The following is a 383,885-nucleotide window of genomic DNA, read 5'->3' on the forward strand; positions in this document are numbered from 1 at the left end:
GCTTTTCTCCTGTCTTTGATGAAAGTCCTTTTTTGATGGTAATTACACCTTTCTCGCCCTCTTTGAAAATAAAGGTAATTTCACTGTCGTCATCCTGCAGAAAAAACGAATGGTCATTTTCAGCCAGCATTCTTACTTTTGGTTCGTTGTTATTCTGAATAAAAAGCTGCCCATTTTCATACAAAATATGAATTGTATTATCTTCCGACAATTTATAATTACCCGCATATTTTTTAAGAATAGAATCGTCCGGGAGTATTTCTTTTTTTGGCTTTGGAAGCTCATAAGGTTGATTTAAAAGCGCACCCAGAATCGTATTGCCCGCTTTTTCCAGCTTTTTACTGGTAATATTGTTGAGCAGTATAATGCAGATGTCATCATCAGGAATCATCGCCAAATAACTTGTCGCACCTTCAATATTTCCTCCGTGATTAATCACTTTTTTTCCGTAAAGATCATCAATAAACCAGCCGTAGCCGTAGCCGCTTAGAAAAGGTGTTGTTGCTTTCCTGAACGTTTCTTTAGAAACAATCTTATAATCTCTGAGTCCTTTATAGTATTTGTAAAGATCTTCAGCTGTGCTGTAAATCTGCCCTGCAGAAGCTGTTAATTCAGGATTCCATATTTCTGTTTTTTCCTGTCTTGTTTTTGAAAGGTAAGCGTAAGGAACGGTTTTGTCCGGACTTTTCAAAGCTGGGTAATCAAAGCCGGTATGATTCATTTTCAGGGGATCTAAGATAAATTTTCTCACAGCATCTTCATAAGAAAGGCCTGTAATTTTTTCAATAATAACTCCAAGCAGAATATATCCCGAATTGGTATATGAAAATTGGCTTCCCGGTTCAAAATCTAAAGGCTCATCCTTGAAAAAAGAAATTTCCTTATTTGGGCTAATGCTTTCTCCCGTATGAAGAAGACGGAAATATTCCTTGTTTCGCAATGGTTCATAAATTCCTGAAGTGTGCGTGAGGAGATGCTCGACTGTAATTTCATTTCCTCTGGGATAACCTGCAATAAATTTAGAGATAGGATCTTTTACAGAGAGTTTTCCTTCCTCGCTTAGCTTTACGATAGTTAATGCAGTAAAAGATTTCGTTAAAGAAGCAATCTGGTAAATGCTGTTGTTTTGATTAGGAATTTTCTTTTCTGCATTCTGCCAGCCATAAGATTTTTCAAAGATGGTTTTATTTTGATAATGGATCAGTGCTGTTCCATTAAATTTATTAATTGCAGAATAAGCCCTGATAATCCCATCTATTTCCTTTTTTTTCTTTTCTAAGTTATCCACGGGAACATCCGTTGTATTTTGGGCCTTGAATGGAGAACAGAATGTACTGGATATAAAAGTTATACACCCTAAAAAGAAAATATAATGTTTACAGTTCATGGTATTGCCGTTTTTTTAAACAGGGTAAAAGTAAGCAGAGTTTTTTCAATTAAACTGCTCATCATCAGAAAATATTTTAAATTAATATCCAGAAACAAATTAAAAATAGATTTTAATAATTATTTTTGCTCGACTTAACATATATTAAAAAAACATTAAAATAATATGGCATCTGGTTTTTTTGCAATTTTAGATGATATCGCGGCACTGATGGATGATGTAGCGGTGACAAGTAAAATAGCCACACAGAAAACAGCGGGTATCCTTGGCGATGATCTGGCTGTGAATGCAGAGAAGGCCACAGGTTTCCTTTCTTCACGGGAAATTCCGGTTTTGTGGGCAATTACAAAAGGCTCATTTATCAACAAATTGATCATTCTGCCCGTTGTATTTTTGCTCAACTGGCTGTATGCACCTGCAATTAATTACGTATTGATTCTCGGAGGATTATATTTGGCTTTTGAAGGGGTTGAAAAAATTATAGAATTTCTTTTTCACCGCGAAAAAGAAGGTCATGAAGTTGTGGAAGAAATTATTGAGGATGAAAAAAGTGATGAAGAGATAGAAAAAGCAAAGGTAAAATCGGCAATTACTACAGATTTTATTTTATCAATTGAGATTGTAATTATTGCTTTAGGAACAGTTTTGGAAGAAAATCATCCTTTCATTACTCAGATTTTAGTAACCAGTTTGGTAGCATTTATTGCGACTGTAGGAGTTTACGGAATTGTTGCTTTAATCGTAAGAATGGATGATGCAGGATTTAAGCTAATCAAAAAAAGTAATGATAAAGGGTTCTTTGGAAAGCTTGGACATCTGTTGGTAAAAGCTCTCCCTATCGTTATTAAAGCTTTGGGAGTGATCGGGACAATTGCCTTAATTATGGTAGCTGGTGGTATTTTTGCCCATAGAATTGAATTTCTTCACCATGTTTTACCTTCCTGGTCTTCTAATGAATTTCTGACTATTTTAAAGGAAATTATTCTTGGTCTTATAGGAGGATTAGGTGCTGTAGCTATTTTTACGGCAGGGAAGAAAATCTACTCACTGGCATTTAAAAAATAATTGTTTACAGATATAACAACAAAAAAACTCAGCAGTACTGTACTGCTGAGTTTTTTTATATTTGAATAAAAAGAGGCCTTGTAAGCCTCTCCAGATTAATTGAATAAATCTTTTACTTTGTCAAAAAAAGTCTTCTCCTTTCCGGAAGGTTCTGCAACCATTTCTCCACTTGACATCTGCTTTTCAAAGAAATCTTTCTGTTCTTTAGTCAGTTTTTGTGGGGTCCATACATTAATGTGAATGAACATATCACCTTTTCCATAGCTGTCGATGCTTGGAAGGCCTTTTCCTGCCAGTCTAAGGATCTTTCCGGACTGTGTACCCGGATCAACAGTAATTTTCACTTTACCGCCTACTGTAGGAACTTCTTTCTTAGTTCCCAAAGCTGCTTCTGCAAATGAAACATATAATTCCTGGTGAAGATTATCTCCCTCTCTCTTAATTGTTTTATCAACTTCCTCTTCAATGATCACTAAAAGGTCTCCTGGAATTCCGCCGAAAGGAGCATCATTTCCTTTTCCTCTTACATTAAGCTGGATGCCATCTCTTGCCCCTGCCGGAATATTGATGGAAATTTCTTCCTCATCTTTTATTAATCCCTGTGCATTGGCTCCTGCTGGAATTTTATCTGCCACTTTACCGATTCCCTGACAGGTACTGCAGGTAGTCTGTGTCTGCATCTGTCCGAACATGGTGTTCATCACTTTAAGCTGAACACCGGAACCGTTACAGGTAGGGCATACTTTTGAGGTGGCACCTTCCGCCATCTTCATTTTTTTTACTTTGATGGTTTTTTGTGTTCCGTTCACCATTTCTTCAAGATTCAGTTTGATTCTGATCCTTAAATTAGATCCCTTCACCTGCTGACGTCCTCCGCCGTTTCCACCAAAGCCGCCAAAGCCACCACCAAAAATATCTCCAAACTGGCTGAAAATATCCTCCATGTTCATCCCTCCGCCGAAGCCTCCGCCTCCGAAACCTCCATTACCACCCATTCCGGCATGGCCGAACTGATCATATCTGGCACGTTTCTGGTCGTCGCTCAGTACTTCATAAGCTTCTGCAGCTTCCTTGAATTTTTCTTCAGCCTCTTTATCTCCTGGATTCTTATCCGGGTGATATTTGATGGCCATTTTTCGGTATGCTTTCTTTATCTCGTCAGCTGATGCAGATTTACTGATCTCAAGAACTTCGTAATAATCTCTTTTTGACATGTTGATTATAATTGATTACTGATAAATGATAACTGATGTTTATTGCATATGGTTTAAAGCCTGCTGCCAATCAATTATCTATCATCATTTATCATTTATTTTAATATTAGTTTCCTGTTACTACTTTTGCAAAACGGATCACTTTATCACCTAAAGTATATCCTGTTTCAATAACATCTACGATTTTGCCTTTCAGATCTTCAGATGGAGCAGGAATCTGAGTAATGGCTTCATGGAAATCTACGTTGAACGTATCACCTGCATTAACTTCCATAGCTTTTAAGCCTTTTTCCGTGAGTTTGTTTTTAAACTTCTGATAGATCAGCTCAACACCTTGAAGGTCAGATGGATTTCCGTTTTTAGCAATTTCTTTTAAAGCCCTTTCAAAGTCATCCAAAACACCCAGCATAGAAACCATCATATCCTGGTTGGCATACTGGAAGAATTCCATTTTCTCTTTGGATGTTCTTTTTTTATAATTTTCGAATTCAGCGTACAATCTGATATAACGGTCCTTTTCTTCTGCCAAAAGTTCTTCTGCAGAAGGTTTAGCTGTCACATTGTCCTCAGATACCGCTTCGTCCTGAATGTTGTTTATTTCCTGATTATTGATGCTTTCTTCGTTAATATCCTGGTTTTCCATAATTCAATATTTATTTAAAGAATTGATTGACAAAGAACCTGCCAAATACAAAAAATGGACATTAAGGCAGAAAATAGAGAAGCTGATTGATTGTGAATGGTCAATTTTGCTGTGCAATTCAATAGTCAATTAACGGCTGTTATAAGATTCACAATTGCCAATTCACTATTCACTACACTTTAAGTTTGAATGGTCAATTTTGCTACGCAAGTTAATGGTCAATTACCGGTGTGGTAAAAATTCACAATTGCCAATTCACTATTCATTATACTTTTAATTGTGAAAGGTCAATTTTGCTATGCAAGTTAATGGTCAATTACCGGCTGTTATAAAATTCACGATTGAGAATTCACCATTAACATTTCATCTTTTCTATCCGGTAAACGTTTGGTATAGTAAGTACAGATTTAGGATAATAATGATAATAGAAATGAGCCAGACAGATATTTTCAAGAAAGGCTTATTCACGAATTCTCCCATTTTAGTCTTGTCGTTGGTAAACATAACCAGGGGAACTACTGCAAAACTCAGCTGCATGGATAAAATTACCTGGCTTAAAACCAGTAAATCAGTTGTCCCCTGTTCACCATAAATAATAGCAACAATTAAAGCGGGAATAACAGCAATAAGTCTTGTAATCAGTCTTCGTAGCCATGGTTTTAACCGGATATTTAAGAAACCTTCCATAACGATCTGGCCTGCAAGCGTTCCTGTAAGTGTAGAATTTTGCCCTGACGCCAATAAGGCAATCGCAAAAGCAATACTTGCCATAGAAGCACCTAAAATAGGAGTCAGCATTTTATAGGCATCATGAATATCTGCCACGTGTTTATTTCCTGTAGTATGAAAGGTTGCGGCAGCAAGGATAAGAATAGCTGCATTGATAAAGAAAGCCAGCATCAATGAAACGGTACTGTCCAGAGTTGCAAATTTTATGGCTTCCTTTTTACCTTCCCGGTCCCGCGGATAATCTCTTGTCTGAACGATACTGCTGTGCAGGTATAAATTATGAGGCATTACGGTGGCGCCTAAAATACCGATAGCGATATAAAGCATGGCCGGGTTCTGGATGATTTCCTTTTGAGGAACCAATCCGCCAAGGATTTCATTAAAAGCCGGTTCTGAAATTATAATTTCATAAATGAAGCAGGCCAAAATAATAAAAATAAGTCCACCCACAATACTTTCTATCCATCGGAAACCCTTGGACTGAAGCAGAAGAATGATCAGAACATCCACTGTGGTAATCACAATTCCCCAGGTAAGAGGAATGTGAAACAGGAGATTTAATGCAATGGCAGAACCAATCACCTCGGCAAGATCACAGGCAGCAATGGCTATTTCACAAAACACCCACAGAATAAAATTGGTGGTAGGATTGAAGTGATCACGACAGGCCTGAGCAAGATCCCTTTCGGCAACAACTCCTAATTTCACAGATAAATGCTGTAAAACCATTGCGAAAATATTTGAAATAAGAATTACAGAAAGCAGAGTATACCCAAACTGGGCACCTCCGGCAATATCAGTAGCCCAGTTTCCCGGATCCATATATCCAACGGCAATCATGAGCCCCGGACCGGCAAATGCCAGATACTTGCGCCAAAACGGGGCATTTCGGGGAACTTTTATAGAGGAATAGACCTCGGAGAGGGAGTGGGATGTTTTATCTTTACGCCAGGCGCTGTTTAATTTGAAATTCATAAATGTTAGAAATGACTAACAAATTTAATTAAATAAATATAAATGTGAAAGTATGTAAATAAAAAAATCCCGGAAATTATTTCCGGGATCCTATTTTTAAAGATTCTAAAAATCTATTTTGCAAATCTTACAGACATTTTTCTGTCCGCAGCTCTTTCTGCATCGGAAGCTTTAGCATCTACTGTAGCAAATTTGCTTCCGTAACCCTCAGCACCTAAAACCTGAGCACCAACTCCTGCTTTTGCTAAAGCACTTTTGATGAAATCAGCTCTGGCCTGAGATAGTTTTACGTTAGAAGCTTCATTTCCTGTTTTATCAGTATATCCTCCTATTTTGATTTTTGCATCCGGGAATGCTTTTAAAATAGCCACCAAGTTATCAAGCTGTCCCTGAGAACCTGCTTCCAATTCAGTAGAACTTCCCATTTTGAAGTTTACATGGTCAAAATCATACCACTTATCTTTCAATGCTGCATCATCAGCTGCATTTTTATAATCACCTGACTTAAGGAAAGTAATCATCTGATCTTCCATACCACCTTTGTATCCTTTCAGCATTACACCGTTAAGATCAATATTTTCATCTGTTCTGGTTGTTGTTGCAGTTGTTGCGGAAGTATCCGCAGGGGCAATGGTAGCCGCAGTATCAGTGGTTGATCCTGTAGAGTCCACTACTGTGGTAGTTGTAGTTGTTTCTTTCTTCTCACACTGCTTCCAAATAAAATAAGCTGCAGCGATTAAAAGTAAAAGCGGAAGCAACCATTTCCAGATTGAACCTCCGCCATCATTATTATTTCTGTCAGGATTGGTTCCTGCAGATGTAGTACTTCTTGTAACTTCTATTTTAGGCTCTTCTTGTCTTGGAGCTGCTTCAGCATGAGAGCTGCTTCCTCCAAACCAGCTTCCTAAATTTAGGGATGCCAGGGAAAGTCCTGCCGGTAAAAGTGAAGAAATGATTCCTTTTTGTTCACCTAACAGGTTCGAAATTCCAGATTTGCCTAAATTATTATCAGTAGCATATTTTCCGATAGTACCTACCGTAGCTCCTGTTACTAAATTAAGCAGCGAACTTGAAGAATTATTACTGATTCCTGCATAGGTTGCAATGGCATTCACTATTCCACTGATCTTGTCTCCAAAAATAGACGTCAGTAAATTGGAAATTATAGGATTACTAGAAGCACCTCCTACTAAATTTCCTAAAATTCCGCTTGATGAAGCGTTGGTAATTGCATCCAAAACTCCCGGATTATCAGAATTATTGGCTAATCCTCCTACAACTGCAGGAAGCAATCCTCCAATTGCTTTTGAAATACCGGATTCACTTTCTCCAAACTGAGAAGCTGCTTGCGAAATTAAAGCGGGACCTAACTGTCCTTTAATTAAATCAATGACATTTAAAGACATAATAAATTATTTTTTTAGATTAATGTTGCATAAATTTAAACAAAAATCTGTCCAAAAGTCATTTTTTTTAAATATTTATTTAATTTCCAGCAAAGTTTTTGAAAATCAGTAAAAATTACTAGTAAGCTTTTGCGAATAATACACGTCTCTTAGACGGTTTTCCACTGATCAGAGAAATACCTTCTTCAATATCATCATCTAAAGGAATACATCTAATAGTAGCCTTTGTTTCGTCCTTGATCTGTTCCTCTTCTTCAGCAGTTCCATCCCAATGTGCATAAATAAAACCTCCTTTTTCTTCAAGAACTTTCTTGAATTCCTCATAAGTATCTACTCTTGTGATATTATCTTTTCTGAAATTAAATGCTTTTTCATAAAGGTCTTTCTGTATGGTCTGCAACAACTCCTGAATATAAGTGTCAATTCCTTCGATAGAACGAACTTCTTTAGTCAGGTTGTCTCTTCTTGCAATTTCTACAGATTTATTTTCAAGATCTCTTGGTCCCATTGCAATTCTTACAGGAACTCCTTTTAATTCGTATTCTGCAAACTTCCATCCCGGTTTGTTATGGGTATCATCATCAAATTTAACAGAGATGCCTTTTGCCTTTAATTTAGCTACGATATCAAGTGCCACTTCACTGATCTGGGCCAATTGCTCTTCTCCTTTGAAGATAGGAACAATAACCACCTGAATTGGAGCCAGGGTAGGAGGAAGCACCAATCCGAAATCATCGGAATGGGTCATGATCAAAGCTCCCATTAAACGGGTGGAAGTTCCCCATGAAGTTGCCCATGCATGTTCAATCTTCCCTTCCTTATTGGTGAATTTCACATCGAATGCTTTCGCGAAATTTTGGCCTAAGAAGTGAGATGTTCCTGCCTGAAGTGCTTTTCCATCCTGCATCAACGCTTCGATACAATAGGTTTCGTCAGCTCCGGCAAATCTTTCAGACGGTGTTTTTAGCCCTTTAATAACAGGCATCGCCATGAACTTTTCTGCAAAATCTGCATATACATCATTCATTTTTTCAGCTTCTTCCACAGCTTCATCTTTGGTAGCATGTGCCGTGTGCCCTTCCTGCCAAAGGAATTCCGCTGTTCTAAGAAACAAACGGGTTCTCATTTCCCAACGGACAACATTGGCCCATTGGTTGATCAGGATCGGCAGGTCTCTGTAAGACTGGATCCAGTTTTTGTATGTATTCCAGATAATGGCTTCAGAAGTAGGGCGTACAATAAGCTCTTCCTCTAATTTAGCATCCGGATCTACGATAAGTTTGTGTGGATTGTCCGGGTCCGTTTTTAATCTATAATGGGTAACTACTGCACATTCTTTAGCAAAACCTTCTGCATTTTTTTCTTCTGCCTCAAACAGGCTTTTGGGCACAAAAAGCGGGAAATAAGCATTAACGTGACCTGTTTCTTTGAATCTTTTATCCATTTCATCACGCATTTTTTCCCAGATTGCATAGCCGTATGGTTTAATCACCATGCATCCTCGCACTCCAGAGTTTTCAGCTAAGTCAGCTTTTACCACCAACTCATTATACCATTTGCTGTAATCTTCGCTTCTTGAGGTTAATTTTGCCATTATTTTTTTTAATTTTTTTAACTTTTGTACATTATTGTAATCTAAAAATAAAAATCTATTTTTGATAGATTTTTTTACCAGTGTTTTGGTACATTTTTGGTACAGATTGCAAATATAATTTAAATTAAAAATCTTTACGTTATCATGAAAAGAAATATACATAAAAATTTGCTTGGTGTGTTAAAATCCAAAGGGATTTTGGCAATATCAGGCGGATTGCTGCTTGTGTCTTGTGGTGCTCAAATGGGAGGATACACGGAGACCGATGGGGTATACTACGACCCTAATAAAGATACCCTGCCAGAAGGAGTAATCATCCATGATGGCGGTAACAGGGTAGGAGAAAATTATGATTATTATCAAGACTCTAATGTGATCCAGAATGCGCAGGCTAATTCCAGAGAACAGGACAACAAATACAGTACATGGAGCGATAATAACTGGAACACAAACGCTACCGATTCAGACTGGGGTGCATTTGCCGGGTCTCAGACCAACTATTATGATAATTCCTGGGGTTCTCCTTGGGGATGGTATGGCGGTTATAGTCCTTATTGGGGAATGAACCGCGGCTGGGGCTGGGGAATGAATATGTCCTGGGGCTGGGGTGGATCGTTTGGATGGGGAGGATCATTCGGCTGGGGCTGGGGAAGTCCTTACTGGGGATATGGATATTCTCCTTATTGGGGCGGATATTATGACCCGTTCTGGGGCGGCGGTTACGGTTACCCATATTGGGGCTGGAATGGCGGCTACTGGGGTAATGGTTACAGACCGGTTTACAGAAGAAGCGGCGGTGGTGGATTCAGCAATCCTGGTTTAACGAATGCTGTGTACAGAACCAATACCTCTGGCTTCCGAAACAGTGGAAATGGTTTCCGCAGTACATCGACTAATAACGGTTTCCGAAACGGCAGTACGAACGGCGGTTTCAGAAACAATGGTTCATATAACAACGGAGGATTCAGACAAGGGAATGGCGGATATAGAACACAGCCACAGTCAGGAGGATTCCGTAATTCAAATTCTCAACCAAGACCTAATTATAACTCTCAGCCAAACTACAATAACGGAGGTTTCAGATCCAATGACAACGGAGGTTTCAGGTCAAGCGGAGGCTCTTCAGGTGGAGGCTTTAGAGGCGGTTCTTCAGGCGGCGGCGGTATGAGATCCGGCGGTGGAGGCGGCGGCTTCAGAGGCGGAAGATAATTTCAAACTTAATAACTATTAAAAAAATAATGTTAAAAAAATCTTTAGTATTAATGAGTGTTTCTGCTGCATTTTATGCGCAGGCACAGGATGTTTCTATATTGAGAAATACTGTAGATGTTTATTCCAGCACTCCCATGGTGGGTTCATCAAAATTCAATGCAATGGCAGGAGCTAACGGAGCATTAGGAGGTGACGCGAACTCACTGCTTACCAATCCTGCCGGTTTGGGGGTAGCTATTTCCGGGGAAGTTTCCGGAACGGTATCTATTGCAGGAAATAAAAATAAAAGCAGCTGGGGAGGAACTTCCATTGATTACAGCAAAACTAATACAGATCTTGGAAATATCGGAGGGGTAATTGCTTTTCCTTTGATGAGCGAATCTGGATGGAAGTTTATCAATATCGGAATCAATTATTCCAACCAGTCACTGGATAATTATGTAGAATCTCCCGGAAGCAATAATGTGATCAAGGATTTTACTGATAAAAGTGCATCTTTTGCAGGTCATGCCTACAACAGATACGGAAACCTTTCAAAAACAAGTTTTGGGGTGGGTGCCAATTATAATCATAATTTATATGTTGGAGCAGGATTCAATTTTTTCAACACATCTATTGATCAGTACGATACAGCAGCCTTCCAGTCATTGGATAATGGTTCCATGGAATATTTTGACAGACAAAACACTCCTATGTCTGAAAGATCTTCAGGATTTTCTGCCTCATTAGGGGTAATCGGAAAGCTTAGTCCTAATTTCAGAATTGGTGGTGCTATAGAAACTCCGACCTTCTGGCGCATAGACAGAAGTTATAACTTCTATAATGATCCGGATTACGGTGATGGTAGCGGAGCCGAATCAAGGGATCTTACAACACCGCTTAAAGCGACAGTGAGTGCTGCATTTGTTGCAAGCAAAAACTTTTCATTAAATGTAGATTATACTCTAGGATTAACAAGACCTAAATATAAAGTGGTTACAGGTGCTGAAAGCGAGCTGAACAGTTTCTTCAAAGACAATTATAAAAACCTTTCAGAGGTAAGAATAGGTGCGGAATACAGGATACAACAGTTTAGATTGAGAGGTGGTTATTCTTACACATCCAATCCTTTTGATGCTTTAACAATAAGCCAGGTAAATCCGGATGCTTCCACATCAGATCAGTCATACAGCGATATGATGCTTAATAACAGAAACCTTGCCTCATTCGGTTTGGGGTATGATTTCAAATCATTCTATATAGATGCATCTTATCAGTATATAACTTCTACATACAGCAATCCTTTCTTAAGAGGTATTGAAACAGGAAATCCTTCTACTGATACAGCGTATTATTCTGATACAAGAATTATGTCATCAGACTATTTTGCTGTTTCAGAAGTGAAAAATAACAGGAATAACTTCTTTATTACATTAGGCTGGAAGTTCTAATTCCAGATTGTGTAATGAGTGATTAAATTGAAGGCTCCGGATTTAATTCGGGGCTTTTTTATGCTTAATAAAAAAATAATTAGTGAGAATGTCCGGCAGCCGGATGATGGTGGAAAAGATGCATGATGAGTGCTAATGAAACTCCAATAATGACCAAACCTATTTTCATCCAGTCGATATTGTGATTCTTATTGCTTTCAAAAATAATCACAGATGATATGTGAAGGAAAATACCTCCTACAATAGCCAGAAAATAAGGCTGTAGATCGGGATTGAAATAATTCCCAAGCAGCATTCCCATTGGTGAAGCAAGGGCAAATAATGCAACAATCAGAATGGAAGGATAGGGTGACGTTTTGGACTCATTTTTTCTGTTGAATAAAAAGGCTCCAAGAATAAAGGAAATAGGAAGATTGTGAAACAGAATTCCCAGAAGGTAAGGCGAAAGCTGATGCTCTTCATTAGCCAAAGGAATTCCTTCTATAAAAGCATGTATAAATAGTCCTACCATCAAAGCTACAGGAAGAATATTGTGTTCATTATGATGGTGAAAATGGCCGTGTTCGAAACCCTTTGTCAAAGCTTCCAGGATCATCTGAAGCAATACGCCTGCGATCACAAAAATTCCGAGACTGCTTCCTGCTTCAGAAGTATATACCTGTGGGAAAACTTCGTTCAGGCAGATGGTAATCAGGAATCCGGCACTCAGGACCAGCAGGTTTTTAGCCAGCTTTTCTTTTTTTCCGAAATGCTTGCCCAGAAATACCCCTGTAATAACGCTTAATATCAGTAAAACAACTGTTATCATGCTTTTTTCTTAAATAAATTGATGCAGCGTGGTGAAACTTCACGGTCAAATTCATTCAGCTGGTAATCGCCCCAGATCTTTACTCTTTCAAAACCGCAGTCTGTTGCGTAGGAATTGATGGTTTCCAAAGTGTGAAGCTTTACTTTTTCAAAGAAATGAAAAGATTTTCCGTCCGCTTCAAAACGGATGTCTTTGACGATGTGTCGTCCTTCAATCTTTTTCAGGATTTTAAAATCAATATTGCCACGGGTAATGGTAGATTCAGGAATTAAGTTTTTTCTTACGTATTCTTCATTCAGATAATCCAGAACAAAATACCCACCCGGCTTTAAAATACCATAAACTGACTGGAAAACTTTTTTGTCATCACTTTCATTATCAAAATATCCGAAGCTGGTAAATAAATTAAATACGGCATCCATAGGATCGGCATCAATCGGGTTCCGCATGTCGTGGACATTGAAAAGAAGTGTCTGGGTTTCAAACTGCTTGTCGAATTCAATACTTTGTCTGGAAAGGTCAAGACCCAATACATCATAGCCCAGTTTATTCAAAAAAACAGAGTGTCTTCCTTTTCCGCAAGCCAGATCAATAATCTTGGATGAAGGGGGTAACTGAAGGTCTTCAGTAAGCTTTGTAATGAAATTTTCGGCTTCCGTATAGTCCCTGTTGCTATAAAGAAGATGATAATAAGGTGTATCAAACCAAGATTCAAACCATTCCATAATGCAAAAATAACTAAATTTGTGCGGTTAAAAGCAAAGTATTTAAATAATGAAAGATCAAAAGTTTCAATTAATAGCAAAATTGAACCTGTAATCTTTTCATTTTTAAATCATTAAATCTTTTAATAAATATTTATGGACACAGAAAATCTAAAGATTCAGATAAAAACATTCTTCGGTCTGGAGCAGATCCTTGCAGAAGAAATTAAGAAATTAGGCGGAAAAAACGTTGAAATTAAAAACCGTGCAGTCAATTGTGAAGGCGACCTCGGTTTTCTTTATAAAATTAACTACTCGGCAAGAACAGCATTAAAAATTTTAATTCCTGTTTTTGAATTTAAAGCATTTAATCAGCATCAGTTTTATAATAAGCTTTCTGCCATTGCATGGGAAGAATATATGGATGTAGATCAGTCTTTCGCAATTGACTCTACTGTAAATTCGGAGACATTCAAGCATTCGCAGTTCGTGACTTTAAAAATGAAGGACGCCATCGTAGATTATTTTCAGGAAAAATTCAAAAGACGTCCTGATGTAGAAACGAAAAGCCCGGATATCAAGTTTCATCTGCATATTGACAGAGAATTAGTAACAATTTCTTTAGATTCTTCCGGAGATCCTTTATTTAAAAGAGGCTATAGAAAAGAGCAGGGTGAAGCACCTATCAATGAAGTACTGGCTAGCGGAATGCTGCAGCTGGCAGGCTGGGATGGAAAAGGAAACTTCTTGGACCCGATGTGCGGTTCAGGAACCCTTCTTGTTGAAGCGGCAATGATTGCAATGGATCTTCCTGCTCAGATTTTCAGAAGGAGATTTGCGTTCCAGAACTGGGCCAATTATGACGCAGATCTTTTTGCAAAGATTAAAGAAGTTAGGGTAAACAGAGTAAGGGAGTTTACCGGGAAGATTGTTGGCTATGATATTGATAACAGAATGCTGAATGCGGCCAGAACGAATATCGAAGCAGCAGAAATGGAAGATGTGATTGAAGTGAAAAAACAGGATTTCTTTGAGTCCAAAAAAGAGCTTTTCCCATTGCTGATGGTTTTCAATCCGCCTTACGATGAGAGAATTGCTATTAACGATGATGATTTCTACAAAAAAATCGGAGATACATTCAAAACAAGCTATCCGAATACTTTGGCCTGGCTGATCTCATCCGATCTGGAAGCCGTGAAGAAGATCGGACTCCGTCCTTCAAGGAAGATCAAACTTTTTAATGGAAAGCTGGAAACGAGATTCCTTCAATATGAAATGTATGAGGGCACGAAGAAACTTCATAAAATTGAAAAAGAATAATAAGATTTTAAATATAAACCTTCCGGTCACGGAAGGTTTTTTTGTGCTCTATTGAAAAAAGGAATAGTTTTGCTTAAACTAAAACGAAACATGTGGAATTTTTTTGATGGATTGGGAGATATATTGAACGGACTGGATTTACTCCTCAATAGTTCATCATCTTTAAGAATGAATTATAATAAAAAGGCTGAAAAAAAGAAGAAAACAAAATATTTTACTGAGAAAGTAAGTGCAAGTTTTATAGTTGCTGCTGTGGTTTTACTTTTTTTTGTCTTTAAGGATTCGCTTCCGGAGGAAAATTACTTACAAACTTTAATTATAATTTCTTTGATAGGAGTTGCTATTTCAGGGGTGTTGTTTTTTCTTCTGTATGTTCTGGAGCTGTATTATTTTAAAAGTCTTTTTAAACTTCTGCTTTTTAGTACTTCTGTGATCCTGTTTTTTATTTCGTTGGTATCATTCATTTATTTTAAATCAGGTTTATTTTTATAGTTTGAATTTACTATAGAAACTCGTTGATTTGGCAGATTATGCAGATCTTTTTGTCTTCTTAAGCAAGCTCCCATACCTACAGATTGATAAACTAACTATATCAAAACAGAAGGTACATGCCCATACTGCTTTTTAAAAGCATAAGAAAAATGAGAAAGATCTTCAAAACCGACTTCCAAAAATACATCCGAAGGTCTTTTATGTTTTTCTTTTAAATGATAATAAGCCAGTTCAAGACGTTTTCGGGTAAGCCACCGCTGAGGCGTAGTTTGAAAAATCTTCCTGAAATCCCTGTTGAAAGTGGAAAGGCTTCTTCCCGTCAGATAGCCAAATTTTTCTAAAGGCATATTGAACATATAATTCTTTTCCATAAATCCAACCAGATCAATTTTTCCCGGTTCTTCAAAGTCGTTAAGGACCGTATCTATATCTTTATCAATTTCCCTTAAAATACTGATCGCTTCAGTGATTTTTAAGGAAGCGATGTTTTCCGGGAAAGGACCTTCCATTTCAAAATATGGAATCAGTGAGGCCAGACAGCTTTTCAGCAACGGATGGCTTTGAAAACTATGAATTTTAGACTCCCGGCTAAAAGTCTTATGCTTCACTTCAACGGAAGCATAAAACTGTTTCAGTCTTTCTGTGGTGAGATGCATCACCACAGCTTTATGAGGAAGCCCATCTTTAGGATAATTGATGATCGTGGCCAGATGATTTCTAGGAATCAGGAAAATATCCCCGGCTTTGAATACATAGGTTTTATCCGCCTGGATAATCTTTGTTTCCCCCGATATAAACCAGACCAGCATATGGAATTCAAAAACCGTTTCTGTTTTGAAAAGCCTGTCGTCATAGGTAGAAAGTTTGATGTCCGGAGTGATATACTGTATGTTGAAATCCATGATCTGTAGTTTATAGTTACAAATGTATTTAAAAATGGATTATTCCGTATCGAATTTAAAGCCAAGCATTTTCTCACTTAATGTCCATAATCTTTCCGCATTGTCTCTATCAATTGAGTAGGGCTGGACGCCGCGGATCGTTGCAGGTTCATCATATCTGTGCTCTATCTGTCCAAAATCAATTTCAGCGATATCACAATTTTCACAATAAACGCCTCCGATATTTTGAAGCATAGGGCTTGTTGCACACCAAACGGTTGTAGCAGCACCTTGCGGAATCGTTTTTAGTTTCGCTTCAACTTCAGGTTTTATTTTTCCGTTTTCATCATGGGTTCCCATCTGAATATAAAGGTCAATGGGCTCTTCTCTTCCAAGATCCGTCCCATAAACAGAGCCAGGATGCAATGAATAGGATCTGATATTGAACTTTTTTCCTCTTTCATCTAATGCCGTGGCCAATAAATTACAGGCTGTCTTCGACTGTCCGTATCCCAACAGGGTCTGGTATTCTCTTTTCTCAAAGTTCGGGTCTTCAAAGTCAAACGGAGCCATCTGGTGACCATAAGATGAAACATTCAGTACCCGCGCGCTGTCTGCTTTTTTAAGGGCTGGCCAAAGCCTTTCTGTCAAATGAAATGATCCAAGATAATTGGTTGCCAGCTGTGACTCGATACCCCTGTTGTCTCTCCGGAGAGGGACCCACATAATTCCGGCATTGTTGATCAGGAGATCAAGTTTTCTCCCGGATGTCAGGAATCTTTGGCCAAAGTTATCGATAGACGCAGGGTCCATCAGGTCCATTTTTTCAAGTTCAATATTTTCAATACCTGCAAGATTCTTTCCTGCTTTTTCAATATCTCTTGCAGGAATAATTACTTTGGCACCCGCAGATGCAAGAACTTTAGTCGTTTCGAGGCCTATTCCTGCATAGCCGCCTGTGATGATTACTGTTTTGCCCGTAAGATCTATTTCTCTGATGATTTCCTGAGCCGTAGATTCTGCATTAAATCCTGACTGGACAGGATGCTGTAGTGGATTGATGTTGTGTGTCATTTTTTAGGTTTAAATTTCTACAACAAAGGTACAGGCTGTTGATTCTTAAGATTTTGTTTAAAATGTCAAATTATTGTGTTGAGAGTTTCAAAGCGATACTTTTACATGCCTATTTAAAAGTTAATTTCTTTGAATAAGCTGTTAAACTGTTTGTAGATTCCTCTGCGAATAAGTAATTTTGAAAAATTTTCAATTTGAGACCTACCATTTCCATTGTTGTTGCTATTTTCAACCGAAAGGATGAACTTTTTGAACTGCTGAATTCTTTAACTTTTCAGACGGATAAAGAGTTTGAGGTAGTTATTGTAGACGACGGTTCTCTTATTGATCTTAAGCCTACTATTCATAATTTTGAGGGTATATTAGATATCAAATATTTCAGAAAGGACAATTCAGGTCCCGGACTTACCAGAAATTATGGTGCAAAAAGAGCTCAGAATGAATGGCTGCTTTTTGTAGACAGCGATGTGATTGTAGAAAAAGACTATATCGAAAATATTAAAAAAGATATAGAAACCATTCCGTGTGATGCTTTCGGTGGGGCGGATAAAGCCCATAAAGGTTTTAACCTGATGCAGAAAGCCATTTCCTATTCTATGACCTCAGTTTTTACAACAGGAGGAATCAGGGGAAGTAAAAAAGCGGTATCCAGATTTCAGCCAAGAAGCTTTAATATGGGGGTGAATAAAGAGGTTTTTGAAAAAGTAGGCGGGTTTTCCGAAATGAGGATCGGCGAAGATCCGGATCTGTCCATGACACTTTGGGAAAACGGTTTCACGACTGCTTTTTTTGATGACATTGCAGTATATCATAAGCGGAGAGTGGATTTGGGTAAATTCTCGAAACAGGTATATCAGTTCGGATGTGCAAGGCCTATTCTTAACCAGAGACATCCTAATTATGTAAAGATATCTTTTGCATTTCCAACACTTTTCATGTTGGGATATATTTTGGGCTTTATAGAATATTTTATTCTGGGAAGAGGGATTATTCTGGCATTTTACGGACTGTATACATTCCTTGTATTTTTCCATGCCATGTTTGTAACGAAGAATATAAGTATTGCCGGAATGGCGGTAATTTCCACCTATATTCAGATGTTTTCCTACGGATACGGTTTTCTTAAATCATGGGTGCTCCTGAATATTTTCAGAATGAAGCCGGAAGATGCTTTCCCAAAACATTTCCATAAAAAATAGATTTAAAAAATAAAAGCTGTCAGAAATTCCGACAGCTTTTATAACAATAAAATTAGGATATGTATAGAGTTTCATGGTTGAGAACGCCTGTCTTCAGCATGCATTCCCGCATTTTTTCATAAGTTCTGGCGATATCGTGATCCAATCCGATCGAGAATCTGATTAGTCCGTCCGATATGCCCATTGCTTCACGCTCTTCTTCAGGAATCTCTGATGAAGTTGAACTTCCCGAGCATGAAAATAAAGTTTTGTAGAATCCTAAGCTTACAGCCAGATACCCCAGATTTTCCTGCTGCATCATTTCCATCAGCTCATTGGCTTTGTCGGTGGTGCCAGCATCTACCGTCAGCAATCCCCCGAATCCATATTCCTCGTACATCATACTTTTCATCAGTTCATGATCCTTGTGGGATTTCAACCCCGGATAAGATACTTTAAGCCCGTCTTTTTCAAACCTTTCTGCAAGATACATGGCGTTATGGCTGTGCTGTTTCATTCTGATGTGAAGTGTTCTCAGATTTTTCAGGATGCTGGCAGAACGAAAGCTGTCCATAGTAGGTCCCAGCAGCATGCAGGCTCCGTTGTTTACATTTTTCGTATCATTGATGAATTCCTGTGTTCCGCAGTATACACCGCCTACCGTATCGCTGCTTCCGTTAATGAATTTGGTTAAACTATGAATAACGATATCAGCACCTAATAATGTAGGTGAAACAGAAAGAGGGGAGAAGGTGTTATCTACGATCAGTTTCAGATTGTATTTTTTACAGATTTCTGAAAGTTTTCTAAGGTCTGCCACTTCAAGAAGCGGGTTGCTCACACTTTCGCAGTAAATAACTTTGGTATTATGGGTTATAGCTTTCTCTATAGACTCAAAGTTGCTGATGTCTACAAAAGTGGTATCAATATGAAAAGGAGGCAGAAAGTTTTTAAGAAAAGCATAAGTTCCACCGTAAATCGTTCTGCTGGAAATAATGTGGTCACCGCTTTTACATACTTGCATTAATACAGAAGTGATAGCACCCATTCCGGATGCCGTAACGTTGGCGGCCTCGGTATTTTCCATTTTGGCAAGTGCCTGGGCAAGGTAAAGATTCATTGGGGATGAATGCCTGGAATATAAATAACATCCTTCAGCATTTCCCTCAAAGGTATCAAACATGGTTTTTGCGGAAAGGAATGTATAAGTAGAGCTGTCAGAAATGGATGGATTTACTCCTCCGAATTCACCAAAATACTGAAGATCCTGGATCTCATTAGCCGCATTAAAATTTTCCATAAGCTTTTAGATTTTATTTGTAGGCTTAAATATGCTTTGTTTTCAGAATTATTACAAGATATATTTAAATATGTAGAATATAAATCTATAATTTATGCTTTAAATAGAAAATATGTTTGTTATATTTGAATTTATTAAACTTTTCCCAAAAAATTATCTATGAATTTTGATGAAACGGATAAAAAACTGCTTCTTTTACTCCAGGAAGACTGCAAACAGACCACCAAAGAGCTGTCTTACAAGCTTAATTTGTCTGTAACGGCTGTTTATGAACGCATAAAAAAGCTTGAAAACCTGGGTGTAATCTCAAAATATGTGGCATTACTGGATCGGCATAAAGTAAGCCGGGATTTTATAGTGTTATGTCATATAAAATTAACCCAGCACAAAAAAGAATTTGTGCTGCAGTTTGAAAGGGAAGTTATGAATCTACAGGAAGTTACAGAATGTTTTCATGTAAGTGGCGATTACGATTATATCCTTAAAATAGGTGTAAAAGACATGGGGGATTATCGTAATTTTATGCTCAGCAAACTAACGACACTTCAGCATATAGCAAGCACTCACAGCTCTTTTATGATCTCTGAAGTGAAAAATACAACGGCTATTGTTCTGTAAATTATACAAGGACCCCGTTTTTTGAAGCGATAGGTTCAGGAAGATCTTCATGTTCTCCTATCATTTGGAGGACATCGATTTCAATGGTCCGGCATATGGAAAGCATTGGGATATCAAACATCATTCCCTCAAATGGGTTTTCGGAGTAGTCGCCAACCAGTTCCATGACAATATAGATCCAGCCAATAATAACACAGAAAGGGACGCTTACCAATATTCCCCAGTTTCCTAATTTTGCAAATTCATTGACAAGCCCCAAGGGAAGAAGCATAATGAAGATCACATTAAAAATAAAAGCAGTACTCGCGAACTGTCTGGGTGAAGGGAATTTTTTAATTCTTTCCGCCTGCCCTTGGTAATCATAAAAAAGGTTGAGAGCATCCTGAAGCTGCATCTGGTTGAAATCTGAAATGTCACCTAAATTTTTCAGATCATTGACTTCTTTGGCTTGTTTTGAGATCAGGTAGGTGGCAAAATTCTTATATTCCGGCTGCAGTTCAAGTTCTTGCTCTGAAAGGTATTTATGTAGGAAAATTGGTGTTCTGCCATAATCGGGAAAGCCTGCTTTAATCAGTCGGTGCCTTCTCACATTAATATCCCCAAAATGTCTTTTTTGAGACATATGTTCCCATTCTGTAGGAACCAGTAATTGCTCACGGAAAGTGTATAACCATGCAATGTGACGGTAGGCAATTTTCTTTTTCATGGTTTCAGTCTCACTGTTGCCTTCCCCTGTGGTATTAAAAGCATACAGCATGGAAACAAAAGAACGGCTGGAATTGACGATTCCACCCCATATTTTCCGGGCTTCCCATAATCTGTCGTAGGCCTGATTGTTTTTAAAGCCCACATAAAAAGCTTCGGCAGTACCAATCAGGGCTACAGGCACCCATGGAATGATCATCCACTTCCACTTAAAGAAATAGAAAAGGGCTGCCACTAAGGTACACCAAGCCGTAAGCCATATAAGATGGCCGCCTGCGAGGTTTAGAACTTGTCTGTAATTGAAATATTTTGTGGTGATCATAATGCTGTGTGAAATTTGGTGTGCATACAAACAAAAGAAATACCAAAGTAAGCTATTCTAATGCTTATTAAATGTAATAAAAAAAACCTCTAATTTTTTAGAGGTTTTATATATTTAATACTGCTGATTAATATTTCAGCATTTCTTCGATTTTTTTGCTAAGCTTTTCTGCATTTGGAAGCATTTCTTTTTCCAGAACCAGGTTGATTGGAACAGCTGGCACATCAAGAGATCCCATGGTTTCTACAGGAGCATCCAGATACTTGAAGCAGTTTTTCGAGATTCGGTGTGCAAATGCTTCGGCAAATGAGTTGTTCAGCTGTTCTTCTGTCAGAACAATACATTTCCCGTGTGCTTTTACTCTTTCAAAAACAAGCTCTTCATCCAGAGGGATTATTGTTCTCAGGTCGATGACTTCAACTCTTCCGTTAAAATTCTTCACCGCTTCTTTTGCCCAGTAAACACCCATTCCATAGGTTACGACCAATAAAGTTCTGCCTTTTTCAGTTTCATTCTGGTCTGCTTCAATGATTATTTTACCTTTTCCGAAAGGAAGGATATAGTCTTCTGCAGGTTCAATGGTTTTAGCGTCTTCAGTTCCCGGAACTTTACTCCAGTATAAGCCTTTGTGCTCCAGCATGATCACAGGGTTGGGATCATAATAAGCTGCTTTTAATAAACCTTTGAAATCGGCTGCGTTGCTTGGATAAGCGATTTTAATTCCTTTAATATTGGCTAAGATACTTTCAACGCTTCCGCTGTGGTAAGGACCGCCACCGCCATATGCACCGATTGGTACACGGATGATATTACTTACAGGAAACTTTCCCTGGCTTAAATAACTTGATTTTGAAATCTCAGTGATCAGCTGATTGATGCCCGGATAAATATAATCTGCAAACTGAACTTCTACAATAGGCTTTAATCCTACCGCACTCATTCCTGCGGTTGATCCAATGATGTATGCCTCCTGAATAGCTGTATTAAATACTCTTTTGCTTCCGAATTTTTTTCCTAAAGTAACCGTTTCTCTGAAAACGCCTCCAATTCTTTCTCCTACATCCTGTCCGTAAAGAAGGGCTTCGGGATGTTTCCACATCAGTTCCTGAACAGCATGGATGGCAGCATCTACCATAACAATTTTCTCACCACCTTCTGGCTCACGGGTTCCTGTTTCCTCAGTAATTGGAGTGGGAGCAAAAACGTGCTGCATTACTGTTTCCGGTTTTGGATCTTCTGCATTTTTAGCTCTTTCAAAAGCTTCCTCAGCTTCCAGGCGGGCTTTTTTAGTGATCTGCTTTAAAAGATCTTCATCAACTCCTGATTCAAGAAGCTGCTTTCTAAGGATTTCACCCGGGTCTTTAGCTCTGTGTTTGGTTAGATCTTCCTCGTCTCTGTAAAATTCTCTTCGTACTCCGGAAGTATGGTGACCGATAAGAACTGTTTTAGCGCAAACTACTAAAGGTTTTCTTTCAGTTCTTACAAAATCTACAGCCTTCTTCATAGCTTCGAAGCTTTCCACAAAATCTGTTCCGTCTACACGCATTCTGCTAAGGCCTGTGAAACCAGCTACGAAATCATAGGCATCACATGTTCTTGCTTCTTCCTTAGTTACGGAGATTCCCCATTCATTATCCTGTACAAGGAATATAATGGGAAGCTGGTGAAGGGCAGCAAACTGCAAAGCTTCACTTACTTCACCTTCTGTTACAGAATTATCTCCCAGACTGCACACTACAACCGGGTTGTTTTCGAAATTCTGTAAATTAAAATCCTGAATATATTTTATCCCCTGCGCAACACCTGTGGTAGGAATGGTCTGCATCCCTGTAGCTGAGCTCTGGTGAATAATCTTAGGCTTGTTCTCGTCTCTGCTCGATGGATGTGAGTAATATGATCTTCCTCCTGAAAAAGGATCTTCGGCTTTTGCGAGAAGTTGTAGCATCAGTTGGTATGGTTCAAAACCGATTCCTAGAAGAATACTTTCATCACGGTAATAAGGAGATACCCAGTCTTCTTTTTTTAACTGATAAGCTGTTGCCAGTTGAATGGCTTCATGGCCTCTTGATGTACTATGAACATATTTACAGATATTTCTGTTTTCTTCGTAGATATCTGCCATAGCTTTGGCCAGCATCATATGATTGTACGCTTTAAGCAAAATATCCTGAGAAACTTTTTCGTGAAGTGTATTTTCCATAGGAAGCAAATATACACAAAAAAACAAAATACTAACAAGCGTTAGTATTTTGTGTGAAATCTATGTATTTTAAGGATTATTCCTTGATTACTTTTTTAGAAATAACATCTTTGTCTGTTCTTACTTCAATGATGTAAATACCTTTGGTGTATGTAGATAGATCTACAGATTCTTTCTCAGTGTTGATTACTCCATTCTGTAATTTTTTTCCAGAAAGATCATAAATTACGAAAGTTGACTTTTTGGGAGCTTTCAATATGTTTACAATATCTTTTGTAATGGTTGGAGCTATTGCGAGACCGCTTAATGCGTTAGCTTCACCTGTTCCTAAAACAGCTGGTGTCTGGCCTGTAGCTATAATAGAATAGTTTTGTGGGGCATTGGCGCCAGCATTGTTTTTTAAGGTTCCTTTGTTAGTAATCTCAATTCGGTAAGTTCTACCAGCAACCGGGTTATCTATTACCACTTGTTCTACATTATCTACTGTATTATCCGCCTTGGTTGCAGGAGTCATTGGAGAAATAGCATTCAGCTTCCAAGGATAATAAATCGTATTGTTTGTTGTATCTATAATTCTTAAATCTAAATCATTTACCAATCTTGATGCTCTGTTGTTATACGCATCAGCCCACGTTAGGTTGGCAGGAATAACGTATTCAGGATCAATCCATGAAATTGTAACTTTCAACGGCTCAGTACCAGATGCTACAACATTCTTTGTGTTTGGAGTACCGCTGGTTAATGTTTCGTTATTAAAGATAACAGTATTGTTAGCTTTTCCCACTAATAATTCAGCACCTTTTTTAGCATTGATGTATCCCCATCCAAACCATGGATCTGGACCTACATTCCCCGCTTCAGAAGCTGAATGAATCATTAAGGTTTTTGCACTTGCTGCATTTAATAACTGATTTGAGAAAAGTTCTTTATTTACTTGTGTCCATAGCCCGATAACTCCGGTCACTACTGGTGCAGAATAAGAAGTTCCGCTTCCGTAGCTATATGTTGTACTGCCAACAGTATCTTCTGCTGTCGCTGCAGAGAATACATCAGTACCTGTAGTTGAAATATCCGGTTTAATTCCTCCGTCATCTCTCGGTCCTGCACTGCTGTAGTCAGAATGAACAACATCAGAAGCAGTAGTATATTTAAAGTTATTGGTAGAAATTACATCCGTAGCTCCAACAACGATAATGTTTTTGGCTAAAGATCCAGGTCCGATACAATCAGCTCCATTGCTACAGTTTGTTGTAGGAAGTGTATCTGTTGCAGCAAACTGAACTTGTGCACCATTATCATCGGTATAATATTTAGGAAAAGCAGATGTTCCTGGATAATCAGGTCCGTAACCAAAATAATTACCGGAAGATTTTACAATAATATAAGAAGGATTGTTATATACAATCTGATCATAGTTTTGATCTTGACTGAAATAAGTTCCCTGTAAATCCATAGAAGTAGAAGGGCTTTCAAAAACACCTGGCCAAACCCATGCATTTGCACCATTTACAGTTTTAACATCCCAACCTTGATTGGTTCCATATGAGTGATTAGACAGATTAGGCTGGGCAACAAGTATTTTTTGAAATACAGTACTTGTTGTAGAATTGCCAGGTAATGTAGTAGTTGCAAATCTGTAAGAATCCATTGTAGAATTGATAGCAATTCCTTTTGTGTTTCCACTAAGGCCACCACCACTTACGTTTATACTTTTACCACCAATAAAACTGGCTACACCTGTTGCGTGTGCACTGTAAATTTGTGTTGTAGCTTCTTTATTGGTAATTCTTCCTGCCATATTATCGAAAGCAAGATGAGCTGCATATACTCTGCCTCCATCAAAAATTGTATACTTAATGCCTTCACCATTATAGGCGTTGGTTAATCCTACTACACCGCCTGCTGTATTAAGATTATCAGCATTGGCATTCGCAACCTGTCTGCTATCTTCTTTTTGATAAAAGAAAGGCTTACCATTTGGAGTAAATCCAGCTAAATTACTTCTTAGTTCTTCAATTTCTTTTAAAGTCTCCGAAGATTTGTCTGCTCCGTAATGTTTTGAAACATAAGAGTCAAACTTTGCAGAATTCTCTTTGTTTTGTTTTTCAAACTCTCTTTTTAATCCTTCATTGTTTTGCGCACTTATTAATGTAATTGCCAAAGTGCTGACCAAAAGTAAATGTTTCTTCATAATGGTTCAGTAAATATTAAAATTTTTAGATTAGCAAATATATACTAAAATCTTTAATCGTCTTATTTTTAGTCTGTATAATTTTATTGTTTAGGTGGATTTTAATAGATTTATATTGATTTTTGGTAAATTTTTATTTCTTTTTATATGTTTTGTATTTTGTGAATTTTAAAATTGAGATTTAAAAAAAGAAATTTCTGATACTCTTTTGAACCGAAATCATGATGTTCATTATTAGAAAAATTGAAGTAACTTTACATTCTCTTTTTTAAAAAAGTTAGAAACTTATATGTATTTAATTTTTGACACAGAAACAACCGGATTACCTAAAAATTTCAATGCACCGCTTTCAGATTCCGACAACTGGCCAAGAATGGTTCAGATTGCATGGCAGGTTCATGATGATGATGGTAGATTAATTGAAAATCAGGATTATATAATAAAACCTGAAGGGTATGATATTCCCTTCAACGCCGCAAGGATTCACGGAATTACTACTAAAATTGCTCAAGAAGAAGGCCGGGACCTGCAAGAGATTTTGGAAGAGTTTTCTAAAGTGCTGGACCGAGTAAGAATAGTGTCCGGACATAATGTAGAATTCGATTATAATATTGTAGGAGCAGAATTTTACAGGAAAAATTTAAAAGACAATCTTCAGGATAAACCTAAAGCTGATACGATGGTTTTGGGAACAGATTACTGTAAGCTTGGCGGTGGAAGAGGAGGAAGATATAAATCTCCGAAACTGGAAGAGTTGTACGAAAAGCTGTACGGTCACAAATTTGACGAAGCGCACAACGCTGCTGCCGACGTGAATGCGACTGCCCGGGTATTCTTTGAAATGATGAGAATAGGAGTAATCCCTGCTGAAGTACTGAAGATCTCTGAAGATCAGCTGAGTTACTTTAAAACCCTTTATCCGGACCCGATAAAGCCGTTTAATATTGTTATCAGAAGACAGGTTGCAGAATTTAATAATAAGAAAAAGCAATCTGATTTTGGAAGTATAGATGAAATTGATCTCGGAAAATATTTCAATTTTAACAGTCACAGTGTTTTCTCTACATTGATGGCTACTTCAAGCATCAATGACCTGATCAAAAAAGCTTCTGATGAAAACTTTCCCGCTGTGGGAATGGTAGATATCGGAAATATGATGGGAGCTTTTAAATTTGTTTCAGCAGTAGAATCTGCCAATTCGGACCGCTCTAAAAAGCATAAAGAGTTTCTTGCCAAAAAACAGGAAGCTGAAGAAAATGGAACAGAATTTACCGAGCAGGAACCTGTCTCAGCTCCGCTTATTCCTGTCGTGGGTTGTGAATTTTATATCTCAGACAGGTATGAGCAGAAGCAGTTTACAAAAGATGACCCGGACAGAAGAACCCAGGTTGTTCTTTTGGCAAAGGATTTTAACGGGTATAAAAACCTGGCAAAACTTTCGAGTATAGGATTTTTAAAAGGATTTTATTTTGGAGTTCCGAGGATTAGCAGAGAGCTGATCGCTGAATATAAAGAAGGTTTAATTGCTTTGACATCCGGGATTTTAGGGGATATCCCTGATGCCATTCTTAATACCGGAGAACAAAAAGGGGAGGAACTCTTCAAATGGTGGAAAGATACTTTCGGAGATGATTTCTATGTACAGCTTCAGAATCATAAACTGCCTGAAGAAGAGCATTTAAATGAAGTTTTATTGTACCTCGCAGATAAGTATAATACTAAAATACTGGCACAGAACGAAACATTCTATACCCATAAAGATGATGCAAATATCCAGGATATTGTAAGCTGTATCAAGGACGGTGAAAAATTAACCACACCTGTAGGAAAAGGCTTCGGAAAACGTAGAGGACTTACCACAGGAGAATATTATATTAAAAACAGTGATGAGATCAAGGAAGCATTTCTGGCTTACCCGGATGCTTTTGAGGCTTATGACGAATTTCTCGCAAAATTCAGTCCTTATACCTTAAAAAGGGACGTTCTCCTTCCTAAATTTGATATTCCGGAAGAGTTTATCCATGCGGAAGATGTAGTGGATGGCGGAAAAAGAGGAGAGATGGCGTATCTTACTCACCTAACCTATGAAGGTGCGAGAAAAAGATATACAGAAATTACAGAAGAAATTACAGAACGTCTTGACTTTGAACTTGACGTAATTGCCAATACCGGATATCCCGGATACTTTCTTATCGTACAGGATTTCTGTAACGAAGCCCGGAGCATGGGGGTTTGGGTCGGTCCCGGAAGAGGTTCTGCAGCTGGTTCTGCAGTAGCCTATTGTATTGGAATTACTAACGTTGACCCCATCAAGTACGATCTCCTTTTTGAGAGATTCCTGAATCCGGAAAGGGTTTCGATGCCTGATATTGATATTGACTTTGATGATGAAGGACGTGACAGGGTTATTAAGTGGGTAATTGAAAAATACGGACAGAGCCAGGTAGCACAGATCATTACCTATTCGGTTTTAGGTGGGAAATCTGCCATTAAAGACGCCGGAAGGGTATTGGATCTCCCGATACCCGATACCAATAATATCGCCAAACTGATTCCTGCCAGCCCCGGAATGAATATTGCTAAAGCTTTAGCTAAATATGATAAACTGAAGCCCGAAGAGCAGATGCTGGTGGATGAAATGAGAATGGTGCTGGATAACCCTGATGATCCCCGTTTTGATGTACTGGCAAGTGCCAAGAAAATGGAAGGATGTATCAGGAATACAGGGATTCATGCCTGTGGGGTGATTATTACTCCCGAGGATGTAAGTAATCTTGTTCCGATAACAATTGCAGCGAAAGATGCAGATATTTTAGTTTCCCAGTTTGACAACTCAGTAGCGGAAAGTGCAGGACTCTTGAAAATGGACTTCCTGGGACTCCGTACCCTGACGATCATTAAAGATGCCATGAAGCTGGTTAAGCAAAGGCATAATATAGATCTTGATCCGGACGAAATTCCGCTTGATGATACTAAAACATATCAGTTATTTAAAGAAGGAAGGACGATTGGGATTTTCCAGTATGAAAGTCCGGGGATGCAGAAATACATGAGAGAGCTTAAGCCTACCGTTTTTGCCGATCTTATTGCCATGAATGCCCTTTATCGTCCCGGTCCAATCAAATATATCCCGAACTTTATCAACAGAAAACACGGAATTGAAGAAATTGTTTATGACTTACCGGAAACCGAAGAATATTTAAAAGAAACCTACGGAATTACCGTATACCAGGAGCAGGTAATGCTTTTGTCCCAAAAGTTGGCCAACTTTACCAAAGGTGAAGCCGATACGCTGAGAAAAGCGATGGGTAAAAAGCAGATTGATGTTCTGAATAAAATGTATCCGAAATTCATTGAAGGAGGAAAGAAAAACAACCTTGATGAAGATCGTTTAAATAAAATTTGGAATGACTGGAAGGCTTTTGCTGAATATGCCTTCAACAAATCCCACTCAACCTGTTATGCATTGATTGCCTACCATACCGCTTATCTGAAAGCCAATTACCCGGCTGAATATATGGCGAGTGTGATGAGTAATAACATTAACAATACGGACTCTATCACCATGTTTATGGAGGACTGTAAAAGTATTGGAGTAGATGTTTTAGGACCCGACGTAAATGAATCCCAGTATAAATTCTCTGTAAACGAAAAAGGACAGATCCGTTTTGGTCTTGGAGCAATCAAAGGAATAGGAGAAGGGCCAAGTGAGGCGATTACAAGGGAAAGGGCTAATGGAAGATTCAAAAATATCTATGATTTCTTTGAAAGAATTCCTCCTTCCCAAATGAATAAAAGAGTAGCGGAAAGTTTAGTGCTTGCCGGAGCTTTTGATGAGCTCGGTTCCTATCACAGGGGTCAGTATTTTGATATTGATATGGCTGGAAAAACGAACCTGGAAAGATTGATCAGATACGGACAGAGTTTCCAGGAAAGTAAAAATGAAATGGAACATTCTCTTTTTGCTGATTTTGCTGATGAAGTACAGATTGAGCAGCCTAAACTGCTGCCATGCCCGGAATGGCCTAATATGCATAAACTTAACAAAGAAAAAGAAATCATAGGATTCTACCTGTCCGCTCATCCGCTGGATGAATTTAAATACCAGTTCCAGTTTATGCAGGGCAGACTTTCTAAAAAGACTGTGCTTGAAAAAGACGATGAAAAAGTGATTCCGGATGAAATTCCGATTTTAGAGAAAGATTCCCAGGATGAAACGGTAGACCTTATTGAGATTGTTTCTGATGATCTGTCAATAGGAGAAGAGGAAGTTATAGAGGAAGTGGTGAAGAAAGCTGAACCGAAAGGTAATTTCCTGTTTTTAAACCTTGATGAGGTGGATGCTTACAAAGAACAGGCTTTTTCCAATAAACAGGAAGAGCTTTTCGAGGAAAAAAAGAAAGACTGGAAAACGCTTCAGAAAGAAAGAGAGAACGGTGGTGGCGGAAAAGAGTATACCGTAGCAGGGCTAATCACTGAGTATAGAGTACAGGATGGATTCAGAAGTGGAGAAAAAGTGGCTTTTGTTACCTTGGAAGATTATTCGGGATCCTATTCTTTCAGGCTGGGAGACAGGGATTATATGCGTCTGAAGGAGAAATTAGAAGTTCAGAGATTTGTGATTTTCAAAATAAAATTTGCACAGGTCAAGGACGGAAGGGTTTTTGTTAACGTCAATGATGTTATCGAGCTTCAGGAAGCTTTTGAAAGATTTGCAAAAAGCATTTCCCTCGTTATGGATGTTATGGATGTCCGCCCTGAGGATCTTGACTTTTTTAGAAAAGTTCTTGACCGGAATAAAGGAAATCAGAAACTTAAATTCTTTATAAAAAATATTGAAGATGATTCCCAGATTGAAGTTCAGTCTATGAAACATTCTGTAGATCTGAACGGAGATCTGATTAAGGAAATTCAGCTTCTTAATAAATATGAATTCTATTTGAATTAAGAAAAGTGAAATATAAAATAAAAAGCGGCATTTTTTGCCGCTTTTTTTATTTAGAATTAAGTCGTTAATTGGTGAAAAATAAAATTATTTTTTATGTTAAATAAATAATTACTCCACTTTTTAGTGATTTTAATTTTAATATAATAAATTGAAAATCAGATTTTTAAATTTTTATCTTTATTTGATGATTTAATATTAAAACTAAATATATATTTTATTTTAGGTAATGATGTGTTTTGTTTATGATTTTGTCTTTAATTTTTTATGATAATTTTTGATATTAGATGAAATATTTGATTACTTTTACCCCCTAATTTTATTTTTACTACGTATGAAAAAACTTTTACTAACGTGCCTATTTTTTCTGATAGCCACTATTGTGAATGCCCAAATTACTTTGGGCAGTGGGACAACTACGGGAACATATCCTATAGCATCAAATTGGGGATATAATTATACTCAACAAATTATATCCAAAACAAAAATTAATGCGGATGCTCCTGGCTCTATTACTGGTCTGAAATTTTATTTACCTGCTACTGCTAATCTTGATAAATCAAATCAGTGGGAAGTGTTTGTAGGACATACTACTCTTACTGCTTTTGCTGGTACTGCAGCTTCAAACTGGATTGCTACATCAGCAATGACTCAGGTGTTTTCAGGTACTATTACCAATAATGCAGGAGTAGTGGAAGTTACTTTTACAACTCCATTTACATATAATAATATAGATAATCTTGTTATAGCAGTTCACGAGAATACTCCGAATTTTAACACTTCTTCAGATTATTTCTACGTATCTGCTTCCGGTACAACCAATAGCAGTATGTACTATAGAAATGATACAACAGATTTCAACCCAGCAGCTCCAGTTGCTGCGGGATCACGTGCTGCTACACTTTCTAATGTTACTCTTTTAGGCCTTACGCCCAATCCGATTCCAGGATGTCCTAGTGTATCTGCTCCGGCAGCAGCAGCAACAGGAGTTTCTGTTACTCCGGCTATTACATGGGGAGCAATTAGCAATGCTACAGGATATAGATTATCTATCGGAACTACTGCGGGAGGAACGGATGTACTGAATAATGCAGACCTAGGAAATGTTCTTACCTATACTCCTGCAACACTACTGAGTTATAATAAACAATATTTTTATACTGTAAATGCATATAATGGAGCAATTCCATCTGCAGGATGCAGTGAAAGATCTTTCACAACGTTAAATATCCCTTGTCCTACAGTTTCAGCACCAGCTTCAGCTGCTACAGGGGTATCTCTTACTCCGACTATTACCTGGGCTGCTGTAACAGGAGCTACAGGATATAAACTGAGAGTAGGGACCACTGCCGGTGGAACTGATATTGTAAATAATGCAGATCTAGGAAACGTAACTTCTTATACGTTCAGTTCTCCTTTATTAAACAATACTAAATACTATTACAGTGTTAATTCTTATGATGGAACTACAGCATCAGCTTCATGTTCTGAAAGAAATTTTACAACTGTTTGTGCTGCTTTATCAGCTCCTTTCTTAGAGTCATTCAATTCAGGGACTTTACCTAGCTGCTGGTCCAATTCCAGTACCAATAATACAAGTTACGCTTTATGGCAATTTACCGGTACTCAGGATTATGGTACTACAGGTAATGGAGCTTCGGGAACAGTTGCTTTTGTAGATGCATCTTCTCCTTACACTGGAATTCATGACGTTACTTTAACATCTCCTCAAATTAACTTGGCGGGACTTACAGTACCTTATGTTCAGTTTAAATGGTTTAAAAATCATGCAGCTTCTGCAGGAGGGACCCAGCCAGCTTATGATAATAACAAGCTTACTGTGCAGGTTAAAAATGTAACAGGTTCAACATGGGAAACTATCTTTACTTCATCTACCAACAGTACTTTATGGAGAACAGAAGGTGCTGTATTACCTGCTGCCTATAACGGAGCTACTATACAGGTGAGATTCGTTGTTGATAAAGATGTAGCCGGTAACGGATACTTCTATGATAACTTATTGTTAGATGATGTAGAAATAAAAGAGGCTCCTACATGTTTAGTTCCTATCACTCCTGTTGTTACGACAACTACAACTACAACAGCTACGATAGGTTGGACTGCACCAGCTACTGCACCAGGAAACGGATATGACATTTACTATAGTACTACAAATACAGCTCCTACAGCTGCATCTACACCAAATATGACATCTATTACAGGAACAAGTTATGTAATTAATGATGCTGTTACAGCTAGTACATATTATGTTTGGATAAGATCCCGTTGTTCCGCAAATGATCAAAGTGCTTGGGTAGGACCAGTTTCCTTTGCTCTGGTACCTGCAAATGATGACTGTGCAACAGCTGTTACTTTAACAGTAAACCCTGATACTACTTGTACTGCAACAACTGTAGGAAATACTTTAGGTGCTACCAATTCAAATGTACCTGTAGGTACTTGTTCAGGAACACCGGATGATGATGTTTGGTATTCTTTTGTAGCAGGATCTGCTGCTCATACAGTTTCTCTTTCTAATGTGGTTTCAACAGGAACTGCTTCATCTACAAGCTTATATACTCAAATATTTAGTGGTTCTTGTGGATCTTTAACGAGCATTAAGTGTGGAACAACAAATACTACAACAGTATCTGGATTAACAGTTGGGCAAACTTACTATGTAAGAGTTTATAACAGCAATGGTGCTGGATATAATAATAGCTTTAATATCTGTTTAAATACTCCACCACCGCCACCTGCAAATGATAATTGTTCATCTGCAGTAGATTTAATAGTAGGAACTACATTTGCTCAGAATGCTATAGTAGGAACTACTGTTAGTTCTACAAATACGCCTGCATTAACGGCTAGCTGCCTTACAACGCCAACAAATGTGGGAGGGAATGTATGGTACAAAGTAGTGGTTCCGGCTTCAGGTAAGATTACTCTTGAAACAGACACCAATACAGGTACAGCATTAACTGATACAGTAATTTCTGTATTTGCAGATTGTACAAGTACTACTTCTATTGCTTGTGATGATGATACAGGTAATGGGAATTTCTCTAAATTGTCATTGACAGGTCAAACACCGGGTGCTACATTATATGTTAGTGTTTGGAGATATTCTACAGCAACAGATGGACAATTCCAGATCTCAGCATATGATGCAAGTGCTTTGTCAACATCTGAAGTTTCAGGTGCTAAAAATGAGATCAAAGCTTATCCAAATCCTTTTGCAGATGTCTTGAATATTTCTGATATCTCTAAAGTGAAATCATTATCAGTTGTTGATCTTGCTGGAAGAGTAGTAAAAACAATTGATAATCCTTCTTCAGCTCTTCAGTTAGGAGACCTGAAACAAGGAATGTATCTTGTTACTCTAAACATGAAAGACGGATCAAAACAAACGATCAAAGCAATTAAGAAATAGAGTATTATTGATCATACTCAATAGAATAGCAGCTGAAAGGCTGCTATTTTTATGAATGCCATAGCCCCTTATTCAATGGTAGAATAGAGAGGCGCATTTTCAGTTTTTTACTGATGAAATTTAAACTTGAGAATATATAATCAAAGAGACGGCTTTTTAACTGTCTCTTTTTCTATTTGATAAAGTTTTAATGTATTTTTTTTATTAGATTTGTTTAAACCATAAAAAAATATTACATGAAAAAGCTTTTACTTGTGAATTTAATAACGATTAGTGCATTTGCCTTTGCTCAGACCTATTGCACACCTGTATTTCCGAGCGAATGTAGTGGAGGAGATATGATCGACAGTTTTACGATTCCATCGGCGGGATTCAGTCATCTTGATACGGGATGCTCCCAGGGCTCATATGGAGACTATACAGCCCAAACAATTAACCTGAATGCAGGTCTCAGTTATGCATTTTCTGTTACTCATGAATATTCCAGTCAATATGTACGTATCTGGATAGATTTTGACAATAACGGAACCTTTGATGATGCGGCACCGGAACTGGTAGCAACAGGAAGCAGTACCGGACCGGATGATAATTCAGTTACCAATAGCAATATAACTATTCCTGCAACAGTTACACCGGGAACCTACAGAATGAGAGTGGGGGACCGTTTTAACAATGAACCGGAACCATGCAACACATTAGGCTACGGAGAAGCACATGATTATACTGTAGTGATTGGAGCTGCACCGAGCTGTCTGGCACCAGGTAACTTGTCTGCGGGTACCCTAACTGCCAACTCAGCTGTTATTTCATGGGCAGCTTCTACAAGTACAGTAGGAGTAGGGTATGAATATTATTATTCCTCAACGAATACAGTTCCAACGAGCACTACTGTAGCATCAGGAAGTGTAGGTGCTTCGGTTTTATCTGCGCCTTTGTCTGCATTAACTCCTGCCACTACTTATTATGTATGGGTAAGGTCTGTATGCAGCACTTCCGATAAAAGCGCATGGTCTTTAAGTACATCATTTACAACTGATTGTGCCGCAATAGTTCCTACTGCTGCTTATACCAATGATTTTTCAACATTCCCCGGAAATTGCTGGGAACAGGCTTCTGGTGGAGACCCGGCTACAGGATCTACTGATACAGATGAATTATGGTCTGATGGAGACTTCCTGAATGAAGGAAATAATAATAATTCTGCTAAAATAAATCTTTATTACAACGAAACCATAGCGTGGCTAAAGACGGTACCTTTCAACCTTTCAGCAGGAGGATACAGAGTGAAATTCGATTATGGGGTAACAGCATTTTTAGATACCACTGCTTCGGCTATGGGATCTGATGATGTGATTCAGTTCTTGGTTTCAAATGATGGAGGGACTACGTGGACTGTTCTGCAGACATGGAATGCGGCTAATGCACCATCCAATACTTCTACAGCTTATTCTTACGATCTTACTTCCTATACGGGAGCCAATACTGTATTTGCATTTTATGCTTCTGAAGGTACTGTAAATGATGCTGAAGATTATGAATTCTTTGTTGATAATTTTAAAGTAGAGACTGCAACATTAGCAACATCCGAGGTTTCCAAAGAAAAAGAAGATGTTAAAGCATACCCGAATCCTTTTACTGATGTATTGAATATTTCAAAAGCAGATCTTGTAAAGTCAGTTTCTGTATCTGATGTTTCCGGACGATTGTTAAAAACTATTGAAAATCCATCTTCTGCTCTTCATTTAGGGGATCTTAAACAAGGATTGTATTTCATTACTTTAAATATGAAAGACGGTTCAAGGCAGATGATCAAAGCGATCAAGAAATAATAAAATAACCATATTAAACTAAAAAGACGGCAATTGCCGTCTTTTTTATATTAGCGTCACTTATTGGGTACTGGTTGTATATCTCCTGTGTTCATTTGTTCAAAGACGGCAGGGAAAAACATCACGAGTATAAAATAAATAATGATCATTAATACAACTAAAGAGAAAAGAATAATGACCAGGCTGTTAGGCTTATTTTTCTTTTGTGGTTCCATGATTTTTGTGGTATTTGGTTAACAGATTAATATCAATACCAAATACTAAGCTAATTTCTTGCCACACTGTTTGCAGTACCGTGCATCATCATCTATATCTTCATTGCCGCATTGGTCGCAGATCTTCTCCAGATTCTGTCTTTTGTTGCGCATTTCTGCCGTTACAATTCCTGTAGGAACTGCAATAATAGAATAACCTGCAAGCATTAAAATAACAGCAAAAAATTTACCCATCGGAGTGATAGGAGAGACATCTCCATAACCAACGGTAGTTACCGTAACCACTGCCCAGTAAATAGATTGTGGAATCGTTTCAAAGCCGGGTCTTCCGCCCTCCACCATAAACATAAGCGAACCTACGATCACTGAAAAAATAATCAGGAACAAAAGGAAAATATAGATCTTTCTGGAACTGTTCTTTAAGGCACGAACGATAAGGTAACCATCGTTCATAAAATCCAGAAGATTGAAGATTCTGAAAATTCTCAGCATCCTCAGCATCCTGAAGATTAAGAAATACTTGGTAACAGGAAAGAAAAAGCTAAGGTAAAAAGGAACCAGTGCAAGAAAATCTATGATTCCGAAAAAGCTGAAAATATAATTTTTTTTATTCTTCACAACGCTGATGCGCATCCAGTATTCAATTGTGAAAAAAATAGAAATAATCCATTCCAGGATCAGAAAGGTGTAGTGAAATCTTTTGTCAAGCTGAGGAACACTCTCCATCATAATAATGGCAGTGCTTATCAGAATAAGGGATAATAAGGTGATGTCGAATAATTTGCCTAGTTTGGTATCAGCACGGTAGATAACCCTGTAAAGAAATCTTTTCCAAAGTTTGTCTTCAGGAACAAGATTATGTTCTCTTTCCATTTTTTACTATTTTTTAAAATTAACAAATTATCGTTATTTTCGTAGCAAACATACAGAATAAAATGACAATAAGCGAAGTAATTTCAAAAATAGAAAACCGTATTCCCCTGCAGCAGGCAGAAGATTTTGACAATGTAGGATTGCTGTGTGGTGTCCCGGACCGAAATGTCAGCGGAATTCTGGTGTGCCACGATGCTTTGGAAAATGTTGTAGAGGAGGCTATCCAGAAAAACTGCAATCTGATTGTATGTTTTCATCCTATTATTTTTTCCGGATTAAAATCTCTGACCGGGAAAAATTATGTGGAAAGAGCTGTATTGAAAGCAATTGAAAATAAAATTGCCATTTATGCCATTCACACTGCATTTGATAATGATTTCTTTGGGGTCAACCATAAGATCTGCAGTCAATTGGGATTAAAAGATCTCAGGATTCTTCAGCCTAAGAAAAATAATTTAAAACAGCTGAGCGTATTTGTTCCGAAAGACCATTCGGAAAAAGTGAAAGAAGCGCTATTCACTGCAGGAGCAGGAAATATAGGTTTTTACGATGAATGCAGCTTTACTCTTAATGGAAACGGAACATTCAGGCCTGTTGAAGGTTCAAATCCGTTTTCCGGACAGCAGAATATCCGTGAAAATGCCGATGAAGATATGATTTCCGTTATTTTTGAAGATTATAAAAAAGGAAAGATCATTTCAGCAATGAAGGCTGTGCATCCCTATGAAGAAGTAGCCTATCAGGTATATCAGCTGGACAATGAAAATCACCATTCAGGCTTGGGAATGTATGGGGAACTTGCCGAAGAAATGGATGAACAGGACTTTTTAAGAATGGTAAAAGAAAAATTTGGACTAGAAGTCATTAAACATTCCAATTTTATCCATAAAAAAATCAGAAGAGTAGGTGTTCTCGGTGGGTCCGGAGCAAGCGGAATAAAAGCTGCTTTATCGCAAAAATGCGACGCTTATCTTACAGGAGATATCAAATACCATGATTATTTCCAGGCAGAATCCAAAATGTTGATCTGTGACATAGGCCATTATGAATCCGAACAATTTGTAACTCAACAATTATTTGAAATTTTGTCACAAAAATTTAGTACATTTGCAATTTCAAAATCTATTGAAAAAACCAACCCAGTAAATTATTTCATTTAAATATGGCAAAAACCAACGATATTTCAGTTGAAGAAAAATTAAGAGCTTTATACGATTTGCAGATCATTGATTCAAGATTGGATGAAATCCGAAATACTAGAGGAGAATTGCCAATTGAAGTTGAAGATCTTGAAATTGAGATCGAAGGACTTGAAAAAAGAGCTGAAAAATTTCATGCAGATATCAAAGATCAGGAAGATCAGATCAAAACAAAGCATGAAGTAATTAACCATGCAAAAACTTTAATTGAAAAGTACAAATCTCAGCAGGATAATGTAAGAAACAATAAAGAGTTTGAAGCATTAGGAAAAGAAATGGAATTCCAGGATCTTGAAATTCAGCTTGCTGAAAAAAGAATTAAAGAATTCGGAGTTAAAATTGCTCACAAAAATGAAACTTTAAGCGAACTTAACGAGAAAATCAAAGATCTGAAAAACCATTTGAAATTCAAGAAGGAAGAATTGGATGATCTTGTGTCTGAAACTCAGAAAGAAGAAGAATACTTAATAGAGCAGTCTAAAGAGTATGCAGGTAAAATTGATGAAAGATTACTTTCTTCGTATAACAGAATCAGAAAGAGCTCTATCAACGGATTGGCTGTTGTAGGATTAGAAAGAGGAGCACCAAAAGGGTCGTTCTTTACTATTCCTCCTCAGAAGCAGATGGAAATTGCTCAGAGAAAGAAAATCATTATTGATGAGCATTCTGGAAAAATCCTTGTAGATGACGAATTGGTAATGGAAGAAAACGAAAGAATGAAATCTGTAATTAAATTCTAATTACAATTCAAAATAATAAAAATGTGCTTCAGCAATGAAGCACATTTTTTGTTTAACATATACATAACTGGAAATTCAAAAGGTGGAAGGCTTTAATCCTGTCACAATATAAGGATATTAAAAAAGCTGCTTCATTTCTGAAACAGCTTATTGTATTTTTACTCTTGATGCTCGTACATTTTATTATACAGATCTATGAATTTCTCTTTTATTGCTTTTCTTTTAAGCTTTAAGGTAGGAGTAAGCAGTCCTGTATCAATGGCCCATATCTCAGGGGTCAGTTCGATTTTTTTGATCTTTTCCCAGTTTCCGAGATGCTCATTGATATTTTCCATCTCCTTTTCAATTCTTTCCTTTAATTCAGGGCTTTTTGCAATTTCTGCAGGGGTAGAGCCTATATTCAGATTATTTCTCATTGCCCAGCTTTTAGCAAACTCAAAATCAGGCTGTACCAAAGCACACGGCATTTTTTCACCGTCTCCTACTACCATGATCTGTTCAATGAATTTTGAAGCTTTTGCCTGGTTTTCAATTGTCTGAGGGGCAATGTATTTTCCGCCTGAAGTTTTAAACATTTCTTTTTTACGGTCAGTGATCTGCAGGAATCCTTCACTGTCGATATGTCCTATATCTCCTGTTTTGAAAAATCCGTCCTCAGTAAAAGCTTCTTTTGTCATAGTTTCAGCTTTAAAATAGCCTTTAAAGACAGAAGGTCCTTTTACTGTAATTTCACCATCTTCCTGGATTTTTACCTGAAGGTTGTCCAATGGTCTGCCCACGGTACCGATCTTCATTTTATCAAAACTGTTTACAGAAATAACCGGCGAAGTTTCGGTTAAGCCATATCCTTCTAAAATAGGAATGCCGGCATTCTGAAACATCAGGTTTAATCTTGTCGATAAAGCTGCAGAACCGGAAACTAAAGTAATGATTTCTCCACCCAGACCTTCTCTCCATTTAGAAAATACCAGTTTATCCGCAATAATTCCCTGTAATCCTGAAGGTTTGGAGATTTCTTTTTTCTTGCTGATCAGATTTAAAGCCCAGAAGAATATCTTTGATTTAAGCCCTCCGGCTGAAGAACCTGTGTTGTAAATTTTATCATATACCTTTTCCACCAGCCTGGGTACCACACTCATATAATGCGGTTTTACTTCTTTTACATTTTCCCCCATTTTATCAATGCTTTCAGCGAAATAAACCGAAAAACCATTGTACTGGAAAAGATAAAAAAGCATCCTTTCAAAAATATGGCATATAGGAAGGAAGCTCAGCACCCTCGTATCCTTGTAATCCAGGCTTTTTTTCTTAGGAATTCTAGGAACAGAGCCTAAAACGTTAGAAACAATATTATGATGGGTCAGCATTACTCCTTTCGGTCTTCCTGTAGTGCCTGAAGTGTAAATAATGGTAGCCAGATCCTCAGAATTGATGGCATTGGAAAGATCCTCCACCTCAATCTGGGTAGAATCGTCCTCACCAAGATCCAGAATTTCTCTCCAGTTGGCTGCCCCGCTTATCGTATCAAAAGTGAAAATTCCCTGTAGTGAAGGGATATTATGTTTCACCTTCATTACTTTATTAAGCAATTCTTTATCAGATACAAAACAATACTGTATTTCAGCATTATTAAATATGAACTCATAATCTTCAGCAGAAATACTCGGATAAACCGGAACGGAAACCACACCGATTTGAGACAGTCCAAAATCCATAACTGCCCATTCCGTACGGGAATTGGTGGTGATCAGAGCAATCTTGTCACCAGGTTTTATACCCAGCTTCAAAAGCCCCCTGGATATTTTATTTCCCTGATTGATAAATTCTAACGTTGAGGTTTTTTTCCATTCACCCTGATATTTGGTCACAAACATATCTGCTTTAGGAAATTTCTCCAAAGCATAATGTGGAATATCGAATAATCTTTTGATTGTCATGATTTTTTAAGCAATTTTTAAAGAATTTTAAATATAAGCATTTTTTTTAACTGTAGTAATCAGAAATCATCAATTGACAATTAATTGAATGCCTGCCATAATATTAGGGGCTTTTACCAATTATTCTGCGGAAATTTAAAGGAGTCTGTCCCTTACTTCCAATTCTATTTTCAGATTTGGTTAAAAAGTGTAAATTTACGGCTACTAATTATTATTTTTTATGGACTTTAATTTATCGGAAGAACAGCTGATGATTCAGCAGGCTGCAAGAGATTTTGCACAAAATGAACTATTACCTGAAGTTATAGAAAGAGACCGCGATCAGAAATTTCCTACAGAGCAAGTAAAGAAAATGGGTGAAATGGGGCTTTTGGGAATGATGGTAGATCCTAAGTACGGAGGAGCAGGGATGGATAGCGTTTCTTACGTTTTGGCAATGGAGGAGATCGCAAAAATAGATGCTTCTGCAGCTGTGGTAATGTCCGTAAATAACTCTCTGGTATGTGCAGGTCTTGAAAAATTTGCTTCCGAAGAACAGAAAGTGAAATATCTTACTCCTCTTGCCAGTGGAAAAGTAATTGGCGCTTTTGCATTATCTGAGCCTGAAGCAGGTTCTGATGCTACTTCCCAAAAAACAACCGCAGAAGATAAGGGAGATTATTATCTTTTAAATGGTATCAAGAACTGGATCACGAACGGTGGTACGGCTTCTTACTATATTGTCATCGCACAGACAGATCCTGAGAAAAAACATAAAGGAATTAACGCTTTCATCGTTGAAAGAGGATGGGAAGGTTTTGAAGTTGGTGTGAAGGAAGATAAACTGGGAATCAGAGGAAGTGATACGCACTCTTTGATCTTCAATAACGTAAAAGTACCTAAGGAAAACAGAATCGGGGAAGACGGATTCGGATTCAATTTTGCTATGGCAGTATTGAACGGAGGAAGAATCGGTATTGCTTCTCAGGCATTGGGTATTGCTTCAGGAGCTTATGAACTGGCTTTAAAATATGCTAAAACAAGAAAAGCTTTCAAAACTGAAATCATTAATCACCAGGCAATTGCATTTAAATTAGCAGATATGGCTACCCAGATTACTGCAGCAAGAATGTTATGTTTCAAAGCTGCATGTGAGAAAGATGCCGGTAAAGATATTTCTGAAAGCGGTGCAATGGCAAAATTATACGCTTCCCAGGTGGCAATGGATACTACCATTGAGGCAGTACAGATCCACGGTGGATACGGATATGTGAAAGAATACCACGTAGAAAGAATGATGAGAGATGCGAAAATCACGCAGATCTACGAAGGTACTTCTGAGATTCAGAAAATTGTAATTTCAAGAAGCATCGCCAAATAAATTAATATAAAAACACACTGCTTATGAAAAAAACTTTGTGGATCAGCCTCGGGGTAATACTTTTTCTGATAGGGGTAACGGTATGGTATAAATACTATTTCGTCTTTGGAGAAGGAGTAAAGTCCGGCTATCTGAATTATGCCATGAAAAAAGGCTATGTTTTCAAAACCTATGAAGGAAAACTCATCCAGGAAGGTTTTGGAAAAGGAAAAACAGGAACCATTACAAGCTATGAATTTGAATTTTCGGTAGAAGATCCTGAAATTTTTAAACAGCTGGAAACCAACAGCGGCAAAACTTTCGATCTTCATTATAAGGAATACAATGGAGCGCTTCCGTGGAGAGGAAACACAAAGTTTATCGTAGACAAAATAGTGAACATGAAATAGCGAAAGGCTCCCATCGGGAGCCTTTCTTATTACAAACCACTTTTATAATATACCTTTAACCAGGCTGAATACATGGTGTATCCTGTTGATTAAATACATACTTATTTAAATTCCTACGAAATAACTTCCGTAACTGACCAATACCATCAACCATGAATATTTAAATATACAAAGAACAAATTCGGCAGGGATTTGATTTTTATTAAAATAATATTAAAAAATCCATCTTTCGATGGATTTTGTTTTATTGGAGATTGTTGTCCGTGTTTTTTTTCTTTTTATAGAAATAGTATCCTATTCCGCCGATCAGGAATAATGGCCAGAGCGGAAGAATGAAAAGAAAGACCGATGTGATCACATTCCATCCTGATGAAACTGCTGCCAGTGATTTTTCGCCGAAAGTTTTAGGTTCTTTTTCGAAACTCGATTTATCAGTAAGAGTCACTGTTATTGTACATAGGGTATTCTCTGCGTAGTTGTTTCCGGAAACCTGTATACTTTTAGTTTCAATATCTCCAATCTCACTTAGGTCATTCATTAAACTGTCAAAATTACGGATAGGAACTTTAACGTCCATATAATATACCTTTTGGTTGTTTTCTTCGTACGAAGAGTTTCTGTTGGCTGCTTCTGTCGTAACATAAGAAAGCTCTTCGCTTTTTACATAACCGTTATTTTTTATGATTTCATCTTTTACAAGTTCCTTTACCGTTTCTGCATGGTCAGCTTTTATAGAAAGAATACCTGTTTTCACCATTTTATTTTTAAGCTCATAAGCATCATTCTGAGGTTTGTCCTTATAAACAATTTGGGTTTCTTTAATTACTTTTGGAGCAGGGACATTCACCACAATTTTTTCGGCTTTTTTCTGTGCCGAATCTTTTTTCTCGATCTTTGATTCCAGTTTTGTTGAAGCAATTTTATCGGTTAAAGAGTCAACCATCTTAGACGTATTTTCTATTTTCTGCTGAATTTCGCCTTTGGCATCTTCAAAATCTTTTATTCTGACGTTAGCAGAATCCAGAACCTTGTCCGCAGTATTGTTGATGGAATTGATAGTTTCATTTACTGCAGCAGCCGTACTGTCTGCCGTATGAATAGTATCTTCTATTTGAGATTTTGTCGCTTCTGCTTTTTTACACATAATGAAAGTGCTGGATACAGCCACCAGTAATAGGTACTTTTTCATAACATTAATTTTTTTGATGATGTAAAATTAGTGGTGAACAGAAGCATACTTTTGTAAATAGAAAGTATTATTCCGGTAAAATTTTAATGGATTGAAAATCATTGTATTGGATCTGTTTTACAAAAGATTTACAAAAACAGAATGGATGAAAATTATCTTCAACAATGAATTAAATGATTAATTTTTTATAATTATGAGGTTAAAAAAATAAAGCTTTATGAAAAATGAGTAGAAGAGTAAGCTGTTTTTTTATTAGTACTTGGCATTTTTTTCTACCGGATAGTGGTAATGGTTTATTATATTTTGGGATTGTTTTATAATAATTTAACATTTTTTTTGAAAAATAACATTCAAATGCTGATTCTGAATATTATAATATTTACATTTGCTTTTTAAGATTTTTATAATGAAAGGAGTGTATTTTGTTCTCATTTTTAATAGTGTAATGATCCACATTTGTTAATGATGAAATTATATTATTTAATATTAAAAAGATAAGCACAGTAATAATAAGTTTAAAAAAAAAGAAAAACTATATGAAAAAACAAATACTTTTGATGGGGATATTTCTTATTTCCAATGTTTTTTTAGCACAAACAAGCAGACTTTGGAAGGAAGCGTCTCAAAAAAATACTTCGGAAATCTTTGAAAATAAGACCAGCATTCTTCACCCCAAAATTTACAATCTTGATTTTGATAATTTAAAGAATGTTTTAGCGAAAGCACCCAAAAGATTTGCTGTTAAAGGAAAGTCTGATGTTATTGTTTCTTTCCCAAATTCTAATGGCAACCTTGAAAGTTTCAAAGTAAGAGAAAACTCAAATTTCGATCCTGAATTAGCAGCAAAATATCCGGATATTAAATCTTATGTTGGTGTAGGTGATGATGACCCTAGTTCTACTATTTATTTCAGTATTTCACCATTGGGATTATCTTCAATGGAGATTTATGGAAACAAATCAGCGGTTTTTATCGAGCCATATACAAAAGACCTTTCAACTTATGTTGTTTATAAAAAATCAGATAAAAAAGAGAGTTTAGATAAGTTTGAATGTACTGTGCTGGATGTTGCTCAAAAAGGCCTAGATAATTCTGATCTTACGGCAAGACCCAATGCTGATGATGGAAAATTAAGAACTTTCAGATTAGCCTTATCTTGTACAGGTGAATATACAACCTATTTCGGAGGAACAGTAGCGGGTGCATTGGCAGCGATGAACAATACAATGACTCGTGTAAATGGAGTTTTTGAAAAAGATTTCTCTGCAAGAATGATCATTATTGCAAACAATAATGCTGTAATTTATACTGACGCAGCTACAGATCCTTATTCTCCTTCAGCCCAAATGAATAACTGGAATGCTCAGTTACAGAATACTTTAACTGCGACGATTGGAGAAGCAAACTACGATATCGGCCATTTATTTGGGGCAACTGGTGGTGGTGGAAATGCTGGTTGTATTGGTTGCGTTTGTACCAATGGATCAAAAGGAAGTGGATATACTTCCCCGGCAAATGCTATTCCATCTGGTGATAGTTTTGATATTGATTATGTTGCCCATGAAATGGGGCATCAGTTTGGAGGAAATCATACATTTTCTCATAATATTGAATCAGCAGGGGTAAATATGGAGCCCGGTTCAGGATCTACAATTATGGGGTATGCAGGGATTACCAACCAGGATGTGCAACAACATTCAGATCCATTTTTTCATGCTATAAGTATTCAGCAGATTACCAATAATATTAAAACAAAAACCTGCCCGGTAATTACAAATACCGGAAATGCTATTCCTACAGCTGATGCAGGATTAGATTATATCATTCCGAAGGGCACTCCATTTATGCTTACAGGAACGGGCACTGACGGAGATGGAGATGCTCTAACCTATATTTGGGAGCAAATGGATAAAGCTGTTGCTGGACAAACCGGAGCAAATTCTGCGGCAACTGCGACAAAAGCTTCTGGTCCTACTTTCAGATCTTGGACTCCACAAACTACTCCTATTAGATATTTTCCAACAATGACTTCAGTATTAGCTGGAGCAACTACTACTCAAGGCTTGGCAATTCCTGTAGAAGCTTTATCAAATGTTGCCAGAACCTATAACTTCAGGTTTACCACTCGTGACAATAGAGCGGGAGGTTCTGGAAACAATTCTGATGATATGGTAGTTACAGTGAATGCAGCTGCAGGCCCGTTTACCGTAACTTCACAAAATACTACTGGCGTTGTTTGGACTGAAGGTCAGTCATATGCAATTACATGGAATGTTGCCAATACAACAACGGCACCGATAAGCGCACCTAATGTAACAATCCTGTTGTCAAAAGACGGCGGTCTCACGTTCCCAACTGTTTTGGTGGCAAGCACTCCTAATACAGGTTCTTATAATTATACTGTTCCAGGCGGTCTTGGTACAATTTCCAATAATGCCAGAATTATGGTAAAAGCTGTTAATAATATATTCTTTAATGTCAATTTACAGAACTTTACAATTAATTCATCAGTGGTAGTAAACCCACCACCAAATCCAAGAGATCCGGTAACAGTCCCTACAAGAGTTTACCAGGGACTGATGATATATCCCGTGCCTTCCAACGATGGGTATGTGTATATCAAAGCTGATTTCCCTAGACAGGTTCCACTTCGTCCTTATGTTATTACCTACGAATTATTTTCAATGGATGGAAAGCTGATTGTTCCTAAAAAGACCAAATATATATTTGATCAACTTTTGGAACAGATTAACTTAAAACATTTGCCTACCGAATCCTATATGATTCATGTTACTGTAGACGGAGAGAAAATTGTTAAGAAATTAATGATGATACCTAAGTAAACTATCCAAATAAATTATATAAAAAAACCGTTCATCTGAACGGTTTTTTATTTTTTATTGCAATTTAGTCTTGTTGAAATTCACTGATGAAATGCAGCTTCACATTCGGGAATTTTTCCTGAGTCATGTGAATCGTAAACGAAGAATCTGCGAGGAATACAAGCTGATCATATTTATCTCTGGCAAGGAAACGCTGCTTTAATCTTGCAAACTCCTTAAACTCGTCAGATTTTTCATCTGCTTCCACCCAGCACGCCTTATGCATAGAAAGAGGTTCGTAGGTACATTTGGCACCATATTCATGCTCCAAACGGTATTGGATAACCTCATACTGAAGTGCCCCTACAGTTCCGATGATCTTTCTGCCGTTCATTTCAAGCGTAAATAATTGGGCAACTCCTTCATCCATGAGCTGATCAATACCTTTGGCCAACTGTTTAGCTTTAAGCGGATCGCTGTTGTTGATATAACGGAAGTGTTCCGGAGAAAAGCTTGGCACTCCTTTGAAGCTCAGTTTTTCACCTCCTGTTAACGTATCACCGATCCTGAAACTTCCTGTATCATGAAGACCAACAATATCCCCAGGGAAACTTTCATCCACAACCTCTTTTTTATCAGCAAAGAATGCATTAGGGGAAGAGAATTTCATTTTTTTGCCTTCTCTTACCAACAGGTAATTTTCATTTCTTCTGAATGTTCCCGAAACAATTTTTACGAATGCAAGTCTGTCTCTGTGCTTCGGATCCATGTTCGCGTGGATCTTGAAAACGAATCCTGTAAAATTATTCTCTTCCGGCTTTACAAGTCGTATGTCACTTTCTTTAGGCTGTGGCATTGGAGCAATTTCAATAAATGCATCCAATAGTTCACGCACTCCAAAATTATTTAAAGCCGAACCAAAGAAAACCGGCTGTAAATCACCGTTCATATATTCTTCGCGGCTGAATTCAGGATAAACAGACTGTACAAGCTCAAGCTCATCTCTCAGGTTTTGAGCAGCTTTTTCACCGATCACCTCATCCATTGAAGGATCATTGATATCGTCAAACTTAACCGTTTCACCAACTCTTTGCTTCTTTTCTTCAAGAAACAGCTGGATATTATTTTCCCAGATATTATAAATACCCTGGAAATCACTTCCCATACCGATCGGGATAGATAGCGGAACCACTCTTAACCCCAATTTCTGTTCCACTTCATCCAGAAGATCAAATGCATCCTTACCCTCACGGTCCAGTTTATTAATGAAAACAAGCATTGGGATGTTTCTCATTCTGCAGACTTTTACTAATTTTTCAGTCTGTTCCTCAACTCCTTTTGCAACGTCAATGACAACGATCACAGAGTCTACGGCAGTTAAAGTTCTGTAAGTATCTTCAGCAAAGTCTTTGTGACCTGGTGTATCCAGGATGTTGATCTTGTGATCTTTATATTCAAAAGCCAATACGGAAGTCGCTACAGAGATCCCTCTCTGTCTTTCGATTTCCATAAAGTCGGAGGTAGCTCCTTTTTTTATTTTGTTGGATTTTACCGCACCGGCTTCCTGGATAGCACCCCCGAAAAGAAGTAACTTTTCCGTAAGAGTTGTTTTTCCGGCATCCGGGTGGGAAATGATCCCGAAAGTCTTTCTTTTTTGTATTTCTTTGATTAAGTCTGACATAGTGTATTTTGAAGTTGCAAAAATCGGGATTTTTTATGAGGTTTCAAATAATTTGGGAGAATAAGTTGCGGGATCCGGGTTTGAGTGTGGGAGAGTGGTAGAGTGATAGGGTTTTTAGAGGTTCAAGAGAAGATGTAGGATGATAATTATTAATATTATACAGTTGGGAGAAAATAATGCAATTATCTTCAAATACAGTATTTCCATTAAAAAATTCTCTCACTCTCCCATACTCAGATCCGGCACCGTACCTGTGTCCAAGAATTTCCTTTTTTAGTTGCCTAGGGCTTTCAAAAAAATTATCTTTGTTTTTACAAACTTACAGAGAAAAAGTATGGAGAATAGCAGGTATCCGAAGTTTACCTTTACATGGATCGGCGGTCTTGTTTTAGTGGCAGGATTATTTATAGGAACAATGGCTGTTTCTTTTTTCGGCAGTTTTTGGAAAATTGCTTTTAGGGAAAACCTTGAACTGAAAGACTGGTTCCTGATGGTGACCAATGCTGTAGGTTTTCTGACTGCTATTGCTTTTTTCGATTTTTTCATTGTAAGACCTTCAACCGGGAAAAAACTGAACTTCAATTTTTCTCCTACGAATTTTTCTACCTACCTCCTGATATTTCCTATGATGATGGGTATGATGCTCATTTCAGAATTCATAACATCTCTTATTCCTACCACAGGGCCGTTCTGGGGAAAATACTATGAGTTTTTCTCAAAGCTTATGGAGCAGCTGACTTTTGAACCGGTCATCATGATCATTATGACCGTGATCATGGCCCCTATTTTTGAAGAAATTATTTTCAGGGGGATTATCCAGAAAGGACTTATCAATAAAGGGGTAGATCCACGAAGAGCTATTTTTTATGCATCCGTTATTTTTGGGCTGGTTCACGGAAATCCATGGCAGTTTGTAGGAGCCGTATTGCTGGGATGTGTATTGGGGTTTGTTTACTATAAAACAAAATCGCTATTACTGCCGATGCTGTTGCATGGGTTTAATAATCTGTGTTCTTCATTGTTGGTTACCTACACCAAAAGTGAGAGCTTTGCAGACGCTTTTAAAATTTCCGAATGGGTTATTCTGGCTGTTGGGATTGTACTTTTTTCTTTGTTCTATTATCTTTTTACGAAAAAGTATAAAGTACATTACGCTGAAATTTAACAAAATTCGGATATAAAATTAACCGTAAATGATACGGAAAAAACAAATTGAGCAAAAATGAATATAGATATGGAATTATTGGTTGCCACACACAACGAACACAAAAAAGAAGAGATCCAGCAGATTCTGGGAAATCATTTTACAGTAAAAAGTCTTACCGATTATAATATTCATGAAGAAATTGTAGAAGATGGCGACTCTTTCAATGCCAACGCCCTGATCAAAGCAAAATACTGTTTTGAAAAAACCGGAATCCCAAGTTTGGGAGACGACAGCGGACTTGCTGTTGAAGCTTTGGACGGAAGACCCGGAATTTTTTCTGCACGTTATGCAGGAGATCATGATTTTGCTAAAAATATCGAAAAGGTTTTAAGCGAGCTGGAAGGTCAGGAAAATAGAAAAGCCTATTTCATTACGGTTCTATGTTACTATGACGAGAATGGAGCCCGTTATTTTGAAGGAAAAGTTCACGGAAATTTACTCACAGAAAATAAAGGACATAAGGGTTTTGGATATGATCCCATCTTTGTTCCCGAAGGACATGACAGGACTTTTGCAGAAATGAATCCTGAAGACAAAAACAAAATAAGTCACCGCAAACAGGCATTGGATCTGTTTCTGGACTTCCTTAAAGTAAAAGAATAATTAATTCTATGCGGGTCGTATTTAAACTGACATCCAAAAGATATGTTTAAATTTTCTGTCGTACATTTGTTATAATAAACTATTGATTTGAGTACTTATTTAACGATATTAGGCTTTAATTCAGCTATTCCGACCATTAATTCTTCGCCCACGGCACAGCTGCTGGAAATGGAAGAGAGACATTTTCTGATCGATTGCGGAGAAGGAACCCAGGTACAGCTGAGAAAGGCGAAAGCGAGATTTTCAAAGATCAATCATATCTTTATATCACATCTTCACGGTGATCACTGTTTCGGTCTTCCCGGACTTATCGCCTCTTTCCGTTTGCTCGGAAGGGATATTCCTCTGCATGTTTATGGCCCGAAAGGAATCAAAAAAATGCTGGAAACCATCTTTACCATTACGGAAACGCATCGTGGTTTTGAAGTGGTTTATCATGAGCTGGATAAAGACTATTCCGAAAAAATTTATGAAGACAGCAGGGTAGAAGTATATACCATCCCGCTGGATCACAGAATATACTGTAACGGTTACCTTTTTAAAGAAAAACCTAAAGACAGGCACCTCAATATGAAGGAAATCGCCAAATACAACGAAATAGAAACCTGTGATTACCACAATATAAAAGCAGGCAAAGATATTGTGCTGAGCGATGGCTATGTTCTCAAAAATGAAGTATTAACCTTGGATCCGGCACCTCCTGTTTCCTATGCTTTCTGCAGCGATACCCGGTATCTTGAATCGGTACTTCCGATTATTAAAAATGTAACGGTTCTGTATCACGAATCCACTTTCCTCCATGACCTGAAAGAAATGGCAGACTATACCGGACATTCAACAGCTTTGGAGGCGGCAATGATAGCCCAGAAAGCTGAAGTGGGAAAACTGATCCTGGGTCATTTCTCAAACCGGTATGCAGACCTTACGGTATTTACGGACGAAGCCAGAAATGTTTTTCCCAACACCTTCCTGCCAAAAGCACTGGAAAGCGTAAAAATTTAAAACCTGTATGCTTAATTTTGAAGAATTGAAAAGCTTTTTGAATGAAAAGGCAGACCAATACAACAGCCCCGATTTTATTGAAGATGATCCCATACAGATCCCGCACCGTTTCAATGTAAAGCAGGATATAGAAATTGCAGGTTTTTTGGCTGCAACTATTTCCTGGGGCAACCGGAAATCAATCATTAAATCTGCAGATAAAATGCTTGATATTATGGGGAATTCACCTTATGATTTTGTATTGAATTATTCTGAAAAAGATCTGGATATCCTTCAGAACAAAAGTATCCATAGAACTTTTAACGGTCAGGATTTTGCTTACTTCATCAGGCAGTTCAACAAGATTTATAAAGAAAATGAGAGCCTGGAAAACTTATTTAAAGTAAACGATCAGGAAACTAATTTTCAGCATGCTATTGAAAGGTTCAGAAGCCGTTTTCTGGAACCTGAAAAGCACAGAAGCCACAAACATATCAGCTCACCTTATAAAAACTCTTCCTCCAAAAGAATTATAATGTTTCTGCGGTGGATGGTGCGAAAAGACAAACATGGCGTAGATTTTGGTATTTGGGAAAATATAGATCAGAAATATCTTTCGATCCCGTTAGATGTACATACAGGAAATATTTCCAGAAAGCTTGGACTGGTTTCCAGAACGCAGAACGACTGGAAAACTGTAGAAGAACTGGATGTAGCCATCAGAAAATTTGATGAAAATGATCCGGCTAAGTATGATTTCGCCCTATTTGGGCTTGGAGTGACCAAAGAACTCTTATAACACTAAGAAACGATGAAAAAAGAAACTGAAAAAATAGACGCTTTAGAAAAAATAGCGAACGGCATTACATGGTGGGTAGGTTCTATCCCGTCACTCATTGTTCATACTTTATTTTTTATCACCTCATTTCTTTTGCCGATGCTCAATATCGTTGAGTTTGATAAGATGCTTCTGATCCTTACAACGGTAGTTTCTCTGGAGGCCATTTATCTGGCTATTTTTATTCAGATGTCCGTGAACAAAAGTCACGAAAAGATTGAAGATATCCAGGAAGATATTGAAGATATTCAGGAAGATATCGAAGAGATCAGCGAAGATATTGAAGAGATTAGTGAGGATATTGAGGAGATTAATGAAGACATTGAAGACATCCAGGAAGATATTGAAGAGATCAACGAAGACGAAGATGAGGAAGACCATAATGAAAGGGCCAAGAATGTCATTCTGAAAAGCAATGTCAATTCCAATAAGAATGAAATCAAAGCTTTAAAAGATATTATCAGCCAGCTGCAGACAGAAATAGACCAGCTGAAAAAGGAATAATATAACCTGAGTTCGGGTTAAGACATTTCTGTCTTTAATAAATAAGGAAGCAGGGAGCTGGAGAAGGATTTGAGTTGAGGTTGAAAAAACAGTTCCAACCCTGTAATTTATTATTCCTTTAAAGACTGCTTCATCAAATTTTACGATAACGTCAGAAATTGTAGGTCTGATAGTAACTTCCAGTCTCCCTATTCAAGCTTCCAGCCTATTATCCTTAATTTTCTTAATATAAATTATAATTGAACGTAGTTTTCAAGATTAAAAGCAGGCCGTCCGTACAGGTGGTCTGTTTTGTTATGCACATTTCAAAGTTTAAAAATTAAATTCTACTAATTTTGTGGAATATGTAATTATAAAATAAATTTATTATTAATATAGATGTTAAATTAATTGAATTGACTGAAAAAGAGTGTTTTTTATTGATATTTTTGTTACATTTGAACAAATAAAAATAAAATGTTCAATTATAGACTGAATAATTACTTTTTAGTTACAATGTTTCTATTGGCTTCTGTTTCTGCTTTTTCCCAGAAAATGAACAGAAAGCCGCAGCTCGAAAAGTTTAGCACCCAGAGTAAAAAAGCCGGGGCATTTATTGATGTAAATGTACCTACTTATGCGCCTTCCGCGTTCACCATAGATCAGCTGGTAAAAAATGTACTGATTTCCGGAGGATCTGTGTGTGCGGCTCCCAATGTGAGCAATGTAACCATATCACCCAATCAGCCGCCAACAGATACAGAAAGAGCATGGGGATATTTTCATAAAGGAACCACTAATTTTCCTTTTACTGACGGAGTTGTGCTTGTTTCCGGTAAAGCAAGAAGAGCTGGAAATGGATTGGAAGCATCCACATTAAGCGATATTGTTCCTGGAGCCGGGATGAATGACCCTGATCTGGTAGCCGCGATTAATCCGCCGGATGACCTTAAAGATGTTGTGTCTCTGGAATTTGATTTCGTTCCGAACAGCAACCAGGTAAAATTTAATTATTTATTTGCCTCAGAAGAATATACAAGTGGATTCCCATGTGGTGATTTTGCAGACGGTTTTGCTCTCCTTCTGAAAAAAGTTGGGGACCCAACCTATGAAAATTTAGCCGTTCTTCCCAACGGAGCAGGACCGGTAAGTGTTCTTAATATTGTACCACTGGGAGTAGGGTGTGATGGAGAAACCATTAATGAGCAGTACTTCGGCGGATTGAATACGCAGAATATTGAAACCAATTTCATCGGGAGAACCATACCTCTTACGGCAGTGGCCACAGTTGTTCCGGGACAGACCTATCATTTTAAAATGGTGATGGCAGATGCGGTGGATAATAGTTATGATTCTGCAGTTTTTTTGCAGGGTGGATCATTTGACATCGGAATGACCATCGTGGATGGTAACGGAAATCCTTTGGGGGAAACTCTGAATATGTGTGATAATACACCACAGACTTTAAAAGCACAGGTGTCAACCGTGCCGGGAATGACCTACAAATGGTACAAAAACGGTGTGGTAATTCCTAACGCAACCAGTGCTGTATATATAGCCACTTCACCCGGAGTATACGAAGTAAAAACTTTTGTGGGCGGAACAGAATGTCAGAAAGCAAGCATTACCATTATAGGCGGAACTTCTCCGACGGCTCAGAATGCAATATTGAAGCTTTGTGCGACTCCTACTCTGAGCACTTTTAATTTAGAAGATGCAAAACCACAGATAAGTACAACACCAGGCGCCGTATTTCGTTTTTATGCCAATCAGGCGGATGCGCAAGCTCAAAACAACAGCTTTATTACCAATCTTACCAACTACAATGGTACCGATGGACAGATTATTTATGTAGTCGTTTCCAATGGTGCATTTTGTAGCAAAATTGTGACCCTGACGCTAAGAAGAGAAGAAACACCTGTTGCCCAGATTACTGCTCCGAGAATGAGGATCTGCGAAGGAGAATCTCTGATATTAACAGCGGGAGGCGGTGTAACCTATCAATGGGGAGATACTTCTTCTACCGGAGGAGTAAGAACGGTAAACCCAACCCAGACCACAACCTATACCGTATATGCTATTGGTGCACAGGGCTGTAAATCCCTACAACCTGCATCCATTACCATTGATGTAGTTCCTGCTATCGTATCTACACTAAAAGGAGGGCAGATCTGTGAAGGGGATATGATCCTTTTGGATGCCGGATCAGGACCGGGTTATACCTATGAATGGAGTACAGGAGAAACCACCCAGGGCATTACCGTATCAACTCCGGGTGAATATACCGTTATGATTAGTAACGGGGTATGTTTAAAAGAATTTAAAACCCAGGTAATACGCGCTGTAGTTCCCGAAATTATAAAAGTTGATTATAACGACAGCGGAACAATGGTTCTTACAGCAAGTAATCCTAGTAACGGTACATTAGAATATTCTGTAGACAACGGCTTTACATGGCAGGCGTCCAATGTATTCTCCAATGTTCCTAAAAATACTGTAATATCCATCCGTGTCAAAGTGAAAAATACCAGCTGTGTAGGATTTCTGGAATACTTTACATTTGTTATGAAAAATGTAATCACACCAAACGGAGACAACGTAAATGATATTATTGACTTTAGCGGAGTAAGCAGTTACAAAGATTTTCAAGGGTTCGTTTTTGACCGTTACGGAAGAGAAGTGTTCAAAGCCGGAAAAACAAGGCCGTATTGGGATGGCTATTTCCAGGGAAAACGTCTCCCAACTGCATCTTACTGGTATCAGGTAACCTATCAGGATCCTGCCAGTAAACAGACGGCAGTGAAAACAGGATGGATTCTTCTTAAAAACTTAGAATAATCTTTTATATAATTTATAGAAAGGCTGGCATTTTTGTCAGCCTTTCTTATTATTTTCAAACAAAGCAAATTTATATTGCTGAATAAATAAACTTGCATTAGTGATAATGTAAATTGTGCTAAATTAAGTTTCAATCAAAAAAAATAGTATTTTTGTTTAAAATACTATAAAATGTTAAATAGGAGGATTGGAAATTTATTTTTGGCGTTATTTTTTGCATTCATCGGCAGTTTGGTTTTTGCTCAAAACACAGACAGAGCAGCGATACCTGCAAAAAAAGCTAGTGCCGCCTCTATGAAAGCAGGTGTTTTTATAGATGTAAATACACCCAATTATCCGGAGTCCGGCTACAGCATTACACAGCTGGTAAAAGACGTATTGATTTCCGGAGGAGCCTGTTCCACGTCCAATGTAAGTAACGTCACTGTTTCTCCCAATTTATCAATAAATGATCCTGGCCGAAGCTGGGGGTTTTTTAATAAAGGAACCACAGCTTTTCCTTTTGCAAAAGGAATTGTTCTTTCCACCGGATACGCTGCAAAAGCAGGTAACAGTTATCAGGGAATTTTAAGTGATGGCCTGAATACTTTTGGAGATACAGATCTGGCTGCGGCTTTGGGAATCAATAATGGTGAACTGAGAGATGCTACCTACATAGAATTTGATTTTGTACCGGCTTCTACAGAGGTTACATTCAGATACCTGTTTGCTTCCAAAGAATATGCTCCCGCATTCCAGTTTGCATGTACCAAATCAGACGGATTTGCTTTACTGTTAAAAAAAGCAACTGATCCTAATTATACGAATCTCGCAGTACTTCCTAACGGAGCAGGCCCCGTGAGTGTAACTAACATACATCCTGCAATTTCCGGAAGTTCTGGCTGTGGCCCTATAAACGAACAGTATTTCGCAGGAATCAATAACCCTATTGTTGAAACTAACTTTGATGGACGTACCGTTCCTTTGACCGCAAAAGCGACTGTAATTCCCGGCCAGACCTATCACTTCAAAATGGTCTTGGCAGATTTTAGTGACAGGAGTTATGACTCAGCTGTATTTCTGGAAGCGGGATCATTTGACATAGGAGTGAAAATTCTCGATCCTGCCGGAGTACAGCTTCCTGATACAGTCTATATGTGCGATAATGCACCTCAGACATTTACAGCCTCTGTTCAGGTTCCTAACGTTACTTATCAATGGTTCTTAAATAATAACCCTATTCCCGGTCAAACCGGAGCTAGTTATACTGCTACGCAACCAGGTGTATACAGTGTTCAGGTATTCATCCAGGGAAACACATGCCCGGGAACGGGAACCATTACAGTAGTTGGAGGAACTTCCCCTACCGTACAGAATGCGACCCTGACAGCCTGTTACGCTGCTGGAAATGCAACCTTTAATTTACCTTCTGCAGACGCTTCTATAAGTACAACCCCTGGTGCAACATTTACATACTACTTAAACCAGGCAGATGCGCTCGCTGGAAATGCAAATACCATTCCCAGCCCTGCCACCTATTCAAGCCCTGGAGGACAAACAGTATATGTTCGTGTTAAAAATGGCTTCTGTTTCAAGGTAGCAGAGTTGCAGCTGATAAAAGCACCTCAGATGACTGCATCAATTTTGCCGCCCGCGGTATTAACCTGTGCCAGCTCGCAGACCACTTTAGATGCTTCAGCTTCTGTTTATCCTGCGGGATCTACTTTTAACTGGACGACAACCGGAGGAAATATCGTTTCAGGAGGAAATACACTAACTCCGGTTATCAATGCTCCGGGGACTTATACTTTAACAATATCAAAAACGTATCAGCCGGGACCTGTTACCTGTACCGCTGTTGCCAATGTTACAGTTACAGGAGACAGTGCTCCACCTGTAACCGGACTTACAGCAAGTAAAACACAGATATGTAGTGGTGAATCGGTAACTTTAACTGCTTCAGGAGGTACTACTTATAATTGGACGGGCCTTCCCGGAACAGGCAATACTCAGACAGTATCACCTACTGCAACTACTACGTATACAGTAAGTGCTGTAGGAGCCAATGGATGTGTATCTCAAAATCCTGCTACAATCACTATTGAAGTTTCACAGCCCATCACTGTACAGAATGCTATATTACATAAATGTTATGCTCCGGGACTTACCTATGACCTGACAACTGCTCAGAGTCAGATCACTTCTGCAGGAGCAGGTGTTACTTTTACCTATTATATCAATCAGGCTGATGCTCTTGCGGGAAATGCTAATTTTATTGCAGCGCCAACAACCTATTCGCCACCGGGAAATCAGACTATATATGTATTAGTGAAAAACGGAGGATGTCATTATGTAGTTTCCCTTCAGTTACTAAGAACAGCCGAAACAACACTTACGATAGCAGCACCGCAGGAAATAACCTGTACAACCCCTCAGACTACATTAAATGCTTCGGCATCTGTAGTGCCTGCTGGATCTACTATTGCATGGACAGCAGCAGGAGGGGGAAATATAGTGTCAGGTGCCAATACGCTTAATCCTGTAGTGAATGCAGGAGGGACCTATACACTTACAGTTACCAATGTATCGCAGCCGGGAAATTTAACCTGTACCTATACAGCAACAGTTACCGTAACGCAAAATACAACATTGCCAACGGCTACTCTTGTTTCCTCTCAACCCAGAATATGTGTCGGAGAATCAGTAACGCTAACTGCTTCAGGAGGTGCAACCTATAACTGGACGGGCCTTCCCGGAAACGGAAATACCCAGGTGGTTTCTCCGGTTGTTACTACCGTTTATGAAGTATTTGCAGTAGCAGCTAACGGATGTGTTTCTGCAACCCCGGCAACGGTTACTGTAATAGTTGGGCCACCAACAGCAGGCATATCCGCATCCAAATCAAAAATATGTGTGGGAGAATCCGTTACTCTTACGGCTACCGGAGGAATTACCTATAACTGGGTAGGCCTTCCCGGAAACGGAAATACTCAGGTGGTCTCGCCAACCGTTACTACGGAATACTCAGTGTATGCATTGGGAGGTAATGGTTGTAGTTCTGTACTGCCTGCAAAGGTGACCATTGAGGTGGTACCGGCTATTGTATCTACATTAGAGGATGTATATGTATGTGCCGGCGATACAGGGGTTCTAGATGCTGGTGCAGGTACTAACTATACTTATTTATGGAGCACAGGTGCAACTACCCAGACTATATCGACCAATGTTCCCGGAACCTATACCGTTACCATCAGTAATGGAGTATGTTCTAAGACTTTCACCGGAAAATTATTAAATCCAGATCTCCCTCAGTTTACAAATATAGTATATGATAATCATGTGCTTACCCTTACATCAAGCAACCCTACGGGAGGTGAATTGGAATATTCAATAGATGGAGGTGTGGTATGGCAGTCGTCCAATATATTTTATAATGTCTTAAATAATACAAACTACCATGTGATGGTAAGGGTAAAAGATGCAAATTGTAGTACCTCACTGGATTATTTCACATTTGTAATCAGTAATGCCATAACACCTAATATGGATGGAGTAAATGACACAATAGATTTCTCAGGACTTAGGGGATATAATAACTTTGCAGCATCAGTTTTTGACCGGTATGGTGCAGAACTTTTCCGGGCAACCAAAACTGATGCTGTCTGGACAGGTTCTTTAAAAGGAATGAACCTGCCTACAGGCACTTACTGGTATAAAGTACAGTGGGAGAATCCGGCCAGCAAAAAGCTGGAACAGAGATCAGGCTGGATATTGCTAAAAAACAGAAACTAATGGATAAACCTTCCATATTTGGGAGGTTTGTTTTTTTTATATTAAAAATTTTATAAAAAATATAGGATATATTTGGAAATAAATTAAATTTGTTGAAACAAAAGTATTATGCGAAGAAATCTACTATTCATTTTATTTTTCTTAGTCGTTTCGACATTTTTATTTTCACAAGCAACAGGCCCCCGAAAACCTCCTAAAGATAAGCCTGCAGGATCAGTTACTCAAAAAGCGGGAAATTTTATTGATGTGAATACTCCGGGGTATGCGGAATCCAGCTATTCTATTACGCAGCTGGTGAAAGATGTCCTCATCTCTTCAGGAACAAATACTTGTGTAACGCCTGCAGTATCCAATGTGAAAATTACACCTAACCATGCTGTGAGCGATGCAGACAGATCCTGGGGATATTTTCATAAAGGAACTACCAATTTTCCTTTCAAAGACGGGATTGTACTTTCTACAGGAAAAGCAAGAAGAGCAGGAAACGGACCTGAAGGAAACCTGAGTGATAATAATGGTGGCGGTACAGATTCAGATCTTGCACAGGCTATTGGATCTACCGGAACGCTGACGGATGGTGTTCTTTTGGAATTTGACTTTACCCCTACAACATCACAGATCAAATTTAATTATATTTTGGCTTCGGAGGAATACTCCGGCTCATTCCCATGTCAGTATGCAGATGCTTTTGCTATTTTGCTTAGACCGACATCTGGAGGACCTTATCAGAATATGGCGGTGCTTCCAAACGGTGCCGGTCCTGTAAGTATTACGAATATCCATCCGTTAATTCCTGGCGGTGGCGGTTGTGCTGCAGTTAATGAACAGTATTTTGCAGGATATAATACAGGCAATGTTGAAACCAATTTTGAAGGAAGAACAATTCCTCTTACTGCAACTGCAACTGTAATGGCAGGGCAGGAATATCACTTTAAAATGGTTGTTGCCGATTATGCACCGGGAAGCTTTGAAGATCATGGCTGGGATTCTGCTGTATTTCTGGAAGGAGGATCATTTAATATCGGTGTAGAACTTCTGGATCCCAGCGGTGCTACATTACCTTCAGAAATCAATGTCTGCGATAATGAACCGCAGATAATTACAGCATCAGTAAGTGACCCTAACTTATTATACCAATGGTACCTCAACGGAGCTCCGGTAGCTGGTGCCACTACCAATACGATTACGGCTGTACAGCCAGGAACTTATACTATCGAAGTAAGTGTTCCCGGAAATCCTTGTCCGGGTAAAGCAACCATAGAAATTCACGGGGGAACCACTCCGCAGGCCCAGGATGCAACACTTTTACTGTGTTCTACGCCGGATATTACCACTTTTGACCTGACGAATGCTATGCCGTCAATAAGCCCGACACAGGGAGCTGTATTCAGATTCTATGTAAATCAGGCTGATGCTGTGGCTCAGAATAATAACTATATTCAGAATATTTTAAATTATAACGGTACAGATGGGCAGATTCTGTATGTTGTAGTTTCAAACGGAGGTTTCTGCAGCAAGATGATAGAATTAAAGCTACTAAAAGAAACTACGCCTAAGGCAGGAATAAAATCTTCCAGAATTAAAATATGTCCGGGAGAAGCGGTAACTCTTACGGCTGAGGGAGGTGTTACCTATCAATGGGTTAATTTTCCGGGTACAGGCAATACACAAACTGTAACTTTGTATCAGACTACAACATTTTCTGTGTATGCAGTGGGGACAAAAGGCTGTCGTTCTTTAAATCCTGCTACCATAACCGTAGAGGTTACCCCAGAGATCACTTCACCTTTAAAAGATGTGGAAATGTGTCTGGGTGATCGTGTTACTTTAGATGCAGGTGCTGGACCTAATTATAAATACTTATGGAGTACCGGAGCTACAACACAAACTATTACTGCAGACAGTTGGGGTGTTTATACGGTAGAAGTGGATAACGGCTTCTGTAAAAAGATCTTCACCGCGAAAGTAGGAGGTGCAGCCACTCCTTTCGTGACAGCAGTGAATTATGAAAGTGCTAAAAAAACCGTGATGATTATTGCGGAAAATCCCATGATGAATAATACCCCAAGTACTTTAGAATATTCTATCGACAATGGAATCACGTGGCAGGAGTCAAATATTTTCACCAACCTTTTGGACAATACAAATTATACCGTATTGGTGAGAAGAGTAGGAACTCATTGTGTGGGAACCTTTGATTTCTATACGCTGCAGATCAATAATATCATTACACCTAATGATGATGGTGTAAATGATGTTCTGGACCTTACAGCATTGGTTGGATTCAAAAATTTCACAGGATCTGTTTTTGACAGATATGGAGTGGAAATGTTTAGATTCTCTAAAGAAAAACCTGTATGGGACGGAACTGTAGGTGGAAAAAAACTTTCTACAGCAACTTACTGGTATAAATTTAATTTCGAATATCCTAAGTCAAAAATTCAGATGAACTGGTCCGGATGGATCATGCTTAAGAATCGAGAATAAGATACAGAAATCATGCATAGAAAAGCCTTTCAAGTTTACTTGAAAGGCTTTTTATTTTTTTGAAATAGACTACTTATTGATTTTGTTTCCAGAGATTGGCAAAGCCTATAAAATCCAGAACGCTGAGCTCTTCCGCCCTCTTGTCCAAAAATTCGTGGGTCTTTAAAGCTTCAGGAATATTCAATATTTTCAAGGAGTTTGAAAGCTTTTTTCTTCTCTGGTTAAACCCTGCCTTTACAATCTGCTTAAAAAGAACCTCGTTTCCGGCCAGACCTTCTTTTGGATTTCTGGTCAGTCGGATGACTCCTGATTTTACTTTCGGAGGTGGATTGAACACATTTTCATGAACGGTAAACAGATAAGAAACATCATAATAGGCCTGGATCAGAACAGAAAGAATACCGTAATCTTTAGTTCTGGGTACTGCAGCTGTTCTTTCCGCAACTTCTTTCTGGAACATTCCTACCATTTCAGGAATCTGCTGATAATAATCAACAATCTTAAAAAGGATCTGCGAAGAGATATTATAAGGAAAGTTACCAATAATGGCAAGCTGCTCTCCATTGATAAAATGGAAGTCCTGTTTCAGAAAATCTCCTACAAAAGTATTTTCTGTAATCTTTGAATAGTTCTTTTTCAGGTATTCAATAGATTCGGTGTCTATCTCTGCCAGATAGATAGTCTGTTCTTTTTCAAACAGATATTTGGTAAGGACGCCCATTCCGGGACCTACTTCCATGACATTTTTATAGTCTTCAAAACTAAGACCCTCCACGATTTTTCTCGCGATATTTTCATCTGTCAGAAAGTGCTGTCCAAGATGTTTTTTTGCTTTTACACTCAAAGTTTTTTATGATTTTATTAACAATGATTTTCTTTATTTCTCCCCAAATTTCGGAAGATTTTTTCTAATTTAGCCAAAAATTTTAATATTAATGGCTAAATCTGTAGATGAGTTTAATAAGAAAAGGCTTCGGTCAAGCAATATTACAGTCGTAATAAGTATCGCATTAGTGTTATTTTTGTTAGGATTAATGGGGCTTATTTTAATTAATGCCCAAAAGTATTCTGACTATATTAAAGAGCAGCTGGTAGTAAATGCTTATTTTGATGAAAACTACGATGCAAAAGATTCTGTAAAGATTGCAAAACTGGAGGAAGAAACTTTTAAAAAGGTACAGACCTTAGCTCCTGTAAAAAAAGCAACGTATATCTCACGGGACATGGCGGCTCAAGAAGCCAAAAAAACAATGGGGATAGACAGCGATGCACTTTTTGAGGAAAATATTTTTCCTTCATCCATCGAAGTTGCATTAAAGCCAGAATACGTAGATCCTGCAAAAATTGACGGGGCAATTAAAGTGATCAAAGCTGTTCCGGGTATTGTAGATGTTAAGAATGACAGCACTTTAATGGTGGATGTTTACAATAATCTAAGCAGAATCCTTAAGTGGATCCTGGGATTCTCTATTCTGTTTCTTGTCTTGGCAGTAGTACTGATCAACAACTCGATCAGACTTAAAATATTCTCCAAAAGATTTATCATTAAAACCATGCAGCTCGTTGGAGCAAAAAGAAGATTCATCCTTAAGCCGTTTATCATCGAAGCCATTATTTTAGGGGCTATCGGATCAGTGATTGGACTTCTGGCACTGGGAGGAGTTTGGTATTATTTTACAAGCCAGATTGGTTCGGCTTTCGTACAGGATAACAACCAGTATTTCTGGCTGATTGTTTTAGTGCTTGGAGTAGGAATTTTTATTTCTGTTTTAAGTACCATTTTCGCTACATGGAGATTCTTAAAATCAAACGTTGACGATCTATATTACTCTTAATAATGAGCAAAAAAACAAATAAATTTGCCGCTTCAGAGTTTGGCAAAGAAACCGAAGTACCACAGGAAAATACCTTTTACTTCGGACAGCAGAACTTTAAGTGGATGCTGATAGGACTGGCTTTTATCATAGTAGGCTTCCTGCTGATGATGGGGCCGGATGCTAATACAGTAGACGGTAAATTTGATCCTAACTCATGGAATGACGGTATTTTTTCCATCCGAAGGATCAGAATTGCGCCACTGTTTATAGTGATAGGCTTTGGAATAGAAGTTTATGCTATTTTAAAAAGAAAATAAATTAATACATTCTTTATTTAGAGATTAAAAGGTTAAGTGGTTTAGAACTCGTTCTAAATTTCAGAATCTTTTAATCTTTAAATTTTTATATACACCAAAATATGGATTTAATTAAAGCAATCATTATTGCTATTATTGAAGGGCTTACAGAGTATCTTCCTATTTCTTCTACGGCACACATGGGATTTGCAGCGAACCTTTTGGGTCTGCAAGAGGATGAGTTTCTGAAAATGTTTCAGGTGTCTATTCAATTCGGTGCTATTTTATCCGTTGTAGTGGCATACTGGAAAAAATTCTTTGATCTGAAAAATCTCCAGTTTTATTATAAGCTTGCTTTTGCAGTTGTTCCGGCATTGGTTCTGGGGTATTTATTTGATGATAAAATTGAATCCGTCCTTGGAAACCAGATCGCCATTTCTTCAGTACTCGTATTGGGAGGTATAGTTCTGCTTTTCGCAGACAAATGGTTCAAGAACCCTACAATTGATGATGAAAAAGGGATTACCATAAGAAAAGCAATCACAATAGGCTTTTGGCAGTGCCTTGCGATGATGCCTGGAACCAGCCGCAGTGCAGCTTCTATTATTGGAGGAATGTCACAGGGGCTGACCAGAAAAGCTGCTGCAGAATTTTCTTTCTTTCTGGCTGTTCCGACAATGCTGGCAGTAACGGTATATTCTGTTTTCCTGAAAACATGGGGGAAAGAAACCGGGAACCCTCAGAAAGGGTATGAAATGATTATGGCATCTCAGGATCACATTATGATCTTCATAGTAGGAAATATTGTAGCATTTATTGTAGCGTTGATTGCCATTAAAGCATTCATCGGAGTACTGAACAAATATGGTTTCAAACCTTGGGGTTGGTACCGTATCTTTGTAGGAATTGCTTTGTTGATCTATTTCTATTTCTTTAAATAAGCCTATGAAAAGTAATATTTTAAAAATATTGGCTTTTTCCGGCCTGATCGTGTCCTGTGCTCCGGCACATACGCTGTTTGTAAAAAATAATACAGGAGAAAGGATAGAATTTTTCGTTGAGCTGAAAGAAAAAAATCTTGCTGAAGATCTACTGATCTGTAAGGAGCTTGTCCCGGATGAAAAACTGGACCACAAACCTTTTATGGAATATTCCAAAGAAGGAAAATGTTACCGCCAAAAAATTACATCTGTTAGCAAAACCAGCTATAAATTTAATTTACCTGAAAATTATACAGTGAACATTGTTCCGAATAATTCAGTGTACCCTTTTCAGAATATATACTACTTCATTGGTGATAAAAAATGCTTTGTCAATGTAGAAAACGGACCTGACTGCAAGCAGAAGGTCAATAAGTTGCCAAGCTTAGTAAGTATCACCGAAATTTTAGAATAATGACAGCTGAAGAACTGCAAGAAGGATATGTATTCTTATTGGATAAACCTTTGGATTGGACCTCTTTCCAGGCGGTCAATAAGATGAAGTATAAACTCAAAAGAGAATTTAATCTTCCCAAGAAATTTAAAATAGGCCACGCAGGAACCTTAGATCCGAGAGCAACCGGTCTGCTTATTGTCTGCTGCGGAAAATTTACAAAGAAAATTCCCGAAATTCAGGATGCTCCCAAAGAATACTGGACGGAAATCAAAATAGGAGTACAGACAGAATCCTATGATACGGAAAAACCAGAGATCCTTCATCAGGATATTGCCCACGTTACAGAACAGCAAGTCAAAGAAACTCTTGAAAAATTCGTTGGGGAAATAGAGCAGAAACCTCCGGTATATTCAGCCATAAAAATTGATGGACAGAGAGCTTATAATTTAGCTAGAGCAGGAGAAGAAGTTGAAATGAAATCCAGGAAAACGACAATCTTCTACATTAAAGATATTAACATTGAATTTCCTTTGGTCAGCTTTACGGTAGGATGTTCAAAAGGTACCTATATCAGAAGTCTGGCTCATGACATTGGGCAGGAGCTGGGAGTGGGGGCTTATCTTACACAGCTTAGACGTACAAAGATCGGAGATTATACGATTGAAAATGCAACACCTGATTTCTTAGAGAATGAATATAAATTCGAAAGCTTATGATAAAAAATTTCCTCTTGCTTTTAGGGCTGTTATTTTCCGTTACTTACTTCTCGCAGGAAACGGAGACTAAAAAAGCCAAAATGGATTTTTACTTCAACCCATCACTCAATATCGGCTATAATCTTCAAAACAGAGATAATCAGTTTACGGATTCGCAGTATATTGAACCAAAAAGGATTGGTAAAATAACATATGGAATATCAGCAATAGGCGGTTACAATTTTCTTCCTAACTTTGCACTCGGAACAGGATTTAAATACAGTTTTATAGAAGACAATTACCATCTGGTCTACTGGATGATCCAGCCGAAGATCATATTCAGTCCGGGTGACCGTCCTTTTTATATTGATTTAAATTATGGAAAGCAGCTTAATCATTCGGCGATTTCTGATTCCGAATTTTGGGGAGCAAGATTGGGAATCATGGTTTCCTACTCAAAAAGGCTGAGCCAGGAAGGTGGAATTACTTTTGAAGGGCATCAGCTGAATGGTAAGTCTAATGGCTTTTTCATTGGATTAAGTTACGGAATTACTATTTTCAGCAATAAAAATTATACAGGTTACGGAGAAGATTAATGGAAAAAACGCGCATCAATAAATATTTATCAGAAGTTGGCTATTGTTCAAGAAGAGCCGCTGATAAACTTTTGGAAGAAGGAAGGATAACAATTAACGGAAAGGTCCCGGAAATGGGAACCAAAGTTTCTGATGAAGATCTTGTAGAAGTAGATGGAAAACCGATCCGTGAACCGCAGGATAAGCCCATCTACATCGCTTTTAACAAGCCTGTGGGGATTGTATGCACTACAGATACCAAACGTGAAAAAAACAATATCGTTGACTATATCAATCACCCGAAAAGAATTTTCCCGATCGGAAGACTGGATAAGCCTAGTGAAGGCCTGATTCTTTTGACCAGTGACGGCGATATCGTAAACAAAATTCTAAGGGCAAGAAATAACCACGAAAAAGAATATATTGTACGTCTTGACAAACCTATGTCACCCAAATTCCTTGATAAAATGAGGAATGGTGTTCCGATCCTGGATACCGTCACTAAAAAATGTGAAGTTGAAAGAATCGACGATATGACGTTCCGTATCATTCTTACTCAGGGACTGAACAGACAAATCCGAAGAATGTGCGAATACCTCGGCTATGAAGTGAAAAAACTGAAACGTATCCGTATTATGAACATCAAGCTGGATCTTCCCGTTGGAAAATGGCGTGACCTTACAGAAGAGGAACTGAGTTCGCTTAACAACCTCCTTTCTGATTCTGTCAAAACAGTCGATTAAGATTATATCATAAATAATATGACGGTAAGCAGGGGGATATTTCTCCTGCTTACTTTTTTTATTCCTGTTTTCTGGTAAGGGAAATCAGAATTTCTGTCTTCAATTAATCTATCTGAAGAAATACAATAGAAAAGGTACTTTGGATGTTGTTTTTTAATAATATTCACACATTGGTGTAATATTTTTTAGTTTGTTAGTGAAAATATATTATATTTATAATAATAACTATTAAAACTAAAAACCATGAAATTTAAATTTAATCTACTTTCTCTTATTATTTTAATAACATTTTCTAATTGTCAAAATGATAATCATAATCAGGATCTTCCACACGATACTTCTTTTTACATTGATTATAGAAGTTTGAAAGGATTATCAGATGGAATAGCTGTCATTGAGCTTGATCCTGAAGCCCCAAATTTTGGACATATTAGCAGCCAACTTGAATTAGGTATTGGAGTCCTGCCTCATCATCTTTATTATAATCAGAGTGCAAACAAATTATTTACCACTGCTTTAGGAGGGAGTTATCTCTACCAGATAAAAACGGAAAAAGACAAAAACGGACAGCCAAAATTAGTTGATGCAACACCTATTGATACAGGTGAGAATACAGTAGGAGAAAATTTGTTTTTTACCAATGATGGAAGATATTTTATGACTTTCATGGGAGGGGCAGGAGGACCAAAAGATGGCAGTATAGGTGTTTTTAACGCAAATAACAACCAGCTTATCAAAACTATTAAAGCACCGATTCAAACCAATCCCAATCAATTTATTATGTATCCGCATGGTATTTCTGTTAATGAGGAAAAAGGAATAATGATGGTTACCTCAACCATTCACCCGGACCTTACTACTGGAATGGGAAACACCTGTACTTTATTAGATCTGAATACCTATGAATTAAAAGAGACCTATCTGGTAGCAGACTCACAAACGGATATGTCCAGTCCTGTCGAGGTTCTGTTGCTACGGGGGAAATTTCCACAATATGCCCTTGCAACAACAATGCTAGGTGGCGATATCTGGATTGCTCCATACAATGCTGCAACCAAAAAATATGATGCTTTTAGTAAAATATTTGACGGAAGCACACAAGGATTAGGCTGGGCACTCGAAATGTACATCGATGATAACAGCAAGCTTTATGTAAGTTTTGCAGATCCCGGAAAAGTTTTGGTCTTTGATATAAGTAATCTTCCTCAATTAAAGCTTTTAAAAACTCTTACCGCGGATAAAGGAGCACATCACATGGTTTTCTTTAAAACCAAAAAAGGAAAAGAAGTTGTAGCAGTACAAAATAACCTGTTGAACATTCCTAACTTAAATTCCGGCACCATCAGTGTCATTGAAATTGAGACAGGGAAAACCTTAGGTACCGTCGATTTACGAACCAAATATGGGATACTACCTGAATCAATTGAAGGAACCAATGGTCCCAGCAGCTACATGCATCACTAAAACTTAAAATAATACGCCAGATCAGAAACTACCCAAAATAGCAGAAATTGTTTTGGGTAGTTTTTATTATATAGTTTTAAGTTATTTTAAATATAATTTCATTCTTTCTTCATACTCAGGCTTTAATTTTAAGAGCTTCAGAATTTTCTTGTCATCTGTGTAGGTAGTCCGGTAGAATATGATCTTATCAGCAGAATATTTGAAGTAGGGATGATCTTTCAGCCATTCTTCAGGGGCTTCTGTTAGAGTATATTTAGGAACATTTGAAACATCTAGCGGAGCAATAGAAATTAATTTTTGAACCAAATTTTTATCAATATTATAGGTGTCTAAAATTTGTTGCTTATTGACAAAACCTCTCAGTTTTTTTCTAAAACCGATCATGGATCCGGCACTTTTTTCGTCCAGGCCAAATTCCAGCAACTGCTTGAATGTGATGCTATTTAAATCAATTTTTGAAAAATCAGTTTCCTGTTTTTGAATAAGGTTTGTATTTGTATTGAGTTTAATATAAGGACTTAGTTCCTGGAACTTTTCCGGAGAAATAACAAAGCATTTCTTTATGTCTTCAAGAGATTTGAAGGTTCCTCTGAGGTTTCTTTCTCGGTAATTGATAATTGTATTCGCCTGTTTTTCAGAAAATCCTAAACCTTTCCACCCATCCAGATCCAAAGTATTAGGATCAAATGAATGATACTGAATAGTAGATTTTATGGCGTACTGATTACCGGACTTTCTAAAATTGTCTGGGGTTTTTACCGGAAGCAGTATATAGGGCTCAAGCTTGCTGTAATTTTCTGAAGAAATGATAAAACATTCTTTGAATTTTTCCTTGCTTACGAAACTTCCGCCCAAGTAATTCCTGTATTTTAAGATAGCTTCAGCCTGTTTTTCACTGAAACCCATTTTCATCCATTCCGAAGCAGAAAGACCATCCGGATTGAATTTTTTAGAAACGGAAATTTCTTTTTTGTCATTAGTTTTAAACTTTTCAAAGTGGCCTTTGCCATTTTCAGGAAGCAGAATGAAGGAATTCAGCTCCGTGAATTTTTCTTCAGAAATTGCATAGCATTTTTTGAGCTGGTCTTTTGATGTAAATTCTCCTCCTACAATTTTTTTGTAGTTAAGGATCGTAGAAGCCTGTTTTTCAGAAAATCCTAAATGCATCCATTGTTTTGCATCCAGATCATTGGGGTCAAAATCAGTAAGGTTGAGAGCGGCAGAACTTTCCGTAATAAATTTTACCTCAGGAAAATCTTCTTTTTCCCGGCTGGTATACTTCTGAAAAGCCAGCAGGACGATCAGCAGCATTCCCATGAATGCCAGTTTCTGGTAATAGTTTTTTCTCATCATAAAGTAAACTTATCAATAAAAACAAGCCGAAGCAATGATGAAAAGCAGAAACGATCGTTTTATCAAGTAAATTCAGTACAATCACTTAATAAAATAAATTGAATTATATTGTACGTTAAAATATTTTAAGGCTACTTAAAATCAATAGGTTACATTGTCGTGAAAAGAATGACAACGAAATCACAAAACCGGAACAGAATCTGCTCCAAAATAGAAATTCTAAAAAAAAATTAAAATTATTCGGAATCTCTGTCCGCCAGAGAAGCCTTCAGTTTCTGAAGCTCAGCTTTTATAAATTCAAGACGGTCAATGATGGTTACTGTTTCAGAAATTTTACTGTTGGTCGTCAGAGCAATCCTTGCTCCATCCAGTGTATAGCCTTTTTCCTTTACCAGATGGTAGATCATCTGCAGGTTCTTGATGTCTTCAGGAGTAAAATAGCGGTTGCCTTTCTTGTTCTTTTTAGGCTTGATAATAGGGAATTCCTGCTCCCAATAACGTATTAATGAAGTATTTACATCAAAAGCTTTTGCCACTTCTCCAATGGAATAATACAGTTTGTCAGGTAAATTTATTTTCATTTTACGAATCCTAAAAGCCAAAGATAAAAATTTTTTAACCTCGTATGCAAATTATACAGGTTCTATTCCTGTCTTCCGGATCATATTAAAAATTTCCGCATAAATAATTGATGAAAGCCTGCCCGTTTATGAAGCTTGTATTTTTTCTCTTTTTGCAGTACTTTTATACAATAACTACGCTCCGCATATTATCTGTAATGAATTCTATCTCCGTTCTCCATATTGACCTTTTCCAGTCCGGCAGAAATACGTCCGATTTTTACGTTAATACCATGAAAGAACACCTGGTAGTAGGGCATCGGCATATTGAAAAACCGCACCGGCATGATTTCTATGCTGCTGTTCTTTTTACCCGGGGACAAGGAGTTCATGAGATCGATTTTCAAAAATACGATGTCTCTGAGGGAAGCCTTTTTTTTCTTTCTCCCGGGCAGATCCACAGTTGGGAGCTTTCAGAAGATATTGACGGGTATATTTTCTTTTGTTCTCAGGAATTTTACGAAATGCATTATGTGAATCAGAAATTAAGAAACTTTCCGTTTTTTGGTTCCGTATCTTTTCCCAGGAAGTTGCAGCTGGATGCTGATGAGCTGATAAAAAACAAGATTCTATTTCAGGAGCTGGGAAGAGAGCACCAGTCCCAGAATCTTATGAAAGAAGGGTTGATCCTTTCATTAATGTCTCATATTTTCATTAATTCAGCCAGGCTGTTTTCAAAAGAAATTGACAGCCTTTCTTCTTCCGCGAGCCTTTCTTATTTTAAACATTATCAGGATTTTGAAAACCTGATCGAGCAGTATTTTACAACCCAGAAATCCATATCTCATTATGCTTCGTTATTGGGAATTACCCCAAAGCACCTGAACCGGATTGCACAGACCGTTGTTCAGAAAACAGCAACCGATGTTATCACTGAAAGAGTAGTGCTGGAAGCTAAAAGGATGCTGATGTACCTTGATGAAAGCCTTGTGGAAATTGCTTTCAGGCTTGGTTATGAAGAATATTCCTACTTTGTAAGAGTATTCCGGAAAAGTTCCGGAATGACCCCTACTCAGTTTATGAGAAAATACAAGGTTTAAAAATTTTAAATTTAAAAAAAGGGAGATGGAAGGCCGAAGCTGGAAGTTAATAAATGCCTTTATATTAGCTTCACATGCTCTCCAGTGTGAAATCTTATGTCTGAAATCTAATCTTTATTCTTGTCTCTTGGTTTCTCTCCTTTACAACAAAAGTTTAAACGGTCCTTCAAACGTCGTCTCAAAAGAATCCAGCATTTCTCCTTTTTCATCAAAAACACCGATCACCATATTCTGTTTGGAAAACTTAATATCTTCTTCGGGAAAGGTAATATTGATATTTCCTTTCAGGATTTCGTCACCTTTCAGAATGATCTTTTCAGAACCGAAATAAGTGATCTCTGCATGAGCAGGAGTCATTACTTTAATCGTAAGAGTCTTCTTCTCATTGGATTTATTTAAAAGGGTATAAATAAAAGTATTCGTGATCTTGCCGTCTTTAATAAAGAATGTGGAACCAGCCGGCTTGATGAATTTAGCCTCCATAGATCCTCGGTCATACATTAAGAATCCCAGAAATCCGATCAACAGGGCCAGAAATATCGTGGTTGCCTTCATTCTTGATGTAAACCTGAATGTTTCCCGGTTTTCAATTTCTGCTTCCGTAGCATAGCGGATCAGTCCTTTTGGAAGTCCTACCTTATCCATTACCTCATCACAGGCATCGATGCAGGCTGTACAGTTTACACATTCCAGCTGCTGGCCGTTTCTGATGTCGATACCTGTAGGACATACCACAACACACTGATGGCAGTCGATGCAGTCTCCTTTTCCTGTGGCTTTACGGTCTTCATTGTTTCTCCATTTCGAACGGTTTTCACCTCTTTTGAAATCATAGTACACATTAATGGTCTGCTTATCGATTAATACGCCCTGAAGCCTTCCGTATGGGCATACCAAAGTACAAACCTGCTCACGGAGCCAGGCGAAAACAAAGTAAAATGTCATCGTGAAAAATATCATCACAAGGAATTTTACGGAATGAGCCTCAGGTCCTTCCTTCATGATCCGGAATACTTGTTCGTATCCTACAATGTACATGAACATGAAATGAGCAATGATCAGTGAGATCAGTGCAAAAACGGACCATTTCAGTACTCTTTTTCTGATCTTTTCAGCATTCCATTCCTGTCTGTCCAGCTTCATCTGCTTATTTCTGTCACCTTCTATCAGGTATTCAATCTTTCGGAATACCATTTCCATGAAAAGTGTCTGCGGGCATAGCCATCCACAGAATATTCGTCCGAAAACGACCGTAAAAAGCATTACGAAGATCACAGAGGTTACCGCTCCCAATGCAAGAATAAAGAAATCCTGCAGATAAAAAGGTTGTCCAAGGATAAAAAACCTCCTGTCGATCACATTGATCAGGAGAAAAGGATTGCCGTTGATTTTTACAAATGGCAGTCCGAAAAATATAGCCAGCATGAGATAACTTGCATAATTTCTGTAATTGGTATACTTTCCTTTTGGTTTCCGGGGAAATACCCATTTTCTTTTCCCCGTTTCATCCATGGTTCCTACCGAATTTCTAAACGTCTCATTTTCAAATTCTACAAATTTGTCGCTGCTTGATTCTGCACTCATTGCGGTACTTTTGTTAAGTTAAAAAGTATTAAGGTGATATTTTGAGGCTGGATCAAACTGTTTTTCAGTCAGTTTTTAAGAGGATAAAAATAGTGTTGATCTTACCGTAGCAAAGGTCCGGATAAAACTATTTTTTAACTAATACCATCTGCTTCAAAAATAGGACAATTGAGACATTTTTATTTCAAATTTTATTATATCAAAATGAGTAAATGTATTGGGATGTTATGACTGATATTGTAACTTGCAGTCTTTAAATAAATGAAGAATGAAAAAGATAGGTTACATAAGTGTAATTGGTTTGGTTTTCGCATTGGTAAACTGTCAATCAGTAAATTATAACAAAATGTTTTATGAAGGTGTGCAGCCGGAGAAGATTTCGGATCAGTTCAGTTTTACAGAAGGACCGTCTTCGGATCAACATGGGAATGTTTATTTCACTGACCAGCCCAACGACAAAATCTATTACTGGGACTGGAAAACAAATAAGATCATAGAGTTTTTAGGAAAAACAGGGAGAGCAAACGGCACTCACTTCGATAAAGACGGAAACCTCATCACCTGTTCCGATGATCAGGGCGAAATCTGGAAAATTTCAAAAGATAAAAAAGTAGAGGTGCTCCTGAAAGGTTTTCAGGGGAGAAGGCTGAATGGACCTAATGATATCTGGAATGATCCAGCCGGAGGAATGTATTTTACAGATCCTTTATATGAAAGAGATTACTGGGTAGATTTTAAACAGGAAATTCCTCATAAGAGCCTTTATTACAGATCCAAAGAAGGAAAAACAGTTAAGATTGATACTTTTGTGCAGCCCAACGGAATTGTCGGAAGTGAAATGTTTAATAAGCTGTATGTTTCAGATATTGATGCGGGGAAAACCTACGTTTATGATATTCTGGGCGAAGGAAAACTATCTGAAAAAAAGCTCTTTTGTGAAATGGGCTCAGACGGTATGACGCTGGATAAACACGGAAACCTTTATTTAACAGGAAAAGGTGTCCATATTTTCAGCCGTCACGGGAAAAAGCTTTATCATATTCCTATCGAGGAAGACTGGACGTCTAATGTAACTTTTGGAGGAGAGAACAATGATGTCCTCTTCATTACGGCCTCAAAATCTGTTTACAAACTGCCAACTAAAGTAAAGGGAGTGAAATAATGTCATTGCGAGAAGCGTAGCGACGAAGCAATCTCTAATCATATGTATTAAATCTGTGCGATTAATAGGAACTTTTAAAGAAAGATTCAATACAATAATAATTCTTAAATTTTTGTAATCTTTTTTGAGATTGCTTCACATTCGGTTCGAAATGATAGTCTAAAAAAATAAGAGAAGCCCACAACGGGCTTCTCTTAATATTCTTAAAAGCTTAATACTGACTTAATGGTTCAAATTAATAAGCAACCTCCATTTTCACTTTCTTGCCCTTCAGCTTTTCGTTATTTAATTTCTTTAAAACAGCAACTGTTTTATTTCTAGCAACTGCTACATAAGAAGTCGTGTCTTTCACTTCAATGATGCCGATATCTTCTTTCTGGAGTTCCCCTTTTTTAATAAGGTATCCTACAATATCCACTTTATTCACTTTGTCTTTTTTGCCGGCACTGATATAAATGGTCTGGAAAGGAGTTTTTTCCGGAACTTTATTAAAACCGGTTACACTCTCTTCCGGTGTATTACTTTTAATGAACGGGAAATTTTCATCTTCAGTCATGATCAGGTAAGCAAAACCTTTGGCATTCATTCTTGCCGTACGGCCGTTTCGGTGGATGAAAGCATCTTCTTTCGGAGGAAGCTGGTAATGAACAATAGATTCCACTTCAGGAACATCAAGACCACGGGAGGCCAGGTCTGTAGTGATTAAAATTCTTGCTGAATCATTCCTGAATTTCAAAAGGGCACGTTCTCTTTCATCCTGCTCCATACCGCCATGGAACGTTTCTCTGTCAATTCCTTTTTCCCTTAAAAGTTCAGAAATACGGTCTACAGCTTCACGGTGATTGCAGAAAATCAGTGTTCTTTTGTTTCCGATCTTGCATATTAAATTAAAAAGGGTATCCAGTTTTTCTTCAGAAATAGTCATTACTTTTCGTAACTGGATATCCGGTTTTACTTCGCTTAATTTTAGAAAATCAATGATCTTTTCATTTTTTAACCCTGTAAACGTTGGAATTTCATCCATTGCTGTTGCTGAGGTTAGAATTCTTTGTGAAAGGCCTTTAAGTGAACTGGAAATATATTCCATATCTTCATGAAAGCCTAATTCCAAAGCTTTATCAAACTCATCCAGAACCAAAGTTTTGATCGTTTTGGGATCAAAATTGTTGTTTCTTAAATGATAAGTAATCCTTCCCGGAGTTCCGATGAGAACTGCGGGAGCTTCAATTAAATTATTGACTTCAATTTTTTTATCGTGGCCGCCATAACAAACCGAAACCTTAAAATCTGTTCCCATCGATTTGAAAACTTGCTCAATCTGCAATGCCAGTTCTCTTGCCGGAACTAAAATCAATGTCTGAATTCCTGAAATATTTTTTTTAAGATTTCTAAGGACCGGAAATAAAAAAGCAAGTGTTTTTCCTGAGCCTGTGGGAGAGAGCAAAACAACATCCGTATTGTTTTCCGTGGTTTTATAGGTAGATTTCTGCATCTGATTCATATCCTGAATCTGCAGCTTTTGATAAATTGAGTCTAATTCCATTTTGCAAAGGTAATTGATTTTGTTTTTTATGAAAATTCCATTTACTGTTTATTTAGATTATGGATTCCCGTAATGGTGTAGCAGGTAGAGATTATACATTTGAGGTAATTAAAAATAATAATCAACAAAATGAAACTATACCAAACCCTAGAATCTCAGCTTAAAAAAGAACCGAATTATGTCTCCGATAATGATGAAGTCAAAAAATGGGTAGTGCTCAACAAAGCACAAAATTTTGATGAAGAACTCATTGAATTATTATTGGGTGATTCAGATTTGAAAGAAAAATTTTTCATCAAAATAAAAGATGTTTTGATATTCAATCAAAATCTTTTCATACAGTTTCTTGAACAGAAAAACTATCTCAACGATAGTTACACTCAGTTTAAGAATAAAATTGGTTTGTCAGTTGATGGCAAATATCTGAAGCAACGTAACGAAGTAGCTTTGGTCTGGCCGTTCAAAGACTGTGTTTTGGAAGGTGGACAAAGCCGTGAAGAGGATAAAAGAGACGAAATTTTCTTTAATGAAACTTTAGCGCAGGACGAAATAACCCAATTACTTGATCCAAAAGTTCTAACAAATGCTAAAAAGTTTGATCAAGAGGGTGAAAAAGATTTTGATCAATTCAATCGCAATGAAAACGGAACAATTACCGACAACCTTATTATCAAAGGAAATAATCTTCTGGCATTGCATTCTCTAAATAAAGAATTTGCCGGAAAAGTGAAGATGATTTATATTGATCCACCTTATAATACGGGAAATGATAGTTTTCAATATAATGATAATTTTAATGAGAGTTCGTGGCTCACTTTTATGAAAAATCGATTAGAAATTAGTAAAGATCTACTTTCTAAAGATGGGAAAATATTTGTTCAATGTGATGATAATGAGCAGGCTACCTTAAAGATTCTTTTAGATGAAGTTTTTAAGAAACAAAATTTTGTAGAAACATTTATTTGGAAAAATACAGATAATGCTCCAGCTCTGTCAAAAAAATCGAGAAAAAATATAGAATTTATTCATTGTTATGAAAAATTTTTAGATACAAAAAGTTATGTTGGACGAAAAAGTAATAATGACGATGCACCATTATTAAATAGTGGTAACCCAGTTACCATTTTAAAATTCAAACCTAATATGATTGAATTTAAAATTCCAGATAATGTATATGAAAAAGGAAATTATGATAAGATTGAGTTGGTTAATGATTTGGTCATAAAAAATGGTAAAAATGAAAATGCAATTCAAATTAAAGGACGTTTTAAATGGCAACAATCATTTTTAGATGTTGAGGTAGAAAATGGGACTTACTTCATTGTTAAGTCTGATAAATTTTCTATAAGATATCAAAGGAAATATTCTTCGAATCTCGCACCGGATAAATTTATAGATAATATATATTTATCTAAAGCAATTGGCATTGAAACAAATGAAGATTCAAAGAAGCATATTGATTCTCTCGGCTTAAATTTTAATTCCTATCCAAAACCTGAATCTCTAATTAGTTTTTTAATTAAAGCTGTAACAGAAGAAAATGATATTGTTTTAGATTATCATCTCGGAAGTGGCACGACAGCATCAACAGCTCATAAAATGAATCGTCAATACATAGGTATTGAACAGATGGATTATATAGAAACCGTTGCTGTTGAACGTTTAAAAAAAGTAATCGATGGTGAACAAGGCGGCATTTCCAAGTCCATCAACTGGCAAGACGGCGGTTCATTCATTTACCTTGAGCTCAAAAAATACAACCAAACTTTCATCGAAAAAATAGAAGAAGCAGAAAATTCTGAAAGTCTTCTGCAAATTTGGGAAGAAATGAAAACCAAATCTTTTCTTAATTACAATGTTGATCTCAAAAAACAGGAAGAACATTTCGAAGATTTTAAAGCTTTACATCTGAATGAACAAAAACAGCTTCTTTGTGAATTGCTCAACAAAAATCAACTGTATGTAAATCTGTCTTCACTTAACGACGAAAATTTTGAGTGTACTCCGGAAGAAAAGAAAGTAACAAAAGATTTTTACCAAATAAAAAAATAACAAATGGCATTTTTATACGATACACTTTTACAGGAATTCGGAAAAAGAGCCATTTCTCAGGTTCCAATTCCAACACAAATTTCAGATAATTTGAAATTTAGCCAAAGAGCTTATCAGCAGGAAGCATTTCAGCGTTTTATTCTCTGTCACTCAGAAAATTTTGCTGGAAAACCGCATAAACCGCTTCATCTCCTGTACAATATGGCCACAGGAAGTGGTAAAACTTTGGTAATGGCGGGTTTAATGCTTCATTTGTATGAAAAAGGATACCGGAATTTCCTGTTTTTTGTAAACAGTAATAATATCATCCAGAAAACCAGAGACAATTTTCTTAATCCTCAAACTTCTAAATATTTGTTTGGCAATAAAATTGTCATCAGCGGAAAAGAAATCTTACTGAAGCAGATTGATAACTTTGATGAAGCCGATGATGAGAATATCAATATCAAATTTACGACTATTCAGCAGATGCATATTGATTTGAACAATAGCAAGGAAAACAGTATTACCTACGAAGATTTTACAGATAAAAAAGTAGTGATGATTGCTGATGAAGCCCATCATTTAAGTAGTGGTACAAAAAACGGAAACCTCTTCGGAAGCTGGGAGGAAACAGTTTTGAAAATCCTTCATCAGAATTTTGACAATATCCTTCTGGAATTTACTGCAACTCTGGATTATGACAGCCGGGAAATTATCAATAAATATAAGGATAAAGTCATTTATAAATATGACCTTTCGCAGTTCAGAACAGATAAATTTTCTAAAGAAATCAATCTTGTACGTTCATTGTATGACGAGAAAGAGCGTATAATTCAGGCTTTGATTCTTAATTTGTATCGTCAGGAATTGGCAACGATTCATCATATTAATTTAAAACCTGTTATTCTTTTTAAAGCAAAGAAAACCATTAGAGAATCCGAACAAAACAAAGAAAATTTTCACAAACTGATTGAAGATTTATCTGAAACAATGGTGGAGAAAATTAAAAAAACCTCTACGGTTTCGGTTGTTCAAAAAGCTTTTCAGTTTTTTGAAACCAAAAATATCTCATTGAATGAAATTTCGAAACGGATTCATGCCAATTTCCGCAAAGAAAATTGTCTGAGTGCCAATAATGATTCGGAAGCAGAGAAAAATCAGATTTTACTCAATACCTTAGAAGATGAAAACAACCCGATTCGTGCGGTATTTGCTGTTCAAAAATTGAATGAAGGTTGGGATGTTCTCAATTTATTTGATATCGTAAGATTATATGAAGACCGTGACGGAAAGGACGGAAATCCGGGTAAAACCACCCTGTCGGAAGCACAGCTGATCGGTCGTGGAGCAAGATATTATCCTTTTGCACTGGAAGTTGGAGAGGATAAATTTATTCGGAAATATGATGATGATATTACCAACGATTTGAAAATTTTAGAAGAATTATATTATCACACTAAAGAAGACAGCCGTTATATTTCGGAATTGAAAAAAGCGTTGGTAGAAACAGGAATTTATGAAGATGAAGCAAACCTTGAAACCAAACAGTTAAAACTGAAACCAATATTCAAAAAATCTGACTTATATAAAAAAGGATATGTTTTCTCCAATAAAAAATTACCGAAAAACTTTAATAATGTAAATTCTTTCACTGACTTCAATATTAGAAAGACCAATTACCGTCATCAGCTTTCTTCGGGAGGTGGAAGGGTTTCAAATGTGTTTTTTGAATTGGAAAGTCCCGTTACTTCTGATGAGGTGATGAAGTCTAAAGATGTAAAACTTATAGATATTCAGAAGCACGTTATCAGATATGCATTAAGCCAAAATCCGTTCTATTACTTTAATAATCTCTCGCATTACTTCCCCAATATTTCGTCACTTTCGGATTTCATTGAAGAGAAAGAGTATCTGGGCGATCTGGAAATAACTTTTTTAGGCAGTTATAACCGTCTTCAGGAAATTTCACATTTTGATTATCTTCAGGCGTTGAATGGACTTTTACAAAATATAGAAACAGAGATTAAAAAGAATGCTACGGATTATGAAGGTTCAGAATATTACCCACAACCCATTCATCAGGTTTTCAGAGATAAGGAAATCAGGGTGACTAAAGGTAATGAAAGAGCAAAAGGGCAGGAAGAATTAGTTTCAAATGAATCCTGGTATGCGTACAATGCCAATTACGGAACCATTGAAGAAAAGAATTTTGTAGAATTGTTTTCCAGACGTTTTGAAGGACTCAGCCAGAAATTTGAGAATATTCATCTGATCCGAAATGAAAGAGAAATTAAAATTTTTGACAAATACGGCCGTGCATTTGAACCGGATTTTTTACTGTTCTGCAGTGAGAGGAGCAATAAACAGCTAACTTTTCAGGTATTTATTGAACCAAAAGGAGCTCACTTGATAGGCTACGACAAATGGAAAGAGGATTTTCTGAAAGTAATTGGGAATGAAAAAAAATCTATTAAAATCTATACAGATACATACAAAATTACAGCTGTGCCATTCTATAATTATGGAAATGAAAATGAATTTAAAAGAGCTTTAGAAAGTACCTTCGAAATTTAAAATTACACACTTGAATTTAAAATAAAATTCATATCTTTGCACCCACTTTTTGTGTGAAAGGTTTGAAAGGTAAATTATTAAAAATTAATTACTTCCGTATTTTTTAGATCCACATTTATTCAGACCATTAAAAAAGAAGGAATACAAATTTTATTAGAAAATGTCAAAAGAGACAAATTCAGCAGAGGTTTTATTAAACCAAAACGTAGCACCGGAACAATTTGATTGGGATTCTTTCGAATCAGGTCTTGATGCAGACGCAAGAAAAGAAAAGAGCGATTTAGAAGAAATCTACAACGGATCTCTTAGCAGTTTAAATGATAACGACGTTATCACTGGTAAAGTTGTAAGATTAACTGATAAAGAAGCTATCGTTGACATCGACTTCAAATCTGAAGGTGTTATTTCTCTTAACGAATTCCGTTACAACCCAGGCCTTAAAGTAGGTGATGATGTTGAAGTAATGGTAGACAGAAGAGAAGACAAAACTGGACAATTACAGTTATCTCACAGAAAAGCAAGAACGCTTAAAGCTTGGGATAGAGTAAACGAACTTCATGAAACTGGAGAAATCGTTAACGGTTTTGTTAAGTCTAGAACTAAAGGAGGTATGATCGTTGACGTACACGGAATCGAAGCATTCTTACCAGGTTCTCAGATTGATGTTAAGCCAATTAAAGATTACGATCAGTTTGTAGGTAAAACTATGGAATTCAAAGTTGTGAAAATCAACCCTGAGTTCAAAAACGTAGTTGTATCTCACAAAGCATTGATCGAAGCAGATATCGAAGGTCAGAAAAAAGAAATCATCGCTCAGCTTGAAAAAGGTCAGGTTCTTGAAGGTACTGTTAAAAATATTACTTCTTACGGTGTATTCATCGACTTAGGAGGTGTTGATGGATTGATCCACATTACAGACCTTTCTTGGTCTAGAGTGAACCACCCATCTGAAATCCTTGAGGACGGACAGACTGTAAAAGTTGTTATCCTTGATTTCGATGACGAGAAAACAAGAATCCAGTTAGGTATGAAGCAATTAGAAGCTCATCCTTGGGATGCTCTTTCTGCTGACATGAAAGTTGGTGACAGAGTAAAAGGAAAAGTAGTAGTTCTTGCTGACTATGGTGCATTCGTAGAGATCGCTCCAGGGGTAGAAGGATTAATCCACGTTTCTGAAATGTCTTGGTCTACTCACTTAAGATCTGCAGGAGACTTCGTGAAGGTAGGTGATGAAGTAGAAGCTGAAGTATTAACATTAGACAGAGAAGAAAGAAAAATTTCTCTTGGTATTAAGCAGTTATCTAAAGATCCATGGGAAAATATCGAAGCTAAGTATCCGGTAGGATCTCAGCATGTAGGAACCGTAAGAAACTTCACTAACTTTGGTGTATTCGTAGAGTTAGAAGAAGGTATCGACGGATTGATCTACATCTCTGATCTTTCTTGGACTAAGAAAATCAAGCACCCATCTGAATTCTGTGCAGTTGGTGATAAATTAGATGTAGTAGTTCTAGAACTTGATATCCAAGCTAGAAGATTATCTCTAGGTCACAAACAACTTCAAGAAAACCCTTGGGATAAATTCGAAACTAAATATGCTGAAGGTACTATCCACGCTGGTAAAGCTGTAGAAGTTCACGATAAAGGAGCTTCTGTACAGTTTGAAGACGTAGAAGTAGAAGCTTTCTGCCCATCAAGATTATTAGAGAAAGAAGATGGATCTAAAATCAAGAAAGGTGAAGATGCTCAGTTCAAAGTAATCGAATTCAACAAAGAGTTCAAAAGAGTAGTAGTATCTCATACTGGTATCTTTAGAGACGAAGAGAAGAAAAACGTAAGAGAGTCTTCTAACAATAGATCTAATAATACATCTTCTTCAAACAATGAAGAAAGATCAACTCTTGGAGATATCGATGCATTAGCAGAATTGAAAAGAAAAATGGAAGAAGGTAAATAATCTTTAACTCCATTGATCATATGAAGCCGCTCATTTGAGCGGCTTTTTTGTTTAACCTGGTCAACGGAACCTATATGGTGAAAGTTAAAGGCCTTGGTTTCGAAGCAGCTTCCAAAGTAATTGTTAAGAAATAAATATTTACATTCATTAACTATAAGGATCGCCGCAAGCAGAGCTTGCGGCGATTTTATTTATCTATCATATTGATGCCTCCGATATTTCAATTATTATATTGTAACTTTGCAGGCTGTTAAAAAAATTATGAAGAAGAAAAATATACTTAAGGGAGTTTTGTTCGTAGGAATTGGGGCTAGTATATACGGAATGCTGGCTACATTTGTGAAAATGGCTTATCATGATGGCTATACCACGTCAGAAGTCACTACTTCCCAGTTCTTGCTGGGACTGATTGGACTTTTAATCCTGAATTTTATACAAACTATTACATCAAAACAGAAGCTTTCATCACCTAATTCCAAAGAACTGAAGATGCTGATGATTGCGGGAACATCTTTGGGATGTACAAGTTTATTCTATTATATTGCAGTTCAGTATATTAATGTTTCCATAGCGATTGTATTGCTCATGCAGTCGGTTTGGTTCAGTGTTGTTGTGGAAAGTATAATAGCAAAGAAATTACCCAATGCCAGAAAAGTAGTTTCTGTGATTATTGTTCTGGTCGGTACTATATTGGCTACAAATCTGATTAATATGGATATTGAGCTCGATTGGCATGGAATCTTCTGGGGATTAATGGCAGCAGCTTCCTATACAATGACTATGTTTACATCCAATACGCTGGCTACACATCTTCCTGTATTCAGAAAAAGTATTATTATGCTTTGTGGAGGGGCGGTAGTAGTCATTGCATTCCTGTTTTTTGCCCAGATAGGACCTATGTATTTCGGTGAGTTAAGATCATTATATCTCAATTTCACGGAAAATACAGAACATATTCACTCGTTCAATTATTCAATATTCTGGACGTATGGATTTGTACTCGCTTTATTTGGAACTATTATTCCGCCTATTTTATTCAACATTGGTTTTCCGAATGCCGGACTTGGCTTAGGAAGCATTGTTTCATCACTTGAGCTGCCGGTTTCAGTGACCATGGCTTTTGTTTTACTGGGTGAAAAAGTATTACTGGTACAGTGGGTGGGGATCATCCTTATCCTTTTTGCGATTGTACTGATGAATCTTCCTGCAAAAAAAGAACTGAAAGGAGTAGAAGTAGCTTAAAAAAATAATCATAAATAATATTAAAAACCGTTTCTTTTGAAGCGGTTTTTTTAATTTTAAAACTTCAAATAAAGTTTCTTATGAAATATTTCAGAAAGGTAATGGTATTTATCATGCTGTCTGCAGTGCCAACTTTCCTATTTTCGCAGATAAAACCCTTGGATGCGATGCTGTCGGAGTATCAATATCCTTACGAGGTTCATTTTATAGATCTAAAGTCCCAGAATAATAATCTTAAAATGGCTTACATGGATGTACAGCCACAGAAACCTAATGGGAAAACAATCATGCTTCTCCATGGAAAGAATTTTAACGGAGCTTATTGGGAAAAGACAGCAAAAGATCTTTCTGATAAAGGATTCAGGGTCATTATTCCGGACCAGATTGGATTCGGAAAATCATCTAAGCCTCAAAGCTACCAGTTTTCTTTTTCACAGCTGGCCGAAAATACCAAAGCTATATTAGATAAGCTGGGAATTGATAAGACCATAGTGCTGGGACATTCCATGGGAGGAATGGTTGCAGTAAGATTCACACTGCTTTATCCTGAAAAAGTTCAGAAACTGATCCTGGAAAACCCTATAGGGCTGGAAGATTATAAAACTTTTGCTGCTTACCAAACCATAGATCAGGCCTATCAGTCCGAGCTTAAAAATACGGCTGAAACCTACAAAGCTTACCAGCTAAAATTTTATTATGATAATAAATGGAAAGATGAATATCAGCCATGGCTGGATCTTATTGCCGGCTGGACCCTTCACAAAGATTATCCGCAAGTCGCATGGGATGCTGCGCTGACTTCCGATATGATCTACAATCAGCCTGTCTGCTATGAGTTTAAAAATATCAAAACACCTACACTGCTTATTATCGGAACGAGAGACAGAACGGCAATAGGAAAGGACAGAGCTCCTAAAGATCTTCAGCCTAAAATGGGGCAGTACCAGGAACTGGGAAAAAAGACACAGCAGGAAATTTCCGGATCAAAATTAATTGAGCTCGAAAATGTAGGCCATCTTCCTCATATAGAAGTGTACCCAAAATTTATTAGTGCTTTGTATGAGTTTATTAAGTGAGGTTAAGGTAAAGGATAAGACAGAGGTGATTAATATTAAGTTGTGCTTTATTGATTATTAGGTAACTTATAATTGACATAGGAAGCTGTAGCGTTAAAAAAATTACAACTTAATCCGTTAAAAAAATTCCCACTGTCTGAGTGCGGACGAAATATTGAACCGGAACAACAATGTTAAAACCCGCGCGAGTTTGGGAATTTTAGGAGTAAGTTTTAATTTTTAGCGAAAGATTCCAGTCTTGAACTTTTGGTTCATTTTGTTTCAAGACAAAAGAACTAATTGAACAATAATTTTTTTATAATTAAAATTGTAAAAAGGCTTTTAAAGCTCCGCGATTATAGCAAAATAAAAAGAGACTACCTGGATTAGATAGTCTCTTTTTGTATGTATTGTTGTCTGAATTACTTTTTCTTGTAAGCAGCATCCTTGATTCTAGCTTTTTTACCTCTAAGGTCTCTGAAGTAATAAATTCTAGATCTTCTAACTCTACCTCTTCTGTCAACTTCAATTTTCTGAAGTGCAGGCATGTTGATAGGGAATACTCTCTCTACACCTACATCACCACTCATTTTTCTGATTGTGAATGTTTTTGTAGCGCCAGTACCTCTCAATTGGATAACGGTACCTTTGAAGAACTGAGTTCTTGTTTTTTGTCCTTCTTTAATTTCGTAATACACAGTAATTGTGTCTCCTGCTTTGAATTCAGGGAAATCTTTTTTAGTAATGTACTGGTCTTGTACGTACTTTAATAAATCCATTATTAATAAAATAAAATGTTAAAGCTAAGCAACTTACACGTTCTTCGTCAGAGGTTGAATAACAGGTCGCAAAGATACAAAATACTTTTTGATTCCACCAAATAATTAATGTACTAAAAACTATAATTTTTTCATTGCGGATTTGCCATAAAGTTAACGGTTCCTTTAAGTTCCCAACAGCTACAGTTTATATAGGAAGTCTACTTTTGCCCGAAATTAAAAGAATCAGATCATTACTTTTTTAATGGCCTGATTTACAAATTGAAATAAATCTATACCAAAATAAACTATCTATGAAACACTATTTCTTCTTTTTCTGTTTTGCCGTCCAGATGGCATTCGGACAGACGCTGTTTCCTTATCTCCAGAACCCGACGCCGAATTCGATGATCGTCAACTGGAAAACAGCCTCCAATAACGAAACAACCGTGATCTACGGAACATCTCCTGCCAGTCTGAATGTGACGGTTACCGGAACAACCAACATTTTTTCCGATACAGGATATAATAACAACTATTATTACCACACTGCAAAGATTGCCGGACTGCAGCCCAACACCAAATACTATTATAAAATAAAGACCGGGACCACCGAATCTGCAGTTTATAACTTCAGAACGCTTCCTCTTCCCGGACAAGCTGCCACTGCAGACGGTAAAATTCGTTTCCTGATTATGGGAGACAACCAGATTAAAGCGGAACCAAGATATGATAGCCTTACCCTTAACGCCTTCAAGAGATTAAAGCAGAAATTCGGAGTCAATTCCGATCCTTCTGATAATATTGCGCTTACCTTTATGGTAGGAGACCAGGTAGATGTGGGAACATTGGACCATTATGAGAATGTCCATTTTAAAAAGAACATCAAATTATCACCGTATCTTCCTATTCAGACCACGGTAGGAAATCATGAGACGTACGGAACGCTTGGGATGAATTCTTATTATGCCCATTTCTATATTGATGAAATTAAATACAAAAATATTTCATCAGGAAACGAAAATTATTATGCCCAGCAAGCCGGAAACGTTCTGTTTATAAGTTTAAGTTCGGAACATACAGGTACCGCACAACAGACATGGCTTTCCCAGATCCTGAATGAAGCAAACGGTGATCCTACGGTGGACTGGATCATTTCTTTAAGTCACAGACCTTATCAGGCTGAACAGTATGTAGGAGATATTTCTACATGGGTAAGAAACAATGCAGTACCATTGTTGACGACTTCCAATAAATATTTAATGCACGTTGGAGCCCATCATCATTTATATCACAGAGGCCAATTGAAGGATACCCCGAATTACCAGATCATTTCCGGAGGAACGGCATGGGATCAGTATTGGGGAATGTCCAATGAGCAGGATTTTGACGATGTACAGAAAACACTGACCGACTGGACGTACCAGATCGTGGAAGTAGATGTACAGACCGGAAAAGTAGATATTGAATGTTACTCCATAGGAGGAGTTTATAATAGAAAATACAATGAGATTGTGGATACTTTCCACAGGTATAAAAATCAGCCGAAACCTTCAAAACCGTCTGTTACCAATACTTTTTCTGCACCGGTAACACTGCCCTTGACTTTGGATGGAAGTACTTTTGCGTCCTCTAACGGAGAATTACTGAATACCACACAGTTTCTAATCAGTAAGGCATCTAATTTTTCAGTGATTGAAAAAGAATTTTACCGTGATTATGAAAACTGGTTCGGAAAAGACGGAAACGGAACACCGGACAGAACAAAAAACTTAAATGCCGGGGTTGATATTACAAAAGCAACCATTCCTGCCAACTCTATTTCCAACGGAATGTATTATGTAAAAGTCCGTTACAGGGACAGAAACCTGGAATGGAGCGACTGGAGTGATGTGAAGCAGTTTGAGGTATCCGGAAGTGTGGTTTCCAATCCTACCTTTACATTAGACAAAACCGAATATACGCAAAGTGAACCTATCACGGCCACTTATACCGGAGGACCTGGAAACCAGCAGGACTGGGTGGGAATTTATAAAAAAGGACAAACTCCGGCAACAACTACTTCTCAGAGTTTCCTTTATACGAACGGACAGACGGCAGGAACCGCTGTTTTCCCTAATGGAATTGCCAATAAAGGTCAGTATTTTGCAGGCTTCTTTGCCAATGGAGGATATACTGAAATCACAGGCAGAAAAAGCTTTTATGTAGGACCAAAAGTACAGCTTCAGACAACTGCGGATACTTATCCTGTAGGAGGAACGGTGGTCATCAATTACAGCAACGGACCGAATCTGGTAAAAGACTGGATCGGGATTTATAAGATGGGACAGACACCGGGAACGAATCCGTCTATCAAATGGAGCTATGTGTCAACACCTTCAGGAACATTGAATTTTACAGGTCTTCCGAAAGGATATTATTACGCTCAGTATCTGCTTGAAGACGGGTATACAGGAATCGGAGATAAGGTATTCTTTAAAGTAGGGGACATCGTTACAGAGTTATGGATTAATAAACCGGTATATACATTAGGTGAAAATATTACCGCTTCTTGGACGGATTCTCCGGGAATTATCAAAGACTGGCTGGGAATTTATCCTCAGAGTGTTCAGACTCCGGATGATAATTTTGTTTCTTATACTTATTTCGATGGAGTTACCCAGGGAACAAAGACCATTCAGGGAACAGCGCTTCCTACAACACCCGGGAATTACTATATGGTGATGTTTACGAATGACTCTTATACAGAGGTTTCCAACAGAAAACAATTCCAGGTAACCTCCGGAACACTGGGAACCGACGAGGTAAAAAGCACGGAGAAAAATGTAGTGATATATCCGAACCCAACGAAACCGGGCGAACCTACATTTATCAAGAGTGATTATCCTATCGAGAAAATTGAGCTGTTATCTGCAGCAGGACAGCTGTTGTATGAATCCAAAAACATCAACAACCAACGTTTCTCTCTGGTGAATGAAAATCTTCCGAAAGGAGTATACTTTGTGAAAGTTCATACCAGAAAATTATTTACTTTAAAACTGGTTATACAGTAATATTCTATCAATATATTGGGAAAAGCAGGAAAATTATTTCCTGCTTTTTCTATTTAATACAAACAGGAACAGTAAAATACAAATAACAATGATCATATCTTTTACTTTTTAATGGGAGATTAAGTTCATTAAAGCTCCTAAAATCATGATCGAAATACCGAACGTAATCATTCCCAATACATAGGAAACAAGTGCTTTAAAATAACTGGCCACCTTGCCCTTATCGAAAAACTGTCCTACAGACCATGAAAAATAGACAAACACGATCACTGCAGCAATCTGCATGAGATGATATTTCGTAAGTCCTTCAACAATGGCAAAAACAGAAAACATCAGCATTTCCATTCCAAGAATGAAACATAGTAGGATTAATATTTCAAAAAAATTGTAATCGTATTTTCTGAAAAATATTTTTAACCAAAAAGCAATAAATGCACCCATGATGATATTGGAATATCCATAATGACTTTGAACCCAATTATTAATGGCATTGAGCTTCGAATCTCCTGCACCATCAATTTTTATATAGCTTTCTTCGATATGGAAAAAATGATTGATGAGGGTGTAAATTAATGATGTAACAATAATAAATATCACCGGTTTAACAAGCCGGCTTCTGTTTTCACTGATAAAATTCCTGATGTTTTCTCCGGGTCTTATTAACAGTTCCCGTATGGTATACAAAATACCTCTGTCAAAATGCAAAACGTGTTCAATTTCATGGAGGATGTAATGTCCGTCTATTCTTTTCGGCCTTAAATTTTGTTTACAGTTTGAGCAAAATTCTTCATTCATAGTAGTTAAAGTTTTAAATGCAAAAAAAGATAAATAATTTTATATATACTTTACACTCTAGTTTAGTTTTTAGCCCTTTTAGCATTCAAATACTTTTCTAATCTACAATCATCATTCTTGGCGTTAAAAAAAATCCACAGATTCCACAGATTCTGCAAATTTTTTATCTACACATACACTTAGCTTTGTCAATTCAACTGAGTTGATTCCATCTTTGCCACCCTTAAACCTCCGGCATAATTAATCTTCCTTTGCGTCAAAAAAATACAGAGACAAGAGTTTAAATTTTTCGCAAAAAAAATCGGCCATTACTAATAGCCGATTTTTTATTAAAATTAGAAAATATTTTAAAAATCATACAGAAGATCATCTTCCTGAATGGTTGTACTCAAAACGTTATAAATATCCTGATCCTCAACCTCTGCAAGGATTTTTGAATCCTGGACGAGCTTTCCTTCGGGATTATAAACCTTTAACAGGATCCACTTTCCGCTGCGCTCCATTTCCTTTAATCCGGCTTCCGTTTTATATTTAATTTTCCCACTCTGAAGCACCCCGTCTTTTACAACAGCTTTGTTGCCTGCTTTTCCCTTTACATACTGTACAATCTGGGCAGTGAAACCTTCAGCTTCTTCCAAAGATTGTGTATAAGTATACATTAAGCCGCCTTTATCATCATAAACCGTAGCATCATATCCGTTCTGCTTTGCATTCAGTTTTTTCTCATATTTTATCTTTTCATCTTCCCTGAAAGACTTCGAAAGAACCAGAACACCATCTTTATACTGCTGCTCATTAAGTTCTTCATACAAAGTACCGCTGTACGGCATATCATCTTTATAGGTTAAAGTGCCCTTCAGCCTTCCGTCCGGATGATAATATTTGATCTCCTGCACCATATCATCCTTTAGGATTTTTTCAGAGGATAATTTTCCATTCTCATCAAAAGATCTAGTAAGAATAACCGAACCGTTTTTATAAACATCAATGGCAGAAAACCCGGTAAATTCATAATTAAACTGATAATCCTCACCATCCTGAGGCTTGTAGTAATCAGATTCTTTATCGTAAGCAAAGGTTAGATTTCCTATTTTCTTACCATTTTCATCATAAGTAGTTTTATAGCCGTCTTTTTTATTTTTTTTCTCTTCCTGCAGGATCTTTCCGTTTTTGGAATATATAATGCCTTCTTTTACAGTTCCATCGCTTTTATATTTCTCAATTTTGGATACCCTCATTGGATTATAGTAGTATTCTACCATTACATTATCATCAGAGCTGCCGGTATTATTTGTTCCGATTTGCTTTCCCTTGTCACCGTAATACTTAGTTTCGTATTTTCCGTCACTGTCAGCAGTTATCTCATACCGGATTCCTTTGATATCTTCATCATAAACAACGGTTTTAAAACGGTCAGAACTTTCATAAGTCGTAATGCTGTTATAGAAAAGTGCATTCTCCGGATCTTTATAAGTATAAACTTTTCCTTTAAACGTACCATCTTCCTTATAAACCAGATCGTCCAAAGGTCTTCCTTTCTCATCAAATGTCTGGGACGGTCCTGTCTGTTTTCCCTCTGAATATGTTCCTGTATTTAATACTTTGCCTTCTGGGGTATACCAGGTCACTTTGCCCTCATAAACCTCGCTGCCCGGTGTGGCATCCGAAGCAAGGCCTTCCATCTGAAGCTTTCCGTTTTTATAAAAATCTTTAATTAAAATAAGATTTCCTTTATTCTCTGTTTCCCGGTAAAATTCCATTTTATCCTGAGTTGTTTTTTCCCAGTTTTCGTCAAAATAGATTTTCTCCTGTGCAGCTGCACTGATGCTGAGAAACAAAGCAAGAATAGCTGACGTAAATAATTTTTTCATGTTTTTATTAAAGTTTTAAAATGATGTTTTTTGTTATTGAAATAGATCTTAAGAGTTGAAGTACTCTTAATAATCTGAAATACAGAACAGAGAAGTCTGCTGCAGAAAAATCCATATAATGTATTTAACGAATTTATTTCATAATATCAATTGATGACAATGAATGATATCTTCTATTGTCGGTTTTACCGTGTCAAATATAAATCAATTTGCTGAGAAATAAAGAAAATTTAAAGCATAAAACCTCCGTGAAATCACGGAAATTTTCTTTCATCTGCTTCGCAATCTTCTCTTAAAAACAGAATAGATTTCGTCTTTAGGATATATGATAAAATTTATTAAATTTAACGGACAGAAAATCTAGTATTTCATGATAGATAAAAGAGTAAAAAATGCGAAAGAAGCCATCAGCGGAATTGAAGATGGGATGACCCTGATGTTGGGCGGATTTGGTCTTTGCGGAATCCCTGAAAACTCCATAAATGCTTTGGTAGAGAGCGATGTAAAGAACTTGACCTGTATTTCAAACAATGCCGGTGTGGATGATTTCGGATTAGGATTGCTGCTTCACAAAAGACAGATCACAAAAATGATTTCTTCTTATGTAGGAGAAAATGCAGAGTTCGAAAGACAGATGCTTTCGGGAGAGCTGGAAGTTGAGCTTACTCCTCAGGGAACTTTGGCAGAAAAATGCAGAGCGGCGCAGGCCGGAATTCCAGCTTTTTATACCCCGGCAGGTTACGGAACGGAGATTGCAGAAGGTAAAGAAGTAAAAGATTTCGACGGAAAACCTCACATTCTGGAACACGCATACAAAGCAGACTATTCCATTGTAAAAGCATGGAAAGGAGATCATGCCGGAAACCTGATCTTTAAAGGTTCTGCAAGGAATTTCAATCATCCTATGGCAGGTGCAGCAAAAATTACCATCGCAGAAGTAGAAGAGCTGGTAGAACCGGGAACATTAGATCCCAACGAGATCCATATTCCGGGGATCATGATCCAGAGAATTTTCCAGGGTGAAAAGTTTGAAAAGAGAATAGAGCAGAGAACAGTTCGAACAAAAGAATAAATATTCTAAACCACAAAAGTCATAAAAGTTAAATTAAATCAGAAGTTCATAAGATGAAAGCCTAAGAGTTTTCTAAAAAACTTAAGTGTTAAAAAACTTTTGTGATTAAATATTATATAAAACAAAGCGCTGAAAATATTTTCAGCGCTTTGTTTTATATGAATGAGTCAATAGTTAATATGAAAGTTATAATCAAATTGAATAACTTTAAAATAGATTAAGCATTATGACAACACAACAAAAAGTCATGATATATTTACTTTACTTTTATATACCTTAAGTAATCTCCATGTTCTTGCCCTTTTAATGGAGGTATATAAATATACAATGCTAATAAGTGGTCTTTTTTGCGATAATAAATATTAATATTATTATTCCAATTACCATCTTTTGAATCTAAATATAAAGAATATGGTCTTTTTTTATAATCATTAATATAAAATAATTTACCTTTTTTTTCTCTAATATTTTTATTAGTTGTAAAATTTATAAAAGGTTGCGCAACAATTGATGTATCTTTTGTTATTTTGATATAATACTTAATGGAATCATTTATTTTAAATCGTTGTTTTGAATCATTATCAAGTTCATAATTTCCTATCAATCTATCAAAGGAAAGTTCAACTCTTGGATTCACTTTTTCAAATTCTTCATTAAATGCCGCCCTAGGTCCATCTTGGCATGAGAATAAAAAGAATAAGGTTATAAATACAAATAATTTTTTCATCATTCATTTAACATATATTTACTTCACTTTTATATATCTTAGATAATCTCCTTCTTTATATTTGTACTTATTTTCTTTTGTAGCAGGAATGAAAGGAGTAGAGATATATAAAGCAATTATACTATCCTTTTTTCGGTAATAGATATCAATTCCCCCTGCTCCATTAAAACTGTTATCATTTTTTGATCTTAAATCCATAAAGAAATCTTCAAAATCGTTAATATAAGATAACTTCCCTTTAAATTTCTTCAATAATAAACTATCTGTTTTATAATCTAAATAGTTTTCAGCAATAAACGTAGAATCTTTATTAATAATTATTTTCACACTATCTTTATAAGTAATCCCATATCTTCTCTTAGAATCATCATCTAAACTATATTCTCCTACCAGCTTTTCAAATGAAAGTTCCTTTTTGGGATCTGCCTGTATAAAATCTTCATTGAATACAGCTCTTGGGCCATCCATACAAGAAAAGAAAGAAAACATAATAACAAGAAGAAATAATCTTTTCATTATTTTACCTTTATATATCTTAAATAATCTCCATGCTCTTGCCCCTTTAATGGAGATATATAAATATACAATGCTAATAAGCGGTCTTTTTTGCGATAATAAATGCCTAAACTGCCCGAACTACTTATTTTATGATTAAATAGCCCTAAATAAATAGATTCAAAATCATTAATATAATATAATTTTGATTGCAGACTCTTATTTAATAAACTTCTGTCATTTAAATCAAGATAGTTATTTACAACCAAACTTGTATCTTTTTTTATTTGCAAATCCATCTTTACAGTATCCTGTATATGAAACCTTTTTTTCGAATCATCATCTAGCACATACATCCCTATTAAATTAGAATAAGGAAGTTTAACTTTTGGATTTGCCCTTTCAAACTCGTTATTAAATGCTGCTCTTGGACCATCCATACAAGAAAAGAAAGAAAACATGATCATAATAATGAGAAATAATTTCATTATTTAACCTTTATATACCTTAAATAATCTCCATTTTCTTGCCCTTTTAATGGAGGAGTATAAATATATAATGCTAGTATACTATCTTTCTTACGGTAATATATAGCTATATCAGAATAAAAATCATCTTTTTCATGATTTCTAACTCCTATAAAAATTAATGGCGATTTTTCTTTATAGTTATTCACATAATAAATATTTTTTTTAAAACCATCTTGTATTTCTCTTGTTCTGGTATTAATATACTTATTTGTAAGTAGCTCATTATCTTTAATATAAATGTAATAACTTGATGAATCAATAATTCCATATCTTTTTTTAGAATCATTATCTAACTTATATTGTCCGATTAACTTTTTAAATGAAAGTTCCTTTTGAGGATTTACATTTATAAATTCTTCATTAAATGCCGCCCTAGGCCCATCTTGACATGAGAATAAAAAGAACAAGGTTATAAATACAAATAATTTTTTCATCATTCATTTAACATATATTTACTTCACTTTTATATATCTTAGATAATCTCCCTCTCTGTATTTGTAGTTATTTTCTTTAGTTGCGGGAATAAAAGGGGTAGACACATATAGTGCAAGATTATTATCTTGCCTACGATAATATATATCAATACTTCCTCCTCCATTAAAGTAAGGTTTATTAGATACACTTAAGTTTATAATAGGATATTTATCTTTATAATTATTTATATAGAATAGTTTATTTTTATAATTCATCCCTTTTAATTTGCTTGTACTTATATCAATATAATTATTTGCTGTAATAGTAGTATCAGAATGTATTTCAATAATTATTGATTGATTTACAGGGATATTATATCTTTTCTTACTGATATAATCCAATTCATACTTACCAACTAGCTTAGAAAACACAAGCTCTCTTTTTCGATCTGCTTTTATAAAGTTTTGATCCAAAGGCATGGGAGAGCCTGGGTTGCTACATGAATAAAAGATAATGCATAAAAATATAACCAACATTTTCATAATTTCACTAATTTACAGTTATTATTTCATACCAACCATAAGTTTGAGCAATTGTTCCACCTAAATGAACACCTGTTCCTCTAGGCTGGTCAGGAATAATGCTGTCATTAGTTGGGTTACCATCATAATCATTCAATCCTCTAGTTCCTGATTGCCATCCTGTTTTATTTTTAATAATAAAAGTAAGCTTATATTGGTTGTTTCCTAATGGAGTAATATAAACATAAGTTTGATATGACCCAATACAAAATTGTAAACCATCTAACTTTACAATAGTAGTAATTGTTGCATCTGACCCGAAAGTCCATTGTCTGTCAAATGCGGAAAAATTATTTTGCTTTATTCTACTTATAGCTTCTTCCCTAGCACCCAATACGGAATTTTCATCCGGAACACCATTATTCATTTTATGTGCAGCTAAATATCTCATAGGAATAACATTAGGAGCAGGGGGTCCGATAATGGTATAATCTGCACCAGAAAACCCAATGGTAGGTAAATCTCCATATCCCGCAGAATCATTAACAGGGAAGTCTCCTATTTCAAATAACCAGCACAGCAGAATATCTGTCCATTTCATATAATGAGGGTCTTGTTGTACATCAGCTTCTACCATTACATTCACCTTCATGAATTCTACGAATTCATTTATTTTTTGCAGGGCATTAGGGTGAGTTTTAAAATATGTATTAGAATGCTCATATATGATTCTTCCATATCTTATGGCTTCCGGGACACTTTTCTTAATAAGATAAATCATATAATCTTTTGCCAACTTCCAAAACGGACTTTGAATATTCACCTGACTTACCGTATTATTTTGTTGGGCTATTAATAATTGAGTAAATGCAGGTGCGAGAATATTTGCCATTTTTATCTGATCAGTATTTCCATAGTCAATACTTTGGAATTTTAATCCTTCTATATCATTCGGATGATTTTTAAAATAATCAAAAGTATTTTGATCTTGATTTAAAAAGTATGCTAAAAGCCAATCCGCAAATTTGAAGTTACTTAATGTTAAATCAGGATTTGTATTATCCTGAGCGTTAAACCAACTTGCCGTTAAGGCCAATCTATCCGTTAAAGTATCATCAGCAGAGCCATGGGTTTTAAAATAATCCTTAATTGTTTGTAATATGGGACTGTAGGAAGCTAACATACTTGTTCTTGGGGATAGACTAAGCAGATATGCCTGAACCTGAAGACTAAGCTGTCTGTCGGCTTCGCAAGCGGCATCACCACTAGCGCATACATTGTACATATCATCAAATGAATCAAATATAAATGTATTATAAGGATTGGCAGGAGGATTATTTGTACTACCACCAGAACCACCACCCTGATTGCCACCTGGAACAGTTCCTGAACCCGAACCTGAACCTCCTTGATTTCCTGACGGGACACAATGAGTGTCATCTACAGACATCAATATAATCTGAGGAGCATCAGTCCCTGTCAGAGCACATTGGTTTGGATTCGTGTGCTGGTCATCACTGGTACAGGGTATTACTGCATAATTTATTACTAAACATCCTATCTGCTCAGAGTAGGTATAGCCACCAGATGAATCTTTGGCATTCAAATTAATATCATTAATTTTATAGACACTTATTTTTCCTTTGATATCTTCAGGTTTTCCAGCATTTTGAAAAGTCTGTAATTCCTGTTTTGAAAGATGATACTGCATAAGAAGTCCAGAATAACTGCCGTCCATATTTTTTCTCACAACAAGATTTTCAATATCTTTAGATGGATACAATCTTTTTATTGAAAATGTATACGTCGTAACACCGTTTTTTTCCATAACCCCTGCATAATCCGTCATAATAACGGCTCCGTCCAAAAGTGGGTCATTTTTTTTGCTTTTTAAGTCTGTAGAAAAAAGATGTGTTTGTATTCCTGATAGTTTTGACCATAGGCTCACATCTTTTTTTATTTCACTCCCATTGATTACATAATTTTTTAAAGCGGAATTGTTTTGGGACTCTTGGTCAACATACAGACTTTCTTGTCTGCATCCAAAAAATAAGAATACTGACAGTATCAGTAAAAGATAATTGTTTTTTTTCATTATAAGTGTTTTTTAAGATTGCTAATTTATTGATTAGTTTTGTTTCACACAATGAAGAATTTTTAAGTTTTTTTTACCAAGAAAGTCATAAAAGCTAAAATGAAAATAGAAGTCCACATAAGATGAAAATCTAAGATTTCTAAAAACTTAAGTGTACTTTGATGAGCTTCTTAATTCATCTTTAAATGTAAAAAACTTAAATATTATAAAAACAAAGCGCTGAAAATATTTTCAGCGCTTTGTTTATGTTATGCTTCCGGTGAAATGAGCATTTTTCTTTCCCCGATCTGCTGTCGCCACATAGCATAATACAATCCTTTTTCGGCAATCAGATTATCGTGGGATCCCATTTCAATCACCTGTCCGCGTTCCAATACATAGATTCTGTCAGCATGCATGATCGTGCTTAAACGGTGGGCAATAAGAACTGTAATCTGTTCTCTTTCTTTTGAAATGTCTTTTATGGTAGAGGTAATTTCTTCTTCCGTAATACTGTCTAAAGCCGAAGTTGCTTCATCAAAAATCAATAAATGAGGTTTTCTTAAAAGTGCTCTTGCAATGGCAATTCTTTGTTTTTCTCCGCCGCTCAGCTTCAGTCCGCCCTCACCGATAACGGTTTCGATACCCTTTTCTGCTCTCTCCAATAATGCTGTACAGCTCGATTTCTGCAACGCAATATCCAGTTCAGATTCTGTAGCGTTAGGATTTACAAAAAGAAGATTTTCCTTAATGGTTCCTGCAAAAAGCTGTGTATCCTGGGTAACAAAACCAATCTGATTCCTCAGCTCATCAAAATCAAATTCTTTTCCATTGATGCTATTGTAAAAAATATTTCCTTCCTGTGGTCTGTACAGTCCAACCAGCAATTTCACCAATGTACTTTTCCCTGAACCGCTAGGCCCTACAAAAGCAATGGTTTCTCCATTTTTAACATCAAAAGAGATATTATTTAAAGCTTTATACTGAGCCGATTGATGTTTAAAAGAAACATGTTTAAATTCCAGTTCTTCAATAGCACCGATCTGTTTCGGATGGAGAGGTTTTTCTTCCACCTCTTTTTTCATTAAATTATCAAAATTGAAAAGAGAAGCCTCAGCCTCACGGTAAGAAATAATGATGTTCCCGATTTCCTGCATTGGTCCGAAAATAAAGAAACCATAAAACATCAGAGAAAGGTACTGTCCGGGAGTCACAATATTTTTAAAAATTAAAAGCAATAAGGTCATGGTGATCATCTGCTGAAGAAAATTGACCATCGTACCCTGGATAAAGCTTAAAGAACGGATGCTTTTTACCTTTCTGAGCTCAAGTCCAAGAATCTTGTAGGTATTATTATTTAAACGGATCACTTCCTGATTCGTTAAGCCTAAACTTTTAACGATTTCTATATTTCTTAAGCTTTCTGTAGTACTTCCGGCTAAAGCAGTGGTTTCCGAAACGATATTCTTCTGAATGCTTTTAATTCTTTTACTCAGTAAATTAGTGATGAAGGCAATCAGGAAAATCCCGCAGATATAGACAGGCATGATCGACCAATGTAAGCGGATCGCATACACGGAAACGAAAATAATACTCACTAAAATTCCAAAGAAGATATTAATAAAACTGGTGATGAACTTTACAGTATCTTCTCTTACTTTTGTTAAAATAGACAAGGTTTCACCACTTCTCTGATCTTCAAATTCCTGATAAGGAAGAGCCATTGAATGTTTTAAGCCATCCGTAAAGATTTTTGCGCCAAACTTTTGAGTGATCACACTTACTGCATAATCCTGAAAAGCTTTGGCTATTCGGCTTACCATCGCTGTTCCAATGAGCAGCCCTAAAAAATAGAACACCCCATGATAAATTCCGTCTCCGTATAAATATTGGTTAAGATTTCTGGGTAAAAGTTTTTCCTTATCAAAAAAGTTAGGATGTGTTACCAGCCGGTCCAGGATATTACCCGTGATCGCCGGAGCAAATAAAGAAAAAACCTGATTAATGGTTGCCAATAACAAAGAAAGGATAATCAACCATTGGTAAGGCTTAAGGTATCTTAAAAGTATTTTCATTTTAATAAATAATGTTGCAAAATTAGAGATATTATTTTGACTTATGGTATTAATAATTTTGAATAACAAAGACCTTTTGTATTCAAGTGAAAAGAATTAAATTGCAGTCTAAGTTTTTATTATGCTTACAAAAGAACAAATTGCTAAAAGGATTTCAAAAGAACTGAAAGACCGTTATTATGTAAACCTGGGAATCGGGATCCCTACGTTGGTGGCTAACTATGTTCCGGAAGGTATTTCCGTAGAATTTCAGAGTGAGAACGGAGTTCTAGGGATGGGACCTTTCCCGTTCGAAGGTGAAGAAGATGCCGATATCATCAATGCAGGAAAGCAAACCATTACCATACTGCCAGGAGGTTCATTTTTTGATTCAGCCTTTAGTTTTGGGATGATTCGTGGCCAGAAAGTAGACCTTACTATTCTTGGAGCGATGGAAGTTTCAGAGAACGGAGATATTGCCAACTGGAAGATTCCCGGAAAAATGGTAAAAGGAATGGGGGGAGCAATGGACCTTGTTGCCTCAGCAGAAAATATTATTGTTGCCATGATGCACGTGAATAAAGCAGGAGAAAGCAAAATCCTGAAAAAATGCAGTCTTCCGCTCACAGGGGTTAACTGTGTGAAAAGATTAGTGACCGAACTGGCAGTACTGGATGTAACTCCAGCCGGATTCAAACTGGTTGAAAGAGCTCCAGGGGTTTCAGTGGAGCACATCATAAAATCTACAGAAGCAGATCTGATCATTGAAGGTGAAATTCCTGAAATGCAATTCTAAATAAAAAATAAAGCCTTGTCACCGACAAGGTTTTTTTATGCATTTAACTGACATTTTCTCCCACCGATTGAGCAGATAACACAGATTTTCTTATCACTCTAAATTTAAAGAATTATAAATGTTCTCAAAAAGGGCTTATGAAACACTATTAAACTGACATAGGAAAATGGAGCGTTAAAAAAATAAATGCTGTGAACGTTAAGAAAATTCTCCTGTCCGAAGCGCGACACTTTAACTGAACCGAAGAACATATACTGAATTCGCGCAAGTTTTAGAATTTTTAGAGAACAGTATTTGTTTTTAGCGGAAGTTTCCAGGTCTTGAATTTTTGTTTCTTTTGTTTCAAGACAAAAGAAAAGTTACTAAAATTTTTTACCCACAGATTGAGCAGATAATGCACATTTTTTAATACAAAAGAAAAACTGCTTCAAAAAATGAAACAGTTTATATATTGATAAAGTTTTTGAAAAAAAACTAAATTATTTCCCATCCTGTGCCCCAAAAACCTTCTGTAAAATAGAAGTGGTTCTCATCGCCGGAGTATTTCTGATGCCGCTTTCTTTATCAGCTACCATTTTAAATACACCATTAATTGTTTCAGTCGTCACATATTCGTTAAGATCGGTCGTTACAGATTGCCCTGTGAAAGTATTGTACTTTGAGATCAGATTTTTCCAAACCGTATCTGCACCCACTTTACCCAGTGAAGCCTTTACCTTTGGCTGGAAAGCTGTGAATAACTGACTTTGCGTTTTCGTCTGTAAATAATTGGTTGCTGCATTATCACTGCTTAATAAAATGTTCTTAGCGTCCGTGATCGTCATCGAAGTAATTGCTTTGGTGAAAATAGGAGCGGCTTCTGTTACCGCATCTTCAGCGGCTCTATTTAATAATTTTACCCCTTCATCTGCCAGACTTCCCATTCCCAGGGAACGCAGCGTGGTATCAATCTTTCTTAACTTTTCAGGCATTAAAATTTTTACCGCTTCATTCTTAAAGAATCCGTCCGTTAACGCCAGTTTCTTTACACCATCAGTTACTCCAAGGCTTAACGCTTCCTTTAACCCCGAAGATATCTGTGTTGAGGTTAGGTTTCCCAGATTAACAGGAGAAGCTTTAGTTGGAGTAATTGGAGTGGTATTAGTTGTAGTGGTGGTTGTAGAACTTTTAGGTTTTGATGGATTATCAAGATCGACACCGGTTTTGTTTTTGACGGTAGATTTGATGATGTCTAAGAGCTGTGCCTGTGAAGAAACTGAAAATAATAGGGCAGCAGCGAATAAAATATTTTTTCTCATTGTATCTTTTTTGCAAATTTAGATGTTTTATTATTTAATAAGTTAAATCACCAAAGAGTTTTAGAAAATAATTATATTAGCTAAAACCTTAATCATACCTAAATGCGACATTTTCTTTTTATGTTTTCTGCTATTTTTTCCACAGTTTTTCATGCCCAGAAGAAGCCAGATTTAATTCCTTATCCTCAAAGTGTAACCATGCAGGAAGGAAGGTTCATCATTCCTGAAACGTTGATCCTGAACGATAAACTTCCAAAAGAAGAAACAGAGTATTTCAAAAAAAGGCTTGGTTCCGGTGTGAAATTTCAGAACAGCAGTAAGACGGAAGGAATTCATTTGATGTACATGCCGTTTCCACAGCCAAAAATCCCGATTCATCCCGAAGAAGATAAAGAAAAGTATACTATTGACATTTCTCCCCAAAAGATTTTCATAACTTCCAATACCAGACAGGGGTATTTTCTGGCTCTTCAAACCCTGGCTCAACTTTTTGAAGAACATAAGGAAGATAGGGAAATTCCTGCTTTAAGAATTGAAGACCAGCCTAAATTTGCATGGCGCGGAATGCACCTGGATGTCTGCCGCCATTTCTTTAATGTAGATGAGGTTAAACAGTATATTGATTATTTAGCCATGTACAAGCTGAACACTTTTCACTGGCACCTTACAGACGATCAGGGCTGGAGAATTGAAATTAAAAAATACCCGAAACTCACCCAGATCGGTTCAAAACGTAAAGAATCGATGATTGGTGCTTATGTAGACAATACTTTCGACGGTAAACCTTATGGTCCCTATTTCTATACCCAGGAGCAGATTAAGGACGTCATTAAATACGCCCAGCAAAGGCATATTACTATAGTTCCCGAGATTGAAATGCCCGGTCATGCTTTAGCTGCTTTATCAGCTTATCCCGAGCTTGCCTGTACAAAAGGGCCGTTTGAAGCTGCAACAAAATGGGGTGTTTTTGATGATGTTTTCTGTCCGAAAGAAGAAACCTTCACTTTCCTTGAAAATGTTCTGGATGAAGTTATTGCCCTGTTTCCATCACAATACATCCACATCGGTGGCGATGAATGTCCGAAAACGAGATGGAAAGAATGTGCCCATTGCCAGGAGCTGATCAAAAAGAATAATCTGAAAGATGAACATGGATTGCAAAGCTATTTCATTCAGAGAATTGAAAAATATGTCAACAGTAAAGGAAGAAAAATCATCGGTTGGGATGAAATCCTTGAAGGCGGTCTGGCTCCAAATGCTGCCGTTATGAGCTGGACAGGTGTAAACGGAGGAATCGAAGCTGCAAAATCTTCTCACTTTGCCGTAATGACTCCCGGAGCCTACTGTTATTTTGATCATTATCAGGGTGATCCTCAATCGGAGCCAAATGCTTTCGGAGGTTTTACCCCTTTGGATAAAGTCTATTCCTATAATCCTATTCCTGCAGAGCTGAACGCAGAGCAGGCCAAATATATTTTAGGAGTTCAGGCCAATCTATGGACGGAATACATCACGGATTTTAAGCAGGTACAGTATATGATATTTCCAAGACTGATGGCGCTTTCCGAAGTAGGATGGGGAACGGCAGATCCTAAAAATTATAAAGAATTTGAAAGAAGGGTAATCAGTCAGTTCAAAGTTCTGGATAAGATGAAGGTGAATTATGCCAAAAGTATCTATAATATTTCCGGAAAAGTACTTCCTGCCGGGAACGGTATTTCTTATGAACTTAATGTATCACAGGACCCGAAAGGAATACGGTATACAACGGACGGGACAGAACCTTCTATACATTCACAGGTTTATCAGGGACCGATTGCTGTTTCAAAATCTCTAACCGTTAAATCCGCCTATTTTGAAGACGGAAAACTGAAAAGTGCTGTTTCTTCCCAGGAATTCAAAATTTCAAAAACAACAGGAAAAAAGATCACCCTGGAACAACAGCCCAGCGAAAACTATTCTTTTGGCGGAGCTTTTACCTTGGTGGATGGAATTATCGGAAACATAAGACAATTGGGCAAAACATGGTTGGGCTTTCAGGGAAAAGATGTAGTGGCAACCATTGATCTGGGACAGAAAACCAACTTTTCTGAAGTTTATTTTAATACCTTAGAAAATAAGGGAAGCTGGATCCATCTGGCGAAATCTGCACAGATCTTTGTTTCGGATGATGGAAAGGCCTTTAAAATGATCAAAGAGATCGGGAAAGATGAAATTCAGAACTCAAAAGGAAAAATTAAGCTGAATGTAGGAAATCAGAATGCAGAGTACATTAAGCTTAAAATAGAAAATGCAGGTATTATTCCTGCCGGAAATCCCGGTGCAGATTCAAAAGCATGGCTGTTCGTTGATGAAATTGGCATCAATTAGAAATAAGTTTCTGAATATACTGGATGCAATAGCTGTTGCAGCCGTCAATACATAAAGTTATGTTATTTCAGAAGTAAATTGCCTTACTCTTATTAAAAACCAAAAGACCATAGTACTCTGTGGTCTTTTTCCTTTTCTGCTAGCGGGAAAATTCCTAATTTGGAGCCAAATATATCTGAATATGCAAAGTAGACGAAACTTCATTAAAAAAACGGCTGCTGCTTCTCTGGCACTTGCCGTAAACCCACTGGATCTGATTGCCGGAGAACTGTCTGAGAATCCTGTAAAAGCAGGAAAACCCATTGTTCTTTCCACCTGGAATTTCGGACTGAAGGCAAACGAAGAAGCCTGGACTATTTTGGGAAAAGGTGGAAAAGCCCTTGATGCAGTGGAAAAAGGAGTTCGTCTCGTGGAATTGGACCCAACTGAAAGAAGTGTAGGCTATGGAGGACGTCCGGATAGAGACGGAAGAGTTACCCTCGATGCCTGTATTATGGACGAAAACTATAACATCGGTTCCGTTGCCTGCCTGGAAAATATCAAAAATCCTATTTCCGTAGCAAGAGCGGTGATGGAAAAAACACCCCATGTTATGCTGGTTGGAGATGGAGCATTACAGTTTGCATTATCACAAGGGTTTAAAAAAGAAAATCTTCTCACTCCCGATTCAGAAAAAGAATGGAAAGAATGGCTCAAAACCAGCGAGTACAAACCAGTCGCCAATATTGAAAACCATGATACCATTGGAATGATTGCTCTGGATGCACAGGGAAATCTTTCAGGAGCCTGCACTACCAGCGGGATGGCCTTTAAAATGCATGGAAGAGTAGGAGATTCACCTATCATCGGCGCAGGACTATTTGTAGACAATGAAGTGGGTGCTGCTACGGCTACCGGGCACGGCGAAGAAGTAATCCGTACTGTCGGGACACATCTGGTTGTTGAATTGATGAGACAGGGAAGGAATCCCCAGCAGGCTTGCAAAGAAGCAGTTGAAAGAATTGTGAAAATTGCTCAGAGAAGAAATAAAAACCTTAAAGATATTCAGGTTGGCTTCATCGCTTTAAATAAAAAAGGAGAATACGGCTCTTACTGCATTCAGGACGGATTTAATTTCGCTGTCTATGACCAGAAAGGCAATCGTCTGGAAAAACCGGAATTTGCTCTGAAATAATTATATTTTCTTTAAATTCAATAGGAGCGGGCTTTAGCCCGCTTACAAAATAAAAAAAACACCAAACGGCTTTAGCCAAAATTTAGAATATCAAAAAGAATATGAAAAGAATGATCATTGCATCTTTGTTTCTGATCACAGCATGTAAAGAAGAAAAGAAAGAAATCCAGACTCAGGCACCGCAGGAATCTGTTTCCCAAGAAACCGAAATTTCAGAAAATAAACATGATGAATCCGGAGAAGCAAAAAAATGGCTGGAAAAAAGTATCAAAAATTACTTTAAAGAAGATCTTAGGAGTTTGGATAAAGAAATGCAGAAAATCACAACCAAAGACTATTACGAGTATAAAACAGATGCAATGAATGTGGATATGGATGTTGATGGAAGTCTTACCTTAAAAGAATTCCAGGACAAATGGAAAGGTAAGTTTGATACTGATAAAGCTGGAATAGACTCCGGATTCCTTATTTCCGGACAGGACTGGATTAATATTGAAATTAGAAATTGTGACTTAAAATCCTCGTCAGACAATAATTACGTTTTTAATGTAGTCCTGGCTGATGATGGGTTTAAAGCCAAATATTCCCGTCAGATTAAAGTTATAAAAACAGATAATAAATTTCTGATAGCAGATGTTATTGAAGAAGAGTAAAATTTAAATAAAACGAAAAAATGTCAAAAATAGAAATAGCATGTTTCAATCCGGAATCCGCAATGACTGCATTTGAAAACGGAGCCGACAGAATAGAATTATGTGACGGATTGAGCGAAGGCGGAACAACTCCGGATTTTGAAACGACAAAAGAACTCAGAGAAAAAATAAATATTCCGGTTTTTGTAATGATCCGCCCAAGAGGCGGAGATTTTACCTATTCGGAAGCTGAATTTGAACAAATGCAAAAAGATCTGCTCCAGCTGAAATCTCTGAAAGTAGATGGTTTTGTATTTGGAATCCTGGACGAAAATAATCAGATACATGGAGAACACAACAGGATTTTGATTGAGATGGCATATCCTCTTCCATGTACTTTTCACCGTGCTTTTGACAGAGCAAAAGGCCTTGAAGATTCTTTGGAAAAAGTAATTGGTTGTGGCTTTAAAACGATCCTCACTTCAGGCCAGAAGCCCAATGTTTCAGAAGGTAAAGAGAATCTGAAAAAACTGGTTGAGCTTGCTGCCGGAAGAATAGAAATTCTGGTTGGAGGCGGACTTCGTTCTACCAATATTGAAGAGATCAGAGCATTTACAAATGCCAGTTATTTTCACTCTTCTGCAATTACAGACGGTGGATCTTTTGGCAATGCGAATGAGATTGTAGCTTTGAAGAATAAATAGTTTTTGAGAAAAACAAAGAATCTGAAACTGACTACCCTGAATTTGGGATTACGGATAAATTTTAACAGTGAATTCATTAAATATGGGATTCACAGAATTGTAAACAAACCTATAATGAATAAATCTGTCCTTTTTGCTTTCCTTTTTATTCAAAGTATTATGAATGCACAGCTTACAGAACGAAGTTTGTCTTCCGAAAAATGGCAGTTCAAAAATACACAGGAACAGAAATGGTTGCCTGCAAAAATTCCGGGCACTGTACATCTTGATTTGATGGATAATAAGATCATTTCCGATCCTTTTAAAGATGAAAATGAAAAAAAAGTACAGTGGATAGAAAATGAAGACTGGGAATATCAGACCCGTTTTAATGTATCATCAAAAGAACTTCAAAATGGACATATAGACCTTGTTTTTAACGGTCTTGACACTTTTTCAGAAATCTATCTGAACGGAAAACTGCTGAAAAAAACAGATAATATGTTCAGGAAATGGGAGATTCCTGTAAAAGAGTTTCTGAAAGAAGGAGATAATGAATTGAAGATTAAATTTGGATCGGCAGTGAATAAAGGAAAAGAACTGGCCGGGAAGGTTCCGTTTACCATGCCGGAGTCGCCCAGGAGTTTTGTAAGAAAAGCTCAGTATCAGTTTGGATGGGATTGGGGTCCAAGACTGGTTACTGCCGGAATCTGGAAAGATGCAGCACTTCGTTTCTGGAATCATGCTACATTAAAAAATATAAAAATTGAGCAAAAAAATCTGACAAAACAACAGGCAGAGCTCAATATTCAAGCAGAAATTTTTGCAGATAAAGAAGGGGAATATTCTATTTCTATTAATACTCAATCAAATAAATTTCAGTTAAAAAAAGGTGAAAATAAGATCAAGATTCCTTTTAAAATTAGCAATCCAAAACTTTGGCAGCCCAATGGATGGGGCGATCCGAATTTATATGATATAAAAGTTTCTCTGCAAAAAGATTCAAAAATTCTTTCTGAAAAAACCGAAAGAATTGGGTTAAGAACCATTGAACTCATCCAGGAGAAAGATCAGGCAGGAAAATCCTTCTATTTTAAAGTCAATGGGAAACCATTGTATGCAAAAGGAACAAACTGGATTCCTTCCGACAGCTTTTCACCCAGAATAACCAAGGAAAAATACCGGAAGCTCATCAATGACGCCAAAGACGCCAATATGAATATGATCCGTGTATGGGGTGGTGGCATCTATGAAGATGATGAATTTTATAAAGCCTGTGACGAAAACGGTATTTTAGTCTGGCAGGATTTCATGTTTGCCGGCAGCTTTTATCCGGCCGATGAAGATTTTTTAAATAATGTAAAAGAAGAAGTAAAATACCAGGTCAACAGGCTTCAGAACCATCCATCCATTGCTTTATGGTGCGGAAATAATGAAATTGATGAAGCCATCGTCAACTGGGGTTATCAGAAACAGTTCAAATACTCAAAAAATGATTCTCTTCAGGTTTGGAAAGACTATAAAAAACTGTTCCATGAAGTGATTCCTAATGCTATGAAGGAAATTCTCACTTCGGATAAAAATATCTACTGGCCGAGCTCGCCGTCTATCGGATGGGGGCATAAAGAAAGCCTTACAGAAGGAGATTCCCATTACTGGGGAGTGTGGTGGGGAGAGCAGCCGTTTGAGATTTATAATCAAAAAGTAGGAAGATTCATGTCAGAATATGGTTTTCAGGGAATGCCAAGCCTGGAAGCTATGAAATCTATGTTTTCAGGAACTCCGGATCTCAGCCTTCAGAATCCGGTTATTAAAGCCCATGAAAAAAATACCAGAGGTTGGGACATCATCGCTGAATATATGAAAAGGGACTATAAAACGCCCTCAGATTTCGTGAAATACAATTACATTTCCCAGCTGCTCCAGGCCCGTGGGATGAAAATCGCCGTTGAAGCCCACCGACGTTCAAAACCCTATAATATGGGAACGTTATACTGGCAACTTAATGACTGCTGGCCTGTAGTTTCCTGGTCCTCCATTGATTACCTTGGAAACTGGAAAGCTTTGCATTACCAGATGAAAAGAAGCTTTGAGCAGCAGGTCATTTTCACTGAAGAAAAAGAAGGTATTTTAAATTTTTATGCTGTTAATGACGGGCTGGAAAATTTCAGTGATATTAAATTAGAAATTAAAGCAGTAAGTTTTTACGGTAAAGTTTTAAAAGAAACAGTGACAGATTTGAAAGGAAAAATGTTGGAAACTATTCTGAGATTTAAGCCCCTTGAAATTAAAAGCTTAATTACTGAAATAGATCGAAATAAAACCTTTCTGCAGTTTACATTAAGAAATAATGATGGTAAAGCTATTGCCGTCAACCACCATTTCTTTTCCAAACCTAAAGATTTGCAGTTGACAAAACCCACCCTTAAGATTAGAAAAACTGCAGCAGACGAAATTGAAATTTCCACAGATGTTTTGGCAAAAGAGATTTATCTAATGGGAGATACCCATTTCAGTGATAACTTTTTTGATCTCCTTCCTGGTTCATCAAAAAAGATAAAACTCTCAAAACCTTTGGAAAATATAGAAGTGATGAGCCTTTGGGATACACTGCAAAATTAAAACATCATACAGCAATAAAAATTTGCTCAATCAGCCCAATCTGCGAGAATTTAAAAAATAAACCTTAAACCCATGCAATTCTAAGCATACATTTATTTTTAAATAAATTGATTTTCCTCAAAAATCAACCGTAACTTTATATTCAATTTTTAAATATGATGGTCAATTTTGTTCTGATTGCGGTGTGCATTATTGCAGGAATGGTATTCAAAGCAACAAAATCTATCCATCCTGATGCTCACAAAGGTATTAATACCTGGATTCTTTATCTTGCCCTGCCCGCAGTTTCTTTTAAATACCTGCCCAAAGTTAAATGGACAACAGAAATGCTGTTTCCCATTGCGGCTACCTTTCTTGTTTCTGTTTTCTGCTTCTTTTTTATGATGTTCTACAGTAAAAGTAAGGGCTATTCAAGGCGGTCCAGAAGTACAATGGAACTGACAAGCGGCTACAGCAATACATCCTTTATCGGTTTTCCTCTCATTAGTGCATTTTATGGCGAAAGTCTTTTAAGTATTGCCATTATTTGTGATCAGACCATGTTTTTTGCCCTTTCCACATTAGGAATTATAGCAGCAGTGAAGGGTGGAAGCAGATCAGGAAAAGTAAGTGCAAAATTTATTTTAAAGAGACTGGTCACTTTTCCTCCATTGATAGGGTGCATTGCAGCATTGGTATTGTCGCAGTTTATTGATTTCACATTAGCAGAACCATTTTTTGATAAATTAGCAGCAACAGTGAGTCCGTTGGCTTTATTTTCTGTAGGACTCCAACTGAAATTTAACGGATGGAAAAAGCTGATCCCGCAAATGTCTGCTTCTATGCTCTACAAGCTCATTTTAGCGCCGGCTATTGTTTTAGGACTGGCTCTACTCCTGAATATAAAAGGAGATGTAGCAAAAATTACTGTATTTGAAGCTGCTATGCCAACCGTTGTCACCTCAAGTATTATTGCAGAACAGTTCAGGCTCAATACCAAGCTTACCAATCTCATTGTCGGCTTCAGTATTATTGTCGGGTTCTTTACCTCTGCGGTCTGGTATTATATCACAGAATTTCTTTTCTAAAATTGTCATACCGGTCTTGTATACAGGACGATGCGGCTGAATGTTTAAATATTCTCTCGCAGGTTTTGCAGATTGAGCAGATGTTTTGCGTTATAATTATACTTTTATTTATTAAGATATAAGAGCACTATTGAGCCTGTTTTATTCATGATTATAAATCATAATATCCATAAACATCTGCTCAATCTGCGAGAGTAAAAAATGCAATCACTCATTTAAAAAAATAAAGAGGAACCATAAGTTTAATCAGAAAAACAGCATCAGACTGCTTTACCCTTTGATCTCAATAAAAAATTGCAGTTCTCTGAATAAAAATCTAATTTTACACTTTAAAAATTTCCCTTGCAGTACGCTCAAATAGTTTTACCGCTCAATTTAAAAGGATCTTTCACCTACAAAGTTCCTGAAGAACTAATGCCCATGATTCAACCGGGAATGCGGGTTCTCGTGCCTTTCGGGGGAAAGAAAATTTATACAGGAATTGTTTTTGAACTTCATGATAACGCCCCGGAAAGTTTTGTAGCTAAAGAAGTTATCAGTATTTTAGATGATAAACCCATCCTACCTGAAGAGCAGATCAGTTTCTGGAACTGGCTTTCAGAATATTATCTGTGCGGGCTGGGAGAGATCTACCGTTTTGCGTTTCCGTCTTCTTTAAAACTGGAAAGTGAAACCTATTTAAAATTAAAACCCAATATAACGGTTGATTTTGAAAACCTGGACGTTAATGAAATGTACCTTATCCAGGCACTGGAAGTACGTCAGCTCATCAACCTTACTGATATTGAAGCATTTATTCCTAAAAAAGAGATCATTAAAACGATCAATTCCCTGATTGATCTGCAGTACATTGAAATTGATGAAAAAATTGCTGAAAAATACAAAGCTAAAGAAGTAGCCTATGTCAGGATCAATGATGAGGTTTTAAGCAACCAGAATCTCACGGATATTCTTTTAAAGCTGAACAAGGCTCCGAAGCAGAAAGATCTTTTTCTGGCTATTTTAGAAAAACAGACCGAGCATCCGGAAGTTCCCATTAAAAAAGCAGAACTCTTTGAGGACGGATATTTTGGAAGCTCTCATTTTAAGGCGTTGGCAGATAAAAATCTTGTCGCAGAATATCATATGCAGAAAGACAGGATCGAAAGCTATGAAGGTGAAATTGAAGAACTTGAAGAACTTTCCGAAGAGCAGCAAGAAGCTAAAACCGAAATTGATGAGGCCTTTGAAGAAGGCAAAAATGTATTGCTGCACGGTGTTACTTCCTCAGGGAAAACCCATATTTATTTAGAGAAAATTGAAGAATGTATTCAGGAAGGAAAAAATGTTCTGTTCCTGCTTCCCGAAATTTCTCTGACTAAACAGATCACTCAAAGATTAGAGAAGAAATATGGCCGACAACTTGGCTTCTATCATCAGAAATTAACCGATTTTGAACGAGTGGAAGTCTGGAGAAGAATCAAGCAGAACGATATTAAAATTCTTATAGGAACACGTAATGCGTTATTCCTGCCATTTCAGGATCTTGGACTTATTGTAGTGGATGAAGAACATGATTCTGCATACAGACCAAGGGAAGCTTCACCTTATTTCAATGCCAAAGATGCCGCATTGGTTTTAGGTAATTTTTATGGGGCCGGAGTGATTCTGGGGTCGGCAACACCTTCTGTAGAAAGCTACTACAACGCCAGAAAAGATAAAATAAAGTATATTTTCCTGAATGAGAGATTCGGAAATGTGAAGCTGCCGGAATACGAACTTATCAACTTTAAAGAAGCCCAGGAATCCAAAAAAGTTTCAGGGAATTTTTCTTTACACTTAATTGATGAGATTAAAAAAACGCTGGACGAGAAAAATCAGGCCATTGTGCTTCACAACCGCCGTGGTTATGCCAATGTAATTGAATGTGAAACCTGCGGCTATGTGAATTACTGTTCAAACTGTGATGTCGTAATGACCTACCATAAAGCAGCCAACGAGATGAAGTGTCATTACTGCGGACAAAGAGCTTCAAAGCCGAGAACCTGTCCGAAATGTCATTCAGAAAACCTTAACGAAAGAGGGGTAGGAGTAGAACAGATTCATGAAGAAGTATCCAAGATGTTTCCTGATCATGAAGTGGACAGAATGGATGTGGATTCTATGCGTAAAAAGTTTGCGTATGAAAAACTGTACGAAAAAATAGAAGAAGGCGAAACAGATATTATCGTGGGAACCCAAATGATATCAAAAGGACTCGATTTTGATCATATTGAGCTTGTCGCTATTCCTAAAGCGGATTCCCTGCTGTATGTTCAGGATTTCAGAGCTGAGGAAAGAGCCTACCAGCTGATCACCCAGGTTTCTGGAAGAGCCGGAAGAGTTTCCGGAAAAGGAAAAATTTTAATTCAGACCTATAATCCTGATCATTCCGTTTTTCAGCTGATCAAGATGAATAATCCTGCAAAAATTTACAAATATATCCTTACCGAACGTCAGAAATTCCATTACCCTCCGTTCACTAAACTCATTATGATCGAGCTGAAACACCGGAAAGAAGACAAAGTGAACCGGGCTTCCCAGTTTTTGGGATCTGTTTTAAGAAAATATCTTCCTGAAGAATGTGTTTTGGGACCCGAAAGAGCCCAGATTGCCAGGCTTAATAATCTATACCAATTCCAAATCATGCTGAAACTTCCCCGTGGGAAAAAGTATGATGAATTCAAAAAAATGGTTTTGCTAAGTTTGAATGAATTTGATGAAATCACTGCTTATCAAAGTATTAAAAAAGATGTTTTTGTGGATTTTTAACATTTTTTAACAAACTTTACGCTCTTTTATAAGAACCGTGTAACCCTTTTTATAACAATAATTTCTACTTTTGGTCGTTCATTAAATGTTTGGCTCTTTAAACGGATGATTTAACTTATCATTTTTTATAGCGTCAAACTATGGAAACAAAAAAAGATACATGGTAAATTACAGAAAATATATTTCAGGTGTAGCGGTATTGGCTTCTGGGTTTTTCCTTGCCCAATCTACCGTTTCTACAGTTCTTTACTCACAGGCATACGACAATCAGAAGAATACTTTGAATCTACCTTCTCCGGTTACCTCAATGGCGGAGAAAACAATTCTGTCGGCCAAAGAGCTTGTAGATATTAATGTAAACACAATGATGACGGATCCTGTGCTGAAAAATGCAAACTGGGGATTCGTAGTGTATGACCCCAAAACGAAGAAGGTCATTTCTTCGTACAATGAAAATACTCCTTTAGTGCCGGCTTCTACCACAAAATTACTCACCACGGAAACAGCATTGAGCCTTTTAGGTGAAAACTACCGTTGGATGACACAGCTGGAATATTCGGGGACTATTGATGAAAACGGAGTTTTGAATGGTAATCTGTATCTCATAGGCAGCGGCGATCCTTCTTTAGGAACCAATAAAGCCGGTGCATGGTCCTACAGAGATATTATTTCAGACTTTATGGGCGGACTTTCACGCGAAGGAATCAGAAAGGTAAACGGTGATATTATCATTCAGACAGCGCTTTTCAAAGGCAATATTACAAGGCTTCCGGAAAATGTTGTATGGCTTGAAAACAATAATTACTATCTGCCCGTAGGAACTACCCGCGAGATCAATCCTGCCAACGAAAAGCTGATCATGAAAAAATCAGGATTGGCTTCTGAGAAAAAGTATTTCTATATGTCGCCTTACGCCAACCAGATGGTGTATGCAGAAAAATATGAGGGAGACGGATTTTTAACAACAAAACTTCCTGATGCTCCGGCTTATCTTGCCAATACTTTCAGAACAACGCTGGTAAAAAGTGGCATTGGTGTTACCGGAAAAGTAACCCCTAGAATGACAGATGCAGCTCCGGAGAGCAGAAAGCTGGTTTCAGCCTATAAATCTCCTACATTAGCGGATATCATATTCTATACGAACCAACACAGCGACAATTCTTTGGCAGAAGCTTTACTGAAGACAGTAGGCTTCCAGAAAATGGGTGACCAGACCTCTGAATCAGGAAGGATAGTGGTAACCAACCACCTGAAGGAGGAAAGTTTTGATATGATGGGTCTGAATTATATGGATGGAAGCGGACTTTCCAGAAACAATAATGTAACGCCAATTTCGCAGGTTAAGTTTTTAACGTCTTTAATGGATGAGAAATACTACAAAGTTTATTTCACTTCACTGCCTGTAGGCGGACAGTCCGGAACGCTGAAAAGGATGTTCATCGGTACCGGAAACGGTCAGGTTTTTGCCAAAACAGGAACTTTGAATAAGGTAAAAACATTGGCAGGATACCTGAAGACCAACTCTGGAAAAACATTAGTATTTTCTTTAATGGTCAACAATTATTCCGGATCAGTAGATATGGTAAAGAAAAGAATGGAAAAGATTCTTGAACCGGCTCTCGATCTCTAAAAAATATTATTTTAATATTCTAAAAACCTTTTAATCAATGATTAGAAGGTTTTTTTTATCTTTGGTCATATCTAATATTCTGAGTATGAGAAAATTTTATCTTCTAATTCTGGGCTTTTTGATCTCCCAGCCGTTCTTTGGACAGATACAGGATCAAAATATTGAAATGAAAGGGCTTATCGCAAAAGAAATGAAATCTTTTACGAAGAAAATGACCACCTACAATATTAACCCCAACACTCTAAATTACGATCTTCAGTATCAAAGGATGAATGTTACTCTGGATCCTGCGGTATATAATATTTCAGGTTCTGTGACCTCACATTTCAAGCCTAATCAGAATATGAGCAGCATTTATTTTGATCTGTCGGATATTCTGGTCGTTTCACAGGTGCAGTATCATGGAAACAGTCTCACTTTCCAGCAGCTTCCGACAAAAGAAGTGAAAATAGATTTTCCGGCTTCAATTCCCGCAAATACTCTGGATTCCTTAACGATTCATTATTCCGGTGCCCCTTCTGCTGCTGGAGGCGCTTTTACAGCATCTACACAGGGCGGAACACCTATTATCTGTACTTTAAGTGAGCCTTATGGTGCGCAGGACTGGTTTCCAACGAAACAAAGCCTTAATGATAAGATCGAAAGATTTGATTTTAAAATTATCACACCTTCTCAATATAATGTTGCAGCCAACGGAAAACTGAAGTCTGAAACAGTGCTTCCGGGAAATCAGAAACTTACTTTCTGGAGAACAGCTTATCCCACATCTGCTTACCTGATTGCCCTTTCCATTACCAATTTCGTCAAACTGAATGATACCATGGGAAATCCGCCGTTTCCATTCGTTAATTATGTTTATCCTTCCACCAATGCAAATGCAACAAGTATGTCTAATATTGAGTGGACGAAAGTGGTTATGAATACTTTTGAAACCTATTTCGGACCTTATCCTTTCCGCAACGAAAAATACGGACATATGGAGTTCACCAATGGAGGCGGAATGGAACATCAGACGATGACGTCTATGGGAAGCTGGAGCAAAGGTCTTATTGCCCATGAGCTTGCTCATCAGTGGTTTGGTGATAAGGTGACCTGTGGCGCCTGGAATGATATCTGGCTGAATGAAGGTTTTGCCACTTTCGGTGCTGTTCTTGCCAACGAAAAATTACTGATGACCAATACTGAGTTTAAGAATTTCCTGCTGGGAGAAATCAATAATATTACTTCTGCTCCTGATGGTTCTACGTATGTCCCGGATTCCGGCCTTTCCAGTGTAAGCAGAATATTCAACAACAGGCTAACCTATGTAAAAGGAGCCTATATTTTAAGAATGATCAAATGGATCCTTGGGGATACGGCCTTTTATCAGGCAGTAAGAGATTATCATGCCAGACCGAATTTGGCCTATAATTATGTGAGAACTGCAGATTTTAATACATCGCTGCTGCAGTCTACAGGAAAAGATTTTACGGGATTTTTTAATGACTGGCTATATGGTGAAGGTTATCCAACCTATACGACAAAATGGAAACAGACCGGAAATCAGATCCTGTTTAAAGTTTCCCAAATCCAAAGCAGCCCTTCAGTGAGCTTTTTTGAAATGCCATTGCCAATTAAGGTGAACGGAACCGGCGGACAGACTGCTTATTTTGTCCTGAATCATACCTCTGATAACCAGTATTTCCTGGAAACAGTTTCTTTCCCTGTAGCCAGTGTTGAATTTAATTATGAATACCAGATCCTGGAGAAAAATTCTACAGTGGCTCAGGATAATACATTAAGCGTATCATCTGTGGAGAAGGAAGATTTTGCACTATATCCGAATCCTGCAAAGAACGAGCTCTATATAAAAGGAATTGATAAGGCTGTTGAGTTTTCTATTCATTCTATGGATGGGAAACTGATCAAAAAAGATGTATATCAACCCGAAAAAGCGGTTAGAATCTCAGACTTGGTTCCGGGCTCTTATATTTTCACTATTCATGAAAAGAATATTAAGTTTTTAAAACAATAGTAAAAAAAGAAACATTCAGGTATTGTTCTACCGGTAGCAGAGAACTGAGTGTTAGCTAAGAATGACTTTAAATATCCAGAAAACCTTCAGCAATGAAGGTTTTTTACATTGGAGAAATTTAAAACATCGGATAAAAAATATACAGAGGGCGTTCAGGGGATAATATGGCATATATAAATTCCATTGTTAAATAATTTTATTGTTAAGAATTATGATAAAGGCTTTCAGATAAGAAAGCTTTTTTGTTTTCTGGCTGCTGTTGCTGCTCTTCTTCTGGCTGTTTTTACTTTGTATTTGAACCATTTTTCTTTAAAGAGTTTTCGCATGATATTGTCAAAGTTTCTTGTAATTACCATATTTTTGAAACCGCGCCATTTTTCCAGAATACTGGACGGGAGTGCTCTTACAGAAACGGAATAGCCTTCAGTTTCATATTGGATGTAATGCCACCAGCCGGAAGGAATATAAAGTGTTTCACCAGGCTGTAGTATAGCTTCATAACCGTCAAGATAGAGTAGAGACGGAAATTCTCTGTAATCCGGATCTTTAATATTCGGTAAGCTGTGAAAATTATAAGGAAGTTTATACATAAGATCCGACTGCTCCCAAGGGAAAAGCCAGATCCTTTTGGTTCCCTGAAATTGTGTGATAAAAACATGTGACATATCTATATCAATGTGATTTCTGGTAATAGAGCCTTCACCTCCGAAGAACATAAAAGGCAGCCATTTCAATATTTTCCCGTTTGTAACATCATTATAAAGAATATCATCCTTAAGTTCGGGCCTGATAGTAAGCAGATTAAATAAAAACAGCCTGTGTTCTGTAGGAGTGCTGCTAATCAGGTCGAGGTATTCAGCGAATGTAGTCTGACCAATTGGGCTGCTGGCCACTTTATCCAGAGATTCCAGCTCACTTCCATAGATATTAACTTTGTGGTCACCTGCTATTTCTTTGAAGTATTCATAATTCCATTTTTTGAAAGCAGGACTTTCAGGATCAATAAAATCCTCCATAATAACAGGAAACCGTGGCTTCATATGGTTATTTATAAAGCTTCCGGAACTTATTTTCTTTACTTTTTGTATCGGGCTCAATCTCATAATCCAGAATTTGTAGACAAATATAATTATTATCCTACTAAATTAGTAGACTAATTGTGTTAAAACTGAAATTGAATTGTTGTTTTGAGAATTAAAACTTATAAAAGCTGATATTTTAACGCCTTTTTATTAAATTAGCACATCTAAAAAATTACTAAAAATGATCTCTGAAAAATATCTTCAGCATTTACAGAACGAACTGCAAAACATTGAAAATGATGGTCTTTATAAAAGAGAAAGAATCATCACTTCCCAGCAGAGTGCGGAAATTGAAGCCAATGGAAAGAAGCTTTTAAACTTCTGTGCGAATAATTACCTGGGTCTGTCAAACAATCCGGAAGTAATGAAAGCTTCCCAGGACATGATAGAATCTCACGGTTATGGAATGTCTTCTGTACGTTTTATCTGCGGAACCCAAGACATCCACAAACAACTGGAGAAGAAAATTGCAGACTTTTTAGGTCTTGAAGATACTATTCTGTATGCCGCATGTTTTGATGCGAACGGTGGTGTTTTTGAGCCATTGTTTACTGAAGAAGATGCTATTATTTCAGATGAGCTGAATCATGCATCCATTATTGATGGGGTACGTCTTTGTAAATCGGCAAGATACCGTTACAAAAACAATAATATGGCTGATCTGGAAGCTCAGCTGATTGCTGCTTCCGAAAAGAATCACCGTTTCAAGATCATTGTTACAGACGGGGTTTTCTCTATGGATGGTATTGTTGCAGACCTGAAAGGGGTATGCGATCTTGCTGATAAATACAATGCGCTTGTAATGGTGGATGATTCCCATGCTACAGGTTTCATCGGGAAAACAGGCCGTGGAACTCACGAAGCCAATGAAGTAATGGGCAGGGTAGATATTATCACTTCTACCTTAGGAAAAGCTTTGGGAGGAGCTCTTGGAGGATTTACTTCGGGTAAAAAAGAAATCATCGATATGCTGAGACAGCGTTCACGTCCATATTTGTTTTCTAATTCATTAGCGCCCGGAATCGTTGGGGCTGCCTTGAAAGTTCTGGATATGATCTCTGAGGATACCTCACTTCGTGACCAGGTAATGGAAAATGCAGAATATTTCAGAAAGGAGATGGTGGCTAAAGGCTTTGATATTCCGGAAGGTGATGCAGCTATCGTTCCGGTGATGCTGTATGATGCGCCTCTTGCCCAGAAAATGGCTGAAAAGCTGATGGATGAAGGCATTTATGTAATCGGATTCTTCTATCCTGTGGTACCGAAAGGAAAAGCAAGGATCAGAGTACAGCTTTCTGCCGCCCACACAAAAGCTCACCTTGATAAAGCGATTGCGGCTTTTGAGAAAGTAGGAAAGGAGCTTGGTGTTACTTCTTAATTAAACATTCAGGATATAGATGCTTCGGCTTTGCTTAGCATGACAATGTTCATTATTACGTTTGATTTTTAGATGAAAATTAAAACAGTTAGTATAAGCGATGTCATGCTGAGTGAAGCCGAAGCATTTTTATAATTATTTCTAACAAATATTTTTGTTATTAACATTATATTTGCCATTATTTTAAAAAATGCTTTATACTATAATCAAAGCACTGCACATTATCTTTATGGTAAGTTATTTTGCGGGAATATTTTATCTCGTAAGAATTTTTGTTTACTACAAGGATACGGATGAATTTGCTGAAGAGAAAAAGAAGATACTTAGAGAACAGTATACATTCATGGCCAGACGACTGTGGAATATCATTACTGTTCCGGCTGGAATTATTATGGCTGTCTGCGGAATTGTCATGATCTTCCTGAATACCGGATTGATGAAAATGCCGTGGTTTCATTTAAAACTGACTTTCCTGATCGGTCTTGCTGTTTATCATTACTGGTGCTGGAAAAAAGTGCTGAAACTGAAAGAACTGAACGGAGAAACTATCGAAACTCCTAATATCAAGCTGAGACAGGCCAATGAAATTGCAACCTTCATTCTGTTTCTGGTCGTGTTTACAGTGATTTTGAAATCTTCAGTTATTGAGTACTGGTGGCAATTAATTGCAGGATTTTTCGTTCTTGTATTTCTGATCATGATGACCGTTAAACTCGTTAATAAGAATAAAAAAAACAAATAATTGTTTAAGTAGAATGCATACACCATACATTCTACTTTTTACATTTTACAAAAAACTATGATTGCAATTTTAAAAAAGGAACTTTGGAGTTACTTTGGAAACTGGAGCGCATGGGTAATCATCGCTGCATTTAGTCTCATAACAGCTCTTTTCCTGTTTTTCTTCGAGAATGATTCTAATATTTTCGACATCGGGATGGCCTCCCTGCAGAGCTATTTCGTATTGGTTCCATGGCTGCTGATGTTTATTATTCCTGCGCTTTCTATGAAAACCTTTGCAGAAGAGCAGCAAACAGGAACGCTGAACTGGCTGTTTTCCCAGCCTTTAAAAGTTTCAGACCTGGTAGCAGGAAAATTTCTTTCGGTATGGATCGTTGGGGTTTTATGCCTTATTCCGTCACTGATCTATCTTTATACGGTATACGTTTTAGGTGTTCCGGTAGGAAATATTGACCTTGGAATGACCTTCGGAAGCTATATTGGATTAATCGTTTTAATTGCTGCTTTCTCTGGAGTAGGTATTCTGGCTTCTTCACTTTCTCAGAACCAGATCATGGCCTATCTGCTGGGAGTTTTCATGTGTTTTATCATGTATTTCGGGATAGAGCAGCTTGCGAGCTACAAACTGTTGGGTGGTGCAGATTTTATCCTTCAGAATATAGGGTTTTATCAGCATTTTCTCGGCTTTACCAGAGGTCTTATAGATCTTAAAGATGTGGCTTATTTTATTCTGATCATTGGTGCTACGTTATTATTGTCCAACCATTTTATCACTAAAAAGAAGTAGCATGATGAAGAAGTTCAATATTAAATCTCCATTAGGAATTTTCTTAATAGCAGTGATACCCTTGGTTATTCTGCTTACATATTCAGGAATCAGATTAGATTTAACCAAAGAAAAAAGATATACGCTTTCGGATAATACGGTAAAGGTACTGGAATCGGTGAAAAAGCCGCTTACGGTAGATGTTTATCTTGAGGGTGATTTTCCGGCAAGCTTTAAGCAGCTTCAGAGCGAAACCAGATTTATGCTGGAAGAGTTCAGAAAAATCAACCCGAAGATCAATTTCAAATTTATTGATCCGATTAAGACAAAAATGTCCCAGGACACATTGATGGCGATGGGAATGCAGCCTTCTGTTCTTCCGGATGTTAAAGACGGAAAGATTTCCCAGATCACCCTTTTTCCATACGCTGTTATAAAATATGATAAAAGAGGGGTTTCTATTCCGCTGGTTGTACAGCAGGCGGGAATAGATGCGGATCAGCAGCTGACAAGATCTATAGAAGGTCTGGAATACAGCCTGGTTTCCAATATCAAGAATATTGCAGCTAATAAAAGAAAGAAGGTAGGAATCCTGGTGAATCATGACGAACTGGGACCTGAAGAGTTCCATAGCTTTATGCAGCTGGCACTGGAAAATTACGATGCAGGACCGGTTATTCCAAAAAACCAGACAGAGCTTACTCAGGAAGATCTTCCTTTGCTGAAACAGATGAGTGCTCTGGTCATTGCAAAGCCGAGAAAAGCATTCACAGATAATGAAAAAGTGATTCTTGACCAGTTTATTATGAATGGCGGGAAAACGCTTTGGATGATCGATGCCGTAAATGCCGAAATGGATACGCTGACAAGGTCTCAAAAGGTAATGCCTTTTCCTGTGGATATCAATATGACGGATTTCTTTTTCAATTACGGGATCAGGATCAATCCGGCTTTGGTGAAGGATGTAAAGAAATTTGCACTCCTGAAACTGGTTACGGGTGAAGTAGGAGGGAACCCACAGTATACAAGCCTGCCGTGGCCCTATTTTCCTTTGGGAATTGCTGAGAATGATAATCCGATCACGAAAAATATCAACCCGGTAAAATTTGAGTTTCCAACTTCCATTGATACTTTGGGAGGAAGAAAAAATATCAAAACAAAAGTACTTTTTGAATCCAGCGAAAGAACACTTCTGAAACAGGTTCCCAACTATGTGGATCTGAAAGAGATTGCCAGTGTAGACAGTCTTGGCCAGATGGAAAAACCAAGCACCCCGAAAATCTTTGCCGTTGCGCTGGAGGGGAAGTTTAATTCTGCCTATGCATCAAGAATTGAACGAAAAGGTTATCCCGGATTTAAAAGTCAAAGCCCTGAAAACAAAATGATCATTATTGCAGACGGAGATGTAGGAAGAAACAAAATGCACAAAGGTGAGCCACTCCCAATGGGAATTGACCGTCTCACCAATCAGGAGTTCGGAAACGAGCAGTTTCTGAGAAATGCACTGGATTATCTTCTGGATGACAGCAACCTGATGGCTCTCCGAAACAGAAATATAGAAGAAAGACTTCTGGACCGAAACCGCATTACGGAAGAAAAAACAAACTGGCAGTGGCTGAATTTATTACTGCCTTTGGTAGTGATCGGCCTGCTGGGAGGATTGTTCTTCTGGCTGAGGAAGAGGAAGTTTGGATAATAAAAGAGAAACCGAAAGGTTTCTCTTTTTTATATGAAATATTTTATTTAACCTTCCAGAACCGGAATAATATGTTCCCACTTCAGCTGTTTCACATAGTCCAGAGCGGTTTTTCCGTTGTTAGATTTTATATTTTTATCTGCACCGGCTCCCAATATAATTTTTACAGAGGTAAGATTTCCGGCGATGGCCTCTCTATGAAGAAGAGTAAGTCCATTTTCATCTTTGTTGGTAAGTTCGTCGGGGTATTCCTGAAGGAACTTTAGGAATTCTCCTTCCATATTTTTACTCATCGGATGCTCTATAAGATTTTCTGGTTTTTCCTTCTGTTCATTCACTACCTCTATATCATTGAAGTCTCCGAAATCAAGCTGCCATGCGTCGTCGTGCTCTTTTCTTTCATCTTCAGGCATATCAGCTCGCATTTTATGAATGGTAAATCCGCCATAGGCTTTTGGTAAAGAATTGGCGGGTGAAGAAAATAGTTTGGAGAGTCCTTTGGGCTTCTTAGCAGCAGGAGTGATGGCAAAAAGCCAGTCGCTAATCTCATTCAGTGGAATCTCAAAATAATCTCCGGCCTGGATATTGGTAAGGTTGTTGGGATTGTTAATCAGGAATCCACTTACCGTATCACCGTCAAAATCAATCTCGTTGATCCACATGTGTTCTACCGTATTTTCTCCTGTTTCAGGATCTTCTTCACTGAATGCTGCCTTTACGCAGGCAAGGTCAAGACCGGGAATAATTCTTCTGTTTTCCCAGGACTGTTCCCGCCAGAAATATTTAAAAGTTTCTCTTGCTCTTTCATATGCTTCGATCATTTTAGGATCCTGTCCATCAGTAAATATAAACGAATTCTCTTCCATTGTGATTGGTAATTGATATAATATTTGATCAGTATGAAGAGTTTAAAAGTATTGTATAGCACTGTTAAACCCGACATTTTTATTTTATTAAAAAATACGAAAAAATGTAAACGGTTGTTTGATTTTTGATGCAATAAAGATTTTATTATTCTTGCTCTACAGGCTCAGGAAGCAGACGTGCGGTCTTATAATAGGCTATATCAGTTGGAATTTTATTCTGCAGATCCTTAAAAGTAGAGTATTCATAATGTTCCCATTCCAGGTCATTATCAGGGTTAGGTGTTTTATCTATAGCAAGTTCAAGTTTTCCGTCTTCCTGATAACTGAACTCTATAGCAGCATATTTTTCGCCGTTTTCATCAGAAGTATACCAGCATTTTGTTGTTCTTTCCGGGATAGGTTTCAATGTTTCAGTGTCCAGGATCTGGGAACAGATAAAATTTTCAGGATCATCGTGATAAAAAACCGTTTTTGAGATCAAAGGCTTTTCATCTACGGTTAATGAATATATTTTGTTGGTGGCAATGATGAAGTCTCCGGCAAATTCCCTCTTTTCAATATCGAAAAGGTCAGATTTCTCTTTCAGATAATTGATAATCTGCTCTTCATCCTCATTGTGACTCATAAAATAATTGATGTTGTATATCTCATCCTCAGCGAGAAACTCAATTTCTTTCAGGGTCTCGGAATCTTTTTCATAATAATATAAATGATAATCGTCCAGTTTCTCAGCTTTTGCTTTTGAAATCACTTCTCCAAAAATGTTTTTATATACTTTTTTCATGGTTAGTAGTTAATATATGTTGTGTTATCAGTGTATTGGTTTTTGCAGTTTTTAATCCTTATTATATTGATGATAAATAATTTAAAATTTATTGATGCAGATTTATAGTACTGCATTTTCAGGGCCATTTTTTATATTCCGTAATGTTTCTTATAATTTCACAATTTCTTTATTCATATACCAGGAGGGCACAAGGAAGCGGTCAGAATGAGCTTGCTTATTGTTAGGGTTTGGGTAAGATAAAAATGCCTGTATCATCTGAGTTTTTTTCACAGGCATGCGAATGGTCTTTGAGCTTGAAATTCTCATCTCTGTATTCTGTTTTCATGGGTTAGTTTTTGTAAGTGCAAATATATTTAAAATCAGAGAATTACAGAATTATATCTGGGCTTTTATAATAAGAATTTTTTGTTAAGAAATTGCGAACAGCAGATGCAAAAAAATTGTATTGAGCTATAGCAAATATTCTTATCAATAATACAAAACTATTTATATGAGGATGATTAGTATCGGCATTATGTCTGAACTTAAACATCCTTTATAAAATCCTCATATTCATAATAAAACCTTTCAAAACCATCCATTTTTTCCCGGAAAAATTCGAAAGTTTCCTGCCATGTATTTTTATTGAATATAGAAACGTTATGTTTTTCAACCCAGATTTTGCTGATCACTTTTCCGTTATCAAGGGTAAAATGCTCTTCCTTTTGAAAGTCGCCTATAAAATCTTTCAGGATGTCTTCCAGAGACCATATCTTTTCATAATAAGCATTCCGGAAGATCTCGTCTTTCATTTCTATATCCAATGAAACTGCTGCTTTTTTGTTGTCGGCATAAAACTTAAATGACAAATCCTTGATCTTGGTATCATACAAAATCCATTTTCTTGGAAAAGATTTTCCAAAAGCTGTCCAAAACTCCTTTTTTAACTGTTGTGCTTCTTGCTTACTGAACATATGAGCAAACTTAAGAATTTAATAGGAAAGGAACAACGTTATGAAAGTTAATGTATCAATTAGAGAAATTAACTTTTACGATCATCATTCTCCATTTATCTAATTCAAACTATTTTCTTATTTTTGCTGTAATGCTTTCAAAAAAATCCCAATATGCTTTTAAAGCGCTTTCATACCTTGTAGAAAAAAGGAATGATGGCCCGGTCCTTATTTCCGAAATTGCGGAACATAAGAAGATCCCTTTGAAGTTTTTAGAAAATATTCTGCTGGAATTGAAAAAAGCGGATATCCTTGACAGTAAAAAAGGAAAAGGAGGAGGGTACTTTTTAAAAGGAAATCCTGAAAATGTAAAACTGGCAAAGATCATCCGTCTCGTAAACGGGCCTATTGCCATGCTGCCGTGCGTCAGCTTAAATTTCTATGAAAAATGTGAAGACTGCAATGAAGAGCATTGCGGACTGCATGATGTACTTATAGAAGTCCGGGATGCCTCTCTGAATATTCTTGAGAAAAAAACTTTGATGGATCTGGTTGACTAACCCGGTCCTTTTTTTGAATAATTAGTCTACTTATTTGGTAGGATAATATTTTTATTTGATATTTGCAGTAAGCCAAATGCTTTAATCACAAGAATACCGCTTTATTTCAGTTTTTAGATTCTGGAATACAGATGATACAAATCTCTGAATGAAACGGTAGAGCAGGAGCTGTAATGATATTGTACTATGATAATTTCAAGAAAAATCCAGGTAAGACTCAATATATTCTTTATTACGGCTGCAGTATTGCTGATCACTATTTTATCCATGTATGAAATGGGTTATCTGGATGAGCTTCTGAATGTTCTTGCCAAAGACAATTATATTTTTTATTGGATGATGCTGGTCGGTGTATTTGCTGAGATTGTAGCCGGATCAATGGGAATGGGGTATGGCGTGATCTGTACGACAACGCTTTTATTCCTGAATATTCCGCCTCATATCGTAAGTGCCAGTATTCATTCCGCTGAAAGTTTTACCACAGCTGCGGGAAGTTTAAGCCATATCAAGCTCAAAAATGTGAGTAAAAGTTTAGTGAAGAAACTTGCTGTTCCGGCAGTTATAGGAGCTATTATTGGGGCGGTAAGTCTGACCTATTTAGGTGAATATTATGCCAAAATTACAAAAACACTTATTGCTTTCTATACTCTTTATCTCGGTATTCAGATCCTGTCCAATGCATTTAAAGATAAGCAGAACAGGGCAATGAAAAGAAAAACCAACCTGACAAGGCTTGGCGTGATCGGAGGTTTTATAGATTCGTTTGCAGGAGGAGGCTGGGGTCCGCTGGTTACGGGAACCCTTATTAAAAATGCTTTTACACCCAGATTTGCGGTTGGAAGTTCTACCGTTGCCAAATTTATCCTGACGATTACTGCTGCTGTGACTTTCTTTTTTACCCTCGGGATACAGCACTGGAATATTATTCTTGGTCTTCTGATAGGAGGGATTATCACCGCTCCTTTTTCTGCTATGCTTACAGCAAAACTTCCCGTTAAAAAAATGTTTCTGATTATCGGAATCCTTGTTATTGTAATGAGCTCCATAACTATTTATAAATCAGTTTTCAAGTAAAATTTATGTGCTTTGCAAAAAAATAAATGCCTCAAAAACATGTTTAGCTTTGAAAATATTCTACTTTTACACCCTAAATATTAGAACATGAATTTGCATATAGTAGCGCTTTTTAAGTTTAACGAAAACTACCTGATGGACGCTGTGGAACTGTTTCAGAACCTTGTAAAAGAGACCAGAAAAGAAGAAGGATGTCTGCAATACGATCTTATTGAAGACAAAGATAACAAAGGAACCTTCTTCCTGATCGAGTTGTGGGAAAGTGTTGATCATCATAACAGACACAATGGGCAGGATCATCTTCTGGATTTCCGTAAAGATGCTTCAAAAATCATGGAAAGCTCTGCAGAAGTATATAAAGGGTTTAAGATTTATTGATTTTAAAGATTTAAACATTCAAGCATTTAAAAATTGAAAGATTCAGGGTTACAGAAATTGTAGTCTTTTAATATTTTAATCTTTCAATCTTTGAATTAAAAAAACATATAAAAGGCGGTCTCAGAATACTGAAGCCGCCTTTTGATTAGAAAAAATAGAAAGTATTAAAATTTTGAGTTATTTTACGATAAGTTTTTTCGTTTCCGTACTGCCTCCGAAAGTGATTTTTACTAAATAATTTCCTGCAGTAAGATGGGATAAGTTCAGATCCTGCTTGTAAAAACCCGTCTGGTTGGTCAGTTCAGCAGTGTGTACTTTTTTTCCTGTAAGATCATAAACCTCGATGCTTCCCTTATTATTGACCTTTTCTTTTACATCAAAAAGTACAGTCACCTTTTTGTCCGCTGTTGTAGGGTTGGGATAGATCCCGAAAGATGCTTTTTTGCTCACTTCCGTTATTCCCAAAGTAGCTGTGATTTTTTTGTATTTAAAATACATATCTCCGGTAGAAGCACCTCCGTTGGTTGTGAAATACATCCTGTAATAATCATTACCTTTTTTCACGTAATACACCACATTATTGTAAACGTTTCCGATCCCCTTCCATGAATGACCTATTGTGGTAATGTTAGAAGAGAAATTGGTATCGGCAGGTGTGGAGAAAGCAGCTGTTTCCTGTGTTTCAGGCTGTACCTTTGCTACTTTTACACTAGGCCCCTGGATGGCTCCTGTAAGCGGATACATCATCATATTGTTATAGAAAGTGTAATACTTCGTAAACATAAAGTCCCATGCACTTTTAGAGGGCTCCATATTAGGAACTTTTGCACCTGTAGTAAATGAGAAGTAATTGAAATAGGCATCATCCGATCCGTTGGCTAGAGTTCTTGTCTCAGTAGGCCCCCAGGCTGTTCCGTTCCATTTGGAATATTTGAAGGTATATCCACCAAAAGCATCTTCAATGGCAAATTTCACATAAGTATTGGATGTGGTATATTTTAATACAAAAATAGCCTTTCCTTCAATGTGATGAGTTAAAGAATTGTAAACTCCCCAACCTGTTGATGGAATGTTAGGATTAGGGGATGTAACGGGCCCCTGCTCAAAAGCTCCCTGGCTGATATCAGTCGTTTGGTCAGGGTTGTATAGAGGCTCACCCCAGTTTGCGATATTGTTGATATTGACAGTATCCCAGTCTGCCAGGTTGGTAGAAGCTGTATACACTTCAATATTCAGAGCATCGTTAACTCTTGAACCGAATGCAAAATTGGAATTTCTGTAAAAAGCGACATCCCAGGTATTTGCCGGCTGAGAAACCATATTACCATTTGCAAGATTAAAAAACACACGATTCTGGTAGGAAGGTCCCATCGTCATATTTGCCTGTGTGTATCCTAATGCATCAGTTTGTGCCAAAACAGTCTGCTGAACAGAAAGAGCCAGTACCGAAGCCAATAATAGTTTTGTTTTCATAACTTATTTTTAAATTATTATTTAGAATGATTCCACAAAAGTATATAATTATTTTTAATCATTCTAAATAAAAACATGATTTATATCTTGTTTTACAGCTATTATTCTGTGGAAATAACGGGTTTGTTACAAAAAAGAGCCGGCCGGAAATACTTCCCGCCGGCTTCAAAGGCATCATACTAGTCTAATAATAATAAAACCTTATTTCTTGATGAACTTGGATTTCACTACGGGGCCTTCTGCAGTTTCTACCAGCATGTAGTAAACACCGGTCTGAAGTCCGCTGATATCAAATCTCTGTCCTTTTAATTGTCCTTCGGCTGTTTTTTGTCCTGCAGCAGAATAAATCTCAATCTTTTTTAGTTCCTTTTTGGTAACAAATTCCAATGCAGTTTGGTCAGTATTAACGGCAAACTTGAAGTTTTCTTTAGATTGGGCAGTATCGTTAACCCCTAGAGTAGTAGAAGAGTTGTACACCACATCATCTATTTGTATCGCAACATGGGCAGCGCTTGGAGTAAATTTAAATATAATATAAGAACCTGTAGTTGAAGGAATATTAATACTTATGTTTTGAACCACTCCAATTGTAGTTACGTTGATAGGATTTCCTACACCTACAAAAGTCGACATATCGCTGGCGCTTGTTGCTAATCCGATCTGGATTGTTCCAGGCCCTGGCGATGGGGATACTAATGTAGTTTTAAATTTTAAAACACGGTCTCCTGTAAGATTCTCAATCATAGGCGTAATAAGATATGAAGGAGCTGTCGCATTATTGCCGGCATAAGACTGGATAAACCTCTGTGTATTGTCGTTTTCAAGGGCTGCTACAATCATTCTAGGGGATGCCGGAGGAAATGCTCCTGTTATAGGGGCAACCACAGCAGACCATCCATTTTGAGGAAAAGTAGTCGTTCCAATAGTAAAGTTGTTGAAATTTTCATTAAGCGTCGCTACTTGTGCATGCGCTGTAGCAGCCGTAAACATTAATGTTCCTAAAAGTAGTTTTAATTTCATAACGTTATTTTTATTTAGAATTATTCCACAAAAATAAGTATTTATTTTTAACTATTCTAAATAAAGCATTATATTTGCCAAAATTTTTGCTTTATGAAGAAGAAAGTGCTTTCCGTTCTATCATTGTCCATTGCCTTTTGGATAACTGCACAAGAAAAAGATTCTCTTAATAAAAATAAAATAGAGGAAGTTGTCATTACAGGACAGTACACGCAGCAGTCTATCAATAAATCAATATATAAAGTTGAAGTTATAGATGCCCAGCAGATAAAAAATATGGCTGCTACCAATGTTGCAGATGTATTAAATCAAAGTCTTAATATCCAGATTACTCCGGACACCCGTTCGGGAAACTCTACGGCCAATATGATGGGGCTTGATGGCAATTATGTAAAAGTACTGATAGACAATATCCCTGTAGTAGGTGATACAGGATTAGGAAGTAATATTGATCTTACGAAACTTTCACTGAATAATGTAGAGAGAATTGAAGTGGTAAAGGGAAGCATGGGAGTGGAATATGGTAACGGAGCAGTAGCCGGAGTTATCAATATTATCACCAAAAAAAGCAATACAAAAAAGGTAAGTGTAAGAGCTTCTCTGCAGGAAGAAACCGTAAGGGATAATTACGACCTGAAGAAAAAAGGAAACGGAAGGCATATTCAGAACCTTAATGTAGACTATAATATTGATAATAACTGGTTTGCCAATATCAGCTTTAATCATAACCAGTTTATGGGCTATGAAGGGGAGAGCAAAGGTTATAAATATTTTGAAAGAGATAATAAAAGAGGCTTTGAATGGAACCCTAAAGATCAGTACGATGCTTCTGCACTAATACGATATTCAAAAAATAAAACGTCTTTCTACTACAAACTGTCTTACCTGTACGAAAAATTCAATTTCTACAATCCGGAAGTTAACAGGATTCCCCTGAACGATGGAATGGGCGGTGCACTTTACGAAAGTATAGACCGGGAATATAATACCAAACGATGGGCCCATCAGTTTAATATTCAAACTAATATTGGGAATATCCGCTATATGGGAGATTTTTCTTACCAGAACCAGGATAGAAAATACCATGACTATAACTATGATATTCCCAACAGATCTGTCAGGATCAGCAGAGAAGACAGATCTTATTACAAGACAGATGTCATCTATTCAAGAGGAATGTTCAGTAATTTTCTCAATAATAAGACATTCGATTTTCAGCTTGGATACGAATTAGATTATACCAATGGATATGCAGCGCTCATTGCCGGAGATTTTTTTGGTGAAGCGGTAAAAAGAAAGATTTTTACCTATTCCAACTTCCTTTCTGCAGAATGGAATATTTCAGACCGTTTTTCTGTAAGGCCGGGTGCAAGACTATCCGTCAGTGAAAATTTTGACAACCAGTTTAATTACTCACTTTCAGCAAGATATAAAACTTCTGAAAATTCCAATTTAAGGGCTGTGGCAGGTACTGCAAACCGTTTCCCTACCTACGATGAGCTTTATACGTATTTCGTGAATATCAATCACGATGTACAGGGAAACCCTGATCTGAATCCTGAAAAAGGCTTTTCAGCAGGCGCTTTCTGGGATCAGAATTTTACAGCAAACGACTGGAAAATTGGGTACAGTGTTAATGCATTATATCTGGACGTACGGGACAGAATAGAAATGGTACTCGTAAAAGATCCCTCAACCTACAAGTATATGAATATGGACAAGTACAGAAACATGCTGTTCTCTGCCAATATAGACTTTAAAAAAGACCAGCTGGCCTTATCCTTAAGAGGATCTGTAAGCGGGACTTCAGTATCCCTGAATTCATTAAATCATACATCGCCTACAGATTACCAATATCTTGTTCAGGCAGGAGCATCGGCAAATTATAAATTGAAAAATACCAAAACGGGTTTTGCCCTTTACTATAAATATACCGGTCCGGGAAGAAATTATGTGCTGGAAAGTGAAGGTACAGGCTTCAGACTGGGAAAAACTGATGATTTTCATATGATGGACTTTATTGTAAGCCAGCCATTCTGGAAAGATCATATGGAACTTTCTGTAGGAGTGAAAAATATATTTGATGTAACGACTATTAACACAACTGCTACTGCCGGAACTGCCCATAATGGCGCGACTGACCGTCTTAATCTGTATTACGGAAGGAGCTATTTCGCGAGATTAATCTATCAATTCTAAAAAGCTACCCTTATGAACTATTTAAAAATATTGGCCCTTTTCTCAGCTGTTGCTTTACAGTCCTGTGTTTCTGCTGATGAAGATCCTGTTCCGGCACCGCCAATTACCGGATCTGTAGTAGAAGTAAAGGTAGGAGGCGCTACCGAACCCAATCAGGTCTGGATAGACTTAAGTGATTATGAAAAGCCTTCTATCAATAAAAGAACAGACTGGGATCTTGGTTTCTATACCGGAGATGGATTTCATGTAGTGATCAACAGCTCTCTTGCTATGACAGTGGCAAAAGTACCTAATAAAACGGATATTAAAACAGTAACAGAAGCCGACGTTGCCACCCTTAAAGGAAGCATAATGGTTGGGACATTTGATCCGGCCAATATGCAATACATTGATCATCCGGACGGCAATTTCCTTACCCAGACCTCAGGAATTGAACCTATTAAGGAAAATGATGCAGAAAATCCTGTGTATCTGTTAAACCTTGGAAGAGATATTCCGTCTTCTGATAATATCGGGCCAGGCTCAGTTAGTTTATCCGGTGCGGCCAGAGGCTGGAAAAAAATTCAGATTTTCAGAGCCCTGAACGGATATAAAATACGTTACGCCGATATAGGAAATACAACAACTTACAGTGAATATTTTGTACCGAAGGATACAGATTACAATTTTACTTTTTTCAGTTTTAATACAGGTACAGCTGTGAAAATTCAGCCTAAGAAAAAAAATTGGGACCTTGGCTTTACCACATTTACCAATGAAGTCTTTACAGCACCAGGAGTAAGTGCCGGAAGTTATTTCTTTGCGGACTTTGTGGTAACAAATACCCTTAACGGAGTAGGAGTATACCAGGTAACTGCGGCAGGGAATCTTGATCAGGCTTACAATTCATTTAAATTAGGAGATGTGGATCAGTCAAAGTTTATATTTAATGATCAGAGGGCTCTTGGTGATAAATGGAGAACCACTACGGGAACAACAGATAACCCACAGCCCCATGTTTACGCAGACCGCTTTTTTGTCCTGAAAGATGCAGAAGGATTTTACTTTAAGTTAAGATTTAATACCATGAAAAGCGAAGACGGACACCGCGGCACTACCAATTTCGAATTTGACCCTTTATAATAATCAAATAATAGTATATCATGAAAAAATTAATCCTTGCAGCTTCCATTATGATGGCAGTATATTCATGCAAAAAAGCAGAAGATGCTAAAAAAGAAAATACAACAGAAACCTCTTCTGAAGCTCCGAAAACCAATAACAAAATCGTTACCCTGAGCGGTGGAATTACAGAAATTGTAAGCGCGCTGGGTCACGAAAAAGAAATTGTAGGAACAGATGTTACCAGCACCTATCCCTCAACGTTGAAAACGACGGCCAAAGATCTTGGACACGTAAGATCCATGACAATCGAGCCGATTATGGCGGTAAGTCCAACTTTGATTTTAGCTTCAGAAAAAGATATCAACCCTGAATTGATGGCTAAAATCAAGTCTTCAGGAATCAAAGCTGAGGTTTTCAAACAGGAATACACTGTGGAAGGAACTAAAAAACTGATCGCTGACGTAGCCAAAGCAGTAGGAAATACAGATTATCAGAAATTAAACGATAAAATCGATGCTGATCTGAAACAAATTCAGCCTATCGCTAAAAAGCCAAAAGTATTGTTCATCTACGCAAGAGGAAACATGCTGATGGTTTCAGGTAAAAATACCCCTATGGCCTCTCTGATCGGTCTTGCTGGTGGAGAAAATGCTGTGAACGATTTTGAAGATTTCAAGCCATTGACACCAGAGGCTGTTGTAAAAGCTAATCCTGATATTTTATTCTTCTTTGAAACAGGACTTCAGGGTGCCGGCGGAAACGAAGGAGCTCTTAAAATGCCGGGCGTAGCACAGACCAACGCAGGTAAAAACAAAAAGATCATTGCAATGGACGGAGGATTGGTTTCAGGTTTCGGACCTAGACTGGGAGAAGCAGCAGTAGCATTAAACAAACTTTTAATTGAGAACACAAAGTAAACTGTACTTTTATCTGACTATAGGTGCCGTACTGCTAGCTATTATAGCAGTACTGGCGCTTAATACAGGAGTCTACGATTTTGGAGGAACATCAGCCTTCAAAGTTTTATGGCAATATATAAAAGGTGATCCGGGCTTATCTTTAAGCGATCAATATGTGATTTGGGAGGTAAGAGCATCCAGAATTGTCATGGCCATTTTAGTAGGAAGCATGCTTGCTGTTTCAGGGACAAGTCTGCAGGGGTTGTTTAAAAATCCGTTAGCAACCGGTGAAGCAATAGGTTTAACTTCCGGAGCTACACTACTTGCGGCAATTGCCATTGTTTTAGGAGGGCATTTCAAACAATATCTTCCTGAAGTGGTTCAGTTTTCACTGGTTGGTATTTCCGCCTTTTTAGGTGCTTTATTAGCCATGATGCTGGTGTACAGGATTTCCACAAGCGCCGGAAAAACCAATGTTGTCATGATGTTGTTAAGCGGTGTGGCCATCACATCCATCGGCTTTTCTATTACAGGATTCCTTATTTATATATCAAAAGATGAACAGTTAAGAGATCTTACGTTCTGGAATATGGGAAGTTTAGCCGCTGCCACCTGGACCAAGAATATTGTTTTGGCTGTAGTGATTGTTATTTCTTACTCAATTTTGCTTCCAAAAGGAAAAGCCCTGAATGCGATGATGTTAGGAGAAAGAGATGCCCAGCATTTAGGAATCAACGTTGAAAAACTGAAAAAGCAGATTGTGATTATTACCTCTTTGATGATAGGAACCTGTGTGGCATTTTCAGGGACTATTGGTTTTGTAGGTCTTATCGTACCCTATATTTTAAGACTTTTATTTAAATCAAATTATGTTTTCATTTTACCGTTGTCAGCTGTTTTGGGAAGTGTTTTGCTGTTGATAGCTGATACATTCAGCCGCAGCATTGTGGCACCATCAGAATTGCCCATCGGTATTTTGACCTCCCTGATCGGAGGACCCATTTTTATCGCTATTTTAATTAAATTTAAAAAATCACTCTAATGATAAAAGCGCATCAGATCAATTATCTTCACAAGGATTTCCATATTCTTGAGGGCGTTGATGTCTCTTTAGGGTATGGCGAATTCTTAGCGATTGTAGGACCCAACGGAGCCGGGAAGTCAAGTCTTCTCAGTGTTTTGGCTAATGAAATAAAACAGGGGAAACAGGAGATTTTATTTAAGGAAAAATCCATTTCAGACTGGGAAGTGAAAGTATTATCTCAGCATAAGTCTAAATTTTCACAGCATAATTCCAACGAGATTCCTCTGGATGTAAAAGACGTGGTCATGATGGGGCGTTATCCGTACTTTGATTCACAGCCACGTAAAGAAGATTTTGAGGCGATGAATAAAATGATGTACGAAACAGACGTTTATCACCTGAAAGACAGAGAATACAATACACTCTCCGGAGGAGAAAAACAACGTGTCCATCTTTCAAGAGTAATGGCCCAGCTGGAAAATGAGATTGCCCACAAACTGGTATTTCTGGATGAGCCTTTGAATAATTTAGATATAAAACATCAGTACAAAGCTTTAGAGATTATTAAGAATTTCACTAAAAAGGCCAACAGTGCTATTGTTGTATTGCATGATCTGAACCTTGCTGCACAATTTGCAGATAAAATTTTATTAATGAAATCAGGAAAGGTTTCCGCATACGGAACGCCACAGGAAGTATTTACTGCTGAAACAATCAGCCAGGCGTACAATTTTCCGTGCACCATTTGCGGGCACCCTATTACCAATAACCCAATGATCATTTTTGGATAACCATGGAAAAAGATGAATTAAAAATCCTTGCGCAGAATCTCGCCAATCCACAGGGAGAAAAAGGCATAGAGATCGGCGAGATGATGAACGCTACCAATATCAGCATGACATTGGAAAGCATTAAAACGCTTTTAATAGAAGATGATGAACATATCCTTGAAATAGGACACGGCAATGCCGGACACCTTAAAAATATTTTAAGCAGAGCCCAAAACCTGAAATATACAGGAGTAGATATTTCTGAAACCATGTACAATGAAGCCAGAAAGCTGAACAAAGACTTTGAAAGGCAGGCTGATTTTGTGCTGTATGAAGGAAAAAAACTTCCTTTTGAAGACAAAACTTTTGATAAGATATTTACTGTCAATACCGTGTATTTCTGGGAAGAACCAGTTGAGTTTCTCAATGAGATCCACAGAGTTTTAAAGAAGGACGGAACTTTCGTTCTTACGTTCGGACAGAAAAAATTTATGGAAACGCTGCCGTTTACAGAATATGATTTTACCATGTACAGCAACAGCGAAATGGAGCAGCTTGTTTCCAAAAGCCACTTCAAGAGAATGAAAATATCTGAAAAAGAAGAAGATATACAAAGCAAATCAGGAAACGAAACCATCCATAGAATTTATACAGTTTTAACCATAAAAAAATAAAATAATGAGCACATTAGTTAATGATTTAAAGGAAAAATGGGAAGCTCTGAAAGCAGACAATCCACATATAAGAATAAGAAATGCTGCAACACAGCTGAGCGTAAGTGAAGCAGAACTACTGGCAACAAGCATAGGCGAAGGAGTAACGGTACTTAAACCTGAATTTCCTGCTATCCTTACCGAAGCAGAACAGTTAGGCAAAGTAATGGCGCTTACCCGCAATGACGAATGTGTGCACGAAAGAAAAGGAATCTACCAGAACGGTGATTTCAGCAGTCCTCATGCACAGCTTTTCGTAGGAGAGGATATCGATCTTAGAATATTCCTTAACCACTGGAAATCTGCGTTTGCTGTAGTGGAGGGAGACAAAAAAAGCCTTCAGTTCTTCGGAAAAGACGGTCTTGCCCTTCATAAGATTTATCTGACCAAAAACAGTGATGAAGCTGCTTTCGATGCCATTGTAGAAAAATTCAGAGCAGAAGACCAGAACCAGGTGTTCACTATTGAAGCAGTAGCTCCGAAAGCTATTGAAAAGGCTGATTCCGAGATTGATGCTGAAGGATTCAAAAAAGCGTGGACGGAATTAAAAGATACCCACGATTTCTTTATGATGACAAGGAAATTCGGGGTAAGCAGAACCCAGGCACTGAGACTGGCTCCGGAAGGATTTGCTAAAAAAATTGATAATTCTAAAGTGGTGAATGTTCTGGAAGACGCTTCAGAAAAGAATATTCCGATCATGGTATTCGTTGGAAACAGGGGAATTATCCAGATTCATACAGGAAATGTGAAGAAAACACTTTGGCACCAGCAGTGGTTCAATGTCATGGACCCGGATTTCAACTTACATCTGGATGTTACGAAAATTGCAGAGGCATGGATCGTTAAAAAACCTACTGAAGACGGGGAAGTAACGGCTATTGAAGTGTTCAACAAAGAAGGGGATTTCATCGTTCAGTTCTTTGGGAAAAGAAAACCTGGAATTCCTGAATTGCAGGAGTGGAAAGATCTTGTGGCAGAATTAGAGAAATAAATAGTTAGATGATTTTTAATGGACCGTTTTGTTTTAAATTCAAGGCGGTCCTTTTTATGAGAGGATAGAGCAGAAAATTTGTGATATTTGTGAAAGAAACATTTGTACAATTCGTGTTTAAATAAAATAAAAATGAAAAATATTTTTATCGCCGTTTTGCTGGCAGTTTTTTGTTCGTTAAGCGGACAGGATTTCAAAGCCTACCAGTTTTATGACAAGAAAGGGAAGGAAGTAAAAACAGATAAGCTGATCAAAGAGCTGGCTGAATATGATGTTGTTTTCTTTGGGGAGAATCATAACAGCTCTATTAACCATTGGCTTCAGCTGAAAGTGACGGAAGGTTTATTTCAAAAGAAAAACGGACAGATTATTTTAGGAGCAGAAATGTTCGAAAGAGATAATCAATTGCAGCTGAACAAGTATCTGAATGGGAGTTTTGATGCTAAAACATTAAAAGACTCTGCCAGATTGTGGAATAATTATGCAACAGATTACAAACCGCTGGTTGATTTTGCCAAAACTAAAAAACTGAATTTTATCGCGACCAATATTCCAAGGAGATATGCATCTCAGACCGCAAAAGAAGGATTGGAATCTCTGAATAAATTAAGTGATAAAGAGAAAGCATACATTGCACAGCTCCCGATCAAAGTAACTTTGGATACGCCGGGGTATCAGGAAATGAAGGCAATGATGGGTGATCATGCCGAAGGAACCAAAGTGATGAACTTCATTTCTGCCCAAGCCACAAAAGATGCCACCATGGCTGAATCTATCCTGAAGAGCATGCAGGCCGGGAAAACTTTTATCCATTACAACGGAAACTATCACAGTAAGGAATTCGGTGGAATCTATTGGTATATCAAACAGAAAAACCCGACCCTTAAAATGGCGGTGATCTCAGTTTTTGAATCTGAAGATCCGGAGCTGAAAGTACCTGCGAAAGAATATATTCCGACAGATTTCAACCTGATCATTCCGGCTGATATGACGAAAACATTTTAAAATTCTTAGGTTCTTTTTGATGACCAGAGTTTTATAACAAAATAGAGGCTTCGACTCCGCTCAGCCTGATAATGTTATGACTATCCACAATAGTATCGGCTGTCAGGCTGAGCGGAGTCGAAGCCTTTAGCTCATTCGATATGTAATAAACCCCTTTAAAATTTAATAGAAACGGGCTTTAGCCCGTTTAATTTTATAAAAATAGCCAAACAGGGCTTTAGCCCAATTATATGTTTGAAACACATTAGCTATCTTTGTATAACAAATAATAAAAATGAAAAAAATATCTTTTCTGTTTATCTTTTTTATCGGCTTCATGAATGCTCAAAAATTGACCTCAAACGAAACCTCAATTATTAATCAGGGAGATATTACTACAGCATTACCGATTTACCAGATTACAGATTCTCATCAGCATAAAACCTTATTAAGTCTTTCAACAGAAATTGATCCGGTTGATTCCAATACCGCAACTTTGGTCAAGAGAATGAAAGAATCTCTTTTATCAACAGATGGTGGAGTGGGAATTGCGGCGCCACAGGTCGGGATCAACAGAAAAGTGATCTGGGTACAGCGTTTTGATAAAGAAGGAAATCCTCTGGAATACTTTATCAATCCTGTGATTGTGTGGAGATCAGAATTACAGAATCTCGGCCCGGAAGGAGATTTATCCATTCCTGAATTCAGAGACCAGTTTTACAGAAGCAAAGTGATCCAGTTAGAGTATGTTGATCTGAAAGGACAGAAATATTCCGAGATTGTAGAGGGGTTCACGGCTGTGATTTTCCAGCATGAAATCGACCATCTTTTCGGAATCCTGATTTCTGATAAAAAAGAAAAGGAGAAAAATGATTCTTATAAAAAGGTGGATGCTTTTAAAAGGAGTGATTCTACAACGAGATAATTTGTCATTTGTAATATCTTATCCTATATAATAAGCCACAAATTCTCTCAATAACGAATATATGTCTCTCAATTCAAAATATTGAGGACTTACACTGCTTACATTTTCAAAATGTTGCTTTCTGAATAACATTTTAGTTCTTGTCAAATGAAAATATTGAGAAACAACAATTAAACTTTGAAAATGTAAACTGTCTTTTAATTTAAGGGTGTTGTTCACGGTTGCAAGTGTGTTGTTGCCAAAATTGTCGACAATTATAACGCTGTCAGGTACTTTGTTTTTAATTAAATACCCTTTCATTTTGTCACCTTCGTAAAATCCTTCTTTTCCAAGTCCGCCACTGACTAATATTTTTTTCACTCGTCCATAACGATAAAGATTAAGTCCACATTCCATGCGTTTTTCAAGTCTTTCTGAAAGTGTTCCGTCTTCATTGACTGTATTGCCTAAAACCACAGCAATATCTGCGTGCATATTTTTGTCTGTCAAACCGTCAACAATTATATAAATCAAATGTCCACATAACCATAAAAGCAGAATGGTAATAAATATTTTGAATGTTCGTTTAAGGGTTTTCATAAATGACTATTCATTTTTACAATACAGTTTTAATAGAATTGTTACTTTTTATTTCTCGTATACTTACATCTGGGAAAATTATTACAGCCCAGAAAAGTTCCATATTGACCATTTCTCTCAATAAGATTTCCACCACAATTCGGGCATAAGGTATTTTTATTCATACCAGAATTAACCTGGAGTTTTTTATCTTTATTTCGGCTGTTTGTTTTTGCCGTTAGAATTATTGCAACAATTTCATTCTTAGTGTGTTCGTTAATATAATACGAATCATATTTTTTTATTGTTCTGACTAACCTGTTTATATAAACAACATCGGTATATGTTTTGGTTTTAAGCGTTGCTCTTTTTGTAAAGGTAATTATTGAATAATATCTCAGATATTTATAATTTTTCAATACATGTTTTAAAGCATAAATATGCCCTTGGTTTTGTAAAATAGGGTTGTAAAACTTACGTCTGTATTTATAAATAGCCTGAGTCCAGAATTTATCTTTTTCATAGCCTAAAATCCAGCCTTTGTAGTTCTTAGTTTCAATAACAAATATCCCGTAATCTGAAACAATGATGTGATCTATTTGTGAAGTGGAGCCTTTAATATTTAATTCAATATTATTCAGAACAATGTATTTTTCATTGTTGAGCCTTTTTAAAGCTTTCGAGGCTTTATTCTCACCAATTAATCCCTTTATTTTTGGAGTGTAGTATTTAATTAATAAAATACACAGAGCTAATAGAAAAATAATTAAAAAATTACTATCCATACTATTTGTATATTATTTCTGTTAATGCTTCTACGCTTATTGGGTTGGTTGTCATTGGTAAATAAAAAAATCTGCCTCCAAAGAAACAGATTTTTTTATAAAAAAGAAACTAATCTTAGTGATTCGTCACCGAAAGCTTCACCTCCATATTACCTCTCGTCGCATTAGAATATGGGCAAATCTGGTGCGCTTTTTCAGTTAATTCCTGTGCTTCTTCAATAGAAACTCCCGGAATATTTACATCCAGTTCTGCTGCCAAACCGAAACCTCCGTTTTCCAGCTGTCCTATACTAATCTGTGCTGTAACTGTTGTTTCACCGGTTTTTACCTTTGAAAGGCTGATCACCCTGTTAAGAGCGCTGTCAAAACAGGCTGAATATCCGGCTGCAAAAAGCATTTCAGGATTAGCGAAGTCATCATTGCCGCCACCTAAAGCTTTAGGCATTCTTACCTCAAGGTCCAAAACTCCGTTTTCACTTTTTACATGACCGTTTCTTCCGCCTTGAGCTGTTACTTTGGTTGTATATAATGTTTTCATTTATTTTCTATTTTGTTTAATATTTTTAAGATGGTTTCTTTGAGATGGAGCAGATCTTCTGTTTCTATCCCGATTTTAGTCTGTATTTTTCCGGGAATTTCACAGGCTTTCTGTTGCAGCTGTTTTCCGGCTTCGGTTAAAAATACTTCAACCACTCTTTCATCTTCTTTTTTTCTCTTTCTGGAAATAATTCCCTTACTCTCAAGCCTTTTCAGAAGAGGCGTTAAAGTTCCGCTGTCCAGAAACAGTTTCTCTCCGATATGGTTCACTGCAAGACCGTCATTCTCCCATAATACCATCATCACCAGATATTGAGGATACGTAATATCGATCTCGTCAAGGAATGGACGGTAAAGTCCTGTGATCTCCTTGGCAATAACATAAAGCGGAAAGCAGATCTGGTTTTCTAATTGTAGTGATTTTGAATTTTCCATAAAGCTGAACTTGAGAGTGGTAATAAATATATTACTTTTTGATGATGAATTCCTCCATAGGAACTCTTACTTTTTTCATTGTGGATAGCCAGTCCTTTTCTTCATCCCTGTAACCAAGGTATAAAAGGCTGACACTTTTTAATCCTAGTTCTTTTAATCCAAGAATTTCATCCACTATTTCATTACTGAATCCTTCTGCAGGGGTACTGTCGATCTTTAATTCTGCAGCCTGAGCCATAGCTAAGCCAAGTGCAATATAAGTCTGGCGTGCAGTATGGGCAAAATGTTCTGCGGAAGTCTGAGCTCCGTACATTTCTTTAATCTTATCAGTATAGCTTCCGAAACGACCTCTTGGCAAATCTCTTACATCGGTGTGATAATCGTAAACTTTATCGATTTTTTCGTTAGAATAACTGTCCCAGGCAGCAAATACTAAAACATGGGAACTGTCTCTCATTACTTCAGGGTTTAGGGCACCCTGTACCATCTTTTCTTTTAATTCCTGATTTTCTACAACGATAACGCGGAATGGCTGCAGCCCTGATGAAGTGGGAGCCAGTCTTGCCGCTTCTAAAATAGTGTTAAGATCTTTTTCTGTTACTTTTTTTGAAGGATCATATGCTTTTACGGCATGTCTCCATTGTAAGTCTTCTATTAATGACATTTCTATTATTTTAAATTTATACTTTTTGTGTTTTCATCACTTTTAAAGGTGGTGATTAAATTCTGATACAAATGTAGGATTAATTAAATTGTACACAATTTAATTTTGATAGATTTAATTGATGCCAATTTTAGAAAAAACAAATTTATACAGTAAAATCAAGCCTGGTTTCTCTGTTTCAACAAGAATCGGATTTTTTATGAAACTCTTTATTTGAAACTTTGCAGGAGAATTTATAATAAAAAAACAATGCAGAGATTTAAAAACAAAACAGCCCTGATCACAGGAGGAACTAATGGAATGGGATTCGCAACAGCACAGCAGTTCATTGGTGAAGGAGGACGTGTCATTATCACAGGCCGAAGCGAAGAAACGTTTAGCAAAGCATTAACCAAACTGGGCGATCAAGCATCCGGGATTGTTTCTGATGCAGGAAATATGAAAGACCTTATGAATCTGCAACAGGAGATAAGAAAATATGCAGAAACTATCGATATGCTTTTCGTTAATGCAGGTTATGGAAAGTTTTTTCCCATTGAGCATGTGGATGAAGGTCATTTTGATGAGCTTTTCAACATACTCGTAAAAGGTTCTTTCTTCACGGTACAGCAACTATTGCCTTTAATGGGAAGAAGAAGCTCAGTCATTTTCAATACTTCTGTGGCCACTGAGATTGCAATGCCTAATTTTTCAATTTATTCTGCTGCTAAATCAGCGGTGCAGTCTTTTATTAAAACCTTCGCTGTAGAGCTTACGGAAAGAGGAATACGGGTCAACGGGGTCAGCCCGGGACATATCAAAACCAATATTTTTAATAATACAGGTTTGAATGCAGAACAGATTGAAAGTGCCGTTCACGATATTATTCCCACTATTCCTTTTAAAAGACAGGGAGAGCCGGAAGAGATTGCGAATACGGTTCTATTCCTGGCTTCAGAAGAGGCTTCTTACATTCATGGAACAGAAATTAAGGTAGATGCTGGAATTTCAGTGATACGATAAATGGAAATCCCCATCATCAGTGATGGGGATTTGAAGGAAATCATTTAATGTTGTTCAGTCAATTTTTAAGTACATTATTTTTGCAGAAAGGAAATCTATTATGGAATTTCATTGATTTGTTTTATAATATTCGTATTATTTTCAATACCTATATTATAAGCTTTTCCTCTTTTATGGCTTTGGTTTGTTTTTTCAAGAAGCGCTTTATAATTGGCTCCTTTTTTAGACAAGTAAAAAATCTGTGGGCTTATTCCGATGGATATACGGGTGAACTCTTCCGGTTTTTCAGGGTCTTCAGTTACATTGGTGATCACTGAATTATTATACCAGGTCAGGTTCTGTGAACTTGAGCTGCCGGAACAGGATGTGATCATAAATAATATTATTAGTATATAAGTCCAGATTTTCATAAAAAAATATTTGGCAAACAGCTTCTGCCACTAAGTTATGATAAAAAATGGCAGAAGCGTTTATGTTAATTAGAATCCACAGCTTGCAACACTTGGAGCCGGTGATGGTGAGCATCCGGAATATGGCGAGAATATCGTCAGGACGCAATTCGTGTTCACTAAATTATTGTCATACAGATAAGAATTGGTAGGACTTCTGTAATACACATTTCCTGCTGTATTCGCGTAAGAAGAAACCGATGCAGATCCACAGCTGGTGTTGATACATGCATTTCTCCATGCCGTATCCGTAACAGGTCCGCTAGGGAAAAGGGAAGGATCTATGATTCTTTTTTCTGTAACACCCGATGCATTTTTATAGCTTACAAGGATTGCAACATGATAGCTCCATGCTACACAACAAGTACCTGTAGAGGCTTTTAAGTTTCCGTATACAAACTGCTTCTCACAGTCGTAGCCGTTATTGATCAGGATCTGTCTCATTTTGTGAGCTCTGGCATAGCATCCGTCTACCGGGTATCTGAATGTAATGCATGGTGAAGAGGCTGTAGAAGTACCGCAAGCCTGGTTTTTGATCAGGGCAAACATGCTGTTTAATGTTGCTACATTGGGAAGAACACTTGTTAATTTGTTCGTTTCATTTTTAACCTCTTTGGTATAAGCAGATTTGAAAAAGCGGATATCCTCCTCACTTCCTTTTTCTACTTTCGCAATTTCATGCGTGTTAGGCTTGATAAAAACCTGGATTGGAGATTCGTTTTTTACCGCTTCCCTGATCAGGCTGATGTACTTTTCATTTTCTTTTGTAGGCGTTATCGTATAGAATTGGGCCGTAACAATGAATGATACTTTTAGGGTACCGTTCTCGTTGTCTATCCCTACCGGAACCGTTTTTCCCAGATCCGTCAGGTTTTTGTTGCTGGTTTCATTCTGACTCATCTGCTGTTCTGCGCTGGAGTCTGTACAGGAATTCAATGACAGGGCCGTCACAAATACCATCATTGATAACAAAAAATTTCTCATAATTCTCATAGTTTGGTGGTTAGTAATATATTGCTCTAAGTTTTTGGTGTGTCATCTTTTGAGCTGAATCTATTATAAAATAGTTCACTTTATTGTGATATTAAAAGTAAATAAAAATAAAATACCAGCAAACTATTTTTCAATAAAATGTTAATTATTTTAACATAAGTTTGAATTATATCTGTGTTTAAGGGCGTTTGAGTGGATTTTCATTATCAATATGTAAGAACAATTCCGATAGTCATAAAAATTGAAAATCCCGCACAGTAGAATGAGCGGGATGATTTATTTTAAAAATTAATTATTTATTTTTGATCAGGCTGCTTTCCAGAACAATATTTCTGATCAGTGCTTCCTGATAATAATATAAATTACTGTCTTCACTCATTTGATTTTCCATAACAATAATGCTTACATCAGAGCCGGGAACATAAACATTCAGAGATGCGAAACCATCACCAAGACCTGTATGTCCCAAATAAGGAATGCCATTATATTTCACAATACGCATATTATAACCGTAACCGGATTTCTCTTTTCCAAATACATCGTGTTGTGACAATGTGGAAGGTGTAGTCATGAGCTTATAACTTTTAGAGCTCAGAATTTTCCCCTTATGAAGAAGTGAATTCCAGGCTGCCATATCTTCTGCTGTGGTAATCACACCGTCAGCAGGCATATTTTCATTGGTAATAAATGAATTTTCAACAGGAGTAAAATTATTATCCTTATTCATATGTCCCGAAACAAGATTTCTGCGGTTATCTTTAGAATAGCAGAATGTATTTTTCAGATGAAGTTCTTTGAACAGATCAGTAGCCTGCCGGATATAGGATTTACCGGAAGTCTTTTCAACGATCTTTCCTAAAAGAATATTAGACAGATTTCCGTATTTGAATTCTGTACCGGGCTTAAACAGTAAAGGTTTTTCTAAATCAATAATTCCATGGGTGTGATTTAAGAGCTGATGAACAGTAACCGAATCTGCCCATGGCTGTGTCAGGGAAGGAAGATATTTTTTAATCGGAGCCTGCAGATCTACTTTTCCTTTTTCAAATTGTTTTAATACTAATACAGACGTGATCTGTTTGGTATTGGACATGATCTCAAACTGGTCATCTATTTTCAAAGGAACTTTCGTCCGGCTGTCCTCGAAACCATAGGCTTTTGAGTATTTTGTTTTTCCGTTTTGCGTGATCAGAACTACTCCGTTAAATGGCCTGGGAGAAGTTGGAGATTGTATTAAACTGTCAATGCGTCTGGCATAGTCATCTTTGCTTTGGGCATACGATACGGATGCAGAAAAAAGAAATGCTGTAACGCAGAAGATTCTGATAACTGGTTTCATTGGACTTAAAAGTTTGGGCTTGGTTTGATATTATAAGAAACCAAAAATAAGTTTTAAAATAATACAGGATCAGAAAACTTTAAAATAAAAAAAGTTAGAATTTAGAATAATGATTCATCTGTAAATAAAAAAACCGACTGTAGAATTACGGCCGGTTTTATTTCTGGTAAAATTTTTATTATTTATGGACAAGCTCAGCTCCGAAAACTTCTGCAAAGTGCTTTCTGATCTTTCCTTTCAGGTCTTCCATTTCTTCAGGTGAAAGTTCTTTTTCAAGCTCTCTTTTTATAGAAGTCACCTGCTTGTCTTTAATACCACATGGAATAATGTATTCAAAATACCGCATATCCGTATTCACATTCAATGCGAAACCATGAAGGGTAACCCATCGCGAGGCTTTTACACCCATCGCGCAGATCTTTCTGGCATAAGGTTTTCCCACATCCAGCCATACACCGGTTTCTCCCGGCGAACGCTCACCTTTAATGCCGAATTCACCAATGGCCCGGATGATCACTTCTTCGAGATTTCTCATATACAAATGAATATCTGTAAAAAAGTTTTCAAGATCCAAAATCGGGTAACCAACGATCTGTCCGTATCCATGATAAGTAATATCTCCGCCACGGTTCACTTTCACGAAAGTAGCATCTATTTCCTTCAGTTTGTCGATACCCGCAAGCATATTTTCTTCATGACCGCTTTTTCCTAATGTATAAACATGAGGATGCTCTACCAATAACAGGTGATTTGGAGTCGTGATGTGTTGTTCTGCAGGCAAATCACGGTTTTTTATCTTGGTATCAATGATGTTTTTCATCAGGCTTTCCTGATAATCCCAGGCAGGCTGATATTCTTTTATACCAAGATCTTCAAATTCTATTGATTTATTTTGATGTGTATTCATACGTTGATGTCTGTTTTCTTGCAATGGTTATATGAAATTATAATCTCATACCATTTTTTGACATACAAATTTAGTGAATTTTACCCTTTTACAGCATGGATAAAATCTATGGCAGCATTCTTCCAGTCTTTATGGTTCAGAAGGGTATTGACAAAGGCAGTTCCGATAATTCCGCCGGATGCTTTTTCCGTTACATTCCCAAAATCTTCCTTGGATTTTATACCGAATCCTATCATCACCGGATTTTTTAAATGTAGTGACGCCAGCCGTGAAAGATAATTTTCATTTTTAAGAACAGCATTGTCATTTCCTGTAGTTGATGAGGAACTTACGGCATACAGAAATCCGGAGCTTAAAGAATCTAAATACAGAATCCTTTCATCAGAAGTTTCAGGAGTGACCAGAAACGTAAAATTAAGGTTGTATTTTTTTAAGATCTGCTGGTAATTATTTTCAAATTCAATAGGAGGCAGGTCAGGGATGATCAGTCCTGAAACACCACTTTCCGAACATTCACGACAAAACTCTTCAAATCCAAAACTCAAAACAGGATTGATGTATCCCATCAGGATAATCGGAATATAAATATCATTTTTCACTGTTTTCAGTTGAGAGAACAGTTTTTCAATGGTCATTCCGTTTTTTAAGGCCAGTTCATGAGCTTGCTGAATCACCGGACCGTCTGCTACGGGATCTGAATAGGGCATCCCGATTTCCATCATATCAGCACCAGAATTTTGAATGAGTTTTATAATATCAGCGGTATCTTCCAATTGCGGAATTCCTGCTGTGAAGTATATATTTAGTTTTTTCATTTTTTTATTGTATTAAAGTATAATGTAAAAGGTAAAAAGTACAAAGTATAATGTGCAAAGTAAGGACGTAGAGATACATTGTACATTTTACACCCGACATTTTACAAATTCTTCAAATACGTTTCCATATCCTTATCCCCACGTCCGCTCAGGCAGATCACGACAATATCTTCTTCACGGAATTTCTTTTTGTCTAAAACGGCCAGCGCATGTGAGCTTTCCAGTGCAGGAATAATTCCTTCCAGTTTTGTAAGCTCAAAAGCAGATTGTAAAGCTTCCTCATCATTAATACTGAAAAACTCTGCCCGTTTTTCCTTAAACAAATGAGCATGGAAAGGCCCGATTCCCGGATAATCAAGACCTGCAGAAATAGAGTGGGGTTCGATCACCTGACCATCTTCAGTTTGCATCACAAGACTTTTGCTTCCATGAAGAACACCTAAGGTTCCCAGAAAAGTAGTGGCTGCAGATTTTCCAGAATCTACGCCCAATCCACCAGCTTCTGCAGCAATGATCTTCACTTCTTTTTCTTCTACAAAATGATAAAAAGTTCCTGCTGCATTGCTTCCACCGCCTACACAGGCAATCACATAATCCGGATTTTCTCTCCCGATTTTCTCTTTAAGCTGCTCCCTGATTTCCTTTGAGATAATGCTTTGAAATCTGGCGACCAGATCCGGAAAAGGATGAGGTCCCACCACACTTCCGATCACATAATGTGTTGTCACCGGATTATTGATCCAGTCTCTTAGCGCTTCATTCACTGCATCCTTCAGCGTTTTTGAGCCTGATGTTGCCGGAATAACTTCTGCACCCAGCATTTTCATTCTTGCTACATTAGGAGCCTGTCTCTGAATGTCAATTTCTCCCATATAAACGATGCATTCCAGGCCAAGCAGGGCACAGGCTGTTGCGGTGGCCACACCATGTTGTCCGGCTCCGGTTTCAGCAATAATTCTGGTTTTTCCAAGGCGTTTTGCCAGTAAAACCTGTCCCAGGGCATTGTTGATCTTATGGGCTCCGGTATGGTTGAGATCCTCTCTTTTTAAATAAACTTGAGTATGGTATTTCTGGCTTAAATTCTTAGCGAAATAGAGTGGGGTAGCACGTCCGACGTAATTTTTAAGCAGGTCCTGATACTCATCCTGAAACTCTTCAGACTCTATGATCTTAAGATAGTTTTTCTGTAGTTCCTCTACATTCGGATAAAGCATTTCAGGGATGAAAGCTCCTCCGAATTCTCCATAATATCCGTGTTCATCAGGGTTTTTATAATTCATTGTATTGTTTTTAGTTATTAAATAAGCATTTTTTTCCGGGTTAAGCTGTCTGAGGAGCTCCCTGGTTTCTCCGGAACCATTAAAAATCAAAATATCATCGTCTTCAGAGCTGATCCATCTGTTTTCACTATTTTCAAGAATAGCTTTGCCCTTGTTTTCCAGAATTTCAATATTACATTGTTGATAAAAGGGGCGAAGATCAGCAAAACAGAAGCCTATGGTTTCAATTTTCCTTTGAATCAGATTTTCTTTAAAAGACTGAACCAGCTGTGATCCGTATCCTCTTTTTTTCTGAGCAGAAACCAGTCCTACAGCCTCAGCAAAAGAATACTGCTTTCCTGAAATCTCTAAGATGAAGTCAAAGTTAAGGCGGATCATTGCTAGTATTTCATCTTCAAATCCTGATATAAAATGAAATTCCGAATTTTTAAAAAAACTGCGGAAATCTGACGGGGTCATCCCACTCCACTCAGGGACTTCCCAAAGGTTTAAAATATGTTGTGTTTCGTGATCCGTTAATTCACTTGACTTTTTAATTTGATAATTCATCGGTTAAGCTGTTGATAAATTGTATATAATAATTCCGTTGCTGTCTGGTGATCAGTTTTTTATGATGCAGTAATTCAATTTTACTGATCAGGTCAATTAAGGTGGCAACATCTATTTTTGAGTCGTACATGGTAACGGCAATTTCCAGATTGTCAATTAAGAAATAAGGATCGGAATCTTCATAAAGCAGAAAAATTTTAGCATAAATCTTTCCCAGGTCATATTTCACATTTGTTTTGACGTGAATATCTAAAAATTTGTCAGAAATTATCACGAGATAATAGCTGTTCCAAAGACCTATTCTTTCAAAGAAATACTGGATATCATCACCGTTAAAAATTTTGATAATGTCTATAAACTCCTGTAACTGTTTGTCCATAGTCCAGTTCTCTGCATCGCTGTCATTCTGTGAAACAAAATTGTACAGAGCCTGAATTTTTTCATTCCCGAATTTAGGCGGAAATAAGGTTTTATAAAATGTTTTTTTTAGCAGATGGATGTTCATCATCTTATGTGTATTTTTTAGCCGTTCTTTTAAAACGGTTTAGAAATGAATTTTCTTATTTTTCCCAGGTCTTTAATTCCCGATTCCAGTTCAAATTTTGAATTGATATCTATGACAAAAGGCTTCTTATTCAAAAGACTGATGCCTTCAATATTTTCCTCTGAAATACCACCACTCAGAAAATAGGGAAGTGGAATCTCAAACTCATTCAATAAGGTCCAGTCGAACTGCTTTCCCGTTCCTCCGAATGCTTTACTGTCCGTATCAAAGAGAAAATAATCAACAAGTGAAACGTGAGAGCTAATTGTTTTTTCTATTTTTTCCTTCGTTTCCTGATCATTATTTCCGATCCTGACAGCCTTTATGATTTTAATCTCAGGTTTAAGGTTTTGTTTTAAGCCGATCATAAAATCTTCGTTTTCATCGCCATGGAGCTGAATCATATTCAACCCTGCTTTTTCTGCAATATCGGTAACTTTATCAATGGTTTCATTGACAAAAACTCCTGTTTTTCCCGGATGACTGATTTGCGAAATATCTTCCAGACTCAAATGATTCAAAACATATCTTGGTGATTTTTCATAGAAAATAAAACCGAGAAAATCTGTTTTCAGGGAAATCAGCTCATGAATTTGATTTAATTGGGTCAATCCACAAACTTTTAGCTTTGGCCGCAGGTTTTTATTCATTGCTAGATTGATAAACTGTTATATGGCTACATTAGAAACAAATTCAGCGAATTTATTTGCCGGATCTTCATTTTTCATAAAATATTCTCCCATCAGAAAACCGTCGAATCCTTTTTCCTTTAAGTACCTGAAATTTTCTGTACTGTAAATGCCGCTTTCTGCGATGGATAAGACATCTTTCGGAAGCTGGTCTTTTAAAAGTACGGAATGCTGAAGATCAACCTTAAAATCCTTTAAATTTCTGTTGTTGATACCGACAAGATCAATTTTAGAATTGAAATGATTCAGCTCATCTTCTGTATGAATTTCCAGAAGGACTTCCATATCCAGCTGATGGGCCAGCTCTGTAAATTCCAAAACCTGATCTGGAGAAAGACATGCTGCGATCAGTAGAACGGCATCGGCACCGATACTTTTGGCTTCATAAAACTGGTATTCATCCACCATAAAATCTTTCCTGAGAATAGGGATATGGATATGATTTCTTACATTCAAAATATCATCAAAGCTTCCTCCGAAAAAATCCGTGTCAGTCAGAATAGAAATTCCGGATGCTCCAAAATTTTCATAGGCAGAAACGACTTTTAAAGGCTGAACCTGATCGTTGATAATCCCTTTTGAAGGAGACTTTCTTTTAAATTCAGCAATAATTCCGCTTTTATTTTTGACAGATTCTTTCAGGGAAAAACTTTTTCTTCCAAAAAAATCAGAATTCTTCAGATGATCAATTGAAATTTTTGCTTTTGAAACGGTAATTTCTTCCTTTTTTCTTTCAATAATTTTATCAAGTATTGTCATTGTTTAACTAGAAGTTAGAGGTTAGAAATTAGAGGTTAGATATGCCGGAGAAGAGTTTAAATTTTTATTATCAACTAATAACCAGCAGCTAGCAACTAATTAATTATCAAATATTAGCCATTTACCAGTAATTCAAGGCTTCTTAGTGCCTTTCCACTTTCCAGACTTTCTTTTGTCAGTGCAAGGCAATCTTCATAGGTTCCGAATTTTTTTGTGTGGAAAAGAGCAGTTGATGCATTGGCAAGAACCACAGCGTTTTGTTGTGCCGAACCTTTTCCTTCCAGGATATTCCTGAAAATCTTAGCTGATTCCTGAGGGGTTTCTCCCGATTTAATGCTTTCCGGACTTACAGAATCAAATCCCAGATCCCGGGCAGAATAAATTTCTTCACCATGTTTCGTAATAATCTTGCTGTCCTGGGTAAGGCTTATTTCATCATATCCATCCAGGCCATGTACAAGGATAAACTCGCGCTCTTCTTTCTGCAAGAGGTATTGGTAAATTCTTGCAATTTCAAGATTATAAACTCCAATTACGGAATATTTAGGTTTCGCAGGATTGACCAACGGACCCAACAAATTGAAAAACGTTCTAAGTCCTAAGGCTTTCCTCAAAGCACCTACAGATTGAAGAGCAGGATGAAAATACGGAGCGTGCAGAAAACATATATTGGCTTTTTCAAGGTCTTTATTCAGCTGATCTGAAGTATTTTTGAACTGATAACCAAGTTCTTCCATGACATTGGATGATCCTGTGGTAGCAGATGCCCCGTAATTTCCGTGTTTGGCAACTTTCTGTCCAGTTCCCGCAACGACAAAGCTTGCCAGCGTTGATATATTGATCGTATTTTTGCCATCGCCTCCGGTTCCTACAATGTCCATCGTATCGTGATGGTCAAGATGTACGGGAACGGCCATTTGCAGAAGTGCTTCTCTGAAACCTTCCAGTTCTTTTAAGGTAATATTCCGCATCAGAAAAACACTGATAAATGCAGTGACTTCTGCAGAATTGAATTTATTCTGTGCGATCTCGATCATTGTTGCCTTTGCTTCCGATTTGGACAAAGTCTGATGATTGAACAGGTATTGGAGGATTTCTTTCATCTGGGGTGCTTTTATAGGTGTTTCTGTAGTTTTCAATGTAAAAGAAAGTTTTTGATTATCACTTCCCCGTCAGGAGTTAAAATGCTTTCAGGGTGGAATTGTACCCCATGTACATCATAGGTTTTATGCTGCAGTGCCATGATCATTCCATCTTTGTCTACGGCTGTAATTTCCAGTTCTTCAGGAAAGCCTTCCGGGTTGACGGCCCAGCTGTGGTATCTTCCCACTTCCATTCCTGAAGCTAGGTTTTTGAAAATTTTAGTGTTTTCTTTAACCAGTTCGGCAGAAGTAGCCACCCCATGAAAAATTTCAGAAAGATTGATCAGGCTTCCTCCAAAAGCTTCAGCAATAGCTTGTTGTCCGAGACAAACGCCTAAAATACTTTTTGTAGGGGCGTATTCCCTGATCAGATCCAGTAAAATTCCTGCTTCTTCCGGAATACCGGGACCTGGCGAAAGGATAATTTTATCATATTTCCCGATCTCTTCCAAAGTGATCTGATCATTTCTTACGACATCTACTTTCTGATCCAGAATTCGTTCAATGATCTGGACAAGGTTGTAAGTAAAGCTGTCGTAGTTATCAAAAACCAGAACTTTAAGTTGATTAGGAGTTGCTGGTTGGTTTATATCGTTGCTCATTTTTTGTTTTTTAATTGTTGGGGGAGTTGATTGTTGCTGGTTGTCGGTTGATAGTTATTGTTAGCTAATCACTTTTAGCTCATCACTATTTTACCTGCTTTGTCAACTGCTTTTTTCAGCGCATTTAATTTATTATTCACTTCCTGCAGCTCATTTTCAGGGACAGATTTTGCTACCAGTCCGGCTCCGGCCTGATAATAAAGGGTATTGTTCCGGCTTAAAAAAGTACGGATCATAATGGCCTGGTTGCAGGTTCCGTTTAATCCGATCATTCCGATGCATCCTCCGTAATAACCTCGGGAGTCTTTTTCATACTGATCGATAAGCTGAAGGGCTTTATGTTTGGGAGCACCACTTAGAGTTCCCTGTGGAAACGTAGCGGAAACCATATCAAGAGGATTGATGTTTTCCGGAAGATCGGCAGTAACTTCGCTTACCATATGGATGACATGGGAAAAAAGCTGGATCTCTTTCAGTTTGGTGACAGTTACATTTTTGCCTAGTTTGCCAAGGTCGTTTCTTGCTAAATCTACCAGCATGGTATGTTCCGCATTTTCCTTCGGATCATTTTTTAAAGCCTCAATAGACTGGAGATCAGTTTCCAGATGTCCGGTTCTCTTGAAAGTCCCTGCAATAGGGTGAATGACAGCTTTATTGTCTTTGATGATCAGCTGGCTTTCGGGACTGGAACCGAATAATTTATAGTTTCCGTAATCGAAAAAGAAAAGATAGGGAGAAGGGTTGATATTCCTAAGGGCACGGTATACATTGAATTCGTCCCCTTTGAATTTCTGTTCAAACCTTCTGCTTAAAACCAGTTGGAAGACATCACCTCTCATACAGTGTTTCTGAGCTGTTTTTACCAGTTCGATATATTCTTCATCGGTAAGATTAGAAGTTTCGCTGTCAATTTTTTCGAAAGGATAGACCGGAGTATTCTGGTTTCTGATCAGGTTTTCCAACAGATAAAGTTCAGATTTTAACCCCGGGATTTGATTTTCGATAATGTGCATCTCATCATTGTAATGATTGATGGCAATAACGTATTGGTAAAGTCTGTAACGAAGAATAGGAATTTCTACTTCAGGACTCTGTGGCTTTAAGCTGATGTCTTCAAAAAACTGTACGGCTTCAAAGCTTGTATATCCGAAAAGGCTTTGCGCTGTCTGTTCAATAGGATCATGCGTGGTTTCACATTCAAAAACGCTTTGGAATTCCTCAAAAATCTCCGTTATATTTCGTTCAGCTATCAATTGCTTTACGGGATCTGAGCCCGGCAGCTTGATTTCAAATTCAGTAAGATTTTTAACCTCAATTCCAGCAACGGCATTCACTGCGATAAAAGAGAAATTATTATCAATATTCTTAGAATCCGAACTTTCCAGAAGGATGGTATCCCGGAATCTGTCCCTGATCTGAAGATAGATGTTCATTGGAGTATAAAGGTCTCCCAGTGTTTTTTTAGAACCGGTCTTTATTTTTATTTTCTGAGTGGTCATCTGACTTGTATTTTTTGTTTTGGATTAAATAAAAAAGGCTTCAACGGAATCCGTCAAAGCCTATATATTGTTTATTTTAATTATTCTGCTATCTCATTAGCAACATGACAATACCTCCAGACCCGACGAAGAGTTTGAAAGCCACCACCAAATATTGTTGCTCATATTAAACATGGTACAAATGTAGAAATTTTTTTAATATAAAAACAAAAAACGGCCAAAAATAAAAAAACTTAATATGGAGATCTTTTATTTAAGTTGCTTCAATTCCTTTTTTAATTCCTCAATTTTTGTTTTGTATTCGTCATTGTTATAGGAACTTACATAATCCTCTAAAGCTGAAATGTATTCTTCAATAAACTCTTTATTCGTTCTGTCCGCTTCATATTTGATCTTTGCGGAGTTTACCGGAGCCATCTTTTCATACTGCAGCAAAGCGTTTCCTTCTTCAGACTGATAATACAGGATTACTATGTTTTTTTCATATCCCGGAATATATTTTACAGGGAAATACTGTTCCGTTCTGGGGATTCTGATGGCATTTTCAATCGGATAAATAGTAGCACTTGTTGTTGAAAAATAAGTTGAAACATATTTTCCATCCTGCTTTTTTACAATGGCTTCATAATCATGAATATACATCTCATTCAGGGTAGAGTTGGTTTCTACATCGGAGGTGATAATGGCTGTACTTTCTACCCCATATTTATTTAAAAACCATGCGTTCAGATACTGTCCGGCGACACCGTTCAGAATAGCAAGAGGGAGAATCGGGGCCAGAAACCATGCTTTTTTGGTAACATAAGAAAGTAAACCAAAGAATACTAAAAGTATGATCACGGTGTAAAAACCATGATGACTGGTGAAAAACAGAATTTTGGATATAAAAATCATACCCTAAATTTAAAATTATCGAAGGACATAATCATTATCTAATCATTAATTTTCTTGAAAAATATGTGTAATGTGGAGATAAGTCATAAGTTTAAAAGCTTATTTTTTATACTTTTGTCTAAATTTTATAGAAAAAATAATGAAAAAAGTATTAGCAATTGCATTCATTGGGAGTTTGTTCGTAGTAAACTGCTCTAAAAAACCGGATCATAATTTACAGGACAGCAACACAATGCTGCCAGAACCAGATGCTCCAACAGTAGTAGATTCTACAGCTAAAACAGCTACTCCTGAGGCTGCTAAAACAGATTCTACCGCAGCAAAAAAATAATGAAAAAATTCCTTTTGGCAGGAACTATAGGATTTCTGATCCTTTCCTGTTCTAAAAAAGAAAACGCGGAGGTACCAAGTATGCCTGCCGAAACATCCGCTGTTTCGGAACCGGCAAAAGCTAATCTTTCAGGTGACCAGATCATCGAAACATTAGACTGTTCAGGTTGCCATGCCGTGAATGAGAGAATGATAGGACCTTCTTATAAGGAGATCGCAGAAAAATATTCTGAAAAAGATATTGAGCTGCTGGCTTCCAAGATCATAGAAGGCGGGAGCGGAGTTTGGGGAGGCGTTCCGATGGCTGCCCATCCACAGGTATCTAAAGAAGATGCCAAAAAAATGGTAGAATATATTCTGAGTCAGAAAAAATAAATAATGTCTACTGAAAAATCCAGTCTGCACACAAGAAATCTGCATCGCAATCCCTATGATTTTGATCAGCTTATTTCTTGTGTGCCAGAACTGAAACACTATGTGTTCGTTAATGCTTACGAAACGCAGACCATTAACTTTAGCCTTCCCAAAGCGGTAAAACTGCTTAACCAGGCATTACTTTTACATTTTTACCATATCAAAAACTGGGATATTCCCGAAACCAATCTTTGTCCTCCTATTCCCGGACGGGCTGATTATATCCATTATATTGCCGATCTTATCGCCGAACAGCAGCCTGAAATCCCGACAGGGACTTCTGTGTCAGGGTTAGATATCGGAACAGGAGCGAATCTTGTTTATCCCTTACTGGCTCACAGATCTTATGGATGGAAGATGATGGGAACAGATATTAATAAGGATTCGTTGGAAAATGCACGGCGTATTTTGGATCAAAACCCGGATTTATTATCTGTTATTCCATTAAAACAACAGCCTGATTCCAATCATATCTTTAAAAATATTATCGAATCTGGAGACCGTTTTGCATTTTCTATGTGTAATCCTCCTTTTCATGATTCCGAAGAATCTGCGCTGAAAGGAAACATTAGAAAAACAAAGAATATCAATAAATCAAAGTCTAAAAAGCCTCTTCTTAATTTTGGAGGACAACAATCCGAATTATGGTGTGAAGGTGGTGAACTGGCTTTTATCTCAAAAATGATTGAGGAAAGTGTTCAGTATTCCTCACAGGTCCTTTGGTTCACATGTTTGGTGTCTAAAAAAGACAACCTATATAAGCTCAACACACTATTAAAAAAAGTCAAAGCATTAGAAATTAAAACCATTGATATGGCTCAGGGGCAAAAGATAAGCAGAATGCTGGCCTGGACATTTATTCCTGAGAAGGATAGGACAGGGTGGATATAAGATGTAAATAGTCAATTTTGCTGCGCAAGTGAAAGGTTAATGGTAACCTTCACTAATAATTCACTGTGAAACAGATTCACCATTGACAGTTCACTTTTCACAATTAAAGTCAATAGTCAATTTTGCTGTGCAAGTGAAAGGTTAATGGTAACCTTCACTAATAATTCACTGCAAAGCAGATTCACTATTGACAATTCACTTTTACAATTGAAGTCACTGGTCAATTTTGCTGCGCAAGTCAAATGTCAATGATAATCCTACCAAAAAACTCACTGTGAAGCGGGATTTCCTACTGACAATTCACGCTTAAGCTGCTAATAGTCAATGATAATCTCCGTTGACAAGCAAATTCACAATTCATAATTGACAAATCACTAAAAATGCCTAAATTTGTACGCTTTTAGAAAAATAAGAAATGCAATTATCAGAACAAGAAATCATTAGAAGAGAAAAGCTGAATAAGCTTACTGAAATGGGAATTAATGCATTCCCTGCGGAGGAGTATACCATTACAGATACTACAGAATCTATAAAACAGGATTTTTCTGAAAATAAACAGGTGAAGATCGCTGGTAGATTGATGTCCCGCAGAATTCAGGGGAAGGCTTCTTTTGCTGAATTGCAGGACTCTAAAGGTAAGATCCAGGTTTATTTTAACAGAGACGAGATCTGTCCGGGTGAAGATAAAGAGCTTTATAATGAAGTGTATAAGCATTTGTTGGATATCGGTGATATTATCGGTATTGAAGGAACTTTATTCACTACTCAGGTAGGAGAAATGACAATTTTGGTAAAAAACTTTACGCTTCTTACCAAAGCTTTACGTCCGCTTCCTCAAGCTAAAACTGATGAAAATGGAGTAGTGCACGACGGATTTACAGATCCTGAATTGAGATACAGACAGCGTTACGTAGATTTAACGGTTAACCCACAGGTAAAAGAAATCTTTGTAAAGAGAACAAAAATGTTCAATGCAATGAGAACTTTCTTCAACGATGCCGGATATTTTGAAGTGGAAACACCTATCCTGCAGTCGATTCCTGGAGGAGCGGCAGCAAAACCGTTTATCACACATCACAATGCTTTAGATATTCCGTTATATTTAAGAATTGCCAACGAATTATATCTGAAAAGACTTATCGTAGGAGGTTTCGACGGGGTTTATGAGTTCTCTAAAAACTTCAGAAATGAAGGAATGGACAGAACGCACAATCCTGAATTTACAGCTATGGAGATCTATGTAGCTTACAAAGACTACAACTGGATGATGGATTTCACAGAAAAACTTCTGGAATTCTGTGCAGTTCAGGTGAATGGAAGTGCAGAATCTACTTTCGGAGAGCATACCATCAACTGGAAAGCGCCTTATCCAAGAGTTTCTATGACGGAAGCGATCCAAAAATATACAGGTTTCGATATCACTGGAAAAACTGAACAGGAATTGTTTGATTTTGCTAAATCTATCGGAATTGATGTGAATGAAACGATGGGGAAAGGAAAATTAATTGATGAGATCTTCGGAGAAAAATGTGAAGGAAACTTCATCCAGCCGACGTTTATCACGGATTACCCGATTGAAATGTCTCCTTTGACAAAGAAACACAGAAGCAAAGAAGGCTTAACGGAGCGTTTTGAATTAATGGTTTGTGGAAAAGAAATTGCAAACGCTTATTCAGAGCTTAATGATCCAATCGATCAAAGAGAGCGTTTTGAATCCCAGATGGCCTTATCAGAAAGAGGAGATGATGAAGCGATGTTCATTGACCAAGATTTCTTAAGAGCACTGGAATACGGTATGCCTCCAACTTCCGGATTAGGAATCGGTATGGACAGGTTAATCATGTTCTTAACGAACAACGCATCTATCCAGGAAGTATTATTCTTCCCTCAGATGAGACCGGAAAAAACAGTTCCTCAGATTGAATTAGGTGAAGATGAAAAAGTAATCCTTGAAATCCTTAATTCTCAGGAAGAACCGTTTACACTAGCTGAAGTGAAAGAAAGAAGCCAGTTATCCGGTAAAAAGTGGGATAAAGCTTCTAAAACTTTGACTAAGAATAATCTTGTGAAAGTAGATAAGATTGATGATCAGCTTTTGATAAAACTGATATAATCTAGAATATGAAATAAATATAAACCGGTACAGAATCACTCTGTACCGGTTTCTTTTTTCCATTTACGCAGCTGAGTCCTGAAATTCTTGAACGGTGCTACAGTATTGATATGAATCCATTTCCAGACGGGCCATTTTGCGGGTGTTGTAGCCCACTTTCTCTGTTCAGGAACAAATAATGTTTCATAATCAAGGGTTTCAACCCATTCTACAATCTCATTGACCTGATTCTTCAGAATCTCTCTTTGCTGATGAAGGCTTAAAGCTCCGTATTCTTTATAAAAAGTTTCATATAAACCACCTAGATTATTCCACTTATACCCCGGTGCGGGAGTCTGTACCGTTATTCCTTTTTTTTCATCCGATTCCCATTGCAGCAGAAGACGGGTCCAGCCAAGCTGATACGATATATTCTGTGAAGGACTTTTATCAACTCCCGGTTTCAGAAGATCTTTTTCGTTCTCGGGAATGTCATTAAACTCTTTATCATAAAGCAGATAATTCTCTTTTATAGCTTCTATAAGTTCGGTTTTGTCTTTATACTGAATCATATCTTACTTTCTCTGCTTACTGAATGAAGCCATCAGGTAAAATAAAAACGGAAGAATAAACAAAGAGCCGAGCATCAATGCCCAACCCAGAGCATTAATAGTTTTTGGAGGAGCCATGTGTTCAAGTAATGAAAGATGTTGTCCGTTTCCGAGCAATATGATATCGGGATTATGCTGGTAAGTAGCTGCAACCAAGATCATTACCATCTGGAACCCTGCCAGTGCACGTACAGGAAGCAGTTTCCGCTGATGCAGGGCACGGAGAATCAATGCTAAAGCTACTGTAGCAAAGGAAATTGCCATAACGCCTAATGGTTTTGAAAATACCCACATCACCAAAGGAATATCGGAAATATAGGCTGTTAAAAACACCAGCATACCTGTGATTACGACAAAAACCATAGTTTGTTTAGATTTTTTGATCATCAATGTAAGATCAGCCTTATCGCGGGTTTCTCTTAATGAAAAGATAGAGGCCAGATATGCACATAATGATACGGTAAACAAACCTACGGAAACACCGAACCAGTTCAGCCAGCTGAAAATATATAAGTCCAGAAATCCAACCGCATCCGGATTAATGGAATGTGAAACGGTAGCCGCTGCAATCAGTCCTAAGAAAAATGGAGTTAACAGACTTGCGTAGTAAAAGATCTGGGTATATAAAATCTGCCAGTTATCTTTTACAGCATCATAATGTCTGAAAGTAAAAGCTGTTCCCCTTGCAATAATTCCCAAAAGCATCAGAACCAGAGGAATATGAAGATAGGTAGACATGGTGGTGTAAATCTCAGGAAATCCTACAAAAAGAATAACGATCGCAATGATCAGCCACATGTGATTGGCTTCCCAAACGGGTGCGATGGATTGGTACATGATCTCCTCTGTTTTATGACGTGCTTTTTTATGGGTAAAAAGCTCAACAATTCCGGCGCCGAAATCAGCACCGCCCAAAATGATATAAAGGCAGATAGAAAGCCACAGAAATCCTATAACAACGTAGATCATGATTTTTTGTTTTTATCGTTAAACTGAGCGTCTGTAGGGTCATAAAGTTTCGGTACCATCTGGATCTGTCTTCTTAAAAGAAAGATAATAATCAGGGATAATGACACAAAAATAGCCGTAAAAAAGTAAAATGAATACTGTATTCCCGGCATAGGCGTTACAGCATCTGCTGTTTTCATAATTCCATAAATGATCCATGGCTGTCTTCCAACCTCTGTTACTGTCCATCCTGCCTCCAAAGCGATATATCCGAAAGGTGTTGCGAACAGGAATGTTTTTAAAAGCCAGTTTTTAGTCAGCCATTCCTTTTTAAAGAAGAAGGCATACAGATAAATACTTCCGATGATAATCATGACCACACCGAAGAAGATCATAATTTGGAAAGCGTAATGCACAACAGCTACCGGAGGCCATTCATCACGCGGGAAATCATTTAATCCTTTTACTTCATGGTTGAAATCATTGCTTACCAGGAAGCTTAAAACTTTTGGGATTTTTACTGCATATTTCACTTCTCCTTTTTCTTCATCAGGAATTCCGCCAATAACGAAAGGTGCTCCTTTTTCAGTTTCAAAGTGAGCCTCCATTGCGGCAAGTTTAATAGGTTGTCTTTCCGCAACGGATTTAGCCGCTACATCACCGCTTAAAGGCGCTCCAAATGCCCCAATTAATGCAAATCCTGCAGCAATTCTGAATGCTTTCGTATGGAATTCCACATTCTTTTTCTTCATAATTAAAAAAGCATGAACCCCTGCAACGGCAAATCCTGTTGCACAGAATGCAGCAACTGTCATATGAAGAGCCTGAGGAAACCATGCATCATTGAACATAGCCTTTATAGGATCTATATTGGTATATTGCCCGTTGATATAATCAAAACCTGTCGGCGAATTCATCCAGGCATTAGCTGCCACAACCAGAATTCCGGAAGCGAGTCCGCTTAATCCTACCAGAAATCCACAGAACCAATGGAACCATTTGTTGAATTTTTCCCATCCATAAAGAAAGAATCCTATAGCAATAGCCTCAATAAAAAATGCAGTCCCTTCGAGAGAAAACGGCATTCCGAAAATCGGTCCGGCATGTTTCATGAATCCCGGCCACAGAAGGCCAAGCTCAAAAGAAAGCATGGTCCCCGAAACGGCACCGGTTGCAAAAAGAATGGCAACTCCCTTGCTCCAGGCTTTTGTAAGGCCTTTATATACTTCATTATTGGTTTTAAGGTATTTCCAGTGAGCGAAGGCCATCAGAAAAGGCATTACCATTCCCACACAGGCGAAAATGATATGAAAGCCCAGTGAGAGAGCCATCTGCGCGCGGGCTGCAATAAAATCATCCATATAATCAACTTTTGAGTAAATAAATTTAAGCATAAAATACGGATGTATAATATGATTTTATACAGATGATATTTGAGAAATAGGTAATAACTTTAAGCTTTTTTAGATAAAACAGTACTCCTGGTTTTAATAAAAACTCTCATCTTTTTTGACATATTTTAACTTTCATAAGTCGAAAAAAATCACGATATTTGTAGGTCTTTGCATTAGGCAAAATTTATTAATTTTATATGAGTCAAAAACAATATACAGCTAGCAGTATCCAGGCCTTAGAGGGTATGGAACACGTTCGACTAAGACCATCAATGTACATTGGAGATGTAGGAGTAAGAGGTCTTCATCATTTGGTTTATGAAGTAGTAGATAACTCTATTGACGAGGCTTTGGCAGGGTATTGCGATACCATTTTGGTAACCATCCACAAAGGGGAGAGTATCTCTGTAAAAGATAACGGTAGAGGAATTCCTGTAGATTTTCACGAAAAAGAACAAAAATCTGCTTTAGAGGTTGTCATGACTAAAATTGGAGCAGGTGGAAAATTTGATAAAGATTCTTACAAAGTATCCGGAGGTCTTCACGGAGTGGGAGTATCGTGTGTGAATGCACTTTCTACTTTATTGGTGGCTACAGTAAGCCTTAACGGGAAATTATATCAACAGAAATATTCAGAGGGTAAAGCCCTTGCAGATGTTGCTGAAATAGGAACTACCACTGAAAGAGGAACAGAAGTTTTCTTCCAACCAGATGCTACGATCTTTCAGGAAACTGTTTACAACTATGACACCCTTGCAACAAGGTTACGTGAACTGGCTTTTCTTAACAAAGGAATTACAATAACGCTTGTTGATGAAAGAGCAGAGAACGAAGACGGATCTTTCGCGATGGAAGTTTTCCATTCAGAAGGAGGTTTAAAGGAATTCGTTGAATTTATCGACGGAAACAGGGAGTCTATCATGGAGAATGTGATTTTCATGGAAGCGGAAAGAGATGATATTCCTGTAGAAGTTGCTATGCGTTATAACACGTCATTCAGCGAAAATCTCCACTCTTATGTAAATAATATCAATACCCATGAAGGGGGAACTCACCTTGCTGGCTTCAGACGTGCTTTGACAAGAACGTTGAAGAAGTATGCTGATGATTTAGGAATCCCACAAAAAGAAAAAGTAGAAATTACAGGAGATGATTTCCGTGAAGGGCTGACCGCTGTAATTTCTGTAAAAGTAATGGAACCTCAGTTTGAAGGACAGACCAAAACAAAACTGGGAAACTCCGAAGTTTCAGGTGCTGTAGATAAAATAGTAGGGGAAATGCTTACTAATTTCTTAGAAGAAAACCCTAATGAAGCGAAAATTATCGTTCAGAAAGTGGTTTTAGCTGCAAAAGCAAGACAAGCTGCTAAGAAGGCCCGTGAAATGGTTCAGAGAAAATCTCCGATGGGAGGCTCAGGACTTCCGGGGAAATTATCTGACTGTTCATCCAAAGATCCGGCAGAATCTGAACTATTCTTAGTAGAGGGAGATTCCGCAGGTGGAACTGCGAAACAAGGTAGAGACAGACATTTCCAGGCTATTTTACCATTAAGAGGTAAAATCCTGAACGTTGAAAAATCTATGCTTCACAAAGTATATGATAACGAGGAAATTAAGAATATCTATACCGCTCTTGGAGTTTCTGTAGGTACAGAAGAAGACAGCAAAGCCTTAAATATGGCTAAACTGAGATATCATAAAGTAGTGATTATGACCGATGCCGATATTGACGGTTCTCACATCTCCACTCTGATTCTTACCTTCTTCTTCAGATTTATGAAGGAACTTATTGAGAACGGATATATTTATATTGCTCAGCCACCTTTATATTTATTAAAGAAAGGAAACAAAAAAGTATATGCCTACAACGAGAAAGAGCGTGAAGAATTTACTTTAGAAATGGCTCCGGACGGAAAAGGTGTAGAAGTTCAGCGTTATAAAGGTCTTGGGGAAATGAACCCTGAACAGCTTTGGGAAACAACTCTTAACCCTGAGCACAGAATTTTAAAGCAGGTAACGATTGATAATGCAGTAGAGGCTGACAACATATTCTCAATGTTGATGGGAGATGAGGTTCCGCCAAGAAGAGAATTTATCGAGAAAAATGCAAAATATGCTAAGATCGACGCATAATTGTTATTAAAAATATATTAAGAAAAGCTTCTATTTATTAGAAGCTTTTTTTATATTTGGTGCAAACCAATAAAAAATAATACTATGTTAACTCTTTTACAAACAGACCCTTATGATGGGTCCGATGCAATGTCGGGTGCAGTAGCTGCAGGACTGGGAATGGGCACTATGATCTTCGGATTGCTTATTTATATATTTTATGGATACTGTATGTATAAAATATTTCAGAAAGCTGGCAGGGAAGATGCGTGGGCAGCTTTTGTACCGGTCTATAATATAATTGTACTGCTGGATATTGTAAAGAAACCAATTTGGTGGATCATTTTGTTCTTTATTCCTTTTGCTAATCTCTATGCATCATGGGTGGTCAATGACAGATTGGCGAAAGCTTTTGGTAAGGAAACCCCGGTTTATACCATTCTTTTGTTTTTCTTTGGATTTATTTTCGTGCCAGTTCTGGCTTTCAGCAGCGATGAATATGACAGCAACAGAATTCCCAATGATCAATGATTGATAATTAAAAAGATATTGGAAGACTTCAGAAATGGAGTCTTTTTTTATGTCTTTATTTAAAAGTGGAAAAATTTTAAATATAATGTTGAAAAAAAGAATTTCACGAAAAAATGATAAAAACATCCTCAATTAGAGATATAAACTGTTAAAATTATAATATGAAAGGGCTTTGATAATGAAGCCTTTTCTATAGTATTGTTCTTTATATTAAAATAAAAATTTAACATCTATTAAGATTTTATTATTTTTGCCCCAACTTTAATAACCATGATGAAAATTATAATTATTGGGGCCTTATCTACAGCCTCTTTATATTTTGCACAGACCTATCCTGTTTCTGCCATTCCTGAAAACCTGAAGAAAAATGCCAATGTTGTGATCAGGAAGGATTTTACAACGGCGCAGATTAATAAAATTGATGAAATAAAGTATCAGCATCATACAGTAATCACAGTTTTAAACAAAGATGGCGATTCTAAAGCGCAGGTTTATATTCCCTATCAAAAAGGAGACAATATTTCTGATGTTAAAGTTACCGTATATGATGAATCCGGAAAGAAAGTAAAGAGCTTTTCAAAATCAGATTTTGGTGACTTTGCCAACAATACACAAGGTGTATTTTATTCGGATAGCAGGATCCTAGCATTACCGTATACTTCTGCTTATTATCCCTATACAATTGATTTTTCGTATCAGATTACCGATGAGAATACGGTTTTTATTCCTGATTTTATACCGTTTTCTTCTCCCAATATATCTTTAGAAGAAGCTGGATTTAAAGTCATTAATAAGTCCGGGATTGACCTTAAAACGAAAACCTATCCTTCAAAATATAGCTATGCTTCCGTGTCCGTAGCTGATAATGGCAATGAAAAGACCTATTCCTATAAAAATGTTCCGGCAATAGATGATGCCTTGATGCTGCCTCAGCCTGAAAAGATCTTGCCTAAGGTAAGTTTTGCTCTTGCCAAATTCAATCTGGAAGGCAAGCAGGGAATATTGAGCAGCTGGACAGATTTTGGTACCTGGTATTATACTAACCTGGTAGAGCCTGTTTCTGCATCTACTCCGGCCATTAAAGCTGAAGTGGCTGCTTTGAAACTGGAAGGCACAACGGAGGAGAAAGTGAAAAAGATTTATCAGCATATGCAGTCGAAAACCAGGTATATATTTGTTGGGTTGGGAATCGGGGGATGGTTGCCAATGCTTCCGGACGAAGTTCAGAAGAAAGGGTATGGAGACTGTAAAGGGCTTACCAATTACATGAAAACCTTATTGAATGAAGCAGGAATTCCTTCTCATTACTGCGTGATCAATTCCGGCTCATCACAGGTTTCTTTCGATCCGGATTTTCCATCCATGGGTGGAAATCATGCTATTTTGATGGTGCCTACGGAAAAAGGAAATATCTGGCTGGAAAACACCTCCCAGCAGATTGCTTTTAACCATTTGAGCTACAGCACTACCGACAGAAATGTTCTTGCTGTAACCAAAAAAGGGATCGAACTTATCAATACACCTACCTATACAGCCGAACAGAACAGAGAAAAGCAGATATTGAAAATTAATCTTACAGAAGACAACAGCATCAACGGAGAAATCCAGTTTGCTTATACCGGAAGTCAGTATGATAATAATTTGCCTTATGCTTATTTATCGCCAAAAGAAAGAATTGAGGCAATGAAAGCAAGATTTGATGTTCTGAATTTTGAAAAAGTTGAAATGAAAGACTTTGAGAATGATAAAGACAATGCAGTGATAAAATTCAATGTGGATTTTAAAGCCAACAATTACTCTAAAAATACAGGAACGAACTTAATTTTCAGAGCAGTGCCTATTTTTACGAATAATTACTATAAATCAGATGAAAACAGAGAGCTTCCATTTGAGATAGGGCAGTCTTTCCAGGATGAATATGAGATTGATTTTATCATTCCAAAAAATTATAAAATTGATGAAGTCCCGGAAAATATGACCATCAATTCAGAATTCGGGACCTATAAACTGAACATAGTAAAAAATGGCGAATCATTGAAAGTCACACGCTTCATTAAAATTAACAAAGGGATATTTCCGAAAGAAAAATACAACGATTACGTGAGTTTCCGAAAAAAGACCCTAAATATTGATAATTCAAAAATCTTACTGACAAAAATCTAACCATGAAAAAAATAATACTAACAGCGCTCTGCTTCGGAACTTTGATCCATATAAACGGCCAGAAGCATGAGTTTCTTGATCCTCCGAAATTTGACAATGCTGATCTTTCCAAAGCGAAATCAACGCTGGATGAAAATGCGCCGGTGGAAATTTTATATAAATCAGTACATTTTGATGTTGATACCTCTACAGGGAACCTTAGAAAAAAGGTCTTTTACAGAGTCAAAATCTATGATAAAGATAAAGCAGAAGACTGGCTGAATCTTGAAATCCCGTTATACAAAAGTACTGGTGGCAATGAAGAGCTGCTAAATAAAATGAAAGCTTTTGTATATAACCTCGAAAACGGAGCCGCCACCGCTACAAAAGTAGATAAGAGTTCAAAATACAAGAGCAAGGAAAGTAAATATATAACCATTACCAAATTTGCTTTTCCCAATGTAAAGAACGGATCGGTTATAGAATACCAGTATGAAGTTTTGTCTCCGTTTTTATATTCAGTTCCGCAGATCGTGATCGAGTCTGATGCACCTTCTCTGTATACGGAATATATTCTGGACAGCCCTTCGCATGTAGCTTATAATGTGAATTATACAGGCTCACTAACTCCAAAGTACAGAATGGTGGAAGAAAAGACAATGTACGGAATGCCATTTAAAACCTATAGATTCGGGTATGAAAATCTGAAAGGATTCAAAACTGAAAAGTTTGTTAAAAATGACAGGAATTACCGCACAAAAGTAAGTGCAGAGCTTCATTCCACTAATTTTAGAGAACTTAAAATGCATTCCTCTTCCTGGGAAGAAATCAAAGAGAAGCTGTATAAAGACGAAGATTTTGGTGAAGAGCTGAAAAAAACGAAACTCGTTAAAGAAAATGTATCCTCAATTATTTCAGGCCTCAATTCCGATGCAGAAAAAGCTGATGCCATTTTCAATTATGTAAAAAATACATTCACCTGGAACAAAGACAGAGGAATTTATACAGAAGACGGAATAAAGAAACTGATAGAAACAAAAACCGGAAATGCTGCAGAAATAAACCTTTTGCTTGTCATGATGCTTAGAGAAGCAGGACTGAAAGCAGATCCTCTTGTTATTTCCACTGTAGACAACGGCTTGATCAACCTGACATCTCCCAGCATAGTCGGGATGAATTTTGTTATTGCAACGGTTAAGATAAAAGACAGCCTTAATCTCTATGATGCCACTTCAAAACAGTCATCAATGAATAATCTTCCCCCAAGAGACTGGAATGAGTATGGTGTACTCATGGCTAAAGATAAAGCACTGCTGATGCAGATGGGAAATACCACTACAAGCTTCAATTATCTTACTACAGAAGCAAAAATCAATGAAGATGGCAGTATTTCCGGAACATATTCCGACAAGGATACCGGTTCATATGCGATGTTTGCCAAGGAAAGCTATGACGAGAATGCTGAAAAATATAAAAAGGAATATAAAGAAAACTTCTCAATAGATTTTACGGGAATTGAAACCAAGACTCTGGAAAATGGGGATTTCGAAAGTACAATGAAATTTTCCTCAGACAACCTGATCGATAAGATAGGAAAGAAAATGATCATCAACCCAATGCTTTTTTTGAGCAAAAATTCCAATGAATTTGACCAGACTGATGAAAGAAAATATCCGATTGATTTTATCTCTTCAATTACTAAAGTAAAAAAAGTAATCCTTGAAATACCGGAAGGCTACGTTATAGAAACAATGCCTAAAAGTAAAAAGATTGTTACCGAAGACAAAGAAATTGAATACAGCTATATTGCTGAACAGAAAGGTAATAAGCTTGAAATAATCTCTACCACAAAAATTGCCAGTCCGGATTATCCAAAAGAATATTATCCTGCATTCAAACAGATTTGGGGAACTGCCTCAAAAAGTGAGAACCAGGTGATAAGCCTGATCAAAAAATCATAGAAGAGAATTTCCTCAGACCGATTACGAGATCAAATAAAAATAATTTTGCAAAACCATTCATTTTTGAATGGTTTTTGCATTACTTCCAGAAATATATAATTATGAAAAACACCATTGCTGTCCTGGCAGTTTCTTCCCTTCTCGCTTTTTCAGCCTGTAAAAAAGGAGAAAATACAACATTATCTGATAAAACAGAAACCTCTCAAACTGAAAAATTCATAGTGGATTCCGTGAAAGTGAGTGACTCTTCAAAGATTGCAGATTCATTAACCATAGGTTTCACTTCCAAACTGCTTGTTTTTCCAACGCTGAAAGACAAACAATTGCTGGATAGTATTTATTTTCAAAATAAGGGAATCAAAGATTTCTCTAAAAAAGGACTGCAGGCTTTTCTGGATAATGAGAAAAACAAATATTTTAATTCTGTAAAAAGTGACAGTAAAGACTGGCTTTCAGATATTTCCTATGCACAGAAATGGTATACAAATACCCATATGAACCTGGTTTCAACTGATAACGATTATATGCATATTGGATATGTTTGGAGTTCCTATGAAGGCGGTGCTCATGATAATTATGGGTTTTCAGAAAGAGTTTTCGACCTTAAAAACAATAAAAAACTGGAACTTAAAGATATTACTTCAATGCCGAAAGCTCAACTTGAAGCTATATTAATGAAGAATATTAATAAAGTACATAGCGGTACAACAGATAATAAAGGAGAAGTAAAGAATTCAGACATGCTGTTGGTAGAAGTCATTCCTGCAACAGATAATTTCTACTTTGATCAGAAAAACCTCTACTTCCATTACAGCCCTTATGAAATTACCGCCTTTGCAGCCGGAGATATTGTTATTCCTGTATCCTGGGAAGAACTGAAAGGAACACTGAATGCAGAATTCAAAGAAAGAATGAAAATAAAGTAAATTAATGCTTCCGGATCTGGAAGCATTTTCTATTTTTGCGGTAATGGAAAAAGTAGCTTTTATCATTAATCCCTTTTCGGCCAAAAAAAATTATCAGCCGTTTCTTGATGAACTTCAAAAAAAGGTTGACAATCCTTTATATTATATCTCCGAATCTATTCCGGCGACAGATGATTTTATCAGGACAAATTTTGATCATATTGATATTTTTGTAGCTATAGGAGGGGACGGAACTATTTCCACCGTGGCAAGAAATCTTATTAATACGGACAAAATTTTGGCGATTTTTCCAGCCGGATCAGGCAATGGATTTTCCAATGAGACTAAATTCAGCAAAAACTTGGATGAACTTTTAGAAAAAATTAAAACCAGAGCATCCAGAAAGATCGATACATTTACTGTTAATGAAAGACTTTCCATTAATGTTTCAGGAACCGGATTTGACGGGAAAGTGGTGAAAGAATTCGAAAAAACCAACCGTGGGTTCAAAAACTATATCAAAGTATCCCTGAAAACATTCTTTAACTATAAGCCTATCAAAGTTAAATTTTTTGATGAAGCCTATCAACAGTACAATGGAAAATACCTGATGCTGAATATAGCCAATACACGCCAGTTCGGAAACAATGCTTATATCGCTCCTAACGCAAGTAAAAGTGACGGATTGGTAGATATGGTGCTGGTAAAAAAATTCCCGCTGACCTACTCAGCTCTTTTTGCCTTCAGAATGTTTACCAAAAGACTGAAAGATGATGAATATGTAACGTATCTGCCCGTTTCGGAAATTTCATTTAAAGTAACGACCAAAAACTGGCATCTTGACGGTGAATTCAATAAAATAAAATCACCGGTTCATGTGAAAGTTTTACCAGCCAGCCTGAATATTTTGATATAACTGTTTCTGAATTATTTCCAGTAATTTTTCATCAGATCGGCAACCCAGTCGGGCTGTTTGATCGCAGCTTTGGGCTGAAATTCCTTAAATACAGGTTTGATATCCAGTACCGGTGTTCCGTCAATAGCATCGAGAAACTTAACTTTAAGCGTTCTGCCATTATGTTCCAGTAATTCAACGGTTGAAAGTCCTATTGTGTTAGGCCTGTCTTTTTTACGCTGGCCAAAAATACCTGTCATAGGATAATCTGGATTTCCTCTCGGATGTCCTGAAAAAACAATATCTTCCTTTTTTACCTTATCAAAATAATAAATGATTTCAAGATGTGAGAATTTTGAAATATTGCTGAAAGCTTCTGTTGGAATATGGTCAGCCAGTTCAATCTCGGCAATGATGGGTTCCCAGTGATCATCTATTGGTTCCGTCCGGGAATTCTTGACTGTTGCTATAGGTTGGAGTGTTATTTCCATTGAATTAATATTTTAATGATCAGGTATTTTGTCCGTTTCAAAAGTTCTAAATTTCTAATTTTTTCTCAATTTCATTCGGATGATCCAGGCAATATTGTAGTTGGGTTTTATCCAGTTGCTTCTCCCAGTTGGCTACAACTACCGTAGCCACCGAGTTTCCAATCACATTCGTTAAAGCTCTGCATTCGCTCATGAATTTATCAATTCCCAGAATAAGAGTCATTCCTGCTATTGGAATTTCAGGAACAACAGCCAGTGTTGCGGCTAATGTTACAAAGCCCGCTCCCGTAACACCTGCAGCGCCTTTTGAGCTTAGCATGGCTACCAAAAGCAGCATCAGCTGTTTTTCCAGCGGAAGATGAATATTCAGGGCCTGGGCAATAAACAGTGAAGCCAGGGTCATATAAATGTTTGTTCCGTCCAGGTTAAAAGAATATCCTGTAGGAACCACAAGCCCCACGATCGCTCTTGAACAGCCCGCCTTTTCCAGCTTTTCCATAATTCCCGGAAGCGCTGATTCAGAAGAGCTGGTTCCTAAAACCAATAGAAGTTCCTCTTTCAGGTAAAACATCAGTTTGAAAATACTGAATCCATTATACCATGCAACCGCTCCCAAAACAATGATAACGAAAAGGATGGAAGTGATATAGAATGTTCCTACTAAAAATATTAGATTCAATACAGAATGAAGACCATATTTCCCAATCGTAAATGCCATTGCGCCAAAAGCTCCGATTGGAGCCAGCTTCATCAGCATATGGACAATTTTAAAAATAGGGGTAGAAAGATCCTGTAAGAAATCCGTTACTTTCTGGCTTTTTTCTTTAGTCAGAACCAGGGCGCCCCCCATGAGAATAGCCACCAAAAGAACCTGGAGTATATTTTCACCTACCAGCGGACTGAAAAGTGTTTCAGGAATAATATTCATGATAAAGCCCGTCAGGGTCGTGTCGTGAGCCTTTTGCTGATATTGCGAAACATCGCCTGACAGAGTAGCAGGATCAATATTTAAACCATGTCCCGGCTGTAAAATATTTCCTACAATTAATCCGATAATCAGGGCTAAGGTGGAAAATGTAAAGAAATAAATCATCGCTTTTACCGCAATACGGCCGACTTTTTTAAGGTCAGTCATATGGGCAATTCCTAAAGTAAGGGTAATGAAGATCACAGGAGCGATGATCATTTTTACCAGTTTGATAAATCCATCACCGAGTGGCTTCATTTTTTCGCCCAGCTCGGGATAGAACCTTCCGAGAAGTATACCTGCTGCTATGGCAATAATAACTTGAAAATAAAGCTGCTGATAGAATTTTTTAGCCTTCAAAGGATTCTTTTTTAGATTTTGAAAGCGGAAAATTAAGAATTTTTATTTTAAAACATGACGAAAGTCAGTTAAAACTGATGATGAAGAAAGGAGATGGGAGATGGAGGTGCTGGAAATTCTGGAAGTTTAGGATAATAAGAGTAGTGGATAAAATAATGCTTCGACTCCGCTCAGCATGACCACGTTGATGTAAACTGTGTCATGCTGAGCGGAGTCGAAGCATGTATAAATAGAACCTCGGATTTTGCTTATTCCACCGCTACAGAATCATCTCCGCGGCCGTCTGCCACAGCATGAATGTTTCCGTTGTCGTCCATCAGGATCAGTTCTGTTTTTCCGATATATTTTATTTTTTCAATCACATAGTTTTTACTTTTGAGAGCTGTGATCGTACTTTCAGGGAAATTATTTTCTACCGTAATTTTCTCAGGAAGCCATTGATGATGAAATTTCGGGGCGTTCACAGAGATGTTGGCATTCAGTTTAAAATCTACCACATTAACGATAGACTGATAAACCGAAGTAGGAATCGTTGTTCCGCCTGGTGTTCCGACCACCATATAAGGTTTCCCGTTTTTAAGCAGGATAGTAGGAGTCATAGAAGAAAGCATTCTCTTATTAGGCTGTATAGAATTGGCCTCTCCGCCTACGGCTCCGAACATATTCGGAACTCCGGGCTTAATTGAGAAGTCATCCATTTCATTATTTAAAAAGAACCCTGCTCCGGAAACCACAACTTTACTTCCGTAATATCCATTAAGTGTAGTTGTTACAGACGCTGCATTTCCTTCTTTATCTATAACAGAAATATGGGTGGTCTGGGTAGATTCTTTTGGCTGGCTGATGATTTTTCCAACTTCTGAACTTGGTGTCGCTTTACTGAAGCTAAAGCTTTTCCATCTATTCTTTAAATACGAATCTGAAGTAAGAAAGGTAGTTTTGTCCTCAATAAAATCAGGGTCGCCCATGTATTCTGCTCTGTCTGCATAAGCCCTTCTTTCGGCCTCCGTCATGATCTGAACAGCTTCTGTTGAGTTCTGCTGATATTTTTCAAGGTTTTCGTATCCGGCCATTGTCAGCATCTGGGCAAGCAATACACCGCCGCTGGAGGGAAGAGGCATTGTGACTACACGGTTTCCTTTATAATCAAATTCTAAAGGTTTTCTTTCTGCCGTTTTGTAGTTTTTAAGGTCTTCCAGAGTAATGATTCCGTTACCTTTCTTCATTTCGGAAACCATAAGCTCAGCCGTTTTTCCTTCATAAAAACCTTTTGCACCCAGCTTCTGAATTAATCTCAGCGTGGCAGCCAGTTCTTTCTGAACCAGGAGATCACCGGCTTTCCATGGAGTGTCTTTTACAAAAGCGATGGAAGATTTATTGTGTTTTAAGAAGTTTTCTTTGTGGGTATTCAGCATATTGGCCTCCATTTCCGTGATAGCAAATCCTTTTTCTGCCAAATCAATAGCTGGCTGGATGATTTTGTCCATCGGGAGCTTGCAGTATTTTAAAGTCGCAAAAAATCCGGCTATACTTCCGGGGATTCCTACTGCGAGTCTTCCGTTTTGGGACAGGTCTGTGTTGGCTTTTCCGGATTTGTCAACATACATATCTCTTGAAGCTTTTTTGGGAGCTGTTTCCCTGTAGTCCAGCGTGAATTTTTCACCATTGTTTTTCACACCGACCAGAAAGCCGCCACCACCGATATTTCCAGCCTGAGGGTAAACTACAGCAAGAGCATATTGTGTTGCTACAATAGCATCATAAGCGTTTCCTCCCATCTTCATGATATCCGCTCCTGCCTGGCTTGCAAGAGGGTGGGCAGAAACCACTACACCTTTATTCTTGACTTTTACCTCTTTTATGATGTTGAAATCGGTATACTGAGCCCAATATACATTACCTGCCAACAATATTGCTGCAATTAAAAACTTCTTCATATGATTTTGTTTGAAAACAAAAGTAGAGAATTTTTGAAGAAATTATAAGTCTTTAACAGGAGTTTATATCTGTAAAAATCATTGAAAAATAAATTATTCATTAAATTATTTATTTGTTTGTAAAAAATAAATCATATTGAATTAATTTGTTTGATTTATTAATATTATTTTATTTATTTTCATTAAATGAATTGTTTTATTGAATTAAATTTAGTTTTTTATTGATTTAATTGCTATTTTTGATAAAACGAACCATATGAGAAAAAATTACCAGAAAATTGCTTTGCTTGGAGTATTGTTTTTTATTTCAGCAAATGCCAATGCGCAAACTAAGGATTCAATAAAGACCAACCAGGTGGATGAAGTAAAGATCACCATTGGTTCACGGAATAAGGCAAGGGTTGCTACTGATACTCCGGTACCGGTAGATGTTATTAATATTGGTTCTCAGTCAGTTTTAAGTCCTCAGATGGACCTTAATCAGATTCTGAATTACGCAGCACCTTCTTTTACATCTAACTCAACAACTGTAGCAGATGGAACGGACCATGTTGATCCTGCCCAGTTAAGAGGACTCGGGCCTGACCAGGTATTGGTTCTTCTCAATGGAAAAAGAAGACATACTTCTTCTTTGGTCAATATCAATGGTTCGCCGGGGAGAGGATCGGTAGGTACTGATCTCAATGCGATTCCTGCATTTGCTATTGAGAGGCTGGAAGTGCTGAGAGACGGAGCTTCTGCACAATATGGATCTGATGCTATTGCAGGGGTTATCAACGTCATTATGAAGAAAAACACCAATGCTTTTACAGCCGCCATTACAGCGGGAGCTTTCAATTCAAAAGGATCTAATGACCATCATGGAGGATGGGATGGTGGAAAATACCAGGTAGATCTTAATTACGGGACTAAAATCGGGACCAATGGATTTATCAATTTCACAGCAAGTTTATTAAGCAGAGACGATACCAGAAGAGCTATGGCGGCAAGCGGAGATATTTTTAATGCCTATAATGCAATTGAACAGAGAGCGTTGGAAAACGGGGTAAATATTTCTTCACTTTTTGGTAATATTAGCAATACTCCAAATACACAGCAGATTATAAATTATATCCATCAGTATGCCCCGCAGGTCGGTTATTTTACGGCACAGCAGCAGGCTGATATTCAATCTGCGAGCACTATTACGCAATTGCAGAACCTGTTGAAAGTTAATGTAACTGAAAATGAACTGGCTTACAGGAAATTAACAAGGGATGATTTTAATATGCGGGTAGGACAGTCGAAATTGACGTCCGGCCAGTTTTTTATGAATTCTGAATTTGATCTTTCATCATCTGTGAAAGGATACGCTTTTGGGGGAATTTCTTACAGAGATGGTAATGCAGCAGGCTTTTTCAGAAGACCCAACCAAAACAGAACTTCCACTTCAATATATCCTAATGGCTTTTTGCCTGAAATAGCCTCAGATGTTATTGATCTTTCTTTTGCGGGCGGATTTAAAGGAAAACTAGGAAATGTCAACTATGATATCAGTAATACCTTTGGACAGAATACTTTTGACTATACCATTAAAAATACGGCCAACGCATCTATGGCCTACCCTGGTAAAACAGAATTTGATGCAGGTGGATTGAGCTTTATGCAAAATACGATCAATGCTGATTTCGACACAAAGATTGACTGGCTGAAAGGCTTTAATGTAGCTTTCGGAGGAGAAGCGAGGTTTGAACGGTATAAGATAGAAAACGGAGAAGAGGCATCGTGGGCGCTTTATGATATCAATGGGAAAATCCAGACTCCATCAACTGTTGCTTCTTTGAAGCCAACTGATTTTTTAGGGGCTACCAGGCCGGGCGGATCACAGGTATTCCCGGGTTTTAGACCTGAAAACGCTCTGAATAAAGGCAGGCAGTCTGTTGCGGCTTATGTGGATACAGAACTGGATATTACGGACAAATGGCTTTTGAGTGCTGCTTTGCGGTATGAAAATTATTCGGATTTTGGATCTACGTTCAATTATAAAATAGCAACACGGTATAAACTGACAAATCAGATCAATTTAAGAGCGGCTCATTCAACCGGGTTCAGAGCTCCATCTTTACAGCAGATTTATTTCAATGCTACCGCAACTCAGTTTGTAGGAGGGGTAGCATTTGAGGTAGGTACATTTTCAAATGATTCAGAAGCTGCTAGGCTCCTCGGTATTCCCCAGTTGAAACAGGAGGAGTCAGCGAGTTATTCTGTAGGTTTTACGGCAAAAATTCCACAAGCTAACCTTACTTTTACTGTTGACGGTTATTATATTAAGATCAAAAACAGGGTGGTTCTTACCGATCAGTTCTCAAGACCGGCCGGAACCTATGCTGACGGAAGCCCGGAAAAAAATCTGCAGGCCCTTTTTGATAAGGCCAATGCCAATGCGGCTACATTTTTTGCTAATGCTATTGATACCCAGACTAAAGGAGTAGAAGGAGTGATTTCTCACAGAGGGAGGTTTTCCGAGAAATTTTCGTTAAATTCTGATCTGGCAGTGACAGTATCCAAAACCAACAGGGTAGGAGATATTCATGGTTCTGATGCCTTGATTAAAGCAGGGCAGGTCAATCGTTATTACTCGGAATCCAGCAGGATTTATCTTGAAGAAGCTGTGCCAAGATTTAAAGCTTCTTTGAATAATGCCTTGGAAATTAGTAGATTTAATGTGCTTTTGAGAAATGTGTATTTCGGAAAAGTTACCGACCCGAATACAATGGATGCTAATGGAGATGGTATTGTAAATGGCGAAATCATTAATGGACAGGCTGTTGCTACAGAGCATCCTGTTTGGGGTGGCAAGGTAATTACAGATTTATCCGTAGGATACAAATTCAGTGACAGTTTCAGGCTGACCATTGGGGCTAATAACTTATTTGATATTTATCCGGATAAAAATTACGGACCAACTGCGGTAAAAGTGCCTGCCCTGGATGCTTCCGGTAATTTGACTTACGTTAATGCTGCTCCTATAGACCTTACCAATCAGAATCAGTTCGTTTATTCCAGAAATACATCCCAGTTTGGAATGAATGGAAGATTTCTTTTTGCAAGAGTTAATCTGAGCTTTTAACAGCTTCTTTTTAGATATTATGAAAAAGGTATGTTTATGCATACCTTTTTTATTTTGGTTGGTATGATTTTTTTACTTTTGTAGAATTCTAAAAAAATATGTAAAATGGAATCCTATACGGAAAGAATACTAATTACGGGTGCTCTGGGACAGATCGGCACCGAACTGACAAACAGGCTTGTTGAAATTCACGGAGCTGATAATGTAGTAGCATCGGGACTAGACAGATGGCAAAAAGGAATTACTGCTGCCGGACATTATGAAAGAATGGATGTTACCAATACACAGCTGGTAAGGCAAGTCGTTAAAGACTACGAAATCACAACAGTGTATCATTTAGCATCGCTTTTGTCAGGAACTTCAGAAAAACAGCCAATTTTCGCATGGAAACTGAATCTTGAGCCTCTGCTTCATTTTTGTGAAATGGCAAAGGAAGGCCTTCTTAAAAAGATCTTCTGGCCAAGCTCAATTGCGGTATTCGGGAAAGGAATCCCAAAACATGATGTAGGGCAGGATGTGGTTCTGAATCCTACAACAGTTTATGGAATCTCCAAGATGGCAGGAGAGAAGTGGTGCGAATATTATTTCGACAAGCATGGAGTAGATATAAGAAGTATAAGATATCCGGGACTTATTTCGTGGAAGACTCCGGCTGGGGGTGGTACAACAGACTATGCCGTTGAGATTTTTTACGAAGCTATAGAAGAAGGAAAATATACCAGTTTCATTTCCGAAGATACAGGAATGCCGATGTTATATATGGATGATGCGATCAACGCAACATTGAAATTAATGGAAGCTCCGAAGGAAAGTCTTACCGTTCGTTCTTCCTATAATTTAGGTGGAATGTCATTTACTCCAAAAGAATTAGCAGAAGAAATCAAGAAAGAAATCCCTGATTTTTCTATCGATTATCAGCCGGATTTCAGACAGGCAATTGCAGATTCGTGGCCGGCTTCCATTAATGATTCCGTAGCGAAAAAAGACTGGGGGCTGACTTATGATTTCGGAATTTCTGAAATGACGAAAGACATGATTAAGAATCTTAAAGTAAAATTGAATAAAAATTAATTGATTAAAGTTAATGTTTAAATAAAAGTTATTTTAACATCTGATTTTTAATTCATTATAAATATTATCTAAAACTTAATTTAAATGATTTTATTGACTTTTAACATCCTGAATATTGAAGCTGAAGCGAAAAACGTTGCAGAAATTTCTGATGGGGAAAGACTGAAAATCACAGAAGATAATACAAAAGCTATTCTTCGGATTTTAGATATTCATGATATAAAAGCAAGTTTTTTTGTAGAGATTTCGATCGCAGAAAAACTGCAGAATTTAATAAAAGCAATTTCATCCAAAGGGCATGAAATTGCTTTTTATAATTTGAATTCCAATCTTCAGGAAATTGAAAATGGTAAGAAGAATATTCAAGACCTTTTGGAAAAACAGGTTAGAGGAATCAGGCAGAAAGATTTCAAGCTTCCTCTACAGGATCTAAAATCCCTGGAGTTTAATTATGTTTCCAATATTGATAATGCAGATATCCTTTTTCCGTTCAAAAGGCTGAAAAGAGATACAGAGATTAATGAAGAAGACGGACTGAGTATTGTCCCTGAAAGTATCTCACCATATAGCCAGCTACCCTATAATGATTTTGTTTTTCAGATTCTGCCGATGAATTATTATCAGAATATGGTTTTTGAAACCCTCAAAAATGATGATTTTGTACTGATTTATCTCAATTCCTGGCAGTTCACCGATTTTAAAAAATACAGATTTGATATTCCGTTTTACAGAAGCCTGCTTTCGGGCAAAAAAATGGAGGACAAACTGGATGCCCTCCTTACCTGGATTAACGAGAAGGAACTTGCCACTTCCCGTATGAAGGATTATATTTTTTAAATTTCTTTCTCGAGGATTTTTATGCTCCCGCAGATTTAGCAGATGTTTGCGTTGTTAATTGGATCGTACATTGTTAAGATATAAGGGCATTATTGAACCTGCTTATCTTTGGCTATAGATCATAATATCCATAAACATCTGCTAAATCTGCGGGAGACTATTTAAGACAGCTCAAAAAGCGTTATTTCAGGCAAGACCCCAACTCTCCCTGGGTAGCCCAGAACTCCAAACCCTCTGTTAACATACAGCATTTTCCCTTCACTTTCATACAGATCGGCCCATTTTGGGTAACGGTACTGTACCGGAGACCATTTTATATTTTTAAGATCCAAGCCAAACTGCATCCCGTGGGTGTGTCCTGAAAGTGTCAGATGAATATTTCCGGGGTGTTTTTTTACGACATAATCGAAATGGGTAGGGTCATGGCTCATTAATATTTTCGGAGCGGATTCCGGGACGTTTTTCAAAGCGTCATCAATCTTTCCAAATTGAGGGAATGGCTTCAGTCCCCAGTTTTCGACACCGAGGATGTATAGCTTTTCTCCATTTCTGTCAATGACCCTGTTTTCATTTCTCAGCATATCAAAGCCGGCCTGTTTTTCATATTCAATGAGCGTGTCAAGGTTCTTTTTCTTGGCATCATTAGACGTCCATGATACATAATCGCCGTAATCATGGTTTCCCAGCACTGCAAATTTTCCGTCTTTTGCTTTGATCTTGGAAAATAGCGGAATAAAAGGTTTGAATTCATCTGCAACATTATTGACCATGTCTCCTGTAAACAGAACAAGATCAGGATTTTGCTCATTAATTAAGTCAATGGCATGTTGTAGTTTGTCCGGATCAGAAAAGCTGCCACTGTGAACATCAGAGATCTGGATCACTTTATAGCCTTCGAAACTTTTGGAAAGCCCGGGTATTTTTACTTTTATTTTTCTTACCGTATGTCTGTATTTTCCGAATGTAATTCCGTCAATAAAAAGAGCAGAAAGAACACCTCCGAGACCTAACCCTACCATACTCAGAAACTTTCTTCTTTCAGGGAAAAAGTTCTCTTTAGGCTGTGTTAATCCCATTAAATATCCTCCAGTTCTGAAGATGTCATCAATTAGTAGAAATAAGACCACGAAAATTTTCGGCAGAATAAAGATCAGGAATAATGAGATCATAATCTGCGCCCTGACCGTACTTCTGTCAGATCTTTGGAAATGGGTGACTTCATAAGCGAATATCCCGTATACAGCTAAAGAAACTACCCAATAACCCAGCCTTATCCAGAAATTATCGGTTAATGTTTTGATAGCCTGGTATATATAGACCTCAAGGAGCAGGAAGATGGCAGCAATGATCAAAAAATTTCTTTGCATAATAAATCTAAAAAAGCACAAAGAATACGTTTCCCTGTGCTTTATATTTTTTTGTTAATTAAATATTTTAAGGAAATCTGTAAACGATAGCATTGATGTTCATTCCGGCACCTACCGAAGTCATCACAATGTTACCTTTATCTTTAAACGTTTGACCCTCCATTTTTCCTTTAATTATTAAATCGTACATCGTAGGAATGGTTGCTACAGACGTATTTCCAAGGTTCTGGATTGTCATAGGAGAGATCGAATGGTCGTAATCCTTCACGTCATACAGTTTGTGGAGTCTTTCGATCATAGCATAATCCATTTTTGCATTCGCCTGATGGATCAGGATTTTATCGATATCCTCAATGGAAAGTTCTGCATCTTCAATAGTTTCTTTGATGGCTGAAGGCACATTTTTAAGGGCATATTCATAGATCTTTCTTCCCTGCATTCTTACGTACAGACGTCTTTGGTCCACATTGGCGTTAATGGAAGGTGCATTTTCAAGATAGCACAGTTCCGGACCGTTGTCGCAGATTGTGTTGTGAGAAATGATTCCTACGTTTTCCTGATCAGTAGCCTGTACTACCACTGCTCCGGCTCCGTCAGCAAAGATCATTCTGTTTCTGTCATGCGGATCAGTAACACGGCTTAGCGTTTCTGCACCAATTACAAGAATGGTTTTAGCAGCTTTTGCTTTGATAAGATTGTCTGCAAGGATCATGGCTTCCACCCATCCCGGACATCCGAAGATCATATCATAAGTAATGCATTTTCTGTTTTTAATGCCTAGCTTATTTTTTACTCTTGCTGCCATATTGGGCATAAAATTCACATATCCGTCTACAGTAACTTCTCCGAAGTTGCTCGCGTAAATAATGTAGTCCAGTTGTTCGCCATCTACTTTAGCATCCTCAAGGGCTGCTTTGGCAGCCTCAGCGCCGATCTGCGAGTTGGAAAGGTCGTCTTCAATAAATCTTCTGTTTTCTATTTCTGTGATTTCTACAAACTTTGCGATGGTTTCTTCTGCAGGTTTTTCAATCTTAACTCCGTCTTCAGTGTAGAACTCAGAATCCATGAAATAATCTCTACCAATAACTCTGTTAGGAATATAGGATCCGGAACCAATAATGATCGTATTCGGCATTCGTTTATATGATTTTTTAAAGATGCAAAGTTAATAATTAATATTAATAACGGAGAATTAAAAATATTATTAAATTTGCAAAAATTGTACTTTACAATCGTATGAAAAACAACTCGTCCTTAAAAGGCTTACTTATTGCAGCTGTGGTGTTTATCGTTGCCTTTGGGGTCTACTTCTTTTTTTTAGCCAAGAAAAATTATTTTGTAGTAGACAACCCTACACCCAATACCTACTATTTTAAGATCAATAACGGTTCCGAAGGGGTTATTTCTGCGGGTCAGTATGTACATGTGGACATAAAAAAAGGAAAAAATTCTATCAAAGTTTTCGACCAGAACAGGAAAATGCTGTATGATTCTGCATTTGAAGTAAATAAAATTCGTGGACTGATCAATATTGCTCATCAGGATTATTATATTAATGATCAATATTATGGGTACAATCTTAAAAAAGATTCATTACTTTTGGCCCTGGACAAAATCACAATTGACGGAAAAGCTTATTTCGGAGGCGCAAGGCACTTCAATAAGCTTTATACTGAAGATTTTTATTACAATGTAGACGAAGATTACGATAAGGTAATCAAGAACATCCAAAAGGTGGAATCGAGATCAAAGATCTTCAGAAAGCAGGATTTCCTAAATTATTACAAAGAATATTACAAGTTTTAAAGTTTTGACAAAAGATATTACCAAAGTTACTCCCTACAATTCTGAGGCTACCAAGAAAAGCCAGGTAGAGGATATGTTCGACAATATTGCACCGAAGTATGACCTTCTGAATCGTGTTTTATCAATGAAAATTGATATCATATGGAGAAATACATTGGTGAAAATGATGAAAAAAGACAATCCGAAAGAAGTGCTGGATGTGGCTACAGGAACGGGAGATTTAGCAATTACGATTGAAAAAGGAACCGATGCAAAAGTAATTGGTTTGGATTTATCACAACAAATGCTGAATGTTGGCGTTATTAAAATAAAAAAACTTAAATTAGACGGCAAAATTTCCATGCAAAAAGGAGATGCAGAAAATTTACCTTTCGAGGACAATAGATTCGATGCTGTTTCCGTTGCATTTGGAGTGAGGAATTTTGAAAACCTTACCAAAGGTTTGGCAGAATTAAGAAGAGTAGTTAAAGATAACAAAAGTGTTTATATACTGGAGTTTTCAAAGGTTGAGGGGTTCTTAGGACCATTTTATATGTTTTATTTCAAAAATATATTACCTGCCATTGGCAGACTGGTTTCCAAAGATAATAGGGCATATACATACCTTCCGGATTCTGTAAATGCTTTTCCTTTTGGGGAAAAGATGAAACAAATTCTTTTAGATACAGGATTTAAGAAAGTAGAATATAAAAAATTAAGTTTAGGTATAGCCACAATTTATAAAGCAACAAAGTAACCTATGAATAAATTTCTATTAAGAGCACTGGTTTTAGCCTCAGTTAATATTGCAGTTTTTGCAGATGCGCAATTCAGAACCCGAAACAGAATGGATAAGTTGGAAGACTTTGACGAGCAGAAATTCAGTTGGGGTTTTTATTTGAACGGCAACAGGCTAGACTACCGTATCGTCCTACATCCAAGATATGGTGCGGAAGGTAATCAGAATCTTGTTAAATCTAAAGAAAGCTACAGTTTCGGGGCCGGTTTGATCGCCAAATGGAGACTGAATGATTATCTGGATTTAAGATTGGAACCAGGCTTGCAATTTGCTCAAAGGCAGTTGACTTTCAATACCCAGTCCAATGACCAGTATGCTGCTGGAACATTAACGAATCCACCTTTTACTCCAATTCCTTTAACAGAAAAAGACAAAGTAAGAGAGATTAAATCTACATTGGTAGACGTTCCTGTACTATTGGAACTTCACGGCAACAGATGGTACAATTCCAGACCCTATATTGCAGCAGGGGTGAACTATGTGGTGAATCTTCAGTCCAATTCGGATTCTGAAGATGACAACATGCAGCAGGTTTTCAGATCTACAACGCATAACTTTGCGTGGTCTGCAGAAATGGGAATCCAGTTTTATTTCAACAAATTTAAACTGACTCCGGCTATCAGAGGAACATTCTTCATGAATAACGAGAAAGTGGCAGATAATGCAACAACGCCTCCATATTGGGCAACTGCAATGTCTACACTTCAGACAAGAGCTGTAATGTTTGTTCTGAAATTCGAATAAGAAAATATACATTAGAAATACAAAGGAGGTGCTGGTGCATCTCCTTTTTTTCGTGTCCAATCAAAATATAGAGACTTTTATTTTTGTTACTGTTATTATTTTTTTACTTTTGCTATTAGTTAGAATATAGAAAACCTGAAATGCTTCAAGATTTAGAAAATAATTTTTCAGAATTAGAGAAAAAGATTTTGCTTTTACAAAAGAACTATAAAAATCTTACTGAAAGACTATCTGAATTAACTGTTGAGCATGAAGAGCTGAAAACGAAATATGATGAGGAAAGAAGAAGAAATCAGGTATTAGCAGAAGAACAAAAAAATATAAAACTTTATTCAGCAATATCAGGAAATCCTGAACACAACAGATTAATGAAAAACCATATCAACAGATTGGTAAAAGAAATTGATTTCTGTATTGCGCAGCTTCAAAACAGTGGATTATAATGGATGTAAGAAGAATAACCATCAACATTGCAGGAAGGGTGTATCCGCTGAACGTACCGGCCGCAGAGGAAGAAACTCTGCGTAAAGTAGGAAAGCAGATTGAAAGTATGATTAAAGATTTTGAACAGAACTTCGATGTAAGAGATAAACAGGATGCTTTGGCTATGTGTGCCCTGAAACTGGGAACCAACGCTGAAGTAGTTTCTCTTAACTACGAAAAAAATATAAATTCTACCAACGAAAGATTAGTGCAGATTAATCAGTCGTTGAATGAAATTGGGAAATAGATTTTTTTCCCCATCAGACTGCCTACAATAATTCTAACACATTTAAGGTAAACTCAACGCTAAACAATTACCGAGCAAATGTCCGCTGAATGGCGTGCCGGGTCTCCCGGATTACAGACAGAGGAAATCAGTTCAAATCGTGTTGATTAGGAGTTTACTCTCAATCCCTGAATTGTTGTAGGTTTTTTTTATTTAATAAGTGTAAGACAATTAAAACTCAATATATATTATGACAACAGCCATTATAGTCGGCGTTATTTGCTTAGTTGTAGGAGCAGTGATAGGGATTCTTTTCTCTAAAAGCTCGCTGAATACCAAAGCAAAATTTATTGTAGATGATGCAAAGAAAAATGCCGAAAACCTTATAGAAAAAGCAAATGTTCAAGCTGAATCCATAAAGAAAGAAAAGAATCTACAGGCCAAAGAAAAATTTTTGGAACTGAAATCCCAGCATGATGCGGATATCCAATCCCGCGAAAAAAAAATGCAGGAGATTGAAAAGAGAATTAAAGACAAGGAGCACAAGCTTAATGATGAGCTTAGCAAGACCGGAAAACTTGAAAAGGACCTGGACAAGCAAATTGCAGATTACGCTAAGAAAAACGAGATCTTAGACAGAAAACAGCAGGAACTGGATGTGGCTACTACTAAGAAAGTAGAGATTCTTGAAAAAATCGCCAATTATACAGCAGAAGAAGCTAAAGCAGAATTGGTGGAAACCATGAAGGCAGAAGCTAAAACAAGAGCTCAGGCACACGTTCAGGGAATCATGGAAGAAGCACAATTAAATGCTAAGAACGAAGCCAGAAAAATTGTTATCCAGACGATCCAGAGAATCGGAACCGAGCAGGCAATCGAAAATTCAGTATCAGTTTTCAATATTGAATCAGATGAAGTAAAAGGAAGAATCATTGGTAGAGAAGGTAGAAACATCCGTGCCTTAGAAGCGGTGACAGGGGTTGAAATTATTGTTGATGATACTCCGGAAGCTATTCTTCTTTCATGCTTTGACCCGGTAAGAAGAGAAATTGCAAGATTATCCCTTCACAGATTGGTAACGGATGGAAGAATTCACCCGGCAAGAATCGAAGAAGTAGTAGAAAAAACAAGAAAACAGATCGAAGAAGAAATTATTGAAGTAGGAAAAAGAACAATCATTGATCTTGGAATCCATGGATTGCACCCGGAACTGATCAAGATTGTAGGTAGAATGAAATACCGTTCTTCTTACGGACAAAACCTTTTACAGCACTCAAGAGAAGTAGCAAATATTGCTGCAACAATGGCTGCAGAATTAGGATTAAATGTAAAATTAGCCAAAAGAGCAGGTCTTTTACACGATATCGGTAAAGTGCCTGAGCAGGAGTCTGAACTTCCTCACGCTTTATTAGGAATGCAGTGGGCTGAAAAATATGGTGAAAATGCAGAAGTTGTTAATGCAATCGGAGCTCACCACGACGAAATTGAAATGAAGTCACTGTTATCACCGATCATCCAGGTGGCCGATGCCATCTCAGGAGCAAGACCGGGAGCAAGAAGACAGGTACTTGAATCTTATATTCAGAGACTGAAAGATCTTGAATCTGCAGCACTAAGCTTCGACGGCGTATCAAGCGCTTACGCGATCCAGGCTGGTAGAGAACTGAGAGTAATGGTAGAAAGTGGAAAAGTAAGTGATGAAGTAGCCAATCAGCTATCTTATGACATCTCTGAAAAGATCCAGAATGAACTGACGTATCCGGGACAGGTAAAAGTAACGGTAATCAGAGAAACAAGAGCTGTGAATATTGCAAGATAATAGCAGGATCAAGATATTTAATAAAAACCTTTCAAGAGATTGAAAGGTTTTTTATTTTTATCAAAACTTAAAAATGCAAGAACTGTCTTTGTCTTCAAAACTGAAGTACATCTTTTCAATCCCCGTTATTATTTCAGCCTTAGGCTATTTTGTAGATATCTATGATCTGCTGTTATTCGGTATCGTAAGAATTCCGAGTTTAAAAGCTTTAGGCCTGAATCCCGATGCCGACGGAACCTTTATACTGAACTGCCAGATGGTAGGACTTCTTATCGGTGGGGTTTTCTGGGGAATTTTTGGAGATAAAAAAGGAAGACTGTCCGTACTTTTCGGGTCTATCTTAGTATACTCTCTTGCCAATATCGCATGTGGATTTTTGCCCTATTTTCCCAAAGAGCATCTGGTATACCAATATGCGGGTTTAAGATTTATCGCGGGAATAGGGCTGGCAGGAGAGCTTGGAGCCGGAATTACCCTGGTTTCTGAAAGCCTGCCAAAGAGCCTGCGGGCGATAGGGACTTCAGTAGTAGCCGGTTTCGGATTAATGGGAGCTGTAGTGGCTCAGCTTACTGTAGAACTGGCCGGGGGATGGAATATTTCATACATTATTGGCGGAATTATGGGTATCATGTTGTTGATTTTAAGAGTAAGCGTTTCAGAGTCAGGAATTTATAAAAATATAGAGCATAAAAGCGTCTCCAAAGGAAATTTTCTTTCCTTCTTTACCAACAAAGAGCGTTTGACCAGATATCTCAAATGCATAGCAGTAGGTCTGCCTACATGGTATTGTATAGGCATTCTGGCAGTTTTAGCCAATCAATTTGCCCCTGAATTAGGAATAAAGGATTTGAACCCGGGAAAGGCTATTATGTGGGCCTATGTGGGTATTTCTGTTGGTGATCTGATGAGCGGTTTTATTTCCCATGCATTGAAATCCCGGAAAATGGCTATTTTTTATATGCTGTTGTTTACCATAATAGGAGTGGCGATCATGTTGTTTGGAAATACCAATACAGAAACAAAATACTATATGTTCTGTGTCTGGTTAGGTCTAGGTACAGGTTATTGGGCAATGTTTGTGACATTGGCCGCAGAACAGTTCGGGACCAATATCAGGAATACGGCAACCACTACTGTTCCCAATATGGTAAGAGGTCTGGTGCCCGTAATGATCCTGGCATTTGATCTGCTGAAAAATAATTTTACTGTCATTATAAGTGCTGCAATTGTAGGAATTGTTGTATTCGGACTGGCTTTTTATTCCTCGCTGACCATATCAGAAACGCATGATAAAGACCTGGAATTTATTGAATAATATAACAGTTTTAACAAAAATTGTCTTTTTTTAAGTGCAATGAAATAAATAAATTAACATTTTATTGTGTTTTAGATAATCATTAATTGTTTACTTTTGAAAGTAAAGGAATTTAATTCTATTGTTTAATTAAAATCAAACATCATGTCACACGAAATTTTTAAAAAAGCAAAAAAGTTAAGAAAAGATGACCTTAAAAACATTATAGGCGGAGTTGGTGGAGTAATCACTCCGGATCTTTCACAATGTGGCTGTAGCTGTACAGGTGCAGTGACAGGTCCGTCTTATTGTGTAAAGTATAAAAAATGTCTGCAGGTAATCACCTGTTAATAAAACATTTCAGTAAAACCTTTCGATCAATTGAAAGGTTTTATTTATTAACGCTTAAGAATTCCCAAAACAAAAGTTCTGTTGTCATTCTCTTGAACAGTTGTATGGCAGGTTGAAAGAACCGGATAATAAATTGTTTAATAAATGGTAACCGGTATTATTCCGCTTATAACGTAATAAAACTAATGAAATCAACGCATTATTAAAATTTTAATTAAATTATGTTGCGAATAATTAATATTTGTTTAACTTTGGAAAGTAACTAAATTATATCGTTTAATCCCAAATCAAATCATTCGACACTATGAAAAATGCTAAGAAATTAAAAAAAGCAGATCTAAAGAACATTATTGGAGGAATCAGTGGAAACCCTGATTTATCACTTTGCGGATGCAGCTGCTCAGGTTCTGTAACCGGGCCTTGGTACTGTGTACAGTATATAGGATGCCCGCAGGTTTATAACTGTCTTGATTAAGCCAGTTTAAGACTTATTTCAGTAAGAAATAAACATTTCCACATTTAATACGCAAAAGCCTTTTGGACCTTCCAAAAGGTTTTTGTTATTTAAAAATTAGGTGAATATGACTCAGAAACATTTAACTTTAGTGACAGTTCCACTCTGAACTTTTATGCATTTGTTTCAAAACGGAAAAACTACAACAATTTCTATCAGTTAAGATATTTAAAGTTTTTCACACTTAATAATACTCATAAACATCTGTGAAATCCGTGGTTAAAAATAATAAACCCAAAAAAACTAAAAAAAATCAGCTGATAATGTAAAGCAAGCTTCCCACACTTATAACAATCCATAAGATAACAGCTACAGCCAACGGCTTAATCCCTATTGTTTTTAAAGTCCGGATCGACAGAGTAGAACCGATAAAGAATAAAGTAAGATTCAGTCCAGATTTTGCCACGGCAGTTACAGAACCACTGAAAAGATCAAAAACCGGAAAATAAGTATTCAATAGTATAGCAAGAATGAACCAGCCTATAAACCACGGTATTTTTACCTTTGATTCTTTGTTTTTAAAAATAAACATCGTAATTACTGAAACCGGGATGATCCATAAAGCACGTGCCAGCTTTACCGTTGTCGCGATTTTTAAAGCCTCATTTCCATACTTTCCAGCGGCTCCTACCACAGAACTGGTATCATGGATCCCTATGGCGCACCAGAGTCCGAACTGCTCCTGCGAAAGTTGCAGCAGATGCCCAATTGCAGGATAAATAAATAAAGCCACCGAATTCAATGTAAAAATAATGGCAAGTCCCAAAGAAATTTCTTTTGTGCTGGGCTTTATGATAGGAGAAACAGCTGCAATGGCACTTCCGCCACAAATGGCTGTTCCTGCAGAGATCAGGTAGGAAAGTTTTTTCTCAAGCTTGAATACTTTTCCCAGAACATATCCAAAAATCATCACCGTGAGAATGCTCACAACCGTCAAAAAGAATCCTGTTTTTCCTGCCTGAAGCGCTTCATCCAGCTTAAGTCCGAAACCCAGTCCAACAATGGAAATCTGAAGAAGCAGATGAATGTATTTGTGCAGATGCTGCTCAAACGGATTCCCTATAAAAATAGCAATACCAAAGCCTAAGGCCAGAGCTATGGGAGAAGAAATTAGTGGAGTAAGGCATATAACGGCAAGCAGAATAAAAACAGCTTTTCGTATTCTTTCATTTTGGAAAAAGTCTTTCATAAAATAAGTTTTGAAATCAGACTCCAAAATTCCGGAATATAGTATTACAAAATAAATCGTATTTTATTATAGTGGATAACTTTTGGTTATGTTTTAAATGAGAAAGTTTGAGAGTAATGGGGTTGTGATTCCTAGAGTTTTTAGAGTAAATGAGTTGAGAAGTGTTGTCAGTTGCTGGTTACTGGTTCGTGGTAGTTAAGTTAACGAGTTATCATCTGATGTATCTGATATCTAGCATCTTGATTCTTGGTTCTTGGCTCTTAATTCTTTTCTACAATCATAAAATTGACCATTCACTTGCGAAGCAAAATTAATCTTTGACATCTATCCCGTCTAAAATCCAAATAAAGACTGTAGTTTAAACTGCAATCTCTAATCCCTAAAACCTGCCATCTGCTCCCTAACTCCTTACAAATCTCAGAAAAAGCTTAATCATTTCAGACTGATCCCCTTTCGGAAGAATGAAATGAAAATTCCTCTCAATGCTGAAGTTTTTAATATCAACAATAGTCAGGCTATTGTTCTTTAATTCATTCAAAATAGTGCTGATGGAGAGGAATGCCATACAATCTGAGTGTAAAAGGTAATTCTTGATGCTCTCACTGCTTCCCAGCTGCATGACGGTATTCAGCTTTTCGATGTTGATTCCTTTTTCCTTTAAGCGGTTTTGGATGAATTCCTGGGTGCCGGAGCCCTGTTCCCGGAAGATCAGATTCAGATCATAAAGATCTTTTAAACTTAAGGTTTTATGAGCCCATGGATGTTCTGTTTTTGTTGTGAGAACAATTTCATCAGCCTTAAAAATTTTATAATCAAAAAAGGATGACTGGGATTCCCCTTCGATAATTCCCAAGTCGATCTTTCCTTCCTTCAGAAGTTCGGAAATAATCTCCGTATTATGAGCAATCAGTTCAATCTTAATATCCTTATAATAAGAGTTGAATTTGGCCAGTATTTCAGGTAAAACATACTGTGCAACGCTGGTGCTGGCTCCAATAATCAGTTTTCCCTTATGCTGTTCATTGATTTGACTGATTTCAAATTCCAGATCACGATACATATTCCGGATCTTTTCTGCATATTCATATAAAATTTTTCCACTTTGGGTAAGCTGTACCGAAGTTCCTTTCCTGTCAAACAGTTTGGTGCCCATCTGACTTTCAATTTCTTTGATATGCTTGGTAACGGCCGGCTGTGAAATATGAAGTTCTTCAGAAGCTTTAGTAAAACTCAGTCTGGATGCAGCTGTATGAAAAACTTTTAATCTGTAGTCAAACATTTTTATTATGAACTTGTAATAACAAACTTAGTAAAATTATGCGGGGTTTTAAGGTTGAGAGTTTGAGTGTTTTGCTGAGAACTTTTAGTAGAAGCAAACCTCTAACACATATACGCTAAAATTCTCAAACTTTTCATAAATCTGAAATAGACCTGTCCCGGTGGCTTTCATACCGTCTGTTCTTTGCTTCCCCGATTTTCTGCTTTGTATAAATGCTGTGGTGCCCGGAAAACAGATAAGAAACAACACAGGCAATAGCTATATAAACACCGCTTTCTGCTCCGAATAGCTCGATTCCCATCAGCATAGAGGCCAGTGGAGTATTGGTTGCTCCAGCGAACACAGCGACAAAACCCATTCCGGCCAGAAGACCAAAAGGTAATGGAATAAACAGAGAGAGAGCACTTCCGAGAGTTGCACCGATAAAGAATAGAGGAGTTACTTCACCACCTTTAAACCCTGCTGAAAGAGTAACAAGAGTAAAGATCACTTTTAAAGCAAAATCATAGAACGGAAGCGGTTTTTCGAAAGATTCAACAATGACAGGTATTCCTAATCCGATATATCTTGTGGTTCCCATGGTAAAAACAGCCAAAGCAACAATAATTCCCCCAACTACAGGACGGAATGGCGGATATTTGATCTTAGATTTAAAAAAGGAACCCGCCCAATGGAGGATTCTGCTAAAGCCTGCAGAACAGATCCCGAAGGCAATTCCGGCTAAAATACTGTACAAAACAGGTAAGAATTCCAGTTTCGGAATGAGATCTATATGATAATGAGTATGTTTTATATTCCAAAGATTGGTAACCAGATCTGCAAGAATTGCTGATGCAAAAGCCGGGAAAATAGCGTTATACCGTATTCTTCCGATCAGGAAAACTTCAAGCCCGAAAACTGCACCAGCCAAAGGGGTTCCGAAAATAGACCCGAAACCTGCTGCAATTGCGGCAATGAGAAGAATTTTTCGTTCACTTTTGTCAAGCTTAAAAGGTTTACTGAGCTGGTCTGCCATAGCTCCCGCCATCTGAAGGGCAGTTCCTTCCCGGCCGGCAGAACCCCCGAAGAAATGCGTAACCATGGTCCCCAGATATACAAAAGGAGCCATTTTAAACGGAATAATCTCTTTCGGATCATGAATATTGCCAATCAGCAAATTGTTTCCTGCTTCTACATCCTTGCCGTAGTAATAATAAAGGAGGCCAATAAGAAGACCGGCAACTGGAAGCAGGGCAATGAGCCAGATGTGATTTTCCCTGAAGTTGGTTGCCCATTCCAGAGACTGCAAAAATCCAGCAGAAGCTGTTCCCACTAAAGCACCAATAATAATACTGATGCAAAGCCATTTTGAAATATAGGGCAAGGCAGGATACCGTCTGAAAAAGTATTGAATATTAAAAATTACTTTTCTATGTAGTTTTGTTTGTGATTTTGACATAATTATCCTGATCAGTTATTGGTTAATAATCTCTTAATCAGGCGTCATCAGCTTCTGTAAAGCGGTTGGGTAAGGAAGAGCACCATTTCCTTTTGTTATGCAAATATAAGTATTATTTCAAAAAAAGTTATTTTCAAGAATATATTTTTTGCTTATCCGGATGCTTTCGAAAATATCTTTATCGCTGGAATCCTGTTCAAGGAACCAATGTTTCAAGCCTGCTTTTTCTTTCGCACTGAAAATCTTTTTGAAATCAATAAGTCCGTTTCCGATTTCTGTAAAATCTTTTGTACCGGCTTTCATGTCTTTCACATGCCATAGGGGAAAACGACCGGGATATTTTTCAAAATAAACCAGCGGATCAAGTCCGGCCTTTGAAATCCAGTATAAATCCATTTCCATTTTAACCAGGTCTGAAGAAGTGTTTTCCAGAATAAAATCATACACACTTTTATCATCTTCCAGTTTTTCAAATTCAAAATCATGGTTATGATAAGCAAACTGAATTCCTGCTTTTTGGGTTGCTTCGCCACATTTTTCAAATAACTCAGGAAGCTTTTTATAGTTTTCAACAGTTCTTTCTTCAGGAAAAAGATAAGAGCATACCATATATTCGGCACCAATAAAATGCAGATCCTCCACAGCTTTCTCCCAGCTGTACAATAAGGTTCCCCGGTCTTTATGGATAATTCCAGTAGTATGGTGCGAACTGATGACTTTTAAGCCGGTTTGTTTAAGAATAGTCTGAAACTCAGTTCTGCTTTTTCCAAAGAATGTACCATTGTATCCATAAATTTCCAGTTCTGTAAAACCTAAAGCAACAAGTTTTTCCAATGCTTTTTCAAGATTATCCGAAACAGCGTCCCGGATGGTATAAAGCTGAATGGCTAACGGTTTTTTACTGTTAATTTTGGAAATTCCACAGGAATATAAGCCCAGAAACCCTAATGACGAAAGTGTAATGAAATCTTTTCTTTGCATAGGTTATAAAAAAGGTTTCATTTCATCCTCAATCTGAGTTCTAAGGTTCATCAGGCGTTTTGCATACTCTTCCTGCTGTTTTTCCTCTTCCGTTTCAGGAACCCATGCCGGGACAGGAAGCTTTTTACCGTTTTCATCTACTGCCACAAAAACAATAATACAGTGCGTCTTCTTATCAAACGTAGGCTGCTTTAAGTTCCTTGAGAAAACATTGATTGAAATATGCATGCTCGATTTTCCGGTATAAATAACCTGTGCGTCAACTTTGACCACTTCCCCGATCTTGATAGGCTCATAGAAACGGATCCCGCCCACATAAACCGTTACGGAGTAATTTCCGCTCCATGTCGTGGCGCAGGCATAACCTGCCTGATCAATCCATTTCATAACGCTTCCTCCATGTACATTTCCTCCATAATTCACATCCGAAGGTTCTGAAATAAACTGAAAAGTAATAGGCTTGTTCTGCATCTTTATAAAATTTGAATAAAGTTATTTAATAATTTCCAGAATTTTAGATTAAATCCTACTTTTGGAAGGTAAAACTTCAATGAAGAAGGAAATTTAACCCATAACAGATTTAAAAGTAACAATGAAGAAAGTATTTTATCTCAATACATGTGATACATGCAGAAAAATTTTAGCACAGTTCGATCTTAAAGACTGGGAACTCCGTGAAATCAAAAAAGAACCGGTTACCAAAGAAGAACTGGCTGCTATGTATAAAAAAACAAAATCTTACGAAGCCTTGTTCAGTAAGAAATCCACACAGATCAAACTAAGAGGCCTGGATGCAAAATCTCTCGAAGAAAAAGACTTCAAAGACTTATTGCTTGACCATTATACATTTTTGAAGCGTCCCGTTTTTCTTACCGACAATGAAATTTTTGTAGGAAATGACAAGAAAAATGTTGAGGCTTTAAGAGAATTTTTTGGTGTTGAGGAATAATTTTCTTGATTAAAATACGGTTTTTAAGATCAAAAATGCTTTGACTCCGCTCAGCGTGACATTTCGAATACTATCTGTCTTTTTCACATTGTCATGCTGAGCGGAGTCGAAGCATTTTATTTTAAATTCTTTTATCTATATTTTGTGATTTATTTACAATGGTTTAATTATTAAATACTTATATTTATATTAACCAAAAAATAGTATCATGAAAAACTTTTTACAAACAAAGAATCTTAACAGATCAGCATTAAAAAAAATTAACGGAGGAATCAGGCCTGTTGTCAACTGTTATACGTTGTGTGGACCGGCTGGTGGTGTTATCTCCAATACACCGGGAGTAGGTGATGCCTGTACTCCGGACAGAATACTCTGCTGTATCTGTTACTAAGTACAAAAAAATAGGCTGTAATTCACTTACAGCCTATTTTTTTATGTTTTTTTGAACAATTATACAAAAGGAGCTTTCACTACTTTTGCAGGAATGTTCTTATTTCTTACCTGGATAAAGATCTCAGAACCCAGTTTGAAGTGAGGCTTGTCTACATAAGCCAGACCCAGACCGATTTTTTTCATTGGTGACTGTGTTCCTGATGTTACCTTTCCAATCACGTTTCCTTCAGCATCTACTACAGGGTAATCATGTCTTGGAACCCCTTTATCCTGAAGCTCAAAACCTACTAATTTCCTTGTAACACCTTCTTCCTTTTGTTTTGCAAATGTATCTTTAGAAACAAAATCCTTATCGAATTTTGTGATCCATCCTAATCCTGCTTCAATAGGAGAAGTAGTATCATCAATATCATTCCCGTAAAGGCAGAACCCTTTTTCCAGTCTTAAAGTATCTCTTGCAGCAAGTCCGGCAGGAATAATACCTTCCGCTTCACCTGCATTGATGATCGCATCCCAAAGCTGTTCAGCATTTTCATTGTTGAAGTAGATCTCAAAACCTCCGCTTCCTGTATATCCCGTGTTTGAAATGATCACATTGCTTACTCCGTCAACGCTTCCTACTGTAAAGCTGTAGTAAGGGATCTCAGAAAGATTGGTTTCTGTAAGCTTCTGTAAGATTTCCGTAGCTCTAGGACCCTGAACAGCTAATAATGACATCTCATCAGATGCATTAGTCATTTTAGCCCCAAAAGTGTTGTATTTTGATATATGATTCCAGTCCTTCTCAATATTCGACGCGTTTACCACCACAAAATATTTGTCGTCTTCCATTTTGTAAACAATAAGATCGTCCACGATGCCTCCATTTTCATTAGGAAGGCAAGAATATTGAGCTTTTCCGTTTTCCAGGGCATCTACATTGTTTGTCGTAACAAACTGTAAAAGGTCTTTAGATCCAGGTCCCTCAATAAAAAACTGTCCCATGTGTGAAACGTCAAACAATCCTGCTTTTTCTCTTACGGCAAAATGTTCTTCCGTTACACCAGAATATTGTACAGGCATTTCAAAACCTGCAAAAGGTACGATTTTAGCGCCCAAAGAAACGTGTTTATCGTATAAGGCTGTTTTCTTCATGTTTAATTTTTATTTCTTTATTTTAAAGCTGTTGAAAGTTTCGTTAAAAAGGTTCATATAATTTCCGTTCCAGAATTTCTGGCCACAATTGATGGAAACCAGGTACAGATTCTTTTCCTTCTGGAAAGCCCTGGTGATCCAGAAAAGTTTGTCTTTTTCGTCAAAATACTCGTAAGAATATTCTGTGTATCCTTTTCTGCCTTTGCTTTCCTTTATTTTGCTTTCCGAATCTTCAGATTTATAAAGAGCCAGGATGAATTTTTTCATTTCTGCTTTCGGAAGATTCAGGTCGTGGTATTCTGAAATGGTAATGGCTCCGATCTCATTGTCAGGGAAAATATTGACAATATCGTTGTCATTGATAGATTTCCAGCCTTCAGGAACATTAATCGTATAGCCGGGACTGTCATACACTTTTGCTTTTTGGGCAAAAAACAGACTTGCCGATAAAAAAGCGGATACGAGTGCTATTTTTTTCATCAGTTAAAAATGGTGTTTATATTCTTCAAGGATGATTTTGAACCACTCTGTGAAATTTTCAGGAGCTTTCATTATTTCTTTATCAAGGTTTTCCATGGAAATAAATCTTACTTCTTCCACTTCGTCCTGATTTAAATTGAAATCAGCTTCATAATTTCCTACAAATACATGGTCTAGTTCATGTTCCCAAAGTCCGCCTCCTACATCTGCTTTATAGATAAAATTGAATTTTTCCGAAAGCTCCGTTTCGATTCCGAGTTCTTCTTTTAATCTGCGTTTGGCAGCTTCAAGATAGGTTTCATTTTCTCTTGGATGAGAGCATACTGCATTAGTCCACTGTTTGGGAGAATGGTATTTTCCCGGTGCCCTTTTTTGAAGGAGCATTTCGCCTTTGCTGTTGAACAAAAACACAGAAAATGCACGGTGCAGAAGACCGTTGATGTGAGCCTGCTGCTTTTCCATAAGGCCCAGAACTTCATCTTCGGGATTTACTAAAACTACAAATTCTTCCATTTCTACAAATGTAAGCCTAATAAATGTATTTTGAAAATTTTTGGATAAACATCATATGATATACGGCGAGGAGCAAAGGTGAAAATATCCACAACCTGATTTCGGTCTAAAAATAATGAAGAATTGCTCTGAAAGAGAGAGCGGGAGGAAGTTGTTTTCTCAGATTTCAATAATTGTCGCTGGCTTTCTTATCTTATCAAAATTTTCTCTTTTCTTAAAACGGATGAAGTAACCCCGAAATGTTTTTTCAGAGATTTGTTTAAATGACTGCTGTCCGTAAACCCAAGGCTCCATGCAATTTCCTGGAAAGGTGCCTCCGTATATTGTATTCTGTTGACCGCTATCTGAAGCTTTGTTTTCTGAATATATTCCTTTAATGGTTCATGGGCATTTCTTTTAAAATATTCGCTGAAATACTTTTTAGAAATGTTAAACTTCTCTGAAAGATAGACAACCGATAATTTTTTTTCATCAATAATATTCTGATTGATATGCTGAATGATGTCTGCAAATTTATCATCACTTTTTTTGTATACATGATGGGATGCCGTTAATTTTGAACTTATTATGGTTAATATGGATGCTAATGTATTGGCAATTAAGGTTTCCGAATACTCCGATCCCTGTTCTTTTTCGAGCTGTATGATTTCAAATAACCTCTTTACCTGGCGTTTGTCTTTTTCGTCATTGAAATAGAGACCCGTATTGAAATCATAAAATCCAATAATATAATTAAGCTTACTGTACCATTGTAAATAATCTATAGAGGTGTTTTTAAGGTTTTTGAAATAATGTTCCGTAAACCGGATAAAGAAAAAAGTAGTAGGCTCCGAAATTTTGTAGGCATGGCATTTAGAGTGGGGCAAAAGGAAAAAATCATTTTTTTCATAGGCTTTAGTTTGATATTCTATACTTTGAGTTCCTTTCCCCTCCAGGATAAATACCAGTTCGAAAAAACTGTTTTTGCGGAATCTGTCTTTCCATTCAGTAAGTTCGGCTGTTTCGATTTCAATAAGTTCTTGAATATGGTCCATGCTTTCTGCCAGGCTTGATACGGCAAAATTAGATCTTTTATTTTTACTTATTTATCCAATTTTTATACTCTTTCAGAAGCAGCTGTACTTCTAACTTTGTCAAAAAAAAGAAATGGACTATAAAGAGATTTCAAAAAAAACGGTAGGCTATCTGTATCAGGCTCACTCAAGCATTAGAACTTCAGAAATGGACAATACACTCATTGCCTTGGCTGAATTAAGAATATCCCAGTTGAACGGATGTTCCTATTGCTGCAGTTTTCATGCTAATGAATTAAGAGAAATGGGAATGGAATTATCTTTAATAGATAAAATACCGGGGTACAAACATTCTGTTTCATTTAGTTCGAAGCAGGTTTTGGTACTAAGATGGGCGGATGCTGTGACAGGCCTGACCGAAGACATGGAGGTCTTACTTGAAGAATTAAAAAAAGAGTTCTCAGAAAAAGAGATTGTAGAACTCACTTCCAGCATTTCCTTAATGAACGCTTTGAACCGTTTGCGGATTAGTCTGGGAGATAAGTTTTAAGCATGTCATTTTTCATTTCAGGTTATCTTAACATTAAAAACAGAATAAAATTAACTACAGCTAGATTAATGACAAAGTATTGTTAATTTTATTCATTAAATAGCATTTTTTACAGTGTATTTTCAATATATACCAAATTTGATATTGAGCTTCGAGGTAAAAGCCGTAACTTTGCATTTCAAATTTTAATGATGGAGTTAGAATATAAAGAGCATATAAGTCCTATTTTGAAGGACGGGGTAAAAAATTACTTAATAGATATCGACGGTACCATTACAGATGATGTCCCGAATGAAGAACCTGAAAGAATGGTTACCTGCGAACCTTATCCTGATGCACTTGAAACCATCAACAAATGGTATGACGAGGGACATCAGATTTGTTTTTTCACTTCAAGAACGGAAAATCTGAAACAGATCACCATCGACTGGCTGGATAAGAATGGCTTCAAGTACCACAGTGTACTCTGCGGAAAACCAAGAGGAGGAAATTACCACTGGATAGATAACCATCTGGTAAGAGCTACAAGATACAAAGGCAGATTCACAGACCTTGTAGAAAAGCAGGTTACCATTGAAGTTTTCAAAGAAGATTAAGAAAACATATACAGAGATTTAAAAATTGAATGATAAAAAGTGTACACACTGAAATTCTTTAATTTTTAAATCTCTTCACTTTTAATATCAATTGTATTTATGAAAGTTTTAGCAAACGACGGTCTGGATCAATCTGGAATTGATGCTCTGGCTGAGAAAGGTTTTGAAGTGATCACTGCAAAAGTCCCGCAGGAGTTTTTGGTGGATTACATTAATGAGCATAAGATCCGTGCCCTGTTGGTAAGGAGTGCCACACAGGTAAGAAAAGATATTATTGACGGATGCCCATCTATTGAGATTATCGGTAGAGGAGGTGTAGGAATGGATAATATCGATGTGGATTATGCAAGAGAAAAAGGAATTCATGTAATCAATACCCCTTCTGCTTCTTCAGAATCGGTTGCTGAGCTTGTTTTTGCCCATTTATTTTCCGGAGCGAGGTTCCTTCAGGATTCCAACAGAAAAATGCCTTTAGTAGGAGATACAGAATTTGCAAATCTTAAAAAAGCATATACTGCAGGTATCGAATTAAGAGGAAAGACCATCGGGATCATTGGAATGGGAAGAATAGGACAGGAAGTTGCCAGAATTGCCCTGGGACTTGGTATGAGAGTGATTGCAGCAGATAATAATGTAGGAAAAGCAAGCATAAAAGTGAAATTCTACAACAACCAGTTCATTAATGTAGATATAGAAACTGAACCGCTTCAGGATGTCCTGAAACATTCAGACTTCATTACCTTGCACGTACCGGCTCAGAAAGAGGGATACATGATCGGAAAAAATGAGTTTGATATTATGAAAAACGGTGTTGCCATTGTAAATTGCTCAAGAGGCGGTGTTATTGACGAATCGGCTTTAATTGCTGCATTGGATTCGGGGAAAGTAAAATTTGCAGGGTTGGATGTTTTCATCAATGAACCTACACCATCTAAAGAAATACTGAACCATTCGAAAATCTCTCTGACTCCACACACCGGCGCTTCTACTTTGGAAGCTCAGGACAGGATCGGGCTTTCTCTGGCGGAACAGATTTCAAGCATTTTACAGATTCAGTAATATGTGAACCCAATAAAATGAAAAGCACCTCGGTTTGAGGTGCTTTTGTTCTTTATATATTGTTTTTGCTTTTTAAAAGGTCTCTGATTTCGGTCAGTAATTGTTGATCTGCAGTAGGTGCGGCAGGAGCTTCAGCTTCAGTCTTTTTCATTTTGTTAATCATTCTTACCATAATGAAAACAACCAGGGCAAGAAGTAAGAAATTAATACCTACTGTCAGGAAATTTCCATAGGCAAAAATACTCGCTCCGTCTACTTTTTTTGCATTTTCTAATACCATACCTGGCTTTACACCATTATTAGGATCAGAAAGCACAAGGTATAAGCTGCTGAAATCCGGCTTACCTATTACTGCTCCTACCAAAGGCATAATAAGGTCATCCACAACACTCGTTACAATTTTTCCGAATGCTCCTCCAATGATTACCCCAACGGCCAGATCAAAAGCATTGCCCTTGATGGCAAACTCTTTAAATTCTTTAACAAATCCCATAATTTATATTTTTTTAATTAGTATACACACAAAAATAGAATTAAAAAACGTAAAAAACAGTACTTTTTAGAGTTTTTTGCGCCATAATTATTGAATTACGGACTAGGATTAATTGACTTTTTTAGTGAATTCGTTATTTTGATTAATATTTTTATTTTGTAATAATTACTGTAAACTGTAAAAGAAATCTTTTGTAATTTGGTTAAAATTTTGCACCATCTTATGAAAGTTTTTACTGCAGAACAAATACGTCAATGGGACCGGTTTACGATTTTGAATGAACCTGTTTCATCCATACAGCTTATGGAAAGAGCTGCTGAAGCATTAGCCGGCTGGATCTCTGAAAACTGTAAAAATCACAAAAAAATGGCCATATTCTGTGGCAATGGTAATAACGGTGGCGATGGACTGGCACTGGCAAGAATACTCTATATGAAAGGCTTTGATGCAGATGTTTTCGTACAAAACCCTAAAGGAAAATTTTCTGATGATGCTTCGGTGAATCTAAAAAGGCTGAGGGACTTTTCCGGAATCTCCGTCAGGGAATTCAAAGAAATTGTTCAATATAACTTCGATGACAGAACTGTTATTATTGATGCCTTGTTTGGTACAGGATTATCGCGGCCTTTGGAGGGTATGAGCAAAGAGACAGTTGAGATGCTAAACCAGAAAGACTGTATCAAGATTTCCGTTGATATTCCTTCAGGACTGCCCACTGATCGTATTTGTGAAAAAGATGTAGTTATATTTAAAGCTGACTATACGTTAAGTTTCCAATGCTGGAAAAAAAGCTTTCTTCATCCTGAAACAGGTAAGTATGCAGGAAAAGTAATCATTTTGGATATAGGATTGCATCCGGAATATTCAGAATCAGAAGTTGCTGAAGATCTTGTTATTGATGAAAAGCTTATCAATAGAATGTTTAAACCCAGAGAAGATTTTTCCCATAAAGGAACTTATGGAAAAGTAACAATTGTAGGAGGGAGTTACGGAAAAATAGGCGCTGCAGTGCTGGCCACAAGATCTGCCCTAAAGACCGGGGCCGGACTTACCTTTACCCTTGCGCCAAAATGCGGATACGAAATTCTGCAGGTCTCATGTCCTGAAGCCATGTTTATAGAAGGCGGGAATGAGCAGATAGAAGATTTCAAACATGAAAATGATACCGTTTATGCAATCGGGCCTGGCCTGGGAACACATGAAAAGACGGAAAAAGGCCTGCTGAAATTTTTAAAAGGATATAATGAATCTTTGGTTTTAGATGCAGACGCACTGAACGTTATTTCAAAAGATTATAAAAACCTGAAGCTGATCCCTCAAAAATCTCTCATAACGCCACATCCAAAAGAATTTGAAAGGTTATTCGGGAGCACACAAAACTCTTTTGAAAGACTGAAACTTGCCCGTGAAAAAGCTAAAGAACTCAATATTTATATTGTATTGAAAGACCATCATACCCAAGTTGTTACTCCCCAAGGAAATGTTTTCTATAATATCAACGGTAATGCAGGACTTGCCAAAGGTGGTAGCGGGGATATTCTTACCGGTATTCTGGCTTCACTGCTTGCTCAGGGATATTCCGGGGAAGATGCATGCATTTTAGGAGTCTGGCTTCATGGAAGAGCCGCCGATTTGGCTGCTGAAAAATATTCCAAAGAATCTATGTTGCCTACAGATGTGATCAATACATTCGGAGATGTTTTCGAGGAATTGAACAGGATAAACAGGATCAGACTATAATAAATAGGGACGGTTTTACTTTAGAGTCTTCTAAATTGCGCAAATCAGTTACTTAAAAGTTTAAAAAAAGGGCAAATTCGCTTATCTGCAAATTTGCCCTTCATATTTTATCATTACTCCGGTTTCTCGTTTTCTGCCTGAGTGATTTTGAATTTTTTAGAAATAATCATGATAACAACCCCGGCAATCATAAACGGAATGGAAAGTACCTGTCCCGTATTCAGCCCTCCAATCTGGATGAATTCGTCTCCCTGAGGTTCCTTCAGGAATTCCACAAAGAATCTTACAGCCCAAAGGATAATAAAGAACAGTCCGAATAGCCATCCCTGTTGATATTTTTTGTTTGTCTTTCTGTATAATATCCATAACAATATAAACAGCAGGAAATATCCTACAGCTTCAAGAAGCTGGCCTGGGTAGCGGGGAACTGTTGGGCCATATTCACTGCTTTGCTGTGGGAAAAGAATAGCAAGAGGAGAATTGGGATCAACAGCTTTTCCTACGATCTCCGAATTGAAAAAATTTCCTATTCTTACAAATGCACCTCCCAAAGCAACCACAATTCCAATTCTGTCATATACCCAGAATGGATTTTTCTTGATAATCTTAAATGAATAATATAATGTAGTGAAGATCAAAGCTATTGTTGCCCCATGACTTGCGAGCCCGGAGAATCCTGTAAACTTCAACCCGTTTTTAGTGCTTATCGGTAAAAATACGCTCCAGAAATCTTCTTTGAACAGTTCCGGCTGATAGAAAATGACATGTCCTAATCTGGCTCCTAAAATAGTTCCGATCAGCGTCCATGTGAAAAGCGGTTCCAGATATTTCTGGTTAACATTGTCGATTTTGAAGATTCTTAACATTAGAATATATCCAAAGCCAAAGGCAAAAACGAACATTAAGCTGTAGAAATGAAGGGTAACCGGCCCCAGCTGGATGCCTTTTGAGGGGTCCCATATTTTGAAAGGAGTTTTCAAAGCTATACTGTCGGTTCCGTTAATTGGTTTAGCTGTTTTTACAGCATATTTGAATTTGGTGATGTTGTCCTGTGTGGCAGGACCATCAATTAGTTTAAAATCTTTATCGAAAAGCTGATAATGTAAGCTCTTATACTTTTCTAAAGTGGTAGCACTGTAATTAAAGTAAGCGGGTTCAAAATTGGATTCATTCAGAATAACCAGGATATTGCTGTCTGTAGCTTTTTCCGGGAAAGCATTAAGATCACCTATTTCGGTAGTGGAATAAATCTTTACCGGAACGCTGCCTTCGTTTACTTTCAGAGTTCCGTCAGATAATCCTCCGGGATATTGCTGGGCAAACGCAGATTGTGTAATGAATGCAAATACGATGAGGTAAATTCTGAAAAATAGATTACTCATTTCTATTAATTTAATAGTTTGTTATTGATTTAATTTTTTCGGAGGAACAGGATCATAGCCACTGCCTCCCCACGGATGGCATTTTGAAATTCTTTTGATACCCAGCCAAAGCCCTTTGAAAATACCGTGTACCTGAAGGGACTCTACCATATAATGAGAGCAGGTAGGTTCATAGCGACAGTTTTTGGGAAGTAGGGGCGAAATAAACCACTGGTAAAATTTTATCAAAATTACCAAAGGAAAACTGATGATTTTATTGAATGTAAGTTTCAAAACAATGCAAAAATAGGGTAAAAAAATTAAAATTAGTTTAATTTTGTTATAAGTTTCAGAGACCAAAAAACCTGAATCTGTTTATCCTAAAAATAAATTATTTTGAGCCAAAATATTCCATTAGCCGAAAAGTTAAGACCCAAAACCCTGGACGAAGTTCTGGGGCAGGAGCATCTTACCGGTGAAAAAGGTACGATCAGGAAGATGATCGAAAATAATGCACTGAATTCCCTGATTCTCTGGGGGCCTCCGGGTACCGGAAAAACAACCCTGGCTGAAATTATTTCCGAAAAATCAGGCAGGAAATTCTATAAGCTCTCTGCAGTTTCTTCAGGAGTAAAAGATGTACGGGATGTGATTGAGGATGCTAAAAAACAAAACCTGTTTTCAGGAAAATCTCCCATTTTATTCATAGATGAGATTCATAGGTTCAATAAATCCCAGCAGGATTCATTATTGCACGCTGTTGAGAAAGGATGGATTGTACTGATTGGTGCCACCACAGAAAACCCAAGCTTTGAAGTGGTATCTGCTCTTTTATCTAGAAGCCAGGTTTATATTCTAAAAGCCTTAAGCTATGAAAAGCTTGAAGAATTAGTTGATACTGCTACCCAGCGGTTTAATAAGGATGAAGGAACCTCTTTTAAGATTGCTGAAAAAGGAGCATTTATTCAGTATTCAGGAGGGGATGCCCGCAAACTGATCAATTCTGTTGAACTTGTTCTTAATCAATATGTGAATTCAGATAAAGAAGAAATCAATAACTCAGATGTCCTGGATATTCTTCAGGAAACCATGGCGCTCTATGACAAAAACGGGGAACAGCATTATGATATTATCTCTGCTTTTATAAAATCTATGCGGGGAGGTGACCCGAACGGTGCTGTTTACTGGCTGGCAAGAATGATTGCAGGAGGTGAGGATATCAAATTTATTGCCCGTAGAATGCTTATTCTTGCGGCTGAAGATATTGGGCTGGCAAATCCCAACGCTTTGGTGATCGCCAACAACTGCTTTCAGGCCATTAATGTTATAGGAAATCCGGAATCAAGGATCATTTTAAGTGAAACAGCAGTTTATTTGGCTGTTTCCCCTAAAAGCAATTCAACTTATATGGCTATTAATGAAGCATTAGCTCTTGTAAAACAGACTGGAAATCTGCCGGTGCCTTTACATCTTAGAAATGCACCCACCAAGCTGATGAAAGACCTTGATTATGGTAAAGAATATAAATATGCTCATTCATATGAAGGTAATTTTGTAGAACAGGATTTCCTGCCTGAAGAAATTAAAAATGTAAAGCTTTACCAGCCGGGAAATAACGCTACAGAAAAAAAGATCTATGAAGAGCTTAAGAAAAAATGGAATAACAGATATTAAAGCAAAGGAGATGTTCATGTACTTGTCTTTAGTGAGGTTTCCGAATGCTGCTTAACTGCTGGCAATAAGGCTGTAAGTTCCAAATAAGGGTGCTTATTTTATCCATCCTAAATAAATAGAAACAGGCATTATGGCTAGAGTTGAAGATATTATTATTGCAAAGCCATAGGAAAATTTCAGAATCGAGGGAGTGTATTTTTCATGACAGATCCCTATAGAACGAAATGCGCTTTGAAAGCCATGTAATAAATGCCAGCCAAGGGAGAAGCATCCTATCAGATAAATCACTACTTCAAATGGATTTTGAAATTTTTCAATAATCATTTCATATAACGGAAGCTCTTCTCCATATTGAAACTGATGAATTCGGTTAGGAATCCAAAAGTTTTGTGTATGAATAACTAAGAATAGCAGGATCAAAGTGCCCAGTAAAGTCATGCTTTTACTATACCATTTAACTCCGGGCGTATTGTCTTTATAGCTATAGCCAATTGACCGGGCTTTTCTGTTCTTTCTCCACAGAACAAGTCCCTGAACTATATGAATTATAAAGCCAAATATCAGAATAATTTCAATAGTTCGGATGATAGGGTTTGTAGCCATAAAATGTGCCCCAATAGTAAATGTCTTACCATTATCGTTACAGAAAATGAGCGCATTTACCGAGGCGTGTACAATAAGAAAACTTATCAGAAATAAGCCACTTAATGCCATTAGGATTTTCCTGCCTATAGAACTTTTAAATATATTTTTTAACATATTGATTAATTTTATAGTATAATATTTTGACTTCTATCAAAGTCCGTCGTCAAATTCACTTCTCCCAGCATCTCTCTCAATTCGGCTTCTAATTGAAAACTAGTTTGAGATATAGGAACATCATTGGCACCTCCTTCAAATGGACTCTCAGTATTTTCACCTACTTGCGCTATAGAAGAATACAACCAGGAAATTAAGAAACTGAAAGGAATGATTAGCCAAATCATATTCCCTTTCATAATTCCGCTAACACTTTCATTTAGCTTGTTAAAATCTGTCAGCAATCCATATGGCAATAGGAATGAAAACGATTGAATTAACAGATTATTAATAATATTATACTGGCGGGGAAATGGTGAATTTTTTATCTGCTCACTTTTTCCCTGCAGATTGTAAAACTCTTTAATTGATTTTTCCATATCAACAAATTGTGTCACATTGATTTCCTGTTTTTCATAAAGAGATTTCAGAGTCTTACTTTGCAGACTCAAAATTTGAGTTGAAATATTTTTTGCTTTGAGAACATTCTGAAGCTCTGCAGGCGCCAGGTATTTAGCCAGCTCTTCTTCAAGGGTTGTACGGTGCTCAGGAATCGTAAAGCGTTTACGATATTCTACATTATTTTTTTTATTTGTTGATTCCCATCTTTTAGATTCCCTCATGCTATAGCGTAAGGCAGTAATCCAGGCTATATGAGTGTAAATAAGAGATTTTGAAATTTCACTATTATCCTGTAAATAATCCTGACTTACCAAACCCCAGGAACGACTATTTGATACAATGGAAGTCCATACATTTAGAGCTTCTAAAGACCGGCTATAACTTAGGTTATTTTTGAATCCTAAAATAAATGCGGTAGCAGTTCCCAGCATGGCAATGACAGACCAGGGAATTGCTACCCATTTTATTCCGAATATATGATACAGGCATACGGGAATAAAACCTAACAGGAGCAGGGTGTAAATTTTTCCTTTAGTCCATGTCACAAATTCAATGAGGGTATATGATTTACCGATATACATTTTCTATTACTATTTGCTAAAATCGCAGGTTTAAAATAACCCACGATTTTAATTGTTACTTCAGATTGATACAAAAGACTTTTATCTGTGGCCAATATCAACGTTTGTTTTCAGGTTTGGCAATCCAGGTCGCATATTCCGTAGTTCCCAAATACACCGGATTCTCTGGAGTAAGCGTTGTCTTTTTCAGTATTGCACCTGAATAGGGTGCATTAACATCTGTTTCAACTTCCAAAGACTTTTGGGTTGACAGGATGTATTGTTTTATCCACTCATCTATTTGGAATCGTTCAGGCCCACCTATTTCAAGAATTTTATTGGCCGGTTTTTTTGTTGCCACCTTAGCAAGAAATGCTGCAACTTCGGCACTGGCAATAGGTTGAATAAATGCATCCGAGAGTTTTACCTTTCCTTCTGATGTACTTGTGGCCACAATGCCACCTGCGAACTCAAAAAATTGAGTAGCATGTACAATAGTAAAAGGAACGCCGGATTCTTTAATCAAATTCTCCTGAACTTGCTTGGCACGAAAATATCCGCTTTCTTGTAATTGATCAGTTCCAACAACAGACAAGGCAATGTGATGTTGTACACCGGCTCTCTTTTCTGCCGGAAGTAAATTTTGATTTGAGGTTTTGAAGAAATTCATAACCGGTTCATCATCAAATGATGGTGAGTTGGAAACATCAATGACAATGTTTGCATTTTTAAGAGCGTCTTCAAGGCCCTCTCCGGTAATCGTATTTACTCCCGTATTAGGTGAAGCAGCAATTACTTCATGCTCGTTTTTTAACATGTTTACTACCTGGCTGCCGATAAGTCCGGTACCTCCAATGATTACAATTTTCATTTTTATTTTTGTTTATAGTTGTTAATAAAGCAAAATTGAGAATAAAAAAATCTTAAAAACTTAAACCAGTTTAAGTTTTTACAGAGGTACTATATTCATCTTTGTACTGTAATAGTCATTTGGGCTATTTGAATCATTTTCTAAAAATTTAAAAATGGATAGCAAAAAATTAATTGAGCTGACAAAACAACTTATTTATGAGGCGACACATTTTAATGTCCCTTATGTAAAGCAGATTTATGCGGATAATTTACTCATTGTCAAAGTTGATAAAATTGGAGTAGTGGATACTATGAACAAAGAACAACTTGTTGGTTTTGTTCAGGGAAATAGTGATGCCAAAGCTACACCATTCTCCACTAAAGCTGAATTTCATTACGCTGTATGTGATGAAAATATGGGAATGGTAGTGATGACTCGCGATTTGGAATTGAACGGAAAGTCAGATCCTAAATTTTTTACACTGATCTGGGAATACTCATCTGAAAGATGGCAGGTGGTCAAAGAATCTTGTGTTACACTTAATTAAAGGATGCTTTCAAAAGCTGGTTCTTAAACCAGTATGGCTATGGTAAAATAACAAGGAAGGTTGAGAAATCAACCTTCCTAATTTAGAATGAAAGTTATTGTTGACTTAGCAAATTATTTTGTGCAACAGTCACTCAAAGTATCTTTTTTATAAGTTTTAACGTGTCGTTATTTTAAAGCACTTGTGCTTAGGAAAACGGCTTTCTTTCCGTTATAGTCCTTAACTTCTATATTGCCCATGATGTCACCATAAATGCTCATATTGCTGTCAGAAAATTCATAACCTTCAATAAAAACAGGCGTATTTTCAGGCAGTCCGTATTGTGAGTTCAGTTGAGCTAAAGATATTCTGTCTAAACCTTCATAGCCGTTTTTGATTTTATATTCCGTTAAACCTTTTTCCGCAATGAAGCTGTATTTTTTTAAATCCTGTGGCAGCGCAGAAGGAGCTTTGTAGATATTAGAGCTCTGAACAATGACTTTTCTTGCGTTGAACATGCCTACTGTTCCGACCACGTCATTGGCAACAGCAAACTTTACAGAAGGATTTTTCTGGGCAGATAATGCTACAGATGATAATATTAAAAAAGAATAGAGTATTTTTTTCATAACCAGAATATGTATAACTGTTAAAAACGGGATAAATATAATTAAATTTTACAAAATGTGAATGAATTTTTGTGATATTTTAAATATTGTTTAGAAATTAAAACTTTTGTTAAGGATTTTTGATTTTTAAAACAAGTATTTAACGGTTATCTATTCCTCCTCCTTTTCTTCCTTCTTTGTATCCACCATGTTTCTGATAATGTTTTTCAGTCTTTGGAAAGTAAAGGAGCTTAATAATAAAATAATTCCTAATAATATAAAAGCAGTAATTCTTGAGATATTATCCATCTGCCAGACATCATAGCTGTAAAGTTTCAATACCATAATTCCTATAAGTACAAATCCAATCCTGCTGTATTCAGGAATATCCTTTTTTAAGCTGATATAAATAAAAATACTAGCAAGAACAGTCCAGATGATCGGAAGATAGAGGATATTAAAATGTTCTTTCGTTTTATAGACCAGCGAAATGTCGTTTACGGAGCTTAGAATGTAAGTGTGATAAAATCCACAGCTCACTGCAATAACAAGTGTTGCTGAAACTATCCAGTAGGAAAGCTTTGTTTTATAAAAACCAGCACTGGAAGCCGCGCCCAACAATATATATGCAAAAGGAACCCAGTGGAGAAGATGGATCATATAAAAACCGAATGTGAGTTTTTTCTGTAAAACTGCTGTAACAACTGCTGATGCGGCAAATGACGCATTTAAAACAATAAGAATAAATAGCAGGTAAATAAGTCCAGTCTGGATAATGCTTTCAATACCCAGCTTTTTCCTGAGTATCATTAGGGCAAAAATATAATAAATGCTGAATATCAGACCAATACTTACTACAGCTGGCCAGGGCATATCCGAAATATGATAGCTGATCTCTAACAGTAGGGCAATATATATAACGCTATAACTTACAACGGCAAAAACATTTTCAAAAAAATGATCCTTCTGTTTCTGTGATTCGTTGATTTTTTTCAATAAAAAGAGATTCACGATTGTTGTAGTAATGGTCACAAGACTCGTTAAAAAGACCGGATTAAAAACAACAGCCATATTGTCTTTATTCAGATATTCCGACCAGGTCATGATCTGTGCAATGATGACGAGCGGGAAAAGTACATAAAAACAAGTTTTAAAGATGTTGTGCGAACTTTTTTTCCAGATGTAAAGAAGAAGAGTCGTTTCTACAGCCCAAACACTGGTAATAAGATGACTTCTGAACTGAATGGCGACCGCTATTGTGATAAGGCTGATGGTAAGAGCTGCAAAAATAGAATAGCTGAAGTCAAAACTCTTTTTTCCATATTCTCTTAAAAGCAGTACAGCATTAACACCGGCAAAAAGAAGCGGGAAAATAATTACAGGCTCATAGCTTAATGTATGGAATATATAAATCAGGCCGATAATACTGGAAAAATTAATTAATACCAGCATTAAAGTGTCCCATGGTGAAAGGATATCTTTTTTGATATGATCCTGAAGTGCGAAAATATAGAAAATAATATAATTGATGATATAAAAAACAATACTGAGTAGTTCAGGATGTTTTACAGTCCAGAAGAAGAGATAGACACATGTAAAAATATAAGAGGTCCATCCCACACTTTTCCAGTTTTTCAAAAATGCGGTGGTGAGCATACCAATATTCAGCAGGGTCAGGTAAGTGAAAAGAAAAAGATAATTACTCTGCCCTGTACTGATCATCAGAGGCGCTGAAAAACCTCCCAGCATTGCAAAAATAATCAATACTTCACTTTTATAGTAATAGGCGAGGGCAATAGAAATGATGGTTACGATAGTAGTAATAAAGAAAGCTGTATTTTGGGTAAACAGGTGATATTCCCGGAAAGCAATGGTGGTGGTAAAATAGAGTACCGCAATTCCACCTCCGGTGATAATGGATGCGAAAACAGCATAATTTTTTCTCAGAAAATGTCCTGCCAGCATAATTCCCGCTCCGACAGTCAGGCCTATTCCTGCTCTTGCCGTTTCTCCGATCCAGTTTTTATCTATAGCATATTTTACAAAGTAGCCAATTCCAAGAACAAGGGTGAAAATACCGATGATGGTCAGAATATTTTGTTTTAAGAATTCAAAAACAGGTTCCAGCCAGTCCTTTTGAGATTTTCCGGAAACTTCATCAGAAATGTTTTCTTCAGGCACTATGATCTCCTGTACCTGATGAGATAACGGATTTTCTTCGTTGGCTGACGGGTCTCGTAAGGTATTTGTATTTTGTTGAGCCTGATTGATTTTTACCTGTAGATCAGAAACTTCTTTCTCAAGCTTCCTGATCTTATGATTAAGATTGTTGAAGATAAAAAAGATGATCACAATGATTAATATGACTGCAAGAAACCCACTCATTCTTTAGTTTTTATCAAATATAAATAAATGTAACAGGATAAAAAATTAATCCATCACAGAATATGTGATGGATTAACTGTGCAGAGTGATTAAATTATATGAATCTAGTTAGATACTTTATAGATGTAAAATGAGGCCACACTCGCCCCAAGTAAGCTTACATCTAAAGCTGTTGAACCTGTAAGTCCAAAGTTAATTTTATCTCCAGTCTGGAAAGTATAAATTGAGTTAAGGCTGGTTTCAGAAATTGTTAAACTCAATAAAATAAGGTTAGCTCCACTGAATGGGCGGTTGTCTATTATTGTTGCTACACCGGCTCTTGTTCTTAAAATTCCCACGCCGGGTGAGTTGGCAAGGAGAGAGGCCTGTAGTCCGGTACCGTATTTAAAGGTAAATCCAATTGCATATATTCCTGCAGATGGAATAGTGTATGTATTATCGGTGTCTGAGAATAAGGCTGCATTTCCTATTGATCTTTCAGTAGCAAGGAAGTTGACTGCTCTGAATCCTGAAGGGAATAATCCTAAACTTAATAAGCTTATTCCTGTAGTTTTTTTGGCTGCATACACAGAAGCATTAGTACCGGATGCCGTTGTAGCAGCATCAATAATGATCTGAGGGTCTACTTTGGCAACTTGAAAGGTCCCGTCATTGACCACCATAATAGTATATCCAGGTAAAGCAGGTATCATTTGAGTATCCCTTACTTTCAAAGTTCCATTCACATCCAATGTAGCGGTCGGATTAGCTGTGTTGATCCCCACTTGGGAAAATGCTGGAATTGCAATTAGAGCAAAGAGCAAATTGTAAATTTTAGTTTTCATTGTGTAAGCTTTTCAATTAGTTTTTAGAATTATTGAATGCAAAAATCATGCCTTGCATTATGTTTTTTTTAATTATTTACATGTTATTATATTGATAATTTAAACAAATGTTTATTTTGTAATTTATATTTCTTCGTAATATGCTTATGTGTTAATATTTTTTAAAATAAATTCTGGAGTAAAAATATATATTTTATTTTAATATTTCCTCATTTTATGAATTAAATATTTTTAAATTTTGTCATGTTTTGTGACACTTAATTATAATGGTGGCAGTGTTTGTCATATAATCACGGCGAGAAGACATGTCAAAACAAAAAAACACTGCCATAAGAGCAGTGTTAGTTGAGCTATATTATCTGTATAATTTTAGCTTTCGAGGAGGAATTCCTTATAATTACCCAGAAAGTCAACCTCCGCATTAATTGACTGAAGCTCCAAAAGAGCATTTCCATGAAGTACTTCTTCCCACTTTCCAACTACATTAATAAAGAAAAAGTAATTACCGAGGCCTGTTTTCAGTGTTCGGGATTCAATTTTGCTGAGGTTCATCTTTCGCCAGGCAAAAACAGACAGGACCTGATGAAGTCCACCCGCATGATCCTCAGGAAGGTTAATCAGCATACCGGATTTCTCTCCCAGTACCTCAAGGCTGGTGTTATGGTAAGCCGGCTGCTGTTTGGTAATGACTATAAAACGGGTGTGATTCTGTTCAAAATCCTGAATATTCCGGTGAACGATTTTTAATCCGTACAGATTGGCGGCAAACTGATTGGCGACGGCAGCTATTTTCAAATCTTTATTTTCAGAAACATATTTTGCTGCTGCTGCTGTAGAAGAAAAATCCTGTCTCACAATATCCTTATGATGTGTATCCAGAAAATGGAAGCTTTGAGCCAGAGCTTGCGGATGCGAATATATTTTTTCTATTTCTTCCAAACTGTTCTCAGGATGAATCATCAGATGATGGGCAATAGGCATCACTCCCTCTGCTTCAATTTTGATGGAAGGTGTTTTGTATAAATAATCCAGGGTCATAGAAACAGTCCCTTCAATAGAATTTTCCAAAGGAACAACAGCTTTGTCCGCTTGTCCACTATTAACAGCATTAAAACAGTCCAGAATATTGGCCTGCGGTAAAAGTTCTTCCCCCGGAAAAAGCTGCGTGGCTGCCAACTGTGTGAAACTGGCGTGGGGTCCCAGAAATGCGATCTTCATACGTTTATATCAATGTTATTATATTTAGAATTCTGATTGAAGTGCAAAGATGCAAATTAGTTTAAAAACAATTGTATCTTTCATTAATGATATCCTTCTTCTAGCTGCAACCTTTTACCTAAGATCTGCTACCTGTTCCAATTCTCTTCAATAAGCTTTATCAGAAAATCCGGGCACCTTATGATTTTGCTGGTTTTTGCATCCAGAAAGAACAGGGTAGTGGATGCTTCTGTGATCTTTATCCCTTCTTCATTGAAAATTTCATATTCAAATTCAATTCTTACCCCTGGAATTTTTTTGACATAGGTATGAATTTCTAATTTTTGATCGTAAAGCGCTGGGCGGATGTATTTAATTTTATAATCTGAAACAGGAAGCCAAATTCCTTGGTTCTCAATTTCATCGTATGACATTCCTATGCTTCGGAAGAGTTCCACTCTGCCAATTTCAAGATACTCTGCATAGTTGCCATAGTATACATATTTCATAGGGTCTGTTTCTCCGTAACGTACTCGTATTGAGTGAGTTGTGTGTATCATTTTTAGTCCTTATTTACACATACAAATATATTTTTAAATAATCAATACCTGCAATATTTTTTTTTGAAAAGAAAAAATTGGACCTTTGTCTTCCTTCTACAAAAAGTACTAACAAAGATTTAATCGGGGCATAAATATGGATGAAAATTTAATGATGATATGGCAGAAATGTCTTCAGTTCATGCGTGATAATTTGAATGCAGCTGAGGATAATTCTGATCTTAAGAAGCTTGAAAAATCCTTCGACATGCTATTCGATAAGGTACAGCCACTTTCGTTGGTTGCTAATAACCTTACGCTTATAGTGCCGAGCGATTTTTACAAGGAATATATTGAGGATAATTACCTATCCCTGCTTTCTGCTGCCCTGAAGAAAAATCTTGGAAAAGGTGTCAAATTATGGTATTCTGTCATGGAAAACAGGCCTACCGGAGAGGAGAAGCCAGTGACTATGAATATGAAGGGAAAAAGCGTTCCTACCCCAAAAATGCAGGAGACAATGCCACAGGGATTCTCTGCGAATATTGTAAACCCTTTTGTACTTCCGGGAATAAGAAAAGTAAATATAGATTCGAACCTGAAGTCTGACTATTCTTTTGATAATTATATAGAAGGAGAGAGTAATAAATTTGCTGCCACGGTAGCCAGATCTATTGCGAAAAGACCAGGCGCAACAGCTTTCAATCCATTATTTCTTCACGGAGGATATGGGGTTGGAAAGACACACCTGGGACAGGCTGTAGGTCTTGAGGTAAAAAATCAGTTTCCGGATAAAGTCGTACTTTATCTGTCTTCAGAAAAATTTATCCAGCAGTTTATTTCTGCTGCGAAAGCCCATAAGCAGACTGAGTTTGCCAATTTCTATCAGATGGTTGATGTTTTGATCATTGATGATATTCAGTTTCTTTCAGGTAAATCTGCGACACAGGATAGTTTCTTCCATATTTTTGATCATCTTCATCAGAATGGAAAACAGATCATCCTTACATCAGATAAAGCGCCTGCAGATATCATGGACATTCAGGAAAGAATTGTTTCCCGTTTCAAATGGGGACTTTCTGCTGAAATTAAATCACCGGATCTTTCTACAAGAAGACAGATCATAGTAGATAAACTGAGCAGAGATGGAATTGTTCTTCCAGGCGATATGCTGGATTTCCTTGCCGCTGAAGCCAAGACCAATGTAAGAGAACTTATCGGAGTCATTAATTCTGTGATTGCTTATTCTACGGTTTATAAAACAGACTTAAGCCTTGAATTACTAAAAGATACAATCAATAAGATTGCAGCCAACCAGAAGAAAGTGATCAATATTCCATATATTCAGGAGGTGGTATGCGATTATTTCGGAATCAAAAAAGAACAGCTTCTTTCTAAAACAAGAAAAAGAGAAATTGCACTTCCGAGACAATTGGCGATGTATTTTTCAAAGGAGCTGACTAATGCTACTTTTACAAAGATAGGTGAAGAGATGGGCGGAAAAGACCATTCAACAGTAATGTACGCCTGCGATACCATTAAAGATGTATCAAAAATTGATAAAGAAGTAAAAAAGTACGTTAAAGATCTTGCTGAAAGAATCAAAAAATAGAAAATAATTTAATCTGAATAAATTGAAATGGAGAATAGTTTTATTCTTCATTTTTTATTTAGTTTTGCTGCTGGAAGTAATGATTTTACATTTTTAGTTGTCTTAATGGAATAAATCATTTAATCTTTCAATTAATAAAATGATATGAAAATATTGATGGTGTGCCTCGGGAATATCTGCAGAAGTCCTTTAGCAGAAGGTATTATGAAGACAAAAGTCCCTGAAAACTTTTTTATAGACTCAGCAGGAACAATCTCTCTGCACGAAGGGGAAACTCCGGATAAAAGAGCTGTAAAAACAGCCGCAAACCATCATATTGATATTTCGCAACAAAGGTCCAGACCTGTTACCAAAACTGATTTTGATACTTTTGATAAGATTTACTGTATGGACATTGATGTATATGAAGATGTGGTTTCAAAAGCACAGAATGAAGAACAGCGCCAGAAAATATTATTATTTATGTCTGCACTGGGAGATCATAAAAATGCAGAGGTTCCTGATCCTTACTGGGGAGATATGAAGGATTTTGAAGACGTTTTCCAATTGTTGGACAAAGGATGTGACGCTATTAAAAACCAAATTCTATCATAATATGAAAACATTAATTCTCACACTTCTCTTAAGCTTTAATTTTTCTTTTGCCCAAACCAAGGACGAAACTGAAATACGGAAAGTAATGGAAGAATTTATGCAGTGTATCAAAACCAGGGATGAAGCCAAGTTTGCATCTTTATTTCAGGATCCAGTGCTTTGGACCGGAATTTATAATGACAGAACCCAGGCTAAACGTCTGGAAAAAAATCCAAAAGCGGAATACTATTTTACGGATGATTATAAAGCCTTTATCAGAGGCTTTAAGGATAATAAATCAGAGGAAAAATTCGACAATATCAAAATCATTGAAGACGGAGCTGTAGCTTCTGCTAATTTTGACTACAGTTTCTGGTATGACGGGAAAATGGAAAATTGGGGTAAAGAAATCTGGACTTTGATGAAGATCCACGGAATATGGAAAATTACTTCAGTTACCTTTTCTATGGATCTTACGGAATATTTCCCTCAACCTTCACTAAAAGAAAGAACTAAAAAACAATAAAATGCTTTTTCTACTCCCAGCCTATTTATCGGAAAATACTTCTATTACTCACTTTTCACCCGTACTGAAAGATTATATTATGCAGACGGATTATTTCTTTGTGGAAAATGAAAAAACAGCCAGAAAGGTTATTAAATTCTTTGCTCCCGAAAAGAAGCAGTCTGATTTGAAGCTGTTTCTGCTTGACAAGTACACGGAAAATGCTGATATCAAAGAAGCTCAAACGCTCATGCTACAGGGACAGGACTTTGGGCTCCTTTCTGAGGCCGGGCTTCCATGTATTGCGGATCCCGGAAACCTGATTGTGAAATGGTGTCATGAAAAAAATATCAGGGTAATTCCTGTTTCAGGACCATCATCCATTATTTTGGCTTTAATTTCCAGTGGATTCAATGGGCAGGAATTTACTTTTCATGGATACCTTCCGATAGATAAAGGAGAAAAGAAAAAACAGATTCAACGCCTGGAAAGTTTGGTGCAGCAGACAGGATATTCTCAAATCTTTATGGAAACTCCCTATAGAAACAATCCGCTTTTTGAAGATCTTACCAAATTTTTATCTCCAAATACAAAGCTCTGCATCGCAGCAAATATTAACGATCCGGAGCATGAATTCATCCAGACAAAAACCATTAACGACTGGAAAAAAGCAAAGCCGGAACTCCACAAAATTCCTGCGGTATTTGTCTTAGGGAAATAGTTCTCACAACGTCATTGCGAATTGAAAGTGAAGCAATCTCTATAGTAATTTGTCTATTATTTTTCTCGCAGATTTAGCAGATCGGGCAGATCTTTTTTTGTGAGTATTCTTAATCTGAATGATGGGCTAAATCTGTGAGAGATATAAAATCATTCATCAGTTTGAAGCTGTTTCATTTACCATCTTACCTATAAATAAACATTTAACAGCCCTTAACATGCCCTTTGCACCATTCTTGTTCTGTACAGTTTATAACACCAAAAAAATAAATTATGTCAGATAAGAAATTAGCAGGACTTTGGATAGATACTGAAAAAGCAATTGTTGTAAAGAATCACGATGCACAGAATGCATTCAAATTTTTCCTTTGCAGTCCTGTAAAAGCAGAAATACAGCATGGAAATTCAAGTGAAAATGCAGCCAATAATGCTGAACGTACTAACCGGATAAAGTTTTTTAAAGAAGTAGAGCATCTTCTGACCAATTCCCAGGAAGTTTATATTACAGGACCTGGAACCATTCAGGAGGAGCTTAAAAAGTATCTTCATGATACGGCTCAATTTAAGAATTTAACAATAACATTAGATACAGCACAAAAAATGTCAGATGAGCAGGTGCTCGAAACCGTTAAAGATTTTTTCAATGCTTAAATCATTGATCATGCAGTAAAAATCCGTATGTCGGCAACGACATCCGGATTTTTATTTATACAGAAAACGTTATTTTGTACTTCTTCCTGACTTCCATTTTCTCCATAAGAAGATAATAATGGGAATAAGGAGCAGAAACGGCCATAAAGAAATAATTCCTAAAAGAAAACTCATAAAGCTGTTCCATCCTTCAGTAACAGAATCTGCAAAGCGGCTTCCAAAACCAATTTTTGAAGTGGCAGAACTTCTTACTTTCTCCTTATATAAACTCAAATTGAGTGTGCTGTAATTCACCCGGTCGTCAATGAATCGGAGCCTGCCTTCCGCTACATCAATTTCATCTTCCAGTTCGCGGATGGTCTCCTGGATTTCGATCATGTCTTTTGTAGTAGAAGCGCTTCTAAGCATATCGCGGTATTTCTCGAGATAGATCTTTTTATTGGCCAGTTTGATAGAGACATCGGTATATTCTTCAGTGACGTCATCAGAAGAGATATTTTTGGATAAAACAGAACCCACTCCGTTAGAAAATGAATTAATGAGCGCATCGAAATTTTTATGCGGGACACGGATAACAAGGTCTAGATTGTCATCTAGGTCAGTATTTTGAAACTGTTCAGTTTGAATATAAGCATTATTTTTTTTCAGAATATCTTCTACCTGATTCTGGGCTTTTTTAATATCTCCCACCTGGATTTTCATATTGCCGTTTTTAATGATCTTTTTGGCAATAGTGTCCAGCTTTTTCGGGGCTATAGAAGGTTGCGCAGATTTATTAACGGGTTCTGATTTTTCAGAAATAGAGCTAGCAGGAGCCATTTGATAAACTTCTTTTGGCGCTGGAGGAGCCTCCACTTCATACTCAGTAACTGCTACTGCTTTATCAGCTGCTACTGCCGGAGAGGAATTGGCAACGTCCAGTTCGGATTTCTTGCACCCGCTCATCAAAAGCAGTATACATAAAGGTAAAAATAATTTTCTCATGAATATTTTTTATTGAACCTTATCAAGAATTATGCTTAAATCTTTATTTTGTTTCAAATTCATAATATTTTTATAAAATTTATTAAGATTCATTATTTTAATAGTTTTGAAAGCAATCTGAAATCTAAATTATTTTCTATTTTTAGGGAATGAAAAAAAGTCTTTTAGCATTCGCATTTTCTCCATTTTTAATGTTCGCTCAGGAAGTTCCGAAACTTACCGATGAAATGGCAGGTAAATTACTTGAAAAACCCCTTCACTGTATCAATCAGGAATATCCAAATAAGACGGCACACATCATCAATAATGCCGGTGAGGCTATTTTGACTCCCAAAGATCTTCACCCAAGTTTTTACGGCTGTTTCGACTGGCACAGTTCAGTGCACGGACACTGGATGCTTGTGAGATTGCTGAAGACGAAACCCAATCTGGCCAATGCAAAAGACATTGAAAAAATCCTTGACAATTCGTTAGCCAAAGAAAACTTGCAGGCTGAAGCCGATTATTTCACAAAATATGAATTGACCACTACATTTGAAAGAACCTATGGCTGGGCCTGGCTGCTGAAGCTTGATGAAGAACTGACCACTTGGAATCATCCAAAAGCTAAAATCTGGCATGAAAATTTAAAACCTCTCACAGATCAGATTTTAAAATCATGGAAAGCCTATCTTCCCAAACAAACTTATCCGAACAGAACTGGAGTTCACCCAAATACAGCCTTTGGTCTTGCTTTCGCAATCGATTGGGCTATAGCCAATCATGACAAGGAATTTGAGAATCAATTAAAGGAAAAAGCAAAATATTTTTACGGAAAAGACCAGAAAACACCTGCTTATCTGGAACCAGACGGATCTGACTTCTTCTCGCCAAGCCTTGAAATTGCAGACCTGATGAGAAGAGTACTGCCACAAAAAGAATTTGTCCTGTGGCTGAACAATTTTTATGAGAAGAGAAGTTTGGAGAATATTGAGAAAATCCCTGTTGTCAGTGACCTGAGCGATTATCAGACCGTGCATCTGGTTGGACTTTCTTTTTCTAAAGCATGGTGCATGAAAGGGATATCAAAGGCTCTTCCAGAGGGGCATCCATTGAAGAAAGATTTTAAGAAAACGGCAGATGTATTTTTAGCCAAAGGACTTCCTTTATTGTTTCAGGGGAATTATGGCGGAGACCACTGGTTGGCGAGCTTTGCGGTTTATTCTCTGGAAGATTAAAGGTTGTAAGCGAAAATTATATTGGCTACATTTGTATCATGTCAGCTTTAGAAAAATTTGGTGTTGAAATTTTCACTCAGCATAATATTTTCGAGAGAATTTCTGCGGATAAACCTTTCCGTCCGGAAAACCCTGCCTTTATTTTTATTAAATCAGGGACGATAAAGCTTCGTCAGCATTTCAGTGATCTGGAGCTTTCTGCCAATATGTTTATGGTAACCGACCCTCAGACGATTTATGAAATGGTTTCCGTAAGCGGCGATTTTCAGTCGAGAATGGTTTCTTACAAAAGAGATTTTATCTCTGCCCTGTCATTGAAATTCAACAGGCTGATCACCTATCGTTATTTCCGTCAGCAGATGAATAAGGGGGTTCCTTTTCCTGAAAATGAAATGGAAGTGGTCTGGAAAAGTGTCAACTTTCTTAAATATATTTTAGATTCAGATACCGAAATGCTCTACAAAAAAGAGATGGTGGAACATCTTTTCTCCGTTTTCTGTTATCAGATGGCGGGAATTATTTCCAAGGAAGATAACAATTCCATGAATCAGATGTCCAGACAGGAAGAGATTGTCTTTGTATTCCTGACAGATCTCGCAGAACATCATCTTACAGAAAGAACCGTTGAGTTTTATGCCGAAAGGCAGTCGATTACAACCAGACATCTTTCCTCAGTCGTGAAATCCATTACCGGGAAATCTGCCAGCCAGATCATTGCCTTAATTGTAATGAATGAAGCCAAAGTGCTTTTGAACTCCTCCAATAAACCTGTTTCAGAGATTTCTTCAATCCTCGGTTTCAGCGATCAATATGCATTTTCTCACTTTTTTAAAAAGCATCTCGAAGTAAGCCCACGACAGTACAGACATCAGTTTGAAAGTTGAAATCTTACATTTAAACATCTTTTTCCAAAATTCAAACATTTGATTGAATTTGTAGCCACCGTAACTTTGCCTTCGTAAAACAAGGTAAAATGACAAATAATGTAAAAACAGCACTATCATTCGTGATAGCTCTATTCCCTGCGCTGTTTTTTTCTCAACAGATCAAACAGATGACTGCAGGTGAGGCAGCCGATATGGCTGTGAAAAACCACCAGCAGTTAAAAGTGGCTGCGCAGAATATTGACATTGCAAAACAGAGTACAAATGTTGCAAAACTTCAAAAGCTCCCTAATATTACAGCTTCTACAAGCCAGTTCTATTTAGGCGATGCGGTAGCAATAGACAAAGATTTTTCGAACTCAACCGATATTCCGATGCCTCATTACGGAAGCTCATATGCTGTACAGGCTACCCAACTGATCTTTAAAGGAGGTTTGGTGAATAAGTCCATTGAGATGGCAGGTCTGCGTGAACAGCTTTCAGAACTGGATTTGGAAAAAAATAAGCTTGATGTGAAATTTCTCGTGATCTCCAATTATCTGGATATCTATAAAATATTGAACCAGGAAACCGTTTTTCAGAATAACAAAAAACTGGCTCAGGAACGTCTGAAAAATATCCAGAAGTTTTATCAGCAGGGTATGGTGACCCGTAATGAGGTTATCCGTGGAGAGTTGGCCATCAAAAATCTGGATCAGGGAATTCTTACCCTTACGAATAACAAAAAGATCCTTAATTACAATTTAAATATCGCGTTAGGTCTTCCTGCCGATACAGAAATTGTTCCTGTTGAAAGTTTAACGGATAAAGAATCCGGGATTGGTATCGATTATTATATGGATCTTGCCCACGACAGTAATCCTCAGCTGAAATCAGCAAAGAAAAATATTGATGTTGCTGATAAAAACATTGAAATAATAAAAACGGATCAAATGCCAACGCTTTCCGGATTCGGAGGTTATACTTTACAACGTCCGATTACGAATAGAAATCCTGTTTTGGATATGTATTCCGGAGGATGGCAGGCTGGTGTTTCATTGAGCTACAATATTGATAATTTATACAAGACAAAAGAAAAAGTTAAGCTTGGTGAACTGCAGAAAACACAAGCCGGTGATGCAGTGATGCTCGTTCAGCAGAATGTAGATATGGCAGTGAATGCAGCTTATGTAAAATACCAGGAATCTATTCAGCAAGCTGATATCCTGAATGATTCCAAAAGACTGGCTGAAGAAAACTACAAGATCACTGAAGCCAAATATTTAAACCAGTTAGCAGTACAGGCTGAAATGATTGATGCGCAGAACCAGAAACTTCAGTCGGAACTAGACTATGCCAATGCGGAGATCAATGTATTGTATCAATATTATAACCTGCTGAAGGCTGCAGGCACGCTTTAATTTTAAAACTGAAAATCAAGATAATGGAAAACAAGGAACAAAATACTCAAAATACCCAGGCCGCACCGGCACAGTCGGGAGCAGCCGTTAAAAAGAAACAGAACAAAAAAAATAAAATCAGAGCGATCATTTCTAATACGGTTGTATTCCTGGTTATAGGATTCGGACTTTTCTGGCTGGTCCGCGAATATTTTCACATAGGAGACAAAACGTATACGGAAGCTGCTCAGGTAGAAGAATTCATTAACCCAATCAATACAAGGGTTTCGGCTTATATTAAAGATATAAAATTTATAGAGCACCAGAAGGTTAAAAAAGGAGATACCCTGGTTATCCTGGATAAGAATGAACTATTAACCCAGTTAGGCCAGGCAGAAGCTGCGTATCAGAATGCAATTGCCCAGAGATCAGCAACAAGTTCATCCGTAAATACAGTTTCCAATAACGTAAGTGTCATGGAATCTAATATTGCCGGTGCCAAAGCAAGATTATGGAACGCCGAGCAGAATTTAAACCGGTATAAAAATCTTCTTGCCGCAGAAGCAGTGACCAGACAACAGTACGACCAGATCAAAACAGAATATGATGCTCAGAAAGCAGCATATGAAACCTTAGTCAACCAGAAACAGTCGGCTAATCTTTCCACAACTGAGGTAAAAAGCAAATTAGGAATTAATGATGCAGAGATCAAAAGAACAAAGGCAGCACTGGATATGGCAAAGATCAATCTTTCTTATACTGTCATCACCGCACCTTACGATGGAATCATGGGACGCAGAACGATCTCTGAAGGACAATTGATTCAGCCGGGTCAGCAAGTCGCTACCATCGTTCTGAATGGCCAGAAATGGGTAACAGCTAATTTTCTGGAAAGCCAGATGCCTAACATTAAGATCGGTGAAAAGATGACAATGACCGCTGATGCTTTGGGAGGAAAACAATTTGAAGGAGTAGTCACTGCTATTTCAGCAGCGACAGGTTCAAGATATTCCAGTGTTCCTACCGACAACTCTACAGGTAACTTTATCAAGGTGCAGCAAAGAATTCCAGTAAGAATAGAATTCAGCAACTCTAATAAAAAGGAAGATCTGGAAAAACTGAGCGCAGGAATGAATATGAATGTAAATATTAATTAGGATTGAAAGATTTAAGCATTTAATGATTGAAAGATTTTAGAAGGGAAGCCGGAAGTCAGAAGAGGGAAGTTGATGCAGACGAATCATAACTTCCGGTCCCTTTCTTATTTTTTAATTTTTTTAAACAGAACTTATTTGGAAAGCAGAAGTATGATGACAAAAAGAAACTTCCATCTCCCATCTTCCGGCTTCCATCCTCTAACTTCTAACCTCTAATATCTAATTTCTAAATTCATGTACAACAAAGGACTATACAACGACTGGGTACCCAAACCCGTACAGCTGCTGCTCATCGTGCTGCTATTGGCAGTAGTAATGCCGCTTGGCGGGGTGTACACTGGAAACATCAGTTATCTGGTGAGCGGTACCGGTGCGATGACAGAATATTTTATGTGGGCCAATTATGCCACCACAATAGGAATGGGCGCATGTATGCCGATCGTTCTCAGAATGAAGATGAGATTTAAGGTGAGAGATAAAATGACGGTGCTGCTCGTACTTTTAGGAGTATTGAGCTACATCAATGGAACAACGATGCAGCCAATGGTATTTGTGTTTACGGCACTGTTTATCGGGTTTTTAAAGATGATGGTGACTATTGAATTATTCCTTCCGTTAATGACAATGATCGGTAACAGAGGGATGTTTTACGGACTGTTTTACACCTTTGTTTTAGTGATGAACCAGGTGGCAGCTTATTATTCAGTGGTCGTTTCCATTCATTACAACTGGCAGCATTTCTACATCATTGCAGCGGTATTGTGTTTCATTCTTGCCCTGATCCACTGGATATTTATGCATGATAAATACTTTGCCTTAAAAGTTCCGTTACATTATATTGACTGGATGAGTATCATGCTATTCGTTTCTACGTTTATGTTTTCCGCCTATGTTTTTTCTTTCGGAAAGCAACAGGATTGGTGGAATTCAAAACATATTATAAATGCGAGTATGGCTGCTTTCGTAAGCTTTGCTTTGCTGGTGGTTCGTCAGTTTACTTTAAAAAGGCCTTATTTATCATTCACGATATTCAAAAAAAATAATGTGCAGCATGGTCTGTTTATGCTGTTGTTTCTGGGAATGTTCTTAGGAACCACTGCACTGCAGAATACCTTTGCAGTAGGAGTTCTCGGATATGATCAGCAAACGAACGCAGGGCTGAATCTACTCATGATTCCCGGAATTATCCTGGCAGGAACAATTGCTGTATTTTGGTTTAAAAAAGAAATACCATTGAAAATGTACATCTTCTCGGGGTTTTCAGCAATGATGGGGTATGCATTGATTATGTACTTTTCGATGGTTTTAGAATTCAATTATGAGAACTGGTACCTGCCGATGTTGTTAAAAGGATACGGGATGTGTTCATTGTTCATTTCAGTGTGGTTCTATACCCTGGATAAACTTGAAATGGATGATATGCTGGCCGCCATCGGATTAGTGCTTGTGTGGAGAACTTTTCTGGCTGTGGGCTTTTTCTCAGCATTGTATTCATGGTTTCAGTACCGTTTCCAGATAACGGCAGTAGGTGATCTTGCGGTATATATTGACGGAATGACGGTGAGTCCTCAGACTTTAGCCGCGAATATGAAGACGCTTCAGCTGAATGCCATTATTGTGGCCGGCAAAAAGATCTTCGGATATATTATTTTGGTAGGTTTTGGAGTGCTGCTGTACGTCATGACACATCATTTTGGAAGGGAAAGATTCCGGTATTTGAGATTCATCAGAGTTCTCGGCGGTAAATCTGTAATTGCCAGAAGAAGACTCCGTGAACGGAAACAATTATTAGAAGAAATAAAAGACGCAGCCGGGCCTGCGGTTTAAAGATACCTTGTTTTTTACGAGTAAAGCTCTGCTATAATTTTTTAGTGGGGCTTTACTTTTTTTGAATTAATTATTTTTATTTAGACAAAATAAAATTAAATTTGTATCAATAAAATTTAAAGATATGTCAAGAATTCAAACAGGGCGGATTGTTGCAGAACTGACAAGAAAAGAATATATCACAGATCATTACATCAGAGTCTATCTGTATTCTCCCGAAGCTCATTTGTTTAAAAATACCACCATTGGTGATAATAATAAGATCGCTGTTCCTCCTGTAGGTTTGGATGAAATTCATTTTCCGACGTTGGATGAAAACCGCCAATGGGTTTATCCTCCAAAAGAAGTAGCTCCTGCCATAAGAACCTATACCCACAGAGGGATTGATCTGGACAAAAATGAGCTGATCATTGATTTTGTAGACCATGGTGATGGCGGTCCCGCATCAAAATGGGCCCGGGAATCTGAAGCCGGATCCAAACTGGGTATCATGATGCGAACCGAAGCTAAAGAAATGTATCCGGATGCTGAATGGTACCTGTTTGTAGGAGATGCAACTGCCATTCCTGTTCTGAGTGCGATGCTGGAAACTTTACCGGAAACAGCGAAAGGAGTCTGCATCATCGAAGTTCACGGAAAAGAAGACGAACAGATCCTTAAAACTAAGGCTGATATTGCATTTAAATGGCTTCATAATCCCACACCGCAAATCAGTAGTAAAATGGCAGATACTGTAAAAGATATTGCTATTCCGGAAATGTCTAAATTCGGATATGTTGCGGCAGAATTTTCAAGTGTAAAGGAGATCCGTAACTACCTCAGAAAAGAAAAAAACTGGACATCACAGGAACTCAATGCTTATTCTTACTGGAAAGCCGGCGTTGCAGAGAATGAATCGGAAAAGGATAGGCATAAGGAGAAGGATTCGATGGGGTAAGATTATTAGGTCAATGGTGAATTTTGCTTTGCAAGTGAATGGTGAATGGCAGGTTTAAGAGCCGAGAGCCAAGAATCAAGAACCAAGAACCAAGACATCCCATACCAGACGATAACCCATTGTCTGAATAATTACGAACCAGTAACCAGCAACTAACAAACCAGCAACTAAAATCACTCTCAAACCCTCAAACTCTCAACCCTTTTCACCGCAGACAAACTTGCAATCCGAACCCGAAACTCTTATCTTTGCCCCTTTAAAGACAGCAATGAAAGATTTAATGGGTAAGGCAGTCTGGGATTATTTTCGCAATGAAAATCCTGAGGATCTGCAGACAGAAACATCAATATCGGAACTGGATGAGCTTCCGGTAGCGTATCTTTTCAGAGATTTTGAGGAGATGAACGATATTGAGCAGAAAGCACTTGAGCTGGCTCAGGGGAAAGTTCTGGACATTGGTGCCGGTGCCGGTTCTCATGCTTTGTATCTTCAGAACGAAAGAAATCTTGATGTGTTGGCACTGGATATTTCACCAAAATCTGTTGAAGTCTGTAAGCTTAGGGGAATTAAAAAAGCGGTATGCGAAAATATGCTTGATTTTTCCGGTGAAACCTTTGATACCATCCTGCTTTTGATGAATGGAACCGGAATTTTTGAAAGTCTGGAAAAAATTGATATTTATCTTCAGAAGCTGTACACTTTAATTAATGATAACGGACAGATCCTGATCGACAGTACGGATATTCTGTATATGTTCGACCGTGATGAAGATGGGGGAGTTTATATTCCGGCAGGTGGCTATTATGGTGAATTGGATTATGTGGTTCATTATAAAGGAGAATCTGAAGATCCTATCAAATGGCTCTACCTTGATTTTACAACTTTGAAAAATGCCGCAGAAAATAACGGCTTTAAGGTAGAAAAAATAATGCAGGATGAAGATTCCTATCTGGCAAAACTGACTAAGAAGTAGCTTGAGAATATATCCTGAAAAGTATAGATTATTACAATCATTACAACGGAAATAAGAATTGGGAAAATATAGGAAGCTGCTCTGTAGGGCAGCTTTTTCGGTGTAAATGATACCGATAATATAAGCAAAATTAACATTCCGATTCCACCTACAGAAAGCTCAGGATTTCTTGTAAGTCTAGAGGTATTTTGAGTCCCGATTTTATACAAAAAAGAAACTAAGAAATGCTGAACAGGCAGATAGAGAAATCCAAAAATAAAAGTAAAAACGGCTGGTGCGTATTTTTTTAATTTAATAAAATTTATTCCCAATAATATTGATCCCGGAATGGTTCCCAAAATAAAACTGATTATTAAAATGACATCCCTTGGAAATAATTGTATGGCACTTGGATCTTCTGTAATATGATCTTTCCACATTTCCTGCTCTTCCTGAAATTCTAATTCTTCCCGGTCCTTTTTATGCTGAATGATGTTTTGGATCTGTATCTTTTCCTCTTCACTGAAAGTTCGTCCTCTTTCTTCTAGTATTTCAAAAGCCATCTGAACAGCTTCCGGAGTAAAGCGGTTTCCTTCTTTTAAATAATTTTCTAATTCCAGATGGGAAAGTTTTTTGAGAACACTCTTTTTAACCATAGTTTAAAAAAATAAAATGGGCATAAAAAATGCCCATTTTGTATAATTGCTTGTTTGAAATTATCCTATCTCAATACCATTTTCTACATTGTTGTCGTCCGGTGTTACGAAAGACAGTTTTCCATCAGGTTTTGTTGTTAATAAGAACATTCCCTGAGATTCAATTCCTCTGATCTTTCTTGGAGCAAGATTCAGTAAGATCATCACCTGCTTTCCGATAAGCTCTTCCGGTGTGAAGCTTTCTGCAACACCTGAAACCACAGTTCTGATATCAACGCCTGTATCTACTTTAAATTTTAATAGTTTATCCGCTTTTTCCACTTTTTCAGCTTCTAAAATGGTAGCTGTTCTAAGGTCTATTTTAGCAAAATCATCAAAAGAAATCTCTTCTTTCATAGGGTTGGCGTTAGGGTTTGTTTTTTTATTGTTTTGTTTGGTCTGTTCCAGTTTTTCAATCTGAGCTTCGATGACGCTGTCTTCAATTTTTGAATAAATTAAAGGAGCTTTTTCGACAATTTTATGTCCTGCTTCAATTAAAACTTTTGAATTTTCAATAGTAGTCCAATCTAATTGGCTAACATTGAAAATTTCATAGATTTTTTCAGCTGTGAAAGGAAGGAAGGGCTCAGCTAAATTTCCTAATGCAACTGCAATTTGAGCTCCGATAAATAATGTATTTTTAGTCTTTTCTACATCATTTTCAAAAGTTTTCCACGGTTCTTCATTTTGAAGATATCCATTTCCAAACCTTGCTAAATTCATAAAAGCAGTTAAAGCATTTCTGAATTCGTAATTATCTAAATAGTTTCTTATTTCAATAGCGCTTTTACTGATTTGTTCAAGCTCAGGAGCATTTATATCTCCTTCAGGAACTTCACCATTAAAATATTTATTAATTAAAACAGCAACGCGATTTATGAAATTTCCAAAAATATTTACCAGCTCAGAATTATTTTTAGTCTGGAAATCTTTCCAGGTAAAATTATTGTCCTTTGTTTCCGGAGCAGACGAAAGAAGCACATATCTTAACACATCCTGTTGTCCCGGGAATTCTTCTACATATTCATGTGCCCATACCGCCCAGTTTCTGGACGTTGAGATCTTATCGTTCTCAAGGTTTAAGAATTCAAAGGCAGGAACATTTTTCGGCATGATATAATCACCGTGAACTTTCATCATTGCAGGGAAGATAATACAGTGGAATACAATATTATCCTTTCCGATGAAATGAACCAGGTCACTGTTTTCATTCTGCCAGTAATCTTTCCAATCTTTTCCGTTTTTCTCTGCCCATTCTTTAGTGAAAGAAATATATCCGATAGGGGCATCAAACCAAACGTAAAGCACTTTCCCTTCCGCATTTGGAAGTGGTACAGGAACTCCCCAGTTCAGATCTCTGGTCATGGCACGGGGCTTTAAACCATCATTCAACCATGATTTAACCTGTCCGTATACATTCGGTTTCCAGTCATCTTTATGGCCTTCAATGATCCATTCGTTCAGAAAATCTTCATATTCATTTAAGGGAAGATACCAGTTTTTGGTCTCCTTAAGAATTGGAACATTTCCGCTTAACATGGATTTCGGATTGATCAGTTCTGAAGGAGATAGGGTAGATCCGCATTTCTCACACTGGTCTCCGTAAGCATTTTCATTTCCGCAGTTGGGGCATGTTCCTACAATATAACGGTCTGCCAAAAATTCTCCGGCTTGTTCATCAAAATACTGCTCAGAAACTTCTTCCGTGAATTTCCCTTTTTCATAAAGGACCTTAAAGAAATCCTGGCTCGTTTCGTAATGCTTTTTAGAGGTTGTTCTGGAATACTCATCAAAAGAAATTCCCAGATCTGAAAAAGATTTTTTGATGATCTCATGGTATTTATCCACAATATCCTGAGGTGTTACTCCTTCTTTTTTTGCTCTGATGGTGATAGGAATCCCATGCTCATCTGATCCGCAGATAAATGCTACATCTTTTCCTAATCTTCTCTGAAATCTTGCGTAGACATCCGCAGGAATATACACACCTGCCAAATGTCCTATATGAACCGGTCCGTTTGCATAAGGCAAAGCTGCCGTAATCATCTTTCTGTTTGACATTTATCGTAAAGTTTTAACTGCAAAGATAAGAATTATCTCCTAGAACCGCCTAATATTCGGTTATAATAAGTTTTTTGCCCGTGTGCCAGACTGAAATATTACATTTAGTTAAACAAATGTTTAACTTTTTGTTAATTATATCAATATATTATGCATCGCATATATTAACGTAATGTTATGGAAAACAGATATTTGGTTTTTTGACAGACAAGCAATTTACATAAATTTATCTAAATTTTCAATAATATTATAATAATTCTAAATTTTTTATAAATTGCAAGGCTGGTTGTACAGCATTATTAAAGAAACGAAACTAAAAAAAACGATATTGTGAAAAATTTTACAACGGTATTAAAAATTGCGCCTGCCTTTTTATTGGCTAGCTCAATGATACATGCACAGACACAAGACTCTATAACCAAGGAGAAAAAAATCGAAGAGGTTGTATTGATCGGATATGGAAAACAAAAGAAATCTGACCTTACAGGATCTATTACTTCAGTTACTGCCAAAGACTTCAACGGAGGAGCAACTTCTGCAGGTCAGCTGATCCAGGGTAAAACACCTGGAGTACAGATTACGAATAATAGCGGTGCTCCGGGGTCGGGTACAAAAATTAGAATCAGGGGAACATCTTCTTTAAGTGGAGAAAACTCTCCATTAATTGTTATTGATGGAGTTCCTCAGGATTTTGTGGGAATGAATGGTGTTTCTGATCCTTTATCTCTCATCAACCCCAATGATATTGAAACATTTGATATCCTGAAAGATGCTTCTGCTACTGCTATTTATGGTAATAGAGCTTCTAATGGTGTTATTTTGATTACAACTAAGAAAGGAAGCTCCGGGAAATTTAAAGTGAATTTCTCAACAGTAGCTTCGGTTTCTACGAAAATGGGAAATGTAGATGTGTTAAATGCACAGGAGTTTAGAGATTTTGTCAATACCTACGCACCGGCAAACTACAAGACCAAACTTGGAAATGCAGATACGAATTGGCAGGACAAGATTTACCAGGCAGCTTGGGGAACAGACAATAATGTAGCCCTGTCAGGAGGTATTAAAGGCTTGCCTTACCGTTTATCATTAGGTTATAACGAACAAAACGGTATTGTAAGATCAAATTCTTTCCGTAGAACCTCAGTAGGCTTGAACTTAAATCCTAAGTTCTTAGATAATCATTTATCAGTAAATGTCAATGCCAAAGGAACTTTCACAGATAACAGATTTGTAGATGGCGGAGTAATCAAAGCAGCTACTTATTTTGACCCTACACAGCCTGTATATTCCGGAAATTCCAATTATGGAGGATATTATGAATGGTTGGATTCAGGATCAGCAACAGGATATAATGTGAATGCCAATACCAACCCTCTTGGGTTAATTGATGGCGTACGAGATGTATCATCTGTGACCAGAGGATTGGGAAATATTCAGTTAGATTACAAACTTCACTTTCTTCCTGACCTGCATTTTAATGTGAATGCCGGTTATGATTATACAAAAAGTGAAGGACACAAATTTAAAGATGCAAACTACAGACCTGGTTACGGTGACAAAGGAAGTTCTAATTTCTACTCGATGGAAAAAAAGAACAAACTTTTGGAAACCTATTTTAATTATGTTAAAAATATAGCTCCAATTAATACAGGAGTAGATATTACAGCCGGATATGCTTACCAGGATTTCCGCACAATTGTTCCGGGAGCTATTACTTATAAAGGAAATGGTACTACTTTACCACCGGATCTAGATTTTGAAACACAGAATACACTAATATCTTTTTATGGAAGAGCTATTTTCACAGTAGCTAATAAGTATATTATTTCTGGATCTGTTCGTAAAGATGGTTCCTCAAGATTCTTTAACGGGACAAGAGATAATGTATGGGGTGTCTTTCCTGGAGTTTCTTTGGCTTGGAAGCTTAATGAAGAAAACTTCATCAAAAATATTTCAGCAATTAGTACTTTAAAATTGAGAGCGGGATGGGGAAAAACCGGACAGCAGGAACTACCGGCTCTAAACGGAAATAAACCTAATAATTACCCTGCATTTGCTGCATATAATCCAAGTTATCCAGGTGCTAGTTATCAATTTGGGAACGAATATTATTTTATGTTCAGACCTGCCAATTATAATCCAAATCTTACATGGGAGACTACCACTACAAAAAATATAGGATTGGATTTTGGTTTTACTCAAAATAGAATTACCGGATCTATCGACCTTTTCAGAAAAGACACTAAGGATCTATTGGTATATGCTGATGAAGCAGCAGGAGGCTTAAGTAATGCCAGCTGGCAAAATGTGGGAGATATGAAGAATGAAGGTATTGAAGGAAGCATTACAGTAGTTCCTGTTAAAAATGAAAAGACTACTTGGGAATTAAGCTTTAATGCAACACATTACAATCCAATTGTAACTAAATTGAAAGACAGAGCAGATGAATCATTCAATATGGAAGTCGGTGGTATTGAGGGAGGTGCCGGAAACAGAATTCAGGCACATGCTGTAGGATATGCTCCAAATTCATTCTGGGTATATCAGCAGGTATATGATACTAATGGAAAACCTGTAGACGGAGCATATGTAGATAGAAACGCAGATGGCATGATCAATACAAAAGATATGTACTATTACAAGTCTACTACTCCGGATGCTATTTTAGGTTTTTCAACTAAAGTATCTCATAAGAACTGGGATTTTGCGCTTAGTGCAAGAGCCGTATTAGGAAACTATGTTTATAACAACATGGCATCCAACAGTTCATTGCAGTCTGCGTCTACAAACGAATACCTTCAAAATGTATTCTCCACTGCTCCAGAATATAAATTCTCTGTACCTCAGTACAAATCGGATATTTATGTAGAGAATGCATCATTCTTAAGATTAGATAATATCAATATTGGCTATAATTTAGGTGAAGTTTTCTCTAAAGGAAGTAATCTGAAAGTATACGGTATGGCACAAAACGTTTTTGTAATTACTAAATATACAGGGGTGGACCCTGAAGTTTTTGGGAACATAGACAACGGATATTATCAGATGCCTAGAGTATATTCATTGGGCTTTAATTTTCAATTTTAAATAATAATTACGATGAAACTAAATAAAATCAAACTTAAAAATATAGTATTGCCTCTTTCTGCTGCATTTCTACTGACTACAGCGTCATGTGTAAAAGATTTGGAAAGAGAGCCAATAACAGATGTTACCTCTGCAAGTATCTATAAAGATTTTTCCAACTATAAAAATATTTTAGCAAAACTCTATGGAGGTCTTGCTATGGGAGGACAGGTAAGTGGAGATGGTGACCAGCCTGATAGTGATATTAATGGAATTAACGGAGGTTTTTCACAGTATACAAGATTACTGTATACCCTTAATGTAATAACTACTGATGAAGCAGTAATAGGTTGGAATGATGGAAATCTTCATACCCTTCATAAAATGACATGGGATGCTTCTAATGAATTTATTGCTGCAATGTATTACAGAGTATATACGGAAATTGCTTTTTGTAATGAATTTCTGAGAAATGTTACAGACGAAAAATTAGCAGCAAATAATATTACCGGAGACAACCTTGCTCAGGCAAAATTAATGAGAGCCGAAGCCCGTTTCCTAAGAGCACAATCCTATTACCATGCAATTGATATGTTCGGGAATGTACCTTTTGTAGATGAAACATATCTTCCTGGATCTGTAAATCCTCCACAGAGAATAGACAGAAAATCATTATTTAACTTCATAGAATCTGAATTGGTTGCAGTAGCAGGTGAATTAAAAGAGCCTAAAACCAATGAATATGGCAGAGCAGACAAAGCTGCAGCTTGGGCGTTATTGGCAAAATTATATTTAAATGCTGAAGTATATACAGGAACACAGAGAAATACAGACTGTATTACTTATTGTAATAAAGTAATTGCAGCAGGTTATTCTTTAAAGCCAAAGTATGATGAGCTGTTCCTTGCAGATAATAATATCAGTAATCCAGAACAGATACTAAGTGTAAATTTTGATGGGATTAATACACAAACCAACGGAGGAACTACTTACTTAGTCCATGCAGCAGTAGGTGGGGGTATGAAAGCTTCTGATTTTGGAATCAATGGTGGTTGGAGCGGAATCAGAACGACAAAGGCATTTGTAAACCTATTCCCAACTAATGGAACTGATAAAAGAGGCAGGTTTTTTACAGCAGGACAGAATTTGGAAATTAACGATCTGGGTTCTTTTACAGATGGATATGCATTTATCAAGTATAAGAACGTTAAAAGCAATGGATCTGTAGGGGCACATGATAACTGGGTGGAGGCTGATATTCCTCTATATCGTTTAGCAGACATCTACCTTATGTATGCAGAAGCTGTTCTTAGAGGAGGAAGTGGAGGTAGTCAGGCAACTGCAGTCACTTACGTTAACCAATTAAGAGAACGTGCTTATGGTAATACAAGTGGAAACGTAACTTCAATAAACCTGAATTTTATTTTAGATGAAAGAGCAAGAGAATTATCTTGGGAAACATCTAGAAGATCAGATCTTGTCCGTTTCAACAAATTTACTACAGGAGATTATCTATGGCCATGGAAAGGGAATGTTAAAGATGGAAAAGCTGTTGAAAGCTATAGAAATCTTTTCCCCATCCCAAATAAAGATATTATAGCCAATCCTAACCTGATTCAGAATCCTGGATATTAATTAAAAACACTATAAAATGAAACAAATATTTAGATTATTAACCATAGCCCTCATTGGTTTTTTGGTTATTTCCTGCGAAAAGGATGAAGATCAGGCTGTGATCAACGAAACAACTATTGCTAAACTTTCTTCTGATAAAAGTACAATAGTTCTTAATGAACTCGTTGCCAATGATGCTGTGATTAATTTCACATGGACGAAACCAACATTTAATATCGCTGTAGTTTCCAGCCAGCAGATAGAATTCGGGATCAAAGGAAACAATTTTAAAAAAAGTGCTACTGTTGATTTTTCCAATGATTTAATGACAGGTTCAGTTACCCATGCTGCAATGAATGCTGCTATGTTCAATATCGGAGCGACACCAGATGTTGTAAATGATATTGAAGCAAGACTAAAAACATCTGTAGGATCAGCAGCTTTTTATTCCAATGTAATAGCCCTTAAAGTAACACCTTATACTCCAAACCCGGATTTGGTATATCCGAAGATTAATGTACCTGGCGGATATGCCGGAGCAGCAGGTTATGCAAATTGGAATCCTGCCAATTCACCAAACCTGTTCTCTCCTGAAAAAGATAATAAATACAGAGGATTCATCTGGATTAGTAATCTTACAGGTGAAAACGGACAGTACAAATTTGCGATCAATCAAGATTGGCCGGGAAATAAAGGAGATGACGGAACGAATACCGGAAAATTAGTTGGAGACGGAGCAAACATAAAAGCCCCTGTAATAGGAACATACTATGTTAAAGTTGATTGGGCTGCAAATACCTATTCATCGGTGTTGGCAAACTTTGGTATAATCGGAGATGCTACGCCTACAGGATGGAACTCAGATACAGATTTTGTTTATAATCCGGCTACAAAGACTTACGTAATCAATTCAATTATGTTGAGTAGTACAGGATCATTTAAATTTAGAGGAAATGACGACTGGGCACTAAAATTCCAGCCTAAGAAAGATGACCAGACTCTGGTTTCAGGAAAGGCCGTACAAACTTATTTCAATGCTGAAAATACAGTAGACGGTGATCCTAATTATAAAGTATCCGAAGCAGGAAACTATAAAATAGAACTGGATTTACATAATTCGGCCTATTACAAGTTAACTGTTACAAAATTGTAAAACGTCCAAAATAATTTGATAAAGTGTTGCTTTACCGCAGCACTTTATCTATTTTTAAGTTTATAAATAATCATTATGAAGAAAATTACAGTTGGAGCGATATTGCTCTCAATGATGTTCGCAGGTGTTAATGCACAGTCTTTGAAATCACCGGATGGAAAATTTGAAATGAACTTTCAGCTGAAACAGGGAGTACCCTATTATAATCTGAAATACAATGGTGCTGTGGTGGTAGAAGATTCTAAATTAGGATTAAGATTATTTAAAGACTCAGCTATTAAATTCGCTTCTGAAATAGCTAAAGCGGAAGACGCAAAATTTGACCTGAACAACGGGTTCACGAAAACACAAGAAAAACGTGACTCTAAAAACGAAACCTGGCAGCCGGTTTTGGGCGAAAAGAAAAACTATATTAATCATTACAACGAACTTGCCGTTACCTTGGATCAGGCTTCTACAAGCAGAAGTATTGTTGTAAAGTTCAGATTGTTTAATGATGGATTGGGATTCAGATATGAATTTCCACAGCAGAAAAACCTGAATTATTTCGTGATCAGAGAAGAAGATTCAGAAATCGACTTTCCTACAGACATGAAAGCCTGGTGGATCGTGGCAGACTACGATTCCCAGGAATACCAGTATCAGGAAACAAAAATCTCCGAAATTCCTTCCCAATGGGATAAAGCATTCGATGCCAATGCTTCACAGTCATTAGTGAAAAATGCGGTACAGTCTCCGCTAATGCTTAAAAAAGAAGGAAAAGAGCCCCTATACGTAAATGTTGCAGAAGCAGCGGTTTTAGATTATCCGGCCTCCCATCTTGAGGTAGATGCCCAGAATTTTAAGTTCAAAACACATCTTACTGCTGACAGACAGGGAGCAAAAGGATATATTCAAACCCCTTCGGTAACGCCATGGAGAACCATTATTGTTTCCCCGAAAGCAGAAGAGGTGATGGAATCCAAAATGATCTTCAATCTTAACGAACCTACAAAATATACCGATACTTCCTACATTCACCCTACAAAATACATGGGCGTATGGTGGGAAATGATTATCGGAAAATCCCAGTGGGCTTATTCTACAGCTGAAAACGTACATCTGGACAAAACAGATTTCTCAAAACTGGCACCGAATGGAAAACATGCGGCCAACAATACCAAAGTTAAAGAATACATCGACTTTGCCGCTGAAAACGGCTTCCAGGGATTACTGATTGAAGGCTGGAACATTGGTTGGGAAGACTGGTTCGGGCATTCCAAGGAATTTGTTTTCGATTTCATTACACCGTATCCGGATTTTGACATCAAAATGCTGAATGAATATGCCCATTCGAAAGGCATTAAGCTTATCATGCACCATGAAACTTCAGGTTCTGCAACCAATTATGAAAGATGGTCGGATAAAGCTTTCCAGCTGATGAACAAATACGGTTATGATGCCGTAAAAACAGGCTATGTGGGAGATATCATCCCAAGAGGAGAACACCATTACTCACAATGGACAATCAACCATTTTTACAGAATTGCTGAAAAAGCAAACGATTATAAAATCATGGTCAATTCCCATGAATCTGTACGCCCTACAGGTGAAAGCCGTACCTATCCGAACTATATTTCTGCAGAAGCAGCCAGAGGAACTGAATACGAAGCATTCGGAGGAAATAAACCTGACCACCAGACCGTTCTTCCGTTTACAAGATGGATGGGAGGATCTATGGATTACACACCGGGTATTTTCCAGACTAAATTAGACTATTATTTTCCTGGAGATAAGCGTTTTGTGAAAACTACACTTGCCAAACAGCTTGCCCTGTACGTAACGATGTATATGCCTCTTCAGATGGCAGCGGACCTTCCTGAAAACTATAAAAAGCATATGGATGCATTCCAGTTTATCAAGGATGTTGCTGCAGACTGGGATGATACTAAGATTTTATCGGCAGAGCCGGGAGATTATGTCATCACTGCCAGAAAGGCAAAAGGTACTGACAATTGGTTTGTAGGAGGTATTACTGATGAAAATAAGCGTGAATACACCGTAGATTTCTCTTTCCTGGATAAAGGGAAAAAATATGAGGTAACCGTTTACGAAGATGGAAAAGATGCCGATTATATTGATAATCCTCAAAGTTATAACATCTACAAAAAACAGATCACCAGCAAATCTAAATTGAATTTCAAAATGGCGAGAAGCGGCGGTTTTGCTGTCTCTGTAAAGCCTGTCAATTAAGATTTAATTCATAAGTTTGTTATGCCCCGGTTCATTATATTCGGAAAAATGGGCCGGGGCATTACTTTTTAACAAAACTATTGATCAAAATACAATCATAAATGAAAAAAATATATACAATTTTTGCCCTTTCAGCAGCATCTGTGGCTTTTTCACAGATTCAGAAAGTAGAACCTGCTTTTTGGTGGAAAGGAATGAAAAATCCTGAACTTCAGATCCTGGTATACGGAAAAGATATTGCCCAAAATGAAATTGAACTTTCCGACGGTATTCAGATAAAAGACATAAAAAAAGTTGAAAATCCCAATTATGTTTTTGTAACAGTCAATACCAATGAGATCAATGTTCCGAAGTTTAAAATCAATCTCAAGAAAGGAAAGAAAAATATCAGCTCCTATACGTATGAGCTGAAACAAAGAGCGCCTGGATCCGCAGACCGCGAATCTTTTACTTCAAAAGATGTCATGTATCTTATCATGCCGGACCGTTTTGCTAACGGTGATGAAAAAAATGACTCCAGACCTGACCTTATTGAAAAGGCAAATCGGAGTTTACCGAACGGAAGACATGGCGGAGATCTTCGTGGAATTATCAACAACCTTGATTATATCCAAAACCTTGGAGCCACGTCCGTTTGGCTTACACCCGTTAACGAAGACAATGAAAAAGTATATTCCTATCACGGATATGCACAAACTGATCTTTATAAAATAGATGGCCGCTACGGGACTAATGAAGAATACCGCGAACTTTCCCAGAAGCTGAATAAACGGAATATGAAGCTGGTCATGGATTATGTAACCAACCATTGGGGAGTTTCTCACTGGATCATCAAAGACCTGCCTTCAAAAGACTGGATTCATTGGTTTGATGAGGGAAAAAATGGTTTTTACCGGTCCAATTACAAAACAACGACCCAGTTTGACACCAATGCCTCAGAAATTGATAAAAAATATGCACTGGATGGCTGGTTTGATACCACCATGCCGGATGTTAATCAAAAAAATCCATTGGTTTTAAAATACCTTACCCAAAATGCAATCTGGTGGATTGAATATGCCGAATTGGGTGGGCTGCGTGTAGATACCTATCCGTACAATGATAAAGAAGGCATGGCCAAATGGGCAAAAGCCATTACCGACGAATATCCAAAATTCAATATCGTAGGGGAAACATGGCTTAATACCGCAGGACAGATTTCTGCCTGGCAGAAAAACTCCAAAACCGGGGAAGCTGCGGGATACAATTCTAACCTGCCTTCCGTTATGGACTTTATGCTGTACGGTGATATGCCGAAAGCTATTAAAGAAAAAGAAAGCTGGGACACAGGAATGGTAAAGCTTTATAACGTTTTTACCAGCGACTTCCTGTATCCTGATATTAATAATCTTCTGGTCTTCTTTGAAAATCACGATACCGAAAGGTGGAATGAGATTTTTAATGCCGATCCTAAAGCCTACAAAATAGCATTGACCCTGATTTCTACGGTCAGAGGGATTCCACAGATCTATTACGGCTCAGAAGTAGGCATGAGAGGAGATAAAACTAAGGGAGGCGATGCAGATATCCGCAGGGATTTTCCTGGTGGGTGGAAATCGGATGCGCAGAATGCTTTCAATCCTTCATCACAGACTCCCGATCAGAAAGAATTTTATCAGTTTAGCCAAAAATTATTAAACTGGAGAAAAGGAAAAGAAGTGATTCATACGGGGAAAACTAAAAATTACGTTCCTCAGGATGGTGTATTTGTCTATTTCAGATATGATACCAAGGACAATGTAATGGTAATCATCAACAATAATGAAAAAGATCAGACATTAGATTTAAAACGTTTTGCAGAATCATTAAACGGTGTGACAAAAGGTAAAGACGTTATTTCAGGAAAGGAATTTTCTATGGAAAAAAGTCTCACTGTACCTGCAAAAACTCCAATGATTATCGAACTCTAAGATTAAATCAATGATACTATGAAAAAAATAAAAATTGTTTACACTTTAGCGCTTTTTATACTTGGTTTTATGGGAATATATGCCCAGTCCAACGGGACCAAATTTGAAAAAGACAAAACAGAAATAGGAACTATGCTGGACGGCTTTAATACTGCTGCCGCAAAAGCTGATTTCAATGCCTATTTTAACTACTTTGCAGACGAGTCCACGTTTATCGGAACTGATGCTACAGAAGTTTGGGATAAAAAAGCTTTTATGGTTTGGGCCAAACCTTATTTTGACAAAAAGAAAACCTGGAACTTCACTTCCCTTAAAAGAAACATCTATTTCAGCAAAGATGGTAAACTGGCCTGGTTTGATGAGCTTCTGGATACCCAAATGAAAATCTGCAGAGGCTCAGGCGTTGTAGAAAAAATAAACGGAAGCTGGAAAGTAAAACAGTATGTACTTTCTGTAACTGTTCCGAATGATGTAGTTGATAAAGTGGTTGCAGAGAAGGCAGCCATTGAGAATACCTTAATCCAAGAATTAAAAAAACACTAATGAACCCTTCGCACAGTACTTTTACGAAAAAAATAAAACCGAATCTTTCCATGGCTCAGATCATCAATATGAGTATGGGATTTCTGGGAATCCAGATGGCTTTTGGTTTACAAAATGGTAATGCAAGCAGAATTCTCGCCAATTTCGGGGCGGATGTCCATGAACTATCCTGGTTCTGGCTCGTTGCACCAATCACAGGATTGATTGTTCAGCCGATTATCGGGCATATGGGAGACAATACCTGGAGTCCGCTCGGAAGAAGAAAGCCTTATTTTTTAATTGGGGCGGTTTTATGCGCAATAGGTTTGGTCATGCTTCCTAATGCTGCTTCCGCCACACAAATGTTGGCTGCCAATGTCTTGTTGATGGCAGTTATTTTCCTGGCTATGATGGACGCATCAATCAATGTGGCAATGGAACCTTTCCGTGCTTTAGTGGGAGATATGCTTCCGAAACACCAGGCAACCATTGGGTTTTCTGTTCAGACCATTTTAATAGGAATTGGGGCTGTTATAGGTTCTGATTTGCCGAACTGGCTGACAAAATTAGGAGTGTCAAATGTTGCTCCCAAAGGTTTTGTAGCAGACAATGTGATTTACTCTTTTTACATCGGGGCAGCAGTTTTAATTCTATCAATTTTATATACCATTATTACGACCAAAGAATATTCTCCGGAAGAGTTCGCATCATTTGAAGGTGGGAAACCCATTGTGAAAAATGAATCCAAATTCTCAGATATTTTTAAAGATTTCAGGAATGCACCCTCTCAAATGAAAAAACTGGGAATTGTTCAGTTCTTCTCATGGTTTGCATTATTTACCATGTGGGTTTTCACAACCAGTGCTCTGGCAACCCACCATTTCGGACTTTCTCCTGATGATACCCACTCAGTGGAATTTAATAAAGCCGGAGATCTGACGGGAAGTTTATTTGGAAGCTACAATTTCTATGCGATTTTCTTTGCATTTGCCCTGACTCCGATTGCTAAGTTTATTGGTAAAAAGCAAACCCACGCTTTAGCTTTGGCTTGTGGTGGATTAGGTCTTATTTCTATGTATTTTATCAAAGATATCCATAGCCTTTGGATTTCAATGATAGGATTAGGATTTGCCTGGGCAAGTATTCTTGCAATGCCTTATGCCATGCTGATTGATTCGATTCCGCAAAAGAAAATGGGGGTTTATATGGGAATTTTCAATTTCTTCATTGTAATCCCGCAAATCATCAATGGTATTTTCGGAGGACCCATTGTAAGCAGTGTCTTTGGAAAGCAAGCCATAGATTATATTGTAGTCGGAGGTATCTGCATGCTAATCGGAGCTGTCCTTACAATGATTTTTGTAAAATCAGAAGATGAAACCCCTAAGGAAATAGAAGAGGAAATCCAGCAGGTACATTTTTAAAGGAAGAAGTTAGAAATTATAGGTTAGAAGCTAGAGGAAGAAGTCGGATGATGGAAGCACAGAAACCTCGAATGTCAGTCAATCATAATACAATTCAATAGAAGCGGGCTTTAGCCCGCTTTTTCAATTAATGCCATCACCAAAGGGCTTTAGCCAAAATTTAATGATCTAAATTTTTAATTTTGCTAATGGTTTAAAAATGAAATTATCAATAACAAATTGCAAAAATTCACCATGATAATTCACGATTTACGCCAAAGCAGTTTCAATAGCTGCAACTGCCTTTGAAAAATTCTCCTCTTTTAATTGAGGAACCATCATTCCCTGAGATTTGAAAACTTCTACATCTGTAATCCCGATGAATCCAAATAAAGTTCTTAAATAATGCTCCATATTCTCAATGAGTCCGTTTTCATACACTCCGCCGATGGCAAAATTTAAAAACAGTTTTTTGTTTTGTAAAAGACCCTTTGGTGTTCCGTCTGCATACGAAAATGTTTTCCCGGCAACCGCAATGCTGTCGATCCATGATTTTAACGTGGATGGAAAAGTAAAATTGTAAAAAGGAACACCAATCACAATAATATCAGCTTCCTGGATTTCTTTTAATGATTCGTCAGAATATTTTGAGGCTTCCTTCTGTTCATCATTCCTTTCTTCATCCGGAATTCTGGAGGCACTGAAATGATGAATTTCCAGATGGGGAATCGGGTTTAAAGCCAGATCACGAATTACCACTTTGCTGTTTGGGTCTTTATCCAATAACTGATTAATTACAGCTTGAGAAAGCTTATTGCTTACAGAGTTTTCTCCGCTGATGCTCGTTTGGATATTTAAAATATTTGCCATTTTGTTTTGAATTTTTTCGTTTTTATTAATGACAAAATTATTGTAAATTTACTTTCCAAAGTATAGCAGTTACCTAAAGGAAAGTGAAAAAATGGAAAAGCAACATAATCATAAAGATTGCATGCAGGCGCTAAAACCTGTCCGCGATACCCTGGATGTTATTAATGGGAAATGGAAATTACAAATTATCATTTCTTTGAATGCAGGAAATAAGCGTTTTACTGAAATTGAAAGAAGCATTCCGAAACTGACCTCAAAAGTTTTAGCCAAAGAACTAAAAGAGCTGGAACAAAACGGGTTAGTTGAAAGAATAGTTAAGGATACCTATCCGGTAAGTATAGAATACTATCCCACACAATATACCAGTACACTACACCCTGTTGTGGAATCTCTGAAAGATTGGGGCGAAAATCACCGCAAACATATTTTCGGAACTCCAGTAGAGACAGAAAAATTGAAATAAATACTAATAATATTAAATTAAGCATGTCAGTAAAGGCTTTAGCTCAAATATTAGATTTCAAAACTAGTTTATATCCTCAGTCAATTTGTCTTGGATAAAATCTTTATGCCTTAAGTTTCTACCATTGTATTAACAGAAAAACACTTCTGCCACAGCCCAGATCCTTTCTTAACCTACATCAACAGTTTCAAAGGCTCTCATCCCTTACATTTGTACCATAAATAATCACGTATGAAAACAGTATATCATAAAGCAGATTCAAGAGGCCACGCAGATCACGGCTGGCTAAACAGCTACCATACATTCAGTTTTGCTAATTATCAGAACAAGGACAGAATGAACTTTGGAGCGTTGAGAGTATTAAACGACGATACCGTTTCGCAGGGAATGGGATTTGGGACACATCCTCACAGAGATATGGAAATTATTTCGATTCCTCTGGAAGGAGATCTGGAACATAAAGATTCAATGGGAACCACTGCCGTTATCAAAAAAGGAGAGATCCAGGTAATGAGTGCAGGAACCGGTGTAATGCATAGCGAATACAATAAAAACAAAGATGAAGCCGTAAAGTTTCTGCAGATCTGGATTTTTCCTAAAGAACTTAATGTTGAGCCACGCTATGATCAGAAAAGCATCAAAGAGGGAGAAAAAATCAATGGATTCCAGCAGATCTTATCGCCGAATAAAAATGATGACGGAGTTTGGATCCATCAGGATGCATGGTTTAATCTGGCTAATTTTAAGGCAGGAAATGGCAAAAACTATATGCTCAATAAAAAAGGAAATGGGGTATATGCCTTCGTTTTAAAAGGAAGCGCTAAAGTAGGAGACAGAATTTTGAATGAAAGAGACGGATTGGGAATCTGGGACACTCAGAGCTTTAATATTGAAGCAATAGAAGATGCTGAGATCTTATTAATGGAAGTACCGATGGAATTGCCGGCTTATTTAAAATAACAAATAGAACACAGTATATAAAAATAGATAATAATGAAAGTTTTAGCAATAGCAGGAAGCAATTCGGATGCTTCAATGAACAGACAGTTAGTAGCTTACGCATCATCGCTTTTTGAAAATGCAGAAGTAGAAGTAGTAGATCTTAATCCTTTCGAAATGCCGATCTATAAGCACGAAAGAGAATTGGCAGGTGGCGTTCCCCAGGAAGCCCATGATTTTGCATCAAAAATTGATGGAGCTAATCTTCTTTTGGTCTCATTACCTGAACATAACGGAACTTACTCTACAGCGTTCAAAAATGTGTTCGACTGGGTATCCAGAATTAAAGACAGAACCGTATGGAATGAAGTACCGATGTTACTAATGTCAACCTCTCCGGGAGGCCGAGGAGGAGCCGGAGTTTTAGATGCTGCATCCAAGCGTTTCCCTTTTCACGGAGGAAATATTGTAGAAACTTTTTCACTTCCTTTCTTTAATGACAACTTTGATAAAGCGGCTCAGAAGATTTCTAATGAAGAGAAAAACAGCGAATTAAAAGAAAAAATAAAGAAGATTGCAGCCATTGAAATCATCCTTGAAAAATAGAATTTGAATATTAATTTAAAATTACTATTTTTGCAAAAAGAAAAAAGATGAAAATTCAGACCACTTTTAAAGAATGTTTCTCAGAGAAAGGGAAAACTGTGGACTCTGAAATTCTGAGATAAAATAACGGCCGATAATCTACCAAGATTGTCGGCTTTTTTATTTTCTAAAATCGATATAAAAAGTAATTATAGAAATAAAATGTACCAATATACCAATGTATCAATATACCAGTTTTTTGGTTTTCCCAACAAGATGATTGTTACATTGTTAAACTGATACATTGCTACATTAATAAAAATTATTAAACATGAGCAACACTTACAAATCAGCAGGCGTAGACAAAGAAGAAGGATACAAAACGGTTGACAAGATCAAAAAAGCGGTAGGCGAAACCCACAACTCAAATGTATTGAACCATTTGGGAAGTTTTGGAGCTTTCTATGAGATCGGAGGATATAAAAACCCTGTGCTGGTTTCAGGAACAGACGGAGTGGGGACCAAGCTGAAAGTAGCTTTGGATACCAAACAGTATGACTCTATCGGTATTGACTGCTTCGCCATGTGTGCCAATGATATCCTTTGCCACGGTGCAAAACCATTATTTTTCTTAGATTATCTGGCTTGCGGTAAGCTTGATTCAGAAATTGCTGCTGAAATCGTTCTTGGAATGGTGAAAGCATGTAAGGACAACAATTGCGCATTGATTGGTGGTGAAACTGCTGAAATGCCGGGAATGTACCAGCCCGGAGATTATGATGTTGCCGGATTCTGTGTAGGAATTGTAGAAAAAGATCAGATCATTGATGGTTCTACTATTAAAGCAGGAAACAAGATCATTGCTCTGCCAAGCTCAGGATTCCACTCCAACGGATTTTCATTGGTAAGAAAAGTGTTCCCTAACTTCGAAGAAGAGTTTGAAGGAAAACCTTTATACGAGACTCTTTTAGTACCTACAAGATTATATTATAAAGACATCCACAAAGTATTGGAAGAAGTAAAAGTTTCCGGTATTGCCCACATTACAGGCGGTGGTCTTTATGAAAATGTTCCAAGAATTATTCCTGAAGGATTATGTGCTTCTATTGATGCTGCTAAAATCAAAATTCCTAGTGTGATGCTTGAATTGGAAAAAAGAGGTGGAGTATCCCGTGAAGAAATGTTCGGAACCTTCAATATGGGTGTAGGGATGATTATCGTTGCAGATTCAGACCATGCTGAAAAAATATTACATCTTTTAGACGATGCGTACGAAATCGGAGAAATTACAGCAGGAACCGAGAAGATTAATTTAGCAATATAACAATTGGTCAATGTACCAGTGTACCAATTAAATTCATTGTTACATTGTTAGACTGATACATTGTTACATTAACAACATGAAAAATATCGTTATACTCGTTTCAGGTTCCGGAACCAATCTGCAGAGAATCATAGATACCATTGAGAGCGGAGAAATCCAGAATGCAAAAATATCTTTAGTGGTGGCAGACAGGGAATGTTACGGACTTGAAAGAGCGAAAAATCATCATATAGAAAATGTTCTGATCCCAAGAGGAAAGAACTTCAGCAGTGAATTGGGAAATGTGATACCGAAAGATACAGATCTGATTGTATTGGCAGGATTCTTATCTATCCTGAAACCAGAATTCTGTGAGAACTGGACCGGAAAGATTATTAATATCCACCCAGCACTGCTTCCGAAATTCGGAGGAAAAGGAATGTGGGGAATGCACGTTCACCATGCAGTTATTGAAGCCAAAGAAAAAATAAGTGGAGCAACTGTACATTTTGTAACTCCGGGAATTGACGAAGGGGAAGCTATTCTTCAGAAATCATTTGAGGTGACAGCAGACGATACCCCGGAAACCATTGCAGAGAAAGTTCACCATATTGAATATGAGATATTTCCAAAAGCCATCAATAAAGTTTTAGGAAATTAAATAATAATGTGTCAATATAACAATATAACAATGTACCAGTGTACCAATTGAATTCATTGTTACATTGCTAGACTGATACATTGCTACATTAAAAGAAATCTAAGTAAATAAAAGTAAGACCGGGGGTGAAAGACCGGGCTACAGTTTGAAATAGCTGTAAAAAGTAAAAAATTGAAAGTAAAATGAGTAAAAAGAGAGTTTTAATCAGTGTTTCTGACAAAAGCGGATTGATCGAGTTCGCCCAGTTCTTGGAAGCCCGGAATTATGAGTTGATTTCTACAGGAGGAACGTTCAAACATTTGAAAGATGCTGGTTTAAATCCGATTCAGATCGATGAGGTAACCAATTTCCCTGAAATGCTGGACGGAAGAGTGAAAACCCTTCACCCGAAAGTTCACGGAGGTCTTTTAGCAGTCCGTTCCAATGAAGAGCATATGAAAACCGTTCAGGAACATGGAATTGACCTGATCGACATGGTAATCGTAAACCTTTATCCTTTCTTTGAAAATGTGAACAAAGACATTTCTTTACATGAGAAAGTAGAGTTTATCGACATCGGAGGTCCTTCAATGCTTCGTTCTGCCGCTAAAAACTTTGATTCTGTTACCGTAATTACCGATGTGGAAGACTATGCAACGGTAAGGCTTGAAATGGAACAGAACGGTGATACCTACATCGAAACACGTAAAAAGCTTGCAGGAAAAGTATTCAACCTTACTTCAGCTTACGACGGGGCTATTTCAAGAATGCTTTTAGACGAAGAATATCCTACCTATCTTAATGCTTCATACAAAAAAGCATCTGATTTAAGATATGGTGAAAACCCTCATCAAACTGCTGCTTACTACGTTTCTACGTTTGAGAACGGTGCGATGAAAGATTTCGAACAGCTGGGTGGTAAAGAACTTTCTTTCAACAACCTTCGTGATATGGACCTTTGCTGGAAAGTAGTTACGGAGTTTAAAGAAGAAATGGCATGTTGTGCAGTGAAGCATTCTACACCTTGTGGCGTAGCAATCGGAACTTCAGCTTTAGAAACTTACCAAAAGACTTTCGAATGTGACCCGGTTTCTATTTTTGGCGGAATTGTTGCAATGAACTACAAAATCGATGCAGCAACAGCTGAAGAACTGAACAAAACGTTCCTTGAGATCGTAATGGCTCCGGAATTTGATGAAGAAGCTCTTGAAGTTTTAAGAAAAAAGAAAAACCTTAGAATTATAAAAATCGTTAACCCTGTTTCTGATAAACAGACCTGGGTGAAGATCGACGGTGGTATTCTTGTTCAGGATAATGACAATCATTTCTCTGACGATATTAAAGTGGTAACTGAGATACAGCCTTCAGAAGAGCAGAAAAAAGCCCTTCTTTTCTCCCAGAGAGTGGTGAAGTATGTAAAATCAAATGCGATTGTTGTTTCCAATGGTATCCAGGCCTTCGGAATTGGTGGCGGACAGGTGAACAGAATCTGGGCTACTGAACAGGCCATCGAAAGAGCCAAAGAAAAATTCACAGGAGATCTTGTTTTGGCTTCTGATGCATTTTTCCCGTTCCGTGACGTGGTAGATTTCTGCGCCAAAGAAGGAATTAAAGCCATCATCCAGCCAGGCGGAAGTGTAAAAGATCAGGACAGTATTGAAGCTGCCAATGAGCACGGTATCCCAATGATGTTTACCGGGATTAGACACTTTTTACATTAATTAAAATAGAATTAAAAAATAATTTGAGATTGTATTTATAGCATTCAAAATTATATATTTGTAAAATAGACTAGATAATAAATAAAGTATGAGAATATTAATCATAGGTGAAGGCGGTAGAGAATCTGCTTTAGCAGCAAAGCTTCAGAATGACCCAAGAATTTCTAAAATGTTTTTTGCTAACGGTAATGCTACCACCGATGTAATAGGGAAAAATGTTCATTTATCAGAGATCAAAGAACTAAGAGATTTCGCCATTAAAGAAAAGATAGATCTTACCATCGTAGGTCCGGAAGCCCCTCTTGTAGCAGGTCTGAAGGATGAATTCAAAAAGCACGATCTTAAAGTTTTCGGTCCCAACCAAAAAGTAGCAAGCCTGGAAGGAAGTAAGGCTTTCTCTAAGAAGTTTATGCAGACCTATGATATCAAAACAGCTAAAGCTGTAGTATTTGATTCATACAATGACGCTAAAGAATATGTTCAGACACAGCAGTATCCTTTAGTGGTTAAGGCGAGTGGTCTTGCAGGCGGAAAAGGTGTGGTTATTTGCGACAACATTGAAGAAGCTGAGGCTACAATCCACGACTTCATGATCAGAAGAATTTATGGAGATGCAGGAATCCGTCTGGTTATTGAAGAATATTTAGAAGGTTTTGAAGCTTCAATCATTGCATTCTCAAATGGTGAAAAGATTTTCCCTTGTATCGCTGCGAAAGATTACAAAAAAGCAGGAAACGGTGACACAGGACCAAATACCGGTGGTATGGGATCTGTAGCGCCAAGCCCTGATTTTACTCAGGAGCACTATGCTGATTTTGAAAAAAATATCTTACAAACTACCATTAACGGTCTGAAAGGAGAAGGATTCAGCTTTAAAGGAATCATTTTCTTCGGATTAATGGTTACTAAGAACGGAACTTACCTTCTTGAATACAACATGAGATTCGGAGATCCTGAAACTCAGGTATTGATGGCATTAATGGAAAACAATCTTCTTGATGTGATCCAGGACTGTATGGATGGAAAAGATATCCAGCTTAAGTTTAAAGACGAAAAAGCAGTATGCCTTGTGATGTGTTCAGGAGGTTATCCTAGAAACATCGAAACAGGCTACGAAATTGTAGGCGAAGACAAGATGAAACATTCTAAGCTTCTCTATGCCGGGGCTATAAGAAAAGGCGACAAAGTGGTTTCCAACGGCGGACGTGTTCTGAACGTGGTAGCTACCGGAGCTACTTACGACGATGCCCGCAAAAAGGTGTACGAAGATGCAGCTCACATTCATTTCGATTACGGATTCTACAGAGAAGACATCGGAAAGTTTTAAAATAAATCACGAAAAAAGATTTGGAACATTTCCAAGTCTTTTTTTGTAAAACAATTAAGTAAGCAATAGGCTTTAGACCTATTATAATAAAAAAAGCTTACTGCCTCGGGCTTATTGCCTGAAGCTTTTAAATCATCATTTATCAATCATCAATTATCATTTATAAAATGAACAACGGTATTATCATATTAGATTTCGGATCACAGTACAACCAGCTTATCGGAAGAAGAATCCGTGAGATGGGTGTATATTCTGAAATCCTTCCTTTTAACACACCTTTACAGGATATTTTAGCAAAACAACCCAAAGGAATTATCCTTTCCGGAGGACCAAGCTCTGTGAACGCAGAAAATGCTCACCTGGTTGAAAAAGAACTGTATGAGCAAGGAATTCCTGTTTTGGGAATTTGCTACGGGATGCAGCTTACAGCACATCTTTTAGGTGGAAAAGTAAACAAAGGTGAAAAAGGAGAGTACGGAAAAGCCCATTTGGATATCATTAAAGAAAGTTCTTTACTCAAAGGAGTTACTCAGAATTCTATCGTATGGATGAGTCACTTTGATGAAGTAGGAGCATTGCCTGCCGGTTTTGAATTGAATGCAAAATCAGGAGTAATGGCTTCTATGTCCAATGAAGACAGAAAAATCTACTGCGTTCAGTTCCATCCGGAAGTTTCTCACACAGAAGAAGGCGGAAAAATGCTTGAAAACTTTGTTTTTGCCATTTGTAATGCTGAGAAAAACTGGAAACTGACCAATTATATCGAAAAAACAGTTGAAGAGATCCGCGAAAAAGTAGGAGACAGCAGAGTAATCCTTGGACTTTCAGGAGGGGTTGATTCTTCTGTAGCTGCAGTGTTAATTCACAAAGCAATCGGAGATCAGCTGACTTGTATCTTTGTTGATACAGGCTTATTGAGAAAAGACGAGGGCCAGAAAGTAATGGACAACTATGGAGAACATTTCCATATGAACATTAAAATGGTGGATGCTAAAGAAAGATTCCTTACCAAACTGGCAGGAGTAGACGATCCTGAACAGAAAAGAAAGATCATCGGAAACGAGTTTATTCATGTTTTTGATGAAGAATCCCATAAAATTGAAGGCGCTAAATTCTTAGCTCAGGGAACCATTTATCCTGACGTTATTGAAAGCCAGTCTGTAAACGGACCGTCTGCAGTGATCAAGTCACACCACAACGTAGGAGGACTTCCTGAAGATATGGAATTCGAATTACTGGAGCCGTTAAGAGAGCTTTTCAAAGATGAAGTAAGAAAAGTAGGTGAGGAGCTAGGTATTCCGCATCATTTGGTACACAGACATCCTTTCCCGGGTCCTGGATTAGGAATCAGAGTATTGGGAGCTGTAGACGCTGAAAAAGTGAAAATCCTTCAGGAAGCTGATGATATTTTCATTGAAGAATTATACAAAAATGATCTTTATGAAAAAGTATCCCAGGCTTTCGTAGTCCTTCTTCCTGTAAAATCAGTAGGAGTAATGGGTGACGAAAGAACGTACGAATACACAGCAGTAGTTCGTTCTGCCAACACCATCGATTTTATGACGGCAACATGGAGCAGACTTCCTTACGAGTTCTTAGATACTGTTTCAAGTAGAATCATCAACGAAGTAAGAGGAATCAACAGAGTAGCTTACGATATTTCAAGTAAGCCGCCTGCAACCATTGAGTGGGAGTAATTTTTTGACTTGAATTAATAATATAAATCCTGCCCGTTTCGGGTGGGATTTTTTGTTAAAACTGTTTTAATGAAAAAATGATCAGTAAAATATTTAAAGCAATTAATAAGCAAGGTTGTCTCTTTTCCTAAAATTTCAGTTACCAAATTTTTATTAATCCGGCATGCTCGCGTGGCCCTTCAATAATCAGCATTAGAGTATCTTTTAAATAGGGAGTTTTTGAATACCCCCAGACAACATCAGAACTGTCTAATTTTTTTACACTATCCTCAGTAAAACGCAGAACAATAGAATCTTTTAAATTCCTTTCATAGCAGATATTGTAGGGATAGGAAGAGTTTTGGATAATTCTGGTATCTTCTGAAAAATGCTTACCATATTTAAATCCCTTTTCAAGATAAGGTGTAAAACGGAAATTTTTAAAACCAGCAGAATCTATAATTTTATAATTCAATTGTTTTATAAAAATATTCCTGTTTTTAGACATTTGTATATTATCTGTTCCGTGTCTATATTTCCATTTACTATAACCATACCAGCCAATATAGTTAGAAGCAAACGGTAGAAATATATAAACAAGGAATAATATACTTATTGTACCTATGATTAAGTATTTGAAACCTTTCTTCATCATTTAAATGGACTGGTTTGTCTTTTTTTTCCTAAATTTAAGTAAAATTATGTCAAATGCAAATAGAAACAAGAGCCCTGACGCTTCAGGATTATGATGAACTGGTAGTAACAATGAAACGCGCGTATCCGCAGATGTCTGAATCTATTTGGTCTAAAAAGAGCATCGAAAAGCTCACCAGAATATTCCCTAAAGGTCAGATCTGCATCACCGTAGATGGAAAACTGGCTGCCGTAGCACTTTCCATTATTGTGAATTATGACGAATTCGGAGACGATCATACCTATGTCGATATTACAGGAAATTATACCTTCAATACCCATCTTTCCACAGGAAATGTACTCTATGGGATTGAAGTTTTTGTAGACCCCGAATTCCGCGAGCTGCGTCTGGGAAGAAGATTGTATGATGCCAGAAAAGAATTATGTGAACTGCTTAATCTCAAATCCATCATTTTGGGTGGAAGAATCCCGAATTATCATAAATACAGTGACGAGCTCTCCCCAAGAGAATACATCAGAAGAGTCAGAGACAAGGAAATTTACGATCCTGTGCTGTCTTTCCAGCTTTCCAATAATTTTCTTCCCATCAAGATCCTCAAAAAATATCTTCCCGAAGATGAATCATCACTGGAAAATGCTGTTTTGCTTCAATGGAATAATATCTACTACAGTAAAAAGCCAAATACGATGCAGGACAGCATCATCCGTTTAGGACTTGTACAGTGGCAGATGAGACATTTTAAAAATATCGATGCATTTTATGAGCAGGTAGAGTTTTTTGTCAATGTAATGGGCGATTATAAATCCGATTTTGTCCTTTTCCCGGAACTGTTCAATACCCCGTTGCTGGCGCCGTTCAATAAGCTTTCAGAAAGAGACAGTATGATAGAACTGGCTAAATTAAGTGAGGATATTAAGAATAAAATTTCCGAACTGGCCATCAGCTACAACGTCAATATTATTTCCGGAAGTATGCCTGTTTTTGATCATGATCATAACGATTTGTATAACGTGAGTTATCTGCTTCACCGTGACGGCCGGATCGATGAATACCGGAAGATCCACATCACTCCGAATGAAAGAAAATATTACGGAATGAAAGGCGGAAATGAGATCCGGGTTTTCGATACCGACTGTGGAAAAATTGGCCTTGTCATCTGTTATGATGTAGAATTTCCCGAGCTGCCGAGAATATTGGCAGATCAGGGCATGAAAATCCTTTTTGTACCTTATCTTACCGATACCCAGAATGCTTATATCAGGGTACGGCACTGTGCAGCAGCAAGAGCTATTGAAAATGAATGTTACGTTGCTATCGCCGGTTGCGTAGGGAATCTTCCGGGAGTAAATAATATGGATATCCAGTTTGGGCAGGCTGCCGTATTTACCCCTTCAGATTTTGCCTTCCCATCCAATGCAATAAAAGGGGAAGCAACTCCCAATACAGAAATGACCCTTATTGTAGATGTGGATCTGAATCTGCTTAAAGATCTTCATCATAACGGCTCTGTTCAGGTAATGAATGACCGCAGAAAAGATCTGTATGAAACCTATCTTAAATAAGAAAAATATAATTTTAATAAAAAATATCCTATTCAATTGAATAGGATATTTTATTAGCATTAATTGAAGTAAGAAGAGCTGAATTTCATCAGCTCTATGCTTAAAATAGATTCTTTTTTTACAAATACTGAGGGCATACCACGGCAGGGCAGATCAGTCTTGGACATCTTGGTCTTCCGTCAGTAGGACAACATTCATTTGAACAGTTTCCGATAATAATACCACTTCCATTGATTCCTTTTAATTGCTCCCTTGAAAGTTTGTTGTTACGTAAATTTTTCATTTTTTAATATTTTATAGGTTAGTTTGATAGGTATAAAGATAAAAAAATCCATTAAATAACACCAGGAATGTAATTTTTTTTTCTTTTAGCATTTCCAGGGATTTGAAAAAAATCAGTTAAGAATATATATTTTTTTTGAGGATATTCTTAAAATTTACTATCTTCACTGATCAATTTAAATAAAATATAATGACAGGAACAGTAAAATGGTTTAACGAAACAAAAGGTTTTGGTTTTATTACACCAGACGGAGGCGGAAACGATATTTTTTGCCATCATTCAGCCATTCAGTCTTCAGGCCTTAGATCTCTAAAAGAAGGACAGGCAGTAGAATTTGAGATTAAAGAAGGTAAAAAAGGACCTGAAGCAGACAATGTTAAAGTAGTAGGATAATCACTTATTAAGATATTGTTTAAAATAAGCTGCCATTTCAGGCGGCTTTTTTTATGGATTTTGGGCTTGAAAAATTTGTTTGATGCAAAATGTCATTTGGCTGAACAGTGCTTAAACGGTAACTTAATTTAAAAGAGAGTTTTATCTGTTTAACCCTAGGATTTGCCGTTCAAAGAAAACTAAAATAGCAATAGGAACAATTTTTGGAGTAATTTGCACCAACTATTTAGAAATATATGTTTGACAAGCAGCAACGAAAACTGAAAAGATCAGCCAGGCTTATTTCCGTACTCAGTAAATACGGGTTTAAAGATATGCTGGCAAGGATGAATACAGGAAATAAGCAGGAACCGGTTTCTGTTGATCCGGATGAGGTCATTTCTAAAGGGACAGTATATGAGAGGATCAGACTGGTGCTGGAAGAGCTTGGACCTACATTTGTAAAGCTTGGTCAGACCTTCAGCAACAGGGAAGATCTGCTTCCGCCTGAGCTCATCCAGGAGTTGCAGAGACTTCAGGACAAGGTGGATACGGTGGATATGGATGTAGAGGAAATTCTGGAAAATGAATTCAATATATCTGTCAGAGACCATTTTCTGGAAATCCAGAAAGAACCTTTGGCCACAGCATCTATTGCACAGGTTTATAAAGCGGTTTTGATGGATGGAAGTCCTGTGATTCTCAAACTCAAAAAAGCTGATGTACAGACCGTTATTGAAGATGATCTGCTTCTCATAAAAGATCTGGAAAAACTGGTTTCTGCTTATTCTGAAATTGGAGAAAAGCTCAATCTGAAACAGGCGATCTCTACTTTTGAGAAATCTTTACTGGAAGAAGTTTCTCTGATCAACGAAAAAGAAAATATTCTGCATTTTGCCCGGAATTTTAAGAATAATAAGGAAACATATGTTCCGAAGATCTATGAAGAATATTCCAACAACAATATTCTATGCATGGAGTTTATTGACGGGATTAAGGTAACCGACAAAGCTTCTCTTTTAGCCCATAATATCGATCCTGTAAAAGTATCCGAAGTAGGTTTGAGGTTGTTTGTTTCACAGATTCTGGATTACGGATTTTTCCATGCTGATTCGCATGCCGGTAATATTTTGGTAAAAAAGGATGGCAAAATTGTTTTTATAGATTTCGGTGCAGTAGGAAAAATCCAGCATAATGATAAGGAAATTCTTGAAAGTCTGATCGTAAGTTTTGTGGCTAAAAATCCACATAAAATTGTCCGCTATCTCAAAAAAATGGCAGTCAGTTACGAAATTCCTGATGAAAGAAGGTTTGAAAATGACGTAGAAGATATTTTAAATTTTGTTCACAGCTCATCGCTGCAGGATATTAATGTTCAGTTGATCATCAATAAAATGAAGGATATTCTGAAGGATAACAGGCTTTACATGCCGGACTATTTTTATCTTCTGTTTAAAGGGATTAGTTTAATAGAAGGTGTCGGAAGAACAATCAATCCCGATCTGGATATTGTGAAGAGTTTGCATCCTTATACCAGAAAAATCCTGACGAAAAAGATCAAGCCAAAAAATCTTTTAAAAACCGGGATGGACCGGATGATGAATTTCACAGATAATGTAGATGAAATTCCTAAAGAGCTGAGATCTGTGCTTCAGAAGCTGGATGATAATAAATTTACCGTATCCAGCGAAATTAAAAATATTGAAAAAACCAATCAACTAATTAAATCCAGTATTGTCAATTTAATTTTAGCTATGGTTCTGGGGGCCAATATTATTGCCACAGCTATTGTTTTTGTTTCAGAATCAGGTCCACGGATCGGTGAAATGTCTTTAGTTGCAATTTTAGGCTTTGCTTTTTCTGTTATATTGGTTTTAGTGATTTTACTTAGAGTGACGAGAAAATAAGAAGCAGGGTTTCGGGATACGAGTTTTGAGATTCATGTTAGAAATTAGTGATGAAGTTATAATTCATCATTCATTAACCTAAGCTCTGCACCCTTTATCCTGGAACCCGAAACCCGCACCCATAAACTATCCTCAAACCCTGTTACCCTCAAACTCTCCAACCCACGCTCAACCTCTAAATTTAAATACCTATCTTTGCACCATGGAAAAACTCACTTTTGCGGATTTTGACCTGCCGGTTAAAATTCTTGATGTTTTAGCGGATCTGGAACTATTCGAACCTACACCTATTCAGGAAAAGAGCATTGGCCCTATACTTTCCGGAAGAGATGTGATGGGGATCGCACAGACCGGAACCGGGAAAACATTGGCCTATCTTCTGCCCGTTCTTAAAACATGGAAATACAACAAAACAGGGAATCCTACTGTTTTGATTCTTGTTCCTACAAGAGAATTGGTGGTACAGGTAGCTGAAATTGTTGAGAAACTGACAGAAAATATTACCGCAAGGGTAATCGGAATATACGGAGGAAAAAATATCAATACGCAGAAACTTTTATTTAATGACGGGTGTGATATTTTGGTAGGAACTCCGGGAAGGGTAATGGACCTTGCTATTGACAATGCAATTTCATTGAGAGAAGTTCAGAAGCTGATCATTGATGAGTTTGATGAGATGCTGAACTTAGGTTTCAGGCCACAGCTTACCCATATTTTCGAAATGATGAAGCCGAAGAGACAGAACATTCTTTTCTCGGCCACCATGACGGAAGCGGTAGATGAAATGCTGGATCAGTATTTTGCCAGTCCGGTAGAAATTTCATTGGCCAAATCAGGAACGCCTCTTGAAAAAATTGAGCAGACCGGTTACAAAGTGGAAAACTTTAATACAAAGATCAATCTTCTTGAGCATTTACTGAAAAATAATGAGGATGAAATGTCCAAGGTGTTGATTTTCACTAATAATAAGAAGAACTCTGATCTTCTGTTTGCTAAAATTGATGAACTTTTCCCTGAGCAGTTTGATGTGATCCACTCAAACAAATCTCAGAACTACAGGCTTAAGGCCATGAAAAGATTTGAAAACGAAGAAATCAGAGGACTGATTACCACCGATGTAATGGCCAGAGGTCTGGATATTTCGGATATTACCCACGTTATCAACTTTGAAACACCTGAAATTCCTGAGCAGTATATCCACAGAATAGGAAGAACGGGTAGGGCAGATAAAGACGGTAAGGCAATTACTTTCGTGACTAAAAAAGAAGAAGCTTATGTTCTTGACATTGAGCTCTTAATGGATAAAGATCTTAAGTTCAATGATTTCCCTGCAGAGGTGAAAATCAATCCTAAGAAAATTGCTTCCGAAGAAGATGTGATCATCATGAAAAATCCTGCGCAGGTAAAACTGTATGAAGGAGGAGGAGCATTTCACGAGAAAAAGGATAAAAACAAAAAAGAAAACTGGGGAGGACCTTCCAAAAGGAAAGCGCCGAAGAAATTTGGAGCTAACAGAGCCCAGCAGAAATCGATATCTGTATCGAAATCCAAGAAAAAGAAATAAAAAAATCCCGTTAAGGGATTTTTTTGTTTATAACAGGTATTATTTCATATAAGGTTTCATCACCCTCGCCCAGATTTCATAGCCTTCCGGGGTGATGTGAAGCATGTCTTCAACGAAAAGATCTCTTCTTACATTTCCATTAGAATCTTCCATGGCTTTAGTAATATCGATGAATTCTGCATTAGGTTCTTTTTTCATGAAAGCGGCAATCTTTTTATTCGTTTCTTTCATCTGCGGCCACAGCATTTCGCGGCTTGGCGAATATTTTATGGAAATATAGTCCACTTCAATATCCGGAAATCTTTCACGGATCTTTTTATAGAACGTTTTAAACCTTTTCACCACAACTTTAGCTTTCAGGTTATGGTTGTCTGCAAAATCATTATCACCGCAGTAGATGATGATCTGTTTAGGCTGATAAGGGCTCAGTAGATCGTCGGAAAAATCATTCAGGTCCGTCATTCTTGAACCTCCAAAGCCTCTGTTAATAATTGTTTTGTCAGGAAAATAGCTGGCAACATCTGTCCATTTTGTAAAAGAAGAGCTTCCTATCAGAAGGATGGCATCTTTTGGCGGAGGATTTTCCTGGTCCGCTTTTTTGAAATTCTGAATGTCCTGCCAGAACATCGGCTTTTTTTCCTGTGAGAAGGACAAGGTAAAATACAGCAGTAGAAATACTGAAAGAATCTTCTTCATTGCAATCAATTTTTAAAATATCTGATAAATGTAATAAAAAACTCCCGATAAAATCGAGAGTCTGTGTTTATCTTTTATAGGTCACATAAGTGAGATCATCCGTACCGTCACCGTTCTGATCAAATGTCCCAAACAGTTGGGCCAGTTTCAGATCCTGGCTTGTAAGGACTTCCACTCTGTACCATCTTTCGGTATCATTATCATTTTTAATGCTCATCAGCTTAGATTCTTCTGTATACGTAAACTTCCCTTCAGTTTTTCCGCTTATCTGGCATTCAAGTCCGATGGCAGAGTAATACGTATAGCTGGTATAATAATCACTTCTGAAGTGCAGAATATCTTTAGCTTGACAGTCAGACGGAGTGTCTGTCTGAAGTACTGTTTTATTGTCTTTTCCGGAAATAATTTCTATTTTGCTTACCTTCCAGTCTCCGCTCATCATTTCTAATTCATAGGCTTCAATATTGTCATCTTTACATGAAGTTAGCGCCAAAGCTGAAAAGGCAAATAAAAGTAGCTGTTTTTTCATTTTCACAAATTTAAGAATACGCTAAAATATAAATAAATTTGAAATATCTATAATGAAATCAAGCTTTTTTAAACGAATGTTTATAAATAACCGTTTTTTTTATAGAAGAGGAGGCTAAATATGAAGATTTTAGGTTGCAGAAATTAATCATGGTTCGAAAATTCCGTCTTTGATCATATATCAGACGCTCAATCGACAGCAACTCGTATCTACACTCATTTATTCTCAAACCTTCAATCTATCACTCCGAAATCTAATAACTCATCTCAACAATCTTATAAGCATCCTGAGGGGTCAGTTTCTTGTACTCACCAAGCCCGGACCAGCTTCTGTCTGTAAAAGCTTTTTCCACTCTTTCAGCAGTACCTTTGTAATCTTCTGTATATTCCGAAAGCTTTGTTTTGATATTCAGGCTGTGGAAAAATTCTTCCATTTTTTTGATTCCCAGTTCTGCTTTTTCCTCTAAGGTTCCGTCTTTAATTCCCCAAACTCTTTCAGCATACTGTGCCAGCTTTCCTTTTTTCGTTTCAAAATTATAACGGTAATGGGAAGGTGCAATAACGGCTAAAGTTCTTGCATGATCGATCCCGAAATAAGCAGTCAGTTCGTGTCCCATTGCATGTACAGCCCAATCCGTGATTACCCCTTTCTGGATAAGTCCGTTCAGAGCCATTGTACAGCACCACATAAAGTTTCCGGCAGCATCATAATCAAAATCATCAGCCAGAACTTTTGGAGCCGTTTCCTGAAGACTGATGAGAATGCTTTCTGCAATTCTTTCCTGAAGATCAGCAGAAGAAGGGGCTGTCATATACTGCTCCAGAACGTGGGTGTAAGCATCGGTAATTCCGTTCACAATCTGGTTTTTAGGAATTGTTCTGATTACTTCCGGATCCAGTACTGAAAACTGAGGGAAAAGCCCCGGACCACCGGAAGATAATTTCTCATTAGTTTCTCTTCTTGAAATGACATAGCCCGAATTCATTTCAGAGCCTGTTGCCGGCAATGTAAGAATACTTCCGAAAGGCATTCCTTCCCCTTCAAATGTTCTCACTGAATTTTTAAGGATTTCCCAAGGTTCGCCTGCATAGTTGGCAGCGGCAGAAAGGAATTTGGTTCCGTCAATAACAGATCCACCGCCTACAGCAAGAAGGTAGTTGATATTTTTTTCTTTGATAAAGCTTAAAGCGTTAATCAGTACTTCATATTCCGGATTGGCAGGTACACCTCCGAATTCATATAAATCATGATCTTTCAGAGCTTCCTTTACCTGATCGTAAACACCATTGTTTTTGATGCTTCCGCCTCCATAGATCATTAGTATTTTGGCATCTTTTGGAACTTCACGTGAAATTTTAGCGATCTCGCCTTTTCCAAAAAGTATTTTTGTAGGATTTTTAAATTCGAAATTAAGCATTGTTCTAAATTTATTTGATCCAAATTTAAGCAATGCAAGTTGAAAACTGAGTTAATGAAATTTTAAAATTCCTATCGAAGTCTTTTATAATAACAATATAAATTTTACCTGCTCTGAAAGATCTTGGTTATGTTTTAATGCAGAGTTTATATAATTTGAGGTTGTAAAACAGGAATCAACAAAGTTGATTTCATCCAAGCTATAACATAAAAAAATCTGTACAATCTGCTTAATCAGCGAGAATTTTAAATATAAAATATATTGATATTACTTTCTTACTTCTACTGAGAAATGGATTGATTACAATTCTCACTTTTAAAATAGACACCTTTGCTTGTAGATTCCAGTTTTCCGGTTTTTCTGTTGATCTTTATAAAGTAAGATTCTTTCATTTCCGGGCAACCTTTAGACTTTGAGGCATACAGATACATATGTCTGTCTTCAATTTTATAGGAACCACTCAGCTTATTGCTTGTATCTATTTTAAAGCCATAGGTTTGAGCCAATAGAATAGCTTCCGGAAGATTGTCAACCGTTCCGATGAAATCTCTCAGTTGCTGTTCATTAGAGAAATACACGGATCGATCTTTTTTGCAGGCAAGAATATATGTGAAACATTTTTCACCAATGCATTTCTGGAAAAAACCTCTCTTAGGAAGAGGCTCATTAATGGTCATGAAATCCGGCATCTGGCTTTCGTAGATCACAGCCTTTTCCGGATCAGGATCATTGGTAAGTACTCTCCAGTAACCATAGTCTTTGTCAGGAACAATGAACGGACATAAATATTCAGCGGTGTCCAGAATATCTGGAATCTTTTTGAAATCGGAGGGAACTGTATTTTGGGAAAGTAATAAACCCGGAATCAGAAAAGAGACAATCGAAATAATTTTCATACTTATTATTCTTAATAATATTAAGGCTATTTAATCTATTGAAGTACAATTTTATAATATCCTTTTTCGTCTGTTACATCAATACCAACCCCTGTAAATGTTAATTTATTGATCTGATACCCATCACAACCCCCTTTAAATTCTGAAGACTGTATTGAAAAGTCAAAAGCTTTAACATTAGATTGGAAAGTATAATTTTTTGTCCCATTATAAGCACCCACATTTTCTAAAATAATCATATCGTCGGATGTTTTGGTCAATTGTATTCCAACCTGATTTTCGTCCTTTATCGAATAGGCAATAAGTGTTCCGTTCGTGATTAGATTTTCATCATTAGAATCAACGAATTTAAAAGCTATCGTCTGCGGGGCATTATAGCAATCTTCACCACAGCCTGTGAAAATAAAAGCCATTAAGAGGAATATGAATATATTTTTCATGAGATCTTGATTAATTTCTGTGAAAAGTAAAATTAATCATTAAACAGTTGTAGTCAAAAAATAATTTTGTTCCTGTAGCAGTATTTTTTGTCATTTGTCAATTAATTTAAAACCAAAATCCATTACATTTGTTATATGATACACGACCAACGAGCAGAAAAATTCAGGCAGATCGTGGAGAATAAATTCCAGATCTACAATTCATTATTTATGAGCCTGCCTTATGATAAAATGACCAATATCGGGATGCTTCTCCCGTTCCTTTACGAGGAAAGCCGAAACGGATATGAAGAAGGCAAAACCCCTGAGGAAATTGTCGAAGAATTCTTTAAAAACCATACAGATCTTCAAACAGAAGAGCAGAAAATAGAACTGCTTTTTAAGATCATACAGTACATAGAAAGACAGGTAGTTTTGTTTGACAGCATAGAAGATGCTGCATTTCCAAACCTTCATTCTGAAAGCGACAGCGGAACAGTAACCAATCTGTTCGAACGTTCATACCAGGACCATAAACTTGAAAAAGTCCGTGAAAAACTGAAGGATTTTACGGTAAAAGTAGTTTTTACAGCGCACCCGACCCAGTTTTATCCAAGTTCGGTACAGAGGATTATCCAGGATTTACGGGGAGCTATTACCAGTGATTCCGTTACCCAGATTGATATGCTTTTGCAGCAGTTGGGAAAAACGCCTTTCGTTAATAAAGAAAAGCCGACTCCAATTGATGAAGCGCTTAGCATTATTTCTTATTTAAGATATGTTTATTACGATACGATCGGAGAGCTGTTTACCAAAATCAAGAAAACGTTTGGAAACGGTCATTTCCATCTTCACGAAGATCTTATTCAGCTTGGCTTCTGGCCGGGTGGAGACAGGGACGGAAACCCGTTTGTAACCGCTGATGTTACCAAAAGAGTAGCAGAAGAGCTCCGTTCCGCAATTCTGAAATCCTATTACAGCCATTTAAAATTTATAAGGAGAAGGTTAAGCTTCAGAGGAGTTTCTGAAGTATTGACCAAATTAAGCGATGAGTTGTATGGAGCGATCTTCAATGGAAATATAATTACAGCAGAGGATATTCTGAAAAAAGCAGACGAAGCGGAAAAAATACTGGTGAAGGAGCACAATTCCCTGTTTTTAGACCTGCTGGCGAATTTCAGAGACCGTGTGAAAATTTTCGGAACTCATTTTGCAACGTTGGATGTTCGCCAGGACAGCAGAATCCATCAGAAAGTTATTGATGAGGTTTTTGCAAAAGTTTATGGTAATATTGAAGCTAGTGAAGAAGAAAAATTCGATAAGCTGATCCAGCTCAATCATAAAGTTAATGCAGATCAGTTTGAAGATATCGTTAAAGATACCTTACTAACAGTTTCACAGGTTTCCGAGATTCAGAATTTAAATGGGCAGAGAGGAATGAATCGCTATATTATTTCGAATTCCGATGCCGTAAAAGATGTGATGAATGTGTATGCATTCTTTAAAATCTGCGGATATCAGGATGAAGAAATTAAAATGGATATTGTTCCGCTTTTTGAAACCATGGAAGGCCTTGCCAATTCTGAAAATGTCATGAAAGAGCTTTATCAGAACCCTGTTTATAAAAAACATCTTGAAAGCAGAGGAAACCAACAGACTATTATGCTTGGTTTTTCAGACGGAACAAAAGATGGCGGATATCTGAAAGCCAACTGGGAAATTTATAAGGCGAAAGAAGTTTTAACTAAACTTTCCGTTCAGAATGGAATTAAAGTAGTGTTTTTCGACGGCAGAGGTGGTCCTCCGGCAAGAGGAGGAGGGAAGACCCATGATTTTTATGCATCACAGGGAAATACGATTGCCAACAATAAAATTGAACTGACCATCCAGGGACAGACGATCACCAGTATTTTCGGAAATAAAGAACAGGCCAAATACAATTTTGAGCAGCTTCTTACTGCCGGAGTTGAAAATGATGTCTTTAAAAATTCCAAAAAAGATCTTACAGAAAAAGAAAGAAAACTGATCGCCGAGCTTGCCGACATCAGTTACAAAAAATATTCAGACCTTAAAGCTCACCCAATGTTTGTTCCTTATCTCCAGGAGATGAGTACTTTGGAATATTACGGTAAAACAAATATCGGAAGCCGCCCGTCCAAAAGAGGGAATGGCACTGAACTGAAATTTGAAGACCTCAGGGCAATCCCATTTGTGGGATCATGGTCTCAGCTGAAGCAGAATGTTCCCGGATTTTTTGGGTTCGGATTTGCCATGCAGCAGATGAAAGAGCAGGGAAGGCTGGAGGAAGTAAAAGAGCTGTATAAAGGTTCCGATTTCTTTAAAACTTTAGTTCTGAACTCGATGATGAGTATGAACAAATCTTATTTTCCACTGACGTATTACATTAAAAATAATCCAAAATTTGGTGCATTTTGGAATGTTCTTTTTGATGAATATACACTTTCAAGAGACATTATGCTTGAGCTTACCGGCTTCAAAATGTTGCAGGAAGAAGATCCATTGTCCAGAAAATCGGTGAAAATCCGTGAGAAGATCGTACTTCCGCTGTTGAGTATCCAGCAGTATGCGCTGATGAAAATCCAGAAAGGAGAGGGAAATAAAGAAGCCTACGAAAAGCTGGTGACCAGATCATTATTCGGAAATATTAACGCGAGCAGAAACTCAGCTTAACTAAATATATTAACGCCTCTCAATTTGGGAGGTGTTTTTTTAATATTTGGCTAAAGCCAATTTGATTGGTGATAAAAGTGAAACGGGCTAAAGCCCTTTCCTATTGAAAATTAATCCTTGTCAAGGTTTAAAACCTTGACAAGGGTACATCTTTGGTAGTTTATTGAGGGAATAGGTTGTACTTTCAGCCTTAATAATTTCACTTTTTAAGTGTGACAATGAAATGGCAAATCCTTTCCATTGATTTGAACTTGTAGCATTTATGTTATTTGTGGCTGAAAATAAATTCAGGATTAGAAATATCAAATAACTATTCCTTTAAAAACTTCTCATAAAAAAGCTGATCCTTCGCCCGGATTTTCAGATAATAAGTTCCTTTCGGAAAATCTTCCACTTTTATAGATTTCTGACTGTTATTTTTTCTGATCAGCTTTCCTAAATTATCATAGACTTCTAGCGACAGGATTTCGCTTTCAGAAGCCACATTCAAAATATTTTTAGCAGGATTCGGGAAAATGGCAAACTTTTCTTTCTTCACCATTTCAGAAGTATTTAATACCTGATTATAAAGGTTTCCAAAATTAAGAATACCATAACCCATCTGATCTGTGTGAGCCGGATAAAGTGAAGCGGTCTCTCTCAGTTTGGTTCTCATCAGTTCCCTATTCATGGAAGGAAAAGCCTGGATGAAACATGCCACGCCACCGGCAGCTATGGGCGTTGCAATAGAGGTTCCGTTTACCGAAACTAAAGTACTGTTGTTAACTGTAGCAGATGCGGTTCCTCTTGCACTTCCATCAGGTTTTACCACACCAATGGCATTGGGGCCATATGATGAAAATCCTGAAGAACTTCCTGCATCATCTACTGATCCTATGCTGAATACCTTAGCATTGTCTGCAGGAGTCATAATATAATGCCATGGCTGCTGGCCTGAATTTCCTGCCGCTGCAAGAACAAAAATTCCTTTATTAGCAGCTATTTCAGCAGCTCTTGCGATGAAAGAAGTCGTTCCATTCATATCTGAATAGCTGTAACTGTAACGGGAATCGTCAAAAACATTGTATCCAAGAGAAGATGTGATGATATCTACCCCTTTTCTGTCTGCTTCTTCGGCTGCTTCTATCCAGTATAATTCCTCTTCCGGAATTTCACCAACCGCATTTTCGCTACGGTAAAGATAGAAATCGGCATCCGGGGCGGAACCTACAAAAGTGTTTTCGATATAGCCTCCGATGGCTCCCAGCACAGCAGATCCATGATTGCTGATAGAAGGGTTGTATACGTTGCTTGTTTTGGTTACAAAGTCGTAAACAGCTTTAATATGATTGTTATTCCTTAATCTTTCAAAGGCAGAACCGGTATCTACATAAGGAAAGCCTGCATCGATAACTGCAATGGAAACTCCTGTTCCTGTAAATCCGGCAAGGTGAAGGGGTCTTATATTGATTTGGTCGATCTGTGCAGAACCCGAACCATAATCAAAAACAGTCAGGGTCTTTTGAGTCTCAGAAGAAGAATTCCATTTATCCTGATGTGCTGTTTTAGGAACAGAACTGGTGTTTCTTGCAAAGCGTCCTACTGACGATACATAGAGTTGGGCCTGTAGAGTTGTTATTTGTGTCGGAGTTGCATTTACAGCCGCTCCGTTAAGCCATTTGGAATAATCTGTAACCGTAAAACCGAGGTTCTGAAGATTCTGGATATAAGACTGTTCAATCGGGGCATCCTGATCATTCAACGGAATGCCCAGAGAAGTACGTCTGTTAAGGGATTTTTGAGTCAGTTCCGAAAGAGGATTTGCATAAAAAGCAGCTTTATTCGGTTTGCCCGTAAAATAAACAAAAACAAGCTCTGTCTGCGCATTTACGGTAGAGTAACCCACTAAAAGACAAAAGAGTAAAAGTTTTTTCATGAAGTTATTTTTTATAAAGATAAAACAAAATCAATAAAATTTTTGATAGGATTTTAAATTCCTTATTTTTACACAAATATTTATTTATGAAAAAAATTCAGATGGTTGACTTGCAAAGTCAGTATTACAAAATAAAGAATGATGTAGACAATGCGGTTTTAAATGTAATGGATTCTGCGGCTTTTATCAACGGCCCTGAAGTAAAGTCTTTCCAGAATGAATTGGAATCTTATTTAGATGTAAAGCATGTGATCCCGTGTGCTAACGGAACGGATGCTTTGCAGATTGCGCTGATGGCTTTAGACCTGAAAGAAGGGGATGAAGTGATCACTGCAGATTTCACTTTTGCTGCTACAGTAGAAGTTATTCATCTGCTTAAACTGAAATCAGTGCTGGTAGATGTAGATTACGATACATTCACCATTTCTACAGAAGAAATTAAAAAAGCAATTACGCCAAGAACAAAGGCAATTATCCCGGTGCATATATTCGGGCAGTGTGCCAATATGGAGGAAATCTTAAAAATTGCCGAAGAACATAATCTTTATGTCATTGAAGACAATGCACAGGCTATAGGGGCTCAATATACATTCACTGACGGTACTGAAAAATATGCAGGAACAATGGCAACTGTGGGAACTACTTCTTTTTTCCCTTCCAAAAATTTAGGATGCTATGGAGATGGCGGGGCTCTTTTCACAAATAATGATGAACTGGCACACCGTCTGAGAGGAATCGTTAACCACGGAATGTACGAGAGGTATTATCACGATGAGGTAGGAGTGAACTCAAGATTAGACAGTATTCAGGCTGCAGTTTTGAGAAAAAAACTTCCGAATCTTGATTCTTACAATGACGCGAGAAGAAAAGCAGCTGATTATTATGACGAAGCTTTTGCAGGAAACGAAAATATTTTAACTCCAAAAAGAGCAGCATATTCTACTCATGTATTTCACCAGTATACTTTAAGAATTCTGAACGGAAAACGTAATGAGCTTCAAAAATTCCTGACTGAAAAAGAAATTCCTGCGATGATCTATTATCCGGTAGCCTTAAGAAAGCAGAAAGCTTATTATCAGGAAAGCAATGATGCAGATTTTGTGAATACAGATAAGCTTTTGGATCAGGTAATTTCTCTTCCGATGCATACGGAACTGGATGAAGAGCAGCTGAAGTATATTTCGGATGCTGTGCTGGAATTCATGAAATAAATATGCTTCATGACGAAAGAATATTAAAGAATAAGTTTGCTTATTTTTTTACAATTATTTTTATTTTAGGTTGGATTATTTATTATGGAGTATTTGTAATTAATGTTCTGCTAAAAGACTATAGATTAGTAAAAAAGTATATAAAATTTAGAATTCCTATTTATTTTTTAAACTTTATAGTATTTACATTATTGATTGTGACATTTGTACACGTTTTCAAAGAATCAAAAAAAATGTTTATGTATTTAAACTTGACATGCATTTTGATAATAATTTTGGGATCATTGAGCTTTTATATCAATTATGATGAAATATGGGGGAAGTATATATATTCTTTTTTACTTGGTCTTGCTTTGTTTTTAATAGCACCAATATTACTTATAAACTACTTTAAGCATACTCCAGCAAAAAACGAAATAGAAAACATAGGAAAACACAACGATTAAAAAATATTAAAACAAAAAAATGGCAATACTTGTTACAGGAGGATTAGGATATATAGGTTCCCACACGGTAGTAGAACTCATCAATAATGGCTTTGATGTTGTTATTGTAGATGATTTATCCAATTCTGAAAGATTTATTTTAAAAAATATCGAAGAAATTACAGGTAAGAAGCCCGTTTTTTATCCTTTCGATTTAAAGAGGAGAGAGCTCCTTACTCAGGTATTTGATGCTCACCCAATTGAAGGATGCATCAATTTTGCAGCTTCCAAAGCGGTGGGGGAAAGTCAGGTAAAGCCGATAGATTATTACGAAAATAATTTGTTCACGCTGATCAATATTCTTCAGGAATTCAAGGAAAGAGGAATTTCAAATTTTATTTTCAGCTCTTCATGCACAGTGTACGGGCAGGCAGAGAAAATGCCGATTGATGAAAATACACCATTGAAAATGCCTGAAAGTGTTTATGGCAAAACAAAACAGATGGGAGAAGAAATTCTGATTGATTTTGCAAAAGCCTACAACAGAAGAATTTCTCTTTTAAGATATTTTAATCCAATCGGTGCTCACCCGTCAGGAAAATTAGGAGAACTTCCATTGGGAGTTCCTAATAATTTGATTCCATATGTTACTCAAACTGCTGCAGGAATTCGTGAGAAGCTGAATATCTGGGGTGATGACTATGATACGGAAGACGGAACTGCGGTTCGTGATTATATTTATGTTGTCGACCTAGCTAAAGCTCACGTAAGTGCACTTAAGAGCTTGTTACAGAGCAGTGAAGAAACAGTAATTGATATATTTAACCTGGGAACAGGAAAAGGATCATCTGTTCTGGAAGTTGTGAAAGCATTTGAAACGGCTAATGATGTGAAAGTCCCTTACCAGATCTGCGCCAGGAGAGAAGGGGATATTACCATTGCTTATGCTAATGCGGATAAGGCTGAAAAAAAACTTCATTGGAAGTCCGAAACTTCATTAGAGGAATCTTTAAGAACAGTCTGGAAATGGCAGCAGTATCTTGATTCAAGAGCTGTTTAATTAAATTTAAAAGATAAAACAAATTATAAAACCCTTCCCTCAATATTGGTCTTTTATTGGCTAAAAGAATAATTGTTGTAGCGGAATTTTAATTGAACTTATTATGAAAACACAGAAAATAGGTATTACATTTTCATCATTTGACTTGCTGCATGCAGGGCACATCAAAATGCTTGAAGAAGCTAAAACAGTATGTGATTATTTAATTGTAGGACTGCAGATAGACCCTTCCCACGACCGTCCTAATAAGAACAGACCGAGTCAGACCATTGTAGAAAGATATATTCAGTTAAAGGCTGTAAATGCTGTTGACGAAATTATCCCATATTACACAGAAGAAGATCTTGAAGATATTTTAAAGTCTTTTGTTATTGATGTAAGAATTATTGGTGATGATTATATGGACAGGGATTTCACCGGTAAAAAATATTGTGAAGAGAAAGGAATTGAGATCTTTTATAATAAAAGAGATCACAGGTTTTCCACCAGCGACCTTAGAAGAAGAATTTATGAAGCTGAAAAGGAAAAATCCGAACATCCTGAAACCGTAAAATAAAAAAAATCCCGAAAAATATTTTTCGGGATTTTTTGTGTATTACATTGGAGCTTGCTGATCGTCGCCAGCTGCATTGGAATTGATATCTTTTTTCCTTTTAGGCTGTTCTACCTTCTCACCCTGTTTGAACCTGTAGGTCAGGGAAACTGAGAACTGTCTCGGCTGCCATTGCATATAAGAATCTCTTACGCTGTTTGCTGTATATGTTGTAGATCTCATTGCTCTGGTATTGAAAATATCCTGAACGTTAAACGCTAAAGTTCCGTCACCTTTCCAAATTGTTTTAGATGCACCGAAGCTGATGGCATACATATCTTTTCTATCCTGGTAAGCCGTTTTCTGGCCTCCTCTATAGAATCCTTGTAGTTGGAAACTGAATGTTTTATCCACTTTAATGGTTGAAGTAAGTCTCGCTCTTGTTGAAAAACCTTTACCATTAAAATCAGCAACAGCCTGAATAGGGTTTCCATCTTTATCAAAGGTGTCATATAGAGTGCTGCCTTTTGTATTGTAACCAAACATATCTACATTTCCTAAGAATTTCAACCAGCTTGTTGCATCCCAGTTGAAGTTTAAATCTAAACCGAAACGGTCATCTGTACCAAGATTAAGTGGTTTTGAGTGAGATTCTATACGCTTTGGATCAATAATAGCCCCATTTTCATCTGTAGCCAAGATATTATACACTAACATTTTTGTATCATCAGTCTGATGTCTGTAATACAGCGTAGGGTTAATTGTGAATTTCTTTTTTGAAATGCTGTACCCAAATTCAAAAGAATCTACATATGATGGATTAAGATCAATGTTTCCGTCAAAAATATTTTGGTTATCATTATAACTTGGATTAGGAATCATAAAGAATGATCTTGGGCGGTCTATTCTTCTTGTGTAGTTTAATAGCAACTGATTATCCTTAGCGAATTCATAACTTAAATAGACGCTTGGGAATAAGTTATTGTAATTTTTAGTAGTTGCAGGTACATTTTTCTTGGGGTCAAGGCTTAGGTAATTAATGTCTACATTCGACAATTCATCTCTTACACCCACCTGATAACCTAATTTTCCGATTTTACTTTTGAACTGTAAATAAAAAGCATTGAAAGTCTCCTTATATGTTGCATCATAAGTATATGGCTTAAGGAAATCTAATGGCTTTGTTGTCGTGCTCTCACGAACATCATTACTATAATCATTGGTATTGATATCAATTCTATATCCTGCTTCTAATTTTGAATATTCACCAATAGGCAACTCATAATCAGCCTTACCAATAACAGATCTGTTGATGGTATTTTGATTAATGATATTTTTCAGATTATCATTAGTATCATCAATATTAGTATCGTTGTATGATCGGCTTCTCTGTAAACTTAATGATAACGATAAATTTTGTCCTTTATCATCAAATTTATGATCTAGTCCGAAATCACCTTGAAAAGCGAGGTTGTTGTTTGTTCCGAAAGTACTTCTGTTTGATGTATAAAAAGGATTTGTAAGAGGAGTGTAGCGATAATCAATATTTCCGAAATTTTCACTGTCAAAAGTTCTTACGGTTCCGGATGCGTTTACTGAGGTTTTTTCGGAAATGTCATAAACGATACCTGCAGAAGCGTTATAGTTGTTATTTTTACTTTTAGTTTCAGAGTCGGTATTTCTTTGTACCAAATCATCCTTTAATACAGCATTGTTAAAATAATCATCATTTCTACTGGTATTTTTTGATTCTCTGTAACCTCCGCCGCCATTTAGAAACCATGTAAAATTTCCTTTTCTCCAGTTAAGATTCGCATTAAGGCTGGTTTGGGGAAGATAACCTAGAGCCCCGATAACACTACCATTAAAACCGGTCTTCTTGCTTTTCTTTAAAATAATATTCAAAATACCCGCTGTACCGCTAGCCTCGAACTTAGAAGAAGGGTTGGTGATTACTTCAATTTTCTCGATCTGGTCTGCAGGAATACTCTGAAGTGCATTGGCACCATCATCTATCCCAAGAAGGGCAGAAGGCTTCCCGTTGATCAGGAACTTTACATTGGAGCTTCCTCTCATCGAAACAGTACCATCAGTATCCACGGAAACGGAAGGAACATTGGAAAGCACATCCTGAAGATTTCCTCCCTTGCTTACAATATCCTGGGAAGGATCGTAAGTCCTTTTGTCAAGCTCCACTTTATAAGGTTTTGTTGCCGCTGCAGTGATCACCACGCCTTGTATTTCCTGGGTTTTGCCATCCAGAGTTGTTGCTGCTTCCGGCTGAATGGATAAAGCTCCAATGTTTCCAGGACCTGCAATGCTTTTATTGACCACACTTTTCTTGTAGTCGATGGCTTCTACTGTAATGTCGTAATTTCCAGGAGCCAGTTCCAGCTTGTACTGTCCTTTTTCATCGGTCAATACAGCATCGCTTAATGTCTTGTTCGCTTTATTGCTGAACGTCACAGAAGCGTAAGGAACCGGCTGGTTGTTTTTGTTGACAATCATTCCCGTAACTCCTGCTTTTTCCTGGGCAAATGCCATGGCAGCTGCCGAAAGTACAAAAGTAAGCGCTAGCGTTTTTTTTGTGAAAATGTTGACAATTTCCGTCTGATTCATAAGGTATTTTTTGTGTAAAATCGTAAAAGTATAAGTCTTAATATTGTGAAATCATTAATTAGGCCTGATTCCAGATATTACGATTTATGTATTATTTATAGATGTATAAGTCGTATAGAAGTGTTAAAAGTTAATTATCATATTGTTAATAAAAGTTAAATTTATCTTTTATTTTATATTTTTTGAATTCAGCCAGTCCTGATAAGCTTTCGCATTGATGGCATGCTCTTCAGCGCTTGCTGTAAATTTATGATAGCCAAATCTTGCAGGGTCAGCACACATAAATATATAATTGTTGTTTTCTGCATTCAAAACCGCATCTACAGAGCTTTTATCTACTACGCAGATAGGCCCTGGAGGAATTCCTGCATTTGCATAGGTATTGTATGGTGATGGCGTAGACAAATGTTTATAAAGTACTCTTTTGATCGGATCTTTAAAATTGGTCTGTTTGTTAATTGCATAGATCACCGTAGGATCAGACTGTAGCTTCATTCCTTTTCTATAGCGGTTCAGATATAATCCTGCAATCGTTTTCATTTCATCCTTTTTCCCGCCTGATTCTTTATAAACGATAGAGGCCAGCGCATAGATCTGATCTCTCGTCAGGCCGGATTGCTGTTCCTTGTTTTTTCTTTCAGCTGTCCAGAATTCATTGTACTGTTCATCAAACTTTTTGAAAAATTCTCTCGGGCTTACCGTCCAGAAAAAATTATAGGTATCAATGAAAAAATATTTTTTTAAATCTTCTGCATTTTTGTACCCCTTTTCTGCTGCTACTTTATCCAGGTTGTTTACAAAATGTAAAGAGTCCAGCTCCGTTTTTTTTGTAACCTTTCCTATCATCTGGTACATATCTCCAAAATCACCGATTCTGAAGCTGTTTTCAGACTGATTTCCTGCTTTAATCATGTTCACAAGGTTGGTATTTCCTGCTCCTGACTGGAAATGATAGCGCCCCGGTTTAAAAAACTTATCAAGATCTTTATCCCTGGCAACCGCTTCAAAAGCTTCCTTATCTTTTACATATGGACCCACAGAATCAAGAATCTGCTTGAAATCCGCTTTATGGGGAATCAGAACATATCCGTCTTTCTCTACGTTGTTTCCATAATATTTATTATAAAATCTCAAACCAAAAAATCCTGCCGCTCCTACAATAATGAGAGCGATAATGAGAACAGTTTTTTTCATTATTAAAAATTTGATTAAAAAGTTTAGTTTTTAAATAAGATCTATTTTACCTCTAAAAACTTGCTTTGCGGGACCTTCAAGCCAAATGTTTTGGAATGAATTTCCGTTTTTTTCAGCATGAACCTTAAGATTTCCTCCTAAAGTTTTAACTTTTACGGAAATTAGATTGTTTTTTTGCAGAAAAGTTAAAGCAGAAGCTGTAACTCCTGTTCCGCAGCTGTAAGTTTCGTCCTCAACGCCTCGTTCATAGGTTCTTACGAAAATTTCATCATCAGTAATTTTTTCTACAAAATTCACATTGATGCCTTTTTCCTTATAATTTTCCGAATTTCTGATGCCGTGGCCTTCTGCAAAAACATTGTAATTCACCAGATCTTCTACATATTTTACATAATGAGGCGACCCTGTATTCATCACAGTGTCTTCACCATCGCCGGAGATGGTATCCACATCAATCATCTTTAATTTAATGATACCGTTATGGATCTCTGCTTCATGTTCACCATCTGTTGCAATGAATTTACATTTATCTTCAAAAATATCCAGAAAGAAAGCAAATGCTACCAGGCATCTTCCGCCATTTCCACACATGGTGCTCTCGCCACCGTCAGAATTATAATAGACCATTTTGAAATCATAGGCATCATCATTTTCCAGGAGGATAAGCCCATCGCCACCAATTCCGAAACGTCTGTCACATAGTTTTTCAATAAGATCTTTCTCTTTAGGGAACTGCAGATCCCGGTTATCAATCATGACAAAATCATTTCCAGTCCCTTGATATTTATAAAATTCCATATTTTTAGTCTAAAATTAACGAGCAAAATTAATATATTTAAAATGAAAAACGAACAGTGTTAGCTGTCCGTTTTCTTATTTATAATCGTTTTATCTAAATCCACCTCCGCTTGACTGCTGTCTCGTAGAACCGCTGCTTTGCTGAGTGTTACCCTGGGTGCTTGTACTTCCTCTGAACCCACCGGAAGACTCTGTTCTGGTACTGTTCTGGTTCTGGTTGTACTGTTGTGTATTTCTGAACCCACCACTGCTTTGGCTATTCTGGCTTCTCTGATTGTTCTGAGAATTTCCGCCTGAATTTCTAAAGCCTCCGTTATTTTGGTTGCTCTGCGGTCTCTGGTTGTTATTAGAATTGCTGTTATTCGAATTTCTGAATCCGTTATTACTGCTGTTATTTCTTGTGCTGGTTCCTCTGTTGTTATTGAAACCGTTATTATTATAATTACCTCCGTTGTTAGTATTAGTACGGGTATTCTGGAATCCGTTATTTGGTCTCTGTGAAGTTACCGTAGTTCTTCTTTCAACGTATACTTTTCTTCTGCTGTCCCCTGAATTATAGTAATAATAAGGAACACCGTTATCATAATAATAATTGACATCGTTTCTGTAATAATAGCCGTCATTTCCATAATAACCGCCGTTTCCGTAATATCCGGAAGGTGCATAGTAATATCCGTTATTATAATACGGATCTCCGTATCCGCCATTGTTTGCATATCCGTCACTATACGCCAAACACGATGTTAAACTGCTTATAGCTACGATACTGAATGCTATTTTAAATAAATTTTTCATGACTTTATTGTACTTTTTTCTTTTAAACTTTTTTTCCAATTAAGGTATCCTAAGATAGCCATTATAGTAAATACCAAATATTGAACCGAAGTGATACCGAGTTCCTTAAAAATCATCATAGGGATACAAATAAAATCTCCGATGATCCAGAAAATCCAGTTCTCAATGCGTTGTCTGGCCATGAACCACATACCTACTAAAAATATAGAGGTGGTGATCACATCCAGCCAATTCGCCCAATCCAGATGATACAATCCTAAATGAGTACCCTCCATAGAAAATTGATTGTCAATATAAGGTTTGTAATAATAAATAAGGGTAACCAGTGCCATGCTTAATACAAAAAGCACTCCTGCGAATAATCTCTCTTTTTTTGTTGCCCAGCTTACCTCTACATGAATATGGTCTTCAGAATTTTTCGACCAAAGAATCCAGCCGTAAATACTCATTGCGGTATAATACACATTAATCATGCAATCTCCCAGAAGACCAAAATTAAACAGAATATAAACGTATATCAGCGTAGAAATAATGCCGGTAGGGTATACCCAGATATTCTTTTTTATTGAAAAATAGACGCTCAAAATTCCGAAAAATGTACCGGTGGCTTCCAGCAGAATTTGTAGACCACTGTAGTTTTCATACGGCTTTACAAAAAGATCATATAAATTCATGCGATCAAAAATAAGCAAAAATTAGCACTTTTGAAAATAAATTAAATAATGTGTAAATCAGTTTTTTAAATATTTTTATTTAAAATAAATTACGAAAGTTTATTAATAAACGTTAAGGTTTGTAATTTTTTTATATTTTCGTAAATCTTTAATTAAATAAAAAAACATGTCTAAAATTTGGGTTAAGAAGCCAATGAGCGCTTATGAAGCTGATATCAAAAAGAGTCAGCTGAAACGCGTTCTGGGAAAATGGAGCCTTACTGCTATCGGAATCGGAGCAATCATTGGAGGAGGAATTTTTGTACTTACAGGAACAGGTGCGTATTATAATGCAGGGCCTGCACTGGCACTTTCATTCGTAATTGCAGGGATCGCCTGCGTATTTGCAGCACTTTGTTATGCAGAATTTGCTTCCATACTTCCCGTAGAAGGTTCAGCTTATGCTTATGCTTATGGTACAGTAGGAGAAATTTTTGCATGGATCATAGGATGGGGGCTGATACTTGAATACGCTATGGGATCTATGACGGTCGCCGTATCCTGGTCAGGATATTTTGCCAAACTTCTCAAAATGTTCGGGCTGCATCTTCCTGCTTATCTTACCTCAGATCCGCAAACCTATATTGCAGCAGGAAACTCCGGATTTTCTATGAATTTGCCCGCATTTTTAATTGTTTTCTTTGTGATTTCTATTCTGGTAAGAGGAACAAAAGGTGCTGCTAAAGCCAATAACTTTATTGTAATACTTAAAGTTTCTGCCATTATTTTTGTAATCGTTGCAGGAGCATTTATTATTTTAAATTCAGCTGAACCTTTTAAAAACTGGGTTCCTTTTATTCCTGATCCAACCACTATTACCGAAAATGGAGTCTCGCATTCCGCTTACGGTCTGGCAGGTGTGGTTGCGGGAGCATCAGCTATTTTCTTTGCATATGTAGGTTTCGATGCCGTTTCCACACAGGCGGGAGAAGCTATTAACCCTAAAAAAGACGTACCGTTTGCAATCATCGCTTCGTTGATCATCTGTACGCTTTTATATATCCTTGTTTCTTTGGTGTTAACAGGAATGATGCATTATACAGACTTTAACCCGTTGGGTAAATATCCGGATGCGATCAAAGCACCTGTAGCATATGCATTTGATATTGCCGGATATGCATGGGCTGGTTACATTATTACCATTGCTGCTACAATAGGATTGATCTCTGTACTGATGGTAATGATCATGGGACAGTCAAGAATTTTCCTTGGAATGTCTAAAGACGGATTGATCCCGGCTACTTTTTCAAAAGTAAACCCTAAAACTGGAGTACCTACAAAAAACCTTCTTATTTTAGGAGTGGTAATTGCTATTATTGCCTCTCTTACCCCGATTAATGATCTTGCCCATATGACCAGTTTCGGAACCTTGTTCGCGTTTACAATGGTATGTGTAGCAGTTTGGGTGTTAAGAGTGAAAGAGCCTAATTTACAGAGAAACTTTAAAGTTCCGGCTTTACCTCTTATTGCCTGTTTAGGTATCGCGATCAATGTTTATCTGATCTTTAACCTGAGCAAAGAAGCGCAGATGTATTCTTTTGCATGGCTGATCATCGGATTCTTTGTGTACTTCCTGTACAGTAAAAAGCATTCCAAGCTTCAGAACGGAGGTTTTGGAGAAACTTTTAAAGCAGAACAGGAGCCTTTAGAAAAACCTGATATAGATTTATAAAAAATATCAACTTAAAATCCACAGAATTCTGTGGATTTTTTATTTTTGTCTCTATGAAAAAAACTTTTTCCATTTTATTGGTATGCTTGGGGATATTTATGTTTTCCCAGCAAATAGAAAGCTTTACCACTATTTTAAATGACAAGATAAGCATAAGAGCTCTTGAAGTTTATGATAACAAAGTCTGGTATACCGGAACAGATTCAAAGTTTGGCTTTGTTGATCTTAAAAATAACAAAGACCAAAAACAGCTGGGGCTATCGGATAAAAAGCTTCAGTTTAGAACGCTGGCACAGGATAAGAGTTCTTTTTATGCTATTAATATTGAAAGTCCTGCCTATTTTTTTAAGATTGATAAAAAAGATCTGAAGTCAGAAATTATCTTTACTGATACTGTGAAAACTGCTTTTTATGATGCTCTGCATTTCGTGAATCATCAGCTGGCTTATACTTTCAGTGATGCAGATAAGGATAATCTACTGAAACTGGCTGTTTACAGTAATGGAAAATGGAGAATGTTCAAAAGTGATATAAAACTGAACAGCGGTGAAGCGGCTTTTGCAGCAAGCAATACCAATATCGCTTCAACAAAAAAGTATCTGTGGATTGCAACTGGCGGAAAAGCATCAAGAATCTTAAGAATGGATTTGAAAAAAGAAAGTATCCAGGTTTTCGAAACTCCTTTTATCCAGGGAGAATCTTCGCAGGGAATGTATTCAATAGATTTTTATGATAACCGATTCGGGATTGCAGTAGGCGGAGATTATACCAAACAGGACGCAAATATCAATAATATTGCCACCACCCATGACGGCGGGGAAACCTGGCAGGTACAGTCTTCCGGAAAGAATGCCGGCTACACGACCTGTGTGAAAATTAAACCGGGATCAAAAGGAAAAGAAATCATTGCTGTAGGCGATAAGCACATCAGTTATTCTTCTGATTTCGGAAAAACATGGAAAAAAATTTCTGATGAGAAAGGATTTTTTGTCTGCAGTTGGCTAGAGGGCAATACCGTTGTTTTTGCAGGAAAAGACAGAATCTCAGTCATGAAATTAAAATTTTAAATCTTAGGGATAGAATTTATCATTATTTGAAGAATTCCAGTAGCGATCATATTTAGACTCATTATAAAATACAGCCTAATATATTTCATGGTTTAAAATTCATTCGTAATGGTTAATTTTGCAGGATGAAATTTATTTTATGTTAAATTTCATGATTCGATAATATTTTAAATTTTGAAATGAATTCTTTAATAGATAAGTATAATATTCCCGGACCACGCTACACATCATATCCCACTGTTCCTTATTGGGACGAATCTACATTTTCTCCTGAAAAGTGGAGGGAGACCGTGATAAGGTCATTTCATGAGAGTAATGCAGAAGAGGGAATTTCTATTTATATTCACCTGCCTTTCTGCGAAGCATTGTGTACGTTCTGTGCCTGCCACAAGCGTATCACAAAACAACACAGTGTTGAAATTCCATACTTGGAAAGTGTTTTGAAGGAATGGAAGCTTTATCTGGAACTTTTTGAAGAAAGACCCAAGCTTAAAGAACTTCACCTTGGAGGCGGGACCCCTACATTTTTTTCGCCAAAAAATTTAAAAACCTTATTGGAAGGTATCTTTGAAACTGTAGAAATAGCAGAACACCCTGAGTTTTCTTTTGAAGGGCATCCGAATAATACAACAAGGGATCACCTTCAGACTTTATATGATCTTGGCTTCAGGAGGGTAAGTTTTGGCGTTCAGGATTATGACCCTAAAGTTCAAAAGGCAATCAACAGAATACAATCCTTTGAAAATGTCAAAAATGTAACGGAGTGGGCTAAGGAAATTGGTTACAGAGGAATCAGCCATGATTTGGTTTTCGGACTTCCGCACCAGAGCTGGGATGCCATGGAGAATACCATCAGAAAAACAATGGAACTGAAGCCGGACAGGCTTGCTTTTTATTCCTATGCACACGTTCCGTGGGTAAAAGGGGTAGGACAGAGAGGTTTTGATGAAAACGATTTACCTAGCGGTGAAGAAAAACGCCGTTTATATGAAGACGGTAAAAGACTGCTTGAAAATTTAGGATATATAGAAGTGGGAATGGATCATTTTTCTCTTGAGCATGATGACCTGTACCAATCCCTGATTCATAAAAAGCTTCACAGGAACTTTATGGGCTATACTTCAAGCAATACCCAACTGATGGTAGGTCTTGGAATGTCTGCCATTTCAGATTCCTGGTATGCTTTTGCCCAGAATGTAAAAACGGTGGAAGAGTACCAGAAGATTATTGAAGAAGGTAAAATTCCTGTGGTAAAAGGTCACATTCTTGATGATGAAGATCTTACCGTAAGAAGACATATTCTGAATCTGATGTGTCAGCTTGAAACAACCTTTACTGATAAGAATTCTTTCCCGGAATTGGAAAATGCATTTGAAATGCTGAAAGAAATGGAAAAAGATGAATTGGTGGAGATTTACGACAATCAAATCAGGATCACAGAAAAAGGAAGAGCATTTACGAGAAATGTTGCCATGGTTTTTGATCTCAGGATGATGAGGAATAAACCGGAAACAAGAATTTTCTCTATGACGATATAAAACAAAAGCGGTTCCATCGGAACCGCTTTTTTATTGAAGTAAAATTTCTGTCATTTAATAATAAGTTTCTGGCTGTAAGATTTCACATCTCCCGATTTGATGATCAGGTAATAAACTCCGGCAGGAATTCCTGTAATGTCTACGCTGCCGTCGTTTTCAATTTTTGCTTTTTCCAGAACTATTTTTCCTTCTGTACTGAAAAGATCTGCAGTGCTGTTCAGGTCTTCCAGACCTTCAATGAACACTTTTTCAGAAGCGGGATTGGGATGAATATACAAAGAATTTGAGCGGTCTGTCTCGTCTGTTGCCAGCGCGCCTGTTGTGATTTTAAATATTTTTCCGCTGTTTACCGCTGCCACAAACAATTCTTTCTGAGAGTTCTGCCCGAAAGTAGAAAAATTGTTCCCTGAACTTGGAGAATTCCACACAAGAGAATTATCCGGGTTCATGATTCCGATCTGTTCAGAACAGTAATCTGCAAAGAAGTATTTTCCCTGAAGGGCAGGATACTGGCTTCCTCTATAAATATACCCACCGGTTATAGAGCATTTCCCTCCGGAATGATCATAAACGGCAACCGGAAATGTCATCGTGGACATAGGGGCACATCCTGCTGTATTGTAAGCATTATTGCCTTCATAACATCGCCATCCGTAATTGATTCCAGCTTGGGTAGCAGGCATCCTGTTGATCTCTTCAATGGCTCCCTGGCCTACATCAGCAATGATTACATTCCCTGTATTTGTGTCAAATGAAAATTTCCATGCATTTCTAAGTCCATATGACCAGATTTCGTCGGCTCCGGTTACTAAATTTCCTGCAAAAGGGTTTCCGGATGGAATATTATACGGCCCTGTAGCATTCACATCGATTCTTAACATTTTTCCCAGAAGTGAATTGATGTTTTGAGCATTATTGTTGGGGTCTCCGCCGCTTCCCCCATCTCCCGTAACGATCCAAAGATTTCCGTCAGGACCGAAATGAATACTTCCGCCGTTATGATTGTCAAACGGTTTTGGAATATTCAGAAGGATCTTTTCAGAAGCTGGATCTGCAACGTCAGGATTAGCAGAGCTTACAGAATATCTTGCTACAATGATATTTCCGGCGGTATTGTTGTAATACACAAAGAAATACCCGTTGGTTGAATACTGAGGATGAAAGGCAAGACCAAGAAGGCCTCTTTCCCCTCCGTAAAGAACTTTGGAGCTGATATTCATAAAATCGGCACTGTTAATCGTTCCGTTGGGCTGAATGATCTTAATGATTCCGTTCTGCTGTACGACGAAGAGACGGGTGTCATTGGCGTTCGTAATTTCAACTGGACTGGTAAGCCCGGACGCAAATTCTACTAAATTAATGCTTTGAGAATTAACGATTAAGGAAGAAAAAACGCCTAGGGTAAAAAATAGTTTTTTCATAATATTTTGATATTTAGTGTATTGATAAATGAATGAAAATTTTATACCAATCGGAATTTGAAAATTTCATTACGATAAGGAGGAAAAATTATTAAATCTTAAATAGAAGTTAAAACCCCGATATATCTGAAAATAAACCGTTTCTGTTGTTAAAAAATTCATAAAATAATAATAAAATCATTATATTTGCCGACTTAATTTAACGTAGTTATAACAAAATGCAAGGAAAAGGACTTATTACAATTGTTGCTATTGTACTAGGGTTAATTTGCTTAAATGAGCTATTACCAACTTGGTACGCCAGCAAAATTGAAAGGCAGGCGACTGCTGTTGCAGGAGACAATCCGGAAAAGTATCAGAAAGAAATTACAAGACTTTCTAAAGATACTTTGAACCTGGGATTCACAAAACTTTATTACACTAAAGCCAAAGACAAGGAAATGAAACTTGGTCTTGACTTGAAAGGAGGGATCAACGTTCTTTTGGAAATCAACCAAAGAGATTTGGTAAATGATTTAACCAATTATTCTACCAATCCTGTTCTTATCGAGGCTTTAAACAAGACGGATGAAGTTCAGAAGAATTCTACAAAATCTTATATCGATAATTTCTTCGATCAGTTTGAAGCGATCAACAAAGCAAAAGGAACGAACCTTAAGCTGGCTGATCCTGAACTTTTCGGGAATACTAATTTATCGGAGATCAAGTACAATACGACTGATGATCAGGTAAAAAGTATCATCAAAAGAAGAATTGATCTTTCTGTAGGTACTGCTTTTGAAGTAATCAGAACCAGAATCGATAAAATGGGTGCGGTGCAGCCAAACGTTCAGAGAGTACCGGGTACGGCAAGAATTTCTGTTGAAATGCCAGGTATGAAAGATATCGACAAGGTGAAGAAAATGCTTCAGACTTCTGCAAAACTTCAGTTCTGGGAAGTACAGCAGGTTCCTGAAATAGCGCCATATTTCCAGACATTGACTACAATGGTAGGCATAAAAGGTGATTCTATGGGAGTTGCGAAGAACATCAACTTCATGAGTCTTTTAAACCTTGACAAATTAAGATCAAACGGTGTTGCAAGCGTAAAACTTTCAGATACTGCTGCTGTAAACAAAATTTTGAACAGCAAAGTAGGTCAGTCATTACGTCCGGCTAACATTAAATATACACAGTTTATGTGGGGATACAAACCTGAAGCTACAGATGCTGAAAGTTTAGTATTGTATGCAATCAGAGGTAATATCAACCAAAAAGCTCCGGTAGACGGTGCTGTTGAAACGGCAAGCATTGGCTATGATGAGCTAAGCAGAGTGGTAGTAGACATGCAGATGGATTCCAAAGGTGCTAAAGAATGGAAAACATTAACTGAGAAGAATGTAGGTAAGCCGGTAGCGGTAACATTGGATGGCAGAGTATATACTGCGCCAAACGTTGTGAATGCTATTCCAAACGGGAGAACCCAGATCTCTGGTAACTTCTCTCAGGAAGAAGCTAAAGAACTGGTAGATGTTTTGGGAGCAGGTAAATTACCGGCTGGTGCAAAAGTAGTTCAGGCTACAGTAGTAGGACCTTCATTAGGACAGGAATCTATTAATGCAGGGGTTATTTCATTTGCTATCGCATTTTTAATTATTATTGTTTATATCATTTTCTATTACGGTGGTGCAGGAGTGTATGCTGTAATTGCAATGATCATCAACTTATTCTATATTTTCGGAATTATGGATTCCGGTGATTTTACATTAACGCTTCCTGGTATCGCGGGTATCGTTCTTACGATGGCGATGGCGGTCGATACGAATGTAATTATCTACGAAAGAACCAAAGAAGAATTATTTGCAGGAAAGAGCATCCTGGAAGCTTACAAAGACGGTTTCAAACATGCACTAAGTGCGATCGTAGATGGTCACTTAACGACATTATTAACGGCTGGTGTACTTTTCTTATTCGGAACAGGACCTATCAAAGGATTTGCTTTGACTTTAGGAATTGGTATATTAATGACATTCTTTACTTCTGTATTACTTTCAAGAGTAATGATCTTCACAAGATTGAATAAAGGAAAACATCTTTCTGTCTGGACTCCTCCAACGAAGAACCTATTCAGAAATACATGGATCGATTTTATCGGAAAAAGAAAATATGCCTATATCATTTCTGGTGTTTTAACTCTAGTTTGTATTGCATCTATTGCCATCCACGGTTTCAAATACGGAATTGATTTTACAGGAGGTAGAAACTATGTGGTAAGATTTGATAAAGCGGTTAATGCTGAAGATATTGAGCAGAACCTGGTAAAAGTATTCAAAACTGAAGATGGTAAAAATTCTTCTGTTGAAGCTAAAACTTTCGGAAACGACAGACAGTTGAAAATCTCAACAGATTACCTTATTGAAGATGAATCTTTAAAAGCTGATCAAACTGTAGAGCAGAAATTATACGAAGGATTAAAGGCAAGCTTGCCTGCCAAGACTACATTGAGTGATTTCAAATCTGCGGATAAAGAGCATGCAGGAATTATCTCTTCTGAAAAAGTAGGACCTACGGTAGCAGATGATATCCAAACTCACGGTATTCTTGCTGTAGTAGCTGCTTTAGCGGGTATTTTCATCTATATCTTATTAAGATTTAGAAAATGGCAATTCTCGTTGGGTGCTGTTGTAGCTTTGTTCCATGATGCGGTAATTATTTTGGGAGCGTATTCATTGCTTCATAAATTTATGCCGTTCAACATGGAGATCAACCAGGATTTTGTTGCAGCAATCCTTACCGTATTAGGATACTCAATTAATGATACCGTTATTATCTTCGATAGAATTAGAGAGTATTTAAGAGAGAAGAAGGCTTTAACATTGGCAGGATTATTTGATGACTCTATCTCAAGTACATTAGGTAGAACATTCAACACTTCATTTACAACGATCCTTGTGATTCTGGCGATCTTCATCTTTGGTGGAGATAACCTGAGAGGATTTATGTTTGCCATGTTGATAGGTATCGGATTTGGTACCTATTCATCCATCTTTATTGCATCGGCTATTGCTTATGATTTCCTTAAGAAAGGAAAAGAAGATGAGGTGCACGGGAAGACAACAAGTACCAAAGAAGTACTTGCTTCAAAGTAATATCAACTACAATAAATAAGTAAAGGCCGTTTCGAAAGAAATGGCCTTTTTTGTGCGGATGGGGGGTAAGAGTATCAGGGATTTTGGGCTCAAAGTTTTTGAATTACGGGTTACCGCATTCTTGGTTTCAAGATCTGGATTTCAAAAATTTAATATTAAAGTTCAAGGTTTAAATTTATATTTGCGTAGCCCAAATCTGGAATCTGATGTCTGAAATCTTTCATCTAAAATCTTGACTCTTGATTCTTGACTCTCCCTTAAATCCACAATTTAGAATCATTATATTTCAGATTTCATTAATTTTGCAGCATTATGGAAAACTCAAGGAAAAAAGCAGCCATCGGCTTTATATTTATTACTTTATTGATTGACATTACAGGATGGGGAATTATTATTCCTGTTGTTCCCAAATTAATTGAGGAACTGATCCATGCCGACATCAGTGAAGCAGCAAAATATGGTGGCTGGCTTGGTTTTGCCTATGCATTTACTCAGTTTATCTTTTCACCGGTGGTAGGAAACCTGAGTGATAAATACGGGAGAAGGCCTATTATCCTGATTTCCCTTTTTGGATTTGCAGTAGATTATATTTTTCTTGCTCTTGCACCCACTATTTGGTGGCTTTTCCTGGGCCGGATTATTGCCGGGATCACAGGAGCCAGTGTAACAACCGCCAGTGCTTATATTGCTGATATTTCTACAGATGAAGACAGGGCTAAGAATTTCGGTCTTATCGGGGCCGCATTTGGTCTTGGATTTATCATTGGACCTGTATTGGGAGGAGTTTTGGGACATTATGGTGCCAGAGTGCCTTTTTATGCAGCGGCAGGTTTATGCCTTTTAAATTTCCTTTACGGTTATTTCGTTCTTCCTGAAAGCTTAGATAAGGATAAAAGAAGAGAATTCGACTGGAAACGGGCGAACCCTGTTGGTTCATTTAAATTTTTAGGTAAACATCCGGAAATTTCAGGATTGATTTTTGCCCTTATCTTAATTTATATTGCGGGCCATGCCGTACAGAGTAACTGGAGCTTTTTCACCATGTACAAATTTAGCTGGACGGAAAGGATGGTTGGAATTTCATTAGGGGTTGTAGGACTTTTAGTAGGTCTGGTTCAGGGTGTTCTGATACGTTGGACAACTCCAAGATTAGGAGAGGAAAAAAGTATTTATTACGGATTGGCTTTGTATGCATTAGGGATGCTTTTGTTTGCCTTTGCTACAGAAGGCTGGATGATGTTTGCGTTTTTAGTTCCTTACTGCCTGGGTGGAATCTGTGGACCGGCATTACAGTCAGTAATTACGAAAAGTGTTCCTTCCAACGAGCAGGGAGAGCTCCAGGGAGCATTGACTAGTTTAATGAGCGCTACTTCTATTATAGGGCCACCGTTGATGACTAACCTTTTTTACTTCTTTACCCACGACGAAGCCCCATTTGAATTTTCAGGAGCACCGTTCTTCCTGGCATTTATTTTAATGGCGATAAGCGTGGTGATGACTTATTATGCATTTCAGAAAAAAGATAAAAAACTAATCAAAAAGCTGTAATTAAAGCAAAGTCTGAAAAGATTAATTATTTAAATCCGAATTAAGATAAGTGTTGAAAATGATGCAGTGGATAAGCAGTAGCTTTACAAAGCATGACAGCTTTAAATATTGAACTAAAATCAAAGAGTCAAAAATGCTGGATTTAGATTTGGAATCGAAACTATTACCTGCAAAAAATAATTTACAGCCAGCAACAAAAATCAACAGCTAATCGAAGTGTACTTGATTCTTAAATTATTGAACTTCATAGCTTTAATCTTATGAAATCTTAAAATTTGTTTAAAATTTTAGTTTCCTGTAAATAAATGTATAATCTTTTGTAATTTTACGGAATGGAATTAAGCATTGGAGAAATGGCTCTGATCGCGGTAGCGATTGTTGTTTTATTCGGTCCGGATAAACTTCCTCAGATAGCGCGTGACCTTGGGGCAGGCGTTAGAAAGATGCGTGGTGCAGTGGAAGACATTAAAACTGAGATCATGAAGGAAACTGATAATCCTGTTTCTGAGATCAAACGCGAAATTGAGAAGGTAAAAGACGCTGCAAAGGACTTCAACCCGATGAAGAACATTGAAAAAGATATCATGACAGAACCTTCCGCAACTAATGAACCTCCGAAACTAAAGCCTGCCGACGACGAAACCTACGAAGGGCCTGTAAGCAGATAATTCATGGAGGAAATCATTCAGGAAGACAAAAAGGTTTTTCTATACCTTAATAATTTGGGCGATACTTCTTTCGACCAATTTTGGATGCTCATTTCCAGTACATGGATATGGGTACCGCTATACATTATATTTCTTTACTTTTTATACAAGAACTATAAGCTAAAATCCTTAGTTTTTATCCTTATATTCATTGCACTTGGAGCTACGGTTTCCGACCAGCTGGCAAGTGTTTTCAAATATGGAGTGGCCAGGCTTCGGCCCTGCCATGATCCCAGTTTAGAACATTATATGAGGATCGTGAAGTGCGGAGGGCAGTATGGATTTTATTCTGCCCATGCTTCCAATACCTTCTTCCTGGCAGCTTATTTAAGTATTTTATTGAAAAAGAAGCTCAATTGGTTTCCATATGCTATATTTGTATGGGCTGTGATAGTTTCTTACAGCCGCATATATTTAGGAGTGCATTTCCCGATAGATATTTTGGTGGGGGCGTTTGTTGGATCTTTATTGGGAGTGATATTTGGAATACTCGCCAAAAAAGTCATCAACAAGCAAAATATACCTTCATGAAAAAATCTTTATTACTGACAGCATTGATATGCTCCTCATTCATACTTTACGCACAGGACAAAATTAAAGCAGAAGAATGCTTTAAAAAAGCCGATTACAAATGTGCGGAAGAGCAATATACCAAACTTGCGGAAAAAGAGCAGATTCAGAAATATCAGTCTGAATATTACAATAATCTGGGAACAGCCCAAAGAAGGCTTGGAAAAACAGCATTAGCTTTGAAATCGTACGAATCCGCAATGAAAGCCAATCCCTTATCGGCTCCAGTATATGCCAATCTTGCATCACTGAACAGCCAGAAAGGAAATAAGGCTAAGGCATTAGAATATATCTCTACCGGCCTTAAGATTGATGCTGAAAATCCGGAATTTTATCTTACCCGTTCCAAAATCTATGACAGCCAGGGAAAAAAAGATCTTGCGCTGAGTGATCTCAAACAGATCCTGAGCTTTGCACCGGATAATATTTTTGCGAAAACGGGGCTGGCCAATCTGAAGAAAAATAATGGTGACCTGGACGGTGCCTTAAAAGATTACAATCAGCTGATCTCTGAAAAACCGGAATCACTGTTGTATAATGGCAGGGCAGATGTTTATTTCAAAATGAAAAAGTCTAAAGAAGCTCTTACAGATGCTAATAAAGCCATTTCCATAGATCCTAAATTTTCTCATTCCTATGTAACCAAAGCATTGGTCCTATTTGAAACGGCAAAACCAAAAGAGGCCTGTGAAAACCTGGATAAAGCAGTAAGCTTAGGATATGAAAAAGCTATTTTGGCAGATTATTATGCTAAATGTGTGAAAAAATAAATCTTACAGTAAATACATTCTTACGGGCGCGGCATGAAATGCCGCGCCCGTAAGAATGAAATAAGCCATAAAATAAAGAAATATAGATGTTAAACATTGTTCTTGTAGAACCTGAAATACCCAACAATACAGGCAATATAGGACGGCTATGTGTAGGAACCGAAAGTAAACTGCACCTGGTTCATCCGTTTGGATTTGTAATCAATGATAAAAATCTGAAAAGGTCCGGTTTAGATTATTGGGTACATCTTGATGTTACTGAATATGCAAATGTTGAAGAGTGGGTGAAGAATATTCCCGATCCGTCCCGCGTCTTTTTAATGAGTTCACATGCTGAAAAATCCTATCTGGAAAATAACTTTCGGGATGGCGACTGGCTGGTTTTCGGTAAGGAAAGTGTGGGGTTGGGTAATGAAGTCCTGGATCAGTTTGAAAACCATTTGACGATTCCCATGTCAAAATTAATCCGAAGCTTTAATATTGCCAATTCCGTTGCTTTTGTAGTAGGTGAGGCAAAAAGACAGATTGGTTTACAGGTTAAGTAAAAATAAAGTTTTAACTGACAGTAAAAATTTACAAAGATTTAATCATTATGGTAAGGCTTTCCCTGCAGGATCTGGTCGGCACGGTAGAGCTGTTCCACGATAAATAAACGGATCATCTGGTGGGTAAAAGTCATTTTTGATAAAGACATTTTTTCATTGGCCCGGCTGTAGACATCTTCTGAGAAACCATATGCACCCCCGATAAGGATATGAACTTTTTTTACTGAAGAATTCATCCACGCATCAATTTTTTGTGAAAATTCACGGCTGGTGAACTGCTTGCCTTTCTCATCTAGGAGTACAACAAGGTCATTTTTGTCAATATAATTGAGGAACAGCTTGGATTCTTCCTTCTTCAAAAGTTCAGGTGAGAGGTTTTTTGCGTTTTTTACATCAGGAATTTCGGTGATTTCAAAATTCCAGTGCTTGGGAAGGCGGGTAAGGTAGTAGCTGATTAAAGAGGTAATCTCCTTATCATCCGTTTTGCCGATACAAAGTAAGCTGATTCTCATGTATGGAGGATTTCAAAAGGCAAAGATACGGCTTTTTCGAGGGCTTTTATCTTCAACTATTGATATATTCGGAATAGTTATTTTAAACCGGCGGATAGTGTTTTACCCAGATCTGCAATTTGTTTCAGAGATATCTTTTTTAAATATAGTAACAAAATTCATTAACTAGAGAATTAATTTGTTAGTAAATAATTATTTTTTCTATTTTTGGATAATAACTTTAAACTATATTTATGAAAAGATTTTTTTAAATTACCTATTATTACTGATCTCATTCGTTGGAGTTTTATCATGTCGACAAAATGAAGCTAATGATATGGATTTTAGCGAGAAAGGCAAAGTAACCACAATCTCTGCTGCAAAATTTTCAGACTTGACTGAAAAAGAATTAATCTCTAAACTAGTATCTGATGAAGATTTTATTAATTATGGCAAGAATTCGTTTGACTTTTATGAAAGTATGCCAACCAAAACTAGTTTTTTAAATTTTGATGCTACTACTTGGGAGCAAAAAGGTATTCCTTATTTAGCAGAATTATCTGGGTATACGAATTTAGAAATTGAGAATAAATTTTATAAGATTGCAAGTGACCTCAAAACTTTACAAGACAAGTATCCACAATTAGTGTATGACGGTAAAAATGAAGTGTTTATTAATAATGTTATAAATGAGGCTTGTAACCAAATTAATAATGATGTTTGGCAAAAAAATGGTTGTGCAGATTGCAGAAGTAAGCACAGGCCAAGAGTGATTGCTGCTGGTATACTTGGTGGTGCATCTGGATTTTTAACTGGAGGTGTTTTTGGAGGTGCAGCTGGTGCATTTACAGGTTTTGTAAAATCAGTTTCTGCAGCTGCAAGTTGTTTTGAAGCAGCTGGATGTTAAATCATGGTTTGGAGAATAGCTTTAAAAATACATTTTCAAAATTGTATTAAATATTTTATCTAATTTTTAGAAATATATTGGTTTGGCTATCTTTAAATCAAAATAATGATGCTAATATACAAGTCGGATTTTATATAATTATCTGAAAGTTGATATAGAACGCCTGAGGTATATTTCTCAGGCGTTTTAAAATGCTCCTTCTCTCTTATTTCCGACAATGTGTTTTCAGAATTCATTTTCGGTATAATTTAATTTAGGAAATAAGTATTTTGAAATTCTGATTATTTTTTTATTGATGCAAAAAGCATGATAACAATAAGAGAAAAAAAACAGGATTTTTATAATTCTTGCTTATCATTGCCATACTCTATATAATTTGCCGTTAAAAATAGGATAAAGAAAATGTTTATATTTGTATAAAGACTTATTAAAAACAGCAGATCTTCTCCTTCTCAAGAGATAAACAGGAGGGTTTTATTAAGTAAAATACACCAAATAGATGAGTATAAAAGTTCCTAGATTTATCTTGAAGATTCAAGAGTTTTTTGACGGTATACATATTCCTGTTTTGGGCATATCGCTCTGGCAGATGTTCCAGATCTATATTTCCGGAATTTTCAAAGGCAATATCGGAAGAAAGGCGGCAGCTATTTCCTGGAGTTTCACCATCAGTTTATTTCCTTTTCTGCTCTTCCTGCTTTCCGTTTTGCCGTACATGCCGCATTATGACAAGCTGCAGTTTTATATTTTTGAAGTTCTGATGCACAACGTTTTTCCTTCTAGTATGCAAGGGGATATACGTGGGTATATTGAGACTAATATTATTCCTAATATGAAAGGAATCAGTAATCTCACTATTGTGCTGGCTTTGATTTTTGCTACGAATGGGACTTTTTCTCTTATCAATGGGTTTAATGAAAATTCAGACGAAAAGCTTAGTGATGTTAAAGAATTTATTCTTTCATTTTTTATAACGATTGGCTTTATTACCATTGTATTTTTTGCACTTTTTGGAGTGTATTATGCGGAAGTTGTCATAAAACCTTTCACTCCGGCTTACGATATTTCATGGTTGGTCAAAAACCTTTCCAAAATCATTGGGTTTGTATCTTTTCCGCTGTTTTATTTTATTCTTTTAACGCTTTTTTACTGGCTGGGAACGGTGAAAATTGCGAGGTTCAGACAGGCAGTACCGGGAGCTATTTTAACGACGGTCCTGTTTGTTCTCACTACTTTTATCTTCGCGATCTATGTAAAAGATATTGCCAGATATAACGTCCTTTACGGATCTATCGGAAGTATGATCCTGCTGATGGTTTGGGTGAATGTGAATGTGTATCTTCTGCTGTTCGGAAATGAGCTTAATATGGCCCTCAGAAAACTCAGAATCGAAAAGCTGCTGTCTGATGAGATCAAAAGAGAAGCAGCTCATTATCATGCACAGGTGACAGAGCCTAATCTGGAAAGCGATGAAGAGCACAAAAGAAAGCTGGAAGAGGGAAAAGATTAATTTTCCACAGCGTTCATATCTTTTTTAGAACTCATACTTAATATGACAAACCCTAAAACTGCTGCTAAGAAAGAAGCGATCAGGATGGCAAATTTAGCTTCATCCTGAATTGGAATACTATCTTTAAAGGAAAGAAGTGCAATGAAAATCGACATGGTGAAGCCTATTCCCGCCAGTAATCCAACACCGACCATTTGTAACCATGTGCTGTTTTGAGGCAGTGTGCTGAGCTTTAATTTAATGGCGATAAAAGAAAACACGTTGATCCCGATCAGTTTTCCCAATATCAGTCCACAGATAATTCCCAGACCCAATGTACTTGTCACACCCGCTACCATTTCACTGGTAAAAGCAATATTGGTATTCGTTAAAGCAAATATTGGCATGATCAGAAAACTTACGGGAAAATGAAGCTTGTGCTCCAGTTTTTCAAGAGGAGAGGTTTCTACATCAGATACATTCGTAGGAATGGAAAATGCCAGCAGAACTCCGGCTATTGTTGCATGAATCCCGGAATGATGCAGGAAATACCACAAAAATAACCCTGGAATAATATAAAAAATAAGACGGGTAACTTTCAGGAAATTTAAGAGAAACAGCAGTGCTGCCGTTCCAAACGAAAGGAGAAGATAGGCCCAGTGAATTTGTTCAGTATAAAAAATAGCGATCACCAGGATGGCGCCGAGATCATCTACAATTGCCAGCGCTGCAAGAAATATTTTAATAGAGTTGGGAATCTTTTTTCCCAGCATTGAGATGATCGCAAGAGAAAACGCGATATCCGTAGCCATAGGAATTCCCCAGCCGCTGCTATATTCTGTTCCGGAATTGAAGAAGGTATAGATTGCTGCAGGAACCAGCATTCCTCCTACGGCTGCAAATATAGGAAGGGAGGCATTTTTGAAAGAAGACAGTTCACCTTCCACCATTTCCCGTTTAATCTCGAGGCCTACAAGTAAAAAGAAAACGGCCATAAGCCCGTCATTGATCCATATGCTCACAGGATAGGTAAGATGAAAAAGCTGAGTTCCCACTTCTTTGTCCAGAAAATTCTGGAAACCTTCTCCTGCGGACGAATTGGCAATTAATAATGAGACAAGCACACAGAAAATAAGTATAATTCCCGATGACTGATTGCTGCTGAAAAATTTTTTAAAATATAAAGATAAATTCATGTCTATGATTGTAATCGTCTCACTCTTGAAACTCCATCAATGCTTTTGAGTTTTTTAAATGTTTCTTCCAGTTGGCCTTTGTTTTTAACTTCAAGATTGATATTGCCCATAAAAACACCATTGTTAGATTCTATGGACATACTTTTCATATCCATTCCCATACTTCCGCTGATCACGGTTGTAATATCGTTAATCATTCCCATTCTGTCGAGACCTTCGATTTCGATCTTAACTCTGTTCTTAAAGCTTTCCGCATTCACCCATTTGGCCGGGATGACACGGTAATCGTATTGTGCTCTCAGATTGATTGCGTTGGGACAATTGTCACTGTGGACCTTGATACCATCTGAAATGGTAATAAACCCAAAAATTTTATCACCGGGAATTACCGTACAGCATTTGGCATAGCTGTAGTTCAGTTTCTCTTCGTCTTTCCCGAAAACAATCATATCAAGGTTCTGTTCTTTCGGTTCCTCAAAATGTACGTTTTTCGTCGGGGATTTTCTGAACCTTGAAAGTAAATTATTAAATACATTTTTACTTTCGATATATTTTCTCAGACTGCTGACATCCAGTTCATTGCTTTGAAATTTAAGGAACAGTTCCTGAGAAGACTTCAGATTGAAAAACTTCTGAAGCTTGTTTACTTCTTCATCATTAAAATTAATCTTTGCATGGCGAAGTTTCCTTTGAAGAATTTCTTTTCCATCTTCCACCAGCTGGTTCTTCTGGGAATTCAGGTAGCTTTTGATCTTGGACTTGGCTTTGGATGTCACTACAAATTCCAGCCAGTCCGATTTAGGCTTCTGATTTTGTGAAGATAAAATATCTATCTGGTCACCATTCTGAAGAACATAAGAAATAGGAACCAGTTTCCCGTTGATTTTTGCTCCAAGACATTTCATTCCAAGGTCGGAGTGAACGGCAAAAGCAAAATCCAGAGCGGTAGCATTTGTTGGAAGGATCTTGATTTCCCCTTTTGGAGTAAAAACAAATACTTCCTTAGAATATAAATTGAGTTTAATATTATCTAAAAGTTCGGACGTGGAAAGGTTTTGCTGCTGTTCAAGAATATCACGGATTTCGGTAACCCATCTTTCAAAATTCCGGTCATCAGAACTCTGTTTGTAGCCTTCTTTGTATTTGTAGTGGGCTGCCACTCCTTTTTCTGCGATTTCGTCCATTCTTTCGGAACGGATCTGTACCTCAATCCATTTTTTGTCCGGTCCCAGTACAGTCAAATGGAGACTTTCGTACCCTGTAGAACGTGGCTGTGTGATCCAGTCCCTCATTCTTGAAGGATTGCTGTGGTAAACATCCGTTACGATAGAGTAGATCTTCCAGGCTAAGAATTTTTCGTTCTTTGCATCCGATTTATAAATAATCCTGATCGCATAGTTATCGAATACCTCTTCAAAAGAAACTCCCTGCTTCAGCATTTTTCTGTAAATAGAGGAAATAGCTTTCGCACGGCCTTTGATGGTGAAATTTAAACCTTCTTCTTTTAATCTTTCCGAAGCTTCTTTCTTGAATTCCTCAATATATCTTTCACGGCTTTCTTTCGCCAGTTCCAGTTTTTCTGTGATCTCATTATAAACCTCAGGATTGTTGTATTTGAGGGAAAGATCTTCCAGCTCCGATTTGATATTATACAGCCCCAGACGGTGTGCCATAGGTGCATAGATATAAACTGTTTCCGAAGCAATCTTTTTCTGCTTGTCCGGAGCCATGCTTTCCAGTGTCCGCATATTGTGAAGACGGTCAGCAATCTTGATGAGAATAACTCTGAAATCTTCAGACAGTGTCAATAACAGTTTTCTGTAATTTTCAGACTGTACGGAAATGTTCTGGTGATTCATAATGGAGATCTTTGTGAGCCCGTTCACAATATTGGCGATCTTTTCTCCAAAAATCTTTTTAAGATCTTCATAGGTATAATCGGAATCTTCTATAACGTCATGCAGCAGGGCGCAGGCGATAGATGTGGCTCCAAGACCAATCTCTGTTGCTACAATTTTAGCAACAGCAATAGGGTGGTAGATGTAGGGTTCGCCGGATTTTCTCCTTTGATCTTTATGGGCATCCAATGCAATATCAAATGCCTTCCGGATGAGCTTGTTATTTTCCTCGTCCAGAGTCCTGTATGTATTCGAAATCAAATCCTTATACCGGGCAAGGATCTCTTTGTTTTCCTGTTCTAAATCGTAACTCATTTGTGCTAATGCCTATAATTAAACGAAAATACGAAATTTTTTAAACTTTTCCACCATAAAAAATCCGCAGAGCGTTCTGCGGATTTCCGGTTATTAGATTTTGTGTTTTCTGTCAGAATTTAACTTCTGAATCCATGCCGCTGCTTGATGCCTTTATTTTCACATCAGGGCTGTTATGGATGTCGGCTCTGTTTCTGGCATCAATAAATCGTTTAATTTGATCGTAATGTGCCTCTCCAATACCCATATTCTCGAATAAATAGGTCTTCAGTACTGAATTTTGGTTGAAAATATTTCTCGCGCCATCAGTTTGGTTCTTATCTTTTACCGCAACACTCGCAAGATACTGAGAGGTATCAGAGCCGCTATGAAGATATACTATGTAATCTGAACTTTCAAATCCTGAATTTTCCAGATCGGCTTCAAGCTTTTTGTAATCGCTGTGATGTGCAAATAATCCAGCTAATATATTTGACATAAGCAATAGTTTTTAAATTGTACCTAAAGATAATAAATATTTTTCAATATTGTTATTATTAATTCATTAAAATTTATAATTTATTGTTTTATCTATAATGCAATGTTAAAATGTTTGAAAATGTCTATTGAACACCTGTTTGATTTTAATGATGCTATGAAAACGAGCAAGATGAGCCGGAGGAGCTGGCTCAGCCTATTTCTGAATGGGTGTTTTACGGGCTCTATTGATTTGCTTCATCTGTAAAAATCTGTGGGAAATAAAAAAATAAAAAAACGGGCCGAAGCCCGTCCATTGAATATCATTAATCTTATATCCTTTCATTTTTAATTTCCTCCACAATTTCAGGATTTAGCAGTGTAGAAATATCTCCGAAATTACTGAAATCTCCTTCTGCAATTTTTCTCAGGATTCTACGCATAATTTTTCCGGAACGTGTTTTCGGAAGCCCTGAAACAAACTGTATCTTGTCAAGTTTGGCAATAGGTCCTATCTGGTCTGAGATCAGCTGATTAATCTCCTTTTTGAGATTTTCCTTGTCACGGCCTTCTCCGGTTTCTTTTAAGATCACAAACCCATATAAAGCGTTTCCTTTGATGTCATGAGGATAACCAACAATAGCAGATTCCGCAACAGCTGGATGTTCATTGATGCTGTCTTCGATAGGAGCTGTTCCTAAGTTGTGTCCGGAAACAATAATCACGTCGTCTACACGGCCTGTAATTCTGTAATATCCTACTTCATCCCTCAGTGCACCGTCGCCTGTGAAGTATTTTCCCGGAAAGGCACTGAAATACGTTTCCTTATACCGCTGATGGTCACCCCAGATCGTTCTTGCAATTCCCGGCCATGGAAAGCGGATGCATAGGTTTCCTGTTACCTGGTTTCCTGTAATTTCGTTACGCTTATCATCCATCAGAACAGGCTGGATTCCTGGTAAAGGAAGTGTGGCATAAGTGGGTTTGGTTGGGGTAACGAAAGGAAGTGGGGAGATCATGATTCCTCCTGTTTCCGTTTGCCACCATGTATCTACAATAGGACATTTTTTATTTCCGACATGATCATTGAACCAATGCCAGGCTTCATCATTGATAGGCTCACCTACGGAACCGATCACCTTCAATGAGCTCAGGTCATGTTTATCTACCCATTCCGTGCTTTCTTTGGCCAATGAACGGATGGCGGTAGGAGCGGTATAGAACTGGGTGATTTTATGTTTTTCAATCACTTCCCAGAAACGGTCCGGTTCAGGATAGGTAGGTACCCCTTCGAAAATTACTGTAGTAGCTCCGTTAAGAAGCGGTCCGTAGAGAATATAGGAATGTCCTGTGATCCATCCGATATCTGCTGTACACCAATAGATATCATTCTCTTTATAATTAAAAACATTTTTAAAAGTGTAGGCGGTGTATACCATGTATCCTGCAGAAGTGTGAAGCATTCCTTTCGGTTTTCCGGTAGAACCTGAGGTATACAGGATGAAAAGGGGATCTTCGGCATCCATGATAACGGTCACGAAATCTGCGGAGGCTTTTTCATACAGATCCGTCATCCAGTGGTCTCTGCCTTCTTTCATTTTAATTTCGTTGTGTGTTCTTTTCACAACCAGAACGGATTCTACGCTTGGTGTTTTTTCCAATGCTTCGTCTACAATGCTTTTCAGATCAAGAACTTTGTTTCCCCTGTAGCTGCCATCAGAAGTAATAATCATTTTGGCATTACAGTCATTCACCCTTGAAGCCACCGCGGAAGCGGAGAAACCTGCAAAAATAACAGAATGTACCGCTCCCAGTTTGGCACAGGCAAGCATGGTAACGGCCAGCTCGGGGATCATGGGAAGGTAAATGCAGACTCTGTCGCCTTTTTCAATTCCCATTTCACGCAGAACATTGGCGGTTTTATTAACCCGTTGATACAGTTCATTATAGGAAATATGCTGAGCTTCTTCTTTAGGATCGTTGGGTTCCCAGATAATCGCTGTTTTTTCACCTCTTACGGCAAGATGCCTGTCTATGCAGTTTTTAGTGATATTTAATTTGGCATTCTTAAACCATGTGATTTTGGCTTCATTCATATCATACTTAACCACCTTGCTCCATCTCTGGTACCACACGAAATTTTGGTCTGCAATCTTATCCCAGAATTTTTTAGGATTTTTGATAGACTTTTTATACTCTTCAAAATAATGTGGCAAATCTTCAATTAAGTAATTTCTCATATCCCTTTGTTTTTTGAAATTTGAATTTTATTAATATTAAATATATGTTTAATTTATGGCTTAAGCCCTATAGTCATTGATTTTTTCCTGAATTTCTTCAATGATTTTTTCATCATCTATCGTGGATGGAACCTGGAAATCTTTTCCATCCAGCAAGGTTCTGATCAGTTTTCTTAGAATCTTTCCTGAGCGGGTTTTGGGTAAACGTTTAACAACCATTGCATTCTTTAAAAAAGCCACAGCACCAATCTTTTCGCGAATCATTCTGATGATATCTTTTTCTATTTCTTCCTCAGAGATTATTGTTCCGTTTTTTAAAACAACCGTAGCAAAAGGAACCTGCCCTTTGAGTTCATCATCTATTCCTACAACAGCACATTCTGCCACATCGGGATGGGAAGAGACAATTTCTTCCATTTCTGAGGTGGAAAGCCTGTGTCCAGCTACATTAATGACGTCGTCCACTCTTCCGGTAATGAAAATATAGCCGTCCTCATCCTGAATAGCACCGTCTCCCGAGAAATAATAACCTTTGTACTGCGAAAGATAACTGTTCTGAAAGCGCTCATCGTCATTCCAGATGCCTAAAAGCGCGCCGGGAGGAAGCGGAAGTTTGATAATTAAATAACCTTCCTGATGGGCATCAAGCTCATATCCGTTCTCATCAAATATCTTAATGTCATATCCCGGAATCGGCTTTCCGGCAGATGCTCTTTTAATCTGATAATTATCGTCGAATGTCATTAGGCCCAGCATTGGCCATCCGGATTCTGTCTGCCACCAATGGTCAATAGCAGGAATTCCTATATGCTCTGCAAACCAGTCTAAAGTGGCCACATCGCATCGTTCGCCAGCTAAAAACTGCTTTTTAAAATGAGACAGGTCATATTTTTTCACCAGTTCTCCATCCGGATCTTCTTTTTTAATAGCCCGGATGGCTGTAGGGGCAGTAAACATTGCAGAAACTTTATATTCTGAAATAATTCTCCAGAACGTACCTGCATCAGGAGTCATAATGGGTTTTCCTTCGAAGATGATGGTTGTATTCCGGTTGATAAGAGGACCGTACACGCTAAAGCTATGTCCGACTGCCCACCCGAAATCAGACGCTGCCCAGTAAGTTTCTCCGGGTTCAACACCGTAAATATATTTCATGGAGAATTTCAATGCGGTTGCATAACCTCCGGTGTCGCGTGCAATTCCTTTGGGTTTTCCTGTGGTTCCTGAAGTATAAAGCAGGTATAGGGGATGGGTTGATTCCACGGAAACACAATCTACAGGCTCTGATTTTTGAACTAATTCTTCATAATCAATCAGTCCGTCGAACATTTCATGCTGGTTATCCACCAGTTTTCTGTTGTAAACAATAATGTTGTCTACTTTGTCCTGCGCCAGTTCAATGGCTTTTTCGACAAGTGGCAAATAGGGAATTCTTCTAGCTATTTCTACACCGGCAGTAGCGGTGATCAGGGCTTTTGGCTTACAGTCATCAATTCTTACCACCAATTCGTTCGGTGCAAAACCTCCGAAAACCACATTGTGAATCACCCCGATTCTTGCACAGGCCAACATTGCAAACAGAGTCTGTGGGATCATCGGCATGTAAATAACGGCTGTATCGCCTTTTTTTAAACCTAATGAAACGAGACCTCCTGCGAATTTTGATATTTCTTCTTTGGCCTGATCAAAAGTATAGGTGATTTTCTGATCTGTAACCGGAGAATCATAAATAATGGCGGTCTGATTTCCAAAACCGTCTTCGATGTGTTTATCAATGCACAGATAGCACATATTGAGCTTTCCGTCACAATACCACTGCGGATAATCATTTTTACCATTGGAAAGAATCTGTTCCGGAAACTTAAACCACTGTATTTCTCTAGCCTGTTCCTTCCAGAAATTTTCCTTGTCTTCTATGCTTTGCTTAAACAAGTTATCTGCGTCCATATTAATTTTGTGTTTTATGTTTTTTTTGTCATTGTGAAGAGCGAAGCGACGAAGCAATCTCTAAAGTTGAGGCTTAAGCTCTTCTTAAAAACTTAATAAAACCTTTAATAGTTAAAATTGAAACCATTAAGGTTCATTTAAGGATTAAGATTATTAAGAAATTGCTTCGCTTTGTTCACAATGACGATGTATTATCTTGATTCTTGAATCTGTCTACTCAAACATCTCCTCAATCTGCTGCTGCAGTTTTTTAATGGAATAGGGCTTCGTGACATAAGCATCAGCGCCCATTTTCAGTCCTTTTTCAATATCTTTAGGATTATTTTTTGCGCTCAGAAAAATGACTTTTGTGTCTTTCATTCTTTCATCTTCTTTGATGGCTTCCAGGGTGCTGTATCCGTCCAGGTTGGGCATCATGATATCCAGAAGAATAACGTCCGGAACCATTGTTTTCAGGAACTCCAGAACTTCTGTTCCGTCTCTTGCGATGTAAACGTCGTAGCCGTTTTTCTTAAAGCTGTATTCAAGTGACATTAATATTTTATGTTCGTCATCGGCAATAATGATCTTTCTCATAGATGGTTATTGGTTTTGTTCAACTTCATTTTTTGTTATGCTGTAAGGAATGCTTATCGTAAAAGTTACGCCCAGACCGCTGTTTTCTGCTTTTATGGTTCCGCTGTGTGCCTGTACAATTTTCTTTGAAATAGCCAGTCCGAGTCCGCTTCCTGTTGGTTTTAAGATATTCTGGTTTTTTGACTGATAAAATTTATCGAAAATCATTTCCAGATCCTCTTCGGGAATATGCTGTCCGGTATTGAAAATGGTAATGATCAGGTGATCTTCTTTTTCAGCCAGTTTGGTCTGTATTGTTCCCTGGTCATCGGTAAATTTTAAAGCGTTTCCGAGGATATTCTGGAAAAGCTGAATCATTCTCGCTTGATCATATTCAAATACGGTTTGATTCAGAAGATTCACTTCACTTAAATGAATGTTTTTCTGCTGTATCAGATGGAGTAGAGGGTTTAAAGCTTTTTTGTAGGTTTCAAGAATATTGTTTTCTTTAATGTTCAAAGCAATTTCGCCATGTTCCAGTTTATCAAGGTAAAGAATATCGTTGATGATTTCGCTCAACCTGTCGGATTCCGTGATGATATTGTTTAAAAATTCCTGCTTAATGTCCGTTGGAATATCATCATCGTCCGCTAAAATTTCGCCTGCCGAACGAATGGCAGTGATCGGGGTTCGTAATTCATGGGCTACAGAATCCAGGAAATCGTCTTTCTGACGGTCTTTAACAATTAGGTTTTCGTTGGCCTTTCTCAGGTCATTGGAAAGCTTCTGTAATTCTTCCGACTGTTCGGTGAGTTTTTTGTTAAGGATAATATTTTCTTTGGATTCCTCTAAAATATTTAAAACTTCTCTTAAAGATATTTTATCTTCTTTCGTTACACCTTCGATCAGAATTTTTGCGGATGCGGTCCCGATTCTTCCTGCCAGAAGGTTCTCCGAGAATTTGATAAATCTTGAATCTGCTGTTTCAGTATTCGAATCGATGTTGTATTTCAAATTAAAGATCCTTAAAGCCTGTTCCGTTTTATTTTTGCCCAGAAATCTTTCCAGAATATTTCTGATATCTGAAACATAAGCAGTTCCGCGCCAGACAAAAGCATTTTCATGATTTAAAATATGCTTATCGATATCCACATATAATTCTGCAAAATTCCTTTCCCGGTAATTGCCTTTAACACTTACGGAAATGATGGTAAACAAAGCTGTGTTAACAAAAATGGACCAGAAAAAAATCTGTGAGATCCTGCTTAGAAAAGGAATATTAAAAAATGTAAAAACATCATACATTTCACGGATAATCCCTTTGAATTCCTGGTTGTACGAGAAATAATACTGCGGAATGATCAGTCCGAAGTAGCAGATTGCTAATCCTGCAAGAAGTCCCGCTACGGCACCTTTATAACTTCCTCTTCTCCAGAATATCGCACCGAAAAATGAAGGAGCCAGCTGTGCGATTACAACAAATGAGATAAGTCCTACAGAATCCAAAGATGTTTTCAGGATAAAATATTTATAGAAAACAAAGGCCATGATGATCAGGGCAAAGATGCTGAATTTTCTAATGTTTGTAATGTTTCTTGTATTCTGAACCTCATTGTCAGATTTGAATTTCCCCAACAAACCGTAAGGGATGATGAGGTTATTGGAAAGCATGATGGATAAGGTAATAGCTGAAATGATGATCATGGAAATACATGAGCTCAATCCGCCTAGAAATACAAAAACTGTGATTAAAGTATTGCCAAAATGCTGTGGAATCAGAATAGAATAGAACTCCGGATTTACCTTCTCTCCGTCAAAAATTAATCTTCCGCCCCAGGCGATCGGGAAAATGAAGATCGTGAAGATCAATAAGTAAAGAGGAAAGAACCAGATTGCAGTCTTGATATGCTTCTCCTGTCTGTTCTCAATAATTGCAGTATGAAATTGTCTCGGAAGAATGCAGATGGCCGTAGCAGAAATCATACACAGGACCATCCAGTTCATGGCATCTTCAATTCCCTTAAATGTGTTTTTTTCTTTAAAATCTTCAAACTTGCTTGCCTTATCATAGATATCTGAAAAACCATCAAATACAAAATAAATAACAAATATGCCCAAAATGATGATAAAGAAAAGCTTTAAAAAGCTTTCCAGGGCAATGGCGGAAATAATACCCAAACGTTTTTCTGATGCGTCTACATATCTGGTTCCGTAATAGGAAGAGAACAGGGCAATTAAAACAACCACAAACGTTGCATTGTCGGTCAGTATATTATTGGATATTGAAGTCTCAGTAACCAGGTGAAAAGTTTCGGAAATAGCTTTGATCTGAAGCCCGATATAAGGAACAATGGCTAACAGGCAGACAACTGTGATGATTGCACTGAAGCTTCTGCTGTTTCCATATCGTAAAGAAATAAAATCGGCAAGGCTGCTGATTTTGTTGACTCTGGAAATTCTTACAATCCTTGTATTGATGTAGATCCATGCAGGGATAATCATAATAGGACCAATGTAGATGGGTAAATAATTCAGTCCGCTTGTAGCTGCAACGCCGATACTTCCGTAATACGTCCACGCTGTGCAGTAGACTGCCAGAGACAATGCGTAAATGTAAGGATTGTTCACCCACCGTTTGCTTCTCTTCTTCTCTGCCAGATGGGCAACTAAGAATAAAAGGGCGAGATAGAGTAAAACAACAGCAAATAACGCGAGGCTACTCATCATATTTTTTTACGATTACAAAAGAGATAATGATGGAGATCATCCAGACCGCGAACAGATAGATCAGAATCATCGGGTAGCCAAAAACATCTTTTTCACTGTTGAAAAGCAGTGAAATAGGAATGCTGAAAGCCATCATCAGCCCGATGCTCAGGATAATCAGTTTTTGTTCGTGTCTTTTCTTCATACATGATGATTGATAAAAGATAATTGATGAGTGCGGGTACTCATCAATTATCATTAATCGTTTATAAATTAAATTTTATCGTCTGAATATTCTCCTATCAGCGAATAGTACCCGAAAATAGCCATTCCACCGGAAACAATCGGCACCAGTATAAAAAGTATAATGATACCGAAAACAAGATCTTCCTGTTTTCCTGAAGTTATTTTAGGGATTCCCATCACGGTGATTCCGAAGTACGCAACAACCAGTGCAACCAGAATCCATACAATGCCTAATATTTTTTTTAATCCGTTCATTTTAGTAGATTTAAAATTAATAAATTTCTGAATGATTATCTCTATTAATCGTGGATATTGTTGTTCTTATTTTTAAGATAAATCAATCCGATGACTAAACAGACTGCAGCAACTCCAATCGGGTACCAAAGTCCTTCCAGGTACCATGTTGCATGCCCTGCATCCTTTCCCTGGGTGACCAGGTAGGTTGCCACAGCCGGAAGAAGCCCTCCGAATACTCCATTACCAATGTGATACGGTAGAGACATCGAGGTATAGCGGATTCTTACCGGGAACATTTCAACAAGGAATGCTGCGATCGGACCATAAACCATCGTCACAAAAATCACCTGAATGAAAACCAGGAATACCAGATACCATCTTGTATCATTGCTTAGTGTAATCGATTTGGTAATCTTCGGCTCTTCCGCTTTTCCGTCTTTCATGACAGGACCGGCTGCAGACCAGTGTACAGTGCTGTCTTTTTTAATGAAAGTTCCGTCTGTAAACGTAGTTTCTTTGTGAAATGTAATTAGACTGTCCGATGCAATATCTTTATGGATTGCAGCACTTCTTGTCTCTTTGATTCCATTGCTGGCAACGGTTTTAGCTTCGATATTTACGCTTTTATACATGCTGTCGTAAATAGGCCTGTAGGCTAAAATCGCCACCAGCATACCTGCCATCATAATCGCTTTTCGTCCGATTTTATCCGAAAGCCAGCCGAAGAACACGAAGAACGGTGTTCCCATTAACAATGCTGTAGCCATCATATAATCGACCTGCATCGAGTCTATATTCATCACTTTTTGTAGGAAACTCATCGCATAGAACTGTCCGGTATACCAGATAACACCCTGTCCCATCGCAGCACCGAACAGTGCCAGTAAAACAAATTTGAAATTGAATTTATTCCCGAAACTTTCTTTCAACGGGTTTTTAGATGTTTTTCCTTCACTTTTAGCCTTTGCGAAAAGCGGAGATTCTTTCATGTTTTTTCTGATGAAGTAAGATACTCCCACCATTAAAATTGAAATCCAGAACGGAACTCTCCATCCCCAGGAATCAAATTCTGCTGCAGATAGCGAGTTTTTAGTAATTAAGATGACAATTAATGAAATAAAAAGTCCTGCAGTGGCTGTAGTCTGAATCCACGAAGTCCAGTAGCCTCTTCTGTGTGGCTGTGCATATTCTGCAACATAGGTCGCAGCACCTCCGTATTCTCCTCCCAATGCCAAACCCTGTAAAAGCCTTAAAATTAAAACTAAAACCGGTGCCAGGAATCCAATTGTTTCGTATCCGGGAATACACCCGATCAGGAAAGTGGAGAATCCCATGATCAGCAAGGTGACAAGGAATGTATATTTTCTTCCGATAATGTCGCCTAATCTCCCGAAGAACAAAGCTCCGAAAGGACGTACTACAAATCCGGCTGCAAAAGTCGCCAGCGTAGATAAAAATGCTGCGGTAGGATTGTCGGCTGGGAAGAATTTGGTCGCTAAAACGATAGCTAAACTTCCAAAAATATAAAAGTCATACCATTCTATCAGAGTGCCGAGTGATGAGGCGGTGATCACACTCCAGATGGTGCGGTTCTTCTGCCGGTCGGTCATATTCTCGTAGTTTTCGTGGTGATTTTCGCTCATGTTGATTGATTTTGATGTTAATGGATTAAGATATTGAGTTCATCCTGTGTTTAAAGATAAATTTGAAACTGTACAATGAATTCGCCTTTTGAGGAAGGGCTTTCCGTAGGACTGGTGTAAACCGGTCTTGTGGAATATTGCGTAGTGATTTTTGCGTGATGTCCGTCTATGAACCAGTTGGCACCCACATCAAACTGCGAAGATGATTTGTCGAATGCTTCAAAGTTTTTGTGTGTATACGCTGCGAAAGGCTGTATTCTGATCTTTGGTTTTTCTGTTTGGTTGGGTAGAAGTAAGCCTGCCTGAGCATACACTACATTTCCCGTTCCGATCATAGGTTGTAAATTTCCAGGCCCTGCAATAGCTCTGTTTCCTGCAAAATTAGGATCATTGGCGGCAATATTCATGGTTCCCAGATTTCTGATGTAGTTGGGACCGAAATTGTAGTTATAATATCCGGCATAGGCAGAAACAGCCATTTTGTGTTTCGCATTTCCCAAAGGAATGTCTGCAAATGCATCCACTGCTAAAAGCGTGATATCATGTTTTTCAATATTGGAATTGATAGAAGTCCTGGTCCCGTCAGCCTGATGATAAAAACCTGCGCCTATATTGAATACTTTTTTTGTCCCCAAATAGGAGCCTACTTTGAAGGGGAGCGTATTGGATTCTTCATCCAGAAATTGGTATTCAACATAACCTGCTTTTGAAAAGCTAGGATTTCCATTATTGTCAACGGCTGCAGCTCTTGAAGGATCTGTAACATTTACAGGAACCAGATCTGTTGCAAAAGGTTTGTTTAAACTGAAGCGGTATTCCAGTTTACCATATTTTCCTTTGGCGAACATTCCGAGCTGTCTTGCAAATTGATCAGAGTTATCAATCAACGGCCATGAGAAAATAGGAGAGTCTACAGTAAGAAAATTCAGAGTTGAAGCCATGGTCATACGGGAAAGTCCCATATAGTAATGAAGCCCAGCTCCTAAAGATAAACTGAATTTTCCGGCTTCTCCAGGTAAAATAACTGCATATTCATTCCATGCATCATGAAAAAACAGCTGTGGTTTCTTTCCATTTCCATAACCTCCTGTTCCAGTGGTGCCTGTAGCTCCTCCGTTGATGAAGGTTTGGTTATTGATCCCGAAATGGGCCAGGATCATATATCTTTTGGAGATTTGTGCGTATACTAATGCACGTAATCTTCTGTTTCCTAGGCTCCAGGAGTTGTCGGTGGCTTCTCCTGCTACCATACTTCCGGGGTTCATTTGAGTATTTCTGAGCCAGAACTGGTCCCATAAAATAAATCGGATGTACTTATCTCCTTCCGGATTGAGGTTTAATTTTAATCCGCCTCCGTAATCAGGAGAACCCTGTGAATATAAAGAACTGCTTATTAAGGCTAATCCAATAAATGAAAGTAATTTCTTCATAAATTATCAATTTTTGGCGTTGTTTTTTGTGAAAGCCAAATTGTAATTAATAATTTATTTACAAAAATTTAATATATATTAGTGGTAATAGTATAGTTTTTCTGTAATGATCTGGTTTTTAGATGTGAGTTACGAGTTACGGGGTTGGAGAGTTCGAGTGTTGGGGATAAATGAGTCTGAAGAGGGTTTTTAGTTAAATGATGATTAGTGAGAGTGTATATCTGGTGGCTGAAGCTCCCGAAGCTGATGTCTTGCATCTTGATTCTTGGCTCTTGAATCTTGAATCTTCTCTACTTCTTAAACCTCTCCCATTTAATCAGCATGTACTTATCTGCAAACTGAGTAATGATAAGCCCGGAGTTTTTGATGTTGTCTTCCTTGGCAATATATTCTATCAATTCATTTTGTTTTAATATTTTATAAACGGGATGGAATTCAGAATGGGGTGGTCTTGTGATATTGTATTTTTTGATCCAGGAGCTGATCGTAACGTGGGAAACCCCGATAATCCTTTCTATTTCACGGAAACTTAATCCTTCAAGATAAAGTTGTAAAGCCTTGGTTACGTAATAGTCATCGATCTGTTTCCCTATTTTTTTGACCGTAAAGTAATATTTGCAGTCTTTACAGAGAAAACGTTGTTTCTCGTTGATGATTCCGCTTTTTACAATTGTGCTTCCACTGCATTTAGGACATTTATTTTCCATAGCTATATGTTTTTAGCAAATATATAATAATTTAGCAATATTATAACTTCCAATAAAGATAAAATTACCTGTATATTCTATTAAAACAAAAAAAATATCTTTTTAATTTGGTTTTTAAAGTTATTATGCTTTAAATTTGCCAAAAAATTCAGATAAATAAATGGAAATAGAAATTTCCTCATGCGAACATCTAATGTATGTGAGTGAAATACAGCAGGAAATGTATGATTCTGCACAGCGTAGAGGAACGGGCATCGCAAAACGTTCCATCGAATATTTAACGAAAAAGATTTCAGAAGGCAATGCTGTGGTTGCTACTGAAAACGGCAAATGGGTGGGGTTCTGTTACATTGAGACCTGGTCGCACGGTCAGTTTGTAGCAAACTCAGGACTTATTGTATCTCCGAACTACAGGAACAGGGGAGTCGCCACTTTGATCAAGAATAAAGTTTTCCAGTTATCTAGAGAAAAATATCCCAATGCAAAAGTATTTGGGTTGACCACAGGACTTGCGGTCATGAAGATCAATAGCGATCTTGGTTATAAGCCAGTAATTTATTCTGAACTCACTCAGGATGAAGAATTCTGGAACGGTTGCAAGAACTGTGTGAACTATGAAATTTTAATGAAAAAGGAACGTAAAAACTGTCTGTGTACAGCGATGCTTTTCGTTCCTGAAAATAATAATAAAGTAAACGGGACTGAAATTCAGCAGTCCGAAATTGATGAGTACAATGGAGAAAAAGAAAGTCGTCTTAGCGTTTAGCGGAGGTTTGGATACCTCTTACTGTGCAAAATATCTTAGTGAAACACTGGGATATGAAGTGTATGCAGTGACTGTAAATACCGGAGGTTTTTCTAAAGAAGAAGAAAAAGAACTGGAGAAAAAAGCCTTCAATCTGGGGGTGAAAGAATACAGGTGCGTTGACGCTCAGGAAGATTATTATAATTCTTGCGTAAAGTATCTGATCTTCGGGAATGTGCTGAAAAATAACACTTATCCATTATCTGTAAGCGCTGAACGTACGGTTCAGGCGCAGGAAATTGCAAAATATGCTATTGAAATCGGTGCAGACGCCATTGCTCATGGGAGTACCGGAGCTGGTAATGATCAGGTTCGTTTTGATCTGATTTTCCAGGTGATGTGCCCTGAAAAGGAAATCATTACACCGATCCGGGATATGAGCCTGTCCCGCGAAGAAGAAATTGAATTCCTGAAAAATTATGGGTATGAAATGGAGTTCCATAAAGCACAGTATTCTGTGAATAAAGGATTGTGGGGAACATCAGTTGGAGGAAAAGAAACGTTAACATCGAGAAATTCTCTTCCGGAAGAAGCTTTCCCATCGCAAATTAAAGAAACTCAGCCGTCAGAACTGGAAATTGAATTTAAAAACGGTGAGGTTGTAGCGGTAAACGGAGAACATTTTGAACATTCCGTGAAAGCAATTCAAAAAATTGAAGAACTGGCTTCCGCTTATGGAATCGGTCGTGATATTCATGTTGGAGATACTATTGTTGGAATTAAAGGAAGAGTAGGATTTGAGGCAGCAGCGGCATCAGTGATCATCAAAGCGCATCATTTATTGGAAAAACATACGCTTTCAAAATACCAGCAGATGATGAAGTCCCAACTTTCCGACTGGTATGGAAACTGGCTTCACGAAGCATTATTCCTGGATCCTGTGATGAGAAATATTGAATCTTTCCTAACGGATTCTCAGGAAACGGTCAGCGGAAAAGTATTTGTAACCCTTTATCCATACAGGTTTGTTTTGAATGGAATTGAATCTGCTCACGATCTAATGTCTGATAAATTCGGAAGCTATGGTGAAGCCAACAGAGCCTGGACGGGAGAAGATGTAAAAGGATATACAAAAATTGTAAGCAATTCTTTAAACATATACCACCAGATCAATTCAAAATAAAGAGTTTTAAAAGAGGGATTTAACCAATGATAGGATGAACTCCTGTCGATCAAAAAAATCATATGAAAAAAGTAGGAATTGTAGGCGCCAACGGCTACACAGGAAGTGAATTGGTCCGTGTGCTGGCGTTTCATCCCAATGTGACATTGAGTTTTTTATATAGCCGTTCCAATTCGGGAACAAAGATTTCAGATTTGTACCCGGATTTAGCGGCAGTTTGTGAGCAGGTTTTAACGGACAGGCCGCAAGATGTGGATATTTTATTCCTATGCCTTCCTCATAAGGAAAGTCAGAACTGGTTGAGCCAGAATCCTGTTAAAGATGAAACTTTAGTCATTGATTTAGGGAACGATTTCCGTCTGGATGGAAGCTTTGGAAACAGAAATTTTATCTACGGACTTCCTGAAATCAATAAAAAAAATCTGGCAGGAGCAAAAAGCATTGCCAACCCGGGATGTTTTGCAACAGCTATTCAATTGGCTCTTCTTCCATTAGCAGAAGAAGGTTTGCTGGATGAGGTTTATACAACAGGAATTACAGGTTCAACAGGTGCGGGACAATCTTTACAGGCAACGACTCATTTTACGTGGAGGAACGATAATATTTCAGCTTACAAAACATTGACGCATCAGCATGTGGATGAGGTTTTAAAGCAGTTGGTTTCATTCAACCATAAAGCTGTCAGTCTGAATTTTGTTCCATGGAGAGGAGATTTTGCAAGAGGAATTTTTACAAGCTCTACAGTGAAAACAGAATTAGTACTTTCAGATATCATTCAGTTGTATCAGGATTTTTATGAAGAGGAGCCTTTTGTGAAGGTAAGTGAAAATGCAATTGATTTAAAGCAGGTTGTCAACACCAATCGCTGTGTGATTCATATAGAAAAGAGTGGAAATGTAGCAGTCATTCACTCAGCGATTGACAATTTGTTAAAAGGTGCCTCCGGACAGGCCATACAAAATATGAATATAGCGATGGGTTGGGAAGAAAACCTGGGATTGAACTTAAAGCCGATAGCATTTTAAAAAAGTGAATGGTCAATAAGTCAATTGTGAATTGAAAAACCGAAATATTCGACTTAGGAAAATGGAGCGTTAAGAAAATTTTTTCTATGAACGTTAAGAAAATTCTACTGTTTGAAGCGCGAGATAAATATTAAGTCGAATAACAGATGCCGAATTCGCGCAAGTTTTAGAATTTTTAGAGAATAGAAATAATTTTTAGCGGAAGTTTTCAGGTCTTGAACTTTTGTTTCTTTTGTTTCAAGACAAAAGAAATTAATTAAAACAAAAAAAATGAATTTATTCAACGTATATCCATTATTCAACATAAACCCTGTAAAAGCCCAGGGATCTTTCCTTTGGGATGATAAAGGAGAAAAATATCTCGATTTTTATGGCGGTCACGCAGTGATTTCCATCGGACACAATCATCCGCATTATCAAACTCAATTGAAAGAGCAGCTGGAGAAAATATCTTTCTATTCAAATTCGGTTCAGAATGAATTACAGACTGAACTGGCTGATAAATTGGGCAAGCTTTCAGGCTATGAAGATTACAATCTTTTTCTGTGTAATTCAGGAGCTGAAGCTAATGAAAATGCATTAAAACTGGCATCTTTCCATAATGGGAAAAGTAAAGTGCTTTATTTCTCAGGATCCTTCCATGGAAGAACTTCTGCGGCGGTTTCTGTGACAGATAATCCAAAAATTGTTGCTCCGGTTAATTTTTCTGAAAGATTTATCAAATCTGAATGGAATGATATCGAACAGCTTGAAGAGATCTTTGAAACTCAGGGAAGTGAAATTTCATCCGTCATTATTGAAGGAATTCAGGGCGTAGGTGGAATTATGATCCCAACAGCAGAATTCTTATCCAAAATTAAAGAACTGTGCGAAAAATATGATGCAGCTTTGATTCTTGATGAAGTTCAGTCAGGGTACGGAAGAAGCGGATATTTCTTTGCCCATCAGGAATTTGGGATCGAACCGGATATGATCACGACAGCAAAAGGAATGGGAAATGGTTTCCCGATCGGAGGTGTTTTGATTCATCCGAAGTTTGAGGCAAGTAACGGTTTATTGGGAACCACTTTCGGAGGGAATCACTTAGCCTGTGCTGCTGCAATTGCGGTTCTGGATGTGATGAAGGAGGAAGATCTTATGGTCAATGCTCAGCAAATGGGTGATTATATTGAAAACGAAATTAAAGGCCTTCCCCATATTAAATCCATCCGAAGGAAAGGTTTAATGATTGGAGTAGAGTTGGATCAGGACTGTTCCGAAGTGAGGAAAAGTCTATTATACGATCATCACATTTTTACAGGAAATTCCAATGACAAAAGTGTCTTAAGGATCCTTCCGGCTCTCAATATTGGCAAAGAGGAAACAGATCTTTTTGTCGGTGCTTTAAAAGTAGTTTTAGATAAGGTTTAAACCACAAATGGGGTTAAGATTATCACAATTAATTAAAAAAATCATCAAATGAAAAAATTCACCTCTGTAAGCGATGTAGAAAACTTACAGGAAATCATAAAAAAAGCTTTACAAATTAAAGAAAACCCTCATTCCGAAACAGAAAAAGGAAAGGGAAAAACAATAGGCCTGGTATTTTTGAATTCGAGTTTAAGAACACGTTTAAGCAGCCAGATTGCCGCTCAAAATTTAGGTTTAAATGTCCTGACTTTAAATGCAGCTCAGGAAGCCTGGAATCTGGAGTTTGCAGACGGAGCCGTAATGAACGGTGACACCGTTGAACATATCAAAGATGCAATAGAAGTATTAAACCAATATTGTGATATCATTGCAGTACGTTGTTTTGCGGGAATGAAGTCTAAGGAAGATGATGTTAATGAAAGTATCCTGAGTCAGTTTGAGCAGCACGCTAAAGTGCCTGTGATTTCTCTGGAATCGGCAACGCGACACCCGCTTCAAAGTTTGGCAGACTGTATTACCATCACAGAAAACTGGAAGGAAGACCGTAAACCGAAAGTGGTTTTGACATGGGCACCGCACATCAAACCCATTGCCCAGGCTGTTGGAAACTCTTTTGCAGAATGGATGCAGGAAATGGATGTTGATTTTGTGATCGCTAATCCCGAAGGGTATGATCTCGATAAGAAATTTACAAAAGATATTAAAGTGATCCATAGCCAGGATGAAGCTTTAAAAGATGCAGATTTTATCTATGTCAAAAACTGGTCTTCTTTCGATGACTATGCAGCTATGCCGGAAGTGAAAGACAGCTGGATGCTGACCGGAGAAAAGCTGGAAAATACGAATCATGCAAAAGTAATGCACTGTCTCCCTGTCCGTCGTAATGTAGAACTAAGTGATGAAGTAATGGACGGAGAAAACTCAATTATCTATCAGCAGGCCAAAAACAGAATTTTCTCTGCGCAAGCGGTTTTTTCAGAAATTTTGGATGAATTGAATTCTAAATAATGGAAATCAATCCTTGTCAAGGACAAGGATTAGAAAAAGAGCAAGAATTTCAAAAACGTTGACAATGAAAGAAAAATTATACATCATAAAAATAGGTGGTGCTCTGATTGACGATCCAGAGTTGCTTGACCAATTTTTAGAGCAGTTTTCTGAAATTAAGGAAAAGAAAATTTTGGTTCATGGAGGCGGAAAATTAGCAACCACTTTAGCAGATAAATTGGGCGTTGAACAAAAAATGATCAACGGACGAAGAATTACGGATAAAGATACGCTGGATATTGTGGCGATGGTGTATGCAGGAGGAATCAATAAAAATATTGTGGCAAAACTTCAGCAGAAAAAATGCAGGGCAATAGGTTTTTCCGGAGCTGATGCGAATTTGATTAAAGCCAAAAAAAGAGAATATGCAGAAATAGATTTCGGATTTGTAGGCGATATTGAGAAGAAAAGTGTGAACAGGAAATTGATTTCAAAATTAATTAAACTACAACTTGTCCCTGTTTTTTCAGCGATTACCCATGACAAAAAAGGAAATCTTTTTAATACCAATGCAGATACGATTGCTTCGGTCATTGCCCAGGCTTTATCTTCAAAATATGATGTGGAATTATTATATTGTTTTGATAAAGAAGGAGTTTTAGAAAATGTTGAAGATCCTGGATCCGTTATAAAAAGGGTATCCGCAGAAGAGTTTTCTGCTTTAAAAGAAGCGGGAAAACTTCATAAAGGAATTTTACCCAAACTTGAAAATGCTCTCGGAGCTGTAAAAAATAAGGTAAACAAGGTGTTCTTAATTAAAGAAACCCAATTAAAAAACCATATACAAAACCATCATGGAGGAACTGAAATCTGTTTATAGTAAAGAAGAGCTACTGACTCAGGCAGTTGAATTGCTTAAAAAACTGATTGCAATTCCGTCATTCAGCAAAGATGAATATAATACGTCTGTGGAAATTGAAAACTTTTTTAAGAAACATCATATTCCTGCAAAACGTTTTAAAAACAACATCTGGGCAGTTAATAAAAACTTTGATGCATCCAAGCCATCTGTTTTGCTGAATACCCACCATGATACGGTAAAGCCCAATAAAGCCTACACGATGGATCCGTTTCTTCCGGTTGAGCAGGACGGAAAACTGTACGGTTTGGGAAGTAATGATGCCGGAGCTTCTCTGGTTTCCATGGCTCAGGTCTTTTTACATTTTTATGAGAAAGAAGATTTAAAATATAATTTAGTGATTGCTTTGACAGCTGAGGAGGAGATTTCAGGATTTGATGGAATTGAGGCCTTATTTCCACAGCTTCCGAACATCGAATTTGCCATTGTAGGAGAACCCACGCAGATGAATTTGGCGATCGCGGAAAAAGGACTGCTGGTGATAGACGGGGAAATGAAAGGAACTCCTTCTCATGCTGCTCATCCGAATGATGATAACTCCATTGTAAAATGTATGGAGGATCTTCACAATATTCTGAACTTCAGATTTCCGAAGATTTCCGATTATTTAGGGGAAGTTAAGGTTACATTGTCAGGCATTCACGCTGGTGTTCAGCATAATGTAGTTCCGGAAGCCTGCACTTTTACTTTGGATGTAAGGGTTACCGATGAATATTCCAATAAGGAAGCTTTTGAGATCATTCAGTCACAGATGAAATCATCATTAAAGGCCAGGTCTTTAAGGTTAAATTCCTCAAAAATTGAGATGGATCACCCTTTTGTTCAGGCAGGTCTGGAAATTGGAAGGACAACATACGGTTCACCAACATCATCTGACCAGGCCATCATTCCATGTACGTCCGTGAAAATTGGCCCTGGTGACAGCAGGCGCTCCCACACGGCAGATGAATATATCTATATAAAAGAGATTGAAGAAGGAATCGAGATCTATATAAGGATCTTAGAAAAAGTTTTATAAAAAGAGAAGTTAGAGGTTAGAAATTAGAAGTTAGATTCCGGAAAATTATGCATACACCTTAGTACTGATATCTAATTTCTACTTCTAATATCTAAAAAAAATAAATGTTTTAACCAGGCTCAGCAGGCAAAAAAGTCTAGTTTTTAATAAAGATTTATGCAAAAAAGAAAATTAAAGACGAAGGCTTTTGAATGTGGAGATGTTTTTTTATAGTTTAATAATAAGGATGCTCTGCTGGGCAGGTTGAAACGAATTGAATATTGTAAAAAGAGTATTATGAAAAAAATATGGCAGAAGGATGACCTGGCCACCAATATATTAGTCAACAAATTTACAGTCGGGAAAGATCTTGACTTTGACGAACGTTTAGCAAAATATGATGTTAAAGGTTCCATGGCGCACTGCCAGATGTTGGCAGAAACCGGAATTATCTCCGGTGAAGAATCAGAACAGATGCTTTCTGTTTTGGCAGATATTTTAAAAGATATCGAGAACGGAAACTTTGAGATCGATAAAGAAGCAGAAGATATCCATTCTCAGGTTGAAGCGATATTAATTGAAAAATTAGGCGATACCGGAAAAAAAATCCATACGGCAAGATCCAGAAATGACCAGGTTTTATTAGATATCAAACTTTATCTGCTGGATGAGATCCGCGAAATAACATCTTTGACTGATGAGTTTTTCCAGACTTTAATCAAACTGGCCGATCAACACAAAAATAAATTGCTTCCAGGCTATACCCACCTTCAGATTGCAATGCCGTCTTCGTTTGGATTATGGTTTGGAGCGTATGCCGAAGCATTGCTGGATGATGTTGAACTGTTGTTTTCGGTGAAGAATATTATCAATAAAAATCCTCTGGGTTCAGCAGCAGGATACGGTTCCTCTTTCCCGATTGATCGTGAAAGTACGACTTACAACTTAGGTTTTCAGTCTATGAACTATAATTCTGTATACGCGCAGATGACCCGCGGGAAATCCGAAAAAATGCTGTCTATGGCAATGGCTACTTTAGCAGGAACGCTTGGGAAGTTTGCTTATGATGTATGCTTATATTTAAGTCAAAACTTCGATTTTATAAGCTTTCCCAAAGAATTTACTACAGGAAGCAGCATTATGCCTCACAAAAAAAATCCGGATATTTTTGAGCTGGTTCGTGCGCGATGCAACAGAATTCAATCTTTGCCGAATGAATTGATTTTACTGACAAATAATTTACCGTCAGGTTATCACAGAGATGTACAGCTGACAAAAGAAATTCTTTTCCCGGCTATCGATTCATTGAAAGAATGCCTGGAAATCTTAAGTTACACCCTTCCGAATATTCAGGTTAAAGATGGAATTTTGGAAGATGAGAAGTACAAATACCTTTTCAGTGTTGAGAAGATTAATGAAGAGGTGAAAAAAGGAAGCTCATTCCGTGATGCTTATGTAAAAGTAGGGCAGGAGATTGAAAATAATGAATTTGAGTTTGAAGTTGGAAATCTAAATCATACCCATCAGGGAAGCATAGGAAATCTTTGTCTGGATAAAATAGAATATCAGTTCAACAAACTGAAGAATAAATTATCGGGTTAATAATTTTTATCACTTGGATTTTTAAAGTTGATTAAAAGTTTGATCAGATGCTTCGGCTCCGCTCAGCATGACCAATCTAATACTAAACGTCATTTTGTAGCGATGTCATGCTGAGCGGAGTCAAAGCATCTTTAATAGAAGGTATATTGATCTGGCAAAGAATTAGTCCAGATCAATTTTAAACTTAGTGGATTTTTTCACCTCGTGAAGGACAATAGAACTGTGGTACTGGCCAATATTTGGAATATTTGAGATCACATTCACCGCAAAGTCATTGTAAGAATTAATGTCCTTTGCAATAATCTTCAGCATGTAGTCGTATTCACCGGAAAGACTGATGATTTCCTGGACTTCATCATGTTTCATAATGTTTTTTTCAAAAGTTTCCAGTACTTTCTGAGATTGCTCTTTAAGACGGACATTGCAGTAGACGACAATGTTCAGACCCAGTTTTTCACGGTTCAAAAGACCAACATATTTCTCAATAATACCCTGCTTCTCTAATTGTTTGATACGTTCATAAGTTGGAGTAAACGTAAGACCGATCCTTTCTGAAATTTCTTTCACAGATAAAGTAGAGTCTTCCTGAATAATACTGAGAATCATTTTGTCTTTTAAATCCATAAAACAGGTTTGAGTTTTAACAAAATTATCAATTATAAATGAAAATAAGGAATGATTAAGAGGTTTTAATTTATTTTAAACTTTGGTTTTGTAGGTTCGTGAAATTTTTGTATCTTTGCACCTAATGAATAAAAGAGTATTTATATCATTAGATTTACCGGGCGAAAGCGCCCTTTACGATATTTATTATTATTAGCGAAGATGTTGTCTTCGCTTTTTTTATGCTCAAAAATTAAGAATTATGTTTACGATTACAGAACTAAGCACCGAGAGAATCAACAGTATACTGACAGAAGCACTGGCTTTTGCCAACGGGAAAACTGCAAAAATTGAAGGAGAAATTTTCTGCTCAAATCTTTTCTTTGAAGACAGTACAAGAACAAAGACAAGCTTTGATATTGCAGAACGAAAGCTGGGCCTGCAGGTAGTGCCTTTTGATGCCTCCCACAGTTCTGTAAACAAAGGGGAGAGTCTTTATGATACTGTTAAGACGATTGAAAGCCTGGGTGTAAATCTGGTAGTAATCAGAGATAAAAAAGACAGGTATTTTGAAGAGTTAAATAACATTAATATTCCGGTGATCAACGGAGGAGACGGAACAGGAAACCATCCATCCCAGTGCATGCTGGATCTGATGACGATCTTTCAGGAATTCGGAAAATTCGAAGGACTGAAAATAGGAATTGTTGGAGATGTAAAGCACAGCAGGGTAGCCAACTCCAATGCACAAGCATTAAGAAAATTAGGGGCTAAAGTATATTTCTCCGGACCGGAGGACTGGTTTGATGAAGGTGCTTTAATTAACGGAACTTACTTGCCTGTAGATCAGCTAATTTCTGAGGTAGATGTACTCATGTTATTAAGAATCCAGCATGAGAGACACGATGCAAAAATGAGTTATTCCGCTTCCGAATACCACAGGAAATATGGTTTGACGAAAGAAAGAGAAAAAGCAATGAAAGACGGTGCGATCATTATGCATCCCGCACCCATCAATAGAGGTGTTGAGATTGATACAGACCTTGTAGAATGTGAACGTTCAAGAATTTTTAAACAGATGCAGAACGGCGTATTCGCAAGAATGGCAATTTTGAAAGAAACCCTGGAAAAAGAAGGGTATACCTTTAAATAATTGTAAAAAGTATAATGTACAAAGTGGACATACACTATACAACTGACATTATATATTGTACAAAATAAATTAGACAGAATAAAAATAGAATAAAGAGATAAATAAAATGAAGAAAAAATTAATACTGGAGTCCGGTGAAGTATTTCATGGAGAAGGTTTCGGAGCAGAATTGGAAACTGCCGGAGAAGTAGTTTTCAATACCGGAATGACCGGTTATCAGGAGTTAATCTCCGATCCGTCATACTGCGGTCAGATTGTTTGCATGACCTATCCGCTTATCGGAAATTATGGTATTAACCGTGATGATTATGAAAGTATCGAGCCGGCTATTAAAGGACTTATCGTAAAAGAGCTTTGCGATCTACCCTCCAATTTCCGTACTCAGATCACTTTAGATGAATTATTTAAAAAGAAAAACCTTTCAGGAATTTCAGGAATTGACACCAGAAAACTCACCAGAATCCTTCGTAATTCAGGTGTTGTGAAGGGCAAAATCGTAAACGTTGAAGCTGATGAAAATGAAGTTGTTGCAGAATTAAAATCTACAACTTTCCCAACTAATCAGGTGGAAACTGTTTCTACAAAAACAGCTTACGCCAATCCGGGAAGAGGATTTAAAGTAGTGTTGGTGGATTTTGGCTCCAAACTAGGGATTATCAGAGAGCTGTCTCAAAGAAACTGTGACATCACTGTAGTTTCCCACGACACAACAGCAGAAGAGATCCTATTGATGGATCCGGACGGAATTATGCTTTCAAACGGTCCCGGTGATCCTGAAGACAACCCGAAGGCACTAGAAATGATCCGTGGATTATTAGGAAAAGTTCCCATCTTCGGAATCTGTTTAGGACATCAGCTGATCGGTTTGGCTTGCGGTGCAAAAACTTTTAAACTGAAGTTCGGACACAGAGGAGGAAACCACCCGGTACTGGATCTGGAAAAAAACAAAGTATCCATCACTTCTCAAAACCATGGCTATGCTGTAGATCAGGAAAGTCTTAAAGGAACAGACCTTGTTGAAACCCACATTGCACTGAATGACAGAACCAACGAAGGTCTGAAACACAAGATCCATCCTTGCTTCTCTGTTCAGTACCACCCGGAAGCAAGCCCGGGCCCAGAAGATGCGAATTATTTGTTTGATGAGTTCATTGATTTAATGGAGGGATTTAAAAAATAAGAACCAAGAATCAGGACACAAGAACCAAGACGTAAGAATTAAGATTAATAGACTACAGATGCACAATTTTGAGAAATTACTTTTCTGGCAGAAATCTATCGTACTGGCAAAAAATGTTTACATTATCTGTCAGGAAATTAGTAACGATGAAAAGTATGGTTTGATTTCTCAAATTAAAAGATCAGCAGTTTCTATTCCTTCTAATATTGCGGAAGGTTCTGGTAGAAATGGACGTAAAGAGTTTAATCATTTTCTGGCGGTTGCTCTGGGTTCAGCTTTTGAACTGCAGACACAGCTAATCTTGGTTAGGGAACTAAATCTCTTACCGGAAGAAAAAATAAATGCTTTACTAAGTGAAGTTTCTGAAATTCAGAGAATGATTTATTCATTTAAAAATAATTTAAAATAAAAGTCCGGAATCTTGGCTCTTGGCTCTAGAATCTTGACTCTACAACAAAAAGAAAAATGGCAAAACGTACAGATATAAAAACAATTTTAGTAATCGGTTCAGGACCCATCATCATCGGTCAGGCAGCTGAATTTGATTACGCAGGAACACAGGCTTGCCTGTCTTTGAGAGAAGAAGGCTACAAGGTGATTTTGATCAACTCAAACCCGGCAACCATTATGACGGATGTGGAAATCGCAGATAAAGTATATATTGAACCGATTTCCCTTCAGTTTGTAAGTCACATCATCAGAAAAGAACGTCCCGACGCTTTGCTGCCTACATTAGGAGGCCAGACAGGTCTGAATATGGCGGTAGAACTGGAAAAATCAGGAATTCTTGAGGAATGTAAGGTAGAAGTATTAGGAACTACACTTTCTGCGATCAACAGAGCGGAAGACAGAGATCTTTTCCGTGAGCTGATGAGAGAACTGAATGAGCCGGTTCCGGAATCAGACATTGTAACTACAGTAGAAGGAGCGATCCGTTTCGCTGATGAGATCGGGTATCCGGTGATTGTTCGTCCTGCCTTTACCATGGGAGGAACCGGAGGCGGTATCGCTTCTACAGAAGCCGAGTTGAAAGAAATTGCTGAATTAGGATTAAAGTACAGTCCGGTGACGCAATGTCTTATTGAAAGATCAATTGCAGGTTTCAAAGAAATTGAATACGAAGTAATGCGTGATGCCAACGACAATGCGATTGTGGTTTGTAACATGGAAAATATAGATCCGGTAGGAGTTCACACTGGGGATTCTATCGTAGTGGCGCCTTCTCAGACACTTTCTGACAGAGAGTATCAGTTATTGAGAAACGCTTCCCTAAAGATCATCAGAGCCTTAGGAATTGAAGGCGGATGTAATGTACAGCTGGCTTTAGACCCGCATTCATTCAACTACTATATCATCGAGGTGAACCCTAGAGTTTCCCGTTCATCAGCTTTGGCAAGTAAAGCGACAGGATATCCGATCGCAAAAATTGCAGCGAAGATTGCAGTCGGTTTAACACTTGACGAGATCATGAATCCTGTGACAGGAAAAACATATGCATGTTTTGAACCAGCCCTTGACTATGTGGTGACAAAATTCCCGAGATTCCCTTTCGATAAATTCGAAACAGCGGACAGAAGACTGTCTACACAGATGAAAGCGACTGGAGAAGTAATGGCCATCGGGAGAAACTTCGAGGAATCATTACAGAAAGCCGTTCGTTCCTTAGAAACAGGCTTAAGACACCTGGGATTAAAAACAAAACAGGCTGCCGCTTTAACGGACGAAGATATCGAAAGAAGAATCAGAGTTTGTGACGATGAAAGACTGTTCATTATCTGTGATGCCCTGAGAAGAGGTTACGATTGGGAACAAATTGTAGAATGGAGTAAAATTGATAAATTCTTCATATGGAAATTAAAGAAACTTGTTGATTTTGAAAAAGAAATAGCTGCTCATCAATTCGACAAAGAAATTTTAGTTCAGGCTAAAAAATTAGGTTTCTCAGATCAGAATATCGCTCATTTATGGGGATCTTCCCAGAGAGAAGTATATAATTTCAGAAAAGAAAACGGGGTGATACCGGTTTACAAAATGGTAGACACGTGTGCAGCGGAATTTGAAAGTGAAACCCCTTATTTCTACGGAACTTATGAAGAAGAAAATGAAAGTATAGTAACGGATAAGCAAAAGGTGGTCGTTCTGGGTTCAGGACCTATCAGAATCGGGCAGGGAGTTGAGTTCGACTATGCAACGGTTCATTCGGTTTGGGCGATCAAAGAGATGGGTTACGAAGCGATTATCATCAACAACAACCCGGAAACGGTTTCTACAGACTTCTCGATTTCAGATAAATTATACTTCGAACCTTTAACGGAAGAAGATGTAATGAATATCATTGATCTTGAAAAACCAATGGGAGTGGTGGTTCAGTTTGGAGGTCAGACAGCGATCAATTTAGCAGATAAACTGGCAAGTTACGGTGTGAAAATTCTGGGAACTTCACTGGAAGATTTAGACCGAGCTGAAAACAGAGATAAATTTGAAAAAGCCCTTCAGGAAATGGGAATTCCACAGCCTTTAGGAAAAACGTCAACATCAAAAGAAGAAGCCATTAAAATAGCCAGTGAGATCGGGTATCCGGTTTTGGTTCGTCCAAGTTATGTTCTGGGAGGTAGAGCAATGGAAATTGTGTACACCGAAAGCGAATTGGCCCATTATATGGAATTTGCGGTAGATGCCAGCCCGGAGCACCCGGTTTTGGTAGACCGTTACATTACCGGAAAAGAAGTGGAAGTAGATGCCATTTGCGACGGTGAAACGGTAATTATCCCTGGGATTATGGAACATATCGAAAGAGCGGGAGTTCACTCCGGAGATTCAATCGCCGTGTATCCGCCTCAGAATGTTTCACAACAGGAAATTGATACTCTGGTAGATTATACCCAGAGACTGGCCAAAGGATTGAATGTGATCGGTTTAATGAATATCCAGTATGTTCTTTTCGAAGGAAATGTATATGTGATTGAAGTGAACCCGCGTTCATCAAGAACAGTTCCTTTCTTATCTAAAATTACTGAAGTACCGATGGCTAACCTGGCAACAAAAGCTATTTTAGGTCAGAAACTGAAAGATTTAGGGTACAAAAATGGATTGGTTCCGAATAAAGAAGGAGTCTTTGTAAAAGTTCCTGTGTTCTCTTTCTCAAAGCTGACAAAAGTAGATATCTCCTTAGGACCGGAAATGAAGTCTACAGGAGAAGTAATGGGGAAAGACACCACATTGGAGAAAGCTCTTTACAAAGGACTGATCGCAGCAGGAAGAAAAGTTCCGATGCACGGTTCAATTTTATTCACAGTGGCAGACAAGCACAAGCAGGAAGCTGCGGATCTGGCGACAAGATTCCATGAAGTTGGCTTCAGAATCTGGGCAACAGAAGGAACTGCTAAATTCTTCGAAGAAAAAGGAATTCCTTGTAAAATCGGATACAAGATAGGAGAAGATGATGTGAACCTTATCGATCTGATCCAGAAAGGTAAAGTACAGTATGTAGTGAATACCATGACCAAAGGTAAACAGGTAGAAAGAGACGGATTCCAGATCAGAAGAATGAGTGTGGAAAACGGCGTTCCTTGTTTAACATCCATGGATACGGTAGAAGCCATCCTGAAAGTAATTGAAAGCATGAGTTTCAAAATGGAGACGATGTAATTTCGGATTCAAATGATATAATTTCAAACCCCGTAAGTATTCTTGCGGGGTTTTGTTTTGTGAAGATTTTAATTACCAACTGATTATGGAAATTTGTACATTGCATACATTTGGAATATCAGCGAAAATTTTAAAGACATTGAAAATTATTTTAATAGTAATACAGCCTAAATGATAAACATCAAATCTAATTTCTTATACACTATTATATGTATTGGAATCCTTTTTTCCTGCACCTCTGCAAAGCATATTGCGGCTGAGTCTAATGCTGGTGTTGCTTCTGAGAAAACAGATTCGCTCTATGCGGAAATTCAAAGACTTGGTTTGGAATATACCCAAAAAAGTAATGTTCCCGGAGTCGCTGTTGCGGTTATTAAAAACGGAAAAATTGCATGGATACAATGCATTGGATATGCTGATGTAGCAAGCAAAAAGCCAGTGACCACTCAGACCATTTTTAATGTAGGCTCTGTTTCAAAGGTAGTCGCTGCATGGGGCTTTATGCAACTGACAGAAAAAAGAATGATCCAATTGGATGATCCTGTTAACCAGTATTTAAGCCGTTGGAAATTACCTCAATCCTCATTTGATGTATCAAAAGTTACCCTCAGGCGAATCCTAAGCCATACAGCCGGACTTTCTGTACATGGATATGGAGGCTCTGAACAAGGGGCTAAACTGTTATCGCTGGAAGAGTCTTTATCAGGAAAAACAAAAAGAAACAGGGAAAGCGTAAGCGTTATCATGGAGCCCGGAACAAAATGGAAATATTCAGGTGGTGGTTATACGCTTGCACAGCTCTTACTTGAAGAAAGAACCAGAGAAAACTTTGCTGAATACATGAGAAAAAATGTTTTTAAGCCTCTGGGATTAAATCACAGTAACTACGATTGGACAGAAGAAATGAAAGCAAATTCCGCCACTGCGTATGATACATTGGGAAACCCTATAAAAAACAGAATATTTACCGAACAGGCTGCCGCAGGATTGCAGACAACAATTTTAGATTTTGCCCGTTTTGCTGAATTATCCATCACAGCTGATCCAAAAGAACTAAATAAAGTTTTAAAACCCGAAACGATACGATTGATGGAGCAGCCTGTCCAGCCCGGTTCCAGTGAAGGAGAAAGCGGCCTTGGATACCGGTTCTTCAATTTTGACAATCTTCCAACTGTCGGGCATACAGGTGAAAACGATGGTTGGTGTGCTTCTATGTTTTTGCATATGCCCACTAAAAGCGGTTTAGTTATTCTTTGCAATGGCTCTAACTGGAAAGATGATGTAAGGAATCCAATGTATAGTACCTGGGCAAAATCAATTTTAAAAAAACTCGGGAAATGATGATTTGATATGAACAATAACTGAAAAAATGTGATCTGGACTTCGATCCGGAAGGGAAAAAGACAGTATCATTTTAAACTCCGTAAGTTTTCTTACGGTTTTTTTTATGACCTAAAAATACTTGTCCGTTTTTCGGTTGCACAAAAACCGCATCTGTATTAATTTTGATAAAAAATTAAGATGACAGCAATCCAGAGATTCAGAGAACTGCATGAGCAGAATGATCCATTATTGATAGGAAACGTTTGGAATGTCCAGAGCGCTAAGGTTTATGAAAAACTGGGCTATCAGGCAGTAGCGACTTCAAGCTCGGCTGTAGCATTCAGCTTGGGATACGAAGACGGCGAAAACATAAGCTTTGATGAGTATTTTTATATTATTGAAAGAATTTTAAAGTCTGTATCAATTCCATTATCTGTTGACCTGGAAGGAGGCTATGGGAAAACGGCTGATGAGATAGTTTTAAACATTTCCAGACTGGCGAAGGCAGGTGTTGTAGGGATCAATATAGAAGATAGTGTTATTGTTGAAGGTAGCAGAAAATTATTAAGTGCAGACGATTTTTTTAATAAATTAAATGCAGTTATTCAAAAGCTAAAAGAACAAAATATTGAGATTTTCGTCAATGTCAGAATAGATCCGTTTCTGCTCGGTGTAGACAATGCAGCAGAAGAAAGTTTGCAACGGATGAAAATCATAGAAAAAGTGGGAGCGGACGGGATTTTTGTTCCTTACATTACTGAAACACAGGATATTGAACGCCTTACCGCTGCTGCAAAACTTCCGTTCAGTGTTATGGCTATGCCTGAACTTCCGGATTTTAATACCCTTAAAAAAGCAGGCGTTAAAAGAATTTCATCCGGAAATTTCTTAAATGGTTATATTTATGGGCAATTGGAAACTACATTAAAAGACATCGGTGAGACCGGGAGCTTCTCCCCAATTTTTTAAACATGATAAAACTTACAGAAGAAAGAATGTATCAGGCGTCTTTAGAGAAAGATTCCTCATTTGAAGGCATTTACTGGATGGCTGTAAAAACTACGGGTATATTCTGCCGCCCAACCTGTACTGCCAGAAAGCCCAAAAGAGAAAATGTAGAATTCTTTATCAATACAGAAAAAGCAATAGAAAGCGGCTACAGACCTTGTAAAATTTGCAGGCCGCTCGAAAAACTGAATGAAACACCCCGATATATTCAGGATTTGTTGGATGAACTTCAGCAGAACGAATCATTAAAAATCAAAGACGCAGACCTTCTGAAAAGAAATATCGAACCGGTAACCATCAGACGCTGGTTCCTGAAAAACCATGGAATGACATTCCAGTCTTTTCAAAGAAAATTCAGAATGAATAAAGCATTCAAAAAAATAAAAAACGGCGAAAGCATCATAGAAGTGGCACTGGAATCAGGGTATGAAAGTTTAAGCGGCTTCAACGAGCGTTTTAAAGAGGTAATTGGTACTACACCTAAACATACAGGTCACCGGACCATCATTGATCTGAAAAGGATTGAGACCCCATTAGGGCCCATGTTTGCCTGTGCCTGTGATGAGGGAATCTGTCTGCTGGAATTTACAGACCGGAAAAATATAGACAGGCAGTTTGTCCATTTGTCCAAAGTGATGAATGCAGAAATCGTTCAGGGTGAAAATAAACACTTCAAGCAGTTGGAAGAAGAACTCAATGAGTATTTTGATGGAAAACGGATAAAGTTTGATGTACCGATTTATACCACCGGAACAGATTTTCAGAAAAAAGTCTGGAACCTTTTAACTGAAATACCCACAGGAGAAACCCGCACTTACAAACAGCAATCCGAAGTTTTGGGCAACCCTAAAGCCGTACGTGCCGTAGGAACAGCTAATGGAATCAATAAAATAGCGATCATTATTCCCTGTCACAGAGTGATAGGGTCAGATGGTGACCTGGTAGGCTATGCGGGAGGAATATGGCGAAAGCAAAAACTTCTGGAACTGGAAGGAGCCATCTTATTTTAAATAGGCTCCGCTAATTGATTGTATAATAGGGTTCTGAAAAATACTTACTCGGTTTGATATATGCCGTTTTTCTGTCAGCATCAAAGATCCAGTTGAATCTTCGCAACAGATCCGCACCCAAATAATTAACCGTCTGTTTTTTTAAATCACCGATAAAAAAACCTGCTGAAACATCTTTTAAAACACTATTTCCTATTTTCAAAAAAGGAAGGATACCCTGTTTCGTAATAATGCTTTTTCCGCTTGAATTTTTTAATGTTTTTTCTCCTGTGATCTTTAGTTTTTTGTCAAGTTCTTTTTCTGCAGCAAAATCGTTGCTGTATAAGAGTCCTCCTGAATACCCGGATTGAAGTAAAAAATAGGCTTCTTCTTGCTTATCTCCATCAATTACATTGTCGGCTGCAATATAAAAAGCATCCTGATCATACAGTATCGGAATGGGTTGATATCCTCTCAGATCAGGCTTTTGGTCATAAATAACAAATTCGTTGGTATCATAATCAATTTTAAATGCTTTTCCCTCAAAGAGAGTCGTTCCGATCTTTCCATCTGCTTCATGTCCTGCCAGTTGATTGTCGGAAAAACGGACATTTTTTTGAGTAAATTTTCCGATCTCAACCGTGTTATGATCGCTTATTTCGTCTTTAGTAAAAACAATATGGTCTGCTTTTCTTTGTCGTTCTGGAGAAATTGAAGCATCTTTCATAGCGATCTGGAACATCAGATCCAGAGAATCCTTTTTATTCACCAGTGTTTTGATGATGATATTGTTATGCTTTGTAATTCTGAACGGGATTGTCTGCTGTGCATTGATGCTGAAAAGACCTGCAGAAAGGAGTAAGATAATGCTTGATTTTCTGAACATTCTGATGTGATTATAGGTTAAATTCCGGAATTTTAAAATTACCTATTATCTTTGGAACAGCAAATACTAATATCAAATGATTCAAAAACTGCTTAACAGTGGTCTTTATTGGGAGAGCAAGGAATTCAAACGGAATGAGTTTCTGAAAATTTCAGGAAGTACCGACACCGATATTTATTTTGTAGAAAACGGCAGCATCAGGATCTTTATGATGGACGAAAACGAAGAAAGAATCATCCGTTTCGGATATACGGGAAATATCATTGTTTCCCTTGATTCATTTCTTTCAGGAAAACCGTCAGATTTTTATATCCAGGCGATTAAAAAAACAGTGGTAAGAAAAGCTCTGAAAAAAGACTTCTACACATTTATTCAGTCCAATGAAGAAAATCTTAGGTTCTGGATCGGTGTTTTAGAAGATCTCGTCCTGCAGCAGATTGAAAGAGAAAAGGACCTGTTAAACCATTCACCTAAAGAACGGTATCAGAGGGTATTGAAAAGAAGTCCGAAGCTGTTTCAGGAAGTCCCGAATAAATACATTGCAAACTACCTCAGAATGTCTCCGGAAACTTTATCGAGGCTTAAAAAATCTTGAGCTCAGTCAAGATTTAAGAAAAAACTGATTCCGAAATTTGTATAAAAATCAACAATGAAAATTTCTACATCGCAATTACTGGATGAGCTGAGAACATTAACTAAAAGACATATACAATACGCAGAGAACCTTCTGCAGGAAACTGATGATAAGCTGAATTTCAGGGTCTCGGATGAAAGCTGGAGTGTACTGGAATGTCTGGAACACCTTAACCGTTACGGAGATTTTTATATTCCGGAAATCAACCGCAGAATTTCTTCTTCCAAAACTTCTCCCACACCTATTTTTAAACCGGGAATGTTGGGAAATTACTTTGCAAAAAGCATGCTTCCCAAGGAAAAACTTAACAAAATGAAAACCTTTAAAAGCATGAATCCGATAAACAGTCAGTTGGATAAAGAAGTAGTGAACGAGTTCATAAAACAGCAATATCAACTCATAGAATTGCTGGAAAAAGCAAAAGATATCGACCTCAATGCTGCTAAAACCAACATCAGTATTTCCAGGTTGATCAAGCTGAAACTGGGAGATACTTTTCGGTTTGTGATTTATCATAATGTGAGACATATTCGTCAGGCAGAAAATATTCTGAAGGATATTTAAGGTTTTTTTACAGAGATCCAAATATGTATTAATTTAGAACTATGGAAATCATTTACCGTAAAACCATACAGACTCCGCTGGGAGAAATGGCAGCTTGTGCTGTTGAAGAAGGAATCTGCCTGCTTGAATTTACCGACCGGAAGAATTTTGAAAAACAATTTATCTCCTTATCAAAAGCATTAAAAGCTGATATCGAACAAGGAGATCACAAACACTTTATACAGCTTGAAAAAGAATTGGAAGAATATTTTGAAGGAAAAAGACAAATTTTTGATGTTCCCATCTACATTACCGGAACCGAGTTTCAGGAAAAGGTCTGGCAGCTTCTGCGTGAAATTCCGATGGGAGAAACCAGAACCTATAAACAGCAGTCGGAGTTCTTAGGAAATCCTAAGGCAATACGTGCGGTGGGAACAGCAAACGGGATCAATAAAATTGCTATTCTGATACCATGCCATCGTGTTATCGGTTCAAATGGTGAGCTGGTAGGTTATGCAGGCGGAATCTGGAGAAAGCAAAAATTATTGGAATTAGAGAAGGCTATTTTATTTTGATTTTTGTAAATTTAGGCAAAAATTTACACGTGAAAAAGTTACTATTTGCACTTTGCATATCAGCTTCGGCTTTAAGCTTTGCTCAGGATTACTCAGTGCCGGCAGCAAGCCCGCGTCAGAGGGTAGAGCAGCAGTTTTCTATGTCCAAAATTAGTATTGACTATGGAAGACCGGGAGTGAAAGGGCGTAAGATCTTCGGAGAACTGGTTCCTTACGGACAGGTTTGGAGAGCAGGCGCTAACTCATCTACAAAAATCACATTCGGACAGTCTGTTAATTTCGGTGGAAAAATGGTTCCGGCGGGAACGTACGGACTTTTTATCGTTCCTACAGAAAAAGAATGGAAAGTGATATTAAATAAAGATTTCCAGCAGTGGGGTGCTTATACCTACGATCCAAAACAGGATGTGGTAGATGTAACGGTACCGGTAAATAAACTGGCTGACAAACAGGAATGGTTTGAAATCACCTTGAACCCAACCGATGAAAACTCAGGAAATCTGGTGATTAAATGGGATATGGCTCAGGCAGAAGTTGCTTTAAAACCTGCAAAACCGGATGCTGTTATCAAGATTGCAGATAAACTGAAAGAGATCAAGAAAATAGAGGCAGACGCTGCAAAAACAAAAAGCTAAATAATGAAATTTTCAATTCAGCCTGTTTTAGAAAATCAGGAATATAAATTAATCCCCTTACAGCAAGGGGATTTTGAGTCTTTATATGAAGTAGCCTCCGATCCCAGAGTTTGGGAGCAGCACCCCAATAAAGAGCGTTATCAGAGAGAAGTTTTTGAAAACTTTTTCAGAGGAGCCATAGAAAGCGAAGGAGCCTTTAAAATAATAGAAAAATCCTCCGGTGATGTTTTGGGCAGTACGCGTTTTTACGATTTTGATGAAAATGAAAGCCGCATATTTATTGGCTATACTTTCTATGGAACAAAATCATGGGGAAAGGGAATTAATCCTCAAGTGAAAAAGCTGATGCTTGATTATATCTTCCAGTATGTAGATAAAGTCCATTTCCATATCGGGAAAGAGAATTTCCGTTCCCAGACGGCTCTGGAAAGAATCGGTGGACAGAAGATCGCGGAAGAGGAAGTGGCTTATTTTGCAGAGCCTACACGAACCAATTTTGTCTATGAAATAAAAAAAGAAGACCATTCATGAAAAAATATAAAATCCAAACATCACCTTTTGTAGTACCTACCACAGACGGAAAATTAATTGAAGAACACTGGGGAAATTCTACAGGAAATTCAAATGTTTCCATTGCCCACATGGTAGCGCCACCGGATTGGAGCGAACCGCATCAGACTCCCGAATTCGATGAGTTTACCCTTATTGTTTCAGGAAAAAAGCAGTTTGAGATAGATGGAGAAATCGTCATTCTTGAAAAAGGACAGAGTATTTTGATAGAAAAAGGAGCTAGAGTTCGTTACAGCAACCCTTTCTCAGAACCTTGCGAATATATAGCCATCTGCCTTCCTGCGTTTTCTATGGATTTGGTAAACAGGGAAGAATAAAGAGTTTGAGAGTCGGAGGGTTTGAGAGTTCTAGAGTAGATGTTTACCGGATTTTGCTTATTGTTGTCACCACATTACGTAATATAATGCTTCGACTCCGCTCAGCATGACAACGCTAATACTAACTGTATTTTTTTTTTACTGTCATGCTGAGCGGAGTCGAAGCATCTTTTTAAATAAAGTAAAATATTTGTAAATCAACCCATGTAGCAGTGTAACAATAACCAATTCAATTCGTCGGTAAAGTATTGTTACACTGCTACATTGCTGCATTGTTATATTAAAATTAAATTTATTTAAGTATTTCTTTCAAGAACATCAATGTATGATTCCAGGCTCTTTTGGCCATTACTTCATTATAATCTGGCGATTTCGGATCGGTAAATGTATGTTTTGAATGGGCATAGGTAATAATCTGCCAGTCTGCATTGCCCTCGTTCATTTCTTTGATTAAATTATTATAGTCTTCCGGCGTCACTCCCTGATCATCTGCAGGATTTTCCACTAAAATCTTTGCGGAAATCGGTCCGTTTTTTCTGGTTTGATCCTTTCCTATGCTTCCGTGGATGGAAACAACTCCCACAACCGGAAGACTTCCCCTCGCAGATTCTAAAGCTCCAGTTCCGCCGAAACAGTATCCGATCACAGCAATTTTATCAGCAATTGCCCCATTTTTCTTCAATTGTTCTAGAGCCAGGGAAATCCGCTTTTGATAAGCATCGTAATTCTGTTTGTAATATCCGGCTGTTTTGCCGGCAGAAGCATTATCAGCGGGAATATTTCCTTCTCCGTAAATATCGGCAATGAAAGCAATATAACCCTGTTTTTCAAGCTCGGCAGCAGCTGTTTTGGCTTCATCATCAATACCTTTCCAGGCTGGAAGAATTAGGACACCCGGAAGTTTTTTTCCTGCATTCGAAGTGACCAGACCATTCAGCTTCTGTGCGCCATCCTGGTAAGTAACTGTTTTAAGTTTTTGGCTGAGAAGTGTTCCTGCACTTATCATGCATGCTGTTAATAAGAGGTTGCGTATCATATTCTGTAATTGGTAAAATATTAAAAAGGTTTTAATTATGAATTCAGGTTAATTAAAATCCTCAACTAAATTACCAAAAATAACTTATATTGAGGATGAAAATATTGTAAAGCCAAAGGTGATCAGAGTTGAATTCCCAGATCTGCCAGTTCTTTTTCCAGATCAGTATCCGGATCGATTTTTATGGTCGTAAACCCAAGTGAATTGGCCATTTCGATATTTTTAGGATTATCATCGATGAAAACAGATTCATTGGCTTTAAGATTATATCTTTCCAGCAGAATATGCCAGATTTTAGGATCCGGTTTGATCAGTTTTTCTGTTCCCGAAACCACAATCTTTCCGTTAAAAAGCTTGAAGAAGTCATAATTTTCCAGGGCATAAGGAAAAGTTTCCTCAGACCAGTTGGTAAGCCCGAACAATTGATAGTCTGTATTTCCTAAGCGTCTTAAAATCTCTACATTCTGCGGAATATCACTTTTCAGCATTACAGTCCAGTTGTCATAATAAGCTCTGAGCTCCTTTTCCCATTCAGGGAATTTTTTAATCTGGATTTCGGTACCTTCTGCCAGGCTTCTGCCGCGGTCCTGCTCTTCATTCCATTCCGATTGGGCAATGTTTTCAAGAAAATATTCCATTTTCTCATCGTCATTGAAATAGTCTTTAAAAAAATACCTGGGATTCCAATCCATGAGTACGCCTCCAAAATCGAAGATGATATTCTTAATTTCCATATATGTTTTAAACTTTTTTAATTTTATTTAACCACAAAAGTCGCAAAAGTTTTTAATTTTAAACACTTGAGAGCACTTTAGTTTTAAAAGTTTTACCAGGCTGAAAATAATAAGATCACATAAGGAGAAAATCAGAGCTTTTCATGAAAACTTAAGTGTACTTCTTTGCGCAGTGTATTCAACTTAAATACACTTAAGTGTTTCAAAAGCTTTTGTGACTTTTGTGGTTGATATGTATCTTTTTAAACCACCCCGTCAAAAATTCTTTGAATTTTCGCCACCCCTCCAGTGGAAGGGAATGTGATCCCCGTCAATTAAAAACTGGTGGTTAGAAAGTTTACTCCGGTTTATAAAACTGATATTGCCCGTTTTCATAATAAGCATTGATGTGCTGCAGGCCATTGGTCAGGATAATTTCTTTCGCTCCGATAATGGAATTGTACCGCGCTGTCTGTTCAAATGTTTTCTCTGTAAGCTTAATTTGGGGTGCTTTGCATTCAATCAGGATAATGGGTTCTGTTTTCTCGGTAACCAGCAGGTCGATTCTTTTGGTAAGGCCGTTCAGAAGGATCTTTTTTTCGGTAATAAGAGCGGACGGAGAATAGGCCTTTACGGTGAGATAATAGTGTACCCAGTGCTGCCTCACCCATTCCTCAGGGGTAAGGAGAAGATAAGTTTTACGGATCAAGTCATAAATAAAAAACTTATCTTTGTCTTTCTTGAATTTAAAATCAAAAGTTTCCTGAAAATTCAGTTTTGGAAGTTCCATTAATAAGATGAAAGAATTAGATTTAATCCTCAAAAATATTAAAAATAAAGAAGTTTTACCTATTTATTTTTTCCACGGAGAAGAACCTTACTTTATTGATGCTGCTGTAAAAGTGCTAGAACACGACTTTCTGGAGGAAGATGAAAAAGCTTTTAACCAGACTGTTGTATACGGAAAAGATACTTCTTATCAGGAGATTCTTTCCCTGGCAAGACAGTTCCCAATGATGGGGGACAAGCAGGTGATCATTGTAAAGGAAGCTCAGGATTTGAAATTTAATGAAGAGGAAAACAGAGTTTTGGAAACCTATGTTGAAAATCCTGTACCATCTACCGTGCTTGTTTTTGCCCATAAGCATAAGAAACTGGACAGCAGAAAAAAAGCCACAAAAGCTTTGGACAAAGCCAAGGCTCTTTTCTTAAGTGAGTCGGTGAGAGATACCAATCTTCCGAAATGGATTGCTGATGAATGTACACGCCTTAAAATTAAAACAGCTCCGAATATTTCCCATCTGCTTGCAGAATATCTGGGAAACGACCTTTCAAGAATTGCCAACGAACTGAATAAACTAAAGATCATCCTTAAAGAAGGTGAAATGCTGGATGGGACGATCGTGGAAAACCATATCGGAATCAGCAAGGAATATAATGTTTTTGAGCTTCAGAAGGCTTTAGGAACCAAAAATGCTGATGCGGCCTTTAAGATTGCTCATTTTATGGGTAAAAACCCAAAGAACAATCCTTTTGTTATGATGTTGGCAAGCCTTTACAGTTACTTTTCCAATGTGATCATTTACCAGACGATGGCCGGACAGCCGCCACAGGTTATTGCTTCGCAGATGGGGGTTAACCCTTATTTTATTAAAGATTATGCAGAAAGTGCAAGACTGTATCCACTAAAACATGCCACAAGAGTCATTTCTATTTTAAGAGAGTTTGATATGAAAGGCAAGGGACTTGGTGCAGTGAATATGGGAGAAGCTGAACTGATTAAGGAGCTGGTATATAAGATTATCAATGTGGATAAAATTAAAATGAAGGTGTAATGAATTGATGGGTTTGAGAGTGGGAGAGTATGAGAGTTGTAGGGGTAGAATGAGAATGAAAATAGCCCGTAACTGCACATTATAACCTGCATTCCGAAACACGAACAATTTATCGATAGTTCACATATTTGATATTGACAAGTATCATTAAAAATACTTTAATAAAACATTAAAAATTACGAAATTAGCGGACTGAATTAAAATCTTTTTGAACAAAGTAAATTTATGGAGCAAAATATTTTAGATTGTGTGATCGTTGGATCTGGACCTTCTGGTTTCACAGCGGCAATATATGCAGCAAGAGCAGACTTAAAACCTGAACTGTATACAGGTTTGGAGCCGGGCGGACAATTAACAACAACTACGGAAGTTGATAACTTTCCAGGATATCCGGCAGGGATTACAGGACCTGAAATGATGATGGATCTGCAGAAGCAGGCGGAAAGATTCGAGACTAAAGTTCATTATGAAATGATCACCAAAGCTGAATTCTCTAAAGAAAACGGCGGTGTTCATAAATTATATGCTGGGAATAAAGAGATCCTGGCAAAAACAGTGATTATCTCTACAGGAGCTACAGCCAAATATCTTGGCCTTGACGATGAGAAGAAATACGCGGGAGGAGGTGTTTCGGCATGTGCTACATGCGACGGTTTCTTCTACAGAGGAAAAGACGTGGTAGTAGTAGGAGCGGGAGATACAGCAGCAGAAGAAGCAACTTACCTTGCAAAGCTTACGAGAAAAGTAACCATGCTGGTAAGAAAAGATGTTTTCAGAGCTTCTAAAGCGATGATCCACAGAGTAGAAAATACTCCGAATATTGAAGTGAAATTCAATCATGAGCTGATTGGTATTGAAGGTGAAAACAGCCTTGTAGAAAGAGCCCTGATCATCAACAACCAAACGCAGGAAACCTCTGCCGTTGACGTAGAAGGTATCTTCATTGCGATCGGACACAAGCCGAATACAGATATCTTCGTGGGACAAATTGATCTTGACGAAAACGGATATATCCTTACTGAAAAAGGATCTACAAGAACGAATCTTCCGGGAGTTTTTGCTGCAGGAGATGTTCAGGATCATATTTACAGACAGGCGATCACCGCTGCAGGAAGCGGATGTATGGCAGCAATGGATGCAGAGAAATATCTAGCTGAATTACATTAATATTCAACCTATTATCATACAAGCGTACCCACCGGGTACGCTTTTTTTATTGTATTTTATCTTCTTTTCTATCACAAAAGTTACAAAAGCTTATTAAACCCTTAGCTACTTTAAGTAAAATTCCTAAATTTAAATCCCAATCAAAAAAAATAATATGCACAAGAAAGTCATAAAAATAAAGCACATAACAGGAACCTATACGATTGAAATCCAGGATGGAAGACTGAATGAAATGCAAAGCCAGCTGGACAAATGCCTGAACGATGAACAAGCAGCTATTGTAGTGAAGGGAGAAAATGGAGATCAGTTTGTGTATCCATCAGATCTTATAAAAAACAGTTTCATTGCTATAGTAGACAGGGAAGAGGTCAGGGTGTTCTAGAAAAATAATTCCCCTGATTTTAAGTCTATTATTAGGTTTAGTTAAAATTTCTCGCAGAAAAGTTTTGCAGAACTGTAAAATCGTTTTATATTTGCACCACTGAAAACAACGGTATAGCCGTTATTCAGGAGAGATGGCAGAGTGGTCGATTGCGATAGTCTTGAAAACTATTGACTGTAACAGGTCCGGGGGTTCGAATCCCTCTCTCTCCGCAAATTGGGAGACCAAAATAAGCTAAAACGCTGTAAACATCAATGTTTACAGCGTTTTTTGTTTTTATGCTAGTGTCAGAAAAATCAAATAGGTCACCATTTATATGATCTGTTTAATTACAGAGGTATCTACTTCTGTATTCCTGACTGAAAAAATAGATTTCCGGTTCTAAAGGGAAAATTAAAACTTACTGAGTTTAAAATCCAGAAAAAGGAAGAAAATCTGAAAATTTTGAAAAAAGGTATACTGAATTGAAGCCTGATATTGAATCAAAAATCAACATTTTCCTCATCATCTTCATCTATTAATCCTAGCCTGGATTTCTAAGTTAATGATGAAAGCTTGATTTTATCATTGAAGATCTCTTGTTATCTTAAATGCTGAGTATATTATATAAAATGATAGTAAAGAAACTGATTTATTACGTATCATCATTGTCACCAAATAATATTATAAATTTATATCTTACAATCAATAACTCATGAAAAATAAAATTTACCTGATCATCGCATTATTCCTTCTTACATCTTGTCATTCTCAAGACAACAAAATTGTTGATCTGGCAAAAATATCAAATGATTTTGATGTCTCAGAATTTTATATGAACAAGATTAAAAAAAACAATGAGATCATTTCGAAAGATCCTAAAAGTATGGACAAGAAAGAAGCCCTGAATCTTCTAGATAATGCATTTTTTGTCAAAGATACTTTAGGATACTATAAAACAGATGGGAGGTTCCCTACAGACCTGTCTTTGGAATCAACCAATGACTGGATGGTAAGAAATAAAAAACCAACCGAAATATTTGGTTATGGATATAAGACGGTAGCGTATGATCCTGAAAAAGATAAGCTAGCTATTTTAAATACAGTAGCATTCCCCAAAATAGATATGGTGGAAGACCGTAAAGGCAACTTAATGTATCTTGAAGTGGGAAAGACTTCAAAAAATAACGCTGACTTTAATAAGATCAAAGACTATATCAGTAAAAACTGCAAGAAACTTGCTGTTGATGATAACGATCCAAATGCTTCTTATTGGGAAGGTAAAACTTTCTACTATTACCTTTTTAAAGATGATCATAAAGAAGAGGAGATCTCTTTCGATTCACAGGGAAATAAAACATCCAGATCGGTAGATGTAACAGAAATTAAATTGTCAATGTTTGAAAGATCTTACATTAAAAAAATGGAAGAGCTTGGGATCTATTCGGCAGGATACAGATTTTGGAAAAAATCTCTGTGATGTAAACCAATTCATCTATGAGGATAGTTAGGGGTATCATCATAATAAAATTACTATTTCTTTAATGAGTTATATTTTTCGTATTTTAACATGGTAATATTCTCTTGAATTTTGCTATGTTTTCTTTTCAGCTTAAATAAAAATTTTGAAAAAATTCGGCAATCATGTGATATATTACAGAGTTTAAATACATAACAAATGACACAAAATAGCAAACTATTATTCTTCATATCTCTGTTATTATTTATTAGTGCCACTGCACAGAAAAGTAAAGCAGTTATTCCCAGTACATTTCCGGACTGGAGAAAGGACACTTTTGATTATGCAAAGCAGATTGTGCCTTCAAAAATAAAAAATGATAATACTGGAGAGCTGATTCCTGTCACGCTTAAAAAAGCTTATATCACAAAAGCAGACAATGAACCGTTTGTATTGGCAATCTGCACAGTAGAGAGGGATGATAAAGAGACATCATCATTAACCTACTTTTTTATCAGCCCGGAAACAAATCAGATGGTTTCAAAGTTTAAATCTGTTCTGACTGTCAAAGGTTGTGATCTTACTATTCCTGCGTTCGTTATCAAGGACATCAATGGAGATAAAAAGGACGATTTTATATTTTTAGAATTATATAATGACAAATGTAAAGGCGATTATTGGATAGGCTCAAATTTTCATCAGATCAAACCTGCAACGACAAAAAATGAATTGGATTATTATCTGAAACTTAGAAATGATATGAGAATCAACCGAAAAGTGACAACGGCTGAAACAGGTCAGTTACAGAAAAAATTGGAAGAAGTAGTCGCCGAGTTATTTAATCATTAATTAGTCAGAGAATTAGTTCAGGCTACGAAGAGAATATGGAGAAACCATAAGTAGTATGCGGTACCAAAAACATCATTAAAAAAAATAATATGAAAACTAAAACATTATTGGTAACGGCAGCAGTTGCAGGAGCATTATTAACAGCTACATCGTGCTCCTATTTTGAAAGTGGTAAAAACCGTGAGAAAGGAACACCAGTAGAATCGTCCAAAACAGCGGTCCAAAAAATAATCGCAGCCAAAGAGGTGAATGAAGGCAAACGTTTTTCTATTACAGGCTATTTGAATTATTCCGCGGGAATGACGGTGTACGTTGACAGGCCTCAAACCGTATATGTGAATACAGCACCTGGCGATGACGGAGAAACAATTACGCCAGTAGAGATGGATTGGAAACAAGATGGACACAACAGTGTTTTTGTTCCTGAAGATACAGGACGTGGCTCCGATAAAACAATATTCTACGACAACGATGGCCAACCCCTAACAACGAATGATAAAGTAGAAGTTTCATTTGAAGTTGGAAAATCATCAATTTATCCTGTTGAAGTACGAATCGACAAAGTAAAATAATATGGTATGCAGGTCAATTATTTTATACTCTTATTTACGGGGCTTTTTTTAATCGGTACATACATCAATTACAGATATACTCAAAAGAGAGGGCTGATATTCAGATATAAGCCCGTTTTTTTAATTATTATAGCTGTTTTATTTGTGGTTTCTTTATATGGAATTATCTTCGGAAAACCATTTAATGAAATTCTGTCTTTTATACGGTAAAATAATGTTGTTAATTGTTGTTGAGATTTTCAGAAAATAGCTTAGGTGATATAGCCATTAAAAACCAAAAATAAATGAATAGAATTATGAACAACATTTACCTATACTTTATATTCATTTTAATTTCAGTCCCAATGAATTTATCTGCCCAAAGTATTAAGACTAAAGACAATTATACGTATCAGGTCAGGGAAGAAAACGGTGACTTAAATAATGACGGCAAAATGGATAAAATAACCGTAAAAATGGATACAGTAGACGAGACAAGACCATTAAGATTACAAATTTTTCTGTCTCAACCCAATGGAAAATTAACTTTAGCTGTATCTTCAACTCAAATCATCGAACCGCAATATCCCGTCGAAAACCAAGGTAAATTTAATGGATATCAAATTCCCGATTTCTTTATTGAAAACGGGATTTTAAAAATGTGGAGTGAAATTAAAAGCGGGAATATTACATATGATTTCAAATATCAAAATGGTAATTTTGAATTAATTTATGTCAATAAGCTCACGAATAATGCAACCAAAGGTTATACTGATGAAAATACCATATTTACAGAAACCAAATTTGATTTGGTGACAGGGATCAGAACCGAAACGGATGAAATATCAGGTTCAGCCAAAGCATTGAAAGCAAGAAAAAAAAGAGTTTTAATAAGGCCCCTGCCTACAATACAGGATTTCAAATTTTCTGATAAAGAATTATATTAATTAATAGTTTCTAAGCTGGATTACTGAATCATGAATCGCGTAGAGCCACCTGTGGTCGGTCAAAATGCTATTGGTCTGGATGTTTCTCCCCGGGTCACTCCGGTCTGTGTTAATGCTTCATTGGTAGTTGGCAATCGATCATTTTACCTGCAGGTAAATATTTTTCCACAGTAAGTCAGGTATTAATTTTTAACCGTCACCTGGCAGAGTTACGTATCGTATTCATTCCGAAGCTTTTAAATTCCAATAAAAATCACTCAATTAGATTATTGAAGCTTTCATCATAATTGTAATGATAATTGCCGGAAACAGAAGGTGCAACTAAATTATTATATTACCCTATATTGGCTTATTAATTGATATTAAATTTTAATTTTTAATTATTGATGAACAAATCGGTCGTAATTCTTATTTTCTTTTTAAATTGTTTTTTCTTTTTAAGTGCACAGGAAAGAAAGGATTCGCTTTATTATAAAATTGAAAACTTTTCGGATAAAAGAAAAGTTACCAAATTTATTCACCGTTTCATATTTCGTAGGGAGGCAGATTCAGCCTCTGTTAAAACAAGAACTGAGAAACTTTTACAAAAGACTCACAATGGGAAATATATCAGAAATATCAGGATAGAAACAATTGACCCTTTTGGATATGGTTCAAAAGAAAAAAAGGAAAAATCCAGATGGTATGATTGGTTCACCAATCACCTTCATGCGAATACAAGAACTTCTACTGTTAATAATTATTTACTTTTTCAGGAAGGTGAAGAATATAATGCCCAGAAACTCTATGAATCTGAACGTTTGCTAAGAGCAATGCCTTTTATAAACAGAGTGAATATTAGTGTTTCAGACAGTACTTCCAGCAAAGATTCTATTGATGTTGTGGTAAAAGTTCTCGATTCCTGGAGTCTAAAGCCCAGAGTCAGTTATTCAGGAAGTAAAATTGGCTTAGGTGTTTCCGAAGAAAATCTGTTGGGATTAGGACATGAATTGAATCTGCTTTATAGAAATGATTCCAAAGAAAAGCAGGACTATCTTTTAGGAAGCTATACTGCATTTAACCTTTGGGGTTCTTATATTAATGCTCAGATATTGGGAGAACGTGATTTTTTGAAAAATGAAAGAATCAATTTCAATGTCAGAAGAGATTTTTTCTCACCCCTTACAAAATGGGCAGGTGGTTTTACTTTCGAATATTTTATGCGGAATGTTTCACTTCCAGTAGAGACAGGTACCACATTTCCGGAAGTGCAGATCAAGGTGTACAGCCAGGATTTATGGGGTGGTTATCAAATCCCTGTTTCATCTGATTCAAATGAAAAAGTCGACAGTAATATTGCATTGATAGGAAGATTCCAGAATTATCAATATAAAGACAGTCCGGGAATTGACCAATATCAATATTTTAGCTCTTACAGCAGTTTTCTGATGTCTGCCGGATTTATTCACAGAAACTTTTCAGTTCAGAAGAATATTTTTCAATATAATTTGCCGGAAGATATTGCCTATGGCAATTCAATGAATCTTACTGCCGGAGTTTTATCAAGAAGTAATGAGGTGAGGCCATACGTGGGAGTTTCTGCATCATATGGTAATTTTATAAAGATCGGTTATTTCAATGTGAAAGCTCAGTTTGGAAGGTTTTTTAATGAAGACAGTCAAAACCGCGAGTCTTTTCGTTTAGATGGAACTTATTTTACTAATCTTATGGATTGGAAATTTGCCAAAGCAAGACATTTCTTTTCTCCAACTTTAGCATTAGGAAATCCGCAGCACAATTATTCTTATAAAGACAGAATTAATCTTTCCTCTGCAGATGAATTTCCTGTATATAATTCAGATTATATAGGAACAAAAAAATTGGTTTTGAGATATTAGCTTCAGCTTTTTATTAATAAAACCTGGAAGAATTTTCATTTCAGTCCTTATCTGACTGCTGCAGTCGGGTGGTTGGGTATGCCTGATGATAAATTATTGAAAACAAAAAGTAACACTAAAATAGGAATTGGTGTTTTGATAAATAATCCATATTTGGTTTTCAATAGAATTCAAATTTCTTTTACGTACTATCCCCGTGTTCCTTTCGATAATAATTCTATTTTTGATTTTAACAGCAACCGGAACAATGTGTTGCCAGTGAATGACTTAGGGACAGAAATCCCACACTTTGTGAATTTCGGAAATTAATGGTGTTATTTTATATAGGAGCTTCAATACCACATACAGCTATACAAAACTTGGAGATGTTGACAATCCGACCGAATTTGCTGCTACATTGGGTAACAGAAATGCCGCAGTGAAATTTGAGAATAATTAAAATCAAATATTGAAAAGGGTGGTGAACAAACGAACGAAAATGTTTGAAACTACCTATAGAAGCATTAAGGTAAATAAATCCTAATTTGGGAACTAATATCGGCAGTTTGTAAATTTTCTTTCTATCTTGCGACACACAACCAATTTTTTTAACCAGGTTGAGTATGGACCTGATTAAGAATTTTTTTTAACCACTTCTATCATGTGATCAATATCAAATGGTTTTTCAATATAGTCATCTGCTTTGCATTCTTTTGCTTTCTCGGGTAAATCATGAGCCGTAGAAGTCAGGACAGCTGATATATCTTCTGTTTCCGGCACAGATTTTAATTCTTCGATGACCTCTGATCCCTTTTTATTTCCTTTGATATAATCATCTACAATAACGACGTCAGGTTCAATCTCGTCGATTTTTTCAATCGGTTCAGTTGTTAATGATGAAGTAACATCAAAACCTTCTTCTTTCAACACTTGATCCATTATATCCAAGATGGCTTCATTATCTTGAACAAGGACAACTTTTTTTGTCATAATAACTAGTATATTCTGTAAATATAAGGAAAAGAATAATTGAATATCTATTGGTGAAATATAAAGAGAATTTATAATTTTAGTAAGGCCATTTACAGCTGCAATAACCCAAGTATGATGACCTACCTTAAAAAGTGATTTATTGCGAATAGTGGTTGGATTCCAAATGTTTACGAAAATATTCAGTGCGTTGAAAACCGTCACATTGGATGTGAAATTCGGGAATTCTCATGTTTTTATTTTAGGCTCAAAAACTGAATTGGATGGGTGAGATTATTCTCTGAAGTAAAACGAAGGATTCCCTGGGTTGAGAACAAATAAAAAAGGATGCCAAATAGCATCCTTTTATTGGTTGGTTCCTGATATTTAATTCAGGGGCTTTCGTCCTGTAAATAAATTGATCAAAATAACAATAACAGCAATGACCAGAAGAGTATGAATTAAACTTCCGGTGTCCATGCCAGGGATAATCCCCAGCATTCCTAATAGCCATACAACGATGCAGATTACTGCAACAAGCCATAATAAATTTCTCATAATACTATTTTTTGTGGTTGGTAATAGGGGTGAAGCTTTAATGATGCCTTACCCCTTTATGATGGTAAGTAACATTCTTGTTTGCCGTTTGTTGTTTTAAATGAGTGTTCCCATTCATTGTACCGTAAAAGGTGTTTGATTTAGGAAAGTGGTCATCTAATTCAGGAGTCTCAAAATGAAACTCTTTACCATTCTTAAACAATTTGTTGTCATAAGTGCGGTAAATTTCATTTTCTTTATAAGTATTTCCGTCGGGGGCAAGAAATACCTCTTTCTTTTTGTTTTTTTTTCGCAGACCCATATAAAGTAAAGAACTTCCTGCCGCCAGGGCTAACGCTATTTTTACTGTATTGTTCATAGGATATTTTTATTGATATGATTACAAATTTTCTGCCATCGGAAGAAATGTGGTATCTTTTATAGAAGATCCTTTTTTCTTGCCCTCTGTAGCCATCCATTTCGGACCTTGGTCACTACGTTGCCGGCTACAGAGATTGTATATCTAATGCTGTCTATTGGTAACGGTTACTTTTAAAATTAAAATTTTCTGTTTTAATGTGTTGAAAATGTTTATTTAATTATCTATTCTGAATATTAGGCGTATACTTCGTAGAATACAGTAATATAACAGTCATATTTTTAAATTATCGTTATTTATATGGAATAATGGTTAAATTTTATTAATTTTAGTAAGTACTGATTGTGACTGTTAAATCTTGCTCAGAATAACTTGTTTATCAGATGTATTATCTAAAAATATATGTACCGTTTTATATTGCCCTTTTTTTTGTTCCTGTCCTGTGTATTTTATACTCAGCAGTTGTCCCCGTCCGAAATAGATCAGTTACAGAAAGATAAGTACTATCAATATTTTCAGGAAGAAAAGTTCTATGAAGGTATAGAGTTCAGTAAAAAAACAATTAAGCTGTCAGAGAAAATTAATTATGCTAAAGGAAAAGCACGGGGATATATTTATATTGCGGGTTTTCTGCATTCTCTAGGAAAATATGATGAAGTGCTACAATATCTGCAAAAAGCAGAAGATCTGACTTCCGAATACGGAGATGACCCAGCTTTATTATCATCATTATTTACATGGTACGGAAAAAACTATTATGCATTAGGCTTCACTGAAAAGTCAAATGAAAATTATAATAAGGCATTAAAAGAGGCATTTAAATTAAAGGACAAAAAGCAGAAACAAAAACAGCTCCATTTTATTTACGGAAATAAGGCTGTTAATTTTGAATTGCTGCAGGATAAGGATTCAACGTACTATTATATCCATAAAGCATATACAATTTCTCCTAGAGTAGTGGAAGCCACTAATCTTACCGATTATTTTATCACTCAAAGAAAAAATGAAGATTCCGCAAAATTTTACTTGGATAAAGCAGAAAGTCTTTTGAAAAAATCTACGGAAACATTTGATTATCTGGTGTTTAATTATATGTCAGGCTGCTATTATAAATATAAAGGTGAGTACAGTAAAGCCTTGGCGTTTTATGAGAATTCCCTCGAAGCATCCATGAGAATGAAGAGACCTAAAAATGTGATGAAGAATTATAAAGACATAGCTGAAATATATAGTTCCCAAAATAACGTTTATAAAGCCAATGAGTATTTACTGAAATACACAAAACTAAGAGATAGTTTAGCTGAAAATAATATAATAGCCATACAGGCTACTGAAAAAAAGTTTATTAATGACGAAAAGAAACAGAATCAAAATTCAAACATGAAGCTGTATTATCTTTTAGGGGGACTATTTTTGGGCGTTATTATCATAATCAGTGTGCTAAGTTTTTCACATTACATGAAAAATAAGAAAAAAGACTTTTTACTTACAAAAAATACAGCAGCTATTTTACAGCAAGATCAACAGGTAAGAGCGCTTAAGAAAAAAGTAAATGAAAGTTTTGAAGAAGTTATACAGCTGGCAAAAGAAAACAGCCCGGAATTCTGGGGCCGCTTTCAGGAGGTATATCCCGAATTTCGCGAAAGAATATTGATCATTAATCCTAATTTAAAAACGTCGGAGCTCATCCTATGTGCCTATATTTACCTGGGATTTAATACGAAAGATATTGCCCAATATACTTTTAAGGCTGTACAGACGATAAAAAATAATAAATATAATCTTAGAAAAAGGCTGGATGTTCCTCAGCAGGAAGATATCACACTATGGATGAGAATCATTTAGGTAAGGCCTAATTTCAGCACAAATTTACCAATCAATCTTCTAGTGGAAAAGGATAGATTTCTATTAGAAAAAAATTAAAGATATTCACTGCATAAAACCAATTTGAGTGATTAAGTAGCTGTTATTATTGTATTTAGCATAAAAGGTACCTCGTTGGTACCTTATTTTTTTTGTTTTCAACTCTGACTTCTCTTGCTTTGTGGTTTGAATTTTAAAATTCTTTATTAACACAAAAACTTAAAACACGATGAAAAAGGATGCATATTTCTACTTCAAAATGATATTGTACAACGAGCAGCTAGACATTGGGCCTAAGCAATCGACTACAATTCATCTTTAATAATTGCGGTTTAAACACGTCATTATTACTCATGTCTTTAAGAATTATTAATCAATGGTACTTAATTTAGCATGTTAGCAAAACAACACAAAAAAAGAAAAAAGAAAAATCTTATTATATATTATTTATTGATCGGGAGTGCTGTCACAATGATTCCATTAGTTTACAGGATGCTATCGGCTTCAAGTAAAAAGAAAAAAAATGCACAAGCTTTATTATCGGGGCAGAAAACCAGTGAAGCATTTGATGGAATAATGTATCTGGCTAAGAACAACAGCCCTGAATTTTGGGGACACTTTCAGGAAAAATATCCGGATTTTCAGAAAAAGTTATTAGAAATCAATTCTAACCTTAAAGTTTCTGAGCTTATTTTAAGCGCTTATATCTATTTGGGATTTAATACAAAAGATATTGCGGAGTATACCTTTAAAGCTGTCCAGACCGTAAAAAATAACAAATACAATTTAAGAAAAAGACTTTCCGTACCTGCAAAAGATGATATGGTTGTATGGTTCCGGAATAATCTAGGTAATTAATTAACGTTTTGATTTGCAGTCTGTTAAAAATTGAAGTACTCTGTTGGTACCTCGGGTTTTTGTTTCTGATAGAATATTTTTATTGATTTGTAAGCGAAAACAAATGATAAAATATTCGGAGCTTATTTAGAAATTACGTTATAAAATTTTATACTTATTTCTATACAATTTTGACAGCCTTATAAAAACACAACACAAATGATGAAAAATACTGTAACCCTTCCTATACCTTTTCTATACAGGTATAATAATCTTAATTACCAATAAGTTGAGATCGGAAGTGAATTATCACTTTTCCTTCTTCTCGCTTTTTGATTAAACAGACATTCTAAAAACAAAACAACACAATGAAAAAAAATGTAATTTCTGCAGGAATTTTCCTGATTTCAACTTTCTCATTTGCTCAGGTTGGCATAAATACTTCTACTCCTAATCCTGATGCAGCATTAGATATCGTTTCAGCTAACAAAGGACTTCTGCCTCCAAGGCTAGCATTAGTTTCCACAGTTTCTCCGGCTCCTCTATCAGTTCACGTAGCGGGAATGGTAGCCTATAACACAGCAACAGTAAATGATGTGATTCCGGCATTATATTATGATGACGGGACAAGATGGGTATTGGCAAAAAACTCAGGAATCACAACCAATGCATTGAGCTCAACGGGCAATACGATTACTTCCACCGTGAACGGAGTTGCAGCGAGTACTACGGCTGTAAATACTGTAAGCAACACCTCTTCAGGAAACGTCTTATCTACAACGGTTAATGGAGTGACGGGAGCTACTGTTCCTATAATTAACACTAATGCATTGTCATTATCCGGGAGCAGCTTAACAAGCACGGTAAATGGAATTGCAAGCAATACGGTTAATCTGGGTCCTGCTATTACGGCAGCTACCACGAACCTGTTAAGCAGCTCAGGTAACACGATGACCTCAACGGTCAACGGGATTGCACGTACAGCACCTATCATCAACAGTGTGACCAACACAATTTCAGGAAATACACTGACTACTACGGTAAACGGGATTTCTTCAAGCTCCGTTACCTTTCCGCAGGGAGTTAATATTTATAATTCTGATGGGACTCTTACGGGTGACAGAATGGTTTCAACCAATAACAAAATGCTGTGGTTTCAAAATGGAACTACCAACACAAACAATCATATAGCGTTTGATATTAATGTAGCTGTCCCGGGAAGCACAAGGCTGATTACAAGAGGAAGCAGTAGCTCCTTGATCAGAGCTTTGATTGGCTCCAGCCGAATGTTGGATATGGAGCTTTTAACGGATGGGACTTCTAGGTTATTATCTACCGGAAGCACGGAATTATTCGTAGGGACCAACACTTCTTCCGGGCCCTTGGTTTTTGGAGTGGGAACCAACAGAGCTATCCTGGCAACCAACGGGAATTTCGGGATAGGAACAATGAGCCCTTCGCAAAAGCTGCATGTTATTGGTAACATTTTAGCCTCGGGAACAATAACCCCTGATTATGTGTTTGAAAAGCATTTTGACGGATTATCAAAGCTAAAGCCATCTTATACAATGATGGACCTGGATCAGGTGGAAGAATATACACGCCTTAATAAGCATTTACCTGGAGTTCCTTCTGCCTCTGAAATAGAAGCTCAGGGTGGAATTGTACTCAACAGAGCTGCGGAAATAAACCTGGAAAAAATAGAAGAACTGTATCTGTATGTTTTTGAATTAAAGAAAGAAATAAAAACTTTAAAAGAGAAAAACATGCAGTTGGAAAAATTTATTAATAAAAATTAATGAGTTTAATTGTTCAGTTGTTGGAGAAATAAAATACAAATGATGAAAAATTTTAATTTTTTAGTTGGCTTCTTTACTATATTCTTGTTTTTTTTGGCAGGAACAAATATAGTAAAAGCCCAGGATTCAGACAGTGATGGCATTACAGATGTCATTGATCTGGATGACGATAACGATGGTATTCCGGATGCGGAAGAATCGCCGGACTGCTTCTATACGGTATACGAAGCCAATAGGATTACTTCTGTCATTTCCACATTAAATGGAGGAGTCGGGGATCCTGCGGCCGGAAATACGATCCCGTTGCTTTATAATGATAACCTTAATGACGGAACTACTGTTACTGCTTATAATTTTGCAGCATTACAAACCATCACTTCAGGATCAGGAATCTTTACGGTACAGTATCCAACTCCGGTAATCCTAAAATCGATGTCGGTTACCCAGGCTGCCAGTGGAATGGCGGCTAGTGGTTTTGCCAAATTATACGGTTCTAATGATGGTACCACCTTTACACTTCTTACCACAGGTGCCGGAATTAGTATAGCTGGTACCAATCCTACTTTTACAAATACTTCTACAACAGCATATCTATATTACCAGATCAGGTATATAGGAACCGTTTCTGCAGGCAATGCAACCTCTGTAACTGCGGGTACGGCTGCAATACACGAAATCTCATCCCTGCTTTCAACAGCTACGGTTTATATCCCTTCAGCACATCCGAAACCCGGAATTTGCAGTGTAGATACGGATGGAGACGGAAAGCCCAATCATTTGGATACCGACAGTGATGGAGATGGCTGTCCGGATGCATACGAAGGAGGAGCGACTTCCAATAAAACGATCAGCATTTTACCTGCGCCTTACGGAGCCAATGGTTTGGCGAATGCAATAGAAACCAGTGTAGACAGCGGACAGGTCTCTTATGTTTCCACCTATGCAAAATATGCCAGCAATTCTAACCAGAACCTGTGTACCGACACAGATAACGACGGGGTTCCAAACCCTATTGATATAGATGATGATAATGACGGAGTACCAGATACTACCGAAGGAGAATTCTGTGGAAGAATAGACAGGAACATCAGGGTAGGATATTTAAACAGTGGTGTAGGAGACGATGGTTTGGCTTCCAATATGCTGTTAAACCTAAATAACTTTGGTCCCTACGGTACTTATAATAAAACCACAGGGATCACATTGGTGCCTTTTGCTACCGAAGCCAGCATCACTGAAGCCAGCTTACTGGCCAATAATGTAGATGTATTTTTTGTAGGTTCCTCGGCGGCCGATGCTACCACCAGTGCAGACAAGGTATCTACAGCCCTTAATACCAGACTGATCACCTGGGCCCAGAATAACAGCAAATCTATATTTGCCCTTCAGAATAATGCTATAGATTATGGGTATACCATTACCCCTAATAATGTCAATCCCAACACACCTTCGGGAACTATAGGAACGAATACCTACACCAACGGATATTGGCCAACTTCTTCCCTGAATCAGTCAGGGACAGTTCAGATGACGATCCAGTCTACTACAAGGCAGTTTGACATTCTGATGACAGATGCCAATCTCAGACCTGTAGTGATTACAGATAGAGGATATAATTTGCTGATTTTCCCGGATGCTACCATATATAATGCTGAATCCGGTATGGTCACTCCGACGACCAATGACCAAAAGGCCATTGCAGATACCTGGACCTATTTTTTTGACAGATTTGTTACGCCTCAGTGCAGCACACTAGATACGGATGGGGATGGTACTCCCAATCATCTGGATTTAAACTCGGATGGGGATACCTGTAGTGATGCTTTAGAAGCCGGAGCAACAACTTCTTTAACTCCTAACTATACCTTTACTTCACTGGCAGGTACGGCAACAGATACCAACAGTGATGGTTTAGCAGATATTGTAGATACCAATACTAACGGGATTCCGGATTATCTGAGTACCTACGATCCTCAGGCATTGGATGTTACGATCAGGAAATGTCTGGACAGCGATGGAGATATTCTGCCGGATGCTGCAGATTTGGATGATGATAATGACGGTATATTGGATACCAATGAAGGGAACGTTTGTAGTGGATTGACCAGAAATCTGAGAATAGGGTATCTAAATACAGCTCTTGGAAGAACCGGGTTAATGATCAACATGCTCAGCAATACAGCTAATTTTAGCCCTACAGGCACTTATGACAAAATTCCAGGGATTACATTTATACCTTATGCTACTGAAGCAGCCATTACTGAAGCACAATTATTGACTGATAATATAGATATTTTCTATGTAGGGTCCTCAGCAGCTGATGCCCAAACCTCCGTGGATAAGCTTTCAACAGCCGTAAATACCAGAATACTTTCCTGGTCCGAAAATAATAGCAAGGGAGTGATTGTTTCCCAGAATAATGCAACAGATTACGGATATCAGGTTACTAATAATAATTTAAATACAGATGTTCCCTACGGACTTATTGGTGATGCTGTTTTTACCAATGGATATTGGCCGGAAAGTACATTTAACCAGTCCGGAGCAATACAAATGACCATTGCTTCCTTAACCAGAACCTATGAAGCAGCAATGGTGGATGCCAATGGGAAAGCTGTTTTTATCCGGGATGCAGACAGGAAGATCGTGTTTCTGCCGGATGCAACTGTTTTTACAACCTATCAAGCTACGGCAACAATCACCAATGCTGAATTAAGAGTAGCTGCAGATGTTTGGGCGTATGGTTTTGATGTGTTTTTAGACGGGCAGGAGACTTGTACTTCCATAGATACTGATTTGGATGGCATTCCCAATCAGCTTGACCTGGACTCAGATAATGACGGATGTGTGGATGCACTGGAAGGAGCTGCTAATATTACAAGCTTACAATTAGTAACTGCGGCAAGCAGCCTCTCTGTAGGAACAGGGTCTACGGCTTCTAATCAGAATTTATGTGCAGGCTCTTCATGTGTTGATGCTAATGGTGTTCCCACTATTGCAGGAGCTGCAGGACAGGCAATAGGTGATTCTCAAAATGCGTCCATCAGTTCAGGATGTTTCTGTTACAAGCCGGCAGTACTGGCCGGAACCGTATTGGATACTAAATCTGGTATAACAGCACTGGGAAGAGCCGGAATAAACAACGGTAACTGGCCCATGATTCGTAAAGGAGCATGGACAGCACTGGAAGCCAAAACCAAAGGATTTGTCGTGAACAGGATTCCTACCACAGCCCAGGTGAATGCCATTGCCACTCCTGTGGAAGGCATGATGGTGTATGATGAAGAAGCTGACTGCTTAAAGATCTATACCACCACAAATAATGGAACTTCATTCAGCTGGCAGTGTTTCAACACACAAACCTGTCCGGATTATTAATAACCCTATCAACTCATAATATTCTCAAAATGAAAAAAATATTCATTTCAATATTGGCTGTTATTTCTACCTGTGTTTCTTCACAGGTGGCAATAGGCAAGAGCTCAGTGACCAACTCGTCTGTTTCACTTGAGTTTGGAACAGAAAACAGGGGACTGTTATTACCCTGGGTGACTTCCGCAGCAGGAGTAGCAGGAGCTGTAGATGGTACCATGATCTATGATATCACGGATAAAAAGATCAAATACCGCAAAAACGGAAATTGGTTTGACTTAAGCATAGATACTACAGGAACTGTGAATACCACATTACAGGATCCGCTTGTTGAAAAATCTTCCGCTAAAACGGGAATAGGAACCAATGCAGCTACTGATACCACTCCGGGTGTTTTAGTGTTGACAGATATTAATAAAGCAATGATCCTTCCCAAAGTAGACAGCCCGCATGCAAACATCATCAGCCCTTCGGCGGGAATGATTGTATATGACAATATTAAACATCAATTGGCTGTATTCAACGGAACAGTATGGTCTTTCTGGAAACCCTAATGAAATTATTCTCTATTATCAATTTATAAAATATTATGATGAAAAAAATAGTATTTGCGGCTTTAATCATGCTACCATTCGCTGTTTATTCACAGGCGGGAAATGTTGGAATTAATACTTCCTTGCCGGGAAGTACCCTGACAGTCAATGGTTCTATAGCCGGGCAATATAAAAATGTATCAACATCCACCACGCTTGGGGCAAATGATTTCTATATGGCATTTAATGGCAGTACTCCTGCTACATTTACTCTGCCGGTAGCTGTAGCAGCCAGTCCTGCTGCTGGAAATATCCTGGGAAGGGTATATTATATTAAAAATACCGGAACAGGCCAGCTCACCATTGCAGCAGGTGGAACGGAATTAATAGACAACCAATCGGGAGCAGGAGTGGCAAGCTTTAAGTTGAATCCTGGTGGCTATGCTATGATGATCAGCAAAGGAACAGCTTCCGGTACCACATGGGAGCTGGCTACATTCATCGATAAAACAACGGCAACTATTGCCGCGCTGGGAGCCACGGATACAGTAACTTATACAGGAACTGCATTTACCGCTTTTAATAACAGTACTCCGCAAATTATCCCATTTTCTGTAGGAGATGTTATTGTTAATCAGGGGGGATCTGTATTATGGAATGATGCAGGAGATTACTGGCAGATCTTGGAATCAGGAGTGTACAAAATAGAAGGATATTCCTATTTTGGGAGTGGCGGCGCGCCTTCGGGTGCTTTTCAATGGACGGGGATTAACCTGAATATTACTAAAAATGGGACGGCAGTTGCGAATATTATTGGTGGTAATCGGGGAAATTTTATGGATATCATTGCCCAGTCAGCCAATACGCCTATTAATGTAAATTGTATAGTGCATTTGAATGCAGGAGACCGGATTTATCTGACGATGAATTGGGGAGCCGGAGATAAACCTACTACAAATGTACAAATTACGGCTCCTAATTCCCTTGTAGAAAGCCGGAATTTCTCAATGCAACAACTATCTGTACCTTAATATAATGAATCCAATGCATCACAATGAAAAAGAAATAAGAGACTTTATTTTAGAACTGATTGATACTAAGCAAAAAAGCATTTCACAAGTTTCCAAAGAAAATAATATTTCTAAGAAAAATCTTTATAAATGGATGATTTATAGATGGATAGAAAAGCATATAAAAAAAACCAATCTTCAATAATATGGATATAGATTTTAAAGAAATACATATAGGAAATTATATTAAAGAGCAGATGGAACAGAAAGAAATTTCTATTGAAAGGGCGTGCAATTTCTTCAAAACCGGAGAGAAAGAGGTAGTAAGGATGTATGGCAATAAAAGTATAGACACCGATTCTCTTCTAAAATGGTGCAAGCTGCTAGAATATGATTTTTTTAGAATATATGTAACCCATCTTTTATTGTATGACGGAATCTCTCATACTAAAAACAATAAGAAAATAAGAGAGAGCGGAGAAAAGATTATTTTCAGAAAAAATATTTATACCAAGGAAATCAAAGAATTTTTGGTTGGTCTGGTCGCTTCTAATCAAAAGACTGTATCGCAGATCACTGATGAGTATAATATTCCAAGAACTACACTGTATAAGTGGCTAAGAAAACATTAAAATCTATGAGAACACCTAATTACCAAAAAATTTATTCTGATCTTCTAAAATGTAAAGGCTTGGAAAAAGAGATTTCCATTCCACCATTGGATAAAAGCATTGACATTATTAAATTCAATAATTTGATATCAAAAACGGTAGGGGAGAAAAAGTCTTATATCACTCAACAGTCAAAATCTTATGATGAAGAATCCATCATTGTATTGCTCCGCTATCAAAAAGAATATGATCTTAATAATACACAATTAGCTAATGAGTATAGACTCAGCAGGAATACTGTGGCAAAATGGAAAAAGATTTATCAGGAAAAAATATAATAAAGTTTCAGTAATCTTGACTAGATTTTAAATTAAGGTGTAGAATAATTCAAGATTTCAGGAAAAAAATAAGCAGTCTCATTGAGGCTGCTTATTTTTTTGATTTGTAAGTTTATATATTACTGTTTCCAGAAAGTCCAGACGTTACCGTTAAAAACAGCTAACTGTTTATTAAAAGTATCATACACCATCATTCCCGGAGCCGGGTTGATGATATTAAGATGTGGACTGTCCACTTTGGGAAGAATCATTGCTTTATTGGTGTCTTCCAAAACCAAAATACCCGGAGTAGAGGTTGGAGTACCTATGGATGTTTTGGCAGCTGTATTTTCTGTAGCTGTATTTTGGATAGTTACCCCATCTACACTAGTCAGCGGATCAACGGTAGTTCCTGAATTGTCCACTGAGAGATCTTTCCAGCCTGAAACATATTTTACCTTCACTTTTTTATCAGTAAGGTCATAGGCCATTGTCCCGTTCACAACACCTGCTACAGCTCCCGTTGAAGTTACCCAGGGGAGTACTATTCCCCGGTTGGCAGTTCCAAAATCCAGTGAAGCAGATGGAGACGAAACGAGTGTCTTTCCTATTGCAACCTGCGAAAAAGCAAGCTCACAGAATAAGGTCAATATGATTACGAAAATATTTTTCATCTTGAATATATTAAAAGTAAGTTAATTAATTAGTAGGACAAGTTTGGGTATTAAAGCAAGCCCATCCGGCAGCAGTCCCATTGGTATTAACCTGTAAACAATCCAGGGTAATATTATACACCATCATTCCTTCTACCAGATTAGCAGCCGGGATAGCAGTAATCTGTGCTGAAGTCAGCCTATTGAGCACAAACCCTTTCGTTTTGGCTTCAAGAACAGTCCAGGCGCCTTTTCTTACCATTGGCCAATTATTACCTCCTGTAGAAGCCCCGGCTCTTGCCAGGGAAGTAATTCCCATAGGAGAGTCTAACGCTGTTCCTGCTGTTACCGCCGGCTTATAACACACTGCCTGGGTATCCGTATCTGTTGCCGTATTATTGGTATTATTGACTTCAGTTATATTAGACGGAGGAGTAATGGTTACTGTATTAACAAGATTTCCCGAATAGGCAAAAGGTATATTTACCACCACTGTATAGGTTACAGTACCTCCAACGGGAAGGCTCACCAGGTCATTAATTGCTCCTGATTGCGTTCCGGATACGGATGTAGTGGCTCCGCCTGCCGCAACTGCGGTATAACTCACATTTGCAGGTGGAATTCCTGCAGGAACAGGATCTGAAACAGTGGCCCCTAGAACTCCAAACGGCCCACTGTTACTCACTGTTACAGTATAAGTGGTAGAGGTACCTGGAGCATAGGTTGTAACACCGTCTGTTTTAGTTACAGCAAGATCAGCACTGAAAACTATAGGGGTATTAACACAATGTGCACCGTCATTTCCGGAACTTGGAGGCGCATTGGAAATAAGAACTCTCTGTCCGGTGGTAAGATTAAACTGATAAAAACCTCCTGTATTATCAACGCCAAACATTTCACTTGTGCTGGAAGCAAACATAGCACCAAAATTAACCGCTCCAGGTGTAATTCCTATTGGGACTACAGCTCCTGTAGTCGGATTAACGGACACGAGCTGCCCATTAGTTGAGTTGACACCATACAACAGTCCCGTAGTTATGCTATATGCCATATCAGGTAAATTAACACTAGTTGAAAGCGTAATCAATGTAGCAGTTAACGTTGTCAGGTTTATTCTGTAAATCTGATTATTATTGGTATTTAATTTTACATAATAGTTTCCCAGATTATCTATTTCTCCTGAGTTATATATAACTGCACCAGGTAAACCTGTTACCGCTCCGAGTGTATTATAGGTACCGTCGGCATTGATACGGATAATCGTATTAGAGTTGGTAAGCATTCCATACATGAAACCATCAAGCGGATTAATGCCTATTGCATTATAATTTGTAGCAGCGGCAGGTCCGATCTGTGTATAAGTAAAAGGATTGGTAGCAGTGTCTACATTATATAATGTATTTAATTGAGAAAGGTACATATTGTTAGTACATCCGAACCCTGTTAAACACTGAGTATCCTGAATCGCCGAATTAGCTGAAGTCCCGACTCCTTGTCCCTGATCTGCACCTGAATCTGCAGCTCCACCAGAATTAACGATCACGGGTACCCCTTGGGCGTCAACAGCTCCTGCAATACTTCCATTTGGATTCAACTGTGCAACAAGTACATTTTCATCTCCTTCAAGAGAATCATAACAGCCATCTCCGTCGGAATCCAGATCCAGATAATCCGGTGTTCCATCTCCGTCTGTATCTCTGTGATTACAGAAAGTAACCGTATTCTGTGAAATAGTGATCAGTCCTCTGTCACCAGCATTTCCGGCACCTGTGCCTGCTGTACTGGTAAATGCTGTGTAGTTCCATGTATAGGTATTACCGTAATTTACCCCAAAAGGCAATGTTGCAGCTCCAGCTCCTGTATTGGTAGTGTTCTGGAATTGCATTCTTGAATAATAGCCGCTTCCCAGGACCGCTCCGGCATTGGAGGCATTAAAAGTCGAAAATAAATTGAGTGCAGTATTGCTGCTATAAGAAGAAGTTCCCGTTACTGTAGGTAAATTTCCTATGGTAGTGGTGTAATTTCCCAATTGAGAAATTCTATTGGTGCTTAGCAGATATCTGAACCATGAGTCTGGTGTATTCGGTGAGGCACCACTCTGATCTTCAGTGGTTGTATTATTAGTAGGTAAGCCGGTATACAAAGAAGTTGTATTGGGAAGTATTCTGAATTCAGTTGCTGAAGTATTGAATATACTCCAGGTATGGTTTTGTGCATTCACCGTATTGTTAAGGTCTGAATAGGAGAAGGGAACATTAAAACTGCTTCCTAATGATGCTACTGCAGGACCGGAAGTTAGGGTATATACCAGATTAAAGTTTCCGCCGTTAACTCCTATGGTAGCCCCTGCCAAGGTGCTGGCCGTATTCAAAGTATAGACACTTTGAGATGTACAAAAGCCTTCAGCTGTATCTAAAATGCCGTCATTATCATCATCAAGATCCACGGTATTGTCAATCCCATCACCGTCTGTATCAGTAATAACCGGTGTTGGTGTTACGCTTGCGGTATTATTCGTACTATCAGGATCCAGAAGATCTCCGGAAATAGTAGCTGTGTTCATATAGCTACCTGTGCTTTTCACGATTGCATTAACTTGTAAAGTAGCGCTTGCACCAGCATTTAGACTTCCTATGGTCCAGACTCCGGTTCCGCTATTATAGGTCCCAGTAGAGGTTGTAGAACTAACATAAGTGTATCCCGAGGGAAGAAGGTCATTTACGATCACATTGGTATTATTGGAAGCGCCCGTATTATTTGCCGTCACAGTGAAGTTGATAGTGCTTCCTGCAGCTGGTGTTGAGTTATTAACTGTTTTTGTAACGCCTAAGTTCGATTCTGAGGCAGTTACTCCCAGCATATATCCATCTCCTGCTGTATTTGTTGTTCCATGCCAGTTAGTACCTGTATTGGCAGCTGCTCCACGTGTAAATATTCTCAAGGTTATAGTTGTTATACCCGTGCCGGACACCAATACAGTTCCCCTGGAAGCATTGGCGGCTGCACCATCAGGAGTTGTGGCTGAATTTAGTATCTGAGTGGAAGTAACATTCAAAAGCGCCGTACCCGATATCTTAGAAAAAGACACCGGCACATTAGAAGACACATAATCAAATTCTGCTGTATAAGATTGTCCGTTTGACGTTCCTCCGAGTGCATTAATCTGTAAATATGGATTATTAACCGGTCTGCTGAAAGTAAGAGTTAAGTCCGCCATTTGCCAACGTTGATTTGTGGCTCTTCCAGCAGCTGTCAGTGGCTGAACATTGGTGGAAAAATTGATAGCCCTGTTTGTTGTAATGTCAATACCAGTCCCTACCGGTGCATCACTGCTCGTAAAAGGAGTATTAGCAGTTGTATTTCCGAAAGCATTCATTAATGTCAGAATAGGTTCTCCCGGATATCCCATGAAAATAGCTCCGTTATAGCCGGTAAAATTGGTTTGTGTATACTGCTGATTGCTCATAGTATACGTAACATTCAAAGCACTGGGATTTGCATAAGTAGCATAAGTACTACCAGTAGGGTTGTCTGTATTGTTTCGTAGTCTGATTACAGTACTACCTACAACATTGGTTACATTAGTAGTGGGATTACTGTCACCTGCGGCCATCTCTAGGGAGGGGGATTGTGCTTTTGAGCAAACCGTGGATAATACCACTATCAATAAGAAAAGTTTGCCCCTAATAGCTTCCTGGCCATAACTGGGTTTAGAAAATAGGTTTTTTATCATGATTTACATTTTATGCCACTTAAAAATAGAAATTATTATTTGTATTTTTAATAAATTTTTAACATTTTTTTATTTATTGAATATAAATTTTAATAAAATTGAAAATAAACGCCTGAAATGGCAAGAAAAGAGGTATTGTCTCATTAAGAACAAAAAAGACCTTTGTAAATTTATTAACAGAAAAAATCGGTCAAAGGTCAGGAAATGAAGGAAATTTCGAACCCAAATTAGTTGCTAAAAGACAAAAATTAGTAAAGGTTGGGAAATATTATCTCATTTTATACTGTAGATAAGCTATTGAAAGATACTCTTTTGTATCAATAAAACCACACTTGTTTTTGTAACGGATCTCTTGATAGAGTACATTAAATTCTTAATTTCTTTTTATATTTGTAATCCCAAACTAGAGTTCTTGGTTTTAATTGTTTGATTTGCATATTTAAAGTGCTCGCTTTGAATTGATTAATCTCCATTTATAAATCAAATTATATTGTTGCTCCTTATGTATTCTAAAAGTGAACCGCAGTGAAATTGAGAGCTTCAAAAAAGCATTAGATTAAGTATTCGCTTAGTTGAATCACCAAAGATTGTTCCGTCTTAACAGCCTTAGTGCATGCAAAGTATACTAAGCTTCGTTGAAAACAGACACCAACAAAATATTAATATGATTATTAAAAATCAATGTAAAATAATCATAAGAATTGAATATTAATTTTAAACACATAATATCTCAGAAATCTATTTATATAGCGGTTCTGTCGACCTGTTTAATTGCTTCAACCGCTTTTGCCGTGCTGAGTGTTCTTATTACTCATGACAGCCGGAAAAATAATGAAGAATTTGCCCGGAAAACATTTTTCAGGAAATACGAAACCATAGAAAAAGAATTCAGGAATATCGAAGACTATCAGTATCTTCTTCGGGCCTTGATCCAGAAAGACGGTCTGAAAAATTATAAAGAATACTCTTCCGTTCTGAACGAGCTGAACCGAAAACGTAATCTGCTGCCTTACAGTTGGTATGCCTACTACAACCATGCTTCCGGGAAATTTGAAAGCAGCAGCCCTTTATCTTACCTGTTCAGAAAAAAAGGAAAAGAAGGAAAGTACATAAAGATAGACAATAACGGCTCCGGAAATTTCCGTGATTTTTTAAACATCCGTAAAGACAGTATGTACTGGGTAAGTTATGATTCTCTTACACTGTCCAATAAAGATCTGTTGTATTATGGCTCTGCAGTAAGCCTGGATGATCTTCACGAATACTTCATCAATATAGATAAAACCCCGAACAATTATGCCTACGTTTTTACCAAAGAAGGTGTCTGCATTACCCATCCTGAAAAGAAATATTTAGGCAAAAATATTTTTGAGTTTACCAACATTAAACCAAAAGACACAATAACGGGTAATACAAAATCGGGATATACAGAAGGAAGCACGGTCTCCGAGTATCTGAACGTAGACGTGACCCGCTTTATAAAACCACTGAAGACCGATAATTTCGAAGGATACGCCGTCGTAAATCACGTGAACTTCCTGATAGATGAGAGTGTCAATAAAACAAAGACCTACACCGTGTATATCTTTCTTGCAGCTCTTTTTCTTATTGTTACCGTTTTTATCTTATTCCAAAGATCCACAGCGTTGGCATACAGAGAAAAAGAAAAGATCCAGTCTGAAAAAAATCTCCTGCTGGTGGATAACGAGAAAATGCACAAAGCAGAAGCCCTGCACCAGCTTCAGCAGCTTAAAAATAACATCAATCCCCACTTCCTGTTCAACTCCCTGAATTCTCTTTATATGCTCATCGGGATCAACAAAGAGAATGCACAGAAATTCACCATGAATCTTTCCAGGATTTACCGGTATCTTATTGTGCCTCCCAAAGAAAATATCGTTCCTGTTGCCCAAGAAATCAGTTTTATTCAGCAGTATATGGATCTTTTAAAAAGCAGGTTTGATGAGGAACTTACTTTTGATCTCGTCATCAATGACCAAAAAAGTCTCGAAAAGCGGATTCCGTATCTTTCTCTTCAGATGGTCGTGGAAAATGCCATCAAACATAATATTGCTACCATAGATCATCCATTGGACATTATCATTACTGTAGAACATGATGGTATTAGTATTAAAAATACATGGCAGCCAAAGACAGAAGAAAAGGTTCAGGGCGAGAAATTCGGAATTGATTATTTGAATCAGGTTTATGACTATTTTAAAAATAATTCTGTTAATATTTCAGTAGGTGGTGAATATTTCATATGTTTTTTACCCTTATTGGAATAAAAAATGAAATCCACTCACTCCCAAAAATACACCTCTCACTCCCTATTAATGTTGATATTATTTCTTTACCTATAGTTTTGCGGCAGAAACATGGGATATCTAATAATTTGGAATGAATAGGACTATTTTAATGAAGAACTACAGGCTGGCACTGTACTTAGGACTCGCTTTAGCCTCACCGGCAGCACTTGCACAGAAAAAAGACACTTTAAAAACAGATAAAGAAAAATCAGAAAAAACAGACTCTTCATCAAAGAAAGCAAAGAAAATTGATGATCTGATCAAAAAAGGAATTTACAAAAAAGGGCTTCTTAATACCATTCAGGTAAAAACAGATGTATATTTTGAAATTCCTGACAGCCTGATGGGACGTCAGTTTCTGGTAGTCAATAAACTGTCACAGGTCCCGATGCAGGTAAACGAAGCCGGTCTCAATAAAGGAATGAACTATGAAAACAAAGTCATTTCCTTTCACCGGGACACTGTAGCCAAAAAAGTTTGGGTGAAAACTGTGGTTCCACAGGTATCATCACCTAAAAATGATGCCATCACAAGATCTGTTAAAGATAACTTTTCAGAATCTGTGATTGAGGTTTTTGATATTGAAGCCCAAAACAACGATTCTACCTCTGTAGCCATTAAAGTAAATAAAATCTTTGACGGAAATCAGAAAAGTTTCAATGATGTTCTGGCCAATGTAGGTCTTGGAGGATCCGTAAAGTCAAACCTTTCCTATATAGAAAAAGTAAAAACCTTTCCTCAGAACCTTGTGGTGAAGTCTCAACTGACGACATCCGTAAACGAAGGAGGCGTGGACCTGCCGGTAACCCTTGGAGTTACTACCAACCTCGTTTTGCTTTCCAAAATACCGATGCAGCCGAGAACAGCTGATTCAAGAGTCGGATTTTTCAGTGAAAAACATTGGACATTCAACGATCGTCAGCAGAAAATGGATGAAAAGCAGCTTATTACCAGATGGAGACTTGAACCCAAAGATGAAGATAAAGAACGATATTTAAGAGGGGAGCTGGTAGAACCTAAAAAACCGATTATTTACTACATAGACCCATCAACACCAAAGCAATGGCGTGAAAAAATCATTGCAGGCGTCTATGACTGGCAGGTCGCTTTTGAAAAAGCAGGCTTTAAAAATGCCGTTATCGCCAAAATGCCGGATGAAAAAGATGAAGATTTTGATATTGACGATGTAAGATATTCTGTGATCACATATGCTGCCTCACCTAAGGCCAATGCGATGGGGCCGTCGGTAGTGGATCCGAGAAGTGGTGAAATCATTGAATCGGATATCATATGGTGGCATAATGTGATGACATCCCTTCAGGAATGGATGAGAATCCAGACAGGACCAATAGATCCAAAAGCCAGGGGAAATACATTCAGTGATGAGCATATGGGGGAAGCAATCCGTTTCGTATCCTCCCATGAAGTGGGGCATACCTTTGGATTGAAGCACAATATGGGAGCGTCCTTCGCATTCCCTGTAGAGTCACTTCGTTCAAAAGAATTCACTGATAAAATGGGTGGAACAGCGCCTTCCATTATGGATTATGCACGGTACAATTACGTTGCCCAGCCGGAAGATGGGGTTACGGCCATTACTCCAAAAATTGGTGTCTATGATAAATATGCTATTGAATGGGGGTACCGTTGGTATCCGGACGAAATATCCGAGAAAAAAGCACTCAGGAATTTAATAGAAAAACACCAGGATGATCCTATGTATTTCTATGGAGAACAGCAGAATTACCTGGAAACCATCGATCCGCGTTCACAGTCTGAAGACCTGGGCGATGATGCCATGAAAGCCGGTGAATACGGGATCAAAAACTTGAAGACTGTTGTAAAGAACCTTTTAACATGGACCTATGAAGACGGAAAAAGCTATACAGATGCCGGAAAGCTGTATCTGGGAGTAATAGGGCAATGGGATCTCTACACAGGTCATGTTATGGCCAATGTAGGAGGCATTTATCTGAATCAGACGGTTTTTGGCAGCAATAAAAAAGCCTATGAGGCAGTACCTGCTGAAACTCAGAAAAGAGCTGTCGATTATCTCATTAAAAATGCAATTGAACTTCCGGAGTGGCTGTTTTTTAATCCGATTACAGAGAAAACCTATCCGGTTAAAAACTCACCGATGGGACCGTTCGAGCAGACTCCTTATACTTTAGCGAGAGGGATGCAGTATGGGAATATTTACTCCCTGTTTATGGATGACCGACTGCTCAGAATGATCGAAAATGAATTAAAACATGAAGTTTCCGGTTCAAAAGAAGAAATCTACACAGTAGAAAATTTATTCAACCAGGTTCGTACGGCCATTTTCAGCAAAAAAGGAAGTTTAACCATCCTTGAAAAGATGACCCAGAAAAATTATGTGGATGCTTTAATCGTTTCCGTCAATAAACTATTTGAAAAAACAGCTGTAAAAGCTCTAAAGGTTGAAAATACGCTGAACGTTCCGATGATTTGCAACTTCCATGGAGAAGATCAGAGCCTTAGGAATATCAACTATTCATCCATGAAAAGAGTATCTGAAGTAACCACTTATAAAAGAGCAGAACTCCAGAAAGTACTGAACTTACTATATAAAACTAACAATAAAGGAGATGAAGCTTCCAGGGCTCATTACGCAGACTTGATCATCCGGATAAAAGAGGCTTTAAACAAATAATCAGCTATGAAAAAAACTCTAATACTTTTACCTCTTTTGGCGGCTCAGATTGCGTTGGCCCAGGAAAAGAAAACTATTGCAGGAAAAATTGAAGACGAAAATACCTCTGGTGTTATTGTAGGAGCATCTGTAAAAATAGAAACACAGTCCGTTTCCACCAAAACCGACCTTGAAGGAATTATTGAAAGCGTATCCGTAGGTACAGTAACGGATAAGAACGGGCAGTTCATCCTGGAAATCCCGGCAGAAACCAAATCTGTATTGGTCAGTTATCCCGGCTATGAGTCCAGGATCATCATGATCAGCGAAGACAAGACCAACTATACCGTAAGACTGATTCCCGAACTTTCAGATAAAAACAAGATTCAGGAAGTCATCATTACCGGGTACCAGAAAATTGAAAAACGCAAGCAAACCTCTGCTGTTTCCACTGTAAAGATGGATAATATCAGCCAGGCCGGTGTTGCCAGTGTGGATCAGATGATGGCAGGACAGATTGCCGGAGTTGTAGTAACACCGGAAACAGGAGCTCCGGGAAGCCCTGCAAAAATCAGAATCAGAGGAACGGCTTCCCTTTCCGGTCCACAGGATCCGTTATGGGTAGTTGACGGTCTTCCGTTAGAAGGAAATGATGTGCCGAATTTCAGTGATAAAGACAATATTGACCAGCTTCAGAATTTTTCTATTGCCGGACTTAATCCTAATGATATTGAAGATATTACCATCCTGAAAGATGCAGCAGCTACAGCCATTTATGGAGCCAGAGCTGCAAACGGTGTGATTTCCATTACAACAAAAAAAGGAAAGAAAGGAACGATGAAGCTGAATTTCTCAGCAGATACTTTCGTGACGGCACGCCCTGATTTCGACAGACTCAACCTGTTGAATGCCTCTGAAAAAGTTGATCTCGAATTGATGCTTGCCAGCCGCGCAGACCTGACTTATCGTGCGGATAAAGGTGAAGTCATGAGAATTTTAATGAAAAACAGTCAGCTTGATGCCTTCAGAAACGGAGGTTTGGGTGCATTGAATTCTTTTACCCGTCAGCAGATCGATGGTTTAAGAAATAACAATACGGATTGGGGGAAACTGTTGTATAGAAATGCCATCAACAAGCAATACGGATTAAGCCTTTCAGGAGGCAGCGACCGTTCGGATTATTATTTCTCACTGGGGTATTATGATGAAGAAGGAACCACCATAGGGACGGGTTTTGAACGATATAACCTTACTTTAAAGAACAATTACAAAATAAGTGATAAGCTGAATGCAGGAATCTCTGTTTTTGGAACACGCAGCGAGAAAGAGTCGTTTATGACAGATGCAGACGCATCAGCAAGCCCGGTTAATTATTCAAGAAATGCCAATCCGTATATGAATCCTTTCAATCCGGATGGAAGTTATAATTATGACAAAGATATCGACGGTTTTGCAGATACTTATATTCCTTTCAATTTTCTTGAAGAAAGAGAAAATACAGAGTATACCCTGAAGAATCAGTCATTAAAAGCGATATTGGATTTAGAGTATAAAGCATCCAAAAGCCTCAGGTTTACTTCACAGCTGGGCATTCAGTATGATACCAATAAGACAGAAAAATACGCCGGACAGGAAACCTACTTTACCAGAAAGATGAAAGAGGGAACCCGTTACTATAAAGATGGTGCCTACCGTTATTTCCTGCCTGCCGGAGATATTAAGCAAAACTGGAACAATGATTTCTTTCAATACAACTGGAAATTACAGGGGTTATACAGCACAAGAATTAATTCGGTGCATGAGATTGATTTAATGGCCGGAACTGAAATCCGTAAAACAGAGGATAATACTACGGTTACCAGAGCTTTTGGTTTTAACAGTCTTACCAAAACAGGAACCCCGATCATATTTCCCAACTCTGATTATGCCGGAGATAAAAAATACGAAACCTATCGTGAAATGCCTACGGTAGAGAACGCTTATGCTTCTATGTTTGCTACGGCTTCTTATACTTATGATCAGAAATATACATTTTTCGGAAGTGTGAGATATGATGGGACCAATCTTTTTGGAGTCAATAAAAAGTACAAGTACCTGCCAATATGGGCTGTTTCTGGGTCCTGGCTGGTGACAAAGGAAAACTTTATGAAGAATGTACCTCTTATTTCCAATCTGAGATTAAGGGCTTCCTATGGTTTACAGGGAAATATTGACCGTAATACATCTCCGTTTTTTATCGGTGAATATGGAGAAGCCAACATTCTTCCCGGAACAAAAGAAGAAATTATTAATGTAATCACGGCTCCGAATGATAAGCTCCGCTGGGAAAAAACCACCAATGTGAATCTAGGGCTTGATCTGGGCTTGTTTAAAAACCGTATCAACCTTACTGCCGATGTATACAGCAGAAAAGGAACAGATATGATCAGTATGAGAGAAACACCTCTTGAAACAGGATTCAATTATACGATGATGAACTGGGGAAGCTTAACGAACAAAGGTTTTGAATTGGCAGTTTCTACGAGAAATATCGATAATGAAAACTTCAAATGGTCAACCACGATTAATTTTGCTCATAATAAAAGTAACGTCATTACTGAGCAGCCCCGTCAGAATTCAATGCTTCCTTCGAGGGAAGGACTTCCTGTAAATGCTGTATTTGCTTTGAAAACGGCAGGGATGGATGAGAACGGGAACCCTATGTTCTGGAAAGGAAACGAAAAGGTGAAAATTGAGGATTTCTTTAAACTCTATGATGTGTATGAAGAATTCCTTCCGGGGCAGCTGGTCGGAACAAAGCTTACCGCTGAAGAAATGAGAGGCCTTTTTACCTATGTTGGAGACAGAGATCCTAAATTTACCGGGGGTATTATAAACACCTTTAAAATACATAATTTCGATCTGACTGTTTCAGCAGCTTTCAACTTTAAACAGACGGTGATGAGATCCCCTTCTTACAGAGGAATGAATTTGGACAGAGGAAGAAATTATACAAGGGATATCTACGAAGCAGGAATTTCGCTTCCGGCCATAACAAGTCCTGATATGGAAAGCAACCCGGGATGGATGGGGAACAAATGGCTTACCGACAGCCCGAACAATACCTATGGTCTGCTTGATATATGGGCAAAAGAGATCAGTTACCTGAGAATCAGCAGTATCCGTTTAGGATATACACTTCCTAAAGAATTCACGAATCCTATGGGAATCAGCAGTCTGAGACTGAGTGTGGAAGGGCGTAACCTGTTTGTATTCAGTAACGGGTATAAAGGATATTTTGATCCCGAAACCTATGGTAATATTTATGCGCAGCCTATTGCCAAATCAGTTACAATTGGCTTTAATGTTTCTTTTTAAAACTTGAAAAAATGAGAAAAATAACTACATTCATTGCTCTGGCAGTCATCAGCTTTACAAGTATCGGCTGTGACCGCTTTCTGGATATACAGCCTGAAGGGAAAGTGATTCCGGTTAGCGTTGAAGATTACAGAAAAATACTGACGTCCGCCTATTCCAAATATCCTATTCATAAATCCCTTTCTGCACTTCGTACAGATGAGATGGTAATAGATGAAAATACCAGTGATTTCCCTTACTATCGTGAACTGGCTATGTGGAAGGATAGCAATTATGATGCTGAAACAAAAGAATTTCAGTGGGCAGATTTTTATACAGTCATCTTCTACCTGAACCAGGCGATCAACGAAGGCAGCAAGACCATGAAAGATTCTCCTGAAAAAAATCAGATTCTGGCAGAAGCTTATGCATTGCGTGCGTATTCCTATTTTGATTTGGTTAATTTGTATGCAAAACCTTATAATGCTGCTACGGCTTCCGCGGACAGGGGAGTTCCTATCAGTTTAAAAGCTGACATGGAAGCAGTATTAAAACCTTCTACCGTACAGGAAGTCTACAATCAGATTCATGAAGATATGGAAAAAGCGGAGGGTCTTATGGTAGAACAGCAGCAGGCTGCCGGTGCTAACTATAAATTTTCTAAAAATGCTCTGATTGCTTTTAATGCAAGACTTGCTCTTTATCAGGGAGACTGGAATAAAGCACTGTATAATGCACAGACGGTATTGGCTGTAAAAGGAGAATTAAGTAATTTAAATACTAACAATACGGCACCTAATCATTATGCGTCCGTGGAATCTATCCTGGCGCTAGATAATCCATTGAATACCAATGTTCAAAATGTAATTTTTGCCTCTCCGGAATTGATTTCAAAATATAATTCCGCTACAGACAAAAGATTTGGAATCTATTTTGAAAAAAATAACAATAAGTATAAAGTGATTAAAGGAGGCAGTAATAATTTCAGGGTCTCTTTCAGAACAGCTGAATTATACTTTATAAAATCTGAAGCATTATTAAAGCTCAACAGGCTTGATGAAGCCAAAGAAGCATTGCTGAAAGTTTTAGCCAACAGATATACTCCTGCAGGATATACCGCAGTTCAGAACGAGATCAGTCCAATGAATGCTTCACAGTTCATGAGCTATCTTCTGGACGAAAGATTCAGGGAGTTTGCTCTCGAAGGCCACAGATGGTTCGATCTGAGAAGAGCAGACCAGAAAAAAATTATTCATATCGTCAACGGTGTAAAATATATTCTTCAGCAGAATGACCCGAGATATATCATAGAATATCCTATGAGTGCCAAGAAGAATAATCCGAATTTATAAAACATTTATATTAACATCCTCTGAAACCGCTTGAACGTAATAGTTTAAGCGGTTTTTTTGTACTTTTGTGAGGTTATGAAAATCGCCATTATAGAAGACGAACTGCTGGCTGTTAATTATCTCAGGGATCTGCTGGATAAGCAGACCATAGTCCCTGTCACAGAAACCGTGATTCTCCGTTCAAAAAGACAGGCCATAGACTTCTTCGAAAACCATTCTGCTGACCTTATCTTTATGGATATTCACCTGGGGGACGGCATGAGTCTGGAGATTTTCGAACAGGTGGAACTCTTTACACCCATTATTTTTATCACTGCATTTGATGAATATGCAATACGTGTTTTCAGGCATTTTACCATAGATTATCTTCTCAAACCTTTTGAAGAGAATAATCTGCATCAGGCATTACAGAAATTCATTTCCATACGGTCCAATTTTGATCCCGAACCCGTCCTCAAATCTATTTCCACCTTACGTCAGCCGGAAAATCCCGGGAAAATGAATCATTTCATGGTACGCGAGGGAAATAAACTGAAATCAATAGACGAACATCAGACCGCTTATTTCTTTGCTTCCGGAAAATACCTGTTTCTGACCACCAACGATGGCAAAACCTATATTTATGATGATACCATTAAAGATATCATCCATAAGCTGAATCCGGATCTGTTTTTTAAGATCAACCGCAAATTTATCATCAATAAAAATGCTATTGTTGAGATTATCAAGCATTCCAGTCAAAAAGTAGAATTAAAACTTTCTCCGGCTCCTGAAATCAATTCAGATGTATTTATCAGTAAAAGACAGATTACGGAATGCTTAAACTGGCTGAAAAGCTGATTAAGACATAATTGTGCTTAAAACGGACTTCCAGAGTGATCATTTAAAATGTATTTTAATCTTTTAATGATTTAATTCCCACTCGGTATGCTTTAAGACTCAATCCCTTATGTCGTTTGAAAAACTTATTGATATGGCTTTCATCAGCAAACCCAAATTCATCGGCTATTTCATGAACTCTTTTATCACTGAAACGTAATCTGTGCTCTATCAGCCGGATGCGGTAAGAAGATATGTACTGCTGTATAGATTCATTGCATTGCTTACGAAAATAGCTGCCAAGATAGGTAGGGGATAACCCGAATTTTTCAGAAATTATGCTAATCTTTAATAATTCAGGACGGCTTATATGTTTCTGAATGTAATCCAGAATTTGCAAAATACGGCTGTCAGAATTGAGGGTGATCAACTTTGGCTGAATCATAGCCATGTTTCTTGCAGCGATTACGATAACAGCATTCACAAAATGTCGGATGAGGTCTTCATTGTAAATAGATTGATTTTTAATAGCTTGCTGTAGGTTTTGTATCACTAAATCAACCATTTTTCTGTCATCATTATTAACAAGTACCGAGCCTGGTATATGGGATGCATAGTATAAAAGACATTCTATATGGTCTATACTTTTCCATTGATATTCCCGGATATAGCTTTCTCCAAAACGGATCACCATAAATTCGCAGGTATGTTCAAGATCAAATGCATGACAGTCATTGGGCGTTATGAGAAATAGATCTCCTGCAGAATACCAAAACTTATTTCCATTCACAGTGTGATTTCCCGTGCCCGAAATGACGTATACAAATTCGAAAAAATTGAACTGCCTGTCACGTAGAGGACAATCATTCACTTTTTCATAGAATACTTCAAGTGGCTGATGGATGTTTTCTTTTGCCATATCGTAAAGATACCCAAATAAGCTTTAAATGTACCTTTTTTTACTCTGTTTTCCAGTCTATTTTTGTAAAATTAATACAGTAAAGAAGTACTATGAAAGCAATCGTGTTGGAAAAATTTGGAGGAACTGAATGCCTTATTTATAAAAACATAGAAAAACCTGAAATAAAAACAAATGAAGTACTGATTAAGGTGAAAGCTGTAAGCATTAATCCGGTAGACATCAAAGTACGAAGCCGACAGGCTCCGCTGGCAAAAGAACTCGCACAATATAATCCATTGATTTTAGGTTGGGACATTTCTGGAGAAGTGGTGGAAGTCGGAAGTGAGGTCACGCAATTTCACATTGATGATGAAGTGTTTGGGATGGTCAATTTCGTGGGGCACGGTAAAGGGTATGCAGAATATGTTGCAGCTCCGGCCGAACATTTCACTTTAAAACCGAAGAATATCACTCACATCGAAGCTGCCGCAAGTACCATGGCGGCTTTAACGGCATGGCAGGCATTTAACAGCTACGGTAAGTTGAGATCAACAGATAAAGTGCTTATCCATGCTGCTTCGGGTGGTGTGGGACATTTTGCTGTGCAAATAGCAAAATACAGGGGCGCCTATGTCATTGGTACATCTTCATTGTCCAATCGTGATTTCGTATTAAAACAAGGGGCTGATGAGCATATCGACTACCATGCAACTTCTTTTGAAAAAGTACTCAGGGATTTAGACTTTGTTCTTGAATCCATTGGAGGCAAAAACTTTCAAAAATCAGTACAGGTATTAAAACCATTTGGAACCATTGTCACATTACCGTCAGGACATACGGAAGATGACGAATTAAGAGCCCGTGAAAAAAAACTGCATGCCTGTTATTTTATGTCTGTCTATTCCGATGGGATCGATATGAAGCAGATTGCGTTCTTACTGGAAGCAGGTATATTGAAACCTTATGTCTCCCATGTATTTGAATTTGAAGAAATGGCTAAGGCACATCAGCAAATTGAAACCGGGCGGACGGTTGGGAAAGTAGTGGTGAGGTTTTAAAAAATCTGTGCAGGAAGTGAGAGTGGTTTTGGGAGATCATTTATTTTAATTATTCCTAAAGTAACCGGACAACCAGATGGTAACAATTTTAGGTTGTATTTCATTTGTTGTATGATCATTTGTGAAAAGGATTATTTTTGCCGTACTTCATTGATACTATACAATGAAACGATTTTACTTTCTGATCACAGGCCTTCTTATCCTTATTTCATATCAATGCCAATGTACAGACCGATAGTTTAAAAAATTATATAGTGCTCTTGGCCTTCTGAAGGTCAAATCTGTCAATAAACATCGGATCACCTGGAATTCGCCGTATATGTTCACTTGTCCGGTATCATTTAAGTATTAGATTTAAAGCTTTTTTTTGAATATAATAAAATTTTCATATTATTTTTTTTAAAAATTGATTTATAAGTATATACGTGTGGTATGTAGACGTAAAATGAATAAAAAAATCAATGTTTTTCGAAATTTTGTGAGTATTTTTGGCGGGACTTAAATATAAAATAAACCCCCAAGTACTGATTCATTTTATGATCTTAATTGTTGATGATAACCAAAGCAATCTTTATTCATTGAAAAAACTGCTGGAATCTAAAGATTTTCAGGTAGATACAGCCAGTTCCGGAGAAGAAGCATTAGGAAAGGCCATAAAAAATAATTATGCATTGATTATTTTGGATGTGCAGATGCCGGGCATGGATGGATTTGAAGTCGCAGAAACATTAGCTGATTATAGCAAAACAAAAGAAGTTCCCATTATATTTTTATCCGCAGTCAATACCGAAAAGAAGTTTATAACCCGCGGATATGCCTCAGGAGGAAAAGACTACGTCACAAAACCGGTAGACCCTGAAATTCTGTTGCTTAAAGTGAAAACCTTTTACAGTCTTCAGGAGCAGAATCTTGCCATGAAAAAGACACAGCAGAGTCTGGAACTGGAAGTTAAAGGAAGACGCGAATCACAGGTAACCATGAAATCCCAGATCGATCACTTTCAGCTCATGCTTGAGTCACTTCCGCAGATTGCATTTACACTCAATGAAGATGGGAATATAGAATTTGTCAACTGCAAGTGGTATCAATACTCGGATACAGATGTGGATTTTCCCGAAGTGCATCCCGATGACCTTAATATCAGAGAAGAATTTAACCGCTGCCGCAAAAAGAGCCAGGCACTCGAGCTAGAGGCCAGGATAAAGAAAGTGGATTCCGGAGAATACAGATATCATCTCCTGCGAATAACCCCGGTGAATGACGGAAATGTAATAAAAAACTGGGTAGGAACCTTTACCGATATTGATGATCAGAAAAAAGTAGAAAAAGAAAAAGATGAATTCCTGAGTATTGCCAGTCATGAGCTGAAAACACCTTTGACCAGTATAAAAGCTTATGTTCAGCTTTTGGACCGTAAATTAAAACTAGATAAGCAAAGTGCTGAAGCAGGCTTTATGAACAAGGTCCAGGACCAGATCGAAAAACTGAATAACCTGATTACTGATCTGCTGGACGTTTCCAAAATAGAAAACGGAAAGCTTAAAATCAACAAAAAGCCAACCAGCCTTGAAAACATTATAAGCAATGCGGTTGAAACCATTATCCAGACCCATGACGAAAATAAAGTCAAGATAAAACGGCATGGTATAAATCCGGATATACTGATTCCTTTAGATGAAGTACGCATAGAACAGGTTCTCATTAACTTCCTTACCAACGCCATCAAATATTCTCCTCAGAATAACCAGATTATAGTCACTACGTTTGTAGACCAAGAAAAGCAGGAAGTAAAAGTAAGTGTCACAGATTTCGGAATAGGAATTCCGGACTTTAAGCAGGACGCCGTATTCCGCAAATTTTACCGTGTAGAAGAATCCTCACTACAGTTTCAGGGAATGGGTATCGGATTGTTCATCTGTTCAGAAATCATCAAACAGCACCACGGAACCATAGGAGTATCCAGTAAAGTAGAAGAAGGTTCTACTTTCTATTTCACTTTACCTTTAAACTAAATTTCTCATGCCTAAAAAAATAATCAGAAATCTTCAGTTTGGGGTCGGGTTATCTTTGCTGATCCTGATTGCGAGTTCAGTTGCATCTTATCTGAGCATTCAGAAACAGATGGATCATCGTGAAAGCCTTTCCCAAAGTAGAAGATCCATAACGGCCGTAAAAGACGTTCTTGTTGCCCTGCTGGATGCCGAAACCGGAAACAGAGGTTATCAGCTTACAGGAAGAGAAAATTTCCTGGAACCTTACAACCGCAGTTTAAGCGAATTTTCTAAAGCGATAGAACGGGCAAAATCTTTAGATATCTCAGATCCAAAACAGCAGCAGCGTTTAAATGACCTGGAAAAAAATGTTAACAATAATATTGACAATTTAAAGCAGTTTGTCCACAACAGACGGAATGGTATTATAATGACCCAGCAGCAGATCCTGTTGAGCAAAAGCTATATGGACAAATGCCGCCAGATCGTCCACGATTTTGTACAATACGAAGAAAGCCAGCTCGAAATTAAAAATAAAGATCTCAACCGCTCATCCGGTACAACTGTTATGTTTATTATTGTTTCGGCAATATCAGCAGTAATTGTTACCCTGTTTTTTTATATTAAGCTGAGAGCAGATCTGATCCGGAGAGATAAACTAGAAAAAGAATTAAGATCAAAAGATCTGGAAATAAGCAGACGTGTAAGTGCTGTTCAACAGATAGCGAACAGAGTGGCCAATGGAGATTACAGCCAGAAAGCAGTAGATCATTCGCAGGATGATCTTGGAGATCTGGTAGATTCCCTGAACCATATGACCGATTCTCTGAAAAAGTCTTTTGACCAGATTAATAAAAGTGACTGGCGTCAGAAAGGATTAGCCTTACTCAATGAATCTCTGGTAGGCAATAAATCCGTGAAGGAAGTCTCTGATGTATCCTTAAACCAGCTTGTAGAATATAGTAAATGCATCAACGGTGCTTTATATCTGTTTGATGAAGGAATACTTAAGCTTAGTACAGCTTTCGGTCTGGAAAGTACAATGAAAAAAACTTTCGAACCGGGGGAAGGAATGGTTGGCCAGGCTTTTGCCAATGAAAAAATGCAGGTTTATAATAACCTTCGGGAAGATGATTTTGCCGTAAGTTTTGCCAGCAGCAGAATAAAAATTAACAGCATATTATTATTTCCGGTTCATGCCGACGGTCACTGTATCGGGATACTGGAATTAGGATCAACATCAGATTTTGATGAAGACAAAATTAATTATTTTGCTGAAAGCAGCCGCAATATCGGAATAGCCTTAAATGCAGCCAAAGGCCGCGAAAAAGAACAGCAGCTCCTGGAAGAAACCCAGGCTCAATCAGAAGAATTGCAGGTGCAACATGCCGAACTGGAAAATCTGAATACCGAACTGGAAGCCCAGACACAAAAGCTTCAGGCATCTGAAGAAGAGTTGAAAGTACAGCAGGAAGAACTGATGCAGGCCAATGCCGAACTGGAAGAACGTTCAAGATTGCTCGAAGAAAAAAATCACCTGATTGCAGAAAGAAACAGCGAAATCCAGAAAAAAGTAGAAGAACTTGCCTTAAGCACCAAATATAAATCCGAATTTTTAGCCAATATGTCCCACGAACTGAGGACTCCGCTAAATTCAATTCTTCTCCTCTCAAGATTAATGGCCGAAAATCCTGATGAAAACCTGAATGAAGATCAAGTAGAATCTGCAAAAGTTATTCAGAGCTCCGGAAGCAGCCTTCTGACCCTTATTGATGAGATCCTTGACCTGGCTAAAATAGAATCAGGCAAAATGTCACTGGAATATCAGGATGTAGCGATTGATGATGTGGTGAAAGATCTGAAAAACTTATTCAATCCCGTTGTTCAGGAAAAGAAACTCAGATTTGATATTCAGATAACGAATGATGTCGAAAATACAATCGAGACCGACAGGCTTAGAGTAGACCAGGTATTGCGTAACCTTTTGTCAAATGCTTTGAAGTTTACATCGGAAGGAAGCATTACGCTGAACATCGCAAAAGATCCTAAAAATAAAAACTTTATTGTTTTCACTGTAAAAGATACCGGAATAGGAATCCCGGAAGAAAAGCAGGCTATTATTTTTGAAGCATTTCAGCAGGCGGACGGCTCTACACGCCGAAGATTTGGCGGGACCGGATTGGGATTATCCATAAGCCGTGAAATTGCCAGACTGCTTGGAGGAGAATTAACCCTGAAAAGTAAAGTAAATGAAGGCAGCGAATTCAGTCTGATTATTCCTGTAAAAGCTTTGGCTGAAACAGTTCAGTCTGAAACCGACGTGCATTTGGTGGATATCATCCGTGAAGATGTTGAAGTGATTCAGAATATTTTAGAAGATACAGAATCCCAGCCAGCCTTACCGGTAGAAGTATTGCCGATTCCGGAAGCTATAGACGATGACCGGGATGCAATAACTGCACAGGATAAGGTAATTTTAATTGTTGAAGACGATATTCATTTTGCAAAAGCTTTACTCAAATATGCCCGTATGAACCAATACAAGGGGGTAGTAGTGGTAAGAGGAGATTATGCACTATCCGCAGCCGTTCAGTACCACCCACAGGCTATTTTGCTCGATGTTCAGCTACCGGTGAAAGATGGATGGCAGGTGATGGATGAGCTTAAATCCAATGCTTCAACCAGGCATATTCCGGTACATATGATGTCCGTATTGCAGCTTGAGAAAGAAAGTCTGATGAAAGGGGCCATTGATTTCATTAATAAGCCGATGGCACTCGATAAAATGACCGATGTTTTCAGGAAAATTGAAGAAGCTCTTCTGAAATCTCCTCAAAAGGTCCTAATTGTTGAAAACAATGCTAAACATGCCAGTGCATTGGCTTACTTCCTGAGTAATTTCAATATTTCCTTATCCGTAGAAAATAATGTGGAAGACAGCGTGAAAGCCCTGACGTCATCTCATGTGGATTGCGTCATCCTGGAAGCTTCAAAAGGGAATGAATACCAGATCATTGAATCTATCAAAAGTTATGAAGGACTGGAAAACCTGCCCATCATTATTTTTACAGAGCACAGTCTGTCCAAATCCGAAGAGCTTAAGATCAAGCAGTATGCAGATTCCATTGTCGTAAAAACCGCCCATTCTTACGAACGGATTTTAGATGAAGTAGGTTTGTTCCTGCATTTGGTGGAAGAAAAAAATAACTCTGTTGAAACAGCAAGAAACAAAGTTCTAGGATCATTGACTGAAGTGTTGAGCGGTAAAAAAATACTGATTACCGATGATGATGTCCGTAACATATTCTCTCTGACCAAGGCTTTAGAAAAATATAAAGTTGAGGTAGTTGTGGCTATGGATGGAAAACATGCCCTGCAGCAGATTAAAGAACATAAAGATATAGACGTTATTTTAATGGATATGATGATGCCTGAAATGGATGGCTATGAAACCATAAAAGAAATCAGAAAAATGCCGGCCCTTACAAGACTTCCTATTATTGCCATTACAGCAAAATCTATGATTGGAGACCGTGAAAAATGTATCGAGGCCGGAGCCTCAGATTATATATCGAAACCTGTGGATATTGATCAGTTATTATCCTTACTGCGTGTCTGGTTATATGAAAGTTAAATGATGAATAAGAAAATTTTAATTGTGGACGATGATCCACGTAATATATTTGCACTCAAACTCACCCTGAAATCCCGTGGATATCAGATTGAAAGCTGTATCAGCGCTCAGATAGCTATTCAGATTTTAAAAGAAAATGAAATAGATATTGTCCTTATGGATATGATGATGCCTGAAATGGACGGTTATGAAGCCATAAAGATGATCAGAAATACGCCGTCTATCAGTCAGATTCCTGTAATCGCTGTTACAGCACAGGCAATGCCGGAAGACCGTCAGAAATGTTTTGATGCCGGAGCTCAGGATTACGTATCAAAACCTATTGATGTAGACCAGCTGATCGCAGCCATAGAAAAGCTTCCATAAAATGTTAGAGCCCAGTATTGTAAAAGATGAAGAAGTAGAATACCTCATAAAAGATGTTTATGAGATGTACGGCTATGACTTCTCAGAGTATAGCAGAGCTTCTTTTAAGCGTCGGGTAAACCGCATCTGCCTGATTGACAGATTTACCAGCTTTGCAGAGCTCAGGTATACCATTCTTAACGATCCGGAATACCTGAAGCGCTTTGTAGAAGAAATAACGGTGAATGTTACAGAAATGTTCCGCGATCCCCATTTCTTTAAAGCTCTCAGAGAAAAGATCTTACCACAGCTCGGGACCTATCCGCTGATCAGGATCTGGGTAGCCGGCTGCTCGACCGGTGAAGAAGCCTATTCCATGGCTATACTGCTTAAAGAAGCCAATCTTTACCATAAGTCACTGATATATGGTACAGATCTTAATCCGTCCGTTTTGGAAACTGCGCGTTCAGGCGTTTTCCCGTTGCAGCAGATGAAAACCTATTCGGAGAATTACATTTTATCCGGGGGCAAAAAAGATTTTTCAGATTATTATACCGCGAACTATGACAGTGTGAAATTTGATAAAAGCTTACAGGAAAAATTAATTCTATCTACTCATAACCTGGTTTCGGACAGCTCTTTTAACAGTTTTCAGCTCATCATCTGCAGAAATGTACTGATCTATTTTGACAGAGGACTGCAGGAGCGTGTCTTTAAACTTTTTGATAACAGTCTTGAAAATTTAGGCTATCTCGCACTGGGAGCAAAAGAAACCCTTAGATTTTCCAAACTTGACAGGAATTACCATCAGGTAGATGACCAACGCATCTGGAAGAAAACAGAGCATATGTAAAACATGATCATGGAAACAGAAAACACAAAAACAGAATTAGTGGTCATAGGAGGGTCCGCAGGAAGTCTGCAGGTCATTCTTGAAATGCTTAAAAAATTGAAAGATAAGCTCAGTTTCCCTATTGTTCTGATACTGCACCGTAAGGCTTATTCAACCAATATCCTGCAGACACTGCTGCAGCAGTTCATTTCCATTGAAGTGGTGGAAGTGGATGATAAAACAGAAATTCAGAATAATAAAGTATATGTAGTTCCTGCAGATTATCACCTTCTGTTCGAGAACAAAAATATGATGTCACTGGATTTTTCAGAGAAAATGAACTATTCGCGGCCATCCATCGATGTAACCTTCAAATCTGCTGCGGAAGTGTATGGTAAAAACCTGGTGGGCGTTCTGCTGTCAGGAGCCAATGCTGATGGAGTGGAAGGTTTGGGATTTATCAAAAAAAATGAAGGAAAAGTCTGGATTCAGGAACCGGAGACGGCCGAGGTAGAGTATATGCCTAAGCATGCGCTGCAGGAAGTTGCCTATGATTTAATCATTACACCGGATAATCTGGCAGACTATATCAATCAATTATAAAAATACAGTATAACAACCCTAAGATTTAAATAGAAAGAATATGAGCACAAAGAAGATTTTGATTTTTGATGATGATACCACTATTTTAGAGATCATTACCATCATTTTTGAAGAGAATGGATATCAGGTCGAAATTTCAGAAACATCTCATGATATTTTGGAAAAAGTTTCGCAGTTTCAGCCAGATGTTATTCTCATGGATAACTGGATTCCAAAAATTGGAGGAGTTCAGGCAACCCAGCTTCTGAAAAGTCATGAAGAGTTCAGGTCAATCCCGGTTATTTATGTAACAGCCAACAATGACATTGTGAGGCTGGCACAGGAAGCTCAGGCTGATGATTATGTGGCTAAGCCATTCAACCTTGATGATCTGGAAGAAAAAGTAGCTAAATATTTACAGCAATAAATAAACTAGTAGGAGTCGTATAAAATGCGATAATATTAGAATTATAGAATAGTCCTTACTTCATCTGTAAGGATTTTTTTTGTTTAAATAATTCTTTTGACTGGCAGATACCTTATTTCCTCAAAATGTTTGATTTTCTCACGGATAAAGTCAACAGTGCAATTTCCGTTATTGATTTCAGTAATCAGTGCGGTTAAAAATAATTTCAGTTTAGGATAAAGTAGTATTTTGTTTGTAAATGTAGAAGCAATGGTGGTCTTTTTAGATACGATATTCTGTGTAAAGGTATATTCACCTTCCAAATCAACGGTTGAGTAGAACTGGTGTGTTATACTGATAGATAAATACCGGTGTATCAGTTCTATATTTTGTAACATGTTTTCCATCTGGTGTATTTATATGATATACAATAATATTTATGCCACAATTGTTTTTTAATGATTTTTTTATTGATAATCAGCTGCAACGAAGATGATCATTGGATATTTTAAAATAAATATTATCTTGCTGTTCATAGAGAATTGTAGACCAATAAATTATACCTGCTTTTAACATGTTGAAAGATATCATTGCCAAAAATCTCACCGTTATTTTTTGTGGAATCAATCCCGGTTTAAAATCTGCTGAAAAAGGATACCATTTTTCCGGAAAGAGCAACCGGTTCTGGAAAGTGATGCACCAGGCAGGATTTACTCCGTACCAGATCGAAGCTGAAAATGATCGAAGTATTTTAGATTTCGGATATGGGCTTACTACTGCTGTAGCAAGAGCAACATCCCGTGCCGATGAGCTTTCAAAAGAGGAGTTCGACGGCTCCCTGGAATTTTTTAAAACAAAAATGACGGAATTTCAGCCAAAATATATTGTATTTCTCGGTAAGGCAGCGTATAAGTCTTTTTCAGGAAAAAAAGAAATTCCATGGGGTTTACAACCCGAAGATTTTTGTGGATGCCGGGTTTGGGTCTTACCGAATACAAGTGGTTTGAACCGCGGATTTAGTTTAGAGGATCTTGTCCAGGCATATGGAGAGTTGTACAGAGAGATTCATAAGAACTTTTTGTAAAACTTGCTGTATGTAAAATGAAAAACAGAATCTTCCTATCAATTTTTGAAATGTATTTAAGAGATTCCCTATTTTTGCCAAAATCCAATATTCATGAAGAATGTCCTGAGCTGGATATTAATTGCATTTCTTACGGTGTCTCTTTTGAATAACTGTTTCAGCAATAGTGTTCAAAAGGAAATCAGGGAAAAATCCTCATTCCTTGCGGAACTGAGGAAATTATATTCTTCCGGAGACCCTTCAAAATGGCCGAAACCAATTCTGGATCCGCAAGCTGTACCTTATTTTTCTGAAATAGGACATCTGCCTGAAATTCAGTTCCCTGAGGATAATCCCTATTCTGAAGATAAAGCTTTGCTGGGAAAAATACTTTTTTACGACCCGCGGCTTTCCCAATCCAATCAGATCGCATGCGCTTCCTGCCATGATCCTGAACTGGGATGGTGTGATAACCGGACCTTCTCTTTTGGGCACGACAGGCAGCTTGGTACCAGAAATGCAATGAGCATCCTGAATGTAGCTTATGCGCGGTCATTATTTTGGGACGGCCGCGCTGCATCCCTTGAAGAACAGTCCGAAATGCCGATTCGTGATGAAAGAGAAATGAACGGGCACATTGATCTCGCAGCCGGAAAAATTGTAAAGATTAAAGGCTATGAAATATTATTTGAAAAAGCATTTGGAGATAAAATGGTTTCAAAAGACAGGATTTCCAAGGCAATAGCGGCTTTTGAAAGAACCATAAAGAGCGGGATTTCTAAATTTGATCAGTTCATTGATGGGAAAGCAGATGTCTATTCTGATGATGAACTGATGGGACTGCATCTTTTCCGGACCAAAGCCCAGTGCATGAACTGCCACAGCTCCGGTTATTTTTCCAACAATCAGTTTGAAAATGTAGGAACTTCTTCATTGGGATCGAAAGAAGAAGATCTGGGCCGGTATCTGGTGACCAAAAACCCGGAAGATGCCGGGAAATTCCGCGTACCCGGACTGCGTGAAGTCGCGAGAACAGGACCATGGATGCATAACGGCTCTATGGCCACCCTTACGGAGGTGATCCAGTTTTATAGCAGGGGAAACCCTGAACATTCCCAAAAACGGTCAACAGTTCATCAGGGAATAGCACTTACTTCTGAAAAATCAGGTTTTGTAAGGCTGCTGGATCTTACGGATGAAGAAATTACTCAACTGGAAGCATTTCTAAGGACTTTATCCACAAAGCCGGAAAGAGTGCTGCCTCCTGCATTACCCAGGTAAAATACTTTCTCGCATAATCAGTAATTAGCGTTTTATTGGCTCAGGATGTCAAGCTTTTTTGCTACATTTATATACCCATAATCCTCAATAATGATCCACTTATGAATATTGAACTTTTTTCAAAAAATGCTTTAGTAGGAGCTGCTACCCAGGGAATCGGTGCAGGAATAGCATTGGAGCTGGCCAAATGCGGAGCTAACGTAACTGTAATGGCCCGCAATGAAGCAAAACTTAAAAAGATGGTATCTTCATTGCCTGTAATCAATTCCGGTCAGAAGCATCAGTATCTGGTGGCTGATTTTTCTAATTTTGAAGAATACAGAAGGATTATTTCCGAATATTTCAGCAATAACTCTATAGATATCCTGGTTAACAATACCAATGGCCCGGAACCGGGGCTGGCACAGGATAAAAATGTAGACGACTATCAAAAAGCATTTGATCTGCTTTTTAAAACGGTTTGTGAGACAACTTTACTGGCTTTGCCACATATGATCAAACAGAAAAATGGGCGTATCATCAATGTTTCTTCATTATCTGTCAAAGAGCCGATCAATAATTTATCCCTTTCCAACTCCATCCGCTCAGCCGTGATTGCCTGGGCAAAAACATTATCCAATGAAGTGGCACAGCATCAGATTACGATCAACAATATTTTGACAGGATATTTTGATACGGAGCGTATTCAGAATCTGATCAGTCACGAGTCGCAGCAGACAGGCAAATCTCAGGAAGAAATAAAAAAAGCCAGAGAAAATAAAATTCCGATGAAAAGACTGGGTAAAACCGAAGAATATGGTCATCTGGCTGCTTTTTTGGCATCGGAATATTCATCTTATCTTACCGGAGCCAGTATTCCTTTAGATGGAGGACTGAATAATACCTATTAATTCTCAGGAAGATATTCAGCTAAAAAACGTACTAAAATTCACTGAAAACACCTATCATTAAGGGATTATTCTTTTTTGATTCCACGGTTTTTTTGTAGTTTCACCACTTTAAGAAAATACCATCACAATTTTTTATGAAAAGGAACTTTATCAACCAAAAAGAGCTATCCGACAAATTTTGGAATATTGAGTATTCCGGAAAAGTACAGAAAATATCTTTTGGGAAAACCGGAACTAAAGGCCGGGAAACAGCTAAAGAATATGCCGATGAAAGCGAATGCATTCAGGAATCTGAAAAACTGATTGCTCAAAAAATAAAAAAAGGCTATACAGAAATTCAGGAAAATGATGAAATCCCACAAAAAGCGGAGCTTTCGGATAACGAAAAAGCCGATATTTATTTTTGGGAAGCCATTGACAAATCCAACAAATATAAAAAAGCCCACTGGAGTGAATATGATATTGATGAGCATATTGAGATCCTGACCGATTATTTGTCCAAATTTGGGAAAGACAGAATGATACTTTTTGAAAAAACGCTTCAGGAAAAACTAAGTGAGCTTTATACCGCTGAAATTGCAGAACTCTCAATCATTCTGGAGGGTGATTTTAAGAATGAAAATGGAATATATGTCTTTGATGATTATCTTTCTGATGATGGATTTATCTATTTCAGATGTTGGCTGCTGCTGAAGGGAAAAGACTTCTTTGAAGATATAAAAGCTGATATTCAGTCGTTCGTAAGCGGAAAATACAGTTTTAATATCGGAGACTGCTGGGCAGAAGGTCTGCTGTATGTTGCTGATGAGGCGTATGCCCAAAATCACGACGATGAAGAATCCATTATAAAAGACACCGTATACGAATTATATCCTGAAAACGATTACGACGGCATGGAACGCAGCATGAACCGGGAACCGAAAAGAGGAACGGATTTACAGAAAATGTATCCAAAGCTGGTAAAAGAAATTGGTGAGCTAAGAAGTAATTAATGTTAAAGTCTGACAAAAGCAATTAAAATTAATAACCCAATGAAAAACAAGGTTAAGATTTTGAGAGAAGGGAAGAATATGACCCAGGCCGAACTTGCCGAAAAGTCAGGCCTTTCATTACGGACGGTTCAGCGCATTGAAGCAGGAACTGTTCCTAAAGGATTTACCCTGAAAGCTATTGCCGGTATTCTGGAAACAGACCCTGAAAATCTGATCTCTGCAGATGAAGAAAAATCCTCTGTTGATAGAGCAAAATTAATTAATCTTTCTGCCCTGCTGGGGCTTATTATTCCGTTTGGGGGAGTTATATTCCCTTTGATTTTAACTTACAAAACCGAAGATCCGGTCAGTAAAGAGCTTGGGAAAAATATAGTAAGCGTTCAAATCATTTTGGCAGTTGCTGTCTCTGTTTTAATGATCATAAGTCCGTTCATCCAGAAACTATTGGCAGTGAAAATTCCACTTTTTCTGGTCTTTTTAATTGCTTTTCTCTGTGCCAAACTGTTTGTAATTATTAAAAATGGTATCTGTTTGAATACAAAAAACGATTTGTGTATCAAATTGAAAACCAGTTTCTTATAGCTATTGTCGTACAAATGGCGTAAACTTGTCATATTGTTTTTGCAGGAAAATCAAATGATAATGCTGAATCTTGCAGAAAAATTGAAGCATGAAAATCTTTAAGAAAATTGCATTATCGGTTGCCGTATGTACTGTCCTGTTATTATTGGGTGGTTACTTATATTTTGATAAAAAATTTACACCACCGGAAAACAATCTGGCTGTTTCAGGTATTGCACAAAATATAGGTATGCGATGGGACTCTGCCGAAGGAAATGCTCATGCGGCAATTCTTCTTCCTGTAGAATTCAAAGGTATTGACAGAACATTTTATATGCAGCTGGATTCCGGATCTCCAACGACGCTGTTTTACAAAAAATCCATAGAATCTCTCCGGGAAAAATTTCAGAATCAGATTCCGTCTCAAAAACAGGAAAACCAGATTTCACTGCAGTTCAGCATAGGAAATATGAGTATAACGTCTGACCGTTTTGAACTGTTAAATTATGGGAGGGCAATACATCCTGATAATACCGAAGCGGTTCATATCATTGGAACTATCGGAACAGACCTTTTGGAAAAGCGGATTATGATTCTGGATTTTAAAAACACGGTATGTTCATTTGTTGAGAATATGGATGAAAAAGGTTTTGAAGCCTTTGAATTTAAAAAACGTAAAATATTGTTTCCTTCAGAACTGGGAAATCAAAATCTGAAACTGCTTTACGATTCAGGGACCAGCGGATACGAGCTTATTACCAACAGAGAAGAATGGGAAAAATACAGAACCTCAAACGGGAATGTCAAAAAAGAAAAAGGAAATTCCTGGGGAAATATTTTAACGGTTATTTCTGCACCTGCCGACCAAATAATCAAAATTGGAAACCGCAACCTTAAGCTTTCGGAAGTGACCTATATTGAAGGAACCTCAAAGATGCAGAACCTTTTAATGAAAACCTCCGGGATGCAGGGAATGATAGGGAATAAGCTTTTCCTGAATCATAAACTGACGGTAGACTGTAAAAACAGAAAATTCAGAGTTGAGTAATTTTTTTTGGAGTACAATCTTAAATCTATTTAATGATATTAAGTTTTTTAATGATTATGTAATAATTCCCCAATCTGGGTTGTCTTACTATGTATTGAAACTACATAGTTTATGAAGAACTGGTCTTTTAAAAAATGGAACACCATTTTAGGATGGGTGATTTTCGTTATCGCACTGATTACCTATTTCTCCACCATGGAACATTATCTTAGCTTCTGGGACTGCGGCGAGTATATTTCCTCAGCTGTAAAACTTGAAGTAACGCACGCTCCCGGAGCTGCTTTATTCCAGATTGTGGGAGCTATGGCCAGTATATTTGCATTGGGAAATGAACAGAATTATGCTGTTGTGATCAATGCAATGTCTTCACTCTTCAGCGCATTGACCATTTTATTTCTGTTCTGGACGATTACCCATTTTGTAAGACGGCTGCTGAACAAGGATTTTGATGAAATTACAAAACACCAGGAAATCTCCATCCTTTTTGCAGGAGCTGTAGGAGCATTATGCTTTACTTTTTCAGATACATTCTGGTTTTCTGCTGTAGAAGGAGAGGTATATTCTATGGCTTCTATGTTTATTGCTTTACTCGTTTGGCTCATTACCAAATGGGAAAATGAATACCTGGCGAAAGACAGCGAAAGATGGATCATCC

Annotated in this window: 329 protein-coding genes, 1 tRNA gene, 1 pseudogene and 1 riboswitch (1 of these 332 cut by a window edge); of the genes and pseudogenes, 202 read left to right on the forward strand and 129 right to left on the reverse strand. The window is 37.4% G+C overall.

The genetic code is table 11. The features are described 5' to 3' along the window. Nucleotides 1-1,387, reverse strand: partial view of a serine hydrolase gene (locus LC418_RS07770; RefSeq protein ID WP_223558664.1) — the 5' portion only. Its footprint begins 5 nt before the window's first position; 1,387 of the gene's 1,392 nt are visible here — the first part of the coding sequence; the start codon lies at nucleotides 1,385-1,387; the stop codon falls past the left edge of the window. Between the two features lie 165 nt (nucleotides 1,388-1,552). On the opposite strand from LC418_RS07770, the gene LC418_RS07775 reads away from it, so the two are divergent. Continuing rightward, entirely contained in the window at nucleotides 1,553-2,452 is a 900-nt protein-coding gene (locus tag LC418_RS07775) for a DUF808 domain-containing protein (RefSeq protein WP_111956209.1), read from the forward strand. Nucleotides 2,453-2,547: 95 nt separating this feature from the next. On the opposite strand, the gene dnaJ is transcribed toward LC418_RS07775, so the two are convergent. The 5 genes from dnaJ to proS form a co-directional block, all read right to left on the reverse strand. Beyond that, complete coding sequence (gene dnaJ / locus LC418_RS07780; RefSeq protein ID WP_111956211.1) at nucleotides 2,548-3,666, reverse strand: molecular chaperone DnaJ; 1,119 nt, start codon at nucleotides 3,664-3,666, stop codon at nucleotides 2,548-2,550. A gap of 106 nt (nucleotides 3,667-3,772) precedes the next feature. Next, nucleotides 3,773-4,309 (reverse strand): nucleotide exchange factor GrpE, encoded by a 537-nt coding sequence (locus tag LC418_RS07785; protein WP_111956213.1) that lies wholly within the window; start codon nucleotides 4,307-4,309, stop codon nucleotides 3,773-3,775. A 372-nt stretch (nucleotides 4,310-4,681) separates the two neighbouring features. Then, nucleotides 4,682-6,013, reverse strand: coding sequence for an Nramp family divalent metal transporter (locus LC418_RS07790; protein WP_111956215.1), 1,332 nt, complete (start codon nucleotides 6,011-6,013; stop codon nucleotides 4,682-4,684). A gap of 113 nt (nucleotides 6,014-6,126) precedes the next feature. Beyond that, complete coding sequence (locus LC418_RS07795) at nucleotides 6,127-7,419, reverse strand: OmpA family protein (protein WP_223558665.1); 1,293 nt, start codon at nucleotides 7,417-7,419, stop codon at nucleotides 6,127-6,129. Nucleotides 7,420-7,537: 118 nt separating this feature from the next. Then, nucleotides 7,538-9,013 (reverse strand): proline--tRNA ligase, encoded by a 1,476-nt coding sequence (proS, locus tag LC418_RS07800; protein ID WP_111956267.1) that lies wholly within the window; start codon nucleotides 9,011-9,013, stop codon nucleotides 7,538-7,540. A 144-nt stretch (nucleotides 9,014-9,157) separates the two neighbouring features. Here proS and LC418_RS20970 point away from each other — a divergent pair, with 144 nt between their 5' ends. Both LC418_RS20970 and LC418_RS07810 read left to right on the forward strand, forming a co-directional pair. After that, entirely contained in the window at nucleotides 9,158-10,222 is a 1,065-nt protein-coding gene (locus tag LC418_RS20970) for a prolyl-tRNA synthetase (RefSeq protein WP_276530512.1), read from the forward strand. Between the two features lie 29 nt (nucleotides 10,223-10,251). After that, nucleotides 10,252-11,655: an OmpP1/FadL family transporter gene (locus LC418_RS07810; protein WP_223558666.1), complete on the forward strand. Its 1,404-nt coding sequence runs from the start codon at nucleotides 10,252-10,254 to the stop codon at nucleotides 11,653-11,655. A 79-nt stretch (nucleotides 11,656-11,734) separates the two neighbouring features. Here LC418_RS07810 and LC418_RS07815 read toward each other — a convergent pair whose 3' ends face one another. Both LC418_RS07815 and LC418_RS07820 read right to left on the reverse strand, forming a co-directional pair. Continuing rightward, entirely contained in the window at nucleotides 11,735-12,460 is a 726-nt protein-coding gene (locus LC418_RS07815; RefSeq protein ID WP_111960944.1) for a ZIP family metal transporter, read from the reverse strand. Continuing rightward, complete coding sequence (locus tag LC418_RS07820) at nucleotides 12,460-13,188, reverse strand: class I SAM-dependent DNA methyltransferase (protein ID WP_223558667.1); 729 nt, start codon at nucleotides 13,186-13,188, stop codon at nucleotides 12,460-12,462. The genes LC418_RS07815 and LC418_RS07820 overlap by 1 nt, the downstream gene beginning before the upstream one ends. 135 nt (nucleotides 13,189-13,323) lie before the next feature. On the opposite strand from LC418_RS07820, the gene LC418_RS07825 reads away from it, so the two are divergent. Continuing rightward, nucleotides 13,324-14,487, forward strand: a complete 1,164-nt coding sequence (locus tag LC418_RS07825) for a THUMP domain-containing class I SAM-dependent RNA methyltransferase (RefSeq protein WP_223558668.1) — start codon at nucleotides 13,324-13,326, stop codon at nucleotides 14,485-14,487. Between the two features lie 90 nt (nucleotides 14,488-14,577). Continuing rightward, nucleotides 14,578-14,979, forward strand: coding sequence for a branched-chain amino acid ABC transporter substrate-binding protein (locus LC418_RS07830; RefSeq protein WP_223558669.1), 402 nt, complete (start codon nucleotides 14,578-14,580; stop codon nucleotides 14,977-14,979). 95 nt (nucleotides 14,980-15,074) lie between these two features. Here LC418_RS07830 and LC418_RS07835 read toward each other — a convergent pair whose 3' ends face one another. Then, nucleotides 15,075-15,881, reverse strand: coding sequence for a helix-turn-helix domain-containing protein (locus LC418_RS07835; RefSeq protein WP_223558670.1), 807 nt, complete (start codon nucleotides 15,879-15,881; stop codon nucleotides 15,075-15,077). Nucleotides 15,882-15,920: 39 nt separating this feature from the next. Then, nucleotides 15,921-16,934, reverse strand: a complete 1,014-nt coding sequence (locus tag LC418_RS07840) for an SDR family NAD(P)-dependent oxidoreductase (RefSeq protein WP_223558671.1) — start codon at nucleotides 16,932-16,934, stop codon at nucleotides 15,921-15,923. Between the two features lie 194 nt (nucleotides 16,935-17,128). Between LC418_RS07840 and LC418_RS07845 the strand changes: the two genes are divergently transcribed. Beyond that, entirely contained in the window at nucleotides 17,129-18,133 is a 1,005-nt protein-coding gene (locus LC418_RS07845; RefSeq protein ID WP_111960929.1) for a glycosyltransferase family 2 protein, read from the forward strand. Between the two features lie 52 nt (nucleotides 18,134-18,185). Here the strand turns inward: LC418_RS07845 and LC418_RS07850 are convergent, their stop codons facing one another. Then, nucleotides 18,186-19,412, reverse strand: a complete 1,227-nt coding sequence (locus tag LC418_RS07850; protein ID WP_223558672.1) for an aminotransferase class I/II-fold pyridoxal phosphate-dependent enzyme — start codon at nucleotides 19,410-19,412, stop codon at nucleotides 18,186-18,188. Nucleotides 19,413-19,571: 159 nt separating this feature from the next. Here LC418_RS07850 and LC418_RS07855 point away from each other — a divergent pair, with 159 nt between their 5' ends. Beyond that, nucleotides 19,572-20,030, forward strand: coding sequence for an Lrp/AsnC family transcriptional regulator (locus tag LC418_RS07855; RefSeq protein WP_111960931.1), 459 nt, complete (start codon nucleotides 19,572-19,574; stop codon nucleotides 20,028-20,030). Between the two features lies 1 nt (nucleotide 20,031). Here LC418_RS07855 and LC418_RS07860 read toward each other — a convergent pair whose 3' ends face one another. From LC418_RS07860 to LC418_RS07870, 3 genes are all read right to left on the reverse strand, one after another. Next, nucleotides 20,032-21,057 (reverse strand): bestrophin family protein, encoded by a 1,026-nt coding sequence (locus tag LC418_RS07860; protein ID WP_111960932.1) that lies wholly within the window; start codon nucleotides 21,055-21,057, stop codon nucleotides 20,032-20,034. Nucleotides 21,058-21,184: 127 nt separating this feature from the next. After that, entirely contained in the window at nucleotides 21,185-23,257 is a 2,073-nt protein-coding gene (locus tag LC418_RS07865; RefSeq protein ID WP_223558673.1) for an alpha-ketoacid dehydrogenase subunit alpha/beta, read from the reverse strand. Between the two features lie 76 nt (nucleotides 23,258-23,333). Then, the gene (locus tag LC418_RS07870) at nucleotides 23,334-25,448 is read right to left on the reverse strand and encodes a S8 family peptidase (RefSeq protein ID WP_223558674.1); all 2,115 of its coding nucleotides are present in this window, start codon (nucleotides 25,446-25,448) and stop codon (nucleotides 23,334-23,336) included. A gap of 289 nt (nucleotides 25,449-25,737) precedes the next feature. Between LC418_RS07870 and dnaE the strand changes: the two genes are divergently transcribed. From dnaE to LC418_RS07885, 3 genes are all read left to right on the forward strand, one after another. Further along, the gene (gene dnaE / locus LC418_RS07875) at nucleotides 25,738-30,396 is read left to right on the forward strand and encodes a DNA polymerase III subunit alpha (protein WP_223558675.1); all 4,659 of its coding nucleotides are present in this window, start codon (nucleotides 25,738-25,740) and stop codon (nucleotides 30,394-30,396) included. Between the two features lie 331 nt (nucleotides 30,397-30,727). After that, nucleotides 30,728-33,826: a T9SS type A sorting domain-containing protein gene (locus LC418_RS07880; protein WP_223558676.1), complete on the forward strand. Its 3,099-nt coding sequence runs from the start codon at nucleotides 30,728-30,730 to the stop codon at nucleotides 33,824-33,826. Between the two features lie 236 nt (nucleotides 33,827-34,062). Next, on the forward strand, nucleotides 34,063-35,655 hold the full coding sequence (locus LC418_RS07885; protein WP_223558677.1) for a GEVED domain-containing protein: 1,593 nt from the start codon (nucleotides 34,063-34,065) through the stop codon (nucleotides 35,653-35,655). Nucleotides 35,656-35,915: 260 nt separating this feature from the next. Here the strand turns inward: LC418_RS07885 and LC418_RS07890 are convergent, their stop codons facing one another. Further along, nucleotides 35,916-36,743, reverse strand: a complete 828-nt coding sequence (locus tag LC418_RS07890; protein WP_111960938.1) for an ion transporter — start codon at nucleotides 36,741-36,743, stop codon at nucleotides 35,916-35,918. Between the two features lie 62 nt (nucleotides 36,744-36,805). Here LC418_RS07890 and LC418_RS07895 point away from each other — a divergent pair, with 62 nt between their 5' ends. Beyond that, nucleotides 36,806-37,903, forward strand: coding sequence for a Nif3-like dinuclear metal center hexameric protein (locus LC418_RS07895; RefSeq protein WP_223558678.1), 1,098 nt, complete (start codon nucleotides 36,806-36,808; stop codon nucleotides 37,901-37,903). 2 nt (nucleotides 37,904-37,905) lie between these two features. Further along, on the forward strand, nucleotides 37,906-38,682 hold the full coding sequence (locus tag LC418_RS07900; RefSeq protein WP_111960940.1) for a zinc ribbon domain-containing protein: 777 nt from the start codon (nucleotides 37,906-37,908) through the stop codon (nucleotides 38,680-38,682). A 158-nt stretch (nucleotides 38,683-38,840) separates the two neighbouring features. Here the strand turns inward: LC418_RS07900 and LC418_RS07905 are convergent, their stop codons facing one another. Further along, nucleotides 38,841-40,619, reverse strand: coding sequence for an AMP-dependent synthetase/ligase (locus LC418_RS07905; protein WP_111960941.1), 1,779 nt, complete (start codon nucleotides 40,617-40,619; stop codon nucleotides 38,841-38,843). Between the two features lie 220 nt (nucleotides 40,620-40,839). On the opposite strand from LC418_RS07905, the gene LC418_RS07910 reads away from it, so the two are divergent. Both LC418_RS07910 and LC418_RS07915 read left to right on the forward strand, forming a co-directional pair. Then, the gene (locus LC418_RS07910; protein WP_062652654.1) at nucleotides 40,840-41,979 is read left to right on the forward strand and encodes an acyl-CoA dehydrogenase; all 1,140 of its coding nucleotides are present in this window, start codon (nucleotides 40,840-40,842) and stop codon (nucleotides 41,977-41,979) included. A gap of 23 nt (nucleotides 41,980-42,002) precedes the next feature. After that, nucleotides 42,003-42,368: a hypothetical protein gene (locus tag LC418_RS07915; RefSeq protein ID WP_223558679.1), complete on the forward strand. Its 366-nt coding sequence runs from the start codon at nucleotides 42,003-42,005 to the stop codon at nucleotides 42,366-42,368. 244 nt (nucleotides 42,369-42,612) lie between these two features. Here the strand turns inward: LC418_RS07915 and LC418_RS07920 are convergent, their stop codons facing one another. Beyond that, a complete protein-coding gene (locus LC418_RS07920) occupies nucleotides 42,613-43,557 on the reverse strand; it encodes a DUF4349 domain-containing protein (RefSeq protein WP_223558680.1) in 945 nt (314 codons plus the stop codon). Between the two features lie 536 nt (nucleotides 43,558-44,093). On the opposite strand from LC418_RS07920, the gene LC418_RS07925 reads away from it, so the two are divergent. Beyond that, a complete protein-coding gene (locus LC418_RS07925) occupies nucleotides 44,094-46,400 on the forward strand; it encodes a reprolysin-like metallopeptidase (protein WP_223558681.1) in 2,307 nt (768 codons plus the stop codon). Nucleotides 46,401-46,464: 64 nt separating this feature from the next. Here the strand turns inward: LC418_RS07925 and LC418_RS07930 are convergent, their stop codons facing one another. After that, nucleotides 46,465-48,060, reverse strand: coding sequence for a peptide chain release factor 3 (locus tag LC418_RS07930; RefSeq protein WP_223558682.1), 1,596 nt, complete (start codon nucleotides 48,058-48,060; stop codon nucleotides 46,465-46,467). Between the two features lie 334 nt (nucleotides 48,061-48,394). Here LC418_RS07930 and LC418_RS07935 point away from each other — a divergent pair, with 334 nt between their 5' ends. From LC418_RS07935 to LC418_RS07970, 8 genes are all read left to right on the forward strand, one after another. Continuing rightward, nucleotides 48,395-49,225 carry a CPBP family intramembrane glutamic endopeptidase gene (locus LC418_RS07935; RefSeq protein WP_223558683.1) on the forward strand — a complete coding sequence of 277 codons (831 nt, stop codon included), beginning with the start codon at nucleotides 48,395-48,397 and terminating at the stop codon, nucleotides 49,223-49,225. Between the two features lie 57 nt (nucleotides 49,226-49,282). Beyond that, a complete protein-coding gene (gene rdgB / locus LC418_RS07940; protein ID WP_262901771.1) occupies nucleotides 49,283-49,870 on the forward strand; it encodes an RdgB/HAM1 family non-canonical purine NTP pyrophosphatase in 588 nt (195 codons plus the stop codon). Between the two features lie 87 nt (nucleotides 49,871-49,957). Continuing rightward, nucleotides 49,958-50,872, forward strand: coding sequence for a ribonuclease Z (locus LC418_RS07945; RefSeq protein ID WP_223558684.1), 915 nt, complete (start codon nucleotides 49,958-49,960; stop codon nucleotides 50,870-50,872). Between the two features lie 7 nt (nucleotides 50,873-50,879). After that, complete coding sequence (locus LC418_RS07950; RefSeq protein WP_223558685.1) at nucleotides 50,880-51,650, forward strand: TIGR02757 family protein; 771 nt, start codon at nucleotides 50,880-50,882, stop codon at nucleotides 51,648-51,650. Between the two features lie 12 nt (nucleotides 51,651-51,662). After that, nucleotides 51,663-52,193: a DUF1003 domain-containing protein gene (locus tag LC418_RS07955; protein WP_111960357.1), complete on the forward strand. Its 531-nt coding sequence runs from the start codon at nucleotides 51,663-51,665 to the stop codon at nucleotides 52,191-52,193. Nucleotides 52,194-52,649: 456 nt separating this feature from the next. Further along, a complete protein-coding gene (locus LC418_RS07960) occupies nucleotides 52,650-55,010 on the forward strand; it encodes a choice-of-anchor L domain-containing protein (RefSeq protein ID WP_111960359.1) in 2,361 nt (786 codons plus the stop codon). A 171-nt stretch (nucleotides 55,011-55,181) separates the two neighbouring features. Then, nucleotides 55,182-58,781, forward strand: coding sequence for a choice-of-anchor L domain-containing protein (locus LC418_RS07965; protein ID WP_223558686.1), 3,600 nt, complete (start codon nucleotides 55,182-55,184; stop codon nucleotides 58,779-58,781). Nucleotides 58,782-58,889: 108 nt separating this feature from the next. Then, nucleotides 58,890-61,268 (forward strand): choice-of-anchor L domain-containing protein, encoded by a 2,379-nt coding sequence (locus LC418_RS07970; protein ID WP_223558687.1) that lies wholly within the window; start codon nucleotides 58,890-58,892, stop codon nucleotides 61,266-61,268. A gap of 73 nt (nucleotides 61,269-61,341) precedes the next feature. Here LC418_RS07970 and rsmA read toward each other — a convergent pair whose 3' ends face one another. Then, on the reverse strand, nucleotides 61,342-62,112 hold the full coding sequence (gene rsmA / locus LC418_RS07975; protein WP_111960365.1) for a 16S rRNA (adenine(1518)-N(6)/adenine(1519)-N(6))-dimethyltransferase RsmA: 771 nt from the start codon (nucleotides 62,110-62,112) through the stop codon (nucleotides 61,342-61,344). A gap of 91 nt (nucleotides 62,113-62,203) precedes the next feature. Between rsmA and LC418_RS07980 the strand changes: the two genes are divergently transcribed. From LC418_RS07980 to LC418_RS08015, 8 genes are all read left to right on the forward strand, one after another. Further along, entirely contained in the window at nucleotides 62,204-63,103 is a 900-nt protein-coding gene (locus LC418_RS07980; RefSeq protein ID WP_111960367.1) for a cell division protein FtsX, read from the forward strand. A 2-nt stretch (nucleotides 63,104-63,105) separates the two neighbouring features. Beyond that, nucleotides 63,106-63,402 (forward strand): DUF3098 domain-containing protein, encoded by a 297-nt coding sequence (locus tag LC418_RS07985; protein WP_111960369.1) that lies wholly within the window; start codon nucleotides 63,106-63,108, stop codon nucleotides 63,400-63,402. A gap of 101 nt (nucleotides 63,403-63,503) precedes the next feature. After that, nucleotides 63,504-64,322, forward strand: a complete 819-nt coding sequence (locus LC418_RS07990) for an undecaprenyl-diphosphate phosphatase (RefSeq protein ID WP_111960371.1) — start codon at nucleotides 63,504-63,506, stop codon at nucleotides 64,320-64,322. A 4-nt stretch (nucleotides 64,323-64,326) separates the two neighbouring features. Further along, entirely contained in the window at nucleotides 64,327-64,776 is a 450-nt protein-coding gene (locus LC418_RS07995) for a hypothetical protein (protein ID WP_223558688.1), read from the forward strand. After that, entirely contained in the window at nucleotides 64,776-65,474 is a 699-nt protein-coding gene (gene truB / locus LC418_RS08000) for a tRNA pseudouridine(55) synthase TruB (RefSeq protein WP_223558689.1), read from the forward strand. The genes LC418_RS07995 and truB overlap by 1 nt, the downstream gene beginning before the upstream one ends. After that, a complete protein-coding gene (locus tag LC418_RS08005; RefSeq protein WP_111960377.1) occupies nucleotides 65,471-66,049 on the forward strand; it encodes a hypothetical protein in 579 nt (192 codons plus the stop codon). The genes truB and LC418_RS08005 overlap by 4 nt, the downstream gene beginning before the upstream one ends. Then, nucleotides 66,049-66,771 (forward strand): 23S rRNA pseudouridine(2604) synthase RluF, encoded by a 723-nt coding sequence (gene rluF / locus LC418_RS08010; protein ID WP_111960379.1) that lies wholly within the window; start codon nucleotides 66,049-66,051, stop codon nucleotides 66,769-66,771. Before LC418_RS08005 ends, rluF begins: the two co-directional genes overlap by 1 nt. 243 nt (nucleotides 66,772-67,014) lie before the next feature. After that, nucleotides 67,015-68,235 carry a YncE family protein gene (locus LC418_RS08015; RefSeq protein WP_223558690.1) on the forward strand — a complete coding sequence of 407 codons (1,221 nt, stop codon included), beginning with the start codon at nucleotides 67,015-67,017 and terminating at the stop codon, nucleotides 68,233-68,235. A gap of 81 nt (nucleotides 68,236-68,316) precedes the next feature. Here LC418_RS08015 and LC418_RS08020 read toward each other — a convergent pair whose 3' ends face one another. Together LC418_RS08020 and LC418_RS08025 are read right to left on the reverse strand one after the other, a co-directional pair. Then, nucleotides 68,317-69,588 carry a helix-hairpin-helix domain-containing protein gene (locus LC418_RS08020; protein WP_223558691.1) on the reverse strand — a complete coding sequence of 424 codons (1,272 nt, stop codon included), beginning with the start codon at nucleotides 69,586-69,588 and terminating at the stop codon, nucleotides 68,317-68,319. Between the two features lie 236 nt (nucleotides 69,589-69,824). Then, nucleotides 69,825-70,169, reverse strand: a complete 345-nt coding sequence (locus LC418_RS08025) for a MerR family transcriptional regulator (protein WP_034704939.1) — start codon at nucleotides 70,167-70,169, stop codon at nucleotides 69,825-69,827. Nucleotides 70,170-70,366: 197 nt separating this feature from the next. On the opposite strand from LC418_RS08025, the gene LC418_RS08030 reads away from it, so the two are divergent. Further along, nucleotides 70,367-71,248 carry an AraC family transcriptional regulator gene (locus tag LC418_RS08030; RefSeq protein ID WP_223558692.1) on the forward strand — a complete coding sequence of 294 codons (882 nt, stop codon included), beginning with the start codon at nucleotides 70,367-70,369 and terminating at the stop codon, nucleotides 71,246-71,248. Nucleotides 71,249-71,389: 141 nt separating this feature from the next. On the opposite strand, the gene ccoG is transcribed toward LC418_RS08030, so the two are convergent. Then, nucleotides 71,390-72,832: a cytochrome c oxidase accessory protein CcoG gene (gene ccoG / locus LC418_RS08035; RefSeq protein ID WP_111960387.1), complete on the reverse strand. Its 1,443-nt coding sequence runs from the start codon at nucleotides 72,830-72,832 to the stop codon at nucleotides 71,390-71,392. A 268-nt stretch (nucleotides 72,833-73,100) separates the two neighbouring features. Here ccoG and LC418_RS08040 point away from each other — a divergent pair, with 268 nt between their 5' ends. Next, on the forward strand, nucleotides 73,101-73,994 hold the full coding sequence (locus tag LC418_RS08040) for an SMP-30/gluconolactonase/LRE family protein (RefSeq protein ID WP_223558693.1): 894 nt from the start codon (nucleotides 73,101-73,103) through the stop codon (nucleotides 73,992-73,994). Between the two features lie 235 nt (nucleotides 73,995-74,229). Here LC418_RS08040 and LC418_RS08045 read toward each other — a convergent pair whose 3' ends face one another. Continuing rightward, the gene (locus tag LC418_RS08045; RefSeq protein ID WP_223558694.1) at nucleotides 74,230-75,537 is read right to left on the reverse strand and encodes a DEAD/DEAH box helicase; all 1,308 of its coding nucleotides are present in this window, start codon (nucleotides 75,535-75,537) and stop codon (nucleotides 74,230-74,232) included. Nucleotides 75,538-75,666: 129 nt separating this feature from the next. Here LC418_RS08045 and LC418_RS08050 point away from each other — a divergent pair, with 129 nt between their 5' ends. The 5 genes from LC418_RS08050 (at nucleotide 75,667) to LC418_RS08070 (ending at nucleotide 84,420) form a co-directional block, all read left to right on the forward strand. Next, nucleotides 75,667-77,589, forward strand: a complete 1,923-nt coding sequence (locus tag LC418_RS08050) for a DNA methyltransferase (protein ID WP_111960393.1) — start codon at nucleotides 75,667-75,669, stop codon at nucleotides 77,587-77,589. Nucleotides 77,590-77,592: 3 nt separating this feature from the next. After that, complete coding sequence (locus tag LC418_RS08055; protein WP_223558695.1) at nucleotides 77,593-80,145, forward strand: DEAD/DEAH box helicase family protein; 2,553 nt, start codon at nucleotides 77,593-77,595, stop codon at nucleotides 80,143-80,145. Between the two features lie 160 nt (nucleotides 80,146-80,305). Then, entirely contained in the window at nucleotides 80,306-82,102 is a 1,797-nt protein-coding gene (gene rpsA, locus LC418_RS08060) for a 30S ribosomal protein S1 (RefSeq protein ID WP_111960397.1), read from the forward strand. A gap of 261 nt (nucleotides 82,103-82,363) precedes the next feature. Further along, nucleotides 82,364-83,344 (forward strand): EamA family transporter, encoded by a 981-nt coding sequence (locus tag LC418_RS08065; protein ID WP_223558696.1) that lies wholly within the window; start codon nucleotides 82,364-82,366, stop codon nucleotides 83,342-83,344. Between the two features lie 80 nt (nucleotides 83,345-83,424). Next, nucleotides 83,425-84,420 (forward strand): alpha/beta fold hydrolase, encoded by a 996-nt coding sequence (locus tag LC418_RS08070; RefSeq protein ID WP_223558697.1) that lies wholly within the window; start codon nucleotides 83,425-83,427, stop codon nucleotides 84,418-84,420. Nucleotides 84,421-84,821: 401 nt separating this feature from the next. Here LC418_RS08070 and rplS read toward each other — a convergent pair whose 3' ends face one another. Next, the gene (rplS, locus tag LC418_RS08075) at nucleotides 84,822-85,178 is read right to left on the reverse strand and encodes a 50S ribosomal protein L19 (protein WP_034704964.1); all 357 of its coding nucleotides are present in this window, start codon (nucleotides 85,176-85,178) and stop codon (nucleotides 84,822-84,824) included. 293 nt (nucleotides 85,179-85,471) lie between these two features. Between rplS and LC418_RS08080 the strand changes: the two genes are divergently transcribed. Next, a complete protein-coding gene (locus LC418_RS08080) occupies nucleotides 85,472-88,210 on the forward strand; it encodes a fibronectin type III domain-containing protein (RefSeq protein ID WP_223558698.1) in 2,739 nt (912 codons plus the stop codon). Nucleotides 88,211-88,318: 108 nt separating this feature from the next. Here LC418_RS08080 and LC418_RS08085 read toward each other — a convergent pair whose 3' ends face one another. Together LC418_RS08085 and LC418_RS08090 are read right to left on the reverse strand one after the other, a co-directional pair. Further along, nucleotides 88,319-89,005: a DUF3667 domain-containing protein gene (locus LC418_RS08085; RefSeq protein WP_111960407.1), complete on the reverse strand. Its 687-nt coding sequence runs from the start codon at nucleotides 89,003-89,005 to the stop codon at nucleotides 88,319-88,321. Nucleotides 89,006-89,352: 347 nt separating this feature from the next. Beyond that, nucleotides 89,353-90,876, reverse strand: coding sequence for a membrane-binding protein (locus LC418_RS08090; protein WP_223558699.1), 1,524 nt, complete (start codon nucleotides 90,874-90,876; stop codon nucleotides 89,353-89,355). 370 nt (nucleotides 90,877-91,246) lie between these two features. Between LC418_RS08090 and LC418_RS08095 the strand changes: the two genes are divergently transcribed. After that, nucleotides 91,247-91,948: a CoA transferase subunit A gene (locus LC418_RS08095; RefSeq protein ID WP_223558700.1), complete on the forward strand. Its 702-nt coding sequence runs from the start codon at nucleotides 91,247-91,249 to the stop codon at nucleotides 91,946-91,948. 256 nt (nucleotides 91,949-92,204) lie between these two features. On the opposite strand, the gene LC418_RS08100 is transcribed toward LC418_RS08095, so the two are convergent. From LC418_RS08100 to LC418_RS08130, 7 genes are all read right to left on the reverse strand, one after another. After that, nucleotides 92,205-92,678: a hypothetical protein gene (locus LC418_RS08100; protein ID WP_223558701.1), complete on the reverse strand. Its 474-nt coding sequence runs from the start codon at nucleotides 92,676-92,678 to the stop codon at nucleotides 92,205-92,207. Between the two features lie 15 nt (nucleotides 92,679-92,693). Continuing rightward, the gene (locus tag LC418_RS08105) at nucleotides 92,694-93,191 is read right to left on the reverse strand and encodes a hypothetical protein (protein WP_223558702.1); all 498 of its coding nucleotides are present in this window, start codon (nucleotides 93,189-93,191) and stop codon (nucleotides 92,694-92,696) included. Further along, nucleotides 93,191-93,658 (reverse strand): hypothetical protein, encoded by a 468-nt coding sequence (locus tag LC418_RS08110; RefSeq protein WP_223558703.1) that lies wholly within the window; start codon nucleotides 93,656-93,658, stop codon nucleotides 93,191-93,193. The genes LC418_RS08105 and LC418_RS08110 overlap by 1 nt, the downstream gene beginning before the upstream one ends. After that, nucleotides 93,658-94,137 carry a hypothetical protein gene (locus LC418_RS08115; RefSeq protein WP_223558704.1) on the reverse strand — a complete coding sequence of 160 codons (480 nt, stop codon included), beginning with the start codon at nucleotides 94,135-94,137 and terminating at the stop codon, nucleotides 93,658-93,660. The genes LC418_RS08110 and LC418_RS08115 overlap by 1 nt, the downstream gene beginning before the upstream one ends. Before the next feature lie 15 nt (nucleotides 94,138-94,152). Then, nucleotides 94,153-94,656, reverse strand: a complete 504-nt coding sequence (locus LC418_RS08120; RefSeq protein ID WP_223558705.1) for a hypothetical protein — start codon at nucleotides 94,654-94,656, stop codon at nucleotides 94,153-94,155. Nucleotides 94,657-94,663: 7 nt separating this feature from the next. After that, complete coding sequence (locus LC418_RS08125) at nucleotides 94,664-96,730, reverse strand: hypothetical protein (protein ID WP_223558706.1); 2,067 nt, start codon at nucleotides 96,728-96,730, stop codon at nucleotides 94,664-94,666. Between the two features lie 248 nt (nucleotides 96,731-96,978). Beyond that, the gene (locus tag LC418_RS08130; RefSeq protein WP_111960413.1) at nucleotides 96,979-98,784 is read right to left on the reverse strand and encodes an ABC transporter ATP-binding protein; all 1,806 of its coding nucleotides are present in this window, start codon (nucleotides 98,782-98,784) and stop codon (nucleotides 96,979-96,981) included. Between the two features lie 121 nt (nucleotides 98,785-98,905). Here LC418_RS08130 and LC418_RS08135 point away from each other — a divergent pair, with 121 nt between their 5' ends. Beyond that, a complete protein-coding gene (locus tag LC418_RS08135) occupies nucleotides 98,906-99,559 on the forward strand; it encodes a CoA transferase subunit B (RefSeq protein WP_223558707.1) in 654 nt (217 codons plus the stop codon). Nucleotides 99,560-100,038: 479 nt separating this feature from the next. On the opposite strand, the gene LC418_RS08140 is transcribed toward LC418_RS08135, so the two are convergent. Then, nucleotides 100,039-100,857 (reverse strand): DUF4197 domain-containing protein, encoded by an 819-nt coding sequence (locus LC418_RS08140; protein ID WP_223558708.1) that lies wholly within the window; start codon nucleotides 100,855-100,857, stop codon nucleotides 100,039-100,041. A 102-nt stretch (nucleotides 100,858-100,959) separates the two neighbouring features. Here LC418_RS08140 and LC418_RS08145 point away from each other — a divergent pair, with 102 nt between their 5' ends. From LC418_RS08145 to LC418_RS08185, 9 genes are all read left to right on the forward strand, one after another. Then, entirely contained in the window at nucleotides 100,960-103,227 is a 2,268-nt protein-coding gene (locus tag LC418_RS08145) for a glycoside hydrolase family 20 protein (protein WP_223558709.1), read from the forward strand. Between the two features lie 181 nt (nucleotides 103,228-103,408). Beyond that, nucleotides 103,409-104,401 carry an isoaspartyl peptidase/L-asparaginase family protein gene (locus LC418_RS08150; RefSeq protein WP_223558710.1) on the forward strand — a complete coding sequence of 331 codons (993 nt, stop codon included), beginning with the start codon at nucleotides 103,409-103,411 and terminating at the stop codon, nucleotides 104,399-104,401. A gap of 101 nt (nucleotides 104,402-104,502) precedes the next feature. Continuing rightward, nucleotides 104,503-105,054 (forward strand): hypothetical protein, encoded by a 552-nt coding sequence (locus LC418_RS08155; protein WP_223558711.1) that lies wholly within the window; start codon nucleotides 104,503-104,505, stop codon nucleotides 105,052-105,054. Nucleotides 105,055-105,074: 20 nt separating this feature from the next. Further along, a complete protein-coding gene (locus LC418_RS08160; protein ID WP_223558712.1) occupies nucleotides 105,075-105,737 on the forward strand; it encodes a copper homeostasis protein CutC in 663 nt (220 codons plus the stop codon). Between the two features lie 114 nt (nucleotides 105,738-105,851). Continuing rightward, entirely contained in the window at nucleotides 105,852-108,338 is a 2,487-nt protein-coding gene (locus LC418_RS08165; protein ID WP_223558713.1) for a beta-mannosidase, read from the forward strand. 155 nt (nucleotides 108,339-108,493) lie between these two features. After that, on the forward strand, nucleotides 108,494-109,405 hold the full coding sequence (locus tag LC418_RS08170; RefSeq protein WP_223558714.1) for an AEC family transporter: 912 nt from the start codon (nucleotides 108,494-108,496) through the stop codon (nucleotides 109,403-109,405). A gap of 342 nt (nucleotides 109,406-109,747) precedes the next feature. Continuing rightward, nucleotides 109,748-112,195 carry a replication restart helicase PriA gene (gene priA / locus LC418_RS08175; protein WP_223558715.1) on the forward strand — a complete coding sequence of 816 codons (2,448 nt, stop codon included), beginning with the start codon at nucleotides 109,748-109,750 and terminating at the stop codon, nucleotides 112,193-112,195. A gap of 160 nt (nucleotides 112,196-112,355) precedes the next feature. Further along, nucleotides 112,356-113,825, forward strand: a complete 1,470-nt coding sequence (gene dacB / locus LC418_RS08180) for a D-alanyl-D-alanine carboxypeptidase/D-alanyl-D-alanine endopeptidase (protein WP_223558716.1) — start codon at nucleotides 112,356-112,358, stop codon at nucleotides 113,823-113,825. Nucleotides 113,826-113,910: 85 nt separating this feature from the next. Beyond that, nucleotides 113,911-115,839: a M1 family metallopeptidase gene (locus LC418_RS08185; RefSeq protein WP_223558717.1), complete on the forward strand. Its 1,929-nt coding sequence runs from the start codon at nucleotides 113,911-113,913 to the stop codon at nucleotides 115,837-115,839. 224 nt (nucleotides 115,840-116,063) lie between these two features. Here LC418_RS08185 and LC418_RS08190 read toward each other — a convergent pair whose 3' ends face one another. Next, nucleotides 116,064-116,942 (reverse strand): cupin-like domain-containing protein, encoded by an 879-nt coding sequence (locus LC418_RS08190; protein ID WP_111960433.1) that lies wholly within the window; start codon nucleotides 116,940-116,942, stop codon nucleotides 116,064-116,066. 160 nt (nucleotides 116,943-117,102) lie between these two features. Here LC418_RS08190 and kbl point away from each other — a divergent pair, with 160 nt between their 5' ends. The 4 genes from kbl (at nucleotide 117,103) to gldG (ending at nucleotide 121,502) form a co-directional block, all read left to right on the forward strand. Beyond that, nucleotides 117,103-118,299, forward strand: a complete 1,197-nt coding sequence (gene kbl, locus LC418_RS08195; RefSeq protein ID WP_223558718.1) for a glycine C-acetyltransferase — start codon at nucleotides 117,103-117,105, stop codon at nucleotides 118,297-118,299. Between the two features lie 190 nt (nucleotides 118,300-118,489). Continuing rightward, nucleotides 118,490-119,041, forward strand: a complete 552-nt coding sequence (locus LC418_RS08200; protein ID WP_034707934.1) for a CopD family protein — start codon at nucleotides 118,490-118,492, stop codon at nucleotides 119,039-119,041. A 57-nt stretch (nucleotides 119,042-119,098) separates the two neighbouring features. Continuing rightward, nucleotides 119,099-119,827: an ABC transporter permease gene (locus LC418_RS08205; protein WP_223558719.1), complete on the forward strand. Its 729-nt coding sequence runs from the start codon at nucleotides 119,099-119,101 to the stop codon at nucleotides 119,825-119,827. Between the two features lie 4 nt (nucleotides 119,828-119,831). Further along, entirely contained in the window at nucleotides 119,832-121,502 is a 1,671-nt protein-coding gene (gene gldG, locus LC418_RS08210; protein ID WP_223558889.1) for a gliding motility-associated ABC transporter substrate-binding protein GldG, read from the forward strand. A gap of 47 nt (nucleotides 121,503-121,549) precedes the next feature. Here the strand turns inward: gldG and LC418_RS08215 are convergent, their stop codons facing one another. The 3 genes from LC418_RS08215 to LC418_RS08225 form a co-directional block, all read right to left on the reverse strand. Then, nucleotides 121,550-122,368, reverse strand: a complete 819-nt coding sequence (locus LC418_RS08215; protein WP_223558720.1) for a DUF2314 domain-containing protein — start codon at nucleotides 122,366-122,368, stop codon at nucleotides 121,550-121,552. A 145-nt stretch (nucleotides 122,369-122,513) separates the two neighbouring features. Beyond that, entirely contained in the window at nucleotides 122,514-123,152 is a 639-nt protein-coding gene (locus LC418_RS08220; protein WP_223558721.1) for a hypothetical protein, read from the reverse strand. A 527-nt stretch (nucleotides 123,153-123,679) separates the two neighbouring features. Beyond that, nucleotides 123,680-124,108 carry a DUF4268 domain-containing protein gene (locus LC418_RS08225; RefSeq protein ID WP_223558722.1) on the reverse strand — a complete coding sequence of 143 codons (429 nt, stop codon included), beginning with the start codon at nucleotides 124,106-124,108 and terminating at the stop codon, nucleotides 123,680-123,682. Nucleotides 124,109-124,239: 131 nt separating this feature from the next. Between LC418_RS08225 and LC418_RS08230 the strand changes: the two genes are divergently transcribed. From LC418_RS08230 to LC418_RS08240, 3 genes are all read left to right on the forward strand, one after another. Further along, complete coding sequence (locus LC418_RS08230; protein WP_111957926.1) at nucleotides 124,240-124,647, forward strand: RrF2 family transcriptional regulator; 408 nt, start codon at nucleotides 124,240-124,242, stop codon at nucleotides 124,645-124,647. Nucleotides 124,648-124,833: 186 nt separating this feature from the next. After that, the gene (locus LC418_RS08235) at nucleotides 124,834-125,721 is read left to right on the forward strand and encodes a sulfite exporter TauE/SafE family protein (RefSeq protein ID WP_223558723.1); all 888 of its coding nucleotides are present in this window, start codon (nucleotides 124,834-124,836) and stop codon (nucleotides 125,719-125,721) included. Between the two features lie 87 nt (nucleotides 125,722-125,808). Next, nucleotides 125,809-126,099, forward strand: a complete 291-nt coding sequence (locus LC418_RS08240; RefSeq protein ID WP_111957874.1) for a putative quinol monooxygenase — start codon at nucleotides 125,809-125,811, stop codon at nucleotides 126,097-126,099. Nucleotides 126,100-126,276: 177 nt separating this feature from the next. On the opposite strand, the gene LC418_RS08245 is transcribed toward LC418_RS08240, so the two are convergent. Together LC418_RS08245 and LC418_RS08250 are read right to left on the reverse strand one after the other, a co-directional pair. After that, nucleotides 126,277-127,572: a T9SS type A sorting domain-containing protein gene (locus tag LC418_RS08245; protein WP_223558724.1), complete on the reverse strand. Its 1,296-nt coding sequence runs from the start codon at nucleotides 127,570-127,572 to the stop codon at nucleotides 126,277-126,279. A 201-nt stretch (nucleotides 127,573-127,773) separates the two neighbouring features. Then, complete coding sequence (locus tag LC418_RS08250; RefSeq protein WP_223558725.1) at nucleotides 127,774-128,592, reverse strand: T9SS type A sorting domain-containing protein; 819 nt, start codon at nucleotides 128,590-128,592, stop codon at nucleotides 127,774-127,776. 93 nt (nucleotides 128,593-128,685) lie between these two features. Between LC418_RS08250 and LC418_RS08255 the strand changes: the two genes are divergently transcribed. The 9 genes from LC418_RS08255 to def all read left to right on the forward strand — a co-directional run bounded on the left by LC418_RS08255 (nucleotide 128,686) and on the right by def (nucleotide 138,204). Continuing rightward, complete coding sequence (locus LC418_RS08255; protein WP_223558726.1) at nucleotides 128,686-130,791, forward strand: TonB-dependent receptor plug domain-containing protein; 2,106 nt, start codon at nucleotides 128,686-128,688, stop codon at nucleotides 130,789-130,791. A 12-nt stretch (nucleotides 130,792-130,803) separates the two neighbouring features. After that, a complete protein-coding gene (locus tag LC418_RS08260; protein ID WP_223558727.1) occupies nucleotides 130,804-131,913 on the forward strand; it encodes an HmuY family protein in 1,110 nt (369 codons plus the stop codon). A gap of 20 nt (nucleotides 131,914-131,933) precedes the next feature. Continuing rightward, nucleotides 131,934-132,812, forward strand: coding sequence for a heme/hemin ABC transporter substrate-binding protein (locus LC418_RS08265; RefSeq protein WP_223558728.1), 879 nt, complete (start codon nucleotides 131,934-131,936; stop codon nucleotides 132,810-132,812). Then, nucleotides 132,796-133,836, forward strand: coding sequence for a FecCD family ABC transporter permease (locus LC418_RS08270; protein WP_223558729.1), 1,041 nt, complete (start codon nucleotides 132,796-132,798; stop codon nucleotides 133,834-133,836). The genes LC418_RS08265 and LC418_RS08270 overlap by 17 nt, the downstream gene beginning before the upstream one ends. Next, a complete protein-coding gene (locus LC418_RS08275) occupies nucleotides 133,836-134,609 on the forward strand; it encodes a heme ABC transporter ATP-binding protein (RefSeq protein ID WP_111957860.1) in 774 nt (257 codons plus the stop codon). Before LC418_RS08270 ends, LC418_RS08275 begins: the two co-directional genes overlap by 1 nt. Before the next feature lie 2 nt (nucleotides 134,610-134,611). Continuing rightward, nucleotides 134,612-135,262, forward strand: coding sequence for a class I SAM-dependent methyltransferase (locus LC418_RS08280; RefSeq protein WP_223558730.1), 651 nt, complete (start codon nucleotides 134,612-134,614; stop codon nucleotides 135,260-135,262). Between the two features lie 4 nt (nucleotides 135,263-135,266). Further along, a complete protein-coding gene (locus tag LC418_RS08285; protein ID WP_223558731.1) occupies nucleotides 135,267-136,295 on the forward strand; it encodes a hemin-degrading factor in 1,029 nt (342 codons plus the stop codon). Nucleotides 136,296-136,427: 132 nt separating this feature from the next. Next, a complete protein-coding gene (locus LC418_RS08290; protein WP_223558732.1) occupies nucleotides 136,428-137,300 on the forward strand; it encodes a ChaN family lipoprotein in 873 nt (290 codons plus the stop codon). Nucleotides 137,301-137,574: 274 nt separating this feature from the next. Then, the gene (gene def, locus LC418_RS08295; RefSeq protein WP_223558733.1) at nucleotides 137,575-138,204 is read left to right on the forward strand and encodes a peptide deformylase; all 630 of its coding nucleotides are present in this window, start codon (nucleotides 137,575-137,577) and stop codon (nucleotides 138,202-138,204) included. Nucleotides 138,205-138,222: 18 nt separating this feature from the next. Here def and LC418_RS08300 read toward each other — a convergent pair whose 3' ends face one another. From LC418_RS08300 to LC418_RS08320, 5 genes are all read right to left on the reverse strand, one after another. Further along, nucleotides 138,223-138,783: a YdcF family protein gene (locus LC418_RS08300; protein ID WP_111957850.1), complete on the reverse strand. Its 561-nt coding sequence runs from the start codon at nucleotides 138,781-138,783 to the stop codon at nucleotides 138,223-138,225. 41 nt (nucleotides 138,784-138,824) lie between these two features. Further along, the gene (locus tag LC418_RS08305) at nucleotides 138,825-139,547 is read right to left on the reverse strand and encodes an NERD domain-containing protein (protein ID WP_111957848.1); all 723 of its coding nucleotides are present in this window, start codon (nucleotides 139,545-139,547) and stop codon (nucleotides 138,825-138,827) included. A 115-nt stretch (nucleotides 139,548-139,662) separates the two neighbouring features. Then, nucleotides 139,663-140,085, reverse strand: a complete 423-nt coding sequence (locus LC418_RS08310) for an organic hydroperoxide resistance protein (protein ID WP_223558734.1) — start codon at nucleotides 140,083-140,085, stop codon at nucleotides 139,663-139,665. Further along, on the reverse strand, nucleotides 140,082-140,519 hold the full coding sequence (locus LC418_RS08315; RefSeq protein WP_223558735.1) for a MarR family winged helix-turn-helix transcriptional regulator: 438 nt from the start codon (nucleotides 140,517-140,519) through the stop codon (nucleotides 140,082-140,084). Before LC418_RS08315 ends, LC418_RS08310 begins: the two co-directional genes overlap by 4 nt. Nucleotides 140,520-140,550: 31 nt before the next feature. Continuing rightward, on the reverse strand, nucleotides 140,551-141,183 hold the full coding sequence (locus LC418_RS08320) for an NAD(P)H-dependent oxidoreductase (protein WP_111957842.1): 633 nt from the start codon (nucleotides 141,181-141,183) through the stop codon (nucleotides 140,551-140,553). Between the two features lie 249 nt (nucleotides 141,184-141,432). On the opposite strand from LC418_RS08320, the gene LC418_RS08325 reads away from it, so the two are divergent. Further along, entirely contained in the window at nucleotides 141,433-142,185 is a 753-nt protein-coding gene (locus LC418_RS08325; protein WP_223558736.1) for an SDR family oxidoreductase, read from the forward strand. A 98-nt stretch (nucleotides 142,186-142,283) separates the two neighbouring features. Here LC418_RS08325 and LC418_RS08330 read toward each other — a convergent pair whose 3' ends face one another. The 13 genes from LC418_RS08330 to LC418_RS08390 all read right to left on the reverse strand — a co-directional run bounded on the left by LC418_RS08330 (nucleotide 142,284) and on the right by LC418_RS08390 (nucleotide 154,646). Continuing rightward, entirely contained in the window at nucleotides 142,284-142,559 is a 276-nt protein-coding gene (locus LC418_RS08330) for a hypothetical protein (RefSeq protein ID WP_111957838.1), read from the reverse strand. 105 nt (nucleotides 142,560-142,664) lie between these two features. Continuing rightward, nucleotides 142,665-143,618: a protein-glutamine glutaminase gene (locus LC418_RS08335; RefSeq protein ID WP_223558737.1), complete on the reverse strand. Its 954-nt coding sequence runs from the start codon at nucleotides 143,616-143,618 to the stop codon at nucleotides 142,665-142,667. Nucleotides 143,619-143,919: 301 nt separating this feature from the next. Further along, complete coding sequence (locus tag LC418_RS08340; protein ID WP_223558738.1) at nucleotides 143,920-144,966, reverse strand: serine hydrolase domain-containing protein; 1,047 nt, start codon at nucleotides 144,964-144,966, stop codon at nucleotides 143,920-143,922. Nucleotides 144,967-145,144: 178 nt separating this feature from the next. Then, entirely contained in the window at nucleotides 145,145-145,873 is a 729-nt protein-coding gene (gene lipB, locus LC418_RS08345; protein WP_223558739.1) for a lipoyl(octanoyl) transferase LipB, read from the reverse strand. An 80-nt stretch (nucleotides 145,874-145,953) separates the two neighbouring features. Then, nucleotides 145,954-146,688, reverse strand: coding sequence for a tryptophan synthase subunit alpha (trpA, locus tag LC418_RS08350; protein WP_223558740.1), 735 nt, complete (start codon nucleotides 146,686-146,688; stop codon nucleotides 145,954-145,956). Nucleotides 146,689-146,789: 101 nt separating this feature from the next. Further along, the gene (gene trpB / locus LC418_RS08355) at nucleotides 146,790-147,968 is read right to left on the reverse strand and encodes a tryptophan synthase subunit beta (RefSeq protein ID WP_223558890.1); all 1,179 of its coding nucleotides are present in this window, start codon (nucleotides 147,966-147,968) and stop codon (nucleotides 146,790-146,792) included. A 532-nt stretch (nucleotides 147,969-148,500) separates the two neighbouring features. Further along, nucleotides 148,501-149,025, reverse strand: a complete 525-nt coding sequence (locus LC418_RS08360; RefSeq protein ID WP_111957828.1) for a hypothetical protein — start codon at nucleotides 149,023-149,025, stop codon at nucleotides 148,501-148,503. 26 nt (nucleotides 149,026-149,051) lie between these two features. Continuing rightward, on the reverse strand, nucleotides 149,052-149,711 hold the full coding sequence (locus tag LC418_RS08365; protein ID WP_223558741.1) for a phosphoribosylanthranilate isomerase: 660 nt from the start codon (nucleotides 149,709-149,711) through the stop codon (nucleotides 149,052-149,054). Nucleotides 149,712-149,729: 18 nt separating this feature from the next. Then, the gene (gene trpC / locus LC418_RS08370) at nucleotides 149,730-150,509 is read right to left on the reverse strand and encodes an indole-3-glycerol phosphate synthase TrpC (RefSeq protein ID WP_111957824.1); all 780 of its coding nucleotides are present in this window, start codon (nucleotides 150,507-150,509) and stop codon (nucleotides 149,730-149,732) included. A 113-nt stretch (nucleotides 150,510-150,622) separates the two neighbouring features. Continuing rightward, nucleotides 150,623-151,612, reverse strand: coding sequence for an anthranilate phosphoribosyltransferase (trpD, locus tag LC418_RS08375; protein WP_223558891.1), 990 nt, complete (start codon nucleotides 151,610-151,612; stop codon nucleotides 150,623-150,625). A 32-nt stretch (nucleotides 151,613-151,644) separates the two neighbouring features. Further along, a complete protein-coding gene (locus LC418_RS08380; RefSeq protein ID WP_111957822.1) occupies nucleotides 151,645-152,253 on the reverse strand; it encodes an anthranilate synthase component II in 609 nt (202 codons plus the stop codon). Between the two features lie 74 nt (nucleotides 152,254-152,327). Then, nucleotides 152,328-153,752, reverse strand: a complete 1,425-nt coding sequence (locus tag LC418_RS08385; protein ID WP_223558742.1) for an anthranilate synthase component I family protein — start codon at nucleotides 153,750-153,752, stop codon at nucleotides 152,328-152,330. A 249-nt stretch (nucleotides 153,753-154,001) separates the two neighbouring features. Beyond that, nucleotides 154,002-154,646 (reverse strand): hypothetical protein, encoded by a 645-nt coding sequence (locus LC418_RS08390; RefSeq protein ID WP_111957818.1) that lies wholly within the window; start codon nucleotides 154,644-154,646, stop codon nucleotides 154,002-154,004. Nucleotides 154,647-154,785: 139 nt separating this feature from the next. Here LC418_RS08390 and LC418_RS08395 point away from each other — a divergent pair, with 139 nt between their 5' ends. The 4 genes from LC418_RS08395 (at nucleotide 154,786) to lysS (ending at nucleotide 158,394) form a co-directional block, all read left to right on the forward strand. Next, the gene (locus tag LC418_RS08395) at nucleotides 154,786-154,977 is read left to right on the forward strand and encodes a hypothetical protein (RefSeq protein ID WP_223558743.1); all 192 of its coding nucleotides are present in this window, start codon (nucleotides 154,786-154,788) and stop codon (nucleotides 154,975-154,977) included. Continuing rightward, nucleotides 154,977-155,351 (forward strand): c-type cytochrome, encoded by a 375-nt coding sequence (locus tag LC418_RS08400; RefSeq protein WP_223558744.1) that lies wholly within the window; start codon nucleotides 154,977-154,979, stop codon nucleotides 155,349-155,351. Before LC418_RS08395 ends, LC418_RS08400 begins: the two co-directional genes overlap by 1 nt. A 3-nt stretch (nucleotides 155,352-155,354) precedes the next feature. Continuing rightward, nucleotides 155,355-156,281 (forward strand): 23S rRNA (adenine(1618)-N(6))-methyltransferase RlmF, encoded by a 927-nt coding sequence (gene rlmF / locus LC418_RS08405; protein ID WP_223558745.1) that lies wholly within the window; start codon nucleotides 155,355-155,357, stop codon nucleotides 156,279-156,281. A 415-nt stretch (nucleotides 156,282-156,696) separates the two neighbouring features. Continuing rightward, nucleotides 156,697-158,394 carry a lysine--tRNA ligase gene (gene lysS / locus LC418_RS08410; RefSeq protein WP_223558746.1) on the forward strand — a complete coding sequence of 566 codons (1,698 nt, stop codon included), beginning with the start codon at nucleotides 156,697-156,699 and terminating at the stop codon, nucleotides 158,392-158,394. Between the two features lie 35 nt (nucleotides 158,395-158,429). On the opposite strand, the gene LC418_RS08415 is transcribed toward lysS, so the two are convergent. Genes LC418_RS08415 through LC418_RS08425 form a run of 3 tightly spaced genes read right to left on the reverse strand, consistent with a single transcriptional unit; the run spans nucleotide 158,430 to nucleotide 161,293 of the window. Beyond that, nucleotides 158,430-158,945: a ClbS/DfsB family four-helix bundle protein gene (locus tag LC418_RS08415; RefSeq protein ID WP_223558747.1), complete on the reverse strand. Its 516-nt coding sequence runs from the start codon at nucleotides 158,943-158,945 to the stop codon at nucleotides 158,430-158,432. Between the two features lie 3 nt (nucleotides 158,946-158,948). Next, complete coding sequence (locus tag LC418_RS08420; protein WP_111957798.1) at nucleotides 158,949-159,953, reverse strand: cytochrome d ubiquinol oxidase subunit II; 1,005 nt, start codon at nucleotides 159,951-159,953, stop codon at nucleotides 158,949-158,951. Further along, nucleotides 159,950-161,293 (reverse strand): cytochrome ubiquinol oxidase subunit I, encoded by a 1,344-nt coding sequence (locus LC418_RS08425; protein WP_111957920.1) that lies wholly within the window; start codon nucleotides 161,291-161,293, stop codon nucleotides 159,950-159,952. Before LC418_RS08425 ends, LC418_RS08420 begins: the two co-directional genes overlap by 4 nt. A 230-nt stretch (nucleotides 161,294-161,523) precedes the next feature. Between LC418_RS08425 and gyrB the strand changes: the two genes are divergently transcribed. The 6 genes from gyrB (at nucleotide 161,524) to LC418_RS08455 (ending at nucleotide 169,892) form a co-directional block, all read left to right on the forward strand. Continuing rightward, nucleotides 161,524-163,458: a DNA topoisomerase (ATP-hydrolyzing) subunit B gene (gene gyrB / locus LC418_RS08430; protein ID WP_111957796.1), complete on the forward strand. Its 1,935-nt coding sequence runs from the start codon at nucleotides 161,524-161,526 to the stop codon at nucleotides 163,456-163,458. Nucleotides 163,459-163,542: 84 nt separating this feature from the next. Continuing rightward, nucleotides 163,543-163,968 (forward strand): DUF5684 domain-containing protein, encoded by a 426-nt coding sequence (locus tag LC418_RS08435; protein WP_223558748.1) that lies wholly within the window; start codon nucleotides 163,543-163,545, stop codon nucleotides 163,966-163,968. A 270-nt stretch (nucleotides 163,969-164,238) separates the two neighbouring features. Beyond that, on the forward strand, nucleotides 164,239-166,131 hold the full coding sequence (locus tag LC418_RS08440; RefSeq protein WP_223558749.1) for a DUF3857 domain-containing protein: 1,893 nt from the start codon (nucleotides 164,239-164,241) through the stop codon (nucleotides 166,129-166,131). Between the two features lie 2 nt (nucleotides 166,132-166,133). After that, complete coding sequence (locus tag LC418_RS08445) at nucleotides 166,134-168,071, forward strand: transglutaminase-like domain-containing protein (protein ID WP_223558750.1); 1,938 nt, start codon at nucleotides 166,134-166,136, stop codon at nucleotides 168,069-168,071. Nucleotides 168,072-168,172: 101 nt separating this feature from the next. After that, nucleotides 168,173-168,997 (forward strand): RsiV family protein, encoded by an 825-nt coding sequence (locus LC418_RS08450; protein ID WP_223558751.1) that lies wholly within the window; start codon nucleotides 168,173-168,175, stop codon nucleotides 168,995-168,997. A 4-nt stretch (nucleotides 168,998-169,001) separates the two neighbouring features. Continuing rightward, nucleotides 169,002-169,892: a diacylglycerol/lipid kinase family protein gene (locus tag LC418_RS08455; protein ID WP_407934764.1), complete on the forward strand. Its 891-nt coding sequence runs from the start codon at nucleotides 169,002-169,004 to the stop codon at nucleotides 169,890-169,892. Nucleotides 169,893-169,903: 11 nt separating this feature from the next. On the opposite strand, the gene tsaA is transcribed toward LC418_RS08455, so the two are convergent. The 3 genes from tsaA to ggt form a co-directional block, all read right to left on the reverse strand. Further along, nucleotides 169,904-170,362, reverse strand: a complete 459-nt coding sequence (gene tsaA / locus LC418_RS08460; RefSeq protein WP_223558752.1) for a tRNA (N6-threonylcarbamoyladenosine(37)-N6)-methyltransferase TrmO — start codon at nucleotides 170,360-170,362, stop codon at nucleotides 169,904-169,906. Nucleotides 170,363-170,408: 46 nt separating this feature from the next. Further along, the gene (locus tag LC418_RS08465; RefSeq protein ID WP_223558753.1) at nucleotides 170,409-171,689 is read right to left on the reverse strand and encodes a dicarboxylate/amino acid:cation symporter; all 1,281 of its coding nucleotides are present in this window, start codon (nucleotides 171,687-171,689) and stop codon (nucleotides 170,409-170,411) included. Between the two features lie 248 nt (nucleotides 171,690-171,937). Continuing rightward, nucleotides 171,938-173,626 (reverse strand): gamma-glutamyltransferase, encoded by a 1,689-nt coding sequence (gene ggt, locus LC418_RS08470; protein ID WP_223558754.1) that lies wholly within the window; start codon nucleotides 173,624-173,626, stop codon nucleotides 171,938-171,940. Between the two features lie 256 nt (nucleotides 173,627-173,882). Here ggt and LC418_RS08475 point away from each other — a divergent pair, with 256 nt between their 5' ends. The 3 genes from LC418_RS08475 to LC418_RS08485 all read left to right on the forward strand — a co-directional run bounded on the left by LC418_RS08475 (nucleotide 173,883) and on the right by LC418_RS08485 (nucleotide 178,643). Further along, a complete protein-coding gene (locus LC418_RS08475) occupies nucleotides 173,883-176,735 on the forward strand; it encodes a TonB-dependent receptor plug domain-containing protein (RefSeq protein WP_223558755.1) in 2,853 nt (950 codons plus the stop codon). A gap of 105 nt (nucleotides 176,736-176,840) precedes the next feature. Beyond that, nucleotides 176,841-177,806: an NAD-dependent epimerase/dehydratase family protein gene (locus tag LC418_RS08480; protein WP_111957780.1), complete on the forward strand. Its 966-nt coding sequence runs from the start codon at nucleotides 176,841-176,843 to the stop codon at nucleotides 177,804-177,806. A gap of 84 nt (nucleotides 177,807-177,890) precedes the next feature. Continuing rightward, nucleotides 177,891-178,643, forward strand: coding sequence for a polysaccharide deacetylase family protein (locus tag LC418_RS08485; RefSeq protein WP_223558756.1), 753 nt, complete (start codon nucleotides 177,891-177,893; stop codon nucleotides 178,641-178,643). Between the two features lie 161 nt (nucleotides 178,644-178,804). Here the strand turns inward: LC418_RS08485 and LC418_RS08490 are convergent, their stop codons facing one another. Then, nucleotides 178,805-180,010, reverse strand: a complete 1,206-nt coding sequence (locus LC418_RS08490; protein ID WP_223558757.1) for a metallophosphoesterase — start codon at nucleotides 180,008-180,010, stop codon at nucleotides 178,805-178,807. Nucleotides 180,011-180,077: 67 nt separating this feature from the next. Then, the gene (locus LC418_RS08495) at nucleotides 180,078-181,145 is read right to left on the reverse strand and encodes a 3-oxoacyl-ACP synthase III family protein (protein WP_223558758.1); all 1,068 of its coding nucleotides are present in this window, start codon (nucleotides 181,143-181,145) and stop codon (nucleotides 180,078-180,080) included. A 101-nt stretch (nucleotides 181,146-181,246) separates the two neighbouring features. Between LC418_RS08495 and LC418_RS08500 the strand changes: the two genes are divergently transcribed. From LC418_RS08500 to LC418_RS08540, 9 genes are all read left to right on the forward strand, one after another. Beyond that, nucleotides 181,247-181,816, forward strand: coding sequence for a hypothetical protein (locus LC418_RS08500; RefSeq protein WP_111957776.1), 570 nt, complete (start codon nucleotides 181,247-181,249; stop codon nucleotides 181,814-181,816). Between the two features lie 4 nt (nucleotides 181,817-181,820). Further along, nucleotides 181,821-182,552 carry a bifunctional demethylmenaquinone methyltransferase/2-methoxy-6-polyprenyl-1,4-benzoquinol methylase UbiE gene (gene ubiE, locus LC418_RS08505; protein WP_111957775.1) on the forward strand — a complete coding sequence of 244 codons (732 nt, stop codon included), beginning with the start codon at nucleotides 181,821-181,823 and terminating at the stop codon, nucleotides 182,550-182,552. A 3-nt stretch (nucleotides 182,553-182,555) separates the two neighbouring features. Next, a complete protein-coding gene (gene porT, locus LC418_RS08510) occupies nucleotides 182,556-183,338 on the forward strand; it encodes a type IX secretion/gliding motility protein PorT/SprT (protein ID WP_111957773.1) in 783 nt (260 codons plus the stop codon). Nucleotides 183,339-183,478: 140 nt separating this feature from the next. Beyond that, nucleotides 183,479-183,781: a hypothetical protein gene (locus LC418_RS08515; protein WP_111957771.1), complete on the forward strand. Its 303-nt coding sequence runs from the start codon at nucleotides 183,479-183,481 to the stop codon at nucleotides 183,779-183,781. After that, nucleotides 183,781-184,068: a cell division protein ZapA gene (locus LC418_RS08520; RefSeq protein ID WP_111957769.1), complete on the forward strand. Its 288-nt coding sequence runs from the start codon at nucleotides 183,781-183,783 to the stop codon at nucleotides 184,066-184,068. Before LC418_RS08515 ends, LC418_RS08520 begins: the two co-directional genes overlap by 1 nt. Nucleotides 184,069-184,297: 229 nt before the next feature. Continuing rightward, nucleotides 184,298-185,866, forward strand: coding sequence for a ribonuclease Y (gene rny / locus LC418_RS08525; protein ID WP_111957767.1), 1,569 nt, complete (start codon nucleotides 184,298-184,300; stop codon nucleotides 185,864-185,866). Nucleotides 185,867-185,939: 73 nt separating this feature from the next. Further along, the gene (locus tag LC418_RS08530; protein ID WP_111957765.1) at nucleotides 185,940-187,181 is read left to right on the forward strand and encodes an MFS transporter; all 1,242 of its coding nucleotides are present in this window, start codon (nucleotides 185,940-185,942) and stop codon (nucleotides 187,179-187,181) included. 144 nt (nucleotides 187,182-187,325) lie between these two features. Then, nucleotides 187,326-187,511: a hypothetical protein gene (locus tag LC418_RS08535; protein ID WP_111957763.1), complete on the forward strand. Its 186-nt coding sequence runs from the start codon at nucleotides 187,326-187,328 to the stop codon at nucleotides 187,509-187,511. Between the two features lie 304 nt (nucleotides 187,512-187,815). Further along, the gene (locus tag LC418_RS08540; RefSeq protein WP_167409428.1) at nucleotides 187,816-187,986 is read left to right on the forward strand and encodes a hypothetical protein; all 171 of its coding nucleotides are present in this window, start codon (nucleotides 187,816-187,818) and stop codon (nucleotides 187,984-187,986) included. A gap of 292 nt (nucleotides 187,987-188,278) precedes the next feature. Here LC418_RS08540 and LC418_RS08545 read toward each other — a convergent pair whose 3' ends face one another. From LC418_RS08545 to LC418_RS08565, 5 genes are all read right to left on the reverse strand, one after another. Continuing rightward, nucleotides 188,279-189,214 carry a YeiH family protein gene (locus tag LC418_RS08545; protein WP_223558759.1) on the reverse strand — a complete coding sequence of 312 codons (936 nt, stop codon included), beginning with the start codon at nucleotides 189,212-189,214 and terminating at the stop codon, nucleotides 188,279-188,281. 400 nt (nucleotides 189,215-189,614) lie between these two features. Further along, nucleotides 189,615-190,493, reverse strand: a complete 879-nt coding sequence (locus tag LC418_RS08550) for a LysR family transcriptional regulator (RefSeq protein WP_223558760.1) — start codon at nucleotides 190,491-190,493, stop codon at nucleotides 189,615-189,617. A 133-nt stretch (nucleotides 190,494-190,626) separates the two neighbouring features. Then, nucleotides 190,627-191,931, reverse strand: a complete 1,305-nt coding sequence (locus LC418_RS08555; protein ID WP_223558761.1) for a voltage-gated chloride channel family protein — start codon at nucleotides 191,929-191,931, stop codon at nucleotides 190,627-190,629. A 31-nt stretch (nucleotides 191,932-191,962) separates the two neighbouring features. After that, nucleotides 191,963-192,030, reverse strand: a riboswitch (Fluoride riboswitch). An 18-nt stretch (nucleotides 192,031-192,048) separates the two neighbouring features. Further along, entirely contained in the window at nucleotides 192,049-192,912 is an 864-nt protein-coding gene (locus tag LC418_RS08560) for a sugar phosphate isomerase/epimerase family protein (protein WP_223558762.1), read from the reverse strand. A 3-nt stretch (nucleotides 192,913-192,915) separates the two neighbouring features. Continuing rightward, a complete protein-coding gene (locus LC418_RS08565; RefSeq protein WP_111957755.1) occupies nucleotides 192,916-193,383 on the reverse strand; it encodes an acyl-CoA thioesterase in 468 nt (155 codons plus the stop codon). A gap of 121 nt (nucleotides 193,384-193,504) precedes the next feature. Here LC418_RS08565 and LC418_RS08570 point away from each other — a divergent pair, with 121 nt between their 5' ends. Both LC418_RS08570 and LC418_RS08575 read left to right on the forward strand, forming a co-directional pair. Continuing rightward, nucleotides 193,505-193,861 (forward strand): arsenate reductase family protein, encoded by a 357-nt coding sequence (locus tag LC418_RS08570; protein ID WP_111957753.1) that lies wholly within the window; start codon nucleotides 193,505-193,507, stop codon nucleotides 193,859-193,861. A gap of 208 nt (nucleotides 193,862-194,069) precedes the next feature. Further along, on the forward strand, nucleotides 194,070-194,252 hold the full coding sequence (locus LC418_RS08575; RefSeq protein ID WP_223558763.1) for a hypothetical protein: 183 nt from the start codon (nucleotides 194,070-194,072) through the stop codon (nucleotides 194,250-194,252). Between the two features lie 59 nt (nucleotides 194,253-194,311). Here LC418_RS08575 and gcvT read toward each other — a convergent pair whose 3' ends face one another. The 4 genes from gcvT to LC418_RS08595 form a co-directional block, all read right to left on the reverse strand. Continuing rightward, nucleotides 194,312-195,388, reverse strand: coding sequence for a glycine cleavage system aminomethyltransferase GcvT (gene gcvT / locus LC418_RS08580; RefSeq protein ID WP_223558764.1), 1,077 nt, complete (start codon nucleotides 195,386-195,388; stop codon nucleotides 194,312-194,314). Between the two features lie 9 nt (nucleotides 195,389-195,397). Beyond that, entirely contained in the window at nucleotides 195,398-195,868 is a 471-nt protein-coding gene (locus LC418_RS08585; RefSeq protein ID WP_223558765.1) for a hypothetical protein, read from the reverse strand. 3 nt (nucleotides 195,869-195,871) lie between these two features. After that, on the reverse strand, nucleotides 195,872-196,381 hold the full coding sequence (gene idi / locus LC418_RS08590; protein ID WP_223558766.1) for an isopentenyl-diphosphate Delta-isomerase: 510 nt from the start codon (nucleotides 196,379-196,381) through the stop codon (nucleotides 195,872-195,874). Between the two features lie 188 nt (nucleotides 196,382-196,569). Beyond that, the gene (locus LC418_RS08595) at nucleotides 196,570-197,415 is read right to left on the reverse strand and encodes an AraC family transcriptional regulator (protein WP_223558767.1); all 846 of its coding nucleotides are present in this window, start codon (nucleotides 197,413-197,415) and stop codon (nucleotides 196,570-196,572) included. 112 nt (nucleotides 197,416-197,527) lie between these two features. On the opposite strand from LC418_RS08595, the gene LC418_RS08600 reads away from it, so the two are divergent. From LC418_RS08600 to LC418_RS08610, 3 genes are all read left to right on the forward strand, one after another. Continuing rightward, nucleotides 197,528-197,944 carry a carboxymuconolactone decarboxylase family protein gene (locus LC418_RS08600; RefSeq protein WP_223558768.1) on the forward strand — a complete coding sequence of 139 codons (417 nt, stop codon included), beginning with the start codon at nucleotides 197,528-197,530 and terminating at the stop codon, nucleotides 197,942-197,944. Nucleotides 197,945-198,135: 191 nt separating this feature from the next. Beyond that, on the forward strand, nucleotides 198,136-198,540 hold the full coding sequence (locus LC418_RS08605; RefSeq protein WP_111957741.1) for an LNS2 domain-containing protein: 405 nt from the start codon (nucleotides 198,136-198,138) through the stop codon (nucleotides 198,538-198,540). A 99-nt stretch (nucleotides 198,541-198,639) separates the two neighbouring features. Next, nucleotides 198,640-199,599, forward strand: coding sequence for an NAD(P)-dependent oxidoreductase (locus LC418_RS08610; RefSeq protein ID WP_223558769.1), 960 nt, complete (start codon nucleotides 198,640-198,642; stop codon nucleotides 199,597-199,599). A gap of 52 nt (nucleotides 199,600-199,651) precedes the next feature. On the opposite strand, the gene mscL is transcribed toward LC418_RS08610, so the two are convergent. Beyond that, nucleotides 199,652-200,092, reverse strand: coding sequence for a large conductance mechanosensitive channel protein MscL (mscL, locus tag LC418_RS08615; protein ID WP_111957737.1), 441 nt, complete (start codon nucleotides 200,090-200,092; stop codon nucleotides 199,652-199,654). 222 nt (nucleotides 200,093-200,314) lie between these two features. Here mscL and LC418_RS08620 point away from each other — a divergent pair, with 222 nt between their 5' ends. Beyond that, complete coding sequence (locus LC418_RS08620) at nucleotides 200,315-201,832, forward strand: NAD(P)H-hydrate dehydratase (protein WP_223558770.1); 1,518 nt, start codon at nucleotides 200,315-200,317, stop codon at nucleotides 201,830-201,832. A gap of 113 nt (nucleotides 201,833-201,945) precedes the next feature. On the opposite strand, the gene lgt is transcribed toward LC418_RS08620, so the two are convergent. Both lgt and yidD read right to left on the reverse strand, forming a co-directional pair. Continuing rightward, complete coding sequence (gene lgt, locus LC418_RS08625) at nucleotides 201,946-202,812, reverse strand: prolipoprotein diacylglyceryl transferase (RefSeq protein WP_223558893.1); 867 nt, start codon at nucleotides 202,810-202,812, stop codon at nucleotides 201,946-201,948. A 423-nt stretch (nucleotides 202,813-203,235) separates the two neighbouring features. Continuing rightward, nucleotides 203,236-203,487 carry a membrane protein insertion efficiency factor YidD gene (gene yidD / locus LC418_RS08630; RefSeq protein WP_174772291.1) on the reverse strand — a complete coding sequence of 84 codons (252 nt, stop codon included), beginning with the start codon at nucleotides 203,485-203,487 and terminating at the stop codon, nucleotides 203,236-203,238. A 102-nt stretch (nucleotides 203,488-203,589) separates the two neighbouring features. Here yidD and LC418_RS08635 point away from each other — a divergent pair, with 102 nt between their 5' ends. Beyond that, the gene (locus tag LC418_RS08635; RefSeq protein WP_223558771.1) at nucleotides 203,590-204,867 is read left to right on the forward strand and encodes a replication-associated recombination protein A; all 1,278 of its coding nucleotides are present in this window, start codon (nucleotides 203,590-203,592) and stop codon (nucleotides 204,865-204,867) included. A gap of 93 nt (nucleotides 204,868-204,960) precedes the next feature. Here LC418_RS08635 and LC418_RS08640 read toward each other — a convergent pair whose 3' ends face one another. The 3 genes from LC418_RS08640 to LC418_RS08650 form a co-directional block, all read right to left on the reverse strand. After that, nucleotides 204,961-205,626 carry a succinate dehydrogenase cytochrome b subunit gene (locus tag LC418_RS08640; RefSeq protein WP_223558772.1) on the reverse strand — a complete coding sequence of 222 codons (666 nt, stop codon included), beginning with the start codon at nucleotides 205,624-205,626 and terminating at the stop codon, nucleotides 204,961-204,963. A gap of 11 nt (nucleotides 205,627-205,637) precedes the next feature. After that, a complete protein-coding gene (locus LC418_RS08645; protein WP_223558773.1) occupies nucleotides 205,638-206,648 on the reverse strand; it encodes a bestrophin family protein in 1,011 nt (336 codons plus the stop codon). 97 nt (nucleotides 206,649-206,745) lie between these two features. Further along, complete coding sequence (locus tag LC418_RS08650) at nucleotides 206,746-207,498, reverse strand: SDR family oxidoreductase (RefSeq protein WP_223558774.1); 753 nt, start codon at nucleotides 207,496-207,498, stop codon at nucleotides 206,746-206,748. A gap of 154 nt (nucleotides 207,499-207,652) precedes the next feature. Here LC418_RS08650 and LC418_RS08655 point away from each other — a divergent pair, with 154 nt between their 5' ends. Then, entirely contained in the window at nucleotides 207,653-208,027 is a 375-nt protein-coding gene (locus tag LC418_RS08655) for a hypothetical protein (protein ID WP_223558775.1), read from the forward strand. A gap of 167 nt (nucleotides 208,028-208,194) precedes the next feature. On the opposite strand, the gene LC418_RS08660 is transcribed toward LC418_RS08655, so the two are convergent. The 5 genes from LC418_RS08660 to LC418_RS08680 form a co-directional block, all read right to left on the reverse strand. Continuing rightward, complete coding sequence (locus tag LC418_RS08660) at nucleotides 208,195-208,635, reverse strand: hypothetical protein (RefSeq protein WP_223558776.1); 441 nt, start codon at nucleotides 208,633-208,635, stop codon at nucleotides 208,195-208,197. Between the two features lie 150 nt (nucleotides 208,636-208,785). Further along, complete coding sequence (locus LC418_RS08665) at nucleotides 208,786-210,999, reverse strand: DUF2339 domain-containing protein (RefSeq protein ID WP_223558777.1); 2,214 nt, start codon at nucleotides 210,997-210,999, stop codon at nucleotides 208,786-208,788. A gap of 104 nt (nucleotides 211,000-211,103) precedes the next feature. Next, on the reverse strand, nucleotides 211,104-211,823 hold the full coding sequence (locus LC418_RS08670; protein WP_223558778.1) for a hypothetical protein: 720 nt from the start codon (nucleotides 211,821-211,823) through the stop codon (nucleotides 211,104-211,106). Nucleotides 211,824-212,192: 369 nt separating this feature from the next. Then, nucleotides 212,193-213,041 carry a prephenate dehydratase gene (gene pheA, locus LC418_RS08675; protein ID WP_223558779.1) on the reverse strand — a complete coding sequence of 283 codons (849 nt, stop codon included), beginning with the start codon at nucleotides 213,039-213,041 and terminating at the stop codon, nucleotides 212,193-212,195. Between the two features lie 128 nt (nucleotides 213,042-213,169). Then, complete coding sequence (locus LC418_RS08680) at nucleotides 213,170-213,580, reverse strand: acyl-CoA thioesterase (protein WP_223558780.1); 411 nt, start codon at nucleotides 213,578-213,580, stop codon at nucleotides 213,170-213,172. Between the two features lie 136 nt (nucleotides 213,581-213,716). Between LC418_RS08680 and dnaA the strand changes: the two genes are divergently transcribed. From dnaA to LC418_RS08705, 5 genes are all read left to right on the forward strand, one after another. Further along, nucleotides 213,717-215,171: a chromosomal replication initiator protein DnaA gene (gene dnaA, locus LC418_RS08685; RefSeq protein ID WP_111957721.1), complete on the forward strand. Its 1,455-nt coding sequence runs from the start codon at nucleotides 213,717-213,719 to the stop codon at nucleotides 215,169-215,171. Between the two features lie 144 nt (nucleotides 215,172-215,315). Then, a complete protein-coding gene (locus LC418_RS08690; protein ID WP_223558781.1) occupies nucleotides 215,316-215,765 on the forward strand; it encodes a low molecular weight protein-tyrosine-phosphatase in 450 nt (149 codons plus the stop codon). Between the two features lies 1 nt (nucleotide 215,766). Then, complete coding sequence (locus LC418_RS08695) at nucleotides 215,767-216,270, forward strand: DUF4440 domain-containing protein (protein WP_223558782.1); 504 nt, start codon at nucleotides 215,767-215,769, stop codon at nucleotides 216,268-216,270. A 1-nt stretch (nucleotide 216,271) separates the two neighbouring features. After that, nucleotides 216,272-216,970 carry an SAM-dependent methyltransferase gene (locus tag LC418_RS08700; RefSeq protein ID WP_111957715.1) on the forward strand — a complete coding sequence of 233 codons (699 nt, stop codon included), beginning with the start codon at nucleotides 216,272-216,274 and terminating at the stop codon, nucleotides 216,968-216,970. Between the two features lie 272 nt (nucleotides 216,971-217,242). Next, nucleotides 217,243-217,620 carry a hypothetical protein gene (locus tag LC418_RS08705; protein WP_111957713.1) on the forward strand — a complete coding sequence of 126 codons (378 nt, stop codon included), beginning with the start codon at nucleotides 217,243-217,245 and terminating at the stop codon, nucleotides 217,618-217,620. 69 nt (nucleotides 217,621-217,689) lie between these two features. Here the strand turns inward: LC418_RS08705 and LC418_RS08710 are convergent, their stop codons facing one another. Then, a complete protein-coding gene (locus LC418_RS08710; protein ID WP_223558783.1) occupies nucleotides 217,690-218,604 on the reverse strand; it encodes a DUF4349 domain-containing protein in 915 nt (304 codons plus the stop codon). Between the two features lie 149 nt (nucleotides 218,605-218,753). Between LC418_RS08710 and LC418_RS08715 the strand changes: the two genes are divergently transcribed. The 7 genes from LC418_RS08715 (at nucleotide 218,754) to LC418_RS08745 (ending at nucleotide 226,978) form a co-directional block, all read left to right on the forward strand. Next, entirely contained in the window at nucleotides 218,754-219,821 is a 1,068-nt protein-coding gene (locus LC418_RS08715) for a DUF2891 domain-containing protein (RefSeq protein ID WP_223558784.1), read from the forward strand. 38 nt (nucleotides 219,822-219,859) lie between these two features. Continuing rightward, nucleotides 219,860-220,705, forward strand: a complete 846-nt coding sequence (locus tag LC418_RS08720; protein WP_111957707.1) for a helix-turn-helix domain-containing protein — start codon at nucleotides 219,860-219,862, stop codon at nucleotides 220,703-220,705. Between the two features lie 89 nt (nucleotides 220,706-220,794). Further along, the gene (locus LC418_RS08725) at nucleotides 220,795-222,105 is read left to right on the forward strand and encodes a TolC family protein (RefSeq protein ID WP_223558785.1); all 1,311 of its coding nucleotides are present in this window, start codon (nucleotides 220,795-220,797) and stop codon (nucleotides 222,103-222,105) included. Between the two features lie 23 nt (nucleotides 222,106-222,128). After that, nucleotides 222,129-223,241 (forward strand): HlyD family secretion protein, encoded by a 1,113-nt coding sequence (locus tag LC418_RS08730; RefSeq protein WP_223558786.1) that lies wholly within the window; start codon nucleotides 222,129-222,131, stop codon nucleotides 223,239-223,241. A 234-nt stretch (nucleotides 223,242-223,475) separates the two neighbouring features. Further along, nucleotides 223,476-225,068: an efflux MFS transporter permease gene (locus LC418_RS08735; protein ID WP_223558787.1), complete on the forward strand. Its 1,593-nt coding sequence runs from the start codon at nucleotides 223,476-223,478 to the stop codon at nucleotides 225,066-225,068. Between the two features lie 124 nt (nucleotides 225,069-225,192). Then, nucleotides 225,193-226,005 carry a siderophore-interacting protein gene (locus LC418_RS08740; protein ID WP_223558788.1) on the forward strand — a complete coding sequence of 271 codons (813 nt, stop codon included), beginning with the start codon at nucleotides 225,193-225,195 and terminating at the stop codon, nucleotides 226,003-226,005. Between the two features lie 268 nt (nucleotides 226,006-226,273). Next, nucleotides 226,274-226,978: a class I SAM-dependent methyltransferase gene (locus LC418_RS08745; protein WP_111957697.1), complete on the forward strand. Its 705-nt coding sequence runs from the start codon at nucleotides 226,274-226,276 to the stop codon at nucleotides 226,976-226,978. Here the strand turns inward: LC418_RS08745 and LC418_RS08750 are convergent. After that, nucleotides 226,951-227,613 (reverse strand): hypothetical protein, encoded by a 663-nt coding sequence (locus tag LC418_RS08750; protein WP_111957695.1) that lies wholly within the window; start codon nucleotides 227,611-227,613, stop codon nucleotides 226,951-226,953. The two genes, LC418_RS08745 and LC418_RS08750, sit on opposite strands and share 28 nt — an antisense overlap. A gap of 60 nt (nucleotides 227,614-227,673) precedes the next feature. Beyond that, complete coding sequence (gene metG / locus LC418_RS08755; RefSeq protein ID WP_223558789.1) at nucleotides 227,674-229,713, reverse strand: methionine--tRNA ligase; 2,040 nt, start codon at nucleotides 229,711-229,713, stop codon at nucleotides 227,674-227,676. A gap of 330 nt (nucleotides 229,714-230,043) precedes the next feature. On the opposite strand from metG, the gene LC418_RS08760 reads away from it, so the two are divergent. The 7 genes from LC418_RS08760 to LC418_RS08790 all read left to right on the forward strand — a co-directional run bounded on the left by LC418_RS08760 (nucleotide 230,044) and on the right by LC418_RS08790 (nucleotide 241,673). Next, nucleotides 230,044-232,800 carry a SusC/RagA family TonB-linked outer membrane protein gene (locus LC418_RS08760; RefSeq protein ID WP_223558790.1) on the forward strand — a complete coding sequence of 919 codons (2,757 nt, stop codon included), beginning with the start codon at nucleotides 230,044-230,046 and terminating at the stop codon, nucleotides 232,798-232,800. Nucleotides 232,801-232,812: 12 nt separating this feature from the next. Further along, nucleotides 232,813-234,414, forward strand: coding sequence for a RagB/SusD family nutrient uptake outer membrane protein (locus LC418_RS08765; RefSeq protein WP_223558791.1), 1,602 nt, complete (start codon nucleotides 232,813-232,815; stop codon nucleotides 234,412-234,414). A 16-nt stretch (nucleotides 234,415-234,430) separates the two neighbouring features. After that, the gene (locus LC418_RS08770; RefSeq protein WP_223558792.1) at nucleotides 234,431-235,546 is read left to right on the forward strand and encodes a SusE domain-containing protein; all 1,116 of its coding nucleotides are present in this window, start codon (nucleotides 234,431-234,433) and stop codon (nucleotides 235,544-235,546) included. A gap of 75 nt (nucleotides 235,547-235,621) precedes the next feature. Continuing rightward, complete coding sequence (locus LC418_RS08775; RefSeq protein ID WP_223558793.1) at nucleotides 235,622-237,778, forward strand: glycoside hydrolase family 97 protein; 2,157 nt, start codon at nucleotides 235,622-235,624, stop codon at nucleotides 237,776-237,778. Between the two features lie 101 nt (nucleotides 237,779-237,879). Beyond that, entirely contained in the window at nucleotides 237,880-239,727 is a 1,848-nt protein-coding gene (locus LC418_RS08780; protein ID WP_223558794.1) for a glycoside hydrolase family 13 protein, read from the forward strand. Nucleotides 239,728-239,745: 18 nt separating this feature from the next. Beyond that, nucleotides 239,746-240,270, forward strand: a complete 525-nt coding sequence (locus LC418_RS08785; RefSeq protein ID WP_223558795.1) for a nuclear transport factor 2 family protein — start codon at nucleotides 239,746-239,748, stop codon at nucleotides 240,268-240,270. Continuing rightward, a complete protein-coding gene (locus LC418_RS08790) occupies nucleotides 240,270-241,673 on the forward strand; it encodes an MFS transporter (protein ID WP_111957679.1) in 1,404 nt (467 codons plus the stop codon). The genes LC418_RS08785 and LC418_RS08790 overlap by 1 nt, the downstream gene beginning before the upstream one ends. A 249-nt stretch (nucleotides 241,674-241,922) precedes the next feature. Here LC418_RS08790 and LC418_RS08795 read toward each other — a convergent pair whose 3' ends face one another. Continuing rightward, nucleotides 241,923-242,522, reverse strand: coding sequence for an FMN-dependent NADH-azoreductase (locus tag LC418_RS08795; protein WP_223558796.1), 600 nt, complete (start codon nucleotides 242,520-242,522; stop codon nucleotides 241,923-241,925). 91 nt (nucleotides 242,523-242,613) lie between these two features. Between LC418_RS08795 and LC418_RS08800 the strand changes: the two genes are divergently transcribed. The 8 genes from LC418_RS08800 (at nucleotide 242,614) to guaA (ending at nucleotide 251,197) form a co-directional block, all read left to right on the forward strand. Further along, nucleotides 242,614-242,985: a winged helix-turn-helix transcriptional regulator gene (locus tag LC418_RS08800; RefSeq protein WP_111957675.1), complete on the forward strand. Its 372-nt coding sequence runs from the start codon at nucleotides 242,614-242,616 to the stop codon at nucleotides 242,983-242,985. Nucleotides 242,986-243,216: 231 nt separating this feature from the next. After that, the gene (locus tag LC418_RS08805) at nucleotides 243,217-243,945 is read left to right on the forward strand and encodes a pirin family protein (protein ID WP_111957673.1); all 729 of its coding nucleotides are present in this window, start codon (nucleotides 243,217-243,219) and stop codon (nucleotides 243,943-243,945) included. A 33-nt stretch (nucleotides 243,946-243,978) separates the two neighbouring features. Further along, the gene (locus tag LC418_RS08810) at nucleotides 243,979-244,530 is read left to right on the forward strand and encodes an NADPH-dependent FMN reductase (RefSeq protein WP_223558797.1); all 552 of its coding nucleotides are present in this window, start codon (nucleotides 243,979-243,981) and stop codon (nucleotides 244,528-244,530) included. Between the two features lie 310 nt (nucleotides 244,531-244,840). Next, nucleotides 244,841-245,833, forward strand: a complete 993-nt coding sequence (gene purM, locus LC418_RS08815; protein ID WP_111957669.1) for a phosphoribosylformylglycinamidine cyclo-ligase — start codon at nucleotides 244,841-244,843, stop codon at nucleotides 245,831-245,833. A 76-nt stretch (nucleotides 245,834-245,909) separates the two neighbouring features. Further along, entirely contained in the window at nucleotides 245,910-246,473 is a 564-nt protein-coding gene (gene purN, locus LC418_RS08820) for a phosphoribosylglycinamide formyltransferase (protein WP_223558798.1), read from the forward strand. Between the two features lie 182 nt (nucleotides 246,474-246,655). Further along, the gene (gene purH / locus LC418_RS08825; RefSeq protein WP_223558799.1) at nucleotides 246,656-248,173 is read left to right on the forward strand and encodes a bifunctional phosphoribosylaminoimidazolecarboxamide formyltransferase/IMP cyclohydrolase; all 1,518 of its coding nucleotides are present in this window, start codon (nucleotides 246,656-246,658) and stop codon (nucleotides 248,171-248,173) included. Between the two features lie 88 nt (nucleotides 248,174-248,261). Further along, nucleotides 248,262-249,500, forward strand: a complete 1,239-nt coding sequence (purD, locus tag LC418_RS08830; RefSeq protein ID WP_223558800.1) for a phosphoribosylamine--glycine ligase — start codon at nucleotides 248,262-248,264, stop codon at nucleotides 249,498-249,500. A gap of 167 nt (nucleotides 249,501-249,667) precedes the next feature. Beyond that, nucleotides 249,668-251,197 (forward strand): glutamine-hydrolyzing GMP synthase, encoded by a 1,530-nt coding sequence (guaA, locus tag LC418_RS08835; protein WP_223558801.1) that lies wholly within the window; start codon nucleotides 249,668-249,670, stop codon nucleotides 251,195-251,197. Nucleotides 251,198-251,336: 139 nt separating this feature from the next. On the opposite strand, the gene LC418_RS08840 is transcribed toward guaA, so the two are convergent. Continuing rightward, a complete protein-coding gene (locus tag LC418_RS08840; RefSeq protein ID WP_223558802.1) occupies nucleotides 251,337-251,831 on the reverse strand; it encodes a hypothetical protein in 495 nt (164 codons plus the stop codon). Nucleotides 251,832-251,884: 53 nt separating this feature from the next. Between LC418_RS08840 and LC418_RS08845 the strand changes: the two genes are divergently transcribed. Next, nucleotides 251,885-253,393, forward strand: coding sequence for a carbon-nitrogen hydrolase family protein (locus tag LC418_RS08845; RefSeq protein ID WP_111957657.1), 1,509 nt, complete (start codon nucleotides 251,885-251,887; stop codon nucleotides 253,391-253,393). A gap of 118 nt (nucleotides 253,394-253,511) precedes the next feature. On the opposite strand, the gene LC418_RS08850 is transcribed toward LC418_RS08845, so the two are convergent. Beyond that, nucleotides 253,512-253,676, reverse strand: a complete 165-nt coding sequence (locus tag LC418_RS08850; RefSeq protein WP_167409427.1) for a hypothetical protein — start codon at nucleotides 253,674-253,676, stop codon at nucleotides 253,512-253,514. A 189-nt stretch (nucleotides 253,677-253,865) separates the two neighbouring features. Between LC418_RS08850 and LC418_RS08855 the strand changes: the two genes are divergently transcribed. From LC418_RS08855 to LC418_RS08865, 3 genes are all read left to right on the forward strand, one after another. After that, nucleotides 253,866-254,069, forward strand: coding sequence for a cold-shock protein (locus tag LC418_RS08855; protein ID WP_167409426.1), 204 nt, complete (start codon nucleotides 253,866-253,868; stop codon nucleotides 254,067-254,069). 236 nt (nucleotides 254,070-254,305) lie between these two features. Then, nucleotides 254,306-255,955, forward strand: coding sequence for an ABC1 kinase family protein (locus LC418_RS08860; protein ID WP_223558803.1), 1,650 nt, complete (start codon nucleotides 254,306-254,308; stop codon nucleotides 255,953-255,955). Between the two features lie 202 nt (nucleotides 255,956-256,157). Beyond that, a complete protein-coding gene (locus LC418_RS08865; protein WP_223558804.1) occupies nucleotides 256,158-257,519 on the forward strand; it encodes a DEAD/DEAH box helicase in 1,362 nt (453 codons plus the stop codon). Between the two features lie 39 nt (nucleotides 257,520-257,558). Here LC418_RS08865 and LC418_RS08870 read toward each other — a convergent pair whose 3' ends face one another. From LC418_RS08870 to LC418_RS08890, 5 genes are all read right to left on the reverse strand, one after another. Next, nucleotides 257,559-258,215 carry a GDSL-type esterase/lipase family protein gene (locus LC418_RS08870; RefSeq protein WP_223558805.1) on the reverse strand — a complete coding sequence of 219 codons (657 nt, stop codon included), beginning with the start codon at nucleotides 258,213-258,215 and terminating at the stop codon, nucleotides 257,559-257,561. A 67-nt stretch (nucleotides 258,216-258,282) separates the two neighbouring features. Further along, on the reverse strand, nucleotides 258,283-258,744 hold the full coding sequence (locus LC418_RS08875; RefSeq protein WP_111957647.1) for a lipocalin family protein: 462 nt from the start codon (nucleotides 258,742-258,744) through the stop codon (nucleotides 258,283-258,285). 253 nt (nucleotides 258,745-258,997) lie between these two features. Beyond that, on the reverse strand, nucleotides 258,998-260,161 hold the full coding sequence (locus tag LC418_RS08880; protein WP_223558806.1) for an iron-containing alcohol dehydrogenase: 1,164 nt from the start codon (nucleotides 260,159-260,161) through the stop codon (nucleotides 258,998-259,000). A 281-nt stretch (nucleotides 260,162-260,442) separates the two neighbouring features. Then, on the reverse strand, nucleotides 260,443-261,057 hold the full coding sequence (locus LC418_RS08885; protein WP_223558807.1) for a hypothetical protein: 615 nt from the start codon (nucleotides 261,055-261,057) through the stop codon (nucleotides 260,443-260,445). Nucleotides 261,058-261,092: 35 nt separating this feature from the next. After that, a complete protein-coding gene (locus LC418_RS08890) occupies nucleotides 261,093-261,497 on the reverse strand; it encodes a hypothetical protein (protein WP_111957641.1) in 405 nt (134 codons plus the stop codon). A gap of 135 nt (nucleotides 261,498-261,632) precedes the next feature. Between LC418_RS08890 and LC418_RS08895 the strand changes: the two genes are divergently transcribed. Beyond that, complete coding sequence (locus tag LC418_RS08895; RefSeq protein WP_223558808.1) at nucleotides 261,633-264,167, forward strand: phosphoenolpyruvate carboxylase; 2,535 nt, start codon at nucleotides 261,633-261,635, stop codon at nucleotides 264,165-264,167. A gap of 310 nt (nucleotides 264,168-264,477) precedes the next feature. Here the strand turns inward: LC418_RS08895 and LC418_RS08900 are convergent, their stop codons facing one another. Continuing rightward, complete coding sequence (locus LC418_RS08900; protein WP_223558809.1) at nucleotides 264,478-266,082, reverse strand: S8/S53 family peptidase; 1,605 nt, start codon at nucleotides 266,080-266,082, stop codon at nucleotides 264,478-264,480. An 86-nt stretch (nucleotides 266,083-266,168) separates the two neighbouring features. Here LC418_RS08900 and LC418_RS08905 point away from each other — a divergent pair, with 86 nt between their 5' ends. From LC418_RS08905 to LC418_RS08915, 3 genes are all read left to right on the forward strand, one after another. Then, complete coding sequence (locus LC418_RS08905) at nucleotides 266,169-267,293, forward strand: DegT/DnrJ/EryC1/StrS family aminotransferase (protein ID WP_223558810.1); 1,125 nt, start codon at nucleotides 266,169-266,171, stop codon at nucleotides 267,291-267,293. Nucleotides 267,294-267,758: 465 nt separating this feature from the next. Further along, entirely contained in the window at nucleotides 267,759-268,778 is a 1,020-nt protein-coding gene (gene galE / locus LC418_RS08910) for a UDP-glucose 4-epimerase GalE (protein ID WP_223558811.1), read from the forward strand. Nucleotides 268,779-268,881: 103 nt separating this feature from the next. Further along, nucleotides 268,882-269,334, forward strand: a complete 453-nt coding sequence (locus LC418_RS08915; protein WP_111957629.1) for an adenylyltransferase/cytidyltransferase family protein — start codon at nucleotides 268,882-268,884, stop codon at nucleotides 269,332-269,334. Nucleotides 269,335-269,373: 39 nt separating this feature from the next. Here the strand turns inward: LC418_RS08915 and LC418_RS08920 are convergent, their stop codons facing one another. The 5 genes from LC418_RS08920 to pnuC all read right to left on the reverse strand — a co-directional run bounded on the left by LC418_RS08920 (nucleotide 269,374) and on the right by pnuC (nucleotide 275,390). Further along, nucleotides 269,374-271,929 carry a TonB-dependent receptor domain-containing protein gene (locus LC418_RS08920; RefSeq protein ID WP_223558812.1) on the reverse strand — a complete coding sequence of 852 codons (2,556 nt, stop codon included), beginning with the start codon at nucleotides 271,927-271,929 and terminating at the stop codon, nucleotides 269,374-269,376. Between the two features lie 168 nt (nucleotides 271,930-272,097). Then, nucleotides 272,098-273,123, reverse strand: coding sequence for an endolytic transglycosylase MltG (gene mltG / locus LC418_RS08925; protein ID WP_223558813.1), 1,026 nt, complete (start codon nucleotides 273,121-273,123; stop codon nucleotides 272,098-272,100). 30 nt (nucleotides 273,124-273,153) lie between these two features. Then, nucleotides 273,154-273,921 (reverse strand): diaminopimelate epimerase, encoded by a 768-nt coding sequence (dapF, locus tag LC418_RS08930; RefSeq protein ID WP_223558814.1) that lies wholly within the window; start codon nucleotides 273,919-273,921, stop codon nucleotides 273,154-273,156. Nucleotides 273,922-274,011: 90 nt separating this feature from the next. Continuing rightward, nucleotides 274,012-274,716, reverse strand: a complete 705-nt coding sequence (locus LC418_RS08935) for a hypothetical protein (protein ID WP_111957908.1) — start codon at nucleotides 274,714-274,716, stop codon at nucleotides 274,012-274,014. After that, on the reverse strand, nucleotides 274,713-275,390 hold the full coding sequence (gene pnuC / locus LC418_RS08940) for a nicotinamide riboside transporter PnuC (RefSeq protein ID WP_111957621.1): 678 nt from the start codon (nucleotides 275,388-275,390) through the stop codon (nucleotides 274,713-274,715). Before pnuC ends, LC418_RS08935 begins: the two co-directional genes overlap by 4 nt. Nucleotides 275,391-275,556: 166 nt before the next feature. Between pnuC and LC418_RS08945 the strand changes: the two genes are divergently transcribed. From LC418_RS08945 to hemN, 3 genes are all read left to right on the forward strand, one after another. Next, nucleotides 275,557-277,101 (forward strand): APC family permease, encoded by a 1,545-nt coding sequence (locus LC418_RS08945; protein WP_111957619.1) that lies wholly within the window; start codon nucleotides 275,557-275,559, stop codon nucleotides 277,099-277,101. A gap of 53 nt (nucleotides 277,102-277,154) precedes the next feature. After that, nucleotides 277,155-278,168, forward strand: a complete 1,014-nt coding sequence (locus LC418_RS08950) for a WD40/YVTN/BNR-like repeat-containing protein (protein ID WP_223558815.1) — start codon at nucleotides 277,155-277,157, stop codon at nucleotides 278,166-278,168. A 179-nt stretch (nucleotides 278,169-278,347) separates the two neighbouring features. After that, nucleotides 278,348-279,706, forward strand: coding sequence for an oxygen-independent coproporphyrinogen III oxidase (gene hemN / locus LC418_RS08955; protein ID WP_223558816.1), 1,359 nt, complete (start codon nucleotides 278,348-278,350; stop codon nucleotides 279,704-279,706). A 50-nt stretch (nucleotides 279,707-279,756) separates the two neighbouring features. On the opposite strand, the gene LC418_RS08960 is transcribed toward hemN, so the two are convergent. After that, a complete protein-coding gene (locus LC418_RS08960) occupies nucleotides 279,757-281,127 on the reverse strand; it encodes a PQQ-dependent sugar dehydrogenase (RefSeq protein ID WP_223558817.1) in 1,371 nt (456 codons plus the stop codon). A 218-nt stretch (nucleotides 281,128-281,345) separates the two neighbouring features. On the opposite strand from LC418_RS08960, the gene secD reads away from it, so the two are divergent. The 6 genes from secD to LC418_RS08990 all read left to right on the forward strand — a co-directional run bounded on the left by secD (nucleotide 281,346) and on the right by LC418_RS08990 (nucleotide 288,395). Continuing rightward, nucleotides 281,346-284,255 (forward strand): protein translocase subunit SecD, encoded by a 2,910-nt coding sequence (gene secD / locus LC418_RS08965; RefSeq protein ID WP_111957611.1) that lies wholly within the window; start codon nucleotides 281,346-281,348, stop codon nucleotides 284,253-284,255. A gap of 312 nt (nucleotides 284,256-284,567) precedes the next feature. Further along, nucleotides 284,568-285,803 carry a TCR/Tet family MFS transporter gene (locus LC418_RS08970; RefSeq protein WP_111957609.1) on the forward strand — a complete coding sequence of 412 codons (1,236 nt, stop codon included), beginning with the start codon at nucleotides 284,568-284,570 and terminating at the stop codon, nucleotides 285,801-285,803. 332 nt (nucleotides 285,804-286,135) lie between these two features. Next, entirely contained in the window at nucleotides 286,136-286,471 is a 336-nt protein-coding gene (locus LC418_RS08975; RefSeq protein ID WP_111957607.1) for a Sec-independent protein translocase subunit TatA/TatB, read from the forward strand. A 3-nt stretch (nucleotides 286,472-286,474) separates the two neighbouring features. Next, nucleotides 286,475-287,041, forward strand: coding sequence for a phosphatase PAP2 family protein (locus LC418_RS08980; RefSeq protein WP_111957605.1), 567 nt, complete (start codon nucleotides 286,475-286,477; stop codon nucleotides 287,039-287,041). Continuing rightward, entirely contained in the window at nucleotides 287,038-287,850 is an 813-nt protein-coding gene (locus LC418_RS08985) for a tetratricopeptide repeat protein (protein ID WP_223558818.1), read from the forward strand. Before LC418_RS08980 ends, LC418_RS08985 begins: the two co-directional genes overlap by 4 nt. A gap of 86 nt (nucleotides 287,851-287,936) precedes the next feature. Further along, nucleotides 287,937-288,395 (forward strand): tRNA (cytidine(34)-2'-O)-methyltransferase, encoded by a 459-nt coding sequence (locus LC418_RS08990; protein ID WP_223558819.1) that lies wholly within the window; start codon nucleotides 287,937-287,939, stop codon nucleotides 288,393-288,395. Nucleotides 288,396-288,433: 38 nt separating this feature from the next. Here LC418_RS08990 and LC418_RS08995 read toward each other — a convergent pair whose 3' ends face one another. Continuing rightward, nucleotides 288,434-288,907, reverse strand: a complete 474-nt coding sequence (locus tag LC418_RS08995) for a 23S rRNA (pseudouridine(1915)-N(3))-methyltransferase RlmH (RefSeq protein ID WP_111957599.1) — start codon at nucleotides 288,905-288,907, stop codon at nucleotides 288,434-288,436. Nucleotides 288,908-289,223: 316 nt separating this feature from the next. Between LC418_RS08995 and LC418_RS09000 the strand changes: the two genes are divergently transcribed. Further along, nucleotides 289,224-289,793: a hypothetical protein gene (locus LC418_RS09000; protein ID WP_223558820.1), complete on the forward strand. Its 570-nt coding sequence runs from the start codon at nucleotides 289,224-289,226 to the stop codon at nucleotides 289,791-289,793. A gap of 499 nt (nucleotides 289,794-290,292) precedes the next feature. Further along, nucleotides 290,293-291,303, forward strand: a complete 1,011-nt coding sequence (locus LC418_RS09005; RefSeq protein ID WP_111957597.1) for a YihY/virulence factor BrkB family protein — start codon at nucleotides 290,293-290,295, stop codon at nucleotides 291,301-291,303. Here the strand turns inward: LC418_RS09005 and nhaA are convergent. From nhaA to LC418_RS09065, 12 genes and pseudogenes are all read right to left on the reverse strand, one after another. Further along, entirely contained in the window at nucleotides 291,300-292,478 is a 1,179-nt protein-coding gene (gene nhaA, locus LC418_RS09010) for a Na+/H+ antiporter NhaA (RefSeq protein ID WP_111957595.1), read from the reverse strand. The genes LC418_RS09005 and nhaA overlap by 4 nt on opposite strands. Nucleotides 292,479-292,480: 2 nt before the next feature. Then, nucleotides 292,481-294,691: a RelA/SpoT family protein gene (locus tag LC418_RS09015; protein ID WP_111957593.1), complete on the reverse strand. Its 2,211-nt coding sequence runs from the start codon at nucleotides 294,689-294,691 to the stop codon at nucleotides 292,481-292,483. A 112-nt stretch (nucleotides 294,692-294,803) separates the two neighbouring features. Continuing rightward, nucleotides 294,804-295,169 carry a hypothetical protein gene (locus tag LC418_RS09020; protein ID WP_223558821.1) on the reverse strand — a complete coding sequence of 122 codons (366 nt, stop codon included), beginning with the start codon at nucleotides 295,167-295,169 and terminating at the stop codon, nucleotides 294,804-294,806. Nucleotides 295,170-295,479: 310 nt separating this feature from the next. Beyond that, nucleotides 295,480-297,393, reverse strand: a pseudogene (acs, locus tag LC418_RS09025) (acetate--CoA ligase); the annotation flags it as partial. A gap of 54 nt (nucleotides 297,394-297,447) precedes the next feature. Further along, on the reverse strand, nucleotides 297,448-299,334 hold the full coding sequence (locus LC418_RS09030; protein ID WP_223558823.1) for an AMP-binding protein: 1,887 nt from the start codon (nucleotides 299,332-299,334) through the stop codon (nucleotides 297,448-297,450). 213 nt (nucleotides 299,335-299,547) lie between these two features. Continuing rightward, nucleotides 299,548-299,910, reverse strand: a complete 363-nt coding sequence (locus LC418_RS09035) for a response regulator transcription factor (RefSeq protein WP_111957584.1) — start codon at nucleotides 299,908-299,910, stop codon at nucleotides 299,548-299,550. A gap of 6 nt (nucleotides 299,911-299,916) precedes the next feature. Further along, on the reverse strand, nucleotides 299,917-302,613 hold the full coding sequence (locus LC418_RS09040) for an ATP-binding protein (protein WP_223558894.1): 2,697 nt from the start codon (nucleotides 302,611-302,613) through the stop codon (nucleotides 299,917-299,919). After that, nucleotides 302,606-302,800 carry a hypothetical protein gene (locus LC418_RS09045; protein WP_034731116.1) on the reverse strand — a complete coding sequence of 65 codons (195 nt, stop codon included), beginning with the start codon at nucleotides 302,798-302,800 and terminating at the stop codon, nucleotides 302,606-302,608. The genes LC418_RS09040 and LC418_RS09045 overlap by 8 nt, the downstream gene beginning before the upstream one ends. Before the next feature lie 68 nt (nucleotides 302,801-302,868). Continuing rightward, nucleotides 302,869-303,096, reverse strand: a complete 228-nt coding sequence (locus LC418_RS09050; RefSeq protein WP_111957580.1) for a DUF6814 family protein — start codon at nucleotides 303,094-303,096, stop codon at nucleotides 302,869-302,871. A gap of 44 nt (nucleotides 303,097-303,140) precedes the next feature. Further along, complete coding sequence (locus LC418_RS09055; protein ID WP_223558824.1) at nucleotides 303,141-304,721, reverse strand: MFS transporter; 1,581 nt, start codon at nucleotides 304,719-304,721, stop codon at nucleotides 303,141-303,143. 50 nt (nucleotides 304,722-304,771) lie between these two features. Then, nucleotides 304,772-306,151: a porin gene (locus LC418_RS09060; RefSeq protein WP_223558825.1), complete on the reverse strand. Its 1,380-nt coding sequence runs from the start codon at nucleotides 306,149-306,151 to the stop codon at nucleotides 304,772-304,774. A 290-nt stretch (nucleotides 306,152-306,441) separates the two neighbouring features. Next, nucleotides 306,442-306,858: an IS1/IS1595 family N-terminal zinc-binding domain-containing protein gene (locus LC418_RS09065; RefSeq protein WP_111957574.1), complete on the reverse strand. Its 417-nt coding sequence runs from the start codon at nucleotides 306,856-306,858 to the stop codon at nucleotides 306,442-306,444. Between the two features lie 160 nt (nucleotides 306,859-307,018). Here LC418_RS09065 and LC418_RS09070 point away from each other — a divergent pair, with 160 nt between their 5' ends. The 8 genes from LC418_RS09070 to argH all read left to right on the forward strand — a co-directional run bounded on the left by LC418_RS09070 (nucleotide 307,019) and on the right by argH (nucleotide 315,726). Next, nucleotides 307,019-307,624, forward strand: a complete 606-nt coding sequence (locus LC418_RS09070; protein ID WP_223558826.1) for a GNAT family N-acetyltransferase — start codon at nucleotides 307,019-307,021, stop codon at nucleotides 307,622-307,624. Continuing rightward, nucleotides 307,593-308,786: an argininosuccinate synthase gene (gene argG, locus LC418_RS09075; protein WP_223558827.1), complete on the forward strand. Its 1,194-nt coding sequence runs from the start codon at nucleotides 307,593-307,595 to the stop codon at nucleotides 308,784-308,786. Before LC418_RS09070 ends, argG begins: the two co-directional genes overlap by 32 nt. A 62-nt stretch (nucleotides 308,787-308,848) precedes the next feature. After that, complete coding sequence (gene argC / locus LC418_RS09080; protein WP_223558828.1) at nucleotides 308,849-309,811, forward strand: N-acetyl-gamma-glutamyl-phosphate reductase; 963 nt, start codon at nucleotides 308,849-308,851, stop codon at nucleotides 309,809-309,811. A gap of 270 nt (nucleotides 309,812-310,081) precedes the next feature. Further along, nucleotides 310,082-311,221: an aspartate aminotransferase family protein gene (locus LC418_RS09085; protein WP_223558829.1), complete on the forward strand. Its 1,140-nt coding sequence runs from the start codon at nucleotides 310,082-310,084 to the stop codon at nucleotides 311,219-311,221. Nucleotides 311,222-311,269: 48 nt separating this feature from the next. Further along, nucleotides 311,270-312,229: a Rossmann-fold NAD(P)-binding domain-containing protein gene (locus tag LC418_RS09090; RefSeq protein WP_223558830.1), complete on the forward strand. Its 960-nt coding sequence runs from the start codon at nucleotides 311,270-311,272 to the stop codon at nucleotides 312,227-312,229. 64 nt (nucleotides 312,230-312,293) lie between these two features. Beyond that, nucleotides 312,294-313,088 (forward strand): acetylglutamate kinase, encoded by a 795-nt coding sequence (argB, locus tag LC418_RS09095; protein WP_223558831.1) that lies wholly within the window; start codon nucleotides 312,294-312,296, stop codon nucleotides 313,086-313,088. After that, nucleotides 313,063-314,145: a M20 family metallo-hydrolase gene (locus LC418_RS09100; protein ID WP_223558832.1), complete on the forward strand. Its 1,083-nt coding sequence runs from the start codon at nucleotides 313,063-313,065 to the stop codon at nucleotides 314,143-314,145. Before argB ends, LC418_RS09100 begins: the two co-directional genes overlap by 26 nt. A 276-nt stretch (nucleotides 314,146-314,421) precedes the next feature. Beyond that, a complete protein-coding gene (gene argH, locus LC418_RS09105) occupies nucleotides 314,422-315,726 on the forward strand; it encodes an argininosuccinate lyase (RefSeq protein ID WP_223558833.1) in 1,305 nt (434 codons plus the stop codon). A gap of 162 nt (nucleotides 315,727-315,888) precedes the next feature. Here the strand turns inward: argH and LC418_RS09110 are convergent, their stop codons facing one another. Beyond that, nucleotides 315,889-316,350: an Lrp/AsnC family transcriptional regulator gene (locus tag LC418_RS09110; protein WP_111957554.1), complete on the reverse strand. Its 462-nt coding sequence runs from the start codon at nucleotides 316,348-316,350 to the stop codon at nucleotides 315,889-315,891. 241 nt (nucleotides 316,351-316,591) lie between these two features. On the opposite strand from LC418_RS09110, the gene LC418_RS09115 reads away from it, so the two are divergent. The 7 genes from LC418_RS09115 (at nucleotide 316,592) to LC418_RS09145 (ending at nucleotide 325,651) form a co-directional block, all read left to right on the forward strand. After that, on the forward strand, nucleotides 316,592-317,482 hold the full coding sequence (locus tag LC418_RS09115) for an aspartate carbamoyltransferase catalytic subunit (RefSeq protein ID WP_223558834.1): 891 nt from the start codon (nucleotides 316,592-316,594) through the stop codon (nucleotides 317,480-317,482). A gap of 106 nt (nucleotides 317,483-317,588) precedes the next feature. Next, nucleotides 317,589-318,662 (forward strand): carbamoyl phosphate synthase small subunit, encoded by a 1,074-nt coding sequence (locus LC418_RS09120; protein ID WP_111957550.1) that lies wholly within the window; start codon nucleotides 317,589-317,591, stop codon nucleotides 318,660-318,662. 58 nt (nucleotides 318,663-318,720) lie between these two features. After that, a complete protein-coding gene (locus tag LC418_RS09125) occupies nucleotides 318,721-319,071 on the forward strand; it encodes a four helix bundle protein (protein WP_223558835.1) in 351 nt (116 codons plus the stop codon). A 56-nt stretch (nucleotides 319,072-319,127) separates the two neighbouring features. Then, nucleotides 319,128-322,310, forward strand: coding sequence for a carbamoyl-phosphate synthase large subunit (gene carB / locus LC418_RS09130; protein ID WP_111957546.1), 3,183 nt, complete (start codon nucleotides 319,128-319,130; stop codon nucleotides 322,308-322,310). 171 nt (nucleotides 322,311-322,481) lie between these two features. Further along, nucleotides 322,482-323,651 (forward strand): serine hydrolase domain-containing protein, encoded by a 1,170-nt coding sequence (locus LC418_RS09135; protein WP_223558836.1) that lies wholly within the window; start codon nucleotides 322,482-322,484, stop codon nucleotides 323,649-323,651. 180 nt (nucleotides 323,652-323,831) lie between these two features. Continuing rightward, a complete protein-coding gene (locus LC418_RS09140) occupies nucleotides 323,832-324,602 on the forward strand; it encodes an isocitrate lyase/PEP mutase family protein (protein WP_223558837.1) in 771 nt (256 codons plus the stop codon). A 2-nt stretch (nucleotides 324,603-324,604) separates the two neighbouring features. Further along, nucleotides 324,605-325,651, forward strand: coding sequence for a bifunctional transcriptional activator/DNA repair enzyme AdaA (locus LC418_RS09145; RefSeq protein ID WP_223558838.1), 1,047 nt, complete (start codon nucleotides 324,605-324,607; stop codon nucleotides 325,649-325,651). Between the two features lie 10 nt (nucleotides 325,652-325,661). On the opposite strand, the gene LC418_RS09150 is transcribed toward LC418_RS09145, so the two are convergent. Then, nucleotides 325,662-326,516 carry a hypothetical protein gene (locus tag LC418_RS09150; protein ID WP_223558839.1) on the reverse strand — a complete coding sequence of 285 codons (855 nt, stop codon included), beginning with the start codon at nucleotides 326,514-326,516 and terminating at the stop codon, nucleotides 325,662-325,664. A 76-nt stretch (nucleotides 326,517-326,592) separates the two neighbouring features. Here LC418_RS09150 and LC418_RS09155 point away from each other — a divergent pair, with 76 nt between their 5' ends. Genes LC418_RS09155 through LC418_RS09180 form a run of 6 tightly spaced genes read left to right on the forward strand, consistent with a single transcriptional unit; the run spans nucleotide 326,593 to nucleotide 329,790 of the window. Then, the gene (locus LC418_RS09155; RefSeq protein WP_223558840.1) at nucleotides 326,593-327,111 is read left to right on the forward strand and encodes a Crp/Fnr family transcriptional regulator; all 519 of its coding nucleotides are present in this window, start codon (nucleotides 326,593-326,595) and stop codon (nucleotides 327,109-327,111) included. Nucleotides 327,112-327,165: 54 nt separating this feature from the next. Further along, nucleotides 327,166-327,714: a DinB family protein gene (locus tag LC418_RS09160; RefSeq protein WP_223558841.1), complete on the forward strand. Its 549-nt coding sequence runs from the start codon at nucleotides 327,166-327,168 to the stop codon at nucleotides 327,712-327,714. Nucleotides 327,715-327,755: 41 nt separating this feature from the next. After that, entirely contained in the window at nucleotides 327,756-328,268 is a 513-nt protein-coding gene (locus LC418_RS09165) for a methylated-DNA--[protein]-cysteine S-methyltransferase (protein ID WP_223558842.1), read from the forward strand. A gap of 29 nt (nucleotides 328,269-328,297) precedes the next feature. Continuing rightward, nucleotides 328,298-328,903 (forward strand): DUF2911 domain-containing protein, encoded by a 606-nt coding sequence (locus LC418_RS09170; protein ID WP_111957906.1) that lies wholly within the window; start codon nucleotides 328,298-328,300, stop codon nucleotides 328,901-328,903. A 3-nt stretch (nucleotides 328,904-328,906) separates the two neighbouring features. Further along, nucleotides 328,907-329,434 (forward strand): GNAT family N-acetyltransferase, encoded by a 528-nt coding sequence (locus LC418_RS09175; RefSeq protein WP_223558843.1) that lies wholly within the window; start codon nucleotides 328,907-328,909, stop codon nucleotides 329,432-329,434. After that, a complete protein-coding gene (locus tag LC418_RS09180; protein WP_111957528.1) occupies nucleotides 329,431-329,790 on the forward strand; it encodes a cupin domain-containing protein in 360 nt (119 codons plus the stop codon). The genes LC418_RS09175 and LC418_RS09180 overlap by 4 nt, the downstream gene beginning before the upstream one ends. 292 nt (nucleotides 329,791-330,082) lie before the next feature. Here the strand turns inward: LC418_RS09180 and LC418_RS09185 are convergent, their stop codons facing one another. From LC418_RS09185 to LC418_RS09195, 3 genes are all read right to left on the reverse strand, one after another. After that, nucleotides 330,083-330,826, reverse strand: a complete 744-nt coding sequence (locus LC418_RS09185) for a dienelactone hydrolase family protein (RefSeq protein ID WP_223558844.1) — start codon at nucleotides 330,824-330,826, stop codon at nucleotides 330,083-330,085. Nucleotides 330,827-330,948: 122 nt separating this feature from the next. Beyond that, on the reverse strand, nucleotides 330,949-331,560 hold the full coding sequence (locus LC418_RS09190) for an HAD family hydrolase (RefSeq protein WP_223558845.1): 612 nt from the start codon (nucleotides 331,558-331,560) through the stop codon (nucleotides 330,949-330,951). 337 nt (nucleotides 331,561-331,897) lie between these two features. Next, entirely contained in the window at nucleotides 331,898-332,329 is a 432-nt protein-coding gene (locus LC418_RS09195) for a type I restriction enzyme HsdR N-terminal domain-containing protein (RefSeq protein ID WP_111957522.1), read from the reverse strand. A 7-nt stretch (nucleotides 332,330-332,336) separates the two neighbouring features. On the opposite strand from LC418_RS09195, the gene holA reads away from it, so the two are divergent. From holA to LC418_RS09245, 10 genes are all read left to right on the forward strand, one after another. Continuing rightward, entirely contained in the window at nucleotides 332,337-333,374 is a 1,038-nt protein-coding gene (gene holA, locus LC418_RS09200) for a DNA polymerase III subunit delta (protein ID WP_223558846.1), read from the forward strand. A gap of 225 nt (nucleotides 333,375-333,599) precedes the next feature. Next, on the forward strand, nucleotides 333,600-334,541 hold the full coding sequence (gene trxB, locus LC418_RS09205) for a thioredoxin-disulfide reductase (RefSeq protein ID WP_111957518.1): 942 nt from the start codon (nucleotides 333,600-333,602) through the stop codon (nucleotides 334,539-334,541). Between the two features lie 154 nt (nucleotides 334,542-334,695). Beyond that, nucleotides 334,696-334,923, forward strand: a complete 228-nt coding sequence (locus LC418_RS09210; RefSeq protein ID WP_223558847.1) for a glyceraldehyde-3-phosphate dehydrogenase — start codon at nucleotides 334,696-334,698, stop codon at nucleotides 334,921-334,923. 127 nt (nucleotides 334,924-335,050) lie between these two features. Further along, nucleotides 335,051-335,135, forward strand: a tRNA-Ser gene (locus tag LC418_RS09215). Between the two features lie 482 nt (nucleotides 335,136-335,617). Next, nucleotides 335,618-336,382, forward strand: coding sequence for a hypothetical protein (locus tag LC418_RS09220; RefSeq protein ID WP_223558848.1), 765 nt, complete (start codon nucleotides 335,618-335,620; stop codon nucleotides 336,380-336,382). A 198-nt stretch (nucleotides 336,383-336,580) separates the two neighbouring features. Next, nucleotides 336,581-337,210, forward strand: a complete 630-nt coding sequence (locus LC418_RS09225) for a hypothetical protein (protein ID WP_223558849.1) — start codon at nucleotides 336,581-336,583, stop codon at nucleotides 337,208-337,210. A gap of 89 nt (nucleotides 337,211-337,299) precedes the next feature. Further along, nucleotides 337,300-337,782, forward strand: a complete 483-nt coding sequence (locus LC418_RS09230) for a flagellin (RefSeq protein ID WP_223558850.1) — start codon at nucleotides 337,300-337,302, stop codon at nucleotides 337,780-337,782. 344 nt (nucleotides 337,783-338,126) lie between these two features. Then, a complete protein-coding gene (locus tag LC418_RS09235) occupies nucleotides 338,127-338,708 on the forward strand; it encodes a hypothetical protein (RefSeq protein ID WP_223558851.1) in 582 nt (193 codons plus the stop codon). A gap of 30 nt (nucleotides 338,709-338,738) precedes the next feature. After that, a complete protein-coding gene (locus tag LC418_RS09240; protein ID WP_223558852.1) occupies nucleotides 338,739-338,882 on the forward strand; it encodes a hypothetical protein in 144 nt (47 codons plus the stop codon). 212 nt (nucleotides 338,883-339,094) lie between these two features. Then, the gene (locus LC418_RS09245; protein WP_223558853.1) at nucleotides 339,095-340,585 is read left to right on the forward strand and encodes a POTRA domain-containing protein; all 1,491 of its coding nucleotides are present in this window, start codon (nucleotides 339,095-339,097) and stop codon (nucleotides 340,583-340,585) included. A 612-nt stretch (nucleotides 340,586-341,197) separates the two neighbouring features. On the opposite strand, the gene LC418_RS09250 is transcribed toward LC418_RS09245, so the two are convergent. The 3 genes from LC418_RS09250 to LC418_RS09260 form a co-directional block, all read right to left on the reverse strand. Then, nucleotides 341,198-341,554 (reverse strand): response regulator, encoded by a 357-nt coding sequence (locus LC418_RS09250; RefSeq protein WP_111957502.1) that lies wholly within the window; start codon nucleotides 341,552-341,554, stop codon nucleotides 341,198-341,200. A gap of 366 nt (nucleotides 341,555-341,920) precedes the next feature. Next, a complete protein-coding gene (locus LC418_RS09255) occupies nucleotides 341,921-342,091 on the reverse strand; it encodes a lmo0937 family membrane protein (protein ID WP_111957500.1) in 171 nt (56 codons plus the stop codon). Between the two features lie 37 nt (nucleotides 342,092-342,128). Beyond that, on the reverse strand, nucleotides 342,129-342,449 hold the full coding sequence (locus LC418_RS09260; protein ID WP_111957498.1) for a hypothetical protein: 321 nt from the start codon (nucleotides 342,447-342,449) through the stop codon (nucleotides 342,129-342,131). Nucleotides 342,450-342,911: 462 nt separating this feature from the next. On the opposite strand from LC418_RS09260, the gene LC418_RS09265 reads away from it, so the two are divergent. The 9 genes from LC418_RS09265 (at nucleotide 342,912) to LC418_RS09305 (ending at nucleotide 352,812) form a co-directional block, all read left to right on the forward strand. Further along, a complete protein-coding gene (locus LC418_RS09265; protein ID WP_223558854.1) occupies nucleotides 342,912-344,294 on the forward strand; it encodes a tetratricopeptide repeat protein in 1,383 nt (460 codons plus the stop codon). 489 nt (nucleotides 344,295-344,783) lie between these two features. Next, complete coding sequence (locus LC418_RS09270; protein WP_223558855.1) at nucleotides 344,784-345,170, forward strand: helix-turn-helix domain-containing protein; 387 nt, start codon at nucleotides 344,784-344,786, stop codon at nucleotides 345,168-345,170. A gap of 347 nt (nucleotides 345,171-345,517) precedes the next feature. After that, nucleotides 345,518-346,948 carry a hypothetical protein gene (locus tag LC418_RS09275; protein WP_223558856.1) on the forward strand — a complete coding sequence of 477 codons (1,431 nt, stop codon included), beginning with the start codon at nucleotides 345,518-345,520 and terminating at the stop codon, nucleotides 346,946-346,948. 42 nt (nucleotides 346,949-346,990) lie between these two features. Further along, the gene (locus tag LC418_RS09280; protein ID WP_223558857.1) at nucleotides 346,991-350,326 is read left to right on the forward strand and encodes a hypothetical protein; all 3,336 of its coding nucleotides are present in this window, start codon (nucleotides 346,991-346,993) and stop codon (nucleotides 350,324-350,326) included. Between the two features lie 29 nt (nucleotides 350,327-350,355). Continuing rightward, nucleotides 350,356-350,874: a hypothetical protein gene (locus tag LC418_RS09285; RefSeq protein ID WP_223558858.1), complete on the forward strand. Its 519-nt coding sequence runs from the start codon at nucleotides 350,356-350,358 to the stop codon at nucleotides 350,872-350,874. A 35-nt stretch (nucleotides 350,875-350,909) separates the two neighbouring features. Continuing rightward, nucleotides 350,910-351,884, forward strand: a complete 975-nt coding sequence (locus LC418_RS09290) for a hypothetical protein (RefSeq protein ID WP_223558859.1) — start codon at nucleotides 350,910-350,912, stop codon at nucleotides 351,882-351,884. Nucleotides 351,885-351,888: 4 nt separating this feature from the next. Continuing rightward, nucleotides 351,889-352,068, forward strand: a complete 180-nt coding sequence (locus LC418_RS09295) for a hypothetical protein (protein ID WP_223558860.1) — start codon at nucleotides 351,889-351,891, stop codon at nucleotides 352,066-352,068. A gap of 1 nt (nucleotide 352,069) precedes the next feature. Further along, complete coding sequence (locus tag LC418_RS09300) at nucleotides 352,070-352,495, forward strand: transposase (protein ID WP_223558861.1); 426 nt, start codon at nucleotides 352,070-352,072, stop codon at nucleotides 352,493-352,495. A 59-nt stretch (nucleotides 352,496-352,554) separates the two neighbouring features. Beyond that, the gene (locus LC418_RS09305) at nucleotides 352,555-352,812 is read left to right on the forward strand and encodes a helix-turn-helix domain-containing protein (protein WP_223558862.1); all 258 of its coding nucleotides are present in this window, start codon (nucleotides 352,555-352,557) and stop codon (nucleotides 352,810-352,812) included. Nucleotides 352,813-352,931: 119 nt separating this feature from the next. Here the strand turns inward: LC418_RS09305 and LC418_RS09310 are convergent, their stop codons facing one another. Both LC418_RS09310 and LC418_RS09315 read right to left on the reverse strand, forming a co-directional pair. Then, nucleotides 352,932-353,465 carry a hypothetical protein gene (locus tag LC418_RS09310; RefSeq protein ID WP_111957481.1) on the reverse strand — a complete coding sequence of 178 codons (534 nt, stop codon included), beginning with the start codon at nucleotides 353,463-353,465 and terminating at the stop codon, nucleotides 352,932-352,934. Nucleotides 353,466-353,490: 25 nt separating this feature from the next. After that, nucleotides 353,491-357,177 (reverse strand): DUF6923 family protein, encoded by a 3,687-nt coding sequence (locus tag LC418_RS09315; protein WP_223558863.1) that lies wholly within the window; start codon nucleotides 357,175-357,177, stop codon nucleotides 353,491-353,493. A gap of 701 nt (nucleotides 357,178-357,878) precedes the next feature. Here LC418_RS09315 and LC418_RS09320 point away from each other — a divergent pair. The 5 genes from LC418_RS09320 to LC418_RS09340 all read left to right on the forward strand — a co-directional run bounded on the left by LC418_RS09320 (nucleotide 357,879) and on the right by LC418_RS09340 (nucleotide 367,667). Further along, nucleotides 357,879-359,465, forward strand: a complete 1,587-nt coding sequence (locus LC418_RS09320) for a histidine kinase (protein ID WP_223558864.1) — start codon at nucleotides 357,879-357,881, stop codon at nucleotides 359,463-359,465. Between the two features lie 112 nt (nucleotides 359,466-359,577). Continuing rightward, a complete protein-coding gene (locus LC418_RS09325) occupies nucleotides 359,578-362,160 on the forward strand; it encodes a zinc-dependent metalloprotease (protein WP_420837282.1) in 2,583 nt (860 codons plus the stop codon). Between the two features lie 6 nt (nucleotides 362,161-362,166). Beyond that, on the forward strand, nucleotides 362,167-365,496 hold the full coding sequence (locus LC418_RS09330) for a SusC/RagA family TonB-linked outer membrane protein (RefSeq protein ID WP_223558865.1): 3,330 nt from the start codon (nucleotides 362,167-362,169) through the stop codon (nucleotides 365,494-365,496). 11 nt (nucleotides 365,497-365,507) lie between these two features. Next, nucleotides 365,508-366,827: a RagB/SusD family nutrient uptake outer membrane protein gene (locus LC418_RS09335; protein WP_223558866.1), complete on the forward strand. Its 1,320-nt coding sequence runs from the start codon at nucleotides 365,508-365,510 to the stop codon at nucleotides 366,825-366,827. A gap of 75 nt (nucleotides 366,828-366,902) precedes the next feature. After that, on the forward strand, nucleotides 366,903-367,667 hold the full coding sequence (locus LC418_RS09340; RefSeq protein WP_223558867.1) for a LytR/AlgR family response regulator transcription factor: 765 nt from the start codon (nucleotides 366,903-366,905) through the stop codon (nucleotides 367,665-367,667). A gap of 55 nt (nucleotides 367,668-367,722) precedes the next feature. On the opposite strand, the gene LC418_RS09345 is transcribed toward LC418_RS09340, so the two are convergent. Beyond that, nucleotides 367,723-368,565: a helix-turn-helix domain-containing protein gene (locus tag LC418_RS09345; protein ID WP_223558868.1), complete on the reverse strand. Its 843-nt coding sequence runs from the start codon at nucleotides 368,563-368,565 to the stop codon at nucleotides 367,723-367,725. Nucleotides 368,566-368,657: 92 nt separating this feature from the next. Between LC418_RS09345 and LC418_RS09350 the strand changes: the two genes are divergently transcribed. From LC418_RS09350 to LC418_RS09380, 7 genes are all read left to right on the forward strand, one after another. After that, on the forward strand, nucleotides 368,658-369,605 hold the full coding sequence (locus LC418_RS09350; protein ID WP_223558869.1) for an NADP-dependent oxidoreductase: 948 nt from the start codon (nucleotides 368,658-368,660) through the stop codon (nucleotides 369,603-369,605). 536 nt (nucleotides 369,606-370,141) lie between these two features. Next, nucleotides 370,142-371,617, forward strand: coding sequence for a hybrid sensor histidine kinase/response regulator (locus LC418_RS09355; protein WP_111957463.1), 1,476 nt, complete (start codon nucleotides 370,142-370,144; stop codon nucleotides 371,615-371,617). Nucleotides 371,618-371,624: 7 nt separating this feature from the next. Continuing rightward, on the forward strand, nucleotides 371,625-375,230 hold the full coding sequence (locus tag LC418_RS09360; RefSeq protein WP_223558870.1) for a response regulator: 3,606 nt from the start codon (nucleotides 371,625-371,627) through the stop codon (nucleotides 375,228-375,230). Then, the gene (locus LC418_RS09365) at nucleotides 375,231-375,596 is read left to right on the forward strand and encodes a response regulator (RefSeq protein WP_223558871.1); all 366 of its coding nucleotides are present in this window, start codon (nucleotides 375,231-375,233) and stop codon (nucleotides 375,594-375,596) included. Between the two features lies 1 nt (nucleotide 375,597). After that, complete coding sequence (locus LC418_RS09370; RefSeq protein WP_223558872.1) at nucleotides 375,598-376,428, forward strand: CheR family methyltransferase; 831 nt, start codon at nucleotides 375,598-375,600, stop codon at nucleotides 376,426-376,428. Between the two features lie 9 nt (nucleotides 376,429-376,437). Further along, nucleotides 376,438-377,010, forward strand: coding sequence for a chemotaxis protein CheB (locus LC418_RS09375; RefSeq protein ID WP_223558873.1), 573 nt, complete (start codon nucleotides 376,438-376,440; stop codon nucleotides 377,008-377,010). Between the two features lie 40 nt (nucleotides 377,011-377,050). Then, nucleotides 377,051-377,416 (forward strand): response regulator, encoded by a 366-nt coding sequence (locus LC418_RS09380; protein ID WP_223558874.1) that lies wholly within the window; start codon nucleotides 377,051-377,053, stop codon nucleotides 377,414-377,416. A gap of 83 nt (nucleotides 377,417-377,499) precedes the next feature. Here the strand turns inward: LC418_RS09380 and LC418_RS09385 are convergent, their stop codons facing one another. Continuing rightward, nucleotides 377,500-377,802 (reverse strand): hypothetical protein, encoded by a 303-nt coding sequence (locus LC418_RS09385; protein ID WP_223558875.1) that lies wholly within the window; start codon nucleotides 377,800-377,802, stop codon nucleotides 377,500-377,502. Between the two features lie 167 nt (nucleotides 377,803-377,969). Here LC418_RS09385 and mug point away from each other — a divergent pair, with 167 nt between their 5' ends. The 7 genes from mug to LC418_RS09420 form a co-directional block, all read left to right on the forward strand. Beyond that, nucleotides 377,970-378,479 (forward strand): G/U mismatch-specific DNA glycosylase, encoded by a 510-nt coding sequence (gene mug, locus LC418_RS09390; RefSeq protein WP_223558876.1) that lies wholly within the window; start codon nucleotides 377,970-377,972, stop codon nucleotides 378,477-378,479. Between the two features lie 93 nt (nucleotides 378,480-378,572). After that, a complete protein-coding gene (locus tag LC418_RS09395) occupies nucleotides 378,573-379,739 on the forward strand; it encodes a cytochrome-c peroxidase (protein WP_223558877.1) in 1,167 nt (388 codons plus the stop codon). A gap of 101 nt (nucleotides 379,740-379,840) precedes the next feature. Next, entirely contained in the window at nucleotides 379,841-380,629 is a 789-nt protein-coding gene (locus LC418_RS09400) for an SDR family oxidoreductase (protein WP_111957449.1), read from the forward strand. Nucleotides 380,630-380,763: 134 nt separating this feature from the next. Then, nucleotides 380,764-381,621, forward strand: coding sequence for a DUF4240 domain-containing protein (locus LC418_RS09405; RefSeq protein ID WP_223558878.1), 858 nt, complete (start codon nucleotides 380,764-380,766; stop codon nucleotides 381,619-381,621). A 39-nt stretch (nucleotides 381,622-381,660) separates the two neighbouring features. After that, nucleotides 381,661-382,203 carry a helix-turn-helix domain-containing protein gene (locus LC418_RS09410; RefSeq protein WP_223558879.1) on the forward strand — a complete coding sequence of 181 codons (543 nt, stop codon included), beginning with the start codon at nucleotides 381,661-381,663 and terminating at the stop codon, nucleotides 382,201-382,203. 88 nt (nucleotides 382,204-382,291) lie between these two features. Next, the gene (locus tag LC418_RS09415; RefSeq protein WP_223558880.1) at nucleotides 382,292-383,230 is read left to right on the forward strand and encodes a hypothetical protein; all 939 of its coding nucleotides are present in this window, start codon (nucleotides 382,292-382,294) and stop codon (nucleotides 383,228-383,230) included. 111 nt (nucleotides 383,231-383,341) lie between these two features. Next, nucleotides 383,342-383,885, forward strand: a 544-nt coding sequence (locus tag LC418_RS09420; protein WP_223558881.1) for a glycosyltransferase family 117 protein, incomplete at its 3' end; no start/stop codon positions are given.

This window comes from Chryseobacterium lathyri (genome assembly GCF_019970085.1).
GTDB classification, from domain to species: Bacteria; Bacteroidota; Bacteroidia; order Flavobacteriales; family Weeksellaceae; genus Chryseobacterium; species Chryseobacterium lathyri.

What these genes read in the sequence shown, in the direction of transcription:
- LC418_RS07775 (WP_111956209.1), top strand. Translation starts at nt 1,553, where the DNA reads ATGGCATCTGGTTTTTTTGCAATTTTAGATGATATCGCGGCACTGATG.
- dnaJ (WP_111956211.1), bottom strand. Translation starts at nt 3,666, where the DNA reads ATGTCAAAAAGAGATTATTACGAAGTTCTTGAGATCAGTAAATCTGCA.
- LC418_RS07785 (WP_111956213.1), bottom strand. Translation starts at nt 4,309, where the DNA reads ATGGAAAACCAGGATATTAACGAAGAAAGCATCAATAATCAGGAAATA.
- LC418_RS07790 (WP_111956215.1), bottom strand. Translation starts at nt 6,013, where the DNA reads ATGAATTTCAAATTAAACAGCGCCTGGCGTAAAGATAAAACATCCCAC.
- LC418_RS07795 (WP_223558665.1), bottom strand. Translation starts at nt 7,419, where the DNA reads ATGTCTTTAAATGTCATTGATTTAATTAAAGGACAGTTAGGTCCCGCT.
- proS (WP_111956267.1), bottom strand. Translation starts at nt 9,013, where the DNA reads ATGGCAAAATTAACCTCAAGAAGCGAAGATTACAGCAAATGGTATAAT.
- LC418_RS20970 (WP_276530512.1), top strand. Translation starts at nt 9,158, where the DNA reads ATGAAAAGAAATATACATAAAAATTTGCTTGGTGTGTTAAAATCCAAA.
- LC418_RS07810 (WP_223558666.1), top strand. Translation starts at nt 10,252, where the DNA reads ATGTTAAAAAAATCTTTAGTATTAATGAGTGTTTCTGCTGCATTTTAT.
- LC418_RS07820 (WP_223558667.1), bottom strand. Translation starts at nt 13,188, where the DNA reads ATGGAATGGTTTGAATCTTGGTTTGATACACCTTATTATCATCTTCTT.
- LC418_RS07825 (WP_223558668.1), top strand. Translation starts at nt 13,324, where the DNA reads ATGGACACAGAAAATCTAAAGATTCAGATAAAAACATTCTTCGGTCTG.
- LC418_RS07830 (WP_223558669.1), top strand. Translation starts at nt 14,578, where the DNA reads ATGTGGAATTTTTTTGATGGATTGGGAGATATATTGAACGGACTGGAT.
- LC418_RS07835 (WP_223558670.1), bottom strand. Translation starts at nt 15,881, where the DNA reads ATGGATTTCAACATACAGTATATCACTCCGGACATCAAACTTTCTACC.
- LC418_RS07840 (WP_223558671.1), bottom strand. Translation starts at nt 16,934, where the DNA reads ATGACACACAACATCAATCCACTACAGCATCCTGTCCAGTCAGGATTT.
- LC418_RS07850 (WP_223558672.1), bottom strand. Translation starts at nt 19,412, where the DNA reads ATGGAAAATTTTAATGCGGCTAATGAGATCCAGGATCTTCAGTATTTT.
- LC418_RS07855 (WP_111960931.1), top strand. Translation starts at nt 19,572, where the DNA reads ATGAATTTTGATGAAACGGATAAAAAACTGCTTCTTTTACTCCAGGAA.
- LC418_RS07860 (WP_111960932.1), bottom strand. Translation starts at nt 21,057, where the DNA reads ATGATCACCACAAAATATTTCAATTACAGACAAGTTCTAAACCTCGCA.
- LC418_RS07865 (WP_223558673.1), bottom strand. Translation starts at nt 23,257, where the DNA reads ATGGAAAATACACTTCACGAAAAAGTTTCTCAGGATATTTTGCTTAAA.
- LC418_RS07870 (WP_223558674.1), bottom strand. Translation starts at nt 25,448, where the DNA reads ATGAAGAAACATTTACTTTTGGTCAGCACTTTGGCAATTACATTAATA.
- dnaE (WP_223558675.1), top strand. Translation starts at nt 25,738, where the DNA reads ATGTATTTAATTTTTGACACAGAAACAACCGGATTACCTAAAAATTTC.
- LC418_RS07880 (WP_223558676.1), top strand. Translation starts at nt 30,728, where the DNA reads ATGAAAAAACTTTTACTAACGTGCCTATTTTTTCTGATAGCCACTATT.
- LC418_RS07885 (WP_223558677.1), top strand. Translation starts at nt 34,063, where the DNA reads ATGAAAAAGCTTTTACTTGTGAATTTAATAACGATTAGTGCATTTGCC.
- LC418_RS07890 (WP_111960938.1), bottom strand. Translation starts at nt 36,743, where the DNA reads ATGGAAAGAGAACATAATCTTGTTCCTGAAGACAAACTTTGGAAAAGA.
- LC418_RS07895 (WP_223558678.1), top strand. Translation starts at nt 36,806, where the DNA reads ATGACAATAAGCGAAGTAATTTCAAAAATAGAAAACCGTATTCCCCTG.
- LC418_RS07900 (WP_111960940.1), top strand. Translation starts at nt 37,906, where the DNA reads ATGGCAAAAACCAACGATATTTCAGTTGAAGAAAAATTAAGAGCTTTA.
- LC418_RS07905 (WP_111960941.1), bottom strand. Translation starts at nt 40,619, where the DNA reads ATGACAATCAAAAGATTATTCGATATTCCACATTATGCTTTGGAGAAA.
- LC418_RS07910 (WP_062652654.1), top strand. Translation starts at nt 40,840, where the DNA reads ATGGACTTTAATTTATCGGAAGAACAGCTGATGATTCAGCAGGCTGCA.
- LC418_RS07915 (WP_223558679.1), top strand. Translation starts at nt 42,003, where the DNA reads ATGAAAAAAACTTTGTGGATCAGCCTCGGGGTAATACTTTTTCTGATA.
- LC418_RS07920 (WP_223558680.1), bottom strand. Translation starts at nt 43,557, where the DNA reads ATGAAAAAGTACCTATTACTGGTGGCTGTATCCAGCACTTTCATTATG.
- LC418_RS07925 (WP_223558681.1), top strand. Translation starts at nt 44,094, where the DNA reads ATGAAAAAACAAATACTTTTGATGGGGATATTTCTTATTTCCAATGTT.
- LC418_RS07930 (WP_223558682.1), bottom strand. Translation starts at nt 48,060, where the DNA reads ATGTCAGACTTAATCAAAGAAATACAAAAAAGAAAGACTTTCGGGATC.
- LC418_RS07935 (WP_223558683.1), top strand. Translation starts at nt 48,395, where the DNA reads ATGGAGAATAGCAGGTATCCGAAGTTTACCTTTACATGGATCGGCGGT.
- rdgB (WP_262901771.1), top strand. Translation starts at nt 49,283, where the DNA reads ATGAATATAGATATGGAATTATTGGTTGCCACACACAACGAACACAAA.
- LC418_RS07950 (WP_223558685.1), top strand. Translation starts at nt 50,880, where the DNA reads ATGCTTAATTTTGAAGAATTGAAAAGCTTTTTGAATGAAAAGGCAGAC.
- LC418_RS07955 (WP_111960357.1), top strand. Translation starts at nt 51,663, where the DNA reads ATGAAAAAAGAAACTGAAAAAATAGACGCTTTAGAAAAAATAGCGAAC.
- LC418_RS07960 (WP_111960359.1), top strand. Translation starts at nt 52,650, where the DNA reads ATGTTCAATTATAGACTGAATAATTACTTTTTAGTTACAATGTTTCTA.
- LC418_RS07965 (WP_223558686.1), top strand. Translation starts at nt 55,182, where the DNA reads ATGTTAAATAGGAGGATTGGAAATTTATTTTTGGCGTTATTTTTTGCA.
- LC418_RS07970 (WP_223558687.1), top strand. Translation starts at nt 58,890, where the DNA reads ATGCGAAGAAATCTACTATTCATTTTATTTTTCTTAGTCGTTTCGACA.
- LC418_RS07980 (WP_111960367.1), top strand. Translation starts at nt 62,204, where the DNA reads ATGGCTAAATCTGTAGATGAGTTTAATAAGAAAAGGCTTCGGTCAAGC.
- LC418_RS07985 (WP_111960369.1), top strand. Translation starts at nt 63,106, where the DNA reads ATGAGCAAAAAAACAAATAAATTTGCCGCTTCAGAGTTTGGCAAAGAA.
- LC418_RS07990 (WP_111960371.1), top strand. Translation starts at nt 63,504, where the DNA reads ATGGATTTAATTAAAGCAATCATTATTGCTATTATTGAAGGGCTTACA.
- LC418_RS07995 (WP_223558688.1), top strand. Translation starts at nt 64,327, where the DNA reads ATGAAAAGTAATATTTTAAAAATATTGGCTTTTTCCGGCCTGATCGTG.
- truB (WP_223558689.1), top strand. Translation starts at nt 64,776, where the DNA reads ATGACAGCTGAAGAACTGCAAGAAGGATATGTATTCTTATTGGATAAA.
- LC418_RS08005 (WP_111960377.1), top strand. Translation starts at nt 65,471, where the DNA reads ATGATAAAAAATTTCCTCTTGCTTTTAGGGCTGTTATTTTCCGTTACT.
- rluF (WP_111960379.1), top strand. Translation starts at nt 66,049, where the DNA reads ATGGAAAAAACGCGCATCAATAAATATTTATCAGAAGTTGGCTATTGT.
- LC418_RS08015 (WP_223558690.1), top strand. Translation starts at nt 67,015, where the DNA reads ATGAAATTTAAATTTAATCTACTTTCTCTTATTATTTTAATAACATTT.
- LC418_RS08020 (WP_223558691.1), bottom strand. Translation starts at nt 69,588, where the DNA reads ATGATGAGAAAAAACTATTACCAGAAACTGGCATTCATGGGAATGCTG.
- LC418_RS08025 (WP_034704939.1), bottom strand. Translation starts at nt 70,169, where the DNA reads ATGAAAATAAATTTACCTGACAAACTGTATTATTCCATTGGAGAAGTG.
- LC418_RS08030 (WP_223558692.1), top strand. Translation starts at nt 70,367, where the DNA reads ATGAATTCTATCTCCGTTCTCCATATTGACCTTTTCCAGTCCGGCAGA.
- ccoG (WP_111960387.1), bottom strand. Translation starts at nt 72,832, where the DNA reads ATGAGTGCAGAATCAAGCAGCGACAAATTTGTAGAATTTGAAAATGAG.
- LC418_RS08040 (WP_223558693.1), top strand. Translation starts at nt 73,101, where the DNA reads ATGAAAAAGATAGGTTACATAAGTGTAATTGGTTTGGTTTTCGCATTG.
- LC418_RS08045 (WP_223558694.1), bottom strand. Translation starts at nt 75,537, where the DNA reads ATGGAATTAGACTCAATTTATCAAAAGCTGCAGATTCAGGATATGAAT.
- LC418_RS08050 (WP_111960393.1), top strand. Translation starts at nt 75,667, where the DNA reads ATGAAACTATACCAAACCCTAGAATCTCAGCTTAAAAAAGAACCGAAT.
- LC418_RS08055 (WP_223558695.1), top strand. Translation starts at nt 77,593, where the DNA reads ATGGCATTTTTATACGATACACTTTTACAGGAATTCGGAAAAAGAGCC.
- rpsA (WP_111960397.1), top strand. Translation starts at nt 80,306, where the DNA reads ATGTCAAAAGAGACAAATTCAGCAGAGGTTTTATTAAACCAAAACGTA.
- LC418_RS08065 (WP_223558696.1), top strand. Translation starts at nt 82,364, where the DNA reads ATGAAGAAGAAAAATATACTTAAGGGAGTTTTGTTCGTAGGAATTGGG.
- LC418_RS08070 (WP_223558697.1), top strand. Translation starts at nt 83,425, where the DNA reads ATGAAATATTTCAGAAAGGTAATGGTATTTATCATGCTGTCTGCAGTG.
- rplS (WP_034704964.1), bottom strand. Translation starts at nt 85,178, where the DNA reads ATGGATTTATTAAAGTACGTACAAGACCAGTACATTACTAAAAAAGAT.
- LC418_RS08080 (WP_223558698.1), top strand. Translation starts at nt 85,472, where the DNA reads ATGAAACACTATTTCTTCTTTTTCTGTTTTGCCGTCCAGATGGCATTC.
- LC418_RS08085 (WP_111960407.1), bottom strand. Translation starts at nt 89,005, where the DNA reads ATGAATGAAGAATTTTGCTCAAACTGTAAACAAAATTTAAGGCCGAAA.
- LC418_RS08090 (WP_223558699.1), bottom strand. Translation starts at nt 90,876, where the DNA reads ATGAAAAAATTATTTACGTCAGCTATTCTTGCTTTGTTTCTCAGCATC.
- LC418_RS08095 (WP_223558700.1), top strand. Translation starts at nt 91,247, where the DNA reads ATGATAGATAAAAGAGTAAAAAATGCGAAAGAAGCCATCAGCGGAATT.
- LC418_RS08100 (WP_223558701.1), bottom strand. Translation starts at nt 92,678, where the DNA reads ATGATGAAAAAATTATTTGTATTTATAACCTTATTCTTTTTATTCTCA.
- LC418_RS08105 (WP_223558702.1), bottom strand. Translation starts at nt 93,191, where the DNA reads ATGAAAAGATTATTTCTTCTTGTTATTATGTTTTCTTTCTTTTCTTGT.
- LC418_RS08110 (WP_223558703.1), bottom strand. Translation starts at nt 93,658, where the DNA reads ATGAAATTATTTCTCATTATTATGATCATGTTTTCTTTCTTTTCTTGT.
- LC418_RS08115 (WP_223558704.1), bottom strand. Translation starts at nt 94,137, where the DNA reads ATGATGAAAAAATTATTTGTATTTATAACCTTGTTCTTTTTATTCTCA.
- LC418_RS08120 (WP_223558705.1), bottom strand. Translation starts at nt 94,656, where the DNA reads ATGAAAATGTTGGTTATATTTTTATGCATTATCTTTTATTCATGTAGC.
- LC418_RS08125 (WP_223558706.1), bottom strand. Translation starts at nt 96,730, where the DNA reads ATGAAAAAAAACAATTATCTTTTACTGATACTGTCAGTATTCTTATTT.
- LC418_RS08130 (WP_111960413.1), bottom strand. Translation starts at nt 98,784, where the DNA reads ATGAAAATACTTTTAAGATACCTTAAGCCTTACCAATGGTTGATTATC.
- LC418_RS08135 (WP_223558707.1), top strand. Translation starts at nt 98,906, where the DNA reads ATGCTTACAAAAGAACAAATTGCTAAAAGGATTTCAAAAGAACTGAAA.
- LC418_RS08140 (WP_223558708.1), bottom strand. Translation starts at nt 100,857, where the DNA reads ATGAGAAAAAATATTTTATTCGCTGCTGCCCTATTATTTTCAGTTTCT.
- LC418_RS08145 (WP_223558709.1), top strand. Translation starts at nt 100,960, where the DNA reads ATGCGACATTTTCTTTTTATGTTTTCTGCTATTTTTTCCACAGTTTTT.
- LC418_RS08150 (WP_223558710.1), top strand. Translation starts at nt 103,409, where the DNA reads ATGCAAAGTAGACGAAACTTCATTAAAAAAACGGCTGCTGCTTCTCTG.
- LC418_RS08155 (WP_223558711.1), top strand. Translation starts at nt 104,503, where the DNA reads ATGAAAAGAATGATCATTGCATCTTTGTTTCTGATCACAGCATGTAAA.
- LC418_RS08160 (WP_223558712.1), top strand. Translation starts at nt 105,075, where the DNA reads ATGTCAAAAATAGAAATAGCATGTTTCAATCCGGAATCCGCAATGACT.
- LC418_RS08165 (WP_223558713.1), top strand. Translation starts at nt 105,852, where the DNA reads ATGAATAAATCTGTCCTTTTTGCTTTCCTTTTTATTCAAAGTATTATG.
- LC418_RS08170 (WP_223558714.1), top strand. Translation starts at nt 108,494, where the DNA reads ATGATGGTCAATTTTGTTCTGATTGCGGTGTGCATTATTGCAGGAATG.
- dacB (WP_223558716.1), top strand. Translation starts at nt 112,356, where the DNA reads ATGGTAAATTACAGAAAATATATTTCAGGTGTAGCGGTATTGGCTTCT.
- LC418_RS08185 (WP_223558717.1), top strand. Translation starts at nt 113,911, where the DNA reads ATGAGAAAATTTTATCTTCTAATTCTGGGCTTTTTGATCTCCCAGCCG.
- LC418_RS08190 (WP_111960433.1), bottom strand. Translation starts at nt 116,942, where the DNA reads ATGAGATTGAGCCCGATACAAAAAGTAAAGAAAATAAGTTCCGGAAGC.
- kbl (WP_223558718.1), top strand. Translation starts at nt 117,103, where the DNA reads ATGATCTCTGAAAAATATCTTCAGCATTTACAGAACGAACTGCAAAAC.
- LC418_RS08200 (WP_034707934.1), top strand. Translation starts at nt 118,490, where the DNA reads ATGCTTTATACTATAATCAAAGCACTGCACATTATCTTTATGGTAAGT.
- LC418_RS08205 (WP_223558719.1), top strand. Translation starts at nt 119,099, where the DNA reads ATGATTGCAATTTTAAAAAAGGAACTTTGGAGTTACTTTGGAAACTGG.
- gldG (WP_223558889.1), top strand. Translation starts at nt 119,832, where the DNA reads ATGAAGAAGTTCAATATTAAATCTCCATTAGGAATTTTCTTAATAGCA.
- LC418_RS08215 (WP_223558720.1), bottom strand. Translation starts at nt 122,368, where the DNA reads ATGGAAGAGAATTCGTTTATATTTACTGATGGACAGGATCCTAAAATG.
- LC418_RS08220 (WP_223558721.1), bottom strand. Translation starts at nt 123,152, where the DNA reads ATGAAAAAAGTATATAAAAACATTTTTGGAGAAGTGATTTCAAAAGCA.
- LC418_RS08225 (WP_223558722.1), bottom strand. Translation starts at nt 124,108, where the DNA reads ATGTTCAGTAAGCAAGAAGCACAACAGTTAAAAAAGGAGTTTTGGACA.
- LC418_RS08230 (WP_111957926.1), top strand. Translation starts at nt 124,240, where the DNA reads ATGCTTTCAAAAAAATCCCAATATGCTTTTAAAGCGCTTTCATACCTT.
- LC418_RS08235 (WP_223558723.1), top strand. Translation starts at nt 124,834, where the DNA reads ATGATAATTTCAAGAAAAATCCAGGTAAGACTCAATATATTCTTTATT.
- LC418_RS08240 (WP_111957874.1), top strand. Translation starts at nt 125,809, where the DNA reads ATGAATTTGCATATAGTAGCGCTTTTTAAGTTTAACGAAAACTACCTG.
- LC418_RS08245 (WP_223558724.1), bottom strand. Translation starts at nt 127,572, where the DNA reads ATGAAAACAAAACTATTATTGGCTTCGGTACTGGCTCTTTCTGTTCAG.
- LC418_RS08250 (WP_223558725.1), bottom strand. Translation starts at nt 128,592, where the DNA reads ATGAAATTAAAACTACTTTTAGGAACATTAATGTTTACGGCTGCTACA.
- LC418_RS08255 (WP_223558726.1), top strand. Translation starts at nt 128,686, where the DNA reads ATGAAGAAGAAAGTGCTTTCCGTTCTATCATTGTCCATTGCCTTTTGG.
- LC418_RS08260 (WP_223558727.1), top strand. Translation starts at nt 130,804, where the DNA reads ATGAACTATTTAAAAATATTGGCCCTTTTCTCAGCTGTTGCTTTACAG.
- LC418_RS08265 (WP_223558728.1), top strand. Translation starts at nt 131,934, where the DNA reads ATGAAAAAATTAATCCTTGCAGCTTCCATTATGATGGCAGTATATTCA.
- LC418_RS08275 (WP_111957860.1), top strand. Translation starts at nt 133,836, where the DNA reads ATGATAAAAGCGCATCAGATCAATTATCTTCACAAGGATTTCCATATT.
- LC418_RS08280 (WP_223558730.1), top strand. Translation starts at nt 134,612, where the DNA reads ATGGAAAAAGATGAATTAAAAATCCTTGCGCAGAATCTCGCCAATCCA.
- LC418_RS08285 (WP_223558731.1), top strand. Translation starts at nt 135,267, where the DNA reads ATGAGCACATTAGTTAATGATTTAAAGGAAAAATGGGAAGCTCTGAAA.
- LC418_RS08290 (WP_223558732.1), top strand. Translation starts at nt 136,428, where the DNA reads ATGAAAAATATTTTTATCGCCGTTTTGCTGGCAGTTTTTTGTTCGTTA.
- def (WP_223558733.1), top strand. Translation starts at nt 137,575, where the DNA reads ATGAAAAAAATATCTTTTCTGTTTATCTTTTTTATCGGCTTCATGAAT.
- LC418_RS08300 (WP_111957850.1), bottom strand. Translation starts at nt 138,783, where the DNA reads ATGAAAACCCTTAAACGAACATTCAAAATATTTATTACCATTCTGCTT.
- LC418_RS08305 (WP_111957848.1), bottom strand. Translation starts at nt 139,547, where the DNA reads ATGGATAGTAATTTTTTAATTATTTTTCTATTAGCTCTGTGTATTTTA.
- LC418_RS08310 (WP_223558734.1), bottom strand. Translation starts at nt 140,085, where the DNA reads ATGAAAACATTATATACAACCAAAGTAACAGCTCAAGGCGGAAGAAAC.
- LC418_RS08315 (WP_223558735.1), bottom strand. Translation starts at nt 140,519, where the DNA reads ATGGAAAATTCAAAATCACTACAATTAGAAAACCAGATCTGCTTTCCG.
- LC418_RS08320 (WP_111957842.1), bottom strand. Translation starts at nt 141,183, where the DNA reads ATGTCATTAATAGAAGACTTACAATGGAGACATGCCGTAAAAGCATAT.
- LC418_RS08325 (WP_223558736.1), top strand. Translation starts at nt 141,433, where the DNA reads ATGCAGAGATTTAAAAACAAAACAGCCCTGATCACAGGAGGAACTAAT.
- LC418_RS08330 (WP_111957838.1), bottom strand. Translation starts at nt 142,559, where the DNA reads ATGATCACATCCTGTTCCGGCAGCTCAAGTTCACAGAACCTGACCTGG.
- LC418_RS08335 (WP_223558737.1), bottom strand. Translation starts at nt 143,618, where the DNA reads ATGAGAAATTTTTTGTTATCAATGATGGTATTTGTGACGGCCCTGTCA.
- LC418_RS08340 (WP_223558738.1), bottom strand. Translation starts at nt 144,966, where the DNA reads ATGAAACCAGTTATCAGAATCTTCTGCGTTACAGCATTTCTTTTTTCT.
- lipB (WP_223558739.1), bottom strand. Translation starts at nt 145,873, where the DNA reads ATGAATACACATCAAAATAAATCAATAGAATTTGAAGATCTTGGTATA.
- trpA (WP_223558740.1), bottom strand. Translation starts at nt 146,688, where the DNA reads ATGAAAAAACTAAATATATACTTCACAGCAGGAATTCCGCAATTGGAA.
- trpB (WP_223558890.1), bottom strand. Translation starts at nt 147,968, where the DNA reads ATGAATTATAAAAACCCTGATGAACACGGATATTATGGAGAATTCGGA.
- LC418_RS08360 (WP_111957828.1), bottom strand. Translation starts at nt 149,025, where the DNA reads ATGATGAACATCCATCTGCTAAAAAAAACATTTTATAAAACCTTATTT.
- LC418_RS08365 (WP_223558741.1), bottom strand. Translation starts at nt 149,711, where the DNA reads ATGAATAAAAACCTGCGGCCAAAGCTAAAAGTTTGTGGATTGACCCAA.
- trpC (WP_111957824.1), bottom strand. Translation starts at nt 150,509, where the DNA reads ATGACAATACTTGATAAAATTATTGAAAGAAAAAAGGAAGAAATTACC.
- trpD (WP_223558891.1), bottom strand. Translation starts at nt 151,612, where the DNA reads ATGAAAGAAATCCTCCAATACCTGTTCAATCATCAGACTTTGTCCAAA.
- LC418_RS08380 (WP_111957822.1), bottom strand. Translation starts at nt 152,253, where the DNA reads ATGAGCAACGATATAAACCAACCAGCAACTCCTAATCAACTTAAAGTT.
- LC418_RS08385 (WP_223558742.1), bottom strand. Translation starts at nt 153,752, where the DNA reads ATGACCACTCAGAAAATAAAAATAAAGACCGGTTCTAAAAAAACACTG.
- LC418_RS08390 (WP_111957818.1), bottom strand. Translation starts at nt 154,646, where the DNA reads ATGATTTTTATATCCAAAATTCTGTTTTTCACCAGTCATCATGGTTTT.
- LC418_RS08395 (WP_223558743.1), top strand. Translation starts at nt 154,786, where the DNA reads ATGAAAAAAGTATTAGCAATTGCATTCATTGGGAGTTTGTTCGTAGTA.
- LC418_RS08400 (WP_223558744.1), top strand. Translation starts at nt 154,977, where the DNA reads ATGAAAAAATTCCTTTTGGCAGGAACTATAGGATTTCTGATCCTTTCC.
- rlmF (WP_223558745.1), top strand. Translation starts at nt 155,355, where the DNA reads ATGTCTACTGAAAAATCCAGTCTGCACACAAGAAATCTGCATCGCAAT.
- lysS (WP_223558746.1), top strand. Translation starts at nt 156,697, where the DNA reads ATGCAATTATCAGAACAAGAAATCATTAGAAGAGAAAAGCTGAATAAG.
- LC418_RS08415 (WP_223558747.1), bottom strand. Translation starts at nt 158,945, where the DNA reads ATGATTCAGTATAAAGACAAAACCGAACTTATAGAAGCTATAAAAGAG.
- LC418_RS08420 (WP_111957798.1), bottom strand. Translation starts at nt 159,953, where the DNA reads ATGATCTACGTTGTTATAGGATTTCTGTGGCTTTCTATCTGCCTTTAT.
- LC418_RS08425 (WP_111957920.1), bottom strand. Translation starts at nt 161,293, where the DNA reads ATGGATGATTTTATTGCAGCCCGCGCGCAGATGGCTCTCTCACTGGGC.
- gyrB (WP_111957796.1), top strand. Translation starts at nt 161,524, where the DNA reads ATGAGTCAAAAACAATATACAGCTAGCAGTATCCAGGCCTTAGAGGGT.
- LC418_RS08435 (WP_223558748.1), top strand. Translation starts at nt 163,543, where the DNA reads ATGTTAACTCTTTTACAAACAGACCCTTATGATGGGTCCGATGCAATG.
- LC418_RS08440 (WP_223558749.1), top strand. Translation starts at nt 164,239, where the DNA reads ATGATGAAAATTATAATTATTGGGGCCTTATCTACAGCCTCTTTATAT.
- LC418_RS08445 (WP_223558750.1), top strand. Translation starts at nt 166,134, where the DNA reads ATGAAAAAAATAATACTAACAGCGCTCTGCTTCGGAACTTTGATCCAT.
- LC418_RS08450 (WP_223558751.1), top strand. Translation starts at nt 168,173, where the DNA reads ATGAAAAACACCATTGCTGTCCTGGCAGTTTCTTCCCTTCTCGCTTTT.
- LC418_RS08455 (WP_407934764.1), top strand. Translation starts at nt 169,002, where the DNA reads ATGCTTCCGGATCTGGAAGCATTTTCTATTTTTGCGGTAATGGAAAAA.
- tsaA (WP_223558752.1), bottom strand. Translation starts at nt 170,362, where the DNA reads ATGGAAATAACACTCCAACCTATAGCAACAGTCAAGAATTCCCGGACG.
- ggt (WP_223558754.1), bottom strand. Translation starts at nt 173,626, where the DNA reads ATGAAGAAGTTTTTAATTGCAGCAATATTGTTGGCAGGTAATGTATAT.
- LC418_RS08475 (WP_223558755.1), top strand. Translation starts at nt 173,883, where the DNA reads ATGAGAAAAAATTACCAGAAAATTGCTTTGCTTGGAGTATTGTTTTTT.
- LC418_RS08480 (WP_111957780.1), top strand. Translation starts at nt 176,841, where the DNA reads ATGGAATCCTATACGGAAAGAATACTAATTACGGGTGCTCTGGGACAG.
- LC418_RS08485 (WP_223558756.1), top strand. Translation starts at nt 177,891, where the DNA reads ATGATTTTATTGACTTTTAACATCCTGAATATTGAAGCTGAAGCGAAA.
- LC418_RS08490 (WP_223558757.1), bottom strand. Translation starts at nt 180,010, where the DNA reads ATGCAAAGAAATTTTTTGATCATTGCTGCCATCTTCCTGCTCCTTGAG.
- LC418_RS08495 (WP_223558758.1), bottom strand. Translation starts at nt 181,145, where the DNA reads ATGCCGAATACGATCATTATTGGTTCCGGATCCTATATTCCTAACAGA.
- LC418_RS08500 (WP_111957776.1), top strand. Translation starts at nt 181,247, where the DNA reads ATGAAAAACAACTCGTCCTTAAAAGGCTTACTTATTGCAGCTGTGGTG.
- porT (WP_111957773.1), top strand. Translation starts at nt 182,556, where the DNA reads ATGAATAAATTTCTATTAAGAGCACTGGTTTTAGCCTCAGTTAATATT.
- LC418_RS08515 (WP_111957771.1), top strand. Translation starts at nt 183,479, where the DNA reads ATGCTTCAAGATTTAGAAAATAATTTTTCAGAATTAGAGAAAAAGATT.
- LC418_RS08520 (WP_111957769.1), top strand. Translation starts at nt 183,781, where the DNA reads ATGGATGTAAGAAGAATAACCATCAACATTGCAGGAAGGGTGTATCCG.
- rny (WP_111957767.1), top strand. Translation starts at nt 184,298, where the DNA reads ATGACAACAGCCATTATAGTCGGCGTTATTTGCTTAGTTGTAGGAGCA.
- LC418_RS08530 (WP_111957765.1), top strand. Translation starts at nt 185,940, where the DNA reads ATGCAAGAACTGTCTTTGTCTTCAAAACTGAAGTACATCTTTTCAATC.
- LC418_RS08535 (WP_111957763.1), top strand. Translation starts at nt 187,326, where the DNA reads ATGTCACACGAAATTTTTAAAAAAGCAAAAAAGTTAAGAAAAGATGAC.
- LC418_RS08540 (WP_167409428.1), top strand. Translation starts at nt 187,816, where the DNA reads ATGAAAAATGCTAAGAAATTAAAAAAAGCAGATCTAAAGAACATTATT.
- LC418_RS08545 (WP_223558759.1), bottom strand. Translation starts at nt 189,214, where the DNA reads ATGAAAGACTTTTTCCAAAATGAAAGAATACGAAAAGCTGTTTTTATT.
- LC418_RS08550 (WP_223558760.1), bottom strand. Translation starts at nt 190,493, where the DNA reads ATGTTTGACTACAGATTAAAAGTTTTTCATACAGCTGCATCCAGACTG.
- LC418_RS08555 (WP_223558761.1), bottom strand. Translation starts at nt 191,931, where the DNA reads ATGTCAAAATCACAAACAAAACTACATAGAAAAGTAATTTTTAATATT.
- LC418_RS08560 (WP_223558762.1), bottom strand. Translation starts at nt 192,912, where the DNA reads ATGCAAAGAAAAGATTTCATTACACTTTCGTCATTAGGGTTTCTGGGC.
- LC418_RS08565 (WP_111957755.1), bottom strand. Translation starts at nt 193,383, where the DNA reads ATGCAGAACAAGCCTATTACTTTTCAGTTTATTTCAGAACCTTCGGAT.
- LC418_RS08570 (WP_111957753.1), top strand. Translation starts at nt 193,505, where the DNA reads ATGAAGAAAGTATTTTATCTCAATACATGTGATACATGCAGAAAAATT.
- LC418_RS08575 (WP_223558763.1), top strand. Translation starts at nt 194,070, where the DNA reads ATGAAAAACTTTTTACAAACAAAGAATCTTAACAGATCAGCATTAAAA.
- gcvT (WP_223558764.1), bottom strand. Translation starts at nt 195,388, where the DNA reads ATGAAGAAAACAGCCTTATACGATAAACACGTTTCTTTGGGCGCTAAA.
- LC418_RS08585 (WP_223558765.1), bottom strand. Translation starts at nt 195,868, where the DNA reads ATGAAAAAAATAGCACTCGTATCCGCTTTTTTATCGGCAAGTCTGTTT.
- idi (WP_223558766.1), bottom strand. Translation starts at nt 196,381, where the DNA reads ATGGAAGAATTTGTAGTTTTAGTAAATCCCGAAGATGAAGTTCTGGGC.
- LC418_RS08595 (WP_223558767.1), bottom strand. Translation starts at nt 197,415, where the DNA reads ATGGACCATATTCAAGAACTTATTGAAATCGAAACAGCCGAACTTACT.
- LC418_RS08600 (WP_223558768.1), top strand. Translation starts at nt 197,528, where the DNA reads ATGGACTATAAAGAGATTTCAAAAAAAACGGTAGGCTATCTGTATCAG.
- LC418_RS08605 (WP_111957741.1), top strand. Translation starts at nt 198,136, where the DNA reads ATGGAGTTAGAATATAAAGAGCATATAAGTCCTATTTTGAAGGACGGG.
- LC418_RS08610 (WP_223558769.1), top strand. Translation starts at nt 198,640, where the DNA reads ATGAAAGTTTTAGCAAACGACGGTCTGGATCAATCTGGAATTGATGCT.
- mscL (WP_111957737.1), bottom strand. Translation starts at nt 200,092, where the DNA reads ATGGGATTTGTTAAAGAATTTAAAGAGTTTGCCATCAAGGGCAATGCT.
- LC418_RS08620 (WP_223558770.1), top strand. Translation starts at nt 200,315, where the DNA reads ATGAAAGTTTTTACTGCAGAACAAATACGTCAATGGGACCGGTTTACG.
- LC418_RS08640 (WP_223558772.1), bottom strand. Translation starts at nt 205,626, where the DNA reads ATGTTAAAAAATATATTTAAAAGTTCTATAGGCAGGAAAATCCTAATG.
- LC418_RS08645 (WP_223558773.1), bottom strand. Translation starts at nt 206,648, where the DNA reads ATGTATATCGGTAAATCATATACCCTCATTGAATTTGTGACATGGACT.
- LC418_RS08650 (WP_223558774.1), bottom strand. Translation starts at nt 207,498, where the DNA reads ATGAAAATTGTAATCATTGGAGGTACCGGACTTATCGGCAGCCAGGTA.
- LC418_RS08655 (WP_223558775.1), top strand. Translation starts at nt 207,653, where the DNA reads ATGGATAGCAAAAAATTAATTGAGCTGACAAAACAACTTATTTATGAG.
- LC418_RS08660 (WP_223558776.1), bottom strand. Translation starts at nt 208,635, where the DNA reads ATGAAAAAAATACTCTATTCTTTTTTAATATTATCATCTGTAGCATTA.
- LC418_RS08665 (WP_223558777.1), bottom strand. Translation starts at nt 210,999, where the DNA reads ATGAGTGGGTTTCTTGCAGTCATATTAATCATTGTGATCATCTTTTTT.
- LC418_RS08670 (WP_223558778.1), bottom strand. Translation starts at nt 211,823, where the DNA reads ATGAAAACTAAAATTTACAATTTGCTCTTTGCTCTAATTGCAATTCCA.
- pheA (WP_223558779.1), bottom strand. Translation starts at nt 213,041, where the DNA reads ATGAAGATCGCATTTCTGGGACCCCACGCCAGTTTCACACAGTTGGCA.
- LC418_RS08680 (WP_223558780.1), bottom strand. Translation starts at nt 213,580, where the DNA reads ATGATACACACAACTCACTCAATACGAGTACGTTACGGAGAAACAGAC.
- dnaA (WP_111957721.1), top strand. Translation starts at nt 213,717, where the DNA reads ATGGATGAAAATTTAATGATGATATGGCAGAAATGTCTTCAGTTCATG.
- LC418_RS08690 (WP_223558781.1), top strand. Translation starts at nt 215,316, where the DNA reads ATGAAAATATTGATGGTGTGCCTCGGGAATATCTGCAGAAGTCCTTTA.
- LC418_RS08695 (WP_223558782.1), top strand. Translation starts at nt 215,767, where the DNA reads ATGAAAACATTAATTCTCACACTTCTCTTAAGCTTTAATTTTTCTTTT.
- LC418_RS08700 (WP_111957715.1), top strand. Translation starts at nt 216,272, where the DNA reads ATGCTTTTTCTACTCCCAGCCTATTTATCGGAAAATACTTCTATTACT.
- LC418_RS08705 (WP_111957713.1), top strand. Translation starts at nt 217,243, where the DNA reads ATGTCAGATAAGAAATTAGCAGGACTTTGGATAGATACTGAAAAAGCA.
- LC418_RS08710 (WP_223558783.1), bottom strand. Translation starts at nt 218,604, where the DNA reads ATGAGAAAATTATTTTTACCTTTATGTATACTGCTTTTGATGAGCGGG.
- LC418_RS08715 (WP_223558784.1), top strand. Translation starts at nt 218,754, where the DNA reads ATGAAAAAAAGTCTTTTAGCATTCGCATTTTCTCCATTTTTAATGTTC.
- LC418_RS08720 (WP_111957707.1), top strand. Translation starts at nt 219,860, where the DNA reads ATGTCAGCTTTAGAAAAATTTGGTGTTGAAATTTTCACTCAGCATAAT.
- LC418_RS08725 (WP_223558785.1), top strand. Translation starts at nt 220,795, where the DNA reads ATGACAAATAATGTAAAAACAGCACTATCATTCGTGATAGCTCTATTC.
- LC418_RS08730 (WP_223558786.1), top strand. Translation starts at nt 222,129, where the DNA reads ATGGAAAACAAGGAACAAAATACTCAAAATACCCAGGCCGCACCGGCA.
- LC418_RS08735 (WP_223558787.1), top strand. Translation starts at nt 223,476, where the DNA reads ATGTACAACAAAGGACTATACAACGACTGGGTACCCAAACCCGTACAG.
- LC418_RS08740 (WP_223558788.1), top strand. Translation starts at nt 225,193, where the DNA reads ATGTCAAGAATTCAAACAGGGCGGATTGTTGCAGAACTGACAAGAAAA.
- LC418_RS08745 (WP_111957697.1), top strand. Translation starts at nt 226,274, where the DNA reads ATGAAAGATTTAATGGGTAAGGCAGTCTGGGATTATTTTCGCAATGAA.
- LC418_RS08750 (WP_111957695.1), bottom strand. Translation starts at nt 227,613, where the DNA reads ATGGTTAAAAAGAGTGTTCTCAAAAAACTTTCCCATCTGGAATTAGAA.
- metG (WP_223558789.1), bottom strand. Translation starts at nt 229,713, where the DNA reads ATGTCAAACAGAAAGATGATTACGGCAGCTTTGCCTTATGCAAACGGA.
- LC418_RS08765 (WP_223558791.1), top strand. Translation starts at nt 232,813, where the DNA reads ATGAAACTAAATAAAATCAAACTTAAAAATATAGTATTGCCTCTTTCT.
- LC418_RS08770 (WP_223558792.1), top strand. Translation starts at nt 234,431, where the DNA reads ATGAAACAAATATTTAGATTATTAACCATAGCCCTCATTGGTTTTTTG.
- LC418_RS08775 (WP_223558793.1), top strand. Translation starts at nt 235,622, where the DNA reads ATGAAGAAAATTACAGTTGGAGCGATATTGCTCTCAATGATGTTCGCA.
- LC418_RS08780 (WP_223558794.1), top strand. Translation starts at nt 237,880, where the DNA reads ATGAAAAAAATATATACAATTTTTGCCCTTTCAGCAGCATCTGTGGCT.
- LC418_RS08785 (WP_223558795.1), top strand. Translation starts at nt 239,746, where the DNA reads ATGAAAAAAATAAAAATTGTTTACACTTTAGCGCTTTTTATACTTGGT.
- LC418_RS08790 (WP_111957679.1), top strand. Translation starts at nt 240,270, where the DNA reads ATGAACCCTTCGCACAGTACTTTTACGAAAAAAATAAAACCGAATCTT.
- LC418_RS08795 (WP_223558796.1), bottom strand. Translation starts at nt 242,522, where the DNA reads ATGGCAAATATTTTAAATATCCAAACGAGCATCAGCGGAGAAAACTCT.
- LC418_RS08800 (WP_111957675.1), top strand. Translation starts at nt 242,614, where the DNA reads ATGGAAAAGCAACATAATCATAAAGATTGCATGCAGGCGCTAAAACCT.
- LC418_RS08805 (WP_111957673.1), top strand. Translation starts at nt 243,217, where the DNA reads ATGAAAACAGTATATCATAAAGCAGATTCAAGAGGCCACGCAGATCAC.
- LC418_RS08810 (WP_223558797.1), top strand. Translation starts at nt 243,979, where the DNA reads ATGAAAGTTTTAGCAATAGCAGGAAGCAATTCGGATGCTTCAATGAAC.
- purM (WP_111957669.1), top strand. Translation starts at nt 244,841, where the DNA reads ATGAGCAACACTTACAAATCAGCAGGCGTAGACAAAGAAGAAGGATAC.
- purN (WP_223558798.1), top strand. Translation starts at nt 245,910, where the DNA reads ATGAAAAATATCGTTATACTCGTTTCAGGTTCCGGAACCAATCTGCAG.
- purH (WP_223558799.1), top strand. Translation starts at nt 246,656, where the DNA reads ATGAGTAAAAAGAGAGTTTTAATCAGTGTTTCTGACAAAAGCGGATTG.
- purD (WP_223558800.1), top strand. Translation starts at nt 248,262, where the DNA reads ATGAGAATATTAATCATAGGTGAAGGCGGTAGAGAATCTGCTTTAGCA.
- guaA (WP_223558801.1), top strand. Translation starts at nt 249,668, where the DNA reads ATGAACAACGGTATTATCATATTAGATTTCGGATCACAGTACAACCAG.
- LC418_RS08840 (WP_223558802.1), bottom strand. Translation starts at nt 251,831, where the DNA reads ATGATGAAGAAAGGTTTCAAATACTTAATCATAGGTACAATAAGTATA.
- LC418_RS08845 (WP_111957657.1), top strand. Translation starts at nt 251,885, where the DNA reads ATGCAAATAGAAACAAGAGCCCTGACGCTTCAGGATTATGATGAACTG.
- LC418_RS08850 (WP_167409427.1), bottom strand. Translation starts at nt 253,676, where the DNA reads ATGAAAAATTTACGTAACAACAAACTTTCAAGGGAGCAATTAAAAGGA.
- LC418_RS08855 (WP_167409426.1), top strand. Translation starts at nt 253,866, where the DNA reads ATGACAGGAACAGTAAAATGGTTTAACGAAACAAAAGGTTTTGGTTTT.
- LC418_RS08860 (WP_223558803.1), top strand. Translation starts at nt 254,306, where the DNA reads ATGTTTGACAAGCAGCAACGAAAACTGAAAAGATCAGCCAGGCTTATT.
- LC418_RS08865 (WP_223558804.1), top strand. Translation starts at nt 256,158, where the DNA reads ATGGAAAAACTCACTTTTGCGGATTTTGACCTGCCGGTTAAAATTCTT.
- LC418_RS08870 (WP_223558805.1), bottom strand. Translation starts at nt 258,215, where the DNA reads ATGAAGAAGATTCTTTCAGTATTTCTACTGCTGTATTTTACCTTGTCC.
- LC418_RS08875 (WP_111957647.1), bottom strand. Translation starts at nt 258,744, where the DNA reads ATGAAAAAACAGCTACTTTTATTTGCCTTTTCAGCTTTGGCGCTAACT.
- LC418_RS08880 (WP_223558806.1), bottom strand. Translation starts at nt 260,161, where the DNA reads ATGCTTAATTTCGAATTTAAAAATCCTACAAAAATACTTTTTGGAAAA.
- LC418_RS08885 (WP_223558807.1), bottom strand. Translation starts at nt 261,057, where the DNA reads ATGAAAATTATTTCGATTGTCTCTTTTCTGATTCCGGGTTTATTACTT.
- LC418_RS08890 (WP_111957641.1), bottom strand. Translation starts at nt 261,497, where the DNA reads ATGAAAAATATATTCATATTCCTCTTAATGGCTTTTATTTTCACAGGC.
- LC418_RS08895 (WP_223558808.1), top strand. Translation starts at nt 261,633, where the DNA reads ATGATACACGACCAACGAGCAGAAAAATTCAGGCAGATCGTGGAGAAT.
- LC418_RS08900 (WP_223558809.1), bottom strand. Translation starts at nt 266,082, where the DNA reads ATGAAAAAACTTTTACTCTTTTGTCTTTTAGTGGGTTACTCTACCGTA.
- LC418_RS08905 (WP_223558810.1), top strand. Translation starts at nt 266,169, where the DNA reads ATGAAAAAAATTCAGATGGTTGACTTGCAAAGTCAGTATTACAAAATA.
- galE (WP_223558811.1), top strand. Translation starts at nt 267,759, where the DNA reads ATGGCAATACTTGTTACAGGAGGATTAGGATATATAGGTTCCCACACG.
- LC418_RS08915 (WP_111957629.1), top strand. Translation starts at nt 268,882, where the DNA reads ATGAAAACACAGAAAATAGGTATTACATTTTCATCATTTGACTTGCTG.
- LC418_RS08920 (WP_223558812.1), bottom strand. Translation starts at nt 271,929, where the DNA reads ATGAATCAGACGGAAATTGTCAACATTTTCACAAAAAAAACGCTAGCG.
- mltG (WP_223558813.1), bottom strand. Translation starts at nt 273,123, where the DNA reads ATGAAAAAAACTGTTCTCATTATCGCTCTCATTATTGTAGGAGCGGCA.
- dapF (WP_223558814.1), bottom strand. Translation starts at nt 273,921, where the DNA reads ATGGAATTTTATAAATATCAAGGGACTGGAAATGATTTTGTCATGATT.
- LC418_RS08935 (WP_111957908.1), bottom strand. Translation starts at nt 274,716, where the DNA reads ATGAAAAATTTATTTAAAATAGCATTCAGTATCGTAGCTATAAGCAGT.
- pnuC (WP_111957621.1), bottom strand. Translation starts at nt 275,390, where the DNA reads ATGAATTTATATGATCTTTTTGTAAAGCCGTATGAAAACTACAGTGGT.
- LC418_RS08945 (WP_111957619.1), top strand. Translation starts at nt 275,557, where the DNA reads ATGTCTAAAATTTGGGTTAAGAAGCCAATGAGCGCTTATGAAGCTGAT.
- LC418_RS08950 (WP_223558815.1), top strand. Translation starts at nt 277,155, where the DNA reads ATGAAAAAAACTTTTTCCATTTTATTGGTATGCTTGGGGATATTTATG.
- hemN (WP_223558816.1), top strand. Translation starts at nt 278,348, where the DNA reads ATGAATTCTTTAATAGATAAGTATAATATTCCCGGACCACGCTACACA.
- LC418_RS08960 (WP_223558817.1), bottom strand. Translation starts at nt 281,127, where the DNA reads ATGAAAAAACTATTTTTTACCCTAGGCGTTTTTTCTTCCTTAATCGTT.
- secD (WP_111957611.1), top strand. Translation starts at nt 281,346, where the DNA reads ATGCAAGGAAAAGGACTTATTACAATTGTTGCTATTGTACTAGGGTTA.
- LC418_RS08970 (WP_111957609.1), top strand. Translation starts at nt 284,568, where the DNA reads ATGGAAAACTCAAGGAAAAAAGCAGCCATCGGCTTTATATTTATTACT.
- LC418_RS08975 (WP_111957607.1), top strand. Translation starts at nt 286,136, where the DNA reads ATGGAATTAAGCATTGGAGAAATGGCTCTGATCGCGGTAGCGATTGTT.
- LC418_RS08980 (WP_111957605.1), top strand. Translation starts at nt 286,475, where the DNA reads ATGGAGGAAATCATTCAGGAAGACAAAAAGGTTTTTCTATACCTTAAT.
- LC418_RS08985 (WP_223558818.1), top strand. Translation starts at nt 287,038, where the DNA reads ATGAAAAAATCTTTATTACTGACAGCATTGATATGCTCCTCATTCATA.
- LC418_RS08990 (WP_223558819.1), top strand. Translation starts at nt 287,937, where the DNA reads ATGTTAAACATTGTTCTTGTAGAACCTGAAATACCCAACAATACAGGC.
- LC418_RS08995 (WP_111957599.1), bottom strand. Translation starts at nt 288,907, where the DNA reads ATGAGAATCAGCTTACTTTGTATCGGCAAAACGGATGATAAGGAGATT.
- LC418_RS09000 (WP_223558820.1), top strand. Translation starts at nt 289,224, where the DNA reads ATGGATTTTAGCGAGAAAGGCAAAGTAACCACAATCTCTGCTGCAAAA.
- LC418_RS09005 (WP_111957597.1), top strand. Translation starts at nt 290,293, where the DNA reads ATGAGTATAAAAGTTCCTAGATTTATCTTGAAGATTCAAGAGTTTTTT.
- nhaA (WP_111957595.1), bottom strand. Translation starts at nt 292,478, where the DNA reads ATGAATTTATCTTTATATTTTAAAAAATTTTTCAGCAGCAATCAGTCA.
- LC418_RS09015 (WP_111957593.1), bottom strand. Translation starts at nt 294,691, where the DNA reads ATGAGTTACGATTTAGAACAGGAAAACAAAGAGATCCTTGCCCGGTAT.
- LC418_RS09020 (WP_223558821.1), bottom strand. Translation starts at nt 295,169, where the DNA reads ATGTCAAATATATTAGCTGGATTATTTGCACATCACAGCGATTACAAA.
- LC418_RS09030 (WP_223558823.1), bottom strand. Translation starts at nt 299,334, where the DNA reads ATGGACGCAGATAACTTGTTTAAGCAAAGCATAGAAGACAAGGAAAAT.
- LC418_RS09035 (WP_111957584.1), bottom strand. Translation starts at nt 299,910, where the DNA reads ATGAGAAAGATCATTATTGCCGATGACGAACATAAAATATTAATGTCA.
- LC418_RS09040 (WP_223558894.1), bottom strand. Translation starts at nt 302,613, where the DNA reads ATGAGTAGCCTCGCGTTATTTGCTGTTGTTTTACTCTATCTCGCCCTT.
- LC418_RS09045 (WP_034731116.1), bottom strand. Translation starts at nt 302,800, where the DNA reads ATGAAGAAAAGACACGAACAAAAACTGATTATCCTGAGCATCGGGCTG.
- LC418_RS09050 (WP_111957580.1), bottom strand. Translation starts at nt 303,096, where the DNA reads ATGAACGGATTAAAAAAAATATTAGGCATTGTATGGATTCTGGTTGCA.
- LC418_RS09055 (WP_223558824.1), bottom strand. Translation starts at nt 304,721, where the DNA reads ATGAGCGAAAATCACCACGAAAACTACGAGAATATGACCGACCGGCAG.
- LC418_RS09060 (WP_223558825.1), bottom strand. Translation starts at nt 306,151, where the DNA reads ATGAAGAAATTACTTTCATTTATTGGATTAGCCTTAATAAGCAGTTCT.
- LC418_RS09065 (WP_111957574.1), bottom strand. Translation starts at nt 306,858, where the DNA reads ATGGAAAATAAATGTCCTAAATGCAGTGGAAGCACAATTGTAAAAAGC.
- LC418_RS09070 (WP_223558826.1), top strand. Translation starts at nt 307,019, where the DNA reads ATGGAAATAGAAATTTCCTCATGCGAACATCTAATGTATGTGAGTGAA.
- argG (WP_223558827.1), top strand. Translation starts at nt 307,593, where the DNA reads ATGGAGAAAAAGAAAGTCGTCTTAGCGTTTAGCGGAGGTTTGGATACC.
- argC (WP_223558828.1), top strand. Translation starts at nt 308,849, where the DNA reads ATGAAAAAAGTAGGAATTGTAGGCGCCAACGGCTACACAGGAAGTGAA.
- LC418_RS09085 (WP_223558829.1), top strand. Translation starts at nt 310,082, where the DNA reads ATGAATTTATTCAACGTATATCCATTATTCAACATAAACCCTGTAAAA.
- LC418_RS09090 (WP_223558830.1), top strand. Translation starts at nt 311,270, where the DNA reads ATGAAAAAATTCACCTCTGTAAGCGATGTAGAAAACTTACAGGAAATC.
- argB (WP_223558831.1), top strand. Translation starts at nt 312,294, where the DNA reads ATGAAAGAAAAATTATACATCATAAAAATAGGTGGTGCTCTGATTGAC.
- LC418_RS09100 (WP_223558832.1), top strand. Translation starts at nt 313,063, where the DNA reads ATGGAGGAACTGAAATCTGTTTATAGTAAAGAAGAGCTACTGACTCAG.
- argH (WP_223558833.1), top strand. Translation starts at nt 314,422, where the DNA reads ATGAAAAAAATATGGCAGAAGGATGACCTGGCCACCAATATATTAGTC.
- LC418_RS09110 (WP_111957554.1), bottom strand. Translation starts at nt 316,350, where the DNA reads ATGGATTTAAAAGACAAAATGATTCTCAGTATTATTCAGGAAGACTCT.
- LC418_RS09115 (WP_223558834.1), top strand. Translation starts at nt 316,592, where the DNA reads ATGTTTACGATTACAGAACTAAGCACCGAGAGAATCAACAGTATACTG.
- LC418_RS09120 (WP_111957550.1), top strand. Translation starts at nt 317,589, where the DNA reads ATGAAGAAAAAATTAATACTGGAGTCCGGTGAAGTATTTCATGGAGAA.
- LC418_RS09125 (WP_223558835.1), top strand. Translation starts at nt 318,721, where the DNA reads ATGCACAATTTTGAGAAATTACTTTTCTGGCAGAAATCTATCGTACTG.
- carB (WP_111957546.1), top strand. Translation starts at nt 319,128, where the DNA reads ATGGCAAAACGTACAGATATAAAAACAATTTTAGTAATCGGTTCAGGA.
- LC418_RS09135 (WP_223558836.1), top strand. Translation starts at nt 322,482, where the DNA reads ATGATAAACATCAAATCTAATTTCTTATACACTATTATATGTATTGGA.
- LC418_RS09140 (WP_223558837.1), top strand. Translation starts at nt 323,832, where the DNA reads ATGACAGCAATCCAGAGATTCAGAGAACTGCATGAGCAGAATGATCCA.
- LC418_RS09145 (WP_223558838.1), top strand. Translation starts at nt 324,605, where the DNA reads ATGATAAAACTTACAGAAGAAAGAATGTATCAGGCGTCTTTAGAGAAA.
- LC418_RS09150 (WP_223558839.1), bottom strand. Translation starts at nt 326,516, where the DNA reads ATGTTCAGAAAATCAAGCATTATCTTACTCCTTTCTGCAGGTCTTTTC.
- LC418_RS09155 (WP_223558840.1), top strand. Translation starts at nt 326,593, where the DNA reads ATGATTCAAAAACTGCTTAACAGTGGTCTTTATTGGGAGAGCAAGGAA.
- LC418_RS09160 (WP_223558841.1), top strand. Translation starts at nt 327,166, where the DNA reads ATGAAAATTTCTACATCGCAATTACTGGATGAGCTGAGAACATTAACT.
- LC418_RS09165 (WP_223558842.1), top strand. Translation starts at nt 327,756, where the DNA reads ATGGAAATCATTTACCGTAAAACCATACAGACTCCGCTGGGAGAAATG.
- LC418_RS09175 (WP_223558843.1), top strand. Translation starts at nt 328,907, where the DNA reads ATGAAATTTTCAATTCAGCCTGTTTTAGAAAATCAGGAATATAAATTA.
- LC418_RS09180 (WP_111957528.1), top strand. Translation starts at nt 329,431, where the DNA reads ATGAAAAAATATAAAATCCAAACATCACCTTTTGTAGTACCTACCACA.
- LC418_RS09185 (WP_223558844.1), bottom strand. Translation starts at nt 330,826, where the DNA reads ATGATACGCAACCTCTTATTAACAGCATGCATGATAAGTGCAGGAACA.
- LC418_RS09190 (WP_223558845.1), bottom strand. Translation starts at nt 331,560, where the DNA reads ATGGAAATTAAGAATATCATCTTCGATTTTGGAGGCGTACTCATGGAT.
- LC418_RS09195 (WP_111957522.1), bottom strand. Translation starts at nt 332,329, where the DNA reads ATGGAACTTCCAAAACTGAATTTTCAGGAAACTTTTGATTTTAAATTC.
- holA (WP_223558846.1), top strand. Translation starts at nt 332,337, where the DNA reads ATGAAAGAATTAGATTTAATCCTCAAAAATATTAAAAATAAAGAAGTT.
- trxB (WP_111957518.1), top strand. Translation starts at nt 333,600, where the DNA reads ATGGAGCAAAATATTTTAGATTGTGTGATCGTTGGATCTGGACCTTCT.
- LC418_RS09210 (WP_223558847.1), top strand. Translation starts at nt 334,696, where the DNA reads ATGCACAAGAAAGTCATAAAAATAAAGCACATAACAGGAACCTATACG.
- LC418_RS09220 (WP_223558848.1), top strand. Translation starts at nt 335,618, where the DNA reads ATGAAAAATAAAATTTACCTGATCATCGCATTATTCCTTCTTACATCT.
- LC418_RS09225 (WP_223558849.1), top strand. Translation starts at nt 336,581, where the DNA reads ATGACACAAAATAGCAAACTATTATTCTTCATATCTCTGTTATTATTT.
- LC418_RS09230 (WP_223558850.1), top strand. Translation starts at nt 337,300, where the DNA reads ATGAAAACTAAAACATTATTGGTAACGGCAGCAGTTGCAGGAGCATTA.
- LC418_RS09235 (WP_223558851.1), top strand. Translation starts at nt 338,127, where the DNA reads ATGAATTTATCTGCCCAAAGTATTAAGACTAAAGACAATTATACGTAT.
- LC418_RS09240 (WP_223558852.1), top strand. Translation starts at nt 338,739, where the DNA reads ATGAATCGCGTAGAGCCACCTGTGGTCGGTCAAAATGCTATTGGTCTG.
- LC418_RS09245 (WP_223558853.1), top strand. Translation starts at nt 339,095, where the DNA reads ATGAACAAATCGGTCGTAATTCTTATTTTCTTTTTAAATTGTTTTTTC.
- LC418_RS09250 (WP_111957502.1), bottom strand. Translation starts at nt 341,554, where the DNA reads ATGACAAAAAAAGTTGTCCTTGTTCAAGATAATGAAGCCATCTTGGAT.
- LC418_RS09255 (WP_111957500.1), bottom strand. Translation starts at nt 342,091, where the DNA reads ATGAGAAATTTATTATGGCTTGTTGCAGTAATCTGCATCGTTGTATGG.
- LC418_RS09260 (WP_111957498.1), bottom strand. Translation starts at nt 342,449, where the DNA reads ATGAACAATACAGTAAAAATAGCGTTAGCCCTGGCGGCAGGAAGTTCT.
- LC418_RS09270 (WP_223558855.1), top strand. Translation starts at nt 344,784, where the DNA reads ATGATTCCATTAGTTTACAGGATGCTATCGGCTTCAAGTAAAAAGAAA.
- LC418_RS09275 (WP_223558856.1), top strand. Translation starts at nt 345,518, where the DNA reads ATGAAAAAAAATGTAATTTCTGCAGGAATTTTCCTGATTTCAACTTTC.
- LC418_RS09280 (WP_223558857.1), top strand. Translation starts at nt 346,991, where the DNA reads ATGAAAAATTTTAATTTTTTAGTTGGCTTCTTTACTATATTCTTGTTT.
- LC418_RS09285 (WP_223558858.1), top strand. Translation starts at nt 350,356, where the DNA reads ATGAAAAAAATATTCATTTCAATATTGGCTGTTATTTCTACCTGTGTT.
- LC418_RS09290 (WP_223558859.1), top strand. Translation starts at nt 350,910, where the DNA reads ATGATGAAAAAAATAGTATTTGCGGCTTTAATCATGCTACCATTCGCT.
- LC418_RS09295 (WP_223558860.1), top strand. Translation starts at nt 351,889, where the DNA reads ATGAATCCAATGCATCACAATGAAAAAGAAATAAGAGACTTTATTTTA.
- LC418_RS09300 (WP_223558861.1), top strand. Translation starts at nt 352,070, where the DNA reads ATGGATATAGATTTTAAAGAAATACATATAGGAAATTATATTAAAGAG.
- LC418_RS09310 (WP_111957481.1), bottom strand. Translation starts at nt 353,465, where the DNA reads ATGAAAAATATTTTCGTAATCATATTGACCTTATTCTGTGAGCTTGCT.
- LC418_RS09315 (WP_223558863.1), bottom strand. Translation starts at nt 357,177, where the DNA reads ATGATAAAAAACCTATTTTCTAAACCCAGTTATGGCCAGGAAGCTATT.
- LC418_RS09325 (WP_420837282.1), top strand. Translation starts at nt 359,578, where the DNA reads ATGAATAGGACTATTTTAATGAAGAACTACAGGCTGGCACTGTACTTA.
- LC418_RS09330 (WP_223558865.1), top strand. Translation starts at nt 362,167, where the DNA reads ATGAAAAAAACTCTAATACTTTTACCTCTTTTGGCGGCTCAGATTGCG.
- LC418_RS09335 (WP_223558866.1), top strand. Translation starts at nt 365,508, where the DNA reads ATGAGAAAAATAACTACATTCATTGCTCTGGCAGTCATCAGCTTTACA.
- LC418_RS09340 (WP_223558867.1), top strand. Translation starts at nt 366,903, where the DNA reads ATGAAAATCGCCATTATAGAAGACGAACTGCTGGCTGTTAATTATCTC.
- LC418_RS09345 (WP_223558868.1), bottom strand. Translation starts at nt 368,565, where the DNA reads ATGGCAAAAGAAAACATCCATCAGCCACTTGAAGTATTCTATGAAAAA.
- LC418_RS09350 (WP_223558869.1), top strand. Translation starts at nt 368,658, where the DNA reads ATGAAAGCAATCGTGTTGGAAAAATTTGGAGGAACTGAATGCCTTATT.
- LC418_RS09355 (WP_111957463.1), top strand. Translation starts at nt 370,142, where the DNA reads ATGATCTTAATTGTTGATGATAACCAAAGCAATCTTTATTCATTGAAA.
- LC418_RS09360 (WP_223558870.1), top strand. Translation starts at nt 371,625, where the DNA reads ATGCCTAAAAAAATAATCAGAAATCTTCAGTTTGGGGTCGGGTTATCT.
- LC418_RS09365 (WP_223558871.1), top strand. Translation starts at nt 375,231, where the DNA reads ATGATGAATAAGAAAATTTTAATTGTGGACGATGATCCACGTAATATA.
- LC418_RS09370 (WP_223558872.1), top strand. Translation starts at nt 375,598, where the DNA reads ATGTTAGAGCCCAGTATTGTAAAAGATGAAGAAGTAGAATACCTCATA.
- LC418_RS09375 (WP_223558873.1), top strand. Translation starts at nt 376,438, where the DNA reads ATGGAAACAGAAAACACAAAAACAGAATTAGTGGTCATAGGAGGGTCC.
- LC418_RS09380 (WP_223558874.1), top strand. Translation starts at nt 377,051, where the DNA reads ATGAGCACAAAGAAGATTTTGATTTTTGATGATGATACCACTATTTTA.
- LC418_RS09385 (WP_223558875.1), bottom strand. Translation starts at nt 377,802, where the DNA reads ATGGAAAACATGTTACAAAATATAGAACTGATACACCGGTATTTATCT.
- mug (WP_223558876.1), top strand. Translation starts at nt 377,970, where the DNA reads ATGTTGAAAGATATCATTGCCAAAAATCTCACCGTTATTTTTTGTGGA.
- LC418_RS09395 (WP_223558877.1), top strand. Translation starts at nt 378,573, where the DNA reads ATGAAGAATGTCCTGAGCTGGATATTAATTGCATTTCTTACGGTGTCT.
- LC418_RS09400 (WP_111957449.1), top strand. Translation starts at nt 379,841, where the DNA reads ATGAATATTGAACTTTTTTCAAAAAATGCTTTAGTAGGAGCTGCTACC.
- LC418_RS09405 (WP_223558878.1), top strand. Translation starts at nt 380,764, where the DNA reads ATGAAAAGGAACTTTATCAACCAAAAAGAGCTATCCGACAAATTTTGG.
- LC418_RS09410 (WP_223558879.1), top strand. Translation starts at nt 381,661, where the DNA reads ATGAAAAACAAGGTTAAGATTTTGAGAGAAGGGAAGAATATGACCCAG.
- LC418_RS09415 (WP_223558880.1), top strand. Translation starts at nt 382,292, where the DNA reads ATGAAAATCTTTAAGAAAATTGCATTATCGGTTGCCGTATGTACTGTC.